This window comes from Marinobacter sp. es.048, assembly GCF_900188435.1.
Taxonomy (GTDB): domain Bacteria; phylum Pseudomonadota; class Gammaproteobacteria; order Pseudomonadales; family Oleiphilaceae; genus Marinobacter.
The window spans coordinates 1091260-1552632 of the sequence record NZ_FYFA01000002.1; the positions used below are offsets into that span (position 1 = coordinate 1091260).

A 461373-nucleotide genomic window follows, 5' to 3' on the forward strand; every position below is an offset into this window, starting at 1 on the left:
GACGAACAGAAGATCGCCGAGCTCATCCTCAACGGCATCGGGATCGCCGGTGCCAGTCTGCGCAGCTTCCCAGGCCTCCTTGAGCTCATCGATTTCCTCATGGAGTTTGTCGAAAACGGGGCCGATCTCCGGCCAGTCGAATCCGTGCCGGGCTGCCCGTTTCTGGAGCTTCTCGGCCCGAGCCATTGCGGGCAGCGTCCGGGCAATGCCATCAAGCCGGCTTACCGAACCGCCGGCTTCCGGTGCCGGCTTCATTGCCCGCTCCTCGGCCTTGATTCGCTCCCAGCTTTCCTTGATCCAGGCCTCATCCGGCCGCTTATCAGGATCAATGCGACTTTCCAGTGTGCCTTCGGGAAAAACATGGGGATGCCGACGCACCAGTTTCTGAACCAGATGATCGACCACGCCGTCAAAGTCGAAGTGGCCGTCTTCACGTCCGATCTGGGCATAAAAGATGACCTGGAACAGCAGATCTCCCAGTTCATCTTTCAGGTGCGGGTAATCTTCACGATCAATGGCATCGGCAACTTCGTAGGCTTCCTCCAGCGTGTGCGGCACGATGGTCTTGTAGGATTGCCTGGTATCCCAGGGACAGCCGGTCTCCGGATCCCGGAGCCGGGCCATGAGGGTTTTCAGATCGTCGATGGTATAGCTCATCCGCGTTTACGCCTTACATCAATGATATTGGGCAGGTTACGGATCTGTGCCAGCAACCGCGCCAGCTGCTCCAGGCTGGAAATCTCCACGGTCACGGTCATGGTGGCCGTGTTCTCGTCCTTGTTGCTCAGGGTATTGAGCGACAGCACGTCACTCTTGGAGGCCGACAGCACCTGTGTGATATCCCTCAGCAGTCCGGACCGGTCATAGGCTTCGATCTCGATATCAACCGGATAAACTGCCGCCGGTCGTCCACCCCAGCTCACCTCAATGATCCGATTGGGTTCGAACTCACTCAGGTTCAGAAATGTCAGGCAGTCCTGACGATGTACCGTAACGCCCCGACCGACCGTAATATAGCCACCGATAGCATCACCGGGCAGTGGTTTACAGCATTTCGCCACCTGGGTCTTGAGTTTGCCAACACCCAGGATCTGGATATCGGATTCGGTATCGTAGGGTTTGCGGCGCTGGGTGCTGAGTTTCAGATCCAGCTGTTCGGACTTGGGCTCCAGCATTTGCTGGGCCATATTGGCGACATGAGTGGGGCGAAGGTCTCCAGCACCCGTGGCGGCAAACATGTCCTCCGCACTGTGATAATTGACCTTCTTGGCGAGCTCACCAAGATCCACGTCATACAGAGAAAGGCGCTTGAACTCGTCCTCGAGGATCGCGCGGCCGTCGATGATATTGCGGCCACGATCCTGCTGTTTGAACCAATGTGTCACCTTGGCCCGGGCCCGGGATGTCTGGATGTAACCAAGGCTCGGGTTGAGCCAGTCACGGCTGGGAGCCGGGTTGTTGGAGGTCAGGATAAATACTTGATCGCCGGTTTTCAGCGGATAGGTCAGCGGCACAATACGGCTGTTTACGCGCGCACCACGGCAGGCATGACCAATTTCGGTGTGAACCCGATAGGCGAAATCCACCGGCGTTGCCCCCTGGGGCAGATCCACCACATGGCCCTCGGGCGTGAAGACATACACCCGGTCTGAAGCCACATCGGATTTCAGGTGGTCGGCCAGCCCGGAAAGGTCACCCAGCTCTTCCTGCCATTCCAGAACCTGGCGCAGCCAGTTGATCTTGGCATCGTACCCCGTGGACTTGTTGCCTTTGTCCATCCCCTTGTACAACCAGTGGGCACAGACGCCCAGCTCCGCCTCCTCATGCATTTTGTGGGTTCGGATCTGCACTTCCATGACCTTGCCCTCCGGCCCGATCACCGCCGTGTGCAGAGACTGGTAACCGTTTTCCTTGGGGTTGGCTATGTAGTCGTCAAACTCGTTCGGAATGTGGCGCCACAACGTGTGGACAATACCCAGGGCCGCATAACAGTCGCGCACTTCCGGTACCAGGATACGCACGGCGCGGACATCGTAGACCTGTGAAAAATCGATGCCCTTGCGACGCATTTTCCGCCAGATGCTGTAGATGTGCTTGGCGCGGCCGGACAGCTCACCCTCAATGCTGTAGGCCTTGAGTTCGGTCTGAAGAGTTTCGAGAACCCGCTTGATGTAGCCGTCACGATCGAGACGCTTCTCGTCCAGCAGTTTGGCGATCTTTTTGTAGGCGGAGCTATGCAGATAGCGGAAAGACAGGTCCTCGAGCTCCCACTTGATGTGACCGATGCCAAGACGATGGGCCAGGGGCGCGTAGATATCGAACACTTCCCGGGCCACGCGCATGCGCTTTTCTTCCGGAGCATCCTTGACCGCCCGAATGGCACAGGTCCGCTCGGCGAGTTTGATCAGGGCAACCCGGACGTCGTCGATCATGGTCACGAGCATCTTGCGGACGTTGTCCAACTGGCCTTCACTCTGGCCAAGGACGTTCCCTTTCAGCGGGTGATGGATGGACGAAATAGCCGCCATCTGCTGCACACCGTTGATCAGGCCTGCCACCTCGTCGCCAAACTCCTTGCGTATCATCTCAAGCGGAACACGCTCTTCCCGCACCGCGCGGTAAAGAATCGCTGCCACCAGGCTGGCCTGATCCAGGTGCAGCTCCGCCAACACCTGAGCCATCTCGATGCCGATCCGGAAGCTGCTGGAGCCCGGCGCCCACTGCCGGTCCTGCCGGAACGCCTGCAGATCAATCTCGGCCGCCTTTTCGCAGGCCTTCCGAAACTGATCCGGGTCTTCCAGGTGGGTCTGCGAGGCTATCTGGTGTACCCACCCCTCGATATCCACCTGGCCATCGCCAGTCATTGCGTAGTCTTCGCGAACTTTTACCATATCAGTCTTGTTATTCCTGATGGTTTCCGCAGCCACCCCTGACTGCCCACAACATCGTCAGCCGGAATCCCGCTCGAACAACGCGATGGATTCCACATGGGTGGTGTGGGGGAACATGTCCATCACACCCGCGCGCACCAAGCGATAGCCGTTGCGCACCATAACGCCTGCATCCCGTGCCAGGGTAGCCGGGTTACAGGAGACATAGACTATCTTCCGGGCGCCGAAGGCAGTCAGGTACTTGCAGATTTCCTCGGCACCGGAACGGGGCGGATCAATCAGGATCTTGTCGAACCCCTCCTTCGCCCAGCTCTGGCCGGTGAAATCCCCATGCAGATCGGCACCGTGGAAAGCGACATTTTCCAGACCATTTAGTTCCGCGTTTTCCCGACCGCGCACGACCATGGTCTCGTCTCCTTCCACACCAACAACCTGTCCTCCTCTTCGAGCCAGTGGCAGCGTGAAGTTCCCCAGACCACAGAAGAGATCCAGGACACGCTCACCCGGCTGAACATCCAGCCATTCCACGGCCCTGTGTACCATCTCGCGGTTAATGCCTGCATTGACCTGGGTAAAGTCCATGGGATGAAATTTCATGGTCAGGTCGAATTCTTTCAGCCTGTAGCTCAATTGTTCATCATCCCGACCAGAGGATTCGGGCCAGATCCGATGCACGGTGTCGGGCCCTTTTGGCTGCAGGTAAATATGCAAATCGTGGGCCTGCCCAAAGGCGATGAGCTTTTCCCGATCATCGGCCGAGAGGTCATCCATGTTCCGGAACACCATTACTGCCACATCATCGCCACAGGCAACCTCCACCTGGGCGATTCGGCTGAAGGCCTCCAGATCATGCAGCATGTTGCGCAGGGGCAATATGCGATCGCCAATCCGTGGATCCAGCACCACACAGCGATCGATGTCGGTCAGGAAACTGTTACGTTTCTCCCGGAATCCGACCAGAACGGATTCCCTCGCCTTGACGTAACGAACACCCAGGCGAGCCTTGCGACGATAGCCGAGGCTCTCCTCCGAACGCAGTGGCTCAATCCACTCCTCGGGCTCAATGCCCCCGAAATGGGCAAAATGCTCCCTCAGGGTGTTCTCCTTGAACTCGATCTGAGCATCGCCACTCATGTGCTGGAGGCTGCAGCCACCGCAAAGGTCGGCAAACTCACAGGGCGGCGTCTGGCGATCGGGGGCGGCTACCAGAACCTCTTCCGTGCGCAGCTCATCGAATTTGCTTCGGCTCGAAACTACTTTCGCCATCACCGTTTCACCAGGCAATGCCCCATCCACAAACTGGGTCTTGCCATCCTGACGGGCGATTCCCCGGCCATCATGGCTCAGCGTTTCAATCTCACAGCGCACGGGCTCTTTAGGAAGAACCTTCCTGCGTCGTCTGCTCATAGTAGGGTCTCTTGATAAAATCGTGTTCAGGCGCCAGGAAATACACCGGTGGAAAGATAGCGGTCGCCGCGGTCACAGATGATGGCCACGATGATGGCGTTTTCAACCTGCTGCGAGAGCTTGAGTGCCGCCGCAATCGAACCGCCGGAGGATACGCCACAGAAAATGCCTTCCTCGGAAGCCAGGGCCCGCATGGTGGTCTCGGCTTCTTCCTGGCCTACATCCAGCACCTGGTCGACGCGGGCCGCATCGTAGATTTTCGGCAGGTAGGCTTCGGGCCAGCGCCGGATTCCGGGGATGGATGCGCCCTCCTTTGGCTGCAGTCCGATAATGCGGATATCCGGGTTGCGCTCCTTGAGGTAGCGGGACACGCCCATGATGGTACCGGTGGTGCCCATGGAGCTGACAAAATGTGTGACACGCCCGCCGGTCTGCTCCCAGATTTCGGGGCCGGTGGTTCGGTAGTGCGCCAGGGGGTTGTCCTGATTGCTGAACTGGTCCAGTACCGTACCCTTGCCTTCCGACTGCATCTTGAGGGCCAGGTCACGGGCCGTTTCCATACCCTGTTCCCTGGTAACGGTAACGATCTCCGCACCATAGGCCCGCATGGAAGCCCGACGCTCTTCACTCATGTTCGCGGGCATGATCAGGACCATACGGTAACCCTTGATCGCAGCAGCCATGGCCAGGGCGATGCCGGTGTTGCCACTGGTTGCCTCGATCAGGGTATCGCCCGGTTTGATGTCGCCCCGGCGCTCCGCTTCCTGAATCATGCTGATGGCCGGGCGATCCTTCACCGAGCCGGCAGGGTTGTTGCCCTCCAGCTTGGCCAGAATCACGTTACTCGTCTCACCGGGGAGACGCTGCAGGCGAACCAGAGGGGTGTGCCCGACATAATCTTCAATGGTGGGAAAATGCATATTATAACCCTGTGGTACACTTTTGGCTTCGCATGATACGCGTTATCGCCCCGGTCTCCCAATACAGCTTCTCGCTATATCCATGACCGGCGGCTATATCCGCCACGGGATTTTCCGGTACTGTCGGGACTGATACCACAGTTATCTCTTTCCGGATCAGCTATTCTTAACACGGATGTTTTCCGCTCTGCGACGCGGACAAAAGCAATAATTCAGGATCACGGTATGCGACGTTGGGGCATTCGCAAGAAAGTGTTGGTGGTAACGCTGGTTCCCACCCTGCTGACCACCCTGATGCTGGGGCTGTTCTTCACCTACAGCTGGGTTAACAATATAGAAAGCCTGCTGAAGGATCGGGGCGAATCACTCTCCCGTCAGCTCGCCGCCGGCTCCGAGTATGGCCTGTTTACCGCCAACCGCAGCCTGCTCAGCAGTCTCTCCAATGCCCTCCTGGAAGAGCAGGACGTCCGCTCCATTACCTTCTTTGGCAGTGACGGCTCGCGCCTGCTTCATACCGGACCGGGAAGCTCCGAGTCCGTGCAGTCCGGGGAACTCACCGCCGAGCACGCGACCCGAATATCCCGGGAAAACAGCACCCGCTTCATCACCCCCGTTTTCCTGCAGGATCTGATGATCGAGAGCATGCTCGACCCGGATGTCCGCCAGTCGATGTCGAATCTGCGGGAACCTCTGGGCTGGGTGGTGGTGGAAATGTCCCATATCCGCACCGAAAAGGAGACGTACAAAGCCCTGCTGATCTCCCTGCTGCTGATTCTCGGCGGCGTTATTCTCAGCATGGTCATCGCCCTGCGGCTGAGCCGGGCGTTTATCAATCCGGTGTTTGAGCTTAACGAAGCCGTTGCCAAACTCAAGGAAGGCAAGCTGGACACTCGGGTCTACACTGGGGCAGGACCGGAATTCGAGCAACTGGAGTCCGGGCTCAATGCCATGGCCGAGGAGCTGAGCAAGGCACAGGCCGAAATGCAGCAAAACATCGACCAGGCCACCGAGGATCTGCGGGAAACGCTGGAGACCATCGAAATCCAGAACATTGAGCTCGATTTCGCCAGAAAAGAGGCTCTGGAGGCCAGCCGGATAAAGTCCGAGTTCCTGGCCAACATGTCCCACGAAATACGCACACCGCTGAATGGCATCATCGGTTTCACCGAACTGCTCCTGAAGAGTCCACTGCCGCGGCAGCAACGTGACCACCTGAGCACCATCAGGAAGTCGTCGGAGATACTGCTCACCATCATCAACGACATCCTCGATTTCTCGAAGATCGAAGCCGGCAAGCTGATCCTGGACCGGGTGCCTTTCCAGTTGCGGGATATTGTCGAGGAGGTCATGGTGATGCTGGCGCCGGCTGCCCATGCCAAGAACCTGGATCTGGTGCCGCTGGTCTACAACGATGTGCCGGACAACATCATGGGTGATCCCTTGCGGGTCAAACAGGTGATCACCAACCTGGTCAACAACGCCATCAAGTTTACCCAGACCGGCGAGGTGGTCCTGCGGGCGAGCCTGGAAGAGGAAGAGACTGACACCAACAGGGTAACCCTGCGCCTGAGTATCACGGATTCCGGCGTGGGTCTTTCCCGGGCCCAGCAGCAATCCCTGTTCAATGCCTTCAGCCAGGCCGATGCCTCCACTGCACGGCAATACGGTGGCACCGGCCTTGGACTGGCCATCTCGAAGCGTCTGGTAGAAGAGATGGGGGGCAAGATCGGACTCGAAAGCGAACTTGGCAAAGGCTCAACCTTCTGGTTCACCCTCACCTCGGAGCTTGCCACCAGCGGTGAAGCCATTGCGCCCAGGGATGCCCTGCGAGGGGAACGGGTCATTTACCTGGAACAACAGAAAACAACCGGTCTGGCCGTGGAACACCTTTTACGGGACTGGGGCATGGTGGTCGACCGGGTCGCGTCGCCGGGCGCACTGCAGGAACACATTGAAGAGGCCCAGAAAAGCCAGGCAGGCTATGCCGTTGCCATTCTGGGCATTACCCGCCACCTGCTCAATTCCAGTCAGTACTGCGGTCTTGTCCGTACCCTGGAGATCGAACGGGATTGCCGGACGTTGCTGCTGACTCCCACTCTCGAAACCCACGACACACCGCTATCGGGACTTGCCAGCGGCCATCTCACCAAACCGGTGTGCAGAGGTTCCCTTTACGACGAGCTTCTGCTGCTGGTACACGGCATCAATTCCAGCGGGCGGGTTCCCGACTATGAGATTTCGGCCAACCGCGCAACCACCACGGATGTGCCGCGGGTACTGGCCGTGGACGATAACGACGCCAACCTGAAGCTGGTGATGACCCTGCTGGAAGACTGTCAACTGGACGCCGAAGGAGCTTCCAGCGGCTTTGAAGCCCTGAGCAAGGCCAGACAGAAACCCTTCGACCTGGTCTTCATGGACCTGCAGATGCCTGGCATGGACGGGGTAGAAACCACTGCCAGGCTAAGGGAGATGGATACCGGCAATCACTGGACCCCGATCATTGCCCTGACCGCCCATGCCCTGGCGGACGAGCAGGAACGACTGACGAAGCAGGGCTTCGATGGCTACATGCCCAAACCCATCAGCAGTGGCCAGCTCAACGACATCATTCATGAGTACACCGGCTACGTGTGCCCGAAGAGCGGCAGCGACGGCCGGCTTCCCGTTCCGGAAGTTCGCGACACCCGTCGGGCGCTCCGGCCTTCAACACGCAAAATGCAGCAGGATTGCGTCAGCGTGGAGGAGAGCATTCAACTGGCCGCAGGCAAGGCGGACCTGGCCGAGGAACTTTTCAGCATGCTGCTGGAGCAGGTACACGTGGATAGCGAGCGGATTCCGGAACTCTGGGCCAACGACAACATGGATGAGCTGCTGGAGTGTGTTCACAAGCTCCATGGCGCTACCCGCTACTGCGGCGTACCGGAACTGAGAGCCGCAGCCAACCATCTGGAAACGGCCATCAAATGCTCTGCTCCGGATCTGGAGCACCAGAAAGACCAGCTGCTCTCGGCCATGGAGCGCCTGCAGATCTGGAGCGACCAGACCGATTGGCAGCAGCTGTTCCGGGAACGCCATGAGGCCGCCGAAACGACCTGAGGCTGCCCCGTCTCAGACCCGGCTTCGGGCCTGATCGATGATGGCTTTCATATCCCGGACCGCCTCTTTGAGACCGGTAAAGACCGCACGGGCTATGATGGCGTGGCCGATATTCAGTTCGTTGATGCCATAGATTGCCGCCACTCGCTCGGTGTTGTGGTAATGCAGGCCATGGCCCGCATTCACAATCAAACCCTTTTTGCGGGCGTAGGCGACGGCATCGGCAATGGTTTTGAAGGCGGCGTTCTCGGCTTCAGGTGTTTCGGCCTCGGCATACTCTCCGGTGTGCAGCTCCACTACCGGCGCGCCGCAGCGGACCGCGGCATCAATCTGGACAGGGTCCGGATCAATAAACAGTGACACCTCGGCACCAATCCGGGCCAGGCGCTCACAGGCCTTGGCAACCCGGGATTCCTGACCCTCGACATCCAGACCGCCCTCAGTGGTCAATTCCTCACGCTTTTCCGGCACCAGGCAAATACATTCCGGCCGGACCTGCTCGGCAAACGCCAGCATGGCATCGGTAACAGCCATTTCCAGATTCATCTTGGTCTGGAGCACCTCTTTGAGCAGCAGCACATCCCGATCCTGAATATGACGCCGGTCTTCCCTGGGATGGATTGTGATGCCGTCTGCGCCGGCCTCCTCGGCCATCAGCGCTGCCTGAACCGGATCAGGGTACCGGGTACCCCTCGCCTGACGGAGGGTGGCAACGTGATCAATATTGACGCCAAGCAGTACTCTAGGATTCATGGGATTCTCCCCGAAGGTGAGTGAAAAGGCTGCGACTGTTCAGGGGGCGTCCCTGGAGAAGGTAATCGATCAGGACTCGCATGACCCGTTTTGCCAGCCGCCGACAGCGCTCCGATTGCAAATTTTCCCCGGCGAGATCAAGCAAAACATCGCCCGGAAGATTTCGCAGGCGCACACCGGGCGACAGCCCGGACACTATGCCCTGCTCCGGATCATAACAATACTCCCCGCCGGGCTCGACGGATTGTCCGGTATCGGTGGCACGATCCCAGGCAAAGTCATAGCCGAGGGCGGAGGCAAAGGCGAGCTCAAACCGCCGAAGCACCGGCTCCACATCCCTGGTGTCAGACAACTGCCCAATCGCATCGATGTAGGCTGCAAAGAGCGTGGGATGGGGATCTGCAGCGGGCAGAATCCGCTGCAACAGTTCATTCAGGTAGAGGCCACTGTAGAGCGACACTGTCCGGGTGATTGTGGGGCCGGTTCGCACATCGACCTGGGTCAGGGTTTTCAGATCGCCTCGACCGGCCCAGTCCACAACCAGCGGCTGAAACGGCTGAAGCTGGGCCTTAAGTGGGCTCTTGGCGCCGCTCGCCCCGCGGGCAATGAGCGTCATGCGTCCGTGGTTCAGGGAAAAAATATCCACCATGAGGCTGGTTTCCCGCCAGGGACGGCGGTGAAGGACATAAGCGGGCTCCTGCAGCTCAGGCCCCTTCATAGCTACCTCAGAGGTCGTTCATGCCCAGGCTCTTCAGGGCCCGGTCGCTGTCTGCCCAGCCACGCTTCACCTTGACCCAGAGCCTCAGCATGATCTTGCTGTCGAACATACGCTCCATATCCGTACGAGCTTCCTGACCAATGCGGCGCATCCGCTCGCCCTTCTCGCCGATGATGATCTTCTTCTGACCTTCTCGCTCGACCAGGATCAGGGCGGATATGTGCAGGGTCTTGCCCTCGCGCTTGAACTCCTCGATCTCCACGGCAACCGAGTAAGGCAACTCGGCTCCCAACTGGCGGGTGATCTTTTCCCGAACGATCTCCGAGGCGAGGAAACGTTCACTGCGGTCGGTGATCTGATCGTCCGGGTAGAAGTGGATACTCTCCGGCAGGTAACGCCCCACCGCCTCTTCCAGAGGCTCAAGATTGGTCTCTTTCAGGGCTGAAAGGGGAATGATCTCGGCAAACTCGCGCTTTTTCGAGAGCATATCCAGATGCGGTAGCAGGCTTTCCCGTTTTTCGATCTTGTCGACCTTGTTCACCGCCAGGATCACAGGGCATTTCAGGCGGCTGAGCTTCTCCAGCACCATCTCATCCGCGGTGGTCCAGGCCAGCTGATCCACCACAAACACCACCACATCGACATCAATCAGCGCCGACGTGGCCGCCTTGTTCATGTAACGGTTAATAGCCCGGGGCTCCTCTTCGTGCATGCCCGGTGTGTCCACATAGACCGCCTGCACCGGTCCCACGGTCTTGATACCAAGAACCTGGTGGCGGGTGGTCTGCGGCTTGCGGGAGGTTATGCTCAGCTTCTGTCCGAGGATATGATTCAGCAGCGTGGATTTACCCACGTTCGGACGGCCGACGATGGCCACAAAGCCGCAGCGGCTGTCCGGGTTTTCCGGACGGGTGATATCGTTCATTACTGGTTCTCCACGCCCAGTTCTTTCAGGGCGTTACGGGCTGCCTGCTGCTCGGCCACGCGGCGGCTGCTGCCGGTCCCGGCGGTCTTTCGGTCCAATGACGGCAGCGCACAGGATACATGGAATGTCTGGTTGTGGGCCTCGCCGTCCACAGAAATAACGTCATAGCGTGGCAGTGGAAACTGGCGGGACTGAAGGTATTCCTGCAAGCGGGTCTTGGGATCTTTCTGGGTATCCTGGAGATCAAGCTTCTCCAACCTGTGCTCGAACCAGCGCAAGACCTGCTCCCGGCATGTGTGAAAGTCACTGTCCAGGTAGATCGCACCAATGATGGACTCCACCGCGTCGGCCAGGATGGATTCCCGACGAAACCCGCCGCTTTTTAATTCGCCGGAGCCCAGGCGCAGGTAACTGCCGAGCTCGAACTCGCGACCAATCTCTGCGAGCGTTACGCCCTTTACCATCCGGGCCCGAAGACGGCTCAGCTGGCCTTCACGGGCTTTCTCGAAGTGCAGGAACAGATACTCGGCAATCACCATGTTCACAATGGAATCACCGAGGAACTCGAGGCGCTCGTTATTCTGATTTCCGTAACTCCGGTGGGTAAGTGCCAGCAGAAGCCGCTCCGGCGATTTGAACTGATAGCCGATGCGCCGCTGTAACTGATCCAGATCCGATTGTGAACTCACTTGCCCTTCATCTCATATGCGTGCTTGAAGTGAACCACCGTATCCACATTGCTGAACAGGTTGTTGCGCACTTCGTAATCAACATTGATAACGACCAGATCACCGTCCTTATCGACCGAAATATTCTTGGCATCAAATCCGCGGACATTGTTCACACTGAGCCGTTTGTTGATCAGCGTGCGAACCTGGGCCGGCCCCATCTTGGAGAGACCTTCGGTGCCATCAAGGCTTTCCAGCGCTTCCTGAATCGTAATGTCATCCAGATAGGCGGGGCCAAGCTTGATAACCAGCGTCAGCAGGCCACCAAAAAACAGCACCATCACCATCATGGTCAATGCCGAGGCACCGCGCTGACGGCCCATGCCGGAAAGATTGTTTTTCTTCATTATAACTGCGCTCCAGATAGTCCGAGTTACTCGATTCCGCCCACACGATCAAAGGATGGCAGACTGGTAAGGGATTTCCAGTGCATCCAGATAGCAAATGCCTTGCCTACCACCAGCTCGTCCGGGACCGTGCCCCAATAGCGACTGTCATTACTGTTGTCGCGATTGTCACCCATGACAAAATAATGGCCCTCGGGTACCAGCCACTCACCCTCACCGTTGCCGCCGACCCGACCCATGGTCAGGAAAATGTCGTGTTCCACTTCACCCAGGTCTTCGCGGCGCAGCTCCATCGGCGGCAACCGCGCGATAAACCGGGTTTCCACCTGCTCTCCATTGATGAACAGCTGCTTGTCCCGATAGCGGATACGATCACCGGGCAGACCGATCACCCGCTTGATGTAATTGGTCTGCCCGTCTTCCGGATAACGAAACACCATCACATCACCGCGCTGCGGATCGCCGACCGGAATCACTTTGGTGCCGGCAACGGGCAGCCTGAATCCATAGGCGTATTTGTTCACCAGAATGAAATCACCGACTTCCAGTGTCGGCAGCATGGAGCCTGACGGGATCTGGAATGGCTCCACCAGGAAGGAGCGCAACACCAGCACAATCGCCAACACCGGGAAAAACGATCGGCTCAGATCGACCAGGTAGGGTTCTTTCGGCTCTGCAGATTCCGCGGATGAGCCGTCACCCACTTCTCCGGCAGCACCGCTGGCACGGTAGGCAGCAAGACGACGCTCACGAAGAAACAGCTTGTCCGCCAGCCAGATCAGACCCGTTGCAAAGGTCAGTACCACCAGTACCAGGGGAAAATCGATATCCATCCAGGAGGCCTTTTATTTATCCACTTTCAGTACGGCAAGAAACGCTTCCTGAGGCACCTCGACATTACCCAGCTGCTTCATACGCTTTTTACCTTCTTTCTGCTTCTGCAGCAGTTTCTTCTTCCGGCTCACATCGCCACCGTAACACTTGGCGGTTACGTTCTTGCGAAGCGCCTTGACTGTGACCCGCGAGACCACCTGGTTACCAATGGCGGCCTGAATGGCAATATCGAACATCTGCCGCGGAATCAGTTCTTTCATCTTTTCTATCAGCTGTCGGCCTTTGTAATTGGCCTGTTCCTTGTGCACGATCAGGGCCAGTGCATCAACGCGCTCGCCATTGATCAGCACGTCCAGCCGCACCAGATTGGCGGTCTGGAATCGGGTAAAGTGGTAATCCAGAGAGGCGAAGCCGCGGCTGGCCGACTTGATCCGATCGAAGAAGTCCATCACCACCTCGGCCATCGGGAGCTCATAGGTGAGCTGAACCTGGGTCGTCATAAAGTGCATGTTCTTCTGGACGCCACGCTTTTCCTCGCACAGGGCTATTACGTTACCGATATGCTCCTGGGGCACCAGGATATTTGCTTCCACAATCGGCTCACGCATTTCCTCAATGGAACCAATATCCGGAAGCCGGGACGGGTTGTCTACCGACAGGGTCTCACCCTGTTTGGTAACCACCTCATAGATAACCGTTGGCGCCGTGGTGATCAGGTCAATGTCGTATTCACGTTCCAGCCGCTCCTGGATAATTTCCATGTGCAGCATGCCGAGGAAACCGCAGCGGAAACCGAAGCCAAGAGCATCGGAGCTCTCTGGCTCGAAAAACAGGGAGGCATCGTTCAGGGTGAGTTTTTCCAGGGCATCCCGGAAATCGTTGTAGTCATCGGCGCTAACCGGGAACAACCCGGCATAGACCTGGGGCTTCACTTTCTTGAACCCCGGCAGCATCGGCGTCTGTTCGGCGAACTTCTGGTGCACGATGGTATCGCCAACAGGAGCCCCGTGAATGTCCTTGATACCGGCCACCACGAAGCCGACATCGCCGGATTCCAGCATGTCGGTGTCTTTCGGTTTGGGATTGAAAATACCGACCTTATCGGCGTTCCAGGCCCTGCCGGTCGACTTGATGACGATCTTGTCGCCCTTTTTCAGGGTGCCTTCGGTCACCCTCACCAAAGACACGACGCCCAGATAATTGTCGAACCAGGAATCAATAATCAGCGCCTGCAGGGGCGCGCTGCGGTCGCCCTTCGGTGGCGGGATCTTCTTGATCAGATCTTCCAGCACATCCTCAACACCCAGGCCACTCTTGGCACTACAGCGGACCGCATCAGACGCTTCAATGCCGATGATGTCCTCAATTTCAGCCGCTACCCGTTCCGGTTCGGCCTGGGGCAGGTCCATCTTGTTCAGAACCGGCACCACTTCCAGCCCCTGCTCAATGGCGGTGTAGCAGTTGGCCACGGACTGGGCCTCGACCCCCTGCCCGGCATCCACCACCAGCAAGGCCCCCTCGCAGGCATAGAGCGACCGCGAAACCTCGTAGGAAAAATCCACGTGGCCCGGGGTATCGATAAAGTTCAGTTTGTATTCCTGCCCGTCACGGGCCGTGTAATTCAGCGTGACACTCTGGGCCTTGATAGTAATCCCTCGCTCACGCTCGAGATCCATGGAGTCCAGGACCTGCTCGGCCATTTCACGGTCGGTCAGGCCGCCGCAAACCTGGATAAAACGGTCTGCCAGCGTGGATTTACCATGGTCGATGTGGGCGATAATGGAAAAGTTACGGATTCGGCTCAGTTCAGTCACAGACAATGAATACTCAGTTAAGACGAAGGATTGAGCCCGGAGGGGCCGCTACCCGGATCCGGGAACGGCGTGATTTTACCGGTTACCGGCCGCCATTGCCATGATCAGGAAATCAGCGGCCTTTCGTACTGCCGTATAAGGAAACCAATGAGCGCATCCTCGTCCAGCGGATAGCTGAACAGGTTGCCCTGGCACTGGGCACAGCCGTGGGTTTTCAGGAAGCTCAGCTGCTGTGGGGTTTCCACACCCTCCGCGACCACAGTGAGATGGAGCTTGCGAGCCAGGGCAATTACCGCGGATGCGACATCCGTGGCACTGACATTGTAAGGAATATCACGAATGAACCGATGATCTATCTTGATCACATCCAACGGCAACTGTTGCAACGAGACCAGCGAACAGGAACCGGTACCAAAATCATCAAGAATCAGGCAGACCCCTAGATCGTGAAGTGACACCAACAACTCACGAAGCATTCGCGGGTCTTCATTGAGCAGTTCCGCCGGCATTTCCAGCTCCAGGCGCTCGGGCGAGACGCCCGTCTCGGTGATCACCTGGCGAATCATATCCAGGAAGCCTGAATCGGTCAGCTGGCGAACAGACAGATTCACCGCCATTTTCAGCGACTCAAAACCGGCCCTTTCCAGCGCCTGCACCTGAATACAGGCCTGCCTCAGGGCCCATTCGCCAAGGCGCACGATCAGGCCAGTTTCCTCGGCCAGACCGATGAACTGCTGGGCGGAAACCAGTCCTTTCTCCGGATGATGCCAACGCAGGAACGCCTCAACCCCGATGACCCGCTCACTGGCCAGATCAATCTTCGGCTGGTAATGCAGGACAAAGCGATCTCCGTCCAGGGCCGTGGCCAACTCCTCCTGCTGTAGAAGCCGCCTTGCAGCCTTGATGTTCATGGCCGGGGTAAAGAACTGGAACGTGTTCCGGCCCAGTTCCTTGGCACGATACATGGCCAGATCAGCGTACTTCATCAGGGTCCCGGCATCTTCGCTGTCGTGCGGGATCATGGTAATACCAATACTGACCGTGATACCGACTTCATGATCGTTCAACCGGATTCGCTGGCACAGGCTACGCAGGATGGTTTCTGCGACCTTACTGGCGGCATCGGAGTCACTGATCCGAGACAACAAAACCACAAATTCATCGCCGCCAAGCCGTGCAACTGAATCCTCCTCACGAACGCAGCCCACCAGCCATTGAGCGACCTGACGCAGGAGCTCATCCCCGGAATCATGACCCAGGGTATCGTTGATCCGCTTGAACCCATCCAGGTCCAGGAACATGAGGGCGGCCGGCTCGCCACTCCGGCGGCTGCAGCTGACCACATGATTCAATCGATCCCGGAACAGTTGCCGGTTCGCCAGTCCTGTGAGCGGATCGTAGAATGCCAACCGGTGCAGTTCGGACTGGGCCGCCTTGAGCTGGGTCAGATCCCGCAGGCTAAGCACAACCCCATTAACGCCGGGCACCGACAACATGGCGGTAAAGGTGCCCTCCATATCCCGCCACTGCCCCTCGGCATCGCGAATACGAACCCGGATAACCGGCATCTGTTTGCCCGGCGACTGCACGGAATCGTCAAAGCCTCTCTGCAGCTGAGGCCAGTCATCACCATGAACCAGTTCTTCAAACTTCAGGGCCTGAACCTGATCCGGCTCAAAGCCAAGAATATCAAGGCTGGACGGGCTAGCGTAAAGAGGCTGTCCGGCGCGGTCCATGACCAGGGTGACATTAGCTGCACCCTCGGTAATGGCCCGGTAGCGGCCGGCACTGATCTGCGCCATCAGGCGTGACCGGATCAAAGCCAACACGAAGAGGAACAACAGGGCACTGATCACCAGACCGCTACCGAGAACAATCGGAGGCCGGGGGTCCGAGGCCAGGAAATCAAAGGCGGGCGTGGAACGGGTCTGCAACAGCCAGTCGCGACCACCATGGCTGATGGTCTGGCTCATCTGAAAACTGAATTCATTATCGAGGGACCCCAGATTGGAGCCGTACATGAGGTTCTGACGCTCAACCACTCCGGCGTCGTAGATCCGGACATCAAGAAACGGCGAGATCAAGCCGACGATGCCGTCGATAAGGTTGTTCATCCGGAAGGCGCTAAACACATAGCCCGCCAGCATCATACGACGCTCAGCCCGGATCTCGGGCACCTCCCCACCCTGGTAGACGGGGTAATACATCAGAAAGCTGGCCTGGTCCTCACCAAGTTCTTCCTGAACCAGCACCACCTTGGCAGTCACCGTGGGGATGGCATCATCCCGGGCCCGCTCCATGGCCTGGCGATGAATGGGATCGCTGAAGGCATCGTAGCCAAGGGCCCGACGGTTACGTTCCGTACCCGGCTCCAGGTAAACCATGGGGTAGTAATAGGGCCCGCTGCCCAGCGGGTTCACCAGATATTTATGCACCCCTTCCGCACGGACAGAGGCAATATGATCGGCCATCTGGCGGACACCAATCCGGCGAACATAGCCAATACCCTGAATGCCCGGGTAGTATCGGTTGATATCCACCTTTTCGACGTATTCACGCCATTGGTCACGGGAAACGTCTCCGGCCACCGCAAACAGACCTGCGCTGCCGGCCAGCACCTGCTCATAGTTCAGCAAGCGCTCTTCAATGGCGGATTTTAATTGCAGCGACTGGGTGCGGAAACTGGCTTCCGTACGGTCTTCAACGAGCCGGATGGACACCTGCCAAAGCAATAGGGTGACGGCAATGGCAACGGCAAAAATCAGCCAGGCGACCCAGGCGTTGCGAAATTCCAGTAACTTACGGAGAGAGAGTTCCTGTCTGTTCATCATGTGGTTGGTCCGTTCCATGGCCACTCATTTTTATTGAACCGTCAAGTATAACAAAAGCCCCTGCGGGTGTCGTTTCCGACACCCGCAGGGGCTTTTGTTATCCGATGATTCAGCTCAGCAGACGGGTATCAGGGCTTCATCACCAGATACAGTGCCCGGCCCTGGCGAACCACCCGGACTGATACTGCCTTGCCTTCAGGCAGCGACCGCACAGCCTTGCGGAATTCCTGTACCGAAGTCACTTTCTGGCGGTTAATTTCGGTAATCACATCCCCCGCCCGAATGCCGGCTTCGGAGGCCGCACCCCGGGCAACATTATTCACCACAACACCGCCTTCAACGCCCATGGACTCGGCCATGTCTGCTGGCAGCGGCTCGACCAACATGCCCAGGGGAGCAGAGGCAGGGCCACCACTGTCACCGGAAGGCGCAGCAGCTTGCTGACTTCCCTCCTCGGGAAGGCGGCCAATTTCGACCTGAAGCGCCATCTCCTCGCCCCCACGAAGCACCCTCAGCTCAGAGGTTTCACCGACCGGCGTGCGACCGACCATGGGCGGCAAGTCAGAGGAAAGCTGCACCTCATCGCCGTCATAGCTGAGGACGATATCCCCCGCCTGCAGACCCGCTTTCTGCGCCGGCGAGTCCGCCATCACTTCGGCAACCAGTGCTCCGCGGGGCCGCTTGAGGCCAAAGGATTCGGCCAGATCCCGGTTCACTTCCTGGATCAATACCCCTAGCCAACCGCGGGAGACCGAACCCTTGTCACGCAATTGGCGGAACACATTCATGGCATCGTCGATGGGGATGGCAAACGAGACCCCCATGAAACCGCCAGAACGGGTGTAGATCTGGGAGTTTATACCCACGACCTCACCGTCCAGATTAAACAGGGGCCCGCCTGAATTGCCCGGGTTGATTGCCACATCAGTCTGAATGAAAGGCACGTAGTTTTCCGATGGCAGCGAGCGACCCAGGGCGCTGACGATTCCAGCAGTCACCGTATAATCGAATCCGAACGGCGAGCCAATCGCAAAGACCCATTCACCGACTTTCAGATCCCGGGACTGGCCTACCTTCACGACTGGCAGGTCGTCCCCGTTTTCAATCTTCAGTACGGCCATGTCGGAACGGGGATCAGTGCCAACCAGTGTCGCAGGCAGCTCGCGCCGGTCGTTCAGACGGACGATGATCTCATCAGCACCTTCAACGACGTGATTGTTGGTCAGCACATAGCCGTCAGAGGATACGATAAAGCCGGAGCCCATGGAGCGGCTGGGCTGAGAGTTACCCGGTCCGCCACCAAACGGAGACTGGGGGCCGCGGAAGAAATCCTGGAAAAACTCGGGAAGCTGCTCGAGCTGACGCTCATCAAACGGCATTCCGGGAGAGCCGGAATTGCGACGCGTGGGCTCGGTGGTTGTACTGATGTTCACCACCGCACCGGCGTTGTCTTTAACCAGCTCGGTAAAATCGGGCAGACTTCGTGCTGAACTCGCCTGACTCCAGACTGCCAACACCATGGCCGACAGCAAAACCAGCAAAGCGGCCGGCATCCTTCCGGGTATGAAATTACGTGACGGCTGGGCAACTGCTGTTGCACTCGACATGTTGTACCCCCTGTTGTTCTTACACCTAGGCGTAGTTTTGGGTTCGCCCCATCGATTTTCAACTTACAAAACCGTAGGGTTTAGAGACAGTTTTCAGAGGCAACCCGGTTTACCCGGACCAGACGGGGCTCATAATCGCTGCCGCCGGCGCTTTGCAGTTTTCGCCCTGTGAAAAACCCCAGGACCAGGCCAGCGACAGCAGACAGCATTGCCGCACCATCGTGCCCGCCGGACAGATGGTGGCCGAGGACACTTGCAACCACCATCAGGATCAGCGGTAAGGCGTAGACCAGAAGAGAAGCGCCCAGCAACGCCTGCTCGTCAATACCGATGGTGACTTCATCCCCGACCCCGGCATTGATCGAGTTCGTCACCAGAATCTGGTTGGCGCGGCCACCAGACGCCGCCGCGAGTACCTTCTGGCCGCAGCCACTGCGGGCCGCGCAACTCTGACAGGCACTGGTTCGAATCGTCTGGACCCAGACCCGGTCGCCCTTGAGCGCGACAACCTTTCCGGTTTCGGTAATCACGATTCACCCGCCCCCAAGGCCAGGGAGTCTTCAATACGGACCGACTCTGCAACCTGACGGGCTGTTTGCGGAGGCAGCTCCCCCACAACGGTGATCAGAAAGGCGTTATCTCCCTCGTTTACTTGGTGCATGTAAACCGTCGTAGCACCAATCTTGGAGGCCCCCGTCGGCATGGTTACCGGACCAGCCGGTTCAACGAACACCGAGAAAGCTGCCAGACCATCAGAGAAGGCAACCGCCTGGCCCTTGCCGGAGCGGGGCGCCGCGGCGGGTACGAACCCCTCCGGACGCCAGCCAAGCTGCCAGCCGTTCATGCGCTGAACTACAGATGCCGTGGGAGTGGGCTCGTCGAGCGTTCGGGAAATTTCCCGACCCTGGGTGCGGATTTTAAATTCGCTGTCGGGGATGTCCTCACCTATGTGCAGACTGGTGAACTGGAACTGCTCAAGCACCTCGCCCTCAGCGTTGCGGACATGACTCTTTACCAAAAGCCCGGTGGATTTCTCCAGCCAAAGTCGATGGCTGTAACGGTAGGGATCTTTCGAGCTCAGCGATACAGAAACCACCTCATATCCCGCAACCCGATCCTCACCTTTCATTTCTGCCCGATACCAGCGACTAACCGGCATCAACTGACTGGTGAATGCTTCCGCGAACGGCCCTGAGGGAATGACCTGATCGAGCTTCACACGGCCTGTTTCAGGAAGCACGCAGACCACGTTCATGCCCTTGCGCACGATTTCGCCGCTGCCGCCGTCCTGCAGCACCAGGCGCTCTTCAACAACACCGTTATTGTACCGATGCGCAATCTGCATGGAGTGCACGTTCTCTCCTCGGGCGTAAACGAACACACCCCGATAGGAGGTCATATTCAGCGCCGGCCCGAGCCTTTCGAGCCAGGTCGCTGCCTCATCCTCGTCCGCAGCAGCAGGAAGCGCTCCGGCAAGGGCAAGCAGAAGACCCACGAGCACTGACAGCGCACGGCATCGGAGAACATTGATGAGGGCTTGAGGCATTATCACACTTGCTCCGGGGTTCAGTAACCGGCACCGTTGGCGCTGACCAGTCGGGCATAGCCGACGGCGCCCCGCCCAGCACCAACGCTATTGTGCTGCGCATGTTCCAGCAGGTAGCGACTCATGAATTCCCACTGCTCTTCGTCAAGACCCTGCAGGGCTATTTCCCTGACCGGCTGATCCTGAACAGGCGTTTCCGGCGCGGCGGCGGTTACAGGTTGAACCGGACCCGCACCGGACGAATCCCAGCCGGCGCCGGCGCCAAATCCAACCAGAAGCGCCATGGCAACCATCGCGGCCGCCGGCCAGTGCCATCGGCCAGCCTTATTTTCCTGGACAGCGGGATCGGGCCGGGCTGTTGCGGAGCCGCGGCCATCAAGCAATTCACGGACGGCAACACTGACGTCCATACCATGGGCCGGCGAGTGGCCATCATGCATAAGGTCCCGGACGTCCTGCCAACGCTGCCACTGCGCCCGAACCTCGTCCTGGCTGTCGTGTGAAAGCAGGCGACGAACAGAAAGTTCGTCAGCTTCGTCGTCCATCATGGCGGACAGTGTTTCTCTGAGACGATCATCCATGGGATGCAACCTCAATTACGTCACGGAGTGATTGAGTAAAGGTCCAAGATGCTTATCAACTGCATCCCGGGCTCTGAATATTCGTGAACGGACGGTGCCGATCGGGCACTCCAGGATCCCTGCAATATCCTCATAGCTCAGGCCATCGTATTCCCTGAGCAGAAAGGCAGAACGGAGCTCTTCAGGAAGCTGGGCGATAGCCCGGTTCAGTTCTTTCTGGAGCTGTTCCCGTTGCAGAAGTCGTTCCGGCGATGCGGTATCCCGGAGTCGGGAGCCATCATCAAAATTCTCCGCCTCCGCCGAGTCAGCACTGCCCTGCGGGCGACGCCCCCGGGACTCCAGGTAGTTCTTTGCGGTGTTCACGGCGATCCGGTACAGCCATGTATAGAAGGCGCTGTCGCCCCGGAAACGTTCGATCGCCCTGAATGCCTTCACGAAGGTCTCCTGGGTCAGATCCATGACTTCCTGGCTGTCGTAGACGTACCGACTGATGATAGATGCGACCCTGGTCTGGTACTTGACCACCAGAAGATCGAACGCGGCGCGGTCACCATTGCGGACCTTGCGGACCAACTGCAGATCTGTCTGGCTGTCCGATTGTTCGCCCTGTTGTTTATCTGTATCAGGAGTCATGGACTGGTTGCCGGGGTTCCCTGATTTGATGGCCAGCTGTCCGGCCTGTACCAAGTTTCGCTGCGTCATTGATGCTATCCGGCGTCCGTTTATGAAACGGGCTCGGCCACCTGTCAGGCGGCTCACCCTGTCAGGCCAAATAGACAGCAAGCGTAAAGTTTAGTTCAATACACGTCCACATTATGGCCTGCGATAACGACCCGATGCCACAGTCCTTCGAATACGATGTTCTAATTATCGGCAGTGGTGCTGCCGGCCTCACCGTCGCCCTCAACCTTCCGGAGCATCTGAAGGTCTGCGTGGTGAGCAAGGCGCAGATCAGCAGCGGCGCCACTCTCTGGGCGCAAGGCGGGATCGCCGCGGTTCTGGATGATCAGGATTCCACCGAAAACCACATTACTGACACCCTGAACGCCGGCGCCGGCCTTTGCCATGAGGATGCCGTGCGCTTCACCGTCGAACATGGCAAGGAAAGCATCAACTGGCTGATTGATTCCGGTGTGGATTTTACCCGGGATCAGGACGCCCATTACCACTTGACTCGTGAAGGCGGGCACAGCCACCGGCGCATCATTCACGCAGCCGATGCCACCGGCCATGCGGTTTCAACGACCCTGACGTCCCAGGCAGAGGCACGCCCAAACATCGCACTCATGTCCGGTCGGGTCGCGGTGGACCTGATCACCAATCGCAAACTGTCCCTGCCGGGAAACCGATGTGTCGGCGCCTACATACTGAATCTTGAAGACAACCACGTGGAACTGTTCCGGGCACGATTCACGGTGATAGCCACTGGCGGCGCGTCCAAGGCCTACCGCTACACAACCAACCCGGACGGCGCCTCGGGGGACGGTATCGCCATGGCATGGCGGGCCGGCTGCCGGGTAGCGAACATGGAGTTCAACCAGTTCCACCCTACGTGCCTTTATCATCCCCACGCCAAATCCTTTCTGATCACGGAGGCAGTGCGTGGTGAAGGCGGCCTTCTGAAACTGCCTGATGGCACCCGGTTCATGGACCGCTTTGATGAGCGCGGCGAGCTGGCGCCCAGGGATATCGTTGCCCGGGCCATTGACCATGAAATGAAGCGGCTGGGCGCGGATCATCTTTACCTGGACATCAGCCACAAGCCCGCGGACTTCATAAAACACCACTTCCCGACCATCTACGAGAAATGCCTGGGCTTTGGCATCGATATCACCAGTGAGCCCATTCCTGTAGTGCCGGCCGCTCACTATACCTGCGGCGGTATAATGAGCGACGAGCGCGCCAGAACCGATGTCAACCAGCTCTACGTGGTGGGCGAAGCTGCCTTCACAGGACTGCACGGTGCCAACCGCATGGCCAGCAACTCTCTGCTGGAATGCCTGGTGTACGGTCGCGCCGCCGCAGCGGATATTACCCGCCGGGAAGCGGACATTCCGCCACCGCCGGAAGCACCAGACTGGGACGAAAGCCAGGTCCGGGATTCCGATGAAGACGTTGTTATCTCCCACAACTGGGACGAGCTGCGGCACTTCATGTGGGACTACGTGGGCATTGTGCGGACCACCAAGCGGCTCCAGCGGGCCAAGCACAGGGTGGACCTGCTGTCCGCGGAAATTGGCGAGTTTTACAGCAATTACCGTGTCACCAATGACCTGCTGGAACTTAGAAATCTGGTCACCGTTTCCGACCTGATCATCTGTTCGGCACTTCAGCGTAGAGAAAGCCGCGGACTGCACTACACGCTGGATTATCCGGGACTGCTCAATGAGGTCCGTGATACCGTACTGGTTCCCACGACTTACCGAACGCTTGCGCCCTGAACGAACACCGACTCTCTAAAACGATTCAATGGTAAACACTATGTCAGAGACATCTGCATCGTCCGAAAAAGCAGAATTCAACCGCCTGTGGTGGCACAGCCGTCGCGGCATGCTCGAGCTCGACAACCTCCTGATTCCATTCATGGAAGAGGCCTACCGCGATCTGGCCGCCGACGACCAGGCCCGCTACAAGAAATTGCTCACCCGCGAGGACAACGACATGTTCGAGTGGTTTATGCAACGCAGCCGCCCGGCAGATCCGGATCTTCAACGCATGGTCGACATCATCCTCAAACGTGTCCAGCCGGATTGAGCTGACGCTCACCCCCTCCCTGTCGGTTGGCGTCCTCGCAGTGCTGCCCTGGCTGCTGCTACTGGCCTTCCTGCTTATCGCGGCGCTAGCCGGCAAAACCTGGTTTCTTGTTGGAGCACCGGTTGCACTGGTCGGTGCCACCTTGCAGTATCGGTCCAACGGATTACTGCTGGGCGACAGTTCTGTGCATGGCCTCCTGATTGAACACGGAAAGATGTACGCCAAAACCGGAGACAACCAGCAGGTCGAGGTGCTTCCGCTGGCGGCCAGTCGGATCTGGTCCGGGCTGGCGCTCTTGAAACTGCGCCCGAACGGCACCAGATTCCAGTCTTACACCACGATACTGCTGGCACCGTCACCCGGCAGACCGGGTAACGTTTCGGCAGACGATTTCCGTCGCTTCAGGGTGTGGCTCAGACTGGGCCGATCCGAGCGACCATCCACCTGATTCACCGATCTGGAGCACGCCATGACCGACACAGACTCCCCTGTATCAGCCGTTGCAGACTATCCCCTGCCCAACAACGGCTGGGCGGTCCTTGACGACCAGGTGGTTGTGCGCATCAGCGGCCCCGGCACCGATAAGTTTCTTCAGGGCCAGTTCAGCCAGAACCTGGATGAAGTAACCCCGGACCGCTCCCCAAGAGCCGCCGCTGCGACTCCCAAGGGACGTGCCTACTGCCTTACCCGCATGGTCCGGGCAGGCGACGATATCCTGATGGATTTCCCTTCGGAGCTCGCCGACAACATCATCAGCCACTTGCGCAAATACCTGATGCTGTTTCGTGGGACTACCATGGAGGAGGTCCAGGAGTCCAGAATTATCGGCATTCTTGGCAGCGAATTGGCTGAAAGCCTCGGAGGTGATGCTCTGGACGAACTCAAGGAGCCTGGCGACTCGAGCCCAGTCAGGGACGGCATACTGGTGAAGACACAACCAACAGCTGAGGGCACAGCCCGCTTCGAGTTCTGGCAGACTGAAGAGAGTGAACCGGCGCTTCCTGCCGGCGACCAGATGTCCGTCACTGACTGGCAGGCATCCGAGATTGCTGCGGGTGTGGCCTCTCTCACGGCCGCCACACAGGAGTCCTTCGTGCCACAGATGCTGAACTGGCAGCATGTGGACGGCGTGCATTTCAAGAAAGGTTGCTATACGGGTCAGGAAGTGATTGCCCGGATGCATTTCCTCGGGCAATTGAAAAAAAGCCTGTTCCGGTTCCGTCTTGAACGTGCGGAAGAGCTGCCCGCCCCCGGAAGCGCCCTCCTTGCTGGCGAACGGTCAGTGGGAGAAGTGGTGAACTCGGTAAAATACCGCGACAGCAGCATAGAGCTGCTCGCTGTTGTACGTCACGATGCAGCCGAAAATACCCTGCATCCGGACGGCCTGCCGGAGGCGGTGCTGGCCCCAATGCCACTGCCCTACTCAGTGCCCGAAAGGGAAAAAAGCCCACAATCAGATACATAAGTTGACAGGCAAACGCGCCAGAATTTGCTATTTTGCTATGCAGTAGCTCACATATTTGATTGTTCGGATGGTGGGTCAGGCACTCTGGCCACTCTTCCGAATCTTTAAGCGGACCTTTACTGACCATGTCGAATATTGTTGAAACCATCAAAGCCGATCTCAACGCAGCCATCGAAAATGACAAGCTGGTACTCCCAACTCTTCCGGAGGTAGCGCTTCAGGTCAGAGATATTGCGCAATCCGAGGATTCTTCAATTGCCGACCTGGTAAAGGTCATCAGCAATGACACAGCTCTGTCCGCGCGTATCATCCGGGTGACCAACAGCCCACTGTTTCGCGGTAGTCGCGCCATTGAGAACCTGAACATGGCGGTCAGCCGCCTGGGCATGGCCTACACCAGCAACCTGGCCATGGGCCTGGCGATGGAGCAGATGTTCCAGGCCACTTCCGACATGATCGACAAGCGCATGCGTGCCACCTGGCAGACCAGTACCGAAGTGGCCGGTGTCTGCCACGTTCTGGCCCAACACTACACCAAACTCAAGCCGGACCAGGCTACTCTCGCAGGCCTGGTGCATCTGATCGGTGTGCTGCCGATCCTGCGCTATGTGGAAGACCAGGATATCCAGATCAGCAGCATCATGCTGGACAATGTGGTTGATGAGCTTCATCCTAAGATCGGCGCGACCATCCTCAAGAAATGGGATTTCCCGAAGGAGCTTCAGAACGTTCCCCTCGAATACTCCAACTTCAACCGTGAGGTGCCGGCGCCTGACTATGCGGATCTGGTGATGGTTGCCAATCTGCAGCTGGTGGCGGGTTCAGAGCATCCCTGGAATGAAATGGACTGGACGAAGATTTCGGCCTTTGACCGTCTTGGGTTGGATCCGAATATCGACATGAGCGAGGAAGAGGATCTGAACGCCCAGATGGAAGCGGCTATGGCGCTGCTTCAGTAATACCTGCCGCAGTCCCTTGGCCCCCTCGTTTTTGGGGGCTGGCGCGGGGGTGGCAGTTTTTTCCCTCGGGAAAAGAACTCGCTTCGCTCAGACAGCTTTTCCTGTCGGGAAAAAACTGCCACCCTCACACCGATAAAAATTGGAAAGGCGCTCCTGACCTGCCCTCTCAGCTCTTCTTGTATCTCTCGATCAACTCAGATTTGCTTGGCAACGCCCAATCAACAGTGGGCCTTCCATGCTGTTGCAACCAGTCGTTCGCCTTTGAAAAGTGCTTGCAACCGAAGAAACCCCGGTAAGCGCTTAGTGGCGAGGGATGGGGGCCATCGAGGACCAAATGTTTGGTGCGGTCGATGTGCTGGCCTTTCTTTTTGGCGTAACTGCCCCAGAGCAAAAATACCACGCCTTCCCGTTCGCGGTTGATGGTTTCGATGACCTTGTCGGTGAAGGTTTCCCAGCCTTTGCCCTGGTGGGCGCCGGCCTGGCCCTGAACGACGGTCAGAACGCTGTTGAGCAGCAACACGCCCTGCTCGGCCCAGGGTTGCAGGCAGCCGTGGTCCGGGGGAACGATGCCCAGGTCGTCCTGGATTTCTTTGAAGATGTTCACCAGTGAAGGCGGGATTGCCACGTTCGGGCGCACGGAGAAACACAGGCCATGGGCCTGGCCGGGGCCGTGGTAGGGATCCTGCCCTAGAATGACCACCCTTACGTTATCCAACGGCGTACTGTTTAGGGCGTTGAAGCAGTGTTGGCTGGCAGGGAACAGGACTTTGCCGGCCTGTTCCTCGCCAGCGAGGAATTCCGCCAGGCCCTGCATGTAGGACTGGCGAAATTCTTCCGAGAGATGCTCTTTCCAGCCCCGGTCGGGCCTGAGCTGGCTGGCCAGTACCTCAACCGGGCTCATGGATCAGTCCTCGTCTTTACGGCTGTCGGCCTTGTGCTCGGGACGCATGGCCGGGAACAGGATGACGTCGCGAATTGACGCCGAGTTGGTCAGCAACATGGCCAGGCGGTCAATACCAATGCCTTCACCGGCGGTGGGCGGCAGGCCGTATTCCAGGGCCATCACGTAGTCTTCATCGTAGAACATCGCTTCGTCGTCACCGGCGTCTTTCTCGGCTACCTGGGCCTGGAAGCGCTCGGCCTGGTCTTCTGCGTCATTCAGCTCAGAGAAGCCGTTGGCGATTTCGCGGCCGCCAACGAAGAACTCGAAGCGTTCGGTGACGAACGGGTTGCTGTCTTTGCAGCGGGCCAGGGGCGAAACTTCTTTCGGGTACTCGGTGATAAACGTCGGCTGCATCAGGCGATGCTCGGCCGTCGCCTCAAAGATCTCGATCTGGACTTTGCCCAGCCCCCAACCATCCTTGAGATGAATACCAAGGTCTTTCGCCACCTGGCGGGCACTGACATCGTCCGCCAGCTGTTCAGGCTTGATATCCGGGTTGTAGCGCAGGATGGCATCAACCACGGTCAGGCGCTCGAAGGTTGTGCCGAAATCGTACTCGATGGTTTCTTCGCTGCCATCCGCCAGGGTGCGGGTGTTCACAACTGTGGTCGTGCCCTGCACTTTCTGGGTGATGGAGCGCAGCATATCCTCGGTGAGGTCCATCAGGTCGTTATAGTCGGCATAGGCCTGGTAGAACTCGACCATGGTGAATTCCGGATTATGACGGGTGGAAAGCCCCTCATTGCGGAAGTTCCGGTTGATCTCGAACACTCGCTCAAAGCCGCCAACCACCAGACGCTTCAGGAACAGCTCCGGCGCAATGCGCAGGTACATGTCGATACCCAAGGCATTGTGATGGGTCACGAAGGGGCGCGCGGTGGCACCTCCCGGGATCACCTGCAGCATCGGGGTTTCAACTTCCATGAAGTCCCGGTCGGTGAAGTACTGACGCATGGCGCTGATGATCTTCGAGCGCGCATAGAACACCCGACGGCTGTCCTCGTTGACCATCAGGTCGACATAGCGATGGCGGTAGCGGGCTTCCGTATCGGTCAGGCCCTTGTGCTTTTCGGGGAGCGGGCGCAGGGACTTGGTAAGCAGCACGTACTCATCCATGGTCACGTAGAGGTCGCCCTTACCCGACTTGGACAGAGTGCCACGCACACCTACGATGTCCCCCAGATCCCAGTGCTTGGTGTCTTTCTGGACATCCTTGGACGCATAGATCTGGATCCGGCCGGTCATGTCCTGAACCACCTTGAAAGCCTTGCGATCGAGCATCATGCGACCGGCAATGGCCACCTTGATACCGAGGGACTCCAGCTCTTCCTTGCTTTTATCACCGTATTTCGCCTGCAGTTCGGCGGCGGTGGCGTCACGACGGAAGTCGTTCGGGAACGCGTTGCCCCGGTCGCGCATCTCTGACAGTTTGGCGCGGCGCTCGGCAATCAGCTTGTTGTCCTCATGCTGTGCGGCATTCTGAGTTTGATCAGTCATTTTGGCTCACTAGGAATCGGGTTGTCCGGGTTAGCGTGGCAAAGGCGCTGGTTACAGCGCCATCTTCAGGCTGGCTTCGATGAACTTGTCAATGTCACCGTCCAGCACCGACTGGGTATTACTGGTTTCAACCTTGGTGCGCAGGTCCTTGATACGGCTGTCGTCCAGAACGTAGGAGCGGATCTGGCTGCCCCAACCGATATCGGCCTTGGCGTCCTCGGCTTTCTGTTTCTCGGCGTTGCGCTCCTGCATCTCACGCTCAAACAGCTTCGCCTTGAGCTGTTTCATGGCCTGGTCCTTGTTCTGGTGTTGGCTTCGACCAGCCTGACAGGCCACGACAATGCCAGTGGGATTGTGAGTCAGACGAACCGCCGACTCGGTCCGGTTAACGTGCTGACCACCAGCGCCGGAGGCACGGTAAACATCCACCCGAAGATCCGCCGGATTAATTTCAATTTCGAAGCTGTCATCCACTTCCGGTGACACAAACACCGAAGAAAAAGACGTATGCCGACGGTTGCCGGAATCGAACGGAGACTTACGCACCAGCCGGTGAACGCCGGTTTCGGTACGCAGCCAGCCATAGGCGTAGTCGCCCTGGATGTGAATGGTGGCACTCTTGATGCCGGCCACGTCACCTTCCATCAGCTCGACAATCTCGGCCTTGAAGCCGCGACGCTCGGCCCAGCGAAGGTACATCCGCAGGAGCATGTTGGCCCAGTCCTGGGCTTCGGTACCGCCAGAGCCGGCTTGAATATCGAGGTAGGCGTTGTTGGCGTCCATTTCGCCGGAGAACATGCGGCGAAATTCGAGCTTCTCAAGCTCTTTATCAAGACTTTCCAGATCAGACTCGATCTCGGCGACGGTGCCCTCATCCTCTTCTTCTGCGGCAATATCCAGCAGGCCCTCGGCGTCTTCAAGGCCGGAGGTGAGGTTATCGATGGTCTTGACGATCAGTTCAAGATCCGCGCGCTCTTTGCCCAGAGCCTGAGCCCGATCCGGGTCGTCCCAGACACTTGGCTGCTCCAGTTCGCGCTCAACTTCGATCAGTCGCTCACTACGCTGATCGTAGTCAAAGATACCCCCTGAGCGCTTCAGTGCGCTCACGAAGCTCTTTAATCTTCGTCACAATGGGATTAATTTCCATGAAACCCTTACTCGCTCTAGAAAATGGAGAGTAAAAACAGAGGCGGGATTCTACCGGAAATCGGTTTGTAAATCAGCCTGCGGGTTTCCGCGAATCAGGCAAGCGGCTCGAGGTAATCCACAAGTAGCTGCAGATTGGTTCGCCCACGGAAGGTATTGGCATCCGGCTTGTAAACCACCCTGGCTCCGGTGCGGGTATAGTCGGGCACTTCCGGGCCGGTGTTGAAGGCAATGCCATCGATAATCCCGCCGCCTTCGACAGGTTGCAGCACCAATTTCAGGTGGTTCTCCCCAACAACACGCTGGCTGACCACCCGGAATTCGCCGTCGAACAGCGGCTCCGGGAAATGTTGACCCCAAGGGCCAGCCCGCTTGAGCAGCGCCGCGGTGTCCAGGGACAGTTCGTTTGGCCCGAGAGGCCCATCGGTTGTGATCGCTGCTTCCAGATCTTCGGCCGAAAGAGTGTCTCGAACGGCGCGATCGAAGGCCTCAGAAAAGGCATCCAGATCATCTTTATCGAGGGTCATGCCCGCGGCCATGGCATGACCGCCAAATTTTTTCATGATCCCGGGATAGCGGGAATCGACCACGGCAAGTACATCCCGAATATGAAGTCCCGGAATAGAACGGGCAGAGCCCTTAATGTCTTTGCCATTGTCGTCCGGGGCAAAGGCAATGGTTGGTCTGTGGGTCTGCTCTCGAATTCGGGCCGCGAGGATGCCGATGACCCCCTGATGCCAGTCAGGATCAAACAGGGCGAGCCCCCAGGGCAGCCCCTCAAGATCCAAAGACATGGAGGCCAGCAGATCCTGTGCCTGGGCTTTCATATCCTTCTCGATGGTCCGGCGTTCCCGGTTGAAGGTATCCAGCTCCCGGGCCAGCCGACGCGCCTCGTCCGGGCTGTCTGCCAGCAGGCAGGCAATACCGATACTCATGTCATCAAGCCGTCCTGCGGCATTCAGGCGGGGGCCAACTACGAATCCAAGATCGGTTGAGCTGATCGCAGTGTGATCACGGCCCGCGACTTCCAGCAGCGCCAGAATACCGGGACGGGCCTCACCCTGACGTATCCGGCGCAGGCCCTGCTCCACGAAGATCCGGTTGTTGTGGTCGAGGGGTACGACATCGGCCACTGTACCGAGCGCCACCAGGTCCAGCAGACTCCCCAGGTTGGGTTCAGGATCAGGCAGGCGATTGGTTTCCCGGAGCTGTTTGCGCAACGCTGTGAGCACGTAAAACATGACACCAACACCGGCCGCGTTCTTGCTCAGGAAAGGACAACCCGGCTGGTTGGGATTGACGATGGCATCGGCATCCGGAAGCTCTTCACCGGCCAGGTGGTGATCCGTCACCACCACTTTCACGCCAAGCTCCTTGGCCGCTCGAACGCCCTCAACAGCGGCAATGCCGTTATCGACGGTAACCATCAGGTCGGGAAGCTGACCTTCATCACGCAAGCGCTCAATAATACCCGGCGTCAGGCCGTAGCCATCGGCAAACCGGCTCGGAACGCGAAAATCGATGCTCTGCAGACCCAGCATTGAAAGGCCAAGCATGGCGACGGCCGTGCTGGTGGCGCCATCGGCGTCAAAATCGCCGAGCACAAGAACCCGCTGTTGCTGCTCGATAGCCTCTGCCAGTATTTCGACGGCCCGGTCGATGCCCCGAAGTGACATGGGCGAGGCCAGGTGTTTCAGCGTGTAGCTGAGCTGCTCATCGGAAGTAATGCCACGGGCGGCGTACAGGCGGCGAAGCAAGGGAGGCAGGTTTTGCCCCCAGTCCGGAAACGTCTCGGGCTGGGGGCGACGCAGGATCTTTTTTGGTGTCATACCCGATCAGGCGTTTTTCCAGTGCTTGGCAATAAATTCCTGCACACCGGCGATATTGTTATCCAGTACCGTGTAGCGCTCTTCCCGCTCGAACAGGTCGGCCATATGGGCCGGTAGCGGAGGCTTCACACTCAGGCCGGACTCGGCCACGGCATCCGGGAACTTGGCCGGATGTGCGGTACCCAGGGTGATCATCGGTACCGCCTGATCACGGCGACAGTTGCGCGCAGCGCGAACCCCGATGGCGGTGTGAGGATCCAGAAGATACTCGTTCTGTTCGTAAATCTCACGGATGGTATCGCAGGTGGCTTTGTCATCCACCGCGTCGCTGTCGAACAACTTGCGTGCATGCTTCCAGCGGTAATCCTCAATGCTGACCGGCCCTTTGGCGGCATTTTCCAGCAGGGTCTTCACTGCCAGCCCGTCACGACCGTGCAGATCAAACAACAGACGCTCGAAATTGCTCGACACCATGATATCCATACTCGGAGACAGGGTGTGCTCCAGCTGGTGCTGTTCGTATTTGTTGCCACTCATGAAACGATGCAGGATATCGTTGCGGTTGGTGGCAATGACCAGCTGTGAGATCGGCAGCCCCATCTTCTTGGCCAGATAGCCGGCAAAGATATCGCCGAAGTTCCCTGTGGGTACTGAAAACGCCATGCTGCGATCCGGGCCACCGAGGGCCAGGGACGCATGGAAGTAGTAAACAATCTGGGCCATGATCCGGGCCCAGTTGATGGAGTTCACGGCTGCCAGCTGGGTTTTGCCACCCAGGAACGACTGGTTGCCAAAGCTCTCCTTCACCATGCGCTGACAATCGTCGAAGTTGCCACGCACCGCAATGTTGTGGATGTTGTCACCCTGGACGGTGGTCATCTGGCGGCGCTGGACTTCGGATACGCGCTGGTGTGGATGCAGAATGAAAATATCCACATGCTCACACCGGCGACAGCCTTCGATGGCAGCCGAGCCGGTATCACCGGAGGTCGCCCCCATTATAACCACGTGCTGCTTGCGCTTCTCCAGAACATAGTCCAGAAGCCGCCCCAACAGCTGCAGGGCGAAGTCCTTGAAGGCCAGGGTCGGGCCGCGGAACAGTTCCATCACCCATTCGTTGGTATCCAGCTGAACCAGCGGAGCCACGGCCTGGTGGGTGAAGACCGAATAGGTCTCGTCCAGCATCTTGCGGAAATCGTCTGCGGGCACAGCGTCATCGACAAACGGGTGCATGACCTTGAATGCCAGCTCACTGTAGGAAAGCCCGCGCCAGCTCCGGATTTCTTCCAGACTGAAATGTGGCAGGGATTCGGGGACGTAGAGTCCGCCGTCCGTCGCCAGACCGGTCAGCAAAACATCCTCAAAGCCCAGTGCGGGCGCTTCACCCCGCGTACTGATGTATCTCACGTTCGTACCTGTCAGTTGAAGTTTTCAGCGCGGATGCGGACAACCTGGCCATCGGTATCGGACAGGGCTTCCAGCTCTTCAATCGCACGGTTGATCTGCCGCTCCTGAACGGTGTGGGTCAGGATGATCACTGGAATACGACCGTCCTTCAGCTCGGATTCCTTCTGCATGATCGACTCAATATTGATGCCATGCTCGCTCAGGATCGAAGCAATCTTTGCCAGCACACCCGGACGATCCAATGCGGTAATGCGCAGGTAGTAAGCAGACTGGATGTCCTCCATGGACAGCACGTCCAGGTCTTCCATGGCATCCGGTGAGAAGCCCAGGTATGGCACACGCAGGCTGCTTTCTGTCGCCACGGCACGGGCAACATCAACGATATCTGCGATAACAGCTGATGCTGTTGCCTCATCCCCCGCGCCAGGGCCGTAATACATGGTCTGGCCAACGGCATCGCCATCCACCAGGACCGCATTGAGCACGCCATCAACCTGGGCAATCAGATGGCTCTGGGGCACCAGGGTCGGGTGAACGCGGAGTTCAATGCCGTCATCCCGACGACGTGCAATGCCGAGGTGCTTGATGCGATAGCCCAATAGCTCAGCGTGAGCAATATCATAAGGGGTAATCTTGGAGATGCCTTCGGTGAAACCCTTCTCGAATTGCAGAGGCACACCAAATCCGGCGGACGCCAGAATAGTCAGTTTGTGGGCGGCGTCAATGCCCTCCACATCAAAGGTCGGATCTGCTTCGGCGTAACCCAGGTCCTGGGCTTCCTTGAGAACTTCGGAAAATGCCCGACCAGCACGCATTTCGGTCAGAATGTAGTTTCCGGTGCCGTTGATAATGCCTGCAATCCAGTCAATGCGGTTTGCCGCCATGCCTTCGCGGACGGCCTTGATAACCGGGATACCACCGGCAACACCCGCCTCGTAGGCCACCACAACGCCGGCTTTCTCGGCCGCTTCGAAAATTTCATTGCCGTGGACAGCGATCAGGGCCTTGTTGGCAGTAACCACATGTTTGCCGTTGCGGATAGCCGCGAGCACAAGCTCCCGCGCGGCGTCATAGCCGCCGATGAGCTCAACCACGATATCAATGCCGGGATCGTTCACCACGTCATAAATGTCGGTGCTGAAGGGCACATCCCCGAGGTCCATATCCTCGCGGGCCCGTCGACTGGCAATCCTGGTAATCCGGATATTGCACCCGGCCCGGCCGGCAATCAGCCTGGCGTTGCGGGTCAAGACATTAAAGGTACCGCCGCCGACGGTTCCCAATCCGCAGATTCCGACACTGACGTCTTTCAAACTCTCACCTCTGATCCCGAAGGGGTGCTGATGAATTATATTAGGCGGGCATAGTATACCGATTCAGGCCTCACTGAATAAGCCCTGAATCGGATCCTTCGAAAATACCGTGTAACGCAACACGGACGACGGGTGCGAGAGGCTGTCAGAGCAGCCCGAGCCCCTCAGCCAGACGCTGCGCGGGGACATAGCCACGAACCATGTTGCCGTCCTCCAGGACAATGGCAGGTGTTCCGGTCACGCCAACCCGACTACCCAGCTCAAACTGCTCGAGTACCGGGTTTTCACAGTTTGCGTCGGCCACCTTGCGGCCAGCCTTGGCTGCATCCATAGCGGCCTGTTGATCGTCAGCGCACCAAACCGACTCGTACTTCCTGAAAGATGCGGTGTTGGGACCAGACCGGGGGAAAGCATAGTAATTGACGGTAATGCCGTATTCGTTGAGTTGCGGCACTTCATCGTGCAGCTTCCGGCAATAGGGGCAGTCAATGTCGGTAAACACATCCACCACCGCCTTCTCGTTTTTGGCGGGGAAGCTGATCACCCCTTCATCCCCAAAATCTGCCATAGTCTGTCGGCGAGCATCCGCGCGGGCAGCTTCAGTCACATTGGCAATGCCCTGGTCGGTAATCTTCAGAAGATCACCCGTCATCAGATACTGGCCATCCGCGGTCGTGTAAATCGTGTCGCCATTATTGCTCTGGACTTCATAGAGCCCCTTTGCCTCAGACTCCTTTACCGATAACACCTGAAGGCCCGGGACGGCCTGGGTCAGACGCTCGGAAATCCGATCTTCGACTTCCCCGGCACTGACATTCGCCATGACGAATGAGCCAAAAACGAAGGCAAACGCCACAACCGCATGTTTAATATTCATTCTGACAAACAACCTTTTTCAGAGAGCAGTTAAATAACCCGGGCAGTATTGGCACAGGCCGGGAATCAATTCAATGCGACAATTACACGAAAAGAAAGTTCACCTACGCCAGCGCAAACATCCTGCCAATCAGCCTCTGGGATGGTGAGCCTGGTGCAGCGACTGCAGACGCTGACGAGCCACATGGGTATATATCTGGGTCGTTGACAGGTCGGAGTGACCTAGCAGCATCTGCACCACACGCAGGTCCGCACCATGGTTAAGAAGGTGAGTGGCAAACGCATGTCTCAGGGTGTGGGGTGACAGGTGCTTGCGGATCCCAACTCTCACTGCATAGTGCCGGATCCGATGCCAGAATGTCTGACGGGTCATCGCTGCCGCCCGATTACCCGGGAACAGCGCATCGCAGGAACGGCCTTTCAGAAGCTCAGGCCGGCCTTCCTTCATGTACTGCAGCAACCAGTCCACCGCCTCTTCCCCCAGAGGCACGAGCCGTTCCTTGTCACCCTTGCCAGTAATCCGAACCACGCCCTGCCGAAGATTTACCTGATCAACCCGCAGCTCCGTCAGTTCTGAGACCCTCAAGCCACAACCATAGAGTATCTCGAGCATGGCCTTGTCCCGTAGCTCAATGGCAACGCCTGGATCCGGCTCGGAAAGCAGTGCATCCACCTCTTCTTCCGTCAGAGAATCCGGAAGACGCCGGGGCAACCTCGGGCTGTCGATCCGCAGGGTCGGGTCTTCAGCTATGAGTCCTTCGCGCAGCAGAAACCGGTAAAACCGTCGAAGTCCGGACAATCGCCTGGCCGCGGTGGAGCTCTTGACCCCTTCTGCTAACCCCCGCGACATCCAGGCCAGAAGGTCGGTTCGGCCAACATCGGTCAGCGCGGGCTTGCCGGGCTGGCTCTCCAGCCACTCCGCCAATCGCGACAAATCACTCCGGTAGGCCTGCCGTGTCTTCTCGCCCAACCCGTCTTCCAGCCAGATGGCATCAACAAACCGGACAATGACTGATTCATCTTCCGTTTTCATGGCAAGTTCCCATACTGCGAACGTCCTACGACAAGCATACCGGAACGTCAGACACAAAAAAGGCAGCCTGGGGCTGCCTTTTTCTGCCTGCTGTTCAGCTCTATGCTGATCAGCCCAGCTTTTCCTTGATACGAGCTGCCTTGCCAGACAGGTCGCGCAGGTAGTAGAGCTTGGCCTGGCGAACATCGCCACGACGCTTCACGCTGATGCTGTCGATCAGCTTGGAGAAGCTCTGGAAAGTACGCTCTACGCCAACACCGTAGGAAATCTTACGCACGGTGAAAGAGGAGTTCATGCCACGGTTACGCTTGCCGATGACAACACCCTCGAACGCCTGAAGACGCTCACGGTTACCCTCGGTTACGCGAACCTGAACGACCACGGTATCGCCCGGCGCAAACGCAGGGATTTCCTTGGTCATCTGTTCTGCTTCAAGTTGACTGATGATGTTGTTCTTGCCGCTCATCGTAATGCTCCTGATACCCAATCTGTTAATGCCCTGATCATTCAGAGGCACCCGGTTCGTTCAAAATTTCTTCCAGCAGCTCACGCTCTTCGTCCGTAAACACCCGCTTTTCCAGCAGGTCGGGGCGTCGCTCCCGGGTTCGCCTCAGCGACTGCTTCAGCCGCCAACGCCGGATCTGATCATGGTGACCGCCCAATAAAACATCCGGCACCGCCTGACCTTCGTAAACTTCGGGCCGAGTGTAGTGCGGACAATCCAGCAAACCGTCGGCGAAAGAATCCTGCTCTGCCGACTGCGCATGACCCAGCGCTCCGGGGATGAGGCGTGTAACCGCATCGATAACAGCCATCGCTGCCAATTCGCCACCGGAAAGCACAAAATCACCCAGTGACACTTCCCGATCGACTTCCGTCGCTATCAGGCGCTCATCAACACCCTCGTACCGGCCCGCCACCAGAATCAGCTGCTGCTCTGCAGCAAGTGACTCGACAACAGACTGGTTCAGCGTCTCTCCCTGAGGCGAAAGGTAAACCACACAGGGGTTTCCGGGTGCTGCTTCCCTTGCCGCATGGATCGCGTCCCGCAGGGGCTGAATTTTCATCAGCATACCCGGGCCACCACCATAGGGCCGGTCGTCTACCGTGCGATGCCGGTCGTGCGTAAACTCACGGGGATTCCAGCTCCGAAAAGTCAAAAGACCATCCCGAACTGCCCTTCCCGTAATCCCATAGTCCGTTACCGCGCCGAACATTTCCGGGAACAGACTGACTGCGCCAATCCACACCCGTCAGAACTCCGGATCCCAGTCCACCACAATGCGCTTTGAATCCAGATCAACACTCTGAACCACTTCGCCAGGCAGATAAGGAATCAGACGCTCACGTTGATCGATGGAACCTGCTGTCGCCTGCACCACCAAAACATCGTTCGATCCGGTTTCCATAAGATGGTGCACTTTACCAAGGCACTCATCATCGACCGTATACACATCAAGGCCTTCTAGCTGAAACCAGTAAAACTCCCCTTCTGGGAGCGCCGGTAACTCAGCCGTAGACACCCTGACCTCTGCACCACAGTATGTGAGGGCCAGATCACGGTCATTAATACCTTTCAGCCTTACGACGATCCCCTGCCCCTGGCGGCGACCCTCCTCAAGCTTGGCCGGAATACGTTTGCCATCCAGATCAAGCGTCCAATCGGGATAGTTCAGTATTCCTTCCTTGGGATCCGTGTAAGAGAAGACTTTCAGCCAACCCTTGACCCCAAACACCGAGGTAATGCGGCCGATCACAGTTTCCTGCGAATTCTGTGTCATGCCATAAACCCCGGTGTCAGTACTATCTTACCCAGCAGCCTTCAGCAGCTGTGCAACGCGCTCACTGGTCTGCGCGCCTTGACCGAGCCAGAACTCGACACGATCACGATCAACGCGAAGACTCTCTTCCTGACCACGGGCAACCGGGTTGAAGAAACCTACACGCTCAATGAAACGACCGTCGCGAGATTTGCGGCTGTCGGTGACTGTCAGATGGTAGAACGGGCGCTTCTTGGAGCCGCCACGAGCCAAACGGATAATTACCATTTAACCAATATCCTGTTCTGTTGAACGAACTTTGTACGATTCACGCCTGCTGAAAGCCAGCTGACGCGAAGATCCATACTCGAAAGGGGCGCTATTCTATGCTAAAAAAGCGCCAAAGAAAACAGCAAAAACAGTTGTTTCCCCGTTTTCCATGTAAGGCTTTTTACATACGGCCGAACGGAGGCATTCCGCCTCCTCCACCGCCGCCCGGGGGCATCATGCCACCCATGCCGCGCATCATATTTGCCATACCGCCTTTCTTGCCAAACTTTTTCATCATCTTCTGCATTTGCTTGTGCTGTTTCAGCAGACGATTCACATCCTGGATCTGGGTTCCAGACCCCGTGGCGATCCGGCGCTTGCGGGAATTGTTGATTACATCCGGGTAACGCCGTTCCTTCGGCGTCATCGAGCAAATGATGGCTTCCATCTGCCCCATGGACTTGTCGTTAACCTGCTGCTGCGCCACCTGGGCCATCTGACCCATGCCCGGCAGCTTGTCGAGCAGGCCACCGATGCCACCCATGCTCTTCATCTGCTGCAGCTGATCGCGAAAATCCTCCAGGTCAAAGCTCTTGCCCTTCTTGATTTTCTTGGTGAGCTTCTGGGCCTTCTTCTGGTCCAGCTTTCGCTCCGCCTCTTCGATCAGCGAGAGCACGTCGCCCATGCCCAGAATCCGGGACGCGACGCGATCCGGATAGAAGGGTTCAAGGGCATCGGACTTTTCACCCACACCCAGGAACTTGATCGGCTTGCCGGTAATATGGCGAACAGACAGGGCGGCACCGCCACGGGCATCGCCATCGGTTTTGGTCAGGACCACACCCGTCAGAGGCAGGGCATCGTTAAATGCTTTGGCGGTGTTGGCCGCATCCTGACCGGTCATGGCATCGACCACGAACAGAGTCTCGACCGGATTGACCGCCTTGTGCAGCCTGCCGATCTCGCCCATCATCTGTTCATCGACATGCAGCCGACCGGCGGTATCAAGAATCACCACATCAATGTGCTTCTTCCTGGCTGCCGCGATCGCTCCCTCGGCGATATCCACGGGATCCTGATCGGCGCTGCTCGGGAAGAACTCGACACCCACCTCGCCAGCAAGAGTCTCCAACTGGCGAATCGCGGCAGGACGATAGACGTCAGCGCTGACCACCAGCACGGATTTTTTCTGCCGTTCCTTGAGGAAGCGCGAGAGCTTGGCGACAGTCGTTGTCTTACCTGCACCCTGCAGACCGGCCATCATGACCACCGCAGGCGGCTGGACATTCAGGTTGAGGGATTCATTGCCCTCACCCATGACGCGCTCCAGCTCCTGCTGGACAACTTTCACAAAGACCTGACCCGGCGTCAGACTGCGCTGCACCTCCTGGCCAATGGCACGTGTGCGGACGCCCTCAACAAAGTCCTTCACCACCGGCAGGGCGACATCCGCCTCCAGCAGCGCCATGCGCACTTCCCGGAGAGTGTCCTTTATATTGTCATCAGTGAGGCGCGCCTGGCCGGAAATCTTGCGCAGACTGCCGGAAAGTCGGTCTTGGAGGTTCTCAAACATGTTGCTCTTCCGTACCCCGGATAAATTGAGTGCGTGAATCGACAGAGCCGGCGAGGACTCCTTGATTCCAGTTGCATAATCGCGACATTATAACCAGACTATCGCCCTGAAACGACCAGCCCGGTCAAATCGGCCGAAACCGGCGCCGATCCCCAGTCAGAATAGTGGTTAATAAGGAAGTCATGGGAACGCTGATTCTCGCGGTCACCTCTCTTTTTCTTTACAGCGTCGGCACCGCGCTGCAGGCCCTGCATTTCAGGGGCCGGGTTCAGAGCAACATTGCCATTACTACCCTGATTGGCGTTCTCGCCCTGACCAGCCACGGACTTCTCATTGGCCAGACAGTCCACCATGACGGCGGCTTCGATTTCAGCTTTTTCAAAAGCTCGGTGCTTATTTCCTGGCTGATCGTCTTTCTTCTATTAGGGCTTAATCTTAAAAAGCCGGTGCAAAGCCTGTTCCTTGGCGTATACCCGCTGGCCGGCCTCTCCATCATACTTGCCCTGGTGACCCATGGACCCTCGAGACTGGTGTCCGAGCAAAGCTATGGCATGCTCTCCCATATCGCGCTTTCGGTCACAGCCTACAGCCTCTTTACCCTGGCGGCCATCCAGGCGGTTCTTCTTTACTTCCAGAATCGCCAACTGAAGCACAATTACAACAGCCTTCTGGTTCGCAACCTGCCACCTTTGCAGACCATGGAGTCACTGCTGTTCGAAATGGTCTGGGCCGGCGTAGTCATGCTGATTCTGGCAATTGTGACCGGCGCCCTCTTTATAGAGGATCTCTTTGCCCAGAACCTCGCCCATAAGACCCTATTCTCCATCCTCTCCCTGCTGGTTTTCGTGGCGCTCCTGATTGGTCGTTACACCAAAGGCTGGCGCGGCATTACCGCAAGCCGCTGGACCCTGGCAGGCTGCGCACTCCTGATGCTGGCCTTCTACGGCAGCAAGTTTGTGCTGGAACTGATCTTCCAGCGCGGCGGCTGACGCCAGGGACACCCGGTATTCTCTTGACACAACGCTCGCCAAAACCCTATTTTCGCTACTTGTCAGTAATATAAGGACACCTCTTTTGAACGAAACATCGCTTACCGCGCTGTTTATTCTCCTGGTCGGACTGATCCTGCTTTCCGGTTTCTTCTCGAGCTCCGAAACCGGGATGATGTCCCTTAACCGATATCGCCTCAAACATATGGCCCAAACCGGCCATAAGGGTGCGAAGCGCGCCCAGGGCCTGCTTCAACGAACCGACCAGCTGATCGGCGTTATCCTGATCGGCAACAACTTCGTGAACATCTTTGCCTCTTCGATCGCCACGGTTATCGCGATACGGGTCTGGGGCGATGCCGGCATTGCGATCGCCACCATCCTGCTGACCATCGTGATTCTGATATTCGCAGAAGTCACACCGAAAACCCTGGCAGCGCTGTTTCCCGAGAAAATCGCCTTCCCGGCCAGCTACATACTGGGGCCGCTGCTGAAAATCCTCTACCCGATCGTCTGGGCCGTAAACCTGTTTACCGGCGGCATACTTAAGCTGCTGGGCGTTTCTGCGTCGGATGCTGCCAACGACCACCTGAGCCGCGAAGAGCTCCGGACACTGGTAAACGAAGCCGGGGCCCTGATTCCAGCCAAGCACAAGGACATGCTGGTCAGCATTCTGGATCTGGAAAAAGTAACTGTGAATGACATCATGGTGCCCCGCAACGAGGTGGTAGGTATCGACCTGGAAGACGACACCGATACAATCCTCCGCCAACTGCGCAGCAGCCAGCACACCCGGCTTCCGGTTTATAAGGGCGACATCAATAACATTCAGGGCATACTGCACCTGCGCAGCGCTTCGAAACTGCTTCAGCAGGAAGAGATCAACAAGGCCATGATCATGCAGCTTTGCCAGGAGCCTTATTTCATTCCGGAAAGCACGCCTCTGAACACCCAGCTGATCAACTTCCAGAAAGGTCGTCGCCGGTTTGGTGTGGTTGTCGATGAATATGGCGACGTTCTCGGCCTGGCAACGCTGGAAGACATACTTGAAGAGATCGTCGGCGACTTTACAACGGACTATGCCGCCACCAGCCCGGACATTATCCCGCAGGACAATGGCACCTTCATCATAGATGGCACCTCTGCCGTTCGAACCATCAACAAGACCCTGGGCTGGAAGCTTCCCACTGATGGCCCCAAAACTCTCAACGGCCTGATTACGGAAACCCTTGAGAACATCCCCGACACCAACGTCTGCCTCAAAGTGGACGGGCACCGGGTCGAAGTTCTGCAAATCAAGGACAACGTCGTGAAAGCAGCCATTGTGCACCCGAAAAAACGCAAAAAGCGTTCACTTTCGCTAAAGTAATAGACCCGAAAACTTCCCTAAGATTGGCGCTATAGACCCTACGGTTATAGCGCCTTCATTTCTTGAAAGATCAAAATTTAACCGCCAGCTTGACCCCCGCCGATCCCCCACCAAAACTTAAGGAGCGTGCGATACAAAAACAATCACAAGGAATACGTCCATGAGTCTGACACACACGTTTGGCCTTCTCGCCCACCCCGATCAGGAGTGGGAGGCGATTCGTAATGAATCCGAGACTGTCACGAGGCTGTACGCTGGCCACATACTGTTGTTGGCACTGATCCCGGCCGTTGCCGGCTTCATCGGAACAACCCAGGTAGGCTGGCAGATTGGTGACGGACAGATCACGAAACTGTCTGTAACGAGCGCACTGCAGCTATCTTTACTCTTTTACGGGGCCATGCTTGCCGGAATCTTCATACTCGGCAAGTTCATCGATTTCTTCGCCGCCACATATGACGCGGTGGAACGGACGCCCAGAGGCGTCGCTCTGGCGGCCTACACGGCAACCCCCATTTTCCTGATTGGCGTTATCGCCGCTTATCCGAACATCTGGGTGAATATGCTGGCAGGTCTGGTGGCCGTTGCCTACGCGGTCTACCTGCTATACGAAGGCCTACCTATCCTGATGAAGATACCGGCTGACAAAGGCTTCATGTTCGCCTCCGCAGTTCTGACAGTCGGCCTGGTTATGTTTGTTGCCCTGCTTGCCATCAGCGTCGTCATCTGGAGCATGGGTATCGGCCCGGTTTATGTGAGTTGAACGCAAACTCTTCAGCAAGTCAGTGATCTGAATGAGGGTGCCTTCGGGGCACCCTGTGTTTTTTTGAATTGACTCCCACGTTAGCGTTTGGTCATGTTAACTTTGGGCAAAATGCGGTAAATTTAACCAATAACGAGAATCCAAGGATTACAAGCTCGGTCATGTATCCGGTTGAGGCGTAAACAGGAGTCTGCCATGAACAAGCAGTCCGGCATACATTACCTCCGCGAGCACAGGGAAGCCGGAAGTAACAGACCGGTTCCTGCGGAGGTCACACGCATCCGGGACACCGTTGTCGCCGGGCTCGGTGATTTGCTACAGGGCGCCTTCGACGCCGTCGACGATTCACTGTTCGAGTTGGCCAATAATGCCCGCAGCAACAATGAACAGAACCGGTATTTCGAGGCGATGCGTGAAATTCGCATCAAGCGGAAGGGTGTAGAGCGGCATTTCCAGAACACCGTCGCCCAATACTTTGCCAATCCCCCCCATACCGGCCCTCTCCAGGAAGAAAACCTGAGCAAGCAGGCCAGCGCGGACACCCTCGCCCTGGTCGGCAATGATGACCTTGAGGAGCAGGTTGCGCTCAACGCCATGATCACCAAGGCGAAGGCCCACTTTCAGGGCCCACTGCTCCAGCTCCAGACCCGTTTCAGTCAGGTGTACCCGGAAGCCACCGACGAATCGCCGGTCAACCCCATGGCACCGGAACATCTATGCAGTGCGTTCACCGAGGCCATACAGGCTCTTGAGATCCAGATTCGTGAGCGCCTGATTCTGCTCAAACAGTTTGACCGCTATGTTGTATCCAACCTCGGCATGCTTCTGGACGAAGCTAACCGCATACTGATTCAGGCCGGCATCATTCCGAACTTCCGTTATCACGGCAAGGCCGGGCAGCAGCACGACGCCTCCAAGACCCAGCCGGCAGATGCGTCAAAAGAGGAAAGAGCGCCTGACGCTTCAGCGACAGAGGGGGCCGGCCAGGCCGGCGACAGCAGTGCTGTTTTTGAACAGATCAGAAAAATGCTGTCGCTTCAGCGGGCCAATGCGGGCATACCTCCCCGCTCCTCAGACCCGAATGTACGGGTAGTGGGTGACTCCGAGCTGGCAAGTCTTCTCAATTCATTACCGCTTTCAGACGCCCGACAGGACCAGGGCAATCTCAGCGCCGGTGAACCCGTCAGCATTGATCTCCGTCAGCTGGTACAACAGCTCCTGTCCCAGACCGATACCGAAGATGGTCGAAAACCGGCGCTTAACGAGGTTGATGAAGACCTCATTAACCTGGTCTCCATGCTGTTCGAGTTCATTCTCGACGATTACAACCTGTCAGCTCCGGTTCAGGTTTTGATAAGCCGGCTGCAGATTCCAACCCTGAAAGTGGTTATCCGGGACAAAAGCTTCTTCAGCCAGGCCACGCATCCGGCCAGACGTCTTCTGAACTCTCTTGCAAGAGCAGGGATCGGCTGGAGCAGCAGCGACGAGAAAACCAAGGACAAACTCTACGGACAGATTCACAATATTGTGCAAAGGATTCTCAACGAATTTGACGGCGATGTTTCGCTTTTTGAAACCCTCAATCAGGAATTCGAACAGTTCCTTGAACGAGAGAACAGAAAAGCGTCCCTGGTTGAGCAAAGAACCCGTGAATCAGAGCGGGGTCGGATCAAATCCCAGACAGCCCAACAAACGGTCGACAACCTTCTTAAGCAGAAGGTTGCCCGTTATAAGCTGCCGGAGTCCATCCACGATATCCTGATGAATGGCTGGAGCCGGGTGATGTTTCTTGCCTATCTCAGGGACGACGTGGAGCACCGATGGAATGCCACCGTAAAAGTCGTCGACGATCTGATCTGGTGCCTTCATCCCCATCAGGAAGACGACGAAAGAGATCAGTGGGTGCGCGTGGTGCCCGGCCTGCTCAAATCACTGCGATCAGGACTGGAAGAGGTGTCCTATAACTCATCCAGGCTGGATGAGATGATGGGCCAGCTCAAGCACCAGCTGGCCGAGGCGTTCCGTACCAATGCTGCCATCGAAGCTCTTCAAGATTCGCCTGAGGAGTCAGAAGAAGAGGAAATTGCGACCGTTCACCAGACGGCCGTTGAACGCCAGCAGGAGCTGGAAGACGCGGCAATTTCCGAGTATGTTGCTCAAATTGACGGTATTGAGATCGGCAACTGGGTCGAGTTCCGTCTCGTCAATGGTGCAAACTTCCGCTGCAAATTGTCCGCTATCATTGACGAAGCAGACTGTTTTGTCTTTGTAAACCGGATGGGGCTGAAGGTAATTGAGAAAACCCGGATTGAACTGGCTCATGAAATGCGGCGCGGCAGACTTACCCTCCTTGAGCAGGGCGCGCTGATTGATCGGGCCCTGGATGCCGTCGTCGGTACCCTCCGGAGCAAGACCGCCTGACGCAAATGCCTGGAAAAAGCAGTTCCAATGCCCTGCCGGCCACGTACCGGCTGGGGCTTGCCGTATCTCTGGCGCTCTTATTCCACACCCTCCTGCTCTCAGGCATCCCCACTCCCATGCAAGAACCAACGCCCACTCACAGGGAGAGTGTCCGGTTCGAGCTGGTACCCCCGGGCACGCATAGAACCGTCGCCAATCCGTCAGCGAACCCCAGCCCAAGTCGCGATGCACCGCGGATAACGCCGTTTGAGATTGATCCCCCTGAGCCGGCCCCCCTCTCCGAACCGGAGATTGTTACTTCCAGCGAGCCGCAAACCCCGTCACCGGATGAGGAAGCGAATACCGGCAGGCCTCAGAGCGAGGCCGCACAGCCAAGTGTCAGCATTGCTGCCGGAGCAAAGCAAGCAAAGTCTTCGGAGAACCCGGAGGAGAGCATTACACGGGTTACGGAGTCACCAACCGAGCTTGACCCCTATACGGTCAAACTGGCTGTTCACCTGGCTCATCAGCTTCAGGAACTGAGAGTACCGGCAATGAGGAGTCTCACTGAAACGGTCGCTATGGAGGTGGAGCTGCAGTTGCTGGGAAATGGCGCCCTGACCCGGGCGAGGGTGTTGAAATCAACAGGAATCAAGACTATTGATGAAGCCGCATATCGGGCTGCGCTGGCGGCGAGCCCCTACCCCCAACCACCGAAAGATGGCGGGAGCCGGAACCGCTTCGAGGTCGAGCTGCTGTTCACCCCGAAACGGCTCTGACCGGCAGAGATATCAGGCTTCTGCCTGCTTCGCGGCCTCTTTTACGAGCTTAGCCAACTCACCGCTCTCGGACATTTCCAGAACGATATCACATCCGCCAACCAACTCGCCGTTGATATAGAGCTGGGGAAAGGTCGGCCAGCTGGAGTAAACCTTCAGGGCCTCACGAAGCTCCTGGTTATCCAGAATATTCACGAAGGCAAAGCGTTCGCCGCACGCCATTACAGCCTGTACGGTTTTGGCCGAGAAACCACACTGGGGTGCCTGGGGGCTGCCCTTCATGTACAGAATGATCGGGTTCTCATCGAGCTGGCTTTTGATAGTTTCATTGATGTCCATGAACATTCACCTCTGTTGGAACAGTCTTGCCACACGGCAATTTTCTTGACGGTATTGTACACGGGTGCCGAACCCGTCACCAAACACCTTGATTTGACCTCGCGCAACGCCGGCAGTTCCTGCCCGGTTACAGCGTTGTCATACCTACGCCGAAGGGCTAGACTTGATGCCCCATTTTCAAGTCAACGTTCAGGCAACCCCGCCAGCCGCGGGGTTCGTTGAGATAAGGGCCATTGCATGGCGGCAAGACATTTTCTGACATTGAATGACATGACAACCACCGAGCTGGAGAGCCTGGTTGATCATGCCTCGGCATTGCGCAACGAATGGCGGCAAGGCAAGGTTCGGGACTCCCTGAAAAACCGGGTCCTGGCGATGATCTTCGAGAAATCTTCCACACGGACCAGGGTTTCTTTCGAAGCCGGCATGGCCCAACTCGGTGGCTCCGCAATGTTCCTGTCGCCCAGGGATACCCAGCTTGGCCGGGGCGAACCTATTGAAGACTCTGCCATCGTCATCTCCAGCATGGTGGACGCTGTAATGATCCGCACCTTCGCCCATGAAACCGTGGAGCGTTTCGCCGCTGCATCCCGGGTGCCTGTAATCAACGCCCTGACCGATGATTTTCATCCCTGCCAGCTGCTGGCCGACATGCAGACGTACCGCGAGCACAGAGGCAGCATTCGTGGCGCCACCGTGGCCTGGATCGGCGACGGCAACAACATGTGCCACTCGTACATCAATGCCGCAGCCCAGTTTGATTTCAACCTGAACATCGCCTGCCCCGAAGGCTACGAACCGGCCGAGCCATTGATCAAAGGCCACGAAGACCGGGTCAAGGTAGTTCGGGATCCGGCGGAGGCAGCCCGTAACGCCCAGCTTCTGGTAACGGATGTCTGGGCCTCTATGGGCCAGGAGGACGAACAGAAGGCCCGTGAAAAAGCGTTCAGCGGCTATCAGATCAACCCGGAGCTGCTCGCTATAGCCGATAAGGATGCGCTCTTCATGCACTGCCTGCCTGCCCACCGGGGCGAGGAAATCTCGGCAGACATGATGGAACATCCAGCCTCCGTGGTTTGGGAAGAGGCCGAGAACCGCCTGCATGCACAGAAGGCCCTGCTCGAATTTCTCATCCTGAACCGGCTGGACTGACTCCATGAGCACAACCGCGCAATCTCCGGCAGACTGGCTGCTTGAGGTCAACAACCTGTCCTGTGGCTACGGCGGGGATTCCGTGGTCAAGGATGTCAGTTTTGCCCTGAGTCATGGCGACATCGGTTGCCTTCTCGGTCCGAGCGGCTGCGGCAAAAGCACCATACTGCGTGCCCTCGCCGGCTTTCTCCCACTGAGCGGCGGCGAAATCTGCTTGCAGTCCCTGGCCATAAGCCTGCCCGGTCGCACCCTGCCCCCGGAAAAACGGCGGATCGGCATGGTGTTTCAGGATTATGCCCTGTTTCCGCACCTGACCATTGCTGACAACGTGGGGTTCGGTCTGCGTAACCTGGGCAAGACAGAAAAGCGGCAGAAAGTCATGGAACTGCTGAATGTCGTGCACCTGCAGGACCTGGCGGACAACTACCCCCATGAACTATCTGGCGGTCAACAGCAGCGGGTTGCCCTGGCCCGCGCGCTGGCACCCGAGCCCACCCTGATTTTGCTGGATGAGCCGTTTTCCAACCTGGATGCGGATCTGCGCCGGCGGCTGAGCCTGGATGTTCGCGAGATCCTCAAGACCCTTGGCATCAGCGCCATTCTGGTCACCCACGACCAGCAGGAAGCCTTTGCCATGTGCGATCAGGTCGCGGTGTTGCGGGACGGCAGGATCCAGCAATGGGACGTTCCCTACAACCTCTACCATGAACCGGCAAATCGTTTCGTTGCCAGCTTCGTGGGCCAGGGTGGGTTTATCCCTGGCACGGCCCTTGGGCCTGATACCATTGAGTCTGAACTGGGAGTGATCCATGGTAACCGGGCCTACAAATGGGAACCCGGCACCCTGGTAGACGTTCTGATCCGCCCCGATGACATTGTTCATGACCCCGACTCGGATCTTCAGCCGAAGGTGGTTGAGAAAACCTTTGCCGGCACTTCAACCCTGTACCGGTTCCGGTGTTCCGAGGACACGGAGTTCGAAGCCCTGTTTCGCAGCCATCTGGATTTCAATCTGGGCGAGCATGTTCCGGTTCGGGTCGAGGCGGATCACCTGATCGCCTTCGAGCGCACCGCCTGATTCAGACCCTAGTTGTTGCACACCCGCTCGACGGCATCCAGCCAGCCAGCATAGAGCGATTCTCGCAGAGCCGGGCGCATTTCCGGGTGAAACTGCCGCTCACGTTCCCAGAGCCCGGATATCTGCTCAAGGCTGTCAAAAACACCAGTCTGCAGCCCGGCCAGGTAGGCCGCTCCCAGCGCAGTTGTCTCGGTAACCCGCGGGCGATCAACAGCGACGTTCAGTATGTCGGCGAGGAACTGCATGACCCAGTCGTTCACCACCATGCCGCCGTCCACCCGCAGCGATTCGAGCCGGGCTCCGTCGTTCTGTATCGCTCGCACCAGATCCTTGGTCTGATAGCACACCGACTGCAGACCGGCAGTAACAATCTCGCCAATTCCCGTATCCCGGGTCAGGCCCATGATGGCTCCGCGGGCGTGAGGATCCCAATGAGGCGCTCCCAGTCCGGTAAACGCCGGAACCAGATACACCGGATTGTCGACTCCGACCGCCTCGGCATGGGCCGAAGATTCGTTGGCATGGGCGATCAGCTTGAGCCCATCCCGCAGCCATTGCATGGCCGCACCGGCGACAAAAATACTGCCCTCCACGGCATAGCAGGGCTTGCCGTCCAGGCGATAGGCCATGGTGGTCAGCAACCGGTTCTCGGACCGGACGGCCTGATCACCGGTGTTAAGCATAAGGAAACAGCCAGTGCCGTAGGTGCTCTTGGCCATGCCAGGATGAAAGCACGCCTGCCCCACCAGAGCAGCGTGCTGGTCCCCTGCAACCCCGGCAATCAACACCGAGGCACCTAACCAACGGGCTTCGGCGGTGCCATAATCTGAGGCACTGTCCAGAACCTCGGGCAACAAAGCCCGGGGCACACGGAACAGGGTCAGAAGGTCATCGTCCCAGTCCTGCTTATGTATATTGAAGAGCGCGGTTCTCGACGCATTGGTGGCATCGGTACAGTGGGATTTGCCGTCTGTCAGGTTCCAGAGCAGCCAGCTGTCGACGGTCCCGAAAGCCAACTCACCGGATTCAGCCCGGCTGCGCGCACCCTCCACGTTATCCAGGATCCACGCTATCTTGGTGGCCGAGAAGTAGGGATCAATCAACAGGCCCGTGCGATCCACAACCATATCCTCGTGGCCGTCAGATTTCAGCTTGGTACACCAGGATGCGGTTCGGCGGTCCTGCCAGACAATAGCGTGGAAGATCGGCTCACCGGTTACCCGGTCCCAGATCACAGTGGTTTCACGCTGGTTGGTGATGCCAATGCCCGCCAGTGCCGAGGCCTCGATGCCCGCTTTGTCGAGAGCACCGCGACACACCGCCAGAGTGCTGTCCCAGATCTCCCGGGCATCATGCTCTACCCAGCCATCTTTAGGGAAATACTGGTGAAATTCCTGCTGGACGGTTGCAACGCTGTTGCCCGTTTGGTCGAAAACAATGGCACGGGAACTTGTTGTCCCCTGGTCAATGGCGAGCAGATAACGGGTCATGGATGTCTCCTGTTGTTTCCTGAGATTCTAACAGCAGAGCAGCCGGGAAAGGGTGATGGATCCGGAATTTGGGAACGGGCATAAAAAAAGGGCCGGAAAACCGGCCCTCAAATGACGAATGAAACAAGGAAAGTTCGTAAGAACTACAACCTCAAAAGTCATCCCTTACGCTTCTGATTATTAACCGGGCCGCCCAAAACTTCAGTAGTGCTTGTGTAGCTGCTTTGTTACATCAGGTGAGGCGATGAGCCCTGCCTCACACAATTGAGTCCACAGGCTTTTTTCTGGGCCAGACCAGACTGAATTTTGCGCCGCCAAGCGTGTCGCTCCTGCTGACGAAAGCATGGCCCCCATGCCAGTAAAGAATCCGGCGGACAATGGACAAACCGAGGCCATAGCCGCCGGAAGTTCGAGTACGACTGTCGTCCAGTCGGGCAAACGCAGTAAACACTTTCTCCCAGTCTTCCTCGGGAATGCCGGGGCCATCGTCTTCAACGTCAACGCGACAGTTGTCTTCATCGAAATGGCAGCTTACCAGCACCTTGCCAGACGCATAGCGACCGGCGTTGCCCACCAGATTCTGGATCGCCCGATGCAGGTAGCGAGGCTCGATGTCCGACATCGCCCAACGTTCCGAGGCCTCATCAATGTTGCCTTCGATACTCAGCTCGGGCCGGACCATCTGTTGCTCAGAAACCACCTGGCGGACAATGTCGGTTACCGAGTTTTCCTGGAGAGAGAATACCGGCCCCCCCTGCTCCAGCCGTGCATAGGTCAGGATCTCATCAATCAGCTCGTCCAGTTCCTGGATATCGCCATCGATGCCGTCCAGCTGCTTTTGAAGCGCGGCCTCATCCTGGCAGTCCTCGATCATCTGGACGCCAAAGCGGATACGGGCCACGGGGGTACGCAATTCGTGGGAAACGGCATGGATCATCTCCCGCTGCACCTGCACCAGGCGCTGTATGTGCTCGGCCATCCCGTTAAAAGACGAGGCCAGACGGGTAACCAGCGTTCCTTCGCCTGTCTGGACTCGGGCACCCATTTCACCACGGGCGATTCGAACCGCTACCGACTCAACGGTTCTGAGATTACTGTCGACTTGCCGGAGCGCGAGGAACAGCGCAACCGCCAGCACACCGCCCAGCACCAGCACCAGCAGCAGAACCACCGGCCAGGCCCAGGCGTTAAACGCAGCCGGCATATCAATCCGGTACAGCTCGCCATCGGATAACTGAACGATCACCCGACCGCAACCGTCCGATTCGTCGGTGTAAAAGGCAAGGCCACGCTCGGCGACCTGATCCAGAACGTCAGGGTCCGGCAAAAGGCGTGCATCGTCCAGAGAATGGACTTCAACATTGAGAGAGCGGGCCAGCTGCGAGGCAACATTGAGACGATCATCCGCCGACGCAGAATCAAGATGCCAGCGGAAGATCAGGCCAGTGGTTTCCGATACATCCCGGTAGGGCTCGTTCAGACGGAGTTGTAGAACTTCTCCGGAAAGCCCGGTTACCAGAACCCGGTACCCCACGTCACTTTCGATACCAACCACCTGGCCGTAGCCAAGTCGTTCGAGGGCCACCGCAGACAGATTGAACCGGGAGGGGGCGCCCATACGGAGATCCACCGTCGAGGTGAGCCAATGGTACTGTTGAACCGGTGCAGGGGCGGCCGCCAGCCAACGCATGAGGGGCTCAGGAAAACGTTCGTGCCAGAACTGAGAGCGCACCGTATTGATGCCGGTGAACAGCAGGACACATATCAGGACAACCAGCGCAGTCAGGCCGGCAAGGCGGGCATAGAGCTTGAGGAAGAACTTCAGGGGCATGATACCAACCCTGGCATGGAACACCGGTGTGCGGGCGAATGGCACACCGGCTCCAGAGACTGAATCGTCAGGCTTCCTTTACGAACAGATAGCCTTTGCTGCGAACGGTCTTGATGCGCCGCGGATGAATGGGGTCATCTCCAATTTTAGGGCGAATCCGGGACACGCGAACATCTATGGAACGGTCCTGACCATCGTACTCAATGCCGCGCAAAGCAGTGAAAATTTCTTCCCGGCTGAGAACACGACCCGCATTACTGGCCAGTAACCAGAGCAGATCAAATTCGGCACTGGTCAGATCGATGCTTTCATCATTCAGCCAGGCTTCACGCATGGAGCGGTCAACAACCAGATCATTGAACTGGAGACGCACCGGTTCTTCGCCGCTTGCTTCGTCACCCGCACCCTGACCGGTCTCGGTGACCCGGCGCAGCATAGCGCGTATGCGTGCCAGCAATACCCGGGGCTTGACCGGCTTGCCGATGTAGTCGTCCGCGCCCATTTCCAGACCGAGAACCTGGTCCAGATCATCGGTGCGGGCGGTCAGCATGATGATCGGGCCGGAATAGAAAGGACGCACCCGACGGCAGATGGACAGTCCGTCTTCTCCCGGTAACATCAGATCCAGCACCACCAGATCCGGCTGCTCGTTGCGGATCCGCTCTACCGCGGGACCGCCATGAGTTTCCAGGGAGACAGTCAACCCGTTGCTTTCAAGATATTCGCGGGTTAACTCTGCCAACCGCTCGTCGTCCTCGACAATCAGAATTCGCCAACTTTCGTTTGTCTGTTCCACGCCATCCATCTCTGGTTTTGTTATTCCGGTTTCAGGTCATTCTGTGTACCTGACAATACAGGCAACCTGCTGTAACAGCAATTATACATGCTATTCAGAAATATACATGGAACCGCTGCTTCGTTACACCCTGTGACACAGGTCCCGAAAGCGCCAATTCATTCCCCAGTGTCACAGACACGTCACCTCGTGGTCACCGATGTGTCATACCGGCTTCATAGGCTTGTCGGGAAATGGAAACAAAAGAGACGACGCCATGACCACACAAACCGCGAAAGCCCGCCGCAGCGCCCGTCGCCTGAAAACCGACATGACCCGGTGCCCGAAACAGGTAGAAGTGGCCCAGCGACTGCGTTACCGGGTGTTTTCAGAAGAGTACGGCAGCAACCTGGGCGCACAGACGCCAGGCATCGACGCCGACGAGTTCGATACTGTGTGTGATCACCTTATAGTGACCGACCTTGATTCTGGCGAACTAGTAGCGACCACGCGGATCCTGCATCAGGCCAACACGGCAGCCGTTGGCGGCTTTTACTCGGCGGGCGAGTTCGATCTGAGCGCCCTGGAAAAACTCCCCGGCACCATCGCCGAACTGGGCCGCACCTGTGTTCACCCGGACTACCGCAACGGCGCTACCATCAGCCTGCTCTGGTCGGCAGTGGCCGAATACCTGGTTGAACGCGATGTTGACTACATGATCGGCTGCGCGAGCATCGGCATGTCTGACGGAGGCCTGAAAGCCTGGCGCATCGCCCGCCACCTCCAGAACGAGTATCTGGCCGACCAGGCTTTTCTCGTCAAACCGCTGCGGGCAATGCCGCACCTGACCCACACCCGAGACACCGATCGCCCCGTGGAAGTTCCTGCCCTGATTCGCGCCTACATGCGCCTTGGCGCCCGGGTCTGCGGTGAACCATGCTGGGATCCGGATTTTCGCTGTGCCGATCTGCTGGTCGTGCTGGAGGTAAGCAAACTGGCCGGCCGCTACAGCCGGCACTACATGCGTGCGGCGTCCTGAAACCGGGAGTTTTGGAGATGAGCTGGCTGAGACTCTGCGTTCGTCTCACTGCCTTTTTGGCTTTTCTGGCGGCCACTGCAATGCTGGCCGCCGGTTTGCGGCTAACCGAACTTGTTACCTGCAGAGCTATCGACCGGACACCCTGGGCGAGATTCTGTTTCCGATGGGCCTGCCGATGCCTGGGGCTGGACATACATCAGCACGGCTCACCTTCAGGCGATACGGTTCTGTTCGTCAGCAACCACATCAGCTGGTCGGATATTCCGATTCTGGGAAGCCTGGCGCCGATCCGCTTCCTGTCGAAAGCGGAAGTCGGTCAGTGGCCCGTTATTGGCTGGCTGGCACGGCAAGCCGGCACGCTCTTCATTCGGCGCGGAGGCGGCCAGGCCCGCCGGGTTCGGGACCAGATCATTGAGAATCTGCGGGCCGGAGAGAATGTTCTGATATACCCGGAAGGAACCACTAGCGCAGGTCTGACAGTATTGCCGTTCCACGGCCTGTTGCCCAAGGCCGCTCCAGAGAGCAAAACGCCGGTACAGCCAATCACCATTGCCTATCGCAGGGACGGGCGACCGGACCATCTGGCCCCCTTCATTGGTGACGATGAGTTCCACCATCATTTGTTGCGGATGCTCAAGCAGCCATCTGCCCGGGTCGACGTTGTTTTCCACGCACCGGTGCACCCGTCGGATAAGCTCTCGGGCGGAGAGTTCGCCGCCAGCCTGAGAGAGACCGTTTTGGAAGGACTGACCCGGATATACCGTGGTGACTTCGACAGGCCGGCAACAGAGCGCCTCAGAACAGAGGACGCCCCTGGGCGACCTCATCTTCCGTCGCTTCACGGCGGCCAACGATCTCCAGATCAAAGTACAGGGTAAAGCCCGCCAGCGGGTGATTGGCATCCACCTTCACCAGATTGCCGTCGATCCCGACAACCTGCACGATCTGCGCCTCATCGCCGGTGTTGGTCTGGAACTTCATGCCAATCTGCAGGTTCTCGATGCCTTCGAACAGTGAGCGCGGCACCTTGCGTACCAGCTCCGGCTTGTGTTCCCCGTACGCCATGGGCGGCGGCACCGTTACCTCAAGGCAATCCCCAACATTGCGGTCTTTAACCGCCTGCTGAATCCCTTCAATAATCTCGGGGCTGCCGTAGACAAAGTGCAGGGGCTCACTGCCTTCGGAAGTATCAACCAGCTCGCCGATCTTGTTTTTCAGTACGTAGTGAACGGTAAAAACGTCGGGTCTTGCTTGTGAAGCTGTCATCAGGTTTTCGAGTTTCCTGTATCCGGTGGTGATTCGAGCTGCTGCAGGCCATGAATAACAAGTCGCTGATCCAGCTTGTCCCGCAACCCTGCGGGGTTGCTAAGACCCATGCGCTCAAGCAGGGCCCCATACTGGCCTTCGTCATCCCGGGCCCGGAGGGCCTGTAACAGAGTCGACAGTTTACCACGGCGAGTAGCCGTTGCGGCCTTGAGCCCCTTAAGGGCTTTCCCCAACGTCAGTTCCTCATCGGTAAAGTCCCTGCCAAACGGGAATGGCGGGAACAGGCTGGCATCCCCCGCTGCAGCAACGGCGCGACGGATGGCTTGCGGGGTGTTGTTACACCAGTCGGCAGGGAGCCTGAATGCAGGATCCACCTTGCCTGCCCTCTGGGCTTTTTTAAGAAGCTCCTGCTGGAACCGGGAGTCGGCAACGCGGATAAGCCGGAGGAATACCTGCTCGTCTGACTGACCCCTCAGGTCGGCAATTCCGTATTCGGTAATCACAATATCCCGAAGGTGGCGGGGAATGGTGCAATGGCCATAATTAAAGACAATATTGGAGAGCACCTTGCCGTGGGATGAACGGGTGCTGCGCAGAGACAGTATGGAACGGGCGCCCGGCAGCTCATGGGCCATTGCAACGAAGTTGTATTGCCCACCTACGCCACTGACCACCCTGCCATCTTCGAGGCCATCCGACACCCCGGCGCCGTTGAGGGTGTACATCATTGCGGAATTGATAAAGCGGCCATGAACCCGCTGCGCTGCTTTAAGTTTCTGGTCGCCAAACGGGTGATCGTACAGGTGGTTGATGAAATTCACGCTGGTCATGCAGATCTTCGCGCGCTGCTCGTCGGTCAGCTCTCTGAGGTATTGATAGAACTGCTCGGGGCCAACGTAAAAGCCACCGTGCATCGCAATACCACCACTCAGCCTCTCTCCCAGAACGAGGGCTTCGATGGCTTCCCGGGCATCCGGATTATCCAGATCGCCCTCCACCGACTGATCACCAACTCGCAGCCGGCCACCCTTGAACTCGACAGACTCTCTGAAAATCCCATGCCGAACCAGCCAATGGACATCCTTTGCCCGAAGCGGGCTATCGATCAGCTTTTCCCGACGCAGGACATCCAGGGTAGCGAGTGAAACCTCCCCGCTGATATCACCACGGTTAATCAGCGTCTGCAGATCAGCGTGATCATAGACCTCGCGGCTAAGGATGCCTTCCTGCATCAGATACAGAAAGCCATCGACCATCATTTCACTGCAGCCATAAAGCCCCTGCTCGAAGGGCCGGGTGCCGCCATCTTCCCTGACCACAGGAAAGTTCTGATCGACGTTCAAATGATCAAACACTTTCCGCCAGACATCGTTGTGACTGTGCCGGAGTATGGCGCTGTGGACCAGAGCAGCGCCCAGCGAGCCGATTCCGACCTGAAGTGTGCCACCGTCCTTCAGCAAGGTACTGGCATAAAACCCGATCATGTGATCTTCTGGGCTGACCGACATCTGGGGGGCTGAAAACAGCGGGTAATCGCTGGAGGGCTGATCCAGCAACACATCAAAACGGTCTGCCTCAATCGCCGCATGGTGTCCGAACCAGGGAAGGTTCTGATTCAGCTCGGCCACCAGCGCAACCGGTGTGCCGGCAGCTTCCCGCTCCCGAAGCAAAGGAATCAGGTCCAGAGTCAGGTCGGGATTGCAACTCAGACTGACTTGCCCAGGCTGCCCATGGGCTTCACCCGGCGCCACCATCTGGGCGACGACATTGACACCCACGGCCATGAGATCGCGAACGGCATGGGTGTAGTTGGTACAAACGTAATGCCGCTGCTGGGAACGATTGTTCAGGTAACTGCCGGCCTTGAAGAAGAATTCCGAGACCTGGACATTCGTCGGGAGACGATTGGCTGATACATCCCGGGCGTAGGTCAATTCAGGAATTGGACCATACAGCCGCTCGACAAAGGGCCCCATAAAACGCTTCTCGAGCGAGGAGCCCCCCTTTGGCGCCAGAAGCGACAGTGCCGTAACAATGTGCAGACGGATTTCCGGATCGTCCTTGGCCCGCTGGTACAACGCATTGACAAAACGGACCGGTTTGCCAAGCCCAAGCGGCAAACCAAGTGTGATTTCCTTGCCAACCCGGCGAATCACCTCATCAACACAGGCGTTCACGTCGTTTGACAACTGCCCTCTATCACCCGCCATTACCAAGCTCCTTATCGGCTAATCAGCATGCTACGAGGGATGATCACATGAGGATCGGACACAGACAATGCGCCAGATCATGATTCTGACCTTTGAAGGTCTTGAGGGATTCAGCAAATGCGGGGAAAGACTCAGAAGTTCCACTTCAGATTCAGGCAGGCGCCCTCGTTCAGAAGTGCAATGCCATGGTCGGCCTGAGCCGGATCCGACGCATAATGTTTGCCGGTATGCTTCGAACGGGTCAACGTAAGGCTCAGCAGGCGGGAGCCAATTTCGGTAAATGCTTCGGAACTATCGTCTTCGAAATCGCCGGAAACCCGCTCCTGCATCTCGAAGATCTGCTCGCTGGTTGTCGTGCTCTCGACTTGCTCGAACACGCGCCCGGATGCTTCGGCACGGACGACGAATGCGAGGAGATTGAGAGCGAGTAATGCGACAAAGATGCGAATAATCATGACACTGCCTGAGACCTTTTTTCCGAAGCGGGAGTCTACGGATACCTTAGGCTTAAGTCTAATGATTAAGGGACGGAAAGATGTGAATCTGCACACAAAGCCGCCGACTTTTTGTCACGCGATCAGTCTGTTTTTGTCAATTTATGATCCCCAATATTTCAGAGTGTAACGGCACCCCCGGCCAGCGCCTGGTGACCGGAGGCTCAAGCCAAAAACCGAGGGGCGTCAGGGGCAGGGATAGGTGAATTCCTCGTGAATGCCCTCTATCGCTTCCAGTAAAGCGGGGCTCAGGGTGACCTTTGCGGACCCTATGTTTTCCCGCAACTGCTCCATGGACGTTGCTCCGATGATATTGCTGGTTACGAAACTGCGACTGTTCACGTAAGCCAGCGCCATCTGGACCGGAGTCAATCCGTTCTCCCGGGCCAGCTCGACATAGGCCTGGGTGGCATCCATGCCACGATTGCCGGTGTAGCGGCTGAAGCGCTCGTACAGCGTCATTCGAGCTTTTTCCGGCCACTTTCCTCCCAGATATTTACCAGACAACATGCCGAACGCCAGTGGCGAATAGGCCAGCAAACCGGCCTGCTCCCGGTGGGCAATTTCCGCCATTCCCACTTCGAACGAGCGATTCAGGAGGTTATAGGGATTCTGGATACTGGCCACCCTGGGCCAGCCCTTCTCACCGGCCAGGCGAAGATACTCCATGGTGCCCCAGGGTGTTTCATTGGACAGCCCGATATGTCTTACCTTACCCGAACGCACCAGCTCATCCAGCGCCTCAAGTGTTTCCTCGATCGGCGTGAAAGACTCATCCGGGTTGTGCTCGTAACCGAGCTTGCCGAAAAAGTTTGTACTGCGATCCGGCCAGTGCACCTGGTACAGATCAATGTAGTCGGTTTGCAGGCGTTTCAGGCTGGCGTCGCAGGCTTCCATGATGTGATCACGGGTCAGACGCGGACCATTGCGCAGGTATTTCAGGCCATTACCCGGCCCCGCCACTTTGGAAGCGATCACCAGGTCGTCACGCTTGCCTCTCCTGGCCAGCCAGTTCCCCAGATAGGTTTCGGTCAGCCCCTGGGTTTCCGCCCGTGGCGGTACCGGGTACATCTCGGCGGCATCAATAAAGTTGATGCCCTGATTCACCGCATAATCCAGCTGCTCAAACGCTTCCGTTTCGGTGTTTTGTTCACCCCAGGTCATGGTACCCAGGCAGATCAGGGTAACGTCGAGATCCGTCTTGCCAAGCTTTCTCGTTTGCATATCGTCTCCGATTCGGTGCGATTAACGGGTAAAGGGAATGTAACGGGAGTGTCGCATAACTGTCATGCCAGCTTTTCATAGTAGAGGCATGTCAAAGGAAGCACAGGAAAAACAGTGACCGAGACCATGCAGGCCAACCGGCGCCAACAACACATTACCATTGTTTCGGAGACTTTTCCGCCGGAAATCAATGGCGTGGCAAACACGCTCAGGCATCTTTGCCAGGGGCTGATGCAGCGTGGGCACCGGGTGACGGTTATACGTCCGCGACAGCAACATGAGCGCAATGGCCATGTTGCCAGCGCTGGCGAGGCCCTGTTCACCCGTGAACATGTGGTGACCGGATTGCCTCTACCCGGCTACGCAGACCTTCGCTTTGGCCTGGCCCGCACCAGCCAACTGAAAAAGTTCCTGGCCACCGACCGCCCCGATGCCCTCTACGTTGCTACCCAGGGTCCGTTGGGTATGGCCGCCGCATCAGCGGCACGCCAGATGGGCATTCCGGCAAGTTCCGGCTTTCACACTAACTTTCACAGCTACAGTCGGTATTACGGCGTCGGCATGCTGGAACGATTGCTGTGCCTCTACGGCCGCTGGTTCCACAACCGCACCGCCATCACTCTGGTACCAACCCGAAAAATGCAGCAGACGATTCGGACCATGGGCATTCCGGCAACCGGGCTCTGGAGCCGGGGCGTGGACTGTCACCGATTTACTCCCTACAAGCGGGACAGCACACTGCGCGAATCCTGGGGGTTGCAAGCCAACGACCGAGCCATTCTGTACGTCGGCCGGCTCGCACCGGAGAAGAACCTTCGCATGGCAGTTGCCTGCTTCGAGCGGATCCGGGGCCTTCACCCCCAGGCCAGGTTCATTCTGGTTGGCGACGGCCCGCTTCGGCCACAACTGGCTGAACGGCACCCAGACTACGTGTTCTGCGGCACCCGGCGTGGTGACGACCTGGCCCGGCATTTTGCCTCCGGCGACCTGTTCCTGTTCCCCAGCAAGACTGACACCTTCGGCAACGTGGTACTGGAGGCAATGGCCAGCGGCCTGGGAGTCGTCAGCTTTGACGACGCCGCAGCAGCCGAACACATACGCCACGAGGAAAACGGCATGAAAGCACCCCTGGATCAGGACGAGGCGTACGTCGACAGTGCCCTCCGGCTGGCTGATCAGCCAACCCTGCTAAACCGGATCAGGGCCCAGGCAAGGCTGGACGCCCTGGAACAGAGCTGGAACTCGCAGATCGAACAGTTTGAACAACTGGTTTTCAACCAAACCGCAAAGGCCGGATATCATGTCGTCAACAAGCAAAGCGTCTCGCTTCTTTGAACTGGCAGACCAGCGGGAAGTCGCTTTCTGCCAGTCTATTAACCGCGCCGTTCGTTTCCGGCCGGCCCTGGGCTATTTCCGACTGGTCAGCCGACTCGGCGACGGCTGGTTCTGGTACGCACTGATTCTGGTCATCCCCTTTCTCCGCCCGGAATCCGGGCCAGGGCTGGCACTGCTTATGGCGCTGACCGGCCTCACCTGCACCCTTAGCTACAAGTTACTGAAGCGCTGGCTTATCCGGGAACGCCCCTTTATATCTTTTCCGGCCATAAACTGCGGCACCCCACCTCTGGACCGCTACAGTTTCCCCTCTGGCCACACACTGCACGCTACTTGCTTTCAGGTTATGCTCACAGTGGCAGAACCGGCGCTGGCGCTCATCGTGCTTCCTTTCACTCTGAGTGTGGCGGCATCGCGTGTAGTCCTCGGCCTGCATTATCCCAGCGACGTCGCTGCCGGCGCCCTGATCGGTGGACTGATGGGCTACGCGGCCATGGGCTGGCTGCATTCAGATTTCGTTACAGCATTTGTAGGACCTGTCTAAACACTAATCAAACAGGCGCAACTGGGTAACAGGGGCATCATCGTTACGAAAACGCACACCCAGTCCCAGCAAGCGCACCGGTCGCTCCCGATTGGTCACCAGTTCTGCCAGCAGCGGCAGATAATCGTCCAGAGCGGGCTCTTTAACCTGCTCCCGGACCCGCTCCAGAGTATGGGTTGAAAAATCACTGTAGCGGATCTTGATAAAGAGCTTGTGGATTGGTTTCCGGCGGGCCTTGCGCGACAGACGAAGGTTGAGATCCGCAACCAGAGAGGCCATGACGGTCTGGCAGGCGGCCATGTCCGGCAAGTCCTGAGAAAAGGTTCTTTCCACGCTGACCGACTTGGCAATCCGCGACACCACGACAGCCCGGTCATCCCGTCCATGGACCATCTCGTGGAGACGATAGCCCTGCTTGCCGAAGCGCTCAATCAGAACGTCGGCCCCAAGCGCCTGCATGTCCCCGCATGTCTTGACTCCAAGTGCATGCAGTTTCGAAGCAGTTACCTGCCCTACTCCAAACAGTTTTTCAACCGGCAATCCCTGTAGGAACTCCTCAACCTCCTCCGGGCGAATCACAAACAGCCCGTCCGGCTTTTCCCAGTCGCTGGCGATCTTGGCGAGAAACTTGTTGGGCGCAACCCCGGCGGAGATGGTGATGCCTACTTCCCGGCGCACCCGCTCCCGAAGATGGCGAGCCATGAGCGTGGCACTGCCCTTGTGCTCGGTCACATCGGAGACATCCAGAAAAGCCTCATCCAGGGAAAGAGGTTCCACCAGATCCGTCAGTTCCCGCAGGATGGCCATCACCTGCTGTGACACCGCCCGATACCGACCCATGTCCGTCGGCACCGTCACCAGCCCCGGGCACAGCCGACGGGCCTCACTACCCGGCATCGCCGAACGCACACCGTACGCGCGGGCCTTGTAATTGCAGGTGGTTACAACGCCCCGACCACCATCACCGCCCACTGCCAGCGGCAAATCCCGGAGACTGGGATCGTCCCGCATCTCCACGGCCGCGTAGAAGCAGTCACAATCCACATGGATGATCTTGCGTTGTGGCATAATCAGGGGGCTCGCGTCGGCTTTCTGTACATTTATACAGCCTTGTATCTTAAGCTAACATGCAGAGAATGTCAGGAACCCCCAACAACCGGCGCACCAACCATTGCGAGGCCATCATGAGCAACCCGATTCCTGAAGCAGAACGCACCGAAATTGAAGCCGCAGCCTTCCGTAGACTGGTCAAGCATCTGCGTGATAACACCGATGTGCAAAACATCGACCTGATGAACCTGGCAGGCTTCTGCCGTAACTGCCTCTCCAAGTGGTATCTGGCAGAAGCGAATGAGCGCGGTTTTGAACTTTCAGACCCCCAGGCCCGTGAAGAAATCTACGGCATGCCGTACGAGGACTGGAAGGCGCTCTACCAGACAGGCCCCAAGCAGGAACACAAATAATGAGTGTCAATGATGCCGTTAGAATTCACCTGGCATCCCTGGACGCTGGCCATGCCAGCTTCAAAGACTCTCTGGCACTGATCGAACAGCACTTCGAGTACCAGCCCTGCGGCTTCCGCAACGGCCCACTGGTGAACGCGGAGGGCGAGAACGCCGGGTCCTGCCGGATCTTTGGTCTGGGACAGTACTGCAATCTGAGTGAAGTAGACACGCTCAAACTGTTTGCCGAGCACTACCAGCAGGTTCTGGACGATCCTGCTGGCGAGAGCCATGGCAACATCCGCCAGTTCATAAGCACCGGATGGTCAGGCATCCGATTCGAAGGCATGCCGCTCCGGCAGCGACCGAACCCAACCGACAACATGACCAGGGAAGAGACTCCTTCATGAGCGATACCGCCACCTCCGGGGTAAAACAGGGTTTTCAGCTTAAAAGCGCCAGCGTGTCCATGACAGCCCTGGAGCTCTACTACTTTGACGACAGCGAGTTTGAAGAAGTACTGCGAGACAAGATCAGCCAGGCACCCGGGTTCTTCAAGGATATTCCGCTGATCATCAGCCTTGAGAAATACCAGGGGCTGGACAGTGAACTGGATTTTTTCAAGATTATCGGCACCTGTCGACGCAATCATATCCACGTCATTGGCGTGCGCGGTGGCTCCGACGATCAGCGCCGCCTGGCCCGGGGGGCTGCTCTGGCATTGCTGCCTGGCAACGGGCAGCGTGATCGCGCCCATGAGGCCGAACAGGCGGTCGCGGAAGAAGCAGAAACCGCGGATGTTGCCGCGCCGACGAGCAGTGCAGGTGATCCACCTCCGGCAAAAATCATCTCTCAGCCAGTGCGCTCCGGCCAGCAGGTCCACGCTCCGGAAGGCGATCTGGTCATTCTGGCACCGGTGCAGGCAGGTGCTGAGGTGCTTGCAGCCGGCAACATCCACGTCTACGGCCCCCTTCGGGGACGGGCGCTGGCGGGCATCCACGGCGCAGAGTCCGCACGGATTTTCTGCCAATCCCTGGAAGCGGAGCTTGTGTCCATCGCGGGACACTATAAAATCTCCGAAGATCTTCAGGACAATGGCTGGAAAAGCGCTGTGCAGATCCAGCTCAGGGACGACCTGCTGGTGGTAACGCCACTGGACAAGGCCTGATATTGGAGCTGAATACAATAACTTGACCGGATAATTCGGCAGACACGACGAATCCACCGAGAAACAGGAACAGAACCTTGGCTAGAATTATTGTCGTTACCTCAGGAAAGGGCGGCGTTGGCAAAACCACCACCAGCGCCTCGATCAGCACCGGCCTTGCCAAACGGGGCCACAAGACAGTGGTCATCGATTTTGACGTGGGCCTGCGCAATCTGGACCTGATCATGAACTGCGAGCGTCGCGTGGTGTACGACTTCGTAAACGTGATCCAGGGAGAAGCCTCCCTGAACCAGGCTCTGATCCGCGACAAGCGGGTCGATACCCTCTATATCCTTCCGGCCTCCCAGACTCGGGAAAAAGAAGCACTGACCAAAGATGGCGTCGAGAAGGTCATCAACGAGCTTTCCGAGACGTTCGACTACATCGTCTGCGACTCCCCGGCTGGCATTGAACATGGCGCCCTGATGGCGCTGTATTACGCCGATGAAGCGATTGTGGTCACCAATCCCGAAGTATCTTCAGTCCGGGATTCTGATCGCATTCTGGGAATTCTTCAGAGCAAATCCCGCCGGGCCGAAATGGGGCAGGATCCGGTCAAGGAGCACCTGCTACTGACCCGCTACAACCCCTCCCGGGTTGATAAGGGCGAGATGCTGTCCGTGGCGGATGTCGAGGAGATCCTCGCGATTCCGCTGCTGGGTGTCATTCCCGAAAGCCAGATTGTACTGAATGCGTCAAACCAGGGCTTGCCCGTTATCCTCGAAGAGGACAGCGATGCCGGCCAGGCCTATGAAGACGCAGTCGCACGCCTGCTGGGTGAGGAACGGGAACACCGTTTCATGACGTCCCAGAAGAAAGGTTTCTTCTCACGGATGTTCAAGGGAGGCTAAGGGATGAGTTTCCTCGATTACTTCAAGGGCAAGAAAAACAAATCCGCAAGCGTTGCCAAAGAGCGCCTGCAGATCATCGTCGCCCACGAGCGTGGCCAGCGCGAGCAGCCGGATTACCTGCCCCAGCTGCAGCAGGAGCTGCTGGAAGTCATTCGCAAGTACGTTCAGATCAGCGACGACATGGTTCAGGTTGAGGTAGACCGCAACGAGAGCTGCTCGGTACTGGAGCTGAACGTCACGCTACCGGAGCGATAACCCATTTTATCTGGCCTGTCCCGGGTGGGACAGGCCATTTCTTACCACCTCGCAAAGTGGTCTTCCATCAGGCCCCGCAGACCTTTAACCTCAATTTTTCCGCCAGCCTCATCCGTCACCGTTCCGCTGAACGAGCCCACGTACTGCCGGAAGTTGGATGCCAGTACCCAGGCGTCCAGTTTCTCCTTGCGCACACCGGCGGGGACAAAGTGTAGATCGACCCGACCATCCTCGGTGCTCACATGCCAGTCGCCGCCTGGTTGATAGCGATCAAAACGGAACCTTGCTGCGCCCAGTTTGTGGCAGACACCATCCAGCCAGAGCGCATTTTCCGTCATTCCCGTCTCATTGACCCCTGCGGCCAGGTTCAACCCCACGGACCGGCCATCTGCAAGCTGGCCGGCCAGGCAGGCCCAGTTCCAGGCCGTTTCCCGGCGCATGAAGCCACAGCTCCAGTCGATGGATCCGCGAGTCTGCTCGTCGCAGCGCCAGATACGATGATCCCAGCGCACTTCCCCTGCCACCGGCAAGCCTGCCGACTTGCGGGTAAATACCCAGCCATTGTAGCCGGCCGGGCATATCAGCCGGAGCGGGTCCCGATCCTCTGAAAGCGTCAGTTCAATACGAATACCTCCAGGGGCCGAGACCGTAATTGTCCGGCCATCCGCGGAAGGCGCAATTCGCACCGCTACCTCGCCCTTGCTGAACCTTGTCACCCCTTCCTCTGGCCGTGGCTCAATGCAGGTTTGCCTGGCTAATGGCTGAAGGAACGACTGCTCCATCATCTGGCCGGTCTCGAAGTCATAGAGATAGAAGAATCCGCTGCCCAGCAGTTTCAGATCCACCACCGCCAGACCAAACACCCAACCCGGGCCCATGGCACTGACAAACTGGAACTGGTTAAACCGCCAGCGTCTTGCCAACTTTGAACGCGGACGGTCCATCACCGTACGCAGGTCATAGTCCAGGTAGTTGATCTCTTCTACCGGTTCATCCAGCAGTCCCGGAATCACCTGCCCTTTGCCGTTGATAAGTTTCTTAATGGTCATAGTCGTCGTCAGATCGGGCCAATTTCGGTTACCAAATCAACAGGTCGCTACCTGGTTCACAATCCACTGCTTCCGTGGCCATGCCGGCAAAAGCCCCATGCTAGACTCGGCCCACCATCTGCAAGGAAGTGTACCCTATGAGAAAGAGCATAGCCCATGGCATTACGGGCTGGGCCTCGGTGATCAGTGGGCTGGTCTGTGCGTTGCTGGTGTTTGCCGTTGCCGCCAGTGCCCGGGCTGAACTGCCCAGTGAAAGCGACGAGGCGTGGACACTACGCAAGGAAGCCGATCACATCCGGGTCTATACCATCGAGCAGCCAGGCTCCAGCTTCAAGGCATTCAAGGCCGTGGCGGTGCTCAATGCGCCCATCGAAAACCTGATGGCCGTCATGGCCAACCCCGGTTCCTGTGTCGAGTGGGTGCACAACTGCACCGAATCCTATGCCTTCGGTGATGGCGAGTTCCACGATCGCTTTGCCTATTCCGTGAACGACATGCCCTGGCCGGTTACTGACCGTGACTACGTCTTGCGTATCCGTACCCGCGGCGATCAGGCATCCGGTGAGGTTGTCATGGACCTGAACGCCATGCCCGATCAGCGGGCGGAGAATGGCAGCCGGGTAAGAGTCGACCGGTCAGACACGCTGTACCGATTCACGCCAGAGGGGGACAGGACCAGGATGGTCTGGATTCAGCACACGGACCCCAATGGTTCGCTACCGGGCTGGCTGGTGAACTCCCTGTTGGTAGATATTCCCGTGCGGTCCATGGAAGAGCTGGAACGGGTAGCCGCAAAAGAAAAATACCAGGGATACCGGCTGATTTACGACGAGCAAGGCCAACTGACCAGTATTCAACTGGCCACTCCCTGAGCCCTGCGACTTGTGAAAGGATGACGCGCACTGTATCACGCGCTAAGCTTTGCAAAAGGACTTCAGAAGGCAGCCCAGATCAATGACCGTTCTCGCCTACGAGATCATGACACCCAGCATCAAGGCCGTCCCCCAGTCCTGGACCATGGACCGGCTGGCCCGCTTCCTCACCGGCAATGAAATAACCGGCAGCCCCGTCACCGATGACGACGGCGAAATTGTCGGTATTGCCACTCTGAAAGACATCACCGAATTCCGTTGGAACGCCACGCGCTCCGATGCCGACCGGCATCTGACCCCCGAAGAACGGGAAGAAGCCCGACGCCTGCGGATGGTGATCTTTGAGGAAATGGGCAAGGTGCCGGTGGAAGTTCGCGACATCATGACCCCCATCGTTTTATCGGTTGACGAGAAGACGCCGGTGCGCGACATTGCCGATATCATGATGCGCGAGCACCTGCACCGGATCTTTGTCACCAATGATTCAAAAATTACCGGCATCATAACGACTTACGATATGCTGAAAGTGATCTCGGATGAGGGACTCACGCAACGCTGCGCCGATAACGACTGAGCCACCAGAGAGGTAGCGCCACTTATGCCCAGAGCACCGCAAGCTCGCCGAAAGATGTACGTCCTCGACACCAACGTCCTGATCCACGACCCCAACGCCCTCCTTAACTTTGAAGAACACGATGTCATCATCCCGATGACGGTCCTCGAAGAACTCGACAGCCTCAAATCCGGCAAACAGGCCGTGGCCGCTGACTGCCGCCAGGCCATCCGCAACATCGACAAGTTGCTGGGCGATGCCAGTCCGAAGGTGATCGAGAAAGGTGTTCCCATCGTGCGTGGCAAGAAGGCTGAACCCCTGGGCACTCTTTCGATCCTGATGAGCACCGGTGACAGCGGCAACCATTCGCTGCCAGAGCACCTGAACGATAACAAGATCATCAACACCCTGGCCGCGCTCCAGAACCGCCACAAATCCCGGGATATCATCCTGGTATCGAAAGACATCAACATGCGCCTCAAGGCACGGGGCTTCGGCGTCGAAGCTCAGGATTACCACAACGATCAGTTGCTCGACGATATTGATTTGCTGCCCAAAGGCTATCGGGAATTCCCCAACTCCTTCTGGGACACCATCGAGAAGGTGGAAACCGTTCAGCGGGAGGGTTCGACAGAACATATCCTGAAGCGGGAGGGCGAACTGGCGAAGCTGAACATCAATGAATTTGTCATCGATCAGATGGGCTTTGTCGGCAAGGTGGTGGACCTCTCCGACGACCAGTTGATCATCAAGGACCTGCACCAGCACGACCTGATGAACGAGGAAGTCTGGGGTCTGGTTCCCCGGGACATCTACCAGGCAATGGCGCTGAACCTGCTCCTGGACCCGGACATCCACCTGGTCAACCTCACCGGCTCCGCCGGCTCGGGTAAAACCATCCTCGCGCTGGCTGCGTGTATCGAGATGACGGTGGCCAGCAAGCTCTACAAGCGTATTATTGCCACCCGCTCCACCCAGGGCCTCGACGAGGACATCGGGTTCCTGCCCGGCACTGAAGCCGAGAAAATGGAGCCCTGGCTGGGCGCCATCGTCGACAACCTGGAAGCGCTCCACGAGGACGACGAGAACATGACCGCCAGCGTCGACTACATCCTCAGCAAGGTGCCCCTGCACTTCAAATCCATGAACTACATCCGGGGCCGCAGCTTCCAGCACAGCCTCATCATCATCGATGAATCACAGAACCTGACGCCCCATCAGATCAAGACCATCATTACCCGGGCCGGTAACGGGTCGAAGGTTATCTGCCTGGGCAACCTTGCGCAGATCGACACACCCTACCTGAGTGCCCTGAGTTCGGGCCTCACCTACATGACCGAGCGGTTCAAGCGTTTCCGCCACGGCGCCCATATTCATCTGCAGGGCGTTCCACGTTCGCTGCTGGCAGAGTTTGCCGAGGCCAATCTCTGACGTTAGCGAGCTTTTAAAAGCGAAAAAAAGGGGCAGAACCCGCGTTCTGTCCCTTTTGCGTTTAATCAATAGTGCCTACACCCTATAGCGATTTACCAGGTCCGACATCTCGGACGCCAGGTTCCTCAGGCGTTGAGTCGCATCGCCGGCCCGGCGGGTTCCCTGCGCCGTCTGTTCGGTTATCGCGACAATCTCATGCACATTATGATTGATGGTCTCGGAAACACTGGTCTGTTCTTCGGCGGCACTGGCAATCTGGGTATTCATGTCCGTGATCGTTGCCACTGCCTGACCAATACGCTGCAGCGCCTCGTTCACCTGGCGGGTTTCTTCGACTGTCGCTTCACTGCGCTCACTGATTGAGCCAATCAGCTTGACCGCGTTGCCCGCACCCGATTGCAGGCGCTCAATCATGTCCTGGATTTCCTGGGTACTCTGCTGGGTTCGGCGAGCCAGCGTCCGTACCTCGTCAGCGACCACGGCAAAGCCCCGACCGGCCTCGCCGGCCCGCGCCGCTTCGATCGCCGCATTCAGGGCCAGCAGATTGGTCTGGTCAGCAATCTCGCAAATGACTTCCAACACACTGTCGATCCGGCGAGAGTCAGCACCAAGCTGCTCGATAACCCGAACGCCTTCTCCCACCTGCTCGGAGAGGCCGCCAATGACCTCAGTGGCCTGGTGTACCAGGCCCTGTGCATCGCAGACCTGTCCATTGGCATGATCGGCGGCCGTGGAGGCTTCGCTCGCGTTGCTTGCAACCTCCTGGGCAGCTGCGGTCATCTCGTTCATCGCCGTTGCCACCTGATCACTCTCGGATTTCTGTCGCTCGACACCCTGCTCCGCCTCAGCCATGACCTGATTCAGGTCAGCCGTAGCCTCGTTCAGCGTACGGGTAGACGACAGCACGCGCTCAACCAGTCCGTGCACCTGGTCGGCGAAACTGTTGAAGGCAGTCGCCAACTGTCCAAGCTCATCCTTGCCGGAGACGTCGAGACGCCGGGTCAGGTCGCCATCACCGCTGGCAATATCATTCATTGCCGAGACGGCCGATTTCAGTGGGCGAATAATGCTGCGGACAACGATCAGGGCAAGCAGGACGATCAGCGCCAATGCGACAAGTGATGTGCTGACTGAACCGATCACGGCGTCCTCAAGTGAATTCCCCACCTGGTTTTCCATTGCCGCGACCTGGGTCTCGAGACCATCAATCCAGAAACCAGTACCAATCATGACGCCCCATTTGGGCAGCATTTCTGCGTAACCCAGTTTCGGCGCTACTTCCCCTGTATCGCTGTTCTTCCAACCATAAGGAACGTAGCCACCTCCACCGCGCGCAGCCTTTACCAGCTCACGAATGAGATAGGTTCCGTTCGGGTCCTGGAAGTCCCACAGGTTCCGGCGTTCCAGAGACTGGTTGACGCCGTGCATGACGTTGACACCTTTGGTGTCATAGACGAAGAAGTAACCAGTGCTTCCGGAATCGTTGAAGCGGAGCTGTCGCAAGATCTCCCAGGCTTTTTCGCGAACCTCCGGATCGTCGGCGGATCCGGGTTGATTGTAGAGATGCTCGATGGAGGACTTGGCCACAGCCAGATAGTTCTGTAACTCCTGCCGCTTGCTTTGTTCCATGTCGGAGGAGAAGCCGGCAACAGCTTCCTCGCCAATAGATCCGGCCTGATTCAGGTTATAGCTTGTCAGGAATGCCGTGAGCACAATCACTGGCACCAGGGCCAGCAAAAGCACCCGTGTCTGGATGGTCAGATTTTTCATGGCTGGTAGTCTTTGAGGTTGAGCGATCGGTCAGCCGGGCGGCCCGGCGCGAAAAGTCGGTAAGGCTACGAAAAATCCGCCGAAATTGTCATTGATGATACTGCGTAGTTTGTTTCCGGCCTGTAACAACGCAGGTAAAAATTTGTTGCTGTTACGCGGGCAGCGATGGCCGATCAAGAACCGGAACTACCAGCGGCCCTGAAGAGTCGCCACAATACGACGACTACCGGCCCGGTCCCGGTGCTCGCAGAGGTAAAGCCCTTGCCAGGTTCCCAGCGCCAGATGACCATGGCTGACCGGAAGGGTCAGCGAGGGGCCGATCAGGATGCTTTTGATATGGGCCGGCATATCGTCTGGCCCTTCCATTACGTGCTCATAGTGCGGCGCATTCTCCGGCACCATGACATTGAAGTGACGCTCCAGATCGCCCCGCACATCCGGGTCTGCGTTCTCGTTCACCGCCAGAGAAGCAGAGGTATGCTGGATGAACAGTTGCAGCAAACCGACTTCACAGTTGGTAAGGTCCGGCGCCTGGGCAAGGATTTCATTGGTAACCAGATGAAAGCCTCGTGGTAGCGGCGCCAACTCGATAATCGACTGATCCCAGATCATGGCTGTCCTCTCGATTATTTCTGCCGGTCATCCCACGGGTGAACGGGAACCACATCGTCGCCTACATCGCCCTCGTAGCTGCTGCGGAAATAATCCATGGCCTTTTCCGCCTCGCTGAGCTCGTCAAACCGTGCGACGTGGTAAATGGCTTCGCCCTCGTTCACCAGTGGCAAGTTGTTCACGCAGATAACAATACCCGAACAGGGTGACACCACCGCGGTTTCCGATTCGCCGAAGGGGTCCGCCACCATGGCCAGGCGCTGCCCCTTCCGCACCTTCTGACCCAAGCGGGCAACAGGGCGCATGATCCCGTCGATATCCGCTCGCACCCATTGGGAGTTGGCGGCGGTTTCAGACCGTTTTCTCGGTGCCTTGGGCCCTTTTTTCGCCGGGATCATTTCCAGTTCACGCATGACCCGAATCACCCCTTTCACACCGCTGCCGATCACTACGTCATCGAAGCGCAGCGCCTCGCCACCCTCGAAGGTGATCACCGGAATATCCTGTGAATCGGCGTAGGCCCGGAGGCTGCCTTCCCGCAATCCGGCATTGATAATGATGGGTGCACCAAAGGCTTCGGCCATGCGCACTGTTTCCGGGTTTTTCAGCTCGGCCCGGATCTGCGGCAAGTTGAACCGGTGAACCGCCCCGGTGTGCAAATCGATGATGTGGGTAACCCGTTCCATGATCTGGGTGCGCAGCAAATAGGCAATGCGCCCGCCCAGAGATCCGCTTTCGCTGCCAGGGAAACAGCGGTTCAGATCCCGCCGGTCCGGCAGGTATCGGGTGCGCTGCACAAATCCGAAGATATTGACGATTGGCACGGCTACCAGAGTGCCCCGAAGGTGACGCAAAGCCGAATTGGTCAGCACCCGGCGGACGATCTCAACACCGTTGATCTCATCACCGTGGATGGCGCCACACACCATCAATACCGGACCGTCCCGCCGACCGTGAACAACCTCAACGGGAATGTGCAGTGGCGTGTGGGTGTAGAGCTTGGCGACCGGAACCTCCACGGTTTGCCGGGTGCCGGCCTTTACCTGGGTACCGGCAATTTCAAAAGGAGCACGGGCCATGTTCTAGCCTCTCCCCTTGGTCCGGGTTTTCCAGGGCTTCTGGTTTTTCTCGGTCCAGTTAATGATCATGCCCGCAACGTTTTTTCCGGTGGCATTCTCAATGCCCTCAAGGCCGGGGGATGAGTTCACTTCCATGACCAGTGGGCCACGACTGGAACGCAACAGGTCGACACCGGCTACGTTCAGTCCCATGGACTTGGCGGCAGTAATGGCGGTACGCCGTTCTTCCGGCGTTATCCGCACCAGAGAAGCACTGCCTCCCCGGTGGAGGTTGGACCGGAACTCGCCTTCGGCACCCTGGCGTTTCATGGCGGCAATCACCTTGTCGCCAATGACGAAGCAACGGATATCGGCGCCGCCGGCTTCCTTGATAAATTCCTGCACCAGGATATCGGCTTTCAGACCCATAAAGGCCTCAATCACACTCTCCGCGGCCTTGCGGGTTTCCGCCAGCACCACACCAATACCCTGGGTGCCCTGAAGCAGCTTGATCACCACCGGTGCACCGCCCACCATTTTCAACAATTCCGGCACGTTGTCCGGCTTGTTGGCAAAACCGGTCACCGGCATCCCGACGCCTTTTCGGGCCAGCAACTGCAGGGAGCGTAACTTGTCCCGGGAGCGGGTAATGGCAACGGATTCATTGACGGGGAACACCCCCATCATCTCGAACTGACGCAATACCGCCGTACCGTAGAAGGTGACCGACGCACCGATTCGGGGGACCACCACATCGAAATCCTCAAGCACTTCCTCATGGTAATGAATCTGTGGATTGGCGGACGTGATGTTCATGGAGCAGTGAAGGCAGTCGATGACCTTTACTTCGTGGCCTCGGTTGATGCCCTCCTCCACGAGACGGCGGGTCGAATAGAGGTGACGGTTTCGCGACAATATCGCAATCTTCATTTTTCAGTCCTTAGGGCCGGCTCACCGGCAAGATAGGAAGCTTCGGGATAGATCAGTGAGCGCCCGGACATAGCGGTACGGCCCAGTAGCATCCGGAACCGCATGGAATCCCGGTTGGTCAATGTCATTTCAATGGGCCATTTCTGGCCGCCAATCAGCAGCGTGGTTTCGATGACCAGGCGCATTTCCTTGTGGCCGCCGGAGTCGGAGACGTTTCGCTCATCCAGCACCCTAGCATCGCACTCCACAACCTGATGCAGATCGTTCTGCACCGGATGCACCCAGAAGCGCACGCGCCGTTCGCCATTCTCAGTGTAAGGCTCGGTACGGAACGTGTGGAGACAGGAAGTTCTGGCTCCGGTATCGATTTTCGCCTTGATACGGCTGATATCCAGGTCCGGCAGCGCCACCCATTCACGCCAGCCAAGACTCATTTTGTTCTCGGCAGGGGTCGGTGCGATGGTTTTGATAACTTCAGCTGTCTTTGTCGACATCCGGGAGATCCTTTTCAGTGATTTGTTCCGGCCCCAATAGCTGAACACGGAACGGCTCTGAATGGCTACCCGCATAAACGCTGGTGTGGGGGAACGGAATTTCAATGCCTTCCCGGTCCAGGGTTTTCTTGATCGCGACCATCATGCCGCTTCGACCCTCGAGCACTTTCTCCTTGGGCACCCAGTACGAGAACTGGAGGTCCACAGAGGACGGGCCAAACGCTGTTACCAGCGTGAACGGCTTGGGCTCTTCGAGACAGACCGGGTTCTTTTCCGCAAGATCCAGAAGCAGGCTTTCTACGCGCTCTACATCTTCAGCGTAGGCAATCCCAACGGTCAGGTCGAGCCGGCGTATCGGAAACCGGGAACGGTTTACCACCCGTGTCTTGATCAGGGTTTCATTGGGGATCCGCACGTAGAGATTGTCTGGTGTACGCAATTTCACGCTGAGCATATCAATGCCGACCACTTCGCCAATGGTTGCATCCACCTCTATGAAATCCCCGATTTCAAAGGGTTTTTCCACCAGCAGAAACAGGCCACTAATCATGTTCGATGCCGAGGTCTGAGAGGCAAAGCCGATGGCTACGGTCAGGATACCGGCGGCTCCGAGCACCACATCGAGGGAGAACCCGGCCTCCCGCAGGGCTGCCACAAAGAACAGAACCACAATGACATAAAACACCAGCCGCCGAACCATAACGGTATGGTGGCGGGACGTGCGCTGCGCCATGAAACGGCCGACACTCCGGGCCGCCAGGGAACCGAGAAAAAGGCCCAGCACCACCAGAAAAGCGGAACTGATCCACTGCCCCCAGGCGATATCGGTGAACACCTTCATCAGGCCTGTTTCTATTGTTTCCAGCAAAGTGTCGACTCCGTCAGATCCATTTCAGCCAAACATCCGGTCAAACGCCCGGACTAGTCGGCCGCGGGCCATTTTCTCCCGGGCATCCGCCACATACCGGCAGGCGCCCGCTGCAGCCAGCAAAGACTGCTCCACATGCAGACTGGCTGAATTCATATCGGTCTCCACCTCGACGGTCACTCCCGGCGTCCACAACTGGCCAAGTTCGTTCTGATGAAGGGAGAGCAGCGGCGTCGGCAGGCTGAAACGCTCAAGCAGCAGGGGCTGCTCCCGCCGGTTGATCAGGGTGACCGGCGTAACCGCTCGCCACGGACGTTTTGGCACAGCCTCAAGCACCAATCTGGCAAAACTGTGAGAGGTATAACAAAGCTCGCCCTCCATGGTATTTCTGCCCACCCAGGTCATCGAAGGCGACGCCAGGGGGATTTCCGTCAACACGGTTTGCTTGTCCCCCACACAGACCTTCATCCAGACCAGGGTTCCCACATAGATAGTGCAGCGGCCGCCGGCCGGTATGGTCAGTGGTTGGAAAGGCCGAATCACGGTGGGCAGGTTGGCGAGCGCGGGCAGAAACGTGACCGTGGACGACTGGTTTTCCCGGATGAAACGCTGCAGCGGCACAGAAGCCGAAGGCAGGCTGTGGCCGATGGTTTCTGTCCAACTGGCCGGATCAGTGTCCAGTTCAAGCGCTTCGGAACGAATCTGCCATTCCTGATCCAGCAGGGTGGCCCATAAACGAATGTGACCGAGTTGATGAAACTGGGTTTGCCCGGAAGCCAGAGAATACGGTTGAGCCCATACGCCATCACGACGACCTTCGGTATCGTTCTCCATTCCCGCCACAGAACTCCTTCAAGATCGGCCGGCCGAATTGCTGTAAAAGTGTCTTAACTATAATCCAATCAGCCAGCCCGGGCGAATATCCAAGTTGGTGATTTTATTGAAACACCGGGCTGTAATTACACTTACATCAATTCTCAGACAACTATGGATTACGGATGACACAACTGGTCTGGTTCCGAAACGATCTACGGGTTGCCGACAACGCCGCCCTCACAGCCGCCTGCGAGGGCGGCGAAGCCGTGCGAGCCTGTTTTATTCTCATCCCGGACCAATGGCAGGAGCACGACTGGTCGCCGGCCCGGGTGCAATTCGTCGTCGCCCACGCCAACGCCCTGGCCGAAGAGCTGGCCAAACTGGGCATACCGTTGTCCTTTATTCACGCAAGGCGCTTCGAGGACAGTATTGGTAAACTCCAGGGCCACTGTGAAGAGCACAAGGTGACAGCGCTGCACTTCAACGAGGAGTATGGCGTCAACGAGCGCAAACGCGACAAGGCGGTGAAACACCGCTTTGATGAACTCGGCATTGCCGTTCGCAAATACCGCGACCAGACAGTTGCACCAGTGGGCGAGATCCTCACTCAACAGAACGAGCCCTACTCGGTCTTCACACCGTTTTCGAGGCGCTGGCGCAGCTGGATAGACGAAACCCATCCGGGTCTTTTTCCAGCTCCCAAAGCCAGGGGTAACGCCGTAAGCCCGGAACAGATCGACACCATTCCTGAGGCCTTTCGAGACGCTCCCGAGCCTCTCGTTGCAACCGGTGAAAGCGCAGCTCACGACCAACTCGAACGTTTCCTGGAAAAGCGCGGCGGTGCGTACAAGGAAAAGCGGGACTTCCCGGCCATCGACGGCACCAGCCAGATATCCCCTTACCTCGCCAACGGCGTTCTTTCAGGCCGGCAGTGCCTGATAGCCGGCAGACAGGCACAGGGCGCAGGCGGCAACCAGGAAGGCCTGGGGACCTGGATTACCGAAATCGCCTGGCGGGATTTCTACATCAACATCCTGTACCACTACCCCAGGGTCAGTATGCATCGCGCCTTCAAGCCGGAAACCGAAACCCTCGAGTGGAACACCCCGGGCGACAGGTTCGAAGCCTGGAAGGCCGGCAACACCGGCGTCCCCATCGTCGACGCCGCCATGCGCCAACTCAACCAGACCGGCTGGATGCACAACCGCCTGCGCATGATCACCGCCATGTACCTCACCAAAAACCTGTTCATCGACTGGCGCCTGGGCGAAGCCTACTTCATGTCAAAACTGATTGACGGCTTCCTGGCCTCAAACAACGGCGGCTGGCAATGGAGCGCCTCCACCGGCACCGACGCCGCCCCCTACTTTCGGGTTTTCAACCCGGTCACCCAGAGCGAGCGATTCGATCCCGATGGCGATTTCATCCGGGAATGGCTACCATCACTGGCCAAACTGGACAGCAAACGGATTCATGATCCGGGGGCGAAAGGTGGTGTTATTCCGAAAGGATATCCGCGGCAGATCGTTGATTTGAAAGAGAGCAGGAAAGAGGCGATCGCAAAATTTCAGGAATTGAAAAACTGAGGTAGATAACGAGGCGGGCTAAAACAGGGCACTGCAGCCCGCAAACTCGCAAACCCGCCCGCTCCAAAGTCAGCCAGAACAGACCGGACAGGAAGGATCCCTCGCCAGCTTCATCTCCCGCCACTGCATCTCCCAGGCATCCAGAATCAATAACCGCCCAACCAGCGACGTCCCCACTCCGGAAATCACCTTGATAGCTTCCATCGCCTGAGTCGCCCCAATCATCCCTACCAGGGGCGCAATCACCCCCGCCTCTGAACAGGTCAGATCCTCATTGCCCTGCTCTGGATACAGACAGTGGTAACAGGGGCTTTCTTCACGCCGGCTGTCGTACACCGAAACCTGTCCCTCACCACGAATCGCAGCACCGGACACCAGGGGCACCTTCGCCGATACGCAGGCCCGGTTCAGGGCGAACCGGGTGTTGAAGTTATCCGTACAATCGACGACCAGGGTGGCCTCTTCAACCTTCCGCGACAGGGCGTCACCCTCCAGACGCTGATTAAGGGCGGCTACAGACACCAGCGGGTTGATCCGCCGAATCCGATCAGCAAGGCTTTCAGCTTTCGATTCACCCAACTGCGCGGTTTCAAAACCAATCTGGCGCTGGAGGTTGGCCAGTTCGATATTGTCATCATCCACAAGAGTTAGAGTCCCGACACCTGCGGCGCCCAGATACAGAGCGACAGGACACCCCAGGCCGCCGGCACCGATTACCAGAACCTTGGCCGACTGCAGTTTTTCCTGGCCGGAAATATCGAACCGCGGCATCAGGATCTGCCGGCTGTAGCGCAATAATTCGTCGTCACTGAGCATCTGTCTCTCCCCTGTTGGACGCCGTATGATGGGCCGCGTCGCCAGAACACCATCTTCCAAGTGTCATCCGATCCCGGTTGCCATAATCCTGTCGAATTTCAACGTCTTGAAACCCGCGAGCATGAAACAACCCTGCCACGGCCCCGGCCTGATCAAAACCATGCTCAACCAGAAGCCATCCGTCTTCAACCAGCCAGTCCGGCGCCTCATTCACAATCAGCCTGAGGTCATCCAGACCATCATTGCCGGATACCAGGGCCGAGGCAGGCTCGAACCGAACATCGCCTTCCGTCAGGTGATGATCATTATCTGGAATATAGGGTGGATTGGAGACGATCAGATCAAACCTACCGGGCTTCAGCTCTGAAAACCAGGAGCTCTGAACCACAGAAACTATCAGACCAAGCGCATCGGCATTGTCACGAGCAAGCGCGACTGCGTCAGCCACAGCATCGCATGCGATGACCTGCCACTCGGGGTGCTCACTGGCAAGAGCCAGGGCGATGGCGCCGGTGCCCGTCCCCAGATCCAGCACTCTGGCCTGCTGTGGCAACGGCAAGTCCAGAGCGACTTCCACCAGACATTCGGTATCCGGTCTTGGAATCAGGGTGGAGGCACTGACTTTCAGCGGCAGTGACCAGAACTCCTGCTGCCCCAACAAATGCGCCACCGGCCTGCCAGAAACCCGATCCTCCACAATTGCCGCAAAGGCCTCTGCCTGGGCCTTAGCGACCTCGCGTTCCGGCCAGGCCCGAAAACTGGTCCGACTCAGCCCCGTAATGTGGCTCAGCAGCAGTTCGGCATCCAGCCTGGGCGAATCACTATCAATTCGGCTGGATGCCTCCGTCAAAAGGGCTTCACAGGTCAGTGAGGGTTTACTGGTCATCAGCAAGGGAGGCGAGCAGCTCGGCCTGGTGTTCCTGCTGCAAAGGCACGACAACGGCGTCCAGATCACCGGCGATCACTTCGTCGAGCTTATAAAGGGTGAGGTTGATCCGATGATCCGTCACCCGCCCCTGGGGAAAGTTGTACGTGCGGATGCGCTCGGAACGGTCGCCGCTACCCACCAGACTCTTGCGTGTCTCTGCCATGGACTTCTGCTGCCGCTCGGTCTCGGCATTCTGAAGCCGAGAGGCCAGCAGGCTCAACGCCTTGGCGCGGTTCTTGTGCTGGGAACGCTCTTCCTGGCATTCCACCACGATACCCGTTGGCAAATGCGTTATCCGGATTGCCGAATCGGTCTTGTTGACGTGCTGGCCGCCAGCACCTGACGCACGAAAAGTGTCTACCCTCAGATCCGCCTTGTTGAGCTCGATGGCTTCGGCCTCATCGGCCTCGGGCATCACCGCCACGGTACAGGCCGAGGTATGGATCCGGCCCTGGGATTCGGTTTCCGGAACACGCTGCACCCGATGGGCTCCAGACTCAAACTTCAGGGCACCGTATACGCCGTCACCTGCCACGCGCGCAATCAGTTCCTTGAAGCCGCCGTGCTCGCCCTCGCTCTCGCTCAGAACCTCCACCTGCCAGCGCTGGCGCTCGGCATAGCGCAGATACATCCGGAACAGATCGCCGGCAAAAATGGCAGCCTCGTCACCACCGGTGCCGGCGCGAATCTCCAGGAATACGTTCTTGCCGTCGTTCGGGTCTTTCGGCAGCATCAGGCGCTGGAGCTCTTCATCGAGTTCCTCGCTCTTCTGCTCGGCAAGTTGCAGTTCTTCCTCGGCCATCTCCCGCATATCGGCGTCGCCATCTTTCGCCAGCTCGCGCGCAGCCTCGATGTCATCCAGGGAGTGCTGCCAGGCCTGGAAGCAATGAACAATGGGCTCAATCTCGGCGAACTCCCGGGAGAGGTCCCGGAACTTGTCCTGCTGGGAAATAATGGAAGAATCACTGAGCAAAGCGCTGACTTCCTCGAAGCGGTCGGTAAGCTGCTCGAGGCGGGATTGGATCGATGGCTTCATAATTTTTCCGGGGTAGTCGTCGTGTCCGCGTCCAGTGCATCCAGCTGGTGCAACTCACGCAGCCACTCTGTCACCTCGGTGCGACCTTCTGTGGTGGCCTTGCGAACCTGCACAGAGGGTTCGTGCAGGAGTTTGTTGGTAAGGCCGCGCGCCATACTGCGCAGCACGGTTTCCGGATCTGTGCCGTTGCGCAGGGCGCGCAGGGCTTTTTCGGTTTCCGCATCGCGCAGCACTTCGGCGCGCTGACGGAACTGTTTGAGAGTGGACACCGCGTCCAGAGCCCGAAGTTGATTCAGGAAATCCTGCACCCCGGACGCCACCAGATTCTCTGCTTCCCGGGCAGCACCCTCCCGGGAGCGAATATTCTCTTCGATAACCTGGCGCAGGTCGTCAACCGTGTATAAATAGACGTCGTCCAACGAGGCCACTTCCGGCTCGATATCCCGGGGCACGGCAATGTCCACCATAAAATAGGGACGGTGCTTGCGCCTCTTCAATGCCCGTTCAACGGCGCCTTTGCCCAGGATCGGCAGTGGACTCGCGGTGGACGAAATAATGATGTCGACATCGGTCAGGTGCTCAGGGATCTCGGACAGCACAATGCCCTTGCCACCACGTGATTCCGCCAGTGCCTGCGCCCGCTCAAGGGTACGGTTGGCCACCAGAAAATCCTTCACGCCGGCATCCGCAAGGTGCCGGGCCACCAACTCGATGGTTTTGCCGGCACCTATCAGCAAGGCCTTGTTGCGGGACATGTCGGCAAAGATATGATGCGCCATGCTCACCGCTGCATAGGCAACGGAGACCGGGTTCTCACCAATAGCGGTCTGGGTCCGTACGCGCTTGGCAACCGAGAAGGTATGCTCGAACAGCCGGGACAGGAACGAGCCACTGGCGCCGTGCTCCCTGGCCAGGGTATAGGCATCTTTCAGCTGACCGAGAATCTGCGGCTCGCCCAGCACCATGGAATCCAGGCCGGCGGCCACCCGCATCATGTGCCGCACAGCATCACCGTCGCGATGCACATACAGCGCCTCTTCCAGTTCCGCGGCGTCCATACCATGAAAGCCTGCCATCCAGCGAAGCACCATCGGCGCGCAGTCGTCATCGCCGGCCAGGTACAATTCGGTCCGATTGCAGGTAGACAGGATCGCAGCCTCGGTGGCACCTGAGGTCGCCCGAAGCTCGGCAAACGCCTCCGCCATGCGCTCGGGCGTAAACGCCACCCGCTCCCGTAATTCAACGGGGGCCGTGCGATGATTGATTCCCAGCGTGAGCAGTGCCATTTCGTGGTTGTACAACCTTTTGCCGATGAGCGGTGCAGATGCGCGCAATTACCGGACATTTTAACGGTCAGCGGCCTTAGCTGCCACCCAAAACCGCCACAGCTTCGGCAAGTGCGGACAGGTTGGGCAAGATCAGACGCTTATGCCATTATAGGGATTCGGCTGAGGCCGGGACCCGATCTACCTCAAAAAAAGGGGCTGGAGCGTGGTTATTTTTGTTGCGTTTTCGACAGACCATGGGAAGTTGCATGCACAAGTCCGTACCGTTTCTGGTTACCTGCCTGCTTGGCCTCACACTGGCAGGATGTGCCAGCCTCACCGGCACTGAGGAAGCGCCTGCTCCTGGCGAAACAGCCGCCACTGAGAGCAAGACGGAGCCAAAGCCACCGGTTGAATACGCCGATTTCGAGCCCGAAACCCTCTATTTGCTGCTGTCTGCCGAAGTCGCGGCCCAGCGCGGACGCTACGACATCACCCTGGTGAACTACCTGAAGGCTGCCAAACAGTCCCGTGACCAGGTAGTGATTGAGCGGGCCATGCGAATTGCCCAGTCCCTGAACGGCGATAATGCCCAGAAGCAGCTGGCAGAGCTATGGCTGGAAATCGATCCGGATAACCTCCAGGCCCACAGGATCTCTGCAATCCAGGCGGTAAAAGGCAACGACCTCCAGACCGCCATCCATCACATGGAACGGATCATGGATCAGGGCGGCGATGCTGACTTTGATAGCCTGGCCGCCATGGCTGCCAATCTGCCGCCAAAGCAACAGCAGGAGCTTCTGGCTCTCTATAACGAAATGTCCGACCGCCACCCCGACAACCCGGAACTGGAATACAGCATCGCGCTGCTATTAAAAGTAACCGGGCAGCCGCAACAAGCCCTGGACAGACTTGAACCACTGCTGCAGGAAAACGCGAACTTCCAGCCCGCCATCATCCTCAAGGGCGACCTGCTTTACCAGACGGGCCAGAAAGGCCGCGCGCTGGATTACCTGCTGACAAACACCCGCCGCTTTCCGGCCAACCGACAGATGGGCACCCTCTACGGCCGAATGTTGATTAACGAGGGCGAATTACAGGCAGCCCAGGATGAATTCGCAAGACTGGTCAAGCGCCACCCGGACACCCCGGGCCTTAGACTCTCCCATGCACTGGTCGCCCTTGAGAATGGCCAGACCGATATGGCGCGGCAAGAGCTGACACAGCTGGCCGAACAGGGCCATCATACCAGCGAAGCCAATTATTATCTGGGCCGCATTGAGGACCAGGCCGGCAATACCGAGCAGGCCATTGGCTATTACCAGAGCGTGGAACAGGGCAATTATTACTTTCCGGCCCTGGCCCGCGCCAGCTCCCTGCTGGCTGGGAACGGCCAGCTTGAGGACGCCATTGACCGCATCCGCAGACTGCGTGAGGCCAACCCCCGGCAGGCAGAGAACTTCTGGCTGCTGGAGGTAAACCTGCTGCTGGATCAGGAACAGCGAAAAGAAGCCCTGAGCACCGCAACGGAAGCTCTGGAAGAACATCCGGACAATATTGAGATCCGCTACGCCCGGGCAATGCTGTACGACGGCATCGGGCAGCCTGCCGATGCCGAAGCCGATCTGAAGCAGATTCTCACGCAGGAGCCCGAAAACGCCATTGCCCTGAACGCCCTGGGCTACATCCTGACCACCCGGACGGACAGGCTGAGGGAAGCCCGCGGCTATATCGAGAAAGCACTTCGACTGGACCCGGATAACCCGGCCATCCTCGACAGCATGGGCTGGGTTCTGTTCCTCGAAGGCCAGATCGAGCCCGCGCTCGACTACCTTTCCCGTGCTTGGGCAGCCTTTCCGGACCCGGAAGTTGCCGCCCACTATGGTGAGGCGCTCTGGATGAACGGCGCCGAAGAACAGGCCCGAATCATCTGGCAGGAGGGCCTGGAGCAGGACAGCGACCACGAAATGCTCAGAGAAACCATAGACCGGCTGACCAACGACGGTGAGCCGGAATGAAACTGGCCCGAACCCTGGCAGTACTGATGATGCTTGCCACCCTCGGCGCCTGTACCACGATCCAGATCGACCCATTGCCGGAAGGCATGACAGACCAGCCCCCCGCGAACTGGACCACTCGCGCAGCGAGTCTTGGCGAGCTTGACCACTGGAAGCTGTCCGGGAAGCTGGCCGTCCGCCAGCCATCCGACAGCGGAACCGCCATCATCAATCACTGGGTTCAGGACGGCGAAGCCTACGACCTGGCCCTCTCCTCCTCCTTCCTCGGGATGGGCAGCACAACCCTCAAAGGGGTCCCAGGCTTTATTGAGCTGACCCTCCCGAATGGCGAAACTTACCGCTCGGGCGAGCCGGAAGCGCTGGTCGAGGCCGCCACGGGCTGGCAGTTGCCCCTGGAGAACCTGACCTGGTGGATTCGGGGCCTGCCATCACCCGCCAGCGATTATCGCCTGCTGTTTGATGATCAGGGCACCCTGGCGATCATCCGCCAGAACGGCTGGGAGATCCGCTATGACCGGTGGCAGACCTTCCTCTCCAGTTACCCTGCGCTGCCCGCCAGGATTACCGCCCTCAAAGAGGAAAAGCGGGTCCGTGTGGTGGTCAGCGACTGGCAGGAGAGCCCCGAGTGACGCCTGATCTGATTCTACCGGCACCGGCCAAACTGAACCTGTTTCTACATATTGTCGGGCGCCGGGACGACGGCTATCACGAGCTTCAGACCCTTTTTCAGTTTCTCGACTATGGCGACGACCTGAGCTTTACCCTGACACCCGGCGAGCCAGGCGTGAGGCTCGCGGAGCCTGTTCCCGGTGTCGACGACGAGGACAACCTCATCATTCGTGCGGCCAGAGCTCTCCTTGAACGGGTTGGGGGCGATTTGCCCGGGGTCACCATCGGAATCACCAAACGGCTGCCCATGGGCAGCGGTCTTGGCGGCGGCAGCTCCAACGCCGCAACAACCCTGCTCGGACTGAAGCACCTATGGCAGCTCGACCTCAGCAACGACGAGCTCGCCGAGATCGGCCTGAGCCTGGGCGCCGATGTGCCCGTTTTTGTTCGCGGCCATTCAGCCTTCGGCGAAGGGGTTGGTGAAACACTGACCAACGCTTATCCGCCGGAGGACTGGTTCGTTGTTATCAAGCCTGGCTGTAACATAAACACTGGCAAGATTTTTTCCGAGCAAGGGTTGACAAGGAACACCCCGAGAATCAAAATAGCGCCCGCTTTTGAGGGAGACGCCTCGAGGTACCGAAACGACTGTGAGGATGTAGTTCGAAAACTGTATCCTGAGGTTAACCAGAGCCTGGAATGGCTTTCACAATTCGGACCTGCAAGATTAACCGGAACCGGGGCTTGCATATTTGGACGTTTCCCGACAGAATCCGCAGCCCGGATCATCTGGGAAAGCAAACCCTCCGGCGTCACGGGGTTCGTAGCTAAAGGGGTGAACAAATCACCTCTACACAAAAAGCTAACAGAGCTGAAATGATGCCAAAAAAGCACGATACTGGGGTGTCGCCAAGTGGTAAGGCAACGGGTTTTGATCCCGTCATGCGCAGGTTCGAATCCTGCCACCCCAGCCACCTTTCTCCCGCTTCTTCTGAATCAAACGCCGATACTGAGAAGGATGCCGTCGTGTCCAAACTGATGATCTTCGCTGGTAACGCCAACCCTGAACTTGCTCAGGCGATTGCCCGCAAACTCCACATTCCCATGGGTCAGGCCACTGTAGGCCGTTTCAGCGACGGGGAAACCACCGTCGAGATCAATGAGAATGTCCGCGGCCATGATGTATTCATCATCCAGCCGACCTGCTATCCCACCAACGACAACCTGATGGAACTGATCGTGATGGCCGACGCACTTCGCCGTGCTTCCGCTACACGGGTCACCGCCGTTATCCCCTATTATGGATACGCGCGCCAGGATCGCCGGGTACGCTCTACCCGCGTTGCCATCAGCGCCAAGGTGGTCGCAGACATGATTTCCAGCATCGGCGTAGACCGGGTTCTGACCGTTGACCTGCACGCCGATCAGATCCAAGGCTTCTTCGATATCCCGGTGGACAACATCTACGCCACACCGGTCATGCTTGAAGACATCTTCAAGCAGCGTTTCGAGAACTTTGTAGTGGTATCTCCGGACGTTGGCGGCGTGGTTCGCGCCCGTGCGGTGGCCAAGCGCCTGGACGACGCCGACCTTGCCATCATCGACAAGCGTCGACCGAAAGCGAACGTATCCCAAGTGATGCACATCATCGGTGATGTCAAAGACAAGACCTGTATCCTGGTGGACGACATCATCGATACCGCCGGCACGCTGTGCAAAGCGGCCAACGCCCTGAAAGAACACGGCGCGGCCCGCGTGGTTGCCTACATCACCCACCCGGTTCTCTCCGGCCCGGCCATTGATAATATCAATGCCTCACAGCTGGACGAACTTGTGGTCTGCGATACCATCCCGCTGGGTGACAAAGCGCACAATTGTGATAGAATCCGCGTCCTCGGAATGGCCGGGCTGCTTGCGGAGTCTATTCGTCGCGTAAGCAACGAAGAGTCCATCAGTGCCATGTTCGAGAATGCCTGAGTGACCTTTCGGTCGTAATATCAAGGCATTACAAGCAGTTACCGGGTCGGGAGCCTACACAGGCTCCCGACTCTTTTAGTCAGCCGGAAAAATCCGGCTTTTCAGAAACATCACCTGATCCTACGCCTGGTCGCGGGCAGTTCAGGTGACCATTGAGGTTATTACCATGTCTCAGGAATTTGTTATCGAAGCATTTCCTCGTGACGATCAGGGGAGAGGTGCGAGCCGCCGCCTGCGTCGTGAGGAACGGAAAATCCCGGCCATCATTTATGGTGGCAACAAGGATGCAACTCCGATTGCCATCTGGCACAACGAGCTGAAAAAAGCGCTGGAAAACGAAGCGTTCTTCTCTCACGTTCTGACCGTTGAACTGAACGGCAAGAAAGAAAGCGTCATCCTCAAGGATCTGCAGCGTCACCCGTACAAGCCGATCCTGACCCACGCTGACTTCCTGCGCGTCGACAAGGACCACGAGATCCACGTCAACGTACCGCTGCACTTCATCAACGAAGACACCGCTCCGGCTATCAAGCTCCACGGCGGCGTAGCGAACCACCAGATCAACGAAGTTGAAGTGATCTGTCTGCCGCAGAACCTGCCCGAGTTCATCGAAGTGGACATGACCAGTGTCGAGATGGACCAGGTAGTTCACCTGAGCGACCTGAAGCTGCCGAAAGACGTCAAGATTGCCGCCCTGCTCCAGGGTGAGGATCATGACCTGCCGGTTGTGGCTATCCACAAGCCGCGCGGCGCTAAGGTTGATGACGAAGCCGAAGACGGCGAAGAAGGTGAAGAAGGCGAAGACAAGGAGTAATCACTCCTGAACTGAGGAGGGCAACGGCAAATGGCGCAGGATATTGTCATGGTGGTTGGTCTGGGAAATCCCGGCGCTGACTACGAGAATACCCGCCATAACGCCGGCGCTCTCTTCGTCGAAGCTCTGGCCCGCGCTGCGGGCCAGACGCTCCGTCCCGAAAAAAAGTACCACGGGCTCTACGCCCGAATTCAGTGGCAGGGCCTCGACCTGCACCTTCTGAATCCCACCACCTTTATGAATCGCAGCGGCCTGTCCATCAAGGCGCTGGCAGACTTCTTCAAGATTCAGCCCCAACAGATTCTGGTTGCCCACGACGAACTCGATCTGCCCCCGGGTACCGCCAAGCTCAAAAAAGGCGGCGGCCACGGCGGACACAACGGCCTTCGTGACACTATCGCCCACTTGGGCACCAACGATTTTCAGAGACTGCGCATCGGAATCGGCCACCCCGGCGACAGCCGCAGGGTAACCGGCTACGTTCTCGGCCGCCTGGGCAAACAGGAAACCGAGGAACTGAACGCAGTGATCGACGAAATCATGCGAGTATTACCGGATGCAGCCAGCGGCAAGCTCCCCGCCGCCATGAATCGCCTGCACAGTTTCAAACCGGTATAATCCGCCCAAATTTTCCAGTACCAGCAGAGGCATTCCATGGGATTTAACTGCGGCATCGTCGGCCTTCCCAACGTCGGCAAATCCACCCTGTTCAACGCACTGACCAAATCCGGCATTGGCGCGGAGAACTTCCCGTTCTGCACCATCGAGCCCAACGCTGGTGTTGTCGCCATGCCCGACCCGCGCCTCAACAAACTCGCCGAGATCGTTAAGCCGGAAAAGGTGGTGGCAACCACCATGGAGTTCGTGGATATCGCAGGCCTTGTAGAAGGCGCTTCGAAAGGCGAGGGCCTGGGCAACCAGTTCCTGGCCAATATCCGCCAGACCGACGCCATTGCCCATGTGGTGCGTTGCTTCGAGGACGACAACGTTATTCACGTTGCCAACAAGATTGATCCGGCTTCGGATATAGAAATCATCAACACCGAACTGGCCCTCGCCGACCTGGAAACAGTGGAAAAGGCCATCAAGCGGGTACAGCGCGTGGCCAAGAGCGGCGACAAGGAAGCCAAAGCCCAGCTCGAAATGTTTGAAAAGCTGCTGCCGGTGCTGAACGAAGGCAAACCGGTGCGCAGCATGAACCTCGACAAGGACCAGATGGCGCTGATTCGTGAGCTCTGCCTGCTCACCGTCAAGCCCACCATGTACATTGCCAACGTCAGCGAAGACGGGTTCGAGAACAACCCTCACCTGGACACCGTGAAAAAGATTGCGGAATCCGAGAACGCGGTTGTCGTGCCTATCTGCAACAAGATAGAAGCTGAAATTTCCGAACTGGAAGACGATGAAAAATCCATGTTCCTGGAAGAAATGGGCATGGAAGAGCCAGGCCTGGATCGAGTAATTCGCGGCGGCTACGGCCTGCTGGGCCTGCAGACCTACTTTACCGCCGGGGTGAAGGAAGTGCGCGCCTGGACGGTGAAAATCGGCGCCACGGCCCCTCAGGCGGCCGGCGTGATCCACACCGACTTCGAACGCGGCTTTATCCGGGCAGAAGTGGTGAGCTACGACGATTTCGTAAAGTACAACGGCGAAGCCGGGGCCAAAGATGCCGGTAAATGGCGCCTGGAAGGCAAGGAATACATCGTGAAAGATGGCGACGTTATCCACTTCCGCTTCAACGTGTAATTTTTCAGGAAAAACTGGGTCCCAAGCCTTGACACAAAGGGCCCAAATACTGAAAATACGCGCCTCGTTTGGGGCGATGCCCAGAACGAAATGGCAAGGTAGCTCAGTTGGTTAGAGCACAGCACTCATAATGCTGGGGTCGGCGGTTCGACTCCGCCCCTTGCTACCAGTATTCTGAAAAGCCCGTCGTGAAAGCGTCGGGCTTTTTCAGTTTCTGGGGACGACCCCACCCTTCCCGGGCAGTGAACGCGGGACGACCCGCCTTCGTACAAGACCTGCTATGAGATCAACCAGAGACAGAGTTCGTCAAGCCATCTCGTTTGAGGTTATCGGCCTAATGCTGTCGGTTCCGCTCGCTGCCGCGACTTTCGGTTTTGATATCGGAAGAACAGGAGTCCTCGGTGTGGTGGGTGCCACCATCGCAACCTGCTGGAACTATGTGTTCAATCTGGGGTTCGATCACGGGCTGAAGCACTTCACCGGCACCACCCGCAAATCCCTCCGAATCCGTTTCCTGCATGCGGTGAGTTTCGAGCTGGGTCTGATGCTCATTTTCCTGCCGATCATTGCCTGGTGGATGGGCATCGGTCTGCTGGAGGCGCTAATTGTGGATGTGGCGTTCGTGGTGTTCTACCTGGTGTATGCGTTTGTATTCACCTGGTGTATGCGTTTGTATTCACCTGGTGTTACGACACCATATTTCCTGACACGGACGCCAAGAAAACCAACGCCACTTAAACAAACTTTGACAATCCTGGAGGCGGGAGTGGGATAAGATAGAGACTCCGCCCAAATGCGTTTTGAGGTTGTATCGCATTATGAAATCCCGCCACACACTCACAGTGTTCCTGGCCGTTGTTCTGGTTCCCATTGCCCTTGGATTCGCCGGCGCGAGCGTGAAGGCGGCCATCCTGTCGATCAGTGTTTTCTGGGCCTGTCTCGGGATCTTCTTCTACCCATCCATTATTGACTGCCTCAGGTCTGCAAGGAGACAGCGGGACGATTAGCGCCGGGTACGTATCGCCCGGAATGGTTTCGCTTTCCGACCCATTGCAACGATCCTCTAAAGAGAAACTCTGTGGCATACTCACGGGCTGAAACCCACAAAGAACAACACACCAGCAAGGACCGTTGACATGAAACCGGAAACCCTCGCGCTGCACGCAGGCTTCAAAAGCGATCCCACTACCCGGGCCGCAACCACGCCGATTTACCAGACCACGTCCTACACCTTCGACGACACCCAGCACGGTGCCGATCTGTTCGACCTGAAGGTTCAGGGCAACATCTACACCCGCATCATGAACCCGACCAACGCGGTTCTGGAAGAGCGGATGACCGAGCTGGAAGGCGGTGTTGGCGCCCTGGCCGTCGCATCGGGCATGGCTGCCATCACCTATGCCCTGCAGACCATCTGCAAGGTGGGCAACAACATCGTCAGCACCAGCCAGCTTTACGGCGGCACCTACAACCTGTTTGCCCACTCGCTGCCGAACCAGGGTATTGAGTGCAAGATGGTTCGCCATGACGATTTCGATGCCGTGGAAGAGGCTATTGATGAAAACACCCGCGCCCTGTTCTGCGAGTCCATCGGTAACCCGGCGGGCAACGTGGTCGATATCCAGCGCTGGGCCGAGATTGCCCACAAGCATGGCATTCCGCTGATGGTGGACAACACGGTTGCCACACCGTTCCTGTGCCGCCCGATCGAGCATGGCGCGGATATCGTGATTCACTCGCTCACCAAGTACATCGGCGGCCATGGCACCACCGTCGCCGGCGTTGTCGTCGATTCCGGGAAGTTCGACTGGAAGGCCAGCGCGAACAAGTTCCCGATGCTGAACGAACCGGATCCGTCCTATCACGGCGTGGTCTACACTGACGCGCTAGGCCCCGCCGCTTTCATTGGCCGCTGTCGCGTGGTACCACTGCGCAACACCGGTGCCGCCCTGGCCCCGTTCAATGCCTTCCTGATCATGCAGGGCCTGGAAACCCTGGCGCTGCGTATGGAACGTCATTGCGAGAACGCAGAAAAAGTCGCCAACTTCCTGCAGGACCATCCGTCTGTGGAGTGGGTCAATTACGCGACCCTGGCCAACAGCCCGTACAAAGCCACCTGTGACAAGATATGTGGCGGCAAGGCCTCTGGCATTCTGAGCTTTGGCATCAAGGGTGGCCGGGAAGCCGGCGCGAAATTCATTGATGCCCTGGACCTGATCCTGCGCTTGGTGAACATCGGTGACGCCAAGTCCCTGGCGTGCCATCCGGCCACCACGACGCACCGTCAGCTGAACCCGGAGGAGCTGAAGAGTGCCGGCGTGAGCGAGGATCTGGTGCGGCTGTCCATCGGTATCGAGCATGTCGACGACCTCATTGCCGACATTACCCAGGCCCTGGACACGGCCCAGGCTTGATTACGGTCAACCGGGTACGACCAATGCCGTGCCCGGTACCCCCGTGATTGCCCCTATCTGTCTTGTAACTCCCCCGCCAGCCCATTATTCTTTAGTGTTACCCATGCCCGAATCGAGAGTCCGGTTGCAATGAGCGACAGCGCACACACCCGCATTACCAGTGGTTCCAAATTCCGCAATGAACATGGCTTCTCAGCCATCAAGGACGGCGTCAAGCGGTCATCAAAGCAGGAAGCCACAACAGCGGAGAAGCGTGAGCGAAAGCCCAAATGGCTGCGCGCACGCATGCCCGGAGGCGAACGCTATGAGGCGGTTCGCAAGAACGTCACTGAACACCGGTTGAGCACCGTCTGCCAGGAATCCCATTGCCCCAACATCGGTGAGTGCTGGACGGCTGGCACTGCCACCATCATGGTGATGGGTTCTGTGTGCACCCGGGCCTGCAAGTTCTGCGCGGTGGACACCGGCAACCCGAAGGGCTGGCTGGATCACGAAGAGCCGGAGAACACGGCCAAATCCGTCGAGCTGATGGGCCTTCGCTACATCGTGCTTACCTCGGTAGACCGTGACGACCTCGACGACGGCGGCGCTGCCCACTATGCCGCCTGCGTCTCGGCCATCAAACAGCGCACGCCGGAAGTCGCCGTTGAGGCGCTGACGCCGGATTTTGATGCGGTTATGTCAGACGTAGAGAAGGTGGTGGATTCCGGGCTGGATGTCTTTGCCCAGAATGTGGAAACCGTCAAACGGCTGACCGGCCGGGTCCGTGATCCGCGCGCCGGTTATGAGAAAACCCTTCGGGTTCTGGAACATGCCAAGAAGCACCGTCCGGATGTTCTCACCAAGACCAGTCTGATGCTGGGCCTGGGTGAAACTGAAGAGGAAATTCTCGAAACCATGGATGACCTGCGCGCCATCGGCGTGGATATCCTGACCCTGGGCCAGTACCTCCGCCCTACCCCGAATCACCTGCCCGTGGAACGCTATGTGACCCCGGAAGAATTCAACCGCTACCGGGAAATCGGGCTGGAGAAAGGCTTTATGGAAGTACCCTCCGGCCCCATGGTCCGCTCCAGCTACCGGGCCGACAAGGTCTTCGATAAAAACAATCTGGGTCTCGCCGTGCCAGAGGTGCCTCAAACCTCCAATGCCATGCAGATTCCGGTGAAGGCCATCGACTGAGAACAATTCATGCTGACACTGCTGCGAAATGCCCGGCTGAAGTACAAATTCTGGTTGCTGAACATTGTCGTTTTCGCAGTTCTCTGCTTGCTGGTTCTTTACGCCATGAACACCATTGCCGGGCAGACCGGCAAGACTTTTGATCAGGTCTTTGCCGATACCGCGCCCGGCTTTGCGCTGGTTGTGGCGGTGCTCATGGTGCTCGAGATGGCCGGCTCCCAGTTGCTGATCTCCTTTATCGAGCGCCACGTCAATCGCCTGAAAACCACCATGGTCGATGTACAGGCTTCAGGCAATCTGAGCCAGAGGGCGGTTGTGGATTCCACCGACGAAATCGGCGAAATGGCGAGCGCCTTAAACGCCATGCAGGACCGCACCGTAGGGGTGGTCCGAAGCATGAAGGAAGCCATCGAACGGCTGCACCGGGAAGTCGAGGAACTCACCTCGGCCGCCGAGGCCCGCCGGGATGACCTGGGCCGCCAACAGCAGGGCGCCGACCGGTCCGCGGAAGTCGTCGAAACCATGCTGCAAAGCTTCACCGGCATCGCCGAACAGGCCGGAATTGCCAAGACCCTGTCCCACGAAGCCAGCGATGCCGCTCGCAACGGCAGCACCCGTGTCGGCCAGAGCGCCGACAGCATCCGCAAGCTTGCCGACGTAGTGCGCAATTCCGCCAACAGCGTCGAGGCCCTGGCCGAGAATAGCCATGAAATCAGCCACGCCATCACCGAGATCCGGGGTATTGCCGAACAGACCAATTTGCTGGCCCTGAACGCGGCCATTGAGGCGGCCCGGGCTGGCGAGCAAGGCCGCGGGTTTGCGGTGGTGGCCGATGAAGTGCGTAAGTTGGCCCAGCGGGTCCAGGACTCCACCGATCAGATCCAGGGCACCATCGATCGCCTGCTCAATGCCATGAATACGGCCGTGAATCAGATGACCGGCAGTTCCGAGGATGCCACTCGCTGCGTTGAGGAATCCGAGGAAGGCCGTCGTGCCCTGGAAGCCATTAATGAAGTGGTCAGCCGGATCGACCATACCAACCAGGAAATCGCCAACGTTTCTGCGGAACAGACCGCTGGCACCGACGACGTTCTTGCCAACGTGCAGGGCATTCGCGAAACCACCCAGAACATGGTGACCCAGCTCGCCGAGAGCGCAGAAATGAGTCGCCGCCTGAAAAAGCTGATCGATTCCCTGGAAGAAGCTTCGTCAAAGGTCACGGTTCACTGAGGTTTGTGGCACACTCTGCACTCGTTTGAACCGGCAGAGTAGTTGTTCATGAATCGTCTTCGCGCCCTGTATGACCGCCTGATTTTTCCGCACCCCTTTATTATCCTCGCAGCTTTCGCCCTGCTGCTGGCCCTCGCCGCCATCAAATTCGGCGAATTCCGTCTGGATGCCTCCGCCGAATCCCTGGTGCTGGAAAACGATCGGTCTCTCGAGCAATACCGCCAGGTAAACCGCCGCTTCACCACCTCAGACGATTTCCTGATCGTGACCTATACCCCCGACGGCGAACTCTTCTCTGAAGACGGCCTGGCAAGACTGGGGGCCTTGAGGGATGAACTGCAAAACCTGGAAGCTGTGGGCTCCACCAACAGCATCCTGAACGTACCCCTGCTCCACAGCCCGGAACTGACGCTGGATACCGTGGACCGTGAGATAAAAACCCTGGACGAACACGATGTCGCCCCGGACACTGCCCGACAGGCGCTGCTTAACAATCCGCTCTACCCCAACCTGCTGATCAGCGAAGACGGACGAACCACCGCTATACAGGTCAACTTGCCGACGCCGGATCGATATTTCGAGCTACTGAGAAAGCGCAACGAGCTGAGAGACAAGGCCGACGCCGGCGAAGCCTCCGGGACCGAGTTGGCAAAACTGGAACAGGTTAAACAGCAATTTATCGACTTCACCGAAACCCTCGGTGTCGAACGCGATGCCACCATACGGACTGTTCGCTCCATTCTCGACAACTACCGGGATAGCGCCGACATCCACCTGGGTGGCGTCCCCATGATTGTGGCGGACATGATCCGCTTCATCGAGAACGACCTGTCGACCTTCGGGCTTGGCGTCCTGGCATTTCTGCTGCTGACCCTGGCCATCATCTTCCGGCAGTGGCGCTGGGTGCTGGTGCCGCTGCTGTGCTGTGGCTTTACGGTCTGGCTGATGATCGGTTTCCTGGGCTGGGCCCAGTGGCCGGTCACTGTGATTTCTTCCAACTTCATTTCCCTGCTGCTGATCATGACCCTGTCGCTCACTATCCACCTGATCGTGCGCTACCGGGAATTCCAGCACGACGAGCCCGGGGCCAACCCGAGAGACACCCTGCGCAACACCGTGATGGCGATGATCAAGCCCTGCTTCTACATGGCCATCACCACCATCGTCGCCTTCGGCTCTCTTACCTTCAGCGGCATTCGCCCGGTCATCGACTTCGGCTGGATGATGACCCTGGGCCTGACGGTGGCTTTCCTGATCACCTTTATTGTTTTCCCGGCACTGCTAACCCTGTTGCCACCGCCCCTAGACAGCCGCGTGACCTCCGACCGGATTCCCTTCACGGATGCCTTTGCCCGGTTCACGGAACACTTCGGCAAGACAGTATTAGTCGGCTCCGGGCTGATTGCGGTGCTCTGCGTGGTTGGCCTGAGCAAGCTGACCGTTGAAAACAGCTTTATCGACTATTTCAAATCGTCCACCGAAATCCATCAGGGCATGATCACCATCGACAACCGCCTGGGCGGCACCACGCCCCTGGACGTGGTTATCACCGACGATCCGCCACCGGAAGACGCGAGCGGCGGCGACCCGTTTGCCAGTGACTGCGACCCGTTCGTCGAAGACTGCGGTGCCGGAGAGGAATACCGCGATACCTGGTACACCTACCAGAAAATGGAAGAACTGGAAGCCGTTCACGACTACCTGGACGGCCTACCGGAGACCGGCAAGGTGCTCTCGATCAACACCACGCTGGATATCCTCGCCCAGATCAACCAGGGCGAGCCCCTGGACGCCCTGGAACTGGCGTTTGTGCCCGCTGCGGTGCCGGATGACCTGCAGGATACCCTGCTGACACCCTACATCTCAGAGGAACACGACCAGGCCCGATTCAGCATCCGGATCCTGGAAACCATGCCGGAACTGCGTCGACAGGAGCTGCTAGACCGCATCCACAAACACCTGACCACGGAACTGGGCTACGACCAGGATCAGGTTCTGTTCGCCGGCATGACCGTAATGTACAACAACATGCTGCAAAGCCTGTTCAATTCCCAGATCAAGACCATCGGGGTGGTCTTCGCCGCCATCATGGTGATGTTCCTGATCCTGTTCCGCTCGCTGAAGCTGGCCCTGATCGGCATCGCCCCCAACCTGATCGCCGCCGGCTCGGTGCTCGGCCTGATGGGCTGGCTGGGCATTCCCCTGGACATGATGACCATCACCGTCGCCGCCATCACCGTAGGCATCGCTGTGGACGACACCATCCACTACATCCACCGGTTCAAAACCGAGTTCCAGAAAGACGGCGACTATATCGCTACCATGCACCGCTGCCACCGAAGCATCGGCCAGGCCATGTTCTTTACCTCGCTGACCATCATCTCCGGGTTCTCGATACTGGTGCTGTCCAACTTCATACCGACCATCTACTTCGGGTTGTTTACGGGGTTTGCCATGTTCATGGCTCTGGTAGGGGCGCTCACCCTGCTTCCCAGGCTAATTGTTCTCGTTAAGCCCTTTGGGTGAGTCTGGGCTGGGTTCCTAGCCTGCAAATTCTGGGGGCTGCCTGTCGGTCATAAGGGCCTTGCCAGAACCGCTAAGAGCACGTCCATGTGCGCTTGACGAAGGCCATCCTTGGCCTTCGACATTCTGGCAAGGCCCCATGACCGAGAGGCTTCAGAATATGGAGAAATAGGAAAGCAACTCAGCAGCAAACGTTCAGATCAGAGTTGAGCCGCCTCGATATAACTGTGCTGTTCCTCCCCTAAAACCTGCAGGCTACAAACCAAAAAAAGGGCCACACCAAAAGATGCGGCCCTTCTCCAACCCAGCTAAAGGGAAGTCAGGATTACTGCATGCCCTGGCCTTGCCCCTGCTGCATCTGTTGTTGCATCTGACGACGCTGCTGCATTTGCTGCTGCATCTGCTGCATACGCTTGTCCAGCTCGTCACGCTGCTCTTGGGTAAACACGCTGTCGACCTTCGCCTGCATCAGAGTGGACAGCGCCGCGATCTCGCCGGTCACATCGCCCAGCTCTTTGGCTTGCTCGCGAATCGCAGCTTCGTCAAAGTCTGATTTGATTTCACCCTGCATCTGCTGCTGAAGTGCACGGGCTTCCTGGCGGAGCTCGCCTATTTCGCCTTGCATCTCGTCGATGATGCCGCGGATTTCAGTTTGCTGTTCTTCCGTCAGCCCCACCATCTGAGCCAGTTGATCAACCTGATCCGGCTGACCACCGGATTGCTGGGCCATGGCCGGGACCGAAAGGCTGAGGGCTACCAGGGCAGTACTAAACAGTTTTACAAGCTTCATAAATGTCTCCGTTAACAGGGTGGCCACAACTTGAATACCACCGACATACATTGGTTTCATCGTTCAGGTCATACACCCTAAAACATACGGATACGGTTTTTCACCCCGATCAGCCCTCTTTTTGTACATACTTCTCAGTATCCCGCGCCAAAAGCCGCCACACGCGGGCGTTCAAACAAATGTGAAAGTTTAGTCATTCCCCTTCATAATGGCGCCGTTTAACCCACTCCGGAGCAGACACGATGGCCATTAACTGGTTTCCAGGGCACATGCACAAGGCCCGCAAGGAGATCAAGAAAGTCATGCCACAGATGGATCTCATTATTGAGGTTCTGGATGCCCGCATTCCTTTCAGCAGCGAAAATCCGCTGGTGCCGGCACTTCGTGGTGATACGCCACTGATCAAGGTATTGAACAAACGCGACCTGGCGGACCCAGAGATCACCGAACAGTGGCTAGCCTGGCTCGAAAAAGAACGCGGGGTGCGCGCCATAACGCTTACACACAACCAGCGCAATGAGGCATTGTCCATCCTCAAGCTGGCGGAAGAGATGACGCCCGATCACGATCGCCAAAAGAGCGCATTGCGGGTGATGATCCTCGGCATTCCGAATGTCGGCAAGTCCACCCTGATCAACACCCTCGCGGGACGCCCTGCGGCCAAAACCGGAAATGAACCGGCAGTAACGAGGGCGCAGCAGGCCATCAAATTGCCCAACAACATTTTGCTCTACGACACCCCCGGCTTCCTCTGGCCGAAACTGTCGCCCGAAGCCTGTGGTTACCGTCTGGCGGTTACCGGGGCGATTCGAAGCGCGGTTCTGGATTTTGAAGATGTGGCCATGTTCGAAGCCGGGTACCTGCTGGAAGCCTACCCGGAGCTGGTCAGGGCCCGCTACGGTTTTGAGGAACTACCGAAAGACGCACTGGCGATGATGGACGGCATTGCGGCGAAGCGCCGATTTTTCGGCCGCGGCGGAATCCCGGATCTGCACAAAGTGTCGGAAGTGTTGCTCAATGAATTCAGGGCAGGCACTTTGGGGCGTATTTCGCTGGAAACCCCGGAAATGGTAGAGCGCGAGGCCCGGGAAGCAGCGGAAATCGCAGCTGAGAAAGCAGCTCGCGAAGAAGCCAAGGGAACAAAGAAGGGGACCAGGAAAGGCCGGAGCGGCAAGCTCTAAACCACCTATAGAACAAATCCGACCTTCTCCCCTTACCAAGGTCAAATATCGTATCCGGGCCAAAGCGCCTAGACTGTTAAATAACGTTATTGATCGCAAGATCGGCCATATCGGCCGGTCGGTAAGGAGGAACTTATGAGACGCGTCGTCGTCACCGGTATGGGTATCATTTCGTGCCTTGGCAACTCACTGGATGAGGTCAGGGACAGCCTGAAAAACGGAAAATCCGGCATCCGTTTCAATGAAACCTACAAGGAAATGGGCTTCCGCAGCCAGATCGCAGGCTCGGTGGATGTGGACACATCCGTTATCGACCGCAAGATCCGCCGTTTCATGGGGCCATCCGCCATGTACAGTTTTCTGTCCATGGAGCAGGCCATTGCCCAGGCGGGGTTGACTGAAGACCTGATCTCCAACGACCGCACTGGCCTGATCGCCGGCTCCGGCGGCGCCTCCTGCTCCAGCCAGGTGGAAGCCACCGACATCATGCGCGAGAAAGGAGTGAAGCGGATCGGGCCCTACATGGTCCCGCGCATCATGACCAGCACAGTGTCTGCCTGTCTGGCCACCGCCTACAAGATCCGTGGTGTGAACTATTCCATGTCCTCGGCCTGCGCCACCAGCGCCCACTGCATTGGCCACGCCATGGAGCAGATCCAGGCCGGCAAACAGGACATTGTGTTTGCCGGTGGCGGCGAGGAAGAGGACTGGAGCCTGACCATGATGTTTGACGCCATGGGAGCCCTTTCCACCAAGTATAACGACGCGCCTGAAACGGCTTCCCGCCCCTTCGATGCCGGCCGGGACGGTTTTGTGATTGCCGGCGGTGGCGGCATGATGGTGCTGGAAGAGCTGGAGCACGCCAGGAAACGTGGCGCCAACATCATTGCAGAGCTGACCGGATACGGTGCCACTTCGGATGGATATGACATGGTCGCCCCCTCAGGCGAAGGCGCCCAGCGCTGCATGAAACAGGCCATGGCCACCATCCGGGGCGAGATTGACTACATCAACGCCCACGGCACCAGCACCCCGGTTGGCGATGTCGCCGAAATGGGTGCCGTCCGAGCCACGTTCGGTTCCGAGATACCGGCGATTTCCTCAACCAAGTCGCTGTCTGGTCATTCACTGGGTGCTGCCGGGGTTCAGGAGGCCATCTATTCTCTGCTGATGCTGCAGAATGGCTTCGTTGCCGGCACCAAGAACCTGGCCAATCCAGACGAGAAAATCAGCGATATTCCTCTTGTAGGCCCTGAAAGCCGGGAAGCATCGCTGAACACCGTGATGTCCAACAGTTTCGGGTTTGGCGGAACCAACGCGTCGCTGGTATTCGAGAAACTCTGAGACGAAGACAAATAAGGGCCCACGGGCCCTTATTTTTTTCAATATATTCTCAGATCATTCAGCTTGATTATTGGCAAAGACCGCCATCCGTATTAAGGTACACTTTTGACATGGATCAAATCGGACGGATTATCACGTATGGCTCAAGCAATTCCGTTTCGTCAGGCATCTCCCCTCAAAGCGTCCTGCCACCAGTGCAGTCTGAGCAACCTGTGCTTGCCTCTGGCAGTTGAAGAGAATGACCTCGACCGGCTGGAAGACATTGTCCAGCAGGGGCGGATCTTCAACCGCGGCGAGCACATTTTTGACCAGAGCACGCCCTACCGCTCCTGTTTTGCAGTGAAAAGCGGCTCCATCAAGACGTCAATCATTACCGAGAATGGTGAGGAACAGGTAACAGGCTTCTTCATGCCCGGTGAGCTGGTAGGCCTGGACAGCATTGGCAGCGAGCAATATGCCTGCACCGCCAAAGCACTGGAAAGAACCAGCGTGTGCGAGTTCCCGATGGACAAACTGGAGGAACTGACTGGCAAACTGCCGGAACTGCAGCACCACATGTTTCACCTGATGAGCCAGGAGATTCAGAACAGCCATCAGCTGGCCATGCTGCTGAGCAAGAATACCGCTGAAGAGCGCATTGCTGCCCTGCTGTTGTCGCTGTCCAGCCGATTCCAGCGCCGCCGTATGTCCCCGACCAACTTCAGCCTGCCCATGGCGCGGAACGATATCGCCAACTTCCTGGGTCTTGCCGTTGAAACGGTAAGCCGGGTCTTCACGCGCTTCCAGAATCAGGGCATCATCAAGGCCCGGGGCCGGGAGGTCGAACTTCTGGATATCGAAGCCCTGCAGATGGTCAGCCGGGAGTTCTCTCGCCAGTGCGATAACTGAAAAACAGTTACAGACCCGCCAGTGGCGTTACCCGGCGGGTTCACTCTCCACTTCTCTGCCGTTATTCTTTTTCAGCATGACCAGCTCATCCACCAGGCCGGAGCGCCAGGGCATCTGTTTGATGCCGAAGGTATTGCGAATCTTGGTGCAGATGAGCGTGGTATTGACCGGCTCAAGATGGCCCCACTCAGGCACTTCATCCACCACCCGCATACCCTCTGGGATGCCGGGCAGGCCGGCAATGGCCAGACCAAGCTCATACAGGTTGATTTCCTCGGCACCGGCGTACTGATAGGTACCCCAGACCTCGGCGCCGCAATCAAGTTGCAGAACCACCGCTTCGATCACCCGGGCCAGATCGCGGACCGCCAGGGGCTGGCCGCGGCAACGCCCAGGCAATGACAGTACCTCACCGGCGGCGGTGCTGGCCTGCACCTTCCGGATGAACCGTGCCAGGCTCCAGCCGGTCCGCAGGATAATATGCCGTGGCAACAGGGTCCGCAGGGCCTGCTCGCACTCCCATTGCCAGTTACCCAGTTCATTCATCGGCTGCCCGGGATTGGACGTGATGTATCCACTTTGCTTCCGGCCATCAAACACATAGCAGGAGGATAGCTGGAGCAGCGCCATACCACGATCACGGGCAAACTCGGCCATGGCAACCGGTAACGAAAACGCCGCCATGTGGACGCCCTCAGGATCATTCTCGGCGACCTCTGGATCAGCCATCCAGAGTGCGTTCACTATCAGGTCGGTATCCTCGGGAATCCAGTTGTCCAGTGCATCGAGATCGGCGTTGGTGGGGTCGCTGACAAGCAATGGGCTGACCTGCAGATGGGTTGCCCGCAAGCGCTCCAGCAAAACCTTGCCCAAAGGGCCGTAATCGTGAACAACAAGTACATGCACGAGGATTCAATGCCTCCCGATATCACTTATGTGACGGTATTTCGCAACCAGTCTGGCCAATGGCTTATGGATTCCGGCGCCTACACTGACGCAGTCTGAACTTAATGCTTTGCTATTTCTTTCAAGAGCATACAACAACAGGAACTGTCATGCTGAAGCAACAGAGCCACATTGTGGCGCCGATTCCCGATGAGTTGCGAACCCGGGCCCTGTATACCGTCGGCGAACTGCGCGAGCGGGGCAAGGCCGACAAGGAAGCCATCGACAAACTCTTCAACCTGATTGTGGACATGACCGAAGAAGGTCTGGACTTCTTTTTCCTGGAGCCGCTTCGCCGTCTGCATGCCAGCAATATGATGATGGGCATGGCCAAAATGGGCATCAGCAGCATGCTCAAGGGTAGCAAGATGGTCGTGCACAAAGTGCTCAAAAAGCTGGACGACCGCAGCCTCGCTGCCCTTCTCGACTTTATCGAGGAAATCATTCACGAACCCGAACCGGGCTGACAAAGCGTCTAGCAATGCTACCGGTATTGCCGCGGCACCCGCCCGGTGATGCCGGTCATCAACTCGTAGGAGATGGTGCCGGCGCAGGCAGCCACTTCATCCACACCCACGGTGCGGCCCCAGAGTTCTACGCTGTCGCCTTCCTTCGCATCGGGCGCATTCGTCAGGTCCACGGCCAACATATCCATGGAAACCCGACCAATGAGCCGGATCCGCTGGCCATTGATCGCCGCAGGCGTGTTGGTGCCGGCATGTCGGGGATAACCATCTCCGTAACCAATCGCCACCATGCCCATCCGGGTATCGCGGTCGGCTAACCAGCTGGCGCCGTAGCCAACGGACTCGCCCGCAGGTACCAAACGGGTGCTGATCAACGGCGCCTCCAGCGACATCACCGGCTCCAGGCCAAGCTCGCGACCGGTCGTACCAACCATCGGCGAACCGCCGTACAGCATGATCCCCGGGCGACTCCAGTCAAACATCGGCTGGCCCGGACGAAAATGGGCGGCCGAATTGGCAACGCTCTTCACCAACCCCGGGAACGCAGAGGTCGCCCGCTCAAACACTGACGTCTGCTGCGCCGTCATAGCGCTCTCGGGATCATCGGCGCAGGCGAAGTGGGTCACGAAACCCAGCAAACCCTGGTCGACGCCCAAAGTCTGCAACCGGCCCATCACCCCGTTCAGCTCGTCCGGATGAAAGCCCAGTCGGTTCATACCGGTGTTCACCTTCAGCCAGAATACTGGCCGCGCTTCGAGCTGTTCCAGCCATGCCAGTTGCTGAAAACTGTGGAAAACCGGTTCGAACCCGTGTCGGGCACACTCATCAATATCCGCTTTGGCATGCACGCCCTGCAGCAGGACCACCGGTTTCACCAGGCCTGCCTCCCGTATCGCCCGGGCCTCTTCCAGGCAGGCGACTGCAAATTTAGGCGCCAGGCTGTCCAGGGCCGAGGCCACCGGCCCGATACCGTGGCCGTAGCCATCGGCTTTCACCACGGCCATCACCTGCGCTCCGCCCGCCCGGCTGCGGGCAGTCTGGAAGTTCCGGCGAAGGGCGTCGAGATCAATCCGGGCAACGGTGCTACGGGGCATCAATACTCCCCGCCATAATCGCTGTAGTCACCGTGGGCCAGATCTTCGAATTTGGTGTACTTGCCGATAAATGCCAGGCGAGTTGTGCCGATCGGGCCATTCCGCTGCTTACCTATGATGATCTCGGCAATGCCTTTGTCAGAGGTATCTTCGTTATAGACCTCATCCCGGTACACGAACATGATGACGTCGGCGTCCTGCTCGATGGCGCCGGATTCCCGCAGATCCGAGTTCACCGGGCGCTTGTTCGGCCGCTGTTCAAGACTCCGGTTGAGCTGAGACAGGGCCACCACAGGGCAACTCAACTCTTTGGCGATACCCTTTAACGACCGGGAGATTTCCGAGATTTCAGCGGTCCGGCCTTCGGTGTTGCCGGGTACCCGCATCAGCTGCAGGTAGTCGACCATGATCAGGCCGATCTTGCCGTCGTTCTCCCTGGCAATACGCCGGGCCCGGGAACGCATTTCGGTGGGGCTAAGGCCCGGCGTATCGTCGATATAGAGCGGCTTGTCCTTGAGCAGGCTTACTGCCGACGTCAGCCTGGGCCAGTCATCCTCTTCCAGCTTGCCACCGCGAACCTTGGTCTGGTCAATGCGCCCGAGCGACGAGAGCATACGCATGGCGAGGGCATCCGCCGGCATTTCCATACTGAACACCAGAACCGGCGTGCCGGTGCTGATCAGCGCGTTTTCAACAATATTCATGGCGAACGTCGTCTTACCCATGGAGGGGCGACCCGCCACAATGATCAGATCCGAAGGCTGCATGCCCGAAGTCTGTTCATCCAGATCCTTGAATCCGGTCGTCAGACCGGTGGTCTGCTCGCCCGACTCAAACAATTCCTCAATCCGGCTCAGGGTCTTGGCCAGAATGGGGTTGATTGCCTGTGGCCCGGAACCCTCCTTGACCCGCGCTTCGGCAATCTGGAAGACGCTACGCTCAGCCTCGTCCAGAATTTCATTACTGTTCCGGCCCAGCGGATTGAAGGCCGAATCGGAAATCTTGCCGGACACCTCCACGAGCTGTCGCAAAATGGAGCGCTCGCGGACGATATCGGCATAGGCGCGGATGTTCGCCGCGCCAGGGGTTTTCTCGGCCAACTCTGCCAGATACGACAAGCCACCAGCATCTTCAATATCGCCGGCCCGCTCAAGGAATTCGGCGAGGGTCACGACATCCAGCGGCTCGCTCTCACTGGCAAGGCGTTCCACGGCGCCAAAGATCAGGCGGTGGTCCTGCCGATAGAAATCGACCGCCGAAATCACCTCGGAGATCTCGTCGAACCGTCGGTTGTCCAGCATCAGGCCGCCCAGCACCGCCTGCTCTGCTTCCACAGAGTGAGGGGGGACCTTGATACGACTGGTTTCGAGATCGGTACTCGCGGGCTTCAGATTGGGCTTGGCCATGAACACATCTTCAGTTGGACATCATAACCACGACAGTTTAAGCGACCTGCCGAAGCAATGGGAGAGGGTTACAGGGAGTTAACAGCATACCAGAAAGCAACAGGCCCGAAAGCCGCGAGTGCGGTTCGGGCCTGTCAGGTTGGCCAGCGCTTGGCCTCCGGAGAGGCGGCGACGGCCACCAGCGTATTACCAGAGCCGGGGAAACCCCAACACCGTTTTCAGAGAAAACGGCTTACTCGGCAACAACCGCCAGCTTGACCGTTACTTCAACGTCGGAGTGCAGCTGAAGCTCGATCTCGTACTCGCCAGTCACCCGGATCGGGCCTTCCGGCAGACGAACTTCGCTCTTCTCGACTTCGGTACCACCGGCAGTGATCGCATCAGCAATGTCGCGCACACCGATAGAGCCGAACAGCTTGCCTTCTTCACCAGCCTTGGAGCTGATGGTGAAAGCAGCACCCTCGAGAGCCTCGGCGCGAGCCTGGGCAGCAGCCTGCTTCTCAGCAGCTGCTTTCTCAAGCTCGGCACGACGCTCTTCGAACGCCTTCAGGTTTGCTTCGGTGGCAGGTGCAGCCTTGCCATACGGAAGCAGGAAATTACGACCGTAACCGGCCTTAACCTTTACCTTGTCACCCAGGGAGCCAAGGTTTGCAACTTTCTCGAGCAGAATAACTTCCATCTCGTTAACCTCTTCGTGCTTTATTCAGCCGGCCCGGCAGGGCTTATACGCCTCCGGATATCCAGCCAGCTATCCACAAAAGCCAGAACCACTAACAGAATCATCAGACTTGGGCCCAAAAGGATCAGCGCTACATAAAACATCGCCAACCAGTTCCCACTGAGCTTTTTCAGACCAACAACGCCGTGAACCAGGGCCAGGCTGGCCAGGAACAGCGGTGTTCCCGCAGCCCAGGCAAGCAGCATGGAGTTGAGCCCGAGGAACGGACCAACAACCATGGTTACCGCGCACAATACCGCTATCACCGGTGACAGCCTCAGGCTATGGAATTCCTTGCGGAATCCACCGGGGTTATAAAGCCCCGCCTGCCAGGCCCTCGCCAGCATGGTCATGCCCACACCCGTTGCCAGGTAGGTGCCTGCCATGCTCGCGTTCATCGTGTCCCGGATCACCCTGTCAAGGTCATCACCGAGACTTTGCGCAATTTCGGCATTGTACTGTTGGTAAAAACTCACCCCGGCCTGGACCAGATCATCCAGCAGGCCCGGGTAGACCACAGGTAACATGAGGCCTGTGACGATTGCGAGAAAACTTCCCGCAAGCAGAGCTTTTTCCCAGGACAGCGTGGTTCTGATCAGTGACGCCATGAGCATTACCTGGAGCAACACAGCCAGAGCAGTCGGGTCCTGCCCGAAAATGCTCCAGCCAAGCGCCGGAAGTAATGCCCAGAGCCCGATGTTGAGCCCCTGACTGATGCCAAGCCTGAGAATAACCAGGCCGACAACGGCTGCGCCAATCCAGAACAACAAGGGCACTGCAGTCGTGACTGCTGCTACCCCACCGGCCTGGAGGGGACCGCGCATTACATACTGTGCAAGTGCACGCATGGTCCCAAGTCCTGTGTTTCTGTTACTTAGTTATCGTGGCTGTCCGAGTACGGCAGCAGTGCCAGGTAGCGGGCGCGCTTGATAGCGGTAGCCAGCTGACGCTGATAACGTGCTTTGGTGCCGGTGATGCGGCTGGGCACGATTTTGCCGGTTTCAGTGATGTAGCCTTTCAGAGTGTCCAGATCTTTGTAATCGATCTCCTTAACACCCTCTGCCGTGAAGCGGCAGAACTTACGACGTCTGAAAAAACGAGCCATAACTTAACTCCTCAACTCCGGTTAATTACTCTTCTTCGTCCTGGGTTTCAGCACGCTGACGTGGTTCGTCAGATTCGGCTGAACGACGCGGGCGATCATCGCCGCCACGACGGTCTTCACGGGACTCGGAAGCTTTCATCGGGGACAAATCGGTATCAGCACCATCGCGGCGCAGAATCATGTCGCGGATGATCGCATCGTTGAAACGGAAGTTGTGAGTCAGCTCGTCCATCGCGGCCTGTGAACATTCAACGTTCATCAGTACGTAGTGAGCCTTGTGAATCTTGTTGATCGGGTATGCCAGGTGACGACGGCCCCAATCTTCCAGGCGATGTACCTTGCCGCCATCTTCAGTGATGACGCCGGTATAACGCTCGATCATCGCGGGCACCTGCTCGCTCTGATCCGGATGTACCATAAAAACGATTTCGTAGTGACGCATGAGTTCTCCCTACGGTTTAAACAGCTTCCTTTTTTGCCGACCCGGCTTTGTAGCCGGAGGCCAACAAACATGAAAGCAAGGAGTTGACAGCATTCTGCTGCCGGTTTCTTTATGCTTTATCAATAAAGCTTTACAAGAAAGGCTTGATCAAAAGCTTGGCCTCGGGTTGCCTGCATTCAGGCAATACACGACCACCCCTTAAAAAAGGGGTCACGTATTCTAGGCGGGGAAGGCCCTGTGTGCAAGGGTTAACCAAGCCGTTGACGCAGGGCTTCGTATAGGCAAACACCCGTAGCCACGGACACGTTCAGGCTGTCTACATGGCCGAGCATGGGGATATTGATCAGCTGATCGCAGTGCTCGCGGGTGAGCCGGCGCATACCCTTGCCTTCAGCACCCATCACCAACGCCACCGGTCCCTTGAAATCGGCCTGGTAAAGCGTTGCGTCCCCCTCACCGGCAGTGCCGATCAGCCAGACCCCCTTCTCCTGTAGACTGCGCAGAAAACGGGCAAGATTAGTCACCCGCACAAAAGGCACTGTCTCGGCAGCGCCACAAGCGACCTTACGGGCAACCGCCGTTAGCGAAGCAGACTTGTCCTTGGGCACAATGACCGCCTGAATACCCACTGCATCGGCGGTGCGCATACAGGCACCAAGGTTGTGAGGATCGGTCACGCCATCTAGTACGAGCAGGAACGGCGGTTTGTCACTGCAGGCCAACTGGGCCAGCAGATCATCTTCCGTCCATTCCCGACTCTCACTGACGGCCGCGACGATGCCCTGATGAACCCCAGACACCCGCTCGTCGAGCTCTTTGCGGTGCACCACTTTCCATCGCACACCCAGACTATCCAGGGCATCGGTAATGCTCTTGACCCGTTTATCCTGCCTGCCAGTCTGAATCCAGACCTGCTGCAAACGTTCGGGCTCGCGCTTGAGGACAGCCTCAACCGCGTGCCAGCCAAACACAAATTCTCCGGACACTGTTTACACTTCCCGTTATTTGCCGGATTTTCGCGGCTTGGCTTTTTTATCGCTTTTGCCGGTGCCACTGCCTTTTTTGCCTTTCTTCAGGGCAAGTTTTGCAGCCCGGGCAACCAGCTCATCCCTGGCAGAGGGGGTTTCATTGTCATCGAAGGCCTCAGGGCCCGTTTTTTTCGATGGCGTTGACGCCGGACGTTTCCTCGGGCGTTTTGGGCCAGACTCTGCGGATGACGAGCCTTTCTGGCCGGATTTCGCCCTGCCGGCAGACTTACCACCTTTACCGGCGGCCCGCTTTCCCTTGCCTCGCTCCCCTCTATCAGGAACCTTTAGCGCATCGCGATCTGCCTGACGGTGGACCGGTTCACTGATCAATTCCAGATCTATTTTCCGGTCTTCCATGCCAACCCGAACGACCTTCACACGAACCTCATCACCAAGCCGGAAACTCATTGCCGTGCGCTCGCCAATGAGGCGATGTTTGGCTGAATCGTGATGGAAAAAGTCGCCATTCAGCGTCGACACGTGCACCAGCCCTTCTATATAGACTCCCGAGAGCTCAACAAAGAAACCGAAGGGCACAACTGATGCAATGACGCCGTCGTATTCCTCACCGACATGATCACTCAGATATTCACACTTCAGCCAAGCCATGACATCCCGAGTTGCATCATCGGCACGCCGCTCGGCCATTGAGGTGTGCTCACCCAACTGCTCCATTCGGGCCAAATCGTAGGGATACTCGGCAAGCTCGTGATCCGGCTTCGGAGGCGGAACCACGTCCTTGGAAGACTGTCCCCCGTGAATCACCGATTTGATTGCCCGGTGATTAATAAGATCCGGGTAACGTCGGATCGGCGACGTGAAGTGGGCATAACCCGCATAACCAAGACCGAAATGGCCGCCCTCTTCGGGACTATAGACTGCCTGACTGAGTGAGCGCAGCATAACCGTCTGGATCACGTTGGCATCCGAGCGATCCTTGATACTGTTCAGCAGCTCCTGGTAGTCCGCAGACGTGGGGCTATCACCACCACCCAGCTGCAGACCCAACTCGCCCAGGAACAGCCGGACCGCATTGAGGCGCTCTTCTGAAGGGCCATCATGCACTCGGTAAAGTGCCGGAAGTTTGTGCTTTTTCAGGAATCGCGCTGTCGCAACGTTCGCGCACAGCATGCACTCCTCGATGATCTTGTGGGCATCGTTACGCTGAACCGGAACGATCTCTTCTATCTTCCGGTCGGCATCAAACACGATCCTGGTTTCGGTGGTTTCAAAATCGATCGCACCACGCTCAGTACGGGCCTTGCGCAGTAACTGGTAGAGCCCATAAAGATTGTGTAACTGAGGAAGCACGTTGGCGTATTGCTCACACAACTTGTAGCCCTGCTCGGTATCCGGGTGTTCCAGCATCGTGCTTACCTTGTTATAGGTAAGCCGCGCATGACTGAACATCACCGCTTGATAGAAGCTGTAGCTGCTGATATTGCCTGCGGCGCTGATGGTCATATCGGCCACCATGCAGAGACGATCTACCCCGGGATTCAGCGAGCAAAGGCCATTGGACAGTTTTTCCGGCAGCATCGGCACCACATGGTCCGGAAAATAGACTGAAGTGCTGCGATTTACCGCTTCTTCGTCCAGCGGCGTTCCGGGCCGGACATAGTGGGAAACGTCGGCTATCGCCACGACCAGGCGATAGCCGCCACGGGGCCTTGGCTCGCAATACACGGCATCATCGAAATCACGGGCGGTTTCGTCGTCGATGGTGACCAACCGGAGATTACGGATATCCTTGCGGTTAACCTTGTCTTTTTCTGTGACCTCTTCGGGAATCTCTGCTGTCTGCTCACCGACAGCGGGTGGCCAGCTATGGGGAATGTCGTAGGAACGGATGGCGACGTCGATCTCCATTCCTGGCGCCATGTGCTCTCCGAGCACCTCAACGACCTTGCCCAATGGCTGGGTGCGAACGGTCGGCTGACGGACGATATCCACAACGACATACTGGCCATGTCGGGCAGTGCCGCAATTTTCTTGGGGGACCAACACTTCGTGGTTAATGCGCGCGTTTTCCGGAACCACAAAGCTGATACCGCTCTCCTGGAAAAAACGCCCTACTGTCTGGCTGGTCCGGTATTCAAGAACCTCGACGATTACGCCCTCACGACGGCCGCGATCATCAATACGATCAACCCTCGCAGCGACCCGGTCGCCATGAAAAACCTGACGCATTTGGCGGGCAGTGAGAAACAGATCGGAGCCACCATCGTCTGGCACCAGAAAACCGAAGCCGTCTTTGTGGCCGATCACCCGACCGGTGACCAGGTCAGCTTCTTCAATCGGTAAGTAAGCACCACGGCGGTTACAGATCAACTGCCCGTCCCGGCACATGGCAATCAACCGCCGGCGAAGGGCTTCAATACCCTCCTCTGAAGACTGACCAAGCTCGGAACACAATGTTTCATGTGTTGCGGGAGCCCCGCGATCTTTGAGATGCGAGAGGATAAATTCCCGGCTTTGAATCGGATTATCGTATTTTTGGGCCTCACGGTTGGCGTGAGGATCCCGGTCGTTTTTCTTCCTGGAAACCATTCGGATCCTTGTTCTGAGATTGCACCAACGCGGCACAGTTTAGATTCATTTGCAATAAGTATAACGTTGGGACGGAGCTCCTGCCTATCAACCTGGCTGGAATAGGCATAAATACCTGCCATTCTTTTTGCAAAAAAGTGTTTGACAGTCCCGACCGGAATTATTAAAGTACGCGCCATCAGTTGAGGTACACACCTCAACGCTGGCAGAAACGTTTAGTTTTCAATAAGCTAAGGTTATGCGAATCACCTGCCGAGGTGGTGAAATTGGTAGACACGCTAGCTTCAGGTGCTAGTGGGGGCAACCCCGTGGAGGTTCAAGTCCTCTCCTCGGCACCACTTCCTCCCGCAGGAAGTCGGTCGAATCATCTCCAGAATCCAATCTTACAGCTGCGTCAAAAAGGCCTCGAACGGTCTGCTTTTTTCGTCTCATACTCTATTTCTATCCCTCCCTTTTGCGCTAGTTCCAACCTATCGACAGCAAGCTGTCGTGACTCTATTTTCAGCATCCAACAAACCCTTATCCATATTCTGCAAAAAACGCACCGGCCCTATCCGATTTCTGCAACAGAAACTTGAACTCCACTGATCCCCTTTAAAAGGTAAGGTTATTTTAACCTTTAAAAACAATTTCTTAAATCAAAGTATGCCTAACTGATCACATGCATTCTGCCTCCCTCTTACAACAACGCATGTAGCAATCTGCGCCATAATGACAACCGTATAGCTGGCGAAGATTAATTCATCGTACTGTTTCATAAGAGATCCATCCGTGAGAGCGAACCATCCAGTTACAAATAAAAATGTGCCTGTCAGCAAGGGCGCCAACATTCTGTCCACAACCAACCCCAAGGGACAGATTACCCATATAAACGATGAGTTCGTCGAGATCAGCGGTTTTTCGCGGGAAGAACTCATTGGCCAGCCCCACAACATCATCCGCCACCCGGATATGCCAAGGGCTGCCTATGAAGAGATGTGGCGCAGGCTGAAATCAGGTGAAACCTGGCTGGGCGCTGTGAAAAATCGCTGCAAAAATGGCGATCACTACTGGGTAAGGGCTTATGCCATCCCGGTTACGGGAAAGCACGGGGAGCTAATTGAATTGCAATCGATCCGCTCACAGCTCGACCCAAAAGCGGAAGCCCGTGCAGAGAAACTTTACGCCAGCCTTAGGAAACATCAGCCAAACAAAGGCCCCGTAGATGCAGCCAGCCTTCGGCGGGGCCTCTCACTTCAAACAAAACTGATCATGGCCATGACTCTTGTACTGGCTGCTGCCAGCACGGGGCAGATGTTTGCAGCGTCTTTATCAACCAGTCTTGGGGTATTGCTCGCTGCCGTTCTGGTCGGTGCCTTTGCAATCCTGGCGCTCACGCAACCGTTAAGGCAGTGCGTGTATCGAGCCCGAACGGTTATCAATGACACCGTCGCCGAACACATCTTTACCGGCCGGGTCGATGATATTGGCTCTCTGGAGCTGGTGATCAGTCAGCAGCAGGCTGAACTCGATGCCATCGTAAAACGCATGGACGATGTTATCGGCAAACTGGATGGCCGAGCCGAGCACACGATCTCCCGCAGCAATGACGCACACTCCGCTGTTCAGGAACAATCTACAGCGACAGATACGATTGCAGCCGCAAGCGAACAAATGTCTGCAACGTCCCGAGAAGTGGCAAACAATGCATCAGGCATGCTTGATCAGGTGCAACTGGCCAACGAACGAGTCGCCAGTGGCCAGGCCCTGACGCGAGAAACCCGAAATAGCATGGACGCCCTCTCGCAAGAGCTTGAAGAAGCTTCAAACGCGGTTGGACAGCTCACTGAAGCAAGCAAGGGAGTCGCTCAAGCCTTGAGTGTCATAGGTGACATCACTGAGCAGACCAATCTGCTGGCCCTGAATGCGTCCATCGAAGCTGCGCGGGCGGGAGAGGCTGGCCGTGGTTTCGCAGTCGTCGCGGACGAGGTTCGCAGCCTCGCATTACGAACAAAAACGACAACCGAACAAATCAACGAAACACTTGGCCGGTTTCATGACACCGTTTCAAATGCTACTCGATCCATGGAGCGGTGCGACAGCTATGCACAGAAAACGGTAGACAACGCCATCAGCTCCGAGACCACTCTGGCAGAACTCGTCACATTTATTGAACGAATTTCCGAAGCCTGTGATGGCACCTCGGCAGCGGCGGAACAACAACACAACGCTTCCGCAGAGATATCCGGAAAAATCGTGAGCATAAACGACCTTGGCGATACCGCCATGGGCGTTGTCAAAGAAGCTCAGGAGTCCATGCACGAACTGAAACGTCAGATCGGAGAAGTTGCTGGGCTCGTCTATCGTCTGCGGGAAAGGAACACCGCTTAGTCCGAAGTGACTTAATGGATGGATAAGACTTATCTGCAATGATTGAAATCTTTGTTCTAGGTAATAAACGCACGGAAGGCTGGCTGACGCGGCAAAGAAAAAATCTGATGTCTTCGGGTTTTGACTGCCACTTTATTCAGGCTGACGCCGCATTCGAAGACAACAGAATTCCGGATCTCTGGATCTTCGATGCGGATGGTTTCGAGACGTCGTTTTTTGAATCAGCTATCGCGAATGCCCCAGGGCTGTTCGATTCCAGCAATGCTCCGATAGTAGTTATCGGAAGTTCTGTTTCAGCTGAATTGGCAAGCCAGGCTGTAAACAGCGGCGCGCACCGATTTTTGAAGAAACCGGTTACCACGCGAATGTTGAGCAATGCGTGCATTGAGCTTGGTATATCCCACTCTCAGGCAATACGCACGGCACTTGTCATTGACGGCCGGCATGACTTTCGGGAAGAAATCCAGCGAATACTGGCAGAAGGTTCGGTAAAGGCCCTTGCAGCCCCTGGGTTGCAGGCCAGCATGGAAATGCTTCAGACGCAGAGTCTGGATGTGGTGGTGATCGGGAGTGACGACGAGTCCTGTAATAGCGAGGAACTGGCCGACATTCTGCGCTTCCTCCCTGAAACATCAAACCTTCCAATACTTTTTATAAGCGGACCCGATGGTGATTACAGAGAAAGGAAAGGCAGTGGCTTCAGGGTAAATTGCCATTACGCTGAACTCTCAGAGCTCGCTCAGGCCGTTCGGGAACTCACCGCCTCGGACGCTACGCGCAGACGGTCCGGCGGACGGGTTTACGAACTCCTCTATGACCGCGAGCAGGAACATTTTGCCCTCAACCAGCACGCCATCGTCAGTAAAACCGACAGCAAGGGACGGATTATTGAAGTTAACCGGCGCTTTTGTGAAATCAGCCAATATTCGGAAGCAGAACTTCTCGGCCAAAACCACCGTATTCTGAAATCGGGCAAGCATTCACCGGATTTGTACCGCGATCTCTGGAAGACGATATCCCATGGAGATGTCTGGCAAGGTGAGCTCTGCAACCTGGCCAAAGACGGCACTAGCTACTGGGTATCATCAACCATCGTCCCCTTTCTGGACAACAAAAAGCGACCCTACCAGTACATCGCCATCCGGAAAGACATTACCCACGTCAAAACCGCCGAGCGCCGCATCGAGCAGCAAAGTGAACTTGCCCGGCTCATCAGTGAAGCCAGTGCTAAAGCCATGGCTGGTCACTGGTCAAAGGCACCGGCCACATTGCAGGCCGCTCTGCAGCCATTGTGTGCTTACCTCTCGATCCAGCATATATCGATCCAACTGCAACCACCTAACCCCGCTCCCGATTCATGGAAGCTATTTCTTGACGCTCGGGAAAAGGCAGCTTCTATTTCTATTCGAGACTCTTGTAGCGGTGATGAATTATCCATAGCCGGTGGCGCCAAACCATTCGAGACCAGTCTAAGCGCAAACCAGACTGAACTTGGGCGTTTTCTGCTTTACACCGAGCCATCTCCACTGATTGAGATGTTCTGTGAACAGGGTCTGATGGACGTACTTGGCAATGTTGTGTCTCACTCACTCGCACGCTGGATGTCTGAGTTCGATCAGGAACGCAGCCGCGAGCGTCTGCGTAGGGCACAATCCTTCGCAAATATTGGAACCTGGGAATGGGCCCTCGATACCGATGATCTATATTGGACCGAGCGAGTGCCAATGCTGTTCGGCTACCCCGAGGGTGATCTTGAAACATCTTTCGAAAACTTTATCGGCGCTGTACATCCAGATGACAGAGACAGCATTCAACAAGCAATACAGGCATCTATTGAATACGACCTGCCCTATCACATAGAGCACAGGGTTATCTGGCCCGACGGCACGATTCGCTGGTTACTTGAAACCGGGGCGGTGGTTCGCGGAACTGATGGCGCCGCAAAACAGATGCTGGGCGTCGTTGAAGACATAACCGCCATTCGTGATGCAAAAGACCAGTTGGCACGCCAGACCACTCTTTTGAACATGCTTCATGATTCGCTGACTGCGTTTATCCTCGAAGGCAAATTCAGGGCGACCCTGGATTCCATGTTGGATAACTTGCTCGAACTTACCGACAGTGAATTTGGATTTCTGGCTGAAGTTCTTTTCACACCGAAGAACTCGCCCTTCCTCAGAGTTCAGTCTATTACGGATATTTCCTGGAGCCCCGAAGCCGCCGAGATGTTCAGCCGGGTCGGCACAGAAAAATTCGAGTTTCATGAGCTGGACAACATGCTGGGGGAGGCCATTCGCCGTCGAGAAATCGTGACCGTCAATGCTTCCGAGTCCGAAGAACTATTTACAGATCTGCCAAAAGGGCACCCCAGAATCCGAACATTTCTGAGTGTCCCCATTTTCATCGGCTCTGAACTGGTTGGGAACTTCGCCCTGGCAAACCGACAATCAGGCTACGACACAGCAATGATCGACTTCCTCCGGCCGTTCATGGCGACTTACGGGGTTATTATCAATTCCCAGAGAATGATCGATATGGAGGAGGTTAACCGGAAAAGCCTCATCCGAGCGAAACAGCGAGCCGACCAGGCCAATCGCGCAAAATCAGAATTCCTCTCCAATATGAGCCATGAATTGCGCACGCCCTTAAATGCCATTCAGGGCTTTGGACAACTACTGGAAAGTGACCCCAATCTCAACGAAGACCAACAGGACAACGTTAACGAGATCCTCTCTGCCAGTGAACACCTGCTCGCACTGATCAATGAAGTGCTTGACCTCGCAAGAATCGAATCCGGCAAGCTGGAGCTCTCCCTGGAAAATGTGCCCGTCAGCTCTGTAATTCATGAGGCGCTGACGCTCATTAAAAATTCTGCGGAGAAAAGAGGGCTCACCATTACTGTCGGCAATATTGAACATTTCCACGTGACAGCTGACTGGACTCGACTCAAACAAGCCTTGCTGAACCTGCTTTCCAATGCAGTGAAGTATAACCGGGAGAACGGAACCATCCGCATTGAAGCAGAAATCTTCCAGGAGTCCTGGATAGACGTGCGTGTCACCGACTCAGGTAACGGCATTCCTGAATCCAGAATTCCTGAGCTGTTTAAACCTTTTAATCGGCTGGGAGCGGAACTCAGTCATATTGAGGGCACCGGTATCGGGCTCTCTCTGACGCGGCAACTGGTAGAGCTGATGGGCGGGAGCATAGGCGTCACCAGCACGGTCGGGGAAGGCTCAACCTTCTGGATACGATTACCGGATGAGAGCCGTAACACCTCTACCAACGGCTTCCCAACGCTTCATTCGGAGCCTGCGCGGGATAACCCTAGACTCCATCTCACGACAGACAAGCGGACAATACTCTATATCGAAGATAACCCTGCAAACCTCAAACTCATCGAACGCATCATCACTCGCGTGCCCCGCTACTCTCTGGTTTCTGCCCTAAATGCGGCTGACGGCCTTCAACTGGCAGATAACTACCCACCCGACCTCATTCTGGTCGACATAAACCTGCCAGATATGAATGGTTATGCGCTTCTTGAAAAGCTGAAGTCAATTCAGCACTTGAATGAAAAACCCATGCTTGCGCTGACGGCGAATGCAATGCGCGAGGACAGACAAAAAGGCGCAAGCGCTGGTTTCGATCATTACCTCACCAAACCCATCAACATCGACGAACTGATTAACACACTGGATTCATACCTCGGGTAACAGACTCATGTACGCTTTTTCAGACAAGAACCTTCATGAACAGACCATCTTCATCGTGGACGATGAGGTGGTCAATCTGAAGTTACTGGACAAAATCCTGACCTCCGCGGGCTATTCCAACCTGGTTTTGATCAGTGATCCACGTGAGGTGCTGTCTCTCTATCAGGAACATCGACCTTCCCTGATCCTTCTGGATCTGAATATGCCTGGTCTGGATGGTTACCAGGTGATGAAACAGCTTGTCAGCCTCGAAGATCCGCTTTTACCTCCTATCGTTATCCTGACAGCCCAGCATCATCAGGAATACCTTCTCAAAGCATTGGAAGCCGGTGCCCGGGACTTTATCAGTAAACCGTTTGATCGGCGGGAACTGCTGATGCGGGTTAAGAATTTTCTGGACGCCCATGTTGCCCACAGGCTGGTCCGGAATCAGAAAGATCACCTTGAAGAACTGGTACAGCAACGCACCCTCGAACTGCAGGAAACCAGGCTGGAAATCATCCGGCGCCTTGGCCACGCCGCCGAATACCGCGACGAGGAAACCGGCAATCACATCATCAGAATGAGCAAAATGTGCGCACTGCTCGCGCGCAAAGCAGGCTGGTCGGAACAACAGTGCAACCTCATCCTCAGCGCCAGCCCCATGCACGATATAGGAAAGATAGGCATCCCGGACGCCATCCTCTTAAAGCCCGGAAAGCTTGGACGAGATGAGTGGCTGACCATGAAAACCCACGCCGAAATCGGAGCCAGGCTGCTGGAGGGTAACGACAGTGACCTGATGGTCATGGCGCGAGAAATAGCCCTCAATCACCACGAAAAATGGGACGGAAGTGGCTACCCGGCCGGACTCAAGGGAAAAGATATCCCCATGTCCGGAAGGATCGCGGCCCTGGCCGATGTATTCGATGCCCTGACCTCGGTCCGCCCTTACAAAAAAGCCTGGCCCCTGGAAGAGGCCGTCCAACTGATCCGGGACAACCGCGGAAAGCATTTTGATCCGGAGCTGGCTGACCTTTTCCTGGATGATGTCCAGGCGTTTGTCGACATAAAAAATGCTTACCAGGACTTACCAGAAGAATAACTCAAATGAACGATCAATATCTCAAGTCCATGATCAACCTGATTCCAGACGCCGCGATTCTGGTCAATCGAGACCAGAATATCGTTGCTGCAAATCTCAAAGCGGCCGGAATTTTCCAGACCAGAGTAGAAGAACTTCTGAACGCGCCACTGGATATCCTGATCCCGGAATCATCCGTGGACGTCCACAGAAACCACGCTGATGCCTTTCTGAACCAGCAGCAAACCCGGCCCATGGGCGCAGGGCTCCGGTTAAATGGCAGACGCAGCGACGGTTCAGAGGTTCCGATCGACATCATGCTTAACCGGATCAGATACGAATCCGTGGACTACGGCATTGCCATTATTCGTGATGACTCGGAAAAAACCGAAATCGAAGTGATGAAGGAAAAACTCCAGGCCGCCAATACTCGCCTGAGCAGAGCGCAGGAAGTCGGCGGTATGGCCTGGTGGGAAAGCGATCTTCGCTCTGGCCAGATGCTCTGGTCGGCCATGATGCCGCGTATTCTTGGGCTTCAGCAAAACGAACAGCCATCATTTAGCGCAATCCGGAAGATTTGTCTGCCCGAGGACAGGAACCAGCTCGACGCCATTCACGGATTCTCGGGAACCGTGTCCGGAAAAACCGTCCGTTACAGGATTCAAAAGCCGGATGGCGAGGTTCGCTGGATTGAAGAGACCTGCCATCAGGAGAGGGACGACCTGTTGATGGGCGTGCTTCGTGACATCACGGAACAGAAGAATCTCGAAGAAAAGTTACGGAGAGAGTCGGTTACCGACGAGCTTACCGGCTTGTTCAACCGCAAACAGTTCAATCGGGATCTGAAAAGCGCCTATTCGACGTTTGTTCGGTCAGGCATCAACTCTGCCATCCTTACTTACGACTTTGACCATTTCAAGAACATCAACGATGTCTACGGGCACGCCATGGGAGACGAGGTCCTCAGCCAGGCTGCCAGTCTGGTCAAGGACCAGCTCCGACCATCCGATCACGCTTACCGGCTCGGCGGCGAAGAATTCGCCATCTTGCTGGGTGATACCAGCCTGGTTAATGCCCGGAATTTCGCCGAGCGAATTCGGAAAACTATTCAGAAAGCCCGCTTTCGGGTGGGGGATGTCCGGGCATGCGCCACGATCAGCATCGGCATCGCGCAGTTTCGGCCTTCAGACAGCTGTTTTGAGGATGCTCTCAAACGAACGGATGAAGCACTTTATCAGAGCAAAACTATTGGTCGGGATATGGTCAGCATAATCGAGTAACAACCTCTGCAGTCCACAGGAGAGAACGGCAAACCCAGCCATCGGGCGAAGTCATAAGACGCCAGTCGTTGGTCCCGTTCAGTTGAAATGGTTCGGGATCTGTTGCACCGGGATCAGTTACTTTTCACGTTTAGCCACGGAGTCTAAAGACGCTCATGAGTGATTTTTTTGGAAATCTTTCCGTTGGAAAAAAATTGGCGATCAGTTTCGCCGTTCTTCTGCTGCTTCTGGCTGTCGTATCCGGAGTCAGTTTTTTTTCACTCAGCGATTACAACCGAGGTGTTTCGATAGTAAAGCAAGCCAACACCGCTGAAATTGATCTGCTCGAGGCGGAGAGAGATGAAAGAAACTTTTCCATAACACAGGAGCCAGAATACATAGAACGCGCCCTAACCGCGGTCAACGATGCAAAAACTGCGCTTACACCGCTGGTAGAAATGAACAAGGAAGGAAGTGAAGACCGGCAAAAAGCCGAAAAGATCCTTGAAGGTGTCATGTCCTACGAGGCGCTTTTGAGGAATTACGAAACGGACATCTCGGGATCGCCAGACCTTGTCAAATCTCTGGAAGAGCAGATGTATACTGTTGCAACCGGCACTGTCGACCTTATGGAAGAGCTTAAGTACACAGAGCAGGAACAGTTGCAGCAAGTGTACGATCTTGCGATCAAAGAGATTGCAGTCGTAACCCTCATTGCCCTGCTGATTGCCATCACTCTTGCCTGGGTCCTGACCCGATCAATCACCGGCCCGATTAATGAAGCCGTCGGAATTGCCAACAAGGTTGCCTCTGGGGATCTGACTGTGAATGTCCAAAGCCAGCGTGGCGACGAGTTCGGTCAGTTGCTTGCCGCATTCGGCACAATGATAACTAACCTGAGAGAGCTGATCAGGGAAATCGAAACCGGCGCCGCCAGTATTGCCTCTTCTTCAGAGGAACTTTCGACGGTAACTAATCAGACCAGCAAGGGCGTTGCCGACCAGCAATCACAGACCGATCAGGTGGCAACCGCCATGAATGAAATGGTCTCGACCGTAAATGAGGTTGCTCGGAGCGCAGAAGCGGCCTTTGAGGCCGCCAATCAAGCCAGCGAGAAATCCGGTCACGGGGAAAAGGCCGTGCGGGAGACCCTGGAGCTCGTTGCAGAACTGAACAAACAGAGCAGCAATGTCATGGAACTGTTGACTGGCTTGCAAGCGGAAACCAATAACATTGGTACGGTTCTGGATGTCATAAAATCAGTCGCGGAGCAAACCAATTTGCTGGCACTGAACGCCGCTATTGAGGCCGCCAGGGCTGGCGAACAGGGTCGCGGCTTTGCTGTAGTAGCCGACGAAGTGCGGTCATTGGCGCAACGCACTCAGAGTTCCGCAGCTGAGATTGAAACCCTGATTACTAATCTGGTCACCAGCGCAGAAACCTCTGTTGCCAGTATGGAAACTGGCACAAAGCTCGCCGAGCAAACGCTGGAGCGGGCACAATTGGCAGGCACTTCCATTCAGGAAATGGCAGAAGGGGTCGAAGAGATCCGCCGACACAACAGCCAGATTGCAACCGCTGCTGAAGAGCAGAGCTCCGTGGCGGAAGAAATTAACCAGAATGTCACACTGATTCGTGATGTGGGTGATCAATCCGCCGCGTCTACCGAACAGGTGTCGGCAGCCAGTGAGGAGCTTGCGCGACTCGCAGAAGGGCTCAATACGCAGGTCGCCCGATTCAAGGTCTGATATCGAAAAGCAGCGACGAAAAGATAACCGGGCTCAGAAGGGCCCGGGCCTGTCCAGGCTCGGGTGCCGGTCCGGTCAAGCAGGTGTAGCATCCGACGATGTATACCAGTATTTTGTTCGCCAGGATGAATTAGCATCCACCACCCAGACTTTTTCAGCGCGCTCCAAGAGCGCCTCCAGGCCCTCAATAGTCTCACTGGGGTACTCACCAAAATGATCGTGGTAATAAGACGAAAAACGGCCCGCATGGTTGAAACCCCAGTTTAGCGCATGGTTCGCCACCAAAGGATCCTTGCGGTACCCACAAATCAACGATTCCCGGGCCTTGACCAATCGCCGCGCGCGACAATAGCTGTACGGCGTCAAACCTGTGTATTTCTTCAGAAGGTAATAGAAATTCCTGAGACTCATTCCGGAGTCTCTAGCGATCCGGTCCAGATCTACGCCGGTTTTCAAATGGTCATTGATCAGTTCCAGTGCCCGGCATAGCCGACGTTCCTCTCCCACCAGCACGGCCGGCCCTCGGGTCCTGAACGCTGCATGGTTCCCGGCAATAAATTGGTGTAACGCTTTACCAAACCGACTCGTCCGCTCCACTGCATGCGCGTGATCCCGAAAAAACGGGGTTTCGACCAGATAACTCTCGAGAAGAGTGACAAGTTCCGGATCCCCGGGCTTCAGGTTCATCTTTTCGCTGCTGAAAACCGACTGACCGGGCTGAACAATGAAGAGATGAACGTTTGCAGACAGTCGTGCATAAAATTCAACACCTTTGTCGAGCACGAAAGGAGCGCCTGGCGCACTGACAAAATGCTTACCACCAACCTCGAATTCAACTGTCCCCTGCAAAGGCATGATGATCGCAGAGGTGGCAGCATTCGCCCCAAAGATGCTGGAGGCAGAGCTGAGATAAAACCCACAAACGTTCACAGCGTCGGTTTCAAGAAAGGCCAACCGGCCGGAGAAACTGCCGGGATCGCCAGATAGGTCAACTTCCATTGAAAGCCGCGGGCTACGAGTCAGAGCCTGGAGGGAAGACAACCAGTTTTCCGGGATATCAGTCTTTAAACGAAGGTAATGTTCGAGGACGTAGGACTGGGTACTGCAGGACCGCATGGAAAACTCCGATTAGATACGCATGCTACACGACATCCGTTGTCGGAGTTTACATAGAGCTACACCGTGTCACATAGCCAAATTTTGCAATTGTTAGTTTTCTTGCGCAAATGCAGTACCAAAGTATTGTGCGTTGATCCGGCCACGCTTATTTCAAATCAATTGAGCAGCGCCACAAGATACCCAGACAAACGCTGGTAGCTATACTCCACCCGCGCATAAGCGGAATTGGGAATGACCTCGAATTCGCGTCCACGGCATCCTCTTGCGGGGTACAGTTACTGATGCCTACCGCAAACGTCACGGCCTCCGCCTCACTGCCCTGCTCTGAAAGCCGATAACCCGGAAATACAGAGGACGAATTTGCCATGTCCGGAACCAGCGTGCGGGTCTTGCCGGTGTCATACTCTGCAACCAGCTCTGCCAGCTCACCACTGTCCTTTGTCCAGCTGTAGTTTACCTCGGGGTTACCGCCAACCTCCGTTGAGCCCGCTGAAATCCCGCGATACTGATGACAGGTGATGCTGGTCTCGAAATAGGCACGGCGGTTGTCCCAGTCGAAAATCAGACGCTCATCCGTTCCATCTTCATCGAAATTCAAGCGGCTCTGCTCCGACAGTGCGGCAGAAGGCAGCCACTGGGTTTGCAGGTTCGCCATATAGCCATTTACACCGATCAGGCGCGCCAACTCCGGCATGGACGGTGACAGACAACCATTCGCCGAGACGGATAGCAGGCGCCCGCTCTCACTGTAATCGAAGGCCAGCTCGGCGGAGATCTGCAGGCCTGAGCGATTGGCAGGCAGGGCATCCTGGCTGAAAGGCTCGGCGTATACCTTCTGGCTGGTCAGCAGCACCGGCTCGCTTAATTCCATATCCACTTCGGGCAGGGTCAGGGCGTCGACATCGACATTGGCAAAGTCACCCTGAGCGGCAGTATCAACCACCGCAATAACGTCCGCGGCATTCTGAATCAGAGAGACTCCCAGCAGAAACGCCGCTTCCCTGCTCAGGAATCTCGCCGTTGCGCGTTTCCTCAAGGGTTTTGCCTGACAGGGCGACGGCATGTAACGGATAGTTCCTGGGATCAAGATCCGGGCCCACGGAAGGGGGCAAAACCAACGCAGAGATGTCCATCGTGAAACGACCACCGGCACCGCTCATTGCCTTGGGCTCACCAGAGGCAAGGGTGACTTCGCTGCCGTTACCCAGTTCAATGACCAGAGGCCCCGGCGTGAACTGACTGTCACCATCCATATCCAGCCAGACCCTGGCGTTGTTCAGGTATCCGTCGATAACCTTGCCGGTATAGGGCGCCGGTTCACTGTACTCCACACCATCAAAATCCCGCCCGTCCACGGGCAGTTCATCGCATTCCTCGCCGCAACCGGCCAGGGCGAGGGAGAGAACAGACATAGAGAAACCGATCAGGCGTTTCATCGCGGCAACCGTTTGTCCTTGTTAGAGGTTGTGCCGCTTCTTTAGGGGAAGTGATGGCCGGAGACCTTGATAGGCTTGGCAATTTGTGAAGTTTGGTAACAGCTCAGGACGAGCAGCTGTAATGGGAAAACCCGCCGAGATCGAACAGCTCGAGGGGCTTTAGCCGGTAGAAACGATGCTCAACCCGATCCGATTGCTCGTCATAGGGTTGAAGCAATACTTTTTGCAGTTCCCTCAGTGGCAGGTAATCACCTTCGGCAGCTTGCTGATAGGCCGGGACCACGAACCACTCGCGCATGGTATATTTCGGGTTCATGAGTTTCATGTTTTGGGAGAGCTCCTCGCGGAGCCGGGAACCGTCGCCCGCTCCGTCGATTCCAATCTGGGACTTCCACTTGGCAAGCCATTCGGACCAGCGCTTGAGCAGCCCTTCCGAATCAGCTCCACCTGCTTCATCCAGTGACCTGTAAAAGCTCTGCTTTATTGGCTCAATATCGTCGGGTACCGAGGACAGCTCACGAAAGAAAATGGTGTAATCCACCGGGGTTCGGCTCATCAGCATCATCAGCTCCCGGAAGAGTTCGGCGTCAAAACCTTTCAGCCCCAGTTTCGCTGACCACATCCTTTGCATTTCCGCCCGCATCACCTCCGGAAAACCTTTCTGAATCTCGTCGAGTTGAGCCAGTTCGTCTTCATGGCCATTGAGCAGAGGCCGCAAGGCCGAGCAAAAACTCTTGAAGTTCTGCTCAGCGGCCGCCGGTTGATTCAGGAAAGCGAAGTGTTGCCCGCCACCGGTCCACGGTTGATAAAACGGCTCAAACACTTCGCAGAAGCCGAAAGGTCCGTAGTCCAGTGTGAAGCCGCCAGCGGCGCAGTTGTCGCTGTTGAAATTGCCCTGGCAATAGCCGACGCGGATCCAGTTCGCCACCAGCGAGGCAAGGCGGCCGCGGAACTCCCTTGCAAGCATGACGACTTTCGCGGGAGTCGCGAGCGTCTGGTCAATGACCCCGCTGTACTCCCGATCAATCAGGTGCAGCACCAGCTGTTCGAGTTCTTCGATCGCTCGAGCGTGCTCCTGCTTTCTGGCCCTGCGACCAAAGAGTTCGAGCTGGCCAACCCGGATGAAGGAAGGGGCAACGCGGGTGGAAATGGCAACCGGCTCTGAAATAAGCTGGTCGGGATCCCGGGAATGGGAGCCCTCGGAGTACCAGGGACGCCGCACCCTCTCCGTTTTCGAGACATAAAGACTCAGTGATCGCGAGGTCGGCACACCCAGGGCGTGCATGTGCTCTTGCGCCAGGAATTCACGGACGCTGGAGCGCAGAACGGCGCGTCCATCGGCGCCGCGACAGTATGGCGTCCGTCCCCCGCCCTTTAATTGCATTTCCCAGCGTCGACCGTTGATAACCGTTTCCAGTACCGAAATGGCACGGCCGTCGCCATAGCCGTTGCCAGTCTGAAACGGACACTGCTGGGTGTATTCGGTGCCGTAGATGGAGAGCGCATAGCCACACGCCCAACCGACTTTGCTCATGGGCTCCGGCACGAGTGAGAGGTCTCCGGAGAACATCCGGATAAAATCATCAGACCGGGCCAGGCTGTCTGCAAAGCCCAATTCTCGGAACAAACTTTCACTGTGGGCGACGTAATCGGGGGTCTTGATGGGCGTTGGCCTGACCGGAACGTAATGCCCTGAAAAGACCTCCCTCGGCTTGCAGTCAACGCCATCGGGAGTGGCATCAGGATCGCAGGCCAGACTATTCATCAGCGAATAGTCTGCCATCGGTGCAAGCCCTTCGAGGCTGGTCACTTCCTGGCTGGATTCTCCAGACAACTGATTATCCATCATTGCGTCTCCTGATCCAGAAGAACGGGCAGTGCTGGCACTGCCTTCGACCGCCCATCTGGCCAGAACCCCGGGCCCTGCTCAGAATGAACGGGCGACGATTTCCTTCATGATTTCATTGGTGCCGGCATAGATGCGCTGCACCCGTGAGTCTGCCCATGCCCGGGCAATCGGGTACTCCCACATGTAACCATAGCCACCGTGAAGCTGCACGCACTCATCCATCACCTTGCATTGCAGGTCTGTGGTGAGCTGCTTCAACATCGCCGCGGTGGGGATGTCGAGCTTCTTATCCAGATGCAGCTCCAGGCACCGATCGGTGAACACCCGGGCAGCGGTAATTTCCGCCTTCATTTCCGCCATCTTGAAGCGGGTATTCTGGAACGCAATCACCGGCTTGCCGAAGGCGTTGCGCTCCTTGACGTAATCCAGGGTCCATTGCCAGGCAGCTTCAGCCGCGGCCACAGCACCCAGGGCCACCTGGAGACGCTCGGCCGCCAGTTCCTGCATGAGCTGGAAAAAGCCCTGTCCCTCACCTGGACCAATCAGGTTTCCTGCAGGCACTTTCACATCCTGAAAGAACAGCTCGGAGGTGTCCTGGGCCTTCATACCAACCTTGTTCAGGTTCTGGCCTTTCTCGAAACCTTCCCACGCGGTTTCCACCATGAACAGACTGATGCCTTTGGCGCCTTCCTTGGGATCGGTCTTGGCAACAACAATAACCACATCGGCAAGCTGGCCGTTGGTGATGAACGTTTTGGAACCATTAAGCACATAATGGTCGCCGTTTTTCACCGCCGTGGTTTTCACGCCCTGCAGATCCGAGCCGGCACCCGGTTCAGTCATGGCAATGGCGCCGATCATCTCACCGCTGGCCAGTTTGGGCAGATAGTGATTTTTGAGTTCGTCGGAGCCGTAGTTGAGCACGTAAGGCGCAACAATATCAGAGTGCAGGCCCCAGCCTATCCCCGTCAAGCCGGCACTGGCTACCTCTTCAATCACCACCGCGCTGTACCGGAAATCCGCGCCTACACCACCAAACTCTTCCGGCAGGCAAGGGCAAAGGAAACCCAGCTCACCAGCTTTCTGCCAGAGCTCGCGGCTAACCTGGCCGTCTTTCTCCCACTGATCATGGTAAGGCGCTGCCTCCTGTTCCAGAAATTTGCGGACAGAATCGCGAAAGCCTTCAAGGTCGGCGTCGAAGAGAGTGCGTGGAATCATGGTGAACCTCGGTGAATAACCTGTGTTGTGATTGTCGTTCACCAAGTCTCTGCCCGGAGCCCGGTTTGCTCAATGATGAAAAGCATCAATCGGGCTGGCCAAAACCATCGCCCCGGGCGGCCTCAGCCCTTGCGCTTATCCTCGGCGCGGGCTTCGCCCCAGCGGGGCATCAGGTCTTGGGGCAAGTTCAGATGATCGAGGATACGGGCAACAATAAAATCCACCAGATCCTCGATCGACTGGGGCTTGTGGTAGTAGCCGGGACTCGCCGGCATGATGACGGCACCCATGCGCGTCAGTTTGAGCATGTTCTCCAGATGCACCTCGGAGAAAGGCGCCTCCCGGGGCACCAGAATCAGCGGGCGCCGTTCCTTCAGGGCCACATCACCGGCCCGTTCGATCAGGTTGTTGCTGGCACCGGTCGCCAGGGCCGAGAGCGTGCCGGTGCTGCAGGGACAAACCACCAGCGGCGCTTTCTCCCCGGAACCGGAGGCCGGCGGCGCAAACCAGTCTTCGCGACCAAACACCAGAACCTGGCCCGGTTCCGCGCCGGCATAGGCCGAGAGAGTCTCCTGCATCGCCGGCGGAGTTCCCGGCAGTTTGAGTTCGGTTTCCGTGGCGATCACCACCTGCGCGGCCCGGCTCACCATCACATTGACCCGGCAGCCAGCTGACACCAGGCACTGCAGCAGGCGCAGGCCATACTGGGCACCGGACGCACCGGTGAAGGCCAGGTTGACGGTTGAAGGCCGGTTCTGGTCATTGGTCATGGATATCGCCACTTGTCAGTCAGAGGAAGTCGCTGGTTGCGCCGAATCAGCCACGAATACGCTCAAGCTCGGCAATAAGTTTACTGTGGATACCGCCAAAGCCACCGTTGCTCATGATCACAATGTGGCAGGGGCTGGGAAGATCTTCCAGGGTGCGTGCCAGCAAATCCTCAACCGTAGCCTCCACCCGGTGCCGATCAGACCCGGCATTCAGGTCCTGCCAACCGGTAATCAACTCCGGCAGCCAGTTCATATCGTTCAGGTTGGCCCACAGAACCCGGTCTGCAGTTTCCGCACTGGCCAGCAGTGTCTGCTGATGAACGCCCTGCTTCATGGTGTTTGATCGCGGTTCAATCAGCGCCAGGATGGGCTCCTCGCCCACCTGGTTCCGCAAGCCTTCAAGGGTGGTGGCAATGGCGGTCGGGTGGTGGGCAAAGTCGTCATACACACGTACGCCGTCTATGTCCGCCAGCAACTCCATTCGCCGCTTGACGCCGGAGAACCGGCACAGGGCTGCCACCGCATGATCCGGGGTGACACCCACATGGCGGGCGGCCGCAATGGCAGACAGGGCATTGCGGACATTATGAAGACCGGTCTGGTCCCACTTCAGGGTCGCCACCGGCTGTTCGTGGTGAATCACCAGAAACCGGCTGCCGTCCTCCGATAGCAGCTCTGCCCGCCAGTCCGACATGCGCGGGGTCTCACTGCCAATAGCGGTGTCCTGCACCGAACTCCAACAGCCCATTTCCAGAGCATTATCCAGATGGCCGTCCACCGCCGGACGGATAATCAGGCCCTGGGAAGGGACGGTCCGCACCAGGTGATGGAACTGTCGCTCAATGGCCTCGACGTTTTCGAAAATATCCGCGTGATCAAATTCCAGATTATTCAGGATCAGGGTATGGGGACGGTAATGGATGAACTTGGAGCGCTTGTCAAAGAAGGCGCTGTCGTACTCGTCCGCCTCGATCACGAAGAAGTCGCTGTTGCCGAGGCGCGCTGACACGGGGAAGTCCCGGGGGACACCGCCAACCAGGTATCCCGGTTCAAGCCCGGCCTGATCCAGTATCCACAGCAGCATGGAGGTTGTCGTGGTCTTGCCATGGGTTCCGGCCACCGCCATTACCCAGCGGTGCCTGAGCACTTCACGGCTCAGCCACTCGGGCCCGGACATATAGTCAATATTGCGGTTAAGCACCGCTTCGACTTCCGGATTGCCACGGGACATGGCGTTGCCGATCAGCACAAGGTCCGGCTTCGGCTCCAGGTGGTCCGGGCTATACCCTTCCATCAGGCCGATACCCTGAGACTCCAGCTGGGTGCTCATGGGCGGATAAACGCCCTGATCGGAGCCTGTCACCGTGTGGCCGAGTTCCCGGGCCAGAACGGCCAGGCTGCCCATGAAAGTGCCACAAATTCCGAGGATATGAATGTGCATTCGGCAACTGCCCTCTGAGTTGAAACCCGACAAGCCTCCCGTATCCGCCCCACCCCGTCAAGAGCCACGCTATCCGCAATCCTGCTCATGAAAATTGCAGGCGATTGGCGTATCATCGGCGGCATTGTCGAACCAGCAGGAGGCTCCAGCCCGAGATGGCCATCAAGAACGCATTCTACGCTCAGTCCGGCGGTGTCACCGCCGTCATCAATGCCAGTGCCTGTGGCGTCATCCAGACCGCCCGCAAGCATCCGGACAAAATCGGCAAAGTGTTTGCCGGACGCAACGGCATTATCGGGGCGCTGAAGGAAGAGCTGATTGATACCAGCCTCGAGAGCGACGATGCCATCCAGGCACTGATTCACACCCCTGGAGGCGCCTTTGGCTCCTGCCGCCACAAGCTCAAGAACATTTCCGAGAACCGTCGCGAATACGAGCGCCTGATTGAGGTGTTTCGGGCCCACGACATTGGCTACTTTTTCTATAACGGCGGCGGGGATTCCCAGGATACTGCCTACAAGGTCTCCCAGATCGCCGACAAGATGGGCTACCCCATCACCTGCATTGGCGTGCCGAAGACTGTAGATAACGATCTGCCCTTCACCGACTGCTGCCCCGGCTTCGGCTCAGTTGCCAAGTACATTGCCACGTCAACCCTGGAAGCCAGCCTGGACATCAAGTCCATGTGCGAAACGTCCACCAAGGTGTTTATCCTGGAAGTCATGGGGCGCCACGCCGGCTGGATTGCCGCCTCCGGCGGTCTGGCCGGACAGGGTGAGGGCGAACCGCCCCACATTATCCTGTTCCCGGAAATTCCTTTTAATCGGGACGCCTTCCTGGCACGCGTGGAACATTGTGTGAAGGAATACGGCTACTGCGTTGTCGTGGCCTCCGAAGGTGCCCAGTACGAAGATGGTCGCTTCCTCGCGGACGCCGGTGCCAAGGACGCGTTCGGCCACACCCAGCTTGGTGGTGTTGCCCCGGCTCTGGCCAACATGGTCAAGCAGGCTCTGGGCCACAAGTACCACTGGGCAGTTGCAGACTACCTGCAGCGCAGCGCCCGACACATTGCCTCTGCCACCGACGTAGAGCAGGCCTATGCTGTTGGCAAGGCAGCCGTGGAAATGGCTCTGGAGGGCAAGCAGGCACTGATGCCCACCATCGTCCGCGAACAGGGCAAACCTTACGTCTGGAAGATCGGTGAGGCCCCGCTGAGCGAAGTGGCAAACCAGGAGAAGAAGATGCCGATTCACTTCATCACCGACGATGGCTTTGGTATCACCCAGGACTGCCGGGACTACCTGGAACCTCTGATTGCCGGTGAGAGTTTCCCGCCATTCGATAATGGCCTGCCGCGTGTTGCCAAACTCCAGAACTCGCTGACCGAGAAGAAGCTGAAGACCGACTTCCAGCTGTAACCGAGCGAACAGCGTATCGGGAAGCAAAAAAGCCTGACAGAGTATCTCTGTCAGGCTTTTTTCATTGTTCAGACACTACACGCAGATGATTAGCGGGCCAGCTCCGATTGCTGATCGCGCATATAGGCGTAGAACTGATCAAACCCACCCACGTACTGGTTGCCCACCAGAATCTGCGGCACGGTATAAACCGGCCGGCCAATCTTGTCCGCGATATCCTGCTTGCTCATGCCCTTCTCGATCATATCGACCCAGACGTAGGGAATGTTCCTGGCCTCGCACAGGCGCTTTGCCTGAACACAGAAACCACAACTTGAGCGGCCATAAATCGTGACCTGCTCCATAAACACCTCCCTAAAGTCTCTGGCTGTATGTTTCGGGACTGAAATCCTATGGCTGAATGATGGCACGGCACAAGCTAATTTAAAATTGATGCTTTGAATCGCCACCATAGTAGCCGCCCATCATGTCCTGAGGCGGCTCAGCTCACGCTCCAGAACCTGCACCTCATTGTCCAGGGCCTGACCACTACCCTTGACCCGACCGGCAAGTTCCCGGAGATCGTTGGCCGCATCGCCGAGGTGGCGCGATCAACGCCGCTCTGGATCACCGAGACAGTAGCGTTCACATCCTGTTTGAGACCGTCGATCATGGTGCTGATTTCATCGGTGGATTCCCGCATGCGGGATGCCAGCGGTTGCGCCGAGCTGATCCATCACAATACCCTGCACCGTGCCCCCGGGTTTCGACCGTCAACCGCTCCTCCATATCTCTGAGGGATAGCTGGGCAGTCACCACAATACTGATGCCCATTATCAGGAGCAGGGACACAACGAGGGCGTAGAGCTTGAAGCGGAGCGATTACTGTTTCATGGTGAACGCGGACGTGCGGGGAGTTGGAAGTTCATTCTATTTGAAAGCACGGAGGGGCCGGTGGCCTACCTGACGCTATTTCTGACCGCGTTCGCCGCTGCCACGCTGCTACCCGCCTACTCGGAAGTTCTGCTTGGCACGCTGATAACACAGGGTTATTCCTGGTGGTGGCTGTGGTTCTGGGCAACGCTCGGTAACACCTTGGGCTCGGTCGTTAATGGTGTTATCGGCCGGCAGGTGGATCGCTTTAAGCATAAACGCTGGTTTCCGGTCAGCGAAATGCAGCTGCACAAGGCGAGGAACCGCTTTAACCGTTATGGCCAGTGGTCACTGCTGATGGGCTGGCTGCCTCTGGGTGGCGACGCGCTGACCCTGGTTGGCGGGATCATGCGCGTGCCGTGGCTCAATTTTGTGGTACTGGTAGGAATTGGCAAGGGGGCCCGCTACGCCTTTGTGCTCTGGCTCGTCGCGGAGGCGTCCGGTGCATCATCACCTTCACCGTAGAGGTATTTCCGAAGCAGCGGCTCGCCGTTAAATTCGGAATTCAGGACCGCAACGAAGGTGTAGACCCCGATCAGTTTACGGTTAAGGAACACGAACTCCTTCGGGGGCACCCGGAAATAACGACTGATCGCCGACCGGGCCGCCTGACGCGCCACACGTGACGGCAGTTCACTCTGCTTCCAACGATACTGGCCATGGCTGTTAACTGCATAGTCCGGCCAGGAATCCTTGTCGCTGGAGAGCGGCTCAAGCACCGACATACAGACCTGGCCAAACTTCTCCAGTACCTCCTCCGGCCACTCTGTGCTCATGAAACGCAGTTTCACGCCACCATCGATTACCGCGTCGAGATCATTCTCGTATGAGGCCCTGATCATCTGGATGACCGGTTCGAGAAAGTCATCCGAGTAGGACTGCACGGCGCCGAAATCGAGGAGGACGATACGGTCATACCCCGGGTCATCTCCTTCCTCCCCGGCAATCCGGATGCGGTAGTTGCCGAAGTTGGGGTCGGTCTGTATTTCGCCCCAGATGAACAACTCCCGGAAAAACAGCTCCAGGGCAGCCTTGCCCAGGGCACTGCGACGTTCCAGCGGGAGGTCCCTGACCGACTGGGAACTGACCGAATGCCCGTGTTCGTAGGTTGAGCAAATAACATGCTCGGTTGAGAACTCCGGCAAGACCCTGGGCACAATGAACCTCGGGTCCGATGCCAGCATGTTGCGGAATTTCTCGGTGGTCTTCGCCTCAAGGCGATAGTCCACCTCGCGATGCATCATCTGCCGGACTTCCTCCAGCCAGTCATTGAACTCGGGGCCAAAACTGACCAGCCTGGCCACTCGCAGCAACTGGGCGACAGCATTCAGGTCGCTGTCTACGGCGTCGGCAACGCCGGGGTATTGCACTTTCAGCACCAGCTCCAGGCCGTCACTGCGGCGCCAGGCCCGGTGGACCTGTCCCAGCGACGCAGCGCCAATAGGCTCGGGCTCTACATCCAGTTGCGCCAGACGGTCCGCGCCCAGCTCGTCTTTCAGCACACGCTCGATAGCCGGCCATTCCAGAGAGGTGGTCTGATCTTCCAGTGTGTGGAGCGCTTCGGTGACTTCCTCGGGCAGAAAATGCTCGCCATACAGAGCCATAACCTGGCCAATCTTGACCACGCTGCCCTTCAACTTGCCCAGTTCATCCACCAGGAACCGCGCCTGGCTCGAAAGCATGGCGCGGTGACGCTTTTCACGGTTTTCCCGAGTGCTGAACCAGTTGGTTGCCATGTGTGAGGCCATACGGGTACCGGCAAACAATCCGGCACGGGTCAGACTCAGCCTGCGCTCGAAACTGCCTGTCTTGATGCGGGAAACCGAATTTCCTGAACGTCTGGAAGACATAGTGACCTGTTCGGATCAGAGAATTTCACCACGTTTGGCGGCTTACACCATTATACGGATAGTCAGGGGAGCTGACCTAACCGAGTCGACCGGATTGCCGCGGCCACGGGGCCAATGCGCCAGCACCGTTGCCGGTTTACATCTGCACAACCGGATCGTTTACGTTTCGACACAGTTTCCGCCGGGAAACCGGTCTACTATTTCTAGATACGTAAGGTCCAACAACGACTATCACAAGAACAAGATCTGAAAATGCCGCAATCCGCAAGAAAAACGCCGGACACGGAGCTGTCTCAGTTCCGAGTCAAGGGCGAGATTCCTGTCCCGATCCTGATCAACTGGCTGACCACCGTTGCCGTTCCCCTGCTATTTTTCTTTGCCTGGCGCTCGAGCCTGCAGAACGATCCGATCACGCCGCCGCTGCTGATATCCTTCGCCATTCTTCTGGCGATCAATTCTGTAACCTATCTGCTATTTGGCAACAAAACTCTGCAACGCCGGGGCTTCATTACCCTGATCACGGTGCTGTTCACCTATCTGGCCCTCCATGCCGTGGAGGACGGCTCCGCCATTATCTGGCTCTTTGCCTACCCGCCCATCATTTTCTACATCAGCGAATCCCGGGCTGGGGTGCTCGCCTGCTGTGGTGGGTTCGCCGCCGTCATTTTCCTGTTCAGCCCGCTGGGGGATTTCCTGTTTGAGCCGCCGCACAGCACCAGTTTCAGAATTACCATGATAGCGGTGCTGGGTTTTGAAATGGTCACCTGTTACATCCTTGACCAGAGCCGTCGACGCAGCAAACTGGGGTTGCTGAAGCTGGCCGCGGAATTCGAGTATGCCGCCAAGCACGATGCCCTGACCGGCCTCGCCAATCGCCGCGAAGCGCTTGAGCAACTGGACATCGAGTATCAGCGCTATCTTCGCAACGCCCGGCCCTTTTCGGTGCTGCTGATGGACATTGACCTGTTCAAGAGCGTTAACGATAACTACGGGCACCATGTGGGTGACGAGTTGATCATTCTGGTGGCCAGGACCCTTCGGCAACAATGCCGCAAAGTTGATACGCTGGCCCGATGGGGCGGTGAGGAGTACCTGGTTCTGCTGCCCGAAACCAATACCTGGGAGGCGCTGGCATCCGCAAACCGGATCCGTGAAGCTTTTGCCGCCAGATCCGTAAGCACGGAGCAGGGCCTGATTCAGGCAACCATCAGTGTGGGGGTGGCGTCGATCCGTGGTTCGGAATCCATCGACCGCCTGCTGCAGCGGTCAGATGAAGCCCTGTATCAGGCCAAAACTGAGGGGCGAAACCGGGTGTGCGGTTACCAGAACGAAGCCGCTGCCTGAATTACCAACCGTCGCGAAACTCGACGTCCTGGTGGGAAAGGCCGCTGACAAGCTGCTCCGACAACCGTTGCTGCACGTCAGCGAGGTTTACACCCGGAACAAAGTCCCGCACCTGGCACATGGCCATGCCGGCATAGCCGCAAGGATTGATGCGCTGGAAGGGCTCCATGTCCATATCCACATTCAGCGCCAGGCCATGAAAGGAACAACCCCGGCGAACCCTCAGTCCGAGCGAGGCAATCTTGGCGTCGCCCACGTAAACGCCCGGGGCGTCCGGTCTCGGAGCTGCCTCCACGCCCAATCCTGCAAGCATACGGACGATGGCCTGTTCAATCTCATCCACCAGAGACCGTACACCCAGTTTCTTGCGACTCAGATTGATCATCAGGTAAATCACCAACTGACCGGGTCCGTGGTAGGTCACCTGCCCGCCCCGATCAACCGGAATCACCGGAATATCGCCCGGGGCCAGGATGTGCTCGGCCTTGCCCGCCTGGCCCTGGGTGTAAACCCGGGGATGCTCAAGGCACCAGAGCTCGTCCGCCACACTGCCATCCCGTTCGGCGGTGAACGATTTCATGGCCTCCCAGGTCTCCAGATAGGGCTGCACCCCCAGGGATCGGACAATCACGTCAGGCATCGGGCTCAGAGCACCATGTGTATGCGGCCACTGGCCTTGAGATCCTCAAACAGGGCTTTGAGCTGCGCTTCCCCGGTAGCCACAATCTTGAGCTGGACGGAGGAAAACCGGCCTTTACTGCTGTCGTTAACCGTGATGTCGGTTTCACAGATCCCGGGCGCATGCTGCTCCACAACCTCAACCACGAACTCGGTGAAATCAGGTGCCGCGTTGCCGATAACCTTGATGACGTAGTCGCAAGGAAACTCAATTTTTGGTGCTTTCGGCTGACTCATGCCGTTTTACTCCCCGGGATCAACATCACCCTACTGAAATAACTGAACGAAAAAGAGCTTGATGGCATCCCAGATGCGTTTGAAGAACCCACCCTCGGGAACCTCGGTCAGGGCCAGCACCGGCTGATCAACCAGTACCTCACCGTCATAGGACACCTTGACCCGTCCCAGCTCATCCCCGACGTTGATGGGTGCTTTGATGACAGAATCAAGGTCTACCGTGGACTCCAGATCGTTTCGCGACCCCCGGGGTATGGTGACATAGACGTCTTCGGTCATGCCGACTGAAAGCTGATCAGCCTGGCCACCCCAGACACGGGCTTCGATCAGTTCCTGGCCGGACCGGAACAGGCGTTCGCTCTCGTAGTAGCGGAAACCGTAGTTCAGCATTTTCTGGATTTCCTGCGCCCGTGCTTCCGAGCTGCTGGTCCCCATGACGACGGCAATAAAGCGGGTGTCGTTGCGCTTGGCAGAGGCAACCAGACAGTAACCGGCTTCCTCGGTATGACCGGTCTTCAGGCCATCGACGCTGTCATCACGCCAGAGCAGGCTGTTCCGGTTCGGTTGGCGGATATTGTTATAGGTGAAGTGCTTTTCGGCGTACAGAGGGTAGTTTTCCGGGTAATCATTGATGATTGCCTGCGCCAGTATGGCCAGGTCATATGCCGTTGAAAAGTGATCCGGCGAAGGCAGACCGGTCGCGTTTTCGAAGTTGGTGTCTTTCATGCCCAGCAATTGGGCCTGCTGGTTCATGATATCAACGAAGGCGTCTTCGCTGCCGGCAACGAATTCCGCCAGTGCCACGGAGGCATCGTTGCCCGACTGAATGATTACCCCTCGGAGCAGATCCTCCACTGACACCTGGGTGCCTTCCCGGACGAAGGTGCGGGAACCTTCGGTCTTCCAGGCATTCACGCTGACTGGCACCATATCTGACATGGCGATGCGGCCCTCGTCAAGCTCCCGCTCGACGATATAGGCCGTCATCATTTTGGTCAGACTTGCCGGAGGCAAACGCTCGTGGCTGTTCTCCTCCATGATGATTCGTCCGCTCTTGGGTTCCATCAGAACATAAGAGGTGCCGGCAATCTGCGGCGGCGACGGAATCAGTACCGACTGGGACATTGCCCTGCCTGTCAGGGCAAGCATCAGCACAAAGACAAAAGACAGAGTTCGAAAAGCAGAGTTTAAGGCCATGGGTCCATTCATTCGTCGTTAAGTGTGTTTCTTATATCGGTATCTTGTTCGCCGCGCTCAGTGCGTATCGGTCAGCAGGATGGACTGATCGAAACCACGGGCTTCCAACAGGCTCTGGGTTAGCCTGGCGCTGTCCTCATTACTGAAAGGGCCAACCTGAACCCGATGAAATCGCCCTGAAGATGTATCAACGGCCCGCACGCGCATCGGATTCTCCAGCACCGCCCTAACCTGGCTCAGCAACTTTTCAGCCGGATCCCGGCTGCTGAAGGAACCCAGCTGTACAAACAATGACCGGTTGGTCATCGCCATGTCACCGCTGGCCTTCACCCTGCTTTCAGAGTATCCGGTCGAGTCTCCGGGAGAAAAGGGTTCACCGGCAATGAACATGGCTCCGTCCGGCCTGACCGTAATAGCGGCGACTTCCACCCGTGCTGTGCCCCGGGCCTGGTAACCCAGCTTTTTGGCAGCGGCGTAGGACAGGTCAATGATTCTGTCGCCGTGAAAGGGCCCACGGTCGTTGACCCGGACGATCACCGAGCGGCCATTATCAAGATTCGTTACCCGGGCATAACCGGGGATTTGCAGGGATTTGTGTGCGGCAGACATGGCATACATGTCAAAGGTTTCGCCATTGGAAGTCTTGTGGCCATGGAACTTCTCGCCATACCAGCTCGCCGTGCCCCGTGACACATAGCCGTCATTGCTGTCGAGCACTTGGTACTGCTTGCCCCAGACCTTGTAGGGTGACTTATTGCCTGCCCTGCGGGGAGCCTCGTAAACGGGCACCGCATCGTCAAGCCCGGAGACATCAAAGTTGCCCGCGGGCGCCCTGTCGGTCGCCAGGGTATAGCGTGACGAATGGTCCGTTTCCGGGGCTGACGCACAGCCGCTGAGAATCATCGCCGCAACGAGCGCCAGCAGGAGAGAAAATGAGGGCTTGCAGTTCACTGTCTGGAGTTCCTCTTGACCACATTAGCCACCGAAATCAGATTCCCGGCGACATCCCCATTATTGTAACGGGTTCTCCGCCGGAATCACCATTACCCGACTGCCATGATTGTGAGAGCCAGGTCAGGCGCCAATCATTCGCCGATGAGTGTGAATAGACATCAAGACGCCAAACGCCGCCATGAGTGTTACGCCCGAAGTTCCACCATAACTGATCAGAGGCAAAGGCACACCAACGACGGGTAACAGTCCGCTGACCATCCCGACATTCACAAAGATGTAGATGAAGAAAGTCATGGTGAGGGCGCCGGCCAGAAGACGGCTGAAGGAATCCTGAGCCGTGGCCGCAATGTACAGGCAACGGAGGATTATCAGGAAATACACCGTCATGAGGATCAGCATTCCGACAAACCCAAATTCCTCCGCCAGTACCGCAACGATAAAGTCGGTATGGCTCTCCGGAAGAAACTCGAGGTGTGACTGGGTCCCTTGCAGCCAACCTTTGCCATCCACTCCCCCGGAACCGATGGCCGTCTTGGACTGGATGATGTTCCAGCCGGCCCCCAGAGGATCACTTTGTGGATCCAGGAGTGTCAGCACCCGCTGTTTCTGGTACTCCCTCATGACGAAGAACCACATTAACGGAGCCGACACGGACACCATGGCCACGAACGCGGTGATCAGTTTCCAGCTAATGCCGGCGAAAAACACCACGAAGATACCCGCCATGCCCACCAGCAAGGAGGTCCCCAGGTCTGGCTGCTGCATGATCATGATCATGGGCACCAGGACAATGGCCAGCCCGACAGCCACATGCCGAAACCTGGGCGGAAGGAAATGCCGGGACAGGTACCACGCTGCCATCATGGGTACCACCAGTTTCATCAATTCCGACGGCTGGAATCGTGGCAATCCAGGTATCGCCAGCCAACGCTGGGCGCCCTTGGCACCGACGCCCACCAGAATGACTGCAATCAATGCAACAATGCCGGCTGCGTAAAGCCACGGCGCCCAACGCCGGAACACCGAGGGATCAAGTTGGGCAAACACCAGCATCACGACAAACGCCACGCCCAGCCTGATGCCCTGCGCCTTGACGACCTCGAGGTTGCGGTCGGCGCCGCTGTATAGCACGAACAGCCCTCCGGAAACCAGCAGGAGCAACAGCAGTAACAGGATTGGGTCCAGATGCAGCGCGGTCCAGATGCTCCGGTGCCGGCCAAGAGGGTTGCTTGCGGTTGAATCCAGTAACGCCTTGAACGCCATCAGTCCGCCACCTCGCCGACACCGCTGACCAATGCGCTATCCCCCTGCCCATAATCCAGTAACCAGGAGTCAAACAGCGCCCGCGCAACCGGTGCCGCGGTGCCACTGCCACTGCCGCCGTTTTCGACAATCACGGCGACGGCAATTTTCGGGTTATCCACCGGCGCAAAACCTACAAAAAGCGCATGATCCCGGAGCCGCTCGCGGATTTCTTCCTCATCGTATTCTTCATCCTCTGCCAGACTGAAGACCTGGGCAGTTCCTGTCTTGCCTGCCATCTTATAGGGAGCACCGCGGCCAGCACCCCGGGCAGTGCCCTTCGTTCCATGCATGACTTCAACCATGGTTTCCACCACATACTCCCAGTCATCCGGGTTCTTCAACTTGAGCGGCTCGTGGGTTTCGGCGGGCAGGAACTCCTCGACCGGGCGATCCCCCTTGATATCTTTCAGTAACCTCGGCTCGACCCACTCGCCCCGATTGGCGATGAGAGCGGTCGCCGTCGCCAGTTGCAACGGTGTCGCCAGCATGAATCCCTGACCTATACCCAGGTTCACGGAATCTCCCGGATACCAGGGTTCATTGCGCACTGCCCTTTTCCAGTCTCTCGAAGGAAGCAAGCCACTCAGAGCCCCAGAGACATCAAGCGTCGCGTCTTCCCCGAAACCAAAATGAGACAGGTAGCTGTGCATGGTATCCACGCCCATCTCGACCGCAGCCTCGTAGAAGTAGACATCACAGGATTCGGCCACAGCGTCTTTGAGATCGACCCAGCCGTGCCCCGTCCGCTTCCAGTCGCGCCAGACCCGGCCGCCCTGATTCAGCCGAAAATGCCCCGGATCCCAGATGGTGTAATCCCGGGTAGTCGCGCCACTGTCGAGGGCGGCGACCGCAAGCATGGGCTTGAGCGTTGAGCCCGGAGGGTATTGACCGCGTAAGGCTCGATTGAACAGGGGTTTGTCTTTGCTCTCACTCAGTTCCCGGTAGTCGTTGACGCTGATACCGGTAACGAATTTGTTGGCATCAAAACCCGGCACACTGGCCAACGCAAGAATGCCACCGGTATCAGGTTCAATAGCAATGATGGCACCGCGACGACCATCCAGAAGCTCGTGAGCTCGCTGCTGTAACCTTAAATCCATGTGCAGCTGGAGATCTTCTCCGGGCACCGGATTCTCCCGCTCCAGCACCCTGAGAGTCCGGCCCCGTGCGTTGGTTTCAACATGCTGATAGCCGACTTCACCGTGGAGGATTTCCTCATAGAAGCGTTCGATGCCGGACTTGCCAATGTAGTTGGTACCGGCATAGTTAACCGGATCGATCCGCTGCAACTCGTCCCGGTTGATACGACCAACAAAGCCCAGGGCATGGGCCGTCAGTTCACTGTGAGGGTAGAAACGAACCAGCTCGGCCCTGACCTCCACCCCGGGGAGCTCGTGGCGATGCACCGCCAGGCGGGCCATCTCCTGTTCATTCAGGTCGTAGCTCAGGGGAATTTCCTGAAATGGACGACGGGGTTCCTGAAGCCGGCGCTGGAACCGTTCCCGGTCTTCTTCGGAGATCTCGAGGATACTGTCAAGCTGAGTGAGGGTATCGTCCATACCCTGAACCCGTTCGGGCACAAGCGTCACACTGAAAACAGGCCGGTTCTCCGCCAGCAGGGTGTCATTGCGGTCGTAAACCAGCCCTCGGGGAGGCGGCACCGACTGGACCTGCACGCGATTCTTGTCTGAGAGGGTGGTATATATCTCATGCTCGACGACTTGAAGCTGATACATGCGCGCGATGAGGCCACCAACCGCCAGCATCACGAACACCAGCATCACCAAGGTTCGGCGCTGGAAGAGCCGGCGTTCTGCCGCCGTATCCTTGAACTCACCCCATGGCATGATTAACCTCTAGGCCCGGTGGTACGGGTGATTGCGGGTGATCGACCAGGCCCGGTACAGCTGTTCTGCCAGAACAATACGCACCAGGGGGTGAGGCAAAGTGAGCGGCGACAGCGACCATTGCTGATCGGCCCGCTTCCGGCAATCGTCGGCCAGGCCATCGGGGCCGCCCACCAAAAAGCTGACATCGCGGCCATCCTGTTGCCAGTTTTCCAATTGCGCTGCGAGTTTTTCGGTCGACCAGGGTCGACCTCCGACCTCCAGCGCAATCACCCGATCTTTCGGACTGGTGGCCGCCAGGATAGCGTCACTTTCTCGCTGCATCAGTCTGGGAATGTCGGGATTCTTGCCCCGGTGGGCAACAGGAATTTCAACCAGATCCACGGGTAGCTCCGGCGGCATGCGGCGGGCGTAATCTCCAAATCCGGTACTGACCCAGTCGGGCATTTTCTGCCCCACACAGATCAGGCGTAACCGCATGATTATTCGCTGCCCGCAACACCAAGATCCGGAGCATCGCGCCAGAAGCGCTCCAGATCGTAAAACTCCCGCGTGGCAGGCATCATCACGTGAACAACCACATCGCCCAGGTCCACAAGAATCCAGTCGCTGACGCCAGCGCCTTCAACATTGCTCGCACGAACACCCTGCTCCTTGGCTTCGACAACAACAGAGTCGGCGAGGGATTTTACATGTCGGTTGGACGTTCCGGATGCCAGAACCATGAAGTCGGTGACACTGGTGCGGTCACGGACATCAATCACGCTGATGTCCTGTGCTTTAACATCTTCAAGCGCATTAATTACCAGATCTTTCAGTTGCTCTGCCTGCATAATCACCCTGTTGGACGGGCGTTTGCCGGTATGGCCGCCCGAAATGTCATATTCAGACGCGATTGTAGCACTAAAAGTTCCCGTCTGGGCATGCACCATAGAGCCCCTGGCGACGAATTTCTGTCCAGACCTGGTCGGGTATCAGGTAACGCGGTGAACGGCCGTCACCAATACGCTCACGTATGCCGGTGGCGGATATATCAAGAAGCGGCGGATCCAGCTCGAGAAAGTGGCCACAGGGGCTGTCGTGCAGGGCCTCAGGACCTCCCACGCCTTGCTCCGCCAGCAGCCGGGCCGGTTCGCCAGAAGGGGCCAGCGCCGGACCTGGCCTGCGAACAACCACCACATGGGCCAGCTCCGGGATCTGCTGCCACTCCCGCCAGCGGTCGAACCCCGCGAATGCGTCTGTGCCAACCACCATGACCAGGGGCTCGTCCGGACCAAGCTCCGCCCGGAGTTGACGAAGGGTGTCGGCCGTATAGGAGGCCCCCTCTCGTGCCAGTTCCCGGTCGTCAATCCGTAACTGGGACTCATTGGCCACAGCCAGTCTCAGTAGCTCCAGGCGCTGGCCAGAAGACGCCCCGGTCTGCCCCCGGTGCGGCGGAATATGACAGGGCACCAGGCTGACGTACTCCACCCCGAGACAGTCACTGATTTCAAGGGCCAGCCTGAGGTGGCCATGGTGCACCGGATCAAAGGTCCCGCCATAAATCACATGCATGGGCATCAGGTCCGGATATGTCCGTCACCGAACACTACGTACTTCTGGGATGTGAGCCCCTCGAGCCCCACTGGCCCCCGCGCATGGATCTTGTCGGTGGAGATCCCGATTTCAGCTCCCAGACCATACTCGAACCCATCGGCAAAGCGCGTTGAGGCATTGACCATTACGGAACTGGAATCCACTTCAGTAATGAACCGACGTGCCCGGGTGTAGTTCTCGGTGATGATGCTGTCGGTATGCTGGGAGCTGTACCGGTTAATGTGGTCAATAGCGCCATCCAATCCGTCAACCACACGAACCGCCAGCACCGGGGCCAGGTATTCGGCCTCCCAGTCTGCCTCAGTGGCTTCGCTCACACCCTCGACAATAGCCCGGGTCTGCTCGCAGCCACGCAATTCCACGCCTTTCTCAACAAAAGCCTGAGCCAACAGCGGCAGGATATCCTCGGCGATCTCGGCGTCGACCAGCAGGGTTTCCATGGTGTTACAGGTGCCGTACCGGTGGGTTTTGGCATTGATCGCCACGTTCAGCGCCTTTTCCGGGTCGGCATGGCTGTCGATGTAGACATGGCATACGCCATCGAGGTGCTTGATAACCGGTACCCGGGCATCACGACTGATACGCTCGATCAATCCCTTGCCACCCCTGGGCACGATCACATCGACGTAGTCCGGCATGGTGATCAGCTCACCCACCGCGGCGCGGTCCGTTGTCTTGATCACCTGCACCGCATTCTCGGGCAACCCTGCGTTCGCAAGCCCCTCGGAAAGACAGCGGGCAATGGCCTGGTTGGAATGAATGGACTCGGAACCGCCCCGGAGAATGGTGGCATTACCCGACTTGAGGCACAGACTGGCAGCTTCTACGGTCACGTTAGGGCGGGACTCGTAGATGATACCGATGACACCCAGCGGAACGCGCATCTTGCCCACCTGAATGCCGGAGGGGCGGTAGGCCATGTCGGTGATTGCACCGATGGGGTCCGGCAAGGACGCCACCTGGCGCAGGCCCTCAATCATGGTATCGATTCGCTGGGGTGTCAGCTCCAGCCGGTCAAGCATCGCCGCATCCAGGCCATTTTCACGGCCCCGCTGCAGATCCTTGCCATTGGCGAGGGCCAGCTCTTCCCGGGCTGCATCCAGGGTCTCTGCCGTCGCCAGGAGCGCCTGATTACGCACGGCGGTGGTCGAACAAGCCACTCCAGTTGCCGCTGCACGGGCCTGTTGCCCGACCTCAGCCATGTACGCTGCAATATCCATTCAAATACCTTTCTGTTTTCAAGCGGAATCAGGAATAAGGGCTTAACTTTACCTTTCCCGTTTCAAGTACGCATCCCAAACAGATATTATACCGCTGCGATATGCCATACTCGGAACTGTTAAGGTTCCCCGGGGACGGTTTTTTAGGGGAATTCAGGAAAAGGAAGGACACAATGGCCCAGATGGCCGAAAAATTCCTGTTAAGCAAGTTGTCGCGGGCAGGCTTCGTGGTCCTGATCGCTATTGCCACCCTCTGTGCCGTACTGGGAGAACCCATGGTTGCCGCAGCTGCGGCTGCCGCTGCTGGCATTGTCATCGCCGGAAAGACTTTCCACCCCAACCGGATCAACCAGCCTTGGCCCCGAGTCCAGCAGACTTTCTTTGTAGTGCTTTTGCTGATTCTGCTGGGCAGCTTCTGGACCGGCCCCTGGATCCTGAGCCACTGGCTGTACGCCCTTCCTCTGGTCGCTTTCGCATTGGTCCCTCCTGCGGCAGCAGCACTGGCCACCCTGCTCATCACCGTTCTGGCGATGATCGCAACACAATGGGCTGTCGGCCTTGCCGACCGCCACCAGATGATCAGCGCTTTTCTGCTCACCCTGCTGCTCTCGGCTCTGCTGATATTTCTCCGTACCTACAAGGCTCGGCAACTGGCCCCGTTACGCAGGACCGATGAACTGACCCAGGCGGCAAGCCGGGAATATCTTTCCGCCGACCTGCACAAGGAAATCCAGCGCAGCGAACGGGAAGGTACGGATATGTCCATTATTATGATCGGGCTGGACACCCATCTCAGCGACAATGATCCGGACGAGGATATTCGCTCGATTCTTCCCCGCATTGGTCGCTACCTGCATTCCCAGATCCGTGACTTCGACACCTACTATCGGGTTGCCGATCTGCAGTTTCTGGTGATCCTGCCGGGCATTTCCACCAGCGATGCCATCGCCCGCGCCGAGACCATCCGCAAGGGCCTGGCAACGCTTCTGGAATCCCACGGCATGAACCTGACCGTCAGCACCGGAATCGCCGGTCTGAACATCGGTGACGATGCCAACAGTCTGCAGCAGAGCGCGGCGAACGCCCTGCGCCGGGCCCAGCAGCAGGGGGGCAACCGGAGCCAGGCCTACAGTTCCTGGTCACAGCCGGCGCAACCGAGCCAACCGCGAGCAGAGGGGCCGGCCGTATGACGGAGACCCGCCTGAGAACCTGGACACACGCCTTTGGCTACGGCATCGCCTGCCTGTTCATTTTCACCCTGGCGATGCAGAACCTCCGCTATGGCTTTTATGAACTGTTCTACCTGGCCTCCGGGATGGCGGTTCTGACCCTGGCCGGTGCCGTTTACACCATTATTTGCCGTCGGCATCAACTGTCAGCGCCCGGGCATCTGGTTATCCTCTCCGGCCTGAACAGTGGCATGCTGGCAGCATTGCTGACCATGGATGCCCCCGGAATCAGCCACTGGGCGATGCCCCTGCTTGTGCTGAACCTGCTTATCCTGCCGTTGCGCCAGGGCGTCGGGCTCTCCCTTTTGCTGCTGGTGCCCATGTCGATCATCCTGTTTCTTGAACAGTCACCGGCTGAGGCAATCACCATAACCGGAGGCCTGTTCATTCTTCTGGCGGTCGCGGCCCTGTACATCTGGCAGTATGACCACATGGCCCAGTCGGCAGAGGACCTCGCTATTACCGATCCGGTTACCGGTGCCCACAACGCCCGCTTCCTGGATGAAACCCTTCAGAAAGAGATCAGCCGGGCCATCGCCACCGGGCACTGCCTGTCTGTGATCGACCTGAGTATTGATTATGCCGATGAGGTGGCCGACCTCCACGGCAGGGACCAGGTTCAGGGCCTGTTTCGGGCTATGACCGAACACCTTTTTGGCGTGATTCGTGCCGGTGACACCCTGTACACCCTGAAAGACTCCGAGTTTTTCCTGATACTGCCGTTTACACCCGAAGAGGGCGTGAGAGTAATAGCCGAGCGGATTCGCCGCACCATCGCCGAACACCACTGGCCCGTGGTTGGCAAAGCGACCGTAAGCCTGGGCTGCACAACCCGGGGCAGCGGCGACACCCGCACCGACACACTCCGTAAACGGGCCCACCAGGCCATGGAGGAAGCTCGCAGGCGCGGGACTGATTCGGTCTGGTTCAGTCCGGGAGAAACCATCGAAACATGAGCAGTGCCTGGCTGAACGACCTGTCGGCATGGCTCAGCCTGCATCCCGGCTGGCTGGCAACGGCCCTGTTTACGACCGCCTTCATCGAATCTCTCGCCATCGTCGGCATTATTGTCCCGGGTGTCGCCATCCTGTTCGCCGTCGCTGTAATGGCCGGTGAGACGGGTATGCCATTGCCCGAGACACTTCTCTGGGCCGGCCTGGGCGCCATTGCGGGCGACACGGCGAGTTTTGCTCTCGGGCGGTTGCTGCAGGGTCGCCTGACAACGGCCTGGCCGCTGAGCCGTTACCCGAAAATCATCAGTACCGGAGAGCGTTTTTTTAACCGTCACGGCGGTAAAAGCGTGATCATCGGGCGCTTCGTCGGGCCGGTACGCCCGATAATCCCCCTGATTGCCGGAGCGCTGATGATGTCCTGGCGTCGCTTTCTGACCTTCAACATTGGCTCCGCCATCGCCTGGGCACCGGTCTATATTTTCCCGGGGTTTCTCGTAGGCAGCGCCCTGGCCAGCGAAATCAGGCCTCCGGCGCACTTCTATGCAGTGATCGGCGTCAGCCTCGCCGCTCTGACCGTGGTCTATTTTGTTCTCTTGCGGTTTCAGCTGGGACTCGGGGAGGACAGCCGTTTCTACCGGTGGCTAAAGCAATGGATGGCGCAATACGAGGCAACGAACAGATTTTGGCGCCTTTACACCAACCAGCGTCCGGCGCGGGAAGGTGAGTTTCCGCTGGCCTCATTCATGCTCGCGCTTGGCGCTTCCGCGCTATTGCTGATTTGGGGACAGCTGGCCACAGCAACGAGCCTGCTCGATGGATTCGACCAGGCCACGCTTCAATGGTTCGAACAACTCCGGCAGCCCCTGCTGGACGGCCCCTTCATTGCCATCACCCTGCTTGGTGATGCGCCAGTGCTGATGACCGCCGGTGCGCTGGCCTGCGCAGCCCTCCTGTTCCGGGGCTATTACGCCGCTGCCGTCCATATTCTGGTGGCCGTCTTCGTAACGGTAGTCCTGGTCTGGGGCCTGAAATCACTGCTCGGCATCCCCCGGCCGGACGAAGTCATGGGCCCGCCGAATTCCGGCGCCTTCCCCAGCGGTCACACGGCAGGTATTACCCTGCTGGTCACCCTGCTGGCAAGCTTTGTTGCCGGTGAAAGCCGACACCGGAAGCGCTGGCAATACTATGTCTTGCTGTCTCTTCCACTGGTGCCCGTGGCTCTTAGCAGGCTTTACCTGGGAGTTCACTGGTTCACGGACGTGATCGGGGGGTTGTTGCTTGCACTGGCTGTCACCGGTGCGGTGCGGGCCAGTTACAGCCGTTACGACAAGGTACCTCTGGCACCTGATATAACCATCATGGCTTCAGCGATTGTCTGGGCGGTCTTTGCAGGCGGGTATATCATGCTGTCATGGGATGAGGCCGTACTGAATTTCCGGCCCGTGGGTTAGAGCCTAGCCCTCCTCCAGCGCTTCCAGAAGGCCCTGTAGCCGGGTGAGCCGTTCGAGAGGGTCCTGTAATTCCACCAGCTTCTGCTTTTCCTGCTTGTCCAGAGGCAACAGTTCCGTGAGTCGCCAGCCAACATCCCTGGCATCGCCATAGTCGATATCCATGTTCAGGTCCCGGATGACCGGATGACGAAACAGCGCCTTCAGAACTGAAGGCAACTCGCTGAAATGCTCCGGCACCTCACTCTCCGCCTCTTCAATCAGGCACTCGACGTCACCCACATTCAGGCCGTCTTCCTGCTGCCAGCTACGGACCACGGACACCTTGGATTCGCCCTCAACGGTAATCCCCAGTAGGCCGCTCTCAAGCTGCTGGAAATCAATAATCCGTACATAGGTACCGATATCGTAGAAGGCGGCAGTGCGACCAACCTCTCCGCCTTCCTGCAAAAGTACTACAACGAACCCGCGGTCCTCCTTGAGACAACGGGTCAGCATGTCGATGTAGCGCGGCTCGAACAGCTGCAAGGGAATCCTCCCCCTGGGCAGGACGATGGAATTCAGGGGGAACAAAGGTACATTCATAAGTGCAACAGTCACCAGAAAGCAGACTCCACAGTTTACACAGCCCGGACAATCAACGGATGGACAGCAATTGCTGAACTTCGTCGACCCGGGCCCTGGCCTCCGTCAGAAGCTGCAGACTGCGAGAGGCATTGAGTTCAAGCTCGCCCAGACGCCGATACGCCGGCACCTGGTCGAACGGAGGCAGATCAGCATTCTGGCTGGAACCGATCATCGAATGCAATTGCGCCACGATAACCACATCCACCAGTTGGGGCGACGCCTCACGGCACTCATAACCCCAGTCCTCGGCGTGGCGGACCGCCTCCACAAACGCCGGCGGGAAAGACCAGTTCTCCAGGACCGCCGTGCCCACATCCGCCCTGAGCTCACGGATCGCATGGCCGAGGTTGGCCTCATCGGCAAAGAGATTCACATGGTGTTCAGCCTGGACCAGGATTGGCACCACGCCGATGTCATGGAGTAGCCCCGCCAGCAACGCCTCCTCCGGATTCAGTTTGGTAGCGTGATCCGCAAGCACCCAGCACAATGCAGCCACTTCACGGGAGTGACGCCAAAGCTTTTCCATCTCTTTTTGAAGTGACGCCTGGCGGGTCTTGAACACCTCCCGCATGGAAAACACCGTCACCAGTTGCCGGGTGGTACGCATTCCCAGACGGACAACCGCTTCCCGGACATTCCGGACGTCACTGAATCCACGGTAGAGGGGGCTGTTACAGGCGCGAACAAGCTTGGCCGCCATGGCAGGGTCGGCCGATATCGCAAGGGCCACCTGGTCCGCCGTCGACTCTTCACGATCCACCGCCCGCCGAACCTTCCAGGCCACATCCGGCACACTGGGAAGCTTCACCTGGTTCGATCGCAGCTCCGACAGGAACTCCATCAGCAGGTGATGCTCCTCGCTCTCCAGCCCTCCATTGCCTTCACCAGAATCCATCTCAACCTGTTCGACAGGCGCTGAGCGCAGCAACTGGTTGAGGATGTCCTGCTCGACGACCAGGAACTCCGAAGGTTTTACGGCTGTAACGTCGTACATCCGTGGCTGGAGTCTGGCAATCGGGTTCTGGGCTTTCTCGGTTTCGGCTTCAATGATCGTTTTTCGGCCATCCACGGACTCAAGCTCAATCTTTCCCGCCACCAGGAAAAAATCGAGACCATCACGGACACCGCGTTCCAGAACCCGCTGCCCGGGCCCATGGGTACGACGCTCGGCTCGGCTGGCAAGCAAAACCAACTGGTCATCGGTCAGCCGGTTCAACGGCTGAAACTCTTTAAGGCGACGAAGCGGCAGGCTTTCCTGGCCGGCCATAGGCATACTCCTTGTCGGATCAAACCGGAAAATAAGTTGGCAACTGTGTTAACTATTGTAAACAGAGGCTCTGAAAACAACCATGCGCCTCCAGTCTAATCTGGTATCCTCTGTTTTTTTGATCATCGTCATCGGGTAACAACAGAGAGAATAGAACACCATGCCTCAGTATCGTTCGCGGACATCCACCGCAGGCCGCAATATGGCCGGCGCCCGTGCCCTCTGGCGCGCCACCGGTATGAAAGACGGCGATTTCGGCAAACCCATTATCGCGGTTGCCAATTCTTTCACACAGTTCGTGCCGGGCCACGTGCACCTCAAGGACCTCGGCCAGCTGGTGTGCCGCGAAATCGAGGCCGCCGGGGGTGTCGCCAAGGAATTCAACACCATCGCGGTAGACGATGGCATCGCCATGGGCCATGACGGCATGCTGTATTCGCTGCCCTCACGGGAAATCATCGCCGACTCTGTAGAGTACATGGTGAACGCTCACTGTGCCGATGCGCTTGTGTGTATCTCCAACTGCGACAAAATCACTCCGGGCATGCTGATGGCCGCCATGCGCCTGAACATCCCCACCATTTTCGTGTCCGGCGGCCCCATGGAAGCAGGCAAAACCAAATTGTCCGAGCACAAGCTCGACTTGGTGGACGCCATGGTCATTGCTGCTGATCCCAACGCTTCCGATGAACAGGTGGAAGAATACGAGCGCAGCGCCTGCCCTACCTGTGGCTCCTGTTCTGGCATGTTCACCGCCAACTCCATGAACTGCCTGACCGAGGCCATCGGATTGGCGCTCCCGGGCAACGGTTCACTGCTGGCAACGCACGCCGATCGGGAACAGCTGTTCCTCAAGGCAGGTCGACAGATTGTGGAGAATGCGCGCCGGTATTACGAGGACGATGATGCCAGTGTACTGCCGTTGAGCATTGCCTCGATGGCGGCCTTTGAAAATGCCATGGTCATGGACATCGCCATGGGCGGCTCAACCAATACCATCCTCCACTTGCTGGCAGCTGCCCAGGAAGGCGGTGTTCCCTTTACGCTGAACGAAATCGACCAGCTTTCACGTCGGGTGCCGCAACTGTGTAAGGTGGCCCCCAACTCTCCCAAGTATCACATGGAAGACGTACACCGTGCCGGCGGGATCATGGGTATTCTTGGCGAGCTGGAGCGGGGAGGACTGATCAACACCGATCTTCCGACCGTGCACAGCAAAACCATGAAAGAAGCCCTGGAGACCTGGGACATCATGAGGTCGCCGCCCACCGAAGTGGTTGAATTCTACAAAGCCGGACCCGCCGGCATTCCCACCCAGACCGCCTTTTCCCAGAGCACCCGCTGGCCAACCCTGGATGGTGACCGGGAAACCGGCTGCATCCGCTCGGTTGAAAACGCCTACAGTTCCGAAGGCGGTCTGGCAGTGCTCTACGGCAATATTGCCCTGGACGGCTGCGTGGTCAAAACCGCGGGCGTGGACGAGAGCATCTACGTGTTCGAGGGCAAGGCAAGGGTATTTGAAAGTCAGGACTCCGCCGTTGCCGGGATTCTCGCTGACGAGGTCAAGCCGGGCGAGGTTGTGATCATCCGTTACGAAGGGCCCCGTGGCGGACCGGGCATGCAGGAGATGCTCTACCCGACCAGCTATCTGAAATCCAAGGGACTCGGCAAAGACTGCGCACTGTTGACGGACGGACGTTTCTCCGGCGGTACCTCAGGCCTGTCGATCGGCCACGCGTCGCCGGAAGCCGCCGCCGGCGGTGCCATTGGCCTGATCGAGAATGGCGATACGATACGTATCGACATTCCAAACAGGAGTATCAACGTGGAGCTGGACCAGCACGGACTGGATCGTCGCCGGGAAGCCCGCGACGCAAAGGGCTGGAAACCGGAACTGCCGCGGGACCGCAAGGTATCTGCAGCCCTGAAAGCCTATGCGCTACTGGCCACAAGTGCCGATAAGGGTGCCGTTCGGGATCTCGAAAAACTCGACTGACTGTTCCGGGTCAGAACCAACAAAAAAGCCCGGCTGGAAATCCCGCCGGGCTTTTTGCTGTTCGGGAGACTCCGATTACCAGAGCGACCAGCCGCCATCTTCCTCTTCTTCGATGGCGTCATCCTGCTCCGACTCCGGGGCCGAGGTTTCTGCCGCGGAAGAAGCCGACTCCTGAGCCGGCGCGCCGCTGGATTCGGTGGACTGTGATGGTGCCGAAGCAGCAACCTGAACCGAGATCATGCCCAGGGCCTCTTTGGTCGGATCGTCCAGACTTCCCGTGGCCTGAAGACCGTTATCCTGCTGGAACCGCGTTAACGCGGACCGGGTTGAGTCATCCATCTGCGGGCTGACATTGGTAATGTCGTACCCTGCTCCGTAGAGCGCATTCTTGAGTGCAACGATCTCATCCGCGAAGGCTGCAGGGGCAAAGCCCAGTGTGACCGCCAATCCGGCCGCTGCGGCCAGGCGTCCCAATCGAGTAGTTGCTTTTCTCATGGTACTCACCTGCTAACTCCTGATATCTCATCGATATCCGTTTCTTTCTTGTTATGTGGTGCCTATCTCCACAGGCTGGGGCAAACGGCTAAAAGCCTACCATACTTTTGTCGTATGTCGTCTTACCGGACATCATGTTCCGTTTCCTTGCTTTGCGCTGGCGCCTCTTCGTCCACCGTAGCGGGCGGACGGTGGGCCTCCTCACTGAATTCGCGGATGAAAATCCCCCAGAACGCCATAAAGAGGGCCGCCACCAATGGTCCCATCACAAAACCGTTGATGCCGAACATGACGATGCCGCCGAGGGTCGACAGCAGGACAATGTAATCCGGCAGTTTGGTATCGCGACCAACCAGTACCGGGCGCAACAAGTTATCCGCCAGTCCGATGACCACCACTCCAAAGGCTGTCAGCACCACCGCCTCGATCACATCGCCCACCGCCGCAAGGTAGATAGCGGCCGGCACCCAGACCAGCGCGGCACCTACCGCGGGCAACAGCGAAACAATTGCCATGACCACACCCCAAAGCAGAGCGCCAGTGATCCCGAGAACCCAAAAAATCAGCCCGCCCAGAGCCCCCTGGATGATCGCAATCAGCAGGTTGCCCTTGACGGTAGCCCGGGTCACCTCAGCAAACTTGGCGAACAGCAAACGCTCCCGCTCATCACCCAATGGCAGAGCCTTGATGATCAACTCCACCAGCGTATGGCCATCCCGCAGCAGGAAGAACGCCAGGTACACCATCAACGCCAGGCCCAGGAAAAACTGGAAGGTATTCTGGCCCACGCCCAACGCCTGCCTTCCCAGGAACTGGCTTCCTCCGACAAAAATACTCACAGCCCTGTCCCTGAGCTCTGCAAAGCTGATATCAAACTGCGCCAGAAAGGCCTGGATCGCGGGGAAAGACTGGTTAACCCGATCTATGTATTCCCCGGGCCGTATTTCGCCGCTCTGGATCTGCTGATAGAGCGCGACGCCCTCGGCAACCAGTGAGGTCACCAGGACCAGCACCGGGATAACCACGATAAACATGCAGATGCCCAGGGTGATCAGGGCATTTACATTGGGTCTGTCTCCGAGTTTGCGCACCAGCAATTGCTGCACCGGGTGGAAAATCAGGGCAATGGCGACCGCCCAGAATATGGGCCCGAAGAAGGGTTTCATCAGAAATACAAAGGCAAGGGAAACGCCGACCAGCAACGCCAGAAAAGTCCGTGTTTCAAGTTTTGCGTACATAGTTTATGCGGTTCCCTGATGTTGGTTCTGCGATTTACCGGGCCATTCTACCCTACCACGCTGGCGTGGCCACTGTAGCTGTCTTCGGGTTATAGTGGACGGTTGTTGATCAACTAATAGACAGGTCATGTTGTTGGAACTGGAAACCTTCACCATCGAAACAGCCCTGGATGCAGCCACAGAGTTGCGCAAGGTTCTGGCCGCCAGAACTCACCGACGCAAAGTAATGGGCCAGGAAGTCATGGTGCCCGGTCAGCTCGGCGAGGCCCTGCAGCTGCCCCGGATCATCAACCGGTTGCAAAGCAAGCAGACAAAGCAGCGGGAGCTTGGCCTTGAAGACTTCCAGGAGCTCTGGCCCACACTGTCGCTTCAGACTCGGGAGAGAGTGCTGGGGGCAATCGGCTGGTATGACCCCAAGGAGCTTGACTGGGATGACAAGCGCTCCAACCGTCGGCCACTGGTCGATCCAGACAGTTAACTCGTATAAATCCGGCATCCCGACTTTGAAATGTCATACTCGGCCCATATGTTGGGCAGTATCAGGAGGATATTTATGACTCAAACACAGCATTACACGGCACTTCTGGCTGAGGGCAGTGCGGTTCCTACCCTGCTGTGCGGCCATTGCCACTCGATTCTCTCCAGGGCCCGGATTTTCCGGAATCAAGCCAACCAGCACCAGGATGTGGATTGCCGGACCATCGGCCTTTGCTCAGCCGACGATTGCGGTGCAGTCAATTGCTGTGACGAGGCTCTGGCCCGCGTTGACAACCCTGAACGCCTGTTCGGCATTGCGTCCTGATTCAAAGCGGCAACGCTCTGTTACGCAACTCAAACACACAAATTTTCCATCTGCTTTATCCTGATCTTCGACGATTGTAATAGGGCATTCTGATCACCGAATGCCCCCCGGCAATCACGCAACCAATCAGTCAGGACAGTCGATGGAATGCGTATTCTGAGAACCGATGAAGCCCGCTTCGCAGGTCTTCCGGGTTACCCTTTTGCTCCACACCATCTCGACGTAGAACCCGGAATCCGGATGCACTATGTTGACGAGGGCCCGCGAAATGCCTCGCCGGTGCTTATGCTTCATGGCGAGCCCTCATGGTCCTACCTTTACCGGCACATGATTCCCCTGGTAGCAAACGCCGGGCATCGGGTGCTGGCTCCCGATCTGATCGGCTTCGGCAAATCCGACAAGCCAGCCTCGGTTGCTGACTACAGTTATGGCCGCCATCTGGCATGGCTGGCCAGCTGGCTGGAACAGCTGGACCTCACCAACATTACCCTGGTGTGCCAGAACTGGGGGTCACTTCTGGGCCTGCGCCTGGCGGCGGAGCACCGCCAGCGCTTCAGTCGCATCATCGTGGGGAATGGTATGCTGCCCACCGGCGAGGCCCCTGTTCCTGCGGTGTTTTCCATTTGGAAGGCCTTTGCCACGCACAGCCCCTGGTTCCCGGTTGGGCGCATCGTGCAACTGGGCACCGATCGCACGCTGAGCAAGGCTGAACTTGCCGCCTATGAGGCCCCTTTTCCATCGGCGGAGTTCAAGGCCGGAGCCAAAGCGTTTCCAAAACTGGTACCCACAGAACAGGGCACGCCAGACAGCGACGCAAACAAGGCCGCCTGGCAGGTTCTTGAAAGGTGGAAAAAACCATTCATCACCTGTTTTAGCAGTGGCGACCCGATTACCCGGGGCGGCGACAGACATATGCAGCGCCGGATTCCCGGCGCCCACGGCCAACCCCACATCACCCTTCGGGGCGGGCACTTCCTGCAGGAAGATTCACCGGAAGATTTCGCCCGCATCATCATCGATGCCCTGAAATCGGAAATGGCGGCCTGAGCCGCCATTATCTTTAACCGAAGACCGTTACCGTCTGGCGGCTCAGGGCCACCAGCTCGCCTTTGGCAGTCCATATCCCGGCCTGGGTATGCCCATACCCGGCTCCCGCCTGGTCTATTGAAACCTTGTACAAAAGCCAGTCGCCCGGCTCCATGACCGGCCTCGGATGCACGATATCCAGCGCCCAGCTCAGGGAACTGGTCTTCACCCGCTGTTTCACATACGGCAGGACCGCCGGGGGCCAGGCATCAACCAGGGCAATGATATGAGCATCGGAGAACGTCTCCGGGGTTTCCCGAAACTGCATCCAACCGCCCAGTTCGCGGCCCCCCTTGCCACTAAACGGCAGGTTACCGAAAGCCCAGCGCATCTCGATCTGCTTGATGAATTCAGGGGTAACACCTTCGATGTAGTCCAGCCCCGGGCTCTGGCTGACCGAGGCTGCCTCGGGCGCCGGCAGGGCCTCCACCTGTACCTCCGAGTCCCGGTCTCCGCCAAAGCTGGCCAGGCAGACCAGCCGGGTTTCACCCTTCTGGACAATGCGCCCCTGCACCTGACTGACCGCCTTGCCCTCGCGCAGAATCTCGGCCTCGAAGCTTGCAGGCACTTCCGGCTCCACCGGGCCCACGAACGATACCTGCAATGACCGCATGGCCCGGCCCTCGACGACAAGTTTCTCCATGCGCTCAAACATCAACGCTGCCGTAAGACCGCCGAATGTGGCCCTGCCCTGGGACCAGGTCACAGGCATTACCAGTTCCTCACTGCCACGGGCTGCCCGCAATAATTCATCAAAGGTCATTTCATGTTCCTGTTAGCAACCTATCGGGATAGTTTCGAAGATTGCCGAAGATCGGACAGCAACGCAATGGCCAGTCCCCGGCAACTACCTATAGCCCTGTCGGGGTTTTGCGTATTAAAGCAGCAATAAAACCGCTATAATATGCGCACAACATGCATTGCCCGGCAATGCTTTACCTCCCGAATTCCGAGTGAATCAATGTCTGAATTGTCCTTTGCCGAACTGGGGCTTGATCCAGCCGTACTTGAAGCTGTGTCCGCCGTTGGCTATGAAACCCCGTCACCCATCCAGGCCCAAGCTATTCCCGCGCTGCTTGCCGGTAACCATCTTCTGGGTGTTGCCCAGACCGGAACCGGTAAAACCGCGGCGTTTGCACTGCCTCTGCTGAGCCGGATTGACGCCTCTGTTACCGACCCCCAGATTCTGGTTTTGGCCCCAACACGGGAACTTGCGATCCAGGTGGCGGAAGCCTTTACCACCTACGCCAGCAAGTTCCGGAATTTCCACGTTCTGCCCATCTATGGTGGCCAGGACTTTTACCCCCAGATCAAGGGGCTTCGCCGCGGCGCCCAGGTTATCGTGGGCACGCCGGGCCGTATGCTCGACCACCTGCGCAAGGGCACACTGAAACTCGACAGCCTGAAAGCACTGGTTCTCGATGAAGCCGACGAAATGCTGCGCATGGGCTTTATCGACGACGTAGAGGCGATTCTGGCGAAGACGCCGGAGAACTGCCAACGGGCCCTGTTCTCGGCCACCATGCCTCCGCAAATCAAGAAAGTGGCCCAGACCTACCTGCGCAACGCCACGGAAGTTCGTATCGAAAGCGAAACCCGCACGGTCGAGCGCATTTCCCAGTTCGTTCTGCCGGTGTACGCTGAGCGCAAACTGGATGCCCTCACCCGGATCCTTGAAGTGGAGCCGATCGACGCATCGATCATCTTTGTGCGCACCAAGGCAGAAACCACCCTGCTGGCGGAAAAACTCTCTGCCCGAGGCCATGCGGTGGCACCGCTTAACGGTGACCTCAACCAGCGCCAGCGTGAACAGACCGTTGAAGACCTCAAACGTGGCAAAAAAGACATCATTGTTGCCACCGACGTGGCCGCACGCGGACTGGATGTGCCCAGGATCACCCACGTGATCAACTACGATGTGCCCTACGACACCGAAGCCTACATCCACCGCGTTGGCCGAACCGGCCGCGCCGGACGCGAAGGAAAAGCAATCCTGCTGGTTACGCCCCGGGAACGCAGCTGGCTACGCACACTGGAGCGCGCTACCAACTCACCCATGCAGGCCTATCAGCTGCCTTCGCCGGTTGAGCTGAAAAAAATGCGCGAGCAGCAGTTCGAAACACAGCTGTTGGGCTTTGCCGAGGATGGCAAGCTGGCCAAAGCGATGGCACTGCTGGATGAGATTGCAGAACGCAACGACATGGACACGGCGATGGTCGCCGGCGCTCTGGCCTGCTGGCTGGAAGCGTCCCAGCCCGGATCGCTACCGCTGGAGCAGCCGGAGGCCTTGCCGGAGATTTCGGCCAATGCGCCCCCGCGCCGGGACCGCAAGGGTGGTCGTCCGGGTGGCAAGCCCGGGTACAAGCCGGGCTTCAAGAAAGGTCCCAAGGGCCGTGGCGGCCCCGGCCCAAAGGGCAAGCCTCCCGGCAAGGGCGGCAAGCCCGCAGGCAAACGCCCGCCCCGTCAGGCTGACGCCAAGCGCTGATAGACGACGAAACTGTAGTCGTAAGGGTTGTTATCGGACGCGGAGAAATCCTCCCGTCCGATTTCTTCCCAATCATCCCAGTCCACTTCCGGAAAAAACGCATCGCCGTCCACCTCAGCATGCACCTGGGTGATGTACATCCGGTCAACCATCGGCAATGCCTCGGCGTAGATCTGCCCGCCACCGATAATCATCACTTCGTCGCCACCTTCCAGCTCCGCTTGTGCCTCGGCTTTCACCAGCGCTTCGGGCAAAGACTTCGCAGCCACTGTTCCGGTTGGTGCTTCCCAGGCTTCATTCCGTGAGATCACCACGTTCATCCGCCCCGGCAGCGGCCGACCGATGGAGTCCCAGGTCTTCCGACCCATGATGATGGGTTTGCCCATGGTGGCCTGCTTGAAATAACGGAGGTCACCCGGAAGATACCAGGGCAGATTGTTGTTACGGCCAATAACCCGGTTACGGGACATGGCAACGATCAGGGCTTTTCTCATGTACTCGTCTCTTCGGGATTCGGTCAGATGGCAATCGGCGCCTTGATGCCCGGATAGGGGTCATAGCCCTCAAACTCGAAATCTTCCAGCTCGTACTCGAAGATGCTCGCGGGCTTGCGCTTGATCACGAGTTTAGGCACGGCCCGGGGCTCGCGCTTCAGCTGCTCGAAGACGATGTCATCGGTCAGGTGGTTCTGGTACAGGTGGCAGTCGCCAAAGGTATGCACAAACTCACCGACATCCAGGTCACACTGCTGGGCAATCATGTGCGTCAGTAAGGCGTAGGAGGCAATATTGAAGGGCACGCCCAGGAACAGGTCGGCGCTGCGCTGGTAAAGCTGGCAGGAGAGTTTGCCGTCCGCCACGTAGAACTGGAACAGACAGTGGCAGGGCGCCAGCGCCATACGACCCTCGCGAACGTTATCCTGGGGACCGATGGACTCGTCCGGGAGCTCCGCCGGGTTCCAGGCGGAGACAATCAGGCGGCGGGAGTTGGGCTTGGTGCGAATCTGTTCGATCACCTCGCTGATCTGGTCGACCACCTCGCCATTCGGGCACTGCCAGCTCCGCCATTGTTTGCCGTAGATAGGTCCGAGGTCGCCGTTTTCCAGTGCCCACTCGTTCCAGATCGAGACCTTGCGCTCCTGCAGCCAGGTGTTGTCGGTGGAGCCGCGGAGAAACCAGAGCAATTCGTAAATGATACTGCGCAGGTGGACTTTTTTGGTGGTTACCAGGGGGAAGCCTTCCTGCAGGTTGAAGCGGATCTGGCGGCCGAACACCGACCGGGTACCTACACCGGTGCGGTCCCCCTTTTCGAATCCGTTATCAACAACGTCTTTCATCAGGTCGAGATAGGCTTTCATCAGGCTTGTCTCCGGTAGGCAATAAACATCAGGGCGGCGCCGGCAACGATCATCGGGAAGGACAGTACCTGCCCCATGGTAAGCCAGTCAAAAGCGAGGTAGCCCAGCTGCGGATCTGGCTGACGCACGAATTCCACCAGGAAACGGAACACCCCGTAGCAGACCAGGAACAGACCGGACACCGCCATGGTCGGCCGCTGCCTGGATGAGAACCACCAAAGGATCACAAACAGGGCGACGCCCTCCAGAGCAAACTGGTACAGCTGGGAAGGATGCCGCGCGAGCGAATCCGGCGCTGTGCGAAACACCATGCCCCAGGCAACGTCCGTGGGCTTGCCCCACAGCTCGCCATTGATGAAGTTTCCGATCCGTCCTGCACCAAGCCCCAGCGGCACCAGTGGCGCCACAAAGTCAGCCATGCGCCAGAAACCACTGCCCACTTTTCGGCCGTACCACCACATGGCAAACATTACGCCCAGCAGGCCGCCGTGGAACGACATACCGCCTTCCCAGACCCGGAGCAGCCATAATGGATCCGCCAGGAAGGCATCAAAGTTGTAGAAAAGGACATAGCCGAATCGACCGCCAAGGATCACCCCCAGGGCCAGGTAAAACAACAGATCACCCATCTGCTCTTCGTTGATGGGCGACCAGGGCTTGCGGGTGCGGATGCGCCCAAGCCACCAGCCAGCCACAAAGCCGAACAGATAGGTCAGACCATACCAGTGGATCTTTAGGGGACCGATGGCGATGGCCACCGGGTCAATCTGGGGATGCTGCAGCATCAACTACCTCTCAGCTCAGGAGAAAACGAAGCCCCACCAGCAGGAGCATGATGGAGAAAGTACGCTTGAGAATACGGGCGTTCAGCCGATGGGCCAGGTTGGCGCCAATCCGCGCAAAGAAAACGCTGGTGAGAATAATACCGATCAGGGCCGGCAAATAAATGAAGCCGACGCTCAGTTCCGGCAACGCGGGATTGTGCCACCCGGTCCAGATGTTACCCAGCGCGCCGGCGATGGCGATAGGCAAGCCGGAGGCAGCCGATGTGCCCACCGCCTGCTGCATGCGCACGTTGCACCAGCTCAGATAGGGCACTGTGAGGGTCCCACCCCCGATTCCGAAAATCGCCGAGGCCCAGCCGATGCCGCCGCCAGCAACACCCAGACCGGCGGCGCCTGGAACATCACGACCCGGCTTAGGGTCAACCTGGAAAAACATTTTCAGGCCCACCAGAATCACGAAAATGCCGATGACCAGTTCCAGGGCACGCCCGCTCATCAGGGACGCCGTCCAGGCGCCAACAAGAGCCCCGGCAATAATTCCGACCATCATGGGCTGAAACAGATCCCAGCGCACCGCGCCGTGCTTGTTATGGGAACGTACGGAGCTGACCGACGTGAACACGATGGTCGCCAGCGAGGTACCAACGGCCAGGTGGGGAATAATCTCCGGATTGATTCCCTGCAGACCAAAACTGAACATCAACACAGGCACGATGATCAGCCCGCCGCCAATGCCGAAAAGACCCGCCACGGTGCCCGCCAGGGCGCCAAGGGCCAGATAAGATGCTATTACATAGATCAGGGTCATAGTTTGAACCGCACCCGGGAAAACCAAGGCTGGTATGATACACAGCGCAAGAGTCAACTTCATTAAATCCGGGAGCCTACTCCTACACCATGTGCCTGATCGCTTTCGCCCTTGGCCAGAACCCTCATTTCCCACTGGTTGTTGCCGCCAATCGGGATGAATTCTTCCGTCGCCCGACAGCCGCCATGGACTGGTGGACCACGGAATCCGGTAGCCGGGTGCTTGCCGGCCGTGACCTGCTCTCTGGAGGCACCTGGCTTGCGGTCAATGCCCAGGGAGAGGTCAGCGCCGTGACCAACGTCCGCGAGGGTGCACCGGAAACCGGTCGAATCAGCCGGGGTGAACTGCCTTTGCGGGCTCTCACCGATTCCCGGGATCATCTTGAGGACTATCTGCTCGACACGGCCAACCAGTTCTCCGGCTTCAACCTGGTGCACATGACCACAGCAGATGGCTGGTATTTCAGTAACCGGGATGCCCATCCAGGCCGGCAAATCCACCGTGGGGTCTACGGCCTGAGCAACCATCTGCTGCAGACCCCCTGGCCCAAGCTCCTGCGCCTCCGGCAGGCTGCAGGGGATACCATTGCCGCCGCCGGCCACAACGCAGAAAAGCTACACAAGGAGCTGATCCCCCTGCTCCAGGACAGCACGCCGGCACCGGACCATCTGCTACCCGACACTGGCGTTGGCCTGGAGACGGAGCGCTTCCTGTCGTCGCCCTTTATCGTCGGTTCCGATTATGGCACCCGGGCAACCACCGTAGTGACCGTGTCTGTCAGCGGTGAGATCAAGGTAACCGAACAGAGCTGGGGCCCGGACGCCGAAACCGGGGAACGCCGTCACTTCCATTGGCAGCGATAGCGATCAGGCTCTGGTATAATCCGCGAAATTCTGCCACCCGATCGGAGGGCCCCTGATGGCCGGTGAACAAGGCGCCACATCGATAGCCGATTTTGAGAAATCTCTTGATGAGCTGGAAAAGCTGGTTCGCGATCTGGAACAGGGCGAGCTGTCTCTGGAACAGTCCCTGACGGCGTTTGAGCGGGGTGTCAAGCTGACCCGTGAATGTCAGCAAGCGCTTAAGAGCGCCGAGCAACGGGTCGAACAACTGGTTCAAAACAGTGACGGCTCCCTGGAAACCCGCCCGTTTTCACCGGATGATGCTGACTGATGTCCGGACCGAACCTGTTTACCTCTGACTTTCTGGAAACCTGCCGGGCCCGCGTCGATGCGGAACTGGACCGGTGCATTACCCATGACTCCGCCTCCGGTCGACTGCAGGAAGCCATGCGCTACAGCGTGTTGGGCGGCGGCAAGCGAATCCGACCGGCGCTGTGCCTCGCGGCGGCAAAGGCGCTGGGACAGACCGGTGACGGGGCCCTGATTCCGGCCTGCGCGGTGGAACTGATCCATGCTTACTCACTGATCCACGATGACCTGCCGGCCATGGACGACGATGACTTGCGCCGCGGTCGGCCCACCACCCACATAGCCTTCGATGAGGCCACCGCCATCCTCGCTGGTGATGCCCTGCAGGCACTGGCATTCGGCTGGCTTGCCGAAGCTCCGGGGCTGTCTGAATCGGTGCGCCTGATCATGGTCAGGGAACTGGCCAGGGCCAGTGGCCATGGGGGAATGGTTGGTGGCCAGGCCATTGATCTTGAATCCGTTGGCAAAACCCTGGCACTGGCACAACTTGAAACCATGCACCGGCACAAGACTGGCGCCCTGATCGAGACCAGCGTTCGGATTGGCGCCCTGACCGCGCCGTCGGTCAACGAGCAGACTCTGGCCTCCCTTACACAGTATGCCAAGGCACTGGGCCTGGCATTCCAGGTTCAGGATGACCTGCTGGACATCGAGGGTGACACCACGGTCATTGGCAAACCCCAGGGTTCGGATGCCGCCCGCGCCAAACCCACCTATCCCGCCCTGCTTGGTGTGGCCGGCGCCCGGGAGCATCTGGCGGATCTGCTTGGGCAGGCCCAGCAAAGCCTGCGGGATTTCGGCACCGAAGCCGATCCTTTGAGGGCCATGGCCGATTACGTGGTGGCAAGAACCCATTGAACCACGGCGCCCGGAAGGCGCACACTGGCTGTAGATATTTTCGTAACAACTGGCCCGCTTTGTGTGAAACAGCCTCCCCTGTTCCCTTATAATGCCAGTCAGTTACTGAACGTACCGGAAAAGACCCGAGCAGATGCAGGACACTTATATTTTCAAGGAAATCCCGTCACAGCGGCCCAACACGCCTCTGTTGGACCGGATTGACGAACCCGCCCAGCTGAGAGAGCTGGCCCCGGAGCAGCTGACCCTGCTGGCCCGGGAGCTCAGGGCATTTCTGTTATGGTCAGTGGGCCAGACCGGCGGCCATTTTGGCGCGGGTCTGGGCGTGCTTGAGCTTACCGTCGCCCTTCACTACGTCTTTGAAACTCCGAGCGACCGCCTGGTCTGGGATGTCGGCCATCAGGCCTATCCCCACAAGATACTGACCGGCCGGAAGGAGGCGATGGGCAGCATCCGGCGCAAAGGCGGCCTGGCCGGCTTCCCGAAACGGGCCGAAAGCGAATACGACACCTTTGGCGTTGGCCACTCCAGCACCTCGATCAGTGCGGCATTGGGCATGGCCATCGCCGCGCGCCTGCAACAGACCGGTCGCAAGAGCATTGCCGTCATTGGTGACGGTGCCATGACCGCCGGCATGGCATTCGAGGCCCTTAACCATGCCGGTCACCTGCATGCCGACATGCTGGTTATCCTCAACGATAATGACATGTCGATCTCCCGGAATGTTGGCGGGCTGTCCAACTACTTTGCCAAGCTGCTGTCCAGCCGCACCTACAATCAGGTGCGCGACAGCAGCAAGAAGGTTCTGCAGGGGGCGCCGCACCTGATGGCGCTGGCCAAGAAGACCGAGGAGCACTTCAAGGGCATGATTGCCCCGGGCACCCTGTTCGAAGAACTGGGCTTCAACTACATCGGCCCGATCGATGGCCATGACCTGCCCCTGCTGGTGGAAACCCTGGAGAATATTCGCGAACTTGAAGGTCCGCAGTTCCTGCATGTGGTGACTACCAAAGGCAAGGGCTTTGCCCCGTCGGAAGCGGATCCGATTGGTTATCACGCCATCAACAAGATCGAGCCGGTTCCACCCAGCAAGCTCGAACCGGTCAAACCAAAACCGAAGAAACCAAAATACGCCAACGTCTTTGGCCAGTGGCTGTGCGATTCTGCCGAGCAGGATGAGCGTGTGGTGGGCATTACCCCGGCCATGTGTGAAGGCTCGGATCTGCTGGCTTTCTCACAGCGTTTCCCGGAACGCTATTTCGATGTCGCCATTGCCGAACAACACGCGGTCACACTGGCTGCGGGTCTGGCCTGTGATGGCGCCAAACCGGTTGTCGCCATCTATTCGACGTTCCTGCAGCGGGCCTACGATCAACTGATCCACGATGTCGCCATCCAGAATCTGGATGTTCTGTTCGCCATTGATCGCGCGGGCCTGGTCGGTGAAGACGGCCCGACCCACGCCGGTGCATTTGACATCAGCTACCTGCGCTGCGTGCCGAACATGGTGGTGATGACACCCTCGGACGAAAACGAAACCCGCCAGATGCTCCAGACCGGCATGTTTTACGAAGGACCGGCTTCGGTTCGCTACCCGCGTGGCACGGGCCCCGGTGCCGAAATACAGCAGGAATTGACACCGCTGGAGATTGGCAAGGGTCGCCGGATTCGCAGCGGAAAAGGGGTGGCCATACTCAATTTTGGTACCCTACTGGCGCCAGCGCTGGAGGCCGCAGAAGCCATGGGCGCGACAGTCGCCGACATGCGTTTCGTCAAACCCCTGGATGAGGATCTGGTGCTGGAGCTCGCCGAGCAGCATGAACTGCTCGTCACCCTGGAAGAGAACGCCATTGCCGGCGGTGCCGGCAGCGCCGTGACCGAATTCCTTAACAGCCGGCTGGTCGCCATGCCGGTGCTTCAACTGGGCCTAACGGATACCTTCATGGACCACGGCAAGCATGGTGAACTGTTGGCCGAGTGTGGCCTGGACGCCAAAGGTATTGAATCGGCTATCCGCACGCGGGTGGAAACCCTCCGCCACCAGAATCTGAAAGTCGTCAAATAACCATAAATCTTACTTTCGAATGTAAAAAGCCCGCGACAATCGCGGGCTTTTTGGTATCCAGATCCGAAATCGGCTCAGATCTCCGGATCATCGTCCTGGTGCGTCTCCAGCCAGTGGCCCAGCTTGCTCTGCTTGGTATCGAGGTAGTGTTCATTGTGGGGGTTGCGGCCCACATGCAGAGCGACCCTTTCGGTGATGTCGATGCCATAGGAGGACAGCGCTTTCACCTTGCGGGGGTTGTTGGTCATCAGCCGCAGGCTCTTGATGCCGAGATGCTCCAGCATGTCCTTGCACATGCTGTAGTCACGCAGATCCGCCGCGAACCCCAAGCGCTCATTGGCTTCAACGGTATCAGCACCCTGATCCTGCAGGTGGTAAGCGCGAATCTTGTTCAGCAAGCCGATTCCCCGCCCTTCCTGGCGCAGGTACATCAGAATACCCCGGCCTTCCCGGGCGATACTTCGCAGCGCCTCCTCCAGCTGGTAACCGCAGTCACAACGCATACTGTAGAGGGCATCACCGGTAAGACATTCCGAGTGGGTGCGGGCAAGCATGGGTTCGTCACTATCGAGGTCGCCCAAGGTCAGGGCAACGTGTTCCTTTCCGGTATCCGGTTCTTCAAAGCCGTGCATATCAAATACCCCGAACGGGGTCGGCAACCGGCAGGTCTGGATGTAGCGAACAGCCACAGTGTTTCCTCGTGGTTCAGTCAATCGGGCCGCGCATTCTATCACGGGCCCGCCCGCTTGGCGTAGTCTCGACACTGTTGCTCCTCCGGCATAGTCTTAGTAAACAACACTTACGAGCGCGGACGTCCGCCAGATCAGGCGTTATCGGCCACCCAGTGGCCACTACGACCGCCTTTCTTCTCCAGCAGCCGCACCGAACCGATCTCCATACCACGGTCCACGGCCTTGCACATGTCGTACAGTGTCAGCGCCGCAACGCTTGCCGCGGTCAGCGCTTCCATCTCGACACCGGTCTGGCCGGACAGTTTGCAGCGGGTGAGAATGTGCACAGAAGCACCATCACTGCCCGGACTCAGCTCGACTTTCACAGAGGTCAGGTTCAAGGCATGGCACAGGGGAATCAGATCATGGGTCTTCTTCGCAGCCATGATACCGGCGATACGGGCAACAGCCAGGACATCCCCCTTTGGATGCTCACCCTCAATAATCATGTTGAGGGTTTCCGGCGCCATGCGGATGGTGGCTTCAGCGCGGGCTTCGCGTTCGGTGGCCGCCTTGTCGGTCACGTCCACCATGCGGGCTTCGCCCTTGTCATCGAGATGGGTCAGTTTGCTCAAGGTGTCTCCCGGAATCGGTTGTGCAAGATGGTGAAAAACGCAGGAACAACAGCATAACAGAGATGGCCACGGCGTCGCTGACAAGTGTCAGCTTTGCGGCCACCAGAAGCGGATACCGGCGATGCCCTGGCCACCTCGCTGACGGGCTTCCTGGCGATCGCTGGGCGACAGCCCACCCAGGGCAAACACCGGCAGCCCGGCTGCGGACACCAGGTCGGCAAAAGCTGGCCAGCCCAGGGTCGGCGCACCCGGGTGGCTTTCCGTCGGCTGCACAGGCCCCAGGGTCACGTAGTCCGCTCCGATTGCCGACGCATGATCAATTTCCTGCCTGTCATGACAGGACACCCCAAGCCAGACACTCCCCGGAACCGGTCGGGCCGAGAGCCCGGCCGCCTCACGCCAGGGCAGGTGAAGCCCCCGGGCACCGGGTGTGGTGCGGAATACTTCGGGGCCGCCGTGAACAATCAGGGCAGCTTCAGCCTTTTCACAAACCGGAACCGCTTTCGCCGCCAAGTCCCGATAGGCCTGTGCACTCATGGTAGAAGCCCGGAGCACCACGAGGGGAGGCCTGGCAATCCCAAGACCCGTCTGAAGGCGCGCAACAGCCTGATCCGGATCACTGGCTTCTCCGGTGATCGCAAGCTGACGGGGTAACCGCAGGGCGCGAATGATTGGCCGGTTGGCGGCGGGGAAGTCCTCATCCCGAAGCTGCGCCGGGGCAAGCCATTCAACCGGCTGCCCCTCGCATCCCTTGGCTTCGCCTTCGGCGGCTCTGGTTTCCCAGACGTCCAGGAAAACCCGCTTGTCGCCATAGTCGTGGCGGATGCCAATAACAGGCTCCAGGGAGTCTTCCGGCACTCTCAGGCTGGTTTCCTCGGCAATCTCACGCACCAGTGCCGCCTGAACACTCTCACCCGGCTCCACCTTGCCCCCGGGGAACTCCAGCAAGCCCCCCTGATGGACATGGTCCGGCCGGCGGGCAATCAATACCCGTCCATCCCGAACAATAACCGCAACGGCAACGTGAATTTCTTTTACGGGGGCTTCCGACGCAGACATGGTCAGGTACGGTACTCTGCGTTGATGGTGACGTAATCATGGGAGAAGTCGCAGGTCCAGACCGTCTCCCGGACATCACCCCGTTTGAGATCAATGGCAATGGTGATCTCTTCCCGGTCCATCACAGCCTGCCCACGGGCTTCCGAGTAGTCCTCGGCCCTGCCACCGTTGCGGACCAGACAGACATCACCCAGGTAGATCTCCAGAGCGTCGAGATCCAGCCCGTCGACACCGGCGCGCCCTACCGCCGCCAGAATCCGGCCCCAGTTCGGATCCGAGGCGAACAGTGCGGTCTTGACCAACGGCGAATGCGCAACGGTGTAGGCGACATCCAGCGCCTCCTGTTGGCTGGCTGCGCCAGTGACATCGATGGTGACAAACTTGGTTGCACCCTCGCCGTCACGGACAATGGCATGGGCCAGTTCCAGATAAACGTTTTGCAGTGCCTCCCTGAGCTTGGGCAGCGCCGGGCTGGAGGCGGTGATCTCAGGGCCGGAGTACTGACCACTGGCCATCAGCATGCAGGCATCGTTGGTGGAGGTATCGCCATCAATGGTGATGCGATTAAAGGATCGCTCTCCCAGTTCGGAGGCAAGCGTCTGCAGTAGCTTGGGCGCAATCCGGGCATCGGTGGCAATAAACCCGAGCATGGTCGCCATGTTGGGACGAATCATGCCCGCGCCCTTGCTGATGCCGGAAATGGTCACCGTATGGCCGTCCAGCTCCACCTGACAGGACGCACCTTTCGGGCGAGTGTCCGTGGTCATGATGCCACTGGCGGCTTCAGCCCAGCGATTCTCCGCAGTGTTCGCCAAAGCCTCCGGAAGCGCGCCAACAATCTTCTGGACCGGCAACGGCTCGCCAATCACCCCCGTGGAAAACGGCAGAATCTCGGCTTCCGTGACGCCCCCCTGCTTTGCCAGGGCCTGGCAGCAGGCCACCGCATCGCGCATACCTTGGTCACCGGTACCGGCGTTGGCATTGCCGGTATTGATCAAGAGGTACCTGGGCGAGGTCTCGGCCAGATGCCGGCGGCTGAGGGTAACCGGTGCCGCACAGAACTGGTTTTTCGTGAAGATACCGGCTACCCGGCTTTCCGGTGCCAGCGCAAACACAACCACGTCCTTACGCCCCGGCTTCTTTATGCCTGCACTGGCTATGCCGACCTTGACCCCGGCTACCGGGTAAAACTCAGGTAAGGTTCCCGGACCTACCGCCATTCTGCCATTCCTCTTGTCTGGGGTTGTGCTCGAAGGACCACACGAACCGCCGAAAACGAAAAAACCCGCATCCCACCAGTCGTGGCTGGAAGATTGCGGGTTCCGATGGTTCTGTCAGTGCTCTAGATTAGCTGACCTTGCCATGACACTGCTTGTACTTCTTGCCGGACCCGCAGGGGCAGGGTTCGTTTCGGCCCACCTTGCGCTCCTGTCGAACAAAGGTTTCCGGAGTCGACTGCCGGGCTTCGTCAGCATCGCCCTCACCCTGGCTCTGGGCTGTGGCACTGGTCTCGTCGTGGCGCAGGCGCGCGCGGGCGAGTTCTTCTTCCAGCTCCTGCTTCCGACGACGCTCGACTTCTTCCATCTCTTCACGGCTCTGGACACGTACATGCGAGAGAACACGCGTCACATCACGCTTCATGGTATCAAGCATGGTTTCAAACAGGTTGAACGCCTCGCGCTTGTACTCCTGCTTGGGGTTCTTCTGGGCGTAACCCCGCAAATGGATACCACGACGCAGGTGATCCATGTTCGAAAGATGTTCTTTCCAAAGGGTATCCAGAACTTGCAGAAACACCTGCTTCTCGAACTTGCGCATGGCCTCGGAACCGGCAATCTCTTCCTTGCCTTCGTAGGCGGCCACAATCTCGTCCAGGATCTTCTGGCGCAGACTTTCCTCGAACAGCTTGTTGTCTTCTTCCAGCCACTTCTGGACCGGCAAATCAATCGCCATCTCGGATTGAAGCTGGGCTTCCAGCCCGGCGATGTCCCACTGTTCCGGCATACTCTGGGGCGGAATGTATTCACTGATCAGCGAGTCGACAACGTCTTCCCGAATGGTCTTGACCATGTCCGAAATATCGTCGGACGACATGACTTCGTTACGCTGGTCATAGATGACCGTCCGCTGATCGTTGGCCACGTCGTCGTATTCCAGCAGCGTCTTCCGCATATCGAAGTTGCGGCCTTCCACCTTACGCTGGGATTTCTCGATAGCGTTGGTCACCATCCGGTGCTCAATGGCCTCGCCTTTCTTCATGCCCATTGCCTGCATCAGGCTCTTGACCCGGTCAGGAGCAAAGATACGCATGAGGTTGTCTTCCAGGGATAGGAAGAACCGCGAGGAACCGGGATCGCCCTGGCGACCGGCCCGCCCGCGAAGCTGGTTATCAATCCGGCGAGACTCGTGACGCTCGGTACCGATGATGTGCAGGCCGCCAGCCTCAAGCACCTGGTTATGGCGCTCGGTCCATTCCGCCTTGACCCGCGCAATCTCTTCTTCCGAAGGATTTTCCATGGCCGCCACTTCGTGCTCCCAGTTACCACCGAGCACGATATCCGTACCACGACCGGCCATATTGGTGGCGATGGTTACTGCGCCGGGACGGCCCGCCTGAGCAATGATGTGGGCTTCGGATTCGTGCTGCTTGGCGTTCAGGATCTTGTGTTCAATCCGTGCCTTCTTGAGCAGCATGGAGAGTAGTTCGGAAGCCTCGATAGAGGCGGTACCGACCAGGATCGGACGCCCCTCGGCAGTGACATCCTTGATCTCGTCGATGATCGCGTGGAATTTCTCTTCCTGGGTCAGATACACCAGGTCGTTGTAGTCAGTCCGCTGGATCGGCTTGTTAGGCGGAATGACCACTACGTCGAGGCCGTAGATCTGGCGAAATTCGAAGGCTTCGGTATCTGCCGTACCGGTCATACCGGCTAGCTTGTCGTACAGCCGGAAATAATTCTGGAAGGTGGTAGAAGCAAGCGTCTGGCTTTCGGCCTGGATCTTGACGCCCTCTTTGGCCTCAACGGCCTGGTGCAGACCTTCGCTCCAGCGGCGACCCGGCATGGTACGACCGGTATGCTCGTCAACGATGACCACCTGGCCGCCCTGAACAATGTAATCCACGTCTTTCTGGAAAAGATGATGGGCGCGCAGTGCCGAATGAACGTGATGCAACAGACTGAGGTTGGCCGCGGAATACAGGCTCTCACCTTCTTTCAGAAGTCCACGCTCTAGCAAAAGTTCTTCGACTTTCTCGTGACCGCCTTCCGTCAGCTCAACCTGACGGGACTTCTCGTCAATGGTGAAGTCCCCAGTAGGCTCGCCCTCTTCAGGCACTTCACCTTTCTCCAGGCTGGGGACCAACTCGTTGATGGCCTGGTACAGCTTCGAGCTGTCCTCCGCTGCACCGGAGATGATCAGTGGCGTTCTGGCCTCATCGATCAGGATCGAGTCCACTTCGTCCACGATCGCGTAGTTCAGGCCCCGCTGGACCTTGTCTTCGGTACTGAACGCCATATTGTCGCGCAGATAGTCGAAGCCAAATTCGTTGTTGGTGCCGTAGGTAATATCCGCCTGATAGGCCGCCCGCTTTTCCTCCCCCGGCTGGCCCGAGGCCACCACACCGACCTGCATGCCCAGGAACCGGTAGAGCTTGCCCATCCAGTCTGCGTCCCGACGAGCCAGGTAATCGTTCACGGTTACAACGTGGACGCCCTTGCCGGACAGTGCATTGAGATAAACCGAGGCGGTAGCAACCAGAGTCTTACCTTCACCGGTTTTCATTTCCGCGATCCGGCCTTCATGCAGGGTAATGCCGCCGATCAGCTGAACGTCATAATGACGCATGCCCATGACCCGACGGCCCGCTTCACGCACGGTTGCGAAGGCTTCCGGAAGCAGGGCATCCAGGGATTGGCCTTCGTCGATCCGGCGACGGAACTCGGCGGTCTTGCCTTGCAACTCGGAGTCGGACAGATTGCCATATTGCTCTTCAAGTTCATTAATACGTATGACAGATTTACGCATTCTCTTGATTTCTCTGGCGTTTTTACTGCCGAACATCTTGGTTGCAAGCTTTGTGAACATAGACCACTGCTTCTTTGATTAAACGAAGGAAGCCGGCATTCTAACCTTATTTTGTAACAGGACAAAAGGCAGGCCTCACACTGGCGCACTAAGTCGCCGATGAGGCACCGGATTCACGGATAAAAACTGGCCGGGCGCGGAATGGCGGAGAGGTTCTGAAAGCGGCGGGTGAGCCGGAACCGGGTCAGCGGCTAGCCCGCTTGATATAGGTTTCCGGGTTTTCAGACTTGCCATTCCGGATAACTTCAAAGTGTACATGAGGGCCGGTAGAACGCCCGGTACTGCCCATCAGCGCCACTACCTGGCCCTTCTGGACAACGTCACCCACCTGCACCTTGATGGTCTTGCAGTGGGCATAACGGGTTATCAGACCATCACCATGGTCGACTTCCACGAGATTCCCGTAGCCGTAGCGCTCCCCGGCATAGGTAACCACGCCGCCCGCGACCGAGATAATATCGCTGCCATCCTTGCCGGCAAGATCAACACCAGCATGCCAGGTACGCTTGCCGGTAAACGGATCGGAACGATAGCCGTACTTGGAGGATAGCCAACCCCAGGTGATCGGGCGACCTTCCAGGTAGAGCTCGTCTTCGAGACGTTTGCTGGAAGCCAATTGATCGAGTAACCGGAGTTGCTGTTCACGGTCCTTAATCCGCCACTCCATTTCCTCGATCATTCGGGTCAGCTCAGGCGCTGAAAAGGAATCGCCGGACAAGGCGTCTTCCGGTCCACCGACGGCCGCCGGCTTATCGAAGTTGAATTCATCGCTGGCTACCAGGCCGGATTCGACAAACCGTTGGCCCAGAGCATCCAGGCGTAACAGACGGCCCTGAATCTCGCCCAGACGCAGCGTCAACGCATCAACCTGTTGCTGAACGTTTTCTTCAATACTGGCCAGCTCCACCTTCTGCTCTGCCAGTTTTAGCTGCCACTCGGCCACCAGCTCGGAATTGGTGGGTTCTCTGGCTTCCACCTGCTCGATAGCCATCTGATAACCAGCCCAGCCAGCAACAACGAGCAGCAAAAGCACGAAAAAGAGCAGCCCGACAGCAAGCGTACTGTTGATCGACAACGCACGGGACTTTCCGTGGTGTTTGCCAACAAGAATAATGTTCATATCGTCATCTGGCTTCATCGTTGAGCCGCAACCGCATCCCGCAGTGTTGCGCCCCGGAGAAATCCGAAGGGGGTCTGCCATCCTTTGGCAACAGCTACATACTGAAAAAATTGCAGCGCCCGGTAGACATAGTCATTTAACACAATGTAAAACGAGTGTAATACAGGCACTACGCATAAACCGTGCCGAAGTGTAACCAATCGTAAACGGAGCCGTCGAGTAAAAACGCCGCCATGAAACGGAAAAGCGAGCAAAAAATGACCTTCGACAAGCTTGGCAAGACCCCAGTGCTCAAGGATCTTGTGGCAAAGGCTGAGCTCCATCGACAGGCGGAAGAAGAGGTTCTGGCCGCCCTTCCGAGTGAGCTGGTCACCGGGACACGCTTTGTCAGTTGCAAGGACGGAGAGCTGGTTCTGACCGCCGAAACCGCCGGCAAAGCCAGTCAGATCCGATTCCGCCAGCACGAGATCATGGAAAAACTGCGAGAGAACGAACTGTTTCGGTTTGTCTGGAAATTGAAGGTCAAGGTTGCCCCGCCCAGATTCCGGGAAAAACCGGTATTCAAAAAGGAGCCTTTGAGTCGAGAAAATGCCCGGCTCCTCAAAGAGGAAGCCGGGCACACGAAGGATAAAGCATTACGCGAGGTTCTCGAAAAACTCGCTAGCCACGTCCGGGATTAAAGCGTCCGGCTTTAACCCGCCGCCAGCACAGGCTTCATGTAGGAAATCGGGGCAGTGGCCTCGTCATCAAAGGTCACCACTTCCCAGGCATCCTCTTCTGCCCTGAGCTTGCGCAACAACTTGTTATTCAGATCGTGGCCGGATTTGATGCCTCGGAACTCGCCAATCAGGCTATTGCCTAACTGATAGAGATCGCCGATGGCATCAAGCAACTTGTGCTTCACGAATTCGTCGTCATAGCGCAGTCCGTCTTCGTTGAGGATTTTGTAATCATCAACGACGATGGCGTTATCCACACTACCACCAAGGGCGAGGTTCATGGCACGCAATTTTTCGATGTCACGCATGAAACCAAAGGTCCGCGCGCGGCTCACTTCCTTGACAAAGGAGGTGCTGGAAAAATCGACGGTTGCTGTCTGGGCGCGGCCTTTGAACACCGGGTGATCAAAGTCGATACCGAAGCTGACCTTGAAGCCTTCAAAAGGCAGCAGGGTCGCTTTCTTGTCGCCTTCCTCGACCGTTACCTCACGCTTGATTCGGATGAAACGCTTGGCCGCATCCTGCTCGGCAATTCCGGCAGACTGCAGAAGAAACACAAATGGACCGGCAGAGCCGTCCATGATGGGCACTTCCGCGGCGCTAAGCTCGACGAAACAGTTGTCAATTCCGAGACCAGCCATGGCCGAGAGCAGATGCTCTACGGTCGCCACACGGACACCGTCTTTTACCAGCGTCGTGGACAGCATGGTCTCACCTACATTTTCCGCACAGGCACGAATCTCAACCATTGGTTCAAGATCGGTACGGCGGAAGATGATACCGGAGTCCACCGGGGCAGGCTTAAGGGTCAGGTAAACCTTCTCACCAGAGTGCAAGCCCACACCGGTGGCCCGGATGGTGTTTTTAAGTGTCCGTTGTCTGATCATCGGTACATAATTCCGTCACAAAAAGGCGATATTCTAGGCAAAAATCTGCCCGGAGAATATCAGAAAATAAGACTGAATACCATTTAACCAATCCGTTGTTGCTGAATGTTCATACAGCACGCAACCCATGGCAATCAGTGCACGTATTCACCAGTTTTGGGCTTCATCTTTCGCTGACGAACCGGAACCGGATCATAATTGCACCAGATTATCAGTCAGCCTGCCGACGGAGGAATGCGGGAATATCGAGATAGTCGACACCCTGTTCCTCACTATCCTTGCTCTGGTCGATAGCCACGTTTCCATGGGAAACGGCCCGGCGACGCAGAACGGCGGGACGGTCCAGCTGGTTGTAATCGGTTGTTCCATCCAGGGTGCGGGTATTGTCCACCACCTTGGTCGGTTTCTCACGATCACCGCCAAGGCCGGTCGCAACAACCGTCACTTTCAGTTCGTCGGTCATCTCCGGATCAATGACGGTACCGACAACAACCGTGGCAGAATCAGAAGCAAACTCGCGCACAATGTCGCCAACTTCAGAGAATTCGCCCAGGTTGAGGTCCATACCAGCGGTGATGTTGACCAGAATGCCTTTGGCACCCTGCAGGTTGATATCTTCCAGCAGCGGGCTGCGGATCGCGGCTTCGGCCGCTTCGCATGCACGGTTTTCGCCGGTAGCGCGGGCGGTTCCCATCATGGCCATACCCATTTCGGACATGACGGTCTTCACGTCGGCAAAGTCGACGTTGATCATACCGTTACGGGTAATCAGGTCGGCGATACCTTGCACTGCGCCCAGAAGCACATCGTTGGCTGCGGCAAATGCGTCCAGCAGGCTGGTTTTCTTGCCCATAACCGCCAGCAGCTTTTCGTTGGGGATGGTGATCAGGGAGTCGACGCTCTCCTCCAACTCTTTCAGCCCGGATTCGGCAACGCTCATGCGCTTGCCGCCCTCGAACATGAAAGGCTTGGTGACCACGGCAACGGTCAGAATACCCAGTTCACGGGCCACTTCCGCCACGATTGGCGCAGCACCGGTACCAGTGCCACCGCCCATGCCGGCAGTGATGAAGACCATATCAGCACCCTTGATGGCTTCGGCGATGCGATCGCGGTCTTCCAGGGCGGACTGACGACCGACTTCCGGATTGGCGCCGGCACCCAACCCCTTGGTGATATTGCCACCGAGCTGAATGATCTGGCGCGCATCCATATCGGTCAGCGCCTGGGCATCTGTGTTGGCGCAGATGAATTCCACACCTTCGATGTCGCTGTTAAGCATATGGCGAACGGCGTTACCGCCACCACCGCCTACACCGACGACTTTAATGACAGCGTTTTGCTGGACATTATCGACGAGTTCAAACATTTCCCCTACTCCTTCGTGCTGTTTTCAGCCCTTGTTCCGGGCTGTTTGTTCGAGATTGTGTTTTCGAGATACCTTCGTGTACTACCACCCGGTTCCGTCAGAAATGACCGGTAAACCAGGCTTTCATGCGCTCAAACAGCGAGGGTGCATCTTCACCCTTGAGCACCGGTGCCCGCCCGAGATCCATCTGGCGGAAACCATGAATCAACAACCCAACGCCAGTGGCGTAGATGGGATTGTTGACCACCTCCGTCATGCCGGAAACCGCCTGCGGACAGGCCAGCCTTACTGGCATGTGGAAGATCTCTTCGGCCAGCTCCACCACGCCTTCCATGGTGGAGGAACCGCCGGTTATCACGATGCCTGCGGGAATGAGGTCCTCGAATCCGGACCGGCGCAACTCTGACTGAACCAGGGTGAACAGCTCCTCGTAGCGCGGCTCGACCACCTCGGCCAGGGCCTGCCGTGAAAGATCCCGAGGGGCGCGATCGCCAACGCTGGGCACCTTGATGGTTTCATCCGCACCGGCCAGCTGGGTCAGTGCGCAGGCATACTTGATCTTGATTTCTTCCGCGTTTTGGGTCGGCGTGCGCAGCGCCATCGCGATGTCGTTGGTCACCTGGTCGCCGGCGATCGGAATCACCGCCGTGTGTCGAATAGCGCCGCCAGTAAACACGGCAATGTCAGTTGTGCCACCACCGATATCCACCACGCAGACCCCAAGTTCCTTTTCGTCTTCGGTGAGGATGGCGTGACTGGATGCCAGCTGCTCCAGGATGATGTCATCCACCTCAAGGCCGCAGCGCTTCACGCATTTCTCGATGTTCTGGGCGGCATTTACCGCGCAGGTCACCAGATGCACCTTTGCTTCCAGGCGCACACCCGACATACCCATTGGCTCCTTGATGCCTTCCTGGCTGTCGATCACGAATTCCTGGGGCAGAATGTGAAGAATCTTCTGGTCTGCAGGAATCGCGACCGCCTGAGCGGCATCGATCACCCGGTCAATGTCGGCCTGGGTGACTTCACGGTCACGGATGGCAACGATCCCGTGGGAGTTCAGGCTCTTGATGTGGCTGCCAGCAATACCCGCATATACTGAGTGAATGCGGCATCCAGCCATCAACTCCGCCTCTTCCACCGCGCGCTGAATTGCCTGGACCGTGGTTTCAATGTTAACCACCACTCCACGCTTGAGGCCCCGGGAAGGATGGGAACCAATGCCCACCACTTCGATGGTGCCGTCCATCTTGCGCTTGCCGACAATCGCAACCACCTTCGAGGTTCCGATATCAAGGCCGACAATCATGTTTTCCGTTTCAACCGATGACATGTGTTCCACCAAACCGTAGGTCTGAATTAACTGTTGCTATGATTTCGGGCTGGAGGCTGTCTCGACAGCTTTCCACTTGACCGCCACACCATTGGTGTACCGGGCATCCACCCGACTGACTTCATCCGACCGTGCTGCCAGCCGGTTTTCATAAACCGTGATAAACCGCTCGAACCGTTGTTCCACCTGATCCCGGCCAAGCACCACTTCGATGCCATTGGCCAGCTGCAGGGTCCAGGCGCCCCGGTGTTCGAGAGCCAGGCCGGAAAATCCCAGGTCGCGGGCGACCAGCCTGTCGCTCATGGTCCGCGCCATGTTGATCACATCCCGTACCCTCTCATCGGGACCGGCCAACCTGGGCAACCGACCCGCGACTTCCGGATTGGACGGCGCGAACAGTTCGCCGGTCCGACTGACCAGGCGCCCGTCGGTCCAGTAAGCCAGGGGCTTCTTCTCCCGGATATCGATCACCAGCCGGTCCGGCCACACCCGACGCACCGCGGCGGACTCAACCCAGGGCCGACGCTCCAGGCTGGCCTTGATTTCCGAAAGATCCGTGGCGAAATAGCTCTTGCCGATCCAGTCGCCAGCGGCGCGCTCAATGGCGACCCGGCTGTCGCCCATAAATTCTCCTTTCACATCCACCGCCAGGATCTGCTGATCCATGGCACCCAGCACCTTGCCAGTGCCCCAGGGCACCAGTGCGGCCAACAGCACAATCACAGCGCCCATGCCCACCTGAAGCCACGGCACAGCCGCCAGCACACCCTTCAACACGCCAAACCGGTCCCGCTCAGGACCGAGGGACGTTGCCCCTCGGCGTCGCGGGGGCTCGGACGGTGTCGCCCGGCTCCGGATCAGCAGCGTTTCAAGCATCGGCGCCCTCCAGGGTGTCCTTCAATATCCGGACCACCAGTTCCTCGAAACTGATGCCTGCCGCCTTCGCCGCCATGGGCACGAGGCTGTGGTCGGTCATCCCGGGCACGGTATTGACTTCCAGCAGCCAGAACTGGCCTTCGCTGTCCTGCATAATGTCGACCCGGCCCCAGGTCCGGCAGCCAACAACCCGGAATGCATCCAGTGCCAGGTGCTGGAGGCGAACTTCGTCCTCGGGTGCCAGGCCACAGGGAATTTGATAACGGGTGTCGTCCGCCAGGTACTTGGCGTCGTAATCGTAAAAAACGTGCTCGGTGCTTGCGCTCAGACCAATGGCCGGAAGGGCCCGATCCTGCAACAGACTGACGGTAAACTCCGGCCCCTCGATCCACTCCTCCACCAGAACCAGGCTATCCAGCGCCGCTGCGGCTTCGTACGCTTCAGCCAATTCAGCCGCCGTGTACACTTTGCGGATGCCAATACTGGAGCCTTCACGGGAAGGCTTCACGCTCAGGGGCGCCCGTAACTCGTCAACAATCTGGTCCGCCTGCTCTGCAACGGACATGGTCCGGAACTTCGGCGTTGGCAAGCCGCAACCTTCGAATACGTACTTCGTTCTGAGCTTGTCCATGGCCAGTGCGGAGGCCAGCATTTCGCTACCGGTATACGGAATCCCGGCCTGCGACAGGATGGCCTGCAACGTACCGTCCTCGCCGCCCCTGCCGTGCAAGGCAATAAAGACACGATCGAATTGCGGGTTATCGACCGTTCTCAGCAGGCAGCCTTTAACGTCCTCGGCATAGGCATCCACGCCGGCCGATACCAGCGCCGCCAGCACTGCCTTGCCACTCTTCAGGGAGACTTCCCGCTCGGCAGAATCGCCGCCCATAAAGACCGCAACCCGCCCGAGCGCCCTCACAAGCTCGGGATCCGCCTGATAGGCCTGCGCTTCGTTATGATGCATATCACTCACCTGCAACCACTCCTGCGGCCGCCAGCCGCGAAGCCACACCACCGATATCGCCTGCCCCCTGCGTTATCAGCAGGTCGCCATCCTGCAGGACATTGGCCAACAGGGCTTCAATTTCCCGGTTATCCTCGACGAAGACCGGTTCCACCCGTCCACGCTGCCGAATGCTGCGACACAGAGCCCTGCCGTCGGCACCTGGAATCGCCGGTTCGCCGGCGGAGTAGACGTCCATCAGCAGCAAGCCGTCCACTTCCGACAGCACCCGAACAAAGTCTTCATAGAGATCACGGGTCCGGGTAAAGCGATGTGGTTGGTACAGCATGACCAGACGACGATCCGGCCAGGCATCGTGTGCCGCGCGGATGACCGCCTCCACTTCCGTGGGGTGATGTCCGTAATCGTCCACCAGTGTGACCGTGCCCTTGGGCGTCTGGTAATCGCCGTAGACCTGAAACCGACGACCGACACCAGCAAACCCAGCCAGACCGCGGCAGATCGCGTCATCGTCAACGCCTTCATCAGTGGCCACGGCAATGGCCGCCAGGGCGTTCAGCACGTTGTGTCGGCCCGGCATTTTCAGCTCGACTGTCAGGTCACTCCGCCCGGCCGGTCGCTTCACCACAAAGTGGGTGCGCAGGCCATCGGAGTTGATGCTTTCGGCACGGTAATCCGCGTCCGGGTTGTCAATCCCGTAGGTAATGATCGCCCGGGAAATCCGGGGAATGATCTCCTTAACGTAACCATCATCCACACACATCACGGCGATGCCATAGAACGGGAGGTTGTGCAAAAAGTCTACGAAGGTCTGCTTCAGTTTCTCGACATCGCCGCCATAGGTATCCATATGGTCTGCTTCGATGTTGGTCACCACCGAGATCACCGGTGTCAGGTGCAGGAAGGAGGCATCGCTCTCATCGGCCTCTGCCACCAGGTAGCGGGAACCGCCCAACTGAGCGTTGGTGCCGGCGCTGTTCAGCTTGCCGCCAATCACAAAAGTCGGATCCAGGCCTGCCTCACCGAGAATGGATGCGATCAGGCTGGTGGTCGTGGTCTTGCCATGGGTTCCGGCCACGGCAATCCCGTGACGGTAGCGCATGATTTCCGCCAGCATTTCTGCCCTGGGTACAATCGGCACCCGCCGACTACGGGCAGCCAAAACTTCGGGGTTTTCCGCCGACACCGCCGAAGACACCACGACAACATCAGCACTCGCGCTGTTCTCTTCCCGATGGCCGATCTGAACTTCAACGCCCATGGCTTTGAGGCGATCGGTCACAGTTCCCTCTTTCAGATCCGATCCGGAAACGTCGTAGCCCTGATTCTTGAGAACCTCGGCGATGCCGCTCATCCCTGCACCACCAATCCCCACAAAGTGGATGTGACGGATCCGGCGCATTTCAGGCACCTGATAGACCAGGGGCGGATTGGTTGCATCAGCCATTGGCGGCCTCCAGACAGTAATTCACGACTCTCTCCGTTGCATCGGGGCGGGCCAGCGTTCGCGCGGCTTTCGCCATATCAGTTACCCGGCTGCGATCCCGGGCCAGATCGCCCAGGGTTTCCGCCAGCACCACCGGGGTCATTTTTGCCTGGGGAATCAGGATGGCCGCCTTGGCCGCCACCATCTGTTGCCCATTCTTCGTCTGATGGTCATCCACGGCGTGTGGAAATGGCACCAGTACTGCACCGATGCCTGCTGCACACAACTCGGAAACCGTCAGCGCGCCAGCCCGGCATAGCACCATATCGGCCCATTGGTAGGCTTCGGCCATATCCTTGATAAACGGCTCCACGCTCGCCTCAACCCCGTGTTGCCCATAAGCCTGCCGGGCCGCATCTGCATGACGCTCACCACATTGGTGACGAACCACCGGGCGATCAGCTTCCGGCAACATGGCCAGGGCTTCGGGCAGTTGCTCGTTGAAAACCTGGGCCCCAAGACTGCCGCCAATCACCAGCAACCTGAGGGCACCTTCGCGCCCGGCCAGCCTCTGCTCGGGCACCGGCAGGGCCGCGAGATCCTCCCGAACCGGATTACCGGTGCAGCGGGTGACCACTTTTGGCCCAAAACTTCCAGGGAACGCTTCCAGCACGGTTTCAGCAAATCTCACCAGAATCCGGTTGGTCATACCGGCTATGGCGTTCTGTTCATGAATCACCAGCGGTGTGCGGCTCAACCACGCAGCCACACCACCGGGCCCGGTGACGAACCCACCCATACCCACGACGCAATCCGGGCGGATCCGGCGCAGGATGGTGAACGCCTCCCCCAACGCCCGCATCAGACGGAACGGCGCCAGCACCAGAGCAAGCTTGCCCTTGCCCCGCAAACCGGAAATATGAATCAGTGACAGAGGAATGTCGGTTTCCCCGATGAGTCTCTGCTCCATGCCTCCACTTGCACCAAGCCAGTAGACCTGGTGACCACGAGCTTCAAGTGCCCGTGCCGTCGCCAGGGCCGGGAAAACATGGCCTCCGGTACCACCGGCCATCAGCAGGAAGCGGCGCTGTTCAGTCATACACTGCTCCTCCCCGCGTCTTTGGACCGGCCTTTTCACGGGCCAGTTTTTCCTGATCAAGGCGTTCCATTTCCACGCGGGCCAGAATGCCAATGCAGATACAGTTAATCATCAGGCTGGATCCGCCGTAGCTTACCAGTGGCAGGGTCAGACCCTTGGTTGGCAGAAGGCCGGTACTGACCGCCATGTTGATCCCTGCCTGCAGGCCGATCAGCAGGGTCAGCCCATAGGCGAAACAGGCGCCGAACGGCATGTCCGCTTTCTCTGCCCGACGAGCAATGACAAACCCGGTCACCACCAGCAGAGTGAACAGGCTGAGCACCAGCAGGGATCCCAGCAGACCGAACTCTTCCGCGATAATGGCGAAGATGAAGTCGGTGTGCGCCTCGGGCAGATAGAACAACTTCTGGATAGAGTTACCCAGGCCTACCCCGCCCCAGTCTCCGCGGCCAAAGGCGATCAGCGATTGAGTCAACTGGTAACCGCTGTCGAACTGGTCTTTCCAGGGGTCCAGGTAGCTGACAACCCGTTTCAGACGGTAGGGCTGGGTAACGATGAGAATGGCGCCGAGAACCACCAGCGTGCCGATTAGCGGCACGAACCGGCTAAGCCGAACGCCGCTAAGGAAGATCATCCCCGCCGCTGCCGTCACCAGCACCACCGTGGCACCAAAGTCCGGCTGAATGACCAGTAGAACCGAGGCCAGACCAAGAACAACCAGCGGCTTGAGGAAGCCGGGCCAGGTATTGAGCAGTTCATCACGGCGACGGACCACGTAACCTGCCAGGTAGGCAATCAGACAGAGCTTCGCCACTTCCGAAACCTGGACGTTAAACAGGCCAAACGGAATCCAGCGGGTGGAGCCGTTTACGGTCCGTCCCAGAGGCGTAAGAACCAGAACCAGCGACACCAGGCCAATACCCAGAAGCAACCATCCGCTGCGCTCCCACCAGGCCACCGGAACGTTGACGGCGACCAGCGCCAGCAGGCAACCAAGACCGGCAAACATCAACTGGCGAATCACATAGTGGTAGCTGTTACCCATGGTTTCAGCGGCCATATCCATGGATGCCGAGGAAATCATGACAACGCCCATCACCAGCAAGGCAACCGAACTGATCACCAGTATGGGCAGAGGCTGAACCTCGCCAAGCCATTGGTTCCGGTTCTGCAGGGAAAGATCTGCGTGCATCACAGGGCCTCCACCAGAGAACGGAACTGGTCACCGCGATCGAGATAATCACGGAACATGTCAAAGCTCGCGCAAGCCGGCGAAAGCAATACACGATCCCCGGGCACCGCCAGATCTGCGGACCGGACGACCGCCTCGGCGAGGCTGTCCATCCGGTGAACCGGAATACCGCTGCCCAGCACATCGGCGATGGCCGGCGCAGCGCGACCGATCAACAGCACAGCCCGGCAATGCAGGGCAATGGGCGCTTCCAGGGCGGTAAAATCAGCACCTTTGCCGTCACCCCCGGCGATCAGCACAACTTTGCCATTGTCCGGTGCAAGGCTTTCAATGGCGGCCACTGTGGCTCCGACATTGGTACCCTTGGAATCATTGATGAAATCTACATCGTTCAGCCGGCGCACAAACTCGCAGCGATGCGGCAGCCCCGGAAATTCCCGGGCGACCGTCAGCATCACGTCCATGGGCAGGCCGGCGGCATGGCCCAGTGCCAGAGCGGCCATCACGTTGCTGATATTATGATGCCCCATCAGCTTCAGTTCACTGGCGAGCAGGAGGTTATCGAACCCGAAGGTAATCCAGGTGCCCTGATCATCGTCCCGGGTACTGAACGTTTCTGGATTCACCCGGTGAAAACCGAAACACAGGAACCTAAGGTTGTCCCTTGCCATGGGGGTGCTCAGGGGATCGTCCAGATTGACAATGGCGTTCTTGCAGCCCCGGAAGATCCGCTGCTTGGCCTGAAAGTAGGCCATTTTATCCGGGTAACGATCCATGTGATCGTCGCTGACGTTCAGTACAGTCGCAGCCAGGGCGTTCAGTTCGTCCGTGGTCTCAAGCTGGAAACTGGACAGCTCGAGCACATACAGGTCTGCACCCTGGCCCAGAAGATCCAGGGCCGGGGTGCCGATGTTGCCGCCGATAGCAACTTTCCGGCCGGCCGCTTTTGCCATCTCACCCACCAGGGTGGTGACGGTGGTTTTTCCATTGGAGCCGGTGATCGCAACGATGGGCGCATCGGCAGCCTCGGCGAACAGATCAATATCGCCGCGGATTCTTACTCCCTGGCGCGCGGCTGCGGCAATGGCAGGCTCCGCAACGCTGATTCCCGGACTGACCACCAGCTCGTTGAAACCGGCAAACAGTTCTGTGTCGAAAGCGCCCAGGTGCAACGGAATATCCGGCCACTCAGCCTTCAATTGATCAAGGCCTGGAGGAGCCTGGCGGCTATCGGCCACAGCTACGTCCCGCCCCTGCTCGGACAGATAGCGCACGCAGGAAAGCCCGGTTTTACCGAGCCCTACGACCAGTGTGCGACGATCCGAAACAATGACACTCATAGTTGCAGCATTTTCCTATCTCAGTTTCAGACTGGCGATGCCAATCAGGACCAGAACGACGGTGATAACCCAGAACCGGACGATCACTCTCGGCTCCGGCCAGCCTTTCAACTCAAAGTGGTGGTGCAGCGGCGCCATGCGAAAGATCCGCCGCCCGGTCAGACGGAACGACGCAACCTGCAGGATCACCGATATGGTCTCCATCACGAACACCCCGCCCATGATGAACAGGACAATTTCCTGGCGAACAATAACCGCAACTACACCCAGGGCGGCCCCGAGGGCCAGAGCGCCCACATCCCCCATGAATACCTGGGCCGGGTAGGTGTTGAACCAGAGGAAACCAAGCCCGGCCCCGACAAGGGCGCCGCAGAAAACGATAAGCTCCCCGGTGCCCGGAAGGTGCGGGATCAGCAGGTAGTTTGCGAACTGGGCGTGCCCGGACAGGTAAGCGAAGATGCCGAGTGCGCCGGCTACCATCACCGTCGGCATGATGGCGAGTCCATCCAGACCGTCAGTAAGGTTGACCGCGTTGCTGCTACCGACAATGACGAAATAGCTGAGCAGAATGAACAATACCGGGCCAAGCGTGAGGGACACCTGCTTTACGAACGGCACATACAGAGAGGTCTCCTGCGGCAACGTCGAGCTGAAGAACAGCACCACCGCCGCCGTGGCACCAATGACCGACTGCCAGAAGTATTTCCAGCGGCCTGGCAGACCTCTTGGGTTGCGCTCCACCACTTTTCGATAGTCATCAACCCAGCCGATCGCGCCGAAAAGCAGCGTCACCAGAAGGGTAACCCAGACGTAGCGGTTGCCAAGATCCGCCCAGAGCAGCGTACTGATGCCGATGGCCACCAGGATCAGTGCACCACCCATGGTCGGCGTGCCGGCCTTGCTGAGATGGGTCTGGGGACCGTCATCCCTTACCGCCTGGCCAATCTGGTACTGGCTGAGCTTGCGGATCATCACCGGGCCAATGATCAGCGAAATCAGCAGCGCGGTGAGTGTGCCCAGGATTCCACGCAGGGTCAGGTACTGAAACACCGTCAGTGCAGAGAAATACTGTGATAAGACCTCTGTCAGCCAGAGCAGCATGAGTTATTCACCTTTTCTTTAATTCCCTCCACCACACGCTCCATGGCGGAACTGCGAGAACCCTTGACCAACACTGTCAACGGTGTGTTTTTATCTCCAACAGCCGATTCAACGGCCTGCTCATGGCTCAGCCCAAGTTCCGTGGACTCTCCAAACCCGTCGGCATAACCTTCACAGCCCGGCCCCACGGTGATCAGTCGATCGATACCGAGCTCCCGGGCGCACGCTCCAACTTCGTGGTGCAACGAACTGGCTTCTGTGCCAAGCTCTGCCATGGCACCGAGTACCGCAACCTTCTGACCATCGCGCCCTGCCAGAACTCCAAGCGCAGCTTTCATGGACGAAGGGTTAGCGTTGTAACTGTCGTCAATCAATGTCAGTTCCGGCGAAAGCTTCAGGACCTGAAGCCGCCCTTTCACCGGTGCAACACTGGCCAGCCCGTCAACAATCGCCTGATCACTGGCACCCAGCTCGCGGGTAGCAGCAATGGCAAGCAGCATGTTGGTGATGTTGTGATCGCCCTCCAGTCCCAGGTTGACCCGGCACTGCCAGCCGTCCGGGCCGCTCACCTGAATGGTTCGGCTTCCGCCGTCCTGACTCTCGATGACCGCGTGATAATCCGCCTCGGCACCGAGACGGCTGACCCCGGCGACGCGGCGCGCTCCGGCACGCTTTTGCCACTGCCCGAAAGCCGGGTCGTCACGGTTGAGCACCATCAGCCCGTCTGCCGCCACGCCATCAATGATTTCGCCTTTGGCAAGGACAATATTCTCGTAGCTGCCAAATCCTTCCAGATGAGCCTCCCCCGCATTGGTGAGGATGGCGACGCAGGGCTTCGCCAGGGCAACGGTATGGGCAATCTCTCCCAGCCCGCTGGCACCCAGTTCGATCACGCCATACTGGTGTTCCGGCGAAAGCCCAAACAGCGTAAGCGGAACTCCGATGTGATTGTTCAGGTTGCCTTTTGTCGAAAGCGTCGCGCCCATCTGCGAGAGAATGGCAGCGCACATCTCCTTGACCGTGGTCTTGCCGCTGCTACCAGTGATCGCAAGAATGCCGGCTTTGCTTTCTTCACGGTTGGCCGACGCGAGCCGGGCCAGAGCCTCCAGAGTGTCGCCTACCACCAGTTGGGGCAGGTCAACACTGCTGTCAGGCGCATCGACCACCAGGCCAACTGCGCCCTTATCCAGCGCCTGTTGCAGGAAACGGTGGCCATCAAAATTTTCGCCTCGCAGCGCCAGGAACAGCTGCCCCTGCTCCAGGGTACGGGTATCGGTGGATACCCCGCTGAAGCTCACTGACGCAAGATCGCCCGAAGTGCACTCGGCACCCAGCCAACTCTTGGCTTCCGCCAACGAAAAGGCGCGCATCATGCCACACCCCCATTGAGTTTCAAGATGTGGCGAACCTGCTCTGCATCGCTGAACGGGTATTTCTGGCCGGCGATTTCCTGGTAAGCCTCGTGCCCTTTTCCTGCGATCAGAACGAGGTCGTTCGGAGTGGCCGAACGGATCGCCGACCGGATGGCTTCAGCCCGGTCGTGGATAACAGACACCTGCGCCGTATCCGAAAATCCGGCAAGAATATCCTGCGCAATGGCCCGGGGATCCTCACCACGAGGGTTGTCATCGGTAACCACCACACGGTCTGCAAGCTTCTCGGCTTCCCGGGCCATTTCCGGACGTTTACCGGCATCGCGGTCACCGCCGCAGCCAAATACACAAATCAGTTCACCGGCCACATGCGGGCGCAGAGCTGCCAGCGCATTTGCCAGGGCATCCGGGGTATGGGCGTAATCGACCACCACTCTGACACCATTGGCACCACCGAATCTTTCGAGCCTGCCAGGGGGCGGCGTGAGTCGGCCGGCGGCCCGCTGTGCACGCTCGACCGGAACACCGAGTGTGAGGACCGTTGCCATCGCGGCCAACACATTGCTCGCGTTGAAACTGCCCATCAAGGGAACCGTGACGACGAACCGGCCCCATTCGCCATCCACTTCAGCCTCAAAGCCCTCGTCGGTTGGGCGGAACTCCCGCAACCAGAGCTCGGTCTGGGCTTCGTGGAGGCTGTAGCGCACGCGATCACATTTGCCCTCCAGCTGCTCGAACAACTGTCGACCGAAAGGATCGTCAAAGTTGATAACCGAAAAGTGCAGCTCTTCGCGCTGGAACAGCCGGGCCTTCGCGGCGCCATAGGCTTCCATGGAGCCGTGATAGTCCAGATGGTCACGGGTCAGATTGGTAAACACGGCCCCGGTCATGGAGAGGTTATCCACGCGCCCCTGATCGAGGGCGTGGGAAGACACCTCCATTACCGCAGCGCGACCTTCCTGTTTCACGATCCGGGACAGAACCCGATTTACCTGCACTGCATCCGGCGTTGTGTGGGTCGCCGGCTGAAGGGCACCGAGCATGCCGTAACCCAGGGTCCCAAGGATGCCACAGGGGGTCCCCGTTTCCTTGAGTAGCTGGGCGACGTACTGGCAGACCGACGTTTTGCCATTGGTCCCGGTCACACCGATCAGGCGAAGCCGTTGCGACGGATGCTCGAAGAAGCGGTCGGCGATCCGGCCCACCAGACTGCGCAGGTCGGCAACAGGCACAATCAGGGCGCCGTGTCGCTCTGTGCACTCACCGGCCTGTTCGGCTTCCAGCAGAATAACGGTCGCACCCGCCTCAATGGCCTTGTCGACATAAAAATCAGCCGGCGTTCGGGTACCCGCGAGGGCGATAAAGGCGTCGCCGGAGGCCACCTCCCGGCTGTCGGTTTTCAGCCCGTGAATGGTCACGTCAAACACCGACGGAACCGCCACGATACCCTGTAATAATGTGCTAAGAGATGTGATGCACATAGGCCTACCCTCGCTCTCCGGATACAGAAGAAGCCCCTTTGGCCCCTCCCACTTCCAGTTCAGGCTTCACATTCAACAGTCGCAGTGCGTCACTCATTACCCGTGAGAATACTGGCGCGGCTACTTCACCACCGTAGTATTCTCCGGACTGCGGCGCATCAACGGCCACAACCGTAACCAGCCTGGGGTTATCAATAGGCGCCATACCGGCAAAAATCGCCTTGTACTGGCTATCCTCGTAACCCTGGGCCCCAACAAGGTGAACCGTCCCGGTCTTGCCGCCGGCCGAGTAGAATCCCGGCTGGGCACGTTTGCCAGTACCCCTTGAAACAGCCTCGCGCAGCATAGTGCGAACCTGAAGGGTGACCTGCTCCGAAAGCACTCGCTGCCCCTCTGGTTTCTGATCCTGTCGAACCAGACTCAGGGGGTAGCGCACACCACCATTGGCGATCACCATATAGGCCTGGGCCAGTTGAAGGGCGTTCACACTCATCCCGTAACCGTAAGACAGCGTTGCCTCTTCCACCGGTCGCCACTTGGGTGGCGATGGCAGTACGCCCACCGCTTCGCCGGGAAAACCGATACCGGTCGGCTGCCCAAGGCCCAGGCGGGCGTAGAGATTGCGGATCACATCGCCGCCGAGGTCGGTGGCAATCCGGCTGATTCCGACGTTGCTGGATTTGACAATAATCTCGGACATATCCATGACGCCATAGTTGCGATGGTCCCGGATAGTGAAACGACCAAAACGGCGGAAACCTGGATTGGTATCAATAGTGCTATTAACCGAGTAGTTGCCAGACTCCAGAGCAGCCGCCATGGTAATCGGCTTCATGGTTGAGCCGGGCTCGAAAAGGTCGGTGATGGCCTTGTTCCGGAGATTTTCTGCTGCGAGCTGACTGCGGTCATTGGGGTTGTAGGACCCCTGGTTGACCATCGCCAAGACTTCACCGGTATCCACGTCGAGCATGACCAGTGTACCGCCTCTGGCATTGTGAGCCGCCACAACCGCCTTGAGCTCCCGATAAGCCAGGTACTGAAGGCGCAAATCAATGCTGAGCGCGAGATTCTGACCGGGGGTGGCGTCGCGAATCAGGGTCAGATCCTTAATGACACGGCCCCGGTTGTCTTTCAGGACCCGCTTTCGGCCGGTTTCACCGGATAGCCACTGGTTGTAGGCGAGCTCGATCCCTTCCTGCCCGCGCTCGTCAATATCCGTAAAACCCACAACGTGAGCGGTCACTTCGCCCGCGGGGTAATAACGACGGTACTCCTGACGGGCGTATATCCCGTCAATCTCCAACCCGAGGACCTTTCCGGCCAGATCCGGCTGAACCTTGCGGCGCAGATAGATGAATTCCCGTCCGGAGTATTCTTCGAGACGTTGCCGGAGTGAGGCTTCGTTGATGCGAAGAAGCCGCGCGAGGTTGGCAAGTCTTGCCTCGGAAGGATCGGCTTCAGAAGGATTCGCCCAGATGGTCTGCACCGGAGTACTGACCGCCAGCGGCTCGTCGTAGCGATCGGTGACTACGCCACGATGGGCATCAATACTTTCAACCCGGATGGTTCGGACATCGCCCTGCTTGCGGAGAAAATCGTTATCAACGACATGGAGGTCGACCAGGCGCCAGCCAAGCACACCCACCACCAGGAGAAAGACGCCCACGACGGAGCCAAAGCGCCAGGCTGCCAGCCCGGACGCCAAACGCTGCCCCCATGTTGTCGTCTTTCCCTGATCGGACACGTCGATCACCCTGAATCGTTGTTGTTCTCGTTAATTACCGGCTGACAACCGGCGACATCAGTGGCACCAGCACAATATCCTGACGCCCCGGCACCACCATGCTGAAACGTTCAGCTGCCAGCTTTTCCACCCGGCCATGGGCGCTCAACGCGCTCTGCTCGAGCAGAAGCTGGCTCCATTCGCTCTGATAACGGTCGCGCTCGGACTGAAGCTGCGACAGGGTATTAAAAAGCTCCCGGTTCTCATGGGCACTTACCACCACACCAATGGAGGAAGCCAGCAATACGGCAACCAGCCCAAGCGAGACAAGCACCTTGCCCTGCTTGGTGGCAGCGAAAACCTGCCTTGAAATCCGGACCGCGGTTGCAACGCCCTCCCGGACCTTCTGCTTGTTGAGCTTCGCCGTTTTTACCGGCTCTTCAATGGCTACCGCGCCCATGGTTACGCGCTCCCCTGCGAGTTTTTCCTGATGTCGGTGCGTTCCAGCACCCGCATGACTGCGCTGCGGGCACGTACGTTGTCATTTACTTCATCAGCGCCGGCCTTGCTGGCCTTACCAACGAGCCGGAAGTCCGAGGCTTCCTGTTCCGCGGTTACAGGAACGCCTTTAGGCAGTTGTGGCCCGCGAGCCAGATCTCTCATAAACCGCTTGACCAGTCGGTCTTCCAGCGAATGAAAACTGATGACTACCAGACGTCCGCCGGGTGCCAGATGGTCAACGGCAGACTGAAGACCGACCTCCAGATCCTCCAGCTCCCGGTTGATAAAAATCCGGATGGCCTGAAAGGTCCGGGTGGCCGGATGTTTGTGTTTTTCCTTTTTCGGCACCGCCTCGCTGACCAGCTCGGCCAACTGGCGAGTGGTCTCGACGGGCGTTTCCTTCCGACGCTCAACCAGGAGCCGGGCAATGCGCCGGGAGAACCTCTCCTCGCCATAGCGGAAGATCACATTCGCGATATCGGACTCCTCCGCCGTTGCGAGCCACTCCGCCGCACTGGGCGATTGCTCGGTATTCATGCGCATGTCCAGCGGCCCATCGCGCATAAAACTGAAACCACGAGATGCATCATCAAGCTGCGGCGATGACACGCCGAGATCCAGCAAAACGCCGTTAACGGTCTGCCAATCCTGACCGGCTACCGCGCTGCCAAGCTCCGCAAAAGAGCCATGAAAGCAGTGGAAGCGGCTATCCTGAGCTTCCAGCTCTCTCGCTGTGCGGATGGCTTCGGGATCCTTGTCAATTCCAAGGAGCTGCCCCGACTCTCCGAGGCGGCCCAGAATCAGGCGACTGTGGCCACCCCGTCCAAAGGTGCCATCTACGTAATAGCCATCGGGGTCGTTGACCAGATAGTCGACCGCCGAATCCAGGAGCACCGAGCGATGCGAGTACGACGCCCCGGCCTCCTGACTGCGATCGGAGGTCATAAGGACAGCGCCTCCATCTCGGGCGGCATCTCTTCATCATCAGAGGACTCATCGAGCCAGGCGAACCAGCGCTCTTCGCTCCAGAGCTCAAGCTTCTTGCCCTGCCCGATCAGCATCAGTTTTTTCTCCAGATGGGCATAGCTTCTCAGAGTTGGCGGAATGAGGATGCGTCCGGCAGAGTCCAGCTCCATAGGCGCAGCATTACCCAGAATCAGCCGTTGCAGGCGCCGGGCCGCCTTGTTCATGTTCGGAAGCGCCTCGATTTTGGGCCGCAAAACCTCCCATTCAGGCTCGGGATAAAGCAACAGGCACCGCTCCTCGTCAGCGTTCGCCGTCAATACAATGCGCCCACCACAGGCCTGCGCGAGCTCTTCGCGCACCTTGGCGGGGATCGCCAGGCGACCCTTCGCATCCATATTGATGGCATGACTGCCGAGAAAATTGCTCATTTACGCTGTCTCTGGGTGCCTGATATCCACAAAAAACCACTAGAATCCACTTTTTCCCACTTCTGCACACTATAGAAACACGCAATACACAATGCAAGCGCCGCAAACAGCGCCACACTTGGAAAACTTCCTTTTATGACAAGAGGTTACAGAGCTGGATTCGATGAAATGGTGAGATTACGGAAAAGAAAAGAAGCAAAATCAAACACCTGCAAAAAAGTCTGAAGACTGCAAGTGAGGTTTAAGATTTTTTAGCTATAAAGAACGCCTGCTGAGAATGACAGACGTTACAGGAAGGAAAAAGAGCGAGCTCGCCGATAAGCCGGGTTCTGTCTTGGACAGTCATTCATCTAGGGTCTGCGTCACCACAGACCTCAAGCAACCTACCCGAATCCAGCGCGGGCCACGCCATTGGATTCCTATTTGGTCTTGCTCCAGGTGGGGTTTGCCATCGCCGTGGACTGTTGCCAGCCACGCGGTGCGCTCTTACCGCACCGTTTCACCCTTACCGGCGCCCGAAGGCGCTTAGGCGGTATACTCTCTGTTGCACTTTCCGTCGGCTCGCGCCGCCCAGGCGTTACCTGGCACCTTACCCTATGGAGCCCGGACTTTCCTCCCCCGGAAAACCGGCGGCGACTGTCTGGCGAGCTCGGGCGAGACAATACTCCTGCACCCAGAGCCTTGCAAGAGAAACTGCCACGGTGTTCAGCCGTCTTTCAGCGCCAGGGCCCGCTGGTAAAGCTCATTCTTCGATAGCCCGGTCAGCTCCGAGGCCATTTTGGCGACCTTCTTCACCGGCAGCTCCGCCAGCAAAACCCGAAGTACCCGGTCCACATCCATGGTCGCCGCGTCATCGTCACCGGGTTGAGCCATCGCACCACGAATCATCACCACAAACTCTCCCCGGGTTCCGTGGGGGTCCTGCTCCAACTCCGCCAGAACCTCCGCCACCGAGCCGGAATAGAAGGTTTCGAAGGTCTTGGTGATTTCCCGCCCCAGAACCATCTCACGATCTTCGCCAAGCACTTCGGCAATGTCCCGCACCGACTCCAGAATCCTGTGGGGCGATTCGTAGAACACCAGAGTGGCCGGTTCAGTGCTCAACGCCTCAAGACTGGCCCTGCGACCAGAGCGTTTGGCCGGTAGAAAGCCCACGTACAGAAAGCGGTCCGTCGGCAGGCCGGCAGCACTCAATGCCGCCACCAGGGCACAGGGCCCCGGGATCGGGCTGACACGATGGCCCGCAGCCCTGGCCTGGCGCACCAGCACATAACCGGGATCCGAAATCAGCGGCGTACCGGCATCGGAGACCAGAGCCACATCACGCCCGGCTTCCAGTTCCGTCAGTATACCGGCTGCGCGATCCTTTTCATTATGGTCATGCAAGGCGACCATTCGCTTCTGTATACCCAAATGGCTCAACAGGCGACCACTGTGGCGCGTATCCTCGGCAGCCACCACATCCACACTGGCCAGCGTCCGGGTGGCCCGTGGAGACAGATCATCAAGATTGCCGATGGGCGTGGCTACAATATAGAGCGTGCCTTTCGATTCTCCCTTCCGGCTATCTGAAGACGGGAAATCGCTGACCTCGTTTTTCAAAGCTTCTGCCTCTCTGATGGGGAGTCCGGAACCGTGACAGTTACGTCATGTGAATTAACCCCGGAGCTGTTAAACTTGCCACCGTTAGTCTGGCGCTACAAGCCCAATCATCCGGAGTATGTCGAGCCTGCCATGATAAAGATCCGCATTCATCAACGAGCCCTGGCCAGCGTATTTTCTGCCGCCCTATTGTCGGCTGGTTGCGCCACCGTGAATCTCGAAACCCATGTTGCACAAACCGCTGACCAGGCTCTGGAACTGGCCAGCAACGAAGACAACATCGAAACCGCTCAGGCGTACCTGCTTAGGATTGCCAACAGGTTCCAGGACCAGGGCAACCACATGGCGGCCAGAACGCTACTTCAAAGTCAGCAGCTGGCGCAACCTGCTCCGGGGCTTGGCAACCAGAAACTGCTACTGACTATGGCAAGCGCCACCGCCCTCGAAGATCAATCCTGGGCAAAAGAGATCGCCGGCGAACTCACCCCGTCGACCTTTATAGACTACCCGGCCGACCTGATTGCCCGGGCAGCCAACCTGCAGGCGGACACCTTCGACCTGGCAGGTGAGCCCATGCCTGCAGCCATGACTCTAATTCTGCTGGCACAGACGGACAACACCGCGGATGCACAACAGATTCACAACCGGGTCTGGTCCCTGCTGGAACAGGTTCCGGACGGCGAGCTGAGCTCAGCCTCTGCCGAGGCCATCGGCTACGAAGCCCAGGGATGGCTGGAACTGGCTAGCCTCGTCCGGACACCGGACGCCGGCATTGACGAGCAGGGCCGAATCATCCGTGGCTGGCAGAACAACTGGCCCGGTCATCCGGCGGCCCAAGTACTGCCCTCGGAGCTTCAACTGATCGCCACGCTGGCCGAAAGCCGCCCTGAAAAAATCGCTCTAGCCCTGCCCCTCGAGGGGCCCCTTGCGACTGCTGGCAAGGCGATCCGCGACGGCTTTCTGGCAGCCTACTACCTCGATGACTCTGCTGACCGGAGCAAAACAGACATTCGCATCTTCAACACGGCGGGCACATCGTTCAGCGATCTTTACAAACAGCTGTCCGAACAGGATATCGACCTGATTGTTGGCCCCCTGGAAAAAGAAGCTCTAGCCGGGCTTGGCTCAATGAATACGCTGCCGGTGCCCGCGCTAGGGCTGAATTACCTGCCGGCCGATACCAAGCCTGCTGACGGACTTTATCAATTCGGGCTTTCCGCTGAAGACGAGGCGCGTCAGATTGCCGACCGGCTTGCCGCTGAACAACTGCGTCAGGTTCTGGTTCTTATCCCGGGCGGCGAATGGGGCGATCGCGTCGAGGCTGCTTTGCTGAAACGCATGGCCTACCACGAAGGCGTTGCGCTGGATATCGAACGCTTCTACCGGGAGGATAACCTTCGGGCGGTAACGGCCGACCTACTGGGCATCACTGTTTCCCGGGACAGGGCCATTCAGGTTGAACGGACCATCGGTATGAACGTCGAGTTTGAGCCGAGGCGCCGGCAGGATGCCGACGCTATCGTGATGGTGGCAGAACCCACTGTTGCGCGGCAGTTCAAGCCACTGTTCGCCTTTTATTTCGGCGGTGACCTGCCAGTGTACTCGCCTTCCATTGTTTATGAAGGGACCCCCGCACCGTCCCGGGACCGCGACCTGAACGGTGTTATTTTCACCGACATCCCCTGGGTTCTGGGCGACGACAACGAACTGCGCACCCGGGCCACGGAAAACCTGTCTGGCACCCGTGGCCAACCTGGTCGCCTGTTCGCCATGGGCGCCGATGCGTGGCACCTGAGCAAACGCCTGCCGTTGCTAAAACAGGTCGAAAGCGCCTCGATATCGGGGCAAACTGGCGTACTGACCATGACACACCAGGGCAGCATCCATCGGGAACAGCTCTGGGCCCAGTTCCGCAACGGCGTTCCCGAGTTCATTCCTGAACCGGTAACCGAAGAGGGCGAGTCAGAAACCGCCCAAGAGGAAACCACACCCCCCAGCGAATAACATCAAAGGAGCAAACCAGTAGCCATGGATGGCACCAAAACCCTGGGCAATCATTTCGAAGGGGTCGCTGCCCGATACCTTGCCAGTCGGGGCGTCCGGATAATTGAGCGCAATGTTTACAATCGCGGCGGCGAAATCGACCTGGTCGGCCAAGATGGTGAGGCTCTCGTGTTCTTTGAGGTCCGCTATCGCGGGGCAGGCAGTCTTGCTGACCCTGCAAGCTCTATCAATTACCCAAAACAGAGACGCCTTGTTCGCGCCGTGTCGTTCTACCTGCACAGGCACGGACTCTGGAACAGCCTCTCGCGGATAGATGTGGTTGCCATCAGACCGGGTACCGTTAAAAGATACCGGGTACAATGGATCAGGAACGCAATTCTGGCAGGATAGTGATACCTAAAATGACCGACACCGAACACCAGATCAATCAGTGGTTCGCCAGCCATATGGAGCATACTGCACAGGCCGCAAGCACCGTTGGCCCTGATATAGAGGAGGTTGCCAATGCCTTCGTGGGAACGCTGCTCCAGGATGGAAAAATCATCACCTGCGCCAATGGCAATGCCAATATTCTGGCCCAGTACTTCTGCACCGCCCTTCTGAACCGGTTCGACCAGGACAGACCTGCACTGCCCGCCATCAATCTCGGCGCAGATGCGACAACCTATTCCGCGATCTGCCGGGATAACCGTTTCAACGACACCTTCTCCCGCCAGGTCCGGGCAATCGGCAAACCGGGAGACCTTCTGTTCGTGATTGTCGACGATGGCCACAAGGCCAACCTAATCCAGGCAATCCAGGTCGCTCATGACCGGGAAATGAGCGTTGTGGTTCTCAGCGCCAGAGAAAAATCGGACATAACGTCGCTATTGCATCCGGAAGATCACGAAATTGCACTAAACGATCTCAGCTCCACCGAAGCAACGCCACTGTTGCTGCTCATCATTAACGCCTTATGTGGGCTGATCGACGCGAAGATTTTCGGGGGATAAAAAAGCCAGCATACGCTGGCTTTTTTGAAACGATGGAGCGAGGTTTATTTGACAACCTTGAGGGTTGGCCTGCCCGAAGGACGATCCTCCTGCCCGGATGAAGGCTGCTCGCCTTCACGCTCACGGGGGCTACCGTCAGGGTCCGGGGAACCGGGCTCGCTGCCGAATACCATGCCCTCACCGTTTTCCTTAGCATAAATTGCCATAACCGCCTGCAGCGGAATGAACACCTGCATGGGCACCCCACCGAAACGGGCACTGAACTCCAATGCGCCGTTACCAATCACCAGGCCGCGCACGGCGCCCGGACTGATATTCAGAACGATCTGACCGTTCGCGACATGCTCAGTCGGCACCTGCACACCTTGAATGCCTGCATCCACCACAATGTAGGGGGTACAGTCATTGTCCAGAATCCACTCATTGAATGCTCGTACCAGGTACGGGCGGCTGGACGTCATGGTGTTTTTACTCTCAGCCACTGCCACTCTCCTGCTCCGGCCAGCGGAACGTTACCAAATCAGCTGCGAATGTCTTCTTCCAGATCGGACAGGCTAGCCTTGAACCCCTCCCGACTGAAGATGCTCTCCATATACTTCTGCAGTGGTTTGGCCTGCTTTTCGTTCAGCTCAATACCCAGCGACGGAAGGCGCCAGAGGATAGGGGCGATACAGCAGTCCACAATGGTGAACTCTTCAGACAGAAAAAACGGCATTTCTCCGAACAGCGGCGCTGTTGCCAACAGGCTTTCTTTCAGCTCTTTGCGCGCTGTTTCAGAAGCCTTGGCGTTTGGCTGTGCCAGGATCTGGTCAACCAGACCGCACCAGTCTTTCTGAATCCGATGAATCATCAGACGGCTGTTGGCACGGGCCACCGGATACACCGGCAACAGGGGCGGATGCGGGAAACGCTCGTCGAGGTACTCCATCATGATATTGGGCTCATAAAGCACCAGATCACGATCTACCAGAGTTGGCAGGGCGTTATACGGATTCAGGTCGGCCAGCTCAGCCGGCGGATTGTCCGGATCCACATCAACGATATCGACGGTAACACCCTTCTCTGCCAGAACAATGCGCACCCTGTGGCTGTAATGGCTGGCCGGATCCGAGAAAAACGTCATTGATGACCGCTTGGTCACAACGCCCATAGAACTACCTCACGAGTAAACAAACCGAAATGATCCTGAAAAAACGCAAAAATCCAGCGGGCCGGTTATGCCCGCTGGAACTCAGGAAACGGGATTATACCCTATTTCTCAGTGCACGTCCTTCCAGTACTCACGATTGAGCAGGTAGGCGAACACGAAGAAGATGGCCACGAATATCAGGACAAAGATCCCCAGACGCTCACGCTCAAGCTTGATCGGATCAGCCATGTAAGACATGAAGTTGGTCAGATCATACATGGACTGGTCAAACTCGGCTCCAGACATGCTGCCCTCGATAGCGTACTCCGGACAAACGTCAGCGTTGTTGATGTTGCCACTCAAAGGCTCCACGCTGGCCGGGGTACCGATATTGGGCTCAACGGCGCAAAGCCCCTGCATACCAACCAGAACGTGGGGCATACCCACAGCCGGGAACACCACGTTGTTCACGCCCAGCGGACGGGACTCGTCCTTGTAGAAACCGCGAAGGTACGAATATACCCACGCTTCGCCACGCAGACGGGTTTCGAGCGTAAGATCCGGTGGCGGAGCACCGAACCAGTCAGCCGCCATGTCCTTGTTCATGGAGTTTTTCATCAGCTCGCCAATTTTGGCGCCGGTGAAGATCAGGTTTTCCTCATACAGCTCATCGGGAATTTCGAGATCCTCAGCCACACGCTTGTAGCGCGCATACTCCATGGAATGACAACCCATGCAATAGTTGGTAAAGGTTGCCGCTCCGCGCTGGAGAGATGCCTTGTCAGAATGATCTGACTCAAAGCTGTCCAGCGGCACGGTTGAACCCGCTGCCAGCGCAAGAGCTGGCAGGACCGCGATGAAAAGACCAAAAATCAGCTTTCTCATTATCCTGTCACCCTCTCTGGAACTGGCTTGGTTTTCTCCATGCGCGTATAGAACGGCATGAGGATAAAGTAGAGGAAGTACAGCACCGTCAGAACCTGGGCAACCATTGTGCGCCCTTCGGTAGCGGGTACAAGACCGAGATAGCCGAGGATCACAAAGCTCACCACGAAGATGGCCAGTGCAATACGGCTCAGCCAGCCTTTGTAACGCATGGACCGTACCGGGCTCTTGTCCAGCCAGGGCAGTACGAACAGGATGGCGATTGCCGCACCCATCACAACAACACCCCAGAACTTTGCGTCAAGACCGAACAGGTCGATCGTCACCGCACGCAGCATTGCGTAGAACGGAGTGAAGTACCAAACGGGCGCAATATGATTGGGTGTTTTCAACGGGTTTGCCGGCTCGAAGTTCGGTTTTTCGATGAACAACCCGCCACCTTCCGGGAAGAAGAACACCACAATAAAGAAGATGAAGAAGAAAACGCCCACTCCGAGCAGATCGTGCACGGTGTAATAAGGATGGAACGGAATTCCGTCTTTGGGGATACCATTTTCGTCCTTGTTCTTCTTGATATCGATACCGTCAGGGTTATTGGAACCCACTTCGTGCAGTGCCAGGATGTGAAGCACCACCAGGCCCAGCAGAACGATCGGCAGCGCTACCACGTGCAGTGCGAAGAAACGGTTGAGCGTAATACCGGAAATCAGGTAGTCACCCCGAATCCAGAGAGAGAGATCCTCACCGATCACGGGGATAGCCCCGAACAGGTTAACGATAACCTGCGCACCCCAGTAGGACATCTGGCCCCATGGCAGGAGGTAGCCCATGAACGCTTCAGCCATCAGGATCAGGTAGATCAGCATACCGAAGATCCAGATCAGTTCACGCGGCTTCTGATAGGAGCCGTACATCAGCCCCCGGAACATGTGGAGATAGACCACAATGAAGAATGCCGAGGCACCGGTGGAATGCAGGTAACGCAGCAGCCAGCCCCATTCGACATCGCGCATGATGTATTCAACGGACGCGAACGCGCCTTCCGCCGAAGGGTTGTAGCTCATGGTCAGCCAGATTCCCGTGACCAACTGGTTCACGAGAACCAGCATCGCGAGGGAACCAAAGAAGTACCACATGTTGAAGTTTTTCGGCGCGTAGTACTTGCCAAGGTGCTTGTTCCAGGCATCAATGACCGGAAGCCGTTCGTCTACCCAGTTGAGTAACTTGCTCATTACGCTGCCTCCGGATCAAGACCAATCGTGAGGGTCACATCATCGTCGTAACGATAGGGCGGCACCTCCAGATTCAGGGGAGCAGGCTGCGCCTCATAAACTCGGCCGGCCATATCGTAGCGGGAACCGTGGCACGGGCAAAAGAGTCCGCCCAGCCACTCATCACCCAGATCCGCCGGAGCAACCTCAGGGCGATAGGACGGGACACAGCCAAGGTGGGTACACAGACCTACAAGCACGGCAAACTCCGGCTTCAGCGAACGCAGAATGCCTTCAATATACGGCGGCTGCTGCGGCGCCTCTGACTGGGGATCTTTCACCCGATCATTCAGTTTTTCGATATTTGCCCGCATTTCTTCGGTACGGCGGATAATCCAGACCGGCTTGCCTCGCCATTCCACAGTAACCTGCTGGCCCGGCTCGATCTTGCTGATATTGACGGTTACCGGTGCACCGGCCGCTTCCGCTTTTGCACTGGGATTCCATGACCCCAGGAACGGAACCGCCGCACCGACGACGCCGACTCCACCCACCACAGACGTAGCACCGATCAGAAACCGGCGCCTGCCTTGGCTCACGTCGCCATTACTCATTATGGTTTTCTCCCATCAGGCGATGTCACAGCCCGCAACGCAGCCGGCAATGTGCATCTAAAAGGACTTCACAACCCAAAAATATAAGCGCCCAAATGGTAATGAAATTACCAAGGGCTTACAAGTCGGAAAGCCGCCACTGGCGCCTCATCACTGTTCCAGATCAATTTGCTGACAAATCACTGGAACATAAAAAAACCCGACCGAAAAGGGCCGGGTTTTCCAGGATCTGCTCCAGCGTGATTAACGCTTGGAGTACTGAGGACGCTTACGCGCCTTGCGCAGACCCACTTTCTTACGCTCGACTTCACGCGCATCACGGGTAACGTAACCCGCTTTGCGCAGCGCCGGACGCAGAGTTTCGTCGTAATCCATCAGAGCGCGGGTCAGACCGTGGCGAATAGCGCCAGCCTGACCACTGATACCACCACCCTTGACGGTGATTTGGATATCAAAACGATCGGTAGATTCGGCAACCACCAGCGGCTGACGAACGATCATGCGCAGAGTGTCACGACCGAAGAAATCTTCGATTGAGCGACCATTGATAGAGATGTTACCGCTTCCCGGCTTGATAAAAACCCGAGCCGTGGATGTCTTGCGGCGACCAGTACCGTAATTTTGTGCTACAGACATATCCGCCTTCCGTTAAATGTCGAGTTCTTTGGGCTGCTGGGCTGCGTGAGGATGCTCAGCGCCGGCATAGATTTTCAGCTTCTTGAACATGGCGCGACCGAGCGGGCCTTTCGGAAGCATGCCTTTGACAGACTTCTGAATGATTTGCTCGGGTGCCTTGTCGACCAGCTTCTCGAAGTTGATGGATTTGATTCCACCCGGAAAGCCGGTATGACTGTAGTACATCTTGTCAGATGCTTTCTTGCCGGTAACCCGCACCTGGCTTGCGTTGATCACTACAATGTAATCGCCAGTGTCTACGTGAGGGGTGTACTCAGGCTTATGCTTGCCCCGCAGACGTAGGGCGATTTCGGTTGACAGACGACCCAGCGTCTTGCCGGCTGCGTCTACAACGTACCAGTCACGTTTTACTGTTTCTGGTTTCGCACTCAGAGTCTTCATTGATTCCGCCTTGAACGCTATATAAGAAACGTTAAAAACCACCACCGGTAAATGCAAGGCATCCGGAGGAGGTTCCATACCTGTGTTGCGCTGTCATTATTCGGGGCTGAGATAATGACATCGCCTTGAAAAGCCAGGGCGCGAAGTATACTCGAACCATTGAGGAAAGCCAACCCTGTGTAGGTTCGTTTCGTTATTCCCCTATACCGGCGCTGGGCCAACCATATAATCGGGACACATTACCCAGAAGCACGGGCGCCAGTTGCTCGGGCGACTCACCACGGAGCTCCGCGAGCACGTCCAGAATATCCGGTAGATAACATGGGGAGTTCTCTCCCTGCGGGACGCCTTCCGGCGCCATGTCTGGGGCGTCAGTCTCAAGCACCAGCGCCTCTAGTGGCAATCTTGCAATTGCGTCGCGGGTCTTTCGGGCCCGGGGATGGGTGATCACGCCCCCCACCCCGATAAAGCACCCAAGGTCGACCAGCTTTGCAGCCTGCTGGAAGCTTCCGCTGAAGCCGTGAATCAGGGCTCGACCACGCCATTGCCGACGATTGAGCAGACCGTGAACTTCGTCATGAGTCTTGACGGAGTGAATCACCAGCGGCAGGTTCAACTCATCAGCCAGCGCCACTTGCACCTCAAACCAAGGCCACTGGGTCTCCAGGTTGCCCTTGAGGCGGTCAAGGCCGCACTCACCGATTCCTACACAGCGGTCTGGGCACGCCTCCAGTAGCCGGCGAAGCTCAGTCAGATCTGCTTCCGAGTGCTCATCTACAAACCAGGGATGAATGCCGAGACAAAAGAATAGCCCCTGATGGGCCAGGGCTGTGTCACGGACCCGATCCCAGTCCGGTCGCCTGACACCAGGGATCACCAGCCCTCGGAGTCCGCGTGATTTGCCCTTGTCGAGCTCTGCATCGCGGCGGCCGTCGAACTGCGGAAAATCAAAGTGGCAATGGGCGTCGATCAGCTGCACAGTTACCTCCGCCCGGAATCGTTAATGCTCCCGGGTCTTGTGGAACTGGATGTCCGGATACCTCTCCTGGGCCAGATTCAGGTTGACCATAGTCGGAGCTATGTAGGCCAGCCTGTCACTGCCGTCGAGGGCCAGGTTGTCGTTGTTCTTGCGCTGGAACTCGTCAAGCTTGCGCTCATCGGTGCAAGTGACCCACCGCGCAGTAGCCACGTTAATCGGCTCATAGATGGCCTCCACCTTGTATTCGCTTTTCAGGCGACTGACGACCACGTCGAACTGCAGAACACCTACTGCGCCGACGATCAGGTCGTTGTTACGCAGCGGCCTGAATACCTGCACGGCACCCTCTTCCGAAAGCTGAATCAGCCCTTTCTGGAGCTGCTTGGCCTTGAGCGGGTCCTTCAGGCGAATCCGGCGGAACAACTCCGGCGCAAAGTTAGGGATACCGGTGAACTTCATGTCATCCCCGGCAGTAAACGTGTCACCCAACTGAATAGTGCCATGGTTGTGAAGGCCGATGATATCGCCGGCGAAGGCCTGCTCGGCGTGCTCCCGGTCGCCGGCCATGAAGGTCAGGGCGTCGGAGAATCGGACTTCCTTGCCGATACGAACGTGGCGGGCCTTCATGCCCTGATTGTAACTGCCGGAGACAATGCGGAGGAACGCAACACGGTCTCGATGTTGCGGATCCATATTCGCCTGAATCTTGAATACGAAGCCAGAGAACCCGTCTTCCGCTGGCTGGACCAGCCTCTGGTCGGTTTCCCGTGGCTGCGGCGCCGGGGCCCACTCCACCAGACCATCCAGCATGTGGTCGACACCGAAATTACCCAGTGCGGTACCAAAGAATACCGGCGTCAGTTCGCCGGCAAGAAAGGCTTCCTGATCGAACTCGTGCGAAGCCCCTTTCACCAATTCAATTTCGTCACGAAGGTCGGCCGCATAAGCACCAATCGCCTCATCCAGCTCCGAATTATCCAAGCCCGAGATAACCCGCTTGTCCTGAATCATGTGGCCCTGACCGGACTGATAGAGGATGACTTCATCCCGCAGGAGGTGGTACACCCCCTTGAAGCTCTTGCCCATGCCAATGGGCCAGGTGATCGGTGCGCAGGCAATTTTCAGAACTTCCTCAACCTCGTCCATCAGCTCCACAGGATCCCGGGTGTCCCGGTCCAGCTTGTTCATGAAGGTGATAATCGGCGTATCCCGCAGCCGGGTAACCTCCATCAGCTTGATGGTCCGCTCCTCGACACCCTTGGCGCTGTCGATAACCATCAGACAGGAGTCCACCGCCGTGAGCGTGCGGTAGGTGTCTTCCGAGAAGTCTTCGTGGCCCGGCGTATCCAGAAGGTTTACCAGCTTGCCGCCATAGGGAAACTGCATGACCGAAGTTGTTACCGAGATGCCCCGTTCTTTCTCCATCTCCATCCAGTCAGACTTGGCATGCTGGCCAGACTTCTTTCCCTTGACGGTACCGGCTTTCTGAATCGCCTGCCCGAACAGTAACACCTTCTCGGTAATGGTGGTTTTACCGGCATCCGGGTGCGAGATAATGGCAAAGGTGCGGCGCTTGGCCACTTCCTGGGAAAGGTTAGACATAATCGAAAAGCAACCTGAATCTGAAGTTCTGGAAAAGGCGGCCATTATAGGCCCTATGCCGCTTTGACGCTAACTCGCACTGCAGTGATCACTGACCGAGGCCAAGCATCAGGACCCGGGCATCCTCCCTTCCATTGGCAGCCGGATAATACCCGGGGCGCTGGCCGATCTCCTGAAAGCCCTCATTCTGGTACAAAGCGAGGGCGGCATGATTGCTCGCCCTGACTTCGAGCAACAGCTGGGACATGCCCTCATGGGCAGCGGTGGCCAAAACGTGCCTCAGCAGATGGCGACCCACACCCTCACCGCGGGCTCTCGGGTGGACGCAGATATTCAGTAAATGCGCTTCATCAACCATATAGGCCACGACAGCGTGCGCCACCAGCTTGCCACCATGGAAGGCACCCCATAGCCGGTAGTTTTCCTTGAAACAATCCAGAAACACCGACTCGCTCCAGGGATGGGAATAACCTTGGCGCTCTATATCAAGCACAGCCGGAACATCCTCAGGAGCCAGAAGCCGCAACAGCAGATCGGCGTCGAGAACTTTTTGGTAGGTTTCCGGATAGGGCATTAACGAGCAACCATAGGCCGTATTTGTTGCCAAAGCGACCGCTTCAGTGTCGGGTTACCGGCAATCTCAGCGAGGGTGTGGGGGAACCGAACTGCTGCGTCACGGCCAAGCGCCTCCACCAACCAGCTCGGTTCTGAATCTTCTCCACCCTGCAGGACAAGAACCTGCTGGCCATCCAGATCCGACAGAACACTGCGCATCACCTCGACAAAGTCCTGGCCGGTGTTCCCGGGCACCAACAGATTGTTGAAGATGGGCCAGGACACATGCCCCAGAACTCGAGGCTGATTCTCTCCGAGGCTTTTAAGGATATTTATCGCAAGGATTTCCTGCAGACGACCGCTGGCATCCGCGGACATGCCCCCAATGAGCGCCGCACCGTTTCCCGCCCAAATCATGAGATTAACGCTTTCAGAGGGGGTTATGGACGGTCGCGCTGACATTTCCTCGGCCGGCACTGGCTTCGGAGAGTCCGTAGCGGCCTCCGACACGGAAGGCGATTCGGAGGGCTGTCGCGAGGCTTTTCCTCGAACGACAGCCTCACCTTCCATCAATGCCTGAAGATCCGCTATTCGGGCAACGCCCTCAGTTCGATCCGGCACGGTCGGCTTGCCCGGCGCCGGGCGGCCTGGCTCTCTTACCGGGCGGTGTACAGATTCGGAAATGCCAGGGTTTGCCTCCGGAGCATCAGCCTCTTCAGGAAACTCAAACTCCGGACTGGGCGCTGCACCGGGCAACGGTTGCCGGGCATACCACATCCGTATTCCGGCCGCCCCCAGATAAAACTGACGCTCTGCTTCTGATCCAATCATTAACTTCGCCTGTCGGGATCCACCGAATTTAAGCGCTCAGACATCCGCCACCTGGGGATGCTGTCGAATTCCGCCCTTACTGATCAGGTTCAGGGCCTCAATGTAAGCCTTGGCGGACGCGATGATAATATCAGTATCGGCACCGACGCCATTAACAATCCGGCCACCGCGTTCCAGACGCACAGTTACCTCACCCTGGGCATCGGTGCCGCTGGTAATGTTGTTTACGGAATACAGCTGGAGGTTACAGCCTGAATCCACCAGAGATTCGATTGCCTTGAACGTAGCATCGACCGGCCCGCTCCCTTCTGCTTCAACCTTGTGCTCTTTACCGTCTACCGTCAGGGTCAGATTGGCCTTTGGCACTACGCCCGTCTCGGAGCATACCTGCATACAAACCAGACGATACCGCCCATCTTCCTCTTTCTGTCGGGTATCACTGGCAATCGCCTGCAGATCTTCGTCGAAAATTTCATGCTTCAGATCTGCGAGTGCCTTGAACCTTGTAAAGGCTTCGTTCAGCTCCGTCTCGGTCTCAAACTGAATCCCGAGCTCCAGCAAACGGGTACGGAACGCGTTACGCCCGGAATGCTTGCCCAATACCAGGCTGTTGGTGTGCCACCCCACGTCCTGAGCCCGCATGATCTCATAGGTCTCCCGATGCTTCAGGACCCCATCCTGGTGAATCCCGGACTCATGGGCAAAGGCATTGGCGCCGACGATGGCTTTGTTGGGCTGTACCGGAAAACCGGTAATCGTGGAAACAAGACGAGACGCGGGCACGATGTGCTGCGCATCAATGCGAGTGTCTATGTGGAACAGATCCTGGCGAGTACGAACCGCCATGACAATTTCCTCAAGAGCCGCATTACCGGCACGCTCACCCAGTCCATTGATGGTGCACTCCACCTGGCGAGCTCCCTGGGAAACCGCCGCCAGAGAATTGGAGACGGCCAAGCCGAGATCGTTGTGGCAATGCACGGAGAAAATGGTTTTGTCGGCGTTTGGAATCCGGCTCATTAACTGACGGATGGTTTCACCGAACTGCTCGGGGATGGAATAACCTACTGTATCCGGGATGTTGATCGTGCTGGCGCCGGCATCTATTGCCGCTTCGATGATCCGGCACAGGAAGTCCAATTCCGAGCGTCCGGCATCCTCGCAGGAGAACTCGACGTCGTCGACATGACTCCGCGCCCGCTTGACCGAGCGAACCGCCTGCTCGACCACTTCATCGGGCTGCATCTGCAGCTTGTGCTTCATGTGAATGGGCGACGTGGCAATAAACGTGTGAATACGCCCGCGCTGTGCTGGCCTGATGGCCTCAGCTGCACGATCGATATCCTTGTCGAGGGCTCGGGCGAGACTGCAGATCGTAGAGTCCTTGATGGATTCGGCAATCGCTTTCACCGCCTCGAAATCGCCCTGACTGGCAATCGCGAATCCTGCCTCAATAACATCCACCCGGAGCTTTTCCAGAGCTTTCGCAATGCGGAGTTTCTCCGCCTTGTTCATGGTGGCGCCGGGGCTTTGCTCACCATCACGGAGCGTTGTATCGAAGATGACCAGGTGATCAGTGGCAGGCATTGGCAGGGCTCCATTCCAGGATTTCGTTCATTATGAAGAGAGTATATCACCGGCCTGCGGTGAGTGAGTGACCCTACCCCAGAATTTAGGTCCATTTAAAACTGGAAAATCCGGCATGATAGAGCCTTGAGCAGGAGATCATGCCATGAAGCGATCCCGTTACACCGAAGAGCAGATTGCCTTCGCCCTGAAGCAAGCCGAGCTGGGTACGCCGGTCCCGGAAGTCTGTCGGAAAATGGGCGTCTCGGATGCCACGTTCTACAACTGGCGCAAGAAGTATGGCGGCCTGGGGCCATCCGAGCTGAAGCGACTCAAGCAGCTGGAGGAGGAGAATCATCGCCTTAAGAAGCTGGTAGCGGACCTAAGCCTGGACAAGGCCATGCTTCAGGACGTGGTGGCAAAAAAGCTCTGAGACCGCCTCGTAAACGCCAACTGGTGGCTGACCTACAAAAGCGATATGGGGTCAGCGAACGCCAAGCGTGCGCGGTCTTGCAGTTTTCCAGGGCGTCTAATCGCTATCAATCGGTGGCGAGGGACTCGTCGGCGCTGTCGATGAGGATCCGTGAGATCACGCTCACGCGGCTTCACTACGGTTACCGGCGTGTGCACGTCCAGCTGCAACGGGAGGGTTGGCGTGATAATCACAAACGGGTTTACCGGTTATATCGGGACCAGGGGTTGTCACTTCGCCTCAAGCGTCCGAAGCGTAACAAGGCCGCCAAGAACCGACAGCCGCTACAGCAGGCCAACCATCCCAATCACATCTGGGGCATGGATTTTGTCTCAGACGCGCTGTTTGATGGTCGACGTCTGCGTCTCCTGACGATCATTGATCTGTTCACCAGGGAGTGCCTCGGCATTGTGGTTGGGCAGAGCCTGAAGGGCCACGATGTTCAGGAAGCCCTGACGGCGATTGCGCGCTTCCGGGGCAACCCGGAGGTGCTAAAGACCGACAACGGTTCGGAGTTTGCCGGCAAGGTCATGGATCGCTGGGCCTATGAGCGAAACATTGAAATCGACTTCTCACGGCCCGGGAAGCCTACCGACAACGCAACGGTAGAATCGTTCAATGGACGACTCCGGCAGGAATGTCTGAATGAAAATTGGTTCTTGTCACTGGCCGACGCCATGGAGAAAATCGAAGCATGGAGGACTTTCTATAACCAAGTCAGACCCCATTCCGCATTGGAGTGGTGCACGCCCTCGGACTACGCCAGAAAACATGCGGTTTCACGAAGAAAACAGAAGCAACTGGAGCCGGATTTTTCCAACTCTGGGTGGACCTAATTCGGGGTCAGGGTCAGTGATGAACATTACTAAGCTGAAAACGGTTAAGCCAGAGGGGAGCAGGTCATGAGGGCGCGAATTTCAGGCAATAAAAAACCCCAGCATCGAGGATGCTGGGGTTTAGGAATTAGGAGCCTGACGATGACCTACTCTCACATGGGCAACGCCACACTACCATCGGCGCAGGTCTGTTTCACGTCTGAGTTCGGGATGGGATCAGGTGGTTCCAGACCGCTATGGTCGTCAGGCAAAACGGTTGATCACTGGGGGACGAGATGGAGCTGAGTGATGTTGATTTCGTATGAGCGGTTAGGCTCTGCGTTATCCGCAATTGTCTTGGGTGTTATATAGTCAAGCCGCACGAGCAATTAGTATCGGTTAGCTCAACGCCTCGCAGCGCTTACACACCCGACCTATCAACGTCCTGGTCTTGAACGGCTCTTCAGGGACCTCAAGGGTCCAGGGAGATCTCATCTTGGAAGGGGCTTCCCGCTTAGATGCTTTCAGCGGTTATCCTATCCGAACATAGCTACCGGGCAATGCCACTGGCGTGACAACCCGAACACCAGAGGTTCGTCCACTCCGGTCCTCTCGTACTAGGAGCAGCTTTCCTCAAATCTCCAACGTCCACGGCAGATAGGGACCGAACTGTCTCACGACGTTCTAAACCCAGCTCGCGTACCACTTTAAATGGCGAACAGCCATACCCTTGGGACCGGCTTCAGCCCCAGGATGTGATGAGCCGACATCGAGGTGCCAAACACCGCCGTCGATGTGAACTCTTGGGCGGTATCAGCCTGTTATCCCCGGAGTACCTTTTATCCGTTGAGCGATGGCCCTTCCATACAGAACCACCGGATCACTATGACCTACTTTCGTACCTGCTCGACGTGTCTGTCTCGCAGTTAAGCGGGCTTGTGCCATTACACTAACCGCATGATGTCCGACCATGCTTAGCCCACCTTTGTGCTCCTCCGTTACGCTTTGGGAGGAGACCGCCCCAGTCAAACTACCCACCACACAGTGTCCTTAACCCCGATAAGGGGTCGAAGTTAGAACCTCAAACATGTCAGGCTGGTATTTCAAGGTTGGCTCCATGAGAACTGGCGTTCCCACTTCAAAGCCTCCCAGCTATCCTACACAAACATGCTCAAAGTTCACTGTGAAGCTATAGTAAAGGTTCACGGGGTCTTTCCGTCTAGCCGCGGATACACCGCATCTTCACGGCGATTTCAATTTCACTGAGTCTCGGGTAGAGACAGCGCCCCCATCGTTACGCCATTCGTGCAGGTCGGAACTTACCCGACAAGGAATTTCGCTACCTTAGGACCGTTATAGTTACGGCCGCCGTTTACCGGGGCTTCGATCAAGAGCTTCGCGCAAGCGCTAACCCCATCAATTAACCTTCCGGCACCGGGCAGGCGTCACACCGTATACGTCCACTTTCGTGTTTGCACAGTGCTGTGTTTTTAATAAACAGTCGCAGGGGCCTGGTATCTTCGACTGGCTTCAGCTCCACCCGCAGGGGTATCACCTAACACCAGCGTGCCTTCTCCCGAAGTTACGGCACCATTTTGCCTAGTTCCTTTACCCGAGTTCTCTCAAGCGCCTTGGTATTCTCTACCTGACCACCTGTGTCGGTTTGGGGTACGGTCTCGAATAGCCTGAAGCTTAGAAGATTTTCCTGGAAGCATGGCATCAATGACTTCCCGCTCTAAGAGCAGTCGTCGTCGCGTCTCGAGATTGTGGACCCGGATTTGCCTAAGTCCACTCCCTACTCGCTTAAACCGGGACAACCGTCGCCCGGCTCACCTAGCCTTCTCCGTCTCTCCATCGCAGCTATCCAAGGTACGGGAATATTAACCCGTTTCCCATCGACTACACCTTTCGGTCTCGCCTTAGGGGCCGACTCACCCTGCGCCGATTAGCGTTGCGCAGGAACCCTTGGTCTTCCGGCGTGGGAGTTTTTCACTCCCATTGTCGTTACTCATGTCAGCATTCGCACTTCTGATACCTCCAGCATGCTTCTCAACACACCTTCGCAGGCTTACAGAACGCTCCCCTACCCCGCATACAAAGTATGCAGCCGCAGCTTCGGTGACCAGTTTGAGCCCCGTTACATCTTCCGCGCAGGCCGACTCGACTAGTGAGCTATTACGCTTTCTTTAAAGGATGGCTGCTTCTAAGCCAACCTCCTAGCTGTCTGAGCCTTCCCACATCGTTTCCCACTTAACTGGTACTTGGGGACCTTAGCTGGCGGTCTGGGTTGTTTCCCTCTTCACGACGGACGTTAGCACCCGCCGTGTGTCTCCCGGATAGTACTCACAGGTATTCGGAGTTTGCATCGGGTTGGTAAGTCGGGATGACCCCCTAGCCGAAACAGTGCTCTACCCCCTGTGGTATTCGTCCGAGGCGCTACCTAAATAGCTTTCGGGGAGAACCAGCTATCTCCGGGCTTGATTAGCCTTTCACTCCGATCCACAAGTCATCCCCTGGCTTTTCAACGACAGTGGGTTCGGTCCTCCAGTTGATGTTACTCAACCTTCAACCTGCTCATGGATAGATCGCCCGGTTTCGGGTCTATGCCCAGCGACTAAATCGCCCTATTCAGACTCGGTTTCCCTACGGCTCCCCTAAACGGTTAACCTCGCCACTGAACATAAGTCGCTGACCCATTATACAAAAGGTACGCCGTCACGGAACAAGTCCGCTCCGACTGCTTGTACGCATACGGTTTCAGGATCTATTTCACTCCCCTCACAGGGGTTCTTTTCGCCTTTCCCTCACGGTACTGGTTCACTATCGGTCAGTCAGGAGTATTTAGCCTTGGAGGATGGTCCCCCCATGTTCAGACAGGATATCACGTGTCCCGTCCTACTCGATTTCACCAAACTCAGGTTTCGGATACGGGGCTATCACCCACTATGGCGGCACTTTCCAGAGCCTTCTCCTACCAGTTGTTTAGCTTAAGGGCTAATCCCCGTTCGCTCGCCGCTACTTAGGGAATCTCGGTTGATTTCTTTTCCTCGGGGTACTTAGATGTTTCAGTTCCCCCGGTTCGCCTCTTACACCTATGTATTCAGTGCAAGATACCCGACCGAAATCGGGTGGGTTTCCCCATTCAGAAATGCCCGGATCACAGCTTGTTTGCCAGCTCCCCGAACCTTATCGCAGGCTTCCACGTCTTTCATCGCCTCTGACTGCCAAGGCATCCACCGTATGCGCTTAGTTGCTTGACTATATAACCCCAAGACAACTGATCACGAAGTCGCGTCTTCACCAGGCAAGCCTGATGGCAACGTTTTCTTCGAGACAGCCACTTGAAGCAATAGAACAACCACTTCAACGACAACACCGGATAACGCTTGAAATCGTTATCACTCTGATCAATGAATTCCGGAGATAATGGAATCCATCAATCGTGTTCTATCTCGTCCAATTTGTTAAAGAGCAAATCTGACCCAGTGATCAGAAAGAAGATCTTCAGCGATAACTCTTAATCGAGTCACACAACTGAAAAGCTTGTTTCTGTACACTGCTAACCTAAGTTAGTCAGTAAAATGTTTGGTGGAGCTAGGCAGGATCGAACTGCCGACCTCCTGCGTGCAAGGCAGGCGCTCTCCCAGCTGAGCTATAGCCCCAATATAAAGCTATCAAGAATTGCGTAGATCTAGGCGTGTTCGGGCGCCACATAGCCTGCTATGCAAGTCCGGACACAACGACGAGCTACGTAATTCTGGTGGGTCTGGGTGGACTTGAACCACCGACCTCACCCTTATCAGGGGTGCGCTCTAACCACCTGAGCTACAGACCCAAAACACGGGCCTGCAAAGACCCATCTGCTCTCTTTATTAGCCAACCAAGTAATTCGTGTGGACTCTGACCGAAGCATTCGGCTTCGTTTAAGGAGGTGATCCAGCCGCAGGTTCCCCTACGGCTACCTTGTTACGACTTCACCCCAGTCATGAACCACACCGTGGTGATCGTCCTCCCGAAGGTTAGACTAACCACTTCTGGTGCAATCCACTCCCATGGTGTGACGGGCGGTGTGTACAAGGCCCGGGAACGTATTCACCGTGACATTCTGATTCACGATTACTAGCGATTCCGACTTCACGCAGTCGAGTTGCAGACTGCGATCCGGACTACGATGCGTTTTGTGAGATTGGCTCCCCCTCGCGGGTTTGCAGCCCTCTGTGCGCACCATTGTAGCACGTGTGTAGCCCTGGCCGTAAGGGCCATGATGACCTGACGTCATCCCCACCTTCCTCCGGTTTGTCACCGGCAGTCTCCCTAGAGTTCTCAGCCGAACTGCTAGCAACTAGGGATAGGGGTTGCGCTCGTTACGGGACTTAACCCAACATCTCACGACACGAGCTGACGACGGCCATGCAGCACCTGTGTCAGAGTTCCCGAAGGCACCAATCCATCTCTGGAAAGTTCTCTGCATGTCAAGGCCAGGTAAGGTTCTTCGCGTTGCGTCGAATTAAACCACATGCTCCACCGCTTGTGCGGGCCCCCGTCAATTCATTTGAGTTTTAACCTTGCGGCCGTACTCCCCAGGCGGTCTACTTAGTGCGTTAGCTGCGCCACTAAGACTTCAAGAGTCCCAACGGCTAGTAGACATCGTTTACGGCGTGGACTACCAGGGTATCTAATCCTGTTTGCTCCCCACGCTTTCGCACCTCAGTGTCAGTATTGGTCCAGAGTGCCGCCTTCGCCACTGGTGTTCCTTCCTATATCTACGCATTTCACCGCTACACAGGAAATTCCACACTCCTCTACCATACTCTAGCCTGACAGTTCGAAATGCCGTTCCCAGGTTAAGCCCGGGGCTTTCACATCTCGCTTATCAAACCACCTACGCGCGCTTTACGCCCAGTAATTCCGATTAACGCTTGCACCCTCCGTATTACCGCGGCTGCTGGCACGGAGTTAGCCGGTGCTTCTTCTGTGAGTAACGTCAAGGCTGGCCAATATTAGTGACCAACTTTTCCTCCTCACTGAAAGTGCTTTACAACCCGAAAGCCTTCTTCACACACGCGGCATGGCTGGATCAGGGTTGCCCCCATTGTCCAATATTCCCCACTGCTGCCTCCCGTAGGAGTTCGGGCCGTGTCTCAGTCCCGATGTGGCTGATCATCCTCTCAGACCAGCTACGGATCGTCGCCTTGGTAGGCCTTTACCCTACCAACTAGCTAATCCGACATAGGCACATCCAATAGCGCAAGGTCCGAAGATCCCCTGCTTTCCCCCGAAGGGCGTACGCGGTATTAATCCGGGTTTCCCCGGGCTATCCCCCACTACTGGGCAGTTTCCTATGCATTACTCACCCGTCCGCCGCTCGTCAGCATCTAGCAAGCTAGATCTGTTACCGCTCGACTTGCATGTGTTAAGCCTGCCGCCAGCGTTCAATCTGAGCCATGATCAAACTCTTCAGTTTAAATCATACAAGAATCCGAAGATTCTCTATTCTTGCTCAAGACAAAACTCAATTTCGACGAGTCACTGTCCTGATATTTCGTATCCGAAATACCTCGGCCAGCGCCCACACGAATTACTTGGTCAACTTTTTAAAGAGCGTTTGAGCTGTTGCTCAATCAAGGCCGCGTATTCTACATCGTTCCGCTGCCTTGTCAACCGTAAATCTGAAGATTTTTAACACTCATTTTCTTCAGTACTTTCAAACAGTTGCTTTCGTCTGGGAGGTTGCCGTTAATGGCTTGTCCCTCAGAAGTGGTGCGCATTCTACAGGCGTCAGGAAAACTGTCAACGAGGTTTTTGAATTAATTTATAACGGTCTCGGTTTCCACGTACTTCGCTGATCAGGCACTGATCATTTCGTTCAGTTTTCAGGCAAAAATCAGCCTCTGGCAAAGGGAATCAACCCTCGAACCCCACGCCATTTCCAGCGAAGTGCCAGCAGACCCAAGACCACCAGGCCATAAACGACCATTTCACCGATGTCGCTTCTCGCCTGCCAGATGAAATGGAGCCAGGCGACTAAGGCAATCGGATAGACCAGCTTGTGCAGTGGCTTCCAGCTCTTACCCAGCCGCTTCATCATTCCCTTGGTTGAGGTCAAGGCCAGAGGAATCAACATCAGAAAAGACACTGCACCCGCCACAATATAAGGCCGCTTGGTAAACGTGGCCCAAAGATCACTCCAGCCCAGGATGAATTGCAGAAACGCCAACACGTGCAGGACGGCATAAAAGAACGCAAACAGACCGAGCATCCTGCGAACTCGTATCCAGCCCGCCCAGCCGGTCCAGCGTTTGAGCGGAGTCATGCACAAAGTCACTATTAACAACTGGAAGGCAGCAATACCCAGTGACTCTGTGACTTCCTGGCCAGGGTCAGGCCCGAGCGACTGCCCCGCAATCTTAATAACCAGGACCAGAAAGGGGGCGCTGGCGAGAAACGCGACCAACAGGCGAAAAATCAGCACAAAGTCTGAACGATCCACTATTCGCCTGCCGTTCATCAATAGAACTTACTCAAATCCATACCCTTGTACAGATCGGCAACCTGCTCGCCATAACCATTGAACTTGACGGTCTCCATCCAGTTGGGAGAGAGCAGACCTGACGGCAATCTTCGTTCACGCTTCTGACTCCACCTTGGATGGTCAACCTCGGGGTTAACATTGGCATAGAATCCGTATTCCTGGGGCGCAAGCATCTCCCAGGTGGTTTTTGGCCGCTCCTCCTGGAACCGTATCTTTACGATTGACTTGATACTCTTGAATCCGTATTTCCAGGGGACAACCAGCCGGATTGGCGCGCCATTCTGGTTCGGCATGGTCTTGCCGTACAGGCCGACCGCCAGGAAGCTTAACTCATTCATGGCCTCATCCATTCGCAAACCCTCCTGGTAAGGCCAGTCGATGGTGCTGAACAGTGAACGCTGCGCCCGCATCTGATCGGGATCATACAGGGTCTCGAAATAGACGTATTTTGCGCGAGAGTTCGGCTCAAACCTTTTGATGATGTCGGCCAGGGGAATCCCGATCCAAGGGATCACCATGGACCAGGCTTCGACACAACGAAGTCGATAAACCCGCTCCTGATAATTATGAGGCTTGAGCAGGTCTTCCAACGCATACTCGCCCGGGCGCCCGCACTCGCCCTCAACCACGACAGACCAGGGATCAACGCTCATTTCATCGGCGTACTTGGCCGGATCCTCTTTCCCAGTGCCAAATTCATAAAAGTTGTTATAGCGAGTGACGTCCTCGAACGGTGTTTTTTCCTCGTCGGTAGAAAAACCGGGCATTGCAACATAGTCCAGCGCTTCTCCCGGGACCGGCAGCTTCGCAGCGGACAACAGGCCAGGCATTGATAGGCCCGCAGCTATAGCCATCGTTCCGGACATGAATTCCCGTCGATTGAGGTAGACAGATTCGGGGGTAACTTCTGAGTGAGGCAAAGCCCAGGATGGGCGCTTCTTGATGAACATGAAAAGTCTCCGTCAGGGCGTCAGCCAGCTAAGGCGTTGACCGGAGACTGTGGTGAAAATTCCCGGACCTCGCTGAGGAGACCCGGGAAGCGAGAGCTCAGTCAGCGGCGCCTGGAGCCTTCCGGGGCTTGCCACGGAATAGCGCACGAACAGGGCCGGACAACGCGTATATCAGAAATCCGGTAAAGAGTACGGTAGCTGGATCCAGCGCGATCACTACAAACACCAGCACCACGAGCAAAATGGCGGCGAAGGGTACGCGGCCACGCAGGTCCAGATCCTTGAAACTGCGGTACAGAATATTGCTCACCATCAGAACACCGGCGCCTCCGACCACAATCATGGTCAATAAGGTGAGCCAGGTAGACGGTTCGAAAAGATGGAAGCACCAGACCAGGCCTGCAACACAGGCTGCCGCGGCGGGACTGGGCAAGCCAACAAAGAACTTCTTGTCGACAGAGCCAATCTGGGTGTTGAAACGGGCCAGACGCAACGCGGCACCAGCCACATAGATAAAGGTGATGGCCCAGCCAACTTTGTCGAACGCGTTCAGTGACCAGAAAAAGGCAACAAGCCCGGGGGCGACGCCAAAGGCCACCATGTCAGCCAGGCTATCGTACTCTTCACCGAATTTGCTCTGGGTATTGGTCATCCGGGCAACCCGCCCATCCAGACCGTCCAGGATCATAGAGACGAAAATCGCAATTGCGGCGTTATCAAAGACGCCGTTCGCAGCAGAAACAATGGCGTAGAAACCTGAAAACAGCGAAGCAGTTGTCAGCGCATTCGGAAGCAGGTAAATACCTTTGCGGCGGACCGGCGCACCTTCCACCAGCTCTTCTTCAACAACTTCCCCGGCCTCGACCTCATAGTCCGGGTTCTGCTTGCCGTCGGCGGTTTTTCTTTCTTCAGTCATTCCCATTACTCCGGAAAGCGTTTGGGCGGAGTATATACGAAAAACGCGGCCACCCGGGCCGCGCTTTTCAAAACCAGGCGGAATTCCGCTTAGTTTTTGTCCTTATCCACGATCTTGTTCGCGGAAATCCACGGCATCATGCCGCGCAGCTTCTCACCTACGACTTCGATCTGATGCTCCGCGTTCTGGCGACGACGCGCCGTCATGGACGGGTAGTTCAGAGCACCTTCAGAGATGAACATCTTTGCATACTCCCCGCTCTGGATCCGCTTCAGCGCATTGCGCATGGCTTCACGGGACTGCTCGTTGATGATCTCCGGGCCAGTTACATACTCGCCGTACTCCGCGTTGTTGGAGATGGAGTAGTTCATGTTGGCGATACCGCCTTCGTACATGAGATCCACGATCAGCTTCAACTCGTGCAGACACTCGAAATACGCCATTTCCGGCTCGTAACCGCCGTCCACCAGCGTTTCGAACGCCGCCTTCACCAGCTCAACCGTACCACCACACAGAACCGCCTGTTCACCAAACAGATCGGTTTCAGTCTCGTCCTTGAAGGAGGTTTCGATGATGCCGGTACGCCCACCACCAATGCCACTGGCATAGGACAGAGCCAGATTCTTAGCGTTACCAGAGGAGTCCTGGAAGATGGCGATCAGGTCCGGAATACCACCACCATTGGCAAACTCGGTACGAACTGTGTGGCCCGGCGCTTTCGGTGCAACCATGATCACATCCAGATCCTTGCGGGGTACGATCTGGTTGTAGTGGATGGCAAAACCGTGAGCGAAGGCCAGGGTCGCACCCTGCTTCAGGTTCGGCTCGATCTCGGCGGCATACAGCTGAGCCTGGTACTCGTCCGGGGTCAGAACCATGACTACGTCAGCGGCGGCAACGGCAGAAGGCACGTCGCTGGTCTTCAGGCCATAGGCTTCTGCCTTGGCGATGGAAGAAGAGCCAGGGCGCAGACCCACGGTAACGTCGACGCCGGACTCTTTCAGGTTGCACGCGTGAGCGTGGCCCTGGGAGCCAAAGCCGATGATGGCAACTTTCTTGCCCTGGATGATGGAAAGATCGCAATCCTTATCGTAATAAACCTGCATGAGAAACCTCTGTTATTTGTGATGACCCCGGAGGACCATTATATTCAAACCCTGTTTGAAATTTTTAAAGGCTGAGCACCTTCTCGCCCCGGGCGATACCGGATACACCGCTGCGCACCACTTCCAGCACGCCCGACGTGCCAACGGCCTGAATGAAGCCATCCAGTTTTTCGCTGTCACCGGCCAACTGAACCGTGTAGACCGAGCTGGTCACATCCACGATCTGGCCGCGGAAGATGTCTACCGTACGCTTGATCTCGGCGCGCTGGGAACCCGTCGCTTTCAGCTTCACAAGCATCAGCTCGCGCTCGATGTGGGCACCTTCAGTCAGGTCCACCAGCTTAACGACTTCGATCAGCTTGTTCAGTTGCTTGGTGATCTGCTCAATCACCTTGTCCGACCCTGTGGTGGTCACTGTCAGACGGGACAGGGTCTCGTCTTCAGTTGGTGCCACGGTCAGCGTTTCGATGTTGTAGTTACGCTGGGAAAACAGACCTACCACCCGCGACAGGGCGCCGGGCTCGTTTTCAAGCAAAACAGAAATGATTCGACGCATGATCAGACCCTCTCCGTCTTGCTGAGCCACATATCCTTCATGGAACCACGGGCAACTTGCATCGGATAGACGTGCTCAAAGCGATCCACGTAGATATCCACGAATACCAGGTCGTCTTTCATGGCCAACACTTCTTTCAGCGTGGTCTCCAGATCTTCCTTCTTTTCAATCCGGACACCCTTATGACCATAGGCCTCTGCCAGCTTGATGAAGTCCGGCAGTGATTCCATGTAGGACTCGGCATGACGGGACTCGTAGTTCATGTCCTGCCACTGCTTGACCATGCCCAGAGCCTGGTTGTTCAGGTTGATGATCTTCACCGGCAGGTTGTACTGCTTGCAAGTGGACAGTTCCTGAATATTCATCTGGATACTGCCCTCACCGGTGATGCACAGCACTTCGTCGTCCGGGTGGGTCAGCTTGACCCCCATGGCGGCCGGGAAACCGAAGCCCATGGTGCCAAGACCACCGGAATTGATCCAACGGTTGGGCTTGTCGAACTTGTAGTACTGGGCCGCAAACATCTGGTGCTGACCAACATCGGACGTAACGAATGCTTCACCCTTGGTCAGGCGACACAGCATTTCAATCACTTCCTGCGGCTTGATCACATCCGGGCTGGTTTCGTAACGCATACCGTGGAATGCCCGCCACTCGTCAATCTGCTTCCACCAGGAGGCAATCGCATCCGCATCCGGTTTCTCCTTGGCTTCCTTGACCAGCGACAGCATTTCCTTGAGCACGGCATCAACCGGGCCGACGATCGGCACATCGGCATCCACCGTCTTGGAAATCGATGCCGGATCAATATCAATATGGACAATGCGTGCGCCCGGACAGAACTTCTCGGTGGCATTGGTCACGCGATCGTCGAACCGGGCCCCGACACAGAGAATCAGATCCGAATGGTGCATGGCCATGTTGGCTTCATAAGTGCCGTGCATGCCGAGCCAACCGAGATGCTGCTTGTCGCTGGCCGGGTAACAACCAATCCCCATGATGGTATTGGTGATCGGGTAACCCATCATCCGGACGAGCTCAGTCAGCTGATCTGATGCCTTGCCAAGAATAACCCCACCACCGGCATAGATAATCGGGCGCTTGGCGGCCAATAGCATGTCCACCGCCTTCTTGATCTGACCGGCATGGCCGCGAATGGCAGGATTGTAGGAGCGCAGCTTAACCTTCTTCGGGTAAGCGTACTCGTACCGTTCATTCGGCGTGGTCATGTCCTTGGGGATATCCACAACGACCGGACCGGGGCGGCCGGTGGCAGCGATGTAATACGCCTTACGGATAATTTCGGGGATTTCCTCGGGGTGACGAACACTGAGGTTGTGCTTAACCACCGGCCGGGAGACACCCATCATATCGGTTTCCTGGAACGCGTCCTCGCCAATGAGGGTGGACGCAACCTGGCCGCACAGAACCACCATTGGGATGGAATCCATGAATGCGGTGGCGATGCCGGTGATGGTGTTAGTGGCTCCAGGCCCCGAGGTCACCAGTACGGTACCTGGTTTTCCGGTCGCGCGAGCATAACCGTCGGCCATGTGGACCGCCGCCTGCTCGTGCCTTACCAGAATGTGCTTGACTTTGTCCTGCCTGAACAGCGCATCATAAATATGAAGGGCTGCACCACCCGGATAGCCGTATATGTATTCGATACCTTCATCTTGAAGGGACCGGATCAGCATATCGGCGCCAGACAATAACTCCACGATTTTCTACCCTCTTCTACGAGTGAATGAGCCGGGAAGGGTCCCGGTTGCCTGGATTCACGGTGTCCATGCTTCTTTTGAAAGCGGAACCGGCTGCTCCTCCACACCTTATTAAGAGGTTGTCTCCTGGCCAGCCGCCCTCCTGAGGGTTGCGGAGAACGGCCAATCAACGGGTTGCACGTAAGCAACAACCATCCCGCGACGGATGCGCGGCGCGTTCAGTGTGGTAATTGATGGGGGATACTCGCTCGGGATTGCCTGCCGTATTGACCCCAGTCTTCAGGCAATCGGTAATTCTGACAGCGCGAAACTCCCTGTCAATAGCCGCTGCAGGTTTCTGTGCCTATACTGGCCGAAGGTCTGCCATACTTGGCACAAATCCGATACAAAGATTTGAACCAGACAGAAGAAAATCTGCTGCGCCAATGGCATGATAGGGAATAATGTACTGAGAAAAAACGGGCCCGGTTTATCCAGGTTGTCTGCCTGCCCGGGAGCAGTGAACATACGCGAGTAGAGCCATGAAAAGAAAAATCCTGACGCTGACCTTATTACTGGCCGTTGTACCAGGTGTCGCCATGAGCGCCTCCGTCTATAAATGGACCGATGAAAACGGGGTCACCCACTTTGGTGACCGGCAGCCTACGGGCTCAAAAGCCGAACGAGTCAATGTTCGCTCCGGTACTTCCTCAGATGCTTCCGGCAACCGGCAGAGCCCGCAGGAGCGCCTGCAGAATATGCAGGAACAGCAAGCGGATGAAGCAGAGCAGCGCCAGGAAACAGCGGTTGAGGAAGCCCGCAGAAAACAACGAGAAGCGAATTGCGCAACCGCACAATCCAATCTGGACGTGATCGATCGCAACGCTCGCATACGGGTCGAGGAGAATGGCGAGCAACGCTACCTCAGCCCAAAAGAAATTGCCGAAAAGCGGGCAGAATTCGAGCGGATTGCGGAAGAGAACTGCGGACCAGAAGAACAGTAAGATGAAAAAAAAGGGGTCAGATGAAAGCCTTCATCTGACCCCGGTTTCAAACTCAAGCCTTGGCGAATGCCAGGTGGTGGTCCTCCACCGTACCCTTGATGACATCCCCCGGCACAAACTCTCCCTGAAGCAGCCGCTGAGCCAGCGGATTTTCGATCATCCGCTGGATAGCACGCTTCAACGGCCGCGCGCCGTATACCGGGTCATACCCGACTTCGGCCAGCAATTCCATGGCGGCGTCATCTAACTCAAGCTTCATATCCTGCTCTTTCAGGCGCTTGCTCAGAGACTCGATCTGAATCCGGGCAATACCCTGAATCTGATTCTCCGCCAGCGGGTGGAACACCACCACTTCGTCTACACGGTTGATGAACTCTGGGCGGAAATGGGTGCCGACGACTTCCATGACGGCATTCTTCATGACCTCGTAGTTCTCCTCGCCCGCCTTCTGCTGGATGATGTCCGAGCCGAGGTTTGAGGTCATGACAATGACCGTGTTCCGGAAATCGACAGTCCTGCCCTGCCCGTCCGTCAGGCGGCCATCCTCCAATACCTGCAGAAGAATGTTGAACACATCCGGATGGGCTTTTTCCACCTCATCCAGCAGCAACACCGAATAAGGCCTGCGGCGAACCGCTTCGGTCAGGTAACCACCTTCCTCGTAACCGACATAGCCCGGAGGCGCACCGATCAGGCGAGCCACGGAATGCTTCTCCATAAACTCGGACATATCAATGCGCACCATGGCCTCTTCCGTATCGAACAGGAAGGACGCCAGGGCCTTGCAGAGTTCGGTCTTGCCGACACCGGTCGGACCGAGGAACAGGAACGAACCGTTGGGGCGATTGGGATCGGACAGCCCCGCCCGGGAACGACGCACTGCGTTGGATACCGCTTCAACCGCCTCATCCTGGCCGATAACCCGACCATGGAGCGCTTCCTCCATGCGCATCAGTTTGTCGCGCTCACCTTCGAGCATCTTGGACACCGGTATGCCAGTCCACTTGGATACGATCTCGGCGATCTCCTCGTCGGTCACCCGGTTCCGGAGCAGCTTCATTTCCATCATCTCGGCCTGGCTGGCCATATCCAGCTGCCGCTCCAGCTCGGGAATCTGTCCATACTGGAGCTCGGACATCTTGCCAAGATCACCGGCACGACGGGCGTTTTCCAGATCAATCCGGGCCTGCTCCAGCCGGCTCTTGATCTTCTGGGAACCATGAAGAGCCGCCTTCTCGGTATTCCAGATTTCTTCCAGATCCGCGTATTCCCGCTCAACACCGGTAATCACATCCGACAACTCGGACAGGCGCTTTTTCGAGGCCGGGTCGGTCTCTTTCTTCAGAGCCTCCCGTTCAATTTTCAGCTGAATCAGGCGACGCTCCAGACGATCCAGGGGTTCAGGCTTGGAGTCCATTTCCATACGGATCTGGGAAGCTGCCTCGTCCACCAGGTCAATGGCCTTGTCCGGCAGCTGCCGGTCGGCAATGTAACGATGAGACAGCTTGGCGGCGGCGATGATGGCACCATCTGTCACTTCAACCCCGTGGTGCACCTCGTAACGCTCTTTCAGGCCCCGCAGGATGGCGATGGTATCTTCCTCGCTGGGTTCGCTCACCAGTACTTTCTGGAAGCGACGTTCGAGGGCGGCGTCTTTTTCGATGTTTTCACGGTATTCGTCCAGGGTGGTCGCACCCACACAATGCAGCTCACCGCGGGCGAGGGCCGGCTTGAGCATGTTACCGGCATCCATGGAGCCTTCGGCCTTGCCGGCACCAACCATGGTGTGGATCTCGTCGATGAACAGGATGATCTGGCCTTCCTGCTTGGACAGCTCGCTCAGCACCGCTTTCAGGCGTTCTTCAAACTCACCCCGGAACTTGGCGCCGGCAATCAAGGCGCCCATATCGAGTGACAGAACTTTCTTGTCCTTAAGGCCATCGGGCACCTCGCCGTTGACGATGCGCTGGGCCAAGCCCTCAACAATGGCAGTTTTACCCACGCCGGGCTCACCGATAAGGACGGGGTTATTTTTCCGACGGCGCTGCAATACCTGAATGGTGCGGCGGATTTCATCATCGCGACCAATGACCGGATCAAGCTTACCGGCCTCAGCTCGCTCGGTTAGATCGATGGTGTATTTGGACAGGGCCTGACGATTTTCTTCGGCGCTGGCATCGTTGACAGCTTCACCACCGCGAACGTCGTCGATCGCTTTTTCCAGGGCAGCTTTATCAACACCCTGCTCCCGAAGTACCCGGCCAAGGCTGCCACGATCTTCCAGGGCGGCCAGCAGCATCAGCTCACTGGAGATGTACTGGTCTTTGCGCTTCTGGGCGAGCTTATCCGCAATATTGAACAGGCGCCCCATGTCATTGGACATGGAGACATCGCCGGCCGATCCCTGCACTTCGGGCAGGTTTTCGATTTCCCGGGCGATGGCCTGGCGAATGCGCCCGGGTTCTGCACCGGCCTGTTTGAGCAGTGGCTTGATGGCACTGCCTTCCTGATCAAGCAGCGCCTGCATCAGGTGCACCGGCTCAATGAAGTTGTGATCTTTTCCGACCGCGATGGATTGTGCGTCCGCGAGGGCGGTCTGCAACTTGCTGGTCAGCTTGTCGATTCTCATGTGTACTTTCCCCAAATTTCTGCGAATACCATGGTGCCGTGGGTGGCGGATATTCGATTGCTTTGACAGTTAATGTAGGGGCAAGTAAAGGGACTTCAACCGGGGCTGCGGTGTATTCGTCAGTAAATTGACGGCCGTCAGGTTTCAGTTTGGTGCGAGCCTGCGTCGGGAATGATTCTCCAGAACACGCCGTGAATACCTCCATGTAGGCTTGGCTGCAGCATCCATGCTGCAGCCAGTTCTGAAGAATCATTCCCGCCCCAGGCCCAAACTTCAGAAATAGCGCAAAGATAACCGGTCAGTTGCCGATAATCTTTAATTTAGCCAGATCAAAGTTGCCATCCGCCCTGTCTGGCCATCCCTGCGGTACGAAAAAAACCGATCTGAATCCTTAACCGTACACAGGCCACCGCCAGTCACGCCGGAAACACCGAGATGATTTAGCCGCAAAGTGGCAAGGGCATAGATATCCGCCATGAAATGACCTGGCCGAGCGCCTTCGTTTTTGAAGGCGTGGGCCGCTTCTGGATCGTTCTTGACGAAGGCTTCGCGGACTTCCGGGCCGACCTCGAAGCGTTCTGGACCGATGGCTGGGCCAAGCCACGCTTTTAGGGTGTCAGGTGGAACGGCCATGTCGCTCACCAGATTCTCGATAACGCCGCCACACAGGCTTCGCCAGCCGCAGTGGGCAGCGCCGACGACGGTTCCTTCGCTATCGGCAAGGATAACGGGCAGGCAGTCGGCGGTGAGGATGGCGCAGGCGATGCCCGGGTGACGGGTGTAGCTGGCGTCAGCCCTGGCGGTTTGCCCAACGTTATTTGGGGTCAGTTCAACGACCTCGGTTCCGTGTACCTGATCGAGCCAGCCAATCCGGTCGCTATCCAGTCCGAGGGACTCGGCGAGTATTCGTCGATTCTCTTGCACGTGTTCTGGATTGTCTTCGACGTGACTACCGAGGTTAAGACTGCACCACGGTCGACCGCTGACGCCGCCGGCGCGAGTTGTGCTGATGGCCCGCACTCTATCGGGCGCCGGCCAGTCCGGTTTCAGGGCGTCGCCTTCAATAGTCACGGGTTTCCAGCTCCCGGGCGTGTTTGCGCAAGGCTTCGATCAACGCAACCATATCCTCAGGCATGGGCACCTCCCAGGTCAGGATCTCACCGGTTTCCGGATGTTCGAGGGTCAGTTGCCGGGCGTGGAGGGCCTGGCGGTTGAACGCAGAGAGGGCCTCTCGAAGCTCTTCGGTGGTTCCCTTGGGCAGCCTGAGCCGGCCGCCGTAGAGGGGGTCTCCGACCAGCGGGTGTTTTACATGGGCCATGTGAACCCGGATCTGATGGGTTCGGCCACTTTCCAGTTTGCAGCGAACGTGGGTGTGGGCGGCAAAACGCTCCACCAGACGATAATGGGTGACCGCCGGCTTGCCGGAGGCGACAACCGCCATCTTCTTGCGTTCCCGCGGGTGCCGACCGATGGGCGCGTCTACCGTTGCACCACCGGTGAGGGTCCCAACAACGACGGCCTCATACTCACGGCCCATGGTCCGTGTCTGGAGCTGATCAACCAGGGAAGTATGCGCTATCAGGCTGCGAGCAACGACCATGATGCCCGAGGTGTCTTTATCGAGGCGGTGTACGATACCCGCTCTCGGTAAATTCTCGACTTCCGGCGCGTAGTTCAACAGGGCGTTGACCAGGGTTCCATCGGCATGGCCGGCAGCCGGATGCACTACCAGGCCCGCAGGTTTGTTGATCACCAGCAAGTGCTCGTCCTGATAGACAATATCCAGGGAGATTTCCTCGGCCTGCCAACTCACCTGAGCTTCCGGCTCGGCATCCAGCGCCAGGCGATCGTCCAGCATTACTTTATCCCGAGGCTTCCGCACCTCACCATTGACCGTCAATGCGCCACTTTTGATCCAGGACTGCAGGCGGGAACGGGAGTGTTCGGGCATGAGTTCTGCAGCAGCCTGGTCAAGGCGCCGGTCACTCAATTCTGGCGGCACAACAAAGCTGGCAAGGATTCGTTTTTCAGATGTCATTAAGCCCCCAGGGCCTGTGTGTGTTACGTTTCGGTCAGGTTATTCGAAACAACGGGGATTGCTCTGCACATGGAGCCACTTCCCCGCTACAATAACTGCCCTTGAATTAATCGACATTATACGGGATTCCGGAATGAGATCAGGTCTTCGATTGCTGCTACTTTCCACACTGGTTGTTCTGGTCAGCGCCTGCGCCTCCAACAAGCAGGAGGAAGTGCTTCCGGAGAAGACCTACTATGAGAATGCCCGCCAGGCCATGACCTCTGGAAATTTCAACGAAGCAGAGCAGAACCTGGATGCCCTGGAAACCTACTATCCCTTTGGTCGCTACGCCGAACAGGCCCAGCTTGACCTGATTTATGCACGCTATCAAAACCTGGATCTTGAAGGCTCTCGTGCGGCCGCCGACCGGTTTCTGCGCCTGAACCCGCAAAGCGACCATGCGGACTATGCACTCTATATGCGAGGCCTGGCGTCCTATAACCTGGACATCGGGCTTGCCGCGCGCTACTTCCCGATTGACGTTGCGGCCAGGGACCCCGGCGAGCAGTTGCAGTCTTTCCGGGACTTTTCCGAGCTGTTGAACCGCTATCCGGACAGCCAGTACGTGGCAGATGCCCGTCAGCGAATGATCGCAGTGCGTAATCGCATGGCTGAGCTGGAGCTTTACGCGGCCCGTTATTACGTCAAACGCCAGGCCTATGTGGCGGCCAATAACCGGGCACGATACATCATCGAGAATTATCCGACGGCAACGGTTTCCGAAGAAGCCCTGATCATCCTGGCAGAAACCTTCCGCTTCCTCGAACTGAGAAAAGGTTCGCAGGACGCGATCGCCATGCTCCGCACCAACTTTCCGGAGAGTGAGGCGTTCAATGCCGACGGCGAGTTTGAGGTGGATCTGCTGAAGGGCGAAAACCGGTCACTGACGAACGTTGTGACCTTTGGACTGATGGGCGACGAGTAAACGCCGAAAAAGCTGAAATTGGGGTCAGACGAAAATTTCATCTGACCCCGACTCCCTTACTTACCGCTTTTCCAACCATTGGTGATCGGATAGCGCCGGTCTTTCCCGAACCCTCGCTCGGTAATTCGGACACCGATCGGCGCCTGTCTGCGTTTGTATTCGTTGATATCCACCAGACGAATAACCCGCTCAACGTCGACTCGCTCGAAACCCTCCGCAACGATCGCATCGGCACTGAAATCCCGCTCTACATAAAGATTCAGGATCTGATCCAGCACATCGTAGCCGGGCAGGCTGTCCTCGTCTTTCTGGTCCGGCGCCAGCTCCGCCGACGGCGGCCGGGTAATCACCCGCTCCGGGATCACCTCTCCCTCGGCAAACGTGTTGCGATATTTGGCCAAGCGGAATACCAGGGTTTTGGGTACATCCTTGAGCACGTCAAAACCACCGGCCATATCGCCATAAAGGGTTGAGTAGCCCACTGCCATCTCGCTCTTGTTTCCGGTGGTCAGAACCAGTGAACCGAACTTGTTGGACAGGGACATCAGCAAGACGCCGCGCAGTCGCGCCTGCAGGTTTTCCTCGGTTGTATCCGGCGTGGTGCCCTCAAAAGGCCCCGCCAGAGTTTCCATAAAGGCGTCGTACATGGGCTCAATGGAGAACACATCATACTGCACGCCCAAGGTGACAGCCTCAGCCTCGGCATCCTCAAGACTCATGCTGGAGGTGTAGCGGAACGGCATCATCACCGCCCGGACGCGATCCTTACCCAGCGCATCCACGGCAACCGCCAGAGTCACAGCCGAGTCGATACCGCCCGAGAGTCCCAGAACCACCGATTTGAACCCGTTCTTGTTGACGTAATCCCGAACACCCACCACCAGGGCATTATAGACATTGGCCTCCAACGACGGTTCTTCCGCCAGAGGCCGGGATACCGGCTGGCAATGATGTTCGCAGAGGAAGTCAACTGGATACAGGCCCTCCCCAAACTGCGGAGCCTCGGCTGTCAGCACACCCGAATGGTCGAACACCATGGAGCCACCATCAAAAACCAACTCGTCCTGGCCGCCGACCAGGTTCACGTAGACGATGCTGACCAGATTCTCCCTGGATTTACGCTCCAACAGGGCCTTGCGACGTGCCTGCTTGTCGATATCGTAGGGCGAGGCATTGAGATTCAGAATCAGGCGGGCACCTGCAGCAGCGCAGTCTTCCACCGGACCTTCTTTCCAGAGATCCTCGCACACGGTGATACCGACCGGGACGCCACGGATATCAAGTGTCAGAACCTCCCGGCCTTCGGCGAAGTACCGCTTCTCATCGAATACCTGGTAGTTGGGAGGAAAACGCTTGAAATAACGGCCGGTGATTTCTCCGCCGTCAATCACGACGGCTGAGTTATAAAGCAGCGCACCGTGACGCAGGGGGGCACCAATCACAATGGCAGGCTCCAGTTGTTCCGCCTGCAACCGTTCCAGCGCTTCGTTGACACGCACTTCGAGGCTCGGCCGTAACAGCAGATCTTCCGGCGGATAGCCTGTCAGGCAAAGCTCTGGAAAGATCACGATGTCCGCCTGATGCTCTGTTGATGCCCGCCGGGCAGCCTCCAGGACAAGCTCGGTATTGCCGGGTATATCTCCCACCAGAAAATCCAGCTGGGCCATTACCACCCGCAGTTTTCTGGCAGACACCCCGGTCGCTGCCTGGTTTCCGGACACGGACATAAATCGGCTCCTGTAACTCATTGCCATGAAAAGGCTATTATAACCCCGCAGAGGCGTGGATTTCTTCCGACCAACAGCGGATTCCTGTAAATCATGGCAGCAGATACACCAGCACACTCGGCCGGAACGGCCGGCCTGGCCCCTTCAACACCGTCTGGCGAGCAGCAGGCAAAACTGTTCAGGATCTATAACCACTACCGCCTGGTGGTGAGCTTGATGCTGGTGGCGCTGTTATTCGTGGACCCAATCAACTTTGATATGCGTTTCCGGCTTCTGGATTACTACCAGGCGGGTGTCTCCGCCTATCTTGGCCTGAACGCCTTTATCGCCCTGCTTCTGGTGGCCGGATTCCACCCGAGCCAACGCCACATTACGCTCTCGATCCTGCTGGACATCCTGATCATGCATGGCCTGCTGCTTGCCAGCACCGGCATTACCAATGGGCTGGCAAACCTGGTGATTGTGTCCGTGGCGGCGGGCAACATCCTGACGCCGAGCCGGATGGGGACCTTCTACGCGGCTCTGGCCGCCATCTGCTCCCTGGGAATCTCAGGCTGGGCGGTTCTGGCGCTGGATGAATCCGCCGACGATATTGTCCGGGCCGGCTCACTGGGCATCCTTTACTTTGCGGCCGCGTTCGTTCTGCAGAGCATCTCCCGTCGAATGATGCGCAGCGAGGCACTGGCCAGCAGCCGCGCCCGCAGCATTGCTGAACTGGAGCAGATCAATGAGCAGATCATCCAGCGCATGCGAACCGGCATTCTGGTACTGGACCGTTTCGGCCAGATCCGCGTTGCCAACGCTGCCGCCGAGGAACTTTTATACGGCGCACCTAAAACCTCGTTACCAATTAACCAGCGCGCAACCGTGTTGCCCAAGCCCCTCAAGCATGGCCTCGACGCATGGCTGAAGGACCCCACACAGCGAATTGAGCCGTTCCAACCTTCACCAACCTCCCCGCTAATTCAGGCCAGCTTTACCCAGCTGGACCAGGAACGGGGCGACCAGATTCTCGTGTTCATCGAGGACATGAGTAAAGTCACCCAGCAGGCCCAGCAGATGAAACTGGCGTCGCTGGGCCGACTCACGGCCGGCATAGCCCACGAGATTCGCAACCCGCTTGGCGCAATCAGCCACGCGGCCCAGCTCATGGAAGAAGCCCCCAACCTCGAGCCCGGAGACCGCCAGATGCTCGAGATCATCCGGCGCCATTCCCGCCGGGTGAATGGTATTATCGAGAATGTTCTGGATCTCTCCCGGCGCCGGGCCGCCGATGCGGATCTGATCGAAGTGGCACCCTGGCTACAGGAGTTCCGGGAAGACTTTCTGCAAACCCAGGATAAGGACTGTACTGCAGCCAACATCGTCCTGAAAATCGATCCGCAGCTGCCGTCCGCTCGATTCGACAAAAGCCAGATCGAGCAGGTGATGGTGAATCTTTGCGACAATGGTTTACGCTACAGTGAACAGTACTCGGGACAGCGAAAGATCGGAATACACGCCGGGGCAACTGAGGATGGCGAACGGGCCTATGTCGATGTGCGAGACCTGGGGCCCGGCATTGCACCGGAAAACAGAAACTCTGTGTTCGAACCGTTTTTTACCACAGACAAGACCGGAACCGGGCTCGGGCTTTATCTGGCCAGGGAACTGTGCGAGGCTAATCAGGCGCACCTTTCCCTGGTAGAAGATAACAAGCCCGGCTGCTGTTTTCGCATCACATTTGCACACCCGGGGCGAATGATCTGAGCCACGCTGGCGGATATCGGGCGTTTGAACAACGACATGGAACCGACAACACAAGATGACCACATACACAGCGCTGATCGTTGATGATGAACCGGACATCCGGGAGTTGCTTGAAATCACCCTTACCCGGATGGGCATAAAAACCTTCACCGCGCCCGACCTGACCAGTGCCCGGGCATTGCTGGAAAAGAACCCTATTCACCTTTGCCTCACTGACATGAACCTGCCGGACGGCAATGGCATCGAGCTGGTGCATTGGATGCAAAAGCATTCTCCAACCACGCCTGTCGCCGTGATCACAGCCTACGGCAATATGGATACCGCGATTGAATCGCTCAAAGCCGGCGCTTTTGATTTCGTGTCCAAGCCAGTCGAGCTCCCGCGACTAAGGGAACTGGTCAATAGTGCTCTCAAACTCTCGGAACCCAAGCCGGACGAAGAAGAAGCCGCTGATGAGCCAGGCCTGCTGCTCGGTAAATCGCCAGAGATCCGAAAACTCCGGAACCAGACCCGAAAACTGGCCCGAAGCCAGGCCCCCGTGTTTATCAGTGGCGAGTCTGGCAGTGGTAAAGAGCTGGTAGCTCGAATGATCCATCTTCAGGGACCTCGTCGCGAAGGACCATTCATCGCGGTAAACTGCGGTGCGATTCCCTCGGAACTGATGGAAAGCGAATTCTTCGGCCACAAGAAAGGCAGCTTTACCGGGGCCGTGGAAAACAAGGACGGCCTGTTCCGCTCTGCCAACGGCGGCACCCTGTTCCTTGATGAAGTGGCAGACCTACCCCTGGCCATGCAGGTGAAACTGCTCCGCGCCATACAGGAAAAAGCCGTTCGGCCGGTTGGCGACACCAAGGAAGTGCCCGTCGACATCCGGGTACTGAGCGCCACCCACAAGAACCTGCCGGAACTGGTGCAGGAAGGCAATTTCCGCCAGGATCTGTTCTACCGCATCAACGTAATTGAACTGGCCGTGCCGCCGTTAAGGGAGCGGCAGGACGACATTCCCCTGCTCTCGAACCATATTCTTGAACGGATTGCGAAAGAGTATGAGTGCGCCCCTGCCTCGTTAACGCCTGGAGCCGTGGAACGGCTCCGAGATTACGACTTCCCCGGCAATGTTCGGGAGCTGGAAAACGTTTTGGAACGGGCTTTTACCCTGTGTGATGCCGATCAGATTGACGCTGAGGATCTTCACCTCGGGAATGGAGTGCAACATGCCGCATCAGCCTCACAGATTATTGCCGAGGGCCAGGCCGGCGAAGGAGCGGCTGTGCCCGATGGCGAAATCGATCTGGAAGGATACCTGGAGAAGATTGAACGGCAGGCGATTGAGAAGGCGCTGGAAGCTACGCGATGGAACAAGACGGCGGCGGCGAAACGTTTGGGGATCAGTTTTCGGGCATTGCGGTATCGGTTGAAGAAGCTGGGGATGGAATAAACACTGCACAGCAACGGGTTTTGTAAGCAGCAACAGAAAAATCGGTTACAATGACCCTGTATCTGGTAGGACGCCAGACCGAATAATCAACGCAAACAAGGAATGTTTCATGCCCACGACCAAAAGCCTGGCAGGCTTCACCCTTATTGAACTTGTTATTACCCTCCTGATCCTCGCCATTGCCATTGGCTTCACCACACACAGCTGGAGCTGGTGGGCCAGCAAAAGCAGACATCGCGCCATCTTGGAGAATTACCATGGATTATTTGCTTACGCGCGATGGACAGCGGCCAGTCAGGACACTCTGATCACCATTTGTCCGCTTTCGGCAAAAAATATATGTATCGATGATTGGACACAGCCGGTGTCCGTTTTCCTGGACTCGGACAATAATAAAACGCCGGATGCCGGGTCGGTGTTGCGCTTGTTTCGGCCTAATCTGGGAACCTATAGCCTCAGATCACGCACGGCGGGGCGGGGATACTTTCAGTTCAATAGCAAGGGCATGACCCACGGTGCGATGGGGAGCCTGGTTCTATGCCCCGGCAATCCCTCGGAAGGAACCATGAGCTACATGCCTGTAAACATAGCCGGGCGTTTTCGTGCGGAGCATGATCGAGACCGTGACGGCAACATAAAACTACCTTGGGGGGACAAGATCTCCTGCTAGCCAGCAGCAATGGATGCCGGCCATTCAGGGCCGGCTTTTATCCTAATCCTGCCAGTCGTTCTCGCCGGCATCGAAACCACCATCGGCGCTCTCATCCCAGCGCCTTGCGCCTGTTGAATCCAGCTCAAGAATCCCGTTGCCGGCCTGAATGCTCTTGGGGGTGGCCCTCAGAGTATAGGTTGAGTCCGTTGCAGCCGTGATTGTCAGATCATAGAACTTGTCGTTGCCTTCAAGGGGCGTCTCGTCAGGAAAAATACCGGGGCTTCCGGTATCGCCGCCGCCATCGGCAGCGCCTTCATAGGTGTTGGAAGAGGCATAGTGCCTCTCCATGGCAGCGGCCAGTTCCATCAGTGCTCCCTGGGCATCTGAACGGCGTGTGCGCTCCGCGTATTCCACATAGCTGGGATATGAAATGGCCGCGATCACTCCCACGATTGCCACAACAATCAGAAGCTCCAGCAGGGTAAAGCCCTCATGCCTCCTCATACTTATCAATCCCTTAATCCTCATACCAGTAGGTTTCTACAACACCCTGTGTCGACTCTACGGTCCTACAGTCCGTACCCACACAGATGACATCGGTATCGTCCACCCTCATCCGCTGCGGATTGGAAGGCAAGGGAACATCAAGCTCGACATAGCGATCTGGACGGGTCAGAGCGTCATCACCCTTGCCATCCAAGGTGTAATAGTTCCTGACCGCACGGCCGTCCAGCGCCGAAATGTGATAAAGTCGAGATGTGCCCGTCGGCGGCAGGCAAGGGTCAGAGCTTGCTTTTGGCTCATAGGTGGTGATGTACACCTCATTGTTAACGGTCACACTCTCCGACAACACTTTCTCACCCGCATTGTTGTTCAGCTTGATGAACCAGCCGTTGGCGTCGGCCAAGTTCTGGGAAGCTTCGGCCCGCTCAGTGGCATTGCCCTGCTGAATAAGGTTTTCGGTCGCGTCGTACAGATCCGATTCGGTAATGGTCTTGTACAGCACCCTGGATTCCGTCGCATCGTCGGGATCGATAGGTGCGGAACTGACCGCCTTGATCTTCAACATATATATCCGATCGTCGATGGTGGTATCCAGCGGGTGGGCCTGGAAGCCCGAACCAATCGACAACCCGAGGTAACGGGCACCGCCGATCTTCACGCCGAAAATATCCGGGGAATGGTAGAATCGGCGATTGCTCTCGGCAGTGGATCCGGCTAGGTCGGCAATACGACCGCCGGTGACAAGATCACTCAGCTTGGAAGAGTTATTAACATCAAACCGGAAGATCTGGCCGCCCATGTCACCCACATAAACTTGGTCCACCAAACCATCGCCATTTACGTCAATCACTTTCGGCGATGCCGGGATGCTGTACTGCATTTCTGACAGTACCATGTCCGCTGAGCTGCCTGTGGGGCCGGCCCACCAGAGAAGGTCCCCGGTCTCGGCATCGACAATGTACAGGGCCCTGCCCTGATCATCGGCAGTCCGCACGGTTACGTCATCCTGATCCGGGTCGTAGCCGCCACCAAACACCAACACATCGTAGACTGTCTTGTTGATGCTGATCTTTGTTTTTGCCGGTTTGGACCAGGTCTGTCCCAGCTCCTCAAAATCGTCACCGGAAATACCCCCGGTAATCTGCCACAGCAGACTGGGGGAAGAACGATCTGTGGCGTCCAGACCGTAATAGCTCCTGCCCCCCCGACGCATACCTGAATAGATATAGGCGAAGTCACTATCCGACGCCTTGATGGCGCCATCGGAGTTATCATCATGGACCCAACTGACCACGGTGCCGTCCATGCCGTATTCCTTAGGTGAATCGATGGTACTGTTCATCATGGCGGGCTGCTTTGCTAACAGCTCCTTGGGGATGAACGCAAAGTCGCTCTCGCCAGTATCACCGTCCACCGCATGGATATAACCCTGATTGTCGCCATAGAAAATGGTGATGTCCTGATTATCAACGGTGGTTCCATCGTAGATAACTAGCTGGGGCACGGAGTGCAGGGGATCCGCGAGCAGTTTCCTCGCGTCAGTGGTCTCCTGATCACCGTCCTCGTCGTTGACATCCACTCCACGGGTCCACTGGATGAGCTTACTGAACTCGTCATCGGACATGGCGGCATCGCCGAACAATGCCTTTGTCAGGTTGTTGTTGTTTTCGGTAACGGCGTTGGACGCATGGGACAAATCGGCCTTGTTGGCAGACAGATTCGAGAAAACCTTCCTGTCTGCCGTGACATCAGGCAGTTGTGAAGCCGCGCCCCCGAGCTGTACATTTGGTCCATCCGCCGTCGGACTCCACCAGCTCTGGGCGGTGTCTTTGAAGAAACCGGTCGCCTGGTCAATGGCTGCGTTGCCATTCTCATCTACGATAACCGCTTCAGGCTTCCCTGTCTGGGCATCGGTCTGGATTTCCAGTTTATACCGCTTCAGGTTGCCGTTCCAGATGGCCCCTTTAGCAGACTGGAAAAGCGCATAGTAGAGCGTGTTTAGGTGATTCAAGCGGTCAAAGGTGTTCACCGCGATGCCAGGAGCCACATAAGTCGTGGACCTGGCGTTTACTTCATCGAAAACCCGCGTCAGCGCGCTAGTCAGCTGGGTGGCATTATCAGCGAGCAGATATTCTCCGCCCCCCTTGGATGCGGTGTCTTCCAGCAGATCTTGGTCGGTCCTGAAGCCGATGGTAAAGGTTGCAACTTTCTGCCTCCCCGGGAAATCACCATTGGCATCCCGAGCCTCAGGGATCATATCTCCCGTCCACATAAATTCGGCGATTTCATCAAGGCAGTTTCCTACGCAGTTATCCACCACTTCTTCAAAATCGTCTTCGTGGTTCGTATCTTGGGTCGGCTGACCGTCCGTCAGTACCATTGCGTAGTTCGGCTGACAGGAATACTTAATCGGGCTCTCGAAAACCTCTGAGTCAGTCGAGGACACGATACCCCCAACCTGAGCGCCGTCCTCATCCGTGCTTCGGAGGAACACATCCTCACCTTGGTAATAGCGCATCGCCTCGAAGAGGCTCTCCGCGAGTGGCGTGTTACCGCCATCCCCCAGACCATCAATCTTACTAACAAGTGACTCCCGCTGGGTGTCGATATCGGCCACCGGTGCCTTGAAATAGGCGCCTTCATTGCCACCAAAAACCATCAGCCCAACATTCACATCCTCCAGGTCGTTCACCAGATCTATGGCCGCCTGTTTCATAACATTCAATCGGGTATCGCCGTCAACATCTCGTGTACCCATACTCCCTGAGGTATCCAGGATCAGCATCACGTTCGGTTTCACCACCTTCTCGGCGTCGGTGAAAAAGATCTCGGTATCGTCACCCAGCGCTGCGGTGCCCGCCATAGAGAAGTAGGCGGCAGACAGCACGGTGGTCATAATCCGGCCATAGTTTTTCATTGCGCTACCCTCTCTCCGCCACGTTCAATCCAGAAATCCACTTTCTCAATCATCCCGCTTTGCGAGTCGATCACCAGGGTGCCTGATCCACCGCTGAGCCCTGGGATGGCTGCCCCGGACACCGGTCGACCACCCCGGGACACAACCAGATCCCTGGCAGGCAGATAACTGCTCTTCATGCAGTTCTGGCATGCCTCCACCCGTACCTGAACAACGTCTCCGGAGCTTCCGGTGACCAGTTCCACCATACCCGCTTCAGCAGCGACAACGTCGCCGTCAAGCATGGAGCGGGGTTCCGCTGCGTTTACCGCAGCACTGAAGACCACCAGGCAGGGCAAGGCAACCAACAGTTTCCACGTGCGTTTTGAAATCATGCTTATCTCCCTCCCATTCAGATGGGACTCAGTAATACTCAATACCCTTGAAAACACGGGACTCTGCACCGGTGTTCGCCATGGTGGCTTCGCCAATCAGCTCATACCGATAGCCCTTGAGCTGGCTGGAGCTCTCATCCGCGTTCATTGAACTGCCGCTTGTAATGATGATTTCCCCCAGGTACCGGGCCTGGTAGCTGCCCGAAATGCCATTGCCCGAATCCAGGGTGGTGACAGTCACCACGCTGGACTCACCACTCGCGTTCTGCATCGATTCCCGGAGCAGGCTCAGGTCATTGGCATAGAGCTGGTTGGTCAGGGCACTCAACGTACTTTCCGCAGCCTGGAAGGCCCGGTTGGAGTTCTGGGAGTTCACCGCCATGCGCTCCTGCATGACCGAGGTATTCATACCTGCCACGCCAATCAGGGTCAGCACCAATAGTACGATCAGGCTTACGATGAGCGCTGCACCGCGCTGCCTCGCCGCACACCCGGGTTGTAGGGATCTGTTCATATCGGGTTACCTTCGTCGGTTCAGTCTCAATCTCGATTACGCAGCATCACGGTGGAAATAAAGGCCCGGCGCAGTCGCTGGTCCTCCGGGTGGGTCACTGCCCCGGCGCTGGCGCCACTCGTCCGCACAACGGTTTCTCCCGGCAGGTCATAGGACGCGGTATCATCGTTCTGTCGGGAGCCGTCTGCGTCACTGATCAGCATGCCCAGGCGGATGGCCATCACACTGGCCATGTCACCCACGTTGTCCGCCGTGGTGTAGCGGATATTGTTGGTCGCCAGCAGTTCGCCGTATTCGATCTGGAGACTCTCGACGCCCTCAACGATCTCCTGCGGGGCTGAAAAAGAGCCATCCAGCGGCAGGTTCTGACGGTACAACGCGAAAATGTCATTGCCCTGGTTATCGTCCCGCCCGGTATCAGCCACAAAATAGGTGCTCGCACTGAAACGCATGATCCGTGCGTCATCTGTGTAAGCCTGGCTCAACCGGTTGGTGGTGTTGACGTTGTTGGCATGGGCCCAAGTGCCCGAAGACGGGGTACTGGAAATCCGAAACAGATCCGCTGCCTCACAGTCCGAAATCAGCACCAGATCGCTCTGGGCAAACCGAGCCACATCATCACCCTGAACCTGGACATTAGCATTGTCTGCAGACATGTTCCCCGTGAGTTCGATCTCCATGGTCTCACCGCGTTGCACGGCAATGACATCACTGCCGATGACGGCATCGCTCTCAATCGCGGTGCCGTCGAACTCGGTGCCGTTGGCCCAGGTATCACTGGTGACTTCCCAGCCCCGCAGAGTCGTCTCGAAGAAATCGGCGGTCGGCGGATTGTTGGCAATCACGTTCATGGTCACATCATCCGGATCGGCACATCCCTGGAAGCCCACCATCCGCAGATCCCGAGCCATGATGTCGGTCGCAATCCGTCCGGTTTCCTGGATCCGGGCCAGCGACGTGGCCAGGCGCGAGGTCTGGCTTGAATCCATGTATACCGTGAAGATCCCCAGAATGAGCGTGGCGCTCAGAGCCAGGGCGATGATCAGTTCGACCAGGGACAAACCCTGCTGCCCGCATGCCCGCCCAAGGGATCGCTTAGTTTCCGCAATAGTCATTGACCACCTCACAATGAAAACCGGACTGAGTAGGAGTTATCACCGGCAATGGCCTCACCGGCATCGCCGCCCCGGCTCGCTTCATCCCACTGTACGGTCACGGTATAGATACCCGTGCCCGCATCGTAGGCTATGGTGCCCGTTCCACCTGGCAGCATGGCCATCGAATTGCCCGTACCCTCAACCTGCTGAGTCCATTCGATCTGATCCAGGGTCACCTGGTCCGTTGCCGTACACCCGGCAGACTGGCTGGCACAGGTGGGCGGCGTCGTGGACTGTATGTTGGCCGTCGAGAAACCGCCGTAGTTTCCCGCCTCGGCTTCGGCACCGTTTGCCCGCATCCGGTCGGCCATGTCGTAGGCAAGGATGCTGGCCTGGGTGCGAAGGTAGGCACCCTGATTGTTGCGCATGCCTTCAAAAAGGAGGCCGGCAAGTCCCAGAAGCCCGATAGCGAGAATAAAAAGGGTGACCAGTATTTCGATCATGGTGAAGCCGGACTGATGGTTGCCGGAGCGAGCGTATGAACCAAGAAGCAAAGGACGGTCTGTTCGGATAATCATGTTCATCTCCAGGCTCAGGGACAGGTTACGTCGGTGTCTTCGTGGTCATTGAGCACGCCCACCGTACCACCGGTATCCCGTGCCAGACGGGTCTGCCCGGACACATTGACCACAACCGCCCGTGCCCGGGCGGCACCCCTGTCATCGCAGATAATAAAGGTGCCGGCGGTGTTCCCCGTCGCCGAGGTGACCGGGAAGCCGTTGCGGGCAAACTGCACAAAGCCCCCGCCATCGCTGGTGAGGTCGAGGATCCGGAAGGTGTTACCGCCCGACAGGGCGCCACCCACTTTCAGGAGCTCATCACCATCACCGTTGTCAACGGAACGGTCACCATCAAAATCAGTGAAAACGATCCAGCCTGTTTCCCAGGCCGCATTACCGCTGCAGGATGCGCTGTCTGTAGAGGCGCACGCCGTAACAACGCCAGCCTGAAGCTTCGATGCCTCGCTCCTGGCGTAAGCGATCAGGCTGGACACCTCATTCACCTGCGCGGTCAGTCGGTTGTTGAGAACCGTCTCGCGAAACGATGGCACGGCATAGGCCGCCACAATTGCCAGGATGATGATGGTGACGATCAGCTCAAGGAGTGTGAAACCCGAATGGCGTCGGAGTTCAGACATAACGTAATCCCTTTATTGACTGATTAGAGATTATTGCCGGGCGGGTCGATATGCCAGCCTGAGTCGATAAATGGTGCGGAACGACGGATGAGTGGTCAGGAAGCCGTAAAAACCGGAATCCAATCACAAATGGCAGGGCCTGGGGGAGGTCGTCGGGACTCCGGGTGTTGACTGAGCCCTCCCCCGGTTGAGGAGGGCTCGAATCCCGAATAATCAGCCTACGTTGACAGCATCAATCCTCAGTTCCCGGGGCATCGAGAACACGATATTCTCCTCTCGTCCCGCAATCTCTTCAGGAACGCTGCCGCCGAGATCCCGCAGCCGGGTAATCACATCGTTCACCAGCACTTCCGGGGCTGAAGCGCCAGCGGTAACCCCAACAGAGGTCTTGCCTTCCAGCCAGGCAGCGTCGATCTGGGAGGCCTCATCAATCAGATAGGCCGGCGTACCCATTCTCTCCGCCAGCTCACGCAAGCGATTTGAGTTGGAGCTGTTCGGCGAGCCAACCACCAGCATCAGGTCGCAATCGCCGGCCAACTGCTTTACGGCATCCTGGCGGTTCTGGGTGGCGTAGCAGATGTCGTCCTTGCGAGGACCCTGAATCTCCGGGAACTTTACACGGAGGGCGTCGATGACACGGGCGGTATCGTCCATCGACAGGGTTGTCTGGGTCACGTATGAGAGCTTACCGGGGTCTTTAACCTCCAGGTTCGCCACGTCCTCCTCGTTCTCTACAAGGTAGATTTCACCACCATTGCTGTGGTCGTACTGTCCCATGGTGCCTTCCACTTCCGGGTGGCCGTGATGGCCGATCAGCACGCATTCCCTGCCATCGCGGCTGTAGCGCATGACTTCCAGGTGGACCTTGGTGACCAGTGGGCAAGTGGCGTCGAAGACTTTCAGGCCGCGGCGGGCCGCTTCGCTCTGAACCGCCTGGGAAACGCCGTGTGCGCTGAAGATAACGAGCTTGTCGTCCGGCACTTCGTCCAGCTCATCCACGAAGATGGCGCCACGGTTGCGCAGGTTATCCACCACAAATTTATTGTGGACCACCTCGTGCCTGACGTAGATGGGCGCTCCGAACACGTCCAGCGCCCGGTTTACAATTTCGATGGCGCGGTCCACGCCGGCACAAAAACCTCGGGGATTGGCGAGTCGGATCTGCATATCAACCTGCTGCTCTGGTTAGTGGGCCGGGCCGGCCGGTTCCACGTCAATGATTTCTACTTCAAACGTCAGTGTACGCCCTGCCAGGGGGTGATTGAAATCCACCTCCACTTCGTCACCCTCTACACGGCTTACAACACCGGGCAACTCGCTCTGACGCGCATCGGCGAAGGAGATCATCACGCCGGGCTCCAGCACCATATCGGGGCTGAACTCATGGCGCTTGAAGCTCTGTACGTTATTCGGGTTGTGCTGGCCAAAGGCTTTTTCGGGCGGAACCTGGAAACTGTCTTTATCACCGGCTGTCATGCCCATCAGGTAGGCTTCGAAATTTTCCGGCAGGTTGTCATCACCGATTTCCAGGGAAGCCGGTTCTTTCTCAAACGTTGAGTCAATCACTTCGCCATCAGGGAACTTCAGGGCAAAATGCAATTTTACACGGGTACCCTTGTCGACAGGCAGTTCATTCATAAGAGCTACTCACTCCTTTCGGCATCCCCGTCCGAACCGGCGGGTTTGCGAAACATATCGAGAATCATCATGGCGGCACCGATAGTGATCGCGGTGTCAGCCAGGTTAAAGGCGGGAAAGTGCCAGTCCTGCCAGTAGAAGTGCAGGAAATCGACCACGTAGCCATGCACCACCCGATCGTAGACGTTACCCAGTGCGCCGCCGAGTATGAGTACGATGGCAATGGCCGTCCAGGTCTCATGGCGCTGCAGGTTTTTCAGCCAGTAGACCAACACAACGCTGACCACCAGCGCCAGGGTAACGAAGAACCAGCGCTGCCAACCTGCCGCTCCAGCCAGAAAACTGAACGCTGCACCGGTGTTGTGAAGCAGCGTCAGGTTGAACATCGGAATCACCGGAACCGGGTTGCCGTAAGTCAGCATGGCGGTCGCCATGGCCTTGGTGCCGAGATCCAGAACGATCACCAGCACTGCCAGCCACAGCCACTTCAGTTTACTCCCGGTGATCTGCTCAGCCATGGTCGCGTCCATCAAGCGTAGGCGCGGGCTTCGCCCGGCCCTTCCACGTTGGTTACGCAACGGCCACAGAGGTCGTCGTACTTGGCATTGCGGCCGACGTCTTCCCGGTGGTGCCAGCAGCGCTCGCACTTGGTGTGAGCCGCCGGTGTCACCTGCACCCGGAGACCTTCATGAGAGGTCATTTCAGCATCGCCAGCTTCTGAAACTGGCTTAACGCTGGCTTCGGAGGTAATCAGGACAAACCGCAGTTCCTCACCCAGGTGCTTCAGATCGGCAGCCAGGTCGCCTTCGCAGAACAGAGTCACCTCGGCGCTGAGCGAACCTTTGATTTCACCCTGCGCCCTGGCTTCCTCCAGGCACTTGTTGACGGCCTCTTTCACGCTGTACATCTCGCGCCAGTAGTCGCGGCCAAGCTCAGCGTTTTCCGGCAGTGCTGTGAGGCCTTCGTACCAGGTTTCATAGAATACGGTATCGCTTCGCTTACCCGGCAGATGCTGCCAGATTTCATCAGCGGTGAAGCTGAGAATCGGGGCAATCCAGCGAACGAGCGCTTCGGCCACATGGTACAGGGCTGTCTGACAGGAACGACGCGCCAGACTGTTGGCCTGGGTGGTGTACTGCCGATCCTTGATAATATCCAGATAGAAGCCGCCCAAGGTGGCTTCACAGAAGTTGTACACCTTCTGGTAAATCCGCAGGAAGGCGTAGTTGCCGTAGTCCTCATGGAGCTCCTCCTGCAGTTGCAGGGCACGGTCCACCATCCAGCGATCCAGCGCGATCATGTCTTCCGGCGCGACCATGTGCTGCTCCGGATCGAATCCGGTGAGGTTGCTCAGCAGGAAGCGGGAGGTGTTCCGGATCCGGCGGTAACCGTCGGCGGTCTGGCGCAGGATGTCCTTGGACACGGTCATTTCGCCACTGTAGTCGGTTGCGGCCACCCACAGGCGCAGGATGTCGGCACCCAGCTCATTCATGACTTCCTGGGGTGCGATGACGTTGCCCAGGGATTTGGACATCTTGTGACCCTTGCCATCGACAGTAAAGCCGTGAGTCAGAACCTGCTTGTAAGGCGCCACGCCATTCATGGCGATGGACGTTTTCAGGGACGACTGGAACCAGCCTCGGTGCTGGTCGGAGCCTTCCAGGTACATATCCGCCGGGAACTGACCCAGCTCCTCGCGGACCCGCAGGACCGATTCGTGGGTCACGCCGGAATCGAACCAGACATCCAGGGTATCCGTTACCTTTTCGTACTGATCGGCATCAGCACCCAGCAGGGTCGACGCATCCAACTCGTACCAGGCGTCGATACCGCCCTCCTCGATTTGCTGAGCCACCTTCTCGATCAGGTTCTGGGTGTCAGGATGCAGTTCCTGAGTCTCTTTATTAATAAACAGCGTAATGGGCACGCCCCAGGTCCGCTGACGGGAGATACACCAGTCCGGAGACTGGTTGAACATGGCCTCGATGCGATTCTTACCCCAGGAAGGCACCCAGCGCACTCCCTGGATGGCTTCCAGGGCGTCGGCGCGCAGGTTTTCCTTGTCCATGCTGATAAACCACTGGGGGGTGGCCCGGTAGATCAGCGGGGTCTTGGTACGCCAGCAGTGAGGGTAGCTGTGGCGGAATTTCTCGGAACGAACCAGTTTGCCCTCGCGCTCGAGGGCGCTGCAAACCGGCTCATCCGCCTTGTAAACATGCACACCAGCAAGCTCACCGGCGGCAGAGGTGTAGGTGCCGTCCGCCTGAACCAGGTTGATGGTGCCGATGTTGTAGGCCTTGCCCACTTCAAAGTCTTCGATACCGTGGTCTGGCGCGGTATGAACAGCACCGGTACCGGCGTCGGTAGACACGTGTTCGCCCAGGATCACCGGCACCTGCTTGTCATAGATCGGATGCTGGAGAGCCAGGTTTTCCAGGGCGGCGCCAGAGCAAGTTGCCAGCACTTCGTAACTCTCAATCTGCCAGCGAGCCATGATGCCGTCCACCATGTCGGCGGCCAGAATCATGCGCTCGGGCCCCTGGCCGACATCGGTCTGCACCAAGGCGTAATCCAGGTCCGCATTAAGGGAAACCGCCTGGTTGGCCGGAATGGTCCAGGGAGTGGTCGTCCAGATAACCACGGACACATCGCCCTTGCCATTATCGGTGCCGAACAGTGACAGGGCTTTCGCCTGATCAACCGCGGTAAAGCGCACGTCGATCTGGGTCGAGGTCTTGTCCTGATACTCAACCTCGGCTTCTGCCAGAGCGGACTGACCTACCACACTCCAATAAACCGGCTTGTAACCACGCACCAGGTGGCCCTTGGCGACAATCTTGCCGAGCGCACGAACAATGCCCGCCTCAACCTTGGGATCCATGGTCAGATAAGGCTTGTCCCACTCCCCCATCACGCCGAGGCGGATGAAATCGGTTTTCTGACCGGCGATCTGCTTGGTGGCGTAGTCGCGACAGGCCTGGCGGAAGGTCTTGTAATCCACCTTTACACCGGCCTTGCCAATTTCCTGCTCGACCTTGTGTTCGATGGGCAGACCATGGCAGTCCCAGCCCGGCACGTAGGGTGCATCGTAGCCCATGAAACTGCGGGATTTGACGATCATGTCCTTGAGAATCTTGTTGACCGCATGACCAATGTGAATGCTGCCGTTGGCGTAGGGAGGGCCATCGTGGAGGATGAACTTTTCCCGCCCTTCACGCTGCTTGCGCAGGTTGCCGTATACGTCGAGATCCTGCCAGCGCTTAAGCATTTCAGGCTCGCGCTTGGCCAGGTTGCCGCGCATGGGGAAGGCGGTTTCCGGCAGATTCAGGGTGTGCTTGTAGTCGCTCATGGTTTGTGTGCGTACTCTTTTGGTCTTGGTCAGTTTTGGTCGGTCGTTTAATCGTTGGTGCGCAGCCGGGCGTTTCAATCCGCGCTTTTCACAGAGCCGTTTTCGGCAATCCACGCTCGGGCGTGGTCAAAATCCCGGGCAATCTGTTCTTTCAGCTCATCTACGGAACCGAACTTTTCCTCGTCCCGCAGGCCATGCCGGAACACAACTTCCAGATGCTGGCCATAAAGTGTGCCAGCAAAGTCAAACAGGTGCACTTCCAGTGAAGGCCGCTTGCCGTCAACGGTCGGGCGTACACCGATATTGGCAACGCCATCGAATCGGGCGCCGTCATCCAGGGTGGCGGCAACTACATAGACACCGCGCAGGGCGGGTGTCCGATGTAACAGAATATTCGCGGTTGGCGCGCCAATCTGGCGCCCCAGTTGACGGCCATACACAACACGACCCCGGATTTGATAGGGGTGACCGAGAAGCGATTCAGCCTTCTCAAGGCCATTCACCGTCAGCGAATCCCGGACCCGGGTACTGCTCACTCGCTCACCCGCTACCGTTACCGTAAGCGTGTTCTCGACGGTAAACCCGGCGCCTTTGCCGACTTTTTCAAGGAGGGCAAAATCGCCAGCCCGATCGCAGCCAAAACGGAAATCGTCTCCAACCACCAAGTGCTGAACTGCCAGCCCTTGAATGAGAACATCGTCTATAAAGCCCATGGCGGAATAGCTACGAAACGCCTGATTAAAGCGAAGGCACAGCACAATATCGATGCCTTCCGCCAGCAGGGCCTCGAACTTCTGGCGAAATCCCATCAGCCTTGGTGGCGCCTCACTGCCCTGGAAGAATTCACGGGGCTGGGGCTCGAAAATCATCACCACAGAGGGTACACCCAAAGCTTCCGCCTTACTTTTAACCTGGTCGATAATGGTCTTGTGCCCAAGGTGCACACCATCGAAGTTACCGACGGTCGCGACACACCCGTTGGCGAGCGGCGAGTATTCCCGGCGGGAAAGCATTTTCAGGTTGGTCAGGCCCCGGATCAGACGCATGCAATGCGAACCTTCAATTGCCAGCTAGCTTTCAGCGCTCACTTTTACCGCAACGCTGGTGAGAAAACGCGCGATTATACCTTACCTGTGGCGGAAATGTCTTACCCGAACCCCGGCCAGCGCCAGCGCAACGAAGTAGACGGCGACGCCCGCCCCCACCAGCACCGCCATATCCGCTGCCCGCTGATAACCGCCGTTTGCCAGCCACACCGACACCGGGGCGTTGAGCCAGATAATGATGGCCGCCAGCGCTCCGTTGGCAAACAGCAGCTGAAGCAGAAAACGGGGCCAGCCGGGCTGGCTCTGCCAGGCCCCTTCCTTACGCAGTCCGCGCCACAGAAGATAGCCATTCAACCAGGCCGATATGGAGGTGGCCAACGCGAGGCCGGCGTGAGCCAAGGGAAAAATGAGAATCAGGTTGAACACCATGTTTGCCACCATGGCAATGATGCCGATCTTGACCGGCGTTTTGGTGTCCTCCCTCGCGAAAAATCCCGGCGCCAGAACCTTGATCAGCATGAACGCCAGCAACCCCGCGGAGTAGGCCCTCAAGCTCTGGGCCGACATGGCCACGTCGCGGTCGGTTACCGCGCCATAGTGAAACAAGGTGGCAATCAGAGGCTCGGCCAACAGCGCAAGCGCCAGGGCTGCCGGAAGACCAATTAAAAGAACCGCCCGAACGGCCCAATCCAGGGTGGCGGCGAACTGGTCCGCTGACGCCGCTGCGTGTTTACGGGAAAGGCTCGGCAGAATAACCGTGGCAATGGCTATGCCGAATACCCCGAGGGGCAATTCCGAGAGCCGGTCAGAGTAATACAACCAGGAAACGCTGCCGGTCTGGAGAAAGGACGCCAGAACCGTATCCAGCAGCAGGTTTATCTGGCTGACCGACACCCCGAACAGCGCAGGCGCCATCAACTTGAGAATCCGGCTAACACCCTCGTGGCGATAATCCACTCGAGGCCGTGGCAACAGGCCCAATCGCATCAGAAACGGCAACTGGAAAAACAGTTGTAGAGCCCCGGCAATGAAGACGCCCCAGGCCAGAGCCATCACCGGTTCATCCATAAGCGGCGTTAACCAGATTGCCGCGGCAATCATCGCCAGATTCAGAAGCACCGGAGTAAACGCTGGTACGGCAAAGCGATCGTAGCTATTGAGGATGCCACCCGCGAAGGCGGTCAGGGAAATCAGCAGCAGATATGGAAAGGTGATGCGCAACATGTCGCTGGTCAGCGCGAATTTTACGTCATCATCCAGAAAGCCCGGGGCGAAAACCGCTGTCAGCACCGGCGCGCCAAGAATGGCCACCAGCGTGACGCCCAACAGCACCAAACCGAGGGAACCAGCAACAGCATTGACCAGCCGCTGAACGTCCGAGAGTGACTGATTCTCCCGGTAGGATGACAATACCGGCACAAAGGCCTGGGAGAAGGCGCCCTCGGCAAATAAACGACGGAGGAAATTCGGAATCTTGAAAGCCACAAAAAAAGCATCCGCCCCGGCACCGGCGCCGAAATAGCGAGCAATGACCATATCCCGAACCAGGCCCAGCACCCGGGACAGCATGGTCATGATACCCACGAGCCCCGACGACCTGAGCAGGCCGGGCGCCTTGGGCAATTGCTTCTGTTCAGGCGTTGATTCAGGTTCCGACGACATGCAGGCCCTTGTCTGGCATTGTGGCTATCCTTTTGGGGCGGGCATCTCGGGAATTACCTGCTTCCCGGTCAAGCCCGCTTTCAGTGAGCCGCGAGTTTACCACAGGCCTTTTGTGCCGGGGCATGAAATGGGTTTTAGCCTTGACATTTGAAGGTTTGAGCGGCATAGTTCCGCGTCATTTATTTCGACGCGCTGGTTTTGGCGCGCCCGCGATGTAACGAATCATTCAGCAACGAATTTGAGATTTTCAGGAGTTTTACGGTGGCAAATTCCCCGCAAGCCAAGAAGCGCGCACGTCAGAACGAGAAGAACCGCAAGCACAATGCAAGCCTGCGTTCCATGGCTCGTACTTACATGAAAAAGATCCAGACCAAGATCGAAGCCGGCAACTACGAAGAAGCCCAGGCTGCTTTCCAGCAGGCTCAGCCGATTCTGGATAGCATGGTCAACAAAGGCATCTTCGCGAAGAACAAGGTTGCTCGTCACAAGAGCCGCCTGAGCGCCAAGATCAAGTCCCTGAAGAGCGCCTAATTCGCTCTATATTCAGGTACAAAAAACCGGCCAACAGGCCGGTTTTTTTATGGGCGAGCGATTATTACACGATTACCAGATTGTCCCGGTGAATCATCTCCTCTCCTGACATATAGCCAAGAATCTCGGTAATCCGGTCACTGGACCGGCCGGCAATGGCCCTTGCTTCATCAGCGTCGTAATTCACCAGACCCCGGGCGATTTCACGACCACTCTGATCGAAGCAGGACACCATTTCCCCACGCCGGAACTGCCCCGACACACCTTTGACCCCCACCGGCAGAAGACTTCGACCACCCAGACAAAGCACTTTCACCGCACCATCATCCAGAGTCAGCCTGCCACGGGTCTGCAGATGACTGGCGAGCCATTGCTTTCGAGCCGCAATCCGGCCCTGTTCCGGCAACAACAGAGTGCCGATTACATCACCCTGTCGCAGTCGAGCAATCACCCCCTCAATGCGGCCACCGACGATGACCGTAAAAGCCCCGGACCGGGCAGCAAGGCGCGCAGCCCGCAACTTGGTCTGCATACCACCGCGGCCAAGAACACCGGCGCCGCCGCCTGCCATGGCATCCAGCTCGCGATCACCGGCGCGACGCTCGGTCACCAGACGGGCATCCGCATGCTTTCTCGGATCCCTGTCAAACAGACCCAGTTGATCAGTCAGGATAATCAGGCCATCGGCCTCAATCAGATTGGCAACCAGTGCGCCCAGGGTGTCGTTATCGCCAAACCGGATCTCGTCGGTAACCACGGTGTCGTTTTCATTAACGATCGGCACTACACCGAAGTTCAGCAACGCCCTGAGTGTGCCACGACCGTTAAGGTATCGCTTGCGGTCGGACAGGTCATCGTGGGTGAGCAGAATCTGCGCCGTGTGGATGTCGTGCCGCTTGAACTGGGCCTCCCAGGTCTGCACCAACCCCATCTGACCGACAGCCGCAGCCGCCTGCAGCTCATGGAGCTGCTCGGGCCTGACGGTCCAGCCCAAACGACTCATTCCCTCTGCGACAGAACCAGAGGAAACGACAACCACCTCCACGCCGTCTTCAATTAGCTCGGCGATCTGATCAACCCACAAACCCAGAGCCGCCACATCCAGGCCACGGCCATCGTTGGTCAGCAAAGCGCTTCCGATCTTGATAACCAGGCGGCGGGCCTGGCGCAGCTGTAGGCGTTCAGTCATGGTGCGTGAGCGATCTCTCTGGTGTCAGTCCTTCGTTTACTCCGGGGCGTAAACCACTTCGACGTCGTAATCATCATCGTCAAAGTCGTCGTCATCGTCCTCTTCACGGGCCGCACGGCGGGCCTGGCGCTCGGCTTCAATACGGGCGCGAGCCTCGTCATCCATCTGCCGACGCCGCTGGGCTTCCTGCTCGGCAAACTCCGGGTTCTGAGCCTCTTCTTCAGCCTGCTCCTCAATCCAGCGCATGACAGCCTGAGCCAGCGACTTGGTACCCTCGCCGCTAAGGGCGGAGATCCAGAATACAGGCCCCTCCCATCCGAGCTCATCGACAATGGCCTGACAATGAGCGTCGCGGTCTTCCTCGGCCACCATGTCGACCTTGTTCAGCACCAGCCATCTGGGGCGATTTGCCAGGGTTTCGCTGAACTTCTCAAGCTCGTGCTCGATTGTTCGAACCGCATCGGCGGGCGAGGAGCCATCGTAAGGCGCCACATCCACAAGGTGAAGCAGCAGACGGGTGCGCACGAGATGCTTCAGGAAGCGGATACCCAGGCCCGCGCCTTCGGCAGCCCCCTCAATCAGACCGGGAATATCGGCAATAACGAAACTCTGGTGCGCCTGTACGCTAACAACACCAAGATTAGGCACCAGCGTGGTAAACGGATAGTCGGCAACCTTCGGGCGAGCCGCCGATACCGAACGGATAAAGGTAGACTTGCCGGCATTGGGCATGCCCAGCAAACCCACGTCCGCCAGCACTTTCAGCTCCAGCCTCAGGTTCCGCAGCTCACCCTCAGAGCCTTTGGTGGTCTGGCGGGGTGCACGGTTCACTGAGGACTTGAAGCGGGTATTACCGAGACCATGAAACCCGGCCTGGGCAACTTTCAGGCGCTGGCCGGCATGGGTCAGATCCCCCAGCACCTCATGGGTATCCATATCAACAACCGTGGTACCCACCGGAACCGGCAAAACAAGATCTTCGCCTTTATTACCGGTGCAGTTGCGACCGGAACCGGGCTCGCCATTCTGGGCTTTGTGCTTGCGCTGGAACCGGTAGTCGATCAGCGTGTTCAGCGACTCCTCGGCTTCCAGGTACACGGAACCACCATCGCCCCCGTCGCCGCCATCGGGGCCACCCTTGGGAACGTATTTTTCACGCCGGAAGCTCAGGCAGCCGTGACCGCCCTTGCCGGCTTCCACAATGATGGTGGCTTCGTCTACGAATTTCATGAATCAACCCTTTGCGCCATGCGCATAAACTAAAAAGCCCCGCAGCCTCAAGGAAGCTTTGCGGGGCTCCGAATGGCTCTGAAAACCTGATGATATCAGGATATCAGCGCCACCCAAGGTTCGACAGAACCGGATCGCCGCTGCTTAAGCAGCCGGAACGATGCTCACGAACTTACGGCTCTGCGGGCCTTTGACTTCGAACTTCACCTGGCCGTCTGCTTTCGCGAACAGGGTGTGGTCCTTGCCAATACCAACATTGCTACCAGCGTGGAAACGGGTGCCACGCTGACGGATGATGATGCTACCTGCAGATACAGTCTCACCGCCGAAGCGCTTCACACCAAGTCGTTTCGACTCGGAATCGCGACCGTTACGGGTACTACCTGCTGCCTTTTTATGAGCCATTACCAGCCTCCTTATTTAAGGGGTAATTCGAGAGCCTCAGCCCTTGATACCCGTGATCTTGACTTCAGTAAACCACTGACGGTGGCCCTGACGCTTCATGTGATGCTTACGACGACGGAACTTGATGATCTGAACCTTGTCGTGACGACCGTGGTTGACCACTTCCGCTGTCACTTTGGCACCATCAACAACCGGCGCGCCTACCTGAACCTTGTCGCCGTCGGCGATCAGCAGAACGCGATCGAACTCAACGTTGCCACCGGTTTCAACTTCCAGCTTTTCCAGCTTCAGGGTTTCGCCTTCTTTAACACGGTGCTGCTTACCACCGCTAACAATAACTGCGTACATTCACTCGTTCTCCACGATTGACCCATCCCTGCTCTTATCCACCTGGTTCTAAGGGAAGCGCTCTGGCGACCCTATAGCAGGGAGCGCAGGTTGGGATGAGTTGGGCGCGTGATTGTACGAAAAGACGCACCGCAACACAAGCCAAGTTGACACTACCTTCGGCAATACCTAGCATTGCCGCGACCTGCCTTTAATATCAACGATCGCGACGACGATAACACCAGCAAGGGATCTACAAGCCGCATGACAGCCCAGCGCATTTACAACACCGTGGCCGACGACTTCAGCCGCGTCAATGATCTGATTATACAGCGGCTTTCCTCAGATGTTCCCCTGGTGGAGAAAATCGCCCAGTACATTATCGAAAGCGGCGGTAAGCGCTTGAGACCGTTACTGGTTCTGCTTTCCAGTCAGGCCGCTGGCTACAACAAAGACGATCATCTCAAGCTCGCCGCCGTGATCGAATTCCTGCACACCGCCACCCTGCTGCACGACGATGTGGTCGACACCTCGGACATGCGCCGGGGCCGGAGCACCGCCAACGCCCGCTGGGGCAACGCGCCAAGCGTACTGGTAGGTGATTTCCTCTACGCCCGGGCATTCGAGATGATGGTGGAACTCAAAAGCCTGCGGATCATGGACGTTTTGTCGCATGCCACGGCAGTCATCGCCGAGGGCGAGGTCATGCAACTGATGAATGTTAAAAACCCGGACCTGACAGAAGACCAGTACATGAAGGTCATCCACAACAAGACCGCCATGCTCTTCGAAGCCGCCTCCCACACCGGCGCCCTGCTTGCCGAAGCCAGTGAGGAGCAGGAACTGGGCCTGAAAGACTACGGCAAGCACCTGGGCCTCGCGTTCCAACTGGTCGACGATGTCCTGGATTACCGGGGCGACGCCGAAGCCATGGGCAAGAACGTGGGCGACGACCTGGCTGAAGGCAAAACCACCCTGCCCCTGATCCACGCCATGGCTCATGGAACCGAGGATGAACGGCAGCTTATCCGTCAGGCGATCCGCAAGGGCGGCCTGGAGGATCTGCCCCGCATCCTCGACATCGTTGAGCACTCAGGCGCAATCGAATACACCATGACCAAGGCCCGGCAGCAGGCCGCATTGGCCGCCGGCTGCCTGAATTGCCTTCCCGAATCAGCACACAAGGAAGCAATGGTGTTGCTGACTGACATTGCGGTTGCGAGGGTTAGCTAAGCGACTCACGCCCGTGGGGTGAGTCAAAGTCCAGCTCCGGCCCAACCGGCACGATCTGAGTCGGGTTAATGGTTCTCTGGCTCACGTAGTAATGGCGTTTGATCTGGTCGATATCCACGGTTTCCGCCACCCCAGGCTCCTGGTAGAGATCCCGAACGTAGGCAGAAAGCGCCGGAAAATCACTGATCCGCTGCCGGTTGCACTTGAAGTGGCTGTAGTACACTGCATCAAACCGGATCAGCGTCGTGAACAGGCGCCAGTCCGCCTCGGTCAGGCGATCACCCATCAGATACCGCTGGTCAGACAAGCGCTCTTCGAGCCAGTCGAGGGAGTCGAACAACGCGTTGTAGGCCTCCTCGTATTTATCCTGAGCGGTGGCAAAACCCGCCTTATAGACACCGTTATTGACCGTGTCGTAGACCCGGGCGTTTACCTCATCAATCTCCCCGCGGAGCTCCTCGGGATAGAAATCCAGGTCGGTACGAACACCCTCGAGGCCATCAAACGCCGAATTGAACATCCGGATAATCTCGGCCGACTCGTTGCTCGCAATCGTCTCTTTTTTCTTATCCCACAAGGTTGGTACCGTTACCCGGCCAGAATACTCCGGGGCTGCCTTGGTGTAGACCTGGTGCATAAAACCGAAGTCATGCAAATGATCCCGATGCTGCTCACTGTCGGGCCGGAATTCCCAGCCATTTTCAACCATGTCAGGGTGCACCACTGACACCGAAATATGCTTCTCCAACCCTTTGAGCTTCCGGAAAATCAACGTCCGGTGCGCCCAGGGGCACGCCATCGAGACATACAGATGATAGCGACCGGATGCCGCCTTGAAACCGCCTTCCCCATCCGGCCCCGGCGACCCATCGGCGGTCACCCAGTTCCGGAAACGCGCCGCTTCCCGTTCAAATTTGCCACCGGTCTTGTCGGTGTCATACCACTGATCATGCCATTTGCCGTCGATTAAAAGTCCCATCAAACCTCCGCTCAGAAAAACTGAATCATGGCAAGGTGACCGGTCATGCCGTCTTGCACCTACACCGAGTATTTAACAGGCAGAATACCGGCGACCCTGCTACGCTCTCAAACAAGCAATTCTGGCCAACAACCTCAGATAATTCGAACATGCACACAGCCATCACCATCGACGCCCTCAAAGTCCTTGATGCCATCGACCGCAAAGGCAGTTTCGCCGGGGCCGCCAACGAACTGTTCCGGGTTCCCTCCGCCATCAGTTACACCGTGCAGAAGCTGGAAGAAGACCTGAACGTGGCCATTTACGACCGAACCGGCCATCGGGCGCGACTGACGCCGGCCGGCCGGTACCTTCTGGAAGAGGGCCGCACCCTGCTTGAAGCAGCAGAGAACCTCGCGCACACCACCCGCCAGGTCGCTCAGGGCTGGGAAACCCGGTTACGGATCGGATTCAACTCACTGCTGCCGGCGGAATGCCTGTTTCCGGCAATCCAGGAATTCTATGAGTTGGGCGTGCCGGTGGATGTGCAAATTGTGGAGGAAGTCTTCGCTGGCACCTGGGATGCGCTGCAAAGCCGCCGCGTGGATCTGATCATCGGCGCTGATAATTTCAGCAAGCCTGCGGGAAACTACACAACCCACGCCCTGGGCGACCTGCCGTTCGTATTCGCCGTCGCCACCGATCACCCCCTGGCTGAGGCCGAGACTCCGCTCTCTGAGGACGACATCTCCCGTTATCCGGCAGCTGTCGCTGCAGACACATCACGGTCCCTGCCCCCGGGGCACGCCGGCATATTCCACCGTCAGCGCACCCTGACGGTGGCCAACATTGATCAGAAGATCGCCGTACAGGTAGCCGGTCTTGGCGTGGGGTGGCTACCCAGGGCAAGAATCAGCAAAGAACTGGAGAAAGGAAAGCTGATCATCAAAGAAGTCCAGGAAGCCCGCCAGCCAATCAAACTGCACCTGGCCAGACATGCGGAGGACCAGGGCAAGGCCTTGATGTGGTTCTGGGAACGACTCAGTTCGGAGCGAGCTATTTCGGACTGGCTAACAGACTGAAAACAAAGCAAATGATATGACTTCAACTCGGAGTCAGGCCAGACAAATGAGTCAACCGTTTGCCGGGGCACTTGGTTTATACTGCAGCTGAAACCAACGCCGAAGGGAGCTCTCTGATGCGGCAACTGTCGGAACTGGATGCCTCGTTCCTGTATCTGGAGTCGGAAACCACACCGATGCACATCGGAGGCATCTACCTTTTCGATGCCTCCGAGCGCGAGAAACCGCTGGCCTTCAGCACCTTTGTCGCCTACCTTCGAAGCCGCCTGCATGTTGTGCCAGTTTTCCGCCAACGCCTGAAGGAAATTCCCCTGCGTCTGGGGCGCCCCTACTGGATTGATGACCCCGATTTCAGCATCGAGCGCCACCTCGCCTACGTCAATCTGGGCGAACACGGTCGCAAGGCAAGCCTGATGACCCTGGCCTCACGGATTCTGGAAGAGCCGCTAAAAAGAGACCGCCCGCTCTGGCACATTACCTTCGTGGACGGCTTCAAACTGGACGAGGAGAACACCGGCAGTGATGGCTTCGCGCTCATCGTGAAGTTGCACCATGCCGCCATCGACGCCTTCAGCGGAGAGGAGATAATTGGCAAACTGCTCGAGTACACACCCGAGCCCAGCCCGATTTCGCCACCGCGCCCCTGGCAGCCCAGACCTGAACCCTCGGAAGAGCGGGTCATGCTTCAGGCCAGCGCGAACATCCTCCGTACCCCAATGCAGTTCACCTCTCTGGCGTTTAACGCGGCCGAGGCTACGGCCCGGGGCTTGATCCAGAAGCAGTTACGCAAACTGCCATTCCCGCTGCCGCTGTTCTCCGCTCCACACAGCCCTTTCAATCGACAGATTACGGCAAATCGGCAGATTGTCGCCGCCAGCGTGGAGCTTTCACGCTTGAAGGCGATCAAGGCGTTTCTCGGGGACGTAACGCTGAACGATGTGGTTTTGGGCCTTTGCGCCGAGGCCCTGAAGCGATACCTGATCAGCGAGGGCGCCAATGCCGACAAATCTTTGGTGGCTATGACACCGATCTCAGTGCGCTCCAACAGCCTGCGACGGGCAACCGGAAACCAGATGTCTGCCATGCTGCTGGATCTGGCGACCGATGAAACCAATCCTGCCAAACGGATACGGCGCATACACTGGAACGCGGTTGCCTCGGAGCCCTACCGGGAGGCCATTGCCGCAGATCGGCTGACGGAACTCCTGCCTTCGACCATGCTGGCGCTGTCTGCAAGACTTTACTCGGAGTTGCAAATTGCCCAGCGTTACCAGCCGGTGTTCAACCTGCCCATCACCAACGTTCCCGGACCACAGGTGCCGCTATATCTGCAGGGTGCACGCCTGGTTCAGCAATACAATACGGCGCCGCTGTTCGACAGTATGGGACTGGTGATTGTAGCGGTGAGCTATGAGGGAAGACTGACACTGAATTTCACCACCTGCCCGGATGTGGTGGCCCACGGAGAGTCATTACAGGCTCACGTGGATGAAAGCCTCAACGCCATTGAAACGGCCATGGAACGGCTCGGAACGGAGGAAACCAAAGAACCCATCGCAGCCTCCCCAACGCAGACCCTTGCAGATGATGCCATGACCGCGATGGAGGGCCTTCTCAAGAAAGCCCTGAAACGTTTCCGGGCCTGAACGGGCCCCGGAAACGCTCAAGCACGTCTCAGGTTATTCGAACGCCCAACGAAGAAACGCCTTCTTCTCCTCGTCACTCGCTGTTTCCCAGATGGTTTTGAGCTGTTCAAGCGCATTATCACCGCTAACCGATGTGCTGTCGGACGTAGACGCCGGAATCGGCGTGCGAGAAGCGGCCATTTGCTCTTCCCCATCCCAAACGGTTGAACTTGCCACGGCCATTCCGGCAGAAGAGACGATAGCAGCGGAGAACTCCGGCATTTCCTGCTCGGCTTCCTGACGAGACTCCGGCTGATCAAAATCGAAAAGATAGGTTTCACCGGCTTCTGCTTCGAAACGAACAACTTGGGGCTCGCTCTCAATCACGTGAACTTTCGATTCCCCGTTTCTGACCACACCGCTTTTCGCCCAGATCGTCTTGTAGACAAAAACAACCTCGTTTTCGCCGGGAAGCAGGGCGTAGTCGAGCGCCAGGTCGTCCATCAGGAAGTTGGTCATAACGCGGCCATTCACCCGGGTCACCCGGATTTCGCCTGGCGTCTCAAGCGTGGCGGCATTGGACGCTGCCGCCGGATTGCCTTCCCATGTTTCGACAACACTGACACTGGAAGCACACCCCACCAGAGACATGACAACCACTGCAACCAACCCGGCGCGAACGCCTGCGGCGCGTCGGCACAACCTGCGCTCTGCTGACTGGAAAAAACGGATCACATTAGAAAGGTTCATTGGGTCTCCTTGGCATGAGGATGAAAATTGCGTCAGGCGAGTGCCAGTTGTGTAGCATTCTGACCAGTGCGTCTTGCAAGGGCAAGACAACAGTCCGCTTTGCCAGCCAATTCCGGGTTTTTCACCCCTGATCCCGATTGAGACCTAACCCGTAAAATTGTAAAAAAATGTTGAATTCGCCCTGAATTGGTTTAATTTTAAACAAATCGGCAGATATTAACGCGGCGCCCGACAAGCAAAAACGAAAAGAGGGCATTACAGGAGACGCCATGGACACCCATCGCAGGACCGGAGAAGAAGGGCCGGTTCCCTTTCGCAGTAGTCGATTTTTCTGCGTAGGGAGCAAATGGTACTTCACGACTCGGGAAGGGTTTGACAGTGGCCCGTTCGCTTCTCGGGAGCGCGCGGAGACAGGCCTGAAGCGATTTCTGCATGTCGTCCGGATGTTGCCGGAAGAACAGCAGTTACACTGACAGGGCCGTGGTGGCTTCCTAGACCATGACGGGGACCAGCCACATGTCCACTGCCCACAGGCAGATCAGGGCCATCAAGCCGGCGATCACGTCGTCTACCATAATCCCCAGCCCGCCTGGCAGGTGCTGGTCCAGCCAACTAATGGGCCAGGGTTTGGCAATGTCAAATAACCGGAACAGGGCAAAAGCCCCCAGAACTCCGTATATGTTGTCTGGGAACAGGCCAAGAGCAATCCACATGCCGACAAATTCGTCCCAGACAATGCCGCCATGGTCATGGACCTTGAGGTCCTCGGCTGTCTTTCCACACAGCCAGATGCCCGCTATAAAAGCAAACAGGACAACCAGCCAGTAGCCAGCAGGCGGTAACCAGGCGAACCCATACCAAAGCGGGATGGCGGCCAGGCTTCCCCAGGTACCAGGCGCCCGCGCGGTTGCTCCGCTGCCAAACCCAAAAGCGAGCAGGTGCACGGGGTTCCTCAGAAAGCCTGGCGGCAGTATCACTGCCGGCGAATCGGGCTCGGGAGGCTGGCCTTCCTGACTCATCGCTCACTCCTGAAATGATCATACCCCGCTGGCGCGGCTTCCAGACCGCAATCGACATCGTCGAGATACAGGCCTGACCCAGCGTCAACAACGCCAATCACGGTGAATTGACTCTTCAGTGGCTCCGGTGCGCGCTCCCAGCTGTTCGGGGGAAAACAGACGCAGAGTTCGTAATCATCCCCGGAACGCAATGCGTAGTCTACGGCCTTATCGCCCTTGAGCCTCGAAAGAGCGGACGAAAGAGGCAGTCGGGCACGTTCAACACGGGCACCGACACGTGAAGCCGCAAGAATGTGGCCCAGATCGGCCAACAAACCATCAGAGATATCAATCGCCGCGCTGGCATATTGGCGCACAGCCACTGCCAGATCCAGCCTGGGCCAGGGCCGGTGGTAATGCTCCATTACGGCAAGCATGTCAGCACAGGGCTCAGGTTCAGCGAGATAGTCGAGGGCGGCGCCGGCGTTGCCGAGAGTGCCCGACACGGCGATCAGGTCGCCGGGATGTGCGCCGGAGCGACGGACAGCGCTCCCCTGCTCGACAGTACCATGCACCTGCAGACTCAGCGTGAGCGGTCCGGAGGTGGTATCTCCGCCCGCCAATTCGAACCCAAAAGCGCCGCTGGCGCTTCTCAGCCCTGTTGAGAAGCCCTCAAGCCACTGCTCATCCACAGAGGGCAGCGTCAGCGCAAGCGTGAAACATTCCGGGTCCGCACCCATGGCCGCAAGATCACTGGCAGCTGCCGCGAGAACCCGCCAACCCAGGTAATCTGAACGATAGTTTCGCGGGAAATGGACACCCTCCACGAAGGCATCCACGGAAAAGACAAGATCCCGGCCAGGGGGAATTCGCTGAATCGCGCAATCATCCCCGGGCCCCAGGATCAGGGACCCGGATTCCTGCCGCCCGGCAGGCGACAGAAAGTAACGTCGAATCAGCTCAAACTCACCCATCGGTTACCGGGGGCGGGTCTCGGCAAGCCGGAGTCGGCCGCTCAGCTTGTCGAGAAGACTGTTAACGAATTTGTGGCCCTCTGTGCCACCAAAACGCTTCGCCATCTCAATGCCTTCGTTGATGACCACTTTGTAGGGCACATCAAGCCGATGCTTGAGCTCATAGGCCCCCAAACGAACGATGGCCAGCTCCACTGGATCTACCTCGTTAATAGGCCGATCGAGAAAAGGCTCGATCAACTTGTCCAGCTCGCCCTGCTCGCGATGAACACCACGAAGGAGATCCCGGAAATACAGCAGGTCGACCTTGGTCATGTCATTGTCGACCATGAACTCGGCTTCAATGTCAGAAATCGCCGTCTTGCTGAAATGGCGCTGATAGAGCCCCTGCATGGCGAGAGCCCTGGCACGGCGTCGATCACCGGCTTTTGGCTTGCCGGACGGAGCCGGCTGCGGTGATGTACCTTCAGTTTCGCTCATTACTCACCCAGCTTCTTGAACAGGCTGACCATTTCAAGGGCAGTTATCGCCGCTTCCGCACCCTTGTTACCAGCCTTGGTTCCGGAACGCTCGATGGCCTGTTCAATGGAATCCACCGTCAGCACACCAAAGGTCACCGGCACATCGGTATCAAGACTGACCGCGCCAAGGCCGCTGGAGGCCTCGCCGGCAACATACTCGAAATGGGGTGTGCCGCCACGGATGACCGCACCCAGGGCGATAATCGCATCGTACTCACCGGTTTCGGCGACGCGCTTGACGGCCAGGGGCATTTCATAGGCCCCCGGTACGCGAACGATGGTGACGTCGTCATCGGAAATTCCGTGACGGCGCAGGGTATCCAGCGCGCCCTCAACCAGGCTTTCCACAACAAAGCCGTTAAAACGGCCTACGACCAGCGCGTAACGTCCGCTGCACTCGGTAAAATCACCTTCAATTACTCTGATATCTGCCATCGATGGCTCCTTCACGTGTCGCGGCATCGCGGCCACGACCGGGTTGTTCATTCAGGGGTATAGGGAACGTATTCAACAACTTCCAGATCGAAACCGGAAATGGCCGAGAATTTGATCGGCGGGCTCAGCAGGCGCATCTTGCCAACACCGATATCCCGGAGAATCTGGGAGCCGGTACCTACTGTGAAGTAAACGCCGGAGCTGCCTTTGCCAGAAGAGCCTTTCCCCTCATCAAAGAATTCCTGGATACGGTCTTCCAGATTGTAGCTGTCCTCGGCACTGTTCAGCAGGACGACCGCGCCCCGGCCTTCCTCTGCCACCTTTTCAAGGGCGTGATGCAGGGGCCAGCTGCGAGAATCCTTGCGGCGCGCACCGAGGAGGTCCCGAAGGGTGTCCGTGATGTGGACCCGGACATAGACCGGTTCATCGGGAGAAATGTCTCCCATCAACATCGCCAGATGGGTGGCTCCCTGGATGTTGTCGCGGTATGTCCGAAGCTTGAACACGCCGTACTCGGTGTCGAGGTCGTTTTCTTCCACACACTCAACGGTTCGCTCGTTCATGGTGCGGTAGTGGATCAGATCGGCAATGGTGCCAATCTTCAGGTCGTGCTCTTCGGCGAATCGCTCCAGATCTTCCCGGCGGGCCATCGAGCCGTCGTCATTCATGATCTCGCAGATCACGCCTGCCGGCTCGCAACCTGCCAGTGCGGCGAGGTCACAGGATGCTTCCGTGTGCCCCGCGCGGCTCAAAACACCGCCGGGATCAGACATCAACGGGAAAATATGGCCGGGCTGAACCAGATCACTGGTTTTCGCGTTGCGTGCTACCGCTGCCTGCACGGTGCGGGCACGGTCTGCCGCCGAGATGCCAGTAGTCACGCCCACGGCAGCCTCAATGGAGAGGGTAAACTTGGTTCCGAAGCCGGAGGCGTTCTGCTGAACCATCAGCGGCAACCCCAGTTGCTCACAGCGATCCCGGGTCATGGGCATGCAGATCAGGCCACGACCAAACCGGGCCATGAAGTTGATGGCTTCGGCCGTGCAATGCTCAGCAGCCATCACGAGATCGCCCTCATTCTCACGATCCTCGTCATCCATCAGTATGACCATCTTGCCCTGACGGATATCTTCAATGATGTCTTCAATGCTGTTCAGTGCCATATGGTTTTGCACCCTTGCGGCGTTCCGGCAAATATCGGCTTGCGGAACATCCTGAGTTTATGGATTACCGGCGGGCAAGGATCAGACGCTGATCCTCACCTACCTGACGTCGGTCCAGCACTTTCCATTGTACTTTATCTGCCATGGTTTCCAGCGGCAGGTGTGCGGTCGGACGTCCCGTGCTGCCGAGAAAAACCGGCGCCTGATAGAGCCAGAGTTCATCGACCAGTTTTTCGTTGATGAAGGTGCCCGCCAGAGTGGGGCCCGCCTCAACCAGCAGCTCATTGATTCCGAGCTCGCCCAGCGAGTCCAGCAGTTCAGCCAGGTCGACCCCGTTATCTTTCCAGGCGACGCCAGTAAGGCTGATGCCCAGCGCCGCGAGATCCTGAGCTGGCGCTGTCGCGAGAGTCGATGACGCACAGAACACCTGCACGTTACCGCCCTGAAGGATTTTCGCCAAAGACGGTGTTCGCGCGTCCCTGTCGGCAATAACCCGCAGCGGCTGCCTCGCCGGCTCCGTCGCGTCGCCGATATCCCCCAGCTCTTCGCGTCGTACCGTCAGTGACGGGTCGTCGGCGAGCACCGTGCCGACACCGGTCAGGATGGCATCACTGATCGCTCTGAGGCGCTGAACATCCCGTCTGGCGTCTGCGCCGGTTATCCACTGGCTCTCACCGGAGGCCATGGCGGTACGGCCATCAAGGCTTGCGGCCATCTTGAGCCGCACCCAGGGCCGGCCAGTGTTCATCCGCTTCATGAACCCCGGATTCAGACGGGCGGCCTCTTCCGCCAGCAAGCCCTCGGTAACCCGCACACCCGCTTCCCTGAGCATATCCAGCCCACGGCCGGACACCGAGGGATTCGGATCCTTGGTCGCGGCATACACGTGAGCGACACCGGCATCGATCAGCGCTCTGGCACAGGGCGGCGTACGGCCAAAATGACTGCAAGGCTCCAGCGTCACGTAGGCTGTCGCGCCCCGGGCATCGGGACCGGCCTGACTCAGGGCACGGGTCTCGGCGTGGGCTTCTCCGGCTCGCTCGTGCCAGCCCTCACCCAGCACCAGATCGCCCCGGGCAATAACACAGCCAACACGGGGATTAGGATGGGTAGAGTACCGACCGCGCCAGGCAAGCTGGACAGCCCGCGCCATCATGGCCCTGTCGCGGTTCTCGATCATGCCTTTCCTTTCGGGGCGTGGTTATCCGCCAGCGCTTTAGCGACATCCACAGCCGCCTCACCGTTGCTGGCCGACAACCTCTCGATCTCTTCCTTGAACTCCTTGATATCCTGAAAGCTGCGATACACGGACGCGAAGCGGACATAGGCGACCTTGTCCAACTGGCGCAATTCGGTCATTACCTCCTCGCCCAGCTGCATGGATTTCACTTCCCGCTCACCGGTCGCCCGCAAACGGTATTTGATCCGGTTCAGGGCCGCATCAATCTGTTCAATACTCACAGGCCGTTTTTCGAGCGCTTTCATCAGCCCCGCGCGCAGCTTTTCCTCATCAAAAGGCTGCCGGGTGCCATCCTGCTTGACTACCCGCGGCATCACCAGTTCTGCAGACTCAAAGGTCGTGAACCGCTCCCGGCAGGACAGGCATTCCCTGCGACGACGCACCTGATCTCCTTCGGCCACCAGCCGGGAGTCAATCACCTTGGTATCTGCTTCACCACAGAAGGGACAATGCATAGTCAGGAACTCCGGAGAGGAAGCCGGGCCGACTGATCGGCCCGGCAGGTCATGCCTGTAGTCTAGCTATAAAACGATTAGCCGTAGACAGGGAAACGGGCGCAGAGTGCACTTACCTGCTCACGAACCCGGCTGTTGACTGCCTCATCGTCCAGGTTATCGAGAATGTCGCAGATCCAGCCGGCGAGGTCGCGACACTCGGACTCGCCGAAACCACGGGTGGTAATTGCCGGGGTGCCAATGCGAAGACCGGAAGTGACGAACGGAGACCGAGGATCATTGGGAACCGCGTTCTTGTTCACGGTGATGTGGGCACGACCCAGCGCCGCATCCGCATCTTTTCCGGTAATGTCCTGTTTGATCAGGCTGACCAGGAACAGGTGGTTCTTGGTGCCACCGGAAACCACATCATAGCCACGATCCACAAACACCTGGGCCATGGCGGAAGCATTCTTCACAACCTGCTGCTGGTAAGTCTTGAAATCGTCGCTCATGGCTTCCTTGAAGCACACGGCCTTGGCGGCAATCACGTGCATCAGCGGGCCACCCTGGCCGCCCGGGAATACCGCAGAGTTCAGCTTTTTCTGCAGGTCAGCATCATCGCAGGCCAGGATCAGACCGCCGCGGGGACCGCGCAGGGTCTTGTGGGTTGTGGTCGCAATCACGTGGGCATGCGGAACCGGATCCGGGTAAACGCCGGCGGCTACGAGACCAGCCACGTGGGCCATATCAACGAACAGATAGGCACCCACCTTGTCGGCAATCTCGCGGAAGCGGGCAAAGTCCAGCTCCTGGGAGTAAGCGGAGAAGCCGGCAATAATCATTTTTGGCTTATGCTCAAGAGCCAGCGATTCGATTTCATCGTAGTCGAGAAGGCCGGTGTCGGTGTTAATACCGTACTGCACGGCGTTGTAGATCTTGCCGGAGAAGTTGACACTGGCGCCGTGAGTGAGGTGCCCACCATGGGCGAGGCTCATGCCCAGAACGGTGTCACCGGGCTTGAGCAGAGCCATGAAGACAGCGGAGTTGGCCTGGGAGCCGGAATGCGGCTGGACGTTGGCATAGGCAGCACCAAACAGCTCTTTGGCACGCTCAATCGCCAGATCTTCGGCAATATCCACGAACTCGCAGCCGCCATAGTAGCGCTTGCCCGGATAGCCTTCCGCGTACTTGTTGGTCAGCACGCTGCCCTGGGCTTCCATCACCCGGGGGCTGGTGTAGTTCTCGGACGCGATCAGCTCGATATGAGCTTCCTGGCGCTTCTCTTCCGCCTGCATGGCGTTCCAGAGTTCGTCGTCAAAGCCGGCGATTTTCATTTCACGATTAAACATGGATGCGCTGCCCCTGTGTGCTTGGCTGGCCCGGAGAGCTTTGGCGATCTCCGCAGGCTCCCTGAAAAATTGGGCCGCTATTCTATCTTACAAACAGGTGAAAAATCACCCTTTATACCGTCCGCAGATACCGGCATGCGGCCAACTCCGGTTTCTGCTCAATTGCTATCACTGGTAGGTTTCGATACCTTACCCGATTACTGTTCTCAGGTACCGGCCCCCGTGGTGTCGGCCTCCGGGATGGGCGGTCCGGGATACGCTGTGAATACGTCCCTGTAAGCTCGACAAAATCATCCCTGATTTTGACGATCCCGGACCGCCCACCCCGGAGGCCTTGATCAGGCACCTGACGTGTATTCATTTCTCAAGCGACTGTTTGATAAAAGGATTCTGCCAAAATGGCCCAATACGTTTACACCATGAACCGCGTGGGCAAGGTGGTCCCGCCCAAGCGCGAGATTCTGAAGGACATTTCACTGAGCTTCTTCCCTGGCGCCAAAATCGGCGTTCTGGGTCTCAACGGCGCCGGTAAATCCACCCTGCTCCGCATTATGGCGGGCGTGGATCAGGATTACATCGGTGAAGCCCGCCCGCAGCCCGGCATCAACGTGGGTTATCTGCCCCAGGAGCCGGAGCTGGACGAAGAGAAAACCGTCAAGGAAATCGTCGATGAGGCGGTTTCCGGTGTGCATGACGCCCTGGCAGAACTGGACCAGGTGTACGCAGCCTACGCCGAACCGGATGCGGATTTTGATGCCCTGGCCAAGAAGCAGGGCGAACTCGAAGCCTACATCCAGGCCACCGACGGCCATGATATTGAACGCAAGATGGAAGTGGCCGCGGACGCGTTGCGCCTTCCACCCTGGGATCAGAAAGTGAGCGTTCTTTCCGGTGGTGAACGCCGCCGCGTGGCCCTGTGCCGTCTGCTGCTGGCCGGCCCGGACATGCTGCTACTTGATGAGCCTACCAACCACCTGGATGCCGAATCCGTAGCCTGGCTGGAGCGCTTCCTCCACGACTATGAAGGAACCGTGGTCGCCATCACCCACGACCGATACTTCCTCGATAACGTCGCGGGCTGGATCCTGGAACTGGACCGTGGCCAAGGCATTCCGTTTGAAGGCAACTACAGCCAATGGCTGGAAAACAAGGAAAAGCGCCTGGAGATGGAATCCAAGCAGGAAGCCTCTCATCAGAAAGCCATCAAGCAGGAACTGGAGTGGGTGCGCAGCAATGCCAAGGGCCGCCAATCCAAGAGCAAGGCCCGTCTGGCACGCTTTGAGGAGATGAGCTCCCAGGAATTCCAGAAGCGCAACGAAACCAACGAACTCTACATTCCACCCGGACCACGCCTGGGTAACAAGGTGATTGAGGTGGACGGCATCAGCAAGTCCTTCGGTGACCGCCTGCTGTATGAAGGCGTTTCTTTCAGCGTACCGCCGGGCGCCATTGTTGGCATTATCGGTGGTAACGGTGCCGGTAAATCCACCCTGTTCAAGATGATCGCAGGTTTCGACAAGCCGGATTCCGGCGACATTACCGTCGGGGAAACCGTGGAGCTGGCCTATGTGGACCAGATGCGCGATCTGGACGGCAGCAAAACCGTCTGGGAAGAACTCTCCGACGGTAACGACATCATCAAGGTGGGCAACTACGAGACGCCCTCCCGGGCCTACGTTGGCCGTTTCAACTTCAAGGGCAGCGACCAGCAGAAGCGGGTTGGAGACCTGTCCGGTGGTGAACGCAATCGCCTGCACCTGGCCAAACTTCTGAAACAGGGCGGCAACGTGCTGCTGCTGGATGAGCCGACCAACGATCTCGACGTGGAAACCCTCCGCGCCCTGGAGGAAGCCCTGCTGAACTTCCCGGGCTCTGCCCTGGTGATCTCACACGATCGCTGGTTCCTCGACCGTGTGGCCAGCCATATCCTGGCGTTCGAAGATGATGGCGAGGTGGTGTACTTCGAAGGTAACTTCACCGAGTACGACGAGGACTTCAAGAAGCGCAAGGGTGATTCGGCGATGCAGCCGCAGCGCATGAAGTACAAAAAGCTGGCCTGATGGCGAAAACCAGAACCGCCTACGTCTGCACCGAATGCGGTGCAGACTATTCCAAATGGCAGGGCCAGTGCACGGCCTGCCAGGCCTGGAACACTATCAGTGAAGTCCGCGGCGTCAGTAGCAACAGCAAAGGCGCCCGCGGTGCCCGCTTTGAGGGATTTGCCGGCAGCTTGTCCGAGGTCCAGAGCCTGGATGACGTCAGCCTGGCAGAGCAGCCACGCATCAGTTCCGGCATGCAGGAGTTCGATCGGGTCCTGGGCGGTGGCCTGGTCGAAGGCTCTGCCGTGCTTATGGGCGGCCACCCGGGCGCCGGCAAGAGCACACTTCTGCTCCAGGCCGTCTGCCATCTTGCTGCCAGCGTGCCTGCTTTGTATGTCACCGGTGAAGAATCCCTTCAACAGGTTGCCATGCGCGCCAAACGGCTGGGCCTGCCGACCAAAGACCTGAAGATGCTGTCCGAAACCAGTGTCGAGCGCGTCATGCAGGTGGCCGAGGCGGAAAAACCCCGGATTCTGGTGGTAGACAGTATTCAGGTGATGCACATGGCGGATATCGAGTCCGCCCCGGGCAGTGTCTCCCAGGTACGCGAAAGCGCAGCCTACCTGACCCGTTTCGCCAAGCAGACGGGCACCATCCTGTTCCTGGTCGGCCACGTCACCAAAGACGGCAGCCTGGCCGGACCGAAAGTCCTGGAACACATGATCGACTGTTCGATTCTGCTGGAAGGCTCCAGCGACAGCCGTTATCGAACCCTGCGCGGCATCAAGAACCGTTTTGGTGCGGTGAATGAGCTGGGCGTCTTCGCCATGCTGGAACAGGGACTCAAGGAAGTGAAAAACCCCAGCGCGATTTTCCTGAACCGCGGCGAAGACGCGGCCCCGGGAAGCGTGGTGATGGTCGTCTGGGAAGGCACTCGCCCGATGCTGGTGGAAATCCAGGCTCTGGTGGACATGGCGCAGGGCGGTTACCCGAGACGGGTAGCCGTTGGCCTTGATCAGAACCGCCTGGCCATGCTCCTTGCCGTATTGCACCGCCACGGCGGCATGCATGTGTCCGACCAGGACGTGTTCGTGAACGTGGTTGGTGGCGTAAAGGTAAACGAAACCAGCGCCGACCTTGCACTGCTGGCCGCCATTGTCTCCTCCTTCCGCGACCGCGCCCTACCCCAGGACCTGGTGATCTTCGGCGAAGTTGGCCTCTCAGGGGAAATCCGCCCGGTTCCCAGCGGCCAGGAGCGCATCTATGAAGCCGCCAAACACGGCTTCACCCGGGCCCTGGTGCCGAAATCCAATGCCCCGCGCAAGGCCATCGACGGCATGAAAGTGATTCCAGTGACTAAACTGAGTGACGCTCTTACTGCTCTGGAAGAGCTTTAAGCCTGCCATCTTCGAAGTCAACCTGCCCTACACGCAGTGGTGCCGGCGGCCGGCTAAAAAAGTTCTAATCAATGAGGTGGGCAAACTCTCGTTCGAGCAACGCCTGATCTCCCAGGTTCAGTTCCACTAGGCGTTTGAGGTGGGTTGCGCTGTCCAGGTCAATGTACTGGCATTTAAAACCGAGCCTGTGCGGCTCTATGTGCCTGAGCTCCACCGCCATCACAATACCCGCCTCATGATCATTCAGGTGAACAATCACTTCACAGGGCTGCTTTAGCGGCACATCCCACCCTTCCGGCCGCTTCACCAGCACGCCTTTCAAGGAAATATCCAGCACCTCGGTCTTCCAGACAGACTCCTGGCAGTGAAGCTCGCAGGGCGCGTCGAATTCGATCCGGTGGAACCGGCGTTTTTCGGGATTCTTGGTGGGCAAGCGGTTACTCCTGTTTACCAGTCATGTTTTAACTGACTATAGACCGGACAAAAGAATGCATCCAGAGGAGTTTTGGATTGTGCTGAGTTTGTCGGGTTACGGCACCCTATGCGCGCCTAACCCGACCTACCGTGGTGCAGAATTAGCGGTGATATTCCGGGCTGAGTTCAACCACGGCCTCAATGAACGCCTTGGCATGCTCCGGATCCACATCCGGCGTAATGCCGTGACCAAGATTGAAGATATGGCCAGGACCGGAACCAAAGCGCCGCAGGATATCTGCCACTTCCTGGCGAATCCGCTCAGGCGGCGCATACAGCATGGCCGGATCCATGTTGCCCTGGAGGGCCACCCGGTCGCCTATGCGGGCGCGGGCGTCGCCGATATCGGTGGTCCAGTCCAGCCCAACGGCATCCGCACCGGAATCGGCAATGGATTCCAGCCACTGGCCGCCGTTCTTGGTAAACAAAATCACCGGTATGCGGCGACCATCATTTTCGCGAATCAGGCCATCGACGATCTTCTTCATATAACGAAGCGAAAATTCTTCATACGCCCAGCTGCTTAAAACCCCACCCCAGGTATCGAAAATCTGTACGGCCTGGGCACCTGCCTTGATCTGGCCGTTGAGGTAATCAATAACCGCATCCGCCAGATGGTCCAGCAAGCGGTGCATAACTTCAGGCTGGCCATACATGAGCTTCTTGGCCTCCCGGAAATCCTTGGACGAGCCACCTTCAATCATGTACGTCGCAAGAGTCCACGGGCTTCCGGAGAAGCCGATCAGGGGAACGCTGCCGCTCAGGGCTCCGCGGATGGTAGAAACCGCGTTCATGACGTAGTCCAGATCCACTTCAGCGCTGATTTTCGGCAAAGCCGCAACATCGGCTTCGGAGCGGATCGTATTCCGGAATTTCGGTCCCTCACCCGTTTCGAAGTACAGGCCCAGGCCCAATGCATCCGGAATGGTCAGGATGTCTGAAAACAGGATGGCCGCATCCAGCGGGAAGCGCTCCAGGGGCTGCAGAGTCACTTCGCAGGCCAACGGTGAGTTCTTGCACAGGCTGAGAAAATCCCCGGCCTTCGCCCTTGTCGCACGGTATTCCGGCAGGTACCGCCCTGCCTGTCGCATCATCCAAACCGGTGTGCGGTCCACGGGCTGGCGCATCAGGGCGCGCAGGAAACGGTCATTCTTCAGCTCGGTCATAGGAAATCCAGCGTGTTCTGTACAAAGGGGAAAATTGAATGGGGAGCCATAATACCCGGTTTGCGGGAATAAAAAAGGGCGGCTTTCCCTTAGGAAACCGCCCCCTGATCAGGATCAAACCTGCAATCAGATATCCAGGTAATCCATGATACCTTCGGCAGCCTGACGGCCTTCCCAGATAGCGGTTACGACCAGATCCGAACCGCGGACCATGTCCCCGCCCGCAAAGATTTTCTCGTTGCTGGTCTGGAACATGAACTCGGACCCTTCCGGAGCGGTTACCCGGCCCGAATCGTCGGTGTTCACCTTCAGCTCATCAAACCAGTCGGCCGGGCTCGGACGAAAACCGAAAGCCACCAGAACGGCGTCGGCAGGAATAACTTCCTCACTGCCAGGAACCACTTCCGGGCGGCGACGACCATTTTCATCAGGATCGCCCAGCCGGGTCTGAACCACCTTCACACCTTCAACCCGGTCTTCGCCAAGGATGGCAATAGGCTGACGGTTGAAGAGGAACTTAACGCCCTCTTCCTTGGCGTTGGCCACTTCCTTCCGGGAGCCCGGCATGTTGGCCTCGTCACGGCGGTAGGCACAGGTAACACTTTCAGCCTGCTGACGGATCGAAGTCCGGTTGCAGTCCATAGCCGTATCACCACCGCCCAGCACAACGACACGCTTACCCTTCATGTCGATGAAGTCGGCCTCGTCTTTTTCGTAGCCCAGCCGACGGTTGACGTTGGAAACCAGGAACGGCAGGGCGTCATAGACGCCTGGCAGGTTTTCACCCGGGAAACCGCCCTTCATGTAGGTATAGGTGCCCATGCCCATAAAGACGGCATCGTATTCGTCGATGATCTCCTGAAGCTGAACGTCTTTGCCAACCTCGGTAGACAACCGGAATTCCACGCCCATTTCCTCGAACACCTTGCGACGACGGGTCATGACGGACTTTTCCAGCTTGAACTCCGGAATACCAAAGGTCAGGAGGCCGCCGATTTCCGGATAGATATCGAACACGACCGGTTTGACGCCGTTGCGAACCAGGACATCAGCGCATCCCAGACCAGCAGGACCCGCGCCGATCACTGCAACCTTCTTATCAGTCCACTTCACTGCGGACATATCCGGTTTCCAGCCCAGGGCGAAAGCAGTGTCAGTAATGTATTTCTCGACAGACCCGATGGTGACCGCACCATAGCCGTCATTCAGGGTGCATGCACCCTCGCATAGACGATCCTGTGGACAGACCCGGCCGCAGACTTCAGGCAGGGAGTTGGTCTGGTGACACAACTCAACGGCACGCATGATGTTGCCTTCGGAAACCAGCTTGAGCCAGTTCGGGATGTAGTTGTGTACCGGGCACTTCCACTCGCAATACGGGTTACCACATTCAAGACAGCGGTGGGACTGGGACGCCGCGTTGTCCGCTGTGAAGGGGTGATAAATTTCACCAAACTCTTTCTTCCGCTTCTTGGCCGGGACCTTCTTCGGGTCGACACGTCCAACCTCGACAAACTGGAAGTCGTTACTCAGTCGTTCTTTCATCAGGATGCTCTCATCAACTCAATTTCGACAAGGGCGGCAGCCAGGCTGCACACCCCAAACCCTCTCAGCCTCTTATTCCGGACGTGCCCGGGTACTAGCCAGCAGGCTACGCAGGTTGGCAGCCTTCGGTTTCACCAGCCAGAAACGGCCAATGTAGTCGTCGAAATTCTCAAGAATGTGCTCAGCCCACTCACTGGCGGTTTCCGAAATATGCTCCCGAATAACGCCGCGCAGATGGTTACGGTAGGACTCCATGTCTTCGCTGGAAATCCGCTGAATCTCGACCAGCTCGTGGTTGTACTTGTCCACGAAGGTATTGTTGAGATCCATCACATAGGCAAAGCCACCGGTCATACCAGCGCCGAAATTGTGCCCCGTTGAGCCAAGAACTGTCACCAGACCACCCGTCATGTACTCACAACAGTGGTCACCCGCGCCTTCCACAACCGCATGGGCGCCGGAGTTACGGACCGCAAATCGTTCACCTGCCGTTCCTGCCGCGAAGAGCTTGCCGCCCGTCGCACCGTAAAGGCAAGTGTTGCCAACAATGGAGGTTTCCTGAGTCTTGAAAGCGCTGCCGCGGGGCGGCTTCACCACCAGCTTGCCACCGGTCATGCCCTTACCGACGTAGTCGTTGGCATCCCCTTCAAGGATCAGGTTGAGACCACCCACGTTCCAGACACCAAAGCTCTGGCCGGCGGTACCGGTCAGATCCAGGGTGATCGGTGCATCGACCATTCCCTGGTTACCATGGATCTGGGCAATTTCGCCAGAAAGGCGGGCACCGATGGAGCGGTCGCAGTTGGTTACCCGATAGGACCAGGCACCACCACTCTTTTCCTTGATCGCCGCAGCTGTATCCTGAACCATCTGTTCCGCGAGCTTACCCTCGTCGAACGGGTAATTCCGTTCCACCTGACAGGTCTGCGGCTTGTCCGCGGGAATATGGTCGTTGGACAGCAGGCGACGGAGATCCAACTTCTTCTGGCGCTCGGTATCGCCCGGCAAGCGCTCCAGCAGATCAACGCGGCCGACCAGTTCTTCAAGGCTGCGCACGCCCAGCTTCGCCATCCACTCACGGGTTTCTTCAGCCACGAAGCGGAAGAAATTCATGGCCATTTCCACCGTGCCCTTGAAATGCTCTTCTCGGAGGTGGTCATTCTGCGTCGCGACACCGGTCGCGCAGTTATTCAGGTGGCAGATACGGAGGTATTTGCAGCCCAGCGCCACCATCGGCGTGGTACCGAAACCAAAACTCTCGGCACCCAGCATCGCGCCTTTCACCACATCCAGACCTGTCTTGATGCCGCCATCAGTCTGCAGACGGATTTTGCCCCGCAGATCGTTTGCCCTCAGTGCCTGCTGAGTTTCGGTCAGCCCGAGCTCCCAGGGAGAACCAGCGTAGCGAATAGAGGTCAGCGGACTTGCTGCCGTACCACCATCGTAGCCAGATACGGTAATAAGGTCGGCGTAGGCCTTCGCAACACCTGCCGCGATCGTACCGACACCTGGCTCAGAGACCAGTTTCACAGACACCAGGGCCTGGGGATTAACCTGCTTGAGGTCAAAAATCAGCTGGGCCAGATCCTCGATGGAGTAGATATCGTGGTGCGGCGGCGGTGAAATCAAGGTCACGCCGGGCACTGAATAGCGCAGACGGGCAATCAGATCATTGACCTTGCCACCGGGCAGCTGGCCACCCTCACCGGGCTTCGCGCCCTGGGCAACCTTGATCTGCATGACATCAGCGCTGCGAAGATACTCGGCTGTAACGCCGAAACGCCCGGAGGCCACCTGCTTAATCTTGGAGCGCTTTTCGGTGCCATAGCGGGCCGGATCTTCGCCGCCCTCGCCAGAGTTCGAGCGACCACCCAGAGTGTTCATGGCAACCGCCAGGGCCTCGTGGGCCTCTGGAGACAGCGCACCAAGGGACATGGCCGCCGAATCGAAGCGCGGGAAAATGTTCTCTGCCGGCTCTACCTCGGAAAGGTCGATTGGCTTGAGGTCCTTCCGGAAGCCCAGAAGATCCCGGAGGGTTGCTACCGGACGTTCATTGACCAGACCGGCATACTCTTTGTAGTGACCATAGTCGCCACTGGTTACCGCTTCCTGCAGTTTGCCAACTACATCCGGGTTAAATGCATGATATTCCTGGCCATGGACGTACTTCAGCAGACCACCCTGGACAATGGGCTTTCGCGGCTTCCAGGCTACGGAGGCCAGTTGCTCCTGGTCCTGCTGGAAGTCGTAGAACCCTGCACCCTGGATCCTGCTTGGTACACCCTTGAAGCACAGGTCAACGACATCATCGGCCAGACCGATCGCCTCAAACAGCTGGGCACCGCGGTAGGAAGTGATGGTCGAAATACCCATCTTCGAAAGTATCTTCAGCAGCCCCTTGTTGATGCCCTTCCGGTAGTTGTTCTTGGCATCGATCGGATCCATCAGCAGCTCGCCGGTACGGATCAGATCGTTCAGAACCTGATAGGCAAGGTACGGATAGACCGCCGTCGCACCAAAACCGAAGAGCACAGCGAAATGATGGGGATCGCGAGCCCAACCGGTTTCAACAACGATGTTGGAATCGCAGCGCAATCCTTTCTTGACCAAGTGGTGATGGACCGCACCGGTTGCCATCAGGGCATTGACCGGCAGTTCACCTTCCTTCAGATCTTTATCGGTGAGGATCAGCAGCACCTTACCATCCCGGACGGCCTGTTCCGCTTCCTCACAAACCTGGTGAATCGCCTGTTCCAGCCCCTGCTCCGGTCGGTAGCTCATGGAGATACGAGCAACCTCGAACCCCGGGCGGTCGTTGTTGGCAATCTTCAGGAACTTGGCCGGAGACAGTACAGGCGTGGTCAGGATTATACGATCCGCGTGATCGGCGGTTTCCTCGAACACGTTGCGCTCGGCACCCAGACATGTCTCCAGAGACATAACGATCGCCTCACGCAGAGGGTCGATCGCCGGGTTGGTGACCTGGGCGAATTTCTGACGGAAGTAGTCCGCTACGTGGCGTACCTTGCTTGAAAGCACGGCCATGGGGGTATCGTCACCCATGGAACCGACAGCTTCCTGGCCGTTCTCCGCCAGCGGGCGCAAGACCTGGTCACGCTCTTCGAAGGACACCATGAACATCTTCTGATGAACCAGCAGCTCGTCGGCGTCCATCAGCCTGAAATCGGGGGTATCCTGATTCAGGGTGGTTTCCACTCGCAGGGCGTTCTCGCGAAGCCAGCGCTTGTAAGGCTGCGCCGTCTTCAGCCGCTGATCAATGTCCTTGGTATGCAGAACTTCACCGGATTCGGTGTCAATTGCCAGCATCTGACCCGGCCCGACACGGCCTTTGGCAACCACGTCATCGGGCTGATAGCCGTAGGTACCGATCTCTGACGCCAGAGTAATAAAGTCATCTTTGGTGATAACCCACCGGGCCGGGCGGAGGCCGTTCCGATCCAGCATACACACCGCATAACGGCCATCCGACATGACCAGACCTGCGGGGCCATCCCAGGGCTCCATGTGCATGGAGTTGTACTCATAGAACGCTCGCAACTCGGAGTCCATGCTGTCGACATTCTGCCAGGCCGGCGGAATCATCATGCGAACCGCGCGGAACAGGTCAACGCCACCGGCAAGCAGCACTTCCAGCATGTTGTCCATGCTTGAAGAGTCGGAACCTGTGAGGTTCACAAGCGGCTGCAGGGTCTGAAGATCCGGCAGTTCCGGTGAGCTGAACTTCGCAGCCCGGGCAATAGCCCAGTTCCGGTTGCCGTCGATGGTGTTGATCTCACCATTGTGGGCCAGATACCGGAACGGCTGGGCCAGGGGCCACCGGGGCATGGTGTTGGTGGAGAACCGTTGGTGGAACACACAAATAGCCGTCTCAAGATCCGGGTCACCCAGGTCCTTGTAGAAGTTGGCAAGGTCCGCGGGCATCATCAGGCCCTTGTAGGCCAGGGTGCGATGCGACAGGCTACAGATATAGAATTCCGGATCCTCGGCCATATCGCTTTCGGCGTGCCGGCGACCTACGAACAGACTGATTGCAAAATCTCGCTCTGTCTTGCCGGCAGGTACCACGAAAACCTGCTCAATGCGGGGCAGACAATCCAGCGCCATGGGGCCGAGGCAGCTGTCATCGACCGGCACTTCACGCCAGCCGAAAACCTCCAGTCCCTGCTCGGTCAACCGTTTCTCAATGGCTGCACGACCGGCAGAGGCCTTGGCCTCGTCGGGGTTCAGGAAGACCTGGCCGACCGCAAAGAGGTCGCCTGGCTCCTTGCCAAACGCTGCCTTGGCGGCTTTTTTCAGAAAGCCATCCGGGCTCTGGATCAGCAGGCCACAACCATCGCCGGTCTTTCCGTCTGCAGCGATACCACCTCGGTGGGTCATGCAGGTCAGAGACTCGATGGCAGTTTGCAACAACTTGTGGCTGGCCTCGCCCTTCATATGAGCAATCAGACCGAATCCGCAGTTGTCCCTGAATTCATCGGGATGATACAAACCTGTCATCATAAGCGTTCTCTCACGTAAAAATGCTTTTCAATCAAAGGGTTAATTGGTGCACAGCCATACGACCACCCTTTGACACTGAAAATGGGGGCTGGCCATTTTACACACGTAGAAATACGTACTCAAATCGGCGTGGAATTATTGTGGGAAGCCGGAACCGGAATTACCAGTCTACAATGTTATGGAACAACGAGTTAGCACCAGAAATGACGGCGCTATAAATTGTCGACCGGACGCACCCAGGGCGACCGGGAAGCCAGCTCCTCCGGCAAACCGGATGCCGCGGCATTTGCCGCCTCTCGGGTTGGGAACTCCCCATAGAATACCATAAACCAGGGTTGGCCCTGCCTTTCCCCCCGGGTATACACCAGATCGCCAAGCTCTGAATAGCGGGAGATAACATTCAGTGCGGTCTGCTCCAGGTTGCCGGCAACAAGCTGGATGGTCCAGCCTCCGCGCCTCCTGACCTGTTCAATGACTACAAAACTCTCCGAATTGGCCGGAGTGAACTGCGGCGCGGATTCTGGCTCTGGCTCTGGCTCTGGCTCTGGCTCTGGCTCTGGCTCTGGCTCTGGCTCTGGCTCTGGCTCTGGCTCTGGCTCTGGCTCTGGCTCTGGCTCTGGCTGGGCAGCTTCCGCCTCGGTTACCGGCTCTGTCAATGCCGTGTCAGGCTCCATGACAGGCTCATCTTTGGGCGGCTCATCCTTGGGCGGCTTATCCCGGGATGGCGATAAATTCTCAGTCTCCGGCCCAATGGTGATGCTCTTTCTCAACGGCTCCGGCGCTTCCACAGTCTCTTCGGCAACGGATTCATCATACTGGCGCGACACGAACCACCAAGAGCCCGCAAGGAGAACAAGCGCCAGTCCCGGCCAAAGGAACCGCTTCCATGGAACTTCCGGTGAGCGATCGGCACCCGGCGAAGCCACCATGTCCAGCCAAACCCCCGGGGTTACACGCTTGAGTCGCGAAAAACTTCCCTGACTCAGAGCATGGATTTTGGAAACTCGGGCCGGGCTGAGAAGCTCCCCAGCCTTGCCGCCGGCTGCGTGAACCCGTGGCTCAAGGTAGGCAACGATTTCTTCCCTGGTGAGGGGCCGCAGATGTATCTGGTGAACACTTGTGGTCGCATCATCAAGGCCCAGCATTTGAACCAGACCATCCGTACCGGCAAACACCGGAACTGCAGAAGAGCCGCGTTCTGAGGCCAGATAGGCGGACAGGATCAGCCGGAGCAACTCCATCGGCGCCCGGTCCGCATCGTCAATCAGAAGGACCATACGCTGCCCTTTTCGGACCCGTGACTCCGACCACCTGAAGAAGCTATAAACCAGTTCTCGGGGACTGTCTTCTGAGCCGAGGCTGGAGTGGGCGACCGCTTTCAGATCCCGGGCAAGCGCCTGGGCACTACTCAGAGCTGCAGCGGGTATCCGGTGAAAATCGAGCCGGGACGACTCGCTGCGCACCAGTTCCGCCAGTATCCTAGTCTTGCCTGCACCGGCTGCACCTGTCAGCAACAGGGCCATATCGCCAAAACCACAAAGGTGGCGTAACGCCTCCAGCGCGTGATGACGCATGGCATCCGGAAAAAACGGTGTTTCCATTTCGAGAGGATTGGAACGGAGGCTGTAGCGTTGTTGCAGCCTCGGAAACAGGCCGCCGCCATCAAGACTGTTCAAGCTTTCTTCAGTCACGGGTCTTCCTTGTTTGCTGGTCCGTTACCAAATCATTGAAGCCCTCTGGCCGGCATCATGTTGCGCTGCAAAAACGGGCAAAGATCAGGGCAAGGTTTTCAGGGCTTGCTTCGGATGTGATGACAGCATCGCCAACCGAGCGAAGCAAGACCAACCGGAGCAGGCCGTCCACGTTTTTCTTGTCGACAGCCATCAAACTCATAAAGTCCTCGGCTGTCATTCCGACCGGAGGTTTATCCGGCAATCCGGCGCGCAGGATCAGTCGGTTTATCCGGACACAATCATCACGACTGATCATCCCCTCTAGAGCAGACAATTCTGCGGCCATGATCATACCGGTTCCTACTGCCTCTCCGTGCAGCCAGTTGCCATAACCGGCGTAGGTTTCTATCGCATGCCCGAAGGTATGACCAAGATTGAGAATCGCTCTTAGACCACCTTCGCGCTCGTCGAGGGCTACAATCTCTGCCTTGCAGGCACAGGACCGGAAAATGGCTTCTGCCAGCGCCTCTGGCTGAAGGCTGACCAGAGAGTCCATTTGATCTTCAAGCCAGGCAAGAAAGCCCTGCTCCCGAATCAGCCCATACTTGATCACTTCCGCCAGACCCGCTGAAACCTCACGCGGAGGTAAAGTCTGCAGGCTTGCTGTATCTATCAATACCGCCTGCGGTTGATGGAAGGCGCCAATCATGTTCTTACCAAGGGGATGATTGATGCCGGTTTTACCACCAACAGACGAATCCACCTGGGAAAGCAGGGTGGTTGGAATCTGGATGAACGGGACACCCCGTTGGTAACAGGCGGCGGCAAAACCGACCATATCGCCGACCACACCCCCGCCGAGGGCAACCAGGGTGGTTTTCCGGGTATGTCGCTGCTCAAGGAGACCGTCAAAGATCCTGTTAAGGGTCTGCCAGTCCTTGAACTTTTCGCCATCGGGAAGTACGACGGTATCAACCCGCTTCCCCGGGAAGCAGGCTTTAGCCTGCTCAAGATAGAGAGGTGCCACCGTCTCGTTGGTAACGATCATGACCTGCGACCCGGACACGTATGTTGACAGATCCTGGGTACCGAGAAGGTCCTGGCCGATAAAAATAGGATAGCTGCGCTCACCGAGTTCCACCGAGAGTTCGCGATACCGATTAGACATGATTGCGACCTTCCTTCCGGATCTGCCTTTTATGACGAGGTGTTTTCGGGTTGAGCCGATTAACCAGCTGACGCACGACAAGCCTGGGGCTTTTTCTGTCTGTGTACATGACGATGTCTGCCAGGCTCGAATACAGGGGATCGCGGATAGAGAAAAGTTTGCGCAAAACCGCTTCCGGGTCGTCATTCTGCAGCAAGGGCCGATTTCGGTCCTTGCGTGTTCTCTCTACCTGCTGCTCTATCGACGTTTTCAGATAGATGACCGTCGCATCCCTCTTCAGGATAGGATGGTTTTCCTCGCGCATCACCGCCCCGCCCCCGGTGGCCAGCACCGTGTTATCTTCGTAGGACAACTCATCCAGCATGGCCGTTTCCCTCAAGCGGAACCCATCCTCCCCCTCAACATCGAAAATCCACGGGATGTTAGCCCCGCATCGCTGTTCAATGATGCGATCAGAATCGAGGAAACGGTAGCCGAGCTCTTTGGCGAGCATCCGGCCAATCGTGCTTTTCCCTGCTCCCATGGGGCCAACGAGGACAACGCGTTTCGGCAAAGACATAACTTCCGCTCAGTTTTGTTCAGGCGGGTGAGAATATCACAGGGCCCGGGATTGCATAAGTTCAGGACCCGACTTGGGCAAAATTCAGGCACAAAAAAGCCGCCGGTTTTACGCGGCGGCTTTTAAACTTCACCGATTAGCGAAGCAGGTCATTCTTGATGATCTTCGGTGTAATGAAGATCAGCAGTTCGCTGCGCTCATCGATGTGCTCAGTGCGCTTGAAGATACGACCCAGGTAGGGAATATCTCCGAGGAACGGCGTCTTGGTGGTCTGGGTCGCAACTTCCGACTGGAAGATACCGCCAAGAACCACTGTCTCGCCGTTGCCAACCAGAACCTGTGTTGTTACCGAATTGGTGTTGATGGATGGGATACCAGCAGTCACCTCACCACGGGAGTCCTGATTGACCACCAGATCCATGATGATCTTGTCATCCGGTGTAATCTGCGGCGTTACTTCCAGGGAGAGCACGGCTTCCTTGAAAGAAACGGAAGTGGCACCGCTCGAAGACGCTTCCTGATAGGGGATTTCCTCACCAGACTTGATCGACGCCGTCTGACGATCGGCGGTCACAACCCGGGGCTGAGAAACCACTTCAGCCTGGCCGTCGCTCTCAAGGGCCGAGAGTTCAAGATCCACCAGGAAGTCGTCACTGCCCCAACCGATTGCGAAGGAGGACGCACCGTCACCACTCACTCCCAGATCTACCGCAAGTGCGCCAGGGAAAGACGTCTGGAAAGATCCCGGAGTCGCGGCAGAATCCCGGGCATCTTGCACGCCATCAAGACCACCGCCTACTGAAAAGATATTGTCTCCGCTAATGTCGTAAGCTGCGCCACCCCAACGAACACCAAGGTTCTCAGCCACGTTGGTCTGGGCGCGCACAATACGGGCCTCAATAGAGACCTGCCGTACCGGCACATCCCATGTCGAGACGAGGCGGCGGATTTCATCAAGTTTTTCTGCAGTCTCACGAACACTGATGGTATTGGTGCGGACATCCGAGGAAACGAATCCGCGATCAGAAATCAGCTCTTCGTCTTCCTTGATCAATGCAACAATATCAGCCGCCTTGGCGTAGTTAACCTGAATGATGTCCAGACGAACCGGTGCCAGTTCAGCGATTTGCTTGTTAGTCTCAAGCTCAAGCTTCTCCCGGGCGGCAATTTCATCCGCAGGCGCTACCAGCAAAACATTGCCAATCTGGCGCTTATCAAGCCCCTTGGTCTTGAGAATCAGATCCAGCGCCTGATCCCAGGGAACGTTCTGAAGACGCAGGGTAATGCTGCCGCCCACAGTGTCACTGGCCACCAGGTTCAAGCCGGTGAAGTCAGCAATAAGCTGAAGCACCGAGCGAACTTCAATGTCCTGGAAGTTAAGGGACAGCTTGTCACCGGTGTACGGGAATTTCTCTTCCCGACGGGACTCCGCCTCTTCCTGGCTCAGCTCCTCAACACTGACGGTAAACTGACTACCAGACTGGTAGGCAATGTAGTCGTAATTCCCTTCGGGGGTGATCTCGACCACGGCATTGCCATCTTCCACAAAGGTGTCAATACGGGTAACCGGTGTTGCAAAGTCTGTAACGTCAAGCCGGCGCCGTAGATCCGAGGGAACTTCAATACCATCCATCGTCAGACGGATTTTGCCGGCTCGCTCAGTCAGGTCCACTGGTGTGCTGGAGCTGCCGAGATCAACAAGCACGCGGCCTTCCCCGTCCTTGCCACGACGGAAGTCCACCCCGGCCAGAGCGTCAGAAGACATTGCAGCCGATGTTGAGCTGCTTTGAGGCGCGGTAGTCGGGGAGCTCGCCGCAACGCCCTGAGCTTGCCCGCCGATCGTCATAACCAGAGAGTTCCCCGAACGAACTGTGTCGTATGGCACTAGCTCAACCAGGTTGAAAATCAACCGCGTGCGATCCTTGGTTTCAACCACGGTCATGCTCTGGGCATTGCCAGACCCAAGAGGCACACTGCGGCTATCGAGACCACTGGTCGTATCCCGAAGATCCACCGCGATCCGAGCAGGACGCTCGATGGTGTATCCGGAAGGTTCCGGCGGTGCCCCATCAAATTGCAGTGTGACTTCAAGCCGCTCGCCCGGTAGCGACGAAAACGACACGTCTTCCAGCGTGACCGCGTTGGCCAGGCCGGATAACAACCCAAAAGCAATCACGCTGACGTATACATTGAGTTTTCTGAACATCGCTAGCCTCGACCCTAAACTTTTTTGTACGTGCATGGTTCTTTCAACTTTCATCCAGCCGCTCCTTAGCCTGCGCCCTCTTCCAGGGTCAGGGAGCGAGGACGCTCAACCCAGCCACCCCGGCCATTGGGAACGATTTCAATAAGCTCGATACGGGTTTCACTGACGCCCACAATGCGACCGTAGTTCTGCCCCATGTAATTTCCAGTACGGACTCTATGAATTCCGCCGGTATCGTCTTCAATAAGGGCAAACAGGTTGCCCGACGCCCCCTGAAGCGTGCCGACCATTTCAAGCGCTTTCAGATCGAAATTCTCGAGAACTTCTCTGGGCCGATCGAGATCCGGCTCAACATCGCTGATCGGTTGCTCGTCCACCATGGTCAGTTGAACATCGATGGGTGGTTCAAAGGGAGCCCGACGATCTGCCGCTGAGTAGCTGAAAGCCTCGTAGGCTTTGAACTCCGGCAAGGGCTCAACATACCCTCTCGGTTTTGCCCGGGTTTCGGCCATAAATTGATCAAGATCTGAAAATCCGCTGCCCTGGGAACAGGCTGTCAGGAGAGACACCAGACAAACACCCAGCCAGGCCTTTACCGCATGCTTTCCTGTCATGCTCATTCTCCAGCCCGGTAGCGGTAAGTACGAGCCACAACCTGCATATCAAGCCGCTCTCCATCTCCGCCAGTTGGTTTTATGGTCAAGTCGTGCAGTGTCACAATCCGTGGCAGGCTCGCAACACTGCTGACGAAAGATGCCAGCTCATGATAGGAGCCAGACACCCGGATATTGATTGGCAGCTCGGAATAGAAGTCCCGGCGCTGCTCTGGCTGAAGAGCCACTTCCTGAAGCGCCAGGCCATTACCCAGAGCGGTATTCGTGATGTCCTCAAGCAACCCTGGCACTTCGGTCTCACTTGGAAGCTGCCTTACCAGTGCGCCAAAGGTTTCTTCCATTTCCGCCATCTGGGCTTTGAAAACCTCAAGGTTTGCGACCTGGTAGGCTTTCTCTTCATAGGTTTTCCGCAGCTCCTGCTCGGTGCGCTCCACCCGTTCAAGCTGAGCGTACTGATCCTTGATAAAGAACCAGTAACCACCTCCGGCGATGAGCCCGAAGATAATCAGAACTACGATGAACTTTATTGGAGCAGGCCAGATACCGGCGTTGTTGACATCAAGGTCGTTGATATCAAATTCATTGAGGCTTTTTAGAGAGTCCGCGAGGCTCATTACTTATCCTCCCCTTCGGGCTCGGGCGTTTTCTGTTTAACGGACAGATTGAACTGGCTGTAACCGGCCCGGCGACTATCAGCTGCAGAGACATTCGAGAGGTTGGGATCCGTAAACCATTCGGACTCCTCGAACTGGCGCATAAGCGTAGAAACCCTGCTGTTAGACTCAGCCATTCCTACAATGTCGACTCGCTCGCCGGTTCGCTTGAGATCGGTATAGAACAAGCCATCGGGCAATGTCCTCACCAACTCGTCGAACACGCGCACGATAACCGGACGCTTACCCTGGAGATCCTGAATGACCTGCATCCGGGCAAGGAGCTCATCCCGCTTGCGCTTGAGGTTCTCAATCTCCTTGATCTGCTGATCAAGCTTTTTAGTAGCAGTCTCAATGTAGGCGTTGCGGGATTGCTGGTAGGCGATCCGGCTATCCATATCGGTTTTCCAGAGAAAGACCAGCCCGCCGGCAATGATCGCAGCACCAAGAATCATGACCACGAACTGTTTCTGTTTCTCAGCGCGAAGCTCTTCACGCCACGGTCGAAGGTTAATCTTTGCCATCAGTCGAAGCTCCTCATTGCCAGGCCGCAGGCAATCATCAGGGAAGGCGCATCATTGCTAAGTGCCGATGCGTTTACCCTTGAACCTACCGCCATGTCTGCAAAAGGATTCGCGACCATGGTCGGCGTTCCCGTTTTTTCTTCGACCATTTCAGTCAGCCCCTGAATCGAGGCAGTGCCTCCGGCCAGAACCACATAATCGACGGCATTGTACTGACTGGCACCAAAGAAGAACTGAAGCGCTCGAGCGACCTGCTGCACGACAGCCTCGCGGAACGGAGTAAGCACTTCGGACTCGTAGTCATCAGGCAGTCCGCCCTGCTTTTTGGCCAGGCCGGCTTCCTCGAGCGACAAACCATAACGGCGCTGGATTTCCTCGGTTAGCTGTTTGCCACCGAAAATCTGCTCACGCGTGTAAACGGTCTTGCCGCCAGCAAGAACACTCAGCGTGGTCATGGTCGCGCCAATGTCCACAATCGCTACCACCAGCTCCTCACCCTGGGAGTCCAGCTGTGACTCGATCAGTGCGTAAGCACGCTCAAGTGCATAGGCTTCAACGTCAACCACTTTGGTAGTCAGAGAGGCAATCTCGAGTGCATCCTCCCGAATGTCCACGTTTTCCTTACGGCAAGCAGCCAAAAGCACATCCACCTGGTCGGGGTTGTTCTCAGAAGGACCTTGAACTTCGAAATCGATCGCCACTTCATCCAGCGGGTATGGAATGTACTGATCGGCCTCCAGGGCAATCTGATCTTCCATCTCGAATTCGTTGAGGCCGCCATCCATCTGGATGAGCTTGGTAATGACCGCAGAACCTGAAACCGCAACAGCCACCTGTTTGACGCCAGAACGGGACTTGGAAGCCACCCGCTTCATTACATCGCCCACGGCTTCAACGTCCGTAATATTCTTTTCAACAACGGCATTGGCCGGCAAAGGCTCCACCGCGTAGCTCTCGACCTTATAACGGTCGCCCTGCTTTGACAGCTCCAGAAGTTTGACCGAGCTGGAGCTTATATCCACGCCCAGCACTGCACTGGATTTCTTTCCTAATCCAAACACGCGCTCACCCTATACCTGGTTAGATGCACCCGGTTACGTAACTTATGTGTTTTTTATTTAAGAGAATTTCTTCACCATTCCGTCTACAATGCCTGTTCTTCTTTAATTGAGAACTATTGCGGCGGTGAAGCGACTCTTCCTTCCTAAAGCAATTTCTCAAATGATAGACCTATATCCAACAGTTGTCAGAAAAAAATGTCTCATTTGTTGCGCACATCTCGCCTTTTTGCCTGGTTGTTTCTTACCGGACTGAGTGTCGCCGTTATCGTAACCTCAGGCTTCTATCTTTACCTTCGCCCTGGCCTTCCGCCGGTACATCAGCTTCTGGACATCAAGCTTCAGACCCCGTTAAGGGTCTATAGCAAAGACAACAGATTAATAGCAGAATTCGGTGAAAAGAGAAGGGCACCCATCACAATCGAACAGATCCCAACAATTCAGTTACAAGCCTTTATGGCGGCTGAAGACTCGCGTTTTTACGAGCACTTTGGGGTCGACATCAAAGGCCTGGCGCGGGCTGCCATCGAACTGGTCTCAACCGGCGAGATCCAGTCCGGGGGCAGTACGATCACAATGCAGGTTGCAAAAAATTACTTTTTGTCACGGGACAGAACCTTTATCCGGAAGTTCAACGAGATACTTCTGGCTCTTCAGATCGAACGTGAACTGGACAAAAATCGCATCCTCGAGCTGTATCTGAACAAAATCTACCTTGGCAACCGGGCCTATGGAATTGCCGCTGCCGCGCAAGTCTATTACAACAAACCGGTCTCGGAATTGTCCCTCGCCCAGATGGCCATGCTCGCGGGCTTGCCAAAAGCGCCCTCGGCGTTCAATCCGCTAGCAAACCCGGACCGCGCAATGATTCGCCGGAACTGGATTCTCGGGCGCATGCGAGATCTGGGATACATCACTCCGGATGCCCATGAGCTTGCAATTTCGGCCCCCATCACTGCCAGCTATAACAGCACGAAAACGGAAGTCGATGCCGATTATGTTGCCGAAATGGCCCGAAGCGAAATGGTTCGGCGGTTCGGCGAAGACGCTTACACCGATGGCTACACCGTGACCCTCACAGTTGACGGCAAAAAGCAGCAGGTTGCCACAGAAGCATTAAGAGACGGCCTTGAAGCCTATGATCGACGCCACGGCTTCCGCGGCCCCATTGGGCAGATCGACCAGGAAACACTTGCCACCAGCGAATTATCCGACCTGATCCTGAATTACCCTCGGGTCGAGTTCTTGCTGCCCGCAATCGTCAAAGAGGTGAACGATGAATCTGGCGAAGTGAGTGTGCACGCACGCCGCATCGGATCGGCCACAATGCCCTTCCAGACAATGACCTGGGCGAAACGCTACAAAACCGAAAACCTAACTGGCCCAGAGCCAGAGAGACCTTCCGATGTGGTTGCGCCCGGCGACGTTGTTTATGTGCGCGCCCAGAACCCGGTCCAGGCTTCCCCAGAAGCTGATGCCACCGATAGCCAACCACAGGTTGACGAGCCTGAGCAGCCCGCAGCAGTGACCGTCGCACTCGCCCAGATCCCGAGAGCGGAGGGCGCACTGATTTCACTGGAAGCCAAAACCGGTGCCATTGAGGCACTGACAGGGGGCTACAGCTTCGGTCAGAGCAAATACAACCGGGCCATTCAGGCACGGAGACAGCCGGGCTCAACGTTCAAGCCCTTTCTCTACCTGAGCGCCCTGGAAGGCGGCATGACGCCGGCCACTATTTATAACGATGCGCCAATAGTATTCGACGATTCCGAACTTGAGACCGCATGGCGGCCTCAGAACTCCTCGGGACAGTTTTATGGCCCTACCCGCCTCCGGGAAGCTCTCTATCGCTCACGCAACCTGGTTTCGATCCGGCTGCTGCGCGACCTCGGCATTCAGAATACGCTGGATTATCTGGCACAGCTGGAAATCCCGATAGAGAACATGCCAGACGATCTGTCGCTCTCCCTGGGTAGTGGCCAGCTTACTCCCATGGAACTTGCTAGAGGCATGGCTGTTATCGCCAACGGTGGCTACGACGTTGAACCTTACCTGATCGAGACAATCAGTGACTTTAGCGGTGAGACCATCTACCAGGCGCCGAAAACCGTTCTGTGTGACAAAGACTGCGACGAAGTTGCGGGAAAGGACGCATTGAGCACGGAAGAAGCTGAGCCAAACACCGCCGCACCTGTTTCTGAAACGAGTGAGGAGTCGCCAGAGATTCGCGTGATGCGCAGACTGGCAGACGAACGCGCCGTCTTTATTCTGCATTCTATGATGCAGGACGTGATTAGGCGCGGCACAGGCAGACGAGCACTGGCCCTTGGCCGGGACGACATCGCTGGAAAAACCGGCACCACCAACGAACAGAAGGACACCTGGTTTGCCGGCTTCAATCACGAGGTAGCCACAACTGCCTGGGTCGGATTCGACCAGCCGGCACCGCTCGGCAGACGTGAGTTTGGCGCCAGCACCGCGCTACCTATCTGGCTGGACTACATGGAGGTGGCTCTCGAAGGAGCGCCCTCTTCCTTTATGCCTCGGCCCAATGGCATCGTAAACATCCGGATCAACCCCGAAACCGGACAGCGGGCTAGGCCCGGCGAAGACGGTGTCTTCGAGGTCTTCCGGGAAGAGGACGCGCCACCACCGCTGACATCCGAGAGCGAAAGCGACCATAACGGAAGCTCGGAGGAAGACGACCTGTCACGGAGAATTTTCTGAGGCGGACAGAGCAAGCATAAAAAAACCGGCGGGATCACCGCCGGTTTTTTTGTATCAGCCCGAACGACAGATCAGATAATGTCGTCCATGGACTTGAGCGGGTAGTGCGCCGGGTATGAATTACGGGCGACCCCGGAATCCACGGCAGCGCGGGCAACAGCTGCCGGCACCACTTCAAGCAAACGGACATCCATTGGCTTGGGAATGATGTACTCTTTCCCGAACTCAAAGCTATCCACGCCATAAGCCTCGCAGATCTCCTGTGGCACAGACTCTTTGGCCAGCTCACGGATTGCATTGACAGCCGCCACCTTCATTTCCTCATTGATCGCGGTGGCACGCACGTCCAACGCTCCACGGAAAATAAATGGGAAGCCCAATACGTTGTTAACCTGATTCGGGTAATCAGAACGGCCGGTGGCCATGATCAGGTCATCGCGGGCTGCCAGGGCAACCTCCGGACTGATTTCAGGATCCGGGTTTGAGCAGGCAAAAACGATAGGCTTCGGAGCCATTTTCTTGAGCTGGTCGGCGGTCAGCAGATCCGGACCGGACAGACCCAGGAATACGTCAGCGCCATCGATAGCGTCATCCAGAGTACGTTTGTCAGTATCGTTGGCAAACATTGCCTTGTACTGGTTCAAATCATCACGACCAGAGTGGATCACACCCTTGCGGTCGAGCATGAAGATGTTCTCAGAGCGAATGCCGCAACTGATCAGAATCTTCATGCAGGCAATAGCGGCGGCGCCGGCTCCCAGGCACACCACCCTCGCCTCTTCAATCTTTTTACCCTGCAGTTCAAGGGCATTGATCATGCCGGCAGCGGTTACGATAGCAGTACCATGCTGGTCATCGTGGAAGATAGGCACGTTGCACTTTTCGATCAGAGCACGCTCGATCTCAAAGCACTCCGGCGCCTTGATGTCTTCCAGATTGATACCCCCGAAGGTGTCTGCAATACGCTCAACTGTTTCAATAAACGCCTGCGGGCTTTCGGAATTGACTTCAATATCGAAGACATCAATTCCGGCAAAGCGCTTGAACAGTACGCCCTTGCCTTCCATAACCGGCTTGCTTGCCAGCGGACCCAGGTTACCCAGACCAAGAATCGCAGAACCGTCAGAGATTACAGCCACCAGGTTGCCCTTGGCAGTGTATTTGTATGCGTTCTCCGGGTCCTTTGCGATCTCGCGGACCGGTTCGGCAACCCCGGGGCTATACGCCAGGGAAAGGTCGCGGGAAGTCTTGGTGGGCTTGGTGATTTCAACACTCAGCTTACCAGGCCGCGGCTTGGCGTGATATTCAAGGGCTGCTTCTTTCAGATCTTGAGACATTGCCACTGTTCCGTTTGTCACGTTTAAAGGTAATGAACCGCCGGAGCTTGCCCAGCGGAGCGCGCCATTATGGCCCGCCAGACCCGAAACGACAAGTGGCCCATGAACATTTTGCGAACAGTCAATAGTGCTAATTGCGTATGTATCTTATGAATACATGATGATTTCCAACCACAAAAAAAGCGCCCGAAGGCGCTTTTCCGAATCCAGTGCGATCAGTCTTTCTTGCCGCCGATACGGCCACCGAAGCGCTTCTGGAAACGGTCGATACGGCCACCGGTATCCATAACCTTCTGCTTGCCGGTGTAGAACGGGTGGCACTGTGAACAAACGTCCAGCTGCAGATCATGGGTGTAGGTAGAACGGGTCTTGAATGTATTACCGCAGGAACAGGTGGCGGTAATTTCTTCGTACTTGGGGTGAATACCTTCTTTCATGGCGAACCTCGCTAGGTCATGCCGCTACCTGATCGCGGGGTATCTTGATTACCCAGGCGCCAGGCACCGCATGTTTGAATCAATTGAAAAGACGGGGCACAATCATGCCCTGCCGGAAACAGACCGGGAATCTTACTTGCAATTATTGCTGCAGGCAAGCACCGCCCTGACTTCCGAACTCGCCCACCCCGGATTTTGCGGCAGGCCGCCGATGAAACAGGATAAGGAAATACCGTGACACCCGTAATCCAGTGGAGCACTCAGTGCCATTGATCGCACGCATTGCCCTGAATCGTCCGCTGCGTCGACTCTTCGATTACATCATTCCAGAAGAGCTTGAATTAACGCCGGGTCAGAGAGTGCGGATTCCATTTGGCCGGCAGCAGGCAACGGGCCTTGTTGTACAGATCGGCGTTGAGCCGCCCCCGGGAATAAAACTCAAGCCGGTGGCTGCGGCAATGGAGGATTGGCCTGCATTACCGAAAGAGACCTTCAGGCTTCTCAGCTGGGCTAGCGACTATTACCAGCACCCCTTGGGCGAATGCCTGTTCACTGCCCTGCCCCCGGCCCTCAGACGAGGGCGAATCGCCGAAGAAAAAACGGAACAGTGGTGGAATACGCACGACGACGGCGCGACACTCCCCACAAATGCCCATAAACAGAAGGCACTTTTCGATTGGCTGAACCAGCGCCCCCAAGGCGCACCGACAACAGATATCCAGAAAGCCGGGTTCGCCCGGGCGCAACTCAACGCCCTGCGTGAGAAGGGGCTGATCGGGACCGTTTCGCCACCCAGGTCAGAGACGTTCAACGAGACACCTGAACTTCTGGCCCGGATCCCCAGACTCTCCACGGCCCAGGCCTCTGCCGCTGAAGAGCTGGGTACTCCAAACAACGGGTTTGGCGCCTTCCTTCTATACGGCATTACCGGCAGCGGAAAAACCGAGATCTACCTGCACTACCTCAAGCAACACCTCGGGGCCCAGGATCAGGCTCTGGTACTGGTTCCGGAGATCAACCTCACGCCGCAAACCGTTGCCCGATTCCAGCACTATTTCGGCAGGCGGATCGTAGTCTGGCACTCGGCCCTGAACGATGGCGAGCGCCTGGCAACCTGGCTAAAAGTTCGCAACGGTGAGCCCGTTATCCTGGTAGGCACCCGATCGGCTGTGCTACTACCCTTCACCAACCTGCGCACAATCATTGTCGATGAGGAACATGACAGCTCCTATAAACAGGGCGAAGGTTTCCGGTATTCCGGCCGCGACCTGGCCGTCTATCGAGCGCATCTTAACAACTGCCCCGTCATCCTCGGATCGGCGACTCCGTCACTGGAATCCGTGCATAACGCGGAACAGGCCAAATACCGCCTGGTGAGGCTTGAAGAGCGTGCCGGTAATGCTACCCCGCCAATCATCAGTCTGCTGGACATTCGTAGTCGCCCTCTGGAAGGTGGCCTGTCCCGGCCCGCCCTGACTGCCATCAGGCAGACCCTGGCAAAAGGTGAGCAGGCGCTGGTCTTTGTTAATCGGCGGGGATTTGCCCCGATCATGATGTGCTTCGACTGCGGACACATGGTCGAGTGTCCCCGATGCGACACTCGTCTGACCTATCATCGCCGGGACCGGGCAATGCGATGCCATCATTGCGACTACCAAACGGCGGCCACCGAGCATTGCCCGAAATGCCACGGCGATGCCTTCAAACCTGTCGGCCAGGGTACCGAGAGAACCGAAGACATTCTCACCACTACTTTCCCGGACACACCAGTGGTGCGTGTGGATCGTGACAGCACACAGCGCAAGGGCAGCATCCAGGGCATTCTGAACCAGGTAAATACTGGCAAACCATGCGTACTTGTGGGCACCCAGATGCTGGCGAAGGGGCATGACTTCCCGAACGTCACGCTCGTCGTGGTGGTGAATGCCGACGGCGGGCTGTTCAGCGTGGATTTCCGAGCCCCCGAACAACTCATACAGACACTTCTGCAAGTCAGCGGCCGCGCTGGCCGCGGCACAAAACCCGGCAAAGTCCTGGTGCAAACCTGCCACAGTGACCACCCATTACTAAAAACCCTGTGCGAGGGACAGTATATCGACATCGCCGATCAACTCCTCAAAGAACGAGAAGAAGGGCAATTCCCACCCTTCCGCGCCATGGCTATTTTCCGCGCGGAAGCCGACACCATGGAAAAGAGCCTGCAAGTGCTGGATGCAATAAAGCCTCTTACCAATGCCACAGGCATCGAAACCTGGGGGCCGCTGCCGGCCATGATTGCCCGGCGCGCAGACAAGCACCGGGCACAACTCATCCTCAATGCTCGCAACCGGAAAAAACTGAACAGTTTATTGACCGGAATCTGCCAGGAGCTGGACCAGAGAAAGCTGCCTGCGGGGGCGAAATGGATGATTGATGTTGATCCGCAGGAAACAGGATAAGCAGAAAACAGATTCCAACCGGCCGGAGCCTTTTGCTTGCAGCCAAACTTTCCGCGATAATAGCCGCCTTCTGTTTTCAATGGGCCTCCTGCCCCGAACCTAATTCTCCTGTAAACCGAGTCATCTGACAGCATGAAAGAGACCGTTTCCGATCTGCTCCAGTCTGCACTGGCAGCACTCCAAGCCGATGGCACCCTGCCTGCGGACCAGTCTTTCACTCCCCAGGTAGGTAATACCAAGGACAAGTCCCACGGCGACTATGCCTGCAACATTGCCCTGGTTGCCTCAAAGGCTGCCGGTTGCCCGCCTCGAAAACTGGCGGAGGCGCTGGTAGAGAACCTGCCGGAGAGCAATGCGGTGGAGAAGGTGGAGATTGCCGGGCCCGGCTTTATCAACTTCTTTATGAGCACTGCCAGTGCCTTTGAAGTGGTCAACACCATACTGGATGACGGCGATCGTTTCGGCCGCAACAATCAGGGCCAGGGCGAAAAAGTTCAGGTGGAGTTTGTCTCGGCCAACCCCACAGGCCCCCTCCACGTTGGTCACGGCCGTGGTGCGGCGATCGGCGACTGCCTTTGCCGGCTGCTGGAAGCAAACGGTTACGATGTAACCCGGGAGTTCTACTACAACGACGCCGGGGCCCAGATTGATAACCTGGCGCTCTCTGTTCAGGCCCGGGTGAAAGGTCTGACGCCGGATGACGAGAGCTGGCCGGCGGACGGCTACCGGGGCGATTATATCGTTGATGTCGCCAAGGCCTACCTTGCTGGCGACACTGTTACGGCCGACGACCGCGAAGTGACCGCCAAGGCGGACCCCGAAGACCGCGACGCAATCCGCGAATTCGCCGTCGCCTTCCTGCGCCGGGAGCAGGACCTGGATCTGAAAGCTTTCGGCGTTCAATTCGATGTCTACTTCCTGGAATCCTCCCTGTACGAGGACGGCAAGGTTGAGGCCACGGTCAAACGCCTGCAGGAGAATGGCTACACCTACGAGCAGGATGGCGCCATGTGGCTGAAGACCACAGAGTTCGGCGACGACAAGGATCGCGTCATGCGCAAGAAGGATGGTGGTTACACCTATTTCCTGCCGGATGTCGCCTATCACCTCGACAAGTGGCAACGGGGCTTTACCACCGTTATCAACGAACAGGGTGCCGACCATCACTCAACCGTTACCCGCGTCCGCGCCGGCTTGCAGGCACTGAATGCGGGCATTCCTCAAGGCTGGCCCGACTACGTACTGCATCAGATGGTAATGGTGACCCGCTCCGGCCAGGAGGTAAAAATCTCCAAACGCGCGGGCAGCTATGTAACAGTCCGGGACCTGATTGATGAAGTGGGCCGCGATGCCACCCGATTCTTCCTGGCCGCGCGCCGCGTCGATTCACAATTGACCTTCGATATCGATCTGGCTCGCTCCCAGACCAATGAAAACCCGGTCTATTACGTCCAGTATGCCCATGCGCGCATCTGCAGCGTGCTTCGAAAACTGGCAGAGGAAGGTGTGCAGCGCGGCCGCAACGAATGTATTGGTGAGCTCTCACTGTTGACGCTGGATGAGGAAAAGGATCTGGCCAATCAACTGGCAAAATATCCGGAGCTCATTGCCAACTCCGCCGCGCAGCATGAACCGCATCATCTCACGCACTACCTGCGGGACCTGGCGGGCCAGTTCCATGCTTACTACAACGCCCATAAGGTATTGATTGAAGATACCGCCGTTCGTGATGCCAGGGTCAGCCTCTACCTTGCCATCCGGCAGGTTATCGCCAACGGTCTGGACCTGTTGGGCGTCAGCGCACCGGAAGAGATGTAACACGAATGTCCCGAGATTACGCCCGCAAGGACAGGCCCAACAAAGCTTCGGCCACGTCGCGCACGAAACCGGCGAAGCAGGCAAAGCCAAAAGCGGCCCGCCCAAAACCCAAGGCCAGTGCCCGTGCCCAGCACGGCAGTTTGTCACTCAAGTGGATTCTGTCCCTGGCTGCGGTGGGTGGTTTTATCGGGTTTATCTTTTATCTGAATTCCCTGCCTGCAAACCCGGGTTCGCAGCCGCAAACGGTCAGTGAGAAGCCGGCCCAGAAACCGGCGAAGACGCCCACAGAGACAGCCAAGGAAGAAGACAAGCCCGGGTTCCGCTTCTACGAGATGCTGCCGGAATCCGAGGTGGTACCGCCCAAAGTCGAAGAATACACGCCCGGACCAACGCAAACGGATTTCAATTATCTGCTGCAGTCCGGCTCCTTCCGCAGCAAGGAAGACGCTGAACGACAGCGGGCCCAGATCGCCTTCCAGGGTTTGCGGGCAAGCACCCAGAGGATTGACCTGGACAACGGCTCCGTCTGGTATCGTGTCAACGTTGGCCCTTTCACATCCCGAAGCCAGATGAATTCCGCTATCGACAAACTGGTATCTCTGAATATCCAGCCACTGGTCCGGAAGATCCCCAAGGAAGACTGATCTTTCAGGCTCGTTGCGAACACCTTGAATTCGCACCATAAGCCTCCATAACAACGGGATACCAATTTAAATCAGGCAATTGGAGCCCAAATGACTACCATTCTTTCCGTCAGGCGCGATGACGAAGTTGCCATGGGTGGCGACGGCCAGGTTTCCCTGGGCAATACCGTAATGAAAGGCAATGCCCGGAAGGTTCGCCGCCTTTACAACGGCCAGGTGATCGCCGGCTTCGCGGGCGGTACCGCAGATGCCTTCACCCTGTTCGAGCGATTCGAAGCCCAGCTTGAAAAAAACCAGGGCAACCTCACCAGGGCCGCGGTGGAACTGGCGAAAGACTGGCGCACAGACCGCGCCCTGCGCAGGCTCGAGGCCTTACTGGCTGTAGCGGACAAAACCGCCTCGCTGATCATCACCGGTAACGGGGATGTGATAGAGCCAGAACAGGGCCTGATTGCCATCGGTTCGGGCGGACCCTTTGCCCAGGCTTCAGCCCGGGCCTTGCTGGAAAACACCGACCTGTCCGCCCACGAGATAGTCGAGAAGGGTCTGGATATCGCCGCCGATATTTGTATCTACACCAACCACAATCGCACCCTTGAAGTGCTCTCCAAAAACGACTGATCCGGAGCGACCATGTCTGCAATGACTCCCCGTGAGATTGTCCACGAACTCAACAAACACATCGTGGGCCAGGAAGAAGCCAAGCGGGCGGTGGCTATCGCCCTGAGAAATCGCTGGCGCCGGATGCAGCTTGACAGCAGCCTGCGCGATGAGATCACTCCCAAGAACATTCTGATGATCGGTCCCACGGGTGTGGGTAAAACCGAGATTGCCCGGCGCCTCGCAAAATTGGCCGATGCCCCGTTTCTGAAAGTGGAGGCCACCAAATTTACCGAAGTCGGCTACGTCGGCCGCGACGTGGAATCCATCATTCGTGATCTGGCGGATATGGCCGTCAAGATGCTGCGCGAAGCAGAAATGAAGCGTCACGAAGAACGGGCGCTGGACGCTGCGGAAGATCGTATTCTGGACGCGCTGATTCCGCCGCCCAGGGATTTCAGTGAGGACAGCCAGCGCAGCTCCGATTCCTCGACCCGCCAGCTGTTCCGGAAGAAACTCCGGGAGGGCGAGCTGGATGACAAGGAAATCGAGATCGACCTGCGCAACTCCAGCGCCGGGATGGAAATCATGGCGCCTCCAGGCATGGAAGAGATGACTAATCAGCTGCAGAGCATGTTCTCCAACCTGTCTTCCGACAAGCGCAAAACACGGAAGATGAAGGTTTCAGACGCTCTCAAGCGGGCCAAGGAAGAAGAAGCTGCGAAGCTGGTCAACGAAGAAGAGATCAAACAGAAAGCCATTCAGGCCGTCGAGCAGAATGGCATCGTGTTCGTCGACGAGATCGACAAGGTCGCCAAGCGATCCGAGAATACCTCGTCGGATGTCTCCCGCGAGGGCGTCCAGCGCGATCTGCTCCCGTTAATCGAGGGTAGCACCGTGAGCACAAAATACGGTTCTGTGCGCACCGATCATATTCTGTTTATTGCCTCCGGCGCGTTCCATCTGTCCAAACCCTCGGATCTCATTCCGGAGCTGCAGGGTCGCTTGCCAATCCGCGTTGAGCTCCAGGCACTGACGCCCGAGGACTTCAAGCGCATCCTGACAGAACCCGATGCCTCCCTGGTGCAGCAGTACGAGGCACTGATGCTGACCGAAGGGGTAAAACTGACGTTCCGGGAAGATGCCATTGCTCGCATTGCCGAGGTTGCCTGGAAAGTGAACGAAAGCACTGAAAACATCGGTGCCCGGCGGCTGCATACCGTCCTTGAGCGGTTGCTTGAAACCCTGTCCTACGACGCCGGTGACAAAGTCACCGATGGCTTCGAGGTAACCGCTGAATACGTGAATGAAAAGCTTGGAGAATTGTCCGAAGACGAGGATCTGAGCCGGTATATCCTGTAAGCGTGAACCAGGGGTCAGATGAAACGGTCATCTGGCCCCTTACCCACTCAGGATTATTGCGCCTTTGAGAAGAGGTGCGACACGTTACCCAAGCCGCTCGCCAACCGCCCCTTCTCGGCTTTTTTCTTCCTCCCCTTGGCCACATACAGTGGCAGCATCTCGCCGTAAAGACTGGTACTGATCGTCCGCTGCTCGTCTTCAAGGCGATCCCGCCGAAGCTTGATGCCGTATTTCGCCAACTTGGGCTCCAGTTGATCGGCACGACCCAGAAGATCCCGTCGGGTCATCTGGTAGGCGTGTTCACACACCATTCTTCGCGACTGGAAGCTGAATACGTTGGAGAAGAACAGCTTGGCGTCGTCACGGGTAGGCTCAAACAGCAGAATGTCCTTGTCGGGATAATCCCGGGCGTACTGGGCAATGCCCGACTGCATCCTGGAGTACACCATGGTCCTGAAAGTCTGTGACAGAACATTCGGCATGCCTGAGCGGGTCAGCTCGCCCGGTTTCATGGAGCCCGCCCGAACCGCGGCGCTGGCATCAATCGGCACTTGAGGATTCACGGCGAAAACCAGGTCGGCTCCATCTTCAAAAGCGACAGATGCGTGCAACCCCTTGCGCAGGGTGCCATCCACATAATAGCGGCCGTCAATTTCCACTGGCACATACAGACCCGGCGACGCGGTACTGGCCTGAATGGCTTTCGAAATGGGCACATGGTCAAAGCCGGGAGCGCCAAAGCAAACGGCTTCGGTACTCTCAACATCGGCAGCCACTATGTAGAGGCTGCGCTTGAGCTGGCGGAAATCGTTGGTGCGGCCGAGCATAGTGAAGGCACGCTTGAGATACTCGTGCAAGCCCTCGTTATCAAACAATCCGGCCGGCGCTACCTGGGCCAGGATGGTCATGGCTTCCAGCAGACTCTGATCGTAGGGGTTGTTGACGAAGCGACTCACCGCCGTCGAAACCAGCCCGGGAATTGCCAGCAAGCGACTGCCGATCTCCCGGAAAGCCGGGCGATAGAAGACTTCCGGATGGAACGGGTGTACTTCCGCCTCATTACGCACGAAAATCCGGCACAATTGTGCCGTGGTCATCTGGTTGGCAAGATTCGCCGCAACAAAAGACCCGCCATTTACGCCCACATACACATCGATGTTGTTGAAATCGAGACCATCAAGCGCCTCATCCAGCGCCCTGAGCGCTCCGATCTCATAAATTCCGCCCAAAGGACCACCGCCACCAAGGGCAAGCCCGATGCGGGGAGCGGGTTTATGATCAACTGGCGAGCTCATAGCCTTCCCTTTTCCGGATAAAGAATGCGGGTCCTTCAGGCGGACCGCCGGATACTTCCATAGTCAAGATAACAACCGTATTTAGAGTGCACACCCTATATTGTCGGAATCCGCGCCTCCGATCAGGAAACTGCGGCCTCCGATACAGCCATGGCCGATGACTTACCGGGGCGCAGATACCGGCCAAAACCGGCATTTCGCAACGCCAGATCGACGCAGCTCTTGATCACGTGGGGTGAATCCAGCAGCAGCACATCTTCCAGTAACTGGATGGCCCACTCCCGGCTGACACTGCGAATGACTGACTTGACCTTGGGCAGGCTGGCCGCGTTCATGGACAGGGAATCGTAGCCCATGGCCATCAATAGCAGCGCACCACCTGGATCTCCCGCCAACTCGCCACAGATGCCAACCGGTTTGCCTACCGAGTGAGCGTCCTGGGCAATCCGGACCAGCGCCTGAAGCACCGCAGGGTGATATGAATGGTAAAGCTGGGCTACCCGTGGATTGTTACGATCCACCGCCAGCAGATATTGGGTCAGGTCGTTGGAACCAACTGACAGGAAGTCTACTCGGTCCGCCAGCTCCCGAATCTGGTAAACGGCAGCCGGGATCTCGACCATCACGCCCACTTTGGGCATGTGAATATCGTAGCCCTCTTCGCGAACCTCGTGATACACCCGGTAAATGAGGTGCAGGGACTCTTCCACTTCCGAGATATTGGAGATCATCGGCAGCATAATCTGAAGGTTGTTCAGGTCCTCGCTGGCCTTGAGCATGGCCCGGACCTGCACCAGGAAGATCTCCGGATGGTCCAAAGTAACCCGAATCCCACGCCAGCCCAGGAAGGGGTTCTCCTCCTGGATCGGGAAGTAGGTCAGCGCCTTGTCGCCGCCAATGTCCAGCGTACGCATGGTAACCGGGTTCGGCGCAAAGGCTTCAAGCTGTTCCCGGTAGTACTCACGCTGCTCCTGCTCGGAGGGGAACCGGTCCTTGATCATGAACGGCACTTCGGTCCGGTACAGACCGATACCTTCGGCACCGTGGGAGAGCGAGCGCACCACATCGGTCATCAAACCAGTGTTTACCAGCAGTGAAACCCGGTGGTGGTCCGTGGTTTCACAGGGCTTGTCCTTGAGGACCTCAAGCCCCCGGATCAGCTCGTCTTCTTCATCGCAGATTGCCTGATAATAGGAACGGAGATCTGCGGAGGGAGAGGCAAAGATCTGACCTTCAAAACCATCGACAATCAGTTCCTTGCCATCAAGTTGGTTAACAGGAATATCAACCAGCCCCATGACCGTAGGCACGCCCATGGCACGGGCAAGGATGGCCACGTGGGAGTTACTGGACCCTTTAACCGACACCAGCCCAACCAGTTGCCCCTTGGGAACCTCACCAAGCATCGCCGGCGTCAGCTCCTCGCTGACCAGTACCGTGCGCTCGGGGTAATTCAGGTGTTTCTGCTCGCCCTCCTGAAGATGAGAAAGCAACCGGCGGCCGAGATCCCGGATATCAACAGCGCGTTCCTGCAGGTAGTGATCATCCATCATCTCAAAATGACGGATGTACTGCTGAACCACCTGCTTGAGGGCGCCCTGGGCCCAGATCCCTTCCTTGATCTTGTTCGACACCTCACCAGGCATGGCATCATCGCCCAGCATTCTCAGATAGACATCGAACAGAGCCTGCTCTTCCGGGCGGAGCTGCGATGCCAACCGCTTGGCAACGCGCTCGATATCTTCCCGGACCGCTTTGACCGAAGCTCCAAACAGCGCCAGTTCCTGATCGATATCGTCGGTTGGCTTTTCCGGAACCACGTCAAGGTCAGCGGATGGATAGACGACAACGCCACTGCCGATGGCAACGCCCGGAGCACCCGGCACGCCATTGAAGCTGACATCGTGCGTCTCTTCTCCAGTCAGGGACAGGCCGCTGATAGCGCCTGTCGCTTCACTGTGGGCTATGACCCCCGCCAGTTGAGCGGAAACGGTTACCAGAAAGGCCTCTTCTCCCTCATCAAAGCATCGGGAACTTTCCCGCTGCTGGACAACGAGCACGCCCAATACCCGGCGATGGTGAATGATCGGAACACCCAGGAAAGAACGGAACCGCTCCTCCCCGGTCTCCGGGAAATAGCGGTAGCGCGGATGGGAAGGGGCATCTTCCAGATTAATGGGCTCCTCACGGGAGCCCACGAGCCCGACAAGGCCCTCGGAGTAGGCCAGACTCACCTGGCCAACCGCCTTGCGGTAAAGCCCCTCGGTGGCCATCAGAATGTAGCGGTTGGTGGCCGGGTCAAGCAGGTAAACGGAACAGACTTCGGTTCCCATGGCTTTCTGCACCCGCGATACAATGATATCCAGCGCCTCCTGCAGATCGCGGGCGCTGTTTACCTCTTGCACTAGACTTCGCAGAATGCTCAGCATGGCGGTGTCAGTCCGTCATTTCTGGTGTTCCTGTAAACGCTGATTCTGCTCCGCCCTGTGCCACTGCTCCATGTTGTAGAACAGCCGCGGCGCAAGCTCTCTCAGCGCGCGTCGATACACTTCTCGCTTGAAAGAGACCACCTGGCCCAGCGGATACCAGTAGCTTACCCACTGCCAGCCATCGAACTCCGGTGAATCCGTGCCGTCCACGCAAACCTGCGCGTCCGGCGATAACATCCTCAGCAGGAACCATTTCTGTTTTTGGCCCACACAAACAGGGTGGGAGTTTTGGCGTACCATCCTCCTCGGGAGTCGATACCTCAGCCAGCCTCGGGTGCAACTGATGATTTCCACATCGCTTGCACACAGGCCGATTTCCTCTCCAAGCTCCCGATACAGTGCATCCTCGGGGGATTCATCATGTTTGATGCCGCCCTGGGGGAACTGCCAGGAGTCCTGCCCTATTCGCCTTGCCCAGAGAACTTCTCCCCTGTGATTGGCCAGAATGATTCCGACGTTGGGTCTGAAACCGTCTGAATCGATCACGGCACAGTCCTCTCAAAAGTCGGTAGACCGGTACAAAAATTCACCGGTCGGATTTGTCCAAGTTGCTCTCATTCTTACAGAATCCCAAGGGTTCGGCAAACGCAGCCGTTGGGGACAGGTCATGGTAGACTTGGCGTTTTCCCGAAAGCCCTGTGATCACCGGAGGTAACCGCTTGACGCTCGCAATTTTTGATCTGGACAACACCCTTCTGGCCGGCGACAGCGACCACGCCTGGGGCGAATTTCTGGTAGAGGAAGGCATTGTCGATGCCGAGGAATACCGCCGAGCCAACGACCGCTTCTACCAGGAATACCTGAACGGCGAGCTGGATATCCTGCATTACCTCGGCTTTGCGCTTCAGCCGCTGGCCAGTCACAACATGGAGGAGCTACTGGCGTGGCGGGAAGCCTTTATGGAGAAAAAGGTGCGCCCCATGATGCAGGCCAGTGCGGATGCGCTGCTGGACAGCCACCGGGAGCAGGGTCACACGCTGATGATCATCACCGCCACCAACCGGTTTGTGACTGAACCCATTGCCGAGGCTCTCGGCATCGAACATCTGATTGCCACCGAACCGGAGTTGGTCAACGGCCGTTATACAGGCGAAGTGGCCGGCACTCCGAGCTTTCAGGATGGCAAGGTCACGCGACTGGATGACTGGCTGACCGCCCATAACAGGACGCTTGAAGGGGCCTGGTTCTACAGCGACTCCCACAACGACCTGCCGCTGCTGAAAAAAGTGGACAACCCGATAGCCGTTGACCCGGACCCGACCCTGGAGCAATTTGCCCGGGACAACGGCTGGAAAGTGATGTCACTGCGGGGTTAATGATAGGGTTAAAAGAACCCTGTCAGTGATCGGACAAAGCAGGATTTGATGTAATCGGTCTCGGGAATACCCGGAATCACCGGATGATCCGGGGCCTGATGCCCCTGCTCCAGCAACTGGACAAAGCGGTCGATCTTCCGGCCGCTACCCCGAATAATGTCCACCAGCTTGTCCTGCGAGAGGTGCATGGAACAGGACGCCGACACCAGAATGCCATCGCGCTCCAGTAACCGCAGACCGAGCTGATTCAGCCGGGCATAGGCCTCTTCCCCCGCTTTCTGATCCCTGCGCCGGGGAATCAGTGCCGGCGGATCCAGAACCACGACATCAAACTTCTCCTTCTCATCCGCCAGCGCCTTCAGGGCTTCAAAGGCGTCGCCCTCAATGGTTTCCACATTGTCGAGGCCATTGAGTCTGGCGTTGTGGTGGACGGAGTCAATGGCACCGGCCGAACTGTCGACACAGGTCACTTGAGTCGCCCCGGCGCACGCCGCCTGAATGCCCCAGCCACCGACATAGCTGAACACATCCAGCACCCGCTTACCCGGAGCATAGGCCTGCAAGCGGGCACGATTCATCCGGTGATCATAGAACCAGCCCGTTTTCTGGCCACCTTCCAACGGCACCTCGAACCGGACACCGTTCTCCTCAACCTCCAAGAGACTGATTTCGGCGCCATGGGCCTGCTCCACGTAGGTATCCAGCCCCTCCACCTTGCGCATCTTGCCATCGTTCTTGAGGATGATCGCTTCCGGATGCACCAGCCGCTGAACCGCCCGGACAACCGCTTCCTTCATTGCCTCCATACCGGCCGTGGAAATCTGCACCACCACCGTGGAATCAAACCGGTCGATCACCAGGCCCGAAAGCCCGTCACTGTCGCCGAACACCCACCGGTAAAACGGCTTGTCAAAAAGCCGATCCCGCAACGCAAGCGCCGCCTCCATCCGCTGGGTCAACCGCTGGGGCGTCATCCCATGGCCTGGATCGCGGCTGATCAACCGCCCACAGATCAATGCATGAGGATTTACGAACAATGTACCCAACGGCTTGTCATTCGAAGCCCTAAGCTCCGCCTGAACCCCGGCCTCAAACTCCGTCAACGGACTGCGACGAGTATCCACCTCGTTACTGTAAACCCAAAGATGGCCAGCACGGAAACGGCGCTCTGCGCCTTTGCGAAGATAGAGGACAGGGAAGTTCATAAGGACCACCAGGAAGAGGAAATTTCGGGGAGCGGATTATACATGAACGGTTGAGGACAACACCCAAGCTACTGGAGCAGGCGGGCAGGGCTTTCGAAAACCGTGCGGAGCCATGGATGGCGGAGCCCAAGCGCCCAAGGGATGGGCTGTAAGGAGCGTGTTTTCGAAAGCCCTGCCCGCCTGCTCAAGCACCTCAGGAGAATTGCTACCCCTCGGCCGCCACATGCTCCGAATAGGCCACAGCATCCATCAGGCCATCCAGCTCACCGGCATCCTCAAGTCTGACCTTATATAGCCAGCCATCACCATAAGGATCCTCATTGACCTTCTCAGGCTCATCCTCGAGGCTCTCGTTCACCGCGATAACCTCACCCGTCACCGGACTGAAGACATCCGAGGCCGACTTGACCGACTCCGCCACACCAGCTTCCTCGCCACCATTAACCGTCGCGCCCACATCCGGAACCCCGATATAAACCACATCACCCAGTTGCTCCTGGGCAAAATCGGTAATGCCGACCGTCGCTGTACCGTCATCTGCCAGGCGAACCCATTGGTGGGTCTCAATGTATTTAAGGTCTGCGGGTATCTCACTCATAGTCTGGTTTCCTGAACGAATTTTTTGCGCAGTTTAACTGAAGACGTTAACTCCAGCGAACCTCACTTGCCAGCTTTAAGCAGCAGAGTGGGTTGACCCGACGGGGGGCACTCTCATTGAGATTAACAATTTGCAGCGTTCAAAAGCACAGTGGCTGAGACAAAGTAACTGGAGCAAGGCGCTCAGTAACCCGTGCTGTTCTGGTCCAGCTCAAACCGGAAATCTTTCGCCCGGCGGACTTTCGTGGTGAAGTCCCCGGAGTCGTGGAATTCGAACCAACGGTAGCCCGGCGGCAAATCCTCAACCGAGAACTGGCTGGAACCGGAGGTGAACTGGATACAGGTGGACGGCGTCGCCATCAGGTGCACGCCGTTACGTTCACGTTCATGCTCCTGGTGAATATGCCCCCACAATACGATCCTGACTTGGGGGAATCGATCGACCACCTGCCAGAAGGCATCCCGGTTGGTAAGTCCGATTTTTTCCATCCAGTCGGAACCGATATCTACCGGGTGATGATGCAAGGCAACGACTGCGGGCAGATCCGGGTTCTGTTCCAGGGTTTGAGCCAGGAAGTCCAGCTCTGAATCGGCCAGAGCCCCGAAGACCATACCGGGCACGGAAGAGTCCAGCATGATGAATTGCCAGCCACCCTGAATCACATGACGGTCGCAGGCATCATACTCCCCGGCAACTTTCATCAGGTTATCACCATGATCATGGTTGCCGGCAATCCAGACGGAAGGACAGGAAAACGCCTTCAGGCTCTCGCCAAACACGCGGTAGGCCTCTACCGAGCCGTCCTGGGCTAGATCCCCGGTGGCCAGGATGAGGTCCGGCTGGCCGTGCACTTTCAGCACTTCGGCAATAACCGCTTGCAGGCTTTCCCGGGTTTTGACGCCCAACAGATCTCCGTCGGCACGCGCCATCAAGTGCGGATCAGTCAGCTGCAGTACCCGCAGTGGCCGGGCTTGTTCCTTTCTGGTCATGGCTTTCTGGATCTACTCACTGGCAATACATGGTCTGAGCATAAGTGTACGACGCCGGTTCGCGTATTTATCACTTTCGAATCGAACCGGAGTCACATTCTTGCCAGGCTTTGGTGAAATATTGCAATTTTTGACAACTATGGCACATCGGTGAGCCATAGCCACACCACTTTAGTACAGGATGGACCTGTAACAGGCTGCCTCAGTCGACGCCTTCACCGGCAGACCAAGCTGCATGTTCCATAGGTAGGTGACCAAACCGCAGACAGTAATCCAGCCAATCGGCAAGAAAGCCGTTGACCTGAACCTTTTCGTCCGGGTGATGCATGAAGCGATTGGGATAATCATTGACCGGAGCAATCTGGCGATCACGGTAGCAGCTGATCACTTCGGCCATATTGGCGTCGTGGTAGACCCGCACGGTCATTCGAGGGTTGTTTAACCAACGCCCGGAATTATGAACCTGCTCAAGCAACAGGGTTTCGGTGAACTTTGCTGTCTGGAGCACCTGAATCCGGACTCGTCCCAGGTAATGGTTCTCCCGATGCAGCTCGAATTCGCAGACGGGCTTGCCGTCCACCTCCAGCTGCCGCAGTTTCTGTAACCGCTGATAGTTTCCATCACACAAGGCGCCCAGTTGCCTCAGATCCGGAACGTACCGCTTGGGCTTCATGGTCCATTCACCCATCATTGCCACCCTTTCCTCAAACGGGCCCGATTCAGCTCGAGCCACTGGAGAGCAATAATGGCGGCAGCGTTGTTTATACGGCCATCGTGGATCATCGCTATGGCATCATCCGATGACACCACATGGGCGCGGATATCTTCGTGTTCATGTTCCATACCATATAGCCCGCCCGCATCTTCGGTGCTCACGCGGCCACAGTAGAGATGAATCATTTCAGTACTGCCACCGGGGGAAACCAGGTAATCGCAGATTTTTTCCAACGGCTCAAAGGTAAGCCCGGCCTCTTCCTGGCCCTCCCTCTGGGCGACCTCTTCCGGACTCTCGCCATCTTCGTTCATGCCGGCTACCAGCTCCAGCAGCCACGGCGACTGGTCGCGGCCCAGTGCACCCAGGCGAAATTGCTCCAGCAGAACCACTTCGTCCCGTTCCGGATCGTAGGGAAGTACACAGGTAGCGTCGCCACGAATAAAGAGTTCGCGGGTAAATACCGGCATGTCCCGGCCATCAAAACGCGGGTGGGTCAACCAGAGCTTATCCATGCGGAAGAAGCCCTGGAAGACGGTTTCACGTTTTTCGACGTTGACGTCGTTGGCTTTGAACTGGAACGGTTTGGCCATTTTTTGTCCGGTCGTTGAATCGACTTCGAACGATAGCCTTTAGTTGGGCATTACTTCAAGTTCAAACCTTGTCGTAAAGCTTACTCCCGGACTCCACGAACTGGCGGGATTTCTCCTGCATACCGGCATCCACCGCGGATACCTCGTCCAGGCCGTGCTCCTTCGCATAATCCCTGACCTCCTGGGAAATCTGCATGGAGCAGAATTTCGGACCGCACATGGAACAGAAATGCGCCACTTTGGCGGACTCCTTGGGCAGGGTTTCGTCGTGATAGGCGCGGGCCGTGTCCGGGTCCAGCCCCAGGTTGAACTGGTCTTCCCAGCGGAATTCGAAACGGGCCTTGGACAGGGCGTTGTCGCGAATCTGGGCGCCTGGGTGCCCCTTGGCCAGGTCGGCGGCGTGGGCGGCGATCTTGTAGGTAATGATGCCGGTTTTCACGTCGTCCTTATTAGGCAGGCCCAGATGCTCCTTGGGTGTGACATAGCAGAGCATTGCGCAGCCGAACCAACCGATCATGGCGGCACCGATACCGGAGGTGATGTGATCGTAACCCGGAGCGATGTCGGTGATCAGCGGGCCGAGAGTGTAGAACGGGGCTTCATCGCAGCATTCAAGCTGCTTGTCCATATTCTCCTTCACCAGATGCATGGGAACGTGGCCCGGGCCCTCGATCATGCACTGCACGTCGTGTTTCCATGCGATCTTGGTCAGTTCGCCCAGGGTTTCCAGCTCGCCGAACTGGGCCGCGTCATTGGCATCGGCGATGGAACCGGGGCGCAGGCCATCGCCGAGACTGAAGGACACGTCATAGGTCTTCATGATTTCGCAGATGTCTTCAAAGTGCTCGTACAGGAAGCTTTCCTTGTGATGAGCCAGGCACCACTTGGCCATGATGGAACCACCCCGGGAGACGATGCCTGTGGTGCGCTTTGCAGTCATGGGCACATGGTGCAGGCGCACGCCGGCGTGGATCGTAAAGTAATCCACTCCCTGTTCGGCCTGCTCGATCAGCGTATCCCGGAAGATTTCCCAGGTCAGGTCTTCGGCCACGCCGCCGACTTTTTCCAGGGCCTGGTAAATCGGCACGGTGCCGATAGGGACCGGCGAGTTGCGGATGATCCACTCCCGGGTTTCGTGAATGTTCTTGCCGGTTGACAGGTCCATGACGGTATCCGAGCCCCAGCGGATGCCCCAGGTGAGCTTTTCCACTTCTTCCTCGATGGAGGAACTGACGGCGGAGTTGCCGATGTTGCCGTTGATCTTCACAAGGAAGTTGCGACCGATGATCATCGGTTCGGTTTCCGGGTGGTTGATATTGGCGGGGATGATGGCGCGGCCACGGGCCACTTCTTCACGCACAAACTCGGGCGTGATCTCCGGCGGCAGGTTGGCACCGAATGACTGGCCCGGGTGCTGATCATCCAGCAGGCCGTTCTCGCGGGCTTCCTGCAGCTTCATGTTTTCGCGAATGGCGATGAATTCCATCTCCGGAGTGATGATTCCCCGGCGGGCGTAATGCATCTGACTGACGTTCTTACCCGGCTTGGCGCGCAGTGGCTTGCGCTCGTCCATAAAACGGAGCGGGTCCAGTTGCGGATCTTTCATTCGGCGGCGGGTGAATTCGGAGGAGTAACCTTGCAGCTGTTCGACATCGTCGCGCTCTGCAATCCACTCCGCTCTCAAAGGCTTGAGACCTTTGCGCAGGTCGATAGTCGCATCCAGATCCGTGTAAGGTCCGGAAGTGTCGTACACCACAACCGGTGGATTTTTTTCTCCGCCCATCTCGGTCGGGGTGTCCCGGACGGTAATTTCCCGCATGGGCACCCGTAGATCGGGTCGGCTACCCTGGACGTAGATTTTACGGGAACTTGGCAAAGGTTTAATGGCGGCGGAATCCACCTGTGCGGAATCGCTGAGGTAATCAGGCAAGTTGGTCATCATTCGCTCCCGGAACAATTATTGGATTTCGGGTCGCGTATGACGGAGCTTTCGACACGGACTCCCTCTGGGGAGAACACTGGTCTTTCAGCACTGTAGTCTTAAATCCCTACGCCGGTATTATCCGGATCAGGTCGCGGGTTCTGCGATGCAATCTCAGCCGGTTGCTCCCATTTCTTCGGAAAGCAGACCAGCACCCCGTCAAGACGCGAATCTGTAATGCGTGACACCCAGAATGGATGCCATTTGCAAGTGTAGAGCTGCAGGCAATTATTGTCCATAATGACCAACCAGACCCGTCTGCCCACGAAAACGGGGATAGCTTGCGTGCCCGCCAGCCCGACACGCACCCCGACTACCGGGCAAAGATGCGTAACCGTATTCAGGAGACAGAATGAAGAAGCGATTGCTTTCCGGACTTATTGGCCTCATGGCGGCCCAATCCGCCCTTTCCATGGATCTGGTCGAGACCTATGAGAAAGCACTTTCCTACGACTCCGGCATTGCCGCAGCCCGGGCAAGCTTTGAAGCCCAACAGGCAGCCAGCGATGTCAGCCAGAGCGCATTGCTGCCCCAGATCGGCGCCTTTGGTGAAGGCAACTACATTGATGTAGATGGCCCCAGCCAGGACAACAGCTACCGGGAACTGAACTACGGTGTCCAGCTTACGCAGCCACTGTTCCGGGCCGACGCCTGGTTTCGCTATGACGCCAGCAAGTTTCAGACTGAATCGGCTCGCGCAGAATACAACCTTGCCCAGCAGCAGCTGATCCTGGACGTTGCAACCGCTTACTTCAACGTGCTTCGGGCCCGGGACACTGTCACCACTGCCCGGGCAACCGAAGCTGCCATCCAGCGCCAGTACGAGCAGGCCCAGGAACGCTTTGATGTGGGCCTGATTGCCATTACCGAGGTCTATGAGGCGCGGGCCAGTTACGATGACAGCAAAAGCCAGCGCATTGCCGCCGAAAACCAGCTCAACGTGGCCCGGGAACAACTGGCCCGGCTGACCGGTGAGTACGCCGAGGAACTGGACAACCTTCGTCAGAACTTCCCCCTGGGCCGTCCGGACCCCATGGATCCGTCCGCCTGGGAAGCAACCGCCCTGGAGCAGAACTGGTCGATTCAGTCTGCCCTGTATGAGCTCAACGCCAATGAAGCTGGCCTTCGGGAAGCGAAGGCCGGCCACTACCCGACTGTGGACTTGAATGCGTCCTACGGGAAAACAGATCTCAGCGGAATTGACGCCGCCAACGCGCCCATCACCAGTCAGCAAGATGGCACCACGACACGCGGGGCCATCGGCCTCACTCTGAATGTGCCGCTCTACAGTGGTGGTGGCACACAGGCAGGCGTCCGCCAGCAACGCTCACTGGTAACTGTGGCAGAGCAGTCGTTGAATACGGTTCGTCGAGATGTTCGTGTAAATACGAGAAGCCTGTTCCTGACCGTCAACAATAATGTTGAAACTGCCTCGGCACTGGAGCAGACCATCGTCTCCCGCCGTAGTGCACTGGACGCGACCCGCGCAGGCTATGAAGTGGGAACACGGAACATCGTCGAGGTGCTGGACGCCGAGCGGGCCTACTACGTTGCTCTCAGGGATTACGCCAACGCCCGCTACGACTACGTGATCAACTCACTTCAGCTGAAACAGGCCGCTGGCACCCTGAGCCCCCAGGACCTGATCGAGCTGAACAATTGGTTGAGCGCGGCAGCGCCGGGTATCGAGGCGCTGGCAAACGAGGAAAAAACACTGGACGATCTGAGCCGGTGAATGTCAGGGCGAGCCTGCGGGCTCGCCCTGACCTTTCCGAGAGAGGGTTCAGACCCGTTCGATAATGCCGTCGACCACCTTGTCGAGTGCGCCCCGATTCTTGTTAACAACCTCTAATGCCCTCTGGCCAATTGCTTCACGCTCCTGCTCGTCACTAAAGAGGGACGACACATGCGCGGCCAGATCATCTGCATCGGCAACCAGCTTAACGCCCCGATCGTCGAGCAGGCGTTGGTAAATGGTTTCGAAATTAAAGATGTGCGGGCCAGAAAACACCGGGATGCCCCATCCGGCGGGTTCGAGGGGATTGTGGCCGCCGCGCTCTATGAGCGACCCGCCGACAAAGGCCTGGTCGCTGGCTCCGTAGAGCATCATTAGCTCCCCCATGGTATCTCCGAGATACACCTGCACCTGGCCCGGGTCCTCTCCACGCGACCGGCGGGCCAGAGTCAGACCTTCCTTCACCGCTTTTTCTGCCACCGGCTCAAAGCGGTCGGGGTGTCTCGGAACCAGGATAAGTAGCGCGTCCGGATGCTCTGTCAAAACCTTTCCATGAGCCGCAAGTAGTTGATCGTTCTCGCTGCCATGGGTGCTGCCGGCAATCCAGACCGGCCGACCTGCCAGCTCATGCCTGAGCGCTGCGGCCGAGGCTCGTACATCCTCTGGAATATCCACGTCAAACTTTACGCTGCCTGTGACGGCAACTTTGGCAGGCGCAACCCCTATACGCCGGAACCGCTCGGCGTCTTTTTCAGCCTGGGCAGCCACCCAGCTGATACTGCGCATGATAGGAGCGGCAAGGCCGCGAATACGATCGTACCCCCGGGCAGATCGCTCTGACAGACGGGCGTTGATAAGGAACACGGGAACCCGGCGGGCCCGGCACTGGCCAATCATGTTCGGCCAGATTTCGGTCTCCATGATAACCAGTATCCGGGGATTGGCCCGATCAAGAAAACGTCGGATAGCACCTGGCGTGTCGTAGGGTGCGTAGGCGTACTCCACCTGATTACCAAACATCTTGCGCGCCTGGGCCAAACCGGTATCCGTCATGGCTGTCATGAGGATAGTGATACCCGGGTTCCGGGCCAGCAGACGCCGGACCATTGGCGCAGCGGCGATGGTTTCACCCACCGAAACGGCATGAACCCACACAACTGTTCCGTTCTGCCTGGGCACAATGCCCAGGCGCTGGTACCAGTTACGCCTGAGTTCCGGAGCTCGACGTCCGTTCCACCACAGGCGCAGCAGGATGAACGGCAAAATCAGCCGAATAAGCTGGGAATAGATAAATTGCAGCACACAGGACTCCGGGCAAAACAGTGCGCTATCATAGCGCAAAACCTATTGATTTGCTTCCGATTGATCGCTCGGGCCATTGGGCCACCATTGATCAATTCAGACTTTGCAGGACCCGCTTTAGTGAAAAAGAAATACCGCAAATTACCGCGAAACACGGATTACTCGGCCTACCGCCATCCCCGCTGGTGGCCCACCTGGCTGGGAATCGCCTTGATGTGGTGTGTGTCCCGGCTGCCAATACGCGTTCAATGGTGGTTGGGCAAGCTGGCGGGACTGCTGGCGTTCCGCTTTGCCCGCAGTCGCCGGCACATCGCCGAGGTGAATATCCAGCTTTGTTTCCCGGAGCTCAACGCCGCTCAGCAATCGGCGCTGGTCCGGAATGCGTTTATTGCCAATGGTATCGGCTTGCTGGAACTCGGCATCGCCTGGTTTCGTGATCCAGCCAAACTGACAGCGATCACAGAAGTCCATGGCCTTGAGCATTTCGAGCAAGCCCTGAATCATGGCAAAGGCGTTTTGTTGCTTGGCGGCCATTACAGCACCCTGGACCTCGGCGGTAGCTTGGTGACCGAGTTCATCGAAGCAGATGTCATGCAGCGGGATCACAACAACCCATTAATGAACGCGGTGATGACAAGAGCCCGGGAACGCCGCTATGGCACGGTACTGGGCGCCAGAGACCTCCGGGGCCTGTTCCGCAGCCTAAAGAAAAACCGGGCGGTCTGGTATGCCACCGATCAGGATTACGGCCGCAAGGATATTGTCTTTGCACCGTTCTTCGGAATACCGGCGGGCACGATTACCGCAACATCCCGGATTGCAGAACGCAGTGGCTGCAAGGTGGTTCCGTTCAGTCATTTTCGGCGTGACGATGGGCCGGGTTACGACATTTACTTTCACCCTGCCCTTGAGAACTTTCCCAGCGGCGATGATCTTCAGGATGCCACACTGATCAACCAGACTATCGAGCGGGAAGTGCGGCGCGCGCCGGACCAGTATCTGTGGATGCACCGGCGCTTCAAAACCCGCCCGGATGAGAACGACCCGGGCTTCTACGAACGCCGGTAAAACCAGAGAACTCAGGCAACACGGAGGCCGGCATTGCATGCCGGAACACCATGGCCAAAACCGAGCCCAGGACGCAGGATGCATCCGCACCCGTGGTGTGGCTTCTGACCGACAACAAGCCGGGTCACCGGAATCAGCTGAAGGGGCTTGGAAACCGGCTTCGCGTCCTGGCTGGAGCAAGCACCTACTGGATCGACGCCTCCACCATGAAAATACCGCTTTGGCGTGCGCTGCTAGCCTCTCCGCCACGAATGGAGGCGTCACTGCCACGCCCCGACCTGGTCATCGCTGCCGGGTCTGGCACGCACCGACTACTGCTTGCCCTGCGCAAGCTACGCGGAACCCGAACACTGATTATTATGAAGCCCGCATTCCCACTGGCTCTGATCAGCGGCGCCCTGGTTCCGGCCCACGATCGTCTCCAGGCCAGCCCGCGAGTCCTGTTAACCGAGGGCGTTCTGAATACCATCACGCCTCTGGCCAGAATCACCGAGAAACGGGAAGCACTCCTGCTCATAGGCGGGCCCTCACCGCATTTCGACTGGGACGACGACGTCGTCCTGGGTCAGGTATCGCATCTGATCGGCCATTACCCTGACTGGCGCTGGACCATCAGCACCTCCCGGCGAACACCGGAAGCCATGCAGGAACGCCTCGACGAAATGGCCGGGCTGCGAATTACCGTGGTTCACCCCAAGCAGACCCACGAGGACTGGCTCAGCCACCAACTTTCCGCCTCACGGGCGGTCTGGGTGACCCCGGACAGCATGTCCATGGTCTGTGAGGCAGCAACCTCCGGAGTGCCAACCGGCCTTTTCGAGCTGCCTGCCAGGTCTGGCAGCCGGGTTGTGAACGGTGTGGAACGGCTGGTCCGGGACGGGTATGTTGCCCAATGGACCGACCATGCCAGCGTCATGGCAGGCAGAGCCGATCATGACAAGACGCTCTGGGAAGCCAATCGCGCAGCCCGATGGGTACTCGAAAACGGGTTGCTGCCAAAGAGCCAGAAAACCAATCAACGCCTGCACAAGGGGACCAAACCTTGAGAATTCTTCAGGCACTTCCAGCGCTGTACAGTGGCGGCGTGGAACGCGGCACCGTAGAGTTCGCCGCCGATCTCGTGAAACGCGGCCACGAATCCTTTGTCGTCTCCAAGGGCGGCCCTATGGCGGAACAACTGCGGGGACAGGGTTCGAAGCATATTTTCATGCCGATTCACCGGAAGAATCCAGCGTCCTTCGGGCAAATCCTGCCGATGCGCAAACTGCTTCTTGAACTGAAGCCGGACATCGTTCATGTCCGCTCCCGCATGCCCGCCTGGATTATCTTCCTGGCCCTGAAAAGCATCCCAAAGCGGGAACGCCCGGCGGTTGTTTCCACCTTCCACGGCATGTATTCCGTGACACCCTACAGCGCCATCATGACTCGCGCCGATCACATCATTGCCGTGTCCCAGTGTGTGCGGGATTACGTGATAAGCAACTACCACGTACCCGAAGAAAATCTGACCGTCATCCAGCGGGGCGTGGATGTGGATGCCTTTCATCAGCGGGAGCTTCCACAGCAATGGCTGGACCGCTGGTTCCGTCAGTATCCACAGCTTGCCGGCAAGAAAATCATCATGATGCCGGGGCGAATTTCCCGCTGGAAAGGCCAGTTGGATTTCCTGGCCATGATGGCGAAACTGGTGCGGGAGCGGCCCGATTGCCATGGCATCATTGTGGGCGGCGCGGAACCCGGTAAGGAGCATTTCCTTGATGAGCTGGAAAAGGAGCGGGCACGCCTGGAATTGACCGACAAAGTCAGCTTTCTGGGCCAGCGCAATGACATGACCAATCTGTACCTGCTGTCCGACGTGGTCTGCCACATGAGCACCAAGCCCGAGCCCTTTGGCCGGACGGTGACCGAAGCCCTTGCCTCGGGCACACCTGTCGTGGCCTATAATCGTGGCGGGGCGGCAGAAACCCTGCAGGCCTGCTTCAGGGATGGCCTGGTGACGCCAGACAACGTGGAGGAATTCGCCCAGTCCGTTTCCCGGATGCTGGATGCCGAACCGCCGGCCATCGAGATTCCTTACCGTTTCCGGTTGGAAGCACAGACAGAAGCAAGTCTGAAGGTGTACGAAAAAGTGCTGACCAACGCCGCTGGCCGATCATGACTTCACCCACAAAATTAACCATCGCCCTGCTGGTCGCCACACCCGGCACCACCTGGGGCGGTATGGAAAAACACACCGCCGATCTGGCGGGCGCTCTGGCCGAACGGGGGCATAACGTCCATGTGCTGGGCCATAAAACCTACGGGGACAAGTTCCCTGCTGGCGTCCACTTTCATCCACTACCTGTTCGACTCGGGCGACGGAACCTCTGGCTCCAACTGGCCCTACGCCGGCGACTTCGAGAAATAGTACCTGATATTCTGCACGCCCAGGGCAACAAGGCTGCGCAGCTCGCGGCGAAAACCGGAAAACTTGCCCGAGTGCGGGTCGGCACGGTGCACGGCACCAAGTCCAGCCACAAGGCATTTGATCGCCTCGACGAGATCATTGCCGTAAGCCCCAGGATTCTGGCTACTCTGCGACACCCCCGGAAACACCTTATCTACAACGGTGTGGAGTCCAGGAGCCAACGAATGACAACAGACGACGGCCCGGAGCTACCGTCAGGAGTCACCAATGTAATCGCCGTTGGACGACTCGAATCCGTCAAAGGTTTTGATGCGCTGATCAGAGCCTGGGCCATGCTCGGCGATTCGGTACATCGCTGCCATCTGACCATTTTTGGCGAGGGCAGCCAGCGATCACAGCTCGAGCAGTTAATTCGCCAGTTGAAACTGGAACACTCGGTAACCCTCGCAGGGTTACGGGAATATCTGGCGCCCATCTACGACAGAGCCGAATTGACGGTGATCAGTTCCGAACGGGAAGGCTTTCCCTATGTACTGGCGGAGTCCCTTCTCAGTGGCTGTCCGGTTGTCTCGACTCCGGTATCGGGCCCGCGGGATCTTCTTCCGACGCCATCTCTCAGCGCGGGCCACAAGGATGGGGACCTTGCCGAACTGATAGCACGAGCGCTCGCTGATCTGGAGACACTGAAACAAAGTCAGCAGTCCGCCATGGCATTTGCCCGTAGAACTCTCACGATCAATGCCATGGCGGAGCAGACGGAAGCGCTATACCTGAAGGCAATCGGCGAGCAACGAGGCACTTGATGTCCGCTGTATTCGGCTGAAAGCTACCGTGCATTTTCCCTCTCAAACTCGGATAGCACCTGCATCTCCCGAGCCTTTGCCAGGCGCATGAAGTTCCTGTTGGCTGCGGTAATGGCAACGCTCAGGCCAAACCAACCGTTAAGAATCTGGCGGTGCAGCAGGTAATATTTCAGGAACTTCAAGGGAAACTCGGCGAACAGGCGGGCGCTGGAAATTCTCCGTCCCTTTGCGGCGATATAGCGGGCCTGCTCCGTCGACAACTGGCAGTACTTGCGCTCCATCTGCTCCAGGGAAATCAGCGTGCGATGCAGCACATCACCCTTGAGGTCCAGAACTCGACCGGCTTTCACCTGAGGCCGGTCATTGTTGCTGTCTTTTTCGGGCTCAATCGTTGCCTTGTTACGGTTGTAAAGCCTGAGGATTTTCTTCGATTTATCATGACGGAACGGATGCCTGGGATCGGGCTGGGACAGCACCCAGCGCATACGGAACCCCGCAATGTCCGGGTCAACCGGCTTTGAAAACAGGCCCTTGATGTTGGCCACAAGCTCGTCCGACAGCACCTCATCCGCATCCAGATCCAGCACCCAGTCATTGCGGCAAAGACTTGCGGCAAAGGCTTTCTGGCAGGCAAAACCCTGCCAGTCGTTATGAACGAACCGGGCGCCCGCCGCCTCTACAATTTCACGGGTTCGGTCAATACTCCCGGAATCGACTACGATAATCTCATCAACCCAGCCGGAAACCTTTGTGAGGGATTCCGGCAATCGCAGTTCTTCGTTCTGGGTGATGTAATAAACGGATAACGGTAGCTTCATCAAAATTCCTGGTATCGGGGCGATCAGTTTACGGACTGGTCAGAACAATATCATGGTTGCCTTATGATAAGATGGCGCGCCTGATTTTGATGTTTTTCTTGGCATTCTTTAACTCAAGCCCGGAGTGTACAGATGATTCACCCCGTCATTATGGCTGGCGGCACCGGCTCACGCCTTTGGCCGATGTCTCGCCAGCTGAATCCGAAGCAGTTCCTGAAACTGACCAACGGCCCCCTGTCGATGCTGCAGGCCACCGTTGCGCGGCTTGAGGGCATGGACGCAGCAAATCCACTTCTGATCTGCAACGAAGAGCACCGGTTCCTGGCTGCGGAGCAAATGCGCCAATCCGGTCACGAGGATACGCGGATCATCCTGGAGCCCTGCGGCCGGAATACCGCCCCGGCCATTGCGCTGGCAGCAATACAGCTGACCGAGGCCGCGGAAAACGGCGCCGACGATCCCCTGATGCTGGTCTTGGCGGCCGATCATTTGATCAAGGACGTTACGGCTTTTCAGGAAGGGGTGAAGAAAGCCATTCCGCTGGCGCGAGAGGGAAAGCTGGTCACCTTTGGCATTGTTCCGAACCATCCGGAAACCGGTTACGGCTACATACATCGGGGCAAAGAGCTGGGGCCCGACAGCTACCTGGTGGATGCGTTTGTTGAAAAGCCGGACCAGGCAACCGCACATCGTTACCTCGACTCGGGTGAGTACTTCTGGAACAGTGGGATGTTCCTGTTTGGCGCCCGCCAGTACCTGAAGGAACTGGAAGCCCATCGCCCCGACATTCTGACCGCCTGCCGTGCCGCCATCGCCGATACCGCTGATGATCTTCATTTCACCCGGATCAACGCCGAGCGCTTCGCGGAGTGTCCCTCGGACTCCGTTGATTACGCGGTCATGGAAAAGACCGACAAGGCCGCCGTGGTGTCACTGGATGCCGGCTGGAGCGATATCGGCTCCTGGTCGGCGCTCTGGGAAGTCAGTGACAAGGACGCGGACCGCAACAGCCTGACCGGCGACGTGATCACCCATAACACCGCTAACACGCTGGTCCGCGCCGACAGCCGACTTGTCGCAACGGTCGGCGTGGACAATCTGGTGGTTATCGAAACCAAGGATGCCCTGTTGGTTGCCCATAAAGACAGCGTTCAGGACGTGAAAACTGTGGTGGAACGGATCAAATCCGATGGCCGCCACGAGCACATGAATCACCGGGAAGTTTACCGGCCCTGGGGCGTTTACGACTCCATCGACAACGGCGCTCGCTATCAGGTCAAACGGATTACGGTCAAACCCGGCGCCAAGCTCTCTGTGCAAATGCATCACCATCGCGCAGAGCACTGGATTGTCGTTAGTGGCACAGCCCGTGTCACCAACGGCGATAAGACCTATCTGGTCACCGAAAACCAGTCCACTTTCATTCCAATCGGTCAGGTGCACTCGCTGGAAAATCCGGGCGTGATCAACCTGGAACTGATCGAAGTCCAGTCGGGCTCTTACCTGGGCGAGGACGACATTGTGCGTTACGAGGATCGGTACGGCAGGAAATGAGCAAGCTCAAGTATTTCGTCATTGCCGGGCTGCTCAGGATTGCCGGATGGTTATCCCTTGCCGGCGCCCAGCGGGTGGGTCGTTTCGTAGGCTATCTGGTTTGGCGACTGCCCACCAAATCCCGCCAGGTAACCGACATTAACCTGTCCATCTGCCTCCCCGAGCTTTCAGACACCGAACGCGCGGTTACGTCAAAGAGGTCCCTGGCCCAGACTGGCATGACCATGCTCGAAGTTCCTCTGATGTGGGAATGGCCGGTGGAGAAATGCCTTGGCCTGATCCGGGAAACCGAGGGCCTGGAACTGATCGACAAGGCCATGGCCGGCGACAACGGGCTGATTCTCCTCGCACCGCACCTGGGCAACTGGGAACTGGCGGGGTTGTTCTTTTCCTCGCGCTACAAGATGGCGGCGCTCTATAGCCCGCCGAATATGCCCGAATTCGAAGACTATATGATCAAGGTCCGCGGACGGCTTGGCTCTGAACTGGTCCGGGGCGACCGACGCGGCCTTGCCCGACTCGCCTCGATCCTCCGGGAAGGCGGCGTTGCCGGGATCCTGCCGGATCAGTCACCCCGCGGCAAGGGCAACGCCTTTGCACCTTTCTTTGGCATGGAAGTGAAGACCATGACCTTGGTGTCCAAGCTGATCCAGCGGACCGGCGCCAACGTTCTGATTACCTATGCCGAGCGCCTGCCGGATGCTTCCGGATTCCGGATTGTCGTACGCGAGACCGGCCCGGGCCTCGGTGACAAGGATCCTGTGGCCGCAACGACTGCTATGAATCACGCCATCGAACAATGCGTGCGAGAAATCCCAGAGCAGTATCAATGGGAGTACAAGCGCATGCGCCATCGGCCGCCCGGCGAAATCAACCCCTATAATCCGGACCGAGTATGTTGAACCCCAGACTGGCCTTTCATGCACTGCTGATCATCGGGCTCGGCGGCGCACTCCTGTCCTCAAGCATCCTGGCCGGCGCGACCCTCTTGCTTGCGATTGCTGGAATGGTACTCAGTGTTCGGAAATCCTTGCACAAAACCGGATGGGACAAGCCCAAAGAACTCCGCCTCCTGCACTTTTCCTTCTGGTTCTTCGTGCTGGTGAGTCTTCTGTCCTGGGTCCTTGAAGGGTTTGATTATGAGGGTGGAAAAACCCTTGGCACGCACGCCAGGTTTCTCCTGTTCTGGCCCCTGATCGTTGCCATCAGCTATGCACGGATTGGCGCCCGCACCACTTTTGCTGCCATCGGACTGATGGCTGTGTCTGTCATCGGGATTTTTCTGGTGACCATTGCTGCCCGCCAGGGCGCGCTTGGTCAGGTGTTGAATTCGCGTTTTGGTGGTGGAATCAATCCTATCAGCTTTGGCAACCTCGCCCTTCTGGGGGGCATGTTGACGATCGTCGCTGCCATGTTTTTTGTCCGGGACAAACGGTTGGGCCTGGCAGTACTGTTTTTTATCGGTGGAACGGCGGCCGTTCTCATTTCCATGTTGTCGGAAACCCGCAGCAATCTGGTGGCTCTGCCATTCCTTTTGGTTGCGCTGGCACCACTGCTCAGCAAAAGACTTCGAATTGCCGGATTGATTGTTGTGCCAATTCTCGTCGCCGGCGCGATTATCACCAGCGACCGAATGTCCAGCTCGCTCAATGGATTGCTGCATGATGGCCAACTGGACTCCGGCATGGAAATTCGCCTGGAAGTCTGGGGGCAGGCGCTGAACATGCTCAGAGAAAGCCCCTGGTCGGGCGCTGGCCTTGGTGGCTACACTCACCGCATAGAATCGGAAGTTGCCGCGGGCAATCTGCCAGAGCATTTCCTGGACTGTTGCACGGGGCATGCCCATAACGATCTGCTGAACAATGCCGCAACCAGCGGCATTCCGGGCATTCTCAGCTGGGCCCTGCTTATCTTTATACCGCTGGCGATCTTTGCCAAAAACCTAGTCAGCCGCCACTCGGCAACGGCTCATTTGGCCGCGGCCGGCTTTATGGTGTCCGTTGGCTACTTTTTCTTCGGCCTGACCGAAGCCACCTTCAATCGGACTTTGTTCCTCACCTTCTACCTGCTGACTGTTAGCTCCATCGCCTCGGCCATGTTTACAGAGTTGAGTGCGTCCTATGTTCGAAACAGGGCCCGCAAGGTGTCTGCGACCATCATCACGAAAAACGAAGAAGACCACATCACCGACTGCTTGAAGTCCGCAAGGCTGGTTGCCGACGAAATTATCGTTCTGGACAGCGGCAGCACTGACAGAACAGTGGAACTGGCCAGAGAGCTGGCGGATGTTGTCAAAGTCACAGACTGGCCTGGCTTTGGCATCCAGAAACAGCGAGCTCTCGAGAAAGCGACAGGAGAGTGGGTGCTGTCACTGGATGCCGATGAGCGTGTCACACCGGAGCTGGCAAGGGAGATCAACGATCACCTGGCCGATCCCGACGCGGACGCCTACAAGCTTCCCTGGGCCGTAACAATTTACGGCAGCCGCCTGGATTTCGGCCGCAGCGGGCGAGCCCCGCTCCGGCTGTTCCGTCGCGAGGGCGTAAGTTTTTCGGACGCCCTCGTACACGAGCGGATACTGATTCCGTCCGGACGCAAGATCAAAACTCTGAGGGGCCGGCTCACGCACTACACACACCGGGACTTTGGCCATTCTCTGGAGAAAAGCGCGAAGTACGCCTGGCTTGGCTCCCTGGAGAAACACCGCAAAGGCAAGAAGACCCGAACCATGATCTACCCCACCCTGCGGGGCCTGATGACGTTCGTGCAGGTGTACTTTATTCGGTTCGGGTTTCTGGACGGTGCGGTGGGCTATCTTACCGCTGTGACGTACGCACAGGTGACGTTCAACAAGTATGCCGGGTTATGGACTCTGGATCGGCCGGCCCGCTTTGAAAAGTCGTGACCCCCGAAGGAGCGTCGTTTCCACGCCGACGCTCCTGAACATACGCCTTATTTCGTCATAGTAAGGGAGCCGGGCGCCCAGAGCGGCATCATCGATCTGGAACACCTGGATTTCCGGGAATATCTTTTTCAGGGTAAACAGAGCGGTTGAAGCAAAGCTGTAGAAAGCGAGATAGATTTCCCCGGACAGAGCCACTTCGACCTCGATCGGACGACCGGCCTGCCGTATCTCGAGCGGAAATTCTGCCAGCAAAGCCTCCAACTCTTCCCTGCTTTCCTTTCGGTGCATGAAGTACACCACGCGGCTATCAGGATGACGCTCCACCACGTGCTGGATTTGCAGTTTCAATTGCTGAAGCCGATCCTCACCACCAAAGGGCTGGCCAAGGAACCCGACCATGGGCGTCTGGCGATTGTCGCAGGCCGTTTTTTTGAAAGTTTTACGAAACACCGGGAAATCGTGAACACGCACCTGGACAAGCTCGGAGTTCGGTAACGGAAAGAACGTGAAGAATGCGATCACCTCCGGAACAACACGATGGATCCTGATCCCCATGGTTCGCAAAAGTCGCTTCTTGGCCGGTGAAATCCTGGAGGCGATGCCCTCGTCGTGAATGGCGTGGTAGTAGGTTACTGTTGCCAGGCCGTCATCCACGAAAATCAGCTGTTCGCTGTCGAATCCCCGATAAAACACTTCGTGAATCCAGCTGGCTTTGTTCCCGATGAACAACCTTCTGATTTTACGTCGCGTAAGACTCTTGGCGACCGCCCCCAGACGGAGATAAAAAGAACTTTTTTTCAGATAGATGGTTTCAATACCCTGCCAGCCCAGAGCCTCGGCCAGGAAGGCCATCTGTCCCTCGGTCTCCCGGTTATCAGGCCGGGCAATGACAAGAAGTGTTGTTTCAGCGCTGCAGCCATAATAGCGGCGAGCCTCCGAGCAACTGATCAGTTGGAGGGGCGTGCTCGCAACAAAAACGTTGATAGGACTGGCGGCGCTGCTCAAATCATTCGTTTCCCGGTCTGGATCTTCGAAGAATCTATCCTGAGCTTTCCGGTGCCATGCGTGCAAGCTCCTTCCGCAACCGGCGCCGGACTTTCAGTTTGCGTAACAGGTTTATCGGCTTTGGCTTGAGTTGGCTACGCTTGTTGATCAGGAAATCCTCAACCGCATCAAGAACCCGGCCGCTGGAACGACCATCCCGGAAACTGTGCAACTGGTCGCAAAGAGCTCGCGTTTCCTTCATCAGGGCATCGGGATACTGCACTGCCTCTTCCAGCGCTGACTCAACATTCTCCACTTCGTGGACGTCGATCAGATATGGACCAGGCATTTTGGTTCTGAAGGTAACCACCGGGCGATCCAGGAACATAAATTCGAACATGATCGAGGAGGTGTCGCAAAGCATCACATCCGCCTCCGGAAGCAGGGGCAACAAATCCTCATCGCTCTCGACAAAGCGAAGGTTCTCGTCGCTCAGCTTGCGATACTGATCCACCACGGATGGATCCATCTTCGGATGCAGGGTCACAATGAATTTCCAGCGACCACTCCTTGAAAGCTCTCCTATCTTGTCGACAAGATCCGGTGCCGAGGTAACGGAGCGACTGAAGGTTGAGGCGTAAAATACCACGGGCAATTCATTTTCCGAGCGGCGTCTCTTGCCCGCCTCTCGCTGCGACAGCAGAGGATCCAGCTTGGGCCAACCGGTATGGGCAACCCCGAAATGCTTGTATTGAACCGCCAGCTCACGGAATTTCTCCGTGTCTTTCAGGGCATGCGTGCAGTAAAGATCAAACCATCCCCGAATCCGGTAGTGATCACTTTCGTCCTCGCTGCTGTGACCTCGTTTGTTGCGGGCCATACCATGAAACACCTCCACTTTGATCCCCGGGAAAAAGTAGGGCACCCAATCCCCGGGCACGAAGGTTGCGTCCGCGTTGTAGTCCATGACTTCTTTAACAGAGACGAGACGCCTCTCGTCAGGCTGAAGCGGGGCCGTTGAGCACCCGGCTACGAACCAGGCAGCCTCATCACCGCGGCGACGAATCTCATCCTGCAACGGCCGCAGGATTGAATAGGAATAGGGTTGGTTTACAAAAAACAGGTACCGGCGCATTCAAGCCCTACCCGTCAACGATTTGTATAACTCACCCGTCTCCCTGACGGTCTGTGAGGTGTGGAAATCCCGGGCTATCCTTTGCCGCGCAGCTTGCCCAAGCAAGGCGGCCAGTTCCCTGTCTCGGTATAACCTCTCAATGGCCGCGGACAACTCAGGGGCATTTTTCGGTGCAACCACAATACCGCTGACTCCATCTTCTACCAGTTCGGGCATGCCACCGACATTGGTCACCACTGGCGTCACACCATAGACCATAGCCTCGATAACCGCTCGGGGCAGACCCTCCCTTTCCTTCGACGGAAGCACAAACACATCACTGGCGGCCGCAATGGCCGGCGCATCGGTTCGGAACCCCGTAAAGTGAATGCGCTCAGGGTGAGACGCGGCAGCAGCCTGCGCCTGAATCTCTTCGTTATCAATAACGTCTCCCACCAACAGCACATGCGCGTTCACATTCTCTGGCAGTTGATCCATAGCCTTTATGAGGTCGTCGAAGCCTTTTCGAGGGCTGTTGCGTCCGGTGCAGCACACCACGAATGCGTCCTCAGGAACACCAAACTGGGTCAGATCAGCCTTGGGCGATTGATACCAGTCCAGGTCGTGCCCTTTATAGATTCTCTGAAGCTTCCGTTCAGGAATGTGCATCCACAGAAACCGGAGGCTGGCCAGGTAATCCTTGATGGCATCGGCGACACAGACAATCTTGCTGACGCGTGGGTGCAGGAACGTAATCCAGGATTCCGGATTGAGAAAACTGATGTTACCGATCACACCACGATAGGCGACGATCTTGATATCTGTGCCCCTGGAAGCGCGTAATCCGCAGGCCAGGGCCCGGGGATTGTAGGCATGGATGACCTCGTAGTTTTTCTTCGCCAGTTGTTGGCGGATGGACTCGGTGCCTTCTTTGTCAAAGCGGTTCTTCAAGGCCATGGGACAGGCAACCATGCCCTCTTCGACAAGACGCTGATAATTCTTGCCCTTCGGGTTACACATGACGTCGACATCAAATCCGGCCTTCCTGAGGCCGATAAAGAGCTCAGTCTCCGGACGATCACACGCATCCGTAAGACAAAGAATCGACGGAAGCGATCCGCCATGCCGTGGATTGGTCAAGTGGCCATTCCCCTGTTGTATCCGTTCATAAAGTAACTCCAGACCTTCGCCCGGGCGTCTTCTCCAGCCACCTTCACCAGCGACCGCGAGAAGCGATCAAGATTGGCCTCTTTCCAGCCCGCCGGGGCATTGCCTGTAGTAATCAGCCGGCTCTTGTCAAAATCAATCAGAAAGAACTCCTCTCCCCGAACCAGTATATTGAAGCAGTTCAGGTCTGCATGCATGACACCGGCGTCGTGAAATCGACGAATGGTTTCTCCGATGGACACCCATGCATCAACGTCCAGCTCGGAAATAAGATCGGCCAGCGGCAAAGTGTTCTCCAACCGTTCAATAATGATGGCGGCCCGATACTGAATCGGCGACAGTTTCCGGTACCAGGCGGCGACTGGTCGGGGTACGGGAAGCCCCTGGCTGACCAGTTTGTTCAGCAACCGGAATTCTGCAAAGGATCGCACATTCTCCTCGCCGGTGAAGGCATAGGCGTAACGCGCAAATTTCGCTACCAACCCACCCCGGCGATATTCGCGAAGCACCAACCTGTCTTCTCCGGCCTGCAAAAACCAGGCACCGCCGCGACCGCCACTACTTACCCGCCGGGCCTGATCGCCCCAGGCATCGGCGTTGAACCAGTTTTCGGTAACTCTGCCCTCGTAATCGGGGTGAATCAGCATCGCCGAAGCCCTTTCCCGAATACAGATTTCAGACTCCACCATGCTGGGTACCCGGTCACCAAAAAGTGAAAGAAGACACGCCTAAGCTGCGCACGCCGGGACGGACACGCGCGAGTGCGTTAGAATGGCCGCCAGTTTACCAATGATTGCCGACAAAGCTCCACAGCACCAGGCCATAACCTGAACCGGATCAATACCCGATGAACTCCATCTGCATTCTCCGCCTATCCGCCATTGGCGATGTGACCCACGTGATACCTGTCGTTCTGAGCCTCCGGGAGCAACTTCCCGACGTGAAGATCACGTGGGTTATCGGCAAGATCGAAGCCAAGCTGGTTGGCGATCTGCCCGGTGTTGAGTTCATTGTTTTCGACAAAAAAGCCGGGCGCAAAGGCTACGCTGAGCTTCGCAGACAGATGCAGGGTCGCAAATTCGACGCGCTACTTCATATGCAGGTGGCGTTTCGAGCCAACCTCGCAGCTGCCTGCATCCCTGCCCAGGTCAGGATTGGCTATGACAGGGCCCGTAGCAAGGATCTTCACAGTTTTTTCATCAACCGCCGAATCAAACCGGCGCCCCAGCAACATGTTCGTGACTGCCTAGCCAGTTTCCTGGAGCCTTTGGGTCTGGAAGCAGCCCCTCCGCGCTGGCAGATTCCGCTGAGTGACTCAGACCATCATTTCGCGAGGGAGCAATTGTCCGCGGATCGCAGAAACCTTGTGATCAGCCCATGCGCCAGCCACACCCTGCGAAACTGGCCTTCAGAACGCTACGCACAGCTGGCCGATCATGCGGTACAGAAGCACGGAATGGGGGTAATCCTGGTGGGAAGCCCCGCCCCCTTTGAGGCCGAGTATTGCGCCACCATCGAAGCCGCAATGAAAGAAAAAGCCCACAACATCTGCGGCAAGGACACACTGAAGCAACTGACGGCGCTGATGACCCATGCCGATCTGGTGGTAGCCCCTGATACCGGCCCGGCCCATATCGCCAGTGCGATGGGCACCGACGTGCTTGGGCTGTTTGCGGCAAGCAATCCCTACCGCTCTGGGCCCTATAATTCTTTGGGATGGTGTGTGAATCGCTACCCGGAAGCCCTGGAGAAGTTCACCGGCAAAACGGTGGAACAGGCCCGGTGGGGGGCGAAAGCAGAGTTTGAGGGGGCGATGGAGCTGATCACGGTGGCGGATGCAACGGATATGCTGGATCGGTGGGTTGCAGCTCATCCGGCCTTGGAAACGGCAACGGCGCCTGAGTGACTTGACGCCGTTTGAGACCTTAGTCGGATTACGCTTTGCTAATCCGACCTACTGGTACTGAACAAGGGGTGCAGATGAGAGCGTTTATCTGACCCAGAGCTTCACTTGCGGGCGGTGTAGTCCTGGTAGGACTTCTCTTCCACGAAACGCGACCCCAGGGCCAGATTGACCTCTTTCTTGATAGCGGCGCGTTTATCGTTTGTTACATACACCGCGCGGGCCAGCGCAATGAATTTTGGACCAAAGTCCTGGGCCGCTTCCTGATCCCGAATGTCGTCTTCAATTACCCAGAGTTCTTCGTTTACCGCTTTCAGTTGCTGGCGAAGATCTGCGATTTCAGCGGCCTTGTCCTTTACCGCCTCGTCCCAGGTGGCACTCAGCTCATCCAGTTCAAGCCGGACGTTTTTGACCTTCGCTTCATCCTTGATGCGCTCGGACTTGATTTCGAGAATGGTGATTTTGTCCAGCACCTCGCCAAAAGATACCGGTACCTTGATAACGTCTGCCATTTGCTCGTCCCGCCAGTAAACAGGGTGGGTTAAATAACAAAGCCGCCGGGCTGAAACAGCAAACGGCGGCCTGCGATTATTCTGGAATCAGCCTTTTACGTGGGTCAACCAACCGCTGTGCTCGGCCAGCTTGCCCTGGACTGCATCAAAGTACATAGCCTGAAGCTTCTCGGTCACCGGGCCACGCTTGCCGGCGCCGATCACACGGCCGTCCAGCTCACGGATCGGCAGCACCTCGGCTGCTGTGCCTGTGAAGAAGGCTTCGTCGGCGATGTAGACCTCATCACGGGTAATCCGGCGCTCCTTGATAGGAATGTTGAGCTCACGCGCAAAATCCATGATCGTGGCACGGGTAATACCCTCCAGGCAGGAGGTGAGCTCAGGCGTATGCAGCACACCATCACGCATGATGAAGATATTTTCTCCGGAGCCTTCTGCAACGTAACCTTCGTTGTCCAGCAGCAGGGCTTCTTCGGCACCACCAGAAATGGCCTCATTCAGGGCCAGCATCGAGTTGATGTAGTTGCCGTTCGCCTTGGCCTTGCACATGGTGATATTGACGTGATGGCGCGTGTATGAGGACGTGCGCACTTTGATCCCCATTTCCTTCGCTTCCGGGGACATATAGGAAGGCCAGCTCCAAGCCGCAACCATTACGTGCACCTTGAGGTTATCGGCTCTCAGCCCCATGCCCTCGGAACCGAGAAACGCCATCGGACGCAGGTAGGCCTCGTCCAGATTGTTTTCACGTACCGCTGCACGCTGGGCCTCATTGATCTCGTCCTTGCTGAACGGCATTTTCATGTTCAGGATGTGGGCAGAACGGAACAGTCGATCGGTGTGCTCTTTCAGGCGGAAAATAGCCGGGCCATTCGCGGTATTGTAGGCCCGCACACCTTCAAAACAGCCCAGGCCGTAATGCAGGGTGTGAGTCAGGACGTGGGTCTTGGCATCCCGCCAGGGAACCATCTCACCATCCATCCAGATAACGCCATCGCGATCAGCCATCGACATTCTTCATTGCTCCTAAAAAAGCGTTTTTCGGGGAACCGGCATTCTAGCAGGAAAATCTGCCGGAATTGAATTTGCCTCAGGCATCAATCATCACTTTTTTCCACATGGCGCGGATGTAGTCACGCTCCTCAGTGAAGGCATCGCCGTCCACCTGGCTATTGAGGTTCTGAAGCGCCCGACGGTGGATGGTGGAGCGAAGGGCGATGAAAGTTTCCCTGAGTTTTTCGGCATCTTCCACCGCCATCACGCCGGCGCGCCCCAGCTCTTCCATCTGGCGAATGTTGTCAGACCACTGGGTCAGCTCTGGATGGTCCGAGCACCAGGCCAGCATCAGGTACTGGACCATGAACTCAATATCCACGATGCCACCGGTATCATGCTTGATATGGAACACCTCGGCCTGCCGGCTTTCCGGAGTGGCAAGGCTGGCGCGCATTTTCTCCCGCATTTCGACCACCTCTTTGCGAAGCTTCTCACGATCACGGGACTGGCAAAGGATGTCATGGCGAATGGCCTCAAAGGCTTGAAGAGTTTCACTGCATCCGGCAACCCCCCGTGCACGGGACAGCGCCTGATGTTCCCAGGTCCAGGCATCCTCGCGCTGATATTTTTCGAAAGCCTGCAGGGTGCTGACCAGCAGGCCCGAGTTGCCGGACGGCCGCAGACGCATATCCACTTCGTAGAGTTGCCCCGAGGGTGTCTGGGTGTTGAGGATGTGGACAATCCTCTGTCCGAGCCGCGTGTAGAAAACCGCATTGTCGATGGGCTTTTCGCCGTCGGTGGCCAGCTCCGGGTCGGCTTTGTGCACAAACACCAGATCGAGATCGGAGGTATAGCCAAGCTCGATCCCGCCCAGCTTGCCATAGCCAATGATCGCAAAATCGGTGTCACAGGCGGAACCATCATCCCTGCGTGGATAGCCATGGCGGCTGACCAGGTTGGCGAAGGCCACGTCCACCACGTGATCCAGAACCACCTCGGCTATCCAGGTCAGGTAGTCACTGACCTTCATCAACGGCAATGTGCCTTTCAGTTCGGACGCCGCCACCCGCAGGATATGGGCTTTCTTGAAATGCCGCAGGGACTCCATCTGCTCTTCCAGATCCTCAAATGGAATCCGCAGCATCTGCTGGCGCAAATCATCCTGCAATTCTGCTTTTGCGGGCGGGCTGTATAGGCTCTCTGCATTCAAAAGCTCATCCAGCAGGAGCGGCGTTTCCGCCAGCTGCCGGGCAATCCAGGGGCTCTCACTGCACAACCGGACCAACTGGGTACAGGCACCCGGGTTTTCCAGCAGTAACACCATGTAGGCCGTGCGCCGCAGAATCGCTTCTACCAACTGCAATACCCTGGAGAACGTCTCGGAAGGGTTTTCAACCTGGGTGAGCGCCTCAAGCAACATGGGCATAAACTGATTGAGGCGTCTGCGCCCCTGGGTCTGGAGATTCTGCACGGTCCGGTTTTCACGAAGTTCAGCCAGCTCCGCCAGCGTCGTGTCAGGGTCTTCATACCCTTGGGACTTCAGCCAATCGGCGGCGGCAGCCTCCTCCATTTCGGACAGCCAAAGTTCGAACCATCCTTCTTCAAGGGACTCTTGCCCCCCATCTTCGTCGTCTTCAGTCGTGATGATATTGGCAAAATGGGTAGCGACGCGTTCCCGGTGCTCTGTGAGACTCTTCTCACACGCCTGCCAGGTCTCGAAACCCATGATCGTGGCTACCCGCGTCCGGGAGAGCTCATCGTCCGGCAGCAACTGGGTTTGTTTGTCTTCCATACCCTGGAGCGCATGCTCCAGGTTTCTCAGGAACACATAAGCGTCGCGAAGCTCACGAACCACCGGCGACGGCAAAAGCTCGAGTTCTTCCAGTTCTTTCAGAATAACCAGCAGCTCCCGCTGCTGGAGCTCCCTGTCCCGGCCGCCTCGAATGAGCTGGAACGCCTGGACTACAAACTCGATTTCGCGGATACCGCCGCTGCCCAGCTTGATATTGTTTTCGAGCCCCTTTCGGCGCACCTCCCGGCCAATCATGGCCTTCATACTGCGCAGGGACTCGAAAGCACTGAAATCAATATACTTGCGATACACGAAGGGGCGCAGAGTTTCCATGAGTGCCTCACCCGCCCTTTGATCGCCAGCCACCACCCGGGCTTTGACCATGGCGTAACGCTCCCAATCCCGCCCCTGATCCTGGTAGTAGGTCTCCAGCGCCGCAAAACTCAGGGCCAGCGCACCGCTCTGGCCGTAGGGACGAAGACGCATATCCACCCGGAATACGAAACCATCTGCCGTTATCTGGTCCAGTGCCTGGATCAGCCGCTGCCCCAACCGAACAAAAAACTGCTGATTATCCAGAGAACGACGCCCGCCGACGGTTTCCCCCTTGCTCGGAAAGGCAAAGATAAGATCAATGTCCGAAGAGACGTTCAGCTCCCGACCACCCAGCTTGCCCATACCCAGAACCACCATTCTCTGGTCGGTTTCCTGGCCGGTTACCGGGTCAGCACCTCGAGGCGTACCGTATTGCTGGCAGGCGTCCTGGTATAGCCAGCTGAGCGCTCCATCAATACAGATGTCGGCAAATGCACTCGTCGCCGCCATGGTCTCAGCCAGGTCCGCCCATCGCATCAGATCCCGCCATATGATCCGGAACTGGGTCTCCATGCGGAATTGCCTGAGGGCCGAATGCAACCGAGGTTCACCATCAACCTCAGAAAGATACTCCTGCCACCGATTTTTGAGGTATTCCGCAGTGGTGGGCTCCGTCAGCGAACGGGAGCCCATCAGGGCCTGAATCTGGCCTGAATGGCGCTCCAGAGTCTGGCGCAGGAACAGGCTGCGGGAGATCGCAGTGGCCACCACGGCGTCATCCATACCTTCCGATGAGGTTAACCAGGCCGGAACTCCGTCCGAAAACACCGATTGCCAACACCCGGCGACATCATCCGCCAACGGTTTCGGAAGCCTGTGCCAAGGCTCGGACATAATACAATCCCCTGTCTGTCTGTTATATTTCCGGTACTGTATAACGAACTTCCCCGCAACTGAACAGGCCACCGACACGGATGCAACGAAACCGCCGCCCACTGAATCCGGAGCATCAGGAAACCCACCTGCCCATGGGTGGACTGATTCGGAGCCGGATGAAGCGCCTGTTCGCGATACTGGGCGCGCTGCTGTCGGTCCAGGTTCTGATCATCTGGGCGGCTGAGGACCTCTCACTATTTGAAGCCGCCTGGCTGACCATGACCACGCTGGTGACCGTTGGCTACGGCGATTATGCGCCCCAGACCATGATCGGGCGGTTCAGCACCATTGTGCTGATGTTTATCACTTCAATTACCTTGCTGACCCTGATCGTCAGCGACTATATCGAATACCGGTTCTACCGCCGGGAACGCATTTTGTCAGGAAGGTGGATCTATAAAATGAATGACCACATCATCATCATTAACACCCCCCAACATGGCGGCGATCAGTATTTCATGAGATTCGCCTCCCAGATTCGGGCGATTCCGGGCTACGAGACCATTCCTATCATGATCCTGACTCGTCAGTTTCCGATGGGACTGCCCACCGAACTCTCCGACATCGGAGTGGTGCACTACCACGGTGCAGGCTTTGATCCTGAAGCGCTGAAAGCGGTTCACGCCGGCAGTGCGAGGCATATCATCGTGCTCGCGGCCGACGAAGCCGACCCCTATTCCGATAGCCTGACCTTCGACATTGCCCATCGATTGACGGAACTGAATCTCGGAAACCACACCATCGTCGAATGCGTCAACGACCAGAACCGGGGACGATTCAAAGCACTCGGTGTTCGAACCATCATTCGCCCGGTTCGAACGTATCCCGAAATTATGGTCCGCTCCGTTGTAGCGCCCGGCTCCGAGAAGGTCCTGGAAGATCTGTTCAATTACGAACATGACCACCCCCACCGGTACGACCTGAAACTGGACGACTTGAATTGGGCGGATATTGTCAGCGCTCTGGTACGACATGGCATAGGGACGGCGCTCGCCTACATTGACGACGACAATGAAGTCATCTGCCACCCGCCGACCAACGAGGAAATTGAAGGTAAAGGTCTGATTGTCCTGGTTAAATCCGCCGAAACGCCGGAGGTTTCTGTGGTGGAGGAAGCGCTGGAACGATACAGGGCTTTCCTGAAGCAGTGGCGCGCTCATTCCGCAGCCCGGGAAACCGGCGAAGCCGAGGAGCCGGCAAAGAACAACTCAACCAGCTAGAGACCGCCTGGCTTTGCAACCCAATCGTTAGTGCTCGGTAGTGGCCAGCCGCAATTGGAGAACGCCGAGCTCCGTCGCGCCTGCGGCGAGCTGACGGACAGAGCCCACCTCTGCCAGCTGTCCAATCACATGCTCCCAGATCGCGTCGCACCCTGCGGCACCGGCTGCCTCCGCTACAAGCGACAAATCATACCGGTCTACAGGAAACGGCCTGTCCAGCAGCCAGCAGGTTCCCAATGCCTTGAGAAAGGCTGTGACTGTCAGCGGATCATTTCCACTCGGCAGCTCAGGGCGATAAAGACCAGCAAGAAAATAGCCCTGCTCGGCCTTGCTCACAAGATTCAGGAAAACCGGCACCTCCCGGGCCAGCTCGAGTGCCCACGCCACCAGCCTTGAGCCGTCACCTTTCTTTAACTCAAACTCCACTTCGTGCAGGGGCCAGCTTGCCTCATTACCGGCAACAGTGCCGGAATCGACGGCCACCTCTATCAAAGTCTCGCCATCTTCCAGCCACAGTTCCTGCCGCTGAAAGTTGGTCTCGAACACCACTTGAAGACTGCTTAGGTCCAGCTCAGATTTTAGCGGAGTTGCTTTCAGTAACGATAAATCCAGCTCCGGACCGGCAACCGGCCACTCCCACTCTTCGCGCCGGTGAGCGCCATCAACGAATTCACCCCGGGTTTTCAGGGTCTGGATGTAATCATTGCCGGCTTTGCGGACCCTCAGGGCAGCTCTGGCCTGATTCAGATCGGCATCGGGCGTGTCAAAATAGCGATTGACCAGGGGTTTGGTCTTGCCGGGTTGCACTTCAGGGCGAGCTGATAACCATTCCACTGCTCGCGACTGTGCATCGTCCGAAACACTGAGTTTGATTTCCAGTTCGGTAGCCATTTCAACGGACCTATTTTTCGGGATTCATAAACGCAAAAACCGGCGACCCAGAGGTCGCCGGTTTTCATACTACCGGATTAACCAGTTTGCTGATCAGAAGTAGTAAACAGCACCGACGGATGCGATGGACTGCTTATCACCAGACGCACCTTCCAGCGGGTATTCACCGGCATCGTCTGAACCAGACAGGTAACCTTCGAAATAAACATACATGTGGTCAGAGAGGTTGTGAAGCGCCTGCAGGATGATGGTGTCGTTCTGGTCACCAGCTGCAGTATCGTCCTCACGGAGCTGGTACGACAGCGCGAACTGGTTGGCGCCCATGGTGTATACACCCATCAAACCGATTACATCAGCAACGTCCTTACGGGTCTCGTAAGAGGCCGTCAGGCGCAGATTGTCAAGGTTGTAGCTACCACGAAGACCGTAGGAGTTTTCGTTGTTAATGCCATCGGGACGACCGCCGTCATTGGAGTCAACTGCGAAAGCCAGTTCCAGGGCATCCAATTCGTACATTGCGGCAAGCTGCCACGGGTAGGATTTCTTGGAAACCTGAGCATCACCGTCGCCGTTTACCTGAACCGCGGCTCCGATGGTCACACCACCAAAGCTCGGGGTCATGTACTGAACCATGTCACCTTCGCCAGTGTCGTAGTTGAAGCCAATGTCAGATCCCACTTCGTGGAACTGAGCAACTTCGTCTACCGCGCGCTCATAGATGGAATCATCTGAACCGACCCATACCTGACCAAAGCTATCACCCTTAACACCGATGTAGGCTTCGTCCAGGCCGTTGATGCCCATGCTGCCTGCTTTGTCGTCAGCGTTGATGTCTTCCAGTTCAAGCTTGAAGAAACCGGTAATGCCCGGTGCAATTTCGTGATCGTGCTTGATGCCCAGAGTAGAGCCGTTGTCGGCGTGCTCTAAGGTTGAACCGGCGCCATCAACGTTGGTGTGCTTCAGCACGTACTGGATGTTGCCGTATACAGACGGCATTGAATCCATTTTTGCGGCCAGCTCAGCAGCAGACATTTCGGCTTGGGCCATGGCTGCGCCAGAGAACGTACCGGCTGCAACAGCAAATGCAATGAGCGTTTTATTCATAACTCTTAATCCTTTGTTTCGTTATTACGTTATATTAAATCTTCACAAATCTATTATCTTCACCGGGACTTATTTTTTCCAATGAAAAAGCCGGCGGTCCTAAAATCGCCAGCTTTTCAAGCTACAACCAGATTAGCCCATTGGCTTATCAGAAGTAGTAAACGGCACCGAGAGCTGCGACAGAGGCTTCGCTCTCATCGGCGACGCCATAAGCGTTGTCGTCACCACCACCCAGGTAGCCTTCAAAGTAGACGTACATGTGGTTGGAAACGTTGTGCAACGCCTGCAGAGTAATGGTGTTGTTGTCGACACCATTGTTATCAGCACTGAACGCTTCGTAAGACAGTGCAAACTGATTTGCACCCATCACGTAAACGCCCTGAACGCCGTAAACGTCGCCTACATCTTTACGAGTCTGGTATTCACCAGTGAAGCTCAGGTCACCGGCGCTGAAGGTACCACGAACACCATAGGTGTTTTCGTTGTTGCCGACAGGATCCAGGCCGTTGCTGGAGTAACCGGTAGAGCCATCATTGGAGTCCATGGCCACAGCCAGCTCCAGGTTATCCAGAGCATAAATCGCCGCCAGCTGATACGGATAGGACTTACCGCCAGTGGTGCCGTCGCCATTAACCTGAACAGCAGCGCCAAGAGTCAGGCCGCCAAAAGACGGAGTCATGTACTGAATCATGTCGCCTTCACCGGTGGTGTAACTACCACCGATGCTCAGGTCAGCAGCCTCGTAGAAGTTAGCGATGGTGTCAATCGCAGACTCGTAGGTAGAGTCGTCTGAGCCGATCCAGACTTGGCCGAAGCTGTCACCTTTCACACCGATGTAGGCCTCATCCAGAGCATCGATACCGGAACTTGCGGCTTTGTCGTCCGCGTCAATGCCTTCGAGCTCGAGCTTGAAGAAACCAGTGATACCCGGTGCGATTTCGTGGTCGTGCTTAATTCCCAAAGTTGAGCCGTTGTCACGGTGATCGACGCCGTTGTCTCCACCTTTCACATCGTCGTAGATGAGTGCGTACTGGATGTTACCGTAAACTGACGGCATGGAATCCATCTTGGCGGCCAGTTCGGATGCGGACATCTCAGACTGCGCGAAAGCACTACCAGAGAAAGTAGCGGCTGCAATAGCAGATGCGATGAGCGTTTTTTTCATGTTGCGTCTTCCTTTTGAGTTAACTCAGGTTTTAGCGACGGGCTCTTATCCCGATTTTGTAAGGCTTCACCAGTCAGGCTGGATGAGGCCGATTCTGCGTTACCCCTATGTCAGTTTTATGACAAAGAAGTAACTTTTCTTCTTTTTCGAATAAATCCGACAGATTTCAGATCTATACAGCTCAATCACTTATCGAGCTTTCTTAAAGCTTTGGATGATGAAACTGTTTTAATACAATCATTCTCATTTTGCAAATTAACTGCGCCGCATTCTTAGCTCTTTTGGCACCAGTAACGCAATTATTTATGCACTTTAGCGCTCGTGAGATGCGTTACAGTTGCACTTCAAATCCGAGGCCAGATTTTCATTTAGTCTTTATTAACAGAAAGTTAAACCCCAAAAACCGCTTGCCAGCAAGGTCCCACATGAGATTTTCGCACCATTGCAGAACAGCATAACGACCTGCGCACAATACTAGTGCAACTACCTATCCGCGCCTTTGTCCAATCTCAAGCATGAAGGTAACAGGCCCGTCGTTCGTTAAGCCAACCTTCATATCTGCGCCAAACCTGCCTTCACCCACCTTGTCTGAACCCAAACGGGATCTCACATCTTCCACAAATGATTCGTATAGCATGTTGGCAACATCCGGATCCGCAGCAAGGGAAAAACCAGGCCTGGCTCCAGAAGAGGTATCGGCCGCCAAGGTAAACTGTGGAACAACAAGAAGGGAACCACCGATATCCAGCAGACTGCGGTTCATCCGCCCTGCATCATCGGGAAACACACGGTAAGTGAGGATTTTTCGGCATAGTTCCCTTGCCTCGCACTCGCCATCTCCTTTTTCGACACCCAGCAACAGCAAAAGACCTGTGTCGATCGAGGCTATCTGCTCACCGTCCACGGTAACACTGGCTTGCGAAACTCGCTGGATCAATCCTTTCATCAACTGCCTTAAGGATGATTGAACAAGCAAAAATCAAGATCGGGCAAGAGTGTATCCATGGCGATTACCGGCCGCAACCCTGAAAGCGGAATTCAGCCTGCACTTTTTTCAGTTTTCGCAACAACGGACTCAACACCGCGAATAAGGGCATCGACAATGGCTGGCTCGGAAGCGGAGTGACCCGCATCGCGAATGATCTGGAATTCCGCTTCCGGCCAGGCCTTGCTTAGCGCCAGGGCATTATCCAACGGACAGACCATGTCGTATCGTCCGTGAATAATTATCCCGGGGATGTCCGCCAGGCGGCCTGCATCGCGAATGATCTGGTCAGGTTCAAGAAAGCCAGAGTTCATGAAATAGTGGCACTCGATGCGGGCCAGGGCGATGGCAACATGAGGATGGCCAAAGTGCTCAACCACCCTGGGGTTTGGTTGCAGCGTCGCACACCTGCCCTCCCAGACGGACCAGGCTTTGGCCGCCTGGATCTGTTCCAGCTCGTTGGAACTCGTCAGTTTGCGATAATAGGCCGCCACCATGTTATCCCGCTCAGTTTCCGGAATCTGCGCCTCGAAGTCAGACCAGTAATCCGGGAACACCCGGCTCGCTCCCTCCTGATAAAACCAGTGAATATCCCGGGGCCGACAGAGAAAAACACCCCGAAGAACCAAGCCGGAGACTCTCTCAGGATGAGCCTGGGCATAAACCAGACTCAGAGTCGACCCCCAACTGCCACCAAACAGAAGCCACTTCTCGATACCAAGGAAGGAACGTACCACTTCCATATCTTCAACCAGCTTGCCCGTGCTGTTGCCCTCAAGCTCTGCCAGCGGAGTAGACCGTCCGGCGCCGCGCTGATCCATAAGGATAATCCGGAATCTTTCAGCATCGAAGAAGCGACGGTGATAATCCTCACACCCGCCCCCCGGACCACCATGAACTACAAGCACCGGTATCCCGCCAGGATTCCCGCTTTCCTCAACGTAAAGCTCGTGAGGCGGATCAACGACAATACGGTGCTGGGCGTTCGGTTTGATTTCCGGGTACAGGGTGAGCATGAAGCGCTCCGCGTAGAGGATTTAACCGGAGTTTAGCTCAGCCCATAAAAAAAAGGCCAGATGAAACGTTCATCCAGCCCTTGCATCCCCAAACTCAATAAGAGCCGGACGATTATTTCTTATTGGCGCGCTTGCGCTCGTTTTCAGTCAGGAGCTTCTTGCGCAGCCGGATGGACTTCGGGGTCACTTCTACCAGCTCGTCGTCATCAATAAACTCCAGCGCCTGCTCAAGGGTGAATTTGATCGGCGGCACGAGACCAATGACTTCATCCTTGCCAGATGCACGCATGTTGTCGAGCTTTTTGGCCTTGGTGGGGTTGACCACCAGGTCATTGTCACGGCTATGGATGCCACACAACTGCCCTTCATAGATTTCCTGCCCCGGATCCAGGAACAGCTTGCCACGGCTCTGCAGCGTTTCCAGAGAGTAGGTAAAAGCGGTACCCGTAGCCATGGACACGATGACACCGTTCTGGCGACTGGTTACATCGCCAACTTTGATCGGGCCGTAGTGGCTGAAAGTCGAAGTCAGGATGCCAGTGCCTGAAGTCATGGTCAGGAAGGTATTCCGGAAACCAATCAGGCCCCGGGCTGGAATTGTATAGTCCAAGCGCATCCGGCCCTTGCCATCCGGAACCATGTTGGTCAGGTCGCCCTTGCGCAGCCCCATTTGCTCCATGACGGCGCCTTGATGCTGCTCCTCGATATCAACAATGACGTTCTCGTATGGTTCCTGCTTCACGCCGTCAACTTCGCGGATAACAACTTCCGGACGGCCAACCGCCAGCTCAAAGTTCTCGCGACGCATATTTTCAATCAGTACAGACAGATGTAACTCGCCACGACCGGATACCTTGAACTTGTCCGCGGAGTCGCCCTCTTCAACGCGCAACGCAACGTTGTGCAGCAGCTCCTTTTCCAGGCGTTCCTTGATGTTCCGGCTGGTAACGTACTTGCCTTCCTTGCCGGCAAAGGGCGAATCGTTGACCTGAAAGGTCATGGAAACGGTCGGCTCATCCACCGTCAGCGCCGGCAGCGCCTCAACGTTCGCCTGATCACAAAGCGTGTCGGAAATGAGCAGCTCGTCCATGCCACTGACACAGACAATATCGCCAGCCTGAGCTTCGTCGACTTCAACACGCTGAAGACCGGAGTGCCCCATAATCTTGAGGATACGACCGTTACGCTTCTTGCCGTTGGCGCCAATGGCTGTGACCGGCGAATTGGTCTTGACCTTGCCGCGCATGATGCGGCCGATGCCGATAACACCGAGAAAGCTGTTGTAGTCCAGCTGGGAGATCTGCATCTGGAACGGGCCGTCCGGATCAACATTCGGAGCGGGTACGTGATCAACAATCGCCTGGAACACGGCATCCATGTTGTCATCCAGGTTTTCGTGATCCATTCCGGCAATGCCATTCAGAGCACTAGCAAACACGATCGGGAAGTCCAACTGATCATCGGTGGCACCGAGGTTGTCGAACAGGTCGAATACCTGATCCACCACCCAATCAGGGCGCGCACCCGGGCGGTCGATCTTGTTTACCACTACAATCGGGCGAAGACCCGCGGCAAACGCTTTCTGGGTAACGAAACGGGTCTGGGGCATGGGGCCATCGATAGAGTCGACTACCAGCAGCACACAATCCACCATGCTCATGACCCGCTCAACCTCACCGCCAAAATCAGCGTGGCCCGGGGTATCGACTATGTTGATGTCGTAGCCATTCCATTTCAGGGCGGTGTTTTTTGCCAGAATGGTAATGCCCCGCTCTTTTTCCTGATCATTGGAATCCATGACCCGCTCGCTATCGAGCTCTTTGCGCTCCAAAGTGCCTGACTGGCGCAAAAGCTGGTCGACAAGCGTGGTTTTACCATGGTCAACGTGGGCGATAATGGCGATATTACGAAGTTTTTCAATCACAAAAATATTCCTGCGGCATGCACTCAATGACCTGAGAAGGTCGTTCGCAGGGGGAATCCCAGCACATGCCGTCTCAAATCCGTAAAATGAACTCATTCACCGGAGCTGGCTGCCCGGCACCCTGCATGGTGCTTTCCGATCTGTGATCAAGAAATAACAGGGTAAAAAATGAAGCGGCGCGCAGTATAGCGAAAAGTCTGTGTCGTTAATATGAAGAAAAACGCCTATTCTATATTCGAAGAGAATGCACCTGATCGGGGCAAGAATCCAATAAACGCACCAACAAGGTGCACCATTTGAGTGCAGCTTTTCACCACAGAGCGAGCATTTTCCTTCTAATGTGCCCCAAACCCTTGCAGTTGCGCCGTTCTGGAGCATGCCCTAAAAATTGGCAAGCGCCTTGCTTTATCGAATTCAGCCGAAATTTACAGGTAAGACGCAACAGCATTTGCTAAGCTGCGCAAACCTGAGAAACAGATCGGAACCCGTTACCACGGGCGATCCGGCGCCACGAACATGAATACAGCCGCCTGTGCGGTTTAACTTACGGAGCATGCACAATGTCCAAGACAGTTGATTTGATCAAAGAACACGAAGTCAAATGGGTTGACCTGCGCTTCACTGACAGCCGCGGTAAAGAGCAGCACGTAACACTGCCTGCCACAGAAGTAGATGAAGACTTTTTCGCAGACGGCAAAATGTTTGACGGCTCTTCCATCGCGGGCTGGAAAGGCATCAACGAATCCGACATGATCCTGATGCCGGACGACGAGACTTCTGTACTCGATCCATTCACCGAAGAAACCACCGTGAACATCACCTGCAACATCGTAGAGCCTTCTACCATGCAGGGTTACGAGCGTGATCCGCGCTCTGTTGCCCGTCGTGCAGAAGAATATCTCAAGTCTACTGGCATCGCCGACGGCGCCCTGTTTGGCCCGGAGCCGGAGTTCTTCGTCTTTGACTCCGTAAAGTGGAACGTAGACATGCAGGGCGCGATGTACCACATCCACTCTGAGGAAGCCGCCTGGGTTTCCGGCGAAGACTTCGATCGCAACAACATTGGCCATCGCCCGGGCGTGAAGGGCGGTTACTTCCCGGTTCCGCCGGTTGACAGCCTGCACGACCTGCGTGGTGCCATGTGTGCCGCCATGGAATCCATGGGCCTGGACATCGAAGTACACCACCACGAAGTCGGCACTGCCGGCCAGTGTGAAATCGGCGTTGGCGCCAACACCCTGGCACGCAAGGCTGACGAAGTTCAGATTCTGAAGTACTGCGTTCACAATGTGGCGCACGCCTACGGCAAGACAGCGACCTTTATGCCGAAGCCCGTAGTCGGTGACAACGGTTCCGGTATGCACGTTCATATGTCCCTGAGCAAAGACGGCAAGAACCTGTTTGCCGGTGACAGCTACGCAGGCCTGAGCGAAGCGGCGCTGTACTATATCGGTGGTGTTATCAAGCACGCCAAGGCCATCAACGCCTTCACCAACAGCTCCACCAACTCCTACAAGCGTCTGGTTCCGGGCTTCGAAGCGCCGGTAATGCTGGCCTACTCGGCCCGTAACCGCTCCGCTTCCATCCGGATTCCGTATGTAAACAGCCCGAAGGCGCGTCGCATCGAAGTGCGCTTCCCGGATGCATCAGCCAACCCGTATCTCGCGTTTGCGGCACTGATGATGGCTGGCCTCGACGGCATCCAGAACAAGATCCACCCTGGCGATGCCATGGACAAGGATCTGTACGACCTGCCCAAGGAAGAGGCACTCAGCATTCCGACCGTCGCTGAAACGCTCTCTGAAGCACTGGACTGCCTGGAAGCGGACCATGAGTTCCTTACCCGTGGCGGCGTCTTTACTGAAGACATGATCGCAGGCTACGTAGAGTTGAAGCGTGGCGAAGTAGAAAAACTGAACATGACCACACATCCGGTCGAGTTCGATCTGTACTACTCCTGCTAAAACCTCTCTCTAGAGGAGAAGCAGACAAGCCCCGCCAATGTGCGGGGCTTTTTTTGTGAGCGATAGCACAGTGCCTGCAGCCCTTAACGATATGTAACCAACATCCGGGCGACAGGCGTTGAAAACACCCCGGGCCCCGCCGATAATCGAGGAAACCCAATAACAGGTGAGCTTATGAATCCAAAGTCTGGATTGTGTGCCGGCCTTCTGTTTTTTCTGGTAACTCCGGTCTGTGCCGAGGTGTACCGCAATGTCGATTCCTACGGCAACGTGACCTACTCTGACGAGCCCAGCGAAGGCTCTGAAGCGGTGGAGGTCAAGCCGGTAACCACAATCACCCTGCCCAAGCCAGAGGTGGTACAGGAAACCGACAAGCTCCGGGAAGAAGTTCAGCGGGAAGGCGCTGCCTACGAAAGCGTTTCTTTCGCCTATCCGGATAACAACCAGGCGTTCCACAGTGGCAGCGGCGATGTTCAGTTCGAAGTACGCAGCACCCCTGGCCTGCAGCCCGGCCACAAATACGAGGTGACCCTGGACGGCCAACCCGTCGGTCAGAGCTCCTCTGGCTCAATCACCGTCAACAACGTGTTCCGTGGAACCCACGAAGCCCGGGCACATATCGTGGATGAAAACGGGGTTCAGGTAAAAACCGGCTCACCGGTTACCTTCACCGTTCACCGCCCTTCCGCTCTCAATTAGCCGGACCCACCAGATAGTTCGCACTATTTTAGTGCGCCTGCACCAGAAAAAAGCCATACTCTGATCAGCAACGGGGCGCGTTTTCCCGACTGATCAGAGGCCTTCTTTGCTTTTGCACCAGCTTACGGCACTTTTCAGCGCCAATACCCACTTCTGCCCGCACTTTGCCCACTTGTTTACCAAACTGGCTCAAAGTGGTTCGTTTTTTGCAAAACTCCGGAGGTCAAACGATGTCGAACCAACGGGATTCACGCATGGCAATGCCTCCGGCCCAGCAAAACGAATACAAGAGCATTCTCGACAGCCTGACTACGGCTGTCCTGGTACTCGAAGATAGCCTGACTATCCGGTATCTCAACCCGGCCGCCGAAAGCCTGTTTGAAACCAGCATTACCCGGAGTCAGGGCCAACCTTTCCGGGACATTCTGGTCGAATCCGAAGACGCCCTGAAAACCCTCTATGCCGCTGTCAGGAACGGTCAATCCTACACTCGCAGGGAGGCCGAGTTTCTGCTGACCAGTGGCTCCCGACTTACGGTTGATTATTCCGTAACACCCATCAGTCTGGAACCGACGGAACTACTGATCGAAATCCAGCCCAGAGACAGGCTGATGCGGATCAGCCGAGAGGAAGACATCATCTCCCAGCAGGAGACCACCCGCATTCTGGTTCGGGGCATGGCTCATGAGATAAAGAATCCGCTTGGGGGCATCCGGGGCGCGGCGCAGCTTCTCGACCGGGAACTCAATAGCGAAGACCAGCGGGAATACACTCGGGTCATCATTGACGAGGCAGACCGCCTCCGAAGCCTTGTTGACCGGATGCTGGGTCCGAACAAGGCGCTGAAGCTGGCCCCGACCAACATCCATGAAATTCTGGAGCGAGTGGGCACCCTGCTTGAGGCGGAAAGCAAAGGACGCCTGAATTTTGAACGGGATTACGACCCCAGTATTCCAGAGTTCAAGGGTGACAAAGAGCAACTGATACAGGCGTTCCTGAATATTGCCCGGAACGCTATGGAGGCGGCCTTCGAAAACCAGGGCGGTCACAGTTCCGAGGAGCCTCCGACCATTACCTTCCGCACCCGCACCCTGCGTCAGTTCACCATTGGCAACCGACGCCACAAGCTGGTGTGCCGGGTCGACGTTATCGACAATGGCCCCGGCATTCCGCCGGAGCTGGTGCAGAACATTTTTTATCCGATGATCAGTGGCCGTGCCAGTGGCACCGGTCTGGGCCTTTCCATTACCCAGAGCATCATCGGCCAACACCGCGGACTGGTTGAATGCGAAAGCGAGCCAGGCCGAACCGACTTCATCATCTTCCTGCCTCTGGAGGACACCCCATGAGCCAACCGGCGAACGTCTGGATCATAGACGACGACCGCAGTATTCGCTGGGTGCTGGAGCGCGCCCTTAACCAGGCCGGTATGCAGCCCCGAGTTTTTGAAAGTGGTGAGAGCATCATGATGCGGCTGGAACACGAACAGCCGGATGCTATCGTGAGCGATATCCGGATGCCGGGCATCGACGGCATCACCCTGCTTTCCCAGATCGTGGACGTTCACCCGGACGTGCCCGTCATCATCATGACCGCGCACTCGGATCTGGAAAGCGCTGTGACCAGTTACCAGACCGGTGCGTTCGAATACCTCCCGAAACCGTTCGATGTGGATGATGCTGTGGCGCTGGTCAAACGCGCTGTGGCCCATAGCCACGAGAAACGGGCCAGTGGTGAGCCCCAAGCCGAAATGGCCCAACGCAACGCCGAAATCATCGGTGAAGCACCGGCCATGCAGGAAGTTTTCCGAGCCATTGGCCGGCTTTCCCACTCCAACATTACCGTTCTGATTAACGGCGAAAGCGGCACAGGCAAGGAACTGGTAGCCCAGGCACTGCACAACCACAGCCCCAGGGCCAACCACCCGTTCATTGCCCTGAACATGGCCGCCATTCCGAAAGACCTGATTGAATCCGAACTGTTTGGCCACGAAAAAGGCGCCTTTACCGGTGCCGGCGCCGCCCGCCAGGGCCGGTTCGAGCAGGCCAACGGCGGCACCCTGTTTCTGGATGAAATCGGCGACATGCCCGCCGATACCCAGACCCGACTGTTGCGGGTTCTGGCTGATGGCGAATTCTACCGCGTGGGTGGCACAACGCCCATCAAGGTAGACGTGCGCATCATCGCCGCCACTCACCAAGATCTGGAAAAGCTGGTACAGGCCGGCACCTTCCGGGAAGATCTTTTCCACCGCCTCAACGTTATTCGGGTGCATCTACCCAAACTGGCCGAGCGCCGGGAAGACATCCCGAGACTGATGCAGCACTTCCTGAAGCGCGCTGCGAAGGAACTGGCGGTTGAACCCAAGATCCTGCGCGAAGAGGCCGAAGAATACCTCACCACCCTGCCCTGGCCCGGCAACGTCCGCCAGCTGGAGAACACCTGCCGATGGCTGACCGTGATGGCCAGCGGTCGCGAGATCCACATTGACGACCTGCCCCCCGAGTTGCTGCACCAGGCAGAGACACCCACCACGGGAACAACCTGGCAGGAAGGCCTGAAAAACTGGGCCGAACAGGAACTCAAGCGGGGCAAGAAAGGCATTCTCGATACGGCTGTACCAGAGTTCGAGAAAATCATGATTGAAACAGCCCTGAAGCACACCGGTGGCAGACGCCGTGATGCGTCAATACTGCTGGGTTGGGGCCGGAACACGCTGACCCGGAAGATCAACGAACTGGGAATGGATCATCCGGAACACGAAGACGATTGACGATTGGCGAACCGCCGGGGTTCGTTGATGTATTGGGGTCAGATTAAACTTTCATCTGCCCCTTTTTTTGTCTCGTCATTCCAGGACTTCCTGCCAATAGATGATCCGGTCATTTCCGCGGTAGACGCCGAAAGTCGCCAACGCCGACGGATTAACCAGGTCGTTCGGCAGAACATCATCCCAAAAGTCCCTTAACCAGTCAGGGGTGTCCATTTCCACAACGATACCTCGGTTCCCCGGCGCCTCTGATTTGCCCTCACCGGGCGCTGAAAGTATCAACCTGTCGCCGGGCAAAACCGAGCCTTCCAGCATTTGCCCATCAACCACCGTTGAAACACTGGTATCCCCATCACTGAGTGCCGAGCCGGAAAAATCCAGATCTGTATCACCCGGCAGATTGAACACCCAGCAGCTCTCATCCGCATTGGTCACAAACCTGTTGCCGTCAAAATACTGGGCAAAGATCGGAACGATCAACGGCAGCGTTTCCGGGCCGAACGCGTTTTCAAGAGCGATCCGCCCATAGCGCAGATCAAAGCCAAAGTTCGGCCGCAAAGACAGGGCGGGCTGAGTAGAGCTGATGCCGTCCAGATCTGTCACGTCATTAAGCGCAATCCGATAATCGGGAACAAACGGAGCGATCCGAGATGTGGGTTCTTTCAGATAACGGAATGCATCCGCTCCACTGAAGGTAAATCGCATCACTCCCGGCGAAAATACCGAGCGAGCCATCGGATCAAGCGTTGCACTCACCGGAAGCAGCGCTCCCTCAGTACCTGAGGCTACCTCGTCTGCAACGGCTGGCAGCCGGTCAATCCCGGTACTGTCCAACCGCAGGAAACTACCCGATGTATAGTTTCGGGTTACGGTTCCACCCACCGCAAGAGCCCGGACCTCTAGAAGAGGTTCCGAGCCAGGTGACCAACCAAGATCCTGGCCGATGTAGGCAAAACTGTTTGCGGCTGAGCAGTACGGTTCCACACCGCCGACATCGACGATCTGGATGTCAAAGTCTGCCGGGGCAAACCGACCTACGTTGGCAACTGCATTTCCGGAAACATTCTCACTGGCCAGATAGGCTCCACTGACAAGAGATGGCTCCAGGCTGATAATGCCAACTTCTGGCCAGTTGAATTCGCCGCAGGCCGACCCCCCCTGAGCGGCTTCGCCATTGCAGTCCTCTCCAAAAATTCCAAACGCTCCGCCAAGGGGTGGCAAGAATCCACCAACAGGAGCCACCAGTGAAGGTGTTAGCGCGACACTTTCCGGCGCGGACTCTCTGCCAAAATTCGGCGTAATCTCATCGTCAACATTCCGCGCCGAAACCGTTACCGAAAATGCCTCACCCGCGCTGCGGAACACGTTGCCATCTGCCACACCAGTAGCCGCCGGATTCCCCGGAATATCGAGGCTGAAATAGGCCGGCCTGGCAACAAAGTTCCCGGAACCGGTCATTATGAGCCCCTCGCTCTCACCAATGCCATCGTGACGGGCATTCAGCGAAATCCGACCGGCATCGGGATATCGGAGCTCAAAGTCCGCAACACCGCCACTATCGAATTCAAGACTTCGTATATTTCCCTGCGCGGATGTCGAAATTGCGGTGCCATCGACTGAAACAGACAAGGTTCCGCTTGAAGGGTTGCTGTATTGAGACCACAGTGAAACCTCTTTGGTCTCATCGGAGAAACCGGGCACACAGCGCTCTGTTTCCTCATCCTTTCGAACGGCCGCAATGCTGGCACTGACCAGCGATCCGGAAACATGATCCGGCACATCAACCACGAAGCCGGAATCAAGGAACGTGAGCTCACAGGTCTCCAAACCACCGCTGAAACAACGCGTGGGGTTCTGGGCAGCTGGGGAGGCGCTTGCTGCCAGGGTGACCGTGTCTGGTTGAGTGACGTTCAACTGAACATCAGTCTGGCCGGTGACCGTCACCGGGTTCGGCACCCAGCTATTGGCAGGCGAACTAAACGTTACCTCCACGGGATCACCGAACAGCGTTGAACAATCCTCGTTAGCACAGGCCTCGACAGTTACTTCCGCCGGAGAGCAAGTTAGCCCCTGCCCGGGATGGGTCAGGCGAATATGATTGGGGCCGAAGCCGGAACAGGGAAACGCCCGATTCATTTCAGTCATAATTTCCGCTTCGGTTAGAGCAACCCCGAAAATACGGAACTCATCAATGCCCCCTTGCCAGCGCTGTCCCTTGGCGCCGAACCCGACCTCAAGCCGTTCCATACCGGCGAGGGCTCCTGTTCCCCCGGTCCCTTGCGTACCGGATGTACCTGTTTGCGCTCCATTGACGAAAACCTTTATCTCACCATCGGTGGTCCAGGTCATCGCTATGTGCTGCCACTGGTTCTGGACCATCTGACCTGAAACCGTCTCGACCTGCAGACATTCCTGGTTCAGGTTACATTCGTCTGTGAACACACTGGCCTTGATGACGTTACTGCCGTTGCCAAAAAAACCCTGGGTGTCATAGCGAAGTCCAAGGCGGTTATCTCTGCCTCCGCTGGGGTCATCCGTAAAGAAAATTCCCCGGTCGTTCCCTGACAAGGAGGCTGTGTTATATACCCACGCCATGACGGTGATGGCTTCAAGACCATTTAGATAATCGCCAGCATCAGAATCAATGATTCGATCGTTCGAGCCGTCAAAGTCGCCGTAGCGGCAGGTACCAGGATTGCCAAGAATTGCGGGGCTTTCTATAGACGTTGCCAAACCGCCAATCGATGTGCCGTGGCGATTGTTCCCGCTGGTATCAAGAATCTCACCGGCTGTGCCGTTCAGGAAAGTCTGCTCCATCCGATACTCCAGCAGAGGCCCGGGCGAGCAGCGCACAACATCCTGCCAACGCGCCCCCACGGCCACCTGACCAATTTCAAAGGCATCGCTTCCAGACAAATTCTCCGAGCGAAAGCCGACAGTAGAAACATCACGGACCCGATTGTTAGGAGAAAGGTTTCGCTCGGCTGAAGGATTGGATGGCGGATTAGCGTCACATTCCGGATTGACCCAGAGCTTCGCATTACTGAAAAAGTCATCGGTGCCCTTTGAATACTGAGCGACAAGGAGGTAGGTCTCCCCGGGCACAATATCGGTCGAGTAATCAGCATTCTGATCCAGGCGCACAAAAAAATCGTCGGTACCGGAGCCACCCTCGTTCACTTTCAGTCCGAACTGTGGCGATGCCCCGAACGACGGTCGTTCTATCCAGAATCCAACAAAATCATTGTTGGTCGGATTCCCGGTGAAACGAACCAGCATACTCAAAAACAGAGTGTCACCGCTGAAGGTTTCATTCAGAGGCCGAGAGGCAATTTCGTCGTTGTTACCGACGATTTCAAGAGTGGTGGCTGAACGGATTCTCCGCCCTTCCGAATCCACGAACTCAAGAGGATTGGCACTGGTATCGATGATGGACTGACCGGCGAAACCCTGCCAGGGGCCGCCCCAGTTGGAGCCACCGTTATTGCCGGCAACCGAAGCGCCTGGCTGGTAGGACTCGAAATTGTCGAAGACGGCGAGGGCTCCGGCGAGTGGAATCTCACATAACCCCAAAAGACGTTCTTCGTCCAGCCATTGGGTCGGTGCATCTATCGGGTTATTGCCAATACTGATGGCTCCGCCAGCAGCCAGGGAACCGGAGAAGAGATTATTATTGGCTACGCTGATTGATCCAGCCGCATAGATGAAGCCGTTTACCGCTATTCTCTTATCAGCAGCGTTTGAATTTGTTGGTGCCGAAAAGGATCCGCTAACAATTATAAGAAGCTGACTGGACTCGCCCGCCTGATTGATCTTGACGCCCTCGCCAAAAGTCAGGCTACCGTCGACAAAGATCGTCACCTCTGCACCGGGGGCCAGCTCAAGGGAATAGTTTGTGAGCGTAGTTCCCTCAAACACGTACTCACCCGAATCCAATCGTTCTCCGTTTGCAGGCCATGCTTCTGCACCCAAAGTCCGTCCAGAGAGGTCCAGACCATCAGCGCCAAGATTCGGGTTAATATTATCCGTGAGCCCCTGGGGAAAGATCTCACTACACTGAGCCGCAAAAGCGAGTGACGGTAAGCAAAAGAGTGTCAGTGCAAGGAGCACGATAATTCGTAAAGGCGTCATCACTGCAATCGCACCTCCACAGTTCTGGTTGCAGCATCCTTTCCGTTCCCGCAGGACCCATTGCTGGCCAGGGTAAATACTCCACTCGCACTGTCGAATGCACAATCAAAGGTTGCCGAGCAATCAGCCAGGCCTGAACCGTTGAATGTTGTCACAGAAGATGGGCAGAAGGACGTGTTTCCATCATCGATTGCCTCGAAGATCGAGGGTATCCGCACCTGCGCACCACTCTCGGCTGCGAAGAACGCCCTCTGTGACTGGATCTGCAAACTCACCGCCTCACCACTGCTCTGCTGCAACTGAGCCATGCCGAAGACCAGCAATGCCAATACGGTGATGACGAAAAGCGCGACCGGCAGACCAGCGCCCTTTTGGTTTCTGAGACAGTCGTTAGGGGACATTTCGAACCTGCACCTCCTGACTGACAAGCGTGGATTCGCCACTTTTCGGGTCCACCAGCTCAAAGGTGAAACTGACCACCGCGGCCCGCTGTAAAGACGGCGGCGTAACCCTGAACTCTACCGAGCCCGGCTCGACGTTGGCACCAAGCACGGCACCGGTTCCTGATGCCATCAGGGTTGCTCGATCTGGCTGACCGCTGCCATGGGAATAACCACCGAATCGGTAAAGGCGATCAGTGTTCTGGCAGATGCTGACGCGATCACCAACCAGGAAGATGCGCTTCTCTGGCGAACGCTCTCTGAATCTGTGGCTCGCTGCGCCCGAGAAACTGAGGGCAGTAGCACCTGCTGAAACCGGTTCGATAGGTGGTGAGACGGGCCCGGGATTCATATTATCGTAAAGCGCAGACTGGCCCGAGCCATAACCGTACACAATCGCGCTCAAGCCGCCATCAATGGCCCTTCCAAAGGGTGAAATCGTTACCTCATCGAAATCCGTACCAGTCGTCAGTTGTTCGTAGCGGGTTGCTGCAACGATCGGCAACCATTCAAGGCAAGGACCATTGGAACGGACGGACAATGGGAAGGCCTCACGTACCTCCCTGGTAATCTGCTCGCTGATCACCACACTTTGCAGTGCCCTCTGCTGACGACTAGCGACATCCAGCGCGCCCTGGGTTGAAAGCGCTACGAACTGTACGGAGATGGTTGCGACAATGGCCAGAAGCACAATCACCATGACCAGCTCAATCAGTGTGAAACCGGCTGAGCGACTCATCAGAAGTTACCCCGATAAGCGCTGAACACATAGTCCTGGCGGGATGGATCTGTGATGATGATATCTATTCTTTTGGCCTCCGAACCGCCCAGGCCCACATCACCGCCAGCGCAGCTCACCGTAATGGCGACCTCGAATCCACTATAGGCAGTCAGTTGCTGCGCCTCACCGTTCTCAGGAGGGCTATCCTGCAGATTATCGTAATCATCCACATCATCGAAGGTTGCCCGGGATTCTGCGCCTTCCGGGCCCGCTGAGCCGCAGTCTGCTCCTGCCGAGCTAACGGCCCCGCCGCCATTAGGAGAGGCCTCCGCAAAACGCTGGGCCAGGATCTCGTCCATATAAAGCTGGGCCAGGGCCACAGCCCGGGTCTGGTTAAGCGGATCGGCACCTCGGCCGGCAATCAGGGAAAACGCGCCGACAACGCCAGCAATGGCAACACTGATAATGACAATCGTCATCACCAGCTCAACAAGCGTTGCTCCATGCTGGCCACAGAAACCCCGCCGCCTCAACAGCTACCTCCATAAACCGCGCCGAGAGAACTGAGACATACGGTGAACGTACTGTCGCCAGAAAAGGTAAAAAGGACATCGCCTGAGGTATCAGGACGTCCCAGATCACTAAAACTTATAGGAAAGGATGCACCAGAAACCGAAAGCGTGGTGCCATTTCGGCTCATTCGGAACTCGCGCTCTAAAGGAGTACCCGGGCCCACGGTGAACACAAAATCATCGACGCCCTGGGTTACCGAGAGTGAATTTGCCTCATTTCCCGCCAGCGCTGCCTGTTGAGCAAGCAGCGTGGCGGAGGCAAGTTGCTGGGTTGCCAGCAGCGGGGAGAAGGCAGAGCGGCTGGCGAACAGGCCAATGCCCAGAGCGGAGAGGACTCCGATCAGGATGATGACTATGACCAACTCGATCAGGGTGAATCCAGATGATACTGGAATGTGCTTCACGGTCATGCATACCAGCCGTATGAGGGGCGAGTTTTCTCCGATGCTAACTCCAGTTCAGTTCAGGGAACTAACCCGCCACATAAGAGGAGCAACGGTAATTAACAACTACCATCAACCTGCCCACCAACCGGGGTAATGGTCGGCGCATCGTTTGCTGCGGCTGGTGTGTAACTGAACGAGCAGGTGCCCAAAGTTACAGTTACTGCCGCATCGTCGACAATCGGATCAGGTGTAACCTCAAATTCATCACTGAGCTGAGCAGCAGAAACAATGCCACTGGCGTTTGGATAGCCATTGATCATGGTGATTGTTTCGCCCTCAAGAGTGATATCTCCATTAACCACATCGCTGGCGAGCGCCTGAGAGTGAGCAATCGCGTTGGCCGACCGAACTGAGCCAAGAGCACCCTGAATACTGGAAAGGCGAGCCTCGCCGCCCAAATCCGCAAACCGCGGCAAAGCAAACGCCGCCAGAATGCCCAGAATTACAATCACCATAACCAGTTCGATCAGGGTGAAACCTTTTTCTTTTCTTGCCGCAATGGCTGTCATCGCTCTCATAGTATTACTCCGTTTTTTCGCCAGTTGGCTTTGAGGTCTATCAGTTAATGGTTGTGGTGATTTCACCAGTGTCGGTGTCGTAGATAATCGTGCTGCCCTGCTCATCAAGCAAATATTCGTATTCACAGTCATTGCCAGACAGCCCAACAAGGTATTCGGTGTCATTTGCCGCCGCGAGTGCGGCTTCCGGAGCATTGGACTGGAGCAGCCCCTCCCAAATCTGAAGACAGCGATTAGCGTTCGGAGCGCCAGTGTTGCCATTGGTTGAAGTTGCCCAACCCTCAGCGTTGACGGCGACATTATCGTTTCCAAAACCGTCAACTGCTGCAACAGCACCTGTCGTGCCATTTGTGACCCATTGAGCTTTAACCAACGCCACGCCCGCGCTCAAGGCTCCTGATGTTGCCCTGATACTGGACTGGTGCGCTTGTTCTGACAGCTGTGCAAACCGCGGCAACGCAAACGCTGCCAGAATACCTAAAATGGCAATCACCACCACCAGCTCAATAAGAGTAAAACCTTTCTGTTTTTGCCTGCTGTCGTACTGCATCATTCGTCGACCTCTTTCAGATTGTGTCTGTGCGTCTGGTCAGCGTTGCGCATCCTGCGTTTGCGCTGATTCTTCTGTCAACGACACCGGGGCCAGTTTTAACCCCGTCAGCCGTTCTTCCTGCTCCCGCGTGCCATTTCCGTTGCGATCTGCAAATTCCGTGGTCACTGCCCAGGCCAGAGGCTGTTCTTCATTGGCTTGCCGACTGTCTATGGTTATCGGCTGCCCTGGTTTATAAATAAACCAGCCTTTTGGCCTGTTTTCTGTTTCTTTTTGTTCGCTAACCCGGAAGCACCAGGTGGCAGGCGCCAGGTCTTCGTCCTGGCATCGCCCTGCGTAATTGCCCCACTGGTGTTCCACCAGCTCAAACGGGTTGATGCCCCGGTGCTCAGCAAGACGCCCGCCGCGGCTCAGCATCACTTCTGCACCCTTGATGACCAGCGCCGATCTGAGCTGGCTGATCACCATATTGGCGGCCCGTTCCTCGGCGTTTCGTGCTTCCCGTTCCAGCACACCGAGCAGAAACCACCACAGAACGCCCAGCACGATGACCACAACTGCCAGACGAAACTTGCGGGAAAGCGCGTACCCGCTGGCGTCCGCCTGTTTTGCCGCTGGCACTCAGCCCCGCCCCATGGCGGCGGCCCCCAGGTCCCAGATCGGGAGAAACACACCCAGTGCCAGAATCAGAACCAGAATGCCCATGGCTACAATCAATATCGGTTCAATCGACTCCGCCAGCCGCTTGAGGCCGTAGTCGACATCCTCATCGTAAAAATCCGCCACGTTGTTCAGCATGTCGTCCACAGAACCGGTTTCCTCACCCACGGCAATCATCTGAAGAATCAGCGGCGTGAACATTTCGCTGTGCCTTGCTGTTCTGAGCAGGCTCTCGCCTCGCTCGATGCCGGCCCGCATATCCTTGATGTGGTTCGAAATCCAGGCGTTATCGGTTGTGTCCGCCACCACGGTTAACGCGGTTGTCACGGGCATACCTGCGGATAGCATGGTGGCAAAGTTCCTCGAAAACCGGCTGAGCGTGATCAGTTCCAGCAGCGGTCCGATAATCGGCAGCTTGAGTTTGTAACGATCCCAGGTCAGCCGCCCCTGTTCCGTTTGTTTCCACTGCCGCAGCAACAGTCCGCCAGCAGCAACCGCAAACAGCATCACGTACCAATAGGCCAGGAGAAAATTGGAGGTTCCAACCAATACCTGGGTCAGGAACGGCAAGTCCGCCCCCAGCTTGTTGAATACCGACGCGAATTTCGGGATAACCAGAAAGTTCACGATCATTAGAGCCGATAACAGGGCAATGATGACAAACATCGGATAACGCATAGCCTGCTTCAGGCGTCGTTTTGTATCCCGCTCCAGCTCAAGAATCTCTGACAGGCGCCGGAAAGCGTCGTCCAGCATCCCGGTGTTCTCGCCTACGTGGATCATGGCGATGAACAGCTCCGAGAAGACCTTGGGATGCGCCTGCATGGCCGTCGCCATGGTTGTGCCGCCTTCAAGACGTGTGGTCACATCCTCAAGCACTTCCGCCAACACCGGCGAGCGCGTGGTCTCTGCCAGGCCACGCATGGTTCGGATCAGGGGGATGCCAGCCTTGTTCAGCGCATGCATCTGGCGGCAGAACACAATCAGCTCATCGAGGGTGACCTTCTTCCGGAAGATCGGCAGACGATTCAATCGATCAATGACCGATTCCGTTTCCTGCACCTCCCGGATGGCGAGCGGAGTTATACCCCGGCGCATCAGTTCGGTGGCAGCAGCATCGGCATTCGGAGCGCCCAGCAAACCCTGCTGGACACCGCCACGATCATCCTTGCCCCGGTAGCTGAACTGCATCAGGCGCCTCCCCCGATCGGTTCATCCGGCAGGGGAATGTCATCCTCGGGCGAGAACTCGCCCTCGGATGTGGCGGCCACCCGCGCCACCTCTTCCAGTGTCGTCGTGCCCTGCAGAGCAAAGTCCATGGCGCACTGCCCCAGCGGCCGATACAGGGGGCTCAAACGGGCCGCTTTGGTGAACTCCGAGACATCCTGGCGTCGAAGAGCATCCAGCATCGCCTCGTTCATTTCCAGCATCTCGTAAACGCCGATCCGGCCCTTATAGCCGGTGTTGCTGCACTGGTAGCAACCACGGCCATGAACGAATCCGGCTTCCATATCCAGGGGATCCAGATCAAAGCTGCGCAGCCAGACCAGCTCCTGTTCCGTGGGCGTGTAGGCCTCGGCACAGTTGTCACAGACCCGCCGCACCAAGCGCTGGGCGACAACACCGAGCAGGGAGCTGGCCACAAGGAAAGGCTCTGCGCCCATATCAATCAGCCGCATGGCACTGCTGATGGAGTCGTTGGTGTGCAGGGTGGAGAGTACCAGGTGGCCGGTCATGGCCGCTCGCAGGCCGATCTCCACGGTCTCGCGATCCCGCATCTCGCCCACCAGGATCACGTCCGGGTCCTGTCGCAGGGCGGCCCGAAGTACATTGGCGAACTCCAGACCGATCTTCGGGTTCACCTGTACCTGGGTAATCCGGGGCAGACGGTATTCCACCGGATCCTCGGCAGTGATGATTTTCACTTCCGGGCGGTTGAGCTCGGTCAAAGCGCCATAGAGCGTGGTGGTTTTACCGCTACCGGTGGGACCGGTCACCAGGATCATGCCGTGGGGCCGCTTGATCATCCGACGGAACCGCTCCAGCAACTGAGCTGGCATTCCCGTTCCGTCGAGGTTCAACATGCCCTGGCTCTGGTCCAGCAAACGCATCACTACGGATTCGCCGTACTGAACGGGCATGGTGGAGACCCGCACGTCGATACTGCGGCCCTTAACCCGGACGTTGAAACGCCCGTCCTGGGGCATCCGCTTCTCGGAGATGTTCAGGCCAGCCATCAGCTTCAGGCGCAATACCAGCGCGGCATTGACCCGCTTTTCCTTCATCACCTGTTCCTGCAGCACACCATCCACCCGCTGCCGGATGCGGACCACAGTCTCGTCCGGCTCGATGTGGATGTCCGAACTGCGCGCCTGAACAGCATCCTCGAACAGCGTTTGCAGCAGTTTGACCACCGGCGCTTCAGCGCTTTCGGATTCGGCGGAGAGATCCGCCAGGTCGAAGGCATCGTCGCCCAGTTCGTCTTCCAGCTCCTCCGCCAGCGACGCAATCTCATCGGTACGCCGGTACACCAGATCCAGGGTGCTCAGCAACTCGCTTTCACGCACCACGGCCTGTTTGATGGGCTGTTTCAGAATGCGGACCAGCTCATCGTAGGCAAAGATATCCAGAGGGTCCGCCATGCCCACGAGCAATTCGCCACCATGCTCCGCCAGCACGATACTGCGGAACCGACGGGCCATGGCTTCCGGGAGTTTCTTTACCAGCTCATTGTTGAACTGGTAGTGACGCAGCTGAACAAAAGGTACATCGAGCTGACGGGACAGGATATTGAGCAGGCTGTCTTCGTCCACATAGCCAAGATCCGTCAGCGTCTTGCCAAGCTTGCGACCGGTACTCTTTTGCTCGCGCAAGGCCGTCATCAGCTGCTGCTCAGTGATAACGTCATTCTGAACCAGCAGGTCGCCTAACCGGACTTTCTTTTTTGGCTCTGTCGTCATCATCCCGCCTGCAAAGATTTCAGTCGTTCACGAACATAATCCGCCAGGGAAGGCGAAAGCCCGGGTAACTGGGCGGCCTGGCTGTAGGCCCGAACCGCACTATTGATCTCGCCGCCCGTCTCCAGGGCAATCGCAAGGCCCACCCACCAGGCCGCGCGGCTGTCATCCTCGGCAATCAGGGCCGACCAGTGTCGGGCGGCTTCGGTACTGCGGCCCGCCTGCTGCAACAAAGTCGCCAGGGTTACCCGATACTCCGCGTTCTGGTTCACATCGGGCACATTGCTCTCGAGAGCAGCCAGTGCGTCCGTCAGCCTGCCCCTGGCGTGGAGTGCCCTGGCTCGGAGCAGGCGCAGCCCGGAATTGCTGTCGGTGACCGATTCCGGAAGCCATGCCAGTGCCCGGTCCGGCATTCCCTGTACCAGCATTTGACGGGCGAAGACTTCCCGGCTGGCCGTCGCAGCCTGGGTGGATGCCAGTTCCTGCAACCTCTTCTCAGCTTCTCGGGTTTCACCGCTTCGGAGTAGTGACGACAATTCCCGGCTGACTCGTCTGTCAATGGCTTCCGGCGTCTCTCGAATCTGCTTCACCGGTGGCGTTGGCGCCTCGGGTTCCTGGACTGGATTGTTCTCAGCCACCACCAGTTTACTGGCGGCGGGTTCCGGCTCGGAGGCCTCGACTCTTGCCGGTTCGGGCTTTTGCTCTGGCTCCGGCTCACGCGTCTCGACCACTTCCTTGGCTTTCGGTTCGGGCTGAACCACGACCGGGGGTTCAGAGGCCGGTGGCTGTTGGCTGACGGGTTCATTCTCGACCCTGGACACAACTGGCTCGATGGCATCTTGCCCACGGTCGGCAGGCTGCGAATCAACCGCACGATTCTCCGTTCCGGGAACCCTATCGATTGGCGGCTCTGTACCGGTTTCAGGCACTGGTGAGGCGCTTACCTCGGCTGGTATCTCTTCACTGCTGGTGCCAGTCATGAACCAGAACGCAGACGCGCCTACCAAGCCTGCAGCCAACAGCAATACCACTGCCCAGAGCCCGGAACGCGGGTGGCCTCGCGACTGCGACTGCCCTGCATAGGCCGCGACCACTTCCGGCCGATTCTGACGCTGTTCTGCGGCGCGCAGGGCATCGTTCAGGAGACTCATAACCACCTCCCGATCAGGCCGGGCAAGCGCACGCTTTCGGTGTCGCGAATGGCCTGCATGGCATGGCCCCGCTCAATCAGACGGTCGCCCCGCCCCCAGGCCGCCAACATGGACTTGTGGGCAAGAATATTAACCAGCCTTGGAATACCACCGGAGGCACGGGTAATCAAACGAAGCGCGCCCGGCGCAAAAAGATCGGCGCCGTTATAACCTGCCTGGGCCAGACGATGACGCAGATACTGGGCAACCGAGTTCCGGTCCAGTGGCGCCAGGCGGTAGTGGAAGGTGATGCGCTGATTCAGTTGGCGCAGGCTCTGCTTTTTAAGCAGTACATCAAGTTCCGGCTGGCCAAACAGAACCACCTGCAGCAGCCGGACACTCTCGGTTTCAAGGTTCGTTAACAGACGCAACGCCTCGATGGTTTCCTCCGGCATTGCCTGGGCTTCGTCAATCACCAGAACGACCGGTTTCTGATCCATGGCATGGGCAATTAACTTTTCGTTGATGGCTTTGAGAACCTGGTGGGCATTGGCGCATCCGGACATATCCACACCCAGTTCCTCGGCTACCGCCTCGTAAAGGGTATCCGGGGTAAGCTGTGGGTTGGGAATATAAGCGGTATGGGCAATCTGTTCGAGTTCGTTAAGCAACAGCCGGCACAGGAGAGTCTTGCCGGTGCCGACTTCTCCTGAGATCTTGATGAAGCCCTCCCGCTCTTTCAGAGCCACCAACAGCAGTTCCAGCGCATCGCCATGGCTGGGCGCCCGCAGAAAATAACGGGTGTTGGGCGTCAATGCGAACGGTGCTTCCTGCAGTCCGAAATGGGCTTCGTACATGCTATCGAACGGCTTTCTCCGGTTCCGGTGTGACCGATTCAGACGATTGCAGCAACTCGCGCAGCACATTCATACGCTCGCGGCTGGCAGAAACATCCGCATTCATCTCGGGCGTTCCGGCCACAACCGGACGCAGAAGAATGACCAGCTCGCTCTTGCGCGACTGGAAACGCCGCTGCTTGAACAGTTCACCTACCAGCGGGATGTCGCTGAAGAAGGGAACGGCGGAACTGTTGTCTTCACTGGAGTTCTGGATCAGACCACCGATCACGACAATCTGGCCGCTCTCGGCACGAATCACGCTGTCGGTTTCACGAACGGTGCTGCTGGCCAGGGGCAGCGTAACGTCCCGCTCGCCAATAGTGATTACCTTTTCCTGGTCGGTCACCTCACTGACCGAGGGATGCACGTGCAGGGTGATGACGCCGCTTTCGGAAATCTGGGGTGTCACATCCAGCGAAATGCCCGAGAAGAAGGGGGTCAGCTCCACGGAAGTTGATGTCGAATCGGTGGCCGTTACGGCGGAATTGTTGTCGTCGAAATCAATATCGGTCACGAAGAACTCGTCGGTACCTACCTTGATCACTGCTTTCTGGTTATTCACCGTTGAAATCCGGGGGCTGGAGAGAATCTGCACATTGCCCTGTTTACCGAGCAGCTCGATCAGACCGGTAAAGTCGCCGGCACGCACGCTGGCAGAAAACAGGCCTCCGATATCGGATGTCTGAATGACCTGGCCGGCCAGAGCCTGCGCGGTGAAATCCTCGGGCAGACCATCGGAGGCGGTAATGCTCGACGCGCTCTGGATATCCGACCAGTTGATGCCCTGCTGGTAGCCCTCGTTAAGCGCGATCTCCAGGATCTTGGCTTCCAGGATCACCTGACGCTGCATAATCAGCTCGGTGCGTCGCAGATACTCTTCAACCATGCGCAAATCCTCGGAACCGGCACGAACCATCACCAGACCGGCGCCCGGATTGACGATAACCTGTTGGCCATCACCGCCACCAACAATCATGCTCAGCGCGCGCTGAATGTCCTGCCAGAAATCCGAAGCCGTTTCCGTGGAAATGGTTGTTCCCACCAGGTTGCGAGTCTCCCCGGAACCAGTGCTATCGCCATTATTATTAGAACTACCGGAACTGCCACTGCGAGCACCAGTCACCTGCCCGGAACTCACACGGGTCTCGGAGCCGCCCTTGCGTTTGAAATGCAGGTAATCAATGGGGAACATCCGCGTCTGGATCTGATTGCCCTGAACCCGGAACAATCGGCCATTGCGGCGGATATCCAGGCCATAAAGATCACCGGCAATATCCATCACTTCCGGTACAGTGACATCACCCAGTCGGAGATCGATACTGGTTCTGACATCGGGATGCACCACCACGTTGTAGCGGGTTCCCTCAACCAGCGACTCGAAGAAGCTCGCTGCAGGCACGCCCCGGGCATTGACGTCAAAACGGTCGTCCAGATCCGCGCCGCCGGACAGTGGCGGCAGCAATGCTGCGCTTATGTCCGCAGGTAAAGGCGTTGAAGGCTCGGTGGATGTGGCCGCCGCCGGTTCTGGTTGCGTGGCCCCTTCAAGGCTTTGGTCAATAGCGTCCGCAGCATCGGTTGAGGTAGCTGTCGCCGAGCGCATCAACGGGTTGTTACTGCACGCTGTCAAGACCAGGCTCAAGGCCAGTGCACCTGAGATTTTAATGGTTGTCATGAGTATCCGATTGTCTGTCATTGAGTTCCCCGAACCGGCGGAAGTCTCTCCAGGTACAACACCCGTTCGCGGCCGTTATCCGTTACCAGGACCCGATTGGCGTAGATCCGGATAACCCGCACGTTGTCAAAAACCTGGCCTTCCCTGAGGGCCTCACCTTCGATTACGGCGACACGCCTGTCCTTGCTGAAAAGAATGGAATCCAGGGCCAGTGACCGCTCTGGCGCCGGTTTGGCAACTGTCGCCTGCGGACCCGGCGGCCGGGTCGGATCCTGCAGTGCATGGGCCGGGCCCGCACAAAAAATCACAGAGCCGAGCGCCATGCAAAACCACCAACTTGCTCTTGTATTCAGGCGTCTGCTCATCTCATACCCCAAGCCAGGCCTGATCCAGGCTCAGCGTTTGCACTCTGATGACGGCCTCTCCCGAGGGCCAGTCTCCCGCGCTGTATTCCAGCCTGATCCAGCCGAGGCGCTCATCCATCGCCTCCAGCCGCTGCAGGTAGTTCAGTACATCGAGGTAGCTCCCCTTGATCCGGAGCTCGACATCGTGGGCATACAGCAGTGGCTCAGGCGCCGCCTGCGGCTCCTGAGACGACTGCTCTGGTGCACCCGGTGCGAAAACCGGGGTTGGAGTCTGTAGCTCGAGGGCCTGCAACTCCAGCGATTCCTGGGCTGCCAGAATATTCCTGAGCAGTGCCACCATCGCTGTGGGTGCGATCAATTGCCCCGTGGTATCGGCGATCTGCTGATCGAGCCGTTCCAGTCTCTGCTGCCGGGCGTTTAGCTGATTGCGCAATTCCCGGGAGGGATCGGTCGCGAGCTGTGCATCGAGCGTCTGTTGCTGCGCCAGCAGGTCATCACGACTGGTGGACAGCATCTGGAGGCGATTCTCCAGGCTCTGGTGCCGTTGCTGCAATGGCGTAACCGCAAGCTCCCAGACCACAAACAGGACAAGCACCAGCGCCGTGAGCATAATCAGTGCCCGCTCACGAATCGGGCGCAGGTTATACCACTGCGCCGCTCGTGCCAGGGAGGTGTTGGACGCATCCGCCATCAGTTTGCCTCCCCGTCCCGTTTACTGGAAACATGAAAATCGATCCAGCGGCCCTCGTCCGACCGTGACAACCGGAACACACCAAAAGTTTTTCCGGCAAAGGCCGCCTCTTCCCCCAGATTTTCAAGGTATAGGGGCACCAAAGCGCCATCACGGCTACGCCCCTCAATGGTGACTTTGTCCGGGCCCGACTCGAGAGTAACGTCGGTTAGCCAGACGTCTTTCGGGATCTGCCGTGCCAGTGCTGACAATTGCGGCGAGAAGTTGCGGCCTTCCGAGAGCACCAGGCTCTCCACCCGTGCCAACAAACGCTGGCGACGGGCAAGGGTCTGGGTAACGCGGTTCAGAGCCTCTTCCACTTCTGCATCCGGCTGGCGGGCTTGGACCGCCGCTGAAAGCTCCGCCACAGCCTGTTCAAGCTGCTGATTCTGCCGATCCAGACGCGAGGCCTTGTTGGCCATCACGGAGTTCTCGTAGGTCAGGAAACCGGCCACGAACGCCACCAGCAGCAATCCCACAAGCAGAACACCAACCGCCGTCCCCGCCTGGAGCCTTTCCTTACGCGGGCGAAGTTCGTCTGTGTACAGGTTGACCTGCTGGATCATGGGCGCCCGTCCCCCGGCATTGGCAAGCATGCGCTCCAGGCAGGCAGGCAACGACTGTCCAGATCGGCCTGAAGGCCCAGGGCGCTCCAGTCGAGGGTTTCAATACTAGCGGCCAAATAGGAGGACAGCATGGAGGCGAGTGGCAGGACACTGTCGCGGGCGACGAGACGGATCATCGCCGGCGGCACCTGGCCCAGCTGGCTTTCGTAGTAGTCGAGAGAACGCTGCATTTCCAGAGCCAACGACTGAACGGCCGATTCCTGGCGGGCAGCATCACGGAGGTCATCGGAGGTCACATCCAGTTTGCGCGACAGATACAGGGTATTGTCTCTGCAGATCACCATCTGGCCGTAATTGTCTTTCAAATGCACCAGTGCTGCCCCGCGACGATTCTCATCCAGCCGGCACACCAGGTTTCGCAACGCCAGCTCTGCGATATCAATGCGCTCCAGCTCCAGGCCCGCCTCCTGAACCAGCCGAACCAGTTCCGAGACCAGAACTTTCCGGGCCGCGACCACGTTAACCAGCTCTCCGCGGCCACGGGAAGCATCCCGGGGAAAGGGAAATACATCGGAAACGGCTTCGGACGGACTGAAGTCCAGAAAATCCTTCAACTTCCACTTGAGGGCATCACCCAGCTCAGATTCCTCGATGCCTTCCGGGCGATCCATCTGGAATACCTGATACTGGTCCAGAGGCAGCACAAGCGTCGTCGCAGCGCCCGACCAACCGTGATCTTCCACCAACCCGGCGAGGGCCTCGAGACGCCTGGCAGGCAGACAATCAGTAAAGCCGGATAGCCCTGCATCGGATCCGCCGGATTCCGCCCAGGCAATGCCGTCCGGGCGAATCTCAAGGCAGACCTGCAGGCGCGTCCTGGCGATTCTGAACAGGCCGGTCAGTTTTCGTAATATCGGTGTCTTTGTCATGGGGTCCGCAAAAAGGATCCAAAGGCCACTCATCAGCCTCGCGTCACTATTATATTGCCCAAAAAACCGGCATTTTCTGCAATGGATTACATAATAGATGAGAAAGCGAACGTAACTCCACGTTTTTTTGGCTGATTTCACACCGTTTTTGCATGTCAGTAACAATAAAGCCCCCGCGATGCGGAGGCTTTATTGGGTTCGGATACTCAAATCCCGTTTCTTTTATCAACTCTAGAACGGAATGTCATCATCAAAGTCGTCAACCGGCTCGGGCACGCTGCCCTGCGAAGGCTGATTGCTGTAGCCACCGGATTGCGGTGGCGGATTGTTCTGCTGTCCAGCCGACGCGTTGTAGCCGGACTGCTGAGGCCGTCCTGCCGGCGCGCCCTGGCTCATTCCGCCTTCGCCGCCACGACTGTCCAGCATCTGCATCTGCCCATTGATATCCACCACAACCTCGGTGGTATAGACATCCTGCCCTTCCTTGTTCTGCCATTTGCGGGTCTGCAGCTTGCCCTCAATGTAAACCTTCGAGCCCTTGCGCAGGTACTGGCCCGCAACTTCGGCGATCTTGCCGAACATGACAACCCTGTGCCATTCGGTTTTTGGCACCAACTGGCCAGTCTGACGATCCTTGTAGCTTTCGTCTGTTGCAAGGTTCAGGTTTACTACGGCATTGCCGTTGGGGGTGTAGCGGGTATCCGGGTCCTGCCCCAGATTACCGATTAGTATGACCTTGTTTACGCCTCGTGCCATGTTCTGCTCCTGACTTTGTTTTCAGGGACGCCCGCGTTCCGTGCGAGCCTCCGGATTTCAAGAATGGTTAGCCTGCCGGACAAAGGAAAAGTCCGCAAGTAACGCTTCATCAAATTGCTGACGATCCACCTTAAGATAGGCGGTGGCAGCGTCTTCCACAATCACCACATCCTGAACGCCCGGAAGGCGGCGGAGATTGTCATCGATGTCGTCGTACTGGTCGTTCATTACCTGCTGCAACTGTACCACGAAACTTGTGGTGTGACCGGGCGCGGGCATAGTGAGCGCTATCAATAGCCAGAGGCCCAGCACTACCACCATGAACCAGAGTACGCCCTGTAGCCCGGCGACCTCCAGAAGGTAGCCTCCGAGAGCGCCCCCCAGAAACGCGCCCATAAACTGGGAGGAGGAGTAGACCCCCATTGCTGTACCTTTGCTTGCAGCCGGCGCCTCCTTGCTGATCAATGACGGCAGGCTGGCCTCGAGCAGGTTGAAGGCCATAAAGAAGAAAAACAGCACAGCCCAGGCCGCAACCAGGCTGCCGGAGACACCGGTAAACCCGGCAGTGGCCAATGTCAGCAAGGCAATCGCGCCGCAAAGCACCGGCTTCATCCTGCGTTTTTTCTCGCCAATGATGATGAACGGCACCATGGCAAAAAAAGAGGTGACCATCACGCTCAGGTAGAACCACCAGTGTGAACTGCTGGCAAGCCCAAACTGCTCCTGAAGCATGGAGGGAAACACCAGAAACAGGGCGGTAAGCACCAGGTGCAGGGCAAAGATACCGAAATCCAACCGTAGCAGACGACCGTCTGAAAGCACCCGGCTCAACATCTCTCTGGCAGGATGAGTGTCGGGGCTGGTCTTGTGTTGATGGGGAGTCGGAACCAGACGGTTTACTATCACCATCGCCACGACGGCCAGCGCAGCGGTGGTGTAGAAGATCCCGGACAGCCCCCACCAAGCCCCAAGAAGGGGTCCAAGAACCAGCGAGACCGAAAACGACAGACCAATCGTGATCCCTACCGTCGCCATTGCCTTGGTCCGCTCTTCTTCCCGGGTCAGGTCACTGAGCAGCGCCATCAGCACACTGGCGATCGCACCGGCCCCCTGAAGAATCCGACCGGCAATCACAACGTATATGGAGTCCGTGGCCGCGGCCAGAAGACTGCCAGCGGCAAATAATACGAGCCCGATGTAGATCATGCGCTTACGGCCGACCCGATCAGACAGCATGCCGAAGGGAATCTGCAACAGGGCCTGGCTGAGACCGTACGCGCCTATAGCAAAACCCAGCAGGGCTGGTGTCGCATCCTTGAGATCTTCGCCCAGCAACATGAATACCGGCAGCACCATGAACAGTCCGAGCATACGCATGGCGTAGACAGACGCCAGGGCGAATACGGAGCGTTTTTCCAGCGCATTCATGGCAATTACGTACCTCAGCCGGGGTTGAAAGCGGTCAGATTGAGGGCAGATACCCTTCGCAGGCGGCGCATTGTAGCAGAAGGGGCGCTGGCGGGGGACAGGTCCCTTGCCGCTTATCCCGGTATCATTTTCGCCGCAGCCGACCCAACGCGGTATAATTTTCGTTTTTATCCGAGCGAGGTGTTATGGACCATATCCAGATCAAAGGGGCACGAACCCACAACCTGAAGAACATCGACCTGGATATGCCACGGGACAAGCTGATCGTGATCACCGGCCTCTCCGGTTCCGGCAAATCGTCCCTTGCCTTCGACACCCTCTACGCCGAAGGCCAGCGCCGCTACGTGGAATCGCTGTCCACCTATGCCCGGCAGTTTCTCTCAATGATGGAGAAACCGGATGTGGACCATATCGAGGGCCTGTCGCCGGCCATATCCATTGAGCAGAAGTCCACTTCCCACAACCCGCGCTCGACGGTTGGCACCATCACCGAAATCTACGATTACCTGCGCCTGCTCTTTGCCCGTGCCGGTGAACCGCGATGCCCCGACCATGGCCAACCCCTGGAAGCGCAGACCATCAGCCAGATGGTGGATCAGGTGGTCGCCATGCCAGAGGACAGCAAACTGATGATCCTGGCACCGGTGATCCGGGACCGGAAGGGCGAGCACTTGCAGGTTATCGAAACCATGCGCAGCCAGGGCTTCATCCGCCTGCGGGTGGATGGCACCGTTTACGACATTGACGATGTGCCGGCCCTGGACAAGAAACGCAAGCACCAGATTGATGTGGTCGTCGATCGGTTCAAGGTCAAGCCGGGGCTTGAGCAGCGACTGGCAGAGAGTTTCGAAACTGCACTGGGCCTGGCAGACGGGATTTCCCTGGTCGCACCTATGACCGGCGAAGGCGAAGAACACACCTTCTCCGCTCGTTACGCCTGCACCCAGTGCGGCTATGCCCTGAGTGAGCTCGAGCCAAAACTGTTTTCCTTTAACAACCCCGCAGGCGCCTGCCCCACCTGCGACGGACTCGGAGTCAAACAGTTCTTCGATCCGGAGAAGATTGTTCACCACCCGGAGGCGACTCTGGCGTCCGGGGCGATAAAAGGCTGGGATCGTCGGGCCGTCTACTACTTCCAGATGCTGGGCAGCGTGGCAGATCACTACGGCATCGATCTGGAAACGCCCTGGGTGGATTTACCTGAGGATTTCCGCAACGTCCTTTTGTTCGGCTCGGGCGATGAGGATATCCCATTCCGTTATGTGAATTCCCGTGGCCAGATCATGGAGAAGGCCCATCCATTCGAGGGCATTCTGCCGAACCTCGAACGGCGCTACCGTGAGACCGACTCACAGAGCATGCGCGAGGAACTGGCCCGTAACCTCAGCACCCAACCGTGCAAAGAGTGCGGCGGCTCCCGTCTGCGCCGTAGCGCCCGCCATGTGTTTATTGAAGAGCACAATATTTCTGATGTCACCCACCTGCCGGTTGGCGAAGCCCACGACTACTTCGAAACCCTGGCGCTGCCTGGGCGGAAAGGCGAAATTGCCGAGAAAATTCTGAAGGAAGTACGTCAGAGGCTCCAGTTCCTGGTAAATGTAGGTCTGGAATACCTGACCCTTGAGCGCAGTGCCGACACCCTGTCGGGGGGAGAAGCTCAGCGTATTCGCCTGGCAAGCCAGATCGGCGCCGGGCTGGTGGGCGTCATGTACATTCTCGACGAACCCTCCATCGGGCTTCACCAGCGGGACAATGACCGCCTGCTGGCCACCCTCACCCACCTGCGGGATCTGGGCAACACGGTGATTGTCGTCGAACACGATGAAGACGCCATTCGCGCCGCGGATCATGTGATCGATATCGGTCCAGGCGCCGGCGTTCATGGCGGTCACATCATCGGTCAGGGCACGCCTCAACAGATCATCGACAACCCCGACTCTCTCACGGGCCAGTATCTGAATGGCAGCCGGGAAATAGCCATCCCCAAACAGCGGAACACAGGCAGCGGGAAGTCGGTAACACTGGCCGGCGCCACCGGCAACAACCTGAAAGACGTGACTCTCAACCTGCCCCTGGGAATCATGACCTGTATCACCGGCGTTTCCGGTTCGGGCAAGTCGACTCTGATCAACAGCACCCTGTATCCGGTGGCTGCCGCCAAACTCAACAAGGCCACCAGCCTGAACCACGCGCCCTATCAATCACTCAAGGGCCTGGATCACCTGGACAAGGTCATCGACATCGACCAGAGCCCCATCGGCCGCACCCCGCGCTCCAACCCGGCCACCTACACCGGACTGTTTACGCCGATTCGCGAACTCTTCGCCGGAACCCAGGAGGCACGCTCCCGCGGTTACAAGCCCGGGCGCTTTTCCTTCAACGTGAAGGGTGGCCGGTGCGAGGCCTGCCAGGGCGACGGGGTAATTAAAGTGGAAATGCACTTCCTGCCGGATGTCTACGTTCCCTGCGATGTATGCAAAGGGAAACGCTACAACCGTGAAACGCTGGAGGTCCGTTACAAGGGCAAGAACATCAACGAAGTGCTGGAGATGACCGTTGAGGAGGGCCGCGATTTCTTCGATGCCGTGCCTTTCCTCGCCCGCAAACTCCAGACCCTGATGGATGTAGGCCTCTCCTACATCCGCCTCGGCCAAAGCGCCGTGACCCTCTCCGGCGGTGAAGCCCAGCGGGTGAAGCTGGCAAAGGAATTGTCGAAGCGTGATACCGGCAAAACTTTGTACATTCTGGATGAGCCAACCACGGGCCTGCACTTTTACGACATCCAGCAACTGCTGAACGTCCTTGAGCGCCTGCGTGACCATGGCAACACCATTGTGGTGATCGAGCATAACCTGGATGTAATCAAAACCGCAGACTGGATTATCGACCTTGGCCCGGAAGGCGGCTCCGGTGGCGGCCAGATCATTGCCGAGGGCACACCCGAGGAGGTTGCGGAGAATGCCGCTTCTCACACAGGCCTCTATCTGAAGCCAATGCTGACGAAGTAATTGGCGGCAAAGGAAGAGGTTTGTCGGCGAGGGGGGGTGGAGGTTTATTTTCTGCCGGAAAAAGATGTCTGAGCGACGCGAGTTATTTTTCCAAAGAAAATAAACCTCCACCCCCGCGCCAGCCACCCTTACTTCCAGGCTACTAGTTATATACAACCGAGGCACAAAAAAACCGGGACCCTTACGGAACCCGGTTTTTTTGATTGGCCGAAGCCGAGGAAATTAATCCTCGTCTTCGTCTACCTCTTCCGCTTCGATATCCAGCGGACGACCAACCAGCTCAACGAATGCCATAGGGGCATTGTCGCCGGCACGGAAGCCACACTTCAGGATACGAAGATATCCACCCGGACGCGCGCTGTAACGGGGACCAAGCTCGTCAAACAGCTTGGCAACCGCCGCATCGTCACGCAGGCGTGAGAACGCCAGACGACGATTCGCGACCGAATCATTCTTTGAGAGCGTGATCAAAGGCTCAGCTACCCGACGAAGCTCTTTGGCTTTCGGCAGCGTTGTTTTGATCAGCTCGTGTTCAACCAGTGACGCAGTCATGTTACGGAACATGGCCTTGCGATGCGCACTGGTCCTGCTGAACTTACGACCACTCTTACGATGACGCATTGCTCTGATTCCTTACCTTAAACTAATCGGCGATTAACCGCCCAGAACCCGGTCGTCGCCACGAAGGCTAGCCGGCGGCCAGTTATCAAGACGCATGCCCAGTGACAGACCACGGGACGCCAGAACGTCCTTGATCTCGGTCAGCGACTTTTTACCAAGGTTAGGCGTCTTCAACAGCTCAACTTCTGTGCGCTGGATAAGATCGCCGATGTAGTAAATGTTCTCAGCCTTCAAGCAGTTAGCTGAACGCACTGTCAATTCCAGATCATCAACCGGACGTAGCAGGATCGGATCGATTTCTTCCTCTTCCTCAACGCGCTCGGGCTCTTTCTCATGATCGAAATCAACAAACACCGCCAGTTGCTGCTGGAGGATGGTCGCCGCCCGGCGAATTGCTTCTTCCGGGTCGATGGTGCCATTGGTCTCCAGGTCAATAACCAGCTTGTCCAGGTCGGTCCGTTGCTCTACCCGTGCACTTTCCACGGCGTAAGCCACACGACGAACCGGGCTGAATGTGGCATCCAGCTGCAGGCGTCCGATGGCGCGAGTTTCGTCCTCGTCAAGACCACGCTGGTCTGCCGGCTCATAGCCGCGACCGCGGGCAACACGGAGACGCATGTTCACTTCACCATTCTCGCTAAGGTGACAGATCACGTGCTCCGGGTTGGCAATCTCGACGTCATGATCCAGCTTGATATCACCGGCTGTCACAACGCCCGGGCCTTTCTTGCTGAGCGTAAGCTCGGCATCGTCCCGACCGTTCATTTTTACGGCAACGCCCTTGAGATTCAGAAGAATCTCGATGACGTCTTCCTGGACACCCTCAATGGCGCTGTACTCGTGCAGGACACCGTCAATCTGCGCTTCAGTCACGGCGCAGCCCGGCATCGAAGACAAGAGAATCCGGCGCAGTGCACTGCCAAGGGTATGACCAAAGCCCCTTTCCAGAGGCTCAAGCGTAACCTTGGCACGTGTGGCGCTTGATTCCTTCACGTCAATGGTACGAGGTGTCAATAACTCATGTACTGAACGCTGCATAGACGCCCCTATCTGCTATCGTTGCTAACTGGGCTTTACTTGGAGTAAAGCTCGACGATGAGGTTCTCGTTGATGTCGGCCGGCAGTTCAGTACGCTCAGGTACTGACTTGTAAACGCCGGACATCTTATTGGCGTCGACCTCTACCCAGCTCACCGGTGCACGGCTTGCAGACAGATCCAGAGCGCCTTTAACACGCAGCTGGTTCTTCGCCTTTTCACGCACGCTCACAACATCACCCGGCCGGACCTGGTAGGACGGGATGTTCACCGTCTTGTCATTAACCAGAATCGCCTTGTGAGAGACGAGCTGACGGGCTTCTGCACGGGTAGAACCAAAGCCCATGCGGTATACAACGTTATCGAGACGGCCCTCCAGCAGCTGCAGCAGGTTTTCACCGGTTGCACCTTTGCCTCGGGCGGCCTCTTTATAGTAGTTGCGGAACTGCTTCTCGAGAACGCCGTAGATACGACGAACTTTCTGTTTCTCACGAAGCTGTACGCCGTACTCGGACAGACGACCGCGACGCGCGCCGTGCATACCCGGCGGAGTCTCGATGTTGCACTTGGAATCGAGCGCGCGAACACCGCTCTTCAGAAAAAGATCTGTCCCTTCACGACGAGACAGCTTGCACTTCGGGCCTATATAACGAGCCATAATTCACTGTCTCCTGTGTTAGACGCGGCGCTTCTTGGGCGGACGACAGCCGTTGTGGGGAATCGGCGTCACATCTGTGATGTTGGTGATCTTGTAGCCACACGCATTCAGCGCGCGAACTGCAGATTCACGTCCGGGCCCAGGACCCTTAACCTCTACGTCCAGGTTTTTAAGGCCGTATTCAGCAGCCGCATTACCGGCTCTTTCAGCTGCTACCTGCGCAGCAAAAGGTGTACTCTTGCGTGACCCACGGAAACCGGAACCACCAGAAGTGGCCCAGGACAGGACGTTGCCCTGACGGTCAGAAATGGTCACGATAGTGTTGTTGAAGGACGCGTGAATGTGCGCGACGCCATCAACAACCGTCTTTTTCACCTTTTTACGGGTACGTGTACCTGGCTTTGCCATGTTTGCCTACCTGTTACTTACGAATAGGTTTGCGTGGACCTTTACGGGTGCGTGCGTTGGTCTTGGTGCGCTGGCCACGGACCGGAAGGCCATGACGATGACGCAGACCACGGTGGCATCCGAGATCCTTCAAACGCTTGATGTTCATCTGTACTTCACGACGCAGATCGCCTTCGACAGACACCTTGCCCACTTCAGTACGAAGTGCTTCAAGCTGCTCGTCGCTAAGGTCTTTGACCTTGACGTCCGGCTTGACGCCGGTTGCATCGCAAAGCTTCTGGGCTGTGGTCTTGCCAACACCAAAGATGTAGGTCAGCGAGACAACAGCATGTTTGTGATCGGGTATATTGACACCGGCTATACGTGCCATCCAAATTACTCCGCGTTCAAAGCTTTGCTGTGTGAATTTTCCGCCACTATAAAAGGGCGCGAAATAATAGCGCCTGACCCCTATCGGGGTCAAGCGCTATTATTCGTACCCTCTACAATGTCAGTTCTTGATCCTGTAAGGATCAGCCCTGGCGTTGCTTGTGACGAGGCTCCGAGCAAATGACCCGTACTGAGCCATTGCGACGAATTACTTTGCAGTTACGGCAAATTTTCTTTACCGAAGCGCGTACTTTCATTGTCGACTCCAGTTTTCAAGGGGAACGGGATTAACCGTTCCGACCATAGCCCTTGAGATTGGACTTCTTCATCAGCGATTCATACTGATGAGACATCAGGTGCGACTGAACCTGCGCCATGAAATCCATCACCACGACTACAACAATCAGCAGAGAGGTACCGCCCAGATAGAACGGTACATTCCCAGCCACCATCAGGAACTGAGGGAACAGGGAAACTGCTGCAATGTACATTGCACCGAACAGCGTCAGACGGGTCAGAACACCATCTATATATTTGGCAGTCTGATCACCAGGACGAATGCCCGGAATAAACGCTCCAGAGCGCTTGAGGTTATCCGCAACTTCTTTCGGGTTGTACATCAGAGCTGTGTAGAAGAAGCAGAAGAAAACCACTGCTGCCGCAAACAGGATGATGTACAACGGCTGGCTTGGCGCCAGAGCCTGGGAGATATCGCTCAGCCATTCCATGCCTTCGCCCTGACCAAACCACTGACCCAGCGAAGCCGGGAAGAGCAGGATGGAAGACGCAAAAATGGGCGGAATTACACCGGCCATATTCACCTTCAGAGGGAGATGGCTGGACTGCTGGGCAAACACCCGACGCCCCTGTTGCCGCTTGGCATAGTTGATCGTCAAACGGCGCTGGCCGCGCTCCATGAAGACCACAAAGCCGATCACGGCGACCGCAAGAACGCCAATCCCCAGAACCACCAGCAGGCTCATTTCACCATTTCGGGCCTGCTCGAGCGTCTGACCAATAGCGCCGGGCAACCCGGCAACGATACCAGCGAAGATCAGGAGGGAGATGCCGTTACCGACACCCCGCTCAGTGATCTGCTCGCCAAGCCACATCATGAATACAGCGCCACTAACGAATGACACAACCGCCACGAAGTGGAAGCTGAAGCTGTCATTGAAGGTGACGCCCTGCGATGCCAAGCCGACAGAAATACCAAAACCCTGAACCAGGGCCAGGATAACCGTACCATACCGCGTGTACTGGCTGATCTTTCGACGGCCAGCTTCGCCTTCTTTCTTCAGCTGCTCAAGCTGCGGACTAACCGCAGTCATGAGCTGCATGATGATAGAGGCCGAAATGTACGGCATGATACCGAGAGCGAAGATACTCATGCGCTCAAGCGCACCACCGGAAAACATGTTGAACATGCTCAGGATTGTGCCCTGGTTCTGTTCAAACAGTGCCGCCAGACGGTCGGGGTTGATACCCGGCACCGGAATGTGGGCACCGATCCGGTACACCAGCAATGCCAGGAAGACGAACCAGAGCCGCGATCGCAGCTCCGCCAGTCCTTTACCCGCGCCCGCAGGCAATGATGCGTTCTTGGCCATTTAGTCCTCGACTCGCCTTAGTCTTCGACTTTACCACCCGCGGCAGAAATTGCCTCGCGCGCGCCTTTGGTTACCCGAAGTCCCTTCACAGTTACCGCACGGCTCAGTTCGCCGGACATGATAACCTTGGCTTCACGAATTTCTCCGCGAATAATGTCTGCCTTTTTCAGGGCTTCCAGATCAACCACATCGCCCTCAACCTTCGCCAGTTCATTCAGGCGAATCTCAGCAACGTAACGCTGCTGACGGGACGTGAAGCCGAACTTGGGCAAACGACGAGCCAGCGGCTGCTGACCGCCCTCGAAACCGGGTGCTACGCTGCCACCGGAACGGGCCTTCAGACCCTTGTGACCGCGACCACCGGTTTTGCCGAGACCGCTACCGATACCACGACCAACGCGCCTTGCGGCCGGACGTGAACCGGGCTCTGGACTAAGTTCGTTCAGACGCATCTTAGTTCTCCTCAACCCGAACCAGGTAATCAACCCGGTTGATCATGCCGCGAATAGAAGGTGTATCTTCCACTTCCACGGTGTGACCGATTTTACGAAGACCCAGGCCCTTCACACACAACTTGTGCTTGGGCTGGCAGCCGATGGGGCTGCGGGTCAGAGTTACTTTGATCGTTTTTGCGTTCGCCATGACTTCAACCCAGAATCTCTTCCACGGTCTTACCGCGCTTGGCTGCAATATCTTCAGGCGCTTGAGTTGCCTGGAGACCCTTGATGGTGGAACGTACCACGTTCACCGGGTTGGTAGACCCGTAACACTTGGACAGTACGTTCTGAACACCTGCCACTTCCAGTACTGCACGCATCGCACCGCCGGCGATGATACCAGTACCTTCGGACGCCGGCTGCATGTAGACCTTGGAGCCGCCATGCTGAGCCTTGACCGGGTATTGCAGGGTAGTACCGTCAAGCGGAACTTCTACCATGTTCTTGCGTGCAGCTTCCATGGCCTTCTGGATGGCGACCGGCACTTCACGCGCCTTACCACGACCGAAACCAACGCGACCTTTACCATCACCCACTACAGTCAGTGCGGTGAAGGCGAAAATACGGCCACCTTTAACAACCTTGGCGACACGATTGACCTGAACCAGCTTTTCCTGGAGCTCAGGCGCCTTCTGTTCGTTAACGCTCATCTTCTCCACCTCTTAGAATTGCAAGCCAGCTTCACGGGCTGCGTCGGCCAGAGCCTGAATACGGCCGTGATAACGGTAACCGGAGCGGTCAAAAGCAACCTGCTCAACACCTGCTGCCTTGGCACGCTCAGCGATCAGCTGACCGACCTTTTTGGCAGCGTCCACGTTACCGGTTGCACCCTGGCGCAGTTCCTTATCCAACGTGGAGGCAGAAGCCAGCACCTTGCTGCCGTCTGCAGTCGTGACCTGGGCGTACATGTGACGCGGTGTGCGGTGAACGCACAGGCGATTGGTACCCAGTTCACGGATCTTCATGCGCACTTTGCGTGCGCGACGCAATCTTTCGTTATTCGCGCTCATAGTCCCGCCTTATTTCTTCTTGGCTTCTTTGCGTCTGACCTGCTCATCCGCATAACGAACACCCTTGCCCTTATAAGGCTCGGGCGGACGGAACGCGCGGACTTCCGCAGCGACCTGGCCAACCTGTTGCTTGTCGATACCGCGAATCACAACTTCCGTATTGGACGGAGTTTCTGCGGTAATCCCCTCGGGCAGCTCATACTCTACCGGGTGTGAAAAACCCAGTGTCAGATTGAGCTTCTTACCTTGCGCCTGGGCACGGTAACCTACGCCCGTCAGCTGGAGTTTGCGTTCCCAGCCTGTGGAAACACCGGTCACCATATTGTTGACCAGTGCACGAGTAGTACCAGCAAGAGCGCGGGACTTGGTAGCACCATCGCGGGCCGCAAAGCGCAGAACATTCTCTTCCTGCTTTACTTCAACCGCCTGGTGAATGGTGATTTGAAGCGCTCCCTTGGAACCCTTCACACTAATTTCCTGTCCGTTCAGCTTAACCTCAACACCGGAAGGCAGCACGACAGGATTATTGGCAACCCTGGACATGTGTATCTCCTAGAATACGGTGCAGATGACTTCGCCACCCACGCCAGCAGCTCGTGCGGCGCGGTCCGTCATAACGCCCTTGGACGTTGAGACAATCGCGACTCCCAGACCACCGGATACTTTCGGCAGTTCCCCAGCGCCGTTGTACTGGCGCAGACTCGGACGGCTGACCCGTTTGATCTCTTCAATAACCGGCTTGCCGCCGAAGTATTTCAGAGTGATCGTCAGCTCGGGCTTCGCGTCGGCTGAAACGGAGAAATCGTCGACGTAACCTTCGTCCTTCAGGACCTGGGCTACGGAGATCTTCATCTTTGAAGACGGCATCGTAACGTCTGCTTTCGACGCCATCTGTGCATTACGGATACGAGTAAACATATCCGCAAGCGTGTCTTGCATACTCATTGGTATGAGGCTCCTGATCTTTTTAGTTGTGCAGCGGCTTGCCGCACCGCTTACCAACAGGCACCCGACCGAAGTCAGGGTGCCTATCTTACCAGCTTGCCTTGGTCAGGCCCGGAACGTCACCGCGCATGCCGTATTCACGGAGTTTGATCCGTGACAGCTCAAACTTGCGCAGAACGCCGTGGGGACGACCAGTCACCTGGCAACGATTACGAAGACGCGAAGGAGAAGCATCGCGAGGAAGCTGCTGAAGCTTCATCTGTGCGTCCCAACGGTCATCATCGCTGGTATTCGGGTTCTTGATAATCGCCTTGAGCTCGGCGCGCTTCGCTGCGAACTTCGCAACGGTCTTTTCGCGCTTGAGCTCACGGTTTTTCATGGAAACCTTAGCCATTACACTCGTTCCTTATTTCTTGAACGGAAAGCCAAAGGCTTTCAACAGTTCGCGACCTTCATCGTCGGTACCGGCAGTGGTGGTAATGGTGATATCCAGACCACGGATCTTGTCGACTTTGTCGTACTCGATCTCGGGGAAAATGATCTGCTCACGCACACCCATGCTGTAGTTACCGCGACCGTCGAACGACTTGGGATTCAGACCGCGGAAGTCACGAATGCGGGGAACCGCAATGTGAACCAGGCGATCAAAGAAGTCCCACATACGCTCACCGCGCAGGGTAACCTTACAACCGATAGGCCAACCTTCACGGATCTTGAAACCCGCGACGGATTTACGAGCCTTGGTAACAACCGCCTTCTGACCTGCCAGGCGCTCGAGATCCGCCACAGCATTCTCAATCAGCTTCTTGTCACCAACCGCTTCGCCGACACCCATGTTAAGGGTGATCTTTTCGATACGCGGCACCTGCATGATGTTCGTGTAGCTGAACTCTTTCTGCAGGGCGGGTACCACTTCCTTACTGTACTGCTCTTTCATGTTAAGCATCGTAACCACCACCGCTTACTGGTTATCGACAGCTTCATTCGTGGACTTGAAGATCCGCACTTTCGCGCCGTCTTCCTTGATCTGGAAGCCTACACGATCGGCTTTGCCGGTCTGCGGATTAAAAATAGCCACGTTGGAAGCCTGGATAGGTGCTTCTTTTTCGACGATGCCACCTGGGGAGCCCAGCATCGGGTTCGGCTTGGTGTGCTTCTTGATCATATTGATCCCTGAAATCACCATGCGGCCATCGTCCTGAACCTTCAGGACTTTACCACGTTTGCCTTTATCTTTCCCCGTGGTGACGATTACTTCGTCATCTCGTTTGATCTTTTTCATAACCGGCCTCTGGTCCTTTAAAGTACTTCGGGTGCCAGTGAGATAATTTTCATGAACTTCTCATTACGCAGTTCACGGGTAACCGGTCCGAAGATACGGGTACCAATAGGAGCGTCCTGATTGTTCAGAAGTACTGCCGCATTTCCGTCGAAACGGATCAGCGAACCGTCGGGACGGCGAACACCCTTGCGGGTGCGTACCACGACCGCTTTCAGGACCTGGCCTTTCTTCACTTTACCGCGGGGGATGGCTTCCTTGACGGTCACCTTGATGATATCCCCTACGCTGGCATAACGCCGATGTGAACCGCCCAGGACCTTGATGCACATCACCTGACGCGCACCGCTGTTATCCGCGACTTCAAGCATTGTTTGAGTCTGAATCATGGTTGTTCTCCGGGCGAATTACACCTTGGATGCACGTTCAGTGACTTCCACCAGGGCCCAGCTCTTGGTCTTGGAGACCGGACGGGTTTCCTGAATGGTCACAGTGTCACCGATCTTGCACTGATTGCTCTCATCGTGAGCGTGGATCTTGGTTGAACGCTTCATGTACTTACCGTACAGCGGGTGTTTCACCTGACGCTCGACCAATACCACGATGGATTTCTCCATCTTGTTGCTCACGACCTTGCCGCTCAGAGTTCTGGCAGTTTGGGTAGCTTCGGTCATGTCACTGTCCTGCCTTTTCGTTCAATACTGTTTTCACGCGAGCAATGTCGCGCTTCACCTTGCCGAGAAGGTGAGACTGATTCAGCTGACCTGTCGCCTTACGCATGCGCAGGTTGAACTGCTCCTTCAGGAGGTCGATCAGCTCTTTGTTCAGCTCCTCGACTGACTTTTCACGCAGCTCTGTTGCTTTCATCACATCACCGTCCTCGTTACAAAGGTGGTCTGCACCGGCAGTTTGGCCGCAGCGAGAGTGAAGGCATCGCGTGCTACGTCTTCAGCAACACCTTCCATCTCGTAGAGCATACGGCCTGGCTGGATTTCAGCCACCCAATACTCGACAGAACCTTTACCTTTACCCATTCGAACCTCAAGCGGCTTACTGGAGATCGGCTTGTCCGGGAAAATCCGGATCCAGATCTTTCCACCCCGCTTGATGCGGCGCGTCATGGTACGACGTGCCGCCTCAATCTGGCGGGCAGTTATACGCCCTCGACTGGTCGCTTTCAATCCGTATTCACCGAAGCTCACCTTGTTGGCGCGGTGAGCAAGACCGGTGTTACGGCCTTTCATTACCTTGCGAAATTTGGTGCGTTTTGGTTGCAGCATAAGAGTGCCCCTTTACTTAGAACCTTTCTTCCCAGAGGCTTTCTTGTCAGCACGGACCTGCTCCATACCACCAAGAATCTCACCTTTGAAGATCCATACCTTGACGCCGATTACGCCATAAGTGGTATGCGCTTCATAGGTTGCGTAATCAATATCTGCACGCAGTGTGTGCAGAGGTACACGACCTTCGCGATACCACTCGGAACGCGCGATTTCAGCCCCCCCGAGACGACCGCCAACCTGGATCTTGATACCCTTGGCACCCTGGCGCATGGCGTTCTGAACCGCGCGCTTCATAGCGCGACGGAACATCACACGACGCTCCAGCTGGCCGGCAACGTTTTGCGCTACCAGGCGGGCATCGAGGTCCGGCTTGCGGACTTCTTCGATGTTGATGTGCACAGGCACACCCATCATGTCGCTTACTTCGCGACGCAGACGATCAACATCTTCACCCTTCTTGCCGATAACAATACCGGGACGGGCAGTATGGATCGTGATACGGGCGTTCTGAGCAGGGCGCTCGATCACAATCTTGCTGACAGACGCCTTAACCAGACGCTTGTCCAGGAACTCACGGACCTGAATATCATTCAGCAGGTTGCTGGAGTATTCCTTTTTGTCGGCATACCAGACTGAGTTGTGCTCTTTGATCACACCCAGGCGAATGCCGGTTGGATTTACTTTATGACCCATCTGAGCATCTCCTACTTGTCGGCGACCTTGACGGTGATATGACAGGTGCGCTTGAAAATACGGTCAGCGCGCCCCTTGGCTCGAGCCTTGATCCGCTTGAGCGTCGGACCCTCATCCACCATCACGGTGGAAACCCGCAGTTCGTCAACGTCCAGACCTTCGTTATGCTCAGCGTTGGCGATGGCGGACTCAAGAGCTTTCTTGATCACGACCGCCGCCTTCTTCGGGCTGAAAGTCAGAATGTTCAGGGCATCCTCAACAGCCTTGCCACGTACTTGGTCAGCGACAAGACGTGCTTTCTGAGCTGAGAGGTTAGCGCCCTTATACTTGGCTGCTACTTCCATTTCGATTACCTCAGAATCAGCGTTTAGCTTTCTTGTCGGCCGCATGACCACGATAAGTACGCGTTGCCGCGAACTCACCCAGTTTATGACCCACCATATCTTCGGTGACATAAACCGGCACGTGCTGCTTGCCGTTGTGGACTGCAATGGTCAGGCCTACCATCTCTGGAAAGACTGTCGACCGGCGGGACCAGGTTTTGATCGGCCGCTTGTCGTTAGCTTCCAGAGCTGCCTCGACCTTCTTCAACAGATGCAGGTCTATAAAAGGACCTTTCTTCAAAGAACGTGGCACAGCAATTACCTCTATGTAGTCGTTTACTTGGCCGAACGACGACGTACTATCATTCTGTCAGTACGCTTGTTCTTACGAGTCTTATGCCCTTTGGTCGGAACACCCCAAGGAGTAACCGGGTGACGCCCGCCAGAGGTACGCCCTTCACCACCACCATGCGGGTGGTCAACTGGGTTCATAGCAACACCACGTACTGTTGGCCGTTTGCCGCGCCAACGTGATGCACCCGCTTTGCCAAGCTGCTTGAGGCTGTGCTCGCTGTTGGATACTTCACCCAGCGTTGCACGGCAATCTACAAGCACCTTACGCATTTCACCTGAGCGCAGGCGGATGGTGGCATACGCACCTTCCCGGGCAACCAGCTGTACGGATGCGCCCGCAGAGCGAGCCAGCTGTGCACCTTTGCCAGGCTTGAGTTCGACGCAATGGATCACAGAACCGACCGGAATATTCCGGAGCGGCAGCGTGCTACCCACCTTGATTGGCGCGTCGATACCGGAGCGCACAGGGTCACCGATCTGCATACCTTTGGGAGCGATGATGTAACGACGCTCGCCATCGGCATACTTCAGCAGTGCGATGTGCGCAGAGCGGTTGGGATCGTATTCCAGGCGCTCAATGACCGCTGGGATACCATCTTTGGTCCGCTTGAAATCGATGACACGGTAGTGCTTCTTGTGGCCACCACCCGTGTGACGGGTTGTGATACGGCCTACATTGTTACGACCACCCGTCTTGTTCTTTCTTTCTACCAACGGCTCGTAGGGGCGCCCAGTATGAAGATCCGGGTTGTAAAGCTTTACAACGTGACGGCGTCCGGCAGATGTTGGTTTGGTTTTGACGATCCGCATATTAAGACCTCTTTACCTTATTCCACATCCAGAAAATCGATGTCCTGACCTTCTGCCAGCTTTACGTAAGCCTTACGAATGTCATTACGCTTGCCGAATCCGCGGATAGTTCGCTTGAGCTTACCCTTACGGTTCAGAACCTGAACACCTTCTACGGTGACGTTGAACAGCTGCTCAACGGCTTTTTTGATCTCAGGCTTGGTAGCATCCGGGGCAACCCGGAAAACAACCTGGCCATGCTCGGCCACCAGAGACGCTTTTTCCGATACGTGCGGCCCAAGCAGGACCTTGTAAATACGTTCCTGATTCATCCCAGCATCTCCTCGATCTTCTTCAGAGCGGGAACGGTCACAACGACCTTCTCGAAGGCAACCAGGCTAACCGGATCCAGACCGGCAATATCACGCACGTCTACATGCGGAATGTTGCGCGAAGCCAGATGCAGGTTCTGCTCGACGTTATCGGACAGAATCAGCGCATTGGTCACACCGATATCCTTCAGCTTGGCGTTAAATGCCTTGGTCTTCGGGCTGTCAACGTTCATATCATCGACAACAACCAGACGCTCTTGGCGAACCAGCTCGGAAAAAATGGAGCGCATCGCTGCGCGGTACATCTTGCGGTTAACCTTCTGCTCAAAGCCACGAGGCTTGGCTGCAAAGGTAACGCCACCGGAGCGCCAGATCGGACTACGGATAGTACCGGCACGGGCACGACCGGTGCCCTTCTGACGCCATGGCTTCTTACCGCCACCGCTAACTTCGGAACGTGTCTTCTGAGCTTTGGTACCTTGGCGGGCGCCTGCCATATAAGCAGTCACTACCTGGTGAACCAGCGACTCGTTAAAATCTTTGGCGAATGCGGCGTCGGAAACAGAGATTCCCTTGCCGCTACCTGTAATAGTCAATTCCATCGCACCGCTCCTCAGGCTTTAACTGCAGGCTTGATGACAACATCGCCGCCAGTTGCGCCGGGAACGGCACCACTTACCAGCAGCAGGTTGCGCTCGGCGTCGACACGGACGATTTTCAGGTTCTGCACAGTTACCTGAGCATTACCCATCTGGCCCGCCATCTTTTTGCCCTTGAATACCTTGCCCGGAGTCTGGTTCTGACCAATGGAACCCGGAGCACGGTGAGACAGAGAGTTACCGTGAGTGGCATCCTGCATGGAGAAGTTCCAGCGCTTAACACCGCCCTGGAAACCCTTACCCTTGGACTGCCCGATGGCATCAACCACCTGACCATCTTCGAATACAGAAGCCGTGATCTCGCTACCGGCAGTCAGCTCTTCACCTTCGCCGTCGGCAAGACGGAATTCCCACATGCCACGACCGGCTTCAACGCCCGCCTTGGCAAAGTGACCCGCTTCGCTCTTGGTTACACGAGAGGAACGACGAGTACCGACAGTCACCTGAACGGCGCGGTAGCCATCGCTTTCAAGAGTTTTTAATTGGGTAATCCGGTTGGGCTCAACCTCGATTACCGTTACGGGCAGCGCCTGCCCATCTTCCGTAAAAATACGGGTCATACCGGCCTTACGACCGACAACACCAATTGCCATGTTTCACCTCTTAAGTGTACGGGGCTCTCACCCTCTATGGCCTTATGACAGTTACACAGACTAATACCGGGCGGTATTAGCCGAGGCTGATCTGAACGTCTACACCTGCTGCCAGGTCCAACTTCATCAAAGCATCTACTGTCTTTTCCGTCGGCTCAACGATGTCGAGCAAACGCTTATGCGTACGAATTTCATATTGATCGCGCGCGTCTTTGTTGACGTGCGGAGAAATCAATACAGTGTACTTTTCCTTCCGCGTCGGCAGAGGGATAGGGCCACGCACCTGAGCGCCGGTCCGCTTGGCGGTATCGACGATCTCCTGCGTGGACTGGTCGATCAGGCGATAATCAAACGCCTTCAACCGGATTCGAATTTTTTGGCTTTGCATGATGCACCAAACTCCACTCGTAGCAGCTACTAGTTAGCCGACCTTCAAAAAAAGGAGCCGCATTGTATGCATAATACCCAACCCTGTCAACAGCATTACTGATTGACCGGGCTGGGCGGGCTTTGCGGCTGGAACAGAAAAAGGGGCTGAAGAATCAGCCCCTTTTTCCTGATCAAACGAGCGAATTACTCGATGATCTTGGAGACTACGCCGGCACCAACGGTACGGCCGCCTTCACGAATCGCGAAGCGCAGGCCATCTTCCATGGCGATCGGAGCAATCAGGGTAACACTCATCTTGACGTTGTCACCCGGCATAACCATTTCCACACCTTCCGGCAACTCGCAAGAACCGGTTACATCGGTGGTACGGAAGTAGAACTGCGGACGATAGCCCTTGAAGAACGGAGTATGACGACCGCCTTCTTCTTTGGACAGCACGTACACTTCGCACTCGAACTTGGTGTGCGGAGTGATGGAGCCCGGAACCGCCAGAACCTGACCACGCTCAACGTCGTCACGCTTGGTGCCACGCAGCAGCGCACCAATGTTCTCACCGGCACGGCCTTCGTCCAGGAGTTTACGGAACATCTCAACACCGGTACAGGTAGTCTTGACGGTGTCTTTCAGACCAATGATTTCCACTTCGTCACCAGTCTTGATCACGCCACGCTCAACACGGCCGGTCACAACGGTACCACGACCGGAGATAGAGAAGACATCCTCGATCGGCATCAGGAACGGCTGATCGATCGCACGCTCCGGCTCGGGGATGTAGTCATCCAGAGCCTCTACCAGCTTCTTGACAGCGGTAGTGCCCATCTCGTTGTCATCTTTGCCTTCCAGCGCCATCAGCGCGGAACCAGTCACGATCGGAGTGTCGTCACCCGGGAAGTCGTACTGGCTCAGCAGATCGCGAACTTCCATCTCGACCAACTCGAGCAGCTCTTCGTCGTCTACCATGTCCGCTTTGTTCAGGAACACAACGATGAAGGGCACGCCAACCTGACGGGACAGCAGGATGTGCTCACGAGTCTGCGGCATGGGGCCGTCAGCTGCGGAGCAGACCAGGATCGCGCCGTCCATCTGCGCCGCACCAGTGATCATGTTCTTCACATAGTCAGCGTGGCCCGGGCAGTCTACGTGTGCGTAGTGACGGGTCGGGGAATCGTACTCAACGTGAGAAGTCGCGATAGTGATACCACGAGCTTTCTCTTCAGGTGCGTTATCGATCTGATCAAACGCACTTGCTGAGCCTGTACCCCAGACTTCGTGACACACACGGGTCAGGGCGGCAGTCAAAGTGGTTTTACCATGGTCAACGTGACCAATGGTGCCTACGTTCAAGTGCGGTTTTTTACGCTCAAATTTTTCTTTAGACACGGTTACACCTCTTCCTGTTTCTTAAGTCCTGGGGATCAACCCTTTTTAATGATCGCTTCGGCAATGTTCGAAGGCGCCTCTGAATAACCAGAAAACTCCATCGCATAGGACGCCCGGCCTTGCGTCGCAGAACGCAGGTCGGTGGCGTAACCGAACATTTCCGACAACGGAACCTCTGCACGGATGACCTTACCGGCAGGACCCTCGTCCATACCCTGGATAACACCGCGACGACGGTTAAGGTCGCCTACGACATCACCCATATAGTCTTCCGGCGTCACAACTTCAACGCGCATGATCGGCTCGAGCAGTGCCGGGCTCGCCTCGAGGGCACCCTTTTTCATCGCCATGGAACCGGCGACCTTGAAGGCCATTTCGTTCGAGTCGACGTCGTGATAGGAACCGTCGTACAGGGTTGCCTTGATACGCAGCAGCGGATAGCCGGCCAGACAGCCGTTCTGCATCTGCTCTTCAATACCCTGCTGAACTGCCGGGATGTATTCCTTGGGAACCACACCACCAACAATCTCATTCACGAAGATAAAGTTTTCGCCATCCTCATCATCCAGCGGCAGCGGCTCAAGCTTCAGCTTGACGTGACCGTACTGACCACGACCACCAGACTGACGTACGAACTTGCCTTCGACATCTACCGGCTTGCGGATGCACTCGCGATAAGCGACCTGCGGCTTGCCGATGTTCGCCTCTACCTTGAACTCACGCTTCATACGGTCGACGATGATGTCCAGGTGAAGCTCACCCATGCCGGAGATGATGGTCTGACCGGATTCTTCGTCGGTACGGACGCGGAACGACGGATCTTCCTGAGCGAGCTTGCCCAAGGCAACGCCCATCTTTTCCTGGTCCGCCTTGGACTTCGGCTCAACTGCAACGGAAATTACCGGCTCCGGGAATTCCATGCGCTCGAGAATGATCTTGTTATTCTCGTCGCACAGAGTGTCACCAGTGGTCACACTCTTCAGGCCGATCGCAGCAGCGATATCGCCCGCCAGTACTTCCTTGATCTCCTGACGATCTTTGGAGTGCATCTGAACCATACGGCCGACACGCTCTTTCTTGCCCTTTACCGAGTTGTAAACGGCATTGCCAGACTCAAGCTTACCGGAGTAAACCCGGAAGAAAGTCAGCGTGCCCACAAACGGATCTGTGGCGATCTTGAACGCCAGCGCCGCGAACGGCGCATCATCATCAACCGGACGGGTTTCCTCGGTGCCCTCGTCGTCAACTTCACCACGGATGGCCTTGACTTCGTCCGGCGCAGGCAGGAACTCGATAACGGAATCCAGAACCGCCTGAACACCCTTGTTTTTGAACGCAGAACCACAGGTAGCAACAACGATCTCGTTCGCCAGGGTACGCATACGCAGACCCTTCTTGATATCGTCGATGGAGAGCTCACCCTCTTCGAGGTACTTTTCCATCAACTCTTCGTTGGCTTCTGCAGCCGCTTCAACCATCTGCTCGCGGTACATGGCGACTTCGTCTTCCATTTCCGCGGGCACGTCTTTCTGCTCGTAGCTGGCACCAGCGTCAGCTTCGTTCCAGTAGATGGCCTTGTTACGAATCAGATCCACAATACCGGCGAAGTTATCTTCAGCACCGATCGGCAGCTGAACGGGAACGCAATTCGCTCCCAGACGCTTCTTGATCTGATCAACAACACGCAGGAAGTTTGCACCGGCACGGTCCATCTTGTTGACGAACACCATGCGGGGAACTTCGTACTTGTTGGCCTGGCGCCATACGGTCTCGGATTGGGGCTCAACACCGGAGGAACCACAGAACACGACAACCGCACCGTCGAGTACGCGCAGGGAGCGCTCTACTTCGATAGTGAAGTCAACGTGCCCCGGGGTGTCGATGATGTTGATCCGGTGCTCCGGATACTGCTTGTCCATACCCTGCCAGAATGTCGTAGTCGCAGCAGAGGTGATGGTAATACCACGCTCCTGCTCCTGCTCCATCCAGTCCATGGTAGCTGCACCATCATGAACTTCACCGATCTTGTGGGAGATACCTGTGTAGAACAGGACCCGCTCGGTGGTTGTGGTTTTGCCCGCATCAACGTGCGCACAAATACCAATGTTTCTGTAACGCTTGATAGGAGTCTTGCGTGCCACTGTATAAACCTCGGCTGATTAGAAACGGAAGTGAGAGAACGCCTTGTTGGCTTCTGCCATGCGGTGAACATCTTCACGCTTCTTAACAGCGGAGCCTTTGCTGTCAGCGGCGTCCAGGATTTCACCAGCCAGACGCTGAGCCATGGACTTCTCACCGCGCTTCCGTGAGTATTCGACGAGCCAGCGCATGGCCAGCGCGTTCTGACGGGAAGGCCGTACTTCGACAGGCACCTGGTAAGTAGCACCACCAACACGACGGGACTTAACCTCAACCATCGGCTGGATGTTCTCCAGGGCCTTCTCGAACATGTCGATCGGCTCTTCTTTGGATTTCTCGGCAACAATGTCCAGAGCGCCGTAAACAATGCGCTCTGCGGTAGACTTCTTGCCACTTTCCATCACGTGGTTGATGAACTTGGCAAGACGTGCACTGCCGAATTTCGGATCCGGGATAATTTCCCGTTTAGCTGCAACTCTTCTTCTAGGCATCGATAAGCCCTTATATATCTAAAAGGTCTTCAGGAACCCCTGAGATAGCAAATGCTACTCAGCCTTACTCTTACCGTTCTGACAAGCAACGATAAAAGACACCCGCTCGGGACATCAGGACTTGGGTCGTTTTGCACCGTACTTGGAGCGGCCCTGCTTACGGTTCTGCACACCCTGGGTGTCCAGCGTTCCGCGAACAGTGTGATAGCGCACACCCGGAAGGTCTTTTACTCGACCGCCACGGATAAGCACGACACTGTGCTCCTGAAGGTTGTGACCTTCACCACCAATGTATGAGGAAACCTCGTAGCCGTTGGTCAGACGAACACGGCACACTTTACGCAGTGCTGAGTTCGGCTTCTTCGGCGTTGTGGTATACACACGAGTGCACACACCACGGCGCTGAGGGCAGGCCTGGAGAGCAGGAACATCGCTCTTGGCTACCTTGCGCTTACGAGGCTTACGCACCAACTGATTAATCGTTGCCATGTAAGCAAACTCCAAAAAACCATATCAATGAAACTTACCCCCTGTGCAGGGGGTAAAATTTAAGGGACGCAAGTGTAAGCCTGCGCCCCCGGACAGTCAAGATGACTGGTCTCTTTTTGACCACCTCCCGGGTAGGTAACTACCCGGAGGCGGCGCACCGTTCCAACTCAGCTTTCGCGGTTGAGCTCGGCACTCAGAGCTTCTTCCACGTCGGCCGCGGTTACGCCCTGCTCTTCCAGGTCACGCTTGCGGCGACGCTCGTTGTGGTATGCCAGACCGGTACCGGCCGGAATCAGTCGACCAACCACAACGTTTTCCTTCAGGCCGCGCAGGTAATCACGCTTACCGGTAACCGCACCTTCGGTGAGTACCCGGGTGGTTTCCTGGAACGAAGCCGCAGAAATGAACGACTCGGTGGCCAGGGACGCCTTGGTAATACCCAGCAGCAGACGCTCGAACCGTGCAGGCTCTTTGTCGGCGGCATCGGCCTTCTCGTTTTCTTCCAGCACCTGGGTGATTTCCACCTGATCTCCGGACAGCAGAGTCGTATCACCCGGATCGGTGATTTCCACCTTGCGCAACATCTGACGAACGATAACCTCAATGTGTTTATCGTTGATGACAACGCCCTGCAGACGGTAAACGTCCTGGATTTCGTTGGTGATGTACTTGGCCAGTTCCACCACACCCAGCAGACGCAGAATGTCGTGCGGGTTGGACGGACCATCGGAAATCACCTCGCCCTTCTCAACGGTCTCGCCTTCGAAGACGTTAAGCTGACGGTGCTTCGGAATCAGGACTTCGTAGGCATCGCCATCCTTCGGCGTGATCACCAGGCGCTTCTTGCCTTTGGTTTCCTTGCCGAACGACACCATACCGCTGATTTCGGCCAGAATGGACGACTCCTTCGGACGACGGGCCTCGAACAGGTCGGCAACCCGTGGCAGACCACCGGTGATGTCCCGGGTCTTGGAGCTTTCCTGCGGGATACGTGCTACCACGTCACCCAGCTCGATCCGAGCACCGTTGGCCATGGTGACTAGCGCGTTCGCCGGCAGGAAGAAGATCGCGGTACCACCACCTGGCAGCTCCACTTCTTCACCCTTTTCGTCAATGAGCTGGATCGCCGGACGGATGTCCTTACCAGCGGCAGGACGCTCCTTGGAATCAATGACCTCCATGGTGGACAGGCCGGTCAGCTCGTCGGTCTGGGTGCGGACAGTGATGCCCTGGTCCATGTTGACGAATTTCGCGGTACCACCGGCTTCGGCGATGATCGGGTGGGTGTGCGGGTCCCACTTGGCAACCACAACGCCCGCTTCAACCGCATCACCGTGCTTCACCGAGAGAACAGCGCCATATGGCAGCTTGTACCATTCACGCTCACGACCCTGGTCATCGGCAATGGCCAACGCGGAGGAACGGGAAATCACTACCAGAGTACCGTCGGCCTTCTCGATCGACTTCATGTTGTGCAGACGGACGGTACCGCCATGCTTGACCTGGATATTGTCCACTGCGGACGCCCGGCTGGCCGCACCACCAATGTGGAAAGTACGCATGGTCAGCTGGGTACCCGGCTCACCGATGGACTGCGCAGCGATAACGCCCACAGCTTCACCGACGTTGACCTCATGACCACGGGCCAGATCACGGCCGTAGCACTTGGAACAGATACCGTGGCGGGTTTCACAGGTGATCGCGGAGCGAACCCAGACTTCATCCACACCGGCCCGCTCGAGGGTTTCAACGGCCTTCTCGTCCAGCAGGGTGCCTGCCTCGATAACTGCGTTGTCCTTGTCGGTCGGAGTAAACGCGTCACGTGCGGTCACACGACCCAGAACCCGGTCGCCCAGAGGCACTACAACGTCGCCACCTTCGATGTGCGGCGTCATCAGCAGACCTTCATCGGTACCACAGTCAGGCTCGGTAACTACCAGATCCTGGGATACGTCGACCAGACGACGGGTCAGGTAACCGGAGTTCGCGGTTTTCAGCGCGGTATCCGCCAGACCCTTACGGGCACCGTGGGTAGAGATGAAGTACTGGAGTACGTTCAGACCTTCACGGAAGTTCGCAGTGATCGGCGTTTCGATGATGGAGCCATCCGGCTTGGCCATCAGGCCACGCATGCCGGCCAGCTGGCGGATCTGGGCCGCGGAACCCCGGGCACCGGAATCGGCCATCATGTAAACCGAGTTGAACGACTCCTGCATCAGGTACTCGCCATCTTCACCCTTCACCGGCTGTCCGTCGGGCCCGATAACCTGCTCTTTCGCCAGACGTTCCATCATGGCTTTGGAGACTTTGTCGTTGGCGCGGGACCAGATGTCGATAACCTTGTTGTACTTCTCGCCCTGGGTCAGCAGACCGGACGCGTACTGGGTCTCGATGTCCTTCACCTCAGCGGATGCGGCATCGACCAGCTCGTACTTCTCCGGCGGAATCTCGAAATCGTTGAAACCGATGGAGATGCCGGACACGGTCGCATAGTGATAACCCATGTACATCAGCTGATCCGCAAAGATAACGGTGTCTTTCAGGCCAGCATCACGGTAGCAGGTGTTGATCAAGTTAGAGATTGCCTTCTTGACCATCGGCTTGTTGACCAGCTCGTAGGACAGGCCATCAGGCACGATGTCGAACAGCAGTGCACGACCAACCGTGGTATCAACAATCTTGTATTGCTCGGTGCGCGAGCCGTCTTCGGCAATCGCGACTTCCTTGACGCGAACCTTGACGATCGCCTGAAGGTCGACCATGCCAGCGCCGTAGGCACGATGCGCCTCTTTGACGTCGGCAAACACCATACCTTCACCCAGGGCGCTCTTGCGCTCACGGGTCATGTAGTACAGACCGAGTACCACGTCCTGGGACGGTACAATAATCGGCTCGCCGTTGGCCGGCGACAGTACGTTGTTGGTGGACATCATCAACGCACGGGCTTCGAGCTGGGCTTCCAGGGTCAGCGGTACGTGTACCGCCATCTGGTCACCGTCAAAGTCGGCGTTGTAGGCCGCACATACCAGCGGGTGCAGCTGGATCGCCTTGCCTTCGATCAGAACCGGCTCGAACGCCTGGATACCTAGACGGTGCAGGGTCGGCGCACGGTTCAGCATGATCGGATGCTCACGGATGACTTCGTCCAGAATATCCCAAACGACGCCTTCCTCACGCTCGACCATCTTCTTGGCGGCCTTGATAGTGGTCGCCAGGCCGCGATGCTCAAGCTTGGAGAAAATAAACGGCTTGAACAGCTCCAGTGCCATCTTCTTCGGCAGACCGCACTGGTGCAGGCGCAGGTACGGACCAACCACGATCACCGAACGACCGGAGTAATCCACACGCTTGCCCAACAGGTTCTGACGGAAACGGCCCTGTTTACCCTTGATCATGTCAGCCAGGGATTTCAGCGGGCGCTTGTTGGTGCCGGTAATGGCACGGCCACGGCGGCCGTTGTCCAGCAGCGCATCGACTGCTTCCTGCAGCATCCGCTTCTCGTTGCGCACGATGATGTCCGGAGCGTTGAGCTCCAGCAGACGCTTGAGACGGTTGTTCCGGTTGATCACCCGACGGTACAGATCGTTCAGGTCAGAGGTCGCGAAGCGGCCACCGTCCAGAGGTACCAGCGGGCGCAGATCCGGCGGAAGCACGGGCAGCACAGTCATGACCATGTCGCCGGGCTTGTTGCCGGAATACAGGAAGGCCTCAAGAATCTTCAGGCGCTTGCTGAACTTCTTGATCTTGGTTTCGGAGTTGGTCTGAGGAATTTCTTCACGCAGCGTATCAACCTCTTCCTGCAGATCGATACCTTCCAGCAGCTCCTTGACCGCCTCGGCACCCATACGGGCGTCGAACTCGTCACCAAACTCTTCCAGGGCTTCGTAGTACTGCTCGTCATTCAGCAGCTGCCCTTTCTCCAGGGTGGTCATCCCCGGATCGATCACAATAAAGGATTCGAAGTACAGGACCCGCTCGATATCGCGCAGGGTCATGTCCAGCATCAGACCGATACGGGACGGCAGTGACTTCAGGAACCAGATGTGCGCGACCGGGCTGGCCAGCTCGATGTGGCCCATCCGCTCACGGCGGACACTGGCCAGCGCAACCTCAACGCCACACTTCTCGCAGATAACACCGCGATGCTTCAGGCGCTTGTATTTACCGCACAGACACTCGTAGTCCTTGATCGGGCCGAAGATCTTGGCACAGAAAAGACCGTCGCGCTCCGGCTTGAAGGTACGGTAGTTAATGGTTTCAGGCTTCTTCACTTCGCCAAAGGACCAGGAACGGATCATGTCAGGCGACGCCAGGCCAATGCGGATAGCGTCAAATTCCTTGCTTTGGTTCTGGCTCTTGAGAAGATTCAGCAAATCTTTCATCAGTAAAAGCTCCGGATGGCGTTAATCTCGGGCGGGCACTGGTCGTGCCCGCTCACGCTGCCAAAAACAATTCGGCTCACTCGGATTCCAGCTCGATGTCGATACCCAGCGAGCGGATTTCCTTGACAAGAACATTGAAGGATTCGGGCATGCCCGGCTCCATCCGATGATCGCCATCGACAATGTTCTTGTACATCTTGGTCCGACCGTTCACATCATCAGACTTGACGGTGAGCATCTCCTGCAGCGTATACGCTGCACCGTAGGCCTCAAGGGCCCACACTTCCATCTCACCGAAGCGCTGGCCACCGAACTGCGCCTTACCACCCAGCGGCTGCTGGGTAACCAGGCTGTAAGAGCCGGTGGAACGAGCGTGCATCTTGTCGTCGATCAGGTGGTTCAGCTTCAGGATGTACATGTAGCCAACCGTCACCGGGCGGTCGAACATATCACCGGTGCGACCGTCGTACAGCATGGTCTGACCGGTAGTGCTCAGTCCCGCCAGCTCAAGCATACGCTTGACCTCGGCTTCCTTGGCACCGTCAAATACCGGCGTTGCCATGGGTACACCGCTACGAAGGTTGTGGCACATCTCCAGGATTTCCTTGTCGGACAGGGAATCCAGGTCCACCTTGAACACTTCGTCTGAGTGATTGTAGATCTCATCCAGCAGCTTGCGTAATTCAGCCACCTTGCGCTGCTCGTCCAGCATCTGGCTGATACGCTCACCCAGCCCCTTGGCCGCCGCGCCCAGGTGAGTCTCAAGCACCTGACCTACGTTCATCCGCGAAGGAACACCCAGCGGGTTCAGAACCACATCAACCGTGTTGCCGTGCTCGTCGTAAGGCATGTCTTCAATCGGCATAACCGATGAAATAACACCCTTGTTACCGTGACGACCGGCCATCTTGTCACCCGGCTGGATACGACGCTTGATAGCCAGGTACACCTTGACGATCTTCAGTACACCCGGCGCGAGGTCATCGCCCTGCTGAAGCTTGCCTTTCTTGTCGTCAAAGCGCGCTTCGTGCTCTTTCTTGCGATCTTCCAGACCCTGCTCGGATTTCTCCAGCAGCTCGTTCAGGCTCTCGTCTTTCATCCGGAGCTTGAACCAGTCGGAACGCGGCAGCTCGGCCAGGTAGCTCTCTTCGAGGGTCGCGCCTTTGTTCAGGCCCGGCCCGCTGATCACTTCCTGTCCTTTCAACGCACTGTTCAGACGCTCAAAGGTCGCACCCTCAACAATCCGGTACTCGTCTTTCAGGTCCTTGCGATACTGGTCCAGCTGCTCTTTCTCGATGGACTGGGCACGCTGATCCTTCTCGATACCATCGCGGGTAAAGACCTGCACGTCGATAACAGTGCCGCGGGTGCCAGTCGGCACACGGGAAGAGGTGTCTTTTACGTCAGACGCCTTCTCACCAAAGATGGCACGCAGCAGCTTCTCTTCCGGCGTCAGCTGGGTCTCACCCTTCGGTGTGACCTTGCCTACCAGAATGTCACCGGGGCCCACTTCAGCCCCAATGTAAACAATACCGGACTCATCCAGCTTGGACAGCGCGCTTTCACCAACGTTCGGAATATCCGCGGTGATTTCTTCGCTACCCAGCTTGGTGTCCCGAGCCACACAGGTCAGTTCCTGAATGTGGATGGTGGTCAGGCGATCTTCCTGAACCACTTTCTCGGAAATGAGGATGGAGTCCTCAAAGTTGTATCCGTTCCAGGGCATGAATGCGATACGCATGTTCTGCCCCAGGGCCAGCTCACCCAGATCAACGGATGGACCGTCTGCCAGCACGTCGCCACGGGCAATCACGTCGCCCTGACGCACAATGGAGCGCTGGTTGATACAGGTGTTCTGGTTCGAACGGGTGTACTTGGTCAGGTTGTAGATATCCACACCTGCATCACCCGCTTCGGTTTCCTCGTTGTTGACACGAACCACGATACGGGCCGCATCGACGCTCTCAATAACGCCACCACGACGGGCTGTTACACAGACACCGGAGTCCTGTGCCACCGTACGCTCTACACCGGTACCTACCAGCGGCACCTGGGAACGCAGGGTCGGAACAGCCTGACGCTGCATGTTCGCGCCCATCAACGCCCGGTTGGCGTCGTCGTGCTCCAGGAACGGAATCAGGGATGCCGCGACCGATACGACCTGGCGCGGAGATACATCCATGAAGTTAACGCTCTCCGGCGGAGTAACGGTAAATTCGTTCTGGTGCCGAACGGTAACCAGCTCGTCGGTCAGACGCTTGCTCTTCTCGTCCATGGCAGCGCTGGCCTGGGCGATAACGTAGTTGCTTTCCTCAATGGCGGAAAGGTAAACCACCTCGTCCGTAACGACACCCTCAACCACCTTCCGGTACGGGCTCTCGAGGAAACCGTAGGAATTTGAGCGGGCATAGGTCGCCAGCGAGTTAATCAGACCGATGTTCGGACCTTCCGGCGTCTCGATCGGGCACACACGGCCGTAGTGGGTCGGGTGTACGTCACGAACCTCAAAGCCGGCACGCTCACGGGTCAGGCCACCGGGGCCCAACGCAGAGATACGACGTTTGTGCGTGACCTCGGACAGCGGGTTGTTCTGGTCCATGAACTGAGACAGCTGACTGGAGCCAAAGAATTCTTTAACCGCGGCAGCCACCGGCTTGGCGTTAATCAGATCCTGCGGCATCAGGCCTTCGCTTTCAGCAAGACTCAGACGCTCACGGACCGCACGCTCAACCCGTACCAGACCGACGCGGAACTGGTTTTCGGCCATTTCGCCAACGCAGCGAACACGACGGTTACCCAGGTTATCGATGTCATCCACATTGCCCTGGCCATTGCGGATATCGATCAGGGTCTTAAGGACGTCGATGATGTCTTCATGGGTCAGCGTGCCTTCACCAGTGCTCTCTTCACGACGCAGGCGACGGTTGAGCTTCATCCGGCCAACCGCAGACAGGTCGTACCGCTCTTCCGAGAAGAACAGGTTGTTGAACAGGTTCTCTGCCGACTCCTTGGTGGGCGGCTCGCCCGGGCGCATCATCCGGTAAATCTCAACCAGCGCTTCCAGAGGCGTGCGGGTCGGATCGATACGCAGGGTGTCGGACATGAAAGGACCACAGTCCAGATCGTTGGTGTAAAGGGTTTCGATATCCTTTACACCAGCGTCGAGAATCTTGGTAACCAACTCTTCGGTCAGCTCCGAGTTACACTCAACCAGGACCTCACCGGAAGCCTGATCGATCATGTCCTTGGCCAGAACGCGGCCATACAGGTACTCGGTTGGCACCTCAAGCTCGTTGATACCGGCTTTTTCCAGCTGCTTGATGTGACGGGCGGTAATACGGCGGCCTTCTTCAACAATCACGTTGCCGTCATTGTCTTTGATATCGAAGGTCGCAATGTCACCACGCAGGCGGCTCGGCACCAGCTCCAGCTTGCACACTTCCGCGCCCAGGCTGAATTTACTGGTTTCGAAGAACGTCTCGAGCATCTGCTCAGACGTGTAGCCCAAGGCCCGCAGTAGAATAGACGCCGGCAGTTTGCGACGACGGTCGATACGAACGAACACGGAGTCTTTCGGGTCGAACTCGAAGTCCAGCCAGGAACCACGGTAAGGAATCACCCGGGCAGAATACAGCAGCTTGCCCGAGGAGTGGGTCTTACCCTTGTCATGGTCGAAGAACACACCCGGAGACCGGTGGAGCTGGGAAACAATAACACGCTCGGTACCGTTGATAACGAAGGTACCGTTCTCGGTCATCAGGGGCATTTCGCCCATGTAGACTTCCTGCTCTTTAATGTCCTTGATCGCCTTGTTGGACGATTCCTTATCGTAAATGATAAGGCGGACCTTCACCCGCAGCGGCGCTGCATAGGTTACGCCCCTAAGCTGGCATTCCTTGACATCAAAAACCGGCTCGCCAATACGGTAACTCACGTATTCGAGCGCGGCATTGCCAGAGTAACTGACAATCGGGAATACGGATTTGAATGCTGCGTGAAGACCGGTTTCCCGGCGGTCTTCAGGAGCGGCTTCCATTTGGAGGAAGTCCCGGAACGAATCCAGCTGAATAGACAGCAAATAGGGGACGTCCATCACGGAAGGCAATTTACTAAAATCTTTGCGAATCCGCTTTTTCTCAGTGTAGGAGTAAGTCATCTGCATTCCCCAGCTTTAGACCTGATACCTGGTATCAAGAAGCAACCATTGTTCTGCTTCGGGGCCGAATTGCTCGGCTTATCGCGCCGTCTTGAACAAGACTCTGGCTGTAGGTTATGGATCTGACATCAACCTGCAATTGCTCACCAGACTCTATAGCATATACAACAGAAAAAGGCCGGTGGCCCAAAGCCACCAGCCTGTCCATGCTTATCGCACGGTTTCGATCAACAGCCGACTCTTACTTGAGCTCAACAGAAGCGCCTGCTTCCTCGAGCTTCTTCTTGGCTTCTTCAGCGTCGTCTTTGCTAGCTGCTTCCTTGATAACGGAAGGAGCGCTGTCGACCATTTCTTTCGCTTCTTTCAGACCCAGGCCGGTCAGTTCACGAACGGCCTTGATTACGTTGACCTTCTTCTCACCAGGACCGGTAAGAACAACGTCAAATTCGGTCTGCTCTTCAGCAGCAGCGGCTTCGCCACCGGCTGCAGCAGGTGCAGCAGCAACAGCTGCAGCGGCAGATACACCGAACTTCTCTTCCATTGCTTCAACCAGCGCAACAACGTCCATTACGCTCATTTCAGCAATTGCGTTCAAAATGTCTTCGTTAGACAGAGCCATGACTTTCTCCCAAAAATATAAAAAATGGTGTTCAACAGAATCAAGCAGCTTCTTGCTTCTGGTCGCGAACTGCCGCTACAGCACGAGTCACTTTCGAAGGAACTTCGTTCAGTGTCCGTGCCAGCTTGGTGATCGGTGCCTGTGTTACAGCGGCCAGCATTGTCAACGCTTCGTGACGTGTTGGCAGCTTGGCAAGACGGTCGATCTGGTCTGCACCCATCAGCTCTCCGCCGACGGCCAGTCCCTTAATCTCGAACGCTTCTTTCTCCTTGGCAAAATCCTTCAGCAGACGCGCTGCCGCGCCCGGATCTTCCATAGAGAATGCCAGAATGGTCGGACCAACTAGCGCTTCATCAATGCACTCGAACTCTGTACCACGAATCGCGATCTTTGCGAGGTTGTTACGAACAACCTTCAGACGCACGTTTTCGGCACGAGCTTTGGCACGAAGCGCCGTCATGTCACCAGAGGTAACACCACGGTAGTCAGCCATAACCACAGACAGAGCACCACCGGCAGTCTCGTTGACTTCAGCGACGATCGCTTTCTTGTCTTCGAGTCTAATTGCCACTGGATTTCTCCTCGATTTCGCCGGGTCTTCCCGGCAAACCCACATATACCCCTCGCGGGGCTCCTAACGGTGTTTGGGTTCAGAGAGAACGTCTTCACACCGTCTGCGCAGGCGTTGCTTTAACCCTTGCAGCACTTCCAGTCAGACCGGAAGTGCTTCGGGGGCCTGCGGTCTTTGACAGCCTTGGCTTCCGCCCAGACTACAAAGTAACCACCGATCACAGGATCAAATAGCGAGACCGCTCTGATCGATAGTCAGGCCAGGCCCCATAGTCGAGGAAACGGTGATCTTCTTGAGATACACACCTTTCGCCGAAGAGGGCTTGGCCTTTTTCAGGTCTGCTACCAGAGCTTCAAGGTTTTCCTTGATGTTCTGTGCAGAGAATTCAACGTTACCCAGCGGAGCGTGGATAATGCCGTTTTTGTCGGTGCGGTAGCGAACCTGACCAGCCTTGGCGTTTTTGACCGCAGTCTCAACGTCAGGTGTCACGGTACCGACCTTCGGGTTCGGCATCAGGCCACGGGGACCGAGGATCTGGCCCAGCTGACCAACAACACGCATGGCGTCCGGAGTGGCGATGACCACGTCGAAATCCATGTTGCCTTTCTTAACTTCGTCCGCCAGATCGTCCATACCCACAATGTCTGCACCAGCGGCCGTTGCTTTCTCGGCATTGGCGCCCTGGGTGAACACAGCAACACGAACGGTCTTGCCAGTGCCGTGGGGCAGAACAGTGCTGCTACGAACAACCTGATCGGACTTCCGTGCATCAACGCCAAGGTTGACGGCCACGTCAACAGACTCTTTGAATTTCACGTTCTGACCCAGCTCGACCAGCAGTGCAACTGCCTCGTCAACAGAGTAGGAACGGGTAGAGTCTACCTTTTCACGAATAAGCTTCTGACGCTTGCTCAGCTTTGCCATGTTACAGGCCCTCCACGTTCAGGCCCATGCTGCGGGCGGTTCCTGCAATGGTACGTACCGCTGCGTCCATATCGGCTGCAGTCAGGTCCGGCTCTTTGGTCTTGGCAATTTCTTCAAGCTGCTCGCGGGTCACGGTACCGACTTTATCGGTATTCGGACGGCCAGAGCCACTCTTGATGCCAGCAGCCTTCAGCAGAAGAACCGGTGCAGGCGGAGTCTTGGTAATAAAGGTAAAGCTGCGATCACTGTAAACGGTGATCACTGTCGGAATCGGCAGACCAGGCTCCATGTCCTGGGTCTGGGCGTTGAACGCCTTGCAGAATTCCATAATGTTCACACCGCGCTGGCCCAGAGCGGGACCAACGGGGGGACTCGGGTTGGCCTTACCGGCAGCAACCTGAAGCTTGATGTACGCTTCAATTTTCTTTGCCATGATAGATCTCCTATGGGTTCAAACGCCTCTCGGCTCCCCGTTTTTACAACTGCTAAGAGCAGACACAAAAAGCCCGCGTCGCTTGAGCGCGCGAGCTTTCAGCTTTCCTGTTACCGGTCAGTCTTTCTCGACCTGCCCAAACTCCAGCTCTACCGGAGTTGAACGCCCAAAGATCAGAACAGCAACCTTGACTCGACTCTTGTCGTAGTCAACTTCCTCTACCACACCATTAAAGTCCGCAAACGGACCCTCAACGACGCGAACAACCTCGCCCGGCTCGAACAGCGTCTTCGGCTTGGGCTTATCAGCACCACTTTCAACCCGACGCAGGATCGCTTCCGCTTCCTTCTCGGTGATCGGTGCAGGCTTATCCTTGGTACCACCAATAAAGCCAAGGACTCGCGGAGTATTCTTAACAAGATGCCACGTCGCATCGTCCATTTCCATCTGGACCAGTACGTACCCGGGGTAGAACTTGCGCTCACTCTTGCGCTTCTTCCCTTCTCGCATCTCGACGACTTCCTCGGTCGGAACCAGGATTTCGCCGAAACGGTCTTCCATCTCGTTCAGCGCAACGCGCTCCCTGAGAGTGCGCATCACCTGCTTTTCAAAGCCAGAATACGCATGAACGACGTACCAGCGCTTAGCCATTGCACACTCCTGTTAACCGATAAACCCGGCGACCAGCCAGCTGATCAACGAATCCATACCCCACAACAACAGAGCCACAACCAGCACAAACACCACAACAATAGCTGTCGTCTGCACGAGCTCAGGCCTGGTGGGCCATACCACTTTCCGGATCTCTACTCTCGCTTCCTTCAACAGCGTCGCAAAGCGACGACCGCGGTCGGTCTGAAGGGCAACAAGCGCCGCCACAATTGCGAGACCTACAAGAGCCAGAACCCGATACAGCAGAGACTCGGCACTATAATACTGATTCCCCACCACACCGATGGCGATCAGAACGAAAACAACCAGCCACTTCAGGAAATCGAAACGGCTGGCTGACTGAACGGCTTTTGACTCCATAGGAATCAACTTATGTATCCGGATGTTAAAAAATGGCAGGCCAGGAGGGAATCGAACCCCCAACCTGCGGTTTTGGAGACCGCTGCTCTGCCAATTGAGCTACTGGCCTGCACCGAAACAACTCAGCGCACTTACTCTCGAGTCAATTACTCGATGATCTTTGCAACCACTCCGGCACCAACGGTACGACCACCTTCGCGAATCGCGAAGCGCAGGCCATCTTCCATGGCGATCGGAGCAATCAGGGTAACACTCATCTTGACGTTGTCACCCGGCATAACCATTTCCACACCTTCCGGCAGCTCGCAAGAACCGGTTACGTCGGTGGTACGGAAGTAGAACTGCGGACGGTAGCCCTTGAAGAACGGAGTATGACGACCGCCTTCTTCTTTGGACAGCACGTACACTTCGCACTCGAACTTGGTGTGCGGCTTGATTGTGCCCGGCTTACACAGAACCTGACCACGCTCAACGTCATCACGCTTGGTACCACGCAGCAGAACACCCACGTTCTCACCAGCACGACCTTCGTCCAGCAGCTTGCGGAACATCTCAACACCGGTGCAGGTAGTCTTGACGGTATCCTTGATACCAACAATTTCCACCTCTTCACCAACCTTGATAATGCCACGCTCAACACGGCCGGTCACAACGGTACCACGACCGGAGATAGAGAAGACGTCCTCGATCGGCATCAGGAACGGCTGATCGATCGCACGCTCCGGCTCGGGGATGTAGTCATCCAGAGCCTCTACCAGCTTCTTGACAGCGGTAGTGCCCATCTCGTTGTCATCTTTGCCTTCCAGCGCCATCAGCGCGGAACCAGTCACGATCGGAGTGTCGTCACCCGGGAAGTCGTACTGGCTCAGCAGATCGCGAACTTCCATCTCGACCAACTCGAGCAGCTCTTCGTCGTCTACCATGTCCGCTTTGTTCAGGAACACAACGATGAAGGGCACGCCAACCTGACGGGACAGCAGGATGTGCTCACGAGTCTGCGGCATGGGGCCGTCAGCTGCGGAGCAGACCAGGATCGCGCCGTCCATCTGCGCCGCACCAGTGATCATGTTCTTCACATAGTCAGCGTGGCCCGGGCAGTCTACGTGTGCGTAGTGACGGGTCGGGGAATCGTACTCAACGTGAGAGGTCGCGATAGTGATACCACGCGCACGCTCTTCCGGTGCGTTATCGATCTGATCAAACGCACTGGCAGATCCTGTGCCCCACACTTCGTGACACACACGGGTCAGGGCGGCAGTCAAAGTGGTTTTACCATGGTCAACGTGACCAATGGTGCCTACGTTCAAGTGCGGCTTACTGCGATCAAACTTTTCTTTAGACATTCGACCAATCCCCCTAGTCAACCTGGACCGTAACGCTGACCGGATAAATAATGGAGCTCATGGGCGGATTTGAACCGCCGACCTCACCCTTACCAAGGGTGTGCTCTACCAACTGAGCTACATGAGCATTACAAAACAAATTGGAGCGGGCAGCGGGAATCGAACCCGCGTCATCAGCTTGGAAGGCTGAGGTAATAGCCACTATACGATGCCCGCGAGCAATTTAGTGGTGGAGGGGGCAGGATTCGAACCTGCGAAGGCGATGCCGTCAGATTTACAGTCTGATCCCTTTGGCCACTCGGGAACCCCTCCGAGTCGGATTCGCCAATGCAAATCCGTCAAAACTTAAGTGGAGCTGGCGGACGGAATCGAACCCCCGACCTGCTGATTACAAGTCAGCTGCTCTACCAACTGAGCTACGCCAGCTCACATTCGCCTCGTCAGCGAGGGCGGTATACTACGGATTTTTTTCTGGCGTTGCAACACCCTCACAAGGCCTGATTTCAACGAAATCAAAATTGCTGCCGTAATCCGCTTTCACCGCCTGAACCAGTTCTTCAGCGAGTTCTGGTTCAGCCTCAAAAGAGAGCGCGTAGCTTATCTGATTTCGGGGGAAGTTGACCAGTACCGCATTAAGATTCTGACGTTTTTTTTCTTCCAGCACGGATATTGCAGATTCCCTTGATTCGAACAGGCCCAGGGAAATGGCATTGCGGTTTTCGCCCTCGGTGACCAGATAGGAATCAATTCCCTGGCGCTGAATGTCTCGAAATTGCTGCAACGCAACATTTTCAGGCTGGGGCGGGATAAGGACCCAGTGCAATGGCGGCAGCTCCCTTTCGACCTCTTCAACCTTGAAGCCAGCCTCTTCTGCAAGGGGCTGATTATCCACGAGCCTCCGAGCGAGCTCCGCACTTTCTATCCAGCCAAGCCGCGCACATGACAGCTCAGCCTGCCCCGGAGGCACCCCCATCTCAACATCCCGGAGCTCCGGTGATTTCAGGCTGGCCACCCTCGGCAAACTGCCACTGGCGACTTTGGCCATTTCACCCGAGGGCCCGACGAAGTTCGGCAGGTAAAAAACACCAACACTCACCAGGACCAGCACAAATGCCAACCACCTCATTCGGACGTGTCCTCAGCATGAATCGCACGCAATCCTGACAGCACAAGGTCACCGCGATGGATACCAGGGAGCCCAAGGCCGACCAGCCGATTCGCGTCGCCGCCAGTCACCAGCAAATCGGACAGGGCATACTTTCGGGCGTCCGCGATCACGCGCTCAATCATGGCGCCAGAGAGCCAGGCAAGACCATGGTTCACGCATTCTCCGGTACTCCTCCCCGGATCCGTTGCCAACCCCTGTTCAGGGTCGAACCAGATTCGAGCCGCGTCGGTCCGGAGGCTCCGCAACATCATCTGCAGGCCGGGCAGAATATAACCACCCAGGTGCTGGCCATGCTTATTCACATAATCGACAGTGACGGCGCTGCCAGCATCCACCACCACGAAGCCCTGCTTGTGGTCCAGCCATGCACCGTACATTGCATGCCACCGATCCGCCCCCATTCTTGAGACGTCCTGGTAGGCGTTTATCAGGCCGTTACGGGCCTGTTCGGACCAGTAGAACCGAACCGGCGCGGGACAGAGCTTAGCAAGCGAATGCATCAGACGCTCACGCCTTTCCTCAGAAGCGACGGTAGATATTGCAACGCCTCTGACCTGCTTGATGAGCTCTCCGGCGGAACTTAACGGGTTGTCTTCTTCCAGTGAGCCTGTACCTGATGCCAGCGTCTGACCCTGGTCATCAATACACCATTTCAACCGGGTATTGCCTGCATCGATAAAGAGCTTCATGACACTACTCGCAGACTGATTTCCCCTGCGCGCACCGGAACAATCCCCGCTTGAGTCCGGATCCGATAGTTCCCGGCATCATCAATACCGCAGCCCACGCCTTCCACATCTCCGCCTCGAGCCTGAAGCGATTTCCCGATAAAGATATCCCGGCGCTGCCAGGGCTCCCGAAAATCCGCGAAACCGACATCTGAGAACAGCGGCACGGCATCCAGGACAGCATCAATAATGGCGCTGCCAATCTGATTCCGGGACCAGTCCACGTCCGGGCACACCCTGGCAAGACTGCTCCAGGGTTGATCTACACCATCCGCCCGGGACATGTGAACGTTAAGGCCGATGCCGGCAATCACTTGCACTACCCCTTCCTCCAGCTCGCCCTGAAGTTCCACGAGAATACCGCCAAGCTTGCCATTCGGCAGGAAAATATCATTTGGCCATTTAAGCCCAACATCAGGCACTCCGAGTCGCTCCAGGGCATTGGCCACCGCAACACCCAGCACCAGGCTCAATCCATCCAGAACTCCGAAACCACCATGGAAAGTCAGCCCCATACTGAGATACAGATTTTCACCTCGAGGGCTTTGCCACACCCGCCCTCGTCGCCCTCGCCCGGAAGTCTGGCAGTCAGCCATGACCACTGGAATAGCCTTGGTCCCGGCCGTGATCTGCCGGATCACCTCGGCATTGGTTGAATCCACTTCGTCGAGTACGGTCAGCGCAAGATCCTTTTTCCGACTGGATGCGATGCCATCAAGCACCACCGCCCGGTCGAGCAGGTCAACCCGTGATACCAACTGGTATCCGCGCCCACGGATCGTGGCAATCTCAGCCCCCTCCTCCATCGCCCGGCGGATCTGCTTCCAGATCGCCGTGCGACTGACCCCGAGTTTCTCGGCCAATGCAGCCCCCGAGTGGACCTGTCCGTCACTGAGCAGCTCTATAAGTGCTTTGGATTTCATAAGACGCATCCAGCCATGAGATTGGGTAAGGCCGGATTAAACACCAGGGAAAAGAAAAAAACAAAGTCAGCAGCCGGGCTTTGCGAAACAGCTGCCGACAAATCAGGGAATCGGTGTTGCGGTCAGGTTGGCCTTGATATCAAAGTTCTGCATTTTTACGCCATAAACAGCAGTCTGTGGACCGCCAACCGGGTGAACCAGATCGATGTTATTAATGGAGAGTTCCTTTAACTGGCTTCTCGCCTCCACCGCAAAGCCAAGCGGTCGATTTTCGGTTTCCTGGAGGGTCGGATTGGTCACATAGCGATAACCGGCTGCGAATGAGCCATCCATGATTTTTTCGTCACCGCGGTAACCAACCACACCCATAGCGTCCGGACCGTCCGCCTTTTTCACAACCCGGGTCTGATAAACATCCACGGCAAGATCGGTCCGCACACCAAAAGAATTATCCTCAACACCGTCACCATCGAAGTCGCCGCCATCGCTGGTATGGATATCGTCGAGAACCAGACGCATGCCCGTTCCGTTCATGGCTTCGCCAGCGCCATTGGTTTGCCGATTAGTTTCCCAGATCAGCGCGTTTTTTCGGTCCTCACCGGCGGCCTTGGCAAACACCTGCTTCAACCGGACAGTCAGCCCTTCCTCACCCCGGGTTTCCCAAACGCCCCCGGAGGCGGCACAGGTGGATGGGCTGTCACCCATGCCACCGGCGCAGACATTACCGGCGCCTCCAGGCGCTACTGTCATACTGATGCCGGTTTCGTATTTCTGAACCACGAAACGACCAAAACTCTGACCGGATTCCTTGTTGCCGATCCTCACGTTGCCGATATCCATGGTGCTCCAGGCTTCACCTTTGATAATCGCAAGCCCCTCCTCCGTAACATCGACTGTCATGTCGCTGACGTGGGCGTCATAATCCAGCTCGGTAATCCAGAGGCCCTTCTGGGGGACCTCACCGTTACCCTGATCATAAGGCACAGCGATAACCGCGGCTCTGCCATCGCGAATCCGGACATCGGAATTGATGGTGATACCTTCACCCGATGTACCGCCGGCACCAAGCGTCATATGGCCATCCAGCTCGAACTCGTAGGCCGGGTAGAACCCCAGGGCCAGCATCAATTCTGTACCACCCTGCAAGGGGGCATCCTCACGTCCCACCCGCAGGCCATTGATCCGATAACCCGCACTGATATCCTCAAAACCGATGCGCAGACCATCGAAGAATTTGGTGCCATTGATAACATCATCGCGAGTTACGTTGACCGTCACAGCGCCCTGGCCCCAGGACTGCAGGCCACTGAAGATCACCCGATTGCCGTCTTCGGTGTAGCTGAAATCGGCGAGCCGCAGACTCCATTCGGCACCTAGCCGCAAGCCCTGGGGGCTGGCGTCAGGGTGTCCGCAACCCTGCAGATAGACGGCATTGGTATAATTGCGGCCGTTGAATACCTGATCCTCAAGCAGAAAGCTGACATTCACCTGAGCGATACTCTTGCCATTGCCGCCAAGCTCAATGGCACCGATGCTGAACTGCCCGTCCATTGAACCAAGGGACAGGGCGAGAGCCGAGCGGTTCCGCCAGTCGGCCGCCACGTCCAGCCGGAGGTCGTTGATCCGGTAGGCACCGGTGACGTCGCGAAGGACCAGGGCCTGTCCGTCGTCCCGGTAACGAAAGGAAGCGGAATGGATGACTGTTTCGTTATCGATGCGAAGGCCCTCCCCGGTGCGCCCGCCTGCGGTAAACCTTGTGCTGGAAGAGAGATCATAACTTCCGCTCAGGCTGCCATAACTGGGCAGCGGCTGGCCGGTGCCGGAATCAACGGAGACGCCATGGTTCAGGGGACTGTTGCTGTAACGGATCGCGCCTACTTCCCAATCCCCAGTTAGTCTGGGCGCATTCAGAGTCAGAGTGTCGCCTACCAGGTCCAACGTTACACCCAACGCTTCCACGTTCATGGTGATATCGTCCAGAAAAACCTCATTGCCATTGGTGCGATACCCGAGGCGACCACCGGTCATGGTGTAGGCAGAGTCAAACGTGTAGCCAGAGCCACCAACGGAGCTTCCCTGGCTTATAGTCAAATACCCTTCCAGAGAATGATCGAAGAAGATGCCCCCCATACTGACACCAGGCGCCCCTGCAAGCAGGATATCACCGAACTCGATCCGGCGGTCTTCAACCAGGTAATCGAGATTAAGGGACGCATGCTCCTCAATATCTATCTGGATGAGATGAAATGCCTGACCCGAAGGATCAAAGGCTGAACCGATACGGAAGCCTTCGAGATGAATGCCATTGCCATCATCAATAAAAGACAACCGATCTGCGGTCAGGCCAAGATCGAGCTCCACGGACAAGCCACTCTGGCCACTGATGCTTGCCAGAGTAGAATCGTCCAGGCTTTTCATGTCAGCGACCACCGGGGAGGCGAGGATCACACAAAACAGCCCGCTGGCAATCGGGGCAAGTTGTTTTATGCTATCTGGCGCGCCCATAACCGTTAACCTCTTCAATCTCATGGATTCCCCGTCGGAAACACGAGCAGGTTACCCTCCATCACAACGTCCCCTCGCATATCGACAGAGAATGTGTCGGTCTGCTGAAAGCCAGGGTCGGTGGGCCGGGCCGTGCTGCTCGAGGAAATCTTGAATTGAACGTCGTTGAACCGAACAGTATTGGGCAGCCCAAGCTCCAGCACATCCCGATTGAACAGCTCGCCATCACCACCGAACCCCGAATCGACTGTGCGGACCCGCAGTGTCAGGCCCTCAAACGCGAAATTGCCCCGAATGTCATCAAGCACCATCCATCCGCCGTTTTCTTTCAGACGGTAGGCAAAACGGGCGCCACACTTCCTGTCCACGTCATCACAACGTCCGAAATAACTGCTCTCAACCGGACCGCCCATTTCATTGATGCTGATGTCGCCGGACAGGTAGATCCCCCCTTGGCCTGAGATCCCGGAGAGAGCTTCATCACCTAGTCAGGAGAGTTCTGCGAGAGTCGGCAGCGGAAGCAGCAAAACCGTTGGAGTGAGCGACGTGCTGCGCATGATGTAGTTCATTGGCTCAGATCCCTCGTTTTAATATTGAGATGCTGTATCAGCATTCCTTGTATGCGGGCAGAGTCAAAATCGTGGTCGCCAACACTGAAATTTCCGGTCTTCAGATTGCTGCGAAATTCCGGGTTGATGTAATAAAACTCGTAAAAATCCCAGGCTGCCGCATCCCTGCTACCCCTGAAACCGTCAGCACCGATCCCGCCCGGTTGAGGGCGTCGAGTCGGGGCCACCTCCAGCACAAAGTTTCCACTGTCATCAACGTCGAAGAATACCGGCTGAAGCTGGTTGCCCATGGCCAGCTCAAAGGCAAAATTGCTCATCAGTATTCGTGAGCCGCAGGTGGAGCCGTCCTGTGTGCAGGCATTGATAGTCAGGAGAACAATCAGTTGGTCAAACAGATTCCCGGAAGAGTCTGCCTGGGAGAGTCCCTCACCGCGGTCAATGATATCCACGTTCACATTCCCGGTCAGCGTCTCAATCTTGCCGGAGAGAACACCCATTGATTCACCGAATCCCAGTCGGAAACCGACGACTTCGTCGGTATCTTCGTCGAAGGCAAACTCGAGGAAAGGATTCTGGATGAAAAAAGGAACGATCTCCCCTTCGGCATAGGCGCTGCCGTCGTGCTTTCGGTGGTTCGGAGCTTTGGGGTTGGCGTCAAAGTAAGCCTGATTGTTGATGTAGCCAAGGGCGAAATCCTCGATATAGACATCCGAGGTGCCCGGCTTTTCACCATCCCGTTCGTAACGGCCCATTTCCAGGACATCCACATTGGCCTGGATGTCGATATCCATTCCAAGATTGACCCGGGTATAAGCGGTATTGTCGTTGGCATCAGGATGGTATTGGCGGTCAACCGATACAAAAGCCTGCCCTGTGACCTCTGACATCTGTTGATCTGAAATCGGGCGCAGTGCGGCGTTGACCCCCGAGGCCAAAAAAGGCAGAAGGAAAAACGAAGAAATTTTTTTACTCATAGTCACATCTCACCGCTGCCGCTTTTTATTTTTGGCGGCTGATTTAAAGATGGCTGATGAGCGTCTCTGAGGCTGGCTTGGATTTTTGATGTTGTTTTAGCCAGTTCTTTTACAGAGGTTTAACCGCGGTTACATGTTGTCACTGTGCACAGTGTCATGGTTTTGGGATTTGCCGAATTTCAGGCAATAAAAAACCCCAGCATCGAGGATGCTGGGGTTTAGGAATTAGGAGCCTGACGATGACCTACTCTCACATGGGCAACGCCACACTACCATCGGCGCAGGTCTGTTTCACGTCTGAGTTCGGGATGGGATCAGGTGGTTCCAGACCGCTATGGTCGTCAGGCAAAACGGTTGATCACTGGGGGACGAGATGGAGCTGAGTGATGTTGATTTCGTATGAGCGGTTAGGCTCTGCGTTATCCGCAATTGTCTTGGGTGTTATATAGTCAAGCCGCACGAGCAATTAGTATCGGTTAGCTCAACGCCTCGCAGCGCTTACACACCCGACCTATCAACGTCCTGGTCTTGAACGGCTCTTCAGGGACCTCAAGGGTCCAGGGAGATCTCATCTTGGAAGGGGCTTCCCGCTTAGATGCTTTCAGCGGTTATCCTATCCGAACATAGCTACCGGGCAATGCCACTGGCGTGACAACCCGAACACCAGAGGTTCGTCCACTCCGGTCCTCTCGTACTAGGAGCAGCTTTCCTCAAATCTCCAACGTCCACGGCAGATAGGGACCGAACTGTCTCACGACGTTCTAAACCCAGCTCGCGTACCACTTTAAATGGCGAACAGCCATACCCTTGGGACCGGCTTCAGCCCCAGGATGTGATGAGCCGACATCGAGGTGCCAAACACCGCCGTCGATGTGAACTCTTGGGCGGTATCAGCCTGTTATCCCCGGAGTACCTTTTATCCGTTGAGCGATGGCCCTTCCATACAGAACCACCGGATCACTATGACCTACTTTCGTACCTGCTCGACGTGTCTGTCTCGCAGTTAAGCGGGCTTGTGCCATTACACTAACCGCATGATGTCCGACCATGCTTAGCCCACCTTTGTGCTCCTCCGTTACGCTTTGGGAGGAGACCGCCCCAGTCAAACTACCCACCACACAGTGTCCTTAACCCCGATAAGGGGTCGAAGTTAGAACCTCAAACATGTCAGGCTGGTATTTCAAGGTTGGCTCCATGAGAACTGGCGTTCCCACTTCAAAGCCTCCCAGCTATCCTACACAAACATGCTCAAAGTTCACTGTGAAGCTATAGTAAAGGTTCACGGGGTCTTTCCGTCTAGCCGCGGATACACCGCATCTTCACGGCGATTTCAATTTCACTGAGTCTCGGGTAGAGACAGCGCCCCCATCGTTACGCCATTCGTGCAGGTCGGAACTTACCCGACAAGGAATTTCGCTACCTTAGGACCGTTATAGTTACGGCCGCCGTTTACCGGGGCTTCGATCAAGAGCTTCGCGCAAGCGCTAACCCCATCAATTAACCTTCCGGCACCGGGCAGGCGTCACACCGTATACGTCCACTTTCGTGTTTGCACAGTGCTGTGTTTTTAATAAACAGTCGCAGGGGCCTGGTATCTTCGACTGGCTTCAGCTCCACCCGCAGGGGTATCACCTAACACCAGCGTGCCTTCTCCCGAAGTTACGGCACCATTTTGCCTAGTTCCTTTACCCGAGTTCTCTCAAGCGCCTTGGTATTCTCTACCTGACCACCTGTGTCGGTTTGGGGTACGGTCTCGAATAGCCTGAAGCTTAGAAGATTTTCCTGGAAGCATGGCATCAATGACTTCCCGCTCTAAGAGCAGTCGTCGTCGCGTCTCGAGATTGTGGACCCGGATTTGCCTAAGTCCACTCCCTACTCGCTTAAACCGGGACAACCGTCGCCCGGCTCACCTAGCCTTCTCCGTCTCTCCATCGCAGCTATCCAAGGTACGGGAATATTAACCCGTTTCCCATCGACTACACCTTTCGGTCTCGCCTTAGGGGCCGACTCACCCTGCGCCGATTAGCGTTGCGCAGGAACCCTTGGTCTTCCGGCGTGGGAGTTTTTCACTCCCATTGTCGTTACTCATGTCAGCATTCGCACTTCTGATACCTCCAGCATGCTTCTCAACACACCTTCGCAGGCTTACAGAACGCTCCCCTACCCCGCATACAAAGTATGCAGCCGCAGCTTCGGTGACCAGTTTGAGCCCCGTTACATCTTCCGCGCAGGCCGACTCGACTAGTGAGCTATTACGCTTTCTTTAAAGGATGGCTGCTTCTAAGCCAACCTCCTAGCTGTCTGAGCCTTCCCACATCGTTTCCCACTTAACTGGTACTTGGGGACCTTAGCTGGCGGTCTGGGTTGTTTCCCTCTTCACGACGGACGTTAGCACCCGCCGTGTGTCTCCCGGATAGTACTCACAGGTATTCGGAGTTTGCATCGGGTTGGTAAGTCGGGATGACCCCCTAGCCGAAACAGTGCTCTACCCCCTGTGGTATTCGTCCGAGGCGCTACCTAAATAGCTTTCGGGGAGAACCAGCTATCTCCGGGCTTGATTAGCCTTTCACTCCGATCCACAAGTCATCCCCTGGCTTTTCAACGACAGTGGGTTCGGTCCTCCAGTTGATGTTACTCAACCTTCAACCTGCTCATGGATAGATCGCCCGGTTTCGGGTCTATGCCCAGCGACTAAATCGCCCTATTCAGACTCGGTTTCCCTACGGCTCCCCTAAACGGTTAACCTCGCCACTGAACATAAGTCGCTGACCCATTATACAAAAGGTACGCCGTCACGGAACAAGTCCGCTCCGACTGCTTGTACGCATACGGTTTCAGGATCTATTTCACTCCCCTCACAGGGGTTCTTTTCGCCTTTCCCTCACGGTACTGGTTCACTATCGGTCAGTCAGGAGTATTTAGCCTTGGAGGATGGTCCCCCCATGTTCAGACAGGATATCACGTGTCCCGTCCTACTCGATTTCACCAAACTCAGGTTTCGGATACGGGGCTATCACCCACTATGGCGGCACTTTCCAGAGCCTTCTCCTACCAGTTGTTTAGCTTAAGGGCTAATCCCCGTTCGCTCGCCGCTACTTAGGGAATCTCGGTTGATTTCTTTTCCTCGGGGTACTTAGATGTTTCAGTTCCCCCGGTTCGCCTCTTACACCTATGTATTCAGTGCAAGATACCCGACCGAAATCGGGTGGGTTTCCCCATTCAGAAATGCCCGGATCACAGCTTGTTTGCCAGCTCCCCGAACCTTATCGCAGGCTTCCACGTCTTTCATCGCCTCTGACTGCCAAGGCATCCACCGTATGCGCTTAGTTGCTTGACTATATAACCCCAAGACAACTGATCACGAAGTCGCGTCTTCACCAGGCAAGCCTGATGGCAACGTTTTCTTCGAGACAGCCACTTGAAGCAATAGAACAACCACTTCAACGACAACACCGGATAACGCTTGAAATCGTTATCACTCTGATCAATGAATTCCGGAGATAATGGAATCCATCAATCGTGTTCTATCTCGTCCAATTTGTTAAAGAGCAAATCTGACCCAGTGATCAGAAAGAAGATCTTCAGCGATAACTCTTAATCGAGTCACACAACTGAAAAGCTTGTTTCTGTACACTGCTAACCTAAGTTAGTCAGTAAAATGTTTGGTGGAGCTAGGCAGGATCGAACTGCCGACCTCCTGCGTGCAAGGCAGGCGCTCTCCCAGCTGAGCTATAGCCCCAATATAAAGCTATCAAGAATTGCGTAGATCTAGGCGTGTTCGGGCGCCACATAGCCTGCTATGCAAGTCCGGACACAACGACGAGCTACGTAATTCTGGTGGGTCTGGGTGGACTTGAACCACCGACCTCACCCTTATCAGGGGTGCGCTCTAACCACCTGAGCTACAGACCCAAAACACGGGCCTGCAAAGACCCATCTGCTCTCTTTATTAGCCAACCAAGTAATTCGTGTGGACTCTGACCGAAGCATTCGGCTTCGTTTAAGGAGGTGATCCAGCCGCAGGTTCCCCTACGGCTACCTTGTTACGACTTCACCCCAGTCATGAACCACACCGTGGTGATCGTCCTCCCGAAGGTTAGACTAACCACTTCTGGTGCAATCCACTCCCATGGTGTGACGGGCGGTGTGTACAAGGCCCGGGAACGTATTCACCGTGACATTCTGATTCACGATTACTAGCGATTCCGACTTCACGCAGTCGAGTTGCAGACTGCGATCCGGACTACGATGCGTTTTGTGAGATTGGCTCCCCCTCGCGGGTTTGCAGCCCTCTGTGCGCACCATTGTAGCACGTGTGTAGCCCTGGCCGTAAGGGCCATGATGACCTGACGTCATCCCCACCTTCCTCCGGTTTGTCACCGGCAGTCTCCCTAGAGTTCTCAGCCGAACTGCTAGCAACTAGGGATAGGGGTTGCGCTCGTTACGGGACTTAACCCAACATCTCACGACACGAGCTGACGACGGCCATGCAGCACCTGTGTCAGAGTTCCCGAAGGCACCAATCCATCTCTGGAAAGTTCTCTGCATGTCAAGGCCAGGTAAGGTTCTTCGCGTTGCGTCGAATTAAACCACATGCTCCACCGCTTGTGCGGGCCCCCGTCAATTCATTTGAGTTTTAACCTTGCGGCCGTACTCCCCAGGCGGTCTACTTAGTGCGTTAGCTGCGCCACTAAGACTTCAAGAGTCCCAACGGCTAGTAGACATCGTTTACGGCGTGGACTACCAGGGTATCTAATCCTGTTTGCTCCCCACGCTTTCGCACCTCAGTGTCAGTATTGGTCCAGAGTGCCGCCTTCGCCACTGGTGTTCCTTCCTATATCTACGCATTTCACCGCTACACAGGAAATTCCACACTCCTCTACCATACTCTAGCCTGACAGTTCGAAATGCCGTTCCCAGGTTAAGCCCGGGGCTTTCACATCTCGCTTATCAAACCACCTACGCGCGCTTTACGCCCAGTAATTCCGATTAACGCTTGCACCCTCCGTATTACCGCGGCTGCTGGCACGGAGTTAGCCGGTGCTTCTTCTGTGAGTAACGTCAAGGCTGGCCAATATTAGTGACCAACTTTTCCTCCTCACTGAAAGTGCTTTACAACCCGAAAGCCTTCTTCACACACGCGGCATGGCTGGATCAGGGTTGCCCCCATTGTCCAATATTCCCCACTGCTGCCTCCCGTAGGAGTTCGGGCCGTGTCTCAGTCCCGATGTGGCTGATCATCCTCTCAGACCAGCTACGGATCGTCGCCTTGGTAGGCCTTTACCCTACCAACTAGCTAATCCGACATAGGCACATCCAATAGCGCAAGGTCCGAAGATCCCCTGCTTTCCCCCGAAGGGCGTACGCGGTATTAATCCGGGTTTCCCCGGGCTATCCCCCACTACTGGGCAGTTTCCTATGCATTACTCACCCGTCCGCCGCTCGTCAGCATCTAGCAAGCTAGATCTGTTACCGCTCGACTTGCATGTGTTAAGCCTGCCGCCAGCGTTCAATCTGAGCCATGATCAAACTCTTCAGTTTAAATCATACAAGAATCCGAAGATTCTCTATTCTTGCTCAAGACAAAACTCAATTTCGACGAGTCACTGTCCTGATATTTCGTATCCGAAATACCTCGGCCAGCGCCCACACGAATTACTTGGTCAACTTTTTAAAGAGCGTTTGAGCTGTTGCTCAATCAAGGCCGCGTATTCTACATCGTTCCGCTGCCTTGTCAACCGTTTATTTTTCGATGTTTTCCGTCTCCGGAAAGCGCCGAAAAATGACCCGGCTTACTGCTTGTTTCGAGGCGCGCATTCTACAGTGAATCGCCTGCCTGTCAACTGCTTTCTGAAGAATTTTGAAACTCATTTTCTTCAGCGCTTTCAAACAGTTACCTTTCGATTTTTGAGCCGCCTCAACGGTGCTCCCCTCGAAAGAGATGGGCATTCTACAGACTTGCCGAAGGGTGTCAACGGCGACTCTGAAAAAAACTCAAAATCGCCCAAAATCGATCACGCAGTAATCAGAACACGGGCGATCTTCTTCTTGCCCGCCTGGATCACGCAATCATCACCTTCCACAAACATCCGATCGCCTTCGAATTTCTGACCATTCACAAAGACGGCGCCACGCCCCAGGACGTCCCGAGCTGCCGCACCATTCTTGACCAACCCGGCCAGGCGAAGCACCGCAGCCATCGGAATTTCGGACTGCCCCTCCAAAGGCACCTCAACAGTCGGCACATTGTCCGGGATCTCGCCGAGCGCCACTCGGTTACCGGCTGACTTGTGAGCGGTCCGGGCCGCCTCTTCATCGTGAAAGCGGGTAATGATCTCTTCCGCGAGCAGCTTTTTATAGTCTTGGGGGTTGGCGCCATCAACAACTGCCTTACGGAACTCGTCCACCTCGGCAAGCGGCCGGAAGCTCAGCAGTTCAAAGTAGCGCCACAGGAGATCATCCGGCATGGAGAGCAGCTTGGTGTACATTTCGCCAGGCGAGTCGTTGACGCCCACATAGTTCCCCAAGGACTTGGACATCTTCTGGACACCATCAAGCCCTTCCAGAATTGGCATGGTGAGGATCACCTGGGGCAACTGGCCGTAATGCTTCTGCAGAATACGCCCCATCAGGAGATTGAACTTCTGGTCGGTACCGCCCAGCTCAACATCCGCCTCCATGGCCACAGAGTCATAACCCTGAACCAGAGGATAGAGAAACTCGTGAATCGCAATCGCCTGCTCGGCACGGTAGCGCTTGGTGAAGTCATCCCGCTCCAGCATGCGCGCAACGGTGTATTGCCCCGCCAGCTTGATCATATCGGCGGCGCTCATCTTGCCCATCCAGTCGGAATTGAACATGACGCGCGTTTTTGCGGGATCGAGGATCTTGAACACCTGCTCTTTATAGCTGACCGCGTTCTCGGCGACCTGTTGCTCTGTTAGAGGAGGACGTGTGGCGCTTTTACCGGTGGGATCGCCGATCATTCCGGTGAAATCTCCAATCAGAAACATCACCTCGTGACCAAGATCCTGGAACTGCCGCAGCTTGTTAATAAGAACGGTGTGCCCAAGATGAAGGTCGGGCGCAGTGGGGTCGAAACCCGCCTTAATCCGCAGCGGACGACCTTCCTTCAATTTTTCAATGAGCTCATCTTCCGGAATGAGTTCGTCTACGCCTCGCTTGATTATCGCCAACGCTTCATCAATAGATGCCATGAACAACACGTCCCCGCTTTGATCTTGGAAAGATTCTGTCAGTTACAGAGTTCAACAAAAGAAATCTGTGAGTTACCTGTTCCCCTGCTACAGTATGCTGACCAGAAATTGACCAACACCGAGTTTACAGGGCGGCGTATTATAACAATGCTGTCAAAAGAAATCCGGAGGATGGAACAGCAACCGTAATGTTCCACGCTGTCCCGCATGCATTTTATACGGTAATCTGTTGGACTATACTTGAACCACAGCTTTAATTAGGTAGTACAAGCTGCCGTAATGCCGATTAAAACGGGTGCGATACGTGTTAAAAATGTTTCCCAAAACTCACATTACCATTGCCGCTGCGGCCACCGTTGTTGTTACCGCTGCCATTCTTATGAGCCCCAGCAGCAACGTTGAAGCCAAAAGGATGTCTTACGCCCTGGATCTGGAGCAAGGCACCGTTTCCGAAAACGGCGCAACCCCAGAGCAAGCAACACCGCCGAAGGCTCCCGTTGCAGACACCCAGCCGGAAAAACCTGGACCCGATATCGCGACAGAGACCGCGCAGCAGGCGAGCTTCTCCGCTCCCGAGCAACCTGTGGCTCCGAAGCAGCCGAAACTGGACTGGCAAACCTTCGCTATCAAATCTGGCGACACGCTTTCCTCTCTGTTCAAGAAAGCCGGCTTCAATGACGGCATCATGCTTTCAGTCATTCACGGCGACGGCGAGGCCGAAAAGCTTCAGCGACTCTACGCTGGCGAGACCATCCGATTTGCGACCACGGAAGATGGCTCAATTGCCGCCATTGACCTTCAGAGAAATCGTTTGGAGACCCTCAAGATCACGAAGGACGGCGAGAGCTTTACCGGCGAAACCGAAGTTCGCAAGCCGGAAGCTCGGCCAGCCTTTGCATCGGGCACAATCGATGGCTCTCTTTATCTTGCTGCACGCGAAGCCGGCCTAAATGACCGCCTGACCATGGAGCTTGCCGGCATCTTCGGCTGGGATATCGACTTTGTCTACGATGTCCGGAAGGGCGACCAGTTCGAAGTGGTTTATGAAGAACTCTACCTGGACGGCGAAAAGTTCGACACCGGTCAAATCCTGTCTGCGCGATTTGTTAACCGTGGTGAAGAAAACCTCGCACTGCTTTATACCGACAGCAACGGTGACAGCGATTATTACGCCCCCGATGGCAAAAGCATGCGCAAGGCATTCCTGCGAACTCCCATCAATGCCCGAATTTCTTCTCCCTTCAACCTGCAGCGCCGCCATCCCGTTCTGGACGTTGTCCGCCCGCACGAAGGCACCGATTACGCAGCGCCTCCCGGCACCCCCATCAAGGCGGCAGGGTCAGGTCGGGTGAAATTCGCCGGCTGGAAAGGTGGATACGGACGCACCGTTATCCTGCAGCACGGTGATAACATTACCACGCTGTATGCGCACATGAGCCGGCTCGGTAAAGACATCAAGAACGGCACCCGCGTCAAGCAGGGTCAAACCATCGGACATGTTGGCTCGTCGGGCATGGTTACCGGCCCTCACCTGCATTACGAGTTCAGGCTGAATGGGGCGCCGCGGAACTCCCGCACGGTCAAGCTGCCGGACGCCAAGCCCATTCCGTCTTCCGAGATGGCGCGGTTCAAGCAGTTCACTGAACAACGAATCGCACAGTTTGACGTGTTCCGCGAGAGCTACCAGCAACTCGCACTGGCTTCAGACGACTGAGCGGGGAATGGAAGCCTGGATTGGTTTAATGTCAGGCACCAGCATGGATGGCATTGATGCCGTGCTGGTGTCTTTCAGTCACAGCACCGTGAAGATCCACGCATCACACACGACCCCCTACCCCGATCAGATTCGCCACCGCCTCATCGCAGCTAGCCAGAACCAGGCCGAACCCGACGAGATCGGGGAGCTGGACACTCTGGTCGGCACACTGTTTGCCCAGGCCGCAGACGCAGTCATTCAAAGGTCCGAATTCGCTCAGGCAAAGATTCTCGGCATTGGCAGCCACGGACAAACCATCCGACACCAGCCTTCCGGCACCGCTCCTTTCTCCATGCAGATCGGCAACCCTTCCGTGCTGTCCGAAGCCACCAGCATCACGACAGTTGCGGATTTCCGAAGACGAGACATGGCCGCCGGAGGCCAGGGCGCACCGCTGGTTCCAGCCTTCCACAAGGCCTTTTTCAGCTCAGACACGGAGAACCGCTGCATTCTCAACCTTGGCGGAATCGCCAACATCACCTGGCTTCCGGCCAGTGACGAGATACCGGCAACCGGTTTCGACACAGGCCCGGCCAACGCACTGATGGATGCCTGGTGCCTGGACCAGACCGGGCTTCCTTTTGACAGCGATGGTCATTGGGCCCTTGAGGGGTCGGTCAATCAGGGGCTTCTTGAGGACATGCTTTCCGACGCCTACTTTTCGAAAGCACCCCCAAAAAGCACTGGGAAAGAGAGGTTCAATCTTGATTGGGTCAGAACACTGGTAAGTCGCCACCCGGACATTCCGGCCGAAGATATTCAGAGGACCTTGCTGGAACTGACCGTGACAAGCGTCGTGCAACAACTGCCTGAGACCTCGGATCTCAGGATTTACGTGTGTGGCGGCGGAGCGCGAAATCCGCTTTTGATGGATTCGTTCGCCAAAGCGCTTCCCGAAGTCCCTTTCTCACTGACCTCGGAACTGGGAGTAGACCCTCAAATGGTGGAACCTGTGGCGTTTGCCTGGCTGGCAAAACAGGCACTGGAGGGCAAGCCAGGGAACTTGCCGGAGGTGACCGGAGCAGCTGGCCCTCGCATTCTGGGCGCCATCTACCCGGCCTGACGTTTTTCCAATCAGATAGAGAAGGAACTACCACACCCGCAGGTGGAGCTGGCGTTGGGATTCTGGACCACAAACTGCGAGCCCTGCAGCCCTTCCTGATAATCAATAGTGGCACCCACGAGATACTGGTAACTCATCGGATCCACCAGAAGAGAAACGCCGTCACGCTCGATCACAGTGTCCTCCTCGTCCTGACTTTCATCAAACGAGAAGCCGTACTGAAATCCGGAGCAGCCCCCGCCCGTCACAAAGACACGAAGTTTGAGTTCGGGGTTCTCTTCTTCCTCGATCAACTCACGTACTTTGGCAACGGCACTGTCACTGAAGAACAGCGGCGTGGCTATTTGTTGCTGAACTGCGCTCAAGTTCGCCTCCGGATTATCATGAACAACTCAGGCGATTATGGTATTCCTGACTAAAACAATCAACTATTCGGACTTTCCACCATCGTCCGAGACATCGGGCTGCGGTGCTGAATCGCCAGCAGAAGCCTGCTTTTGGCCGGATCCTGCAGATTTGGAATCCTGAGAGAGCAACCCGACCGGCTCTCGCTGATGCACCAGATTTCCGTTTACAGACGCACCCATCGCCATTTCAATAAGATTGTAGTAAACGCTGCCATTGATAGAGGCTTTTTCCGCCAGTTCAAGATGTGCCGATGCGTAGACATCACCATTCACAGTGCCGTTAATGATGACATGAGGCGCATTGATATCACCTGTCACTTCGCCAACTTCCGACACCCTAAGTATCGCGTCGGTGCCCTCGTCAGCAACCACCTTGCCGCGAATACGGCCATCCACGTGAAGCCCACCACTGAAATGCACATCGCCTTCGACCGTCGTACGGGAAGATATCAAAGTATCAAAATGGCCCGTAGGCCGGCGCGGTTTCTGCTTTTTCTTGCCAAGCATGTCAGTTCTCCGTTAAATCGTCCCAGTTGAAGGTGCGCTCGGCTTGCGAGGATTTTTTGCCCTCTGCCTGGGCAACAACCTGGATCTCAAGTGGCTCAAATTCTTCCGGCAGTTTCAGGGAGCCTTCAACATCCTGAAAGTACCGAAAACGGAATTTCACACCGAGATCGGCTATGTCCTCAGAGAGATCACGCAAGGCGATGACCTCTTTTTCCTCATCACGCAAACCAATGACATTGACTGCCACCACACCGGAAATGTAGCTCTTGTTGTTGCCAACCTGGGTCAGCACCAGCTTGAAGTCATAATTGTCCTGATTGCGGGCCCGAACCAGCGTAAAGCTGTCTACCTGAAGCCCCTTGCTGGTTTCCGACGGAGCCATGATGTTTTTATAGAAAGTCAGGTCCGATTGCAGTGACACAATGCGGGTTTCCAGATCCACGATGGTTTTTCGCGCCTGGTTCAGGGCCTGCTCGTCAATCGCCTGCCCACGATCCAGGTTGATCAGCTGTTGCCGGGCCTTGCGATAATCATCCCGAAGCTTCTCGACCTCGTTTTCCAGCACCTGGTTTGACTCCTCTGCGCTGGAGAAACGGAAACCACTCTGAGCCAGCCCTGTGGCATACCCGGCAACCGCTGCCACAATGGTAAACATCAGGAGGATGGCGGTTCTTCGAAAGCGGTAACCCGGACGATGCCGGATGACCACATACTCTTCAGCCGGCTTTCGCTGTTCGCTCACAATCTTTCCTTGTGCATCAAGGCAGCAGCGCCGGGGCCTCAAGCCCCATTGTTTCTTTCAGACCGAACATGATGTTCATATTCTGAACCGCCTGTCCCGCCGCACCTTTCACAAGGTTATCGATGACGGACGAGACAATGACGATGTTGCTCTTCTCCTGTCTGTGCAGCGCCATACGACACTGATTCGCGCCGCGCACACTTCGGGTTTCCGGATGGCTGCCAAAAGGCATCACATCGACAAAGGGCTCATCGGCAAAACGCTCTTCAAACAACGCCTGCAACCGATCAAAATCCGCTGGATTTTTCAACTCAGCATAAAGCGTGGCCTCGATGCCGCGAATCATCGGAATCAGGTGGGGAACGAAGGTCACACCCACATCCCCGCCAGCAGCGCCGCACAGTCCCTGACGGATCTCCGGCAGATGGCGATGGCCAGAGGCGCCGTAAGCCTTGAAGCTTTCACCAATCTCACCATGCAGCATACCAATTTTGCCCTGCCGGCCCGCACCGCTGGCCCCGGACTTGGCGTCCGCGATCAGGCGTGCAGGGTCTACCAAACCATGCTCCAGCAAGGGCAGGAAGCCCAGCTGAACCGCAGTCGGGTAGCAACCCGGGTTGGCAACCAGCTGAGCGGTACGAATTTCATCGCGCACCACTTCCGGCAGCCCATAAACGGCCTTTTCAGCCCATTCCGGGCTCTCATGACCCATCCCGTACCAGTTGGCCCAGACATCCAGATCCTTCAGACGGAAATCGGCAGACAGATCCACTACACGCACGCCGGCCGACATAAGTTCCGGAACCATTCTCATGGCGACGCCGTGGGGCGTGGCGAAGAAAACCAGGTCGCAGGCTCCAAGCACGGCTACATCGGGCTCCGAAAACGCCAGGTCATAGTGGCCGCGCAAATTCGGGTACATATCCGCTACCGGCATGCCCGCCTCAGATCGGGAAGTAATGCAACTGACCGAAACTTCAGGGTGAACCGCGAGGATTCTCAGCAGTTCCACACCGGTGTATCCGGTGCCACCAACGATGCCTACTTTAATCACCATTTTCTCCAGCGACGTCGTATCAGAATTAAGAGCTTTAACGTTGTAGTCTACCATGATAAACCAATGACTTATTGCAGCACTCAGGGCGACCGTTACAATGTTGTCAGAATCGCTCTGGCAGTCCATTCAAATCCACCGGAACTCTGGCCTCATGCAGAAAATCTGGCACCAGATTACCGAGCATCTGATTCCTGTTTTCCGGCGCCGACTATCCGGTGTTGATGCGTTGCCGCAACTGGCCGTGCTCGGCCTGCTGTCCGGGTTGATAACCGGCGGCGTTATCCTGGTCTTCCGCCTGGCTATCGAATGGCCGCTGGAGCATTTCCTCCCCGGGGATGGCTCCGAATCCTTCGAACAATTGGACCTGCTGACCCGTGGGCTCCTGCCCCTGGCTGGCGCAATCGGCCTGGGACTATTGATGCATCGTCTGGCCACCCACGACCGCAAGGTCGGGATTGTTCATGTGATGGAGCGCCTGAACTACCATCAGGGCTACATTTCCATGCGCAGCGCAATCGTGCAATTTATCTCGGGGGTTGCCACGGTGGTCAGTGGTCAGTCGGCGGGTCGTGAGGGGCCAGCAGTTCACCTGGGGGCGGCTTTTTCCAGCCTGATGGGGCAATGGATGCGGCTGCCAAACAACAGCATCCGGACACTGGTGGCCTGCGGTTGCGCGGCGGCCATTTCAGCCTCTTTCAACACGCCGATCTCCGGTGTCATTTTCGCCATGGAAGTGGTGATGATGGAATACACCATTGCCGGTTTTACACCGATCATTCTTGCCGCCGTCAGCGCCGCCATTGTTACCCAGGCGGTCTATGGCACGGAACCGGCCTTCAGCGTGCCTGCACTGACCATGAACTCGTTAACGGAGATCCCCTGGATACTCGCCATTGCCGTGATTATCGGCATAGCGGCCGCGCTGTTTATCCAGCTGGTCGACACCGTGGGCAAGCACCAACACCGTCCAGTCCTGTTGCGCATTACCATTGCGGGCCTTCTGATGGTGCCATTCGCCATTTTCATTCCGGAAACCATGGGTATCGGTTACGACACCGTCAACGAAACCATTAACGGCGAACTGGGGTTCTGGCTATTGCTCGGCGCTGGCGTCGCCAAGCTCGTGATTACCTCTCTTTCCATCGGCCTGGGCATGCCCAGTGGTGTGATTGGCCCCACTCTGTTCATGGGAGCAACCCTTGGTGGCGCCATGGGATTGATTGGCGCCCAGATCATGCCCGAGCAAGCCTCATTTGTTGGCTTCTACGCCATGCTCGGCATGGGAGCCATGATGGGTGCCGTTCTGCAGGCGCCACTCGCTGCTCTGATGGCCTTGATGGAGCTCACGCGAAACCCCAATATCATTCTGCCGGGCATGCTGATTATTACCACCTCGAGCCTGGTCACCAGCGAGGCCTTCGGCAAGAAATCACTGTTCCTCACCATTCTCAAGAACCAGGGACTTAGCTACCAGAACTCCCCGGTGATTCAGGCCCTGCGACGTGTATCGGTTGGCGCCATCATGGACCGCAGCATACTGAGAACTGAACGCCACCTGACGATGGAAGAGGCCCGCAAGGTTCTGAAATCCGAGCCAAAGTGGCTGGTGGTTGAGGGCAGCAGCGGGCCGACCGCTCTGTTACCGGCTGTGGATCTGGCCAGATACCTGGAAGACACAGAAAAGCTGGTGGCCGAGGAAGAGATCGAACCGCCGGAGTCCATTGACCTGATGGACATCCCCGCCAACCGCCGTGACGTTGCCCCGGTGCAGTATCAGGCCACCCTGGAGGAGGCATTAAACGAGTTCGATGCAACCAATGCCGAGGCCCTCTACGTACAACGTCACGTCGCGCCAATGATCCAGCGGGTTTACGGAGTGGTGCTGAAAGCCGATATCGAGAGTTACTACCAATACCGACGGAGCTGACGAATGCTGTGGGTGAAAGCCTTCCATATTATCTCACTGGTGTGCTGGTTCGCCGGCATTTTCTATCTGCCCAGACTGTTCGTCTACCACGCGGCCTGCGAGGACGAGCCCGGTCGTGAGCGCTTCAAGATCATGGAACGCAAGCTTTACCGGGGCATTACCACCCCTTCAATGGTCGCCACCGTCGTCTTCGGTGTCTGGCTGATCAGTTACAATGCCTCCGGCTATTTCAGCCAGGGCTGGATGCATGCCAAGCTGTTTCTGGTGGCCATTCTGATCGTTTACCATTTCTACTGCGGGCACCTTGTAAAGGTCTTCCGGGACGACCGGAACACCAGAAGTCACGTGTTTTACCGGTGGTTCAATGAACTGCCGGTGCTGATTCTTCTGGCCGTTGTTATCCTGGCTGTTGTCAAACCGTTTTGAGGAGCTGAGTCATTAAACGCTATACCCGACCCCAGGTTCTGATTCTTTCCGGCCTTGATCCGTCCGGCGGCGCCGGCATTCAGGCCGACATCCAGGCTGTCACCTCGCTCGGCTGTCACCCCTTGCCGGTTCTTACCTGCCTCACCGTGCAGGATACCCGTAACGTGTATGGCGCCGAGCCCGTATCGGCTGACCTGATCCGAAAGCAACTCCAGTGTCTCGCCGATGATTCCCCGATTCACGCGATCAAAACCGGCGCCCTGGGCAATGCTGCGGCGGTGGATGTGCTCGTGGATTTCATCCGTGAACACCCCGGCATTCCCGTGATTACCGACCCCGTAATCAAGGCCGCGGGTGGCGGTGATCTGGCCGACGACGAACTGGTTAGCGCCATGAAGGAGAAGCTCTTTCCCCTCGCCGAAATGATCACACCCAACGGTGTCGAACTGGCAATGCTTGGGGACAGTGAAAACGCCGATCAGGCGGCCGATAATCTTCTGGAGGGCGGCTGCGAATCCGTACTCGCCACCGGCGGTCATGGTACCGGCATTCATATTACCAACACGCTCTATAACCACGCCCCTGAGCCCATGCGCTGGGAGATTGAACGCATTGGCGGCGAGTACCACGGCACTGGCTGCACTCTGGCAGCGGCCATTGCTGCCGGCAGGGCTTCCGGCCTGTCGCCCCGCGCAGCCATTTCTCAGGCCCAGAACTACGTTCATCGCGCTATCCTGCACGCCCTGGAAGTCGGCAAAGGCCAGCCGGTTCCAGATCGAGGCATTCAGTGGGAGCGATGAGTAAAGGGCTGCACCCGGGTCTCTACGCCATCACCGACAGCGTACTGACACCGCCCGAAACCCTGATTTCATCTGTTGAGGCCGCGCTTCGGGGAGGCGCGGTCATGGTACAATACCGCGAAAAGAACGCGCCGATGGCCGAACGGTTTTCCCAGGCGGCCAGTTTGCAGGCTGTATGCCGAAATGCGGGCGTTCCATTGCTGATCAATGACGACCCGGATCTGGCGAAACGGGTCGGTGCTGCCGGAGTCCACATGGGGCAGACGGACGGCTCATTGGCAGCGGCCCGCCGGCTTCTCGGTGATGAGGCCATTATCGGTATAACCTGCCACGCCGATCTTGCACTGGCGCAGGCCGGACTGGAAGCGGGCGCGGATTATCTGGCGTTCGGGCGGTTCTATACATCGTCGACCAAACCGGGCGCCCCGGCGGCGCCTCCCGGCGTACTGACCGAAGCCAAGCATCTCGGCCTTCCAATCACCGCCATTGGCGGTGTAACCGCAAACAACGGCGAACCTCTTGTTCTTGCCGGCGCCGACATGCTTGCCGTGGTAGGCGGCCTGTTTGGCGGCACCACTGACGACATTGAGCTGCGAGCCAAAGCTTTTGAACGCCTGTTCGCAAGCCACCACCCACTTTTTTCAATTCCGGAATAACAGGAGCCCAGATCCATGACGCACTCCGAAACCCTGTTCGAGCAGGCCCAGAAATACATCCCCGGTGGCGTGAATTCTCCGGTCCGGGCCTTTCGAGGCGTCGGCGGCACGCCGATCTTCTTCAAACATGCCCAGGGCGCCTATCTGTACGACGAAGACGACCAGCGCTACATCGATTATATCGGTTCCTGGGGGCCCATGATTCTTGGCCACGGTGACCAGCGCATCAAGGACGCCCTGCACGCGCAGGTTGATCTAGGCATTGGCTACGGTGCCCCGACGGCTCTCGAAACCGAGATGGCCAAGAAAGTCTGCGAGCTGGTGCCTTCCATTGAACTGGTCCGCATGGTGAACTCGGGTACCGAGGCCACCATGAGCACTGTCCGTTTGGCGAGGGGCTACACCGGTCGCGACAAGATCGTGAAATTTGAGGGCTGCTACCACGGCCACGTCGATTCACTGCTGGTAAAAGCCGGCTCCGGCGCCCTCACCCTGGGCGTGCCGAACTCCCCGGGCATCCCCGCCAGCCTGGCCGAGCACACCATCACGCTGACCTACAACGACATGGACAGCGTTCGCGAATGCTTCCGGGAGATGGGCGACCAGATCGCCGCGATTATCGTAGAGCCGGTCGCTGGCAATATGAACTGCATTCCACCGGTCCCCGGCTTCCTCGAGGGGTTGCGGGAAGTGTGTGACGAGCACGGCACCGTTCTGATCTTCGACGAGGTGATGACCGGGTTCCGGGTTTCCCTGGGCGGCGCACAGGGGCTGTATGGCGTAACCCCGGACCTTACCGCACTGGGCAAAGTGATTGGTGGCGGGCTTCCAGTGGGCGCGTTTGGCGGCAAACGGGAAATCATGGAACACATCTCACCGCTGGGACCGGTTTACCAGGCGGGCACTCTGAGCGGTAACCCCCTGGCCATGTGCGCCGGCCTGACGACCCTGAATGCGATTTCCGAACCCGGTTTCCACGACCGGCTGACCGAGAAAACCAATGCCGTTCGCGATGGCCTGAAAGAAGCCGCTGATGCCACGGGCATCCCGTTGACCGTGCAGAGTGCCGGCGCCATGTTCGGGTTCTTCTTCACCGAGGAAAGCTCTGTTACCCGCTTTGACCAGGTGATGGGCTGCGATATCGAGCGCTTCAAGAAGTTCTTCCAGGGCATGTTGAAGGAAGGCGTATATCTGGCACCATCGGCCTTTGAGGCAGGCTTTACGACAGCGGCTCTCTCCGGACAGGACATAGCCGACACCATAGCCGCGGCCAAAAAGGTCATGGCCACGCTCTGATCTTTCTGCTGCTCCCCATCGATGGCCCCGCAGGTCGCAACATGTCCTGCGGGGCCATCCATGTGACTGGCGTCACACTTCCACATCGAACAAACCCACCTGACCTCTTGCGCCGTTGACTTACCACCACGACTGGTCAAATGTTGACCTGATCTCTACCGAGATGCTCTGACGGCAGCAATCTAACAAACACAAGAATCAAGTCAGCGCACGGAAGCACTCGATCTGCCACGAGGCAGATGCAGTACGAGTAGGAAGTCTCTGGAGCAACCCGTTAGGTTGAGCCGCAGTTTGAATAACAAACACAACATCAAACTGTAGGAACGACAATGAAACATTGGATCCAAGCAATGGCCCTGGCCCTGACTGTGGCCTGGTCTGCCCCTTCTGCCGCCTGGTGGTGGGACTCTACTCCATCAAACTACACGGATACCCGTTACCCGGTAGTGCTGGTGCATGGCATGTTCGGCTTTGATTCCATTGCCGGCGTGGATTACTGGTACGGGGTCGCAGAGGATCTCCGCAAATACGGCGCCGATGTCTACACCACTCAGGTGCCCGCCCTGGACAGCACCATTGCTCGCGGTGAAGCTCTGCTGCCGCAGGTACAGGCCATCGCCGCGGTGCATGGCAAGGTCAATCTGATTGGCCACAGCCACGGGGGTCCCACGGCCCGTTACATTGCCAGGGTGCGGCCGGATCTGGTCGCCTCGGTGACGTCCGTTGGCTCGCCCCATAAAGGTTCGCCGGTTGCAGACCTTATCTACGGTTCTCCCGCGGAAAGCCTTGCCGCCAACCTCGGCAATGCGCTGGGTGGTCTGATCGATTTGCTCTCCGGCGGCGGCTACAATCAGGACCTGCGCTCCAGCCTGGAATCCCTCACCACCGAGGGCAGCGCCGAATTCAACAACTTTGCCCCTGCCGGCATTCCAACCACCGCTTGCGGTCAAGGCGCCTACTCGGCAAACGGTGTGCGCTTCTACTCCTGGGGTGGCACCGGTGTGCTGACCAACGTGCTGGATCCGTCCGACGCGTTGTTGGGCACCACCAGCCTCGCCTTCGGCTTCAGCCAGAACGACGGCCTGGTAGGCCGCTGCAGCAGTCGGTTTGGCAAGGTTATCCGGGATAATTACTTCATGAACCATCTGGATGAAGTGAATCAGGCGTTGGGCCTGCATAGCCTCTTCGAAACTGACCCGAAAGCGGTTTTCAAGCAACACGCCAACCGCCTGAGAAACGCCGGACTGTAAAGGGTTGCCGGCCTTCTGGCTTTGCCTTGCAGATCTAGAAGGCCCCTTCCAGGGTGAGCATCAGCGTCTGGCGCTGATAATGATACTGCGACAGACTGCTTCTGTTGTCCCGAACCAGCCACTCCCCCCGGACCAGCCAAAGGCTGTCCAGGGACTTCTCCGCCAGCAATCCAATCTCCAGACGGTTATCTTTTCTACGACCGCTCTCGCCGTCCCCAACCACCAACTGATGGGCGTCCCGGTATCGACTGTGGCGAACAGAGCCCGTTGTTCCGAATACGATATCTGGCCGCCAGCGGTAGCGACCGGCAAACTCCAGTGTGTGGTGGGTGGGTGAGACACTGATAAATTCATCGGCTGCTCGCAAATCCCGCCGGTCATTGATTTCCAGTGAGTATTCGCCGTCCAATCGCCAGGGTCCCAGGTACTTCCTCGCATGAAAGCGTGCCCGGTACCACTGTCCGTCATAGGCCTCGAAGCCTGAACCACCATTCACGATAGCCGCCGCCAGGGCTATTCCGCACTGATCCGGGGCTACGGGTAGCGAACACTCACGCCAACGATAAAACCCCTCGATGCCGTATCGGGTTTCAAGGGATTGACTGTCAAACCAGGACTTCACCAACGAAACCAGAGCGCCGCGCTCACCTGCAGCCAAGGTCTCAGACCAGCCTAGTCGTCCCTGTAACAACTGAGTGTCGTATTCATCATCGGACGGATGTTCCCGGGAATAGGCGGCAGCATCGAGGGAAAGCCGTGAGCGGGTGCCGACTGGCCGTTCGTAGGTTCCCGCAGCCAGAGCTTCGAGGAAGCCCCCACCCTCACTGGACGCCGCATCCTCGGGCAGGCCGGCAATATTGGAATCATAACCGCCTGAGATACCCAGATAGCCGCGAATGGAGGGCTGGCTGGCCGACCGCGGCGCTCCACCGGCCAGTTTATTCAGTTGCGCCAGGGCCAGTGTCCGGATTTTTTCCGGAGCGCTCTCGGCCGAGGCCTGCTCGAACCAGTGACGGGCTTCGGCAGACTCCTCCCTGGCAAGCGCGACCAGACCGAGGTTATAACGCGCCAGGGCACCATTGGAGCCGTCCAGCAATGAACGGAAGGCAGATTCAGCGGCGACATAATCGCCCAGCTGGTAGCAGACAACACCGAGGTTATAGAAAAGCGAGGGAGATCTCAGGCCAGCATCAACGGCCCTCTGGAAGTGCTGTTTCGCGGCGCTCAGGTCTTCTGCTTCAAAGGCTTCAACGCCGGCACGGAAATCCTCCATGCCGGCTTCCGTTTCAGCCGCCTGAAGAATCACCGCGGGCATTAACAACAAGATCAGGGACAGGGCGCGCCAAAATACCAGCAAACAGGTTTCTCCGGATTAATCCACGCGGGGCAGGACCGGTTATATATCCGGCTTCAGCGATCCAGCCCTGGTGCATCCGGCAGCTCTGGGCGCTCCGGCCGCTCCGGTAACTCAGGCTTATCCTTGATCAGTTCCCGGGATTGCCTGGCTTTTTCGGACATGGACTCACCAAACTCGCGCCCCCTTTCTCGGGCTTCACTCGCCGCATCCAGCCCGCGAGAGCCGGACTCACCCGGATTTTCGGGTCTTCCGATAGCGCGGGGCAACTCGATTTCCCGCACGACTGAATCGGTGAGTTCTGCATCGTCAATCACCATACGCATGGTAACATCCAGATCATCATTAGCCAGTGTTGTCGCCGGGACCCAAAACCCGAACATCAGCAATCCGACCAGCTTGGCGCTCAATGCGAACCTGCAACCTGTCATGATTCGGGATCCTCGACCGGGCGTTGTGGGTATTCGGGAATCAGGGCCCGAAAGGTTTTCTGGCGATCTCCGGTGTCCAGTCGGGCCACCAACTCACCGGCACCGGGAAAGAGGAGCTTCAGGGGCAGCGACAGGACGTTCTCCCCGGCATTCAGGCTCACCTGCCAGCTAAGCTCCCGATGCCCTGGCCAGGAAGCCAGTTCCACATTGGGTGGCAACTCCAGGGTAAGCGTAACGTTTTCCAGAGCCTCGCCCGAACGGAAGGCAAGGCGCACGGTTTTCTCAACGGGCTCTGTAATCCCGGATGCAGAGTTTTCAGCGGCACTTTCCGAGGACGCGACAACAGGCTGGGCGCTGTCAGTCACACCATTGGGCTGGAACAGAAAACCCAGGCCGATACCCAGGGCAAGAGCCGCCGCAATGGCGCCACCCAGTGCCCCGTGACTCCATCCAGACTTCGGATTGGCTTCGCCTCGGGCAGAGGACAAAACACGGCTGTGAAAATCAGAGGAAGGCGCAGGGACGCTGAATTGCTCCTGCAACGCCCGGTTCAAAGCCCGCTCCGAGGCAAACCACTCACCGCACGCCGGGCAGGCAGCAACGTGCACCTTCACCCGGTCACGGGCGGGGGCGGAAAGCTCATTATTGATGTAGGCGGGCAGATCCACCCGGATTTCGTTGCAGGACATTGTCTTCACCTCACTCCCCCACACGTCCAGCCGGCTCGGTTGGTTCCAGCTCCCGCTGCAATTTCTTTCGCAGGGCGGCCCGACACCTGTGTAATCGCGATTTCACGGTTCCCAACGGGATGTCCAGCACCTCCGCGATGTCTTCCTGGCGCCAGCCGTCTACATCATGAAGCAACAAAAGAGCTCGCTGATCGGGCGTCAGAGTCATCATTACCCGATCCAACGCCGGCCCAAGGCGCGACTGCTCCAGTTGCAGATCCGGGCCAACGCTGTCGGATTCGAGGCTGTCCAGCCAATCGGCCTGGCTTTCAGTACCGACCAGCTCCGTCAACGGGCGGTCACTCTGTCGGTTCTTACGCCGAACCTGATCAATAAACTGCCTGTACAGCACCCGATTCAGCCAGGGCCGTAGCTGGTCGACGCTTTCCAGCTCATCAAGCTTTGGGAATAGCTTGACTACGACATCCTGAACCAGATCCTCGGCATCCTGTTGCTGACCCGCCAGACGGTAAGCAAACCGGTACATCGCATCCAGATGGGGCCGCACCAGAGCGTCAAAACGTCGGGACTTCGAGGGCTTGAAAGGAAAAATTGCCAAAGCCGTTGTTTACCTGCGTGGGTTCATGCCAGCGGCGCAGTCTATATCAAATGGCCGGGCCGATGCATTTGCCAAGTTCCCGATCTGACAATTCAATGATTGCCCGGATATTAGGGAACGTTAACAAAAATCCCGGAACTCTGTCCCCTACCCTTGCGTGATAAGGGAGTCAGGTAGCGATGTTGCTTCGCTATGATTCCAGCAAATAAACCTGGGGGTTTATATGAAACGTTCGATCCGCATTTTCACCATTTCGGCTCTGGCTGCAGGTATTGCCGCATGCGGTGGCAGCGGCGACGGGAGCAGCACTGCCTCTACCGGCACGGTTAACGTCGGATTAACCGACGCGCCTGTAGATAATGCCCAAGAGGTCAACATAGAAGTCGAGGCATTGGTACTGCAACATTCCAATGGTGACCGGGAACGTTTTAATTTCGACATGGCAGAACCAGTAAACCTACTGACATTGACGGGTGGAACCGTGATGTCCCTGTTGGTAGATGAAGAGGTTACTGCCGGCGATTATTCCTGGATGCGCTTGGAACTCGGCGATGGCAATACGATTGTTATTGATGGCGGCGTATTCGATCTGACCACTCCTTCAGCCCGTGGCGTTCAAACAAGCGGGTTCATTGTGCCTGCAGGCGGCGAAATTAATCTGACCATCGACTTTGATGTCAGAAAATCGATCGTAAATCCTCAGAACGATCCTGACGTTTACCGATTGAAACCGGTTATTCGGCTGGTCGACAACTCTGAAGTAGGCACCATTGCAGCCACAGTCGGTGGAGAAGTTATCGCCAATCAATGCAGTGAAGAAAACACGGGCTCAACCGACACTTTCAATGGCAGCGTATACATCCATGAGGGCTTCGATGTTATACCTGATGACATCGGCAGCGACCAGGGGCCGCTGGTTGCCGTACCGGTGAACTACGAGAACGACCAGTATGTTTACACCGCCGCATTTATACCCGAAGGGGAATACACTGTCTCATATACTTGTGACAATGATGAGATCGAAACTGCAGAAGGTGAACCTTCCGATGAAGAGCTTACCTTCATCACTGGCGACAGTCAGGTTGAAGTAGTTAGCGGCAAGACCTCTACAGTCGATTTCGAAGCCACAACTCCGGAATGACCACAAAGAAGAGGGGCGCCAGCCCCTCTTCTTTGTTCACACCGTATTTATAGCGCTGCAGCCCTCGCCTCCGCCTGATCCGCACCCGCCACATTACCTCGAGCCCGACGAATATCCGCCAGCAACAGCCAGCCGGCCCTCTGCAGCCGAAGATCACTTCCCGCCAGGGACAACCCCTTCAAGCTGAACTGCTCCGCTGAGCCCAACTGATTACCCGCCACATAGGCCTCGGACAGCTTGAAATACACCTCTGCAGATCGGGGGGCGATCCGCTGTGCGCGCTCCAGGCGTGCAATAGCGCCGGATACGTTACCTTGCGCCAACAGCTGATCGGCCTCACGCACCAGACTGAGCGCTGCTGGCGAGAGACCATCCCCGGTTTCACGATAACTGGGAGAGCTGGACGGTTCCCGGGTTTCTGGCGTCGCTTCCGGCTGTTCGCTCTTGCGCCAGACCGGAGCCTCGCTTTCTTCGGTGTCAGTGCTGGTTCTGGGTGGCTCGGGTGCCTTGGCCGGCTCACCACCGACCGGCACGTAGATTCCCCCTCCCGGCCCTGAAGCACAGCCGGCTAATGACAGCAGCGCGGTAATCAGGGTAGCCCTGAACGAAATACGGTCAATCATTGAAACAGTCCTTCAAACCAGCCCCGGATACGACGTTCCAGATTTCCGGAGCACGAAATTGTCTGCGTAGGTTCGCTGCCAGCAATGTAAGGCAACAGACGGGCATTGTCGCAGTATTCGTCCGTCAGTGCCTGTCGCTGGGAGTTCACCCAGTGATAATTCACCCCATCGGGCACCACGGGAGAAAAGCCGTGCTGGGGAACCTGTGCCATAAACTTCGACCACACCGGCAGAGCGCCACTGGCCCCGGTCAATGATGTCGGCCCGTTATCATCGCGCCCGACCCAGGCCACCGCAAGCAGGTCGCCACTGAATCCGGCAAACCAGGAATCCCGGCCATCGTCGGTGGTTCCGGTCTTGCCTGCAAGAGTCAGCTCTTGAGGTAGCGTGTAGTAAGCAGAGCGCCCTGTCCCTTCCTGCATGGTTTCCTGCATGGCGTATTGGACCAGGTGCACGGCGGTAGGATCGGCAACCTGCTCAACTTCAAGACTGTAACGGGATAAGGCTTCACCGCCAGCATCGGTCACTTCACGGATCGTGCGCAGCGGAGTATTGAAGCCGGATGTCGCTAGCCCCTGATAGATCTGTGCCACGGTCACCGGGGTCATGGAAACCGAGCCCAGAAGCATCGACGGATAACGGGAAATCGGGGTATCAACTCCAAACGCCGTCAGAGTCTCCCGCACCCGATCCACCCCGATATCCAGCCCGACGCGAACGGCCGGCAAGTTATAGGAGCGTGACAGAGCCTTGTGCAAGGGCACTTCGCCCCGCTCCTCACCATCGTAGTTCTTGGGCTGCCAGCGTTTGCCATCATCAAATTCCAGCGTGAAGCTCTTATCCAGCACCGGCGTGGTCAGGGTATACCTCTCTGGCTCCTGCAACGCCGACAGATAGATAAACGGCTTGATCAGCGACCCGATGGGGCGGTTGGCATCCAGTGCCCGATTGAATCCGGCAAATTGCGGATCCCGGCCGCCAACAAGCGCCAGCACTTCCCCGGAATCCTTCGCGGTTACAACAAGGGTGGCTTCCAGCGCCTCGGCATTCTGCCCGCCGCCCAGCCCCGGGAGGGTGTCGGTCACCGCATACTCCGCCGCGTACTGGATAGCGGGGTTCAACGTGGTGAAGATCCGAAGACCTTCGCTTCGGAGGTCCTCCTCCTTGTAATCTCGAGCAAGGTGTCGGCGGACCAGATCGATATAGGCGGGGTAGCGATTCTCGGAATACGACGGGCGCTCACTAACGCCCAGCGGCAATCCACGGGCCCTGGAGGCGCGGCCAGGCTCAATCAGACCAGCCTGTTCCATTTCAGAAATCACCAGATTCCGCCGCTCTGTTGCACGCTCCGGGTGACGGCGCGGATTGTAATAGCTGGGGCCCTTTACCATGCCCACCAACAAAGCAATCTGGTGCACATCCAGATCCTTGAGGGATTCGCCAAAATAGAACTGGCTCGCCAGGCCGAAACCATGAATGCTGCGCGTGCCGGCTTGTCCCAGGTAGACCTCGTTCAGATAGGTTTCCAGGATGTCGTCTTTCTCATAGTGCAACTCCAGGAGCACCGACATCAGGGCCTCGTTGGCCTTTCTCACCAGCGTCTGCTCGCGAGTCAGGAAGAAGTTTTTCACCAGTTGCTGGGTCAGTGTGCTGCCACCCTGAACGATGCGCCCAGCCTGGATGTTGGCAAGCATGGCCCGACCGATTGAGAGGGGCGCAATGCCGAAATGGTCATAGAAATTACGATCCTCCACCGCCATCAGAGTGGTGGGTAACAGGGCCGGCACTTCGTCCAGCTGGACCAGCACCCGGTCCTCCTTGTGCGCCGGGTAGATACCGCCAATCTGAGCCGGCTCGAGCCGCACAATCGGGGCATTATCGCCTTCAATCACCGAAAAGCCCTGAACCCGATCGCCCGAGATCGCCAAGGATATCCGGCGCCGGGGCTCATCGCCGTCCGGGAACGAAAAGCCCCGGGTACTGATAACAAAGCGATTGCCCGTGCGCTGGTAACTGCCGGATTTCCTGCCGTCACCCTTGCGGAAACCGGAGAGGCCAAGTTCGCGTTCGAGGGCACTGGCACTGACGCTGGCACCATCGAAAAGCTCCAGCGGGCGAGCGTAAACCCGGGACGGAACCTCAAAACGCCGGCCTTCGAAACGGGAGGTCACCACGGCATCCAGGTAAACCATCCAGCCAGCCAGCAAAACGAGACCGATGGCACATAACCGGAACATGAAACGCCAGAACCAAGGCCGGCGACCGTTGTTGGAGGAACGTCGGGAAGGCTTTCGTCTGGGGCTAGAGGATGCTTTGGATTTTTTCATGCCGCGATTATAACGAAAGGAGCGGTGAGGAAGGCAGGCCATCCGTGTGTTATTTCTGTAATCTGCCCGTTATGATAGGGCAAGAAAAATCAATGGGTTCAGGGAACGCGAGGAGAGCACGGTGAGTGAGACATCCCCAGGCAATCTGATTCTGGCCATGCAGAATCCAGACCTGTACGACCATCCTGTCGAAGGCTTTCAGGTTATCGAAACTCACATCTCACAGGTGATCCTGACCGGTGACTACGCCTACAAGATCAAGAAGCCCATGGATTTCGGCTTCCTGAACTTCTCCACCCTCAATCGCCGAAAGCATTTCTGCGAGGAGGAGCTCAGGCTCAATCGACGACTGGCCGAAAAATTGTATCTGGAGGTGGTGCCAATCACCGGCACGCCCGACAACCCCATCCTCGGTGGGGAGGGCGAAGCCTTCGAATACGCCATCAAGATGCGTCAGTTCGGCCAGGACCAGCTTTTCGATCGACTGCAGGAACAGGGAAAGCTGACTCCCGAACCACTCACGGACCTGGCACGCCAGGTCGCTGCATTCCATGAACAGCTGCCGCCTGTACCCGATGAGAAACCGCTTGGAACGCCGGAGGCGGTGTTTGCCGCCATGCAGGAGAATTTTGACCAGATCCGTCCGCTGATTGACGATTCGGACCTGCTCATGCAGCTGGACAACCTCCAGGCCTGGACCGAATCCACCTTCGAGCGGCACAGGGAGCTGATCGCCCACCGCCGCGCCAGCGGCATGGTCCGGGAATGCCACGGCGATCTGCATCTGGCGAATATTACCCGCTTCGAGGGCGAGGTCACCGTGTTCGACTGCATCGAATTCAACGAACCGTTCCGCTGGATCGATGTCATCAACGATCTCGCCTTTCTGCTGATGGATCTGGAGTCCCGCGGAGAAAGCGCCCTGGCCAACCAGGTGCTCAATACGTACCTGGAATACCGCGACGACTTCGAGGCCTTGCCGTTGCTGCCGCTCTACAAGGCATACCGGGCTATGGTGCGCGCCAAAATCGCCCTGTTTACCATGGGGAACCCGGGGCTCACCGATGCTGAAAAAGCCGACCTGATGCAGCGCTATCGAGACTACGCCCAGTTGGCTGAGGATTACAGTACGATTCCGAATCACTATCTGCTGGCAACCACCGGGCTGTCCGCCAGCGGCAAAACCTGCATCAGCGCCGCCATGGCCAATGAACTGGGGCTGATACGCCTGCGCTCCGATGTCGAGCGCAAGCGCTTGCACGGACTGGCACCCCTGGAGAGCTCCCGCTCACCGACCGGTGGCAATCTGTACACCGAGGAAGCGACAGAGAAAACCTATCAGCGGCTGGCCGAGCTTGCCAGTCACGTTCTGGCAGCCGGTTTCCCGGTGATTGTAGACGCCGCCAGCCTTAAACAGAAAGAGCGGTCTCTGCTGGCATCGATAGCCGAGGATCAGGGTGTACCCTTTGCCCTGATCCATTGCGAGGCGCCGGAAGACCTGCGCCGGGAATGGATCCGCAATCGCAAGGGCGATGCCTCCGAGGCAACCGAGGAATTGCTGGACGCCCAGCAAACCTGGTTTGAACCGTTAACCGCGGAAGAGAAGAGCCACACCATCCACCTGCACACTGATCAGGAACATGTGGCAGAGGCGGTGGCCGACCGGATCCGCCAACATCTGGGCATCCCCGGCGGCAAGGCCGACTAAGAACAACAACTGGCGAGCGCGAGGTTCGATATGGACGATAAAAGCGAACACGAAGTACATCAGATCAGCCACCCGCTCTACGATATTCTTCGTAGCGAGGACATGCAGGCGTTCAATGCTGAAAAGGCAAAGCTCGCAGAGCTCCCCAGTTTCGCTCATGGCGATTTCCGGGGTCTGGACCTGAGAGGAATGGATGCCAAGGGGCTGGATTTCCGCCACGCCTACTTCCGGGGCGCCGACCTTCGGGGCGTGGACTTCTCGAAATCCCGAATGGAAGGCTCCAGCATTGCCAGCGCCAAGATTTCCGGCTGCTATTTTCCGCATCGCCTGGACGCCGATGAGATCGTCATGTCCCTGAATCACGGGACCCGCATGCGATACACGATCTTGCCGAAATGAGTAGCGTCCCGCATATCTGGCAGCCCGTCTGTCCGGCCTCCGAGTTGACACTTGGCCAGTTCGTCGAGTTCCGGCTTCGGGAGAAGGCACGGGAGCCGGCAGGCATGCCGCTGACCGGGTTCCTGTTTCTGGACGGTGGCACGCCCCGCGCCTACCTGAACATCTGCCCGCATCTGGGCGTTGAACTGAACTGGATGCCCGGCCGGTTCATGGATTCCGACAACCTGTTTATCCAGTGTTTCACCCACGGTGCCCTGTTCAAGCCCGCAGACGGCGAATGCATTGCCGGGCCCTGCCAGGGCGATGCCCTCACCCAGCTGGACCTGCGGGAGCGGGACGGCCAGATCGAAATCAGACTTCCAGAATAACGGGTACCGATTCGGTCAGGGTCAACACACCGGTTGGCGTGCCATCGCTCTCGCTCAAGTCGGCGCGATAGGCAATCACTTCCACACCCGCATCGCAGGCCTCCCGCAGCAACTCACCGTATCTGCGATCGATATGGTCCGCCGGGCGAACGGTTTGAATGCCGGTGTGATTGACCACGAAAAGCAGCACCGCACGATCTCCCTGCTGAACCTGGGCCATCAGCTCTCGCAGGTGCTTCTGGCCGCGCTCGGTCACCGCATCCGGGAAAAAACCCTGACCATCTTCCGCCAGCGTGACATTCTTGACCTCCACCCAGGCATCGGCCGCGGTGTCATGACCAGACAGCAGCAGGTCAATCCGGCTTTTCTCCGAACCGTATTTCACTTCGGCGCGGCACTCGGGATAACCGGCCAGCTCCAAGACGGTGCCGGCTTCCACGGCCTCCCGGGCCTGGCTGTTGGGCCGGGCGGTATTCACACAGGCCAGTTGCCCGGGCGACGTTTCCACCAGCTCCCAGGTGTACTGGAGTTTGCGCTTGGGATTATCACTCCGGCTGAGCCAAACCCGAGCATCCTCTGGCTGACAGCCCAGCATGGAGCCGGTGTTCGGGCAGTGGGCGGTCACCTCCGAGCCATCCGGCAGCCGCACGTCTGCCAGGAAGCGTTTGTAGCGGCGGATAAGCCGGCCTTCAACCAACGGTTCTGGAAACTTCATGTGATCTCCGTACAAAAGTCGATGTCACAAGGCTGGCACCCCCGTGACTAATCTGCTATTTTCCGCAAATTCCCGTTTCAGGACGAATGCTTCATCCAGGGTATAACCGCGCAGCCACGGGGGCTCACGCGGAGGGAAGCAAACCGTTCTTGTGAAGTACAAACAAGAGGCCGGGTTCAATGGCAACTACTGCAGAACAACCACGCGAACGTTTTACCAACTTCACCCCCTATGAAATGAAGAAGGGTGAAGAGTACATGAGTGCGGAAATGCTCCAGCACTTCAAAGATCTGCTGCTGCAATGGAAGCAGGAGCTGATGGAAGAAGTCGACCGCACCATGCACCATATGCAGGAAGACGCCGCAAATTACGCGGATCCCAGCGATCGCGCAACCCAGGAAGAAGAGTTCAGCCTGGAACTGCGTACCCGCGACCGGGAGCGGAAGCTGATCAAGAAGATTGACCAGACCATCGACCGCATCGACAAGGACGATTACGGCTTCTGCGATCAGTGTGGCGTGGAAATCGGCATCCGACGCCTGGAAGCACGCCCGACCGCCACCCTGTGCATCGATTGCAAAACTCTGGCCGAGATTCGCGAACGCCAGACCGGCATCTGAGCCTACCACTCAACCGCTGCCGGCTGGGGCTTTTCCAGCCCCGCTGGCTGGCTGACCGCCATGAATAACCCTCAGTACCGGGGCCGGTTTGCGCCCTCTCCGACTGGCCCGCTGCATTTCGGCTCCCTGGTTACCGCACTTGCCAGCTTTCTGGAAGCCCGAAGTCAGGGCGGTCAGTGGTTTATCCGCGTTGAAGATCTGGACCCTCTGAGAGAACCGCCGGAAGCCACCGGCCAGATCCTCGCCAGCCTGGACGCCCACGGTCTGCTTCCCGACGAGCCAGTGCGCTTCCAGTCCAGACGTCACGATGCCTATCAGGACGCTATTGAGCGATTGCTCGGCAACGGCTATGCCTATCGTTGCCAATGCTCACGTAAGGAGTTGCACGCCAACGACGGTCGCCACCCCCACCACTGTCGTAGCCGCAAAACCATAGACGATGACCGGCCGTACGCCATTCGCTTTGCCCTCGAAGACGAAGACAGCCACTGGCAGGACCAGCTGCTGGGGCCACAACACCAGACCGTGAAGGCTGAGCTCGATGACCCGGTGATCCTCCGTAAGGAGGGGTTCTACGCCTACCAGCTCGCCGTGGTTGTCGATGACATTAACCAGGGCATCACGGATGTGGTGCGCGGCTCGGATCTGCTGGACATGACGGCGCAACAGCAGCAGATTTACCGGGCCCTTGGCTCCTGCCCGCCTCGCTGGCTACACATCCCGGTGATCCTCAATGAGCAGGGCCAGAAACTCAGCAAGCAGACCCATGCGCCGGCTCTCAATGACGAGAAGCCTGTCAGCAACCTGTTCAGGGCGCTTGTTGCCCTTGGCCAGAATCCGCCCACGCACCTGGCAACCGGCTCGCTGGAATCGCTGCTGGAATGGGGACGGAAGAACTGGCAACGGGGCGCTATCCACCTGACATCCCGGTGAGTGACATGGTATAAAGCCCTTCTCACACCTCAGCGCGGATAGCATGCCTGATGTATATCTACCGTCTGGTCTTCCTGTTGGTACTGGCCATCTATATCTTTTCGCCCAACATCCTTGACTGGTGGACTTCGCCGGGAAACGTCTGGTACAGCCCCTACATTATCTGGGCCGGGCTGATTGCCATCGGTTTCTGGCTTGAATGGCGGCGGGACCCCAATGAGTTTTAGTCCCTCCGGCCTGCTGCTCGCCAGCCTCCTGTATCTGATTCTGCTGTTCGGCATCGCCTGGTTCACCGAAAAAGGCATGGTCCCCCGGCGCTTGGTTCGCCACCCCCTGGTTTATGTGCTCAGCCTGGGCGTCTATGCCGGCATATGGGCGGTCTACGGCGCGGTTGGTATGGCCGCCGAATCCGGCTACGGCTTTCTGGCTTACTATCTCGGCATCAGCGGCGCTTTCCTGCTGGCACCCGTGCTTCTGAACCCGGTCATGAGGATCGGACGCGCCTATCAGCTCACGTCCCTAGCCGATCTGTTTGCCTACCGCTACCGAAGCCAGTGGGCTGGCACCCTGGTCACCCTCTGCTCCGGCGGGGCAATTCTGGCCTTGCTAAGCATGCAGATACAGGCCGTCGCCACCTCTGCCAGCATTCTTGCGCCGGACACATCGCCTGCGGTAATCAGCGTGATGTTCAGCTTGATCGTGGTGCTTTTCGCCATGCTATTCGGGGCAAGGCGCGACCAGAACTCGGAAAACCATCAGGGGCTGGTGCTGGCCATTGCTTTTGATTCGCTGGTTAAACTTGTGGCATTGCTGGTGCTCGGGGGCGTCATTCTCTTCGGGGTCTTTGACGGCATGAGCGGACTGGAAAGCTGGCTGGACAACCGGACGTCACCAGCCACAACCATGACCCTGAGCATTGACGACGGCAGTTGGCGGGCACTGATGCTGATGTCCTTTGCCGCTGCTCTGGTACTGCCACACATGTACCACATGACCTTCAGCGAAAACCCCTCGCCCAAGGCCCTGGCAAAAGCCAGCTGGGGCCTGCCACTCTACCTGTTGCTGCTCGGCCTGCCAGTGCCCCTGATTCTCTGGGGCGGCCAGGAGCTGGCGGTGACCACAGGGCCCGGATTCTTTGCCATCGGGGCAGCCCAGGCTATGGAAAGCCCGGCACTTACACTGCTGATGTACATTGCCGGCCTGTCGGCGGCCAGCGGCCTGATGATCGTCAGCACCCTGGCACTGGCCGGCATGGCCCTGAACCACGTGGTGTTGCCCCTGAAAACCCCGAAAGACCAGGGCGATATCTATCGGTGGCTGCAGTGGATCAAGCGCCTGCTCATCGCCGTGATCATTTTCCTGGCGCTGCTGTTTCATGAAGTTGTCGGCAAAAACCTCGACCTGTCCATTCTGGGCGCAATTTCCCTCTCCGGCACTTTGCAACTGCTGCCCGGCGCCCTGGGCGTGATTTACTGGCCCGAGGGCAATCGCCGCGGCCTGATCGCCGGCCTGATTGTCGGGCTGGCCATCTGGGTGGTGACGCTCGTGCTGCCGTTCTCGCACACGGCCAATCTGTTGGCCTGGCTGGATGCGCCACTGATACCGGATTACAGCAACTGGCACATCTTCACGTTCGTCAGCCTGACCGCCAACATTACCGTGTTCGCGCTTATTTCCATCCTCAGCACCAGTACCAGTGAAGAGAACAGCGCAGCCCAGGCCTGCTCACTGGGCGCCCTGTCCCGTCCACAGCGCCGTGAACTGCTGGCCACCTCCTCAAGTGACTTTGTTCGGCAGTTGGCGGAGCCTCTGGGCTATGGTGTAGCCCGGCGGGAAGTGGAGCGGGCCCTGGGCCAGTTGAAGCTGCCCAATGTGGAGTACCGGCCGTATCAGCTCAGACGGCTGCGGGACCAGGTGGAAATCAACCTGTCCGGCCTGCTTGGCCCCTCTGTCGCCAGGGATATGGTCAAACGCCATCTCGGCTTCAAGCCCATGGCCCAAGGTGGCACAGCCCAGGATATTCGCTATGTGGAGCGCGCCCTCGGCGACTATCAGAACCGGCTGACCGGCCTTGCTGGTGAGCTGGACAATCTTCGCCGGCATTACCGCCAGACGCTGCAGAACCTGCCCATTCCCGCCTGCTCCGTGGGCGAGGACGGTGAGATCCTGATGTGGAACCATGCCATGGAGGCGCTTACCGGCATTACCGCCGATGATGTGGTGGGCGCCCGGTTGCTGGCCCTGCCCGAACATTGGCACCTGTTGCTTGATGACTTCAACCGGGGGCCAGATCTGCATCGCTACAAACACCGGCTGGATCTGCGTGGCAAACCCCACTGGCTGAACCTTCACAAAGCCGCCCTGAGCGGACCGGACCACACCGAGGGCGGCAGTATCATCCTGGTGGAAGACCAGACCGAGACCCGGCTGCTTGAGGACGAACTGATGCACAGCGAACGGCTGGCGTCGGTGGGCAGGCTCGCGGCTGGTGTCGCCCACGAGATCGGGAACCCGGTAACCGGCATCTCCTCACTGGCCCAGAACCTGAAACTGGAAACCGACAACCCGGACATTCTCGACACAGCTGACCAGATCCAGCAGCAGACCCGGCGCATCTCGACCATCCTGCAATCGCTGATGAACTTTGCCCGCACCGGCAATCATGCCCAGGCCAACCGGTACGAACCGGTAACGATACACCGCTGCGTCGAGGAATCGATCAACCTGCTTTCTCTCAGCGACAAGGGACTGGGCATTCACTATGTCAACGACTGCCCGCCCTCTTTGCAGGTACTGGGAGATGAGCAGCGTCTGGTCCAGGTATTCGTCAACCTGCTGGCCAACGCCCGCGATGCGTCACCGGAAGGCGGCAACATCCGAGTCAGTGGAAAGGGCGATGGCTACTCCGCTATCATTGAGGTGGTTGATGAAGGCTCCGGCATTCCCGGGGATCAACTCGATCACATCTTCGAGCCGTTTTACACCACCAAGGCGCCCAACAAGGGAACCGGTCTTGGTCTCTCGCTGGTGTACAGCATTATTGAAGAGCACTATGGCAACATCCAGGTGGACAGCCCGGCAAACGCCGACACCGGCCGGGGAACCTGCGTGAGGCTGAGATTGCCAGCCTACGAACCGGAAACCGGCAACATTGCCATCAGCCAGAACCAAAGGTCTTGAGACTCTTATGCCTCGCATTCTGATCGTGGAAGACGAAGACATTATTCGCTCGGCAGTGCGCAAACTGTTACTGCACGCCGGCTATGAAGTCGCCGACGCCGCCTCCGTTGAGGAAGCCGAACAGAACCACGAACCGGATCAGTTTGACCTGATCATTTCCGATCTGCGCCTGCCTGGAGCGGCGGGTACCGAGCTGATCAACCGCGCACCCAATACACCGGTTCTGATCATGACCAGTTACGCCAGCCTGCGGTCAGCGGTGGATTCCATGAAAATGGGCGCCGTTGAATACATCGCCAAACCGTTTGACCACGATGAAATGCTGGCCGCGGTCGAAAACATTCTGGCCCGAAAGCCCTCTGGCCGGGATTCGGGCGATGATTCGGCGCCAGCCATGGAAACGCCGGAAAGCAGCGATCCGGCCAACATCATGTTCGGCCAGTGTGAACCGATGCAGCGGGTGTTCACTCTGATCCGAAAAGTAGCGCCGACAGAAACCACCGTCCTGATTCAGGGCGAATCCGGTACCGGGAAGGAGCTGGCGGCCCGCGCCCTGCACCTACTCAGCCCGCGCGCCGCCAAACCGCTGATCTCGGTGAACTGCGCGGCCATCCCGGAAAGCCTGATTGAATCGGAACTGTTCGGCCATGAAAAGGGCGCCTTCACCGGTGCTGTGTCGGCAAGGACCGGCCTGATCGAGGCCGCGGATGGTGGCAGCCTGTTCCTGGACGAAATCGGCGAACTGCCGGCCGAAGCCCAGGCACGCCTGCTGCGGGTTCTGCAGGAGAGCGAGATTCGGAAAGTGGGCTCCACCCAGAGCCGCATCGTCAACGTACGGATGATTGCCGCCACCCATCGTAACCTCAAGGCGATGACGCGCACCGGGGAATTCCGTGAAGACCTGTACTACCGGTTAAACGTCATGCAGATCCGCATCCCGCCCCTGCGCGAGCGCCAGAGCGATATTCTGGGCCTGGCTCGCCGCTTCCTGACGCGTCAGGGCGAGAGAATGGGCAAACCCGATCTCAACTTCAGCCCCGAGGCCATGCGCGTCCTGGAACGACACCGCTGGCCAGGAAACGTACGGGAGCTGGAAAACGCCATTGAGCGCGCCACCATCCTGTGTGACGGAGACGTGATCACGCCCTCACTGCTGGATCTGGACAGCGAAGGCAGCGACGAACACATCCCTGAGACCCTCGTGGATGGCAATAACGAGCAGACACGCACCCGCGAAGTGGATGCGTCCAACGATCTCTCCCTCGAAGATTACTTCCAGCATTTCGTTCTCGAGAACCAGGACCGCATGAGCGAGACGGAACTGGCCCAGAAACTGGGCATCAGCCGAAAATCACTCTGGGAACGTCGCCAGCGTCTCGGCATCCCTCGAAAAAAATCCTCGGGCAACTGAGCCTGGCATAGTGTGAACCCGGGCTCAGTTGTTACCCCATGTTCCTGTCGGTAACACTCCTCACCAAAGTAACGTGATCTCAGTAACACTTAGGTTGAATACGGGGTAACACTTATTACCTACAAAATCGTAAGACTCTGTTAACCAAGGAAATTAAAAAACTGGCACACGGACTGCAACCTATTTGGCGCACAACAACAAAAACAAGAGTGACAAAGCAGCGCCAACAACAAGAACAAAAAGCTGCGGGAAGCGTTCAGTAACAAAAACAACAACAGAACGTAAGCGAACTGAGTGTTTTGGGTACTTTGCTTTTTAGTGGTCCCACGGCACGTGCGAGTTGTAGATGTAGAGAAGAATCGCCTCAGAGGTGACGCTGCAGCTACCCCAGACCCGCTCGATGTCTCTGACCGCTCTGTGTATTCAAAGCTTTCCGTTTGCACTGCTGAGATGCCCCTCAATGGGGATATGCAGTGGGGTACAAAAACCAAGAAAAATCCCGGTAAAAACAAAAACAATGCAGATCGTCAACGCTTTGAGGGCGGATTCGTGAGAACGGATCCGCCTTTTGATTATCTGGGCTCCGGAACTGTAATCCAAGGCAAACGTGTGCAAATCCTGCTCAAACCGTTAAACTCTCGGTTTTTGCTCATCGCAACCACGGATTTCAATGCCTAAACGACTTGTCGAAAAACTCCGTTCCTTGATGCCCGGCAACGGAAAAAAGAAAGCCCGCACCTACCAGCGACGGGAAATTCCCAGGGACCAGCACAACGTCTCCCGCTCGGTAATCAGCGAACCTGCCAAGAAAGTTCTGCATCGCCTGAACAAGTCAGGCTATGAGGCCTACCTGGTGGGCGGCGGTGTCAGAGATATCCTGCTGGGCGGAAAGCCCAAGGATTTTGACATTGCAACCAACGCCACACCGGAAGAAGTTCACGACCTGTTCCGCAATTCCCGGTTGATCGGACGGCGGTTCCGGATTGTCCATGTCGTGTTTGGCCGCGAAGTGATTGAGGTGACTACATTCCGGGGCAACGCCGCGGAAGCCGATACCGACACCGATGATGACGATCACAGGACCAGTGAACACGGCCTGCTGCTGCGAGACAATGTCTACGGTAACCAGGAAGAGGATGCACTGCGTCGCGACTTCACCGTCAATGCGCTGTACTACTGCATCCGCGACTTTACCGTGATCGATTTTGCCAATGGCATCGAGGATCTTCGCAACCGCCAGCTGCGCCTCATTGGCGACCCGGAGACCCGCTATCGGGAAGACCCGGTACGGATGCTTCGCGCTATCCGCTTTGCGGCCAAGCTCGACTTCGACATTGAGCCAGAGACTGAAGCCCCCATTGGGGAGCTGGCGCCACTGTTGACCCATATCCCTCCAGCCCGGTTGTTTGAAGAAGTGCTCAAACTGTTTTCAGCCGGCCATGGTGAGGCCACCTACGATCTGCTCAACCGTTATGACCTTCTTGAGCCACTGTTTCCGGAGACCGCCCGGGCTATCGAGAACGGAGAACCGGATGAACTGATACGGCAGGCTCTCAGAAACACAGACGCCCGTATTGCCCAGGGCAAGTCGGTCACGCCTTACTTCCTGTTTGCCGCCATGCTCTGGCCGGCACTCCAGGCGGAGTGGCATCGCAGGCAGGATAACGGTGACCCGGTCCAGCCAGCGCTGCACGGCGCCATCGGAAAGGTGATTGGCCGCCAGGTGCAGGCCACTTCGATTCCCAAGCGCTTCTCCGGGCCGATGAAGGAAATCTGGGAACTCCAGATGCGCCTGCCCCGTCGACAGGGCAAGCGCGCCTTTGCCACGATGTCACACCCCCGCTTCCGCGCGGCTTACGATTTCCTGCTGGTTCGCGAGGCGTCTGGCGAGATTGAACCCGGGCTTGGCCAATGGTGGACCGAGTTCCAGCAGGAGGAGGAGCGGGGCCAAGAGCGGATGCTGTCAGAGCTGAGCACCGATGCACCCAAAAAGCGTCGTCGCCGCCGCAAACCGGTCAAACGCCCCGCCCAGTAATGATGACAGAAGTCTTTATCGGTCTTGGCAGCAATCTGAAAGACCCTGCTGCCCAACTGGCCCGGGCAGTCTCCGCCTTGGCCAACCTGCCGGAAACGGTTCTGGTGGCCCAATCGCCGTTTTATACCAGCCGCCCGGTCGGCCCCCAGGACCAGCCTGACTTCGTCAACGGCGCGGTATGGCTTAGAACCTCCCTGCCACCACACCAACTGCTTGACGAACTGCAGAACGTCGAACAACAGCATGGCCGGGAGAGGCTTCGGCACTGGGGACCCCGCACGCTCGACCTGGACATACTGCTCTACGGCGAACGGGTACTGGACGACGAGCGCCTTACCTTACCTCATCGAGAACTACGGAACCGGGACTTTGCAATCCAGCCCCTGCTGGACCTGAAGGCCGACCTGACTCTGCCTGACGGCACCCCCATTGCCGAACTGCGCCGCCAATGCCCCGACAACGGCTTGCGCAAGCTTCCACCGGCGGATTACCCTTAACACTTCAATGCCGATACCCCGGCACGCCCAGGCCCATCCACCCAAAAGGCAAGGATTCTATGGCTGTTACCATCAATACCCTGCGTGAGTTCAAGCAGAAGGGCGAAGCCTTCTCTGCCCTTACCTCCTATGACGCCACCTTTTCCCAGGTGGTCAGCGAAGCGGGCGTTCACGTAATCCTGATTGGCGACTCCCTCGGCATGGTACTGCAGGGGCATGACAGCACCCTGCCGGTGACCATGGATCAGATGGTGTATCACGTCAACTGCGTGGCCAAAGGTAACCGTGGGTCCCTGATCATGGCCGACATGCCCTTCATGAGTTACGGCACCGTCGAGTCTGCCCTGGAAAATGCGGCGGAACTGATGCGAGCGGGCGCCCACATGGTAAAACTTGAGGGTACCGACTGGATGAAAGAGACCATTACTGCTCTGACCGAGCGAGCCGTGCCCGTGTGCGCGCACCTTGGCCTGACTCCCCAGTTCGTCAATAAATTTGGCGGCTACAAAGTCCAGGGGCGTGATGAAAAGGCAGCCGAAATGATGATCGAACATGCCTGCGAACTGGAAGCGGCCGGCGCCGATGTCATCCTTCTGGAATGCGTCCCTGCGCCTCTGGCGGCGCGCATCGCCCAGGCTGTTAAAGCACCGGTTATCGGGATAGGGGCGGGGCCGGACACAGACGGCCAGATTCTTGTCTTGCACGACATGCTCGGCATTACCACCGGCCGCAAGCCGCGATTCGTGAAGAACTTCCTGGCCGAGACAGATTCGATACAGGAAGCCCTGCAGGCCTACGTGAAAGCCGTAGGCGAGCGCACATTCCCCGCTGAGGAGCATACGTTCAAGGCATGAGAACCGTACATTCCCTGAAAGAATTGAGAACCATCCTCCGCGGCTACCGCCAGCAGGGCAAAACCATCGGCCTGGTGCCCACCATGGGCAACCTGCACGAGGGCCATGTTTCGCTGGTTCGCAAGGCGGCCGAAATGGCGGATGTGGTGGTCACCAGCATCTTCGTAAATCCGATGCAGTTCGGCGCCGGCGAAGATCTCGATACCTACCCGAGAACACTGGCCGAAGACCAGGACAAGCTTGCCTCGGCCGGCAACACCCTGGTGTTCGCACCCACTGCCGAGGAAATCTACCCGGAAGGCCTGGCAAAGCAGACCCAGGTCGTTGTGCCGGATGTCAGCGACGGCCACTGCGGCGCCAGTCGGCCGGGCCATTTCGAGGGCGTGGCCACGGTGGTCTCCATGCTGTTCAACATGGTCCAACCGGACTTTGCGGTATTTGGCGAGAAGGATTTCCAGCAGCTCGCCGTGATCCGGAAACTGGTCCGTGACCTGATGATCCCCGTGGATGTGGTCGGAGCGCCCACGGTGAGAGAGGACGACGGCCTGGCGAAAAGCTCACGTAATGGCTACCTGACACCCCAGGAACGGCAAATCGCGCCGGCGGTTTTCCAGGCCCTGCAGGCGACAGCGGCCAAGATCAACGATGGTCGTACCGACTTCCAGGCGCTGGAGAGCGAAGCTGTGCAAAGTCTCGGAGACGCCGGTCTCAGGCCGGACTACTTCAACATCGCCAACAGTCAGACCCTCAAACCGGCCACAGCCGAGGATCAGGGCATTACAATCCTGGCGGCGGCCTTCCTGGGCACCACCCGTTTGATCGACAACCTGTCTCTGACCCGATAAGCGAACAGAAAAGGAACCTCTGATGCCCGCACACCCTCCAGTACTGACCTCGAAACCCGAATGGCGGACATTGAAGGTGCAACGGGAACGCCTGGACGGCTTGCCCATGAAGGACCTGTTCGACCAGGACCCCGGGCGGGCAAAGCGCTACTTTATTGAGGGCGCAGGGCTATCGCTGGACTTCTCCAAGAACCGGATTACTGATGAGGCGCTGGAGGCACTGCTGGCGCTGGCCAGCAGCTGCAACCTGGAAGCCAGGCGGGAGGCATTGCTTCGGGGAGAGCGGGTTAACGTCACCGAGGATCGCCCTGCCCTGCACACTGCATTGCGCAACCCGGGAACCGAAGCCATTACTGTCGACGGAGAAGATGTAGTCGCCGAGGTGCAGAGCACGCTCAAACGCATGGAAACCCTGGTAAACGATGTTCTGGACCAGCGTCGCACCGGATACACCGGCAAGCCTTTCACCGATGTGGTAAGCATCGGGATCGGCGGTTCCTACCTGGGCCCCAAGCTGGTAGTCGAAGCCCTCCAGCCATACGCCGGGGCCGGTATTCGCTGCCATTACGTCGCCAACATTGATGGCACGGAAGTCTGCGAGACGCTGCGCCAGGTCAATCCGGAAACCACCCTGTTCCTGATCCAGTCGAAATCGTTCCGGACCGAGGAAACCCTGGCAAACAGCAAGGTGGCGCGGGAATGGTTTCTTGATCGCTGCGCTGATGAGCAGGCGGTCTCACAGCACTTCATGGCGGTGACCGCCAACGTACCAGCGGCACAGGACTTCGGCATCGATCCGGACAACGTCTTCCCGATGTGGGATTGGGTGGGTGGCCGTTACTCGCTCTGGTCGGCCATCGGGCTTCCTATTGCCTTCAGCGTTGGCATGGCCAACTTCCGGGCCCTGCTGGCCGGCGCCCATGCCATGGACCAGCACTTCCGTGAAGCGCCGCTGGCAAAGAACCTGCCTGTGGTTATGGCCATGCTGGGCGTCTGGTACAACAATTTCTGGGGTGCCGAGACCCACGCGATCCTGCCTTACGATCACTACCTGCGCAGCCTGCCGGACCACTTCCAACAGCTGGACATGGAAAGCAACGGCAAGAGCGTGACCCAGGGTGGCGAGGCCCTGGCCTGGCAATCCGGCCCGGTCATCTGGGGCGGGGTGGGCGCCAATGGTCAGCACGCCTATCACCAGTTGATCCACCAAGGCACTCGTCTGATTCCGGCGGATTTCATTATCCCCCTGAAGACCCACAATCCGGTGGCCACCCATCACGCCGATCTGTTTGCCAACTGCCTGAGCCAGTCCCGCGCAATGATGGCCGGCAAATCACTGGAAGAAGCACGGGCGGAACTGTCCGCAGAAGGTCGGACCGAAGCCGAGATTGAACAGCTTGCGCCCCACAAGGTCATCCCGGGCAACAAACCGAGCAATACCCTGACCATGGAAAAGGTGACGCCGGAGACTATTGGCGCACTCATTGCCCTCTACGAGCATCGCACCTTCGTACAGGGGGTGATCTGGGATGTAGATTCGTTTGATCAGTGGGGCGTGGAGCTTGGGAAACAGTTGGGCAAGGGTATTCTGCCTCGCTTGCTTGGCGAGAAAGGCGGCAACCAGGCCAGCGACAGCTCGACTGATCACCTCATTGAACGGTTTCGCTCAACCGGCGGCGTTTGAAATCTGTCGCCCCTGCCAGCTGAAATCCACCGGCCAGAGCTTCTGGCCGGTGCTGTATTCCCGCCACAACTGGCCATAGGATTTACCGCACACCGGATGCACTGCCTCCGGTGCAATGTCCGCCAGCGGCCGAAGCACGAAGGCATTTTTCAGGATTTCCCCCCGAGGCAGCTCGACACCCTCTATCCGGCCGACCGCGTCGCCATAGGTGAGAATATCCAGATCAAGGGTTCGTGCGCTGAATTTAGGCACATCCCGACGCCGGCCGTTATCGGCTTCCAGTTGTTTGAAACGCTGTGACAGCTCGGCAACCGACAGGGACGTATCCACGCCTACGACCAGGTTCAGAAAGGGGGACCCGTCAAATCCGACAGCCTCGCTGTCATAGACCGGGGAGATGATCAACTCGCCAAACCAGGCAGACAGGGCATCAAGTGCGACCGTGACATAGCGTTCCCTATCCATGTTGCTGCCAATGCTGATGTAAACCCGGACGGCCGCTGCCATTTACCGCACTCCCCTCTCAATCCGCACGCCCACCGACTGTGCTGCGGGCACGGCGCCCGGCTTACGTATCGCCAGTCGCAACCACTCGATACCGAATTCATCCCGCAAGGTTTGGGCAAGCACCTCCGCCCCGTACTCAAGCAGTTTCGGCTTGAGCGCCTGCAGGCAGGACTCGACCCGGGCACTGACGGCCGCATAATCCAGGGCGTCGGCGACATCGTCGGTTGTGCCGGGCACTTTGTTATCCCAGGCCATTTCCAGATCGATCACCAGGTTCTGGGTGACTTCCCGCTCCCAGTCGTAAACTCCGACCACAGTCTCCACAACCAGGCCTTCGATCAATACGGTGTCTGCCAAGGGTGCTCCCGGAGTCTTCCACTCTTTGGTGATTGAACAACGCACAACCAGAGGATACTGTGAACAGGCTGGCCCGCGTTTTCAGGGCGGGCATTTTCGCACATATTGGTCATATACGTCTTTGCTTCCGAGCCCACAGCATGCTTCCCAGTGACCCGGTGTTAACGGTTTTGCTTTGCGCCGCCGCTTATGTGGCGGGCTCGGTGCTGTTTGCCCTGCCTGTTTGCCAACTCTGGAAGCTGCCAGACCCGCGAGCCCAGGGCTCTGGCAACCCCGGCGCAACGAACGTCTACCGCACCGGCGGTTGGCCGCCAGCCCTGCTGACGCTTGCGCTGGATGCGGCCAAGGGCTGGTTGCCCGTATGGCTGGCCCATGCCGCTGGCCTTTCGGTGATGGTTCAGGCCGTCGTTGCCCTGTGTGCCGTCACCGGCCATATGATTCCGATCTTCTATCGATTCAAGGGAGGAAAAGGGGTCGCAACCGCTCTCGGGGCCGGCCTTGCTCTGGCACCGGTCACAACGCTGATGATGGCCGCTATCTGGATGCTGGTGATCTGGCGCTGGCGCATTTCAGCCCTCGCTTCCCTGGTGGCGATTGTCAGCGGCCCGCTGATCAGCGCCCTCCTCGAACCGGAAACCCTGCCCCTGTTCGGCCTGCTCGCGCTGCTTATCGTCGTTCGCCACCGCAACAACCTGATCCGACTGGCCCAGGGACGGGAAGCCGGGCTTTAACGATCAGTCCACCAATCCGGTGGAGCGGGGTTCGTTAATCGGCGGCAGCGTGTTCATGGGCCATCGGGGCACCGCCACAATGCGTTCACCATCCTGTTGGCCGGCCTTCATACGCTGAGCCCCGGCGTAGGCAATCATCGCACCGTTATCGGTGCAGAATTCCGGGCGGGCGTAGAACACATGGGCGTTGAGCTTGCCCGTCATCTTCTCCAGGCCCGCACGCAGGCGTTTATTGGCGCTGACCCCCCCGGCAATGACCAGTCGCTTGCAGCCTGTCTGCTCCAGAGCCCGACGGCACTTGATGGTAAGTGTATCGACCACGGCGGCTTCGAAGGCCAGGGCGATATCGGCGCGGGTCTGGTCATCCAGTCCACCTGCCTCGCGGGCAGCATTGACGGTATTGAGAGTGAAGGTTTTCAGGCCGCTGAAACTGAAATCCAGCCCGGGCCGGTCGGTCATTGGCCTCGGGAACCGATAACGACCTTCGGTACCGTTTTCCGCCAGCGCCGCCACCCGGGGGCCACCCGGATAGTCCAGACCGAGCATCTTTGCTGTCTTGTCAAAAGCCTCACCGGCGGCATCGTCCACCGATTCACCCAGCATCTCGTACTCGCCAATGCCATCAACCCTTACCAGTTGGGTATGACCGCCCGAGACAAGCAGTGCCACAAACGGAAAGGCAGGTGGATTGTCTTCCAGCATGGGCGCCAGCAGGTGCCCTTCCATGTGGTGCACGCCCAACACAGGAATCCCCAGGGCAAAACCCAGCGCATGGGCCACGGAACCACCCACCATCAGGGCGCCCACCAATCCGGGGCCCGCAGTGTAGGCAATCCCCTCTATATCGGCCCGACGTTTTCCGGCATCTGAAAGCACCTGATCACACAGGGGAAGGAGCTTGCGAACGTGATCCCGGGACGCCAGCTCAGGCACGACGCCACCGTAATCGGCATGCATGTCGATCTGGCTGAACAGGGCGTGCCCCAGCAGGCCCGCTTCGGTGTCATACAGCGCTACGCCGGTTTCATCGCAAGAGGTTTCAATACCTAGAATCAGCATAATCTCAGGCCACATTGGTTGGCAGAAATGAAAACGACGCGCATTTTAGCAGAAACCCGAAACCCACTGGCAGATTCATCGAACAAACATTGACCTTGCCATAAGGCAGGCGCTATCATTGCCGCCCTAAAATATGCACTGGTCGAGTTTTAGCCAATCTGACCAGGGATCGAGAACCGGTCTGGCTACGCCAGACGGACAAAATTGAAACCGAATCTATCAGGTAGGTGATTTTCGAATGCCAGCTGTTAAAGTGAAAGAGAATGAACCGTTTGACGTAGCATTGCGTCGCTTCAAGCGTTCCTGCGAAAAAGCGGGTGTACTTTCTGAAGTACGTCGTCGTGAGCACTACGAGAAGCCGACCGCTGTTCGTAAGCGCAAAGCAGCCGCTGCCGTTAAGCGTCATCTCAAGAAGCTTCAGCGGGAACAGCGCAAGTTCGAGCGTCTGTACTAAGTTTTATCTGACGCCGCTTGACTGCAAAGCACTGATTGCCTGTACAGCCGCAGGCTGCACAGAGCGACTCAAAAATGCCGCCGAGGCCTGGCTTCGGCGGCATTTTTGGCTATTGGCCAACTCCGATGACGGCCTGATGTGGAGCCCCCATGAGCGGACTGATCCCTCAACAATTTGTTGAAAACCTGCTCGATCGTATCGATCTGGCGGAACTGATCGGTTCACGCATTACGCTCAAGAAGGCCGGCGCCAACTACAAAGCTTGCTGCCCGTTCCACGACGAGAAAACACCCTCGTTCAATGTCCGGCCGGACAAAGGTTTTTATCATTGTTTCGGGTGCGGTGCCCATGGCGATGCAATCAGTTTTGTCAGGGAGTTTGAAGGCCTTGGTTTTACCGAGGCGGTCGAAGAACTGGCCAAACGGGTTGGTCTCGAAGTGCCCTACGACCGGGCCGCGAAGCAGGAAATCCAGCAGGCACGAACGCTGACGGATGCACTGGACTTCGCCAGCCGTTTCTATCAGTCGGCACTCAAGGGCCAGCAAGGCGCTTATGCCCGGGACTATCTGCAGCAGCGGGGCCTGGACAACGCCATCATTGAGCAATACCAGGTAGGCTACGCGCCTTCTACCGGCACGGCACTGTTTGATGTTGCCAGCAAGGACCTGCAAGGCCCGCTGATTGAAACCGGCACGGTTTCCGACAAGTACGGCAAACCCAGGGATCTGTTCCGCAACCGGGTGATGTTCCCGATTCGCAACAGCCGTGGCAGAACCGTTGCCTTCGGCGGGCGCACCCTCGGAGACGACAAGGCGAAATACATCAACTCCCCCGAGTCGGATGTGTTTCACAAGAGCCGCGAGATTTACGGGCTCTTCGAGGCCAAGCAGGCAATCCGACAGCTCGACAAGCTGCTCGTGGTTGAAGGCTACATGGATGTGATCGCCCTTGCCCAGCACGGCATTCACTATGCGGTGGCGACGCTGGGCACGGCAACGAACCAGGACAGTCTTACAGCGCTGTTGAAACAGGTAAGACACATCGTGTTCTGTTTCGATGGCGACCAGGCCGGCTTCCGGGCCGCGGACCGGGCCATGGAGAACGCACTGGAACTGATGGCCGATGGCCTTCATCTCCAGTTCCTGATGCTGCCCCAGGGCGAGGACCCGGACACCCTCGTGCGCAAGGAGGGGTCGGAGGCGTTCCAGAAGCGCATCGAAGCGGCAACGCCTCTGTCACGGTACCTGTTCGACCGGCAGAGCGAAGGATTGGACCTGCAACTGCCGGAGCACCGGGGCGAACTGCGAGCCAGGGTTGAACCTCTGCTCAACAAGATGCCCCGAAGCACCCTTCGGGATGCCATGTGGCACGAAATGCTCCGCCTTTGCGGTGGCCGGAACCAGTGGCAGAACCGCCAGCAGGGACAGAAAGGACGCTGGAACGGGGAGCGACGGGATCGGGTTTCCGAAGACCGGATTGATGTGAAGCTAAGCAAGGACAGCATTCTGTGCCTTGCCCTGCTGGAAGCACCGGACCTGGCCACCGAGGTGACCGAACTGGCCCGCGGCTCCCGGCAATTCAATCAGGCCCGGAATTTTGCCGAGTGGATTCTGGCAAACGACATCCGGGATCGGAAAACCCTGGTGCGTACGCTGGCACTGGATACGGGCGCTCGTGAGCGCTTTTACCACCTGTTTGACGGGATCGAGCATATTCCGGCGCGGGAGAGCACACTGGCCGCCGCCCGTGAGCTTCTGAGTCCGAACGAAGAGGCATCCCGCCAGCAGCGGCTTGCCACACTATTGAGAAATCTGTCCAACCTCACTACCGAGGAGCGACAGGAGCTGAGAGCCCTGAGCGGTGGCACCGGGGACTAGCAGCACTTGAAACTTGATGCACTGATCACCATCTAACCTTTGAGCCTAGGCTCCTTGGTGGCAGAGCAACTAAGCGACAGCTATAATGGCTGTTTAACTTTTTTCCTTCTAAAAGCGAGTTTACAGGGTGTCTATGTCAGGCAATTCGCAAAAATCACGTTTGAAAGACCTCATTGCACGAGGCAAGGAACAAGGTTACCTGACTTACGCCGAGGTAAACGACCACCTCCCGGAAGACATCGCAGATCCGGATCAGGTCGAAGACATCATTCGCATGATCAACGACATGGGTATCCAGGTGTGCGAAGAAACACCGGACGCCGATACCCTGCTGATGACTGAGGGCGACTCCACCGCCGACGAAGCCGCCGCCGCTGAAGCCGCCGCCGCTCTGGCCGCTGTAGAAACCGACGCCGGCCGTACCACGGATCCTGTTCGCATGTACATGCGCGAAATGGGGACCGTCGAGCTGCTGACCCGCGAGGGCGAAATCGTCATCGCCAAGCGCATCGAGGAAGGCATTCGCGATGTAATGGCCGCCGTTGCCCATTTCCCGGGTACCGCGGGCACTGTCATTCAGGCCTACGACCGAATTCTGGAAAACGAAGGTCGCATCAGCGACATCGTAACCGGCTTCCTGGACCCGGATGACGCCGAACCGTTCATGGGCGAAGAAACTGCCGCAGAGAGCTCTGACGATTCCGACTCCTCGTCGGACGATGATAACGACGACTCGGAAGAAGAAACCGACAACGGTCCGGATCCGGAAGAGACCCGTCTGCGTTTCGAGCTGCTCAATGAAAAACTCGAAGCTGCCAACAAGGCGCTGGCCAAGCATGGCCGTTCCGACAAGAAAACTCAGGAAGCTCTGAACGAGCTTGGCCAGGTATTCGCACCGTTCAAGCTTGCCAACAAGGCGTTTGAAGAGCTGGTCAACGTGGTTCGCTCCACCAACGACCTGGTTCGCGAGAACGAGCGAGCGATCATGCAGATCTGTGTTCGCGAGTGCAAAATGCCCCGCAAGGACTTCATCAAGTCGTTCCCGGGCAACGAGACCAACCTGGACTGGGCGGAGAAAATCGCCAAGAGCAAGAAGCCTTACGCAGCGCCGATGGCCGAGCGTATTGACGAGATTGTTCGCCTGCAGAAGCGCATCCAGAACGTGCAGACCGAAGTAGATCTGGACGTTGCCGACATCAAGGAAATCAACCGTCGCGTCTCTATCGGCGAGGCCAAGGCCCGCCGTGCCAAGAAAGAGATGGTTGAAGCCAACCTGCGTCTGGTTATTTCCATCGCCAAGAAGTACACCAACCGCGGCCTGCAGTTCCTGGACCTGATCCAGGAGGGCAACATCGGCCTGATGAAGGCCGTAGACAAGTTCGAGTACCGTCGAGGCTACAAGTTCTCCACCTACGCCACCTGGTGGATTCGTCAGGCCATTACCCGCTCCATTGCGGACCAGGCCCGCACCATCCGTATTCCGGTGCACATGATCGAGACCATCAACAAGCTCAACCGGATCTCTCGTCAGATGCTGCAGGAGATGGGCCGCGAACCCACGCCGGAAGAGTTGGGCGAGCGCATGGAAATGCCCGAGGACAAGATCCGCAAGGTACTGAAGATCGCCAAAGAGCCGATCTCCATGGAGACCCCGATCGGCGACGACGAAGACAGCCATCTGGGCGACTTCATTGAAGATATCCAGGCCCTATCCCCGGTGGATTCGGCCACGGCCGAAGGCCTTCGTGAGTCGACCCGGATGGTACTGGCCGGGCTCACTGCGAGAGAGTCCAAGGTACTGCGCATGCGCTTTGGTATCGAGATGAACACCGACCACACCCTGGAAGAAGTCGGCAAACAGTTTGACGTTACCCGTGAGCGGATCCGTCAGATCGAAGCCAAGGCCCTGCGCAAACTACGCCATCCATCACGCTCCGATCACCTGCGCGGCTTTATCGACGACCAGGGCAATCAGGGATAATTTCCCAATACAGTAGCGGGCGCCAAACCTCGCCGGTATAATGGCGCCCGCTTTGTTTCCCCCCAGGAAACACCTTTCAAAAACAGCATTCGCTGAACGGGCCTATAGCTCAGTTGGTTAGAGCAGGGGACTCATAATCCCTTGGTCGCTGGTTCGAGTCCAGCTGGGCCCACCATTTTTCAATAACTTACCTCACCTTAAAATCAGGCACGTGACGGATGTGTCAACGCAACGTCAACGTATGATTTTTATGTTCCATCTGCTCGCCCCGAAAAAACTGCAAGAAAATTTCCTTTCATATTTCTTCAAGTTTCGCAATGGAAAAAGATGAGGTTTTTATACTTTATTGTCATATAGTATTGACAGATTCGAACATCTGCGTCATAATTCATTCTTAGGCGATAATTTTAGGCAAAAAAAAGCGCAACACTCGGTGGGGAGTATCGCGCTCTATATTAATCCCACAAGCTCCAGGCAAATTGTTTGGCTGGCAACATGTGTTTCATTTGATCGTGAACACAATATAGAGGATCAGATCAAAAAACGCAAATAATGCGTATTAATCCTCTGTAAAGTTGTCGCTGATAATTTTCCTTGGCAAACAAAAGGAAAAGTTATGAGACACTTTGATCCAAGGCGAAAGCTGGTAACGATCATTGTCGTGGTCTTTAAGGCGACGATTAGAGTGATCAGATTTATCATCAACGAAGATGTAGATTAACGTTCGGGGACCGAAACGAAACCGAACGTAAGAGTTAGGCGCTCACCTCATCCAGGTGGGCGCTTCAATGGCCCCATCTCAATAACTTCGTACAAGTATTCTGGCGCAAGATGTGCGTACCTCATTGTGAGTTTCAGATCGGAATGACCCAAAACCTTCTGTAAGGTCAGAATGTGACCACCGTTCATGACGAAGTGGCTGGCAAACGTGTGCCTACAGATATGTGTAAGTTGCCCCTTAGGTAATTGGATATCAGCTCTCTCCAGAGCAGATCTGAAGGCGCTGTAGCAGGACTGGAAAGGCAACTCTTCAATCAACTCCTCGTATAGATCCTTCATAATTGGAACCGAGCGACTTTTCCCACTTTTCGTTCCGGAGTATGTCACCCGATAAGGGGTAAATGCAGAGGACTTAACCGACTCAGCTTCGGACCACCTAGCGCCAGTAGCCAGAGCGAGACGCGCAACGTGATAGACGGATGGATTGGATGAGGCTTTGCACTCCTCGAGGAGCGTTGCGATTTGTTCCTGGTCCAAGAAAGCCAGCTCCGGCTCGTCGATCTTCAGGCGGCGTAGTTTTTCCAGCGGGTTCTTCCCTTTCCAGTGGCCTTGCCGGATCAGCTCGTTAAATACTGCTGTGAGGTAAGCCTGCTCATGGTTAAGGGTGTTCTCTGAAATGCCGGAATCGACTCTAACCAGGCGATATGCCGCGAAGTCTCCAGACGTTAACCTGGTCGCCCTGGGATTTCCCAAGCGTTCAACCGTTGCTTCCAGCTTTTTCTTCCTGGATTCGCCGTCTTTGAGTGCGTGGCCGTGGTGGATATACCAAAGCTTTACCAGGTCCTGGAGCGTTCGCTTGTCCTGTTTGGGGTTCCAGTCCTCGCCGGCCTCGTGCTTGTTGAGCGCCCAACGTTCGTATCTCAGTGCTTCCGGCTTCGAATCGAAAGATTTCCGGACGCGCTTCTGCCCTCTTCCACCTGGTTGGATATCGACCTGCCATCGTCCCGACGGTAGCTTTTTAATCATGCGGCCACCTTCGTGAGAAGTCGTCGTTTTATCAGTCCATCCTGAACGAGCTGGAACAGTTCGTTTTCATAGATCTCCCGTCGTCGATAGTAGGCGCACAGATCCTCCCAGAGTCCGGATTTCTTGAGGCAGTCCCAGGCCTGGCGTGGGTTAAAACGGTTGCGTGCATAAATAGACAAGAGATTGCCAAAGGCCAGGGAGACGTTCTTTTCGTTGCCGCAACCGGGTTCCTTTTTTGCGCGTTTGTAGAGAAGGTCGGGGGCGCTGTAGCCAAAGCCGATGTCGTCTCTTAACTTGGTCCAGATGGGGTGTACCCATTCCCGTTTGACCTCATAGCGGTTGCTCTGGAGGGCGTACTGCCAGAGGCCGGTCAGGTGAGGAACCGCGTCCATGTAGGTGTAGATGGGCTTCATGTTGGGTGTGCCCTGAGAGATCTCATTGACGATCCGGTGATGGAAGCGGATTTCCAGGCGCCAGACGGGTTTATCCGGGTCATAGCAGGTGTCCGGGAAGCAGTCTTCGTTGCTGGCGCATTCCCAGATGGATTCCATGAAGGCGCGCTTGTCGCTGACGTCGACCTCCTTGGATTTGTCGTAGAGGCAGACCTGGAGGCTGTTGGCCTTGCCGAAGGTGTAGGTTTCGCCTCTGCCGTTGACGGTGGAGCCTTCGAGGCCCTGAAAGTGGAAGTCGCTCATGCCGTTGTGGACGCTGATGGTTCTTGCCCGGGTCACGAAGTGCTGAGCGAAGTCCTGTGGTGGCTCCCAGCCCTGGAAGTCCACAGCTAGATGCAGGGCGATGCCAACCGGTTTGATGTTCTTCAGGAAGTACATACCCCACTCTGCCAGCTCGTCGTGAATTTCCTGGCTAGAGCGCTCGTAGAGCCACCTGGGGGAGGTTTCGATTTTGACGTGTGTGCCCAGAGTGTCGGCTTCGGCGTAGAAGTTCTGCAGCAGGATCGTGAGGCCGTATTCACGGTTCTGCAGGATGTACTTGAATCCACCGCGCCTACCGGACTGGAGGCGGAACGGAATCTTTCTGATGGTGATCGTCGCGTCGTAGCCGGATTCATATTCGGTGGCAATCTCGGCGAGGATTTCGGGTTTCAGGCGTCCCTGGAACAGTTGTCTTACGGTATCCGTGCCGGTCCAGAGGACGTTGACGTTTTTGAGGTTCACTTGCTGGCCTTCGGGACCGATGAACAGGTCTCCTTTTCCGATTTCGCCGGTGTTTATATCCAGTCGTTCGAAGTCTTTGATTTTCATCTGTGGCTCACTGTGGTTCTAAGTGGTTAAAAATCGACTACCGTCGTTTTCTATGAGACGTGTTACAGGGACGTCTCCAAGCCGCTGCGCGGCGCGTGGCGGTCGCTCCGCTCGCGCTCACGCGCCGTCGCCTTCCTTCTCGGGGAGTGCTGTTTGCAGGTATGAGGACCGGGACTGTTTGTCCTCTTCTGTCCTCTCCGGCTCCCGGTAGCTGTAGTAGGTGACGAGCTTCCCTTGAATGACGCAGAACGGTTCCCCGGTCTTGAGGAATTTTGCGCAGTTCCTGGAATGGATTTTCCGGGTGCCGGTTTCGCCCCAGATCCAGTAAACGTTGTTGACCTCGCCGACGATCCGCCACTTATTGGAGAGGGGCAGCCAGCCGGGTTCGATTTCGTGTTTGACCTGGTGCGGTGCCCTGCCCTCCAGGCTGGCTTTGACCGCTCTGGTTTGTTGGGCGATCTGTGCACTCTGGGTGGCGGTGACGGGCTGCTGGTTATTACCTGGTGTTGTTTGTTCGGCTGTGGGTGATGGGCTTTCTGTGTGCTCTTCCGGGCTGAAGTAGGCGACCGCTTTCCAGACGCCGGCGACCATGATCAGGACGGCGAGCGGAATGCCGTATTTGATCAGCGGATGCTTCAGGACGTTAGCGCGGTCATCGGCTTTCTCTTCCATGCCGGCGGCGAAGTCGGTTTTGTTCCGGGTATGGCTCTTGTAGTACTGGTAGATCTCCGGCTTGTAGCTGCCGTAGAGCTGGCGCATCGGTTTGCCAGGCTTCTGGCCAGTGGCGGCGCCCATGAAGACATCCACCCGGTATTTGTTCTTCTGGCCGATCGCAGTCAATTTCACCGCCCGATAGGTTTCTTCGACCAGGCCCCGGACGAAGGCGCAAAGCTGGGCGAGATCCTGGGTGACCAGGACAATTTCATTGGTTCGGCCATCCGGGCCAACGTTGTGCCGGTGTTCGGTGAAGAACTCTTTCTGGCATTGCGGGATGTTGGTGGCCTTCATGCCGCTTTTCCAGAATCGCCAGGCTTCATCGATGATCCAGATGACGCCGGCGGGGTGGCGTTCCAGGTCGAAGAAGGTGTGATCGTTCTCGGCCTCTTTGTTATCGAAGATCGTGACCTTGCCCTGGGGGTAGTCGTCGGAAAGACGTCCGAGCTTCAGAGGAATGTTGGTGATGATGTGTCTTCCGGCTTCCAGGGCGGGGATGACGACGTTTTCGACCACGCCGTAACTCTTTCCCGATCCTGGCAAGCCTGAGTATCCGACGATGGACATGGCTTACCCTATGAACGGAATACGTCTGAGAATGAAGCGGGCAATCAGGGCGGTCATCATGGCTGTCATGCCGTAGTCGAATTCGAAGACGGTGAGGAAGTACAGCAGCTGGCCGCCCAGGCCGTTGAAGACGTTTTGCAGGTCGACGATGTTGATCTCAGGTATCCAGGTGAGCATCAGTTCAACCGCGTCGACCAGGAGGCCGAAGAGCTGGCGCGGAATCCACAGCACGATGTCGATGAGTGCGTTAATCAGTTTCTGGATCATGGTTAAGCCCTCAGGAAGACGAAGACGGCGGCGATGGTCCAGACGGCGATAAACAGCATGGACAGCAGGCCGCGATGGTCGTTGAGTATCTGGCAGTGAGTGTCCATGGTCATGGCGGACCAGTAGTCCGTTGACGGGATGGTCCACACCGGACAGGTGTTGTTGCTGGCGATGGTCGGGATGGTGGTGACCGACTGGATGGTCGGGTTATTGGCGATGCTGGTTTGCAGGCGTTCGGTGCTTTCCTGGAAGGTGGGCGCATCCCCGAGACCGTCCGTGCTGTAACCGCTCTCCGGACCGTCGAGCTTTTCGTTGATCTGGCCGAGGGTCTGGTTGGCGGTACCCAGGCCTTCATTCAGGTTCTTGTTCACGGCGTCGATGCCCTTGCCCACTTTATCCAGGCGCTGGTTGGTGCCGTCGATTTTGTCGTTGGTGTCACCAAGCCCGTCGGCGATTTTGCCCAGGCCTTTGTCGACACTGGTAGGATCGTTTTCCCGGTTGTATTCGTCGGGTTCGCCGTCTCCGTCGGTGTCGGTGTTGGGTTCTTCGTCTTTCCACCATTCATCCGGTTCCTGGCCGGGTTCGGGGGCGTCCTGGGGTTTGCCGCAGACGTAGCCGTATTCGTCCAGGACGAGGACGGATTCAATTTCGCAGGTGGGTGGGCCGTATTCGTCGGGGATACAGGCCGGGGTGCCGTTGACCACACCGAAGGCACCGCCTTCGCACTCCATGTTTGACGTGCAAAGGTTGGTTTTGGTGGACCCGTTGCCGATGTAGCCCTTGTAGTCGGGGGAATCGGCGTTGCATTCATCGGCGTTGTCGCCAGTGTCCTGGAGGCAGACGCCGTTCAGTTGGCCGTTGGGGCAGTCCAGGACGCAGTAGCCGTTTTCGGCGTCGTAGATCTGGCCATTTTCGTAGCATTCTTCGGGCTGTTGGTCGGGGATCTGGCAGTCAAACGGGGCAACGCCAGGGTCTTGTCCACTGGAGACCCAACCGGTGGCGCAGGAACAGTCGTCTTCGTTGGTGGAACCGACGTTGCCGGTGATGGGGTCGGGTTCGTGGGTTAAGGCAGCGCAGGAGGTTTCCTGGGCAACGACACGGGCACCACCTCGCCAGACGTAATAGGTGACGCCTCCGCTGACAAAGCGCACTTCTTTGGGATCACTATAGGACTGAATGACGCATTGCTTGCCCGGGTGTTGGGCCTGGCAGCCCGGGAGGTAATCGGCGGCCTGCTCGGCAATGTTTGATCCCGGTGACGGATCACAGCCACCAGAGGAGGTGCAGTTTTTACTGGCTGTTTTGGACCAGTGGACAACGGCGCCGTCGAGGAGTGGTGGAAAGCCGGCGTGGGTAAATGATGAAAGGAGGCAGAGCCCCAGGATCAGACATCCTTGAACAAGTAGACGCACAGCGCGACCCCCATCATGAAGAATGTCCAGTCCCAGAGCTCTGCCACGGGTTAACCTCCTACTTGATCATGCTCAGCAGGAGACGGGCACCCTTGCGGACGACGTAGAAGCCGGCCAGGACGCCCACTACCGCGATGACGCCGGTGATTTCACCGGAGAAATCGAGGCCGCCGGTGACGGTGGACCAATCAGCGGCAGCGGCGGGACCACCGACGATGGTGAACGCGAATGCGCAAAGCGCGATCAGTTGCTTTTTCATGGCATTACCTCAGCATTTTCAGAAGTTGACGGCCGCCCCATGCGACCGCCATGAGTGGCAACGTGGCGGAGAATCCGTAAAAGATCCCTTCCGTTATCGTTGCCGCGGTGACCTCGGCGGGTACCGAGTACACCACCTGGGTGATGGCGCCGGTGCAGTCCCAGCCAGAGGCCGTGAGTGTCCAGTCGCCGTCACACAGGATTGCTTTGCTCACGGGTTTTCCTCCTCTGTGAGCGCCTGAGTCATGCGTTTGCTCTCAGGCTGATGTTGGCGGGACGGTGCAGCGGGACTTTGATCCGTTGCACTTTCACCTGGTTGGCCTTCCGGGCCTTCCTGGAAGGCAGTTCGCAGTAACAGGCTTTGCAGGGCTGCTGGATCTTCCCGTTGCTGCTGTAGAAGAATTCGGAGTCTTCGGGCCAGTACTCGTTGCACTTGGTGCAGCGGCGTTCGGTGCCCAGTTCGGTGCTGATGACTCGTTTAACCATGTTGGTGATCTCCTTTTCCGGCAGCCTTGCGTGTCCTGGTTAGGCGGTTTTCTTGATGGGTTCCTGGGGTTTCATGTCCAGGGCCTTGAAGGTGATCTTGCCGCCCTGCCCGGCTTTCATTTGGGCCTTAACAGTGAACATGGCCGGGAGGCGTTCGGCGTGGTTGCGGAGCTGGTCGATGTGTTTCCAGTCGCAGGCGATTTTCATGACTTCGTTGCCGACACGGTTATCGTCGTCGGCTTCGGCTGGGGAGTAGGCCCACAAAGAGCCACCACGGTTGCCGTCGATGTCGTAGCGGGTGGCGCCGATGATCATGAGGTTCAGGTAGTTTTCCATTGCGTGTGTCCTCTGGTTTCGTTGGGTGTTGCTGTTGCTGGTTGTCCGGCTGGGCCGGGTTGAATATATAACTTGGGTTTTGCGACCCCTTCGGAGCGGGCTCTACTCGCTCTGCTCCTGGCCACTAAGGTGGCCACCCTTACGGGTAACGATCCCTGTCGCCTGCCGCACTCCGTTTGCCGCCTGTGCTCATGGTTCGGAATCAAGGGGCGGGCGTCCTCCCCCGACATCCTCACCACTCCGGATGCGCACTGTGGACCAGCCAGAGCCCGCCACAAGGCCAGGGGGCCTGCGGCCCTGGCGCTGCGCGCCAGCCTTGTAACGGTCACTGGCCGGCCCCCTGTTCGTGCGCGAGTGGTGACGATGACGGGGGCGGACTCGAAGGCTTTTCAGGGGGGTGGTCCTGAGTGCCAAAGGTCGGGCAGCCAGCCTCCAGCCAGGCGGTCAGAACGGAACCACCGAGGGTCCACAGGTCGGTGCCTCTCTGGATGGCTTCCTGTTGCAGCTGGAGGTAGATGGAGGACGGGGCGCAGACGTAGAAACGGCGCTCTTTGTCTTCCACCTGGTCTTTTCTGGGTGGGATATGGCTCATGGTTGCGTCTCCGTGACGTTGGGAAGATCCAGGTGGCCGCAGTCCCAGGCGTCCCGCAGTTGTATGAGGCGGTCAAAGGCCGGGCTGTGATGGCCGCTGGCTTCCAGTTCGTGGATCAGGGCGTCGGTGAAGCCGGCTTTGCAGCGGGCCATGTAGTCGCACGGGTAGTCGGTGCGCACTTCCTGCAGGTGGCTTAGCTGGTGCAGGAGATTGTCAAAAAGGCCTTCCAGAGCCTGGACAGTGAGCGCAGAGGACGGACGAGGGCCCTGGAAGGCAAAACTGGCCGCGTTGATGGCTTTGCTGGTGTCGTGGCGGTGGAATCTCATGCGGCGGCCCTCAGTGCGGTGCAGGCCTGCCCTACTGCCCAGGCTTCGAAATCCACAACGGTGTGCTGGAGCGTGAATCGGGACAGGGCGTTTACCCAGTCCATGGTGTAGTTGTAGAGGTCGTCGTCCAGGCCACTGAAGGCGGCAGCCATGCCTAAAAGCTTGGTAACGCTGTCGCAGTAAAGTTCCCATTGGCCGCTCTTGTAGAAGTCGAGAGCGCCTGTCACCACCACGCGGATTTCCTGGAGCTTTTGCTCTCTCAGGTCCGGGGCGATCAGGCAGGGAAAGTGGTTGTGAAGATTCCAGCTCATTGCCAGTCCTCCTGGTCCAGGGCCTGCTGAGACAGGGCGGCGATGTTGACCATGCGCACCCGGCCGATTTTGAGTGAAGGCAGATGTCCTTTTTCGATCTGGCCCCGTACCTGCCCTTCCGTTAAGCCCGTGAGCTGGGCGTAGCGGTCCTGGGTCATAACCGGGGTTGCGATCAGAATGATTTGCTTTTGCTCGTCCACTGTTTTGCACTCTGCTACACTTATTTGCACTAACGCTTTTGGGCAACCCCGTAGCGCTTTCCTGCAACCAATTTAGCACTATTGGATTATTTATCAAGCCCAAAGAGGCTAATTTTTTAGCCCTATTAGGTTATTTTTTGTTAAAAGCCCTGAGGTACGACTCGGAAGGACATTCTTAAATGACTGATTTTAATGAATTAGAAACCACTCACGCTGAAAGGTCAGGGGATGTCTCTAGTCGGATAAAAACACTAATGGGCAATCTCTCAGAGAGCGCATTTGCCCAAAAGTGCAAAATTCCCTTAAGTACGATGAGGAAATATCTGTCTGGATCGACCCCAGGACTAGATAAAGCGGCCCAAATAGCAGAAGCAACCGGGGTACCCCTAGAGTGGCTGGCGGCAGGAAAGCAACCGACAAAATCGGACTCCCAATTTGAGGAAGAGTTTGCACTGATACCTGGTTACAACGTTCAGGTTGCTGCAGGACACGGGGCCATCGCAGGGGACGAAGCGCCGACTAGGGAGCTGGCTTTTCGAAGAAAGTGGCTCAGGTTTCGGGGATTTCATGAGCAGGACCTAGTTCTGGTGTTTGCTAAAGGTGATTCCATGGAACCTACGATTTCAGACAATGAAACCGTTATGGTCGACACCAGTGAAAGGAAGTTGCGGGACGGTCATATATACGTAATACGCAACGGAGACCACCTACTAGTAAAGCGAATCCAGACGCTGTGGAACGACGGCGTGCAGCTGCTGAGCGACAACAAAGAGTACCCACCACAAGAGATCTCAACAAACGACCTCCAGAGTTTAGAGGTAATAGGGAAAGTTGTTTGGGTAGGAAAAGACTTATAAATAAGCAAAGAGGTAACCATGAAGCAAGAAAACCTAGATTTGAAAAATGTCCTGCTTGATCCAAACAATTTTCGATTTCAAGATTTACCAGGATTTAATTTTGCTGCTGAGCATAGATTTCACGAGCCGGCTGTCCAGGCACGAGCACTAAAACGAATCAGAGAAGAAGAATCAATAATTCCATTAAAAGAATCTATTCTAAAAAATGGCTATATACCAATAGAAAAAATAGTGGTTAGACCTTACGAGCATCTTGATAACGCTTATGTTGTCGTGGAAGGAAACAGGCGAGTCGCGACAATGAAGTGGATACTTGAAGATTATCATGAAGGCGGGGTAGATATCGAAAAAAGCGTTATCGATTCTATTTCAAATTTAGAGATGATAGTAATTGAAAGTGATGGGGATGACGAACTATTCAGGGCTTCCTTAATGGGAATCCGGCACGTCTCAGGGATAAAGCACTGGGGTGGATACCAAAGAGCAAAACTAGTTACTGAAATGAGGGACAAGCTTGATGTTGGCGCTCAAGAAGTGGCAGCAAGGATCGGGCTAAGTACCAATGAGGTAACCCGTCGATACAGGGCTTTCAAAGCACTCGAGCAAATGAAAGAAAGCGAGTCATATGCTGAATACGCATCGCCATCTTTATATCCAATCTTCCATGAGGCGATTTCCACGCCCGCAATCAAAGAGTGGCTAAACTGGGACGACGGAAAATATCAGTTCACTGATTATGAAGCATTGGATAAATTTTATTCATTGATTTCGCCAGAAATCAGCGAGTCAGGGGAAAAACCTCCGAAAATTAAAACATACTCACAGGTTAGAGAGCTAAAGGTGATTCTTGGAAAACAGGACGCATTCAACAGCCTTCTTGACCTTTCAAGACCATTTGAAGACGCCTATGCAATCGCTAAAAAGGACGAGTTAACTAAAGCTTGGTACGACGAAGCTAATGAAGCGATTTACGCACTCTCTAACATTGGAATTTCTGAATTGAAAAAGATTGACGAGTCAGGAATAGAACTACTAGAAAGAATAAAAGAAGTCGCCCAAGAAAGATTGAATGATATCGAAGCACTAAGGAAATAATATGGCGCGGATCGGCCCAAAAACAATAACGGAGTTAATTGAAACGACAATAGAATTAGACCATCCACCCATAAAGATATCCGAAATTGTAAGCCAAAAAATCAGGGATCATTTTCCGGGTACGTACTCGGAAGATGAACTATTGGAAAAATCAGAAAGTCTAACACAGAGTGTATTAAAATCTTTAAGAGAAAGATCGGATCAACTGATCGAGAAAGGTGAACCAGTCAGATTCGACTTCAATATTTCTAGCGAATACTTAATACAAGGGGCATGCTTCATACAGAAAGGGGACACAGCCGAAGTCATAGAAAGTAAGAATAGAAGACTAGCATCTGACAAATATCTCGGCTTACTATCTGAACTAACTCCGAACGACTTCGAGGATTTGTGCGGAAAGGTCATTGGGCTGCTAGGTGTAACGAAACCTGTAGTCACTAAACGATCAGCAGACGAGGGTATCGATTTTTACGGACAACTTTCTCTTGAAAGTATGTTTTTCCCTCATGACCTGAGCGCAACGATACAGAAACAGTTGAAGATATGGCTAGTAGGACAAGCTAAACACTATCAAAAAGTTCTCTCATCAACAGATGCCATAAGAGAATTAGTTGGATCTATTGAGCTTGGAAAAACGAAAACATATGCGTCTTCATCAGATCCTCATGAAAACCTAAGAATAAAAGCTTCTGACCCAGTTTTTAGCCTATTTTTCACAACAGGGGAGATCAGCAGAAACGCAAAGGCCTTGATGGAACGTGCGGGAGTCATTTGGATGGATGGAAAAATGCTTTCTGCATTCATAGCAGACAGAAGCCCAATTGATATTACAAAGCTAACCAAAAAGAAAGAGTTTATTGATTGGATACAATCGTAGGATTTCGTAAATTTAATCTGAAAAGAACAGATTCATTTTAAAAGAAGACGGCCGCATTAATTTTAAGGGCGACGTAAATGCCTTCAACGTAGAGTTAGGAGACGTAGTTATGCCTGAGGGGGATCATAGCGGTCAGGTCTGACAATTTTCTTCCCACCGTTTAAAGTTATCTCTTTAGGGAGGAGGTTACGATTTACCTTCCCTTTCGGGATTTCATACGCAGCTTGTAAAGCTCGAGCGCGCCCCATCCGCTTGGGCGGAGCAACCACAAAAATGTTTTTACCGGGAACACATGATCGGATGGTTCTAACTGGGGGCAGCAAGTCACTATCGGCGCTTATGAGAATGGCCTTATCAAACTTGTCTTGAAAAGCATCCGCCACCATTCGTACTGCAAGGTGAACATCGGTTTCCTTCTCCTCCCAAGCTGGTGAAGTGTTCTTACAACCTTGGCAGTAAACGGTTTTCCGTTTAAAAATTCCCAAATGGACAGTAACACCCTGAGCTTCTAAGGCCGCCACATACCTCTCGTGCCGACGATGCCGCTTTGGGTTGGCCGTGTAGTACGCCGAGAAATAATTGACAGCCTCTAGGGTGTCGCCATCCTTGAGAAGATCTTTGCAGAGAGACCAAAGATCCAGCCATTTGAGATGCGGACTGCCCAAATCGTCAATGGCATGGTAGAGATTAAATCCATCTATATAGGCGACAACCCTGGCCATAAGCTCTCTTCCTGCAATAAAAAAGCCGCGACAAGCGCGGCTTTGTCTGCTTGGGCGAACCCAAACAGGGGGATATAAAAAAGGCTTTTCAGCCTTATCTAACGGGCGAACCCGTTAGGGGGAAACGCCTCCGCATTGCTGCGGGGATGTGTGTATCTTAGTCTTACTGACAGTATTGTCAATAGTGACAACAAGCAAAAAAACAAAGATCTGGCCAGGCACCATTGCGCTTCGAACCTGCCAAGAAGGCAACTGAGGCGAATAGTATATACTATTCGCGAAACTCAAAAATATATACTAAAGGGCCGTAAAATCAGTATATTGGACAACATCTCTAATACAACGTGCATATTCCGGCCCATCGTGAACATCCATTCCGGACGAACGTGAACACCTATTCTGGTTTAACGTGAACAGTCATTCCGGTCGAAGATGAACACTTTCCGGTGGTTTTCCGGAATCAGTGTTCACCATGCCGGAATCGGCGTTCACGTTCCCGGAATTGGTGTTCACGTTCAACCAGAATCCTTCTTAACGCATTGTTTATTCAACCGTTTGCTACTCTGGTTCCTTTTTTTGGGGACCAGGGTCATGGCAGCAAAGAGAATTCCAATGCGCAAAATCAGAGAATTGCTTCGCCTGAGGCTGGAAGCCGGACTCTCGATCCGGCAGATCAGCGCCAGCACCAAGACCAGTGTCGGAGCCATCCAGAAACTCTTAGCCCGGGCCGATACCCTGGAGATCACCTGGCCATTGCCAGAGGACCTGGACGATGGCCGCCTGGCAGCCATGTTCTATCCCGGCTCCGATCCCACCTCGTCCGCCCGCTATCAGGTACCGGACTGGGCGACCGTCCATCAGGAACTCAAACGCAAAGGCGTGACCAAGCAGTTGCTGTGGGAGGAATACACCGCACAGTATCCCAACCGGTGTTACAGCTACTCTCAATACTGTGACCGCTTCCGGCACTGGCAAAAGCAGCAAAAGCGCTCCATGCGCCAGATCCACAAGGCCGGTGAAAAGTGCTTCATTGATTACTGTGGTCCCACCGTACCGATCATTAATCCGCAAACCGGTGAAATCCGCACGGCTCAGGTGTTTGTTGCCGTTCTGGGTGCCTCCAATTACACCTACGCCGAAGCCACCTGGAGCCAGGGGTTGCAGGACTGGCTGCTGAGTCACGTGCGCACCTTCGAGTACTTCGGCGGTGTTCCGGAAATGGTAGTGCCGGACAATCTGCGCAGCGGTGTCAGCAAAGCCTGTCGGTACGATCCGGACCTGAACCCCAGTTACCAGCAACTGGCGGCGCACTATCAGGTCGCGGTGCTACCAGCACGGCCCTACAAGCCCAAGGATAAATCCAAAGCGGAGGTGGGGGTGCAGATCGTTGAACGCTGGATCCTGGCCCGGTTGCGCCACCACACCTTCTTCACCCTGGCCGACCTGAATCAGTGCATCCGGTCCCTGCTGGAAGACCTGAACAGCCGGCCGTTCCGGCGGCTGCCGGGCAACCGGCAGGAGGCCTTCAAGACGCTCGACCAGCCAGCCCTGAGGGCACTACCCAAGCACCCCTATGAGTACATCGAGATCCGGCGTTGCCGGGTCAACATCGATTACCACATTGAGTTTAGTCAGCATCACTACTCGGTGCCGCACCAGT

The 461373-nt window shown here is 57.1% G+C and carries 429 protein-coding genes, 13 tRNA genes, 6 rRNA genes, 1 other RNA gene and 1 riboswitch (2 of these 450 cut by a window edge); of the genes, 139 read left to right on the forward strand and 310 right to left on the reverse strand.

Going from position 1 to position 461373, the window contains the following annotated elements:
• The 4 genes in view from mazG to cysM are tightly spaced (at most 57 nt apart) and all read right to left on the reverse strand, a layout consistent with a single transcriptional unit that may run on beyond the window.
• A protein-coding gene (mazG, locus tag CFT65_RS16045) for a nucleoside triphosphate pyrophosphohydrolase (RefSeq protein ID WP_088829064.1) crosses the window boundary here: on the reverse strand, positions 1-657 show its 5' portion. Its footprint begins 189 nt before the window's first position; only the first 657 of its 846 coding nucleotides appear in the window; the start codon lies at positions 655-657; its stop codon lies beyond the left edge, outside the window.
• A complete protein-coding gene (gene relA, locus CFT65_RS16050; protein WP_088829065.1) occupies positions 654-2891 on the reverse strand; it encodes a GTP diphosphokinase in 2238 nt (745 codons plus the stop codon). The genes mazG and relA overlap by 4 nt, the downstream gene beginning before the upstream one ends.
• A gap of 57 nt (positions 2892-2948) precedes the next feature.
• Positions 2949-4298 carry a 23S rRNA (uracil(1939)-C(5))-methyltransferase RlmD gene (gene rlmD, locus CFT65_RS16055; RefSeq protein ID WP_088829066.1) on the reverse strand — a complete coding sequence of 450 codons (1350 nt, stop codon included), beginning with the start codon at positions 4296-4298 and terminating at the stop codon, positions 2949-2951.
• Between the two features lie 26 nt (positions 4299-4324).
• On the reverse strand, positions 4325-5218 hold the full coding sequence (gene cysM / locus CFT65_RS16060; protein ID WP_088829067.1) for a cysteine synthase CysM: 894 nt from the start codon (positions 5216-5218) through the stop codon (positions 4325-4327).
• Positions 5219-5443: 225 nt separating this feature from the next.
• On the opposite strand from cysM, the gene CFT65_RS16065 reads away from it, so the two are divergent.
• Positions 5444-8317 (forward strand): ATP-binding protein, encoded by a 2874-nt coding sequence (locus tag CFT65_RS16065; protein ID WP_088829068.1) that lies wholly within the window; start codon positions 5444-5446, stop codon positions 8315-8317.
• A 12-nt stretch (positions 8318-8329) separates the two neighbouring features.
• Here CFT65_RS16065 and pdxJ read toward each other — a convergent pair whose 3' ends face one another.
• The 13 genes from pdxJ to rpoE all read right to left on the reverse strand — a co-directional run bounded on the left by pdxJ (position 8330) and on the right by rpoE (position 21703).
• Positions 8330-9070 carry a pyridoxine 5'-phosphate synthase gene (gene pdxJ, locus CFT65_RS16070; RefSeq protein WP_088829069.1) on the reverse strand — a complete coding sequence of 247 codons (741 nt, stop codon included), beginning with the start codon at positions 9068-9070 and terminating at the stop codon, positions 8330-8332.
• The gene (recO, locus tag CFT65_RS16075; RefSeq protein ID WP_088829070.1) at positions 9060-9788 is read right to left on the reverse strand and encodes a DNA repair protein RecO; all 729 of its coding nucleotides are present in this window, start codon (positions 9786-9788) and stop codon (positions 9060-9062) included. Before recO ends, pdxJ begins: the two co-directional genes overlap by 11 nt.
• Before the next feature lie 7 nt (positions 9789-9795).
• Positions 9796-10713, reverse strand: coding sequence for a GTPase Era (era, locus tag CFT65_RS16080; RefSeq protein WP_088829071.1), 918 nt, complete (start codon positions 10711-10713; stop codon positions 9796-9798).
• Positions 10713-11402, reverse strand: a complete 690-nt coding sequence (rnc, locus tag CFT65_RS16085; protein ID WP_088829072.1) for a ribonuclease III — start codon at positions 11400-11402, stop codon at positions 10713-10715. Before rnc ends, era begins: the two co-directional genes overlap by 1 nt.
• On the reverse strand, positions 11399-11788 hold the full coding sequence (locus tag CFT65_RS16090; protein WP_088829073.1) for a DUF4845 domain-containing protein: 390 nt from the start codon (positions 11786-11788) through the stop codon (positions 11399-11401). The genes rnc and CFT65_RS16090 overlap by 4 nt, the downstream gene beginning before the upstream one ends.
• A 26-nt stretch (positions 11789-11814) precedes the next feature.
• Positions 11815-12621, reverse strand: a complete 807-nt coding sequence (lepB, locus tag CFT65_RS16095; protein ID WP_088829074.1) for a signal peptidase I — start codon at positions 12619-12621, stop codon at positions 11815-11817.
• A 12-nt stretch (positions 12622-12633) separates the two neighbouring features.
• A complete protein-coding gene (gene lepA, locus CFT65_RS16100) occupies positions 12634-14436 on the reverse strand; it encodes a translation elongation factor 4 (protein ID WP_088829587.1) in 1803 nt (600 codons plus the stop codon).
• A gap of 104 nt (positions 14437-14540) precedes the next feature.
• Positions 14541-17267, reverse strand: a complete 2727-nt coding sequence (locus CFT65_RS16105) for an EAL domain-containing protein (protein ID WP_088829588.1) — start codon at positions 17265-17267, stop codon at positions 14541-14543.
• A gap of 128 nt (positions 17268-17395) precedes the next feature.
• Complete coding sequence (locus tag CFT65_RS16110; RefSeq protein ID WP_088829075.1) at positions 17396-18820, reverse strand: DegQ family serine endoprotease; 1425 nt, start codon at positions 18818-18820, stop codon at positions 17396-17398.
• A gap of 134 nt (positions 18821-18954) precedes the next feature.
• Positions 18955-19404, reverse strand: a complete 450-nt coding sequence (locus CFT65_RS16115; protein ID WP_088829076.1) for a SoxR reducing system RseC family protein — start codon at positions 19402-19404, stop codon at positions 18955-18957.
• On the reverse strand, positions 19401-20420 hold the full coding sequence (locus tag CFT65_RS16120) for a MucB/RseB C-terminal domain-containing protein (RefSeq protein ID WP_228705873.1): 1020 nt from the start codon (positions 20418-20420) through the stop codon (positions 19401-19403). The genes CFT65_RS16115 and CFT65_RS16120 overlap by 4 nt, the downstream gene beginning before the upstream one ends.
• 20 nt (positions 20421-20440) lie before the next feature.
• Positions 20441-21001: a sigma-E factor negative regulatory protein gene (locus tag CFT65_RS16125; protein WP_088829077.1), complete on the reverse strand. Its 561-nt coding sequence runs from the start codon at positions 20999-21001 to the stop codon at positions 20441-20443.
• Between the two features lie 15 nt (positions 21002-21016).
• The gene (gene rpoE, locus CFT65_RS16130) at positions 21017-21703 is read right to left on the reverse strand and encodes an RNA polymerase sigma factor RpoE (RefSeq protein WP_088829078.1); all 687 of its coding nucleotides are present in this window, start codon (positions 21701-21703) and stop codon (positions 21017-21019) included.
• Positions 21704-21837: 134 nt separating this feature from the next.
• On the opposite strand from rpoE, the gene nadB reads away from it, so the two are divergent.
• The 5 genes from nadB to CFT65_RS16155 all read left to right on the forward strand — a co-directional run bounded on the left by nadB (position 21838) and on the right by CFT65_RS16155 (position 26179).
• Positions 21838-23442, forward strand: a complete 1605-nt coding sequence (gene nadB / locus CFT65_RS16135) for an L-aspartate oxidase (RefSeq protein ID WP_216360445.1) — start codon at positions 21838-21840, stop codon at positions 23440-23442.
• A 40-nt stretch (positions 23443-23482) separates the two neighbouring features.
• On the forward strand, positions 23483-23755 hold the full coding sequence (locus CFT65_RS16140; protein ID WP_088829080.1) for a succinate dehydrogenase assembly factor 2: 273 nt from the start codon (positions 23483-23485) through the stop codon (positions 23753-23755).
• Complete coding sequence (locus CFT65_RS16145; RefSeq protein WP_088829081.1) at positions 23739-24203, forward strand: hypothetical protein; 465 nt, start codon at positions 23739-23741, stop codon at positions 24201-24203. The genes CFT65_RS16140 and CFT65_RS16145 overlap by 17 nt, the downstream gene beginning before the upstream one ends.
• A gap of 21 nt (positions 24204-24224) precedes the next feature.
• A complete protein-coding gene (locus CFT65_RS16150; RefSeq protein ID WP_088829082.1) occupies positions 24225-25220 on the forward strand; it encodes a YgfZ/GcvT domain-containing protein in 996 nt (331 codons plus the stop codon).
• Positions 25221-25345: 125 nt separating this feature from the next.
• The gene (locus tag CFT65_RS16155) at positions 25346-26179 is read left to right on the forward strand and encodes an HDOD domain-containing protein (protein WP_088829083.1); all 834 of its coding nucleotides are present in this window, start codon (positions 25346-25348) and stop codon (positions 26177-26179) included.
• 166 nt (positions 26180-26345) lie between these two features.
• Here the strand turns inward: CFT65_RS16155 and ung are convergent, their stop codons facing one another.
• The 13 genes from ung to ffh form a co-directional block, all read right to left on the reverse strand.
• Positions 26346-27080: a uracil-DNA glycosylase gene (ung, locus tag CFT65_RS16160; protein WP_088829084.1), complete on the reverse strand. Its 735-nt coding sequence runs from the start codon at positions 27078-27080 to the stop codon at positions 26346-26348.
• A gap of 3 nt (positions 27081-27083) precedes the next feature.
• On the reverse strand, positions 27084-28619 hold the full coding sequence (gene lysS / locus CFT65_RS16165) for a lysine--tRNA ligase (RefSeq protein WP_088829085.1): 1536 nt from the start codon (positions 28617-28619) through the stop codon (positions 27084-27086).
• Positions 28620-28670: 51 nt separating this feature from the next.
• Positions 28671-29766, reverse strand: a protein-coding gene (gene prfB, locus CFT65_RS16170) for a peptide chain release factor 2 (RefSeq protein ID WP_141103822.1) whose coding sequence is annotated in 2 segments (ribosomal slippage) — positions 28671-29693 and positions 29695-29766 — 1095 coding nt in all. Because the reading frame shifts where the segments join, the coding sequence is not laid out codon by codon here.
• A gap of 94 nt (positions 29767-29860) precedes the next feature.
• Positions 29861-31594, reverse strand: a complete 1734-nt coding sequence (gene recJ / locus CFT65_RS16175) for a single-stranded-DNA-specific exonuclease RecJ (RefSeq protein WP_088829087.1) — start codon at positions 31592-31594, stop codon at positions 29861-29863.
• A 6-nt stretch (positions 31595-31600) separates the two neighbouring features.
• Entirely contained in the window at positions 31601-33001 is a 1401-nt protein-coding gene (thrC, locus tag CFT65_RS16180) for a threonine synthase (RefSeq protein ID WP_088829088.1), read from the reverse strand.
• Positions 33002-33012: 11 nt separating this feature from the next.
• Complete coding sequence (locus CFT65_RS16185; RefSeq protein WP_088829089.1) at positions 33013-34314, reverse strand: homoserine dehydrogenase; 1302 nt, start codon at positions 34312-34314, stop codon at positions 33013-33015.
• A gap of 145 nt (positions 34315-34459) precedes the next feature.
• Complete coding sequence (locus CFT65_RS16190) at positions 34460-35191, reverse strand: DsbC family protein (RefSeq protein ID WP_088829090.1); 732 nt, start codon at positions 35189-35191, stop codon at positions 34460-34462.
• 129 nt (positions 35192-35320) lie between these two features.
• Positions 35321-36223: a site-specific tyrosine recombinase XerD gene (xerD, locus tag CFT65_RS16195; protein ID WP_088829091.1), complete on the reverse strand. Its 903-nt coding sequence runs from the start codon at positions 36221-36223 to the stop codon at positions 35321-35323.
• Positions 36224-36332: 109 nt separating this feature from the next.
• A complete protein-coding gene (gene rplS / locus CFT65_RS16200) occupies positions 36333-36689 on the reverse strand; it encodes a 50S ribosomal protein L19 (RefSeq protein WP_048495327.1) in 357 nt (118 codons plus the stop codon).
• 37 nt (positions 36690-36726) lie between these two features.
• A complete protein-coding gene (gene trmD / locus CFT65_RS16205) occupies positions 36727-37473 on the reverse strand; it encodes a tRNA (guanosine(37)-N1)-methyltransferase TrmD (protein WP_088829092.1) in 747 nt (248 codons plus the stop codon).
• 3 nt (positions 37474-37476) lie between these two features.
• On the reverse strand, positions 37477-38004 hold the full coding sequence (rimM, locus tag CFT65_RS16210; protein ID WP_088829093.1) for a ribosome maturation factor RimM: 528 nt from the start codon (positions 38002-38004) through the stop codon (positions 37477-37479).
• Between the two features lie 27 nt (positions 38005-38031).
• Positions 38032-38271, reverse strand: coding sequence for a 30S ribosomal protein S16 (rpsP, locus tag CFT65_RS16215; protein WP_088829094.1), 240 nt, complete (start codon positions 38269-38271; stop codon positions 38032-38034).
• A 163-nt stretch (positions 38272-38434) separates the two neighbouring features.
• Positions 38435-39826: a signal recognition particle protein gene (ffh, locus tag CFT65_RS16220; RefSeq protein WP_088829095.1), complete on the reverse strand. Its 1392-nt coding sequence runs from the start codon at positions 39824-39826 to the stop codon at positions 38435-38437.
• Between the two features lie 182 nt (positions 39827-40008).
• Between ffh and CFT65_RS16225 the strand changes: the two genes are divergently transcribed.
• The 5 genes from CFT65_RS16225 to CFT65_RS16245 all read left to right on the forward strand — a co-directional run bounded on the left by CFT65_RS16225 (position 40009) and on the right by CFT65_RS16245 (position 46126).
• Positions 40009-40815 carry a cytochrome C assembly family protein gene (locus tag CFT65_RS16225; RefSeq protein ID WP_088829096.1) on the forward strand — a complete coding sequence of 269 codons (807 nt, stop codon included), beginning with the start codon at positions 40009-40011 and terminating at the stop codon, positions 40813-40815.
• A gap of 85 nt (positions 40816-40900) precedes the next feature.
• Positions 40901-42184 carry an HlyC/CorC family transporter gene (locus CFT65_RS16230; protein ID WP_088829097.1) on the forward strand — a complete coding sequence of 428 codons (1284 nt, stop codon included), beginning with the start codon at positions 40901-40903 and terminating at the stop codon, positions 42182-42184.
• A 160-nt stretch (positions 42185-42344) separates the two neighbouring features.
• Positions 42345-42947 (forward strand): Yip1 family protein, encoded by a 603-nt coding sequence (locus tag CFT65_RS16235; RefSeq protein ID WP_088829098.1) that lies wholly within the window; start codon positions 42345-42347, stop codon positions 42945-42947.
• Between the two features lie 195 nt (positions 42948-43142).
• The gene (locus tag CFT65_RS16240) at positions 43143-45368 is read left to right on the forward strand and encodes a DUF1631 domain-containing protein (RefSeq protein WP_088829099.1); all 2226 of its coding nucleotides are present in this window, start codon (positions 43143-43145) and stop codon (positions 45366-45368) included.
• Positions 45369-45373: 5 nt separating this feature from the next.
• A complete protein-coding gene (locus CFT65_RS16245) occupies positions 45374-46126 on the forward strand; it encodes an energy transducer TonB family protein (RefSeq protein ID WP_088829100.1) in 753 nt (250 codons plus the stop codon).
• A 12-nt stretch (positions 46127-46138) separates the two neighbouring features.
• Here the strand turns inward: CFT65_RS16245 and grxD are convergent, their stop codons facing one another.
• Positions 46139-46465 (reverse strand): Grx4 family monothiol glutaredoxin, encoded by a 327-nt coding sequence (grxD, locus tag CFT65_RS16250; RefSeq protein ID WP_088829590.1) that lies wholly within the window; start codon positions 46463-46465, stop codon positions 46139-46141.
• 237 nt (positions 46466-46702) lie between these two features.
• Here grxD and argF point away from each other — a divergent pair, with 237 nt between their 5' ends.
• Together argF and CFT65_RS16260 are read left to right on the forward strand one after the other, a co-directional pair.
• Positions 46703-47617 (forward strand): ornithine carbamoyltransferase, encoded by a 915-nt coding sequence (argF, locus tag CFT65_RS16255; RefSeq protein ID WP_088829101.1) that lies wholly within the window; start codon positions 46703-46705, stop codon positions 47615-47617.
• A gap of 4 nt (positions 47618-47621) precedes the next feature.
• Positions 47622-48695, forward strand: a complete 1074-nt coding sequence (locus tag CFT65_RS16260; RefSeq protein WP_088829102.1) for an ABC transporter ATP-binding protein — start codon at positions 47622-47624, stop codon at positions 48693-48695.
• 8 nt (positions 48696-48703) lie between these two features.
• Here the strand turns inward: CFT65_RS16260 and glpK are convergent, their stop codons facing one another.
• The 3 genes from glpK to CFT65_RS16275 all read right to left on the reverse strand — a co-directional run bounded on the left by glpK (position 48704) and on the right by CFT65_RS16275 (position 52821).
• A complete protein-coding gene (glpK, locus tag CFT65_RS16265) occupies positions 48704-50185 on the reverse strand; it encodes a glycerol kinase GlpK (protein WP_088829103.1) in 1482 nt (493 codons plus the stop codon).
• Positions 50186-50441: 256 nt separating this feature from the next.
• Positions 50442-52061 carry an ATP-binding protein gene (locus tag CFT65_RS16270; protein WP_323807568.1) on the reverse strand — a complete coding sequence of 540 codons (1620 nt, stop codon included), beginning with the start codon at positions 52059-52061 and terminating at the stop codon, positions 50442-50444.
• Positions 52062-52083: 22 nt separating this feature from the next.
• Positions 52084-52821, reverse strand: a complete 738-nt coding sequence (locus CFT65_RS16275; RefSeq protein WP_088829104.1) for a response regulator — start codon at positions 52819-52821, stop codon at positions 52084-52086.
• Between the two features lie 247 nt (positions 52822-53068).
• On the opposite strand from CFT65_RS16275, the gene CFT65_RS16280 reads away from it, so the two are divergent.
• Positions 53069-53830, forward strand: coding sequence for a GNAT family N-acetyltransferase (locus tag CFT65_RS16280; protein WP_088829105.1), 762 nt, complete (start codon positions 53069-53071; stop codon positions 53828-53830).
• 17 nt (positions 53831-53847) lie between these two features.
• The gene (locus CFT65_RS16285; RefSeq protein ID WP_088829106.1) at positions 53848-54708 is read left to right on the forward strand and encodes a lysophospholipid acyltransferase family protein; all 861 of its coding nucleotides are present in this window, start codon (positions 53848-53850) and stop codon (positions 54706-54708) included.
• Here the strand turns inward: CFT65_RS16285 and CFT65_RS16290 are convergent.
• The 4 genes from CFT65_RS16290 to CFT65_RS16305 all read right to left on the reverse strand — a co-directional run bounded on the left by CFT65_RS16290 (position 54626) and on the right by CFT65_RS16305 (position 59024).
• Entirely contained in the window at positions 54626-55096 is a 471-nt protein-coding gene (locus tag CFT65_RS16290; RefSeq protein WP_088829107.1) for an FKBP-type peptidyl-prolyl cis-trans isomerase, read from the reverse strand. The genes CFT65_RS16285 and CFT65_RS16290 overlap by 83 nt on opposite strands.
• On the reverse strand, positions 55096-57306 hold the full coding sequence (locus CFT65_RS16295) for an acetyl-CoA hydrolase/transferase C-terminal domain-containing protein (RefSeq protein ID WP_088829108.1): 2211 nt from the start codon (positions 57304-57306) through the stop codon (positions 55096-55098). The genes CFT65_RS16290 and CFT65_RS16295 overlap by 1 nt, the downstream gene beginning before the upstream one ends.
• 131 nt (positions 57307-57437) lie before the next feature.
• Positions 57438-57761, reverse strand: a complete 324-nt coding sequence (locus CFT65_RS16300; protein WP_088829109.1) for a hypothetical protein — start codon at positions 57759-57761, stop codon at positions 57438-57440.
• Positions 57762-57986: 225 nt separating this feature from the next.
• Positions 57987-59024 (reverse strand): NADP(H)-dependent aldo-keto reductase, encoded by a 1038-nt coding sequence (locus CFT65_RS16305; protein ID WP_088829110.1) that lies wholly within the window; start codon positions 59022-59024, stop codon positions 57987-57989.
• A gap of 126 nt (positions 59025-59150) precedes the next feature.
• On the opposite strand from CFT65_RS16305, the gene CFT65_RS16310 reads away from it, so the two are divergent.
• A complete protein-coding gene (locus tag CFT65_RS16310) occupies positions 59151-60359 on the forward strand; it encodes a glycosyltransferase family 4 protein (RefSeq protein WP_088829592.1) in 1209 nt (402 codons plus the stop codon).
• A complete protein-coding gene (locus CFT65_RS16315) occupies positions 60325-60903 on the forward strand; it encodes a phosphatase PAP2 family protein (RefSeq protein WP_088829111.1) in 579 nt (192 codons plus the stop codon). The genes CFT65_RS16310 and CFT65_RS16315 overlap by 35 nt, the downstream gene beginning before the upstream one ends.
• A gap of 3 nt (positions 60904-60906) precedes the next feature.
• Here the strand turns inward: CFT65_RS16315 and dinB are convergent, their stop codons facing one another.
• Complete coding sequence (gene dinB, locus CFT65_RS16320) at positions 60907-61971, reverse strand: DNA polymerase IV (RefSeq protein WP_088829112.1); 1065 nt, start codon at positions 61969-61971, stop codon at positions 60907-60909.
• A gap of 116 nt (positions 61972-62087) precedes the next feature.
• Between dinB and CFT65_RS16325 the strand changes: the two genes are divergently transcribed.
• The 5 genes from CFT65_RS16325 to minE all read left to right on the forward strand — a co-directional run bounded on the left by CFT65_RS16325 (position 62088) and on the right by minE (position 64658).
• The gene (locus CFT65_RS16325) at positions 62088-62366 is read left to right on the forward strand and encodes a DUF1244 domain-containing protein (RefSeq protein ID WP_088829593.1); all 279 of its coding nucleotides are present in this window, start codon (positions 62088-62090) and stop codon (positions 62364-62366) included.
• Positions 62366-62755 (forward strand): HopJ type III effector protein, encoded by a 390-nt coding sequence (locus tag CFT65_RS16330; protein WP_088829113.1) that lies wholly within the window; start codon positions 62366-62368, stop codon positions 62753-62755. The genes CFT65_RS16325 and CFT65_RS16330 overlap by 1 nt, the downstream gene beginning before the upstream one ends.
• Positions 62752-63513, forward strand: coding sequence for a septum site-determining protein MinC (gene minC / locus CFT65_RS16335; RefSeq protein ID WP_088829114.1), 762 nt, complete (start codon positions 62752-62754; stop codon positions 63511-63513). Before CFT65_RS16330 ends, minC begins: the two co-directional genes overlap by 4 nt.
• Before the next feature lie 77 nt (positions 63514-63590).
• Complete coding sequence (minD, locus tag CFT65_RS16340) at positions 63591-64403, forward strand: septum site-determining protein MinD (RefSeq protein WP_088829115.1); 813 nt, start codon at positions 63591-63593, stop codon at positions 64401-64403.
• A gap of 3 nt (positions 64404-64406) precedes the next feature.
• Positions 64407-64658, forward strand: coding sequence for a cell division topological specificity factor MinE (gene minE / locus CFT65_RS16345; protein WP_064227083.1), 252 nt, complete (start codon positions 64407-64409; stop codon positions 64656-64658).
• Between the two features lie 41 nt (positions 64659-64699).
• On the opposite strand, the gene CFT65_RS16350 is transcribed toward minE, so the two are convergent.
• Positions 64700-65707, reverse strand: a complete 1008-nt coding sequence (locus tag CFT65_RS16350; protein ID WP_088829116.1) for a DUF2804 domain-containing protein — start codon at positions 65705-65707, stop codon at positions 64700-64702.
• A 137-nt stretch (positions 65708-65844) separates the two neighbouring features.
• Between CFT65_RS16350 and CFT65_RS16355 the strand changes: the two genes are divergently transcribed.
• The 3 genes from CFT65_RS16355 to CFT65_RS16365 all read left to right on the forward strand — a co-directional run bounded on the left by CFT65_RS16355 (position 65845) and on the right by CFT65_RS16365 (position 68563).
• The gene (locus CFT65_RS16355; protein ID WP_088829117.1) at positions 65845-66579 is read left to right on the forward strand and encodes an START domain-containing protein; all 735 of its coding nucleotides are present in this window, start codon (positions 65845-65847) and stop codon (positions 66577-66579) included.
• 82 nt (positions 66580-66661) lie between these two features.
• Positions 66662-67153, forward strand: coding sequence for an HPP family protein (locus CFT65_RS16360; RefSeq protein WP_088829118.1), 492 nt, complete (start codon positions 66662-66664; stop codon positions 67151-67153).
• A gap of 24 nt (positions 67154-67177) precedes the next feature.
• Entirely contained in the window at positions 67178-68563 is a 1386-nt protein-coding gene (locus CFT65_RS16365; protein WP_041644998.1) for a PhoH family protein, read from the forward strand.
• Between the two features lie 75 nt (positions 68564-68638).
• On the opposite strand, the gene CFT65_RS16370 is transcribed toward CFT65_RS16365, so the two are convergent.
• From CFT65_RS16370 to CFT65_RS16400, 7 genes are all read right to left on the reverse strand, one after another.
• Complete coding sequence (locus tag CFT65_RS16370) at positions 68639-70333, reverse strand: methyl-accepting chemotaxis protein (protein ID WP_088829119.1); 1695 nt, start codon at positions 70331-70333, stop codon at positions 68639-68641.
• Positions 70334-70519: 186 nt separating this feature from the next.
• Positions 70520-70945, reverse strand: a complete 426-nt coding sequence (locus CFT65_RS16375; protein ID WP_088829120.1) for a secondary thiamine-phosphate synthase enzyme YjbQ — start codon at positions 70943-70945, stop codon at positions 70520-70522.
• A 14-nt stretch (positions 70946-70959) separates the two neighbouring features.
• Positions 70960-72024 carry a succinylglutamate desuccinylase/aspartoacylase family protein gene (locus CFT65_RS16380; protein WP_088829121.1) on the reverse strand — a complete coding sequence of 355 codons (1065 nt, stop codon included), beginning with the start codon at positions 72022-72024 and terminating at the stop codon, positions 70960-70962.
• Positions 72025-72027: 3 nt separating this feature from the next.
• Positions 72028-72933, reverse strand: coding sequence for a 30S ribosomal protein S6--L-glutamate ligase (rimK, locus tag CFT65_RS16385; protein ID WP_088829122.1), 906 nt, complete (start codon positions 72931-72933; stop codon positions 72028-72030).
• Positions 72930-73427, reverse strand: coding sequence for an ATP-dependent zinc protease (locus CFT65_RS16390; RefSeq protein ID WP_088829123.1), 498 nt, complete (start codon positions 73425-73427; stop codon positions 72930-72932). Before CFT65_RS16390 ends, rimK begins: the two co-directional genes overlap by 4 nt.
• Complete coding sequence (locus tag CFT65_RS16395; RefSeq protein ID WP_088829594.1) at positions 73408-74268, reverse strand: mechanosensitive ion channel family protein; 861 nt, start codon at positions 74266-74268, stop codon at positions 73408-73410. The genes CFT65_RS16390 and CFT65_RS16395 overlap by 20 nt, the downstream gene beginning before the upstream one ends.
• A 51-nt stretch (positions 74269-74319) precedes the next feature.
• Positions 74320-75129 (reverse strand): hypothetical protein, encoded by an 810-nt coding sequence (locus CFT65_RS16400; protein ID WP_088829124.1) that lies wholly within the window; start codon positions 75127-75129, stop codon positions 74320-74322.
• A gap of 164 nt (positions 75130-75293) precedes the next feature.
• Between CFT65_RS16400 and phrB the strand changes: the two genes are divergently transcribed.
• Entirely contained in the window at positions 75294-76697 is a 1404-nt protein-coding gene (gene phrB, locus CFT65_RS16405) for a deoxyribodipyrimidine photo-lyase (protein WP_088829125.1), read from the forward strand.
• A 69-nt stretch (positions 76698-76766) separates the two neighbouring features.
• Here the strand turns inward: phrB and CFT65_RS16410 are convergent, their stop codons facing one another.
• Genes CFT65_RS16410 through hemA form a run of 4 tightly spaced genes read right to left on the reverse strand, consistent with a single transcriptional unit; the run spans position 76767 to position 80763 of the window.
• Positions 76767-77513, reverse strand: coding sequence for a molybdopterin-synthase adenylyltransferase MoeB (locus CFT65_RS16410; protein WP_088829126.1), 747 nt, complete (start codon positions 77511-77513; stop codon positions 76767-76769).
• Positions 77503-78399 (reverse strand): peptide chain release factor N(5)-glutamine methyltransferase, encoded by an 897-nt coding sequence (gene prmC / locus CFT65_RS16415; RefSeq protein WP_088829127.1) that lies wholly within the window; start codon positions 78397-78399, stop codon positions 77503-77505. The genes CFT65_RS16410 and prmC overlap by 11 nt, the downstream gene beginning before the upstream one ends.
• Positions 78389-79477, reverse strand: a complete 1089-nt coding sequence (gene prfA, locus CFT65_RS16420) for a peptide chain release factor 1 (RefSeq protein WP_088829128.1) — start codon at positions 79475-79477, stop codon at positions 78389-78391. Before prfA ends, prmC begins: the two co-directional genes overlap by 11 nt.
• The gene (gene hemA / locus CFT65_RS16425) at positions 79474-80763 is read right to left on the reverse strand and encodes a glutamyl-tRNA reductase (protein ID WP_088829129.1); all 1290 of its coding nucleotides are present in this window, start codon (positions 80761-80763) and stop codon (positions 79474-79476) included. Before hemA ends, prfA begins: the two co-directional genes overlap by 4 nt.
• A gap of 248 nt (positions 80764-81011) precedes the next feature.
• Between hemA and CFT65_RS16430 the strand changes: the two genes are divergently transcribed.
• The 15 genes from CFT65_RS16430 to CFT65_RS16500 all read left to right on the forward strand — a co-directional run bounded on the left by CFT65_RS16430 (position 81012) and on the right by CFT65_RS16500 (position 95258).
• Positions 81012-82760, forward strand: coding sequence for a tetratricopeptide repeat protein (locus CFT65_RS16430; RefSeq protein ID WP_088829130.1), 1749 nt, complete (start codon positions 81012-81014; stop codon positions 82758-82760).
• Entirely contained in the window at positions 82757-83389 is a 633-nt protein-coding gene (gene lolB, locus CFT65_RS16435; protein WP_088829131.1) for a lipoprotein insertase outer membrane protein LolB, read from the forward strand. The genes CFT65_RS16430 and lolB overlap by 4 nt, the downstream gene beginning before the upstream one ends.
• The gene (gene ispE, locus CFT65_RS16440) at positions 83386-84249 is read left to right on the forward strand and encodes a 4-(cytidine 5'-diphospho)-2-C-methyl-D-erythritol kinase (protein WP_088829132.1); all 864 of its coding nucleotides are present in this window, start codon (positions 83386-83388) and stop codon (positions 84247-84249) included. Before lolB ends, ispE begins: the two co-directional genes overlap by 4 nt.
• Positions 84250-84268: 19 nt before the next feature.
• Positions 84269-84343 (forward strand) — tRNA-Gln (locus tag CFT65_RS16445).
• Positions 84344-84395: 52 nt separating this feature from the next.
• Positions 84396-85346 carry a ribose-phosphate diphosphokinase gene (locus tag CFT65_RS16450; RefSeq protein WP_008176348.1) on the forward strand — a complete coding sequence of 317 codons (951 nt, stop codon included), beginning with the start codon at positions 84396-84398 and terminating at the stop codon, positions 85344-85346.
• A gap of 166 nt (positions 85347-85512) precedes the next feature.
• Positions 85513-86160: a 50S ribosomal protein L25/general stress protein Ctc gene (locus tag CFT65_RS16455; protein ID WP_088829595.1), complete on the forward strand. Its 648-nt coding sequence runs from the start codon at positions 85513-85515 to the stop codon at positions 86158-86160.
• A gap of 30 nt (positions 86161-86190) precedes the next feature.
• Entirely contained in the window at positions 86191-86778 is a 588-nt protein-coding gene (gene pth, locus CFT65_RS16460; RefSeq protein ID WP_088829133.1) for an aminoacyl-tRNA hydrolase, read from the forward strand.
• A gap of 36 nt (positions 86779-86814) precedes the next feature.
• Positions 86815-87906 (forward strand): redox-regulated ATPase YchF, encoded by a 1092-nt coding sequence (gene ychF / locus CFT65_RS16465; RefSeq protein ID WP_088829134.1) that lies wholly within the window; start codon positions 86815-86817, stop codon positions 87904-87906.
• A gap of 92 nt (positions 87907-87998) precedes the next feature.
• Positions 87999-88075, forward strand: a tRNA-Met gene (locus tag CFT65_RS16470).
• Positions 88076-88186: 111 nt separating this feature from the next.
• The gene (locus CFT65_RS16475) at positions 88187-88681 is read left to right on the forward strand and encodes a PACE efflux transporter (RefSeq protein ID WP_228705874.1); all 495 of its coding nucleotides are present in this window, start codon (positions 88187-88189) and stop codon (positions 88679-88681) included.
• Between the two features lie 43 nt (positions 88682-88724).
• Positions 88725-88913, forward strand: coding sequence for a hypothetical protein (locus CFT65_RS19330; RefSeq protein WP_228705875.1), 189 nt, complete (start codon positions 88725-88727; stop codon positions 88911-88913).
• Positions 88914-89042: 129 nt separating this feature from the next.
• Positions 89043-90320, forward strand: coding sequence for an O-acetylhomoserine aminocarboxypropyltransferase/cysteine synthase family protein (locus CFT65_RS16485; protein ID WP_088829135.1), 1278 nt, complete (start codon positions 89043-89045; stop codon positions 90318-90320).
• Positions 90321-90449: 129 nt separating this feature from the next.
• Positions 90450-91502 carry a lipoyl synthase gene (lipA, locus tag CFT65_RS16490; protein ID WP_088829136.1) on the forward strand — a complete coding sequence of 351 codons (1053 nt, stop codon included), beginning with the start codon at positions 90450-90452 and terminating at the stop codon, positions 91500-91502.
• 9 nt (positions 91503-91511) lie between these two features.
• A complete protein-coding gene (locus CFT65_RS19485) occupies positions 91512-92732 on the forward strand; it encodes a methyl-accepting chemotaxis protein (RefSeq protein ID WP_088829137.1) in 1221 nt (406 codons plus the stop codon).
• Between the two features lie 48 nt (positions 92733-92780).
• Positions 92781-95258, forward strand: coding sequence for an efflux RND transporter permease subunit (locus CFT65_RS16500; protein ID WP_088829138.1), 2478 nt, complete (start codon positions 92781-92783; stop codon positions 95256-95258).
• Between the two features lie 322 nt (positions 95259-95580).
• Here CFT65_RS16500 and CFT65_RS16505 read toward each other — a convergent pair whose 3' ends face one another.
• A complete protein-coding gene (locus CFT65_RS16505; protein WP_228705876.1) occupies positions 95581-96045 on the reverse strand; it encodes a Spy/CpxP family protein refolding chaperone in 465 nt (154 codons plus the stop codon).
• A gap of 242 nt (positions 96046-96287) precedes the next feature.
• On the opposite strand from CFT65_RS16505, the gene ylqF reads away from it, so the two are divergent.
• The 3 genes from ylqF (at position 96288) to fnr (ending at position 99458) form a co-directional block, all read left to right on the forward strand.
• Positions 96288-97226 carry a ribosome biogenesis GTPase YlqF gene (gene ylqF, locus CFT65_RS16510; protein WP_088829140.1) on the forward strand — a complete coding sequence of 313 codons (939 nt, stop codon included), beginning with the start codon at positions 96288-96290 and terminating at the stop codon, positions 97224-97226.
• A gap of 135 nt (positions 97227-97361) precedes the next feature.
• Positions 97362-98570 carry a beta-ketoacyl-ACP synthase I gene (gene fabB, locus CFT65_RS16515; protein ID WP_088829141.1) on the forward strand — a complete coding sequence of 403 codons (1209 nt, stop codon included), beginning with the start codon at positions 97362-97364 and terminating at the stop codon, positions 98568-98570.
• 138 nt (positions 98571-98708) lie between these two features.
• Positions 98709-99458: a fumarate/nitrate reduction transcriptional regulator Fnr gene (fnr, locus tag CFT65_RS16520; protein WP_088829142.1), complete on the forward strand. Its 750-nt coding sequence runs from the start codon at positions 98709-98711 to the stop codon at positions 99456-99458.
• 27 nt (positions 99459-99485) lie between these two features.
• On the opposite strand, the gene CFT65_RS16525 is transcribed toward fnr, so the two are convergent.
• A complete protein-coding gene (locus CFT65_RS16525; protein WP_088829143.1) occupies positions 99486-100364 on the reverse strand; it encodes an SDR family oxidoreductase in 879 nt (292 codons plus the stop codon).
• 149 nt (positions 100365-100513) lie between these two features.
• On the opposite strand from CFT65_RS16525, the gene CFT65_RS16530 reads away from it, so the two are divergent.
• Positions 100514-100870 (forward strand): hypothetical protein, encoded by a 357-nt coding sequence (locus CFT65_RS16530; RefSeq protein ID WP_088829144.1) that lies wholly within the window; start codon positions 100514-100516, stop codon positions 100868-100870.
• A 17-nt stretch (positions 100871-100887) separates the two neighbouring features.
• On the opposite strand, the gene alr is transcribed toward CFT65_RS16530, so the two are convergent.
• The 8 genes from alr to rnr form a co-directional block, all read right to left on the reverse strand.
• Positions 100888-101964 carry an alanine racemase gene (alr, locus tag CFT65_RS16535; RefSeq protein WP_088829145.1) on the reverse strand — a complete coding sequence of 359 codons (1077 nt, stop codon included), beginning with the start codon at positions 101962-101964 and terminating at the stop codon, positions 100888-100890.
• Complete coding sequence (gene dnaB / locus CFT65_RS16540) at positions 101964-103370, reverse strand: replicative DNA helicase (protein WP_088829146.1); 1407 nt, start codon at positions 103368-103370, stop codon at positions 101964-101966. The genes alr and dnaB overlap by 1 nt, the downstream gene beginning before the upstream one ends.
• A 232-nt stretch (positions 103371-103602) precedes the next feature.
• Positions 103603-104049: a 50S ribosomal protein L9 gene (rplI, locus tag CFT65_RS16545; protein ID WP_088829147.1), complete on the reverse strand. Its 447-nt coding sequence runs from the start codon at positions 104047-104049 to the stop codon at positions 103603-103605.
• A 20-nt stretch (positions 104050-104069) separates the two neighbouring features.
• Complete coding sequence (locus CFT65_RS16550) at positions 104070-104936, reverse strand: hypothetical protein (protein ID WP_088829148.1); 867 nt, start codon at positions 104934-104936, stop codon at positions 104070-104072.
• A gap of 26 nt (positions 104937-104962) precedes the next feature.
• Positions 104963-105193 (reverse strand): 30S ribosomal protein S18, encoded by a 231-nt coding sequence (gene rpsR, locus CFT65_RS16555; RefSeq protein ID WP_007154918.1) that lies wholly within the window; start codon positions 105191-105193, stop codon positions 104963-104965.
• 25 nt (positions 105194-105218) lie between these two features.
• Complete coding sequence (gene rpsF / locus CFT65_RS16560; RefSeq protein ID WP_008176389.1) at positions 105219-105635, reverse strand: 30S ribosomal protein S6; 417 nt, start codon at positions 105633-105635, stop codon at positions 105219-105221.
• 248 nt (positions 105636-105883) lie between these two features.
• Complete coding sequence (gene rlmB / locus CFT65_RS16565; protein WP_088829149.1) at positions 105884-106621, reverse strand: 23S rRNA (guanosine(2251)-2'-O)-methyltransferase RlmB; 738 nt, start codon at positions 106619-106621, stop codon at positions 105884-105886.
• A gap of 15 nt (positions 106622-106636) precedes the next feature.
• Positions 106637-109213, reverse strand: coding sequence for a ribonuclease R (rnr, locus tag CFT65_RS16570; RefSeq protein ID WP_088829150.1), 2577 nt, complete (start codon positions 109211-109213; stop codon positions 106637-106639).
• A gap of 251 nt (positions 109214-109464) precedes the next feature.
• On the opposite strand from rnr, the gene CFT65_RS16575 reads away from it, so the two are divergent.
• The 6 genes from CFT65_RS16575 (at position 109465) to CFT65_RS16600 (ending at position 119369) form a co-directional block, all read left to right on the forward strand.
• Positions 109465-109551 (forward strand) — tRNA-Leu (locus tag CFT65_RS16575).
• Between the two features lie 466 nt (positions 109552-110017).
• Positions 110018-111583, forward strand: coding sequence for a PAS domain-containing methyl-accepting chemotaxis protein (locus CFT65_RS16580; protein ID WP_228705877.1), 1566 nt, complete (start codon positions 110018-110020; stop codon positions 111581-111583).
• A gap of 38 nt (positions 111584-111621) precedes the next feature.
• Positions 111622-115299, forward strand: a complete 3678-nt coding sequence (locus CFT65_RS16585) for a PAS domain-containing protein (protein WP_088829152.1) — start codon at positions 111622-111624, stop codon at positions 115297-115299.
• 7 nt (positions 115300-115306) lie between these two features.
• Positions 115307-116383 carry an HD-GYP domain-containing protein gene (locus tag CFT65_RS16590; RefSeq protein ID WP_088829153.1) on the forward strand — a complete coding sequence of 359 codons (1077 nt, stop codon included), beginning with the start codon at positions 115307-115309 and terminating at the stop codon, positions 116381-116383.
• A 5-nt stretch (positions 116384-116388) separates the two neighbouring features.
• Positions 116389-117642: a diguanylate cyclase gene (locus CFT65_RS16595; protein WP_088829154.1), complete on the forward strand. Its 1254-nt coding sequence runs from the start codon at positions 116389-116391 to the stop codon at positions 117640-117642.
• Positions 117643-117797: 155 nt separating this feature from the next.
• Positions 117798-119369, forward strand: coding sequence for a methyl-accepting chemotaxis protein (locus tag CFT65_RS16600; protein WP_088829155.1), 1572 nt, complete (start codon positions 117798-117800; stop codon positions 119367-119369).
• A gap of 75 nt (positions 119370-119444) precedes the next feature.
• Here CFT65_RS16600 and CFT65_RS16605 read toward each other — a convergent pair whose 3' ends face one another.
• The 7 genes from CFT65_RS16605 to mpl form a co-directional block, all read right to left on the reverse strand.
• Positions 119445-120485, reverse strand: coding sequence for an AraC family transcriptional regulator (locus tag CFT65_RS16605; protein ID WP_088829156.1), 1041 nt, complete (start codon positions 120483-120485; stop codon positions 119445-119447).
• A gap of 148 nt (positions 120486-120633) precedes the next feature.
• The gene (locus CFT65_RS19345; RefSeq protein ID WP_228705878.1) at positions 120634-121524 is read right to left on the reverse strand and encodes a hypothetical protein; all 891 of its coding nucleotides are present in this window, start codon (positions 121522-121524) and stop codon (positions 120634-120636) included.
• On the reverse strand, positions 121424-121924 hold the full coding sequence (locus CFT65_RS19350) for a hypothetical protein (RefSeq protein WP_228705879.1): 501 nt from the start codon (positions 121922-121924) through the stop codon (positions 121424-121426). The genes CFT65_RS19345 and CFT65_RS19350 overlap by 101 nt, the downstream gene beginning before the upstream one ends.
• Before the next feature lie 103 nt (positions 121925-122027).
• A complete protein-coding gene (locus CFT65_RS16615) occupies positions 122028-123770 on the reverse strand; it encodes a protein adenylyltransferase SelO (protein ID WP_088829596.1) in 1743 nt (580 codons plus the stop codon).
• An 81-nt stretch (positions 123771-123851) separates the two neighbouring features.
• On the reverse strand, positions 123852-124991 hold the full coding sequence (locus CFT65_RS16620; RefSeq protein ID WP_088829157.1) for an acyl-CoA dehydrogenase family protein: 1140 nt from the start codon (positions 124989-124991) through the stop codon (positions 123852-123854).
• Between the two features lie 122 nt (positions 124992-125113).
• Positions 125114-125761: a flavin prenyltransferase UbiX gene (locus CFT65_RS16625; RefSeq protein WP_088829158.1), complete on the reverse strand. Its 648-nt coding sequence runs from the start codon at positions 125759-125761 to the stop codon at positions 125114-125116.
• Between the two features lie 46 nt (positions 125762-125807).
• Positions 125808-127202 (reverse strand): UDP-N-acetylmuramate:L-alanyl-gamma-D-glutamyl-meso-diaminopimelate ligase, encoded by a 1395-nt coding sequence (mpl, locus tag CFT65_RS16630; protein WP_088829159.1) that lies wholly within the window; start codon positions 127200-127202, stop codon positions 125808-125810.
• 155 nt (positions 127203-127357) lie between these two features.
• Here mpl and CFT65_RS16635 point away from each other — a divergent pair, with 155 nt between their 5' ends.
• A complete protein-coding gene (locus tag CFT65_RS16635) occupies positions 127358-128620 on the forward strand; it encodes a 6-phosphofructokinase (RefSeq protein WP_088829160.1) in 1263 nt (420 codons plus the stop codon).
• Positions 128621-128709: 89 nt separating this feature from the next.
• On the opposite strand, the gene CFT65_RS16640 is transcribed toward CFT65_RS16635, so the two are convergent.
• Positions 128710-128964: a GrxA family glutaredoxin gene (locus tag CFT65_RS16640; RefSeq protein ID WP_008176407.1), complete on the reverse strand. Its 255-nt coding sequence runs from the start codon at positions 128962-128964 to the stop codon at positions 128710-128712.
• Between the two features lie 93 nt (positions 128965-129057).
• On the opposite strand from CFT65_RS16640, the gene CFT65_RS19070 reads away from it, so the two are divergent.
• Both CFT65_RS19070 and CFT65_RS16650 read left to right on the forward strand, forming a co-directional pair.
• The gene (locus tag CFT65_RS19070) at positions 129058-129396 is read left to right on the forward strand and encodes a hypothetical protein (RefSeq protein ID WP_172408506.1); all 339 of its coding nucleotides are present in this window, start codon (positions 129058-129060) and stop codon (positions 129394-129396) included.
• Between the two features lie 157 nt (positions 129397-129553).
• The gene (locus tag CFT65_RS16650) at positions 129554-129997 is read left to right on the forward strand and encodes a YqaA family protein (protein WP_088829161.1); all 444 of its coding nucleotides are present in this window, start codon (positions 129554-129556) and stop codon (positions 129995-129997) included.
• Here CFT65_RS16650 and CFT65_RS16655 read toward each other — a convergent pair.
• Positions 129937-131382 (reverse strand): ABC1 kinase family protein, encoded by a 1446-nt coding sequence (locus CFT65_RS16655; RefSeq protein WP_088829162.1) that lies wholly within the window; start codon positions 131380-131382, stop codon positions 129937-129939. The two genes, CFT65_RS16650 and CFT65_RS16655, sit on opposite strands and share 61 nt — an antisense overlap.
• 252 nt (positions 131383-131634) lie before the next feature.
• On the opposite strand from CFT65_RS16655, the gene CFT65_RS16660 reads away from it, so the two are divergent.
• Positions 131635-132726, forward strand: coding sequence for a GGDEF domain-containing protein (locus CFT65_RS16660; RefSeq protein WP_088829163.1), 1092 nt, complete (start codon positions 131635-131637; stop codon positions 132724-132726).
• A gap of 1 nt (position 132727) precedes the next feature.
• Here the strand turns inward: CFT65_RS16660 and lipB are convergent, their stop codons facing one another.
• From lipB to CFT65_RS16710, 10 genes are all read right to left on the reverse strand, one after another.
• Positions 132728-133366, reverse strand: a complete 639-nt coding sequence (gene lipB, locus CFT65_RS16665) for a lipoyl(octanoyl) transferase LipB (protein ID WP_088829164.1) — start codon at positions 133364-133366, stop codon at positions 132728-132730.
• A 5-nt stretch (positions 133367-133371) separates the two neighbouring features.
• Complete coding sequence (locus CFT65_RS16670) at positions 133372-133641, reverse strand: YbeD family protein (RefSeq protein WP_088829165.1); 270 nt, start codon at positions 133639-133641, stop codon at positions 133372-133374.
• 30 nt (positions 133642-133671) lie between these two features.
• On the reverse strand, positions 133672-134838 hold the full coding sequence (locus CFT65_RS16675; RefSeq protein ID WP_088829166.1) for a D-alanyl-D-alanine carboxypeptidase family protein: 1167 nt from the start codon (positions 134836-134838) through the stop codon (positions 133672-133674).
• 57 nt (positions 134839-134895) lie between these two features.
• Complete coding sequence (locus CFT65_RS16680; protein ID WP_088829167.1) at positions 134896-135789, reverse strand: septal ring lytic transglycosylase RlpA family protein; 894 nt, start codon at positions 135787-135789, stop codon at positions 134896-134898.
• Between the two features lie 123 nt (positions 135790-135912).
• Entirely contained in the window at positions 135913-137055 is a 1143-nt protein-coding gene (gene rodA, locus CFT65_RS16685) for a rod shape-determining protein RodA (protein ID WP_088829168.1), read from the reverse strand.
• A complete protein-coding gene (gene mrdA, locus CFT65_RS16690) occupies positions 137055-138944 on the reverse strand; it encodes a penicillin-binding protein 2 (RefSeq protein WP_088829169.1) in 1890 nt (629 codons plus the stop codon). Before mrdA ends, rodA begins: the two co-directional genes overlap by 1 nt.
• Positions 138945-138953: 9 nt before the next feature.
• Positions 138954-139424 carry a 23S rRNA (pseudouridine(1915)-N(3))-methyltransferase RlmH gene (gene rlmH, locus CFT65_RS16695; RefSeq protein ID WP_088829170.1) on the reverse strand — a complete coding sequence of 157 codons (471 nt, stop codon included), beginning with the start codon at positions 139422-139424 and terminating at the stop codon, positions 138954-138956.
• A 2-nt stretch (positions 139425-139426) separates the two neighbouring features.
• Positions 139427-139777 carry a ribosome silencing factor gene (gene rsfS, locus CFT65_RS16700; RefSeq protein ID WP_088829597.1) on the reverse strand — a complete coding sequence of 117 codons (351 nt, stop codon included), beginning with the start codon at positions 139775-139777 and terminating at the stop codon, positions 139427-139429.
• 70 nt (positions 139778-139847) lie between these two features.
• Positions 139848-140498, reverse strand: a complete 651-nt coding sequence (gene nadD, locus CFT65_RS16705; RefSeq protein ID WP_088829598.1) for a nicotinate-nucleotide adenylyltransferase — start codon at positions 140496-140498, stop codon at positions 139848-139850.
• Between the two features lie 5 nt (positions 140499-140503).
• Positions 140504-141760, reverse strand: coding sequence for a glutamate-5-semialdehyde dehydrogenase (locus CFT65_RS16710; RefSeq protein WP_088829171.1), 1257 nt, complete (start codon positions 141758-141760; stop codon positions 140504-140506).
• Positions 141761-141933: 173 nt separating this feature from the next.
• Between CFT65_RS16710 and CFT65_RS16715 the strand changes: the two genes are divergently transcribed.
• From CFT65_RS16715 to CFT65_RS16725, 3 genes are read left to right on the forward strand one after another with little or no spacing between them, the layout of a single operon-like run.
• Complete coding sequence (locus CFT65_RS16715) at positions 141934-142950, forward strand: GGDEF domain-containing protein (RefSeq protein WP_088829172.1); 1017 nt, start codon at positions 141934-141936, stop codon at positions 142948-142950.
• Positions 142947-143945: a GGDEF domain-containing protein gene (locus CFT65_RS16720; protein ID WP_088829173.1), complete on the forward strand. Its 999-nt coding sequence runs from the start codon at positions 142947-142949 to the stop codon at positions 143943-143945. Before CFT65_RS16715 ends, CFT65_RS16720 begins: the two co-directional genes overlap by 4 nt.
• Positions 143942-145393 carry a bifunctional DedA family/phosphatase PAP2 family protein gene (locus CFT65_RS16725; RefSeq protein WP_088829174.1) on the forward strand — a complete coding sequence of 484 codons (1452 nt, stop codon included), beginning with the start codon at positions 143942-143944 and terminating at the stop codon, positions 145391-145393. The genes CFT65_RS16720 and CFT65_RS16725 overlap by 4 nt, the downstream gene beginning before the upstream one ends.
• A gap of 3 nt (positions 145394-145396) precedes the next feature.
• On the opposite strand, the gene CFT65_RS16730 is transcribed toward CFT65_RS16725, so the two are convergent.
• Entirely contained in the window at positions 145397-145975 is a 579-nt protein-coding gene (locus CFT65_RS16730) for an LON peptidase substrate-binding domain-containing protein (RefSeq protein WP_088829175.1), read from the reverse strand.
• 52 nt (positions 145976-146027) lie between these two features.
• Positions 146028-147284: an HDOD domain-containing protein gene (locus tag CFT65_RS16735; RefSeq protein ID WP_088829176.1), complete on the reverse strand. Its 1257-nt coding sequence runs from the start codon at positions 147282-147284 to the stop codon at positions 146028-146030.
• Positions 147285-147444: 160 nt separating this feature from the next.
• Here CFT65_RS16735 and ilvD point away from each other — a divergent pair, with 160 nt between their 5' ends.
• Complete coding sequence (gene ilvD, locus CFT65_RS16740) at positions 147445-149280, forward strand: dihydroxy-acid dehydratase (RefSeq protein ID WP_088829177.1); 1836 nt, start codon at positions 147445-147447, stop codon at positions 149278-149280.
• Between the two features lie 75 nt (positions 149281-149355).
• Here the strand turns inward: ilvD and CFT65_RS16745 are convergent, their stop codons facing one another.
• Both CFT65_RS16745 and CFT65_RS16750 read right to left on the reverse strand, forming a co-directional pair.
• Positions 149356-149775: a peptidoglycan-binding domain-containing protein gene (locus CFT65_RS16745; RefSeq protein ID WP_088829178.1), complete on the reverse strand. Its 420-nt coding sequence runs from the start codon at positions 149773-149775 to the stop codon at positions 149356-149358.
• Between the two features lie 122 nt (positions 149776-149897).
• Positions 149898-151013 carry an AI-2E family transporter gene (locus tag CFT65_RS16750; protein ID WP_088829179.1) on the reverse strand — a complete coding sequence of 372 codons (1116 nt, stop codon included), beginning with the start codon at positions 151011-151013 and terminating at the stop codon, positions 149898-149900.
• 127 nt (positions 151014-151140) lie between these two features.
• On the opposite strand from CFT65_RS16750, the gene CFT65_RS16755 reads away from it, so the two are divergent.
• The 3 genes from CFT65_RS16755 to CFT65_RS16765 all read left to right on the forward strand — a co-directional run bounded on the left by CFT65_RS16755 (position 151141) and on the right by CFT65_RS16765 (position 152862).
• Positions 151141-151491, forward strand: coding sequence for a hypothetical protein (locus tag CFT65_RS16755; RefSeq protein ID WP_088829180.1), 351 nt, complete (start codon positions 151141-151143; stop codon positions 151489-151491).
• 75 nt (positions 151492-151566) lie between these two features.
• Positions 151567-151815, forward strand: a complete 249-nt coding sequence (locus CFT65_RS16760; protein WP_088829181.1) for a hypothetical protein — start codon at positions 151567-151569, stop codon at positions 151813-151815.
• A gap of 147 nt (positions 151816-151962) precedes the next feature.
• Positions 151963-152862, forward strand: a complete 900-nt coding sequence (locus CFT65_RS16765) for a haloalkane dehalogenase (RefSeq protein ID WP_088829182.1) — start codon at positions 151963-151965, stop codon at positions 152860-152862.
• A 13-nt stretch (positions 152863-152875) separates the two neighbouring features.
• Here the strand turns inward: CFT65_RS16765 and CFT65_RS16770 are convergent, their stop codons facing one another.
• A complete protein-coding gene (locus CFT65_RS16770) occupies positions 152876-153664 on the reverse strand; it encodes an acyl-CoA thioesterase (protein WP_088829183.1) in 789 nt (262 codons plus the stop codon).
• A 198-nt stretch (positions 153665-153862) separates the two neighbouring features.
• Between CFT65_RS16770 and CFT65_RS16775 the strand changes: the two genes are divergently transcribed.
• On the forward strand, positions 153863-155386 hold the full coding sequence (locus tag CFT65_RS16775) for a DEAD/DEAH box helicase (protein WP_088829184.1): 1524 nt from the start codon (positions 153863-153865) through the stop codon (positions 155384-155386).
• Here the strand turns inward: CFT65_RS16775 and CFT65_RS16780 are convergent.
• From CFT65_RS16780 to CFT65_RS16795, 4 genes are read right to left on the reverse strand one after another with little or no spacing between them, the layout of a single operon-like run.
• Positions 155365-155880 carry a dihydrofolate reductase gene (locus tag CFT65_RS16780; RefSeq protein ID WP_088829185.1) on the reverse strand — a complete coding sequence of 172 codons (516 nt, stop codon included), beginning with the start codon at positions 155878-155880 and terminating at the stop codon, positions 155365-155367. The genes CFT65_RS16775 and CFT65_RS16780 overlap by 22 nt on opposite strands.
• 23 nt (positions 155881-155903) lie before the next feature.
• Positions 155904-156743 carry a thymidylate synthase gene (locus tag CFT65_RS16785; RefSeq protein ID WP_088829186.1) on the reverse strand — a complete coding sequence of 280 codons (840 nt, stop codon included), beginning with the start codon at positions 156741-156743 and terminating at the stop codon, positions 155904-155906.
• Complete coding sequence (gene lgt, locus CFT65_RS16790) at positions 156743-157528, reverse strand: prolipoprotein diacylglyceryl transferase (RefSeq protein WP_088829187.1); 786 nt, start codon at positions 157526-157528, stop codon at positions 156743-156745. Before lgt ends, CFT65_RS16785 begins: the two co-directional genes overlap by 1 nt.
• Positions 157529-157538: 10 nt before the next feature.
• Positions 157539-158336 carry a sulfite exporter TauE/SafE family protein gene (locus tag CFT65_RS16795; protein WP_088829599.1) on the reverse strand — a complete coding sequence of 266 codons (798 nt, stop codon included), beginning with the start codon at positions 158334-158336 and terminating at the stop codon, positions 157539-157541.
• 89 nt (positions 158337-158425) lie between these two features.
• On the opposite strand from CFT65_RS16795, the gene CFT65_RS16800 reads away from it, so the two are divergent.
• From CFT65_RS16800 to dxs, 4 genes are all read left to right on the forward strand, one after another.
• Positions 158426-159199 (forward strand): NRDE family protein, encoded by a 774-nt coding sequence (locus tag CFT65_RS16800; RefSeq protein ID WP_088829188.1) that lies wholly within the window; start codon positions 158426-158428, stop codon positions 159197-159199.
• Between the two features lie 55 nt (positions 159200-159254).
• Positions 159255-159509 carry an exodeoxyribonuclease VII small subunit gene (locus tag CFT65_RS16805; RefSeq protein WP_088829189.1) on the forward strand — a complete coding sequence of 85 codons (255 nt, stop codon included), beginning with the start codon at positions 159255-159257 and terminating at the stop codon, positions 159507-159509.
• A complete protein-coding gene (gene ispA, locus CFT65_RS16810; RefSeq protein ID WP_088829190.1) occupies positions 159509-160405 on the forward strand; it encodes a (2E,6E)-farnesyl diphosphate synthase in 897 nt (298 codons plus the stop codon). Before CFT65_RS16805 ends, ispA begins: the two co-directional genes overlap by 1 nt.
• 133 nt (positions 160406-160538) lie before the next feature.
• Complete coding sequence (gene dxs / locus CFT65_RS16815) at positions 160539-162470, forward strand: 1-deoxy-D-xylulose-5-phosphate synthase (RefSeq protein ID WP_088829191.1); 1932 nt, start codon at positions 160539-160541, stop codon at positions 162468-162470.
• Positions 162471-162544: 74 nt separating this feature from the next.
• Here the strand turns inward: dxs and ribA are convergent, their stop codons facing one another.
• The 6 genes from ribA to CFT65_RS16845 form a co-directional block, all read right to left on the reverse strand.
• A complete protein-coding gene (gene ribA, locus CFT65_RS16820; RefSeq protein WP_088829192.1) occupies positions 162545-163159 on the reverse strand; it encodes a GTP cyclohydrolase II in 615 nt (204 codons plus the stop codon).
• A gap of 134 nt (positions 163160-163293) precedes the next feature.
• Complete coding sequence (moaC, locus tag CFT65_RS16825) at positions 163294-163776, reverse strand: cyclic pyranopterin monophosphate synthase MoaC (RefSeq protein WP_088829193.1); 483 nt, start codon at positions 163774-163776, stop codon at positions 163294-163296.
• Positions 163777-163863: 87 nt separating this feature from the next.
• Positions 163864-164835: a Nudix family hydrolase gene (locus tag CFT65_RS16830; RefSeq protein WP_088829194.1), complete on the reverse strand. Its 972-nt coding sequence runs from the start codon at positions 164833-164835 to the stop codon at positions 163864-163866.
• Positions 164836-164837: 2 nt separating this feature from the next.
• The gene (gene argJ / locus CFT65_RS16835; RefSeq protein ID WP_088829195.1) at positions 164838-166055 is read right to left on the reverse strand and encodes a bifunctional glutamate N-acetyltransferase/amino-acid acetyltransferase ArgJ; all 1218 of its coding nucleotides are present in this window, start codon (positions 166053-166055) and stop codon (positions 164838-164840) included.
• 127 nt (positions 166056-166182) lie between these two features.
• A complete protein-coding gene (gene secA / locus CFT65_RS16840) occupies positions 166183-168921 on the reverse strand; it encodes a preprotein translocase subunit SecA (RefSeq protein WP_088829196.1) in 2739 nt (912 codons plus the stop codon).
• 184 nt (positions 168922-169105) lie between these two features.
• Positions 169106-170059, reverse strand: a complete 954-nt coding sequence (locus CFT65_RS16845) for a M23 family metallopeptidase (RefSeq protein WP_088829197.1) — start codon at positions 170057-170059, stop codon at positions 169106-169108.
• Between the two features lie 215 nt (positions 170060-170274).
• Here CFT65_RS16845 and CFT65_RS16850 point away from each other — a divergent pair, with 215 nt between their 5' ends.
• Positions 170275-170721 (forward strand): DciA family protein, encoded by a 447-nt coding sequence (locus tag CFT65_RS16850; protein ID WP_088829198.1) that lies wholly within the window; start codon positions 170275-170277, stop codon positions 170719-170721.
• Between the two features lie 11 nt (positions 170722-170732).
• Here the strand turns inward: CFT65_RS16850 and lpxC are convergent, their stop codons facing one another.
• The 18 genes from lpxC to rsmI all read right to left on the reverse strand — a co-directional run bounded on the left by lpxC (position 170733) and on the right by rsmI (position 190421).
• Positions 170733-171647: a UDP-3-O-acyl-N-acetylglucosamine deacetylase gene (gene lpxC / locus CFT65_RS16855; protein ID WP_088829199.1), complete on the reverse strand. Its 915-nt coding sequence runs from the start codon at positions 171645-171647 to the stop codon at positions 170733-170735.
• A 211-nt stretch (positions 171648-171858) separates the two neighbouring features.
• A complete protein-coding gene (gene ftsZ / locus CFT65_RS16860; protein WP_088829200.1) occupies positions 171859-173016 on the reverse strand; it encodes a cell division protein FtsZ in 1158 nt (385 codons plus the stop codon).
• Between the two features lie 97 nt (positions 173017-173113).
• Positions 173114-174349 carry a cell division protein FtsA gene (gene ftsA, locus CFT65_RS16870; RefSeq protein WP_008176504.1) on the reverse strand — a complete coding sequence of 412 codons (1236 nt, stop codon included), beginning with the start codon at positions 174347-174349 and terminating at the stop codon, positions 173114-173116.
• Positions 174350-174385: 36 nt separating this feature from the next.
• On the reverse strand, positions 174386-175225 hold the full coding sequence (locus tag CFT65_RS16875; RefSeq protein WP_088829201.1) for a cell division protein FtsQ/DivIB: 840 nt from the start codon (positions 175223-175225) through the stop codon (positions 174386-174388).
• Positions 175218-176189 (reverse strand): D-alanine--D-alanine ligase, encoded by a 972-nt coding sequence (locus CFT65_RS16880; RefSeq protein ID WP_088829202.1) that lies wholly within the window; start codon positions 176187-176189, stop codon positions 175218-175220. Before CFT65_RS16880 ends, CFT65_RS16875 begins: the two co-directional genes overlap by 8 nt.
• 1 nt (position 176190) lies before the next feature.
• Positions 176191-177636 carry a UDP-N-acetylmuramate--L-alanine ligase gene (murC, locus tag CFT65_RS16885; protein WP_088829203.1) on the reverse strand — a complete coding sequence of 482 codons (1446 nt, stop codon included), beginning with the start codon at positions 177634-177636 and terminating at the stop codon, positions 176191-176193.
• Positions 177629-178714 (reverse strand): undecaprenyldiphospho-muramoylpentapeptide beta-N-acetylglucosaminyltransferase, encoded by a 1086-nt coding sequence (murG, locus tag CFT65_RS16890; RefSeq protein WP_088829204.1) that lies wholly within the window; start codon positions 178712-178714, stop codon positions 177629-177631. The genes murC and murG overlap by 8 nt, the downstream gene beginning before the upstream one ends.
• On the reverse strand, positions 178707-179906 hold the full coding sequence (gene ftsW / locus CFT65_RS16895; protein WP_088829205.1) for a putative lipid II flippase FtsW: 1200 nt from the start codon (positions 179904-179906) through the stop codon (positions 178707-178709). The genes murG and ftsW overlap by 8 nt, the downstream gene beginning before the upstream one ends.
• On the reverse strand, positions 179906-181246 hold the full coding sequence (murD, locus tag CFT65_RS16900; RefSeq protein WP_088829206.1) for a UDP-N-acetylmuramoyl-L-alanine--D-glutamate ligase: 1341 nt from the start codon (positions 181244-181246) through the stop codon (positions 179906-179908). The genes ftsW and murD overlap by 1 nt, the downstream gene beginning before the upstream one ends.
• Positions 181247-181261: 15 nt before the next feature.
• Positions 181262-182347 carry a phospho-N-acetylmuramoyl-pentapeptide-transferase gene (gene mraY / locus CFT65_RS16905; RefSeq protein ID WP_088829207.1) on the reverse strand — a complete coding sequence of 362 codons (1086 nt, stop codon included), beginning with the start codon at positions 182345-182347 and terminating at the stop codon, positions 181262-181264.
• A complete protein-coding gene (locus tag CFT65_RS16910; protein WP_088829208.1) occupies positions 182332-183720 on the reverse strand; it encodes a UDP-N-acetylmuramoyl-tripeptide--D-alanyl-D-alanine ligase in 1389 nt (462 codons plus the stop codon). Before CFT65_RS16910 ends, mraY begins: the two co-directional genes overlap by 16 nt.
• Positions 183717-185201, reverse strand: a complete 1485-nt coding sequence (locus tag CFT65_RS16915) for a UDP-N-acetylmuramoyl-L-alanyl-D-glutamate--2,6-diaminopimelate ligase (protein WP_088829209.1) — start codon at positions 185199-185201, stop codon at positions 183717-183719. Before CFT65_RS16915 ends, CFT65_RS16910 begins: the two co-directional genes overlap by 4 nt.
• Positions 185202-185205: 4 nt before the next feature.
• A complete protein-coding gene (locus tag CFT65_RS16920; RefSeq protein ID WP_088829601.1) occupies positions 185206-186945 on the reverse strand; it encodes a peptidoglycan D,D-transpeptidase FtsI family protein in 1740 nt (579 codons plus the stop codon).
• A 34-nt stretch (positions 186946-186979) separates the two neighbouring features.
• A complete protein-coding gene (ftsL, locus tag CFT65_RS16925) occupies positions 186980-187384 on the reverse strand; it encodes a cell division protein FtsL (protein WP_088829210.1) in 405 nt (134 codons plus the stop codon).
• A gap of 2 nt (positions 187385-187386) precedes the next feature.
• Positions 187387-188370, reverse strand: coding sequence for a 16S rRNA (cytosine(1402)-N(4))-methyltransferase RsmH (rsmH, locus tag CFT65_RS16930; RefSeq protein WP_088829211.1), 984 nt, complete (start codon positions 188368-188370; stop codon positions 187387-187389).
• Entirely contained in the window at positions 188367-188819 is a 453-nt protein-coding gene (mraZ, locus tag CFT65_RS16935) for a division/cell wall cluster transcriptional repressor MraZ (RefSeq protein ID WP_064227001.1), read from the reverse strand. Before mraZ ends, rsmH begins: the two co-directional genes overlap by 4 nt.
• Positions 188820-189121: 302 nt before the next feature.
• Positions 189122-189471, reverse strand: an RNA gene (gene rnpB / locus CFT65_RS16940) — RNase P RNA component class A.
• Between the two features lie 53 nt (positions 189472-189524).
• Positions 189525-190421: a 16S rRNA (cytidine(1402)-2'-O)-methyltransferase gene (rsmI, locus tag CFT65_RS16945; RefSeq protein WP_088829212.1), complete on the reverse strand. Its 897-nt coding sequence runs from the start codon at positions 190419-190421 to the stop codon at positions 189525-189527.
• A gap of 75 nt (positions 190422-190496) precedes the next feature.
• Here rsmI and CFT65_RS16950 point away from each other — a divergent pair, with 75 nt between their 5' ends.
• The 3 genes from CFT65_RS16950 to CFT65_RS16960 are packed head-to-tail and all read left to right on the forward strand — an operon-like array spanning position 190497 to position 193417.
• On the forward strand, positions 190497-192425 hold the full coding sequence (locus CFT65_RS16950; RefSeq protein ID WP_228705881.1) for a penicillin-binding protein activator: 1929 nt from the start codon (positions 190497-190499) through the stop codon (positions 192423-192425).
• A 24-nt stretch (positions 192426-192449) separates the two neighbouring features.
• A complete protein-coding gene (locus CFT65_RS16955) occupies positions 192450-192815 on the forward strand; it encodes a YraN family protein (protein WP_088829214.1) in 366 nt (121 codons plus the stop codon).
• An 11-nt stretch (positions 192816-192826) separates the two neighbouring features.
• Positions 192827-193417 (forward strand): SIS domain-containing protein, encoded by a 591-nt coding sequence (locus tag CFT65_RS16960; RefSeq protein WP_088829215.1) that lies wholly within the window; start codon positions 192827-192829, stop codon positions 193415-193417.
• A gap of 44 nt (positions 193418-193461) precedes the next feature.
• On the opposite strand, the gene CFT65_RS16965 is transcribed toward CFT65_RS16960, so the two are convergent.
• The 12 genes from CFT65_RS16965 to CFT65_RS17020 all read right to left on the reverse strand — a co-directional run bounded on the left by CFT65_RS16965 (position 193462) and on the right by CFT65_RS17020 (position 203887).
• A complete protein-coding gene (locus CFT65_RS16965; RefSeq protein ID WP_172408518.1) occupies positions 193462-193878 on the reverse strand; it encodes a ClpXP protease specificity-enhancing factor in 417 nt (138 codons plus the stop codon).
• A 59-nt stretch (positions 193879-193937) separates the two neighbouring features.
• On the reverse strand, positions 193938-194567 hold the full coding sequence (locus CFT65_RS16970; protein ID WP_008176545.1) for a glutathione S-transferase N-terminal domain-containing protein: 630 nt from the start codon (positions 194565-194567) through the stop codon (positions 193938-193940).
• A 108-nt stretch (positions 194568-194675) separates the two neighbouring features.
• On the reverse strand, positions 194676-195431 hold the full coding sequence (locus CFT65_RS16975; RefSeq protein ID WP_088829217.1) for a cytochrome c1: 756 nt from the start codon (positions 195429-195431) through the stop codon (positions 194676-194678).
• Positions 195431-196663 (reverse strand): cytochrome b, encoded by a 1233-nt coding sequence (locus CFT65_RS16980; RefSeq protein WP_088829218.1) that lies wholly within the window; start codon positions 196661-196663, stop codon positions 195431-195433. Before CFT65_RS16980 ends, CFT65_RS16975 begins: the two co-directional genes overlap by 1 nt.
• On the reverse strand, positions 196663-197256 hold the full coding sequence (petA, locus tag CFT65_RS16985) for a ubiquinol-cytochrome c reductase iron-sulfur subunit (RefSeq protein ID WP_088829219.1): 594 nt from the start codon (positions 197254-197256) through the stop codon (positions 196663-196665). The genes CFT65_RS16980 and petA overlap by 1 nt, the downstream gene beginning before the upstream one ends.
• A gap of 243 nt (positions 197257-197499) precedes the next feature.
• Positions 197500-197892 carry a 30S ribosomal protein S9 gene (gene rpsI / locus CFT65_RS16990; RefSeq protein WP_069184011.1) on the reverse strand — a complete coding sequence of 131 codons (393 nt, stop codon included), beginning with the start codon at positions 197890-197892 and terminating at the stop codon, positions 197500-197502.
• Between the two features lie 12 nt (positions 197893-197904).
• Positions 197905-198333: a 50S ribosomal protein L13 gene (gene rplM / locus CFT65_RS16995; RefSeq protein ID WP_008176556.1), complete on the reverse strand. Its 429-nt coding sequence runs from the start codon at positions 198331-198333 to the stop codon at positions 197905-197907.
• A gap of 193 nt (positions 198334-198526) precedes the next feature.
• Complete coding sequence (locus CFT65_RS17000; RefSeq protein WP_088829220.1) at positions 198527-199312, reverse strand: TatD family hydrolase; 786 nt, start codon at positions 199310-199312, stop codon at positions 198527-198529.
• Positions 199313-199333: 21 nt separating this feature from the next.
• Positions 199334-200914 carry a peptide chain release factor 3 gene (prfC, locus tag CFT65_RS17005; protein ID WP_088829221.1) on the reverse strand — a complete coding sequence of 527 codons (1581 nt, stop codon included), beginning with the start codon at positions 200912-200914 and terminating at the stop codon, positions 199334-199336.
• Positions 200915-201002: 88 nt separating this feature from the next.
• Positions 201003-201488 carry a ribosomal protein S18-alanine N-acetyltransferase gene (gene rimI / locus CFT65_RS17010; RefSeq protein WP_088829222.1) on the reverse strand — a complete coding sequence of 162 codons (486 nt, stop codon included), beginning with the start codon at positions 201486-201488 and terminating at the stop codon, positions 201003-201005.
• Positions 201488-202300: a 2-isopropylmalate synthase gene (locus CFT65_RS17015; protein WP_088829223.1), complete on the reverse strand. Its 813-nt coding sequence runs from the start codon at positions 202298-202300 to the stop codon at positions 201488-201490. Before CFT65_RS17015 ends, rimI begins: the two co-directional genes overlap by 1 nt.
• 36 nt (positions 202301-202336) lie before the next feature.
• Complete coding sequence (locus CFT65_RS17020; protein WP_088829224.1) at positions 202337-203887, reverse strand: 2-isopropylmalate synthase; 1551 nt, start codon at positions 203885-203887, stop codon at positions 202337-202339.
• Positions 203888-204032: 145 nt separating this feature from the next.
• Here CFT65_RS17020 and CFT65_RS17025 point away from each other — a divergent pair.
• Positions 204033-205174 (forward strand): IS3 family transposase gene (locus CFT65_RS17025; RefSeq protein WP_088828050.1). Its coding sequence is split into 2 segments (ribosomal slippage): positions 204033-204285 and positions 204285-205174, totalling 1143 coding nucleotides; the frame shifts between segments, so codons are not numbered across the junction.
• Positions 205175-205307: 133 nt separating this feature from the next.
• Here CFT65_RS17025 and rrf (CFT65_RS17030) read toward each other — a convergent pair.
• The 11 genes from rrf (CFT65_RS17030) to CFT65_RS17080 all read right to left on the reverse strand — a co-directional run bounded on the left by rrf (CFT65_RS17030) (position 205308) and on the right by CFT65_RS17080 (position 216934).
• Positions 205308-205422: ribosomal RNA gene (gene rrf / locus CFT65_RS17030) — 5S ribosomal RNA — on the reverse strand.
• 99 nt (positions 205423-205521) lie between these two features.
• A 23S ribosomal RNA gene (locus CFT65_RS17035) occupies positions 205522-208413 on the reverse strand.
• Between the two features lie 326 nt (positions 208414-208739).
• A tRNA-Ala gene (locus CFT65_RS17040) sits at positions 208740-208815 on the reverse strand.
• Positions 208816-208911: 96 nt separating this feature from the next.
• A tRNA-Ile gene (locus tag CFT65_RS17045) sits at positions 208912-208988 on the reverse strand.
• 89 nt (positions 208989-209077) lie between these two features.
• Positions 209078-210617: ribosomal RNA gene (locus CFT65_RS17050) — 16S ribosomal RNA — on the reverse strand.
• The 16S, 23S and 5S rRNA genes sit together here with 2 tRNA genes alongside, the layout of an rRNA operon.
• Positions 210618-211037: 420 nt before the next feature.
• Positions 211038-211643, reverse strand: coding sequence for a sulfite oxidase heme-binding subunit YedZ (locus tag CFT65_RS17055; RefSeq protein ID WP_228705882.1), 606 nt, complete (start codon positions 211641-211643; stop codon positions 211038-211040).
• A 17-nt stretch (positions 211644-211660) separates the two neighbouring features.
• Positions 211661-212635 carry a protein-methionine-sulfoxide reductase catalytic subunit MsrP gene (gene msrP, locus CFT65_RS17060; RefSeq protein ID WP_088829226.1) on the reverse strand — a complete coding sequence of 325 codons (975 nt, stop codon included), beginning with the start codon at positions 212633-212635 and terminating at the stop codon, positions 211661-211663.
• Between the two features lie 97 nt (positions 212636-212732).
• Positions 212733-213551, reverse strand: coding sequence for a CDP-diacylglycerol--serine O-phosphatidyltransferase (pssA, locus tag CFT65_RS17065; RefSeq protein ID WP_088829227.1), 819 nt, complete (start codon positions 213549-213551; stop codon positions 212733-212735).
• 89 nt (positions 213552-213640) lie between these two features.
• Positions 213641-214657 (reverse strand): ketol-acid reductoisomerase, encoded by a 1017-nt coding sequence (ilvC, locus tag CFT65_RS17070; RefSeq protein WP_088829228.1) that lies wholly within the window; start codon positions 214655-214657, stop codon positions 213641-213643.
• Between the two features lie 64 nt (positions 214658-214721).
• The gene (gene ilvN / locus CFT65_RS17075; protein ID WP_008170692.1) at positions 214722-215213 is read right to left on the reverse strand and encodes an acetolactate synthase small subunit; all 492 of its coding nucleotides are present in this window, start codon (positions 215211-215213) and stop codon (positions 214722-214724) included.
• Between the two features lie 2 nt (positions 215214-215215).
• Entirely contained in the window at positions 215216-216934 is a 1719-nt protein-coding gene (locus tag CFT65_RS17080; protein ID WP_088829229.1) for an acetolactate synthase 3 large subunit, read from the reverse strand.
• Between the two features lie 521 nt (positions 216935-217455).
• Here CFT65_RS17080 and CFT65_RS17090 point away from each other — a divergent pair.
• Complete coding sequence (locus CFT65_RS17090; RefSeq protein ID WP_088829231.1) at positions 217456-217917, forward strand: DUF4124 domain-containing protein; 462 nt, start codon at positions 217456-217458, stop codon at positions 217915-217917.
• 52 nt (positions 217918-217969) lie between these two features.
• Here CFT65_RS17090 and clpB read toward each other — a convergent pair whose 3' ends face one another.
• From clpB to rluD, 3 genes are all read right to left on the reverse strand, one after another.
• The gene (gene clpB / locus CFT65_RS17095; protein ID WP_088829232.1) at positions 217970-220546 is read right to left on the reverse strand and encodes an ATP-dependent chaperone ClpB; all 2577 of its coding nucleotides are present in this window, start codon (positions 220544-220546) and stop codon (positions 217970-217972) included.
• Positions 220547-220861: 315 nt separating this feature from the next.
• Complete coding sequence (pgeF, locus tag CFT65_RS17100) at positions 220862-221617, reverse strand: peptidoglycan editing factor PgeF (RefSeq protein WP_088829233.1); 756 nt, start codon at positions 221615-221617, stop codon at positions 220862-220864.
• The gene (rluD, locus tag CFT65_RS17105; protein WP_088829234.1) at positions 221607-222584 is read right to left on the reverse strand and encodes a 23S rRNA pseudouridine(1911/1915/1917) synthase RluD; all 978 of its coding nucleotides are present in this window, start codon (positions 222582-222584) and stop codon (positions 221607-221609) included. The genes pgeF and rluD overlap by 11 nt, the downstream gene beginning before the upstream one ends.
• A 133-nt stretch (positions 222585-222717) precedes the next feature.
• Between rluD and CFT65_RS17110 the strand changes: the two genes are divergently transcribed.
• Entirely contained in the window at positions 222718-223551 is an 834-nt protein-coding gene (locus CFT65_RS17110) for an outer membrane protein assembly factor BamD (protein ID WP_088558065.1), read from the forward strand.
• A gap of 56 nt (positions 223552-223607) precedes the next feature.
• Here the strand turns inward: CFT65_RS17110 and CFT65_RS17115 are convergent, their stop codons facing one another.
• Positions 223608-225278: an NAD+ synthase gene (locus CFT65_RS17115; protein WP_088829235.1), complete on the reverse strand. Its 1671-nt coding sequence runs from the start codon at positions 225276-225278 to the stop codon at positions 223608-223610.
• Between the two features lie 93 nt (positions 225279-225371).
• Here CFT65_RS17115 and CFT65_RS17120 point away from each other — a divergent pair, with 93 nt between their 5' ends.
• The 3 genes from CFT65_RS17120 to CFT65_RS17130 all read left to right on the forward strand — a co-directional run bounded on the left by CFT65_RS17120 (position 225372) and on the right by CFT65_RS17130 (position 229135).
• Positions 225372-227027, forward strand: a complete 1656-nt coding sequence (locus tag CFT65_RS17120) for a sensor histidine kinase (RefSeq protein WP_088829236.1) — start codon at positions 225372-225374, stop codon at positions 227025-227027.
• 55 nt (positions 227028-227082) lie between these two features.
• Positions 227083-228465, forward strand: coding sequence for a sigma-54-dependent transcriptional regulator (locus CFT65_RS17125; protein ID WP_088829237.1), 1383 nt, complete (start codon positions 227083-227085; stop codon positions 228463-228465).
• Positions 228466-228574: 109 nt separating this feature from the next.
• Positions 228575-229135, forward strand: a complete 561-nt coding sequence (locus CFT65_RS17130) for a GspH/FimT family pseudopilin (RefSeq protein ID WP_088829602.1) — start codon at positions 228575-228577, stop codon at positions 229133-229135.
• Between the two features lie 42 nt (positions 229136-229177).
• On the opposite strand, the gene CFT65_RS17135 is transcribed toward CFT65_RS17130, so the two are convergent.
• The 13 genes from CFT65_RS17135 to murJ form a co-directional block, all read right to left on the reverse strand.
• A complete protein-coding gene (locus CFT65_RS17135; RefSeq protein ID WP_088829238.1) occupies positions 229178-229621 on the reverse strand; it encodes a type IV pilin protein in 444 nt (147 codons plus the stop codon).
• A 13-nt stretch (positions 229622-229634) separates the two neighbouring features.
• Positions 229635-232538, reverse strand: coding sequence for a PilC/PilY family type IV pilus protein (locus tag CFT65_RS17140; RefSeq protein WP_088829239.1), 2904 nt, complete (start codon positions 232536-232538; stop codon positions 229635-229637).
• Positions 232535-232912 carry a hypothetical protein gene (locus CFT65_RS17145; protein WP_088829240.1) on the reverse strand — a complete coding sequence of 126 codons (378 nt, stop codon included), beginning with the start codon at positions 232910-232912 and terminating at the stop codon, positions 232535-232537. Before CFT65_RS17145 ends, CFT65_RS17140 begins: the two co-directional genes overlap by 4 nt.
• 28 nt (positions 232913-232940) lie before the next feature.
• On the reverse strand, positions 232941-233426 hold the full coding sequence (locus CFT65_RS17150; protein ID WP_088829241.1) for a pilus assembly PilX family protein: 486 nt from the start codon (positions 233424-233426) through the stop codon (positions 232941-232943).
• A gap of 26 nt (positions 233427-233452) precedes the next feature.
• The gene (locus CFT65_RS17155) at positions 233453-234541 is read right to left on the reverse strand and encodes a PilW family protein (RefSeq protein WP_088829242.1); all 1089 of its coding nucleotides are present in this window, start codon (positions 234539-234541) and stop codon (positions 233453-233455) included.
• An 8-nt stretch (positions 234542-234549) separates the two neighbouring features.
• Positions 234550-235101, reverse strand: a complete 552-nt coding sequence (pilV, locus tag CFT65_RS17160) for a type IV pilus modification protein PilV (protein WP_088829243.1) — start codon at positions 235099-235101, stop codon at positions 234550-234552.
• Positions 235102-235115: 14 nt separating this feature from the next.
• Positions 235116-235721: a GspH/FimT family pseudopilin gene (locus CFT65_RS17165; protein ID WP_088829244.1), complete on the reverse strand. Its 606-nt coding sequence runs from the start codon at positions 235719-235721 to the stop codon at positions 235116-235118.
• Positions 235722-235934: 213 nt separating this feature from the next.
• Positions 235935-236888, reverse strand: a complete 954-nt coding sequence (gene ispH, locus CFT65_RS17170) for a 4-hydroxy-3-methylbut-2-enyl diphosphate reductase (RefSeq protein WP_088829245.1) — start codon at positions 236886-236888, stop codon at positions 235935-235937.
• 18 nt (positions 236889-236906) lie between these two features.
• The gene (fkpB, locus tag CFT65_RS17175; protein WP_088829246.1) at positions 236907-237359 is read right to left on the reverse strand and encodes an FKBP-type peptidyl-prolyl cis-trans isomerase; all 453 of its coding nucleotides are present in this window, start codon (positions 237357-237359) and stop codon (positions 236907-236909) included.
• Positions 237360-237364: 5 nt separating this feature from the next.
• Positions 237365-237889 carry a signal peptidase II gene (gene lspA, locus CFT65_RS17180; protein WP_088829247.1) on the reverse strand — a complete coding sequence of 175 codons (525 nt, stop codon included), beginning with the start codon at positions 237887-237889 and terminating at the stop codon, positions 237365-237367.
• The gene (gene ileS, locus CFT65_RS17185) at positions 237889-240708 is read right to left on the reverse strand and encodes an isoleucine--tRNA ligase (RefSeq protein WP_088829250.1); all 2820 of its coding nucleotides are present in this window, start codon (positions 240706-240708) and stop codon (positions 237889-237891) included. The genes lspA and ileS overlap by 1 nt, the downstream gene beginning before the upstream one ends.
• 74 nt (positions 240709-240782) lie before the next feature.
• A complete protein-coding gene (ribF, locus tag CFT65_RS17190) occupies positions 240783-241754 on the reverse strand; it encodes a bifunctional riboflavin kinase/FAD synthetase (protein WP_088829252.1) in 972 nt (323 codons plus the stop codon).
• Between the two features lie 81 nt (positions 241755-241835).
• A complete protein-coding gene (murJ, locus tag CFT65_RS17195; RefSeq protein ID WP_088829254.1) occupies positions 241836-243416 on the reverse strand; it encodes a murein biosynthesis integral membrane protein MurJ in 1581 nt (526 codons plus the stop codon).
• A 261-nt stretch (positions 243417-243677) separates the two neighbouring features.
• On the opposite strand from murJ, the gene rpsT reads away from it, so the two are divergent.
• Positions 243678-243947: a 30S ribosomal protein S20 gene (gene rpsT, locus CFT65_RS17200; protein WP_088829256.1), complete on the forward strand. Its 270-nt coding sequence runs from the start codon at positions 243678-243680 to the stop codon at positions 243945-243947.
• Between the two features lie 64 nt (positions 243948-244011).
• On the opposite strand, the gene proB is transcribed toward rpsT, so the two are convergent.
• The 4 genes from proB to rplU form a co-directional block, all read right to left on the reverse strand.
• Positions 244012-245136, reverse strand: a complete 1125-nt coding sequence (proB, locus tag CFT65_RS17205; RefSeq protein ID WP_088829258.1) for a glutamate 5-kinase — start codon at positions 245134-245136, stop codon at positions 244012-244014.
• A gap of 36 nt (positions 245137-245172) precedes the next feature.
• Positions 245173-246366: an Obg family GTPase CgtA gene (cgtA, locus tag CFT65_RS17210; protein ID WP_088829260.1), complete on the reverse strand. Its 1194-nt coding sequence runs from the start codon at positions 246364-246366 to the stop codon at positions 245173-245175.
• Between the two features lie 144 nt (positions 246367-246510).
• Positions 246511-246771: a 50S ribosomal protein L27 gene (rpmA, locus tag CFT65_RS17215; RefSeq protein ID WP_088829262.1), complete on the reverse strand. Its 261-nt coding sequence runs from the start codon at positions 246769-246771 to the stop codon at positions 246511-246513.
• Between the two features lie 36 nt (positions 246772-246807).
• Entirely contained in the window at positions 246808-247119 is a 312-nt protein-coding gene (gene rplU / locus CFT65_RS17220; protein WP_088829263.1) for a 50S ribosomal protein L21, read from the reverse strand.
• A 243-nt stretch (positions 247120-247362) separates the two neighbouring features.
• On the opposite strand from rplU, the gene ispB reads away from it, so the two are divergent.
• Positions 247363-248331: an octaprenyl diphosphate synthase gene (gene ispB / locus CFT65_RS17225; protein ID WP_088829265.1), complete on the forward strand. Its 969-nt coding sequence runs from the start codon at positions 247363-247365 to the stop codon at positions 248329-248331.
• Here the strand turns inward: ispB and CFT65_RS17230 are convergent.
• Positions 248324-249310, reverse strand: coding sequence for a glutathione S-transferase family protein (locus CFT65_RS17230; protein WP_088829267.1), 987 nt, complete (start codon positions 249308-249310; stop codon positions 248324-248326). The genes ispB and CFT65_RS17230 overlap by 8 nt on opposite strands.
• Positions 249311-249459: 149 nt before the next feature.
• On the opposite strand from CFT65_RS17230, the gene CFT65_RS17235 reads away from it, so the two are divergent.
• Positions 249460-250371: a LysR substrate-binding domain-containing protein gene (locus CFT65_RS17235; RefSeq protein ID WP_088829268.1), complete on the forward strand. Its 912-nt coding sequence runs from the start codon at positions 249460-249462 to the stop codon at positions 250369-250371.
• Between the two features lie 116 nt (positions 250372-250487).
• The gene (locus CFT65_RS17240; protein WP_088829269.1) at positions 250488-252017 is read left to right on the forward strand and encodes a WS/DGAT/MGAT family O-acyltransferase; all 1530 of its coding nucleotides are present in this window, start codon (positions 250488-250490) and stop codon (positions 252015-252017) included.
• Positions 252018-252050: 33 nt separating this feature from the next.
• Here CFT65_RS17240 and CFT65_RS17245 read toward each other — a convergent pair whose 3' ends face one another.
• Positions 252051-252647, reverse strand: a complete 597-nt coding sequence (locus CFT65_RS17245; protein ID WP_228705906.1) for a DUF2057 family protein — start codon at positions 252645-252647, stop codon at positions 252051-252053.
• A gap of 368 nt (positions 252648-253015) precedes the next feature.
• Here CFT65_RS17245 and CFT65_RS19355 point away from each other — a divergent pair, with 368 nt between their 5' ends.
• Positions 253016-253219, forward strand: coding sequence for a DUF6316 family protein (locus tag CFT65_RS19355; RefSeq protein ID WP_008170755.1), 204 nt, complete (start codon positions 253016-253018; stop codon positions 253217-253219).
• 18 nt (positions 253220-253237) lie between these two features.
• Here CFT65_RS19355 and CFT65_RS17255 read toward each other — a convergent pair whose 3' ends face one another.
• The 8 genes from CFT65_RS17255 to glyA all read right to left on the reverse strand — a co-directional run bounded on the left by CFT65_RS17255 (position 253238) and on the right by glyA (position 259863).
• The gene (locus CFT65_RS17255) at positions 253238-253765 is read right to left on the reverse strand and encodes a phosphatidylglycerophosphatase A (protein WP_088829271.1); all 528 of its coding nucleotides are present in this window, start codon (positions 253763-253765) and stop codon (positions 253238-253240) included.
• A complete protein-coding gene (gene thiL, locus CFT65_RS17260) occupies positions 253762-254718 on the reverse strand; it encodes a thiamine-phosphate kinase (protein ID WP_088829273.1) in 957 nt (318 codons plus the stop codon). The genes CFT65_RS17255 and thiL overlap by 4 nt, the downstream gene beginning before the upstream one ends.
• A 3-nt stretch (positions 254719-254721) precedes the next feature.
• Positions 254722-255198 (reverse strand): transcription antitermination factor NusB, encoded by a 477-nt coding sequence (nusB, locus tag CFT65_RS17265; RefSeq protein WP_088829275.1) that lies wholly within the window; start codon positions 255196-255198, stop codon positions 254722-254724.
• Positions 255198-255674, reverse strand: a complete 477-nt coding sequence (ribE, locus tag CFT65_RS17270; RefSeq protein ID WP_008170762.1) for a 6,7-dimethyl-8-ribityllumazine synthase — start codon at positions 255672-255674, stop codon at positions 255198-255200. Before ribE ends, nusB begins: the two co-directional genes overlap by 1 nt.
• A 47-nt stretch (positions 255675-255721) precedes the next feature.
• Complete coding sequence (gene ribBA / locus CFT65_RS17275) at positions 255722-256837, reverse strand: bifunctional 3,4-dihydroxy-2-butanone-4-phosphate synthase/GTP cyclohydrolase II (RefSeq protein WP_088829276.1); 1116 nt, start codon at positions 256835-256837, stop codon at positions 255722-255724.
• 64 nt (positions 256838-256901) lie between these two features.
• Positions 256902-258017 carry a bifunctional diaminohydroxyphosphoribosylaminopyrimidine deaminase/5-amino-6-(5-phosphoribosylamino)uracil reductase RibD gene (gene ribD / locus CFT65_RS17280; protein ID WP_088829278.1) on the reverse strand — a complete coding sequence of 372 codons (1116 nt, stop codon included), beginning with the start codon at positions 258015-258017 and terminating at the stop codon, positions 256902-256904.
• Complete coding sequence (gene nrdR / locus CFT65_RS17285) at positions 258014-258532, reverse strand: transcriptional regulator NrdR (protein ID WP_088829280.1); 519 nt, start codon at positions 258530-258532, stop codon at positions 258014-258016. Before nrdR ends, ribD begins: the two co-directional genes overlap by 4 nt.
• Positions 258533-258609: 77 nt before the next feature.
• Positions 258610-259863, reverse strand: coding sequence for a serine hydroxymethyltransferase (gene glyA, locus CFT65_RS17290; RefSeq protein WP_088829281.1), 1254 nt, complete (start codon positions 259861-259863; stop codon positions 258610-258612).
• A 398-nt stretch (positions 259864-260261) separates the two neighbouring features.
• Here glyA and ettA point away from each other — a divergent pair, with 398 nt between their 5' ends.
• Both ettA and radA read left to right on the forward strand, forming a co-directional pair.
• The gene (gene ettA / locus CFT65_RS17295) at positions 260262-261923 is read left to right on the forward strand and encodes an energy-dependent translational throttle protein EttA (protein ID WP_088829283.1); all 1662 of its coding nucleotides are present in this window, start codon (positions 260262-260264) and stop codon (positions 261921-261923) included.
• Positions 261923-263299 (forward strand): DNA repair protein RadA, encoded by a 1377-nt coding sequence (radA, locus tag CFT65_RS17300; RefSeq protein WP_088829284.1) that lies wholly within the window; start codon positions 261923-261925, stop codon positions 263297-263299. The genes ettA and radA overlap by 1 nt, the downstream gene beginning before the upstream one ends.
• A gap of 64 nt (positions 263300-263363) precedes the next feature.
• On the opposite strand, the gene CFT65_RS17305 is transcribed toward radA, so the two are convergent.
• The 12 genes from CFT65_RS17305 to CFT65_RS17360 all read right to left on the reverse strand — a co-directional run bounded on the left by CFT65_RS17305 (position 263364) and on the right by CFT65_RS17360 (position 279463).
• Positions 263364-263732, reverse strand: coding sequence for a PilZ domain-containing protein (locus CFT65_RS17305; RefSeq protein ID WP_088829286.1), 369 nt, complete (start codon positions 263730-263732; stop codon positions 263364-263366).
• A gap of 142 nt (positions 263733-263874) precedes the next feature.
• Entirely contained in the window at positions 263875-264939 is a 1065-nt protein-coding gene (hemE, locus tag CFT65_RS17310; protein ID WP_088829287.1) for a uroporphyrinogen decarboxylase, read from the reverse strand.
• 126 nt (positions 264940-265065) lie between these two features.
• Entirely contained in the window at positions 265066-266484 is a 1419-nt protein-coding gene (locus CFT65_RS17315; protein WP_088829289.1) for an FAD-dependent oxidoreductase, read from the reverse strand.
• A 72-nt stretch (positions 266485-266556) separates the two neighbouring features.
• Complete coding sequence (gene gltB, locus CFT65_RS17320) at positions 266557-271005, reverse strand: glutamate synthase large subunit (protein WP_088829291.1); 4449 nt, start codon at positions 271003-271005, stop codon at positions 266557-266559.
• 212 nt (positions 271006-271217) lie between these two features.
• The gene (locus CFT65_RS17325) at positions 271218-272696 is read right to left on the reverse strand and encodes an AAA family ATPase (protein WP_088829293.1); all 1479 of its coding nucleotides are present in this window, start codon (positions 272694-272696) and stop codon (positions 271218-271220) included.
• A gap of 55 nt (positions 272697-272751) precedes the next feature.
• Complete coding sequence (gene aroB / locus CFT65_RS17330) at positions 272752-273846, reverse strand: 3-dehydroquinate synthase (protein WP_088829294.1); 1095 nt, start codon at positions 273844-273846, stop codon at positions 272752-272754.
• On the reverse strand, positions 273839-274405 hold the full coding sequence (gene aroK / locus CFT65_RS17335; RefSeq protein ID WP_088829296.1) for a shikimate kinase AroK: 567 nt from the start codon (positions 274403-274405) through the stop codon (positions 273839-273841). Before aroK ends, aroB begins: the two co-directional genes overlap by 8 nt.
• 136 nt (positions 274406-274541) lie before the next feature.
• Positions 274542-276611, reverse strand: coding sequence for a type IV pilus secretin PilQ (gene pilQ / locus CFT65_RS17340; RefSeq protein ID WP_172408507.1), 2070 nt, complete (start codon positions 276609-276611; stop codon positions 274542-274544).
• 65 nt (positions 276612-276676) lie between these two features.
• Positions 276677-277225, reverse strand: a complete 549-nt coding sequence (locus CFT65_RS17345) for a pilus assembly protein PilP (RefSeq protein WP_088829297.1) — start codon at positions 277223-277225, stop codon at positions 276677-276679.
• Positions 277226-277227: 2 nt separating this feature from the next.
• The gene (locus CFT65_RS17350; RefSeq protein WP_088829299.1) at positions 277228-277839 is read right to left on the reverse strand and encodes a type 4a pilus biogenesis protein PilO; all 612 of its coding nucleotides are present in this window, start codon (positions 277837-277839) and stop codon (positions 277228-277230) included.
• The gene (locus tag CFT65_RS17355; RefSeq protein ID WP_088829301.1) at positions 277839-278402 is read right to left on the reverse strand and encodes a PilN domain-containing protein; all 564 of its coding nucleotides are present in this window, start codon (positions 278400-278402) and stop codon (positions 277839-277841) included. Before CFT65_RS17355 ends, CFT65_RS17350 begins: the two co-directional genes overlap by 1 nt.
• Positions 278402-279463, reverse strand: coding sequence for a pilus assembly protein PilM (locus CFT65_RS17360; protein ID WP_088829302.1), 1062 nt, complete (start codon positions 279461-279463; stop codon positions 278402-278404). Before CFT65_RS17360 ends, CFT65_RS17355 begins: the two co-directional genes overlap by 1 nt.
• Positions 279464-279658: 195 nt before the next feature.
• On the opposite strand from CFT65_RS17360, the gene CFT65_RS17365 reads away from it, so the two are divergent.
• A complete protein-coding gene (locus CFT65_RS17365) occupies positions 279659-282187 on the forward strand; it encodes a penicillin-binding protein 1A (RefSeq protein ID WP_088829304.1) in 2529 nt (842 codons plus the stop codon).
• 71 nt (positions 282188-282258) lie between these two features.
• Here CFT65_RS17365 and CFT65_RS17370 read toward each other — a convergent pair whose 3' ends face one another.
• Together CFT65_RS17370 and rpmE are read right to left on the reverse strand one after the other, a co-directional pair.
• Positions 282259-283524: a malic enzyme-like NAD(P)-binding protein gene (locus CFT65_RS17370; RefSeq protein ID WP_088829306.1), complete on the reverse strand. Its 1266-nt coding sequence runs from the start codon at positions 283522-283524 to the stop codon at positions 282259-282261.
• 215 nt (positions 283525-283739) lie between these two features.
• A complete protein-coding gene (gene rpmE / locus CFT65_RS17375) occupies positions 283740-283961 on the reverse strand; it encodes a 50S ribosomal protein L31 (protein WP_064230272.1) in 222 nt (73 codons plus the stop codon).
• Between rpmE and CFT65_RS18975 the strand changes: the two genes are divergently transcribed.
• The 6 genes from CFT65_RS18975 to hslU all read left to right on the forward strand — a co-directional run bounded on the left by CFT65_RS18975 (position 283960) and on the right by hslU (position 290823).
• The gene (locus tag CFT65_RS18975) at positions 283960-284199 is read left to right on the forward strand and encodes a hypothetical protein (protein WP_141103823.1); all 240 of its coding nucleotides are present in this window, start codon (positions 283960-283962) and stop codon (positions 284197-284199) included. The two genes, rpmE and CFT65_RS18975, sit on opposite strands and share 2 nt — an antisense overlap.
• A gap of 25 nt (positions 284200-284224) precedes the next feature.
• Positions 284225-286399, forward strand: a complete 2175-nt coding sequence (locus CFT65_RS17380) for a primosomal protein N' (RefSeq protein ID WP_088829605.1) — start codon at positions 284225-284227, stop codon at positions 286397-286399.
• Positions 286400-286531: 132 nt separating this feature from the next.
• Positions 286532-288217, forward strand: coding sequence for an arginine--tRNA ligase (argS, locus tag CFT65_RS17385; protein WP_088829307.1), 1686 nt, complete (start codon positions 286532-286534; stop codon positions 288215-288217).
• 5 nt (positions 288218-288222) lie between these two features.
• Complete coding sequence (locus CFT65_RS17390; RefSeq protein WP_088829309.1) at positions 288223-288861, forward strand: SPOR domain-containing protein; 639 nt, start codon at positions 288223-288225, stop codon at positions 288859-288861.
• A 90-nt stretch (positions 288862-288951) separates the two neighbouring features.
• Complete coding sequence (hslV, locus tag CFT65_RS17395; RefSeq protein WP_088829311.1) at positions 288952-289482, forward strand: ATP-dependent protease subunit HslV; 531 nt, start codon at positions 288952-288954, stop codon at positions 289480-289482.
• A gap of 12 nt (positions 289483-289494) precedes the next feature.
• Positions 289495-290823 carry an ATP-dependent protease ATPase subunit HslU gene (gene hslU, locus CFT65_RS17400; RefSeq protein ID WP_088829312.1) on the forward strand — a complete coding sequence of 443 codons (1329 nt, stop codon included), beginning with the start codon at positions 289495-289497 and terminating at the stop codon, positions 290821-290823.
• 53 nt (positions 290824-290876) lie between these two features.
• On the opposite strand, the gene CFT65_RS17405 is transcribed toward hslU, so the two are convergent.
• The 3 genes from CFT65_RS17405 to CFT65_RS17415 all read right to left on the reverse strand — a co-directional run bounded on the left by CFT65_RS17405 (position 290877) and on the right by CFT65_RS17415 (position 295093).
• On the reverse strand, positions 290877-292118 hold the full coding sequence (locus CFT65_RS17405; RefSeq protein WP_088829313.1) for a patatin-like phospholipase family protein: 1242 nt from the start codon (positions 292116-292118) through the stop codon (positions 290877-290879).
• A 122-nt stretch (positions 292119-292240) separates the two neighbouring features.
• Positions 292241-294547, reverse strand: coding sequence for a phosphoenolpyruvate--protein phosphotransferase (ptsP, locus tag CFT65_RS17410; protein WP_088829315.1), 2307 nt, complete (start codon positions 294545-294547; stop codon positions 292241-292243).
• A gap of 15 nt (positions 294548-294562) precedes the next feature.
• Positions 294563-295093, reverse strand: a complete 531-nt coding sequence (locus CFT65_RS17415; RefSeq protein ID WP_088829317.1) for an RNA pyrophosphohydrolase — start codon at positions 295091-295093, stop codon at positions 294563-294565.
• 173 nt (positions 295094-295266) lie between these two features.
• On the opposite strand from CFT65_RS17415, the gene CFT65_RS17420 reads away from it, so the two are divergent.
• Entirely contained in the window at positions 295267-295923 is a 657-nt protein-coding gene (locus tag CFT65_RS17420; protein WP_088829319.1) for an HAD family hydrolase, read from the forward strand.
• An 8-nt stretch (positions 295924-295931) separates the two neighbouring features.
• On the opposite strand, the gene CFT65_RS17425 is transcribed toward CFT65_RS17420, so the two are convergent.
• The 6 genes from CFT65_RS17425 to thiC all read right to left on the reverse strand — a co-directional run bounded on the left by CFT65_RS17425 (position 295932) and on the right by thiC (position 301959).
• Positions 295932-297128, reverse strand: a complete 1197-nt coding sequence (locus CFT65_RS17425; protein ID WP_088829321.1) for a class I SAM-dependent rRNA methyltransferase — start codon at positions 297126-297128, stop codon at positions 295932-295934.
• Between the two features lie 205 nt (positions 297129-297333).
• Entirely contained in the window at positions 297334-297726 is a 393-nt protein-coding gene (gcvH, locus tag CFT65_RS17430; RefSeq protein ID WP_088829323.1) for a glycine cleavage system protein GcvH, read from the reverse strand.
• Between the two features lie 182 nt (positions 297727-297908).
• On the reverse strand, positions 297909-298715 hold the full coding sequence (gene cpdA, locus CFT65_RS17435; RefSeq protein WP_088829324.1) for a 3',5'-cyclic-AMP phosphodiesterase: 807 nt from the start codon (positions 298713-298715) through the stop codon (positions 297909-297911).
• A 202-nt stretch (positions 298716-298917) separates the two neighbouring features.
• Positions 298918-299403: a DUF1249 domain-containing protein gene (locus CFT65_RS17440; RefSeq protein ID WP_088829606.1), complete on the reverse strand. Its 486-nt coding sequence runs from the start codon at positions 299401-299403 to the stop codon at positions 298918-298920.
• A complete protein-coding gene (locus CFT65_RS17445; protein WP_088829326.1) occupies positions 299403-300020 on the reverse strand; it encodes an NUDIX domain-containing protein in 618 nt (205 codons plus the stop codon). Before CFT65_RS17445 ends, CFT65_RS17440 begins: the two co-directional genes overlap by 1 nt.
• Positions 300021-300081: 61 nt before the next feature.
• On the reverse strand, positions 300082-301959 hold the full coding sequence (thiC, locus tag CFT65_RS17450) for a phosphomethylpyrimidine synthase ThiC (protein ID WP_088829327.1): 1878 nt from the start codon (positions 301957-301959) through the stop codon (positions 300082-300084).
• 88 nt (positions 301960-302047) lie between these two features.
• Positions 302048-302170, reverse strand: a riboswitch (TPP riboswitch).
• A 183-nt stretch (positions 302171-302353) separates the two neighbouring features.
• On the opposite strand from thiC, the gene CFT65_RS17455 reads away from it, so the two are divergent.
• Positions 302354-303736 carry a TolC family outer membrane protein gene (locus tag CFT65_RS17455; protein WP_088829329.1) on the forward strand — a complete coding sequence of 461 codons (1383 nt, stop codon included), beginning with the start codon at positions 302354-302356 and terminating at the stop codon, positions 303734-303736.
• A 48-nt stretch (positions 303737-303784) separates the two neighbouring features.
• Here CFT65_RS17455 and waaA read toward each other — a convergent pair whose 3' ends face one another.
• Entirely contained in the window at positions 303785-305038 is a 1254-nt protein-coding gene (waaA, locus tag CFT65_RS17460; RefSeq protein WP_088829330.1) for a lipid IV(A) 3-deoxy-D-manno-octulosonic acid transferase, read from the reverse strand.
• A gap of 120 nt (positions 305039-305158) precedes the next feature.
• Here waaA and lpxL point away from each other — a divergent pair, with 120 nt between their 5' ends.
• Genes lpxL through CFT65_RS17480 form a run of 4 tightly spaced genes read left to right on the forward strand, consistent with a single transcriptional unit; the run spans position 305159 to position 309316 of the window.
• The gene (lpxL, locus tag CFT65_RS17465) at positions 305159-306106 is read left to right on the forward strand and encodes an LpxL/LpxP family Kdo(2)-lipid IV(A) lauroyl/palmitoleoyl acyltransferase (protein WP_088829332.1); all 948 of its coding nucleotides are present in this window, start codon (positions 305159-305161) and stop codon (positions 306104-306106) included.
• Between the two features lie 50 nt (positions 306107-306156).
• Complete coding sequence (locus tag CFT65_RS17470; RefSeq protein WP_088829333.1) at positions 306157-307152, forward strand: mitochondrial fission ELM1 family protein; 996 nt, start codon at positions 306157-306159, stop codon at positions 307150-307152.
• A complete protein-coding gene (locus tag CFT65_RS17475; protein ID WP_088829334.1) occupies positions 307149-308264 on the forward strand; it encodes a glycosyltransferase family 4 protein in 1116 nt (371 codons plus the stop codon). The genes CFT65_RS17470 and CFT65_RS17475 overlap by 4 nt, the downstream gene beginning before the upstream one ends.
• On the forward strand, positions 308261-309316 hold the full coding sequence (locus CFT65_RS17480; protein WP_088829336.1) for a glycosyltransferase: 1056 nt from the start codon (positions 308261-308263) through the stop codon (positions 309314-309316). The genes CFT65_RS17475 and CFT65_RS17480 overlap by 4 nt, the downstream gene beginning before the upstream one ends.
• A gap of 23 nt (positions 309317-309339) precedes the next feature.
• Here the strand turns inward: CFT65_RS17480 and CFT65_RS17485 are convergent, their stop codons facing one another.
• A complete protein-coding gene (locus CFT65_RS17485; RefSeq protein ID WP_088829337.1) occupies positions 309340-310134 on the reverse strand; it encodes a glycosyltransferase family 2 protein in 795 nt (264 codons plus the stop codon).
• A gap of 132 nt (positions 310135-310266) precedes the next feature.
• Between CFT65_RS17485 and CFT65_RS17490 the strand changes: the two genes are divergently transcribed.
• Genes CFT65_RS17490 through CFT65_RS17500 form a run of 3 tightly spaced genes read left to right on the forward strand, consistent with a single transcriptional unit; the run spans position 310267 to position 314593 of the window.
• The gene (locus CFT65_RS17490; protein WP_088829338.1) at positions 310267-311688 is read left to right on the forward strand and encodes a mannose-1-phosphate guanylyltransferase/mannose-6-phosphate isomerase; all 1422 of its coding nucleotides are present in this window, start codon (positions 310267-310269) and stop codon (positions 311686-311688) included.
• Complete coding sequence (locus CFT65_RS17495) at positions 311685-312590, forward strand: lysophospholipid acyltransferase family protein (protein ID WP_088829339.1); 906 nt, start codon at positions 311685-311687, stop codon at positions 312588-312590. The genes CFT65_RS17490 and CFT65_RS17495 overlap by 4 nt, the downstream gene beginning before the upstream one ends.
• Positions 312584-314593, forward strand: a complete 2010-nt coding sequence (locus tag CFT65_RS17500; RefSeq protein ID WP_088829340.1) for a glycosyltransferase — start codon at positions 312584-312586, stop codon at positions 314591-314593. Before CFT65_RS17495 ends, CFT65_RS17500 begins: the two co-directional genes overlap by 7 nt.
• On the opposite strand, the gene CFT65_RS17505 is transcribed toward CFT65_RS17500, so the two are convergent.
• From CFT65_RS17505 to CFT65_RS17520, 4 genes are read right to left on the reverse strand one after another with little or no spacing between them, the layout of a single operon-like run.
• The gene (locus tag CFT65_RS17505; protein WP_141103824.1) at positions 314552-315598 is read right to left on the reverse strand and encodes a polysialyltransferase family glycosyltransferase; all 1047 of its coding nucleotides are present in this window, start codon (positions 315596-315598) and stop codon (positions 314552-314554) included. The genes CFT65_RS17500 and CFT65_RS17505 overlap by 42 nt on opposite strands.
• Before the next feature lie 34 nt (positions 315599-315632).
• Positions 315633-316712, reverse strand: coding sequence for a CDP-glycerol glycerophosphotransferase family protein (locus tag CFT65_RS17510; protein ID WP_088829342.1), 1080 nt, complete (start codon positions 316710-316712; stop codon positions 315633-315635).
• Positions 316713-317831 (reverse strand): glycosyltransferase family 4 protein, encoded by a 1119-nt coding sequence (locus CFT65_RS17515; RefSeq protein WP_088829343.1) that lies wholly within the window; start codon positions 317829-317831, stop codon positions 316713-316715.
• Positions 317828-318547: a 3-deoxy-D-manno-octulosonic acid kinase gene (locus CFT65_RS17520; protein ID WP_088829344.1), complete on the reverse strand. Its 720-nt coding sequence runs from the start codon at positions 318545-318547 to the stop codon at positions 317828-317830. The genes CFT65_RS17515 and CFT65_RS17520 overlap by 4 nt, the downstream gene beginning before the upstream one ends.
• Before the next feature lie 158 nt (positions 318548-318705).
• Between CFT65_RS17520 and CFT65_RS17525 the strand changes: the two genes are divergently transcribed.
• On the forward strand, positions 318706-319764 hold the full coding sequence (locus CFT65_RS17525) for a glycosyltransferase family 9 protein (RefSeq protein WP_088829345.1): 1059 nt from the start codon (positions 318706-318708) through the stop codon (positions 319762-319764).
• 101 nt (positions 319765-319865) lie between these two features.
• Here the strand turns inward: CFT65_RS17525 and CFT65_RS17530 are convergent, their stop codons facing one another.
• From CFT65_RS17530 to glnE, 3 genes are all read right to left on the reverse strand, one after another.
• Positions 319866-320273 carry a DUF6165 family protein gene (locus tag CFT65_RS17530; protein ID WP_088829346.1) on the reverse strand — a complete coding sequence of 136 codons (408 nt, stop codon included), beginning with the start codon at positions 320271-320273 and terminating at the stop codon, positions 319866-319868.
• An 87-nt stretch (positions 320274-320360) separates the two neighbouring features.
• Positions 320361-321287, reverse strand: a complete 927-nt coding sequence (locus CFT65_RS17535) for a branched-chain amino acid transaminase (RefSeq protein WP_088829347.1) — start codon at positions 321285-321287, stop codon at positions 320361-320363.
• Positions 321288-321363: 76 nt separating this feature from the next.
• The gene (glnE, locus tag CFT65_RS17540; RefSeq protein WP_088829348.1) at positions 321364-324270 is read right to left on the reverse strand and encodes a bifunctional [glutamate--ammonia ligase]-adenylyl-L-tyrosine phosphorylase/[glutamate--ammonia-ligase] adenylyltransferase; all 2907 of its coding nucleotides are present in this window, start codon (positions 324268-324270) and stop codon (positions 321364-321366) included.
• A gap of 80 nt (positions 324271-324350) precedes the next feature.
• Between glnE and CFT65_RS17545 the strand changes: the two genes are divergently transcribed.
• Entirely contained in the window at positions 324351-325532 is a 1182-nt protein-coding gene (locus tag CFT65_RS17545; RefSeq protein WP_088829349.1) for a potassium channel family protein, read from the forward strand.
• Positions 325533-325559: 27 nt separating this feature from the next.
• On the opposite strand, the gene CFT65_RS17550 is transcribed toward CFT65_RS17545, so the two are convergent.
• From CFT65_RS17550 to typA, 6 genes are all read right to left on the reverse strand, one after another.
• On the reverse strand, positions 325560-326423 hold the full coding sequence (locus CFT65_RS17550) for a CYTH domain-containing protein (protein WP_088829350.1): 864 nt from the start codon (positions 326421-326423) through the stop codon (positions 325560-325562).
• Positions 326424-326516: 93 nt separating this feature from the next.
• Positions 326517-327527 carry a porin gene (locus tag CFT65_RS17555; protein WP_088829351.1) on the reverse strand — a complete coding sequence of 337 codons (1011 nt, stop codon included), beginning with the start codon at positions 327525-327527 and terminating at the stop codon, positions 326517-326519.
• A gap of 148 nt (positions 327528-327675) precedes the next feature.
• Entirely contained in the window at positions 327676-328692 is a 1017-nt protein-coding gene (locus CFT65_RS17560) for a porin (RefSeq protein ID WP_088829352.1), read from the reverse strand.
• Positions 328693-329179: 487 nt separating this feature from the next.
• Positions 329180-329638 carry a D-aminoacyl-tRNA deacylase gene (gene dtd, locus CFT65_RS17565; RefSeq protein ID WP_088829353.1) on the reverse strand — a complete coding sequence of 153 codons (459 nt, stop codon included), beginning with the start codon at positions 329636-329638 and terminating at the stop codon, positions 329180-329182.
• A gap of 92 nt (positions 329639-329730) precedes the next feature.
• Positions 329731-330693 (reverse strand): prolyl aminopeptidase, encoded by a 963-nt coding sequence (gene pip, locus CFT65_RS17570; protein ID WP_088829354.1) that lies wholly within the window; start codon positions 330691-330693, stop codon positions 329731-329733.
• Positions 330694-330805: 112 nt separating this feature from the next.
• The gene (typA, locus tag CFT65_RS17575) at positions 330806-332617 is read right to left on the reverse strand and encodes a translational GTPase TypA (RefSeq protein ID WP_088829355.1); all 1812 of its coding nucleotides are present in this window, start codon (positions 332615-332617) and stop codon (positions 330806-330808) included.
• A 560-nt stretch (positions 332618-333177) separates the two neighbouring features.
• Here typA and glnA point away from each other — a divergent pair.
• From glnA to ntrC, 4 genes are all read left to right on the forward strand, one after another.
• Positions 333178-334581 (forward strand): glutamate--ammonia ligase, encoded by a 1404-nt coding sequence (glnA, locus tag CFT65_RS17580; RefSeq protein WP_088829356.1) that lies wholly within the window; start codon positions 333178-333180, stop codon positions 334579-334581.
• Positions 334582-334755: 174 nt separating this feature from the next.
• On the forward strand, positions 334756-335280 hold the full coding sequence (locus CFT65_RS17585) for a DUF4124 domain-containing protein (protein WP_088829357.1): 525 nt from the start codon (positions 334756-334758) through the stop codon (positions 335278-335280).
• Positions 335281-335534: 254 nt separating this feature from the next.
• Positions 335535-336629: a nitrogen regulation protein NR(II) gene (gene glnL / locus CFT65_RS17590; RefSeq protein ID WP_088829607.1), complete on the forward strand. Its 1095-nt coding sequence runs from the start codon at positions 335535-335537 to the stop codon at positions 336627-336629.
• A complete protein-coding gene (gene ntrC / locus CFT65_RS17595) occupies positions 336626-338053 on the forward strand; it encodes a nitrogen regulation protein NR(I) (protein ID WP_088829358.1) in 1428 nt (475 codons plus the stop codon). The genes glnL and ntrC overlap by 4 nt, the downstream gene beginning before the upstream one ends.
• Before the next feature lie 75 nt (positions 338054-338128).
• Here the strand turns inward: ntrC and CFT65_RS17600 are convergent, their stop codons facing one another.
• The 19 genes from CFT65_RS17600 to CFT65_RS17690 all read right to left on the reverse strand — a co-directional run bounded on the left by CFT65_RS17600 (position 338129) and on the right by CFT65_RS17690 (position 357520).
• Positions 338129-341986, reverse strand: a complete 3858-nt coding sequence (locus tag CFT65_RS17600) for a LamG domain-containing protein (RefSeq protein WP_172408508.1) — start codon at positions 341984-341986, stop codon at positions 338129-338131.
• Positions 341987-342180: 194 nt separating this feature from the next.
• The gene (locus CFT65_RS17605; protein WP_088829360.1) at positions 342181-342582 is read right to left on the reverse strand and encodes a hypothetical protein; all 402 of its coding nucleotides are present in this window, start codon (positions 342580-342582) and stop codon (positions 342181-342183) included.
• On the reverse strand, positions 342572-343360 hold the full coding sequence (locus CFT65_RS17610; protein WP_088829361.1) for a PulJ/GspJ family protein: 789 nt from the start codon (positions 343358-343360) through the stop codon (positions 342572-342574). Before CFT65_RS17610 ends, CFT65_RS17605 begins: the two co-directional genes overlap by 11 nt.
• Positions 343360-343875, reverse strand: coding sequence for a type IV pilus modification PilV family protein (locus CFT65_RS17615; RefSeq protein WP_228705883.1), 516 nt, complete (start codon positions 343873-343875; stop codon positions 343360-343362). Before CFT65_RS17615 ends, CFT65_RS17610 begins: the two co-directional genes overlap by 1 nt.
• The gene (locus tag CFT65_RS17620) at positions 343872-344324 is read right to left on the reverse strand and encodes a prepilin-type N-terminal cleavage/methylation domain-containing protein (RefSeq protein ID WP_088829362.1); all 453 of its coding nucleotides are present in this window, start codon (positions 344322-344324) and stop codon (positions 343872-343874) included. Before CFT65_RS17620 ends, CFT65_RS17615 begins: the two co-directional genes overlap by 4 nt.
• Positions 344325-344416: 92 nt before the next feature.
• Positions 344417-344869: a type II secretion system protein gene (locus CFT65_RS17625; RefSeq protein WP_088829609.1), complete on the reverse strand. Its 453-nt coding sequence runs from the start codon at positions 344867-344869 to the stop codon at positions 344417-344419.
• A gap of 49 nt (positions 344870-344918) precedes the next feature.
• Positions 344919-345431, reverse strand: coding sequence for a type II secretion system protein (locus CFT65_RS17630; RefSeq protein ID WP_088829363.1), 513 nt, complete (start codon positions 345429-345431; stop codon positions 344919-344921).
• A 36-nt stretch (positions 345432-345467) separates the two neighbouring features.
• The gene (locus tag CFT65_RS17635) at positions 345468-346049 is read right to left on the reverse strand and encodes a hypothetical protein (RefSeq protein ID WP_088829364.1); all 582 of its coding nucleotides are present in this window, start codon (positions 346047-346049) and stop codon (positions 345468-345470) included.
• The gene (locus tag CFT65_RS17640; protein WP_088829365.1) at positions 346050-347279 is read right to left on the reverse strand and encodes a type II secretion system F family protein; all 1230 of its coding nucleotides are present in this window, start codon (positions 347277-347279) and stop codon (positions 346050-346052) included.
• Complete coding sequence (locus tag CFT65_RS17645; protein WP_088829366.1) at positions 347279-349048, reverse strand: GspE/PulE family protein; 1770 nt, start codon at positions 349046-349048, stop codon at positions 347279-347281. Before CFT65_RS17645 ends, CFT65_RS17640 begins: the two co-directional genes overlap by 1 nt.
• Entirely contained in the window at positions 349048-350196 is a 1149-nt protein-coding gene (locus tag CFT65_RS17650) for a tetratricopeptide repeat protein (RefSeq protein ID WP_088829367.1), read from the reverse strand. Before CFT65_RS17650 ends, CFT65_RS17645 begins: the two co-directional genes overlap by 1 nt.
• Positions 350193-351032 carry an ExeA family protein gene (locus tag CFT65_RS17655; RefSeq protein WP_088829368.1) on the reverse strand — a complete coding sequence of 280 codons (840 nt, stop codon included), beginning with the start codon at positions 351030-351032 and terminating at the stop codon, positions 350193-350195. Before CFT65_RS17655 ends, CFT65_RS17650 begins: the two co-directional genes overlap by 4 nt.
• A gap of 1 nt (position 351033) precedes the next feature.
• Positions 351034-352746 carry a pilus (MSHA type) biogenesis protein MshL gene (mshL, locus tag CFT65_RS17660; RefSeq protein WP_088829610.1) on the reverse strand — a complete coding sequence of 571 codons (1713 nt, stop codon included), beginning with the start codon at positions 352744-352746 and terminating at the stop codon, positions 351034-351036.
• 17 nt (positions 352747-352763) lie between these two features.
• Positions 352764-353069 (reverse strand): hypothetical protein, encoded by a 306-nt coding sequence (locus CFT65_RS17665; RefSeq protein WP_228705884.1) that lies wholly within the window; start codon positions 353067-353069, stop codon positions 352764-352766.
• Between the two features lie 43 nt (positions 353070-353112).
• A complete protein-coding gene (gene gspM / locus CFT65_RS17670) occupies positions 353113-353802 on the reverse strand; it encodes a type II secretion system protein GspM (protein ID WP_088829370.1) in 690 nt (229 codons plus the stop codon).
• On the reverse strand, positions 353802-354407 hold the full coding sequence (locus CFT65_RS17675; protein ID WP_228705885.1) for a PilN domain-containing protein: 606 nt from the start codon (positions 354405-354407) through the stop codon (positions 353802-353804). The genes gspM and CFT65_RS17675 overlap by 1 nt, the downstream gene beginning before the upstream one ends.
• A complete protein-coding gene (locus CFT65_RS17680; RefSeq protein ID WP_228705886.1) occupies positions 354404-355336 on the reverse strand; it encodes a biogenesis protein MshI in 933 nt (310 codons plus the stop codon). Before CFT65_RS17680 ends, CFT65_RS17675 begins: the two co-directional genes overlap by 4 nt.
• Positions 355337-355567: 231 nt before the next feature.
• Positions 355568-356092 carry a single-stranded DNA-binding protein gene (gene ssb / locus CFT65_RS17685; RefSeq protein ID WP_088829371.1) on the reverse strand — a complete coding sequence of 175 codons (525 nt, stop codon included), beginning with the start codon at positions 356090-356092 and terminating at the stop codon, positions 355568-355570.
• A gap of 57 nt (positions 356093-356149) precedes the next feature.
• Positions 356150-357520: an MFS transporter gene (locus tag CFT65_RS17690; RefSeq protein WP_088829372.1), complete on the reverse strand. Its 1371-nt coding sequence runs from the start codon at positions 357518-357520 to the stop codon at positions 356150-356152.
• Between the two features lie 185 nt (positions 357521-357705).
• Here CFT65_RS17690 and uvrA point away from each other — a divergent pair, with 185 nt between their 5' ends.
• Positions 357706-360528: an excinuclease ABC subunit UvrA gene (uvrA, locus tag CFT65_RS17695; protein WP_088829373.1), complete on the forward strand. Its 2823-nt coding sequence runs from the start codon at positions 357706-357708 to the stop codon at positions 360526-360528.
• 222 nt (positions 360529-360750) lie between these two features.
• Here the strand turns inward: uvrA and rplQ are convergent, their stop codons facing one another.
• The 58 genes from rplQ to tyrS all read right to left on the reverse strand — a co-directional run bounded on the left by rplQ (position 360751) and on the right by tyrS (position 406420).
• Positions 360751-361149 carry a 50S ribosomal protein L17 gene (gene rplQ / locus CFT65_RS17700; RefSeq protein WP_088829374.1) on the reverse strand — a complete coding sequence of 133 codons (399 nt, stop codon included), beginning with the start codon at positions 361147-361149 and terminating at the stop codon, positions 360751-360753.
• A 33-nt stretch (positions 361150-361182) separates the two neighbouring features.
• A complete protein-coding gene (locus CFT65_RS17705; RefSeq protein ID WP_008174911.1) occupies positions 361183-362187 on the reverse strand; it encodes a DNA-directed RNA polymerase subunit alpha in 1005 nt (334 codons plus the stop codon).
• Positions 362188-362222: 35 nt separating this feature from the next.
• Entirely contained in the window at positions 362223-362843 is a 621-nt protein-coding gene (gene rpsD, locus CFT65_RS17710; protein WP_053114301.1) for a 30S ribosomal protein S4, read from the reverse strand.
• Positions 362844-362861: 18 nt separating this feature from the next.
• Entirely contained in the window at positions 362862-363251 is a 390-nt protein-coding gene (gene rpsK / locus CFT65_RS17715; protein ID WP_007153992.1) for a 30S ribosomal protein S11, read from the reverse strand.
• Positions 363252-363264: 13 nt separating this feature from the next.
• Positions 363265-363621 (reverse strand): 30S ribosomal protein S13, encoded by a 357-nt coding sequence (gene rpsM / locus CFT65_RS17720; RefSeq protein WP_014575963.1) that lies wholly within the window; start codon positions 363619-363621, stop codon positions 363265-363267.
• Positions 363622-363763: 142 nt separating this feature from the next.
• Positions 363764-363877, reverse strand: coding sequence for a 50S ribosomal protein L36 (gene rpmJ / locus CFT65_RS17725; protein WP_008174902.1), 114 nt, complete (start codon positions 363875-363877; stop codon positions 363764-363766).
• Positions 363878-363907: 30 nt separating this feature from the next.
• Positions 363908-365230 carry a preprotein translocase subunit SecY gene (gene secY / locus CFT65_RS17730; protein WP_064230335.1) on the reverse strand — a complete coding sequence of 441 codons (1323 nt, stop codon included), beginning with the start codon at positions 365228-365230 and terminating at the stop codon, positions 363908-363910.
• A 17-nt stretch (positions 365231-365247) separates the two neighbouring features.
• Positions 365248-365682, reverse strand: coding sequence for a 50S ribosomal protein L15 (gene rplO / locus CFT65_RS17735; protein ID WP_088829375.1), 435 nt, complete (start codon positions 365680-365682; stop codon positions 365248-365250).
• A 1-nt stretch (position 365683) separates the two neighbouring features.
• Positions 365684-365872: a 50S ribosomal protein L30 gene (gene rpmD, locus CFT65_RS17740; protein ID WP_012139786.1), complete on the reverse strand. Its 189-nt coding sequence runs from the start codon at positions 365870-365872 to the stop codon at positions 365684-365686.
• A gap of 4 nt (positions 365873-365876) precedes the next feature.
• Positions 365877-366377 carry a 30S ribosomal protein S5 gene (gene rpsE / locus CFT65_RS17745; protein WP_008174892.1) on the reverse strand — a complete coding sequence of 167 codons (501 nt, stop codon included), beginning with the start codon at positions 366375-366377 and terminating at the stop codon, positions 365877-365879.
• A 12-nt stretch (positions 366378-366389) separates the two neighbouring features.
• A complete protein-coding gene (gene rplR / locus CFT65_RS17750; RefSeq protein WP_041341459.1) occupies positions 366390-366737 on the reverse strand; it encodes a 50S ribosomal protein L18 in 348 nt (115 codons plus the stop codon).
• A gap of 9 nt (positions 366738-366746) precedes the next feature.
• On the reverse strand, positions 366747-367280 hold the full coding sequence (gene rplF / locus CFT65_RS17755) for a 50S ribosomal protein L6 (RefSeq protein WP_008174888.1): 534 nt from the start codon (positions 367278-367280) through the stop codon (positions 366747-366749).
• 9 nt (positions 367281-367289) lie between these two features.
• Positions 367290-367682 carry a 30S ribosomal protein S8 gene (gene rpsH / locus CFT65_RS17760; protein ID WP_008174886.1) on the reverse strand — a complete coding sequence of 131 codons (393 nt, stop codon included), beginning with the start codon at positions 367680-367682 and terminating at the stop codon, positions 367290-367292.
• An 88-nt stretch (positions 367683-367770) separates the two neighbouring features.
• Positions 367771-368076, reverse strand: a complete 306-nt coding sequence (gene rpsN / locus CFT65_RS17765) for a 30S ribosomal protein S14 (protein WP_008174884.1) — start codon at positions 368074-368076, stop codon at positions 367771-367773.
• 12 nt (positions 368077-368088) lie between these two features.
• Entirely contained in the window at positions 368089-368628 is a 540-nt protein-coding gene (rplE, locus tag CFT65_RS17770; protein WP_088829376.1) for a 50S ribosomal protein L5, read from the reverse strand.
• 15 nt (positions 368629-368643) lie between these two features.
• Entirely contained in the window at positions 368644-368964 is a 321-nt protein-coding gene (rplX, locus tag CFT65_RS17775; RefSeq protein WP_088829377.1) for a 50S ribosomal protein L24, read from the reverse strand.
• Positions 368965-368981: 17 nt separating this feature from the next.
• A complete protein-coding gene (rplN, locus tag CFT65_RS17780) occupies positions 368982-369350 on the reverse strand; it encodes a 50S ribosomal protein L14 (protein ID WP_007154005.1) in 369 nt (122 codons plus the stop codon).
• An 18-nt stretch (positions 369351-369368) separates the two neighbouring features.
• Entirely contained in the window at positions 369369-369635 is a 267-nt protein-coding gene (rpsQ, locus tag CFT65_RS17785; protein WP_088829378.1) for a 30S ribosomal protein S17, read from the reverse strand.
• A gap of 1 nt (position 369636) precedes the next feature.
• Positions 369637-369828: a 50S ribosomal protein L29 gene (gene rpmC / locus CFT65_RS17790; protein WP_008174877.1), complete on the reverse strand. Its 192-nt coding sequence runs from the start codon at positions 369826-369828 to the stop codon at positions 369637-369639.
• Complete coding sequence (gene rplP, locus CFT65_RS17795) at positions 369828-370241, reverse strand: 50S ribosomal protein L16 (RefSeq protein ID WP_069185082.1); 414 nt, start codon at positions 370239-370241, stop codon at positions 369828-369830. The genes rpmC and rplP overlap by 1 nt, the downstream gene beginning before the upstream one ends.
• A gap of 12 nt (positions 370242-370253) precedes the next feature.
• A complete protein-coding gene (gene rpsC / locus CFT65_RS17800; protein ID WP_088829379.1) occupies positions 370254-370937 on the reverse strand; it encodes a 30S ribosomal protein S3 in 684 nt (227 codons plus the stop codon).
• A gap of 11 nt (positions 370938-370948) precedes the next feature.
• Positions 370949-371281: a 50S ribosomal protein L22 gene (gene rplV, locus CFT65_RS17805; protein ID WP_008174870.1), complete on the reverse strand. Its 333-nt coding sequence runs from the start codon at positions 371279-371281 to the stop codon at positions 370949-370951.
• A gap of 16 nt (positions 371282-371297) precedes the next feature.
• A complete protein-coding gene (gene rpsS, locus CFT65_RS17810; RefSeq protein WP_007154011.1) occupies positions 371298-371573 on the reverse strand; it encodes a 30S ribosomal protein S19 in 276 nt (91 codons plus the stop codon).
• 23 nt (positions 371574-371596) lie between these two features.
• The gene (gene rplB / locus CFT65_RS17815) at positions 371597-372424 is read right to left on the reverse strand and encodes a 50S ribosomal protein L2 (protein ID WP_088829380.1); all 828 of its coding nucleotides are present in this window, start codon (positions 372422-372424) and stop codon (positions 371597-371599) included.
• A 17-nt stretch (positions 372425-372441) separates the two neighbouring features.
• A complete protein-coding gene (gene rplW / locus CFT65_RS17820) occupies positions 372442-372735 on the reverse strand; it encodes a 50S ribosomal protein L23 (RefSeq protein WP_041341428.1) in 294 nt (97 codons plus the stop codon).
• A complete protein-coding gene (gene rplD, locus CFT65_RS17825; RefSeq protein WP_008174860.1) occupies positions 372732-373337 on the reverse strand; it encodes a 50S ribosomal protein L4 in 606 nt (201 codons plus the stop codon). The genes rplW and rplD overlap by 4 nt, the downstream gene beginning before the upstream one ends.
• A gap of 11 nt (positions 373338-373348) precedes the next feature.
• Positions 373349-373987 (reverse strand): 50S ribosomal protein L3, encoded by a 639-nt coding sequence (rplC, locus tag CFT65_RS17830; RefSeq protein ID WP_088829381.1) that lies wholly within the window; start codon positions 373985-373987, stop codon positions 373349-373351.
• A gap of 76 nt (positions 373988-374063) precedes the next feature.
• Positions 374064-374375 carry a 30S ribosomal protein S10 gene (gene rpsJ / locus CFT65_RS17835; RefSeq protein ID WP_004580743.1) on the reverse strand — a complete coding sequence of 104 codons (312 nt, stop codon included), beginning with the start codon at positions 374373-374375 and terminating at the stop codon, positions 374064-374066.
• A gap of 185 nt (positions 374376-374560) precedes the next feature.
• On the reverse strand, positions 374561-375757 hold the full coding sequence (tuf, locus tag CFT65_RS17840) for an elongation factor Tu (protein WP_088829382.1): 1197 nt from the start codon (positions 375755-375757) through the stop codon (positions 374561-374563).
• Positions 375758-375792: 35 nt separating this feature from the next.
• Positions 375793-377898 (reverse strand): elongation factor G, encoded by a 2106-nt coding sequence (gene fusA / locus CFT65_RS17845; RefSeq protein WP_088829383.1) that lies wholly within the window; start codon positions 377896-377898, stop codon positions 375793-375795.
• 18 nt (positions 377899-377916) lie between these two features.
• Entirely contained in the window at positions 377917-378387 is a 471-nt protein-coding gene (rpsG, locus tag CFT65_RS17850) for a 30S ribosomal protein S7 (RefSeq protein ID WP_008174847.1), read from the reverse strand.
• A 114-nt stretch (positions 378388-378501) separates the two neighbouring features.
• Positions 378502-378876 (reverse strand): 30S ribosomal protein S12, encoded by a 375-nt coding sequence (rpsL, locus tag CFT65_RS17855; RefSeq protein WP_008174844.1) that lies wholly within the window; start codon positions 378874-378876, stop codon positions 378502-378504.
• A 167-nt stretch (positions 378877-379043) separates the two neighbouring features.
• Positions 379044-383258, reverse strand: coding sequence for a DNA-directed RNA polymerase subunit beta' (gene rpoC, locus CFT65_RS17860; RefSeq protein ID WP_088829384.1), 4215 nt, complete (start codon positions 383256-383258; stop codon positions 379044-379046).
• A gap of 76 nt (positions 383259-383334) precedes the next feature.
• Complete coding sequence (gene rpoB / locus CFT65_RS17865; protein WP_088829613.1) at positions 383335-387414, reverse strand: DNA-directed RNA polymerase subunit beta; 4080 nt, start codon at positions 387412-387414, stop codon at positions 383335-383337.
• 241 nt (positions 387415-387655) lie between these two features.
• Positions 387656-388033, reverse strand: a complete 378-nt coding sequence (gene rplL, locus CFT65_RS17870) for a 50S ribosomal protein L7/L12 (protein ID WP_007154024.1) — start codon at positions 388031-388033, stop codon at positions 387656-387658.
• Between the two features lie 40 nt (positions 388034-388073).
• Positions 388074-388604 (reverse strand): 50S ribosomal protein L10, encoded by a 531-nt coding sequence (rplJ, locus tag CFT65_RS17875; RefSeq protein ID WP_064228578.1) that lies wholly within the window; start codon positions 388602-388604, stop codon positions 388074-388076.
• Between the two features lie 225 nt (positions 388605-388829).
• Positions 388830-389528: a 50S ribosomal protein L1 gene (gene rplA / locus CFT65_RS17880; RefSeq protein ID WP_088829385.1), complete on the reverse strand. Its 699-nt coding sequence runs from the start codon at positions 389526-389528 to the stop codon at positions 388830-388832.
• 1 nt (position 389529) lies between these two features.
• Positions 389530-389961 carry a 50S ribosomal protein L11 gene (rplK, locus tag CFT65_RS17885; protein WP_064228580.1) on the reverse strand — a complete coding sequence of 144 codons (432 nt, stop codon included), beginning with the start codon at positions 389959-389961 and terminating at the stop codon, positions 389530-389532.
• A 117-nt stretch (positions 389962-390078) separates the two neighbouring features.
• A complete protein-coding gene (gene nusG, locus CFT65_RS17890; protein WP_088829386.1) occupies positions 390079-390612 on the reverse strand; it encodes a transcription termination/antitermination protein NusG in 534 nt (177 codons plus the stop codon).
• Between the two features lie 12 nt (positions 390613-390624).
• On the reverse strand, positions 390625-390993 hold the full coding sequence (gene secE, locus CFT65_RS17895; RefSeq protein ID WP_088829387.1) for a preprotein translocase subunit SecE: 369 nt from the start codon (positions 390991-390993) through the stop codon (positions 390625-390627).
• A 33-nt stretch (positions 390994-391026) separates the two neighbouring features.
• Positions 391027-391102: transfer RNA gene (locus tag CFT65_RS17900), tRNA-Trp, on the reverse strand.
• A 37-nt stretch (positions 391103-391139) separates the two neighbouring features.
• Complete coding sequence (gene tuf, locus CFT65_RS17905; RefSeq protein WP_088829388.1) at positions 391140-392336, reverse strand: elongation factor Tu; 1197 nt, start codon at positions 392334-392336, stop codon at positions 391140-391142.
• 51 nt (positions 392337-392387) lie between these two features.
• A tRNA-Thr gene (locus CFT65_RS17910) sits at positions 392388-392463 on the reverse strand.
• 14 nt (positions 392464-392477) lie between these two features.
• Positions 392478-392552, reverse strand: a tRNA-Gly gene (locus CFT65_RS17915).
• Positions 392553-392563: 11 nt separating this feature from the next.
• Positions 392564-392648, reverse strand: a tRNA-Tyr gene (locus CFT65_RS17920).
• A 38-nt stretch (positions 392649-392686) separates the two neighbouring features.
• Positions 392687-392762, reverse strand: a tRNA-Thr gene (locus CFT65_RS17925).
• Between the two features lie 31 nt (positions 392763-392793).
• Positions 392794-393462, reverse strand: a complete 669-nt coding sequence (locus CFT65_RS17930) for a hypothetical protein (RefSeq protein ID WP_228705887.1) — start codon at positions 393460-393462, stop codon at positions 392794-392796.
• A complete protein-coding gene (locus CFT65_RS17935) occupies positions 393459-394193 on the reverse strand; it encodes a type III pantothenate kinase (RefSeq protein WP_088829389.1) in 735 nt (244 codons plus the stop codon). Before CFT65_RS17935 ends, CFT65_RS17930 begins: the two co-directional genes overlap by 4 nt.
• Positions 394190-395155: a biotin--[acetyl-CoA-carboxylase] ligase gene (locus tag CFT65_RS17940; RefSeq protein WP_088829390.1), complete on the reverse strand. Its 966-nt coding sequence runs from the start codon at positions 395153-395155 to the stop codon at positions 394190-394192. The genes CFT65_RS17935 and CFT65_RS17940 overlap by 4 nt, the downstream gene beginning before the upstream one ends.
• A 102-nt stretch (positions 395156-395257) precedes the next feature.
• Positions 395258-397660 carry a DUF6160 family protein gene (locus CFT65_RS17945; RefSeq protein ID WP_088829391.1) on the reverse strand — a complete coding sequence of 801 codons (2403 nt, stop codon included), beginning with the start codon at positions 397658-397660 and terminating at the stop codon, positions 395258-395260.
• Between the two features lie 20 nt (positions 397661-397680).
• The gene (locus CFT65_RS17950; RefSeq protein ID WP_228705908.1) at positions 397681-398124 is read right to left on the reverse strand and encodes a hypothetical protein; all 444 of its coding nucleotides are present in this window, start codon (positions 398122-398124) and stop codon (positions 397681-397683) included.
• A gap of 101 nt (positions 398125-398225) precedes the next feature.
• Entirely contained in the window at positions 398226-399203 is a 978-nt protein-coding gene (locus CFT65_RS19360; RefSeq protein ID WP_416376654.1) for a hypothetical protein, read from the reverse strand.
• Between the two features lie 231 nt (positions 399204-399434).
• A 5S ribosomal RNA gene (gene rrf / locus CFT65_RS17960) occupies positions 399435-399549 on the reverse strand.
• Positions 399550-399648: 99 nt separating this feature from the next.
• A 23S ribosomal RNA gene (locus CFT65_RS17965) occupies positions 399649-402540 on the reverse strand.
• A gap of 326 nt (positions 402541-402866) precedes the next feature.
• Positions 402867-402942: transfer RNA gene (locus CFT65_RS17970), tRNA-Ala, on the reverse strand.
• A 96-nt stretch (positions 402943-403038) separates the two neighbouring features.
• Positions 403039-403115 (reverse strand) — tRNA-Ile (locus tag CFT65_RS17975).
• Positions 403116-403204: 89 nt separating this feature from the next.
• Positions 403205-404744 (reverse strand): 16S ribosomal RNA (locus tag CFT65_RS17980).
• Between the two features lie 473 nt (positions 404745-405217).
• Complete coding sequence (gene tyrS / locus CFT65_RS17990; RefSeq protein ID WP_088829393.1) at positions 405218-406420, reverse strand: tyrosine--tRNA ligase; 1203 nt, start codon at positions 406418-406420, stop codon at positions 405218-405220.
• 304 nt (positions 406421-406724) lie between these two features.
• On the opposite strand from tyrS, the gene CFT65_RS17995 reads away from it, so the two are divergent.
• Both CFT65_RS17995 and CFT65_RS18000 read left to right on the forward strand, forming a co-directional pair.
• Positions 406725-408134 (forward strand): peptidoglycan DD-metalloendopeptidase family protein, encoded by a 1410-nt coding sequence (locus CFT65_RS17995; protein ID WP_088829394.1) that lies wholly within the window; start codon positions 406725-406727, stop codon positions 408132-408134.
• A 7-nt stretch (positions 408135-408141) separates the two neighbouring features.
• Positions 408142-409239 carry an anhydro-N-acetylmuramic acid kinase gene (locus CFT65_RS18000; RefSeq protein WP_088829395.1) on the forward strand — a complete coding sequence of 366 codons (1098 nt, stop codon included), beginning with the start codon at positions 408142-408144 and terminating at the stop codon, positions 409237-409239.
• An 11-nt stretch (positions 409240-409250) separates the two neighbouring features.
• Here the strand turns inward: CFT65_RS18000 and erpA are convergent, their stop codons facing one another.
• From erpA to argC, 4 genes are all read right to left on the reverse strand, one after another.
• Positions 409251-409604 (reverse strand): iron-sulfur cluster insertion protein ErpA, encoded by a 354-nt coding sequence (erpA, locus tag CFT65_RS18005; protein ID WP_008173146.1) that lies wholly within the window; start codon positions 409602-409604, stop codon positions 409251-409253.
• A 63-nt stretch (positions 409605-409667) separates the two neighbouring features.
• On the reverse strand, positions 409668-410153 hold the full coding sequence (locus tag CFT65_RS18010) for a bactofilin family protein (RefSeq protein ID WP_088829396.1): 486 nt from the start codon (positions 410151-410153) through the stop codon (positions 409668-409670).
• 1 nt (position 410154) lies between these two features.
• Positions 410155-410895, reverse strand: a complete 741-nt coding sequence (locus CFT65_RS18015; protein WP_088829397.1) for a DUF6776 family protein — start codon at positions 410893-410895, stop codon at positions 410155-410157.
• Positions 410896-410911: 16 nt separating this feature from the next.
• A complete protein-coding gene (argC, locus tag CFT65_RS18020) occupies positions 410912-411949 on the reverse strand; it encodes an N-acetyl-gamma-glutamyl-phosphate reductase (RefSeq protein ID WP_088829615.1) in 1038 nt (345 codons plus the stop codon).
• Between the two features lie 154 nt (positions 411950-412103).
• Between argC and CFT65_RS18025 the strand changes: the two genes are divergently transcribed.
• The 6 genes from CFT65_RS18025 to CFT65_RS18050 all read left to right on the forward strand — a co-directional run bounded on the left by CFT65_RS18025 (position 412104) and on the right by CFT65_RS18050 (position 418307).
• Positions 412104-413879, forward strand: coding sequence for a chloride channel protein (locus CFT65_RS18025; protein WP_088829398.1), 1776 nt, complete (start codon positions 412104-412106; stop codon positions 413877-413879).
• 3 nt (positions 413880-413882) lie between these two features.
• On the forward strand, positions 413883-414305 hold the full coding sequence (gene hemJ / locus CFT65_RS18030) for a protoporphyrinogen oxidase HemJ (RefSeq protein WP_008173152.1): 423 nt from the start codon (positions 413883-413885) through the stop codon (positions 414303-414305).
• 41 nt (positions 414306-414346) lie between these two features.
• Entirely contained in the window at positions 414347-415105 is a 759-nt protein-coding gene (thiD, locus tag CFT65_RS18035; protein ID WP_088829399.1) for a bifunctional hydroxymethylpyrimidine kinase/phosphomethylpyrimidine kinase, read from the forward strand.
• The gene (gene thiE / locus CFT65_RS18040; protein ID WP_088829400.1) at positions 415102-415761 is read left to right on the forward strand and encodes a thiamine phosphate synthase; all 660 of its coding nucleotides are present in this window, start codon (positions 415102-415104) and stop codon (positions 415759-415761) included. Before thiD ends, thiE begins: the two co-directional genes overlap by 4 nt.
• A 15-nt stretch (positions 415762-415776) precedes the next feature.
• On the forward strand, positions 415777-417057 hold the full coding sequence (gene hemL / locus CFT65_RS18045; protein ID WP_088829401.1) for a glutamate-1-semialdehyde 2,1-aminomutase: 1281 nt from the start codon (positions 415777-415779) through the stop codon (positions 417055-417057).
• 329 nt (positions 417058-417386) lie between these two features.
• Positions 417387-418307: a lipase family alpha/beta hydrolase gene (locus CFT65_RS18050; RefSeq protein ID WP_088829402.1), complete on the forward strand. Its 921-nt coding sequence runs from the start codon at positions 417387-417389 to the stop codon at positions 418305-418307.
• Positions 418308-418341: 34 nt separating this feature from the next.
• Here the strand turns inward: CFT65_RS18050 and CFT65_RS18055 are convergent, their stop codons facing one another.
• The 4 genes from CFT65_RS18055 to CFT65_RS18070 are packed head-to-tail and all read right to left on the reverse strand — an operon-like array spanning position 418342 to position 421379.
• Positions 418342-419664 carry a tetratricopeptide repeat protein gene (locus CFT65_RS18055; protein WP_088829403.1) on the reverse strand — a complete coding sequence of 441 codons (1323 nt, stop codon included), beginning with the start codon at positions 419662-419664 and terminating at the stop codon, positions 418342-418344.
• Positions 419665-419717: 53 nt separating this feature from the next.
• Entirely contained in the window at positions 419718-420092 is a 375-nt protein-coding gene (locus CFT65_RS18060; protein WP_088829404.1) for a hypothetical protein, read from the reverse strand.
• Positions 420089-420781 (reverse strand): anti-sigma factor family protein, encoded by a 693-nt coding sequence (locus CFT65_RS18065; protein WP_088829405.1) that lies wholly within the window; start codon positions 420779-420781, stop codon positions 420089-420091. Before CFT65_RS18065 ends, CFT65_RS18060 begins: the two co-directional genes overlap by 4 nt.
• 10 nt (positions 420782-420791) lie before the next feature.
• Positions 420792-421379, reverse strand: a complete 588-nt coding sequence (locus tag CFT65_RS18070) for an RNA polymerase sigma factor (RefSeq protein ID WP_172408509.1) — start codon at positions 421377-421379, stop codon at positions 420792-420794.
• Positions 421380-421602: 223 nt separating this feature from the next.
• Between CFT65_RS18070 and CFT65_RS18075 the strand changes: the two genes are divergently transcribed.
• Positions 421603-422520, forward strand: a complete 918-nt coding sequence (locus tag CFT65_RS18075; RefSeq protein ID WP_088829406.1) for a DUF4382 domain-containing protein — start codon at positions 421603-421605, stop codon at positions 422518-422520.
• A gap of 47 nt (positions 422521-422567) precedes the next feature.
• Here the strand turns inward: CFT65_RS18075 and CFT65_RS18080 are convergent, their stop codons facing one another.
• Both CFT65_RS18080 and mrcB read right to left on the reverse strand, forming a co-directional pair.
• Positions 422568-423143 (reverse strand): tetratricopeptide repeat protein, encoded by a 576-nt coding sequence (locus CFT65_RS18080; protein ID WP_088829407.1) that lies wholly within the window; start codon positions 423141-423143, stop codon positions 422568-422570.
• Positions 423140-425470, reverse strand: coding sequence for a penicillin-binding protein 1B (gene mrcB, locus CFT65_RS18085; RefSeq protein WP_088829617.1), 2331 nt, complete (start codon positions 425468-425470; stop codon positions 423140-423142). The genes CFT65_RS18080 and mrcB overlap by 4 nt, the downstream gene beginning before the upstream one ends.
• Positions 425471-425627: 157 nt before the next feature.
• Between mrcB and CFT65_RS18090 the strand changes: the two genes are divergently transcribed.
• Genes CFT65_RS18090 through CFT65_RS18100 form a run of 3 tightly spaced genes read left to right on the forward strand, consistent with a single transcriptional unit; the run spans position 425628 to position 427945 of the window.
• On the forward strand, positions 425628-427178 hold the full coding sequence (locus tag CFT65_RS18090; protein WP_416376658.1) for an AAA family ATPase: 1551 nt from the start codon (positions 425628-425630) through the stop codon (positions 427176-427178).
• Positions 427179-427208: 30 nt separating this feature from the next.
• Entirely contained in the window at positions 427209-427577 is a 369-nt protein-coding gene (locus CFT65_RS18095) for a pentapeptide repeat-containing protein (RefSeq protein ID WP_014575923.1), read from the forward strand.
• Positions 427574-427945, forward strand: a complete 372-nt coding sequence (locus CFT65_RS18100) for a Rieske (2Fe-2S) protein (protein ID WP_088829409.1) — start codon at positions 427574-427576, stop codon at positions 427943-427945. Before CFT65_RS18095 ends, CFT65_RS18100 begins: the two co-directional genes overlap by 4 nt.
• Here CFT65_RS18100 and sfsA read toward each other — a convergent pair.
• Positions 427929-428660 carry a DNA/RNA nuclease SfsA gene (sfsA, locus tag CFT65_RS18105; RefSeq protein WP_088829410.1) on the reverse strand — a complete coding sequence of 244 codons (732 nt, stop codon included), beginning with the start codon at positions 428658-428660 and terminating at the stop codon, positions 427929-427931. The genes CFT65_RS18100 and sfsA overlap by 17 nt on opposite strands.
• A 179-nt stretch (positions 428661-428839) precedes the next feature.
• On the opposite strand from sfsA, the gene dksA reads away from it, so the two are divergent.
• The 11 genes from dksA (at position 428840) to pgi (ending at position 440719) form a co-directional block, all read left to right on the forward strand.
• Positions 428840-429280: an RNA polymerase-binding protein DksA gene (gene dksA / locus CFT65_RS18110; RefSeq protein WP_008173182.1), complete on the forward strand. Its 441-nt coding sequence runs from the start codon at positions 428840-428842 to the stop codon at positions 429278-429280.
• 60 nt (positions 429281-429340) lie between these two features.
• Positions 429341-430213, forward strand: a complete 873-nt coding sequence (gene gluQRS / locus CFT65_RS18115) for a tRNA glutamyl-Q(34) synthetase GluQRS (RefSeq protein ID WP_088829411.1) — start codon at positions 429341-429343, stop codon at positions 430211-430213.
• A gap of 50 nt (positions 430214-430263) precedes the next feature.
• Positions 430264-430440 carry a hypothetical protein gene (locus tag CFT65_RS19080; RefSeq protein ID WP_048497702.1) on the forward strand — a complete coding sequence of 59 codons (177 nt, stop codon included), beginning with the start codon at positions 430264-430266 and terminating at the stop codon, positions 430438-430440.
• The gene (locus tag CFT65_RS18120; RefSeq protein ID WP_088829412.1) at positions 430430-433393 is read left to right on the forward strand and encodes an ATP-binding protein; all 2964 of its coding nucleotides are present in this window, start codon (positions 430430-430432) and stop codon (positions 433391-433393) included. The genes CFT65_RS19080 and CFT65_RS18120 overlap by 11 nt, the downstream gene beginning before the upstream one ends.
• Positions 433394-433400: 7 nt before the next feature.
• The gene (locus CFT65_RS18125) at positions 433401-434804 is read left to right on the forward strand and encodes a sigma-54-dependent transcriptional regulator (RefSeq protein ID WP_088829413.1); all 1404 of its coding nucleotides are present in this window, start codon (positions 433401-433403) and stop codon (positions 434802-434804) included.
• A 333-nt stretch (positions 434805-435137) separates the two neighbouring features.
• Complete coding sequence (locus tag CFT65_RS19365; protein WP_228705889.1) at positions 435138-435482, forward strand: hypothetical protein; 345 nt, start codon at positions 435138-435140, stop codon at positions 435480-435482.
• A complete protein-coding gene (pcnB, locus tag CFT65_RS18135) occupies positions 435475-436839 on the forward strand; it encodes a polynucleotide adenylyltransferase PcnB (RefSeq protein WP_088829414.1) in 1365 nt (454 codons plus the stop codon). The genes CFT65_RS19365 and pcnB overlap by 8 nt, the downstream gene beginning before the upstream one ends.
• Positions 436839-437336, forward strand: a complete 498-nt coding sequence (folK, locus tag CFT65_RS18140) for a 2-amino-4-hydroxy-6-hydroxymethyldihydropteridine diphosphokinase (protein WP_088829415.1) — start codon at positions 436839-436841, stop codon at positions 437334-437336. Before pcnB ends, folK (CFT65_RS18140) begins: the two co-directional genes overlap by 1 nt.
• Positions 437337-437395: 59 nt before the next feature.
• Complete coding sequence (gene panB, locus CFT65_RS18145; protein ID WP_088829416.1) at positions 437396-438190, forward strand: 3-methyl-2-oxobutanoate hydroxymethyltransferase; 795 nt, start codon at positions 437396-437398, stop codon at positions 438188-438190.
• The gene (gene panC / locus CFT65_RS18150; RefSeq protein ID WP_088829417.1) at positions 438187-439035 is read left to right on the forward strand and encodes a pantoate--beta-alanine ligase; all 849 of its coding nucleotides are present in this window, start codon (positions 438187-438189) and stop codon (positions 439033-439035) included. The genes panB and panC overlap by 4 nt, the downstream gene beginning before the upstream one ends.
• 22 nt (positions 439036-439057) lie before the next feature.
• On the forward strand, positions 439058-440719 hold the full coding sequence (gene pgi, locus CFT65_RS18155) for a glucose-6-phosphate isomerase (protein ID WP_088829418.1): 1662 nt from the start codon (positions 439058-439060) through the stop codon (positions 440717-440719).
• On the opposite strand, the gene folK (CFT65_RS18160) is transcribed toward pgi, so the two are convergent.
• The gene (gene folK / locus CFT65_RS18160; protein WP_088829419.1) at positions 440702-441226 is read right to left on the reverse strand and encodes a 2-amino-4-hydroxy-6-hydroxymethyldihydropteridine diphosphokinase; all 525 of its coding nucleotides are present in this window, start codon (positions 441224-441226) and stop codon (positions 440702-440704) included. The genes pgi and folK (CFT65_RS18160) overlap by 18 nt on opposite strands.
• Positions 441227-441583, reverse strand: a complete 357-nt coding sequence (gene folB / locus CFT65_RS18165) for a dihydroneopterin aldolase (RefSeq protein ID WP_088829420.1) — start codon at positions 441581-441583, stop codon at positions 441227-441229.
• Between the two features lie 140 nt (positions 441584-441723).
• Between folB and plsY the strand changes: the two genes are divergently transcribed.
• Entirely contained in the window at positions 441724-442314 is a 591-nt protein-coding gene (gene plsY / locus CFT65_RS18170) for a glycerol-3-phosphate 1-O-acyltransferase PlsY (RefSeq protein WP_088829618.1), read from the forward strand.
• Between the two features lie 3 nt (positions 442315-442317).
• On the opposite strand, the gene tsaD is transcribed toward plsY, so the two are convergent.
• A complete protein-coding gene (tsaD, locus tag CFT65_RS18175) occupies positions 442318-443373 on the reverse strand; it encodes a tRNA (adenosine(37)-N6)-threonylcarbamoyltransferase complex transferase subunit TsaD (protein WP_088829421.1) in 1056 nt (351 codons plus the stop codon).
• 238 nt (positions 443374-443611) lie between these two features.
• Here tsaD and rpsU point away from each other — a divergent pair, with 238 nt between their 5' ends.
• The 4 genes from rpsU (at position 443612) to CFT65_RS18195 (ending at position 447860) form a co-directional block, all read left to right on the forward strand.
• Complete coding sequence (gene rpsU / locus CFT65_RS18180; protein WP_007153483.1) at positions 443612-443827, forward strand: 30S ribosomal protein S21; 216 nt, start codon at positions 443612-443614, stop codon at positions 443825-443827.
• A 149-nt stretch (positions 443828-443976) separates the two neighbouring features.
• On the forward strand, positions 443977-445704 hold the full coding sequence (dnaG, locus tag CFT65_RS18185; RefSeq protein WP_088829422.1) for a DNA primase: 1728 nt from the start codon (positions 443977-443979) through the stop codon (positions 445702-445704).
• 133 nt (positions 445705-445837) lie between these two features.
• Positions 445838-447685 carry an RNA polymerase sigma factor RpoD gene (rpoD, locus tag CFT65_RS18190; RefSeq protein WP_088829423.1) on the forward strand — a complete coding sequence of 616 codons (1848 nt, stop codon included), beginning with the start codon at positions 445838-445840 and terminating at the stop codon, positions 447683-447685.
• Positions 447686-447783: 98 nt separating this feature from the next.
• A tRNA-Ile gene (locus CFT65_RS18195) sits at positions 447784-447860 on the forward strand.
• A 593-nt stretch (positions 447861-448453) separates the two neighbouring features.
• On the opposite strand, the gene CFT65_RS18200 is transcribed toward CFT65_RS18195, so the two are convergent.
• The 13 genes from CFT65_RS18200 to CFT65_RS18260 all read right to left on the reverse strand — a co-directional run bounded on the left by CFT65_RS18200 (position 448454) and on the right by CFT65_RS18260 (position 456162).
• Positions 448454-449431 carry a tyrosine-type recombinase/integrase gene (locus CFT65_RS18200; RefSeq protein ID WP_088829424.1) on the reverse strand — a complete coding sequence of 326 codons (978 nt, stop codon included), beginning with the start codon at positions 449429-449431 and terminating at the stop codon, positions 448454-448456.
• Positions 449428-450693 carry a hypothetical protein gene (locus tag CFT65_RS18205; protein ID WP_088829425.1) on the reverse strand — a complete coding sequence of 422 codons (1266 nt, stop codon included), beginning with the start codon at positions 450691-450693 and terminating at the stop codon, positions 449428-449430. The genes CFT65_RS18200 and CFT65_RS18205 overlap by 4 nt, the downstream gene beginning before the upstream one ends.
• A 117-nt stretch (positions 450694-450810) precedes the next feature.
• Positions 450811-451974, reverse strand: coding sequence for a zonular occludens toxin domain-containing protein (locus tag CFT65_RS18210; RefSeq protein WP_088829426.1), 1164 nt, complete (start codon positions 451972-451974; stop codon positions 450811-450813).
• 3 nt (positions 451975-451977) lie between these two features.
• Entirely contained in the window at positions 451978-452241 is a 264-nt protein-coding gene (locus tag CFT65_RS18215) for a DUF2523 family protein (protein ID WP_088829427.1), read from the reverse strand.
• 2 nt (positions 452242-452243) lie between these two features.
• Positions 452244-453653, reverse strand: a complete 1410-nt coding sequence (locus tag CFT65_RS18220; protein ID WP_088829428.1) for a DUF948 domain-containing protein — start codon at positions 453651-453653, stop codon at positions 452244-452246.
• Between the two features lie 58 nt (positions 453654-453711).
• Positions 453712-453912 (reverse strand): hypothetical protein, encoded by a 201-nt coding sequence (locus tag CFT65_RS18225; RefSeq protein ID WP_088829429.1) that lies wholly within the window; start codon positions 453910-453912, stop codon positions 453712-453714.
• A 4-nt stretch (positions 453913-453916) separates the two neighbouring features.
• Complete coding sequence (locus tag CFT65_RS18230; RefSeq protein ID WP_088829430.1) at positions 453917-454126, reverse strand: hypothetical protein; 210 nt, start codon at positions 454124-454126, stop codon at positions 453917-453919.
• A gap of 28 nt (positions 454127-454154) precedes the next feature.
• The gene (locus CFT65_RS18235; protein WP_088829431.1) at positions 454155-454397 is read right to left on the reverse strand and encodes a hypothetical protein; all 243 of its coding nucleotides are present in this window, start codon (positions 454395-454397) and stop codon (positions 454155-454157) included.
• Positions 454398-454436: 39 nt separating this feature from the next.
• A complete protein-coding gene (locus CFT65_RS18240; RefSeq protein ID WP_088829432.1) occupies positions 454437-454733 on the reverse strand; it encodes a hypothetical protein in 297 nt (98 codons plus the stop codon).
• 325 nt (positions 454734-455058) lie between these two features.
• Complete coding sequence (locus CFT65_RS18245) at positions 455059-455325, reverse strand: hypothetical protein (protein WP_088829433.1); 267 nt, start codon at positions 455323-455325, stop codon at positions 455059-455061.
• Positions 455322-455651, reverse strand: a complete 330-nt coding sequence (locus tag CFT65_RS18250) for a hypothetical protein (RefSeq protein ID WP_088829434.1) — start codon at positions 455649-455651, stop codon at positions 455322-455324. The genes CFT65_RS18245 and CFT65_RS18250 overlap by 4 nt, the downstream gene beginning before the upstream one ends.
• On the reverse strand, positions 455648-455962 hold the full coding sequence (locus CFT65_RS18255; protein ID WP_088829435.1) for a hypothetical protein: 315 nt from the start codon (positions 455960-455962) through the stop codon (positions 455648-455650). Before CFT65_RS18255 ends, CFT65_RS18250 begins: the two co-directional genes overlap by 4 nt.
• Positions 455959-456162 carry a hypothetical protein gene (locus CFT65_RS18260; protein WP_041646358.1) on the reverse strand — a complete coding sequence of 68 codons (204 nt, stop codon included), beginning with the start codon at positions 456160-456162 and terminating at the stop codon, positions 455959-455961. Before CFT65_RS18260 ends, CFT65_RS18255 begins: the two co-directional genes overlap by 4 nt.
• A 179-nt stretch (positions 456163-456341) precedes the next feature.
• Between CFT65_RS18260 and CFT65_RS18265 the strand changes: the two genes are divergently transcribed.
• Genes CFT65_RS18265 through CFT65_RS18275 form a run of 3 tightly spaced genes read left to right on the forward strand, consistent with a single transcriptional unit; the run spans position 456342 to position 458991 of the window.
• The gene (locus CFT65_RS18265; protein ID WP_088829436.1) at positions 456342-457019 is read left to right on the forward strand and encodes an XRE family transcriptional regulator; all 678 of its coding nucleotides are present in this window, start codon (positions 456342-456344) and stop codon (positions 457017-457019) included.
• Between the two features lie 18 nt (positions 457020-457037).
• Entirely contained in the window at positions 457038-458114 is a 1077-nt protein-coding gene (locus tag CFT65_RS18270) for a ParB N-terminal domain-containing protein (RefSeq protein WP_088829437.1), read from the forward strand.
• Position 458115: 1 nt separating this feature from the next.
• Complete coding sequence (locus tag CFT65_RS18275) at positions 458116-458991, forward strand: restriction endonuclease (protein WP_088829438.1); 876 nt, start codon at positions 458116-458118, stop codon at positions 458989-458991.
• Between the two features lie 107 nt (positions 458992-459098).
• Here CFT65_RS18275 and CFT65_RS18280 read toward each other — a convergent pair whose 3' ends face one another.
• Complete coding sequence (locus CFT65_RS18280; protein ID WP_088829439.1) at positions 459099-459713, reverse strand: NYN domain-containing protein; 615 nt, start codon at positions 459711-459713, stop codon at positions 459099-459101.
• A 591-nt stretch (positions 459714-460304) separates the two neighbouring features.
• On the opposite strand from CFT65_RS18280, the gene istA reads away from it, so the two are divergent.
• A protein-coding gene (istA, locus tag CFT65_RS18285) for an IS21 family transposase (RefSeq protein ID WP_088829440.1) crosses the window boundary here: on the forward strand, positions 460305-461373 show its 5' portion. It continues 473 nt past the right edge of the window; 1069 of the gene's 1542 nt are visible here — the first part of the coding sequence; the start codon lies at positions 460305-460307; its stop codon lies off the right edge, out of view.

What these genes read in the sequence shown, in the direction of transcription:
- relA (WP_088829065.1), bottom strand. Translation starts at nt 2,891, where the DNA reads ATGGTAAAAGTTCGCGAAGACTACGCAATGACTGGCGATGGCCAGGTG.
- rlmD (WP_088829066.1), bottom strand. Translation starts at nt 4,298, where the DNA reads ATGAGCAGACGACGCAGGAAGGTTCTTCCTAAAGAGCCCGTGCGCTGT.
- cysM (WP_088829067.1), bottom strand. Translation starts at nt 5,218, where the DNA reads ATGCATTTTCCCACCATTGAAGATTATGTCGGGCACACCCCTCTGGTT.
- CFT65_RS16065 (WP_088829068.1), top strand. Translation starts at nt 5,444, where the DNA reads ATGCGACGTTGGGGCATTCGCAAGAAAGTGTTGGTGGTAACGCTGGTT.
- pdxJ (WP_088829069.1), bottom strand. Translation starts at nt 9,070, where the DNA reads ATGAATCCTAGAGTACTGCTTGGCGTCAATATTGATCACGTTGCCACC.
- recO (WP_088829070.1), bottom strand. Translation starts at nt 9,788, where the DNA reads ATGAAGGGGCCTGAGCTGCAGGAGCCCGCTTATGTCCTTCACCGCCGT.
- era (WP_088829071.1), bottom strand. Translation starts at nt 10,713, where the DNA reads ATGAACGATATCACCCGTCCGGAAAACCCGGACAGCCGCTGCGGCTTT.
- CFT65_RS16090 (WP_088829073.1), bottom strand. Translation starts at nt 11,788, where the DNA reads ATGAAGAAAAACAATCTTTCCGGCATGGGCCGTCAGCGCGGTGCCTCG.
- lepB (WP_088829074.1), bottom strand. Translation starts at nt 12,621, where the DNA reads ATGGATATCGATTTTCCCCTGGTACTGGTGGTACTGACCTTTGCAACG.
- CFT65_RS16105 (WP_088829588.1), bottom strand. Translation starts at nt 17,267, where the DNA reads ATGATGAACAGACAGGAACTCTCTCTCCGTAAGTTACTGGAATTTCGC.
- CFT65_RS16110 (WP_088829075.1), bottom strand. Translation starts at nt 18,820, where the DNA reads ATGCCGGCCGCTTTGCTGGTTTTGCTGTCGGCCATGGTGTTGGCAGTC.
- CFT65_RS16120 (WP_228705873.1), bottom strand. Translation starts at nt 20,420, where the DNA reads ATGCCTCAAGCCCTCATCAATGTTCTCCGATGCCGTGCGCTGTCAGTG.
- CFT65_RS16125 (WP_088829077.1), bottom strand. Translation starts at nt 21,001, where the DNA reads ATGGATGATCGTCTCAGAGAAACACTGTCCGCCATGATGGACGACGAA.
- rpoE (WP_088829078.1), bottom strand. Translation starts at nt 21,703, where the DNA reads ATGACGCAGCGAAACTTGGTACAGGCCGGACAGCTGGCCATCAAATCA.
- nadB (WP_216360445.1), top strand. Translation starts at nt 21,838, where the DNA reads ATGCCACAGTCCTTCGAATACGATGTTCTAATTATCGGCAGTGGTGCT.
- CFT65_RS16140 (WP_088829080.1), top strand. Translation starts at nt 23,483, where the DNA reads ATGTCAGAGACATCTGCATCGTCCGAAAAAGCAGAATTCAACCGCCTG.
- CFT65_RS16150 (WP_088829082.1), top strand. Translation starts at nt 24,225, where the DNA reads ATGACCGACACAGACTCCCCTGTATCAGCCGTTGCAGACTATCCCCTG.
- CFT65_RS16155 (WP_088829083.1), top strand. Translation starts at nt 25,346, where the DNA reads ATGTCGAATATTGTTGAAACCATCAAAGCCGATCTCAACGCAGCCATC.
- ung (WP_088829084.1), bottom strand. Translation starts at nt 27,080, where the DNA reads ATGAGCCCGGTTGAGGTACTGGCCAGCCAGCTCAGGCCCGACCGGGGC.
- lysS (WP_088829085.1), bottom strand. Translation starts at nt 28,619, where the DNA reads ATGACTGATCAAACTCAGAATGCCGCACAGCATGAGGACAACAAGCTG.
- recJ (WP_088829087.1), bottom strand. Translation starts at nt 31,594, where the DNA reads ATGACACCAAAAAAGATCCTGCGTCGCCCCCAGCCCGAGACGTTTCCG.
- CFT65_RS16190 (WP_088829090.1), bottom strand. Translation starts at nt 35,191, where the DNA reads ATGAATATTAAACATGCGGTTGTGGCGTTTGCCTTCGTTTTTGGCTCA.
- xerD (WP_088829091.1), bottom strand. Translation starts at nt 36,223, where the DNA reads ATGAAAACGGAAGATGAATCAGTCATTGTCCGGTTTGTTGATGCCATC.
- rplS (WP_048495327.1), bottom strand. Translation starts at nt 36,689, where the DNA reads ATGAGCGGCAAGAACAACATCATCAGTCAACTTGAAGCAGAACAGATG.
- rimM (WP_088829093.1), bottom strand. Translation starts at nt 38,004, where the DNA reads ATGACACAGAATTCGCAGGAAACTGTGATCGGCCGCATTACCTCGGTG.
- rpsP (WP_088829094.1), bottom strand. Translation starts at nt 38,271, where the DNA reads ATGGTAATTATCCGTTTGGCTCGTGGCGGCTCCAAGAAGCGCCCGTTC.
- ffh (WP_088829095.1), bottom strand. Translation starts at nt 39,826, where the DNA reads ATGTTTGAGAACCTCCAAGACCGACTTTCCGGCAGTCTGCGCAAGATT.
- CFT65_RS16225 (WP_088829096.1), top strand. Translation starts at nt 40,009, where the DNA reads ATGGGAACGCTGATTCTCGCGGTCACCTCTCTTTTTCTTTACAGCGTC.
- CFT65_RS16235 (WP_088829098.1), top strand. Translation starts at nt 42,345, where the DNA reads ATGAGTCTGACACACACGTTTGGCCTTCTCGCCCACCCCGATCAGGAG.
- CFT65_RS16240 (WP_088829099.1), top strand. Translation starts at nt 43,143, where the DNA reads ATGAACAAGCAGTCCGGCATACATTACCTCCGCGAGCACAGGGAAGCC.
- CFT65_RS16245 (WP_088829100.1), top strand. Translation starts at nt 45,374, where the DNA reads ATGCCTGGAAAAAGCAGTTCCAATGCCCTGCCGGCCACGTACCGGCTG.
- grxD (WP_088829590.1), bottom strand. Translation starts at nt 46,465, where the DNA reads ATGGACATCAATGAAACTATCAAAAGCCAGCTCGATGAGAACCCGATC.
- argF (WP_088829101.1), top strand. Translation starts at nt 46,703, where the DNA reads ATGGCGGCAAGACATTTTCTGACATTGAATGACATGACAACCACCGAG.
- CFT65_RS16260 (WP_088829102.1), top strand. Translation starts at nt 47,622, where the DNA reads ATGAGCACAACCGCGCAATCTCCGGCAGACTGGCTGCTTGAGGTCAAC.
- glpK (WP_088829103.1), bottom strand. Translation starts at nt 50,185, where the DNA reads ATGACCCGTTATCTGCTCGCCATTGACCAGGGGACAACAAGTTCCCGT.
- CFT65_RS16275 (WP_088829104.1), bottom strand. Translation starts at nt 52,821, where the DNA reads ATGGATGGCGTGGAACAGACAAACGAAAGTTGGCGAATTCTGATTGTC.
- CFT65_RS16280 (WP_088829105.1), top strand. Translation starts at nt 53,069, where the DNA reads ATGACCACACAAACCGCGAAAGCCCGCCGCAGCGCCCGTCGCCTGAAA.
- CFT65_RS16285 (WP_088829106.1), top strand. Translation starts at nt 53,848, where the DNA reads ATGAGCTGGCTGAGACTCTGCGTTCGTCTCACTGCCTTTTTGGCTTTT.
- CFT65_RS16290 (WP_088829107.1), bottom strand. Translation starts at nt 55,096, where the DNA reads ATGACAGCTTCACAAGCAAGACCCGACGTTTTTACCGTTCACTACGTA.
- CFT65_RS16295 (WP_088829108.1), bottom strand. Translation starts at nt 57,306, where the DNA reads ATGGCGGGTGATAGAGGGCAGTTGTCAAACGACGTGAACGCCTGTGTT.
- CFT65_RS16300 (WP_088829109.1), bottom strand. Translation starts at nt 57,761, where the DNA reads ATGATTATTCGCATCTTTGTCGCATTACTCGCTCTCAATCTCCTCGCA.
- CFT65_RS16305 (WP_088829110.1), bottom strand. Translation starts at nt 59,024, where the DNA reads ATGCAAACGAGAAAGCTTGGCAAGACGGATCTCGACGTTACCCTGATC.
- CFT65_RS16310 (WP_088829592.1), top strand. Translation starts at nt 59,151, where the DNA reads ATGCAGGCCAACCGGCGCCAACAACACATTACCATTGTTTCGGAGACT.
- CFT65_RS16315 (WP_088829111.1), top strand. Translation starts at nt 60,325, where the DNA reads ATGTCGTCAACAAGCAAAGCGTCTCGCTTCTTTGAACTGGCAGACCAG.
- dinB (WP_088829112.1), bottom strand. Translation starts at nt 61,971, where the DNA reads ATGCCACAACGCAAGATCATCCATGTGGATTGTGACTGCTTCTACGCG.
- CFT65_RS16325 (WP_088829593.1), top strand. Translation starts at nt 62,088, where the DNA reads ATGAGCAACCCGATTCCTGAAGCAGAACGCACCGAAATTGAAGCCGCA.
- CFT65_RS16330 (WP_088829113.1), top strand. Translation starts at nt 62,366, where the DNA reads ATGAGTGTCAATGATGCCGTTAGAATTCACCTGGCATCCCTGGACGCT.
- minC (WP_088829114.1), top strand. Translation starts at nt 62,752, where the DNA reads ATGAGCGATACCGCCACCTCCGGGGTAAAACAGGGTTTTCAGCTTAAA.
- minE (WP_064227083.1), top strand. Translation starts at nt 64,407, where the DNA reads ATGAGTTTCCTCGATTACTTCAAGGGCAAGAAAAACAAATCCGCAAGC.
- CFT65_RS16350 (WP_088829116.1), bottom strand. Translation starts at nt 65,707, where the DNA reads ATGACCATTAAGAAACTTATCAACGGCAAAGGGCAGGTGATTCCGGGA.
- CFT65_RS16355 (WP_088829117.1), top strand. Translation starts at nt 65,845, where the DNA reads ATGAGAAAGAGCATAGCCCATGGCATTACGGGCTGGGCCTCGGTGATC.
- CFT65_RS16360 (WP_088829118.1), top strand. Translation starts at nt 66,662, where the DNA reads ATGACCGTTCTCGCCTACGAGATCATGACACCCAGCATCAAGGCCGTC.
- CFT65_RS16365 (WP_041644998.1), top strand. Translation starts at nt 67,178, where the DNA reads ATGCCCAGAGCACCGCAAGCTCGCCGAAAGATGTACGTCCTCGACACC.
- CFT65_RS16370 (WP_088829119.1), bottom strand. Translation starts at nt 70,333, where the DNA reads ATGAAAAATCTGACCATCCAGACACGGGTGCTTTTGCTGGCCCTGGTG.
- CFT65_RS16375 (WP_088829120.1), bottom strand. Translation starts at nt 70,945, where the DNA reads ATGATCTGGGATCAGTCGATTATCGAGTTGGCGCCGCTACCACGAGGC.
- CFT65_RS16380 (WP_088829121.1), bottom strand. Translation starts at nt 72,024, where the DNA reads ATGGCCCGTGCTCCTTTTGAAATTGCCGGTACCCAGGTAAAGGCCGGC.
- rimK (WP_088829122.1), bottom strand. Translation starts at nt 72,933, where the DNA reads ATGAAGATTGCGATATTGTCGCGAAACCGTCACCTCTATTCGACCCGC.
- CFT65_RS16390 (WP_088829123.1), bottom strand. Translation starts at nt 73,427, where the DNA reads ATGTCGACAAAGACAGCTGAAGTTATCAAAACCATCGCACCGACCCCT.
- CFT65_RS16395 (WP_088829594.1), bottom strand. Translation starts at nt 74,268, where the DNA reads ATGAAGGTGTTCACCGATATCGCCTGGGGGCAGTGGATCAGTTCCGCT.
- CFT65_RS16400 (WP_088829124.1), bottom strand. Translation starts at nt 75,129, where the DNA reads ATGGAGAACGATACCGAAGGTCGTCGTGATGGCGTATGGGCTCAACCG.
- phrB (WP_088829125.1), top strand. Translation starts at nt 75,294, where the DNA reads ATGACACAACTGGTCTGGTTCCGAAACGATCTACGGGTTGCCGACAAC.
- CFT65_RS16410 (WP_088829126.1), bottom strand. Translation starts at nt 77,513, where the DNA reads ATGCTCAGTGACGACGAATTATTGCGCTACAGCCGGCAGATCCTGATG.
- prmC (WP_088829127.1), bottom strand. Translation starts at nt 78,399, where the DNA reads ATGACCAGTAAACCCTCACTGACCTGTGAAGCCCTTTTGACGGAGGCA.
- prfA (WP_088829128.1), bottom strand. Translation starts at nt 79,477, where the DNA reads ATGAAGCCATCGATCCAATCCCGCCTCGAGCAGCTTACCGACCGCTTC.
- hemA (WP_088829129.1), bottom strand. Translation starts at nt 80,763, where the DNA reads ATGGCACTGCTCACGCTGGGAATCAATCATCGCACGGCCCCCGTTGAA.
- CFT65_RS16430 (WP_088829130.1), top strand. Translation starts at nt 81,012, where the DNA reads ATGCACAAGTCCGTACCGTTTCTGGTTACCTGCCTGCTTGGCCTCACA.
- lolB (WP_088829131.1), top strand. Translation starts at nt 82,757, where the DNA reads ATGAAACTGGCCCGAACCCTGGCAGTACTGATGATGCTTGCCACCCTC.
- CFT65_RS16455 (WP_088829595.1), top strand. Translation starts at nt 85,513, where the DNA reads ATGTCTCAGGAATTTGTTATCGAAGCATTTCCTCGTGACGATCAGGGG.
- pth (WP_088829133.1), top strand. Translation starts at nt 86,191, where the DNA reads ATGGCGCAGGATATTGTCATGGTGGTTGGTCTGGGAAATCCCGGCGCT.
- ychF (WP_088829134.1), top strand. Translation starts at nt 86,815, where the DNA reads ATGGGATTTAACTGCGGCATCGTCGGCCTTCCCAACGTCGGCAAATCC.
- CFT65_RS16475 (WP_228705874.1), top strand. Translation starts at nt 88,187, where the DNA reads ATGAGATCAACCAGAGACAGAGTTCGTCAAGCCATCTCGTTTGAGGTT.
- CFT65_RS19330 (WP_228705875.1), top strand. Translation starts at nt 88,725, where the DNA reads ATGAAATCCCGCCACACACTCACAGTGTTCCTGGCCGTTGTTCTGGTT.
- CFT65_RS16485 (WP_088829135.1), top strand. Translation starts at nt 89,043, where the DNA reads ATGAAACCGGAAACCCTCGCGCTGCACGCAGGCTTCAAAAGCGATCCC.
- lipA (WP_088829136.1), top strand. Translation starts at nt 90,450, where the DNA reads ATGAGCGACAGCGCACACACCCGCATTACCAGTGGTTCCAAATTCCGC.
- CFT65_RS19485 (WP_088829137.1), top strand. Translation starts at nt 91,512, where the DNA reads ATGCTGACACTGCTGCGAAATGCCCGGCTGAAGTACAAATTCTGGTTG.
- CFT65_RS16500 (WP_088829138.1), top strand. Translation starts at nt 92,781, where the DNA reads ATGAATCGTCTTCGCGCCCTGTATGACCGCCTGATTTTTCCGCACCCC.
- CFT65_RS16505 (WP_228705876.1), bottom strand. Translation starts at nt 96,045, where the DNA reads ATGAAGCTTGTAAAACTGTTTAGTACTGCCCTGGTAGCCCTCAGCCTT.
- ylqF (WP_088829140.1), top strand. Translation starts at nt 96,288, where the DNA reads ATGGCCATTAACTGGTTTCCAGGGCACATGCACAAGGCCCGCAAGGAG.
- fabB (WP_088829141.1), top strand. Translation starts at nt 97,362, where the DNA reads ATGAGACGCGTCGTCGTCACCGGTATGGGTATCATTTCGTGCCTTGGC.
- fnr (WP_088829142.1), top strand. Translation starts at nt 98,709, where the DNA reads ATGGCTCAAGCAATTCCGTTTCGTCAGGCATCTCCCCTCAAAGCGTCC.
- CFT65_RS16530 (WP_088829144.1), top strand. Translation starts at nt 100,514, where the DNA reads ATGCTGAAGCAACAGAGCCACATTGTGGCGCCGATTCCCGATGAGTTG.
- alr (WP_088829145.1), bottom strand. Translation starts at nt 101,964, where the DNA reads ATGCCCCGTAGCACCGTTGCCCGGATTGATCTCGACGCCCTTCGCCGG.
- dnaB (WP_088829146.1), bottom strand. Translation starts at nt 103,370, where the DNA reads ATGGCCAAGCCCAATCTGAAGCCCGCGAGTACCGATCTCGAAACCAGT.
- rplI (WP_088829147.1), bottom strand. Translation starts at nt 104,049, where the DNA reads ATGGAAGTTATTCTGCTCGAGAAAGTTGCAAACCTTGGCTCCCTGGGT.
- CFT65_RS16550 (WP_088829148.1), bottom strand. Translation starts at nt 104,936, where the DNA reads ATGCGTGCACTTGCACAGTATGTAATGCGCGGTCCCCTCCAGGCCGGT.
- rpsR (WP_007154918.1), bottom strand. Translation starts at nt 105,193, where the DNA reads ATGGCTCGTTTTTTCAGACGTCGTAAGTTCTGCCGCTTCACGGCAGAG.
- rpsF (WP_008176389.1), bottom strand. Translation starts at nt 105,635, where the DNA reads ATGCGTCACTACGAAATCGTTTTTATGGTACATCCGGATCAGAGCGAG.
- rnr (WP_088829150.1), bottom strand. Translation starts at nt 109,213, where the DNA reads ATGGTTTCCAGGAAGAAAAACGACCGGGATCCTCACGCCAACCGTGAG.
- CFT65_RS16585 (WP_088829152.1), top strand. Translation starts at nt 111,622, where the DNA reads ATGATTGAAATCTTTGTTCTAGGTAATAAACGCACGGAAGGCTGGCTG.
- CFT65_RS16590 (WP_088829153.1), top strand. Translation starts at nt 115,307, where the DNA reads ATGTACGCTTTTTCAGACAAGAACCTTCATGAACAGACCATCTTCATC.
- CFT65_RS16595 (WP_088829154.1), top strand. Translation starts at nt 116,389, where the DNA reads ATGAACGATCAATATCTCAAGTCCATGATCAACCTGATTCCAGACGCC.
- CFT65_RS16600 (WP_088829155.1), top strand. Translation starts at nt 117,798, where the DNA reads ATGAGTGATTTTTTTGGAAATCTTTCCGTTGGAAAAAAATTGGCGATC.
- CFT65_RS16605 (WP_088829156.1), bottom strand. Translation starts at nt 120,485, where the DNA reads ATGCGGTCCTGCAGTACCCAGTCCTACGTCCTCGAACATTACCTTCGT.
- CFT65_RS19350 (WP_228705879.1), bottom strand. Translation starts at nt 121,924, where the DNA reads ATGAAACGCCTGATCGGTTTCTCTATGTCTGTTCTCTCCCTCGCCCTG.
- CFT65_RS16615 (WP_088829596.1), bottom strand. Translation starts at nt 123,770, where the DNA reads ATGGATAATCAGTTGTCTGGAGAATCCAGCCAGGAAGTGACCAGCCTC.
- CFT65_RS16620 (WP_088829157.1), bottom strand. Translation starts at nt 124,991, where the DNA reads ATGATTCCACGCACTCTCTTCGACGCCGACCTTGAAGGCTTTCGCGAT.
- CFT65_RS16625 (WP_088829158.1), bottom strand. Translation starts at nt 125,761, where the DNA reads ATGACCAATGACCAGAACCGGCCTTCAACCGTCAACCTGGCCTTCACC.
- mpl (WP_088829159.1), bottom strand. Translation starts at nt 127,202, where the DNA reads ATGCACATTCATATCCTCGGAATTTGTGGCACTTTCATGGGCAGCCTG.
- CFT65_RS16635 (WP_088829160.1), top strand. Translation starts at nt 127,358, where the DNA reads ATGGCCATCAAGAACGCATTCTACGCTCAGTCCGGCGGTGTCACCGCC.
- CFT65_RS16640 (WP_008176407.1), bottom strand. Translation starts at nt 128,964, where the DNA reads ATGGAGCAGGTCACGATTTATGGCCGCTCAAGTTGTGGTTTCTGTGTT.
- CFT65_RS16655 (WP_088829162.1), bottom strand. Translation starts at nt 131,382, where the DNA reads ATGTCTTCCAGACGTTCAGGAAATTCGGTTTCCCGCATCAAGACAGGC.
- CFT65_RS16660 (WP_088829163.1), top strand. Translation starts at nt 131,635, where the DNA reads ATGCCGCAATCCGCAAGAAAAACGCCGGACACGGAGCTGTCTCAGTTC.
- lipB (WP_088829164.1), bottom strand. Translation starts at nt 133,366, where the DNA reads ATGCCTGACGTGATTGTCCGATCCCTGGGGGTGCAGCCCTATCTGGAG.
- CFT65_RS16670 (WP_088829165.1), bottom strand. Translation starts at nt 133,641, where the DNA reads ATGAGTCAGCCGAAAGCACCAAAAATTGAGTTTCCTTGCGACTACGTC.
- CFT65_RS16675 (WP_088829166.1), bottom strand. Translation starts at nt 134,838, where the DNA reads ATGGCCTTAAACTCTGCTTTTCGAACTCTGTCTTTTGTCTTTGTGCTG.
- rodA (WP_088829168.1), bottom strand. Translation starts at nt 137,055, where the DNA reads ATGGCGTTCAAGGCGTTACTGGATTCAACCGCAAGCAACCCTCTTGGC.
- mrdA (WP_088829169.1), bottom strand. Translation starts at nt 138,944, where the DNA reads ATGCCATGGGGTGAGTTCAAGGATACGGCGGCAGAACGCCGGCTCTTC.
- rlmH (WP_088829170.1), bottom strand. Translation starts at nt 139,424, where the DNA reads ATGCGGTTACGCCTGATCTGTGTGGGGCAGAAAATGCCCGACTGGGTC.
- rsfS (WP_088829597.1), bottom strand. Translation starts at nt 139,777, where the DNA reads ATGCAGGCAGAGCAACTGAAAGATCTGGTAATTAATGCGCTTGAAGAT.
- nadD (WP_088829598.1), bottom strand. Translation starts at nt 140,498, where the DNA reads ATGCATGTGATTTATGGCGGGACCTTTGATCCGGTGCACCATGGCCAC.
- CFT65_RS16710 (WP_088829171.1), bottom strand. Translation starts at nt 141,760, where the DNA reads ATGGATATTGCAGCGTACATGGCTGAGGTCGGGCAACAGGCCCGTGCA.
- CFT65_RS16715 (WP_088829172.1), top strand. Translation starts at nt 141,934, where the DNA reads ATGGCCCAGATGGCCGAAAAATTCCTGTTAAGCAAGTTGTCGCGGGCA.
- CFT65_RS16720 (WP_088829173.1), top strand. Translation starts at nt 142,947, where the DNA reads ATGACGGAGACCCGCCTGAGAACCTGGACACACGCCTTTGGCTACGGC.
- CFT65_RS16725 (WP_088829174.1), top strand. Translation starts at nt 143,942, where the DNA reads ATGAGCAGTGCCTGGCTGAACGACCTGTCGGCATGGCTCAGCCTGCAT.
- CFT65_RS16730 (WP_088829175.1), bottom strand. Translation starts at nt 145,975, where the DNA reads ATGAATGTACCTTTGTTCCCCCTGAATTCCATCGTCCTGCCCAGGGGG.
- CFT65_RS16735 (WP_088829176.1), bottom strand. Translation starts at nt 147,284, where the DNA reads ATGGCCGGCCAGGAAAGCCTGCCGCTTCGTCGCCTTAAAGAGTTTCAG.
- ilvD (WP_088829177.1), top strand. Translation starts at nt 147,445, where the DNA reads ATGCCTCAGTATCGTTCGCGGACATCCACCGCAGGCCGCAATATGGCC.
- CFT65_RS16745 (WP_088829178.1), bottom strand. Translation starts at nt 149,775, where the DNA reads ATGAGAAAAGCAACTACTCGATTGGGACGCCTGGCCGCAGCGGCCGGA.
- CFT65_RS16750 (WP_088829179.1), bottom strand. Translation starts at nt 151,013, where the DNA reads ATGTACGCAAAACTTGAAACACGGACTTTTCTGGCGTTGCTGGTCGGC.
- CFT65_RS16755 (WP_088829180.1), top strand. Translation starts at nt 151,141, where the DNA reads ATGTTGTTGGAACTGGAAACCTTCACCATCGAAACAGCCCTGGATGCA.
- CFT65_RS16760 (WP_088829181.1), top strand. Translation starts at nt 151,567, where the DNA reads ATGACTCAAACACAGCATTACACGGCACTTCTGGCTGAGGGCAGTGCG.
- CFT65_RS16765 (WP_088829182.1), top strand. Translation starts at nt 151,963, where the DNA reads ATGCGTATTCTGAGAACCGATGAAGCCCGCTTCGCAGGTCTTCCGGGT.
- CFT65_RS16770 (WP_088829183.1), bottom strand. Translation starts at nt 153,664, where the DNA reads ATGACCTTTGATGAATTATTGCGGGCAGCCCGTGGCAGTGAGGAACTG.
- CFT65_RS16775 (WP_088829184.1), top strand. Translation starts at nt 153,863, where the DNA reads ATGTCTGAATTGTCCTTTGCCGAACTGGGGCTTGATCCAGCCGTACTT.
- CFT65_RS16780 (WP_088829185.1), bottom strand. Translation starts at nt 155,880, where the DNA reads ATGAGAAAAGCCCTGATCGTTGCCATGTCCCGTAACCGGGTTATTGGC.
- CFT65_RS16785 (WP_088829186.1), bottom strand. Translation starts at nt 156,743, where the DNA reads ATGAAAGCCTATCTCGACCTGATGAAAGACGTTGTTGATAACGGATTC.
- lgt (WP_088829187.1), bottom strand. Translation starts at nt 157,528, where the DNA reads ATGCTGCAGCATCCCCAGATTGACCCGGTGGCCATCGCCATCGGTCCC.
- CFT65_RS16795 (WP_088829599.1), bottom strand. Translation starts at nt 158,336, where the DNA reads ATGACCCTGATCTATGTAATAGCATCTTATCTGGCCCTTGGCGCCCTG.
- CFT65_RS16800 (WP_088829188.1), top strand. Translation starts at nt 158,426, where the DNA reads ATGTGCCTGATCGCTTTCGCCCTTGGCCAGAACCCTCATTTCCCACTG.
- CFT65_RS16805 (WP_088829189.1), top strand. Translation starts at nt 159,255, where the DNA reads ATGGCCGGTGAACAAGGCGCCACATCGATAGCCGATTTTGAGAAATCT.
- ispA (WP_088829190.1), top strand. Translation starts at nt 159,509, where the DNA reads ATGTCCGGACCGAACCTGTTTACCTCTGACTTTCTGGAAACCTGCCGG.
- dxs (WP_088829191.1), top strand. Translation starts at nt 160,539, where the DNA reads ATGCAGGACACTTATATTTTCAAGGAAATCCCGTCACAGCGGCCCAAC.
- CFT65_RS16830 (WP_088829194.1), bottom strand. Translation starts at nt 164,835, where the DNA reads ATGTCTGCGTCGGAAGCCCCCGTAAAAGAAATTCACGTTGCCGTTGCG.
- argJ (WP_088829195.1), bottom strand. Translation starts at nt 166,055, where the DNA reads ATGGCGGTAGGTCCGGGAACCTTACCTGAGTTTTACCCGGTAGCCGGG.
- secA (WP_088829196.1), bottom strand. Translation starts at nt 168,921, where the DNA reads ATGTTCACAAAGCTTGCAACCAAGATGTTCGGCAGTAAAAACGCCAGA.
- CFT65_RS16845 (WP_088829197.1), bottom strand. Translation starts at nt 170,059, where the DNA reads ATGAAGCCAGATGACGATATGAACATTATTCTTGTTGGCAAACACCAC.
- CFT65_RS16850 (WP_088829198.1), top strand. Translation starts at nt 170,275, where the DNA reads ATGAAACGGAAAAGCGAGCAAAAAATGACCTTCGACAAGCTTGGCAAG.
- lpxC (WP_088829199.1), bottom strand. Translation starts at nt 171,647, where the DNA reads ATGATCAGACAACGGACACTTAAAAACACCATCCGGGCCACCGGTGTG.
- ftsZ (WP_088829200.1), bottom strand. Translation starts at nt 173,016, where the DNA reads ATGTTTGAACTCGTCGATAATGTCCAGCAAAACGCTGTCATTAAAGTC.
- ftsA (WP_008176504.1), bottom strand. Translation starts at nt 174,349, where the DNA reads ATGTCATCGGTTGAAACGGAAAACATGATTGTCGGCCTTGATATCGGA.
- CFT65_RS16875 (WP_088829201.1), bottom strand. Translation starts at nt 175,225, where the DNA reads ATGCTTGAAACGCTGCTGATCCGGAGCCGGGCGACACCGTCCGAGCCC.
- CFT65_RS16880 (WP_088829202.1), bottom strand. Translation starts at nt 176,189, where the DNA reads ATGCATCATAACGAAGCGCAGGCCTATCAGGCGGATCCCGAGCTTGTG.
- murC (WP_088829203.1), bottom strand. Translation starts at nt 177,636, where the DNA reads ATGGCTGATGCAACCAATCCGCCCCTGGTCTATCAGGTGCCTGAAATG.
- murG (WP_088829204.1), bottom strand. Translation starts at nt 178,714, where the DNA reads ATGACTGAACAGCGCCGCTTCCTGCTGATGGCCGGTGGTACCGGAGGC.
- ftsW (WP_088829205.1), bottom strand. Translation starts at nt 179,906, where the DNA reads ATGCACGCAGATCTTTCCCTGCAGAACCGGAACCAATGGCTTGGCGAG.
- murD (WP_088829206.1), bottom strand. Translation starts at nt 181,246, where the DNA reads ATGAGTGTCATTGTTTCGGATCGTCGCACACTGGTCGTAGGGCTCGGT.
- mraY (WP_088829207.1), bottom strand. Translation starts at nt 182,347, where the DNA reads ATGCTGCTCTGGCTGACAGAGGTCTTATCACAGTATTTCTCTGCACTG.
- CFT65_RS16910 (WP_088829208.1), bottom strand. Translation starts at nt 183,720, where the DNA reads ATGATGCGCGCCTTTTCGTTGGCGGAAGCCAAGAGTTGGCTGGGTGCC.
- CFT65_RS16915 (WP_088829209.1), bottom strand. Translation starts at nt 185,201, where the DNA reads ATGTGCATCACATCTCTTAGCACATTATTACAGGGTATCGTGGCGGTT.
- ftsL (WP_088829210.1), bottom strand. Translation starts at nt 187,384, where the DNA reads ATGGGCGCGGTAGCCATTGAAGAGCCGGTAAAAACGGCGAAGCTCAAC.
- rsmH (WP_088829211.1), bottom strand. Translation starts at nt 188,370, where the DNA reads ATGACCTCCGATCGCAGTCAGGAGGCCGGGGCGTCGTACTCGCATCGC.
- mraZ (WP_064227001.1), bottom strand. Translation starts at nt 188,819, where the DNA reads ATGAGCAATTTTCTCGGCAGTCATGCCATCAATATGGATGCGAAGGGT.
- CFT65_RS16955 (WP_088829214.1), top strand. Translation starts at nt 192,450, where the DNA reads ATGGATGGCACCAAAACCCTGGGCAATCATTTCGAAGGGGTCGCTGCC.
- CFT65_RS16960 (WP_088829215.1), top strand. Translation starts at nt 192,827, where the DNA reads ATGACCGACACCGAACACCAGATCAATCAGTGGTTCGCCAGCCATATG.
- CFT65_RS16965 (WP_172408518.1), bottom strand. Translation starts at nt 193,878, where the DNA reads ATGACGTCCAGCCGCCCGTACCTGGTACGAGCATTCAATGAGTGGATT.
- CFT65_RS16970 (WP_008176545.1), bottom strand. Translation starts at nt 194,567, where the DNA reads ATGGGCGTTGTGACCAAGCGGTCATCAATGACGTTTTTCTCGGATCCG.
- CFT65_RS16975 (WP_088829217.1), bottom strand. Translation starts at nt 195,431, where the DNA reads ATGAGAAAGCTGATTTTTGGTCTTTTCATCGCGGTCCTGCCAGCTCTT.
- CFT65_RS16980 (WP_088829218.1), bottom strand. Translation starts at nt 196,663, where the DNA reads ATGAGCAAGTTACTCAACTGGGTAGACGAACGGCTTCCGGTCATTGAT.
- petA (WP_088829219.1), bottom strand. Translation starts at nt 197,256, where the DNA reads ATGAGTAATGGCGACGTGAGCCAAGGCAGGCGCCGGTTTCTGATCGGT.
- rpsI (WP_069184011.1), bottom strand. Translation starts at nt 197,892, where the DNA reads ATGTCTGTAGCACAAAATTACGGTACTGGTCGCCGCAAGACATCCACG.
- rplM (WP_008176556.1), bottom strand. Translation starts at nt 198,333, where the DNA reads ATGAAGACTCTGAGTGCGAAACCAGAAACAGTAAAACGTGACTGGTAC.
- prfC (WP_088829221.1), bottom strand. Translation starts at nt 200,914, where the DNA reads ATGTCTAACCTTTCCCAGGAAGTGGCCAAGCGCCGCACCTTTGCCATT.
- rimI (WP_088829222.1), bottom strand. Translation starts at nt 201,488, where the DNA reads ATGCCCTATCCGGAAACCTACCAAAAAGTTCTCGACGCCGATCTGCTG.
- CFT65_RS17015 (WP_088829223.1), bottom strand. Translation starts at nt 202,300, where the DNA reads ATGATTGGATCAGAAGCAGAGCGTCAGTTTTATCTGGGGGCGGCCGGA.
- CFT65_RS17020 (WP_088829224.1), bottom strand. Translation starts at nt 203,887, where the DNA reads ATGCCTGCCACTGATCACCTGGTCATCTTCGATACAACGCTCCGTGAT.
- msrP (WP_088829226.1), bottom strand. Translation starts at nt 212,635, where the DNA reads ATGTTCATCAAGAAGCGCCCATCCTGGGCTTTGCCTCACTCAGAAGTT.
- pssA (WP_088829227.1), bottom strand. Translation starts at nt 213,551, where the DNA reads ATGACTGAAGAAAGAAAAACCGCCGACGGCAAGCAGAACCCGGACTAT.
- ilvC (WP_088829228.1), bottom strand. Translation starts at nt 214,657, where the DNA reads ATGCAGGTTTATTACGATAAGGATTGCGATCTTTCCATCATCCAGGGC.
- ilvN (WP_008170692.1), bottom strand. Translation starts at nt 215,213, where the DNA reads ATGCGTCGAATCATTTCTGTTTTGCTTGAAAACGAGCCCGGCGCCCTG.
- CFT65_RS17090 (WP_088829231.1), top strand. Translation starts at nt 217,456, where the DNA reads ATGAAAAGAAAAATCCTGACGCTGACCTTATTACTGGCCGTTGTACCA.
- clpB (WP_088829232.1), bottom strand. Translation starts at nt 220,546, where the DNA reads ATGAGAATCGACAAGCTGACCAGCAAGTTGCAGACCGCCCTCGCGGAC.
- rluD (WP_088829234.1), bottom strand. Translation starts at nt 222,584, where the DNA reads ATGACATCTGAAAAACGAATCCTTGCCAGCTTTGTTGTGCCGCCAGAA.
- CFT65_RS17110 (WP_088558065.1), top strand. Translation starts at nt 222,718, where the DNA reads ATGAGATCAGGTCTTCGATTGCTGCTACTTTCCACACTGGTTGTTCTG.
- CFT65_RS17115 (WP_088829235.1), bottom strand. Translation starts at nt 225,278, where the DNA reads ATGTCCGTGTCCGGAAACCAGGCAGCGACCGGGGTGTCTGCCAGAAAA.
- CFT65_RS17120 (WP_088829236.1), top strand. Translation starts at nt 225,372, where the DNA reads ATGGCAGCAGATACACCAGCACACTCGGCCGGAACGGCCGGCCTGGCC.
- CFT65_RS17125 (WP_088829237.1), top strand. Translation starts at nt 227,083, where the DNA reads ATGACCACATACACAGCGCTGATCGTTGATGATGAACCGGACATCCGG.
- CFT65_RS17130 (WP_088829602.1), top strand. Translation starts at nt 228,575, where the DNA reads ATGCCCACGACCAAAAGCCTGGCAGGCTTCACCCTTATTGAACTTGTT.
- CFT65_RS17135 (WP_088829238.1), bottom strand. Translation starts at nt 229,621, where the DNA reads ATGAGGAGGCATGAGGGCTTTACCCTGCTGGAGCTTCTGATTGTTGTG.
- CFT65_RS17140 (WP_088829239.1), bottom strand. Translation starts at nt 232,538, where the DNA reads ATGAAAAACTATGGCCGGATTATGACCACCGTGCTGTCTGCCGCCTAC.
- CFT65_RS17145 (WP_088829240.1), bottom strand. Translation starts at nt 232,912, where the DNA reads ATGATTTCAAAACGCACGTGGAAACTGTTGGTTGCCTTGCCCTGCCTG.
- CFT65_RS17150 (WP_088829241.1), bottom strand. Translation starts at nt 233,426, where the DNA reads ATGAACAGATCCCTACAACCCGGGTGTGCGGCGAGGCAGCGCGGTGCA.
- CFT65_RS17155 (WP_088829242.1), bottom strand. Translation starts at nt 234,541, where the DNA reads ATGACTATTGCGGAAACTAAGCGATCCCTTGGGCGGGCATGCGGGCAG.
- pilV (WP_088829243.1), bottom strand. Translation starts at nt 235,101, where the DNA reads ATGATTATCCGAACAGACCGTCCTTTGCTTCTTGGTTCATACGCTCGC.
- CFT65_RS17165 (WP_088829244.1), bottom strand. Translation starts at nt 235,721, where the DNA reads ATGTCTGAACTCCGACGCCATTCGGGTTTCACACTCCTTGAGCTGATC.
- ispH (WP_088829245.1), bottom strand. Translation starts at nt 236,888, where the DNA reads ATGCAGATCCGACTCGCCAATCCCCGAGGTTTTTGTGCCGGCGTGGAC.
- fkpB (WP_088829246.1), bottom strand. Translation starts at nt 237,359, where the DNA reads ATGAATGAACTGCCTGTCGACAAGGGTACCCGTGTAAAATTGCATTTT.
- lspA (WP_088829247.1), bottom strand. Translation starts at nt 237,889, where the DNA reads ATGGACGCGACCATGGCTGAGCAGATCACCGGGAGTAAACTGAAGTGG.
- ileS (WP_088829250.1), bottom strand. Translation starts at nt 240,708, where the DNA reads ATGAGCGACTACAAGCACACCCTGAATCTGCCGGAAACCGCCTTCCCC.
- ribF (WP_088829252.1), bottom strand. Translation starts at nt 241,754, where the DNA reads ATGCGTCTGATCCGGGGCCTGACCAACCTGAAAATGCTTTCCCGCCGG.
- murJ (WP_088829254.1), bottom strand. Translation starts at nt 243,416, where the DNA reads ATGTCGTCGGAACCTGAATCAACGCCTGAACAGAAGCAATTGCCCAAG.
- proB (WP_088829258.1), bottom strand. Translation starts at nt 245,136, where the DNA reads ATGACTGAACGCCTACAGCTGCGCCAGGCCCGCCGCCTGGTTATCAAG.
- cgtA (WP_088829260.1), bottom strand. Translation starts at nt 246,366, where the DNA reads ATGAAATTCGTAGACGAAGCCACCATCATTGTGGAAGCCGGCAAGGGC.
- rpmA (WP_088829262.1), bottom strand. Translation starts at nt 246,771, where the DNA reads ATGGCTCATAAAAAGGCAGCAGGTAGTACCCGTAACGGTCGCGATTCC.
- rplU (WP_088829263.1), bottom strand. Translation starts at nt 247,119, where the DNA reads ATGTACGCAGTTATTGTTAGCGGTGGTAAGCAGCACCGTGTTAAAGAA.
- ispB (WP_088829265.1), top strand. Translation starts at nt 247,363, where the DNA reads ATGACAGCCCAGCGCATTTACAACACCGTGGCCGACGACTTCAGCCGC.
- CFT65_RS17230 (WP_088829267.1), bottom strand. Translation starts at nt 249,310, where the DNA reads ATGGGACTTTTAATCGACGGCAAATGGCATGATCAGTGGTATGACACC.
- CFT65_RS17235 (WP_088829268.1), top strand. Translation starts at nt 249,460, where the DNA reads ATGCACACAGCCATCACCATCGACGCCCTCAAAGTCCTTGATGCCATC.
- CFT65_RS17240 (WP_088829269.1), top strand. Translation starts at nt 250,488, where the DNA reads ATGCGGCAACTGTCGGAACTGGATGCCTCGTTCCTGTATCTGGAGTCG.
- CFT65_RS17245 (WP_228705906.1), bottom strand. Translation starts at nt 252,647, where the DNA reads ATGTCTCTGGTGGGGTGTGCTTCCAGTGTCAGTGTTGTCGAAACATGG.
- CFT65_RS19355 (WP_008170755.1), top strand. Translation starts at nt 253,016, where the DNA reads ATGGACACCCATCGCAGGACCGGAGAAGAAGGGCCGGTTCCCTTTCGC.
- CFT65_RS17255 (WP_088829271.1), bottom strand. Translation starts at nt 253,765, where the DNA reads ATGAGTCAGGAAGGCCAGCCTCCCGAGCCCGATTCGCCGGCAGTGATA.
- thiL (WP_088829273.1), bottom strand. Translation starts at nt 254,718, where the DNA reads ATGGGTGAGTTTGAGCTGATTCGACGTTACTTTCTGTCGCCTGCCGGG.
- nusB (WP_088829275.1), bottom strand. Translation starts at nt 255,198, where the DNA reads ATGAGCGAAACTGAAGGTACATCACCGCAGCCGGCTCCGTCCGGCAAG.
- ribE (WP_008170762.1), bottom strand. Translation starts at nt 255,674, where the DNA reads ATGGCAGATATCAGAGTAATTGAAGGTGATTTTACCGAGTGCAGCGGA.
- ribBA (WP_088829276.1), bottom strand. Translation starts at nt 256,837, where the DNA reads ATGGCACTGAACAGCATTGAAGACATCATTGAAGATATCCGTCAGGGC.
- ribD (WP_088829278.1), bottom strand. Translation starts at nt 258,017, where the DNA reads ATGATCGAGAACCGCGACAGGGCCATGATGGCGCGGGCTGTCCAGCTT.
- nrdR (WP_088829280.1), bottom strand. Translation starts at nt 258,532, where the DNA reads ATGCATTGTCCCTTCTGTGGTGAAGCAGATACCAAGGTGATTGACTCC.
- glyA (WP_088829281.1), bottom strand. Translation starts at nt 259,863, where the DNA reads ATGTTTAATCGTGAAATGAAAATCGCCGGCTTTGACGACGAACTCTGG.
- ettA (WP_088829283.1), top strand. Translation starts at nt 260,262, where the DNA reads ATGGCCCAATACGTTTACACCATGAACCGCGTGGGCAAGGTGGTCCCG.
- radA (WP_088829284.1), top strand. Translation starts at nt 261,923, where the DNA reads ATGGCGAAAACCAGAACCGCCTACGTCTGCACCGAATGCGGTGCAGAC.
- hemE (WP_088829287.1), bottom strand. Translation starts at nt 264,939, where the DNA reads ATGACCGAGCTGAAGAATGACCGTTTCCTGCGCGCCCTGATGCGCCAG.
- CFT65_RS17315 (WP_088829289.1), bottom strand. Translation starts at nt 266,484, where the DNA reads ATGAAAGAACGACTGAGTAACGACTTCCAGTTTGTCGAGGTTGGACGT.
- gltB (WP_088829291.1), bottom strand. Translation starts at nt 271,005, where the DNA reads ATGATGACAGGTTTGTATCATCCCGATGAATTCAGGGACAACTGCGGA.
- aroB (WP_088829294.1), bottom strand. Translation starts at nt 273,846, where the DNA reads ATGTCTAATCGGTATCGCGAACTCTCGGTGGAACTCGGTGAGCGCAGC.
- aroK (WP_088829296.1), bottom strand. Translation starts at nt 274,405, where the DNA reads ATGTCTTTGCCGAAACGCGTTGTCCTCGTTGGCCCCATGGGAGCAGGG.
- pilQ (WP_172408507.1), bottom strand. Translation starts at nt 276,611, where the DNA reads ATGTTCAGAAAACTCAATGTATACGTCAGCGTGATTGCTTTTGGGTTG.
- CFT65_RS17345 (WP_088829297.1), bottom strand. Translation starts at nt 277,225, where the DNA reads ATGACAGGAAAGCATGCGGTAAAGGCCTGGCTGGGTGTTTGTCTGGTG.
- CFT65_RS17350 (WP_088829299.1), bottom strand. Translation starts at nt 277,839, where the DNA reads ATGAGCCTCGCGGACTCTCTAAAAAGCCTCAATGAATTTGATATCAAC.
- CFT65_RS17355 (WP_088829301.1), bottom strand. Translation starts at nt 278,402, where the DNA reads ATGGCAAAGATTAACCTTCGACCGTGGCGTGAAGAGCTTCGCGCTGAG.
- CFT65_RS17365 (WP_088829304.1), top strand. Translation starts at nt 279,659, where the DNA reads ATGTCTCATTTGTTGCGCACATCTCGCCTTTTTGCCTGGTTGTTTCTT.
- CFT65_RS17370 (WP_088829306.1), bottom strand. Translation starts at nt 283,524, where the DNA reads ATGTCTCAAGATCTGAAAGAAGCAGCCCTTGAATATCACGCCAAGCCG.
- CFT65_RS18975 (WP_141103823.1), top strand. Translation starts at nt 283,960, where the DNA reads ATGGCGAACCTCGCTAGGTCATGCCGCTACCTGATCGCGGGGTATCTT.
- rpmE (WP_064230272.1), bottom strand. Translation starts at nt 283,961, where the DNA reads ATGAAAGAAGGTATTCACCCCAAGTACGAAGAAATTACCGCCACCTGT.
- argS (WP_088829307.1), top strand. Translation starts at nt 286,532, where the DNA reads ATGAAAGAGACCGTTTCCGATCTGCTCCAGTCTGCACTGGCAGCACTC.
- CFT65_RS17390 (WP_088829309.1), top strand. Translation starts at nt 288,223, where the DNA reads ATGTCCCGAGATTACGCCCGCAAGGACAGGCCCAACAAAGCTTCGGCC.
- hslV (WP_088829311.1), top strand. Translation starts at nt 288,952, where the DNA reads ATGACTACCATTCTTTCCGTCAGGCGCGATGACGAAGTTGCCATGGGT.
- hslU (WP_088829312.1), top strand. Translation starts at nt 289,495, where the DNA reads ATGTCTGCAATGACTCCCCGTGAGATTGTCCACGAACTCAACAAACAC.
- CFT65_RS17405 (WP_088829313.1), bottom strand. Translation starts at nt 292,118, where the DNA reads ATGAGCTCGCCAGTTGATCATAAACCCGCTCCCCGCATCGGGCTTGCC.
- ptsP (WP_088829315.1), bottom strand. Translation starts at nt 294,547, where the DNA reads ATGCTGAGCATTCTGCGAAGTCTAGTGCAAGAGGTAAACAGCGCCCGC.
- CFT65_RS17425 (WP_088829321.1), bottom strand. Translation starts at nt 297,128, where the DNA reads ATGAACTTCCCTGTCCTCTATCTTCGCAAAGGCGCAGAGCGCCGTTTC.
- gcvH (WP_088829323.1), bottom strand. Translation starts at nt 297,726, where the DNA reads ATGAGTGAGATACCCGCAGACCTTAAATACATTGAGACCCACCAATGG.
- cpdA (WP_088829324.1), bottom strand. Translation starts at nt 298,715, where the DNA reads ATGACCAGAAAGGAACAAGCCCGGCCACTGCGGGTACTGCAGCTGACT.
- CFT65_RS17440 (WP_088829606.1), bottom strand. Translation starts at nt 299,403, where the DNA reads ATGGGTGAATGGACCATGAAGCCCAAGCGGTACGTTCCGGATCTGAGG.
- CFT65_RS17445 (WP_088829326.1), bottom strand. Translation starts at nt 300,020, where the DNA reads ATGGCCAAACCGTTCCAGTTCAAAGCCAACGACGTCAACGTCGAAAAA.
- thiC (WP_088829327.1), bottom strand. Translation starts at nt 301,959, where the DNA reads ATGACCAACTTGCCTGATTACCTCAGCGATTCCGCACAGGTGGATTCC.
- CFT65_RS17455 (WP_088829329.1), top strand. Translation starts at nt 302,354, where the DNA reads ATGAAGAAGCGATTGCTTTCCGGACTTATTGGCCTCATGGCGGCCCAA.
- CFT65_RS17470 (WP_088829333.1), top strand. Translation starts at nt 306,157, where the DNA reads ATGGCCAAAACCGAGCCCAGGACGCAGGATGCATCCGCACCCGTGGTG.
- CFT65_RS17480 (WP_088829336.1), top strand. Translation starts at nt 308,261, where the DNA reads ATGACTTCACCCACAAAATTAACCATCGCCCTGCTGGTCGCCACACCC.
- CFT65_RS17485 (WP_088829337.1), bottom strand. Translation starts at nt 310,134, where the DNA reads ATGAAGCTACCGTTATCCGTTTATTACATCACCCAGAACGAAGAACTG.
- CFT65_RS17490 (WP_088829338.1), top strand. Translation starts at nt 310,267, where the DNA reads ATGATTCACCCCGTCATTATGGCTGGCGGCACCGGCTCACGCCTTTGG.
- CFT65_RS17495 (WP_088829339.1), top strand. Translation starts at nt 311,685, where the DNA reads ATGAGCAAGCTCAAGTATTTCGTCATTGCCGGGCTGCTCAGGATTGCC.
- CFT65_RS17500 (WP_088829340.1), top strand. Translation starts at nt 312,584, where the DNA reads ATGTTGAACCCCAGACTGGCCTTTCATGCACTGCTGATCATCGGGCTC.
- CFT65_RS17510 (WP_088829342.1), bottom strand. Translation starts at nt 316,712, where the DNA reads ATGCGCCGGTACCTGTTTTTTGTAAACCAACCCTATTCCTATTCAATC.
- CFT65_RS17520 (WP_088829344.1), bottom strand. Translation starts at nt 318,547, where the DNA reads ATGGTGGAGTCTGAAATCTGTATTCGGGAAAGGGCTTCGGCGATGCTG.
- CFT65_RS17525 (WP_088829345.1), top strand. Translation starts at nt 318,706, where the DNA reads ATGAACTCCATCTGCATTCTCCGCCTATCCGCCATTGGCGATGTGACC.
- CFT65_RS17530 (WP_088829346.1), bottom strand. Translation starts at nt 320,273, where the DNA reads ATGGCAGACGTTATCAAGGTACCGGTATCTTTTGGCGAGGTGCTGGAC.
- CFT65_RS17535 (WP_088829347.1), bottom strand. Translation starts at nt 321,287, where the DNA reads ATGTCGATGGCTGATCGCGATGGCGTTATCTGGATGGATGGTGAGATG.
- glnE (WP_088829348.1), bottom strand. Translation starts at nt 324,270, where the DNA reads ATGTCCGAGCCTTGGCACAGGCTTCCGAAACCGTTGGCGGATGATGTC.
- CFT65_RS17545 (WP_088829349.1), top strand. Translation starts at nt 324,351, where the DNA reads ATGCAACGAAACCGCCGCCCACTGAATCCGGAGCATCAGGAAACCCAC.
- CFT65_RS17550 (WP_088829350.1), bottom strand. Translation starts at nt 326,423, where the DNA reads ATGGCTACCGAACTGGAAATCAAACTCAGTGTTTCGGACGATGCACAG.
- CFT65_RS17555 (WP_088829351.1), bottom strand. Translation starts at nt 327,527, where the DNA reads ATGAATAAAACGCTCATTGCATTTGCTGTTGCAGCCGGTACGTTCTCT.
- CFT65_RS17560 (WP_088829352.1), bottom strand. Translation starts at nt 328,692, where the DNA reads ATGAAAAAAACGCTCATCGCATCTGCTATTGCAGCCGCTACTTTCTCT.
- dtd (WP_088829353.1), bottom strand. Translation starts at nt 329,638, where the DNA reads ATGAAAGGATTGATCCAGCGAGTTTCGCAAGCCAGTGTTACCGTGGAC.
- pip (WP_088829354.1), bottom strand. Translation starts at nt 330,693, where the DNA reads ATGCTCACCCTGTACCCGGAAATCAAACCGAACGCCCAGCACCGTATT.
- glnA (WP_088829356.1), top strand. Translation starts at nt 333,178, where the DNA reads ATGTCCAAGACAGTTGATTTGATCAAAGAACACGAAGTCAAATGGGTT.
- CFT65_RS17585 (WP_088829357.1), top strand. Translation starts at nt 334,756, where the DNA reads ATGAATCCAAAGTCTGGATTGTGTGCCGGCCTTCTGTTTTTTCTGGTA.
- glnL (WP_088829607.1), top strand. Translation starts at nt 335,535, where the DNA reads ATGGCAATGCCTCCGGCCCAGCAAAACGAATACAAGAGCATTCTCGAC.
- ntrC (WP_088829358.1), top strand. Translation starts at nt 336,626, where the DNA reads ATGAGCCAACCGGCGAACGTCTGGATCATAGACGACGACCGCAGTATT.
- CFT65_RS17605 (WP_088829360.1), bottom strand. Translation starts at nt 342,582, where the DNA reads ATGTCCCCTAACGACTGTCTCAGAAACCAAAAGGGCGCTGGTCTGCCG.
- CFT65_RS17610 (WP_088829361.1), bottom strand. Translation starts at nt 343,360, where the DNA reads ATGAGTCGCTCAGCCGGTTTCACACTGATTGAGCTGGTCATGGTGATT.
- CFT65_RS17620 (WP_088829362.1), bottom strand. Translation starts at nt 344,324, where the DNA reads ATGACCGTGAAGCACATTCCAGTATCATCTGGATTCACCCTGATCGAG.
- CFT65_RS17625 (WP_088829609.1), bottom strand. Translation starts at nt 344,869, where the DNA reads ATGACAGCCATTGCGGCAAGAAAAGAAAAAGGTTTCACCCTGATCGAA.
- CFT65_RS17630 (WP_088829363.1), bottom strand. Translation starts at nt 345,431, where the DNA reads ATGATGCAGTACGACAGCAGGCAAAAACAGAAAGGTTTTACTCTTATT.
- CFT65_RS17640 (WP_088829365.1), bottom strand. Translation starts at nt 347,279, where the DNA reads ATGCAGTTCAGCTACCGGGGCAAGGATGATCGTGGCGGTGTCCAGCAG.
- CFT65_RS17645 (WP_088829366.1), bottom strand. Translation starts at nt 349,048, where the DNA reads ATGACGACAGAGCCAAAAAAGAAAGTCCGGTTAGGCGACCTGCTGGTT.
- CFT65_RS17650 (WP_088829367.1), bottom strand. Translation starts at nt 350,196, where the DNA reads ATGAGTCTCCTGAACGATGCCCTGCGCGCCGCAGAACAGCGTCAGAAT.
- CFT65_RS17655 (WP_088829368.1), bottom strand. Translation starts at nt 351,032, where the DNA reads ATGTACGAAGCCCATTTCGGACTGCAGGAAGCACCGTTCGCATTGACG.
- mshL (WP_088829610.1), bottom strand. Translation starts at nt 352,746, where the DNA reads ATGACAACCATTAAAATCTCAGGTGCACTGGCCTTGAGCCTGGTCTTG.
- CFT65_RS17665 (WP_228705884.1), bottom strand. Translation starts at nt 353,069, where the DNA reads ATGGCGCTCGGCTCTGTGATTTTTTGTGCGGGCCCGGCCCATGCACTG.
- gspM (WP_088829370.1), bottom strand. Translation starts at nt 353,802, where the DNA reads ATGGCGGATGCGTCCAACACCTCCCTGGCACGAGCGGCGCAGTGGTAT.
- CFT65_RS17675 (WP_228705885.1), bottom strand. Translation starts at nt 354,407, where the DNA reads ATGATCCAGCAGGTCAACCTGTACACAGACGAACTTCGCCCGCGTAAG.
- CFT65_RS17680 (WP_228705886.1), bottom strand. Translation starts at nt 355,336, where the DNA reads ATGACAAAGACACCGATATTACGAAAACTGACCGGCCTGTTCAGAATC.
- ssb (WP_088829371.1), bottom strand. Translation starts at nt 356,092, where the DNA reads ATGGCACGAGGCGTAAACAAGGTCATACTAATCGGTAATCTGGGGCAG.
- CFT65_RS17690 (WP_088829372.1), bottom strand. Translation starts at nt 357,520, where the DNA reads ATGAATGCGCTGGAAAAACGCTCCGTATTCGCCCTGGCGTCTGTCTAC.
- uvrA (WP_088829373.1), top strand. Translation starts at nt 357,706, where the DNA reads ATGGACCATATCCAGATCAAAGGGGCACGAACCCACAACCTGAAGAAC.
- rplQ (WP_088829374.1), bottom strand. Translation starts at nt 361,149, where the DNA reads ATGCGTCATCGTAAGAGTGGTCGTAAGTTCAGCAGGACCAGTGCGCAT.
- CFT65_RS17705 (WP_008174911.1), bottom strand. Translation starts at nt 362,187, where the DNA reads ATGCAGCGTTCAGTACATGAGTTATTGACACCTCGTACCATTGACGTG.
- rpsD (WP_053114301.1), bottom strand. Translation starts at nt 362,843, where the DNA reads ATGGCTCGTTATATAGGCCCGAAGTGCAAGCTGTCTCGTCGTGAAGGG.
- rpsK (WP_007153992.1), bottom strand. Translation starts at nt 363,251, where the DNA reads ATGGCAAAGCCAGGTACACGTACCCGTAAAAAGGTGAAAAAGACGGTT.
- rpsM (WP_014575963.1), bottom strand. Translation starts at nt 363,621, where the DNA reads ATGGCACGTATAGCCGGTGTCAATATACCCGATCACAAACATGCTGTT.
- rpmJ (WP_008174902.1), bottom strand. Translation starts at nt 363,877, where the DNA reads ATGAAAGTACGCGCTTCGGTAAAGAAAATTTGCCGTAACTGCAAAGTA.
- secY (WP_064230335.1), bottom strand. Translation starts at nt 365,230, where the DNA reads ATGGCCAAGAACGCATCATTGCCTGCGGGCGCGGGTAAAGGACTGGCG.
- rplO (WP_088829375.1), bottom strand. Translation starts at nt 365,682, where the DNA reads ATGCGTCTGAACGAACTTAGTCCAGAGCCCGGTTCACGTCCGGCCGCA.
- rpmD (WP_012139786.1), bottom strand. Translation starts at nt 365,872, where the DNA reads ATGGCGAACGCAAAAACGATCAAAGTAACTCTGACCCGCAGCCCCATC.
- rpsE (WP_008174892.1), bottom strand. Translation starts at nt 366,377, where the DNA reads ATGAGCGTTAACGAACAGAAGGCGCCTGAGCTCCAGGAAAAGCTGGTT.
- rplR (WP_041341459.1), bottom strand. Translation starts at nt 366,737, where the DNA reads ATGAGCGCGAATAACGAAAGATTGCGTCGCGCACGCAAAGTGCGCATG.
- rplF (WP_008174888.1), bottom strand. Translation starts at nt 367,280, where the DNA reads ATGTCCAGGGTTGCCAATAATCCTGTCGTGCTGCCTTCCGGTGTTGAG.
- rpsH (WP_008174886.1), bottom strand. Translation starts at nt 367,682, where the DNA reads ATGAGTATGCAAGACACGCTTGCGGATATGTTTACTCGTATCCGTAAT.
- rpsN (WP_008174884.1), bottom strand. Translation starts at nt 368,076, where the DNA reads ATGGCTAAGGTTTCCATGAAAAACCGTGAGCTCAAGCGCGAAAAGACC.
- rplE (WP_088829376.1), bottom strand. Translation starts at nt 368,628, where the DNA reads ATGCTTAACATGAAAGAGCAGTACAGTAAGGAAGTGGTACCCGCCCTG.
- rplX (WP_088829377.1), bottom strand. Translation starts at nt 368,964, where the DNA reads ATGAAAAAGATCAAACGAGATGACGAAGTAATCGTCACCACGGGGAAA.
- rplN (WP_007154005.1), bottom strand. Translation starts at nt 369,350, where the DNA reads ATGATTCAGACTCAAACAATGCTTGAAGTCGCGGATAACAGCGGTGCG.
- rpsQ (WP_088829378.1), bottom strand. Translation starts at nt 369,635, where the DNA reads ATGACCGAAGCTACCCAAACTGCCAGAACTCTGAGCGGCAAGGTCGTG.
- rpmC (WP_008174877.1), bottom strand. Translation starts at nt 369,828, where the DNA reads ATGAAAGCAACAGAGCTGCGTGAAAAGTCAGTCGAGGAGCTGAACAAA.
- rplP (WP_069185082.1), bottom strand. Translation starts at nt 370,241, where the DNA reads ATGCTGCAACCAAAACGCACCAAATTTCGCAAGGTAATGAAAGGCCGT.
- rpsC (WP_088829379.1), bottom strand. Translation starts at nt 370,937, where the DNA reads ATGGGTCATAAAGTAAATCCAACCGGCATTCGCCTGGGTGTGATCAAA.
- rplV (WP_008174870.1), bottom strand. Translation starts at nt 371,281, where the DNA reads ATGGAAGTAGCAGCCAAGTATAAGGGCGCTAACCTCTCAGCTCAGAAA.
- rplB (WP_088829380.1), bottom strand. Translation starts at nt 372,424, where the DNA reads ATGCGGATCGTCAAAACCAAACCAACATCTGCCGGACGCCGTCACGTT.
- rplW (WP_041341428.1), bottom strand. Translation starts at nt 372,735, where the DNA reads ATGAATCAGGAACGTATTTACAAGGTCCTGCTTGGGCCGCACGTATCG.
- rplD (WP_008174860.1), bottom strand. Translation starts at nt 373,337, where the DNA reads ATGGAATTGACTATTACAGGTAGCGGCAAGGGAATCTCTGTTTCCGAC.
- rplC (WP_088829381.1), bottom strand. Translation starts at nt 373,987, where the DNA reads ATGGCAATTGGTGTTGTCGGTCGTAAGGCCGGTATGACCCGTATTTTT.
- rpsJ (WP_004580743.1), bottom strand. Translation starts at nt 374,375, where the DNA reads ATGCAAAGCCAAAAAATTCGAATCCGGTTGAAGGCGTTTGATTATCGC.
- rpsG (WP_008174847.1), bottom strand. Translation starts at nt 378,387, where the DNA reads ATGCCTAGAAGAAGAGTTGCAGCTAAACGGGAAATTATCCCGGATCCG.
- rpsL (WP_008174844.1), bottom strand. Translation starts at nt 378,876, where the DNA reads ATGGCAACGATTAATCAGTTGGTGCGTAAGCCTCGTAAGCGCAAGGTA.
- rpoC (WP_088829384.1), bottom strand. Translation starts at nt 383,258, where the DNA reads ATGAAAGATTTGCTGAATCTTCTCAAGAGCCAGAACCAAAGCAAGGAA.
- rpoB (WP_088829613.1), bottom strand. Translation starts at nt 387,414, where the DNA reads ATGACTTACTCCTACACTGAGAAAAAGCGGATTCGCAAAGATTTTAGT.
- rplL (WP_007154024.1), bottom strand. Translation starts at nt 388,033, where the DNA reads ATGGCTCTGTCTAACGAAGACATTTTGAACGCAATTGCTGAAATGAGC.
- rplA (WP_088829385.1), bottom strand. Translation starts at nt 389,528, where the DNA reads ATGGCAAAGCTGAGCAAGCGTCAGAAGCTTATTCGTGAAAAGGTAGAC.
- rplK (WP_064228580.1), bottom strand. Translation starts at nt 389,961, where the DNA reads ATGGCAAAGAAAATTGAAGCGTACATCAAGCTTCAGGTTGCTGCCGGT.
- nusG (WP_088829386.1), bottom strand. Translation starts at nt 390,612, where the DNA reads ATGGCTAAGCGCTGGTACGTCGTTCATGCGTATTCTGGCTTTGAAAAG.
- secE (WP_088829387.1), bottom strand. Translation starts at nt 390,993, where the DNA reads ATGGAGTCAAAAGCCGTTCAGTCAGCCAGCCGTTTCGATTTCCTGAAG.
- tuf (WP_088829388.1), bottom strand. Translation starts at nt 392,336, where the DNA reads ATGTCTAAAGAAAAGTTTGATCGCAGTAAGCCGCACTTGAACGTAGGC.
- CFT65_RS17930 (WP_228705887.1), bottom strand. Translation starts at nt 393,462, where the DNA reads ATGAGGTGGTTGGCATTTGTGCTGGTCCTGGTGAGTGTTGGTGTTTTT.
- CFT65_RS17935 (WP_088829389.1), bottom strand. Translation starts at nt 394,193, where the DNA reads ATGAAGCTCTTTATCGATGCAGGCAATACCCGGTTGAAATGGTGTATT.
- CFT65_RS17940 (WP_088829390.1), bottom strand. Translation starts at nt 395,155, where the DNA reads ATGAAATCCAAAGCACTTATAGAGCTGCTCAGTGACGGACAGGTCCAC.
- CFT65_RS17945 (WP_088829391.1), bottom strand. Translation starts at nt 397,660, where the DNA reads ATGGGCGCGCCAGATAGCATAAAACAACTTGCCCCGATTGCCAGCGGG.
- CFT65_RS19360 (WP_416376654.1), bottom strand. Translation starts at nt 399,203, where the DNA reads ATGAGTAAAAAAATTTCTTCGTTTTTCCTTCTGCCTTTTTTGGCCTCG.
- tyrS (WP_088829393.1), bottom strand. Translation starts at nt 406,420, where the DNA reads ATGGCATCTATTGATGAAGCGTTGGCGATAATCAAGCGAGGCGTAGAC.
- CFT65_RS18000 (WP_088829395.1), top strand. Translation starts at nt 408,142, where the DNA reads ATGGAAGCCTGGATTGGTTTAATGTCAGGCACCAGCATGGATGGCATT.
- CFT65_RS18010 (WP_088829396.1), bottom strand. Translation starts at nt 410,153, where the DNA reads ATGCTTGGCAAGAAAAAGCAGAAACCGCGCCGGCCTACGGGCCATTTT.
- CFT65_RS18025 (WP_088829398.1), top strand. Translation starts at nt 412,104, where the DNA reads ATGCAGAAAATCTGGCACCAGATTACCGAGCATCTGATTCCTGTTTTC.
- hemJ (WP_008173152.1), top strand. Translation starts at nt 413,883, where the DNA reads ATGCTGTGGGTGAAAGCCTTCCATATTATCTCACTGGTGTGCTGGTTC.
- thiE (WP_088829400.1), top strand. Translation starts at nt 415,102, where the DNA reads ATGAGTAAAGGGCTGCACCCGGGTCTCTACGCCATCACCGACAGCGTA.
- hemL (WP_088829401.1), top strand. Translation starts at nt 415,777, where the DNA reads ATGACGCACTCCGAAACCCTGTTCGAGCAGGCCCAGAAATACATCCCC.
- CFT65_RS18050 (WP_088829402.1), top strand. Translation starts at nt 417,387, where the DNA reads ATGAAACATTGGATCCAAGCAATGGCCCTGGCCCTGACTGTGGCCTGG.
- CFT65_RS18060 (WP_088829404.1), bottom strand. Translation starts at nt 420,092, where the DNA reads ATGACAGGTTGCAGGTTCGCATTGAGCGCCAAGCTGGTCGGATTGCTG.
- CFT65_RS18065 (WP_088829405.1), bottom strand. Translation starts at nt 420,781, where the DNA reads ATGTCCTGCAACGAAATCCGGGTGGATCTGCCCGCCTACATCAATAAT.
- CFT65_RS18075 (WP_088829406.1), top strand. Translation starts at nt 421,603, where the DNA reads ATGAAACGTTCGATCCGCATTTTCACCATTTCGGCTCTGGCTGCAGGT.
- CFT65_RS18080 (WP_088829407.1), bottom strand. Translation starts at nt 423,143, where the DNA reads ATGATTGACCGTATTTCGTTCAGGGCTACCCTGATTACCGCGCTGCTG.
- mrcB (WP_088829617.1), bottom strand. Translation starts at nt 425,470, where the DNA reads ATGAAAAAATCCAAAGCATCCTCTAGCCCCAGACGAAAGCCTTCCCGA.
- CFT65_RS18090 (WP_416376658.1), top strand. Translation starts at nt 425,628, where the DNA reads ATGCAGAATCCAGACCTGTACGACCATCCTGTCGAAGGCTTTCAGGTT.
- CFT65_RS18095 (WP_014575923.1), top strand. Translation starts at nt 427,209, where the DNA reads ATGGACGATAAAAGCGAACACGAAGTACATCAGATCAGCCACCCGCTC.
- CFT65_RS18100 (WP_088829409.1), top strand. Translation starts at nt 427,574, where the DNA reads ATGAGTAGCGTCCCGCATATCTGGCAGCCCGTCTGTCCGGCCTCCGAG.
- sfsA (WP_088829410.1), bottom strand. Translation starts at nt 428,660, where the DNA reads ATGAAGTTTCCAGAACCGTTGGTTGAAGGCCGGCTTATCCGCCGCTAC.
- dksA (WP_008173182.1), top strand. Translation starts at nt 428,840, where the DNA reads ATGGCAACTACTGCAGAACAACCACGCGAACGTTTTACCAACTTCACC.
- gluQRS (WP_088829411.1), top strand. Translation starts at nt 429,341, where the DNA reads ATGAATAACCCTCAGTACCGGGGCCGGTTTGCGCCCTCTCCGACTGGC.
- CFT65_RS19080 (WP_048497702.1), top strand. Translation starts at nt 430,264, where the DNA reads ATGTATATCTACCGTCTGGTCTTCCTGTTGGTACTGGCCATCTATATC.
- CFT65_RS18120 (WP_088829412.1), top strand. Translation starts at nt 430,430, where the DNA reads ATGAGTTTTAGTCCCTCCGGCCTGCTGCTCGCCAGCCTCCTGTATCTG.
- CFT65_RS18125 (WP_088829413.1), top strand. Translation starts at nt 433,401, where the DNA reads ATGCCTCGCATTCTGATCGTGGAAGACGAAGACATTATTCGCTCGGCA.
- pcnB (WP_088829414.1), top strand. Translation starts at nt 435,475, where the DNA reads ATGCCTAAACGACTTGTCGAAAAACTCCGTTCCTTGATGCCCGGCAAC.
- folK (WP_088829415.1), top strand. Translation starts at nt 436,839, where the DNA reads ATGATGACAGAAGTCTTTATCGGTCTTGGCAGCAATCTGAAAGACCCT.
- panB (WP_088829416.1), top strand. Translation starts at nt 437,396, where the DNA reads ATGGCTGTTACCATCAATACCCTGCGTGAGTTCAAGCAGAAGGGCGAA.
- panC (WP_088829417.1), top strand. Translation starts at nt 438,187, where the DNA reads ATGAGAACCGTACATTCCCTGAAAGAATTGAGAACCATCCTCCGCGGC.
- pgi (WP_088829418.1), top strand. Translation starts at nt 439,058, where the DNA reads ATGCCCGCACACCCTCCAGTACTGACCTCGAAACCCGAATGGCGGACA.
- folK (WP_088829419.1), bottom strand. Translation starts at nt 441,226, where the DNA reads ATGGCAGCGGCCGTCCGGGTTTACATCAGCATTGGCAGCAACATGGAT.
- plsY (WP_088829618.1), top strand. Translation starts at nt 441,724, where the DNA reads ATGCTTCCCAGTGACCCGGTGTTAACGGTTTTGCTTTGCGCCGCCGCT.
- tsaD (WP_088829421.1), bottom strand. Translation starts at nt 443,373, where the DNA reads ATGCTGATTCTAGGTATTGAAACCTCTTGCGATGAAACCGGCGTAGCG.
- rpsU (WP_007153483.1), top strand. Translation starts at nt 443,612, where the DNA reads ATGCCAGCTGTTAAAGTGAAAGAGAATGAACCGTTTGACGTAGCATTG.
- dnaG (WP_088829422.1), top strand. Translation starts at nt 443,977, where the DNA reads ATGAGCGGACTGATCCCTCAACAATTTGTTGAAAACCTGCTCGATCGT.
- rpoD (WP_088829423.1), top strand. Translation starts at nt 445,838, where the DNA reads ATGTCAGGCAATTCGCAAAAATCACGTTTGAAAGACCTCATTGCACGA.
- CFT65_RS18200 (WP_088829424.1), bottom strand. Translation starts at nt 449,431, where the DNA reads ATGATTAAAAAGCTACCGTCGGGACGATGGCAGGTCGATATCCAACCA.
- CFT65_RS18205 (WP_088829425.1), bottom strand. Translation starts at nt 450,693, where the DNA reads ATGAAAATCAAAGACTTCGAACGACTGGATATAAACACCGGCGAAATC.
- CFT65_RS18210 (WP_088829426.1), bottom strand. Translation starts at nt 451,974, where the DNA reads ATGTCCATCGTCGGATACTCAGGCTTGCCAGGATCGGGAAAGAGTTAC.
- CFT65_RS18215 (WP_088829427.1), bottom strand. Translation starts at nt 452,241, where the DNA reads ATGATCCAGAAACTGATTAACGCACTCATCGACATCGTGCTGTGGATT.
- CFT65_RS18225 (WP_088829429.1), bottom strand. Translation starts at nt 453,912, where the DNA reads ATGAAAAAGCAACTGATCGCGCTTTGCGCATTCGCGTTCACCATCGTC.
- CFT65_RS18235 (WP_088829431.1), bottom strand. Translation starts at nt 454,397, where the DNA reads ATGGTTAAACGAGTCATCAGCACCGAACTGGGCACCGAACGCCGCTGC.
- CFT65_RS18240 (WP_088829432.1), bottom strand. Translation starts at nt 454,733, where the DNA reads ATGGAAAACTACCTGAACCTCATGATCATCGGCGCCACCCGCTACGAC.
- CFT65_RS18245 (WP_088829433.1), bottom strand. Translation starts at nt 455,325, where the DNA reads ATGAGCCATATCCCACCCAGAAAAGACCAGGTGGAAGACAAAGAGCGC.
- CFT65_RS18250 (WP_088829434.1), bottom strand. Translation starts at nt 455,651, where the DNA reads ATGAGATTCCACCGCCACGACACCAGCAAAGCCATCAACGCGGCCAGT.
- CFT65_RS18255 (WP_088829435.1), bottom strand. Translation starts at nt 455,962, where the DNA reads ATGAGCTGGAATCTTCACAACCACTTTCCCTGCCTGATCGCCCCGGAC.
- CFT65_RS18265 (WP_088829436.1), top strand. Translation starts at nt 456,342, where the DNA reads ATGACTGATTTTAATGAATTAGAAACCACTCACGCTGAAAGGTCAGGG.
- CFT65_RS18270 (WP_088829437.1), top strand. Translation starts at nt 457,038, where the DNA reads ATGAAGCAAGAAAACCTAGATTTGAAAAATGTCCTGCTTGATCCAAAC.
- CFT65_RS18275 (WP_088829438.1), top strand. Translation starts at nt 458,116, where the DNA reads ATGGCGCGGATCGGCCCAAAAACAATAACGGAGTTAATTGAAACGACA.
- CFT65_RS18280 (WP_088829439.1), bottom strand. Translation starts at nt 459,713, where the DNA reads ATGGCCAGGGTTGTCGCCTATATAGATGGATTTAATCTCTACCATGCC.